At 66.8% G+C, this 346,775-nt stretch carries 306 protein-coding genes, 6 tRNA genes and 4 pseudogenes (1 of these 316 running past the window's edge); 188 read left to right on the top strand and 128 right to left on the bottom strand.

The annotated features are described in order from the left end of the window. The coding region (locus tag AC1DER_RS03360) for an IS3 family transposase (RefSeq protein WP_477357662.1) at positions 1–471 on the top strand (471 nt) is incomplete at its 5' end. On the opposite strand, the gene AC1DER_RS03355 is transcribed toward AC1DER_RS03360, so the two are convergent. After that, positions 398–1,345, bottom strand: coding sequence for an MBL fold metallo-hydrolase (locus AC1DER_RS03355; RefSeq protein WP_477357659.1), 948 nt, complete (start codon positions 1,343–1,345; stop codon positions 398–400). The two genes, AC1DER_RS03360 and AC1DER_RS03355, sit on opposite strands and share 74 nt — an antisense overlap. Before the next feature lie 284 nt (positions 1,346–1,629). Next, positions 1,630–3,999 carry an arylsulfatase gene (locus tag AC1DER_RS03350; protein ID WP_477248344.1) on the bottom strand — a complete coding sequence of 790 codons (2,370 nt, stop codon included), beginning with the start codon at positions 3,997–3,999 and terminating at the stop codon, positions 1,630–1,632. A 164-nt stretch (positions 4,000–4,163) separates the two neighbouring features. Between AC1DER_RS03350 and AC1DER_RS03345 the strand changes: the two genes are divergently transcribed. Next, positions 4,164–6,536, top strand: coding sequence for an arylsulfatase (locus AC1DER_RS03345; protein WP_477357656.1), 2,373 nt, complete (start codon positions 4,164–4,166; stop codon positions 6,534–6,536). Between the two features lie 25 nt (positions 6,537–6,561). Beyond that, a tRNA-OTHER gene (locus AC1DER_RS03340) sits at positions 6,562–6,665 on the top strand. A 6-nt stretch (positions 6,666–6,671) separates the two neighbouring features. Here the strand turns inward: AC1DER_RS03340 and AC1DER_RS03335 are convergent. The 5 genes from AC1DER_RS03335 to AC1DER_RS03315 form a co-directional block, all read right to left on the bottom strand. Continuing rightward, a complete protein-coding gene (locus AC1DER_RS03335; protein ID WP_477357669.1) occupies positions 6,672–6,857 on the bottom strand; it encodes a GDCCVxC domain-containing (seleno)protein in 186 nt (61 codons plus the stop codon). Positions 6,858–6,969: 112 nt separating this feature from the next. Continuing rightward, entirely contained in the window at positions 6,970–7,365 is a 396-nt protein-coding gene (locus AC1DER_RS03330; RefSeq protein ID WP_477248348.1) for a hypothetical protein, read from the bottom strand. Further along, complete coding sequence (locus AC1DER_RS03325) at positions 7,358–7,702, bottom strand: heavy-metal-associated domain-containing protein (protein WP_477248350.1); 345 nt, start codon at positions 7,700–7,702, stop codon at positions 7,358–7,360. Before AC1DER_RS03325 ends, AC1DER_RS03330 begins: the two co-directional genes overlap by 8 nt. 14 nt (positions 7,703–7,716) lie before the next feature. Beyond that, positions 7,717–8,340 carry a hypothetical protein gene (locus tag AC1DER_RS03320; RefSeq protein ID WP_477248353.1) on the bottom strand — a complete coding sequence of 208 codons (624 nt, stop codon included), beginning with the start codon at positions 8,338–8,340 and terminating at the stop codon, positions 7,717–7,719. Between the two features lie 100 nt (positions 8,341–8,440). After that, a complete protein-coding gene (locus AC1DER_RS03315; RefSeq protein ID WP_477248355.1) occupies positions 8,441–8,806 on the bottom strand; it encodes a hypothetical protein in 366 nt (121 codons plus the stop codon). Between the two features lie 317 nt (positions 8,807–9,123). On the opposite strand from AC1DER_RS03315, the gene AC1DER_RS03310 reads away from it, so the two are divergent. Continuing rightward, positions 9,124–12,537 carry an autotransporter family protein gene (locus AC1DER_RS03310; RefSeq protein ID WP_477357654.1) on the top strand — a complete coding sequence of 1,138 codons (3,414 nt, stop codon included), beginning with the start codon at positions 9,124–9,126 and terminating at the stop codon, positions 12,535–12,537. A gap of 31 nt (positions 12,538–12,568) precedes the next feature. Here AC1DER_RS03310 and AC1DER_RS03305 read toward each other — a convergent pair whose 3' ends face one another. The 5 genes from AC1DER_RS03305 to AC1DER_RS03285 form a co-directional block, all read right to left on the bottom strand. Further along, positions 12,569–12,787 (bottom strand): hypothetical protein, encoded by a 219-nt coding sequence (locus AC1DER_RS03305; RefSeq protein ID WP_477247090.1) that lies wholly within the window; start codon positions 12,785–12,787, stop codon positions 12,569–12,571. 77 nt (positions 12,788–12,864) lie between these two features. Continuing rightward, complete coding sequence (locus tag AC1DER_RS03300; RefSeq protein WP_477247092.1) at positions 12,865–13,602, bottom strand: DNA-formamidopyrimidine glycosylase family protein; 738 nt, start codon at positions 13,600–13,602, stop codon at positions 12,865–12,867. Positions 13,603–13,773: 171 nt separating this feature from the next. After that, on the bottom strand, positions 13,774–14,187 hold the full coding sequence (locus AC1DER_RS03295; protein ID WP_477247094.1) for a VOC family protein: 414 nt from the start codon (positions 14,185–14,187) through the stop codon (positions 13,774–13,776). Beyond that, positions 14,184–14,696 carry a helix-turn-helix transcriptional regulator gene (locus tag AC1DER_RS03290; protein ID WP_477247096.1) on the bottom strand — a complete coding sequence of 171 codons (513 nt, stop codon included), beginning with the start codon at positions 14,694–14,696 and terminating at the stop codon, positions 14,184–14,186. Before AC1DER_RS03290 ends, AC1DER_RS03295 begins: the two co-directional genes overlap by 4 nt. 18 nt (positions 14,697–14,714) lie before the next feature. After that, entirely contained in the window at positions 14,715–15,125 is a 411-nt protein-coding gene (locus AC1DER_RS03285) for a DCC1-like thiol-disulfide oxidoreductase family protein (RefSeq protein WP_477247098.1), read from the bottom strand. A 288-nt stretch (positions 15,126–15,413) separates the two neighbouring features. Between AC1DER_RS03285 and paoA the strand changes: the two genes are divergently transcribed. The 6 genes from paoA to radA all read left to right on the top strand — a co-directional run bounded on the left by paoA (position 15,414) and on the right by radA (position 23,192). Continuing rightward, entirely contained in the window at positions 15,414–16,046 is a 633-nt protein-coding gene (gene paoA / locus AC1DER_RS03280) for an aldehyde dehydrogenase iron-sulfur subunit PaoA (RefSeq protein WP_441816325.1), read from the top strand. Then, on the top strand, positions 16,043–16,993 hold the full coding sequence (locus AC1DER_RS03275) for an FAD binding domain-containing protein (RefSeq protein WP_477247100.1): 951 nt from the start codon (positions 16,043–16,045) through the stop codon (positions 16,991–16,993). Before paoA ends, AC1DER_RS03275 begins: the two co-directional genes overlap by 4 nt. 3 nt (positions 16,994–16,996) lie before the next feature. Beyond that, positions 16,997–19,195: an aldehyde oxidoreductase molybdenum-binding subunit PaoC gene (paoC, locus tag AC1DER_RS03270; RefSeq protein WP_477247102.1), complete on the top strand. Its 2,199-nt coding sequence runs from the start codon at positions 16,997–16,999 to the stop codon at positions 19,193–19,195. Between the two features lie 196 nt (positions 19,196–19,391). Further along, positions 19,392–21,230, top strand: coding sequence for a DUF885 domain-containing protein (locus AC1DER_RS03265; RefSeq protein ID WP_477247104.1), 1,839 nt, complete (start codon positions 19,392–19,394; stop codon positions 21,228–21,230). 147 nt (positions 21,231–21,377) lie between these two features. Next, positions 21,378–21,665: a hypothetical protein gene (locus AC1DER_RS03260; protein ID WP_477247106.1), complete on the top strand. Its 288-nt coding sequence runs from the start codon at positions 21,378–21,380 to the stop codon at positions 21,663–21,665. A 120-nt stretch (positions 21,666–21,785) separates the two neighbouring features. Next, complete coding sequence (gene radA / locus AC1DER_RS03255; protein ID WP_477247108.1) at positions 21,786–23,192, top strand: DNA repair protein RadA; 1,407 nt, start codon at positions 21,786–21,788, stop codon at positions 23,190–23,192. A 144-nt stretch (positions 23,193–23,336) separates the two neighbouring features. Here radA and purU read toward each other — a convergent pair whose 3' ends face one another. From purU to AC1DER_RS03225, 6 genes are all read right to left on the bottom strand, one after another. Next, positions 23,337–24,194 (bottom strand): formyltetrahydrofolate deformylase, encoded by an 858-nt coding sequence (purU, locus tag AC1DER_RS03250; RefSeq protein ID WP_477247110.1) that lies wholly within the window; start codon positions 24,192–24,194, stop codon positions 23,337–23,339. Positions 24,195–24,377: 183 nt separating this feature from the next. Continuing rightward, complete coding sequence (locus AC1DER_RS03245; RefSeq protein ID WP_477247150.1) at positions 24,378–25,955, bottom strand: DHA2 family efflux MFS transporter permease subunit; 1,578 nt, start codon at positions 25,953–25,955, stop codon at positions 24,378–24,380. A 34-nt stretch (positions 25,956–25,989) separates the two neighbouring features. Continuing rightward, complete coding sequence (locus AC1DER_RS03240; protein WP_477247112.1) at positions 25,990–27,192, bottom strand: EmrA/EmrK family multidrug efflux transporter periplasmic adaptor subunit; 1,203 nt, start codon at positions 27,190–27,192, stop codon at positions 25,990–25,992. Continuing rightward, a complete protein-coding gene (locus AC1DER_RS03235; RefSeq protein WP_477247114.1) occupies positions 27,189–28,703 on the bottom strand; it encodes an efflux transporter outer membrane subunit in 1,515 nt (504 codons plus the stop codon). The genes AC1DER_RS03240 and AC1DER_RS03235 overlap by 4 nt, the downstream gene beginning before the upstream one ends. Before the next feature lie 2 nt (positions 28,704–28,705). Beyond that, the gene (locus tag AC1DER_RS03230; RefSeq protein WP_477247116.1) at positions 28,706–29,161 is read right to left on the bottom strand and encodes a MarR family winged helix-turn-helix transcriptional regulator; all 456 of its coding nucleotides are present in this window, start codon (positions 29,159–29,161) and stop codon (positions 28,706–28,708) included. An 89-nt stretch (positions 29,162–29,250) separates the two neighbouring features. After that, positions 29,251–30,042 (bottom strand): cytochrome C assembly family protein, encoded by a 792-nt coding sequence (locus AC1DER_RS03225; protein WP_477247118.1) that lies wholly within the window; start codon positions 30,040–30,042, stop codon positions 29,251–29,253. A 138-nt stretch (positions 30,043–30,180) separates the two neighbouring features. On the opposite strand from AC1DER_RS03225, the gene ffh reads away from it, so the two are divergent. The 5 genes from ffh to rplS all read left to right on the top strand — a co-directional run bounded on the left by ffh (position 30,181) and on the right by rplS (position 33,777). Then, entirely contained in the window at positions 30,181–31,548 is a 1,368-nt protein-coding gene (ffh, locus tag AC1DER_RS03220) for a signal recognition particle protein (protein WP_441815953.1), read from the top strand. 109 nt (positions 31,549–31,657) lie between these two features. Continuing rightward, positions 31,658–31,915 (top strand): 30S ribosomal protein S16, encoded by a 258-nt coding sequence (gene rpsP / locus AC1DER_RS03215; protein WP_441815954.1) that lies wholly within the window; start codon positions 31,658–31,660, stop codon positions 31,913–31,915. 49 nt (positions 31,916–31,964) lie between these two features. Beyond that, the gene (gene rimM, locus AC1DER_RS03210; protein ID WP_477247121.1) at positions 31,965–32,495 is read left to right on the top strand and encodes a ribosome maturation factor RimM; all 531 of its coding nucleotides are present in this window, start codon (positions 31,965–31,967) and stop codon (positions 32,493–32,495) included. A gap of 12 nt (positions 32,496–32,507) precedes the next feature. Next, entirely contained in the window at positions 32,508–33,314 is an 807-nt protein-coding gene (gene trmD / locus AC1DER_RS03205; RefSeq protein ID WP_477357651.1) for a tRNA (guanosine(37)-N1)-methyltransferase TrmD, read from the top strand. Positions 33,315–33,396: 82 nt separating this feature from the next. Then, positions 33,397–33,777, top strand: a complete 381-nt coding sequence (gene rplS / locus AC1DER_RS03200) for a 50S ribosomal protein L19 (protein WP_441815957.1) — start codon at positions 33,397–33,399, stop codon at positions 33,775–33,777. Positions 33,778–33,856: 79 nt separating this feature from the next. Here the strand turns inward: rplS and AC1DER_RS03195 are convergent, their stop codons facing one another. After that, positions 33,857–35,353: an MATE family efflux transporter gene (locus AC1DER_RS03195; protein WP_441815958.1), complete on the bottom strand. Its 1,497-nt coding sequence runs from the start codon at positions 35,351–35,353 to the stop codon at positions 33,857–33,859. Between the two features lie 162 nt (positions 35,354–35,515). Here AC1DER_RS03195 and AC1DER_RS03190 point away from each other — a divergent pair, with 162 nt between their 5' ends. Continuing rightward, positions 35,516–35,902: an RNA-binding S4 domain-containing protein gene (locus AC1DER_RS03190; protein ID WP_477247152.1), complete on the top strand. Its 387-nt coding sequence runs from the start codon at positions 35,516–35,518 to the stop codon at positions 35,900–35,902. A 56-nt stretch (positions 35,903–35,958) separates the two neighbouring features. Here AC1DER_RS03190 and AC1DER_RS03185 read toward each other — a convergent pair whose 3' ends face one another. The 3 genes from AC1DER_RS03185 to AC1DER_RS03175 form a co-directional block, all read right to left on the bottom strand. Further along, on the bottom strand, positions 35,959–37,386 hold the full coding sequence (locus AC1DER_RS03185) for an amino acid permease (RefSeq protein ID WP_441815959.1): 1,428 nt from the start codon (positions 37,384–37,386) through the stop codon (positions 35,959–35,961). A gap of 113 nt (positions 37,387–37,499) precedes the next feature. Continuing rightward, entirely contained in the window at positions 37,500–38,972 is a 1,473-nt protein-coding gene (locus tag AC1DER_RS03180) for an amino acid permease (protein ID WP_477247127.1), read from the bottom strand. Between the two features lie 154 nt (positions 38,973–39,126). Continuing rightward, a complete protein-coding gene (locus tag AC1DER_RS03175; protein WP_477247129.1) occupies positions 39,127–40,134 on the bottom strand; it encodes a hypothetical protein in 1,008 nt (335 codons plus the stop codon). Positions 40,135–40,348: 214 nt separating this feature from the next. Here AC1DER_RS03175 and AC1DER_RS03170 point away from each other — a divergent pair, with 214 nt between their 5' ends. After that, positions 40,349–40,870, top strand: coding sequence for an NUDIX hydrolase (locus AC1DER_RS03170; protein WP_477247154.1), 522 nt, complete (start codon positions 40,349–40,351; stop codon positions 40,868–40,870). Here AC1DER_RS03170 and serA read toward each other — a convergent pair. Next, positions 40,864–42,102 carry a phosphoglycerate dehydrogenase gene (serA, locus tag AC1DER_RS03165; protein ID WP_477247131.1) on the bottom strand — a complete coding sequence of 413 codons (1,239 nt, stop codon included), beginning with the start codon at positions 42,100–42,102 and terminating at the stop codon, positions 40,864–40,866. The two genes, AC1DER_RS03170 and serA, sit on opposite strands and share 7 nt — an antisense overlap. Before the next feature lie 123 nt (positions 42,103–42,225). Here serA and AC1DER_RS03160 point away from each other — a divergent pair, with 123 nt between their 5' ends. The 3 genes from AC1DER_RS03160 to AC1DER_RS03150 all read left to right on the top strand — a co-directional run bounded on the left by AC1DER_RS03160 (position 42,226) and on the right by AC1DER_RS03150 (position 45,917). Beyond that, the gene (locus AC1DER_RS03160; RefSeq protein WP_477247133.1) at positions 42,226–43,611 is read left to right on the top strand and encodes an FAD-binding oxidoreductase; all 1,386 of its coding nucleotides are present in this window, start codon (positions 42,226–42,228) and stop codon (positions 43,609–43,611) included. A gap of 150 nt (positions 43,612–43,761) precedes the next feature. After that, positions 43,762–44,064 (top strand): DUF2388 domain-containing protein, encoded by a 303-nt coding sequence (locus AC1DER_RS03155; RefSeq protein WP_441815964.1) that lies wholly within the window; start codon positions 43,762–43,764, stop codon positions 44,062–44,064. Continuing rightward, entirely contained in the window at positions 44,061–45,917 is a 1,857-nt protein-coding gene (locus tag AC1DER_RS03150; RefSeq protein WP_477247136.1) for an Lnb N-terminal periplasmic domain-containing protein, read from the top strand. The genes AC1DER_RS03155 and AC1DER_RS03150 overlap by 4 nt, the downstream gene beginning before the upstream one ends. 94 nt (positions 45,918–46,011) lie before the next feature. Here the strand turns inward: AC1DER_RS03150 and yeiP are convergent, their stop codons facing one another. From yeiP to AC1DER_RS03115, 7 genes are all read right to left on the bottom strand, one after another. Continuing rightward, positions 46,012–46,578 carry an elongation factor P-like protein YeiP gene (gene yeiP / locus AC1DER_RS03145; RefSeq protein ID WP_441815966.1) on the bottom strand — a complete coding sequence of 189 codons (567 nt, stop codon included), beginning with the start codon at positions 46,576–46,578 and terminating at the stop codon, positions 46,012–46,014. A 61-nt stretch (positions 46,579–46,639) separates the two neighbouring features. Then, positions 46,640–47,410, bottom strand: a complete 771-nt coding sequence (locus AC1DER_RS03140; protein WP_477247138.1) for an SDR family NAD(P)-dependent oxidoreductase — start codon at positions 47,408–47,410, stop codon at positions 46,640–46,642. 61 nt (positions 47,411–47,471) lie between these two features. Continuing rightward, positions 47,472–50,021: a sensor domain-containing protein gene (locus AC1DER_RS03135; RefSeq protein ID WP_477247140.1), complete on the bottom strand. Its 2,550-nt coding sequence runs from the start codon at positions 50,019–50,021 to the stop codon at positions 47,472–47,474. A gap of 44 nt (positions 50,022–50,065) precedes the next feature. Next, positions 50,066–50,959, bottom strand: coding sequence for a hydroxymethylglutaryl-CoA lyase (locus tag AC1DER_RS03130; protein WP_477247142.1), 894 nt, complete (start codon positions 50,957–50,959; stop codon positions 50,066–50,068). Further along, positions 50,956–53,031, bottom strand: coding sequence for an acetyl/propionyl/methylcrotonyl-CoA carboxylase subunit alpha (locus tag AC1DER_RS03125; RefSeq protein WP_477247144.1), 2,076 nt, complete (start codon positions 53,029–53,031; stop codon positions 50,956–50,958). Before AC1DER_RS03125 ends, AC1DER_RS03130 begins: the two co-directional genes overlap by 4 nt. 3 nt (positions 53,032–53,034) lie before the next feature. Then, positions 53,035–53,520, bottom strand: a complete 486-nt coding sequence (locus AC1DER_RS03120; protein ID WP_441815971.1) for an endonuclease domain-containing protein — start codon at positions 53,518–53,520, stop codon at positions 53,035–53,037. 81 nt (positions 53,521–53,601) lie between these two features. Next, complete coding sequence (locus tag AC1DER_RS03115; protein ID WP_441815972.1) at positions 53,602–54,384, bottom strand: enoyl-CoA hydratase-related protein; 783 nt, start codon at positions 54,382–54,384, stop codon at positions 53,602–53,604. 146 nt (positions 54,385–54,530) lie between these two features. On the opposite strand from AC1DER_RS03115, the gene AC1DER_RS03110 reads away from it, so the two are divergent. From AC1DER_RS03110 to AC1DER_RS03100, 3 genes are read left to right on the top strand one after another with little or no spacing between them, the layout of a single operon-like run. After that, on the top strand, positions 54,531–54,830 hold the full coding sequence (locus tag AC1DER_RS03110) for a FeoA family protein (protein WP_441815973.1): 300 nt from the start codon (positions 54,531–54,533) through the stop codon (positions 54,828–54,830). Continuing rightward, positions 54,827–56,695, top strand: coding sequence for a ferrous iron transport protein B (gene feoB, locus AC1DER_RS03105; RefSeq protein ID WP_477248554.1), 1,869 nt, complete (start codon positions 54,827–54,829; stop codon positions 56,693–56,695). The genes AC1DER_RS03110 and feoB overlap by 4 nt, the downstream gene beginning before the upstream one ends. A gap of 2 nt (positions 56,696–56,697) precedes the next feature. Beyond that, entirely contained in the window at positions 56,698–56,952 is a 255-nt protein-coding gene (locus AC1DER_RS03100; protein ID WP_477248556.1) for a DUF6587 family protein, read from the top strand. Between the two features lie 510 nt (positions 56,953–57,462). On the opposite strand, the gene AC1DER_RS03095 is transcribed toward AC1DER_RS03100, so the two are convergent. The 6 genes from AC1DER_RS03095 to AC1DER_RS03070 all read right to left on the bottom strand — a co-directional run bounded on the left by AC1DER_RS03095 (position 57,463) and on the right by AC1DER_RS03070 (position 62,713). Then, on the bottom strand, positions 57,463–57,834 hold the full coding sequence (locus AC1DER_RS03095) for an FYVE zinc finger domain-containing protein (RefSeq protein WP_441815976.1): 372 nt from the start codon (positions 57,832–57,834) through the stop codon (positions 57,463–57,465). Then, the gene (locus AC1DER_RS03090) at positions 57,831–58,415 is read right to left on the bottom strand and encodes a bactofilin family protein (RefSeq protein ID WP_441815977.1); all 585 of its coding nucleotides are present in this window, start codon (positions 58,413–58,415) and stop codon (positions 57,831–57,833) included. Before AC1DER_RS03090 ends, AC1DER_RS03095 begins: the two co-directional genes overlap by 4 nt. A 180-nt stretch (positions 58,416–58,595) precedes the next feature. Beyond that, positions 58,596–60,206: a carboxyl transferase domain-containing protein gene (locus AC1DER_RS03085; protein ID WP_441815978.1), complete on the bottom strand. Its 1,611-nt coding sequence runs from the start codon at positions 60,204–60,206 to the stop codon at positions 58,596–58,598. 162 nt (positions 60,207–60,368) lie between these two features. After that, positions 60,369–60,752: a hypothetical protein gene (locus AC1DER_RS03080; protein ID WP_441815979.1), complete on the bottom strand. Its 384-nt coding sequence runs from the start codon at positions 60,750–60,752 to the stop codon at positions 60,369–60,371. A gap of 294 nt (positions 60,753–61,046) precedes the next feature. Beyond that, complete coding sequence (locus AC1DER_RS03075; protein WP_441815980.1) at positions 61,047–61,415, bottom strand: hypothetical protein; 369 nt, start codon at positions 61,413–61,415, stop codon at positions 61,047–61,049. A gap of 122 nt (positions 61,416–61,537) precedes the next feature. Then, positions 61,538–62,713 (bottom strand): thiolase family protein, encoded by a 1,176-nt coding sequence (locus AC1DER_RS03070; RefSeq protein ID WP_477244002.1) that lies wholly within the window; start codon positions 62,711–62,713, stop codon positions 61,538–61,540. A gap of 273 nt (positions 62,714–62,986) precedes the next feature. On the opposite strand from AC1DER_RS03070, the gene AC1DER_RS03065 reads away from it, so the two are divergent. Then, complete coding sequence (locus tag AC1DER_RS03065) at positions 62,987–65,851, top strand: S8 family serine peptidase (RefSeq protein ID WP_477244004.1); 2,865 nt, start codon at positions 62,987–62,989, stop codon at positions 65,849–65,851. Positions 65,852–65,902: 51 nt separating this feature from the next. Here AC1DER_RS03065 and AC1DER_RS03060 read toward each other — a convergent pair whose 3' ends face one another. The 4 genes from AC1DER_RS03060 to AC1DER_RS03045 all read right to left on the bottom strand — a co-directional run bounded on the left by AC1DER_RS03060 (position 65,903) and on the right by AC1DER_RS03045 (position 70,637). After that, positions 65,903–67,060 carry an isovaleryl-CoA dehydrogenase gene (locus AC1DER_RS03060; protein WP_441815983.1) on the bottom strand — a complete coding sequence of 386 codons (1,158 nt, stop codon included), beginning with the start codon at positions 67,058–67,060 and terminating at the stop codon, positions 65,903–65,905. 1 nt (position 67,061) lies between these two features. After that, the gene (locus tag AC1DER_RS03055; RefSeq protein WP_477244006.1) at positions 67,062–67,952 is read right to left on the bottom strand and encodes a carbonic anhydrase; all 891 of its coding nucleotides are present in this window, start codon (positions 67,950–67,952) and stop codon (positions 67,062–67,064) included. A 114-nt stretch (positions 67,953–68,066) separates the two neighbouring features. After that, a complete protein-coding gene (locus tag AC1DER_RS03050; protein ID WP_441815985.1) occupies positions 68,067–69,170 on the bottom strand; it encodes a Glu/Leu/Phe/Val dehydrogenase dimerization domain-containing protein in 1,104 nt (367 codons plus the stop codon). Between the two features lie 201 nt (positions 69,171–69,371). Continuing rightward, on the bottom strand, positions 69,372–70,637 hold the full coding sequence (locus AC1DER_RS03045) for a 2OG-Fe(II) oxygenase (RefSeq protein WP_441815986.1): 1,266 nt from the start codon (positions 70,635–70,637) through the stop codon (positions 69,372–69,374). Positions 70,638–70,862: 225 nt separating this feature from the next. Between AC1DER_RS03045 and AC1DER_RS03040 the strand changes: the two genes are divergently transcribed. The 4 genes from AC1DER_RS03040 (at position 70,863) to AC1DER_RS03025 (ending at position 77,590) form a co-directional block, all read left to right on the top strand. After that, positions 70,863–74,369: a methylmalonyl-CoA mutase family protein gene (locus AC1DER_RS03040; protein ID WP_477244009.1), complete on the top strand. Its 3,507-nt coding sequence runs from the start codon at positions 70,863–70,865 to the stop codon at positions 74,367–74,369. Between the two features lie 94 nt (positions 74,370–74,463). Continuing rightward, entirely contained in the window at positions 74,464–75,405 is a 942-nt protein-coding gene (locus AC1DER_RS03035) for a hypothetical protein (protein WP_477357646.1), read from the top strand. A gap of 29 nt (positions 75,406–75,434) precedes the next feature. Continuing rightward, positions 75,435–76,010 (top strand): 2'-5' RNA ligase family protein, encoded by a 576-nt coding sequence (locus tag AC1DER_RS03030; RefSeq protein WP_477244013.1) that lies wholly within the window; start codon positions 75,435–75,437, stop codon positions 76,008–76,010. A gap of 995 nt (positions 76,011–77,005) precedes the next feature. Beyond that, positions 77,006–77,590, top strand: a complete 585-nt coding sequence (locus tag AC1DER_RS03025; protein ID WP_477244015.1) for a hypothetical protein — start codon at positions 77,006–77,008, stop codon at positions 77,588–77,590. Positions 77,591–77,642: 52 nt separating this feature from the next. Here AC1DER_RS03025 and AC1DER_RS03020 read toward each other — a convergent pair whose 3' ends face one another. Further along, the gene (locus AC1DER_RS03020; RefSeq protein WP_477244017.1) at positions 77,643–78,119 is read right to left on the bottom strand and encodes a VOC family protein; all 477 of its coding nucleotides are present in this window, start codon (positions 78,117–78,119) and stop codon (positions 77,643–77,645) included. Between the two features lie 224 nt (positions 78,120–78,343). After that, positions 78,344–79,138, bottom strand: a complete 795-nt coding sequence (locus tag AC1DER_RS03015) for an OmpA family protein (RefSeq protein ID WP_477244019.1) — start codon at positions 79,136–79,138, stop codon at positions 78,344–78,346. Positions 79,139–79,402: 264 nt separating this feature from the next. Here AC1DER_RS03015 and AC1DER_RS03010 point away from each other — a divergent pair, with 264 nt between their 5' ends. The 7 genes from AC1DER_RS03010 to AC1DER_RS02980 all read left to right on the top strand — a co-directional run bounded on the left by AC1DER_RS03010 (position 79,403) and on the right by AC1DER_RS02980 (position 87,392). Next, a complete protein-coding gene (locus AC1DER_RS03010) occupies positions 79,403–80,329 on the top strand; it encodes a M14 family metallopeptidase (RefSeq protein WP_441815995.1) in 927 nt (308 codons plus the stop codon). 128 nt (positions 80,330–80,457) lie between these two features. Beyond that, positions 80,458–82,008 carry a tetratricopeptide repeat protein gene (locus AC1DER_RS03005; protein WP_477244021.1) on the top strand — a complete coding sequence of 517 codons (1,551 nt, stop codon included), beginning with the start codon at positions 80,458–80,460 and terminating at the stop codon, positions 82,006–82,008. Positions 82,009–82,040: 32 nt separating this feature from the next. Continuing rightward, the gene (locus AC1DER_RS03000; RefSeq protein ID WP_477244023.1) at positions 82,041–82,841 is read left to right on the top strand and encodes a hypothetical protein; all 801 of its coding nucleotides are present in this window, start codon (positions 82,041–82,043) and stop codon (positions 82,839–82,841) included. Next, complete coding sequence (locus AC1DER_RS02995; RefSeq protein ID WP_477244025.1) at positions 82,802–85,366, top strand: alpha/beta hydrolase family protein; 2,565 nt, start codon at positions 82,802–82,804, stop codon at positions 85,364–85,366. Before AC1DER_RS03000 ends, AC1DER_RS02995 begins: the two co-directional genes overlap by 40 nt. Positions 85,367–85,461: 95 nt before the next feature. After that, the gene (locus tag AC1DER_RS02990) at positions 85,462–85,890 is read left to right on the top strand and encodes a GFA family protein (protein WP_477244027.1); all 429 of its coding nucleotides are present in this window, start codon (positions 85,462–85,464) and stop codon (positions 85,888–85,890) included. 163 nt (positions 85,891–86,053) lie between these two features. After that, positions 86,054–86,911 carry a PA4780 family RIO1-like protein kinase gene (locus AC1DER_RS02985; RefSeq protein ID WP_477244029.1) on the top strand — a complete coding sequence of 286 codons (858 nt, stop codon included), beginning with the start codon at positions 86,054–86,056 and terminating at the stop codon, positions 86,909–86,911. A 10-nt stretch (positions 86,912–86,921) separates the two neighbouring features. Next, positions 86,922–87,392 (top strand): YehS family protein, encoded by a 471-nt coding sequence (locus AC1DER_RS02980; protein WP_477244031.1) that lies wholly within the window; start codon positions 86,922–86,924, stop codon positions 87,390–87,392. 4 nt (positions 87,393–87,396) lie between these two features. Here the strand turns inward: AC1DER_RS02980 and AC1DER_RS02975 are convergent, their stop codons facing one another. Together AC1DER_RS02975 and AC1DER_RS02970 are read right to left on the bottom strand one after the other, a co-directional pair. Next, positions 87,397–88,122, bottom strand: coding sequence for an rRNA pseudouridine synthase (locus AC1DER_RS02975; RefSeq protein WP_477244033.1), 726 nt, complete (start codon positions 88,120–88,122; stop codon positions 87,397–87,399). A 57-nt stretch (positions 88,123–88,179) separates the two neighbouring features. Then, positions 88,180–89,478 (bottom strand): GAF domain-containing sensor histidine kinase, encoded by a 1,299-nt coding sequence (locus tag AC1DER_RS02970; RefSeq protein ID WP_477357643.1) that lies wholly within the window; start codon positions 89,476–89,478, stop codon positions 88,180–88,182. Between the two features lie 131 nt (positions 89,479–89,609). Here AC1DER_RS02970 and AC1DER_RS02965 point away from each other — a divergent pair, with 131 nt between their 5' ends. Continuing rightward, a complete protein-coding gene (locus AC1DER_RS02965) occupies positions 89,610–89,909 on the top strand; it encodes a hypothetical protein (RefSeq protein ID WP_477244037.1) in 300 nt (99 codons plus the stop codon). A 13-nt stretch (positions 89,910–89,922) separates the two neighbouring features. On the opposite strand, the gene AC1DER_RS02960 is transcribed toward AC1DER_RS02965, so the two are convergent. The 4 genes from AC1DER_RS02960 to AC1DER_RS02945 all read right to left on the bottom strand — a co-directional run bounded on the left by AC1DER_RS02960 (position 89,923) and on the right by AC1DER_RS02945 (position 93,661). Beyond that, entirely contained in the window at positions 89,923–90,861 is a 939-nt protein-coding gene (locus AC1DER_RS02960; RefSeq protein WP_477244039.1) for a hypothetical protein, read from the bottom strand. Positions 90,862–90,946: 85 nt separating this feature from the next. Beyond that, positions 90,947–91,606 carry a glutathione S-transferase family protein gene (locus AC1DER_RS02955; protein WP_477244041.1) on the bottom strand — a complete coding sequence of 220 codons (660 nt, stop codon included), beginning with the start codon at positions 91,604–91,606 and terminating at the stop codon, positions 90,947–90,949. A 64-nt stretch (positions 91,607–91,670) separates the two neighbouring features. Continuing rightward, positions 91,671–92,489, bottom strand: a complete 819-nt coding sequence (locus AC1DER_RS02950; protein ID WP_477244043.1) for a TIGR04325 family methyltransferase — start codon at positions 92,487–92,489, stop codon at positions 91,671–91,673. 83 nt (positions 92,490–92,572) lie between these two features. Then, positions 92,573–93,661: a tetratricopeptide repeat protein gene (locus AC1DER_RS02945; RefSeq protein ID WP_477244044.1), complete on the bottom strand. Its 1,089-nt coding sequence runs from the start codon at positions 93,659–93,661 to the stop codon at positions 92,573–92,575. Positions 93,662–93,819: 158 nt separating this feature from the next. Here AC1DER_RS02945 and AC1DER_RS02940 point away from each other — a divergent pair, with 158 nt between their 5' ends. Continuing rightward, positions 93,820–94,086 (top strand): DksA/TraR family C4-type zinc finger protein, encoded by a 267-nt coding sequence (locus AC1DER_RS02940; protein ID WP_477244045.1) that lies wholly within the window; start codon positions 93,820–93,822, stop codon positions 94,084–94,086. Between the two features lie 36 nt (positions 94,087–94,122). Here AC1DER_RS02940 and AC1DER_RS02935 read toward each other — a convergent pair whose 3' ends face one another. The 6 genes from AC1DER_RS02935 to AC1DER_RS02910 form a co-directional block, all read right to left on the bottom strand. Beyond that, complete coding sequence (locus tag AC1DER_RS02935) at positions 94,123–94,491, bottom strand: VOC family protein (protein WP_441816010.1); 369 nt, start codon at positions 94,489–94,491, stop codon at positions 94,123–94,125. 30 nt (positions 94,492–94,521) lie between these two features. Beyond that, a complete protein-coding gene (locus AC1DER_RS02930; RefSeq protein ID WP_477244046.1) occupies positions 94,522–94,956 on the bottom strand; it encodes a YybH family protein in 435 nt (144 codons plus the stop codon). A 114-nt stretch (positions 94,957–95,070) separates the two neighbouring features. After that, the gene (locus tag AC1DER_RS02925; protein WP_477244048.1) at positions 95,071–95,616 is read right to left on the bottom strand and encodes a GNAT family N-acetyltransferase; all 546 of its coding nucleotides are present in this window, start codon (positions 95,614–95,616) and stop codon (positions 95,071–95,073) included. A gap of 82 nt (positions 95,617–95,698) precedes the next feature. Then, complete coding sequence (locus tag AC1DER_RS02920) at positions 95,699–97,366, bottom strand: FAD-dependent oxidoreductase (RefSeq protein WP_477244050.1); 1,668 nt, start codon at positions 97,364–97,366, stop codon at positions 95,699–95,701. Positions 97,367–97,561: 195 nt separating this feature from the next. Further along, the gene (locus tag AC1DER_RS02915; protein WP_477244052.1) at positions 97,562–99,439 is read right to left on the bottom strand and encodes a M56 family metallopeptidase; all 1,878 of its coding nucleotides are present in this window, start codon (positions 99,437–99,439) and stop codon (positions 97,562–97,564) included. Beyond that, complete coding sequence (locus AC1DER_RS02910; RefSeq protein ID WP_441816015.1) at positions 99,432–99,821, bottom strand: BlaI/MecI/CopY family transcriptional regulator; 390 nt, start codon at positions 99,819–99,821, stop codon at positions 99,432–99,434. Before AC1DER_RS02910 ends, AC1DER_RS02915 begins: the two co-directional genes overlap by 8 nt. Before the next feature lie 71 nt (positions 99,822–99,892). On the opposite strand from AC1DER_RS02910, the gene AC1DER_RS02905 reads away from it, so the two are divergent. Beyond that, positions 99,893–100,471 (top strand): hypothetical protein, encoded by a 579-nt coding sequence (locus tag AC1DER_RS02905; RefSeq protein ID WP_477244055.1) that lies wholly within the window; start codon positions 99,893–99,895, stop codon positions 100,469–100,471. Positions 100,472–100,578: 107 nt separating this feature from the next. Then, positions 100,579–101,688, top strand: coding sequence for a serine hydrolase domain-containing protein (locus AC1DER_RS02900; protein ID WP_477244057.1), 1,110 nt, complete (start codon positions 100,579–100,581; stop codon positions 101,686–101,688). Here the strand turns inward: AC1DER_RS02900 and AC1DER_RS02895 are convergent. After that, positions 101,685–102,185, bottom strand: coding sequence for a VOC family protein (locus AC1DER_RS02895; RefSeq protein ID WP_477244059.1), 501 nt, complete (start codon positions 102,183–102,185; stop codon positions 101,685–101,687). The two genes, AC1DER_RS02900 and AC1DER_RS02895, sit on opposite strands and share 4 nt — an antisense overlap. Before the next feature lie 208 nt (positions 102,186–102,393). On the opposite strand from AC1DER_RS02895, the gene AC1DER_RS02890 reads away from it, so the two are divergent. The 13 genes from AC1DER_RS02890 (at position 102,394) to AC1DER_RS02830 (ending at position 112,892) form a co-directional block, all read left to right on the top strand. Continuing rightward, positions 102,394–102,762 (top strand): VOC family protein, encoded by a 369-nt coding sequence (locus tag AC1DER_RS02890; protein ID WP_441816019.1) that lies wholly within the window; start codon positions 102,394–102,396, stop codon positions 102,760–102,762. 6 nt (positions 102,763–102,768) lie between these two features. Next, on the top strand, positions 102,769–103,479 hold the full coding sequence (locus AC1DER_RS02885; RefSeq protein ID WP_477244061.1) for a DNA alkylation repair protein: 711 nt from the start codon (positions 102,769–102,771) through the stop codon (positions 103,477–103,479). Between the two features lie 81 nt (positions 103,480–103,560). Then, entirely contained in the window at positions 103,561–104,967 is a 1,407-nt protein-coding gene (locus AC1DER_RS02880) for a M20/M25/M40 family metallo-hydrolase (RefSeq protein WP_477244063.1), read from the top strand. 315 nt (positions 104,968–105,282) lie between these two features. Beyond that, positions 105,283–105,693: a hypothetical protein gene (locus AC1DER_RS02875; protein ID WP_441816022.1), complete on the top strand. Its 411-nt coding sequence runs from the start codon at positions 105,283–105,285 to the stop codon at positions 105,691–105,693. A gap of 3 nt (positions 105,694–105,696) precedes the next feature. Continuing rightward, positions 105,697–106,206 carry a YidH family protein gene (locus AC1DER_RS02870; RefSeq protein WP_477244065.1) on the top strand — a complete coding sequence of 170 codons (510 nt, stop codon included), beginning with the start codon at positions 105,697–105,699 and terminating at the stop codon, positions 106,204–106,206. A 237-nt stretch (positions 106,207–106,443) separates the two neighbouring features. Beyond that, positions 106,444–107,949 carry an arylsulfatase gene (locus AC1DER_RS02865; protein ID WP_477244067.1) on the top strand — a complete coding sequence of 502 codons (1,506 nt, stop codon included), beginning with the start codon at positions 106,444–106,446 and terminating at the stop codon, positions 107,947–107,949. 73 nt (positions 107,950–108,022) lie between these two features. Beyond that, complete coding sequence (locus tag AC1DER_RS02860; RefSeq protein ID WP_477244069.1) at positions 108,023–108,940, top strand: HAD family hydrolase; 918 nt, start codon at positions 108,023–108,025, stop codon at positions 108,938–108,940. Further along, positions 108,937–109,911 carry a formylglycine-generating enzyme family protein gene (locus tag AC1DER_RS02855; RefSeq protein WP_477244071.1) on the top strand — a complete coding sequence of 325 codons (975 nt, stop codon included), beginning with the start codon at positions 108,937–108,939 and terminating at the stop codon, positions 109,909–109,911. The genes AC1DER_RS02860 and AC1DER_RS02855 overlap by 4 nt, the downstream gene beginning before the upstream one ends. A 47-nt stretch (positions 109,912–109,958) precedes the next feature. After that, positions 109,959–110,327, top strand: coding sequence for a DUF1622 domain-containing protein (locus AC1DER_RS02850; protein ID WP_477244073.1), 369 nt, complete (start codon positions 109,959–109,961; stop codon positions 110,325–110,327). 24 nt (positions 110,328–110,351) lie between these two features. Next, positions 110,352–110,693 (top strand): zinc ribbon domain-containing protein YjdM, encoded by a 342-nt coding sequence (locus AC1DER_RS02845; RefSeq protein WP_477244075.1) that lies wholly within the window; start codon positions 110,352–110,354, stop codon positions 110,691–110,693. Between the two features lie 91 nt (positions 110,694–110,784). Next, a complete protein-coding gene (locus tag AC1DER_RS02840; protein ID WP_441816029.1) occupies positions 110,785–111,333 on the top strand; it encodes an NADPH-dependent FMN reductase in 549 nt (182 codons plus the stop codon). A gap of 100 nt (positions 111,334–111,433) precedes the next feature. Then, the gene (locus AC1DER_RS02835) at positions 111,434–112,240 is read left to right on the top strand and encodes an arylamine N-acetyltransferase family protein (protein ID WP_477244077.1); all 807 of its coding nucleotides are present in this window, start codon (positions 111,434–111,436) and stop codon (positions 112,238–112,240) included. Positions 112,241–112,280: 40 nt separating this feature from the next. Further along, entirely contained in the window at positions 112,281–112,892 is a 612-nt protein-coding gene (locus AC1DER_RS02830; RefSeq protein ID WP_477244079.1) for an HD domain-containing protein, read from the top strand. Positions 112,893–112,898: 6 nt separating this feature from the next. On the opposite strand, the gene AC1DER_RS02825 is transcribed toward AC1DER_RS02830, so the two are convergent. Beyond that, complete coding sequence (locus tag AC1DER_RS02825) at positions 112,899–114,341, bottom strand: MFS transporter (protein WP_477244081.1); 1,443 nt, start codon at positions 114,339–114,341, stop codon at positions 112,899–112,901. Further along, positions 114,338–115,333, bottom strand: a complete 996-nt coding sequence (locus AC1DER_RS02820; protein WP_477244083.1) for an NADP-dependent oxidoreductase — start codon at positions 115,331–115,333, stop codon at positions 114,338–114,340. The genes AC1DER_RS02825 and AC1DER_RS02820 overlap by 4 nt, the downstream gene beginning before the upstream one ends. 64 nt (positions 115,334–115,397) lie before the next feature. Here AC1DER_RS02820 and soxR point away from each other — a divergent pair, with 64 nt between their 5' ends. The 7 genes from soxR (at position 115,398) to AC1DER_RS02785 (ending at position 127,693) form a co-directional block, all read left to right on the top strand. Next, on the top strand, positions 115,398–115,850 hold the full coding sequence (gene soxR / locus AC1DER_RS02815) for a redox-sensitive transcriptional activator SoxR (protein ID WP_477244085.1): 453 nt from the start codon (positions 115,398–115,400) through the stop codon (positions 115,848–115,850). 131 nt (positions 115,851–115,981) lie between these two features. Further along, a complete protein-coding gene (locus tag AC1DER_RS02810) occupies positions 115,982–117,181 on the top strand; it encodes a glycosyltransferase (RefSeq protein WP_477244087.1) in 1,200 nt (399 codons plus the stop codon). Positions 117,182–117,394: 213 nt separating this feature from the next. Further along, a complete protein-coding gene (locus AC1DER_RS02805) occupies positions 117,395–124,855 on the top strand; it encodes a hypothetical protein (protein ID WP_477244089.1) in 7,461 nt (2,486 codons plus the stop codon). 96 nt (positions 124,856–124,951) lie between these two features. After that, positions 124,952–125,461 (top strand): DUF1993 domain-containing protein, encoded by a 510-nt coding sequence (locus tag AC1DER_RS02800; RefSeq protein ID WP_477244091.1) that lies wholly within the window; start codon positions 124,952–124,954, stop codon positions 125,459–125,461. A 30-nt stretch (positions 125,462–125,491) separates the two neighbouring features. Next, positions 125,492–126,154, top strand: coding sequence for a DUF998 domain-containing protein (locus AC1DER_RS02795; RefSeq protein WP_477244093.1), 663 nt, complete (start codon positions 125,492–125,494; stop codon positions 126,152–126,154). Between the two features lie 56 nt (positions 126,155–126,210). Next, positions 126,211–126,966, top strand: coding sequence for a sulfurtransferase (locus AC1DER_RS02790; RefSeq protein WP_477244095.1), 756 nt, complete (start codon positions 126,211–126,213; stop codon positions 126,964–126,966). A gap of 91 nt (positions 126,967–127,057) precedes the next feature. Further along, positions 127,058–127,693, top strand: coding sequence for a hypothetical protein (locus tag AC1DER_RS02785; protein ID WP_477244097.1), 636 nt, complete (start codon positions 127,058–127,060; stop codon positions 127,691–127,693). Between the two features lie 21 nt (positions 127,694–127,714). Here AC1DER_RS02785 and AC1DER_RS02780 read toward each other — a convergent pair whose 3' ends face one another. Continuing rightward, positions 127,715–128,974, bottom strand: coding sequence for a TIGR03862 family flavoprotein (locus AC1DER_RS02780; protein ID WP_477244099.1), 1,260 nt, complete (start codon positions 128,972–128,974; stop codon positions 127,715–127,717). Positions 128,975–129,075: 101 nt separating this feature from the next. On the opposite strand from AC1DER_RS02780, the gene AC1DER_RS02775 reads away from it, so the two are divergent. The 3 genes from AC1DER_RS02775 to AC1DER_RS02765 are packed head-to-tail and all read left to right on the top strand — an operon-like array spanning position 129,076 to position 132,225. Next, positions 129,076–130,779: a serine hydrolase gene (locus AC1DER_RS02775; protein WP_477244101.1), complete on the top strand. Its 1,704-nt coding sequence runs from the start codon at positions 129,076–129,078 to the stop codon at positions 130,777–130,779. After that, positions 130,776–131,228, top strand: a complete 453-nt coding sequence (locus AC1DER_RS02770; RefSeq protein ID WP_477244103.1) for a hypothetical protein — start codon at positions 130,776–130,778, stop codon at positions 131,226–131,228. The genes AC1DER_RS02775 and AC1DER_RS02770 overlap by 4 nt, the downstream gene beginning before the upstream one ends. A 7-nt stretch (positions 131,229–131,235) precedes the next feature. Next, positions 131,236–132,225, top strand: coding sequence for an LLM class flavin-dependent oxidoreductase (locus AC1DER_RS02765; protein ID WP_477244105.1), 990 nt, complete (start codon positions 131,236–131,238; stop codon positions 132,223–132,225). Here AC1DER_RS02765 and AC1DER_RS02760 read toward each other — a convergent pair. Both AC1DER_RS02760 and AC1DER_RS02755 read right to left on the bottom strand, forming a co-directional pair. Beyond that, entirely contained in the window at positions 132,222–132,692 is a 471-nt protein-coding gene (locus tag AC1DER_RS02760) for an FKBP-type peptidyl-prolyl cis-trans isomerase (RefSeq protein WP_477244203.1), read from the bottom strand. The genes AC1DER_RS02765 and AC1DER_RS02760 overlap by 4 nt on opposite strands. Positions 132,693–132,709: 17 nt before the next feature. Then, positions 132,710–133,147, bottom strand: coding sequence for an SRPBCC family protein (locus AC1DER_RS02755; RefSeq protein WP_477244107.1), 438 nt, complete (start codon positions 133,145–133,147; stop codon positions 132,710–132,712). A gap of 162 nt (positions 133,148–133,309) precedes the next feature. On the opposite strand from AC1DER_RS02755, the gene AC1DER_RS02750 reads away from it, so the two are divergent. Continuing rightward, positions 133,310–133,837, top strand: coding sequence for a phage baseplate assembly protein V (locus AC1DER_RS02750; protein ID WP_441816045.1), 528 nt, complete (start codon positions 133,310–133,312; stop codon positions 133,835–133,837). Positions 133,838–133,839: 2 nt separating this feature from the next. Further along, the gene (locus AC1DER_RS02745) at positions 133,840–134,160 is read left to right on the top strand and encodes a hypothetical protein (RefSeq protein WP_441816046.1); all 321 of its coding nucleotides are present in this window, start codon (positions 133,840–133,842) and stop codon (positions 134,158–134,160) included. A gap of 15 nt (positions 134,161–134,175) precedes the next feature. Here AC1DER_RS02745 and AC1DER_RS02740 read toward each other — a convergent pair whose 3' ends face one another. Then, entirely contained in the window at positions 134,176–135,366 is a 1,191-nt protein-coding gene (locus AC1DER_RS02740; RefSeq protein WP_441816047.1) for a BaiN/RdsA family NAD(P)/FAD-dependent oxidoreductase, read from the bottom strand. Further along, entirely contained in the window at positions 135,363–135,926 is a 564-nt protein-coding gene (locus tag AC1DER_RS02735) for a YaeQ family protein (protein WP_441816048.1), read from the bottom strand. Before AC1DER_RS02735 ends, AC1DER_RS02740 begins: the two co-directional genes overlap by 4 nt. 115 nt (positions 135,927–136,041) lie before the next feature. Here AC1DER_RS02735 and AC1DER_RS02730 point away from each other — a divergent pair, with 115 nt between their 5' ends. Then, positions 136,042–136,926 carry a pseudouridine synthase gene (locus AC1DER_RS02730; RefSeq protein WP_477244110.1) on the top strand — a complete coding sequence of 295 codons (885 nt, stop codon included), beginning with the start codon at positions 136,042–136,044 and terminating at the stop codon, positions 136,924–136,926. Positions 136,927–136,947: 21 nt separating this feature from the next. On the opposite strand, the gene AC1DER_RS02725 is transcribed toward AC1DER_RS02730, so the two are convergent. The 5 genes from AC1DER_RS02725 to AC1DER_RS02705 all read right to left on the bottom strand — a co-directional run bounded on the left by AC1DER_RS02725 (position 136,948) and on the right by AC1DER_RS02705 (position 142,742). Then, positions 136,948–137,715 carry a type 1 glutamine amidotransferase gene (locus AC1DER_RS02725; protein ID WP_441816050.1) on the bottom strand — a complete coding sequence of 256 codons (768 nt, stop codon included), beginning with the start codon at positions 137,713–137,715 and terminating at the stop codon, positions 136,948–136,950. Positions 137,716–137,776: 61 nt separating this feature from the next. Continuing rightward, positions 137,777–138,649, bottom strand: coding sequence for an EamA family transporter (locus AC1DER_RS02720; protein ID WP_477244114.1), 873 nt, complete (start codon positions 138,647–138,649; stop codon positions 137,777–137,779). A 33-nt stretch (positions 138,650–138,682) separates the two neighbouring features. After that, on the bottom strand, positions 138,683–140,830 hold the full coding sequence (locus AC1DER_RS02715; protein ID WP_477357639.1) for a DEAD/DEAH box helicase: 2,148 nt from the start codon (positions 140,828–140,830) through the stop codon (positions 138,683–138,685). A 221-nt stretch (positions 140,831–141,051) separates the two neighbouring features. Then, positions 141,052–142,446 carry a metal-dependent hydrolase family protein gene (locus AC1DER_RS02710; RefSeq protein WP_477357636.1) on the bottom strand — a complete coding sequence of 465 codons (1,395 nt, stop codon included), beginning with the start codon at positions 142,444–142,446 and terminating at the stop codon, positions 141,052–141,054. 137 nt (positions 142,447–142,583) lie between these two features. Further along, positions 142,584–142,742 carry a hypothetical protein gene (locus tag AC1DER_RS02705; RefSeq protein WP_441816054.1) on the bottom strand — a complete coding sequence of 53 codons (159 nt, stop codon included), beginning with the start codon at positions 142,740–142,742 and terminating at the stop codon, positions 142,584–142,586. Between the two features lie 170 nt (positions 142,743–142,912). Between AC1DER_RS02705 and AC1DER_RS02700 the strand changes: the two genes are divergently transcribed. The 5 genes from AC1DER_RS02700 (at position 142,913) to thpR (ending at position 148,834) form a co-directional block, all read left to right on the top strand. Further along, the gene (locus tag AC1DER_RS02700) at positions 142,913–144,478 is read left to right on the top strand and encodes a protein adenylyltransferase SelO (RefSeq protein WP_477244205.1); all 1,566 of its coding nucleotides are present in this window, start codon (positions 142,913–142,915) and stop codon (positions 144,476–144,478) included. A gap of 74 nt (positions 144,479–144,552) precedes the next feature. Beyond that, positions 144,553–145,197 carry a hypothetical protein gene (locus tag AC1DER_RS02695; RefSeq protein ID WP_477357633.1) on the top strand — a complete coding sequence of 215 codons (645 nt, stop codon included), beginning with the start codon at positions 144,553–144,555 and terminating at the stop codon, positions 145,195–145,197. 389 nt (positions 145,198–145,586) lie between these two features. Further along, positions 145,587–147,464: an ATP-binding cassette domain-containing protein gene (locus tag AC1DER_RS02690; RefSeq protein WP_477244122.1), complete on the top strand. Its 1,878-nt coding sequence runs from the start codon at positions 145,587–145,589 to the stop codon at positions 147,462–147,464. A 140-nt stretch (positions 147,465–147,604) separates the two neighbouring features. After that, positions 147,605–148,204, top strand: a complete 600-nt coding sequence (locus AC1DER_RS02685) for an alpha-ketoglutarate-dependent dioxygenase AlkB family protein (RefSeq protein WP_477244124.1) — start codon at positions 147,605–147,607, stop codon at positions 148,202–148,204. Between the two features lie 72 nt (positions 148,205–148,276). Beyond that, on the top strand, positions 148,277–148,834 hold the full coding sequence (thpR, locus tag AC1DER_RS02680) for an RNA 2',3'-cyclic phosphodiesterase (RefSeq protein ID WP_477244126.1): 558 nt from the start codon (positions 148,277–148,279) through the stop codon (positions 148,832–148,834). Here the strand turns inward: thpR and AC1DER_RS02675 are convergent. The 3 genes from AC1DER_RS02675 to AC1DER_RS02665 are packed head-to-tail and all read right to left on the bottom strand — an operon-like array spanning position 148,831 to position 152,142. Next, entirely contained in the window at positions 148,831–149,217 is a 387-nt protein-coding gene (locus AC1DER_RS02675) for a SpoIIAA family protein (RefSeq protein WP_477244128.1), read from the bottom strand. The two genes, thpR and AC1DER_RS02675, sit on opposite strands and share 4 nt — an antisense overlap. A gap of 45 nt (positions 149,218–149,262) precedes the next feature. Beyond that, positions 149,263–150,309 (bottom strand): YbaY family lipoprotein, encoded by a 1,047-nt coding sequence (locus AC1DER_RS02670; RefSeq protein ID WP_477244130.1) that lies wholly within the window; start codon positions 150,307–150,309, stop codon positions 149,263–149,265. A 54-nt stretch (positions 150,310–150,363) separates the two neighbouring features. Further along, on the bottom strand, positions 150,364–152,142 hold the full coding sequence (locus AC1DER_RS02665; protein ID WP_477244132.1) for a M14 family metallopeptidase: 1,779 nt from the start codon (positions 152,140–152,142) through the stop codon (positions 150,364–150,366). Positions 152,143–152,287: 145 nt separating this feature from the next. Here AC1DER_RS02665 and AC1DER_RS02660 point away from each other — a divergent pair, with 145 nt between their 5' ends. The 3 genes from AC1DER_RS02660 to AC1DER_RS02650 all read left to right on the top strand — a co-directional run bounded on the left by AC1DER_RS02660 (position 152,288) and on the right by AC1DER_RS02650 (position 155,327). Further along, on the top strand, positions 152,288–152,917 hold the full coding sequence (locus AC1DER_RS02660) for a glutathione S-transferase family protein (protein WP_477244134.1): 630 nt from the start codon (positions 152,288–152,290) through the stop codon (positions 152,915–152,917). Between the two features lie 133 nt (positions 152,918–153,050). After that, on the top strand, positions 153,051–154,664 hold the full coding sequence (locus AC1DER_RS02655) for a POT-type proton-dependent oligopeptide transporter (RefSeq protein WP_477244136.1): 1,614 nt from the start codon (positions 153,051–153,053) through the stop codon (positions 154,662–154,664). Between the two features lie 60 nt (positions 154,665–154,724). Next, the gene (locus AC1DER_RS02650; RefSeq protein WP_477244138.1) at positions 154,725–155,327 is read left to right on the top strand and encodes a rhomboid family intramembrane serine protease; all 603 of its coding nucleotides are present in this window, start codon (positions 154,725–154,727) and stop codon (positions 155,325–155,327) included. A 147-nt stretch (positions 155,328–155,474) separates the two neighbouring features. Here AC1DER_RS02650 and AC1DER_RS02645 read toward each other — a convergent pair whose 3' ends face one another. Together AC1DER_RS02645 and AC1DER_RS02640 are read right to left on the bottom strand one after the other, a co-directional pair. Further along, positions 155,475–155,663, bottom strand: a complete 189-nt coding sequence (locus AC1DER_RS02645) for a hypothetical protein (protein ID WP_441816066.1) — start codon at positions 155,661–155,663, stop codon at positions 155,475–155,477. Between the two features lie 99 nt (positions 155,664–155,762). Next, a complete protein-coding gene (locus AC1DER_RS02640; RefSeq protein ID WP_477357630.1) occupies positions 155,763–156,200 on the bottom strand; it encodes a hypothetical protein in 438 nt (145 codons plus the stop codon). On the opposite strand from AC1DER_RS02640, the gene AC1DER_RS02635 reads away from it, so the two are divergent. The 6 genes from AC1DER_RS02635 (at position 156,163) to AC1DER_RS02610 (ending at position 161,552) form a co-directional block, all read left to right on the top strand. Further along, positions 156,163–156,690, top strand: a complete 528-nt coding sequence (locus AC1DER_RS02635) for a hypothetical protein (RefSeq protein ID WP_477357627.1) — start codon at positions 156,163–156,165, stop codon at positions 156,688–156,690. The two genes, AC1DER_RS02640 and AC1DER_RS02635, sit on opposite strands and share 38 nt — an antisense overlap. Positions 156,691–156,702: 12 nt before the next feature. Further along, positions 156,703–156,981 (top strand): GNAT family N-acetyltransferase, encoded by a 279-nt coding sequence (locus tag AC1DER_RS02630; RefSeq protein WP_477244143.1) that lies wholly within the window; start codon positions 156,703–156,705, stop codon positions 156,979–156,981. A 161-nt stretch (positions 156,982–157,142) separates the two neighbouring features. Beyond that, entirely contained in the window at positions 157,143–157,856 is a 714-nt protein-coding gene (locus tag AC1DER_RS02625; protein ID WP_477244145.1) for a pseudouridine synthase, read from the top strand. A 67-nt stretch (positions 157,857–157,923) separates the two neighbouring features. Continuing rightward, positions 157,924–158,772, top strand: a complete 849-nt coding sequence (locus AC1DER_RS02620; protein ID WP_477244147.1) for a DUF3298 and DUF4163 domain-containing protein — start codon at positions 157,924–157,926, stop codon at positions 158,770–158,772. Between the two features lie 86 nt (positions 158,773–158,858). After that, on the top strand, positions 158,859–160,001 hold the full coding sequence (cfa, locus tag AC1DER_RS02615; RefSeq protein ID WP_477244149.1) for a cyclopropane fatty acyl phospholipid synthase: 1,143 nt from the start codon (positions 158,859–158,861) through the stop codon (positions 159,999–160,001). A 129-nt stretch (positions 160,002–160,130) separates the two neighbouring features. Then, positions 160,131–161,552: an amino acid permease gene (locus AC1DER_RS02610; protein WP_441816073.1), complete on the top strand. Its 1,422-nt coding sequence runs from the start codon at positions 160,131–160,133 to the stop codon at positions 161,550–161,552. Between the two features lie 67 nt (positions 161,553–161,619). On the opposite strand, the gene AC1DER_RS02605 is transcribed toward AC1DER_RS02610, so the two are convergent. Continuing rightward, positions 161,620–162,465 (bottom strand): NAD-dependent protein deacetylase, encoded by an 846-nt coding sequence (locus tag AC1DER_RS02605; RefSeq protein ID WP_477244152.1) that lies wholly within the window; start codon positions 162,463–162,465, stop codon positions 161,620–161,622. Positions 162,466–162,578: 113 nt separating this feature from the next. Between AC1DER_RS02605 and AC1DER_RS02600 the strand changes: the two genes are divergently transcribed. Continuing rightward, complete coding sequence (locus AC1DER_RS02600; RefSeq protein ID WP_477244154.1) at positions 162,579–167,114, top strand: DEAD/DEAH box helicase; 4,536 nt, start codon at positions 162,579–162,581, stop codon at positions 167,112–167,114. An 81-nt stretch (positions 167,115–167,195) separates the two neighbouring features. After that, on the top strand, positions 167,196–168,404 hold the full coding sequence (locus AC1DER_RS02595; RefSeq protein WP_477244156.1) for a glycerophosphodiester phosphodiesterase family protein: 1,209 nt from the start codon (positions 167,196–167,198) through the stop codon (positions 168,402–168,404). Between the two features lie 61 nt (positions 168,405–168,465). On the opposite strand, the gene AC1DER_RS02590 is transcribed toward AC1DER_RS02595, so the two are convergent. After that, entirely contained in the window at positions 168,466–170,676 is a 2,211-nt protein-coding gene (locus AC1DER_RS02590; RefSeq protein ID WP_477244158.1) for a M3 family metallopeptidase, read from the bottom strand. Between the two features lie 175 nt (positions 170,677–170,851). Between AC1DER_RS02590 and AC1DER_RS02585 the strand changes: the two genes are divergently transcribed. From AC1DER_RS02585 to AC1DER_RS02570, 4 genes are all read left to right on the top strand, one after another. Continuing rightward, complete coding sequence (locus AC1DER_RS02585; RefSeq protein WP_477244160.1) at positions 170,852–172,957, top strand: amidohydrolase family protein; 2,106 nt, start codon at positions 170,852–170,854, stop codon at positions 172,955–172,957. 265 nt (positions 172,958–173,222) lie between these two features. Further along, positions 173,223–175,541 (top strand): TonB-dependent receptor, encoded by a 2,319-nt coding sequence (locus tag AC1DER_RS02580; protein WP_477357624.1) that lies wholly within the window; start codon positions 173,223–173,225, stop codon positions 175,539–175,541. A gap of 199 nt (positions 175,542–175,740) precedes the next feature. After that, positions 175,741–176,223 carry a glutathione peroxidase gene (locus tag AC1DER_RS02575; protein ID WP_441816080.1) on the top strand — a complete coding sequence of 161 codons (483 nt, stop codon included), beginning with the start codon at positions 175,741–175,743 and terminating at the stop codon, positions 176,221–176,223. 4 nt (positions 176,224–176,227) lie between these two features. After that, positions 176,228–176,641 carry a hypothetical protein gene (locus AC1DER_RS02570; RefSeq protein ID WP_477244164.1) on the top strand — a complete coding sequence of 138 codons (414 nt, stop codon included), beginning with the start codon at positions 176,228–176,230 and terminating at the stop codon, positions 176,639–176,641. A 20-nt stretch (positions 176,642–176,661) separates the two neighbouring features. On the opposite strand, the gene AC1DER_RS02565 is transcribed toward AC1DER_RS02570, so the two are convergent. Genes AC1DER_RS02565 through AC1DER_RS02545 form a run of 5 tightly spaced genes read right to left on the bottom strand, consistent with a single transcriptional unit; the run spans position 176,662 to position 182,383 of the window. Further along, complete coding sequence (locus AC1DER_RS02565) at positions 176,662–177,471, bottom strand: ferredoxin--NADP reductase (protein WP_477244166.1); 810 nt, start codon at positions 177,469–177,471, stop codon at positions 176,662–176,664. A 50-nt stretch (positions 177,472–177,521) separates the two neighbouring features. Next, a complete protein-coding gene (locus tag AC1DER_RS02560) occupies positions 177,522–178,724 on the bottom strand; it encodes a PQQ-dependent sugar dehydrogenase (protein ID WP_477244168.1) in 1,203 nt (400 codons plus the stop codon). A 53-nt stretch (positions 178,725–178,777) separates the two neighbouring features. Then, entirely contained in the window at positions 178,778–180,637 is a 1,860-nt protein-coding gene (locus tag AC1DER_RS02555) for an ABC transporter ATP-binding protein (RefSeq protein ID WP_441816084.1), read from the bottom strand. Between the two features lie 57 nt (positions 180,638–180,694). Continuing rightward, positions 180,695–181,483, bottom strand: a complete 789-nt coding sequence (gene xth / locus AC1DER_RS02550; protein ID WP_477244170.1) for an exodeoxyribonuclease III — start codon at positions 181,481–181,483, stop codon at positions 180,695–180,697. Between the two features lie 60 nt (positions 181,484–181,543). After that, positions 181,544–182,383 (bottom strand): hypothetical protein, encoded by an 840-nt coding sequence (locus AC1DER_RS02545; RefSeq protein WP_477244172.1) that lies wholly within the window; start codon positions 182,381–182,383, stop codon positions 181,544–181,546. Positions 182,384–182,560: 177 nt separating this feature from the next. On the opposite strand from AC1DER_RS02545, the gene AC1DER_RS02540 reads away from it, so the two are divergent. Further along, a complete protein-coding gene (locus tag AC1DER_RS02540; protein WP_477244174.1) occupies positions 182,561–184,117 on the top strand; it encodes a fumarate hydratase in 1,557 nt (518 codons plus the stop codon). 220 nt (positions 184,118–184,337) lie between these two features. Here the strand turns inward: AC1DER_RS02540 and AC1DER_RS02535 are convergent, their stop codons facing one another. The 3 genes from AC1DER_RS02535 to AC1DER_RS02525 form a co-directional block, all read right to left on the bottom strand. Then, positions 184,338–185,291 (bottom strand): patatin-like phospholipase family protein, encoded by a 954-nt coding sequence (locus AC1DER_RS02535; protein ID WP_477244207.1) that lies wholly within the window; start codon positions 185,289–185,291, stop codon positions 184,338–184,340. 95 nt (positions 185,292–185,386) lie between these two features. After that, entirely contained in the window at positions 185,387–186,592 is a 1,206-nt protein-coding gene (locus AC1DER_RS02530; protein ID WP_477244176.1) for a phospholipase A, read from the bottom strand. Positions 186,593–186,721: 129 nt separating this feature from the next. Beyond that, positions 186,722–187,207, bottom strand: coding sequence for a DUF456 domain-containing protein (locus AC1DER_RS02525; protein WP_477244178.1), 486 nt, complete (start codon positions 187,205–187,207; stop codon positions 186,722–186,724). A gap of 218 nt (positions 187,208–187,425) precedes the next feature. On the opposite strand from AC1DER_RS02525, the gene AC1DER_RS02520 reads away from it, so the two are divergent. Then, complete coding sequence (locus AC1DER_RS02520) at positions 187,426–187,635, top strand: cold-shock protein (protein ID WP_158731317.1); 210 nt, start codon at positions 187,426–187,428, stop codon at positions 187,633–187,635. Between the two features lie 148 nt (positions 187,636–187,783). On the opposite strand, the gene AC1DER_RS02515 is transcribed toward AC1DER_RS02520, so the two are convergent. After that, positions 187,784–188,269 (bottom strand): glycine zipper 2TM domain-containing protein, encoded by a 486-nt coding sequence (locus AC1DER_RS02515; protein ID WP_477244180.1) that lies wholly within the window; start codon positions 188,267–188,269, stop codon positions 187,784–187,786. A 172-nt stretch (positions 188,270–188,441) separates the two neighbouring features. Next, on the bottom strand, positions 188,442–188,888 hold the full coding sequence (locus AC1DER_RS02510) for a hypothetical protein (protein WP_477244182.1): 447 nt from the start codon (positions 188,886–188,888) through the stop codon (positions 188,442–188,444). A 97-nt stretch (positions 188,889–188,985) separates the two neighbouring features. On the opposite strand from AC1DER_RS02510, the gene AC1DER_RS02505 reads away from it, so the two are divergent. Beyond that, entirely contained in the window at positions 188,986–189,789 is an 804-nt protein-coding gene (locus AC1DER_RS02505; protein WP_477244184.1) for a tRNA threonylcarbamoyladenosine dehydratase, read from the top strand. A gap of 17 nt (positions 189,790–189,806) precedes the next feature. Here AC1DER_RS02505 and AC1DER_RS02500 read toward each other — a convergent pair whose 3' ends face one another. Together AC1DER_RS02500 and AC1DER_RS02495 are read right to left on the bottom strand one after the other, a co-directional pair. After that, entirely contained in the window at positions 189,807–190,580 is a 774-nt protein-coding gene (locus tag AC1DER_RS02500) for a TatD family hydrolase (protein WP_477244209.1), read from the bottom strand. 30 nt (positions 190,581–190,610) lie between these two features. Further along, positions 190,611–190,832, bottom strand: coding sequence for a DUF6116 family protein (locus AC1DER_RS02495; RefSeq protein WP_477244186.1), 222 nt, complete (start codon positions 190,830–190,832; stop codon positions 190,611–190,613). 165 nt (positions 190,833–190,997) lie between these two features. Between AC1DER_RS02495 and AC1DER_RS02490 the strand changes: the two genes are divergently transcribed. The 6 genes from AC1DER_RS02490 (at position 190,998) to asnB (ending at position 198,864) form a co-directional block, all read left to right on the top strand. Next, a complete protein-coding gene (locus AC1DER_RS02490) occupies positions 190,998–191,810 on the top strand; it encodes a glycine zipper 2TM domain-containing protein (RefSeq protein ID WP_477244188.1) in 813 nt (270 codons plus the stop codon). A gap of 257 nt (positions 191,811–192,067) precedes the next feature. Further along, positions 192,068–193,231, top strand: a complete 1,164-nt coding sequence (locus AC1DER_RS02485; protein WP_477244190.1) for an acyl-CoA dehydrogenase family protein — start codon at positions 192,068–192,070, stop codon at positions 193,229–193,231. 141 nt (positions 193,232–193,372) lie between these two features. Beyond that, complete coding sequence (locus AC1DER_RS02480) at positions 193,373–193,930, top strand: GNAT family N-acetyltransferase (protein ID WP_477244211.1); 558 nt, start codon at positions 193,373–193,375, stop codon at positions 193,928–193,930. Beyond that, on the top strand, positions 193,927–194,571 hold the full coding sequence (locus AC1DER_RS02475; RefSeq protein ID WP_477244192.1) for a glutathione S-transferase family protein: 645 nt from the start codon (positions 193,927–193,929) through the stop codon (positions 194,569–194,571). The genes AC1DER_RS02480 and AC1DER_RS02475 overlap by 4 nt, the downstream gene beginning before the upstream one ends. A gap of 81 nt (positions 194,572–194,652) precedes the next feature. Continuing rightward, complete coding sequence (locus AC1DER_RS02470; protein ID WP_477244194.1) at positions 194,653–196,920, top strand: thiamine pyrophosphate-dependent enzyme; 2,268 nt, start codon at positions 194,653–194,655, stop codon at positions 196,918–196,920. Further along, positions 196,921–198,864, top strand: a complete 1,944-nt coding sequence (gene asnB / locus AC1DER_RS02465; RefSeq protein ID WP_477357621.1) for an asparagine synthase (glutamine-hydrolyzing) — start codon at positions 196,921–196,923, stop codon at positions 198,862–198,864. Positions 198,865–199,008: 144 nt separating this feature from the next. On the opposite strand, the gene ygfZ is transcribed toward asnB, so the two are convergent. Further along, complete coding sequence (gene ygfZ / locus AC1DER_RS02460; protein ID WP_477244198.1) at positions 199,009–199,884, bottom strand: CAF17-like 4Fe-4S cluster assembly/insertion protein YgfZ; 876 nt, start codon at positions 199,882–199,884, stop codon at positions 199,009–199,011. Here ygfZ and AC1DER_RS02455 point away from each other — a divergent pair. The 23 genes and pseudogenes from AC1DER_RS02455 (at position 199,831) to AC1DER_RS02345 (ending at position 218,031) form a co-directional block, all read left to right on the top strand. Then, positions 199,831–200,079, top strand: coding sequence for a DUF1674 domain-containing protein (locus tag AC1DER_RS02455; protein ID WP_477357618.1), 249 nt, complete (start codon positions 199,831–199,833; stop codon positions 200,077–200,079). The two genes, ygfZ and AC1DER_RS02455, sit on opposite strands and share 54 nt — an antisense overlap. Positions 200,080–200,141: 62 nt before the next feature. Further along, entirely contained in the window at positions 200,142–200,552 is a 411-nt protein-coding gene (sdhC, locus tag AC1DER_RS02450) for a succinate dehydrogenase, cytochrome b556 subunit (protein WP_441816101.1), read from the top strand. A gap of 2 nt (positions 200,553–200,554) precedes the next feature. Further along, positions 200,555–200,944: a succinate dehydrogenase, hydrophobic membrane anchor protein gene (sdhD, locus tag AC1DER_RS02445; protein ID WP_477244214.1), complete on the top strand. Its 390-nt coding sequence runs from the start codon at positions 200,555–200,557 to the stop codon at positions 200,942–200,944. 3 nt (positions 200,945–200,947) lie between these two features. Next, the gene (gene sdhA / locus AC1DER_RS02440; protein WP_477244201.1) at positions 200,948–202,741 is read left to right on the top strand and encodes a succinate dehydrogenase flavoprotein subunit; all 1,794 of its coding nucleotides are present in this window, start codon (positions 200,948–200,950) and stop codon (positions 202,739–202,741) included. 15 nt (positions 202,742–202,756) lie between these two features. Further along, on the top strand, positions 202,757–203,539 hold the full coding sequence (locus tag AC1DER_RS02435) for a succinate dehydrogenase iron-sulfur subunit (protein ID WP_441816103.1): 783 nt from the start codon (positions 202,757–202,759) through the stop codon (positions 203,537–203,539). Positions 203,540–203,690: 151 nt separating this feature from the next. Continuing rightward, complete coding sequence (locus AC1DER_RS02430; RefSeq protein WP_441816334.1) at positions 203,691–203,888, top strand: FAD assembly factor SdhE; 198 nt, start codon at positions 203,691–203,693, stop codon at positions 203,886–203,888. Continuing rightward, the gene (locus AC1DER_RS02425; RefSeq protein ID WP_441816104.1) at positions 203,839–204,288 is read left to right on the top strand and encodes a hypothetical protein; all 450 of its coding nucleotides are present in this window, start codon (positions 203,839–203,841) and stop codon (positions 204,286–204,288) included. Before AC1DER_RS02430 ends, AC1DER_RS02425 begins: the two co-directional genes overlap by 50 nt. A gap of 6 nt (positions 204,289–204,294) precedes the next feature. Next, positions 204,295–205,539, top strand: coding sequence for a lipoprotein-releasing ABC transporter permease subunit (locus tag AC1DER_RS02420; protein WP_441816105.1), 1,245 nt, complete (start codon positions 204,295–204,297; stop codon positions 205,537–205,539). After that, on the top strand, positions 205,532–206,254 hold the full coding sequence (lolD, locus tag AC1DER_RS02415) for a lipoprotein-releasing ABC transporter ATP-binding protein LolD (protein WP_441816106.1): 723 nt from the start codon (positions 205,532–205,534) through the stop codon (positions 206,252–206,254). Before AC1DER_RS02420 ends, lolD begins: the two co-directional genes overlap by 8 nt. A 14-nt stretch (positions 206,255–206,268) precedes the next feature. Then, a pseudogene (locus tag AC1DER_RS02410) lies at positions 206,269–208,712 on the top strand (DNA internalization-related competence protein ComEC/Rec2); the annotation flags it as partial. Then, positions 208,660–209,295, top strand: coding sequence for a MotA/TolQ/ExbB proton channel family protein (locus tag AC1DER_RS02405; protein ID WP_441816335.1), 636 nt, complete (start codon positions 208,660–208,662; stop codon positions 209,293–209,295). The pseudogene AC1DER_RS02410 and the gene AC1DER_RS02405, both read left to right, overlap by 53 nt. 13 nt (positions 209,296–209,308) lie before the next feature. After that, positions 209,309–209,755 (top strand): ExbD/TolR family protein, encoded by a 447-nt coding sequence (locus AC1DER_RS02400; RefSeq protein ID WP_477245556.1) that lies wholly within the window; start codon positions 209,309–209,311, stop codon positions 209,753–209,755. Beyond that, the gene (gene msbA / locus AC1DER_RS02395; protein WP_441816108.1) at positions 209,752–211,500 is read left to right on the top strand and encodes a lipid A export permease/ATP-binding protein MsbA; all 1,749 of its coding nucleotides are present in this window, start codon (positions 209,752–209,754) and stop codon (positions 211,498–211,500) included. Before AC1DER_RS02400 ends, msbA begins: the two co-directional genes overlap by 4 nt. Continuing rightward, positions 211,497–212,561, top strand: a complete 1,065-nt coding sequence (gene lpxK / locus AC1DER_RS02390) for a tetraacyldisaccharide 4'-kinase (protein WP_477245560.1) — start codon at positions 211,497–211,499, stop codon at positions 212,559–212,561. Before msbA ends, lpxK begins: the two co-directional genes overlap by 4 nt. Beyond that, entirely contained in the window at positions 212,558–213,355 is a 798-nt protein-coding gene (gene kdsB / locus AC1DER_RS02385) for a 3-deoxy-manno-octulosonate cytidylyltransferase (RefSeq protein ID WP_477245562.1), read from the top strand. The genes lpxK and kdsB overlap by 4 nt, the downstream gene beginning before the upstream one ends. Beyond that, positions 213,348–213,833, top strand: a complete 486-nt coding sequence (locus tag AC1DER_RS02380; protein WP_477245564.1) for a low molecular weight protein-tyrosine-phosphatase — start codon at positions 213,348–213,350, stop codon at positions 213,831–213,833. The genes kdsB and AC1DER_RS02380 overlap by 8 nt, the downstream gene beginning before the upstream one ends. A gap of 166 nt (positions 213,834–213,999) precedes the next feature. Next, positions 214,000–215,871, top strand: coding sequence for an excinuclease ABC subunit UvrC (gene uvrC, locus AC1DER_RS02375; protein ID WP_477245566.1), 1,872 nt, complete (start codon positions 214,000–214,002; stop codon positions 215,869–215,871). Then, a complete protein-coding gene (gene pgsA / locus AC1DER_RS02370; RefSeq protein WP_441816113.1) occupies positions 215,868–216,434 on the top strand; it encodes a CDP-diacylglycerol--glycerol-3-phosphate 3-phosphatidyltransferase in 567 nt (188 codons plus the stop codon). The genes uvrC and pgsA overlap by 4 nt, the downstream gene beginning before the upstream one ends. A gap of 154 nt (positions 216,435–216,588) precedes the next feature. Continuing rightward, positions 216,589–216,664 (top strand) — tRNA-Gly (locus tag AC1DER_RS02365). Positions 216,665–216,792: 128 nt separating this feature from the next. Beyond that, positions 216,793–216,866: transfer RNA gene (locus AC1DER_RS02360), tRNA-Cys, on the top strand. 116 nt (positions 216,867–216,982) lie between these two features. Then, a pseudogene (locus AC1DER_RS02355) lies at positions 216,983–217,315 on the top strand (VOC family protein); the annotation flags it as partial. Positions 217,316–217,481: 166 nt separating this feature from the next. After that, positions 217,482–217,892 (top strand): VOC family protein, encoded by a 411-nt coding sequence (locus AC1DER_RS02350; RefSeq protein WP_477245569.1) that lies wholly within the window; start codon positions 217,482–217,484, stop codon positions 217,890–217,892. 52 nt (positions 217,893–217,944) lie between these two features. Further along, a tRNA-Leu gene (locus tag AC1DER_RS02345) sits at positions 217,945–218,031 on the top strand. Between the two features lie 259 nt (positions 218,032–218,290). Here the strand turns inward: AC1DER_RS02345 and AC1DER_RS02340 are convergent. Beyond that, the gene (locus AC1DER_RS02340) at positions 218,291–219,181 is read right to left on the bottom strand and encodes a LysR substrate-binding domain-containing protein (protein WP_477245571.1); all 891 of its coding nucleotides are present in this window, start codon (positions 219,179–219,181) and stop codon (positions 218,291–218,293) included. Between the two features lie 71 nt (positions 219,182–219,252). Between AC1DER_RS02340 and AC1DER_RS02335 the strand changes: the two genes are divergently transcribed. From AC1DER_RS02335 to AC1DER_RS02325, 3 genes are all read left to right on the top strand, one after another. Continuing rightward, positions 219,253–220,290, top strand: coding sequence for a YeiH family protein (locus tag AC1DER_RS02335; protein WP_477245573.1), 1,038 nt, complete (start codon positions 219,253–219,255; stop codon positions 220,288–220,290). Positions 220,291–220,374: 84 nt separating this feature from the next. Continuing rightward, on the top strand, positions 220,375–221,655 hold the full coding sequence (locus AC1DER_RS02330; RefSeq protein WP_477245575.1) for a nucleotide sugar dehydrogenase: 1,281 nt from the start codon (positions 220,375–220,377) through the stop codon (positions 221,653–221,655). A 50-nt stretch (positions 221,656–221,705) separates the two neighbouring features. After that, positions 221,706–223,328, top strand: coding sequence for an FMN-binding glutamate synthase family protein (locus AC1DER_RS02325; RefSeq protein WP_441816120.1), 1,623 nt, complete (start codon positions 221,706–221,708; stop codon positions 223,326–223,328). Here AC1DER_RS02325 and arsC read toward each other — a convergent pair whose 3' ends face one another. Both arsC and AC1DER_RS02315 read right to left on the bottom strand, forming a co-directional pair. After that, positions 223,329–223,682 (bottom strand): arsenate reductase (glutaredoxin), encoded by a 354-nt coding sequence (gene arsC, locus AC1DER_RS02320; protein WP_477245577.1) that lies wholly within the window; start codon positions 223,680–223,682, stop codon positions 223,329–223,331. Between the two features lie 109 nt (positions 223,683–223,791). Next, positions 223,792–223,866, bottom strand: a tRNA-Val gene (locus AC1DER_RS02315). A 136-nt stretch (positions 223,867–224,002) separates the two neighbouring features. On the opposite strand from AC1DER_RS02315, the gene AC1DER_RS02310 reads away from it, so the two are divergent. The 14 genes and pseudogenes from AC1DER_RS02310 (at position 224,003) to AC1DER_RS02245 (ending at position 238,260) form a co-directional block, all read left to right on the top strand. Further along, the gene (locus tag AC1DER_RS02310; protein WP_477245579.1) at positions 224,003–224,836 is read left to right on the top strand and encodes a tyrosine-protein phosphatase; all 834 of its coding nucleotides are present in this window, start codon (positions 224,003–224,005) and stop codon (positions 224,834–224,836) included. A gap of 112 nt (positions 224,837–224,948) precedes the next feature. Beyond that, positions 224,949–225,629 carry a polysaccharide biosynthesis/export family protein gene (locus tag AC1DER_RS02305; protein ID WP_477245581.1) on the top strand — a complete coding sequence of 227 codons (681 nt, stop codon included), beginning with the start codon at positions 224,949–224,951 and terminating at the stop codon, positions 225,627–225,629. After that, positions 225,626–227,011, top strand: a pseudogene (locus AC1DER_RS02300) (GumC family protein); the annotation flags it as partial. The gene AC1DER_RS02305 and the pseudogene AC1DER_RS02300, both read left to right, overlap by 4 nt. Next, positions 227,000–227,779 (top strand): CpsD/CapB family tyrosine-protein kinase, encoded by a 780-nt coding sequence (locus AC1DER_RS02295; protein ID WP_477357665.1) that lies wholly within the window; start codon positions 227,000–227,002, stop codon positions 227,777–227,779. The pseudogene AC1DER_RS02300 and the gene AC1DER_RS02295, both read left to right, overlap by 12 nt. 64 nt (positions 227,780–227,843) lie before the next feature. Further along, positions 227,844–229,007, top strand: coding sequence for a tetratricopeptide repeat protein (locus AC1DER_RS02290; protein WP_477357613.1), 1,164 nt, complete (start codon positions 227,844–227,846; stop codon positions 229,005–229,007). A gap of 45 nt (positions 229,008–229,052) precedes the next feature. Further along, complete coding sequence (locus AC1DER_RS02285; RefSeq protein ID WP_477245585.1) at positions 229,053–229,316, top strand: hypothetical protein; 264 nt, start codon at positions 229,053–229,055, stop codon at positions 229,314–229,316. Between the two features lie 108 nt (positions 229,317–229,424). Continuing rightward, positions 229,425–229,832 carry a hypothetical protein gene (locus AC1DER_RS02280; RefSeq protein WP_477245587.1) on the top strand — a complete coding sequence of 136 codons (408 nt, stop codon included), beginning with the start codon at positions 229,425–229,427 and terminating at the stop codon, positions 229,830–229,832. 81 nt (positions 229,833–229,913) lie between these two features. After that, the gene (locus AC1DER_RS02275; protein WP_477245589.1) at positions 229,914–231,248 is read left to right on the top strand and encodes an O-antigen ligase family protein; all 1,335 of its coding nucleotides are present in this window, start codon (positions 229,914–229,916) and stop codon (positions 231,246–231,248) included. Between the two features lie 62 nt (positions 231,249–231,310). Next, positions 231,311–232,699: an undecaprenyl-phosphate glucose phosphotransferase gene (locus AC1DER_RS02270; RefSeq protein ID WP_477245591.1), complete on the top strand. Its 1,389-nt coding sequence runs from the start codon at positions 231,311–231,313 to the stop codon at positions 232,697–232,699. Between the two features lie 121 nt (positions 232,700–232,820). Next, positions 232,821–233,972: a polysaccharide pyruvyl transferase family protein gene (locus tag AC1DER_RS02265; RefSeq protein ID WP_477245593.1), complete on the top strand. Its 1,152-nt coding sequence runs from the start codon at positions 232,821–232,823 to the stop codon at positions 233,970–233,972. Positions 233,973–234,009: 37 nt separating this feature from the next. Next, entirely contained in the window at positions 234,010–235,236 is a 1,227-nt protein-coding gene (locus tag AC1DER_RS02260) for a lipopolysaccharide biosynthesis protein (RefSeq protein ID WP_477245595.1), read from the top strand. 8 nt (positions 235,237–235,244) lie between these two features. Next, entirely contained in the window at positions 235,245–236,315 is a 1,071-nt protein-coding gene (locus AC1DER_RS02255; RefSeq protein ID WP_477245597.1) for a glycosyltransferase family 4 protein, read from the top strand. Continuing rightward, complete coding sequence (locus tag AC1DER_RS02250) at positions 236,312–237,514, top strand: hypothetical protein (RefSeq protein ID WP_477245599.1); 1,203 nt, start codon at positions 236,312–236,314, stop codon at positions 237,512–237,514. Before AC1DER_RS02255 ends, AC1DER_RS02250 begins: the two co-directional genes overlap by 4 nt. Before the next feature lie 125 nt (positions 237,515–237,639). Beyond that, entirely contained in the window at positions 237,640–238,260 is a 621-nt protein-coding gene (locus AC1DER_RS02245; RefSeq protein ID WP_477245601.1) for a WecB/TagA/CpsF family glycosyltransferase, read from the top strand. A 35-nt stretch (positions 238,261–238,295) separates the two neighbouring features. Here the strand turns inward: AC1DER_RS02245 and AC1DER_RS02240 are convergent, their stop codons facing one another. After that, the gene (locus AC1DER_RS02240; protein WP_477245603.1) at positions 238,296–240,032 is read right to left on the bottom strand and encodes a histidine kinase; all 1,737 of its coding nucleotides are present in this window, start codon (positions 240,030–240,032) and stop codon (positions 238,296–238,298) included. Positions 240,033–240,116: 84 nt separating this feature from the next. On the opposite strand from AC1DER_RS02240, the gene AC1DER_RS02235 reads away from it, so the two are divergent. Then, entirely contained in the window at positions 240,117–240,740 is a 624-nt protein-coding gene (locus AC1DER_RS02235; RefSeq protein ID WP_441816135.1) for a response regulator, read from the top strand. Positions 240,741–240,799: 59 nt separating this feature from the next. On the opposite strand, the gene AC1DER_RS02230 is transcribed toward AC1DER_RS02235, so the two are convergent. After that, the gene (locus AC1DER_RS02230; RefSeq protein WP_477245605.1) at positions 240,800–241,654 is read right to left on the bottom strand and encodes a hypothetical protein; all 855 of its coding nucleotides are present in this window, start codon (positions 241,652–241,654) and stop codon (positions 240,800–240,802) included. A gap of 151 nt (positions 241,655–241,805) precedes the next feature. Here AC1DER_RS02230 and AC1DER_RS02225 point away from each other — a divergent pair, with 151 nt between their 5' ends. Then, positions 241,806–242,177, top strand: coding sequence for a hypothetical protein (locus AC1DER_RS02225; RefSeq protein ID WP_477245607.1), 372 nt, complete (start codon positions 241,806–241,808; stop codon positions 242,175–242,177). Here the strand turns inward: AC1DER_RS02225 and AC1DER_RS02220 are convergent. Both AC1DER_RS02220 and AC1DER_RS02215 read right to left on the bottom strand, forming a co-directional pair. Then, on the bottom strand, positions 242,165–242,791 hold the full coding sequence (locus AC1DER_RS02220; RefSeq protein ID WP_441816138.1) for a TetR/AcrR family transcriptional regulator: 627 nt from the start codon (positions 242,789–242,791) through the stop codon (positions 242,165–242,167). The two genes, AC1DER_RS02225 and AC1DER_RS02220, sit on opposite strands and share 13 nt — an antisense overlap. 58 nt (positions 242,792–242,849) lie before the next feature. Beyond that, on the bottom strand, positions 242,850–243,122 hold the full coding sequence (locus tag AC1DER_RS02215) for an acyl-CoA-binding protein (protein WP_441816139.1): 273 nt from the start codon (positions 243,120–243,122) through the stop codon (positions 242,850–242,852). A 153-nt stretch (positions 243,123–243,275) separates the two neighbouring features. On the opposite strand from AC1DER_RS02215, the gene AC1DER_RS02210 reads away from it, so the two are divergent. After that, the gene (locus AC1DER_RS02210) at positions 243,276–245,267 is read left to right on the top strand and encodes an SDR family oxidoreductase (RefSeq protein WP_477245609.1); all 1,992 of its coding nucleotides are present in this window, start codon (positions 243,276–243,278) and stop codon (positions 245,265–245,267) included. Positions 245,268–245,271: 4 nt separating this feature from the next. On the opposite strand, the gene AC1DER_RS02205 is transcribed toward AC1DER_RS02210, so the two are convergent. The 3 genes from AC1DER_RS02205 to AC1DER_RS02195 all read right to left on the bottom strand — a co-directional run bounded on the left by AC1DER_RS02205 (position 245,272) and on the right by AC1DER_RS02195 (position 248,353). Next, positions 245,272–246,240: a restriction endonuclease gene (locus tag AC1DER_RS02205; protein ID WP_477245611.1), complete on the bottom strand. Its 969-nt coding sequence runs from the start codon at positions 246,238–246,240 to the stop codon at positions 245,272–245,274. 224 nt (positions 246,241–246,464) lie between these two features. Further along, positions 246,465–247,034: a phasin family protein gene (locus tag AC1DER_RS02200; RefSeq protein ID WP_477245613.1), complete on the bottom strand. Its 570-nt coding sequence runs from the start codon at positions 247,032–247,034 to the stop codon at positions 246,465–246,467. Between the two features lie 77 nt (positions 247,035–247,111). Then, positions 247,112–248,353, bottom strand: coding sequence for a patatin-like phospholipase family protein (locus AC1DER_RS02195; protein WP_477245615.1), 1,242 nt, complete (start codon positions 248,351–248,353; stop codon positions 247,112–247,114). 155 nt (positions 248,354–248,508) lie between these two features. Between AC1DER_RS02195 and AC1DER_RS02190 the strand changes: the two genes are divergently transcribed. Further along, positions 248,509–249,258, top strand: a complete 750-nt coding sequence (locus AC1DER_RS02190) for a DUF8198 family protein (protein ID WP_477245617.1) — start codon at positions 248,509–248,511, stop codon at positions 249,256–249,258. Between the two features lie 27 nt (positions 249,259–249,285). Here AC1DER_RS02190 and AC1DER_RS02185 read toward each other — a convergent pair whose 3' ends face one another. After that, positions 249,286–249,561: a polyhydroxyalkanoic acid system family protein gene (locus AC1DER_RS02185; protein WP_477245619.1), complete on the bottom strand. Its 276-nt coding sequence runs from the start codon at positions 249,559–249,561 to the stop codon at positions 249,286–249,288. Positions 249,562–249,642: 81 nt separating this feature from the next. Between AC1DER_RS02185 and AC1DER_RS02180 the strand changes: the two genes are divergently transcribed. Further along, a complete protein-coding gene (locus tag AC1DER_RS02180) occupies positions 249,643–250,440 on the top strand; it encodes an FHA domain-containing protein (RefSeq protein ID WP_477245621.1) in 798 nt (265 codons plus the stop codon). On the opposite strand, the gene AC1DER_RS02175 is transcribed toward AC1DER_RS02180, so the two are convergent. Continuing rightward, positions 250,409–251,056: a protein-methionine-sulfoxide reductase heme-binding subunit MsrQ gene (locus AC1DER_RS02175; RefSeq protein ID WP_441816147.1), complete on the bottom strand. Its 648-nt coding sequence runs from the start codon at positions 251,054–251,056 to the stop codon at positions 250,409–250,411. The two genes, AC1DER_RS02180 and AC1DER_RS02175, sit on opposite strands and share 32 nt — an antisense overlap. Positions 251,057–251,069: 13 nt before the next feature. Further along, a complete protein-coding gene (gene msrP / locus AC1DER_RS02170) occupies positions 251,070–252,038 on the bottom strand; it encodes a protein-methionine-sulfoxide reductase catalytic subunit MsrP (protein ID WP_477245624.1) in 969 nt (322 codons plus the stop codon). Positions 252,039–252,217: 179 nt separating this feature from the next. On the opposite strand from msrP, the gene serC reads away from it, so the two are divergent. From serC to AC1DER_RS02145, 5 genes are all read left to right on the top strand, one after another. Continuing rightward, on the top strand, positions 252,218–253,303 hold the full coding sequence (serC, locus tag AC1DER_RS02165) for a 3-phosphoserine/phosphohydroxythreonine transaminase (protein WP_477245626.1): 1,086 nt from the start codon (positions 252,218–252,220) through the stop codon (positions 253,301–253,303). A gap of 62 nt (positions 253,304–253,365) precedes the next feature. After that, entirely contained in the window at positions 253,366–254,604 is a 1,239-nt protein-coding gene (pheA, locus tag AC1DER_RS02160) for a prephenate dehydratase (protein WP_477245628.1), read from the top strand. Then, positions 254,601–255,782 carry a histidinol-phosphate transaminase gene (gene hisC / locus AC1DER_RS02155; protein ID WP_477245630.1) on the top strand — a complete coding sequence of 394 codons (1,182 nt, stop codon included), beginning with the start codon at positions 254,601–254,603 and terminating at the stop codon, positions 255,780–255,782. The genes pheA and hisC overlap by 4 nt, the downstream gene beginning before the upstream one ends. Continuing rightward, positions 255,779–257,116, top strand: coding sequence for a 3-phosphoshikimate 1-carboxyvinyltransferase (aroA, locus tag AC1DER_RS02150; RefSeq protein ID WP_477245632.1), 1,338 nt, complete (start codon positions 255,779–255,781; stop codon positions 257,114–257,116). The genes hisC and aroA overlap by 4 nt, the downstream gene beginning before the upstream one ends. 116 nt (positions 257,117–257,232) lie before the next feature. Then, positions 257,233–258,702, top strand: a complete 1,470-nt coding sequence (locus tag AC1DER_RS02145; RefSeq protein ID WP_477245634.1) for an O-antigen ligase family protein — start codon at positions 257,233–257,235, stop codon at positions 258,700–258,702. Between the two features lie 2 nt (positions 258,703–258,704). On the opposite strand, the gene AC1DER_RS02140 is transcribed toward AC1DER_RS02145, so the two are convergent. Continuing rightward, on the bottom strand, positions 258,705–259,361 hold the full coding sequence (locus AC1DER_RS02140; RefSeq protein WP_477245636.1) for an energy transducer TonB: 657 nt from the start codon (positions 259,359–259,361) through the stop codon (positions 258,705–258,707). A 133-nt stretch (positions 259,362–259,494) separates the two neighbouring features. Between AC1DER_RS02140 and serS the strand changes: the two genes are divergently transcribed. Continuing rightward, complete coding sequence (gene serS / locus AC1DER_RS02135; RefSeq protein WP_441816155.1) at positions 259,495–260,787, top strand: serine--tRNA ligase; 1,293 nt, start codon at positions 259,495–259,497, stop codon at positions 260,785–260,787. A gap of 149 nt (positions 260,788–260,936) precedes the next feature. On the opposite strand, the gene AC1DER_RS02130 is transcribed toward serS, so the two are convergent. Further along, positions 260,937–261,518: an FMN-dependent NADH-azoreductase gene (locus AC1DER_RS02130; RefSeq protein ID WP_441816156.1), complete on the bottom strand. Its 582-nt coding sequence runs from the start codon at positions 261,516–261,518 to the stop codon at positions 260,937–260,939. A 104-nt stretch (positions 261,519–261,622) separates the two neighbouring features. Between AC1DER_RS02130 and AC1DER_RS02125 the strand changes: the two genes are divergently transcribed. From AC1DER_RS02125 to AC1DER_RS02115, 3 genes are all read left to right on the top strand, one after another. Further along, positions 261,623–262,639 carry a LysR family transcriptional regulator gene (locus AC1DER_RS02125; protein ID WP_441816336.1) on the top strand — a complete coding sequence of 339 codons (1,017 nt, stop codon included), beginning with the start codon at positions 261,623–261,625 and terminating at the stop codon, positions 262,637–262,639. A 120-nt stretch (positions 262,640–262,759) separates the two neighbouring features. Then, positions 262,760–262,849, top strand: a tRNA-Ser gene (locus AC1DER_RS02120). Positions 262,850–262,911: 62 nt separating this feature from the next. Continuing rightward, positions 262,912–264,897: a hybrid sensor histidine kinase/response regulator gene (locus AC1DER_RS02115; protein ID WP_477245639.1), complete on the top strand. Its 1,986-nt coding sequence runs from the start codon at positions 262,912–262,914 to the stop codon at positions 264,895–264,897. A 34-nt stretch (positions 264,898–264,931) separates the two neighbouring features. Here AC1DER_RS02115 and AC1DER_RS02110 read toward each other — a convergent pair whose 3' ends face one another. Next, entirely contained in the window at positions 264,932–273,637 is an 8,706-nt protein-coding gene (locus tag AC1DER_RS02110; protein WP_477245641.1) for a glycoside hydrolase family 94 protein, read from the bottom strand. A 188-nt stretch (positions 273,638–273,825) separates the two neighbouring features. Here AC1DER_RS02110 and AC1DER_RS02105 point away from each other — a divergent pair, with 188 nt between their 5' ends. Further along, entirely contained in the window at positions 273,826–274,356 is a 531-nt protein-coding gene (locus tag AC1DER_RS02105) for an N-acetyltransferase family protein (RefSeq protein ID WP_477245643.1), read from the top strand. A gap of 83 nt (positions 274,357–274,439) precedes the next feature. Here AC1DER_RS02105 and AC1DER_RS02100 read toward each other — a convergent pair. After that, positions 274,440–274,880 (bottom strand): annotated as a pseudogene (locus AC1DER_RS02100) (fasciclin domain-containing protein). Positions 274,881–275,029: 149 nt separating this feature from the next. On the opposite strand from AC1DER_RS02100, the gene AC1DER_RS02095 reads away from it, so the two are divergent. From AC1DER_RS02095 to AC1DER_RS02085, 3 genes are all read left to right on the top strand, one after another. Then, complete coding sequence (locus tag AC1DER_RS02095) at positions 275,030–275,224, top strand: hypothetical protein (protein ID WP_477245645.1); 195 nt, start codon at positions 275,030–275,032, stop codon at positions 275,222–275,224. Continuing rightward, complete coding sequence (locus tag AC1DER_RS02090) at positions 275,221–275,583, top strand: hypothetical protein (RefSeq protein ID WP_441816161.1); 363 nt, start codon at positions 275,221–275,223, stop codon at positions 275,581–275,583. Before AC1DER_RS02095 ends, AC1DER_RS02090 begins: the two co-directional genes overlap by 4 nt. A 228-nt stretch (positions 275,584–275,811) precedes the next feature. Next, positions 275,812–276,243, top strand: a complete 432-nt coding sequence (locus tag AC1DER_RS02085; protein ID WP_477245647.1) for a CBS domain-containing protein — start codon at positions 275,812–275,814, stop codon at positions 276,241–276,243. A 39-nt stretch (positions 276,244–276,282) separates the two neighbouring features. On the opposite strand, the gene AC1DER_RS02080 is transcribed toward AC1DER_RS02085, so the two are convergent. After that, positions 276,283–277,323, bottom strand: coding sequence for an AraC family transcriptional regulator (locus AC1DER_RS02080; protein ID WP_477245649.1), 1,041 nt, complete (start codon positions 277,321–277,323; stop codon positions 276,283–276,285). Between the two features lie 153 nt (positions 277,324–277,476). Between AC1DER_RS02080 and AC1DER_RS02075 the strand changes: the two genes are divergently transcribed. From AC1DER_RS02075 to AC1DER_RS02050, 6 genes are all read left to right on the top strand, one after another. After that, positions 277,477–278,457 (top strand): quinone oxidoreductase family protein, encoded by a 981-nt coding sequence (locus tag AC1DER_RS02075; RefSeq protein ID WP_477245651.1) that lies wholly within the window; start codon positions 277,477–277,479, stop codon positions 278,455–278,457. 13 nt (positions 278,458–278,470) lie between these two features. Beyond that, complete coding sequence (locus AC1DER_RS02070) at positions 278,471–279,319, top strand: TauD/TfdA dioxygenase family protein (protein WP_477245653.1); 849 nt, start codon at positions 278,471–278,473, stop codon at positions 279,317–279,319. Positions 279,320–279,430: 111 nt separating this feature from the next. Next, positions 279,431–280,486 carry a beta-keto acid cleavage family enzyme gene (locus tag AC1DER_RS02065; RefSeq protein WP_441816166.1) on the top strand — a complete coding sequence of 352 codons (1,056 nt, stop codon included), beginning with the start codon at positions 279,431–279,433 and terminating at the stop codon, positions 280,484–280,486. Positions 280,487–280,531: 45 nt separating this feature from the next. Beyond that, positions 280,532–281,857 carry an MFS transporter gene (locus tag AC1DER_RS02060; RefSeq protein ID WP_441816167.1) on the top strand — a complete coding sequence of 442 codons (1,326 nt, stop codon included), beginning with the start codon at positions 280,532–280,534 and terminating at the stop codon, positions 281,855–281,857. Beyond that, positions 281,854–282,573 carry a DsbA family oxidoreductase gene (locus AC1DER_RS02055; protein ID WP_477245656.1) on the top strand — a complete coding sequence of 240 codons (720 nt, stop codon included), beginning with the start codon at positions 281,854–281,856 and terminating at the stop codon, positions 282,571–282,573. The genes AC1DER_RS02060 and AC1DER_RS02055 overlap by 4 nt, the downstream gene beginning before the upstream one ends. After that, positions 282,570–283,169 carry an RBBP9/YdeN family alpha/beta hydrolase gene (locus AC1DER_RS02050; protein WP_477245658.1) on the top strand — a complete coding sequence of 200 codons (600 nt, stop codon included), beginning with the start codon at positions 282,570–282,572 and terminating at the stop codon, positions 283,167–283,169. Before AC1DER_RS02055 ends, AC1DER_RS02050 begins: the two co-directional genes overlap by 4 nt. A gap of 71 nt (positions 283,170–283,240) precedes the next feature. Here AC1DER_RS02050 and AC1DER_RS02045 read toward each other — a convergent pair whose 3' ends face one another. The 7 genes from AC1DER_RS02045 to AC1DER_RS02015 all read right to left on the bottom strand — a co-directional run bounded on the left by AC1DER_RS02045 (position 283,241) and on the right by AC1DER_RS02015 (position 293,891). After that, a complete protein-coding gene (locus AC1DER_RS02045) occupies positions 283,241–284,881 on the bottom strand; it encodes a 3-(methylthio)propionyl-CoA ligase (protein ID WP_477245660.1) in 1,641 nt (546 codons plus the stop codon). Between the two features lies 1 nt (position 284,882). Further along, the gene (locus AC1DER_RS02040) at positions 284,883–287,291 is read right to left on the bottom strand and encodes an efflux RND transporter permease subunit (RefSeq protein WP_477245662.1); all 2,409 of its coding nucleotides are present in this window, start codon (positions 287,289–287,291) and stop codon (positions 284,883–284,885) included. A 26-nt stretch (positions 287,292–287,317) separates the two neighbouring features. Beyond that, entirely contained in the window at positions 287,318–288,430 is a 1,113-nt protein-coding gene (locus AC1DER_RS02035) for a WD40/YVTN/BNR-like repeat-containing protein (protein WP_477245664.1), read from the bottom strand. A gap of 83 nt (positions 288,431–288,513) precedes the next feature. Continuing rightward, on the bottom strand, positions 288,514–289,872 hold the full coding sequence (locus tag AC1DER_RS02030; protein ID WP_477245666.1) for a DUF1329 domain-containing protein: 1,359 nt from the start codon (positions 289,870–289,872) through the stop codon (positions 288,514–288,516). A gap of 31 nt (positions 289,873–289,903) precedes the next feature. Beyond that, positions 289,904–291,778, bottom strand: coding sequence for a DUF1302 domain-containing protein (locus AC1DER_RS02025; RefSeq protein WP_477245668.1), 1,875 nt, complete (start codon positions 291,776–291,778; stop codon positions 289,904–289,906). A gap of 318 nt (positions 291,779–292,096) precedes the next feature. After that, positions 292,097–292,906: an isocitrate lyase/PEP mutase family protein gene (locus AC1DER_RS02020; RefSeq protein WP_477245670.1), complete on the bottom strand. Its 810-nt coding sequence runs from the start codon at positions 292,904–292,906 to the stop codon at positions 292,097–292,099. A 58-nt stretch (positions 292,907–292,964) separates the two neighbouring features. Continuing rightward, positions 292,965–293,891, bottom strand: coding sequence for a M28 family metallopeptidase (locus tag AC1DER_RS02015; RefSeq protein ID WP_477245672.1), 927 nt, complete (start codon positions 293,889–293,891; stop codon positions 292,965–292,967). Between the two features lie 139 nt (positions 293,892–294,030). On the opposite strand from AC1DER_RS02015, the gene AC1DER_RS02010 reads away from it, so the two are divergent. Then, a complete protein-coding gene (locus AC1DER_RS02010; RefSeq protein WP_477245674.1) occupies positions 294,031–294,678 on the top strand; it encodes a response regulator in 648 nt (215 codons plus the stop codon). A 69-nt stretch (positions 294,679–294,747) separates the two neighbouring features. On the opposite strand, the gene rne is transcribed toward AC1DER_RS02010, so the two are convergent. Beyond that, positions 294,748–297,987 (bottom strand): ribonuclease E, encoded by a 3,240-nt coding sequence (gene rne, locus AC1DER_RS02005; protein WP_477357610.1) that lies wholly within the window; start codon positions 297,985–297,987, stop codon positions 294,748–294,750. A gap of 431 nt (positions 297,988–298,418) precedes the next feature. Between rne and AC1DER_RS02000 the strand changes: the two genes are divergently transcribed. Then, positions 298,419–299,414: an RluA family pseudouridine synthase gene (locus AC1DER_RS02000; RefSeq protein WP_477248522.1), complete on the top strand. Its 996-nt coding sequence runs from the start codon at positions 298,419–298,421 to the stop codon at positions 299,412–299,414. A gap of 9 nt (positions 299,415–299,423) precedes the next feature. Here the strand turns inward: AC1DER_RS02000 and AC1DER_RS01995 are convergent, their stop codons facing one another. Beyond that, on the bottom strand, positions 299,424–299,879 hold the full coding sequence (locus AC1DER_RS01995; RefSeq protein WP_477248520.1) for an energy transducer TonB: 456 nt from the start codon (positions 299,877–299,879) through the stop codon (positions 299,424–299,426). Positions 299,880–299,928: 49 nt separating this feature from the next. Beyond that, positions 299,929–300,270 (bottom strand): 4a-hydroxytetrahydrobiopterin dehydratase, encoded by a 342-nt coding sequence (locus tag AC1DER_RS01990; protein ID WP_441816180.1) that lies wholly within the window; start codon positions 300,268–300,270, stop codon positions 299,929–299,931. A gap of 110 nt (positions 300,271–300,380) precedes the next feature. On the opposite strand from AC1DER_RS01990, the gene AC1DER_RS01985 reads away from it, so the two are divergent. Further along, on the top strand, positions 300,381–300,977 hold the full coding sequence (locus tag AC1DER_RS01985; RefSeq protein WP_441816181.1) for an NfuA family Fe-S biogenesis protein: 597 nt from the start codon (positions 300,381–300,383) through the stop codon (positions 300,975–300,977). Positions 300,978–300,996: 19 nt separating this feature from the next. Further along, entirely contained in the window at positions 300,997–302,808 is a 1,812-nt protein-coding gene (locus tag AC1DER_RS01980; RefSeq protein WP_477357607.1) for a hypothetical protein, read from the top strand. Between the two features lie 146 nt (positions 302,809–302,954). Here AC1DER_RS01980 and AC1DER_RS01975 read toward each other — a convergent pair whose 3' ends face one another. Both AC1DER_RS01975 and AC1DER_RS01970 read right to left on the bottom strand, forming a co-directional pair. Beyond that, complete coding sequence (locus tag AC1DER_RS01975) at positions 302,955–303,389, bottom strand: c-type cytochrome (protein ID WP_441816183.1); 435 nt, start codon at positions 303,387–303,389, stop codon at positions 302,955–302,957. Positions 303,390–303,400: 11 nt separating this feature from the next. After that, positions 303,401–303,784 carry a c-type cytochrome gene (locus AC1DER_RS01970; RefSeq protein ID WP_441816338.1) on the bottom strand — a complete coding sequence of 128 codons (384 nt, stop codon included), beginning with the start codon at positions 303,782–303,784 and terminating at the stop codon, positions 303,401–303,403. A 299-nt stretch (positions 303,785–304,083) separates the two neighbouring features. Between AC1DER_RS01970 and AC1DER_RS01965 the strand changes: the two genes are divergently transcribed. From AC1DER_RS01965 to AC1DER_RS01935, 7 genes are all read left to right on the top strand, one after another. Continuing rightward, positions 304,084–305,220 (top strand): efflux RND transporter periplasmic adaptor subunit, encoded by a 1,137-nt coding sequence (locus AC1DER_RS01965; protein ID WP_441816184.1) that lies wholly within the window; start codon positions 304,084–304,086, stop codon positions 305,218–305,220. A gap of 15 nt (positions 305,221–305,235) precedes the next feature. Continuing rightward, positions 305,236–308,709, top strand: a complete 3,474-nt coding sequence (locus AC1DER_RS01960; protein ID WP_477243989.1) for an efflux RND transporter permease subunit — start codon at positions 305,236–305,238, stop codon at positions 308,707–308,709. A gap of 13 nt (positions 308,710–308,722) precedes the next feature. Beyond that, on the top strand, positions 308,723–311,827 hold the full coding sequence (locus AC1DER_RS01955) for an efflux RND transporter permease subunit (protein WP_477243987.1): 3,105 nt from the start codon (positions 308,723–308,725) through the stop codon (positions 311,825–311,827). A gap of 110 nt (positions 311,828–311,937) precedes the next feature. Continuing rightward, complete coding sequence (gene pilV, locus AC1DER_RS01950; RefSeq protein WP_477243985.1) at positions 311,938–312,447, top strand: type IV pilus modification protein PilV; 510 nt, start codon at positions 311,938–311,940, stop codon at positions 312,445–312,447. Next, on the top strand, positions 312,444–313,433 hold the full coding sequence (locus AC1DER_RS01945; protein WP_477243983.1) for a PilW family protein: 990 nt from the start codon (positions 312,444–312,446) through the stop codon (positions 313,431–313,433). Before pilV ends, AC1DER_RS01945 begins: the two co-directional genes overlap by 4 nt. After that, positions 313,430–314,020, top strand: coding sequence for a pilus assembly PilX family protein (locus AC1DER_RS01940; RefSeq protein ID WP_477357604.1), 591 nt, complete (start codon positions 313,430–313,432; stop codon positions 314,018–314,020). Before AC1DER_RS01945 ends, AC1DER_RS01940 begins: the two co-directional genes overlap by 4 nt. Continuing rightward, positions 314,020–317,646, top strand: coding sequence for a pilus assembly protein (locus AC1DER_RS01935; RefSeq protein ID WP_477357601.1), 3,627 nt, complete (start codon positions 314,020–314,022; stop codon positions 317,644–317,646). The genes AC1DER_RS01940 and AC1DER_RS01935 overlap by 1 nt, the downstream gene beginning before the upstream one ends. Before the next feature lie 10 nt (positions 317,647–317,656). On the opposite strand, the gene AC1DER_RS01930 is transcribed toward AC1DER_RS01935, so the two are convergent. The 8 genes from AC1DER_RS01930 to ykgO all read right to left on the bottom strand — a co-directional run bounded on the left by AC1DER_RS01930 (position 317,657) and on the right by ykgO (position 323,900). After that, positions 317,657–318,877: a TraB/GumN family protein gene (locus AC1DER_RS01930; RefSeq protein WP_477243977.1), complete on the bottom strand. Its 1,221-nt coding sequence runs from the start codon at positions 318,875–318,877 to the stop codon at positions 317,657–317,659. Between the two features lie 205 nt (positions 318,878–319,082). After that, entirely contained in the window at positions 319,083–319,964 is an 882-nt protein-coding gene (locus AC1DER_RS01925) for an alpha/beta fold hydrolase (protein WP_441816191.1), read from the bottom strand. Between the two features lie 65 nt (positions 319,965–320,029). Further along, positions 320,030–320,641 carry a TetR/AcrR family transcriptional regulator gene (locus AC1DER_RS01920; protein ID WP_441816192.1) on the bottom strand — a complete coding sequence of 204 codons (612 nt, stop codon included), beginning with the start codon at positions 320,639–320,641 and terminating at the stop codon, positions 320,030–320,032. A 90-nt stretch (positions 320,642–320,731) separates the two neighbouring features. Then, on the bottom strand, positions 320,732–321,268 hold the full coding sequence (locus AC1DER_RS01915; RefSeq protein ID WP_477243974.1) for an N-acetyltransferase family protein: 537 nt from the start codon (positions 321,266–321,268) through the stop codon (positions 320,732–320,734). Between the two features lie 5 nt (positions 321,269–321,273). Further along, entirely contained in the window at positions 321,274–322,161 is an 888-nt protein-coding gene (locus AC1DER_RS01910; RefSeq protein WP_477243972.1) for a carbon-nitrogen hydrolase, read from the bottom strand. A 43-nt stretch (positions 322,162–322,204) separates the two neighbouring features. Next, positions 322,205–323,239, bottom strand: coding sequence for an agmatine deiminase family protein (locus AC1DER_RS01905; RefSeq protein WP_441816195.1), 1,035 nt, complete (start codon positions 323,237–323,239; stop codon positions 322,205–322,207). Between the two features lie 4 nt (positions 323,240–323,243). Beyond that, entirely contained in the window at positions 323,244–323,579 is a 336-nt protein-coding gene (locus AC1DER_RS01900) for a hypothetical protein (protein ID WP_441816196.1), read from the bottom strand. Positions 323,580–323,774: 195 nt separating this feature from the next. Beyond that, positions 323,775–323,900 carry a type B 50S ribosomal protein L36 gene (ykgO, locus tag AC1DER_RS01895; protein WP_010342887.1) on the bottom strand — a complete coding sequence of 42 codons (126 nt, stop codon included), beginning with the start codon at positions 323,898–323,900 and terminating at the stop codon, positions 323,775–323,777. A 166-nt stretch (positions 323,901–324,066) separates the two neighbouring features. Between ykgO and cmk the strand changes: the two genes are divergently transcribed. The 9 genes from cmk to AC1DER_RS01850 all read left to right on the top strand — a co-directional run bounded on the left by cmk (position 324,067) and on the right by AC1DER_RS01850 (position 332,913). Next, a complete protein-coding gene (cmk, locus tag AC1DER_RS01890; RefSeq protein ID WP_441816197.1) occupies positions 324,067–324,753 on the top strand; it encodes a (d)CMP kinase in 687 nt (228 codons plus the stop codon). 212 nt (positions 324,754–324,965) lie between these two features. Continuing rightward, a complete protein-coding gene (gene rpsA / locus AC1DER_RS01885; RefSeq protein WP_477243969.1) occupies positions 324,966–326,657 on the top strand; it encodes a 30S ribosomal protein S1 in 1,692 nt (563 codons plus the stop codon). A 127-nt stretch (positions 326,658–326,784) separates the two neighbouring features. Further along, positions 326,785–327,087 (top strand): integration host factor subunit beta, encoded by a 303-nt coding sequence (locus tag AC1DER_RS01880; protein ID WP_158731172.1) that lies wholly within the window; start codon positions 326,785–326,787, stop codon positions 327,085–327,087. Positions 327,088–327,209: 122 nt separating this feature from the next. Then, positions 327,210–327,485 carry a lipopolysaccharide assembly protein LapA domain-containing protein gene (locus tag AC1DER_RS01875; protein WP_441816199.1) on the top strand — a complete coding sequence of 92 codons (276 nt, stop codon included), beginning with the start codon at positions 327,210–327,212 and terminating at the stop codon, positions 327,483–327,485. A 3-nt stretch (positions 327,486–327,488) separates the two neighbouring features. Next, the gene (gene lapB / locus AC1DER_RS01870) at positions 327,489–328,667 is read left to right on the top strand and encodes a lipopolysaccharide assembly protein LapB (protein ID WP_477243966.1); all 1,179 of its coding nucleotides are present in this window, start codon (positions 327,489–327,491) and stop codon (positions 328,665–328,667) included. A gap of 1 nt (position 328,668) precedes the next feature. Next, the gene (locus AC1DER_RS01865) at positions 328,669–329,649 is read left to right on the top strand and encodes an MraY family glycosyltransferase (protein ID WP_477243964.1); all 981 of its coding nucleotides are present in this window, start codon (positions 328,669–328,671) and stop codon (positions 329,647–329,649) included. A 31-nt stretch (positions 329,650–329,680) separates the two neighbouring features. Next, complete coding sequence (locus AC1DER_RS01860; RefSeq protein WP_441816202.1) at positions 329,681–331,591, top strand: polysaccharide biosynthesis protein; 1,911 nt, start codon at positions 329,681–329,683, stop codon at positions 331,589–331,591. Continuing rightward, positions 331,591–332,490, top strand: a complete 900-nt coding sequence (gene galU / locus AC1DER_RS01855) for a UTP--glucose-1-phosphate uridylyltransferase GalU (protein WP_477243961.1) — start codon at positions 331,591–331,593, stop codon at positions 332,488–332,490. Before AC1DER_RS01860 ends, galU begins: the two co-directional genes overlap by 1 nt. 51 nt (positions 332,491–332,541) lie before the next feature. Then, positions 332,542–332,913 carry a tRNA-binding protein gene (locus AC1DER_RS01850; RefSeq protein ID WP_477243959.1) on the top strand — a complete coding sequence of 124 codons (372 nt, stop codon included), beginning with the start codon at positions 332,542–332,544 and terminating at the stop codon, positions 332,911–332,913. A 67-nt stretch (positions 332,914–332,980) separates the two neighbouring features. On the opposite strand, the gene AC1DER_RS01845 is transcribed toward AC1DER_RS01850, so the two are convergent. From AC1DER_RS01845 to AC1DER_RS01835, 3 genes are read right to left on the bottom strand one after another with little or no spacing between them, the layout of a single operon-like run. Continuing rightward, entirely contained in the window at positions 332,981–334,189 is a 1,209-nt protein-coding gene (locus AC1DER_RS01845; RefSeq protein ID WP_441816205.1) for an acetyl-CoA C-acyltransferase, read from the bottom strand. Positions 334,190–334,215: 26 nt separating this feature from the next. Beyond that, on the bottom strand, positions 334,216–336,591 hold the full coding sequence (locus tag AC1DER_RS01840; RefSeq protein WP_477243957.1) for a 3-hydroxyacyl-CoA dehydrogenase/enoyl-CoA hydratase family protein: 2,376 nt from the start codon (positions 336,589–336,591) through the stop codon (positions 334,216–334,218). Positions 336,592–336,649: 58 nt separating this feature from the next. Next, positions 336,650–337,282, bottom strand: coding sequence for a TetR/AcrR family transcriptional regulator (locus AC1DER_RS01835; RefSeq protein WP_441816207.1), 633 nt, complete (start codon positions 337,280–337,282; stop codon positions 336,650–336,652). A 230-nt stretch (positions 337,283–337,512) separates the two neighbouring features. Here AC1DER_RS01835 and ndk point away from each other — a divergent pair, with 230 nt between their 5' ends. From ndk to moeB, 10 genes are all read left to right on the top strand, one after another. Next, positions 337,513–337,938: a nucleoside-diphosphate kinase gene (gene ndk / locus AC1DER_RS01830; RefSeq protein WP_477243955.1), complete on the top strand. Its 426-nt coding sequence runs from the start codon at positions 337,513–337,515 to the stop codon at positions 337,936–337,938. 18 nt (positions 337,939–337,956) lie between these two features. Next, entirely contained in the window at positions 337,957–339,210 is a 1,254-nt protein-coding gene (gene rlmN / locus AC1DER_RS01825) for a dual-specificity RNA methyltransferase RlmN (RefSeq protein ID WP_477243953.1), read from the top strand. A gap of 43 nt (positions 339,211–339,253) precedes the next feature. Further along, positions 339,254–340,060 (top strand): type IV pilus biogenesis/stability protein PilW, encoded by an 807-nt coding sequence (gene pilW / locus AC1DER_RS01820; RefSeq protein WP_477243951.1) that lies wholly within the window; start codon positions 339,254–339,256, stop codon positions 340,058–340,060. Then, entirely contained in the window at positions 340,060–340,866 is an 807-nt protein-coding gene (locus tag AC1DER_RS01815; protein WP_477243949.1) for a RodZ domain-containing protein, read from the top strand. The genes pilW and AC1DER_RS01815 overlap by 1 nt, the downstream gene beginning before the upstream one ends. Positions 340,867–340,975: 109 nt before the next feature. After that, positions 340,976–341,605, top strand: coding sequence for a YfgM family protein (locus AC1DER_RS01810; RefSeq protein ID WP_441816212.1), 630 nt, complete (start codon positions 340,976–340,978; stop codon positions 341,603–341,605). Then, a complete protein-coding gene (bamB, locus tag AC1DER_RS01805; protein ID WP_441816213.1) occupies positions 341,605–342,807 on the top strand; it encodes an outer membrane protein assembly factor BamB in 1,203 nt (400 codons plus the stop codon). Before AC1DER_RS01810 ends, bamB begins: the two co-directional genes overlap by 1 nt. Before the next feature lie 246 nt (positions 342,808–343,053). Beyond that, positions 343,054–344,454: a ribosome biogenesis GTPase Der gene (gene der / locus AC1DER_RS01800; RefSeq protein WP_477243946.1), complete on the top strand. Its 1,401-nt coding sequence runs from the start codon at positions 343,054–343,056 to the stop codon at positions 344,452–344,454. 27 nt (positions 344,455–344,481) lie between these two features. Beyond that, positions 344,482–345,066, top strand: coding sequence for a molybdenum cofactor guanylyltransferase (mobA, locus tag AC1DER_RS01795; RefSeq protein WP_477357598.1), 585 nt, complete (start codon positions 344,482–344,484; stop codon positions 345,064–345,066). After that, positions 345,063–346,280 (top strand): molybdopterin molybdotransferase MoeA, encoded by a 1,218-nt coding sequence (locus AC1DER_RS01790; protein WP_477243943.1) that lies wholly within the window; start codon positions 345,063–345,065, stop codon positions 346,278–346,280. Before mobA ends, AC1DER_RS01790 begins: the two co-directional genes overlap by 4 nt. Next, positions 346,280–346,775: the start of a molybdopterin-synthase adenylyltransferase MoeB gene (gene moeB / locus AC1DER_RS01785; protein ID WP_477243941.1), read on the top strand. 668 nt of this gene lie beyond the right edge of the window; the window shows 496 of its 1,164 coding nt (coding positions 1–496); it begins with the start codon at positions 346,280–346,282; its stop codon lies beyond the right edge, outside the window. Before AC1DER_RS01790 ends, moeB begins: the two co-directional genes overlap by 1 nt.

The raw sequence follows: 346,775 nt of genomic DNA, 5'->3' as shown, positions 1-346,775 counted from the left end.
ATCACCTACATCCGCACCGGCGAGGCCTGGTTGTACCTGTGTGCATTGCTGGACCTGTACTCGGGCAAGGTCGTGGGCTGGTCGATGTCGCCGGTGCAGGACCGACAGTTGGTCCTGAAGGCGGTGATGATGGCCAGCTGGCAACGCACCGACCGCACACCGGTGATCCTGCATTCCGATCGCGGCACCCAGTTCACCTGTGCCGAGTACCAGCAGTTTCTGAAGGACCAGCACATCGTCAGCAGCATGAGCGACGTGGGCCACTGTGGCGACAACGCGGCGGCCGAGGGCTTCTTCGGCAAGCTCAAGCGCGAGCGGGTGCACAGACGTCGCTACCTGACCCTGGCCGAAGCACGAGCCGACGTGTTCGACTACATCGAGCGCTTCCACAACCCGATCATCCAGCGAAGACTCGATGCCAAGGATCAGGCCTATAGACTCTTAACCCAACCGTCCGTGGAAACGGGGTAGAACCCGTCGGCGGTATCAACGTCACGGTGCCTGACGACGTTGTTGTCCCAAGACCGGCACCCACCTGTCCCTTCGGGTCGCCGGGCAGCAGATTGCCGTACATGTAGCTGGCGCGACGGCTCATGACATTGCCGGCCATTATGTTCTCGGCGACGGCCGCTTCCAGGAAGCCGTCCGGAGCGTAGATCTTGACCTTGCCGGCCTTCACGTCGTCGGCGCTAACCACACCCTTGACGCCGCCATAGTGGTCGACATGGCTGTGCGTGTAGATGATCGCCTTGACCGGCTTTTTGCCGCGCGTAGCGTAATACAACTCGATTGCGACCTTGGCAGTCTCGGCCGAGACCAGCGGGTCCACGACCGTGATGCCTTCCTTGCCCTCGATGATGGTCATGTTGGACAGGTCAAGGTTGCGTACCTGGTAGATGCCTTCGGTCACTTCGAACAAGCCGCTGATGTTGATCAGTTGCGACTGGCGCCACAAGCTGGGGTTGACCGTGTCGGGAGCCGCGGCATCTTCGCCAATGAAGCTGTACTTGGCAGGGTCCCAGATGATGTTGCCCGTCTCGCCCTTGATGATCTCGCTCGGTAGCGCCGCGAGGAAGCCCTTGTGAGCATTCTCGAAGTCGGTCTTGTCGGAGAACGGCAGTTCGTTCAGCAGTTTTCCGTTGGCGTCTTTCGTTGCGGACGTCGCGTCCTTCCGGGATTCATTGGTGGCACCTGCGGGTTTGTCGCCGCTCGCGCTAGTTGACCCGGGCGAAACGGTCTGGTCGCCAGCCGTGGGCGCCTCATTCTTGCCGCAAGCCGCCAACATGGCGGTGGCGACCGCCAGGACGAGCAGACGTTTGACGCTAATCAACTTGGCTTGTTTCACGAGACATCTCCTTTGCATCGTCCATTAGCGGCGATGTGCATTGCACACATCGACGTGGCTCTCACGCGGCTGATCCGCGTGGGGGAGCCTGCTAACCGAAGCGTGATGGAACAGTGAACCGTCAATCGTTCGCCTTCGCGAGGCGGTCGATGCATGTCCGCCTGTGTAGCCGAAGGCTGTTGCGCTTCGTAAGTCGTAGGTTCGATTCCTGTTTCCGGCACCATTGAAATCAAGGGTTTGCAAGGTTTCGTCTTGCAGGCTCTTTTTCATTTCAGCTCGCGCCTTCAATCCATGCCGGTCGCCAGTTTCAGTCGCTCCATGCCAGTGGGAGGGGTGTGGTCACCAAACCTGAAGGTTACCGACTCGATCTTGCCGGTGAAGGGAAACAGTCCTTTCTCCTCGTAGTCGGCGCAAACGGGCGAGACGCAGTCCATGCCCACGTCCATCGTCTCGGTGCCGCAGCGCATCGGTATCTGTTCGTCTATTCGACCCTGCGCGACTTGCTTGCCGTCGACTGACAGCGTGACGTCCGCGGGGCTGCCGGGCTTCGGCGACTGCGGGGTGAAGCTTATTTCGATCGTGTGCTTGCCGGCGGCCAGCGCGTCCGGCGCGGTGATGTCGTAGCGCTTGATGGCGAAGAAGTTGTAATGGAAGCGCGGCTTGCCCTCCCAGAAGAACAGCGAAAAACCGGCAGCATCGCCGCCCAGCGCGAATATCACGCCCTCGGCTCCGGCCTCCGGTATCTCCACAGGGACCGTCATGGTGAATGGCACGCCCACCAGCTTTGGCCCGCTGCCCTCCGGCAGGCGGATCATGCCCGGGTAGAACGTGACTTCGTCGCGGCCGTAGAAATAACTTGGACGCAACGTGACATCGAGGCGTTCGGCGAATCGGTCATCCAGCGGGAAGACGTTGTACTTGGCGGCTTCGACCATGAAGAGGTCCTGCAGCCGGCGCAGGCGCGCGGGTTCCTGCTCGGCGAGATCCACGGCCTGGCTGAAATCCTCGGCGATGTTGTAGAGCTCCCAGACGTCGGCGTCGAAGCTGAAGGAACCTGACGTCTCCCACGGCAGCCGGCCGTGCCGGCACGAGGCCATCCAGCCGTCGGCATACATTGCGCGGTTGCCCAGCATTTCGAAGTACTGGTGGGTGCGCGTGCTCGGCATCTTCTCGGCTCCGGAAGCGAACGTGTAGGCGAAGCTGATGCCTTCGATTGGGCGCTGGATGTAGCCGTTGACCTCGCGTGGCTCGCTGATGCCGGCGACCTCCATCAGGGTCGGCATCACGTCGATGCAGTGATGGAACTGCGGGCGCTGCTTGCCGTGGTCCTTGATGACCTTCGGCCACGACACGATCATCGCGTTGCGCGTACCGCCCAGGTGCGATGCCACCTGCTTGGTCCACTGGAACGGGGTGTCGCCGGCCCAGGCCCAACCCACCGCGTAGTGCGGAGACGTGCCCGGCATGCCCCAGCGCTCCATGAAACCGATCGACTCTTCCATTGAAGGTTGTCGGCCGTTGAGGCTCATCAGTTCATTCGGCGTGCCGACCAGCGAGCCTTCGCCGCTGGAGCCGTTGTCGCCGATGATGTAGATGACCAGGGTGTTGTCGAGCTCGCCCATCGCTTCGATGGCATCGACAACGCGGCCGGTCTCGAAGTCGGCATGTTCCAGGAAATCGGCGAAGTTCTCCGCCTGCCGCGCGAACAGCTTCCGGTGTGCTTCGGGCTGGCTGTCCCACGACGGAATCTGTTCCGGGCGTGGCGTCAGCTTCGTGCCCTTGGGGGTGATGCCGCGCTTGATCTGTTCGGCATGCACTTGTTCGCGGTATTGGTCCCAGCCCATGTCGAAGCGGCCCGCGTTGCGGCCACGCCAGTCGAGCGGCGGCTGGTGCGGTGCGTGCGCGGCGCCTGTGGAGAAGTACGCCATGAAGGGACGATCCGGTGCGATCGACTTCTGCGTGCGGATCCAGCCGATGGTCTGGTCGGCCAGGTCACGCGTGAGCTGGTAGCCGTCCTTCGGCCGCGACGGCGGTTCGATCGGCTCGGTGTTGCGCAACAGCGACGGGAAGAACTGATCGGTCTCGCCGCTTATGAATCCGTAGAAGAAATCGAAGCCCTGGTGGGTTGGCCAGTTGTCGAACGGTCCCGCCGCACTGGTCAGGTTGTCGGGCACGTTGTGGTTCTTGCCGAACCAGGCGCAGGTATAGCCCGACTGCTTGAGCAGTTCGGCAAACGTCGCGCAGCCCTTGGGGATGATCCCGCAATAGCCGGGGTATCCGGTCGCCATCTCCTGGATGACGCCGGTGGCGACGGAATGGTGATTACGACCCGTCAGCATCGCCGCGCGCGTGGGCGAGCACAGCGCCGTCGTGTGGAACTGGTTGTAGAACAGGCCGCTCGCCGCCAGCCGTTCGGCGGTAGGCATCCGCACCAGACCTCCGCAGGCGCTGGACCAGCCAAAACCGACGTCGTCGAGCAGAACGAGAAGGATATTGGGCGCGCCCTCGGGCGCTTGCCTGGCCTGAGGGAAGTCGGGCTTCGACTCGGTCGCATACATCCCGATCTTCGCGTCCTTGAAGCCCCACTCCGGTTCGGGGAGGTGATTGTGATCCAGGTGGAGCGGGAAATTGTGCTCAGGTCCCTTCTTCGCCATGGCTGCGCTCATCGTTCGACACGGGAATGGCCCTTTTACGCTCGCCGTGGTGATCGGAGGGTAAAGCGTTGACTACTGCCTCGATTCTCGAACATGCGTTTGATCGGGCAATCACGTTGTCCGGTGTAAACCGGGCGCTCATCTGGTTTTGACGGAGCGCGCACGTGGCCAAGAAGCCCCAGTCAGTTGCAGCCACCCCCAACATCCTGCCGCCGCCTGACTTCAAGTTTTCCGGTGAAGTCGGCCGGACATATCTGGAATCCGACCCACCTCAGTTCCCACAGCCGGTCGCCGCGCCAGAGGGTGCACCCAACATAGTGTTGTTGCTGATCGATGACTGCGGGTTTGGCCAGTACGGCACCTTTGGCGGCGGGATTCCGTCCCCTACGATGGACAAGCTTGCGGCCGAGGGCCTGCGCTTCAATCGCTTCCACACCACCGCGCTTTGCAGCCCGACTCGCGCCGCGCTGATTACCGGGCGCAATCACCATTCGGCGTCATTCGCCGGCATCACCGAAATCGCCACTGGCTACGACGGGTACACCTGCGTGCTGCCCAAGAGTTGCGGGACGATTGGCGAGGTCCTGCGCCAGAACGGCTACATGACGGCCTGGATCGGCAAGAACCACAACACGCCTCCCTGGGACACCAGCCAAGCGGGCCCGTTCGACCGCTGGGCCAACGGCCTGGGCTTCGATTACTTCTACGGCTTCAATGCTGGCGACATGAACCACTGGGATCCGATCCTCTACGAGAACCGCAACCTGGTCCCGAAATCGACCGACCCCGACTATCACCTCACCACCGATATCGCTGACAAAGCCATCGCATGGGTGCAGCAGGTCAAGAGCATCGCCGCCTCGCGGCCCTACATGCTTTACGTGGCTACCGGCGCGACGCATGCCCCGCACCACATCTGGAACGAGTGGGCCGACAAGTTCAAGGGACAGTTCGATGACGGCTGGGACAAGTACCGCGAGCTGACCCTGGCGCGGCAGAAGAAGCTGGGGGTTATCCCGAAGGACACCAAGCTCACAACGCGTTCCAAGGGATTGCCGGCGTGGAGCTCACTCAACGCCGACCAGAAGCGGCTGTATGCGCGAATGATGGAAGTGTTCGCCGGCTACGCCGCCCACTGCGACCATGAACTGGGTCGTGTCGTCGAGGCATGCAAGGCACTGCCAGGCGGCGAGAACACGATCTTCATCTACATCGCCGGCGATAACGGCTCCAGTGCCGAAGGCGGCCTGGAAGGCTCGCTATGCGAGAACCTGTTCTTCAACGGTATCTCCGAGAAGTGGCAGGACAACATCAAGGTGATCGACGAGCTGGGCGGGCGCAAGCACTTCAACCACTTTCCGTCGGCGTGGGCGCATGCCATGAATGCGCCTTTCCAGTGGACCAAGCAGGTCGCGTCGCACTTCGGCGGAACCCGAAATCCGATGATCATTTCCTGGCCGGCGCGAATCAAGGACAAGGGCGGTCTGCGTGACCAGTTCCTGCACACCATCGACCTGGTGCCGACCCTGTACGAACTGTGCGGAATCACAGTGCCGCGGGAACTCAATGGCGTCGAGCAGAAACCGATCGAGGGCGTCAGCTTCGCAGCCACACTTTTCGATGCGAAGGCGCCGGAGACGCGCAGGACCCAGTACTTCGAACTGGGATGCAATCGCGGCCTCTACCATGATGGCTGGATGGCCTCGTCGCCATCGTTCGTGCCCTGGGATCCGAACCGGGGGCAGTGGGATCCGGACACCGCGCCGTGGGAGCTCTACAACATTGAGGAAGACTTCTCCCAGGCCAACGACCTCGCCCGCAAGCATCCGGACAAGCTGCGTCAGTTGCAGGACATGTGGTGGGTCGAGGGAGCCAAGTACCACGTCCTGCCGCTGGACTGGCGTGCAACCGAGCGCTTCGACTCCGAAGCCATGGGACGCCCGAGCCTGGTGCGCGGGCGCAGTGAAATCACCTACTACCCCGGCACCATCGGGGTGCCGGATGCGGCCTCTCCGCCGATGCTCAACAAATCATGGACGATCACAGCGGAGATCGAGGTCCCGAGCGGCAAGGCCGAGGGCATGATCGTCACTCACGGTGGCCTGGAAGGCGGTTACGGCCTGTATCTTCGCGACGGCAAACCCACCTTCGTCTACAACTTCCTGTCGCAGGAGCGCACCACGTTCACCGCGACCAAGGCGCTGCCGCCGGGAAAGGCAACGCTGGTCGTCGACTTCAAGTACGACGGAGGTGGAGTTGGCCGGGGCGGCAGCATCACCCTGAGCGCCAACGGCAAGAGTCTCGCCAAGGGTCGTCTCGAGCGAACCGTGCCGGCTCAGTTCTCGCTGGGTGAAGGGCTGGACATCGGCATGGACATAGGCTCGCCGATCGACTTCACCTACGACCTGCCTTTCGTCTACACCGGCAAGATCAAAGAGGTCCGGATCAAGCTCGGCAAGACAGATGTCGCGCCAAAGGGGCGGCGGGCTTCGGCTGTGAAGAAGAACGTGGTCAAAGGCAAGCCCGCGAAGGCGTAGCTGTACGCGATGAGGTGTCCCCATGGCCCGGAAGGGACGGGCGTGGGGACGCCTCCGGCCGCTACTGCTCATAACAATCGGCGCTTCGTGATGCGTAGGTCGTAGGTTCGATTCCTATTTCCGGCACCAATGAAATCAAGGGATTGCAAGGCTTTTGCCTTGCAGGCCCTTTTTTCTGCCTGCAACATCCCCGTCCTTGTTGGACCGGCGGACAGGCACCGTCCCGTACGAGCAGATCACGCAGCAATCGCCTTGCTTCGGGCTGAGCATCGCGCCGCAGCCGGTGCACTCATGGAAGAACTGGCACGCCTGCGCCGGCATGATCTCGACACTCTCGTGCCCGCACTGAGGGCAGCGCAACGTGCTTTCCAACTGAAGTGGTTCCACTGCAACTCCCTGGAGCGAAGGGGCGAAGCCGCCCATCCACCGTGTGTCAGCTCAGGGCAGGCAGGACGAACGCGAACGTCGCACCGAACAGCATGCAGATCAGCGCAAACCACCACAGTGCGATGCTGGCCCTCCGCAGCCGCGTACAGGCACGGGCCAGGGCGGGGTCGCTCGGGCAGGGCAACCGTCGTGCCCTGTACAACATCATTCCCGACAGCGCGAGCATCGCCGACGCGAGGCCAAACACACCTGCCTTGTGCTCGGAGAGCCAGATCAGTTGAGGCACCGCGGTCACGAGACCCGCCAGGGCAGCGCCCGCCCCCAATGCAACCATCACCGCGGGCAGGACGCAGCACACCAGCGTGCCGCTGCTGGCGAGAAGGGTTAGTAGCGCCACCCCTAGATTGCGTTTCAGGGGCGCCTGCGCGTGGCCGTCAATCATGGCCCTTGACCCGTTGGCGAATGGCGTCGAGGGACTCGTCGGTGCGGCGAATGGCCACCACCGCATAGCCGGAGTCAGTGATGGCCTTGCGCAGCGCAGCGTCATCGATATCGCTGCCGTCTTTGAGATGTACGGCGACGATGCGGTGCTCCAGGCTGACGAACACCGCGTCGGTTGCAGGGAATGCCTTGAGCGATTTCTCGATGCCCTGCGCGCAGAACGCGCATACCAGTCCGTTGACATCCATTTCGATGGTGGCGGCGGACGCGAGAGAAGACATGGCCAGCAATACAGCGGAGGCCATCAGCTTGAAGCGATTGGACTTGAAGAGGTTCATGCAGATTGTGTCCGTCAGAAGTTGAACATGGCCATTGCCTGGACCTTGCCGTCTGTCGTGGCGCCGAGCTCTACCCAGGTACCGCCTTTGAAGAAACGCACGAGCAGGGCGGTTTCGGTGCCATCAAACAGTCCGCCGGTATAGCGGCGGCCTTGGACGACGAACCAGGTCGCCAGCGTGTTGTAGTCGTGCTTGTACGGTGCCCAGCCGAGCTGGAGGGTGTCGATCCGATGCGAGAAGTCATCGCTTTCCTGAAGGTCCGACCGGAACGCGCCGTAGACGCGCCGCGTCTCGTAGTCGGCCTGGAAACCCGCATTGCGCGCAAGATCGCTGCCTTCGAAGTCATTGCCCGTCGCGCGGCCGAGGCCGCCCCAGACAAAGACGTTCGCCTGGGCGGCCGGCATGTTCCAGCGCTTGGCGAGCAGGTTTCCGCGCAGGTACGTGATGTGCCGTTGCTTGCTGCCGTCCTCGCTCTTGAGTTCCAGCCAGCCACCGCCGGCGGAATACCAATAGCGCGGGGCATAGAACAACTGGGCCTCGTTCATGGTGCCGGCGCCGTACTCGACCATCAACGTCGTACCTTTTGCGAAGGCAATGGGCTTTGCCACCGCCGCCAGAGGCAGCAGCCCGAGCAGCATGAAAGCCGCCCACTGTTTGAATGTGTCCACGTGCATGTCTCCGTGATGCCGCGCAAGGCGGCATGGGGGCGCGGATGCGCCCGCTCCTGCTACGGAGGGGTCAGGCGATGGGTGGCCTGAAGGGCGTCTCGATCATGCCCCTGGGCACCGGTGGCCGACGCCACGGCGGGGTCACGATGGCAGGCGGGATGCTGGCGATCAGGCGGGTCAGCTCGGGCAGGCATCCCGTGCCCAGACATGCGGAGAAGTCGCAGGTGTGCGATTCGCAGCAGTCACAGGGCGGTTGTCCGGCGGACGGTGAGCGCATGGCGTCGCAAGGCGCGTTGTGATCCATGGCATCCGCGGTGCCCGCGGCCACTGCCATCGCGTCGAAGACCGCCCGTGCCGGGGCAGCGATTCCGGGAATAGCCAGGAACGCCACTAGGAGCAGATGCAGTACGACGCGATAGGGCGGCCGCCAGGTCATGCCCGATAGTGTAATCCCATCGTGCCGCCAGGGTTCCGCCTTCTCATCGCCTGGAGCCTCCATGCGGTACGTTCTCCGCCGGTTTCCCGGTCTTCACTCACACCGGGCCAAAAGACCAGGCAGCTGCCGGACCTCGAACGCTCCTGAGATATCCTCCATGCCGATGCCGCCCTGTCGCCCCGGGGCGGCATACAGCCGCTTCCGAGCTGAAACGTCGCGATTGTTCTGGCCGAATCACGCAGATTTCACCTGGCCGCGACTTTCATCCCATTGGTTCGTTGTGCTCGCCTTCGCTCATGGAATGAGGGAATCGCGCCATGCCCGCGCTTGAACGTGGCCGCCTCTCCCGGCGTCCTCCGCTTCGCAGGTCCGTACTGGCGATTGCGCTGGCGCGAGCAGTGTTGTGCCTGCCTGCCGCGCTGTCGGCCCTGTTGTTGCCGGTTGAGTCTTACGCGCAGACGTTCGGCCCGGGCAGCGTGGCGCCCATCGACCTCAATGGCGGCAGCGCGCAGATGGTAGGCAGTACCACCGTCAATGCGACTACCGACGTGAATGCCGTTCGCGTGCGCGGTGGCGGAACGATGACGCTGGACATGCAGGCGCCGCCACTGGGCGCGATCATCCTGACCGCGGTGAATGGCAATGCGCTGTTCGCAGACGGCGGCACGTTGATCGTGCCAAGCGGAATTGATCTGTTCACCACTGGCGGCAATGCGCTGGTCGTCAATGGCGCCGGCAGTCGGGCCGACATCGCGGTCGGTCAATTCAACACCACTGGTGTCGGTGACGCCGTCGTGGCGATCAACGGCGGCATCGCCAACGTTTCCGGCGCCACCGTCAACAGCCGGGCGACGGCGAACACCACGATCTCGAACGCGCACGGCTTCATCGCCGAAACTGGCGGGCGTGTCAACGCCAGCGGCGTCAACCAGCTCAACATGGCGGCCTTCAATGCTGTCGCGTTCGGTGCGTCCGGCGCTGGCAGCATTGTCGAACTTGCGACTACCCCCTTGGTGGCCATGAGCGGCATCGGATCGCTCGGCATCTACGTCCACGACGCCGGCCAGGTCCGGGCACCGGCCAATACGACGATCACGATGAACGGCACCAACAGTGTCGGCGTCAGCGTGGACAACACCATCGTCGAGCCGGGCACCATCGGCAGCGGATTGACGGTGAACTACACCAATGCGTCGACCACGCAGGCGAGCGGCACCGGTGTTTTCGCGCTCAAGGGGGGCGTGGTGACACTGGACAACTTCAAGGTCACGGGCAACGGTGCCGGTGCGGGCGCCTGGTCGCGGCCAGGCACCACCATCACCCTCACTGGCAGCAGCAACCTGAACATCGCGGCTACGAGAAATCCGACCTCCTACGACCTCCTCACCACGAACCTGGCCAGCGTCAACGGCACGATCGGTTCGGCCTTCGCGGTCCTGTCCACCTCACAGATCGCCGGGTTGCTTTCGCAGGGTTCAATCTTCAGTACCGGCACCACCGTTACGGTGTCGTCGACGAATGGGCGCGGTGGCTACGCCGAGATCAATACCGGCACGGCGATACTCGACATCACAAACAACACCATCACCACCACCGGTACCGACAGCGCGGGACTGTTTGCCGGCGACAACGGTGCAGTCACTGGACGGGATTCGCGCATCACGACCTCCGGCGACGGGGCTGCATTGGAGCTGTTCAACTTCAACGCGCCGGCGTTCATCGACCTGACGAACTCGCAGGTCACGGCGGCGGGTGCGCAGACGATAGGCCTCTACTCCGCAAATCGCACGGCGGGCCTGATAAACCGGGCCGCGTTGACCGGTGGTTCGATGACCAGCGAGTACATCGCCATTCTCGGTAACGGCCCGCTGGACGTGACCGTGGACGGTGGTGCAAATGTCAGCAGCCCGAAATGGCTGATGTACTCCCAGGCGCTGGCCACGCCGTTCAAGCAACCGTCGATCGTGCAGCTCTTTGCCGACGACGCCACGCTCAGTGGCAGTGCAGGAGCCAATGCCGGCGCCACGGCCAACATCATGCTGCGCAATGGTTCGCACTGGACCGGCGAGGCCTACTACCTCACCAACGCCACGCTGGACTCGACCAGCATCTGGACGGTGCCGACAGATTCCATCCTGACTGCCACGCTGGCCAACGCGGGCCGGGTCGAGATCACCCCACCCCAGAATGGCGCCTTCAAGGAGCTGTGGACGCGCGACTACGCGGGCACCGGCGGAACGCTCGCGATCAATACGTTTCTGGGTACCGACAATTCGCCATCGGACAAGCTGGTCCTCTACAACGGCGGCAATGCCAGTGGGCGCGGATTCCTCGAGGTCGACAACACCGATGGTGCGGGCGATGTCACGGTCGCCAACGGCATCCTGGTCGTGCAGGCGATTGAAGGTGCGACGACGTCGGGCGATCTGTTGGCGCTGGCCGCGCCCGTCATCGCCGGGCCTTACGAGTACACGCTCCATCGCGGCAGCGTCGATGCCGACGGCCCCAACAACTGGTACCTGCGCTCGACGCTGGATTGCAGCGGTGCGAATGCGCCCGCGCCGCCGTGCCCGGCTCCGCCTCCGCCGGACCCGCCGCCGGACCCGCCCCCGGATCCACCGCCGCCGCCTCCGCCGCCGCCGGACCCGCCCCCGGATCCACCGCCCGTGCCGGACCCGGGGCCGGATCCGCCCGATCCGCCGGCGCCACCGCCGCTGCCGCCATTGCCGCCGCCGATCCCGCAGTTCCGGCCGGAGGTCTCGGTGTATACCGCCCTCGCGCCGACCGCGCTGGAATACGGTCGTTCATTGCTCGACACGTTGCACGAACGCGTGGGCGAACAGGAACGCCTGCGCAATCGCGACCTGCCCGAGCAGTACCGCATCGACGGCTTCTGGGGTCGCCTGATCTACATCGACGGCGAGAAGGACGCTGAAGGCGCCGGTATCTACGGCCATGGCCCGCAGTACGACTACACCCTGACCGCGGTGCAACTGGGCCTGGACCTGCTGCGCGAAGAAGACGACGACGGCCCGCGCGATCACGCCGGCCTGTACACGGCGATCGGGCACGCCGAAACCGACGTCGACCACGTGTTCGCGAACGTCGCCGGCAACGTGTTTGTCGATGGCTACACGCTCGGTGGCTATTGGACGCGCTACAGCGAGCGCGAAGCGTATGTCGACGGCATCGTGCAGGCGACCTGGTACGACGCCAACGCGTTGTCCGTCCGTCGTGTCCGCATGCAGACCGATGGCTGGGGCCTGGCCGCTTCGATCGAAGGCGGCTATCCGTTCCGCACGCGCAACGAATGGGAGATCGAACCCCAGGCGCAGGTGATCTACCAGTGGCTCGATCTTGGCGATTCGTCGGACCTGGCGGCCAATGTCCACTTCGACGACCTCGATTCGCTGGTGGCCCGTCTGAGCGCCCGGCTCTCGCGCGACTGGAGCAGCGAGGGCTACGAGTCCGGGCCGCTGGACCACACCGGTTGGGCGCGGCTGAGTTTCTGGCACGAGTTCAAAGGCGATCCGGTGACGTCGTTCTCGTCGCGCGTCGGCGACATCCAGTTCGATGCCGACATGGGTGGCAGCTGGTGGAAGGTCGAACTGGGCTACACCGGAGACATCGACCGCAACCGCTTCCTCTATACCAACATCGGTTACTCGCAGGGCTTCGACGACGATCGCCGTGCATGGGAGGCCAAGCTGGGGTTCCGCTCCAACTGGTGATCGCGAGACGGTAAGGAGCTGCTCACGCGACTTAGCCGGCCGTCGGCCCCAGTCCATTCGTGAGCAGGATCGCCAACAGGCGCGATGACACGTATTCGGCGTGTTCGCCGGCCTGGTCGCGGATGCCGTCGGCAATCACCGCCACGGCGACTAGCAGATCCTCGTGGACCGGGTACTGCGCCCGGAGCATGGCCATTGCGTCATCCAGCGCGGCCAGACGGGATTCCAGCTCGGTCAGCGTGAGGGCCATGCCCCGCATTATGCGCCTTGCCCTGCGGTCGTTCAGCGCCCGTTTTCCTGGAAATTCCAGGCTGAGCTGGAATGTGATTACACGGGCGGGTAGCGAATCTGGCAGTTCTCGCAATAGAACGTCCTGCGCTTTCGCTGGCCCAGGTGCCTTGCGACGAGCCGCGAACCGCAGTTCGGACAGGTGCCCTTGTTGTGCACGAGCCAATGCTTGCGGAGCACGAACTGCTTCTTCCATTCCAGGAATTCGAAGCTGTACAGGCGCGCCTGCGCGATCATCTGGCCCAGCTTCCGGGGCGGCAGCGCGCCAACTTCGTTCTCGGGGTGGACGCCGATCCGGAACAGCACTTCATTCTTGATGATGTTGCCAACGCCCGCGAATATTTCCTGATCCAGCAGCGCATCGCAAACGAGTATCGAAGGTTCGGCCTTGAGCTTCCTTCTTGCGAGCCTGGGATCCCACGTGGGATTCATCACGTCGGCGCGCCAGTCGTACACGTCGTCCAGGGGCTCTTCGATGTACTTGAGGGCGGACGAGTAGACGTTGAACACGCCGTTGTCGAACGTCAGCGACATCCGCGGCGGAGCGGGTTTGACCTCGTCTATGCGGTACGAACCGAACATGAGCATGTGCATGCGCAGGCTGAAGCCGCGAAACTCGATCAGGAACTGCTTTCCCCAGCTCCTGAGCGCGACGACGCGCCTGCCTTCCATCCGGCTGAGGTCCAGCTTGCTGTTGCCGGTCGCCGTCCGGACCGTCTTGCCGCGGAACTTCGCAGCGGCCTCTTTCAGGATGACGATCGAAGGACCCTCGGGCACGGTCGTGTTCCGCGTTGCGCAGGTGCCAGCATTGCGGCAAGTTTGTGAGTCCGCAGCGAAGATCGCCGGCCATTGTTCAGGTCGGCGATGTCGGCGCCAGAGAATGCATGGCTGCGCCTGCGCGTGGGGCTGCCAGCACGCCAATGAGCACTGTAACGAACGTCAGCAAGCTCAGGCCTGTCGCCGCGACTCGATCATCTTCCAGCCATTGCCGGACGGGTCGCGGAAGTTGGCGTCGACGTTGCCGTAGCGTTCCTCGGGAGGCTGCGTGAACTCCACGCCGTTGGCGCGCATGCGCTCGTAGGTTGCCCGGCAGTCGTCGACGTTGAGCACGAGCGGCGGCATGGCGCCTTTCGCCACGACCTCGCGCACGGTCTGCGCGGTGGATTCGTCGAGCACCGGCGCCTGCGGCTTGAACAGCCCGAGCTGGAACGACGGCTGGTCCGGATGCTGCACCGTCAGCCAGCGGTAGTCGCCGTTGCGCGCGTCGGTGTGGACGCGGAATCCGAGCTTGTCGACATAGAACGCAAGCGCTTCGTCCTGATCGCGGACGTACAACCCAACCAGACCAATACCCTGACTCATGGAACCTCCTGTTCAACGTTGTTGGAATCGAGTGCTTTTGTAGCATCCGACTCCTGCCGTCGCTTCTCCGAAACTGCGGTAGTGAGGTCGGGGCGGTGCGCGGCGCTGACATAGCAGGCGGGCACCAGGTCCAGTGCATGCTGGGCCGAGCGTTCACGCGCACGCAGTTCACCCGGGCTCTCGCCGGTCACGTCGCGGAAGGTCCGGCCGAAGGTGCCCAGGCTGTTCCAGCCCGTCTGCAGCGCGATGTCGAGGATGGGGAGGTCGGTGTCGCGCAGCAGCGCCTTGGCGCGTTCAATCCGGCGCGTGAGCAGGTAACGGTGGGGCGGTACACCGAACGCTTCCTTGAACGACCGGGCGAAATGCGCCTCGGAAACGGCACTCACGCTTGCCAGTCGACGCACCGGCCATTGCTCGTGCGATGCGGCATCCATCCGGTCCTTCGCCCGCAACAGGCGCCGCAGCAGTTCGGGGTCCTGGCCTTGTTTGCCGATGGTCGGTGTTCCCATGTCGATGCGATTCCGCCTCTAGCGCGAGGTTGTCTTGAGGTTCTCGATGTAGCCGATCCCCATGATCTTGAGGATCACGTTCCGCACCGCCTTGCCGGCGGGGTAGAAGAACCCCGCGCGCCCGCGGCCACCGAAGAACAGATAGTTGATGCGGTTGAACAGGCCCGAAGGCGTGCTGAGCAGGGTCAGCATGCGGATGGCCTCGGGGCCGTAATAGAGGACGCCCTCGAACTTGACCACCATGCCCTGGTCGATGTCCAGGCCGGCGGCGGTGATCTCGTCCATCAGCGCGCCAGGCTGGCGGGCATCGACCAGATGCAGTTCGCCCACCGCATCGCGGATGCGTGCGTAGCGGCAGTAGGTATTGCAGACGGGGCACTCACCGTCGTAGACCAGCCAGACCTCGCCCGTCTTCCTTGCATCGCTCATGTGCCTCTCCCGTGGGGTTGATATGAGGTTACAGTCTGGCCGACCAGAACGCTGGCCACGCTGCACGGCTTCCTGACGACGTTCTGCCCGGCCGGCGGTCCGCTCAAGCGCGGGAGCGCGGCGGCGGCCAGGGCCAAGGCCAAGGGTAGGGGGGGCACGCTGTTGGGGGTGTTTGCAGTCCCTGCACCGTTCCTTCACCAGTGGTCGCTTCTAGTGTCTGACTGACGAGCGCGCCCGCGCGCTGCAAGACTTCGCAAACGCCCATCGAGAGGCAGGACCGTGGACAGGATCCGCAACCTACCCATCACGCGGCGCGACCTGCTGAAGGCGGGCGTGACCTCTGCCACGGCCATTGCCGTGCCGTCGTTCGCGGCGCAGGCAAGTGCAGGGCCTCCAGGAGCGCCACCGGTGTTGAGCAAGGTGAAGCTGCAAGTGAACGGCAAGGCGCACGAGCTCGAACTCGACACGCGCACCACGCTGCTCGACGCATTGCGCGAGCACCTCCACCTCACCGGCACCAAGAAGGGCTGCGACCACGGCCAGTGCGGCGCCTGCACGGTCATCGTCGACGGCCGCCGCATCAATGCCTGCCTCACGCTGGCCGTGATGCACGAGGGCGATCGCATCACCACGATCGAAGGCCTCGGCACGCCTGACGACCTGCATCCGATGCAGGCCGCCTTCGTCAGGCACGACGGCTACCAGTGCGGCTACTGCACGCCCGGGCAGATCTGTTCGGCGGTGGCGATGCTCGAAGAGGTCAAGGCCGGCATTCCGAGCCTGGTCAGCGCCGACCTGACCGCGCGACCGCGCCTGGGCAGCGAGGAAATCCGCGAGCGCATGAGCGGCAACATCTGTCGTTGCGGTGCGTACTCCAATATCGTCGATGCCATTACCGACGTTGCCGGGAGGTCGGCATGAAGGCCTTCGGCTATGAGCGCGCGAAGTCGCCCGCCGAGGCTGCGGCTGCCGTTGCGCGCACGCCCGGCGCGAAGTTCATCGCCGGCGGAACCAACCTGCTCGACCTGATGAAGCTCCAGATCGAAACGCCCAGCCACCTGATCGACGTCAACGGGCTGGCGCTGGACCGGATCGAGAAGACCGGCGACGGTGGCCTGCGCATCGGAGCGCTGGTGCGCAACACCGACCTGGCTGCCGACGCGCGCGTGCGCCGTGATTACGCAGTGCTGTCGCGGGCGCTGCTCGCCGGTGCATCCGGGCAACTGCGCAACAAGGCGACCACCGCCGGAAACCTGCTGCAGCGCACGCGTTGCCCGTATTTCTACGATAGCAACCAGCCGTGCAACAAGCGCCTGCCGGGCAGCGGTTGCGCGGCGCTGGAAGGGTTCAGCCGCCCGCACGCGGTGATCGCGGCCAGCCAAGCGTGCATTGCCACGCATCCCAGCGACATGGCCGTGGCGATGCGCGCACTCGATGGCGTGGTGGAGACAGTGCGCGCCGACGGCTCGACCCGCAGCATTGCCCTGGACGATCTCTACCGCGCGCCCGGCACCACGCCGCACCTGGAGACGGTGCTCGACAAGGGCGAACTGATCACCGCGGTAACGCTGCCCGAACCCATTGGCGGGACGCAGCTCTACCGCAAGGTTCGCGATCGTGCCTCCTATGCGTTCGCGCTGGTGTCGGTCGCTGCAGTCATACAGCGCGACGGCAGCGGCCGCGTCGCCATGGGCGGCGTCGCGCCCAGACCGTGGCGGGTGGAGGCGGCGGAAGCCGAGCTCCCGCGCGGCGCCAAGGCCGTCGCCGACCGCATGTTTGCAGATGCCAAACCGACTGCGCAGAACGCGTTCAAGACCGTCCTGGCCCAGCGCACGCTCAGTGCGGTGCTGGTCGAGGCGAAGGGATAGGCCATGAAGTTCGATACCCCTGCAGGCACCAATCCGATCGATCAGCTCAAGGTCGTCGGGCAGCCACTCGATCGCATCGACGGTCCGCGCAAGACCACCGGCACGGCCACCTACGCGCACGAGTGGCACGACGCCTTTCCCGCGCCGGCGTATGGCTATGTGGTGGGCGCCGGCATCGCCAAGGGCCGTATCGCGTCCATGGACGTGACTGCCGCGGAGCAGGCGCCGGGTGTGCTGGCCGTCGTTACCGCTGCAAATGCCGGCCCGCTGACCAAGGGCGATTTCAATACCGCCAAGCTGCTTGGTGGTCCGGACATCCAGCACTATCACCAGGCGATAGCTGTTGTCGTGGCCGGGACGTTCGAGCAGGCGCGTGCTGCGGCGCAGCTGGTGCGCGTGCAGTACGACCGCGGCCGCGGCGCCTTCGACCTGCATCAGGCCAAGGCCGGTGCGCAGGTGCCCAACGATCCCAGGCCCGATTCGGCGGTGGGCGATTTCGACGGCGCCTTTGCCAAGGCGCCGGTCAAGCTCGACGAGACCTACACCACGCCTGACCAGTCGCACGCGATGATGGAACCGCACGCGTCGATTGCCGCCTGGGACGGCGACAAGCTCACCGTGTGGACTGCCAACCAGATGATCAACTGGGGCCGCGGCGACGTCGCCAAGACGCTGGGCATCCCGCGCGAGAACGTGCGGCTGATCTCGCCGTACATCGGTGGCGGCTTCGGCGGCAAGCTGTTCGTGCGTTGCGACGCGGTGCTGGCCGCACTGGGTGCGCGCGCCTGCGGCAAGCCGGTGAAGATCGCGCTGCCGCGGCCATTGATGGCCAACAACACCACTCATCGCCCGGCCACCATCCAGCGCATCCGGATCGGCGCCAGTCGCGACGGCAAGATCAGCGCGATCGGCCACGAAAGCTGGTCCGGCGACCTTCCCGGCGGCGGACCGGAAACCGCGATCCAGCAGACAAGGCTGTTGTATGCCGGGCCGAACCGGATGACGCGGATGCGACTGGCCGTGCTCGACCTGCCCGAAGGCAATGCCATGCGCGCGCCGGGCGAGGCACCGGGTCTGATGGCGCTGGAGATCGCAATGGACGAGATGGCGGAGAAGCTCGGGCTCGACCCGATCGAATTCCGCATCCTCAACGACACCCAGGTCGATCCGGAGAACCCGAAGCGTCCGTTCTCCCAGCGCCAGCTCAACGAGTGCCTGCGCCAGGGTGCGGAGCGGTTCGGCTGGGACCGTCGCGCCAAGGTGCCGGGCAGTCAGCGAGATGGGCGCTGGCTGGTAGGTATCGGTGTCGCCGCGGGGTTCCGCAACAACCTGACCATGAAATCGGCGGCGCGCGTGCGCCTGGACAGCAAGGGCGTGGTCACGGTCGAGACCGACATGACCGACATCGGCACCGGCAGCTACACGGTCATAGCGCAGACCGCCGCGGAGATGATGGGCGTGCCGCTCGATCGTGTGGTGGTGCGCCTGGGCGACTCCTCCTTCCCGGTGTCGGCCGGCTCCGGCGGCCAATGGGGCGCCAACAGTTCGACCGCCGGCGTCTATGCCGCCTGCCAGACGCTGCGCGAGGCCATCGCCGGCAAGCTCGGCTTCAACCTCGACGAGGCGACGTTCGCCGATGGCCGCATCCACGTCGGCACCCGCGATATTCCGTTGGCGCAGGCGGGCGAGGGTGGCGACCTGGTGGCAGAGGACGTGATGGAGTTTGGCGACCTGGGCAAGAAGCACCAGCAGTCGACCTTCGCTGCCCACTTCGCCGAGGTCGGTGTCGACATTGCCACCGGCGAGACGCGCGTGCGGCGCATGCTCGCCGTGTGCGCGGCGGGGCGCATCCTCAATCCGAAGTCCGCGCGCAGCCAGGTGATCGGTGCGATGACCATGGGCCTGGGCGCGGCGCTGTCGGAAGAGCTGGTCGTCGACAAGCGCCTGGGTTTCTTCGTCAATCACGACCTTGCCGGCTATGAAGTGCCGGTGCATGCCGACGTGCCGCACCAGGACGTGGTCTTCCTCGACGAGACCGATCCGATGTCGTCGCCGATGAAGGCCAAGGGCGTGGGCGAGCTCGGCATCTGCGGGGTCAGTGCCGCCATTGCCAACGCGATCCACAACGCCACCGGCATCCGCGTGCGCGACTACCCGATCACGCTAGACAAGCTGTTGGCGCATCTGCCGCAGCTGGCATAGCGGCATCCTCCGGGCGCGATCTGGACGTACGCCTGCAGTAGCCCTGATCCGCAAACCGGCAGGTGCCCTGCGTCACAGGTTCGCGCCGTCGGGCTGTGTTCCAATTACGTGCTCCGCCGACTGTTCACCCGCGTCGGTCATTCGCCAATTTGCCTGCCTGCTTCGTGTGCACTCCGCGAAGGGCCCGGGAGCATAAATGCGTCGCACTCTGTTTACGGTCGCCTTCACCGTGGCGGCCCTGGTCGCTCAAGGCTGTCCTGCCGCCGAGGAGGCGCGCCGTCCGGAAACGCTGCACGCGCTGCTGGATTCGCAGATGCGCAGCGCCGTCGTACGCGACCCGGAGCTGCGCAGCCAGCTGGGAATTTCCGGCGACGGCATCGACCTTTCCGCGCAACTGACCGACGTCTCGCTGCCCAGGCGCGAGGAGCGCCGCGCCGAACTGCAGGCCGATCTCGACGCGATCCGCACCTGGGACCGCGACAGCCTGGTCGGGCAGGAGCGCTGGAACTACGACCTGGCGACCTGGTTCTACACCACCCAGATCGACCTGATGAGGTTCGACTGGGCCCCGTCCTGGTTGCCGGCGGGCGCGACGACCTATGCCGTCGACCAGCTGTTCAGCGTGCCGGTGACCTTGCCGCAGTTCCTCGACAACAACCATGCGGTGACCGACGAGGCCAGCGCCCGCAACTACATCGCGCGGCTGAGTGCCGCGGCGGCCAAGCTCGACCAGGTGCGGGCGAACTTCGACATGCAGGCGCAGCACGGCGTGGTGCCGCCACAGGTCGCACTGGAGGGTGCGGCCACGCAGATCCGTGCGCTGCTCAAGCCGCAGCCGGCGCAGAGCGTGTTCGTGCAGTCGCTGCGGCGCAAGCTCGACAAGGCCAAGGCGATCGCGCCGGCGCGACGCGATCAGTTGCTGGCGCAAGCCGCCAGCGCGGTGGCCGGGCAGACCAACCCTGCGTATGCGCGGCTGCTGGCGCGCCTGGACGAAGTCATCGCCACCAAGCCAGGCAACCGCGGCGTCTGGTCCCTGCCGGACGGCAAGGCGTTCTACGACGCCGCCCTGCGCTGGAACACCAGCACCGACCTGGATGCGGATGAGATCCATCGGATAGGCCTGGCGGAAGTGGCGCGCATCGGCAAGGAAATGGACGCGCTGCTGGTGCGACAGGGCCTGCGCAAGGGCACCGTCGGCGAGCGCATGCAGATGCTGAACCACGACAAGCGCTTCCTGTACGCCGACTCCGACGCAGGACGCGCCGAACTGGTTGCCGACATCCAGCGTTCGCTTGAACGCCTGCAGCCGCACGTGTCGCAGTACTTCGGACGGGTGCCGAGGCAGCCACTGGAAGTGCGCACGGTGCCGGTGCAGTCGCAGGCCACCGCGCCCGGCGGGTACTACTCGCCGCCGGCGATGGACGGATCGCGTCCCGGCGTGTTCTTCATCAATCTCGGCGACATGGCGGCCAACACCCGCTTCAGCCTGCCCACGTTGACCTACCACGAAGGGTCGCCGGGGCATCACTTCCAGATTTCCCTGGGCCAGACCCTGACCGACCTGCCGCTGCTGCGTCGCAGCCTCAACCCAAGCGCCTTCACCGAGGGCTGGGCCCTGTATGCAGAGCAGCTGGCCGCGGAGATGGGCCTGTACAAGGACGATCCCTGGGGTGATCTGGGACGGCTGCGCGCGGAAATGTTCCGCTCGGTGCGGCTGGTGGTCGACACCGGCCTGCACCGCAAGCGCTGGACGCCCGAACAGGCGATCGATTACATGGAGGCGAAGACCGGCATGACCGCAGCGGAAGTGCGCGTCGAGGTCTACCGCTATCTGGTGCAGCCAGGGCAGGCGAGTTCCTACAAGATGGGTCAGCTCAAGCTGGTGGAGCTGCGCGAGCGGGCACAGCGCAAGCTCGGCGATCGCTTCGACATCCGCGCCTTCCACGATCTGGTGCTCGGCAACGGTGCGTTGCCGCTGGGGGTGCTGGAGAAGGCGGTGGATGACTGGATCGCGTCGGTGGAGGCCGCGAGCTGAGGGGCTGCCGGGAAGATGAGGGCCATCTGAATGCAGTTCCGAATGAACGTTTCATCAATCGGAAATCTGGAATTCACGAACTTTTACTAATCCACTCGCCACCATGCCGCCTGTTTTACCAGAAGAGGCGTCGACAAGGTGTTGACCATGCGGATGGATGTTTTTGTGGTGGGGAAGGATGAAGGCTTCGTGGTCGCGCCCTGCGGTGCGCCGTTGCCCGACGATGAGATGGCGGTGCTGGGCGACCTGCGCTTTGGCTGGACGCTCGACAGCGGGTCGGCCGCGCCACGCCTGGACTGGCAGGGCATCGTCAAGGACATCGATGCGCGCGGCTACAGCATCGTGCCGCAGGGCGACGTCGATGGTCTGCTGGGCGCGCCCCAGCAGGAACTGAGCGCGTTCTACCCGGAGTACCACCTGCGCTTCGCTGCCTAGCCGTCGGGCCCTTCTCCCGCCAGCCGGGAGAAGGGCCAATGCGCGGCCGGCACGACCGAGTCTCGCCTGGCGCGACGCGTGCCCGTACAGTGGCAGGACGAATCCCATGCGTCGCCCGCCATGCCCAAGCCTGCTGCCAAACCCGCGTCCAAGTCCCGCACCGCCTATGTCTGCTCCGAGTGCGGGGCCGACTTCACCAAATGGCAGGGCCAATGCGGCGAGTGCGGCGGCTGGAACACCCTGAGCGAGTTCGTCGTCGAGCCGGCCGCCAAGGCCGGCGCCAGCGTCGCCGCCAGCCGGCGCAGCAGCTGGGCCGGTCGCGCCGATGCACCGGCGGTGACGCCGCTGAGCGACGTTCGCCATAGCGAGGAAGATCGCGTCAGCACCGGCATCGGCGAGTTCGACCGCGTGCTTGGCGGCGGCATGGTGCATGGCTCCGTCGTGCTGGTCGGCGGCGATCCGGGCATCGGCAAGTCGACCCTGCTTTTGCAGGCGATCAGCAAGATGGCCGGCACCTTGCCCGGTTTGTACGTCACGGGCGAAGAGTCGCTGGCGCAGGTGGCCGGCCGCGCCGCGCGCCTGGGCGTCCCCGTCGATGGCGTGCACGCGCTGGCCGAAACCGGCGTCGAGCGCGTGCTCGAACACGCAGTGAGGATGCGCCCGGGCCTGATCGTGGCCGACTCGGTGCAGACGCTGTGGACCGAAGAACTCAGCGCCGCGCCCGGCTCGGTAAGCCAGGTGCGCGAAAGCGCGGCGCGGCTGGTGCGCTATGCGAAAGAGACGGGAACCGCGGTATTCCTGGTCGGCCACGTCACCAAGGAAGGCGGCATCGCCGGCCCGCGCGTGCTCGAGCACATGGTCGATGCGGTGCTCTACTTCGAGGGCGAGAGCGGAAGCCGTTTCCGCGTGCTGCGCGCCTTCAAGAACCGCTTCGGCGCGGTAAATGAACTGGGCGTGTTCGTGATGGGCGACAAAGGCCTGCGCGAAGTCCCCAATCCTTCTGCGATCTTCCTTTCCGGCAGCAATGGCCCGCAGCCCGGCAGCTGCGTGATGGTCACGCGCGAGGGCACGCGGCCGCTGCTGGTCGAAGTGCAGGCGCTGGTTGACGCCTCGCCGCTGTCCAATCCGCGCCGCGTCGCGGTGGGCATGGAGGGCAATCGCCTGGCGATGCTGCTGGCGGTGCTGCATCGCCATGGCGGCGTCGGTGTCGGCGACCAGGACGTGTTCGTCAATATCGTCGGCGGCATCCGCGTGCAGGAGACCGCGGCCGACCTGCCGGTGCTGCTGGCGGTGCTGTCCTCGCTGCGCGACCGGCCGCTGGCCGACCAGACCATCGCCTTCGGCGAGGTCGGCCTGTCGGGCGAGATCCGGCCGGTGCCCAATGGCGAAGAGCGCCTGAAAGAGGCGGCCACGCACGGCTTCAAGCGCGCGATCGTGCCCAAGTCGAATGCGCCAAAGGGCGGCCGGGTCGGCGAAATGGAAGTGATCGCGGTGGAGCGGCTGGCCGATGCGCTGGAACAGGCGTAATGGAACTACCCAGAAAGCCACCGTCGCCCTGAGCGTAGGAGCGAAGCGCCGAAGTCGAAGGGCCTCAGCGCACACTGGCGACCCTTCGACTTCGCGGCTGCGCCGCTACGCTCAGGGCGAACGGTTATCTGTGCGGGTTGTCGCCTACACCGCAAACACCACCGTGCGGTGGCCGTTGAGCAGGATCCGATCGTCCAGCCAATAGCGCAGCGCCTGCGCCAGCACCCGGCGTTCGATGTCGCGACCGATGCGGATCAGGTCCTGCGGCGTGTCGTGATGGCTGACGCGCTGGGTGTCCTGCTCGATGATCGGCCCCTCGTCGAGGTCGGCGGTGATGAAGTGGGCGGTGGCGCCAATCAGCTTGACCCCGCGCGCGTGCGCCGCGTGATACGGACGCGCGCCCTTGAAGCCGGGCAGGAACGAGTGGTGGATGTTGATGCAACGCCCCGCCAGCCGTGTCGCCAGCGATTCCGACAGCACCTGCATGTAGCGCGCCAGCACCACCAGCTCGGTACCGGTGCGTTCGATCAGCGCAAGCAGTTCGGCTTCCTGCTCCTGCTTGCGCCCCTTGGCGACCGGCAGATGGTGGAAACCGATCCCGTCCAGGTCGAGGAACTGGTAGGTCTCACGCGGGTGGTTGGAGACCACGCCGGTGATTTCCATCGGCAATTCGCCGATGCGCCAGCGGTACAGCACGTCGGCCAGGCAATGGTCGAACTTCGAGGCCAGCAGCATCACCCGCCGCGGTACGCTGCGATCGCGCAGTGACCAGCGCATGCCGAAGCCTTCAGCCAGCGTGGCGAAAGTCTCGCGCGTTGCCGCGATGGCATCGGCGTCGAGCGCGAACACCGTGCGCATGAAGAAACGATCGGTTTCCAGGTCGTTGTATTGCTGCGCATCGAGGATGTTGCCGTCGAAGCGGAGCAGGTGCCCGGTCACGGCGTTGACGATGCCGGGACGGTCGGGGCAGGAGAGAGTGAGGACGTAGTGGGAGGTGGGCATTGCGGCATCGCTTGGGGTTTCAAGCGATACAACGGGGTTTACCCCTCTCCCTGGCCGCCTTCGCGGCCTGTCCCTCCCCCACGGGGGGGGGGAGGGCATGTCTTTTCTTCTCCCTTCGCGCTGGCGCGAGGGCCGGGGCGCGAAGCGAAGTGCCCACAGGGCGGATGAGGGGCGATCTTGCCTCTAGTGCCCGCCAGCCGCCGCCCCGCCACCCAGCTTCGCCGCAAATGGTGGCTTGGCAAACCACACGAAGATGATCACCACCAGGAACAGGATTCCCAGCAGGTGGAAGATCTCGTTGAAGCCGATCTGCACCGCCTGCTGCGAAATCATCTGGTTCAGCGCCACCGCGCCGCGCTGTGGATCGCCCTGACCCAGCGCCGTCACCGTCTGCTGCATCGCCGGGTCGTAGGCGCTGATGCTCTCGGTCAGCCGTGCGTGGTGGATCGTACTTCGCTGGTTCCAGGCCCACGTCGTCAGCGAGGCGGCGAAACTGCCGCCCAGTGTGCGCACGAACGTGGCCAGGCCGGATCCTGCCGCAATCTCGTGCGGTTCCAGGTCCGACAGCAGGATCGTCAGCACCGGCATGAAGAACAGCGCCACGCCCAGGCCTTGCCACAGCTGCACCTCGGCGACGCGTTCAAAGTCGACGTCGAGATTGAAGCCGGCGCGGATGAAGCTGGTGCTGGCCATCACGATGAAAGCGAACGTGGCGAGGATGCGCAGGTCGAACTTCTGCGCGTACTTGCCCACCAGTGGCGTCAGCAACACCGGCAGGATGCCGATCGGCGCGCTGGCATAACCGGCCCAGATCGGCGTGTAGCCCAGGTTGCGCTGCAGCCACAGCGGTACCAGCAAACCGACGCTGAAGAACGCCGAGTACGCCATCACCATTGCCAGCGTGCCGCTGGCGAAGTTGCGGTGGCGGAACAGGCGCAGGTTGACGATCGGGTCCTTCTCGGTCATCTCCCAGATCACGAACACCACCAGCGCGACGGCGGCGACAATGGCCAGCCACACGATCTTGGTCGAGTTGAACCAGTCCTCGTCATTGCCCAGGTCGAGCATGATCTGCAGCGCGCCGACGCCGAGCACCAGCATCGCCAGGCCCATGTAGTCCATCTTCGGCTTCTCGTGCCTTTCAGGCCGGCCCTTGAGCTGCCTGCCGACCACGATGCTGGCGAAGATGCCGATGGGAATGTTGATGAAGAAGATCCATTCCCAGCTGTAGTTGTCGGTGATCCAGCCGCCGAGGATCGGACCGCAAATAGGCGCTACCACCGTCACCATCGCCAGCAAGGCGATGGCCTGGCCGCGTTTGTGCGGTGGATAGATCGAGATCAGCAGCGCCTGCGTCACCGGGTACATCGGGCCGGCGACGAAGCCCTGCAGCGCACGCGCCGCGACCAGCAGGCCCATGCTGTTGGCCAGGCCGCACAGCAGCGATGCGATCACGAACGCCAGCGTGGCCCAGGTGAACAGCGTGCGCTCGCCGAACCGGCGCGTCATGAAGCCGGTCAGCGGCAGCGCGATCGCGTTGCTGACGGCGAACGAGGTGATCACCCACGTCGCCTGGTTGGCGCTGGCGCCGAGGTTGCCGGAGATGGTCGGCAGCGAGACGTTGGCGATGGTGGTGTCGAGCACCTGCATGAACGACGCCAGCGCAAGGCCAATCGTCGTCAACGCCATGTTGGGTGGGCGGAATGCCGCCGCCGCGGGAGCGGGCGGCGGCGTCACCGGCAAGCCGGCGTTCTCTTCCATTTCGGCTGTGGTGGACATGGCGTGCTCAGGGGGCTCAGTCGCGCGCCGCGGTCGGCAGGTTCTGCTTGATGATCTTGCCGATCAGCGCGTTGGCGTCGTTGAGCTGCTCTTCGTAGGCGGCGGTGGTGAACAGCGTCTTGTTGCTCTTGCGGGCGTCGGCAAGGACCGCGCCGTCCTGGTCACGCACGGTCACGTCGACGTGCATGCTCAGGCCCAGGCGCAGCGGATGCTCGGCGAGCTGGCGCGGCTCGATCTCGATGCGCACCGGCACGCGCTGCACGATCTTGATCCAGTTGCCGCTGGCGTTCTGCGCCGGCAGCAGCGAGAACGCGCTGCCGGTGCCCATGCCGAGACTGGCGACCTTGCCGTCGTATTCGACGCCGCTGCCGTACAGGTCGGCATGCACCTTCACCGGCTGGCCGATGCGCATGCGCGAGAGCTGGGTTTCCTTGAAGTTGGCTTCGACCCAGATCTGCTCAAGCGGCACGATCGTCATCAGCGTCGTACCCGGCTGCACGCGCTGGCCGAGCTGGACCTGGCGCTTGGCGACGTAGCCCGACACCGGTGCGACGATCGCGGTGCGCTGCAGGTTCAGATAGGCCTGGCGCAGCTGCGATGCCGCGGCTTCGACCTGCGGCTGGCTGCTGACCGTGGTCGAATCGACCAGGGCGCGGTTGCGCGACAGGTTGCCGTTGATCGAGCGCATGCCGGCTTCGAGCACGGCCAGTTCGTTGCGGGCGTGGGCGAGTTCTTCTGCCGAGACCGCGCCGTTGCCGACCAGGCCTTCGCGACGCTTGAGGTCGGCGCGTGCGCGCTCGACCGACGCCTGGCGTGCAGCCAGATCGGCGGCGCCGGCATCGACCGCGCTGTACAGGCCGCGCACCTGGCGCACGGTGTTGGCGAGGTTGGCCACCGACTGGTCGAAGGCCACGCGTGCATCGTTCGGATCCAGGTGCACCAGCGCCTGGCCGGCGACCACCTTCATGCCGTCGTCGGCGTCGATGCCGACCACGGTGCCCATGGTCTGCGGCACGATGCTGACGACATTGCCCTGCGCGTACGCGTCATCGGTGTCCTCGTGCCAGCGACCGACCAGCAGGTACCAGGTGGTCCAGGCCAGTCCGGCGAGCACGACCACGGCGAGCAGGATCAACAGCGCGCGCTTGCGCTTGCCATTGGACTTGGGCGCGGCGCCGGCCTTGGCGGTGGGAGCGTTGGGATTGGGTTCGGTGGTCATGGCGTGGGGGCCTTGGCGATATCGTGATTGGAGTCGTTGTTGCTGTCGGGTGCGTTCAGTGCGAGACCGCCGCCGAGGGCGCGGTCAAGGTCGATCGATGCGGCCAGGCGCTGGGCGTTGAGCACCGTCAGGATGCGATCGGCTTCAAGCAGCGGACGCTGCGCGGCCAGCACATCCAGCTGCGTGCCAAGACCGGCGCGGTAACGCGAGGTGGCGATCTGCCAGGCGTCCCGGGCTGCATCGCGCGCCTGCGTGGCCGAGACGATCTGGCCGTCGAGCGAGCGCGCCGCATGCAGCGCATCGGCGACTTCGCGCAGCGCGCCGACCAGGGTCTGGTTGTAGCTGGCCACGGCGAGGTCGTAGTCGGCATCGCTGCGCGCGAGCTGGTTGCGCAGGCGGCCGCCATCGAAGATCGGCAGCGTCAGTGCAGGACCGCCGCCGTAGATCAGTGCATCGCTGGAGAACAGGTCACCGAGATTGCCGGCGGCAACGCCGGCGATCGCGACCAGGTTGACGGTCGGGTAGAACGCCGCCTTGCTGGCCTTGATGCCTTGCTGCGACGCTTCCACGCGCCAGCGCGCGGCGACGACGTCGGGGCGGTGACCGAGCAGTTCGCTCGGCACCACCGACGGCAACCGCGGCGATGCGGCGCTGAGCAGACCGGGCTGGGCGATGTCGCGGCCGCGGTCCGGGCCCTTGCCGAGCAGTGCGGCCAGGGCGTTGCGGCTGATCTCGATCTCGTGCTCGCTGGCCTGGATCTGCTGCTGCGCGCTGGCCACGGCGCTTTCCGCCTGGCGGATCTGCAACTGGTTGTCGAGGCCGGCGGCAACGCGCTGGCGGCCCAGGTCGAGCAACTGCGAAGCGCGCTGCTGGTCGGCGACCGCGACGTCGTGCGCGGCAAACGCCTGCGCCAGCGCGACATAGGTGCGGGCGATGCCCGTCGACAGCGTCAGGCGCGCGGCCTGTGCGTCGACTTCGGCGGCGCGGGCCTGGCCCACGGCCGATTGCCAGCGCGCACGCTCACCGCCCCACAAGTCGAAGGTGTAGTGGAACGAGAGGTTGAGCACCTCCACGCCCTGGTAGCTGCCGCCAATCGGCGGCGGCGCAAGCGTCTCGGGCAACTGCACGCCCGAGTACTGCGCCGCGGCGCCCAGCGTCGGCTTGCGTGCCGCATCGGCGAGACCGACCTGGGCCACGGCCTGGCGCACGCGCGCATCGGCGGCGTCGAGGCTCGGCGTGCCGGCCAGCGCTTCGCTGATCAATGCATTGAGCTGGGCATCACCGAGCGAGGTCCACCAGTCCTGCGCCGGGAAGGCGGCATCGGAGGCGGCGGCGTCCGACAGGCTGCGCTGTGCCTGCAGGCTGTCGGCATCGAGCGGCTTGCCCTCTGGGGAGAGCCCGCGCGAACTCGCGCAGCCTGCCAGGAGGACGGCGATGGCCAATGCGGAAAGGATCGGTGCTGACAGAACGGGCTGCAGCCCGCGATGCGGGCGGGGGGCTTGGAATGTCATGGTCAGGTGTCTGAAAAGGAAAGGTTGTCGCGGACCTGCTCGAGCATCCGCGTCAGAAGTTCACGCTGGGCCGCGTCCATGCCCTGCATGGCGCGATCGAGCACGCGCTGGCCGCATTGGTTGACGTCCAGCCACATGGCCTGGCCGGCCGGCGTCAGGTGGATGTTGATGCCGCGGCGGTCGGCGGGGTCGGCCGTGCGGGCAACGATCCCGCGCGCCTCGAGCTTGTCCAGCAGGCGCGTCATCGCACCGGGGTTGAGTTCGGCGAAGCGGGCGAGGTCGGTCACGCCGGCCGGCCCGCTGGAGAGCATCTTCAGGCTGATGTACTGGCTGAAGGTCAGCTCATGGCCGGCGTCCGCCAGTTCGTGCTCCATCCGCGCCCACATGGCGTCGCGGACTTGCCTGAACAGCAAGCCGAGCGAGGATCCGCGGCAGGCAGTGACGGGTAGCGTTTTCATGGGACGAAATTTTCTTCGCCCGGGCAATAGTTGTCAATGCAAATATTGTTGCAGCAATGGAACGCCGGGTTGCGCCAGCTGAACAGGGTTCAGGCAGGGCGGCCGAGGACCAGCTCGAGGACGAACTTGCTGCCGAAGAAGGCCAGGACCAGCAGGGCCATGGCCGTCAGGGTCCAGCGCACGGCAGTGCCGCCGCGCCAGCCGTAGCGCCAGCGGCCCAGCAACAGGCCGCCGAAGACGAGCCAGGACAGCACGCTCAGGACGGTCTTGTGGACCAGGTGCTGGGCGAACAGGCTCTCGACGAACAGCACGCCGGTCAGCAGGGTGGCCGTGAGCAGGGCGAAGCCGACCGCGATCGTGCGGAACAGCAGGGTCTCCAGCTCCACCAGCGGCGGCAGGGCGCGCAGCCACTGATGGAACTCGCGACGGCGCAGTGCGCGTTCCTGCAACCACAGCATCACCGCCAGCAACGCGGCGATGGCCAGGGTGGCGTAAGCGAGCAGGGCGAACCAGGCGTGCAGCTGCAGGCGCCAGTCGAGGCGTTCGGCGATCACATGGCCATGGTGCTGGTAACCGTAGAGCGTGAGCGCGGCCAGCGGGAACACGATCACCCCGAGCGCGGCCATGCGCCCACCACCGCCCACCAGCGCCGTCAGCGCCGCCATGCCCAGGCCGACCAGCGACAGCGCCGCATAGAAGTGCAGGTCGGCGCCACCGGCCTGGTGCCAGGCCAACAGGTGGGCGAGGGCATGCAGCAGCACGCCGGCCCACGCCGGCAGCAGCCACAGCCGCGACGAGCGGGGGGGCTGTTGCCGCACCCCGGTGACGAGCATTGCGGTGGCCAGCAGGTACAGGGCGATGGCGATGAGAACGATTGTCATCGCCGCAGTGTCGCATAGCCGCGAGACGAACCGCAGTGACCGCCGTCGGCTCCTGTCTGGCCTGTGCACGGGGGGCTATACTTCGCGCCCCGCTTTTGTTCCTTTTCCGCGTCCGCGCGACCCGCAGGTATCCCCCGCATGTTCGAATCCCTGACCCAACGTCTCTCCGGCACCATCGAGCGCCTTCGCGGCCGCGGCCGGCTGACCGAGGAGAACATCCGCGAGTCGCTGCGCGAGGTCCGCATCGCCCTGCTCGAGGCCGACGTCGCCCTGCCGGTGGTGCAGGCCCTGATCGAGCGCATCAAGGTGCGCGCGGTGGGCCAGGAAGTGCTCAAGTCGCTGACCCCGGGCCAGGCGCTGATCAAGATCGTCCGCGACGAGATGAGCGCGGTGATGGGTTCGGCCGCGACCGACCTCAACCTAAACGTGCCGGCACCGGCCGTGATCCTGATGGCCGGCCTGCAGGGCGCGGGCAAGACCACCACGGTGGCCAAGCTCGCCAAGCACCTGAAGGAAAAGCGCAAGAAGAAGGTGATGGTGGTGTCGGCCGACGTCTACCGTCCGGCCGCGATCGAGCAGCTCAAGACGCTGGCGCAGCAGGTCGACGTGCTGTTCTTCCCGTCCAGCGCCGACCAGAAACCCGAAGACATCGTCCGTGCCGCCATCGACGATGCGCGCAAGTCGTACGTCGACGTGCTGCTGGTCGACACCGCCGGCCGCACCAGCATCGACGAAGCGATGATGGCCGAGATCAAGGCGCTGCACGCCGCGGTCAAGCCGGTGGAAACGCTGTTCGTGGTCGACTCGATGACCGGCCAGGACGCCGCGGTCACGGCAAAGCATTTCGGTGAAGCGCTGCCGCTGACCGGCGTGGTGCTGACCAAGACCGACGGCGACGCCCGTGGCGGCGCCGCGCTGTCGGTGCGCTACATCACCCAGCGTCCGATCAAGTTCATCGGCACCGGCGAGAAGCCCGACGGCCTCGACGTGTTCCACCCCGACCGCATCGCCAGCCGCATCCTCGACATGGGCGACGTGCTGTCGCTGGTCGAGCAGGTCGAGCAGCAGGTCGACAAGGACAAGGCGCAAAAGCTCGCCGAGAAGGTCGCCAAGGGCAAGAAGTTCGACCTCAACGACATGAAGGACCAGCTCGAGCAGATGCAGAACATGGGCGGCATCACCGGCCTCATGGACAAGCTGCCGGGCATGGGCCAGATCCCGGACTCGGTGAAGAGCCAGGTCACCGGCAAGGAAGTGCCGCGGATGGTGGCCATCATCAACTCGATGACGAAGAAGGAGCGCCGCAACCCGGGGCTGCTGAACGGCTCGCGCCGTGCCCGCATCGCCAGGGGCGCCGGATTGACCCCGGCCGACGTCAACAAGCTCATGAAGCAGTTCCAGCAGATGGAAAAGATGATGAGCAAGCTGTCCGGCGGCGGCATGAAGGGCCTGATGCGCGGCATGAAGGGCATGATGGGCGCCCGCGGCGGCATGCCGTTCAGGTAAGGCCGGGCCTCGTGGCGGGTTCAGGGCTTTCCTGACCCGGATCAATGGCTTATACTTTTTGGCTTACCTCGCCATTCCGGCGACTGGGCAACACAGGAATTACCGAACCATGGTCAAGATTCGTCTCGCACGCGGCGGCGCCAAGAAGCGTCCGTTCTACCACGTCATCGTCACCGACAGCCGCAATGCACGTGACGGCCGCAACATCGAGCGCGTCGGCTTCTACAACCCGGTCGCCCAGGGCGCCGAGAAGAAGGTCGAGCTCAACGTCGAGCGCATCGCTCACTGGGTTGGCAACGGCGCGCAGCTGACCGACAAGGTCGCCGTGCTGTACAAGGAAGCGGCCAAGGCCGCGACCGCAGCCTGATTTGCCGGCCGCGCCTCAACCGCGCGGCCGCGCTTCCAGAGCAGCAGCAATGACAGGCTCCTCCGAGGAGCGCCCGGGGCGCCGCATCCTGCTGGGCAGGGTGGCCGGCGCCTTTGGCATTCGTGGCGAAGCAAAGCTCGAGTCGTGGACCGAGCCGCGCAGCGCCATTTTCAACTACGAGCCATGGATCCTGCGCGACCCGCAGGGCAACGAGCGCGAATTGCGCGGCGTACGTGGCAAGCAGAGCGGCAAGTTCACCGTCGCCAACTTCCCCGACGTCACCGACCGCGACGCCATCGAGGCGATGCGCGGCACCGAGATCTATGTCCCGCGTTCGGCGCTTCCGCCGCCGAGCGAGGGCGAGTACTACTGGGTCGACCTGGAAGGCCTGCGCGTGGTCACCGTTGATGGTGTCCCGCTGGGCGTGGTCTCGCACCTGTTCGCCACCGGCGCCAATGACGTCCTGGTTGCGCGCGACGACGAGCGCGAGCGGATGATTCCGTTCGTGACGCCGCAGTACGTGACCCGGGTCGATTTCGACAACGGCGTGGTCACGGTCGACTGGGACCCCGAGTTCTAGTTCCCGCCCACCATGCGCATCGACGTCATCAGCCTGTTCCCCGAGTTTGTCGCCCAGTGCGCTGCGTTCGGTGTGGTCGGGCGTGCGGGCGAGCGCGGGCTGTTGTCGCTGCACGGCTGGAACCCGCGCGACTACGCTGAAGGCAACTACCGCCGGGTCGACGACCGTCCCTGTGGCGGCGGCCCGGGCATGGTCATGCTGATCGATCCCCTGCGTGCCAGCCTGCAGGCCGCGCATGCGGCCGATCCGGCCCCGGCGAGGGTGGTCTATCTCAGTCCGCAGGGTGTGCCCCTGACCCAGGCCAAGGTCCGCGAGCTGGCCGGCCGCGAGCGCCTGATCCTGCTGTGCGGCCGCTACGAAGGCATCGATGAACGCCTGATCCAGGCCGAGGTCGACGAAGAGATTTCCATTGGCGACTACGTCCTGTCCGGCGGCGAGCTGGCCGCGGCGGTCGTGGTCGATGCCGTCGCGCGGCTGCGCGAGGGCGTGCTGGGCGACGCCGAGTCGGCGGTCCAGGACAGTTTCGAGGACGGCCTGCTGGATTGCCCGCACTACAGTCGGCCGATCGAGCACGAACTGGGTTCGGTCCCGGAGGTGCTGTTGTCGGGCAACCACGCCCATATCGCCGCCTGGCGGCGGATGCAGTCGCTCGGCCGGACCTGGCTGCGGCGGCCGGACCTGCTGAACGAGGCCGCACTGTCCAAGGCCGACCGCAAGCTGCTGGCCACCTTCCGGGCCGGCCTGGAGGCCGAGGACGAGCCCGCGGACGCTCCCCGGGAACCCCAAGTGCTAGCCACACAAGGAAAAAAGCCGTTATAATCCGCGGCTTCCATTAGCTCCACCCATGCCAGACGCGGGTCCACGTGCACTCGCGCTAAAACGACTCCAACAGGCCAAAGCCATGAACAATCCGTCGATCCACACGCTTCTCCAGAATTTCGAAGCCGAGCAGATCAAGCGTCAGCTGCCCGACTTCAGCCAGGGCGACACCGTCGTCGTCAACGTCAACGTCAAGGAAGGCACGCGTGAGCGCGTCCAGGCCTACGAAGGCGTGGTCATCGCGATCAAGAACGCCGGCCTGAACTCCTCGTTCACCGTGCGCAAGATCTCGCACGGCTTCGGCGTCGAGCGCGTCTTCCAGACCCACAGCGCCACGATCGCTTCGGTCGACGTGAAGCGCCGCGGCAAGGTCCGCGCCGGCAAGCTGTACTACCTGCGTGGCCTGAAGGGCAAGAAGGCGCGCATCAAGGAAGATCTGTCGGCTTACACCAAGTCCGAGTAATACCGCGCAGGCTCTGCCTGCCGCGAACTGCAACGGCCGCCCCAGGGCGGCCGTTTGCATGTGTGGACATCGCTACGGTTTACGGCTTCGAGGCTTGTGTCGCGGAGATCGCCAGAGCGACGTCGTCGTCGGTGTCCGCGCTCGGGTCGGCCACCGGCGAAGGTGGCGTCGCCGGAACCTCGGCGGGCATCGCGACTTCGTGCGGATCCGGTCGCAACATGCGCGCCTTGCGCCAGTTGCCCCAGCGGTAATACGACAGCGCCATCAGCATCGAACACAACGCGCTGACCGGGAAACTCCACCAGATCGCATCGGGGCCCAGGGTCGGCTGCAGCACATTGGCGAACGGCACGCGGACGCCCCACAGCGCCAGCGCCAGGATGATCAGCGGCGGGATCACCGCGCCGGTCGAACGCACCACGCCGGAGACCACGAAGGTCACGCCGAAGAACAGGAACGACCACACCGAGATGTGGTTGAGATGGCGCGCGATCTCCAGGGCGCTGCTGCCCTCGGGCAGGAACAGCGCCAGCGTCCAGCGGTCGAGCAGGATCAGCGGCGCGATGATCGCGCCGGTCAGCAGGAAGTTGAACAGCACGCCGGCCTTGGCGGTGGCCGAGACGCGGTCCCAGCGATGCGCGCCGACGTTCTGCGCGGCCATCGACGAGCACGCCGCGCCAATCGCCATCGCCGGCATCTGCACGTAGGTCCACAACTGCAGCGCGGCGCCGTAGGCGGCCGAGGTGTCGGTGCCGTAGTGGTTGACCATGGTCATCATCGCGATCATCGACAGCGAGATCAGCACCATCTGCAGCCCCATCGGCACGCCCTTGATGACGAGCGCACGCAGGATGGTCAGGTCGATCCTGAACATGTGCGAGTCGCGCCGGCCCAGCCACAGCGGGTGCTTGCGGTGGCGCAGATAGAGCAGCAGCGCAGTCAGCGTCAGTCCCTGCGCCAGCAGCGTCGACCATGCCGAGCCGGCGATGCCGAGCTTCGGAAACGGGCCCAGGCCGAAGATCAGCAACGGGTTGAAGGCGATGTCGAGCAGCACCGATACCAGCAGGAAGCGGAACGGCGTGCGCGAGTCGCCTGCGCCGCGCAGCGCCGCCGAGATGAAGGCGAACGTGTACAGGATCGGCATCGCCAGGAAGATCACCTGCAGGTAATCCTCGGCAAACTGCAGCGACGCCGCCGGCGTTCCCATCGCGGCCAGCAGGTAGCGCGACAGCCACCAGCCCAGCGCGGCGATCAGCACCGACAGGCCGACGAAGAAGGTCGCGCTGGTGCCCATCACGCGCCGCGCCTGGGTGATGTCTCGCGCGCCGATCGCCTGGGCGATCAGGATCGTCGCCGCCATGCCGAAGCCGAACACCGACCCGAGCAGGAAGAACATGATGTTGTTGGCGTTGGCCGTGGCGGTCAGTGCCTCTTCGCCAAGAAAGTGCCCGACCCAGACCGCATTCACTGAACCGTTCAGGGATTGCGCCACGTTGCCGGCCAGGATCGGCAGCGAGAAGGCCAGCAGGTTGCGCCCGATCGGGCCTTCGGTGAGGTTGTGCTGTTTGGGCGGCATCACGGGACCAGGCGAAGGGGAGGGCGGCAAGGTAGCACCGGGGCCGCGAAGAGGCTGCATGTCTGAATGCACACGCGAACGCCAGGCCGATTCGGCGACAATGCATTGGCCGATGCACAGGCCGCGAGGCTGGAAATCGCAGTGACCGAACAACCCGTTCCGATGCAGGCAGTGCGGCTGGACATATGGCTCTGGGCCGCGCGCTTCTTCAATACCCGCAGCCTGGCCAAACAGGCGGTGGAGACCGGCAAGGTCGATGTCGGCGGCCAGCGCGCGAAGGCGTCGCGGGTGGTGCGCATTGGCGATGCGTTGCGCGTGGCGCGCGGCGAAGAGGCATTCGAGATCAGCGTGGTCGCGCTCAGCGACACGCGCGGCCCCGCCAGTGCGGCCCAGACCCTGTATGCGGAGACTGAAGCCTCCCGTCTCGCACGTGAGCAGCTGCGCGCCCAGCGCATCGCCGAGCGCAATGGCTACTGTGCACCGGAGACCAAGCCGGACAAGCGTGCGCGCAGATTGATCCGCGCGCTGGGCGATATCGACGCGCTATAGCTCAAAGGAAGCCATGGCTCAAACGAAAAGGGCGCCTTTCGGCGCCCTTTTGCACATCAGCCCTTCTTGAGCTTGCTGTGCTTGTAGCCGTACAGGAAGTAGATCAGGAACCCGATCGAGGTCCACACCACCATCAGGAACCAGTTGTGCGCGGTCATCGTCGACAGCAGCGCCAGGCAGCTGAGGATGCCGGCGATGCACACGCCCCACGCAAACGGGATGCGGAACGGACGTGGCAGGTCGGGCTGGGTGCGGCGCAGGATCAGCACGCCGCCGCAGACCGCGGCGAACGCGATCAGCGTGCCCATCGAGGTCAGCTCGCCGAGCACGTCGAGCGGGAACAGCGCCGCCAGGATGGCGATGCCGATGCCGGTGATGACGGTGTTGATGTGCGGCGTGCGGTAGGTCGGATGGATCCGGGTGAACAACGGCGGCAGCAATCCATCGCGCGCCATGATCATGAAGATGCGCGGCTGGCCGATGATCATCACCAGCACCACCGACGACAGGCCGATCAGCGCGCCGATCTCGACCACCCAGCGCAGCCAATGCAGTTCCGGATGCGCCGCCACCGCAGTCACCACCGGCTCGTCGGTGCCGAGCTGTGCGAAGGGCACCAGGCCGGTCATGACCGCGGCCATGGCGAGGTAGAGCACGGTGCAGATCGCCAGCGACAGCAGCATGCCGATCGGCAGGTCGCGCTGCGGTTTGTGCGATTCCTGCGCCGCCACCGACACCGCCTCGAAGCCGATGTAGGCGAAGAACACCAGCGCGGCACCGCGCAGCACGCCTTCGAAGCCGTACTTGCCCGGGCCCTCGTTGGCCGGGATGAAGGGGTGCCAGTTGGCCGGGTCGATATACTTCCAGCCGGCGAAAATCACCAGCAGGATCAGCCCGGTCTTGAGCACGACCATGGCCATGTTCATCGCCGACGACTTGCGGATGCCCACGTAACACAGCCAGGTCAGCAGCAGCACGATGCCGGCCGCGGGCAGGTTGGCGATCGCGCCGGTGGGCCTGAGCTGCGCATCGAGCGGAGCGCTCACCAGGGCATGTGGCAGATGGATGTTGAACTGGTCGAGCAGACTGAGGAAGTAACCGGTCCAGCTCACCGCCACGGCCGAGGCAGACACGCCGTATTCGAGTACCAGCATCCAGCCGATGAACCACGCGGCCAGCTCGCCGAGCGTGGCGTACGTGTAGGTGTAGGCGCTGCCGGAGACCGGCACCATCGCCGCGAATTCGGCGTAGGCCAGCGCGCAGAAGGTGCAGCAGATCGCCGCCAGCACGAACGACAGCATGATCGCCGGGCCGGCATGGTCTGCCGCGGCCTGGCCGGTGATGACGAAGATGCCGCCGCCGATCACCGCGCCGATGCCCAGGGCGGTGAGGCCCCACGGGCCGAGCGTGCGGTGCAGTTCCAGGCCCTGCGCATCGGCATGGCTGGCATGGGGGTGTTTGGTCGCCCAGAGTTGTCCGAACATCTATTGCTTCCCGGTTCCGGCGAGGCCGGTATTGGATGGAGCGCTTGGAAGAGCAGGCTTGAACGAACAAGGCCGGCGGGGTTTCCGCCGGCCTTGGCCAGTGCCTCAGCGGATCAGCGCTGGGCCTTGCGAACCTTGCTGTTACGGTATCCGTAGAAGAAATAGATCGCCATGCCGATCGCAGTCCAGCCGGTCATCAGGTGCCAATGCTCGGAGAACGGCTGCCAGAACAGGTAAAGGCAGGCGGCCGCGCCAAGCGGGCAGATGATGGCGGCAGCCGGCACGCGGAACGGGCGCGGCAGGTCCGGGCGGCTCTTGCGCAGCACCAGCACGCCGATGGAGACGGTGGCGAAAGCGAGCAGGGTGCCCATCGAGACCAGTTCGCCGAGCAGGCCGATCGGCAGGAAGCCGGCCAGCAGGCAGGCGCACACGCCAACGATGATCGTGCCCATGTACGGCGTCTGGAACTTCGGGTGCACCTTGGCAAAGATCGGCGGCATCAGGCCGTCCTTCGCCATCGAGTAGAAGATGCGCGGCTGGCCCATCAGCATCACCAGGATCACCGAGCTCAGGCCGGCAATGGCGCCAACCTCGACGATCAGCTTCAGCCAGCCCAGTGCCGGGTAGGCCTCGAGCGCGGTCGCGACCGGCTTGGGCGTGCTCAGCAGGTGGTACGGCACCAGGCCGGTCAGGACCAGGGCGACGATGATGTAGATGATCGTGCAGATGACGAGCGAGCCGAGGATGCCGATGGGCATGTCGCGCTGCGGGTTCTTGGCTTCACCGGCCGCCGTGGAGACCGCGTCGAAGCCGATGTAGGCGAAGAACACCACGGCCGCACCGCGGATCACGCCTGACATGCCGTACTTGCCCGGACCTTCGTTCTCCGGGATGAACGGCACCCAGTTGTCCGGGTTGATGTAGCTGGCGGCGAAGGCCACGAACAACACGATGACCACGACCTTGATCGCCACGATCACCGAGTTGACCATCGCCGACTGGGTGATGCCGACGTAGCACAGGCCACTGAGCGCGGCGACGATGAACACCGCCGGCAGATTGATCAGGCCGCCGGTGTAGACGATGCTGCCGTCGACGACATTGAGCGGCGCGGCTGCCAGCGAGACCGGCAGGGCCACGTGGAAGTATTCGAGGAAACTGTTGAGGTAGCCCGACCAGCCGACCGCGACGGTCGATGCGGCGAACATGTACTCGAGCACCAGGTTCCAGCCGATGAACCAGGCGACGAACTCGCCCAGCGTGGCGTAGGAGTAGGAGTAGGCGCTGCCCGAGACCGGCATCATCGCGGCGAACTCGGCGTAGCACAGGCCGGCGAGGGCGCAGGCGAAGCCGGCGATGATGAAGCTCAGGACGATGGCCGGGCCGGCGTGCTCGGCGGCGGCGTGGCCGGACAACACGAAGATGCCGGCGCCGATGACGGCACCGATACCCAGCATCACCAGTTGGGTGGCGGTCAAGGAGCGCTTGAGGACGACCTCGCCTTCCAGGCTGCCTTCTACGGGCTCACCGGCATCGACGTGCCCGGCGGGCTCCACCGGCTTGGTGATGAAGAGGTTTTTGAACATCTGATTCCCCTGAAATGTGAGCTGCCACCCATTCAGGCGGCGAATGAAACGTATGGGCCGTGGGGGGCGGGCCACCTTAACCCACGCGGGAAAGGAGCGGCAAGCACGAAACGTCATGCCCCTGCGGTATACGCGAACGGCTTGCGGGCGTCCTTCAGAACACCAGGTTGACCGCAACCTGCGGCGAGACGATCGCCGCACTGTTGCGACCATCGAGCGACACCAGCGCGCCAAAGATCACACCGGCGCTGCCGGACCAGTGGTACTCGGCGGCGGGCGCGACCGACACCCGCCAGGACGATGGCAGGGTCTGGTCGACGACCCCGGCGGTGCCACGGCCGCGGATGCGGGTGCTGTCCTCGTACTCGTACACCACGTCGGAGGCCAGCACCCAGCGCGCGTTGATGCTGTACTCGGCGCCGAGGTTGGCGACCATGCCGTGGCCGAGCTCGGCGCTGCCTTCGAAGCTGGCCGGTGTCGCATAGGCGCTTTCGCCGCGCAGGCCGGCGTGCGCACCCGGGATGCGAAAGGCGAGGCCGGCACGGCCGCGCAGGTTGCTGCGTGGCAGGAAGTAGGCCTGGCCGTCGAGCGCGAGCGTGGTCGAATTGGCGCCGCTGCCGGTGGGGCCGGGCACGCGGCGCACTTCGAGCCGGTCGTGCTGGCCGGTGGTGAGGTTCTGCCGGACCGAGCCGGTGAGCTTGGTCTTGTGCGGGCCGCTGCCCTCGGCGAGCAGCCAGGATGCGGACACGCGGGTATCGCCGATGGTGAGGCGGCGCCCGCCCTGCGTGGGTGCATAGGATGCGTTGAGCGTGACTGCCAGGGTCAGGCGGTCGGTGGCGCCGTACTGGATGGGGACGGCGATCTGCCAGTCATCGGAGACGCCGGCACTGTCGCGCCGGTTCCCGTCGGCGTCGTAGCGGCCGGTGACCTGGGTGTTGATGAGGTAGGGCTCGATGTTGAGCAGGCCCTTGGGCAGGGGCGGTGCCGAGCTGACCAGCGGACCGGTGAAGTTGACGTCCTGTTCGTCGGCGCCGGCCTGGGCGTGGACGTTGCCAGCGGCGGCAACAGCTGCGGCGGCGATGAAGATGGGCCAATGCCGGGGACGGCCGTGCTGCGGGCGAAGCGCGAATCGAAGACGGGATTGCAGCGATGATTCGTCCATGAAGTCTCCTGTAAGCCGTGCAGCGAGCGTCTCGCAGCGCGGTGCAGCACAGGAATGAGAAACGTCTCAATCCTGCAGGAAGGCAATCAGGCAAATCGCGAGCAAGGTCCTCTAAAATGCGTGCATCCCGTGTGGGCAATTCCAGGCAAATACTTTGAGCAGCGAACATCAGGCCAACCGCAGCGACACTGCAATCGCTTCGCTCAGTGCGCACATGGCGGACTACACCGCGCGCTGGCCGCAGGAGGCCGAGGTCGCCAGCGACTTCGCCAGCTTCCTGGCCTCGGCCGACACCGTGTTCGAGCGCATCCATCTCAGCGGCCACTTCACCGCCTCGTCGTGGCTGGTCGACGCCAGCGGCACGCGCGTGCTGCTCACCCATCACCGCAAGCTTGAGCGCTGGCTGCAGCTCGGTGGCCATGCCGACGGCGATCGCGACCTGGCGCGGGTGGCGCTGCGCGAAGCCGAGGAGGAGTCAGGCCTGACCGGCCTGGAAGTGGACGCGCAGATGTTCGACCTCGACCGCCACTGGATCCCCGAACGTGGCGACGTGCCGGGCCACTGGCACTACGACGTGCGCTACGTGGTGCATGCGCGCGGCAGCGAGGACTATGTGGTCAGCGACGAGTCGCACGACCTGGCGTGGCGGTCGATTGAGGCGATCCTGGCCGATCCGGGCAGTGACGAGTCGATGCAGCGCATGGCGCGCAAGTGGCTTGCGCGCAACGCTCAATAGAGGATTCGCACCCGCAGCGTGCCCGGGATCCGCGCCAGCTCATCGCGTACCTGGGCCGCCTGCGCCTGCGTCGCGGTGACATCGATCACCACGTAGCCGACCTTGGGATGGGTGCGCAGGAACTGGCCGTCGATGTTGACGCCCAGGCGCGAGAACACATCGTTGACCTGCGACAGCACGCCGGGCACGTTGCGGTGGATGTGCAGCAGCCGCAGGCTGCCGGTGTGCTCGGGCAGGGTCACTTCCGGGAAATTGACCGCCGAGAGCGTGGAGCCGTTGTCGCTGTAGCGGATCAGCTTGGCCGCCACTTCCAGGCCGATGTTGTCTTGCGCTTCCAGCGTGCTGCCGCCGATGTGCGGGGTCAGGATCACGTTGTCGACGCCGACCAGCGGCGAGACGAAGGCATCGGCGTTGCCCTGCGGTTCGACCGGGAACACGTCGACCGCGGCGCCGCCGACCTGGCCCGATGCCAGGCCCGCGGCGAGCGCGTCGATATCGACCACGGTGCCGCGCGAGGCGTTGATCAGGTGCGCACCGGGCTTCATCCTCGCGACCTGCGCGGCGCCGAACATGCCCTGGGTCGCGGCCGTCTCCGGCACGTGCAGGGTGACGATGTCGCTGCGCGATAGCAGGTCGTCGAGGCCGGCGGAAGCGCGCGCGTTGCCCAGCGACAGTTTGGTTTCGATGTCGTGGAAGATCACCTGCATGCCCAGTGCCTCGGCGATCACGCCGACCTGGGTGCCGATGTGGCCATAGCCGACGATGCCCAGTGTCTTGCCGCGTACCTCGTGGCTGCCGGCGGCCGACTTCGACCAGCCGCCGCGGTGGCACTGCGCGTTCTTCTGCGGGATGCCGCGCATCAGCATGATCGCCTCGGCCACGACGAGCTCGGCGACGCTGCGGGTGTTGGAGTAGGGCGCGTTGAAGACCGGGATGCCGGCCAGCTCGGCGCTGTCGAGGTCGACCTGGTTGGTGCCGATGCAGAAGCAGCCGATGGCGATCAGCCGGCGCGCGTGCGACAGCACGTCGGCATCGAGTTGCGTGCGCGAGCGGATGCCGATGATGTGCGCCGCGGCGATCTCCTGCCGCAGCAGTTCCGGCGGCAGAGATTTGTCGTAGGTCTGGATCTGCGAGTAGCCGGCGTTGCGGAAACTCTCCACCGCGGTCGGGGCGACCCCTTCCAGCAGCAGCACACGGATGTCGGACTTCGGGTACGAGGTCTGCAGGCTCACGATGCGTCGGGTGGGTGGCGAGGGCGTTTGAATATGTCAGAAATCGATCGTGTTTGCTGCGATGCATCACTGGCGCCAGGTGGCCGCTGCTGGCACCCTACCGACTCCCTCCAGGGCCCCCTCATGACCGAATCGCTCAAACGCCTTGCTGCCCGCGCTCCCGGCCTGCGCCTGAGCACCGATCCGGGCGACCTGGAGCACTACGGCCGCGACTGGACCCGGCGCTGGACGCCGGCGCCGCTGGCGGTGGCCTTGCCGTCGTCGGTCGAAGAGGTGCAGATGGTCCTGCGCTGGGCCAACGAAGAAGGCGTGGCGGTAGTCCCTTCGGGCGGGCGCACCGGACTGTCCGGCGGCGCGGTTGCCGCCAAGGGCGAGCTGGTCCTGAGCCTGGAGCGGATGAACCGGGTCCTGGCCTTCGATGCCATTGACCGCACGCTGAACGTGCAGGCCGGCATCCCCCTGGAAGCCGTCCACAACGCCGCCCGCGAGCACGGCCTGGCCTACCCGGTGGATTTCGCCGCGCGCGGTTCGTGTTCGATCGGCGGCAACATCGCCACCAATGCCGGTGGCATCCGCGTCATCCGCTACGGCAACACCCGCGAGTGGATCGCCGGCCTGGCCGTGGTCACCGGCAAGGGCGACCTGCTCGAGCTCAACCGCGGCCTGATCAAGAACTCCAGCGGCTACGACCTGCGCCAGCTGATGATCGGCTCGGAAGGCACGCTCGGCATCGTCGTCGAGGCGACGCTGCGCCTGACCGATCCGCCGCCGCCGACCAACGTGATGCTGCTGGCGCTGCCGTCGTTCGAAGTGCTCATGCAGGTGTTCGCGGCATTCCGCGAGCGGCTGGCGCTGGAGGCCTTCGAGTTCTTCACCGACCGCGCGCTGCATCACGTGCTCGCGCACGGCGCGCAGAAGCCGTTCGACGAGGTGCATCCGTTCTACGTGGTCACCGAATTCGCGATCGGCGACGAGCGCAGCGAAGCGGCGGCCATGGCGGCGTTCGAGTATTGCCTGGAGCAAGGCCTGGTCAGCGACGGGGTGATCAGCCAGAGCGATGCCCAGGCCGCGCAGTTGTGGCGGCTGCGCGAGGGCATCACCGAAAGCCTGGTGCGCTGGCGTCCGTACAAGAACGACGTGTCGGTGCGGATCTCGGCGATGCCGGCGTTCCTGGCCGAAACCCAGGCGCTGCTCGGCCGCGAGTACCCGCAGTTCGACGTGGTCTGGTTCGGCCATATCGGCGACGGCAACCTGCACATCAACGTGCTCAAGCCCGAGAGCATGGAAGACGCCGAGTTCGTCGGCCATTGCGAGCAGGTGACCAGGTTGCTGGCGCAGGCACTGGAGCGCCATGGCGGCAGCATCTCCGCCGAGCACGGCATCGGTCTGGTCAAGAAGCCCTACCTGCTGGGCACGCGCAGCGAAGCCGAAGTGGAGGTCATGCGCGGCATCCGCCGGGTGCTGGACCCCAATGGCGTGCTGAATCCGGGCAAGCTGTTCGATCCGTGACCACGCGGCAATCGCGCCACCGCAGCGCGACGCCAGACGAGCCATCGTGAATGTCCGTTATCGTCGCGTGAATGGCCGTGCTTCAGCGCCAGCCACAGCGGGTAATCTTGGCGGCCTGTCCCCCCATGTCACCCTTGCCTGGAGCCGCCGATGAAATCCCCCGCCATCCTGCTGTCCATTGCGCTGCTCGGCGCCACCCCGGTGGCCATGGCCTCCAGTTTCGCCGGCACGTCCGCCGGCGGCAGTTCCGCCTCCAGCGCCAGTTCGGATTCGTCCTCGGGCGACGACAAGATCGTGCTGGCCGCCCGTGACGACGCCGCCAGTTTCGTCGCCAGCGATGGCGCGATCCGTGGCGCCCAGCTCGAATCGGCACTGCGCCATCTGCGCGAGCATGTTCCGCAGACGCGCCAGGCCAGCGACATCGAACTGGCAAAGGCCATCCTCGCACTGTGAACCGTGGCGGCGGCCGAGCGCGACTCGTCCGCTTCGCGGCCTGTGCAGCGCTGGCACTGTGCGCCGGACAGGCGCAGGCGGCGATGCAGCTGCAGCTCGACTCGCGCGGCCTCAGCGCGCCCGAGGTCATCGCCACGCAACAACTGATCGCGCAGGCACAGGCGCACCTGCCGCCAGCCGTGCAGGCCGCGCTGGCCCGGCCGATCGCGGTGCGCTGGAGCCAGAACCTCGATGCCGCCGTGAGCGGCCACGCCGCCCGCGAAGACATCGTGCTCAATCGCGCGCTGCTTTCTGCAATGACAGGCGGAGATGATTCCGGCGCGGACGATCGCGCGCTGGCGACGCTGATCCACGAGCTGGCACACCTCTACGATCGCATCGCGCCGGGTGGACGCCTGTCGCGCGATCCGCGCCTGCTCGACCTGGCGGGCTGGCAGGTCCGGGCGACCGGCGTGGGTACGCAGCTGGCCGGTCGGCGCGAGAACCGCTTCGTCGATCGCAGCCCGGACCGCTATGAACTCACCGCGCCGAAGGAATTCGTCGCGGTCAACCTCGAGTACTTCCTGCTCGATCCGGGATACGCCTGCCGGCGCCCGGCGCTGAATCGCTACTTCACCGCCAGGGTCGGCCCAGCGCCGGCGATGACAGCGAGTGACGTGCAATGCGCGCCGGACTTCGCCTACGTCGACGCCGGTGACGGCGGAGACGAGGCGCTCGCAACCCTGGACCCGCGACGGGTCTATGCAGTGGACTATCTGCTGGCCGACAGCAACGACCAGATGATGAGCCGCTGGGGGCACAGCATGCTGCGCCTGGTGGTGTGCGCGCCCGGGCGCGTACCCGGACCGGAGTGCCGGCTCGATCTGAGCTATCACCTGGTGCTGTCGTTCCGTGCATTCGTCGATGACGTGCAGTTGTCGAGCTGGCGCGGGCTGACCGGCCGCTATCCGTCGCGGCTGTTCGTGCTGCCGCTGACCCAGGTCGTCGATGAGTACACCAAGGTCGAGCTGCGCGGCCTGCGCTCGACGCCATTGCGCCTGCAGCCCGATGAGATCGCCGGACTGCTCGAGCGCGCCGCACTGCTGCATTGGAGCTACGACGGCCGCTACTACTTCCTCAGCAACAACTGCGCGGTGGAAACCTACAAGCTGCTGCACGACGGCGTGCCACGCCTGGCCGATGCCCGCCTGGGCAGCATCACCCCGACCGGCGTGCTGCATCGGCTCGAACGTGCCGGCATCGCCGACGCTTCGGTGTTCGACGACCCGGCGCAAGCGTTGCGCCTGGGCTATCGCTTCGAGTCGTTGCGTGCGCATTTCCAGCAGCTGTATGACGTGGCGAAAGTGCGGCTCGGCCTGCCGCAGGCGCGGGTCGAGGACTGGATGGCGCTCGATCCGGGGCAACGCCGGCCCTGGATCGGTCGCACGGATCTACGCAGCGGGGCGGCATTGCTGCTGCTCGAGCAGGCCGCCCAGCGAAGGCAGCGACTGCAGGTGCAGGAGGCGTTGAAGCGTCGGTACCTGGGCGCGCACGCACAGCCGGCGGAGCTGGCCGTGCTGCAACGCCTGCTGCAGGAGGGCGCGTATCTGGGGCGTCCGGCGCAACTGCTGGAAGGTCCCGGCTACGGTCTTCCCCAGGCGCAGGAGCGCGAGGCTCTTGCGGTCGAAAGTGGCCAGCACCGCACCCGGCTGAAGCAGTTGCGGGCGGATGTGGAGGAGGGCGCGCGCGAACTCATGACGCCGCCGCAGCGGACATTGCTCGATGGCATCGCCGCCAACAGCGATCTGCTGGGCCAGCGCCTGCGCGCATTGCATGCGGCCGAAGGCGGTATTCGCCTGCCCTCAGGCCAGTGACCGCCATCCCGGCGAAAGCCGGGATCCACGTTGCTCTGCGGGAGAACCAAAGTGCAGATGGGTCCCGGCTTTTGCCGGGACGACGGGCAGCGGGTCAGTCGGCGCGGCCGGCGAACTCGCCGGTGGTGGTGTTCACCAGCACGCGCTCACCGTTGCCGATGTACTCCGGCACCATGATCTCGATGCCGGTCGACAGCTTGGCCGGCTTCGGACGCTTGGTCGCGGTGCCGCCCTTGAGTTCCGGCGGCGTCTCGATCACTTCGATGGCCACGCTCTGCGGCAGCTGCAATGCGACCGGCGCGTCGTCGATGATCTGCACGTAGCAGCCGCTCAGGTCGGCCACGATGTAGCCGGCCAGGTCGCCGACGACATCGGCGTCGAGCGTGTACGGGGTGTAGTCCTCGTCGTCGAGGAACACGAACGCTTCGCCGTCCTTGTACGAGTACGTCGCCTGGCGGCGGCTGAGCTCGACTTCCTTCATCTCGTCCTCGCCGCCCATGCTGACGTCGAGCTTGGTGCCGCCCGGCACGCTGTACATGGTGAAGCGGAACTTGACGTTGCCGCCACGGCCCTGCGGCGAGCTGCGCTCGATGTCGCGGATCTGGTAGACGGCGTTGTTGTACTCGACAACGTTACCCTTCTTTACGTCGTAGGCTTTCATTGCTGGACCTTTGTCTGATGCTGTGCGTGCGCCGCGTGCAATGCGCGGTCGCCGGTGGGGGTTACTTCGGCGCCAGGCGCGTCGCGCCATCGAGACGGATGGTCTCGCCGTTGAGGTAGGTGTTGCGCAGGATGTAGGCGACCAGGTCGGCAAACTCCTCCGGCTTGCCCAGGCGCGACGGGAACGGAATCGTCGCGGCCAGCGACTGCTGCACCGATTCGGGCATGCCGTCGACCATCGGCGTCCAGAACACGCCCGGGGCCACGGTCATCACGCGGATGCCGAAGCGCGACAGCTCGCGCGCCATCGGCAGGGTCATGCCGACCACGCCGCCCTTGGATGCCGAGTACGCGGCCTGGCCGATCTGGCCTTCGTAGGCGGCGACCGATGCGGTGTTGACGATCACGCCGCGCTCGCCGTCGACGCCGGCCTCGTTGTGCTGCATCAAAGCGGCGCAGGCCTTGGCGACGTTGAAGCTGCCGACCAGGTTGACCATCACCGTGCCCTGGAACTGCGCCAGCGGCATCGCGCCTTCCTTGCCCAGCACGCGACCGGCGCCAAGGATGCCGGCGCAGTTGATGGTGGCGTTGAGGCCGCCCAGGAACTCGTTGGCGGCGGCGACATTGGTGGCCACGTCCGCTTCGCTGGTCACGTCGGTCTTGAAGTAGCGGGCCTTGTCGGCGCCCAGCGCGGACACGGCGGCAGCGCCCTTGTCGTCGTTGACGTCGAACAGGGCGACTTTGGCGCCCTGGGCGACCAGGTGCTGGGCGACGGCGAGGCCAAGGCCGGAGACGCCGCCAGTGACGATGGCGCGGACAGTATCGAGTTGCATGGGGCAGGTCCAGGGACGCGGAAAGGCGGGATTTTACCGCGGGAGCGGGGCCGCAGTGGCCTCAGCCGCGGCCCATCGCCACCGTCCGGTAGACCAGCTTCAGCTCATCGGGCATCAATCCCGGCGCGAACAGGAACCCCTGGCCGATCGTGACCCCGAGTCTGAGCAGGAACTCCCGGTGTTCCTCGGTCTCCACGCCCTCGGCGACCAGCGCCAGGCCGAGGCTGCGGGCGATGCCGGCGACGGCCTGGCAGACGGCGACGTCGGACTGGTTGTCGGGTACGCCCTGGACGAACAGCTGGCTGAGCTTGAGGCCGTGGATCGGCAACCGGCGCAGGTAGTTCAGCGCGCTGTAGCCCTCGCCGAAATCGTCGATCGTCAGCATCACGCCCATTTCGCGCAGGGCGGCGAAGGTGCGCAGCGTGTCCGGTGCGTCCTCGATCAGCACCCGCTCGGTGAATTCCAGTTCCAGCGCGCCGCCGGGCAGGCCGTACTCGGCCAGCGCCGAGCTGACGCTGCTGGCCAGGTCTTCGCCGAGGAACTGGCGGTACGAGACATTGACCGCCACGCGCGGCACGGCCAGTCCGCCTTCCTGCCATTCGCGAAGTTGCCGGCAGGCTTCCTGCAGCACCCAGTCGCCGATGCCGACGATGTCGCCGGTGGTCTCGGCGTGGTCGATGAACTTGTCCGGACGGATCTCGCCCAGGGAATGGTTGCGCCAGCGGATCAGCGCTTCGGCGGCAACCATCGCGCCGGTGGTCAGGTCCACCTGCGGCTGGTAGACGAGATGGAATTCCTCGTTGTTGACCGCGCGCCGCAGGTGCGTCTCCAGCTGCAGGCGATGCAGTTGCTGTTCGGCCAGCTCCGGCGTGAATGCCTGCCAGCCGTTGCGGCCGCGGCGCTTGCTGTCGTACATCGCCACGTCCGCGCTCTGGATCAGCTGCTGCGAGCGCACGCCATCGAGCGGCGCCTGGGCGATGCCGATGCTGGCGGTGATGCTGAACTCCTCGCCGTCGAGGCGGAAGCTGTCGCCGAAGATCTCCAGGATCGAGTCGGCCAGCCGCTCCGGGCGCGTGGGATCGCTGCCGGTGTCGCAGATGATCAGGAACTCGTCGCCGCCGAAGCGCGCGATCAGTCCTTCGCTGCCGATGGCGCGCTGGATGCGCCGCCCGGCCGAGGCCAGCAGGCGGTCGCCCGCGGCGTGGCCCAGGACGTCGTTGACGACCTTGAAACGGTCCAGGTCGACGTACAGCACCGCCAGGGTGTCGCGCAGCGGATCGTCGAGGCGGCTCTCCAGTTCGGCCAGCACCGCGTCGCGGTTGAGCAGGCCGGTGAGCGGGTCGCTGCGCGCCTGCACGCGCAGGGTTTCCTCGTCGTGCTTGCGCTCGGTGATGTCCTGCAGTGTGCCGGTCAGGCGCGAATTGAGCGGGTCGGCGGCGTCGGCCTCGCCGATCACGCGCAGCCAGAAGCCGCGGCCATCGGCACGGTTGCCCTGGACTTCCAGGTCGAGGTTGCGGCCGAACGAGACCGCCTGGCCCAGCGCCGCGCGCAGTCGCTCGCGGTCGTGCGGGCGCAGGCAGGCGAGCATGCCCTCGATCGTCGACGGTGCCGGACGGTGGCCGAGGATGCGTTGGGCCTCGTCGGTCAGGTAGAGCCGGTCCGGGCCGACTTCCCATTCCCAGCCACCGATGTGCGCCATCGCCTGGGCGCGGTCGAACAGCGTGCTGTCGCGCTTGAGCGTGGTGACATCGGAGAACAGCGAAAGCACCTGGTGCGGCTTGTCGCCGCCGGGTGGAAACTGCGGCACGGCGGTGACCGACAGCCACATGAGCTGCTGCCTGGCGCGGTGGAACAGGCCCAGTACGGTGGTTTCGCAGATGCGACCGGTGTGCAGTGCGCGGTGCGAGGGGTACAACTCCGGCGGCAGCTGGCGACCACGTTCGTCGACGACCATCCAGTTTTCTTCGCGCAGCGCATCGTTGACCGATTCGTCCTCGCCGACGCCGAGGATCTTCATCGCGGCGACGTTGGTGTAGACGATCTGCAGGTCGCCGTCCTGGATGAGGATGCCGCGATCCATCGCTTCCATCAGCTCGCGATAGCGCAGCTGTCCGGTCAGCCGGCTGCTGAGGTCGCGCGCGACGGCGACCATCGCCTTGCGGCCGTCGTACTCCAGCGGCCCGGTATGGACCTCCACCGGAAAGCGCGTGCCATCGGCGCGCATGTTGGTGACCTCGACCATGTAGCTGCCGCCACGGTTGAGCGTCTCCAGCACCGGCACCATGTGGTCCTGCGGCAGGTCCGGGTTGATGGTTTCGATCGGCTGTCCGACCAGTTCCTCGCGCGGGCGTCGATACGATTCGAAGCCGGCACGGTTGAGATCGAGCACCGTGCCGTCATAGGCAATGATGCTGACCGGGTCGGGCAGGGCGTCGAACAGGGCGCGATAGCGGGCGCGTTCGGCGTCGACGTCCGCGCCACTTCCGATCAGTGCCTGGCGCGCCTGTTGCAGCAGCGAGCGCGTGGTTTCGGACAGGTCGCCGTCGCGCTCCAGCGCGGCGTCGATGGCCGCCAGTGTTGCCGCCGCATCCACCGCCGCCACCGAATCCACCCTTCCAGGTGGTGACGTGGGCGTGGCTGCGGGCGGCTTGGCCGTCATGAGGCTGCGAGCGCCTTGCCGGCCTTGCTGCCGGTCTCGCGGCCGAGCAGGGCGGCGAGCCAGCGTCCTGTTTCCGCCAGCGCAGGCAGGTCGACGCCGGTCTCGATGCCGAGCCCGTGCAGCATGTAGACGACATCCTCGCTGGCGACGTTGCCGCTGGCGCCCTTCGCATAGGGGCAACCGCCGGTGCCGGAGACGGCGGAATCGACCACCGACACGCCTTCTTCCAGGCACGCCAGGATGTTGGCCAGCGCCTGGCCGTAGGTGTCGTGGAAGTGCACCGCGAGCGCCGCGACGGGCACTTCCCGGGAGACGGCGAGCAGCATCGCCCGCGCCTTGCCGGGCGTGCCAACCCCTATCGTGTCGCCGAGCGACACCTCGTAGCAGCCCATCTCGTGCAGCGCACGCGCCACGCGCACCACGTCGGCCAATGGCACCTCGCCCTGGTACGGGCAGCCGAGCACAGTGGAGACATAGCCACGCACGGCCACGCCATCGGCGCGCGCACGCTCCATCACCGGCGCGAAGCGCTGCAGCGATTCGTCGATGCCGGCGTTGATGTTGCGGCGATTGAATTCCTCGGACGCGGCGGTGAACACCGCGATCTCGTCGGCGCCTGCGCTGCGGGCGCGGACATAGCCCTGCTCGTTGGGCACCAGCACCGGATAACGCACGCCGGCACGGCGGCGGATGCCGGCCAGCACTTCGGTGGCATCGGCCAGCTGCGGCACCCACTTGGGGCTGACGAAACTGGTCGCCTCGATGCTGCGCAGGCCGGTCGCCGACAGCCGGTCGATCAGTTCGATCTTGTCGGCCGTGGAGACCATGGTCTTTTCGTTCTGCAATCCGTCGCGCGGACCGACTTCGACGATGCGGACCGAGCGCTTCATGGCGCCAACGCCACCAGGATCGAGTCGGCCTCGACGAAGTCGCCGGCGGCCGCGCGCACTTCTGCGACCGTGCCCGCTCGCGGCGCCTTCAGGCTCAGCTCCATCTTCATCGCCTCGATCACCATCAGCTCCTGTCCCGCTTCGACCGTGTCGCCCGGCGCCGCCTTGACCACCACCACCCGTCCGGGCATCGGCGCCAGCAACTGGTTCCCGGCGCCTGCGGCGCTGCTGCGCTCGGGACGATACATCGGCACCGCCTGAAGACGGAGTCGACGCCCGCCGTCATGGACGACGATGCGCTGCGCACCTTGCGCGGTCATGTCCGTCGGGGCCGACATCGAGCCCCCGGCAGCCATGGCCCCTGCACCCGTTACCAACGTAAAGCGGCGGCCGCGTCCGTCAATACGCAGGCTGAGGGCGTCGTCGGCCTCGTTACGGGCGCCTTCGACGGTATGGATGCGGTCCTGGTGCTCGATCCGGTAGCTGCCTTCGCTGCCCTGGGCATGCAGTTCGAGGCGGCGTTCACCCTGCACGAAGGCCAGGCTGCGGCGGCTGCCGTGCCCCAGCCGCCAGCCGTCGGCAATGGCCCACGGCGAGCTCGGGTCGGCCGAGGCGCCCGCCAGCTCGCGGGTCTGTCGCTCCTGGGCCAGCAACTGGCTGGTTGCCGCGGCCAGCAGCAGGTCCTGGCCGGCTTCGTCGACGGTGCCGTCGTTGCCCGCCTGGATGAACTCGTCGAGATGACGGTCCAGGTAGCCGGTATCGATGCTGCCCTCGACGATCGAGGGATGGCGCACGAGGCGCTCGAGGAATTCGATGTTGGACTTCGGCCCGGCGATGTCGCACTGCGCCAGCGCCGTGCGCAGGCGCGCGAGCGCGCGCGGCCGGTCGGCGTCGTGGACGATGAGCTTGGCGATCATCGGGTCGTAGAAGATCGTCACCGTGTCGCCTTCGATCACGCCCGAATCGATGCGCACGTGTTCGTCCGTCGCCGGCAGTCGCAGCCGCTCCAGGCGCCCGGAACCGGGCAGGAAGCCGGCATCGGGGTCCTCGGCGTACAGGCGCACTTCGATGGCGTGGCCTTGCTGGGGGATCTGCTCCTGCGCCAGCGGCAGCGCTTCACCGGCGGCGACGCGCAGCTGCCATTCGACCAGGTCCAGTCCGGTGACGAACTCGGTGACAGGATGCTCGACCTGCAGGCGCGTGTTGATCTCCATGAAGTAGAAGTCGCCGTCCTGCCCGACGATGAACTCGACGGTGCCGGCGTTGACGTAGTCGATCGCGCGCGCGGCCATCACCGCCGCCGCGCCCATCGCCTGGCGCAGTTCCGGCGAGAGGAAAGGCGAGGGCGACTCCTCGAGCACTTTCTGGTAGCGGCGCTGCGCCGAGCACTCGCGCTCGTTGAGATGGATGGCCTGGCCCTGGCTGTCGCCGAAGATCTGGATCTCGATGTGGCGCGGGCGCTCGACGTAGCGCTCCAGCAACACGCGATCGCGACCAAAGGCATTGCGCGCTTCGCGCTGGCAGCTCTCCAGGTTGGCGGCGAACTCGCCGCTGTTGCGGACGATGCGCATGCCCTTGCCGCCGCCGCCGTGGGCGGCCTTGATCATCAGCGGGTAACCGATCGCGTCGGCTTCGCGCTGGAGCAGGTTGGGCGACTGGTCCTCACCGGTGTAACCCGGCACGACCGGCACGCCGGCGGCCTGCATCAGTTCCTTGGCGCCGGCTTTGCTGCCCATCTTGCGCATCGAGGCCGCCTTGGGCCCGATGAAGGCAATGCCGGCCGCATCGACCGCATCGGCGAACTCGGCGTTCTCGCTGAGGAAGCCGTAGCCGGGATGGATCGCCTGCGCGCCTGACTTGCGCGCCACTTCCAGGATCGCGTCGCCACGCAGGTAGCTTTCGTTCGGGCGCGGCCCACCAATCGGCCACGCCTCGTCGGCCAGGCGCACATGCTGGGCATCGGCATCGGCCTGGGAGTAGACCGCGACGGTGGCAATGCCCAGGCGCCGGCAGGTGCGGATGACGCGACAGGCAATCTCGCCGCGGTTGGCTATCAGGATCTTGTCGAACATGGCTTAGCCCTCCCCTTCAAGGGGAGGGTTGGGAGGGGATGGGTTGAGCCGCGTCTGCATATGGCCGATCACTACAACACTCCTGATTGAAGCCCTCCCCTTCAAAGGGGAGGGTTGGGAGGGGATGGGTTCCAGCCGCCTGAGCGCATCCAGAATCACCTCAACCACACCCTCGGCATTCTCGAATACTTCGTTGTTCCAGAACCTCAGTACCACGAATCCCGCTTGTTCCAGCCGCCGAGTCCGCACCCGGTCGTAGGCCGCCTTGTCGGTGTGCTGGGCTCCGTCGAGTTCGATGGCCAATCGGCGTTCGAGACACGCGAAATCCAGTATGTAGTCGCCGAATGGATGCTGCCTCCTGAACTTGCAGCCCTGCAGTTGTCGATTCCTCAAGTACCGCCAGAGATGACGCTCGGCATCGGTGGAATCGTTGCGCAACTTGCGCGGTCGTCGCTCCCGCGAGATTCGCCTGTTTGTCTGACCTTCCATGTGTTGGCTCCTCCTTGAGCCTGGTGTTGCAGATGGGCCTCTAACCCATCCCCTCCCAACCCTCCCCTTGAAGGGGAGGGCTTAGGGGTTCCAGCGCGGTTTGCGCTTGTCGAGGAAGGCGCCCAGGCCCTCCTGTCCTTCGGCCGATACTCGCAGACCGGCGATGAGGGCGGCATTGTCCGCGTCGAGCCGGTCGCGGTCGTGCTCGCCGGCGACGCGCCGGATCAGCGCCTTGGCCGTGGCCGAGGCCACCGGGCCGGCCTTGAGCAACAGGTCGATCTGGCGCTGGACCGCCTGGTCCAGTTCGGCGGCGGCGACGACCTGGTGGACCAGGCCGATCTGCAGGGCCACGGCGGCATCGAAGATTTCGGCGGTGGCGAACCAGCGCCGCGCCTGGCGGGGGCCGATGGCTTCGATCACGTAGGGCGAGATCACCGCCGGCAGCAGGCCCAGCTTGCTCTCGGTCAGCCCGAACTTCGCCTCGGGCGCGGCGATGGCGATGTCGCAGCAGGCGACGAGGCCGACGCCACCGCCAAACGCGGCGCCGTGCACGCGGGCGATGGTCGGCTTGGGCAGTTCGTCGAGGGCGCGCATCAGGCGGGCGAGGGCGAGCGCATCGGCGCGGTTCTCGGCTTCGCCGGCGGCGGCCATGCCGCGCATCCAGTTGAGGTCGGCACCGGCAGAGAACGAGGCGCCTTCGCCCTCGATCACGACCACGCGCACGCTGTCATCGGCGGCGACCGCTTCCAGCGCCCCGGTCAACGCCGCGATCACCATCGCATCGAAGGCGTTGTGCAGCTCCGGGCGGTTCAGGCGCAGGCGGGCGACGGCCCCTTCGCGCAGGCTCAACAGGGGATGGGTCATCGGCCGGCGGCTTGTTGGACTGTGGCGAATCATAGCTGCTGGCCCGCCGGTGCCGTGCGTTCGCGGGCGGTGGTGTAGAATTGAGAACAATTCCCATTTGGCGCCTGGCCCGTTTCCACCCGTCCGGGCCGGCTTGCAGGTGAACCTTGAAGCTGTCCGAATTGCCCCGCCGTACTGCCGCCACCGTTGAAAGCGTCGAAGACCACACGCCCAACGATTCGATCGCGCGCCGCCTGCGCGAGCTCGGATTCGTGAGCGGCGAGCGCGTCGAGGTGATGGCGGCCGGTCCTGTGGCGGCCGAGCCGTTGCTGGTGCAGATCGGCTTCACCCGCTTCGCGCTTCGTCGCAGCGAGGCGGCGCGCGTGCGCGTGCACGCGGCCGACGGCGCAAAGAGCACCAACGGCAAGCGCATCAACGGTTTCGACCACGACGAGGGCCAGGCATGAGCGCCGACACCCTTCGCATCGCCCTGGTCGGCAATCCGAACTGCGGCAAGACGGCGCTGTTCAACCAGCTCACCGGCAGCCGGCAGAAAGTCGCCAACTACGCCGGCGTCACCGTCGAGCGCAAGGAAGGCCGCTTCCACGCGCCGTCCGGGCGCCACTACGCCGTGCTCGATCTGCCTGGCGCATACAGCCTGCACGCGGCCAGCCTCGACGAGGCGGTGACGCGCGACCTGTGCCGCGGTTTCTATCCGGGCGAACCGGCGCCGGACGTGCTGGTGTGCGTGGTCGATGCGACCAACCTGCGCCTGCACCTGCGCTTCGCCCTCGAAGTGCGCGAGCTGGGCCGGCCGATGGTGGTGGCGGTCAACATGATGGACGCGGCCAAGCGTCGCGGTATCGACATCGACCTGGCCGTGCTCGAGCGCGAGCTCGGCGTGCCGGTGGTGCCGACCGTCGCCGTGCGCAGCGGCGGCGCGCGCGAGCTGGTGGCGATGCTCGACCAGGTCGCCGACAAACTGCGCGAGCCGCGCGCGCACCTGCCAGCGAACCTGGCCGACGATGCCGATGCGCTGCACGCCGAAACCCGGCGCCTGCTCGAACTGGCGGTGGCGATGCCGCGCCGCACCGCCGAGATCGACGATGCCCTGGACCGCTGGCTGCTGCACCCGGTGCTGGGGCTGGTGTCGCTGGCGGTGGTGATGTTCCTGATCTTCCAGGCGGTCTATGCCTGGGCGACGCCGCTGATGGACCTGATCGAGCTCGGCACCGCGGCTTTCGGCGACACGGTGGGCGCATTGCTGCCCGAGGGACCGCTGCGCAGCCTGCTGGTCGACGGCATCATCGCCGGCCTGGGCAGCGTGATCGTGTTCCTGCCGCAGATCCTGATCCTGTTCGCTTTCATCCTCGCGCTCGAGGAGTCGGGCTATCTGCCGCGTGCGGCATTCCTGCTCGACCGGATGATGGCGTCGGCGGGTCTGTCGGGGCGTTCGTTCATTCCGTTGCTGTCGAGCTTCGCCTGCGCCGTGCCGGGGATCATGGCCACGCGCTCGATCCAGGACCCGCGTGACCGCCTGGCCACCATCCTGGTATCGCCGCTGATGACCTGCTCGGCGCGGCTGCCGGTGTATGCGCTGCTGATCGGTGCGTTCATTCCGCAGAAGAAGGTGTTCGGTTTCCTCAACCAGCAGGGGCTGGTGCTGTTCGGCCTGTATGCGGCCGGCATCCTCAGTGCGCTGGCGGTGTCGTGGGTAATGAAGAAGTGGCGAAGCGACAAGAGCGAGCACGCGCTGCTGCTCGAGCTGCCGTCGTACCGCATTCCGCATCCGCGCGATCTGTTGATCGGTCTGTGGGAGCGCGCCTGGATCTTCCTGCGCCGCGTCGGCGGCATCATCCTGGCGTTGACCATCCTGCTGTGGTTCCTGCTGTCGTTCCCGGGCGCGCCAGTTGGCGCCACCGGCCCTGCCATCGACTACAGTTTTGCCGGCCGCATCGGCCACGCCATGACGGCGGTGTTCGCGCCCCTGGGTTTCAACTGGCAGATATGCATCGCGCTGATTCCGGGCATGGCCGCGCGCGAGGTCGTGGTGTCGTCGCTGGCCACGGTCTATGCGTTGTCGGCCGCCAATGACGATGCCGCCACCCAGGCGCTGACGCCGTTGATCAGCAGTGGCTGGTCGCTGGCCACGGCGCTGTCGCTGCTGGTGTGGTTCATCTATGCGCCGCAGTGCATTTCGACGCTGGCGACGATCAAGCGCGAGACCAATTCGTGGAAGCAGGTGGCGATCAGTGCCGGTTACCTGTTCGCGCTGGCGTACCTGGCGTCGATGCTGACCTACCAGGCCGCCGTGGCGCTTGGGGCGGGGTGATCATGGATGCTGGCCTGCTCGCGCAGTATCTGGTGATCGCGGTGGCGGTGCTGGTCAGTGCAGGGTTCGTCGCGCGCCGGCAGTTCCCCGATGCGGTGCGCCGCATGCGCGTCGCGCTGGCGCTGCCGATGGTGCGCGATGGGCGCCCGGCGTGGATGCGCGCGCTGGGTCGTCGCGTTGCGCCTCCGGCGAGCCTGGGCGATGCCAGCTGCGGTGGCTGCGACAACTGCGGGCCGACGCCGCCGCGCAAGCACTGACGACTGTCTCGTCTCGCCGTCGTCCCGTCGTCCCGTCGTCGTCATCCCGGCGAACGCCGGGATCCATCTTGCTTGTGGCCGTTCAACGCGGCAGCAGCCTTCGGCGAGGCGCCGTCCACCACGCCGGGGATTGCTCCGCCCGGCAGACGACATCCTGTCTTTATGCCGGGCGCGGGACATCCATGTCCCGCTGCTACGCAATCCCCGGCGCGGTGAACGCCGCTCCGGCAGTTCGTTTCATGGTCTTCGTTTGCCCTCACCCCAACCCCTCTTCCGCATCCGGGAGAGGGGCTCGCCGTCATTCCCGCGAAGGCGGGAACCCAGGGGCGGGGCAAACCCCCGCGTGGTGGGCGGCGCCCGTCCGCAGGCAACAACGCGTGACAGTCACAGCCGAGCGGCCGGCGCGCGTCCGCAGACAGTGGGGCGTCGGCGCCACAGCGTGACAAGACGCGGCCAGGCAAGATGGTTTCCGGCGTTCGCCGGAACGACGAATGAGGGAACGCAGCCGCCTCAGTGGCGGCCGCGACCACGTCCGGCTCGATAGCCCTTGATCTCCACCGCTTCGACTTCCAGGGTGAAGGAGCGCTCTTCGCCAGCGAAGAGCGCGCCAACCCCCATGACCTGGCGATCGATCTCGACGCCCTCGTCATTGCGGATGGTCAGCACCACCGAGTATTCCAGCGCGTTGTCGCCGGGCGGTGGCTTGATCGTTCCTTCCACGCGCAGTGGCACCGACCGCTGTTTGGCGGACTCCACTGCATCGGGGTCGAAGCGCAGGTGGTGCCGGCACGATGGACAGACCGTGGCGCTGTCCAGGATCTTCGTCTTGCAGTGCGGGCAGATGCGCGTCGCGCCGGGTGTACCGGGGCGAACAGCACTCATGCGGCGGTGCTCGCCTCCGCCTTGTTGAAGTCGGCCTTGTCAGCCTTGTCGGACTTGCCGTTGGCCTTGGCCAGTTCCTTCTCGTCCCAGCCGAACTCGACCTGGCCACGCATGCGCGCACCAGCCGCGACTGTGACCGTGCCGGCCTTGACGTCGCCGACGACCACGCCACCTTCGAGCAGCTCGACGCGCGTAGCCGATTCGATGTTGCCTTCGAGCTCACCTGCGATGACGACCTTGCGCGCACGCACGCCGCCGGTGACCTTTGCGCCGACTTCGACCGTGAGGTCGCCTTCGACCTGCACGTCACCCTTGAAGCGGCCGGCGATGCGGATGTGGCCCGCGCCCTGGATCTTGCCTTCGATCGACAGATCGGCCGCGATCAGCGATTCCTTGCCCTCGCGCTCGGCCGGGCGCGGCGCCGGTGCGGCAGCGGGCTTGGGAGCGGGGGTGGACCCGAACGAGATTTCATTGCGCACGTCCGGCTCTTTGCCAAGTGCGGATTCCGGTTGACCCGGCTGGTTCGGCGGCAGGTTCTCGCGCTTGGGGGTGGACGACGGGGGGGAATTGAATATCGCCATGGCACGGACTTCCTGATGTTGGGCGGAACGTAATGAAGGATTGAAGTGCAACCAGTCGAGGCTACTGGCCGTCCCCCATCATCGGTGTGACGCGCCTCACCCAATCATCACGGTGTGCCAACCGTTTATCTGAGGATCACCTGTCTGAATTGGCCTGCGCGGCAATGCAGCGCAAACGCCTTACATGCGGAACACGCCGAAGCGCGTGCGCTCCTCAATCGGTGCATTGAGGCTCGCCGACAGGCCCAGGCCGAGCACGCGACGGGTGTCGGCCGGATCAATGATGCCGTCGTCCCAGAGCCGGGCCGTGGCGTAGTAGGGATTGCCCTGGCTTTCGTACTGGTCGCGGATCGGCGCCTTGAAGGCTTCTTCCTCGTCCGCCGTCCAGATCTTGCCGGCGGCTTCGATGCCATCGCGCCTGACCGTTGCCAGCACGCTGGCTGCCTGCTCGCCGCCCATCACCGAGATGCGCGCGTTCGGCCACATCCACAGGAAGCGCGCGCCGTAGGAGCGGCCGCACATGGCGTAGTTGCCGGCGCCGAAACTGCCGCCGATCACGACGGTGAACTTGGGTACGTGCGAACAGGCGACCGCGGTCACCATCTTCGCCCCGTCCTTGGCGATGCCGGCGTTCTCGTACTTGCGACCGACCATGAAGCCGGTGATGTTCTGCAGGAACACCAGCGGGATGCCGCGCTGGTTGCACAGTTCGATGAAGTGCGCGCCCTTGAGTGCGCTCTCGGCGAACAGGATGCCGTTGTTGGCGACGATGCCGACCGGGTAACCGTGCAGGTGCGCGAAACCGGTGACGAGGGTCTTGCCGTAGCGCGCCTTGAATTCCTGGAAGTCGCTGCCGTCGACGACGCGGGCGATCACCTCGCGGATGTCGAACGGGCGGCGCGTGTCCTTGGGCACGATGCCGTACAGCTCGCTGGACGGATACAGCGGCTCGCGCGCGGCCTGCACCGCGACGGGCAATGTCTTGCGCCGGTTGAACGTGGCGACGATGTCGCGCGCGATCTGCAGCGCGTGGCGGTCGTCCTCGGCCAGGTGGTCGGCCACGCCGGAAACACTGGTGTGCACGTCGGCGCCGCCGAGCGCTTCGGCATCGACGATCTCGCCGGTCGCGGCCTTCACCAGCGGCGGGCCGCCGAGGAAGATCGTGCCCTGTTCGCGCACGATGATCGACTCGTCGCACATCGCCGGCACGTAGGCGCCGCCGGCCGTGCATGAGCCCATCACCACGGCGACCTGCGGGATGTTCTCCGCGCTCAGCCGCGCCTGGTTGTAGAAGATGCGGCCGAAATGTTCCTTGTCCGGAAACACCTCGTCCTGCAGCGGCAGGAACGCGCCACCGGAGTCGACGAGGTAGACGCAGGGCAGGTGGTTCTCGCGCGCGATTTCCTGCGCACGCAGGTGCTTCTTCACCGTCATCGGGAAGTAGGTGCCGCCCTTGACCGTGGCGTCGTTGGCGACGATCACCACTTCCTGTCCCATCACCCGGCCGATGCCGCAGACCATGCCTGCGGCCGGTGCCGCGCCTTCGTACATGCCTTCGGCGGCGAGCGGGGCGATCTCGAGGAAGGGTGACCCCGGGTCGAGCAGGGCGGTGACGCGATCGCGCGCAAGCAGCTTGCCGCGTTCGGTGTGGCGGGCCCGGGCCTTGTCGCCACCGCCTTCGGCCGCGCGGGCGAGGCGGGCATCGAGCTCGTCGACCAGGGCGCGGTGATAGGCGACGTTGTCGAGGAAGTCCTGCGAGCGCGGATCGATGTTGGAAGTCAGGGCGGGCATCGATGCAATGGGTGCGAAGGATGCGGCATGAGACCACAAAGGCCGGTGTGGGGCCAATCGCATGGTCGGCATCGAACCTGCCGGTGTCGAGGCAAAAAGAAAGGCCCGCTTGCGCGGGCCTTTCGACAATCGATGCGGAAAGCTCCGCAAGTAATTCCAGGGTTACTTCTTCTTCGCTTCTTCCGCGGCCTTGTCGGCCTTGTCGGCCACCTTCTGCGCTGCATCGGCCGTGGCCTGGGCGGCGTCGGAGGTTGCAGCGGCGGCGCCGGCAGCGGCGTTGGAGGCAGCGGCAGCGGTGGAGTCGGCAGCCTTGTCCATGGCGGCACCGGCCTGTGCGGCGGCGGCATCGGTGGCGGCAGCGGCGGCTTCGGCGCTTTCGTTGGCGGCGGTGGACGCGGCGTCAGCGGCGTTGGAGGCGGCGTCGCTGGCCTTGTCGGCGGCAGCGTTGGCGGCTTCGGCGGCTTCGGTTTGCGCGGTTTCGGTCTTCTGGCAGGCCGACAGGGCCAGAACGGCGGCGGCCAGGGCTACATAGAGCTTGGTGTTCATGAGTCTCTCCGAGAGGTTGTCTGAGAACTGCCAGGTAGAAAAGTCGCTATCAACCAGATCAGGCAACGCCGGCGCTCACAGCGATCCGGCCAGGCCAGTCCGATCGTTCACTGACCGCTTTGGAGCTTGCTTCGTCTTCGCTTCGTCTTGCTTCGTAATGTCGTTTTCAATCCACTTGCTTAGACCCTGTCGCGAACCATTCGTTCGAGGGTCTCTCTACGGAAAAAGCCGCCGGGAATCCCGGCGGCTCTTCCTGTGAGAGTAGACACTCGGGCAGTTGCCTGCCCGAAGTGATTACTTCTTCACTTCTTCCTTGGCAGCGTCAGCAGCCTGGCCGGCAGCGTCAGCAGCCTGGGTGGCGGCGTCAGCAGCCTGGCCAGCGGCGTCAGCAGCAGCGTCGGCAGCGGCCGGAGCGGTTGCAGCGGCGGTAGCGTCGGCCGAAGCAGCGGCGGCGTCAGCAGCCTGAGCAGCGGTGTCAGCAGCGGCCTGGGCAGCGTCAGCAGCAGCGGCGTCGCCGGTGGCAGCAGCGGTGTCGGCAGCAGCAGCGGCTTCGGTCGAAGCAGCGGCGGCGTCCGTGGCAGCTTCGTCAGCCTGCTTCTGGTTCGAGCAAGCAGCCAGGGCCAGGCCCATAGCCAGGGCGAGCAGCGCCTTGTTGAAAGTCATGGTTTATATCCTCGTCGTTTAGTTAGGCAACGCGCAATTGCGCGTCTATAACATGATGACAAGCCGGTGACGCGTGTCAAGCGGCTTGTCCGGTTTTTTTTAAGTAATACGTTTTTAACGTCTTATAGCACTTCTACAGCAATAGCCGTGGCTTCGCCACCGCCAATGCACAGGGAAGCGACGCCGCGCTTGACGCCGCGTGAACGCAGCGCATGCACCAGGGTCACGACCAGGCGGGCGCCGCTGGCACCGATCGGGTGCCCCAGCGCAACCGCGCCACCGTTGACGTTCAGCTTTTCGTGGGGGATGCCCAGGTCCTTCATCGGCGCCATCGCCACGCAGGCAAATGCCTCATTGACCTCGAAAAGATCGACGTCGGCGACGTCCCAGCCGGCCTTGGCCAGCACGTTTGAAATCGCTTTCACCGGTGCGGTGGTGAACCACTCCGGCGCTTGGGCATGGCCGGCATGGGCGACGATCCGGGCCAGCGGCTTGAGGCCGCGCTTGCCGGCTTCCTCGGCGCTCATCAGCACCGTTGCGGCGGCGCCGTCGGAAATCTTCGACGACGATGCGGCGGTCAGGACGCCTTCCTTGCCGAAGGCTGCGCGCAGGGTCGGGATCTTCGCCAGGTCGATCTTGCCCGGCTCTTCGTCGCCGTCGATCACGACCTCGCCCTTGCGGCCCTTGACGGTCACCGGAACGATTTCGTCCTTGAAAGCGCCACCGGCCACGGCGGCCTGGGCGCGGCGTGCGCTTTCGGTCGAGAAGGCGTCGAGCGATTCGCGGTCGAAGCCGTACTTCTCGCAGGCCATGTCGCCGAACACGCCCATGGCCTTGCCGTCGTACGGGCTGGTCAGGCCGTCGCAGGCCATGTGGTCGAGGAACTCTGCGCTGCCGTAGCGGATGCCGGTGCGCGAGTTGTTGAGCAGGTGCGGGGCGTTGGTCATCGACTCCATGCCGCCGGCAACGACGACACTTGCCGAGCCGGCCTTGATCAGGTCGGTGGCCAGCATGATCGCCTTCATGCCCGAGCCGCAGACCTTGTTGATCGTGGTCGCGCCGGCCGAGGTCGGCAGGCCCGCGGCGAGCGCGGCCTGGCGTGCCGGTGCCTGACCCAGGCCGGCGGGCAGCACGCAACCCATGATTACTTCGTCGACCTGGTCGGCGGCGACGCCGGCATGCTCGAGCGCGCCGGTGATGGCGGCCGTGCCCAGCACGGGGGTGGCCACGCCGGTGAACTGGCCGAGGAAGGAACCGATGGCGGTGCGCTTGGCACCAACGATGACGACGTCAGTCATGGGGAACTCCGGGACAAATCAGGCCAGCGCGGCGGCTGGAACCCCCGGATTATGCGGCGGCGTGCTGCACCGCCGCAAACTGCCCGATGGGTGCGCCTGTTAAGCCGGGTGGCGGCGGCCGGCGCCCCTGGGGGGTCGGTCGGCCGGTTTGAAGCCAACCGCATTTTTCGGACAGGTCCGATTGTGGCCGGCCACACGTTGGATTAAAACGGGCCTTCAGGATGCGCCGATTTCGCTGGGGAGCGACGCGCCACCTCCGAGGCCGAAGCCGACATGCACTATCGCGAAAAGGGACTTGTCACCGCGCTGTGCCACGCGCTGCTGTGTACCGCGGCCCTGGCCCTGATCGGCTGCGGTGGTGGCGGGGGCGGGGGCGGCGGCAACGTCCGCTCGACACCGCCGCCGGCCACGCCAACCGCGCCGACACCGCCGCCGCCGCCAACTCCTCCGGTGGTGTTCGCGGCCAACCCCGACTTCTCCAAGCACCTGTCGGTGACCGACGCGCTGGCGAGCCGCAGCAGCGGCATCACCGGTGCCGGCGTGCGCATCGGCGTGGTCGACAGCGGCGTGGTGCGCAGCCATCCGGCGCTGTCGCCGCGCGTGGTGGCCAACCTGACCTACGTGACGTCGCCGCCCAACAACCTGCTGGTCGATGACGTCGTCGAACACGGCACCGCGGTGTCGCAGATCATGGCGGGCAGTGCGTTCGGCGCCTGGCCCGGCGGCATTGCTCCGGGCGCGGAAATCGTCTCGGCGCGCATCATCGAAGACAAGGAGCCGGCCGACGACGGTTCTGGCCAGGGCAGCCAGGTCAGCGGCGCGCTCGGCCTGAAATCGATCCACCAGGACCTCATCAACCGCGGCGTGCGGGTGATGAACAACTCCTGGGGCGGCGTGTACTGGACCAACCCCGTCGCCACGTCCCAGATCGCCGACGAGTACCGTCCCTTCGTCCACGGCAATGGTGGCCTGGTGGTGTTTGCCACCGGCAACGAAGCCAGTGCGAACCCATCGAGCATCGCCTCGTTGCCGAGCCAGCTCGGGACCGGCGGCGTCATGACGGCGGCCGATCTGGAAGTCGGCTGGCTGGCGGTCACGGCGATCAACCCCGACAACGTGCAGCAGCTCGATATCGGCAGCAACGGCGCGGTGTACGCCAATGCCTGCGGCGTGGCCATGAACTATTGCCTTGCCGCGCCGGGTACGGTGGTGGTGACCGGCAGCAAGGACACTCCGACCAACCCGACCTACTGGAGCTGGAAGGGCACGTCGCTGGCGGCGCCGCAGGTGTCGGGCGCCGCGGCGCTGGTGTGGCAGAAGTTCCCGTATTTCAACAATGACCTGGTACGGCAGACCCTGCTCGGCACCGCCAGGGACCTGGGCACGGCCGGGGTGGATGCGACGTTCGGCTACGGTCTGCTCGATGTCGGCAAGGCGCTCGGTGGACCGGCACAGTTGAACTGGGGCACTGTCACGGTCGCTTTCGACGGTACCGCCTCGACCTGGTCGAATGCGATCTCCGGCAGCGGTGGGCTGGTCAAGCAGGGCACAGGCGAGCTGGTGTTGAACGGTTCGGGCAGCTACACCGGCGCCACCGTCGTCCAGGGCGGCCGGTTACGCATTGGCAGTGGCATCGTCTCGCCGGTGACGGTGAGTGCAGCCGGCACATTGGCGATCGGCAGCGGCACGACGTCCGGCGGCGCCAGCGTCGGCAACAGCGTGGTCAACCAGGGCACATTGTTGATGGACTCGGGCTCATCGGCGATCACCGGGAACTACCAGCAAAGCAGCGCCGCCCACCTCGCGTTGATGGTCGGCGCCCGGCTCAGTGTCGGCGGCACCGCCAGCCTCGCCGGCAACGTCAACGTGCTCGGTGTGTTGTCGGGGTACGTCCGCAGCAACCGCGAGGTGTTCCTCAATGCCGGCGCGATCAATGGCCAGTTCGACAGCCTGACCGCGCAACCCAACGTGTTGCTGACCGCGACACTGGGTTACGACACGCAGCAGGTCTGGCTCGACATCACCCGACTCGACGTCACCGCGGCGGCGCAGTCCATGGGCTTCAGCCCGACCAGCGTGGCCAGCGCGCAGCGCGTGGAGGGCGCGTTCGACGCCATCGATGACGGGCAGGTGCAGGGCGATGCCGCGCCCGATTTCGTTGCCGGCGCCGGGCTCATCCAGGGTGCGGCCACTGCGGCCGCGGTGGAGCAGTCACTGTCGAGTCTTTCCGGCGAGCTGCACGGCGCCGACACCGCGTTCGCGCTGATGGCGATCGAAGGCAACCGGCGCGCGCTGGAATCGCGCGTGGACGCGTTGCAGTCCGCGCCGGTGGCGGGCACGTGGAGCAACGACCTGCAGGCGCAGCGGGCAATGTCGCGGTTCGACATCGATGCCGATGGCTGGATGCTCGGCCAGGACCGGCGTCTCGGCGAGCGCCTGACCGTGGGCATGGCGCTGTCGGAGACCGAGGGCTACGCGCATCACGAGCTGCGCTCGGACCGCGAGCACAACCGCCAGGCCGAAGCGCAGTTGTACGGCGCCTATGACCTCGGTCGCGGCTATCTGCTGGGCAGCGTCGCGCTGGGTCGCATGCAGCGCTGGACGCAGCGCGACATCCTGCTGGGCGCCGACGCGTTCCGGGTCGATGCCGACTACGCGCAGCGTTACGCCAACCTGGGCCTGCAGGCGGGCCTGCCGCTGTCGGTCGGTCGCGCGCGCATCACGCCGTATGTCGGCGTGCAGACATTGCAGCTCGATCGCGATGGTTTCAGCGAGCAGGGCGCGGCCGGCTTCGGGCTGAGTACGACGGCATCGACCATGACCCTGGGGCAAGGCCTGCTCGGCGCGCGCTTCGCCTACGACTGGCGGGACGGTGCGTCGCTTTGGAGCCTGGAAGGGCGCGCCGAGTGGCAACACCTGTTGTCGCACTCCGGTGGCGACATCGATGCCCGCTTCACCGCGCTGGATGTCTGGACGCCGATACTGGGTGAGGCAATCGACCAGGATGCCGGTGGGTTCGGCTTCAGCCTCGGCACGCGCTTGCGTCGCGCCGGGCGCATCGCCTTCGATGTCGACACCCGCTACACCCAGGGGCAGAGCTGGTCGCAGGCAATGGCGACCTGGTCGCTGGGGTTCTGATCGTGCAGAGACGGTCGCGCTCGTGCGCGCGGCCGTCGTGGCGCCGGTCGTTCAGTGCTTGTCGTTGAACAGCTCGCGGCCGATCAGCATGCGGCGGATCTCGTTGGTGCCGGCGCCGATCGCGTAGAGCTTGGCGTCGCGCAGAATGCGGCCGGCCGGGAACTCGTTGATGTAGCCGTTGCCGCCGAGCGCCTGGATGCCTTCCAGCGCGACCTGCACCGCCGCTTCGGAGGCGTGCAGCAGGCATGAGGCGGCATCGACGCGGCTGCTGCGGCCGGCGTCGAAGTCGCGTGCGACCTGGTAGGCGAACGCGCGGCTCGACTGCAGCGCGGTGTACATGTCGGCGATCTTGCCCTGCATCAGGCCGAACGTACCGATGGCGGCGTTGAACTGCTTGCGCTCGCGCACGTAGGGCAGGGCGATGTCGAGCGCGGCCTGCATCAGGCCGATCGGGCCGCCGGTGAGCACCAGACGTTCGGTGTTGAGCCCGCGCATGAGCACCTTGACGCCCTTGTGCACTTCGCCGAGCACGTTCTCGTGCGGGATCTCGCAATCCTCGAACACCAGCTCGCAGGTGTTGGAGCCGCGCATGCCGAGCTTGTCGAGCTTCTGCGCGGTGGAGAAACCCTTCATGCCCTTTTCGACGATGAAGGCGGTCATGCACTGGCTGCCTGCATCCTTGCCGGCGGTGCGCATGTAGACGATCAGCACGTCGGCCTCGGGGCCGTTGGTGATCCACATCTTGTTGCCGTTGGCGACCCAGACATCGCCCTTGCGCTCGGCGCGGCAGCTCATCGAGCCGACGACGTCGGAGCCGGCGCCAGGTTCGCTCATCGCCAGCGCGCCCTTCCATTCACCGCTGCACAGTTTCGGCAGGTACTTGCGGCGCTGGTCTTCGTTGCCGTTGGCGTAGAGGTTGCTCACGCACAGGTTGGAGTGCGCGCCATAGCTCAAGCCGACCGAGCCGGATGCGCGCGAGATCTCCTCCATCGCCACCAGATGGGCCAGGTAGCCCATCTCGCTGCCGCCGTACTCGGCCGGGACGGTCATGCCGAGCAGGCCCAGCTCGCCGAACTTCGGCCACAGGTCCTGCGGGAACCAGTTGTCCTCGTCGATGCTGGCGGCGCGCGGTGCGATCTCGACGTCGGCAAAGCGGCGGACTGCATCGCGCAGTGCGTCGAGATCGTCACCCAGTGAAAAACTGCGCATGTCAGCCCTCGTAGTGGATCAATGGCCGCCCGTTGCGCGGCTGGAGATTGCGGTTGTTGTGGCGGTAGTGCGCGACGAAACCGTCGATCTGCCGTTGCGACATTGTCACCGGGGCGGGCAAAACATACCACTCGACGTTTTCGGTCAGCGGAGGCGTGGTCAGCGAGCCCAGGTAGTGGTAGTAGCCGCGCTTCGCCGGCAGCAGGCCATTGATATCGATTTCATCCGATCCGGGATGCCCGGTCTTGTGCGAAAGGTCATCCAGCAGTGCCTGGACCTGGGCATTGGCCGCGCCGCTGTCGTACATCACGGCGACGACGGCCAGGCGCCCGTCCTGGGCCTTGAAGACGAAATGCCCCTCCAGCGGGAAGTGACGGCCATCGAGCGTGTGCTCGCTGCGGGCATGGAAATGGAACTGCGCGAGGGTGAAGTGACGCCCCCGTATGGTGGCTTGCGTCGTATTCGTTTCGACCTCGACGGCGTGGCCGTTGTCGACGACCTCGGCCGGGGCGCGCAAGTGGTCGAACTGCAATGCCGCCGGTTCGTCCTTGCCGGCCGGCAGGGCATCGGCGGTGACGATGTCGATCGGCGACTGTGCAGTGTCGCGGGCAGCCTTCCATTGCTCCTGGTGGTCGTAATCGAGCTTGCTGTCGGCGGCCTGGACGGCGGCCGTGAGGGCCAGGGAAAGGGAGGCGATTGTCAGGAACCTGACCATGGTGGCGTCTGCGCGATTGGGGGCAGTCAGCTTGTTCCCGGCCCGGGGAAGACGGCGTTGAGAATGCTCTGAAACGGCGAGGGAGCGGGCTCGGCACAAAAAGAAACGCCCGGCGGGGCCGGGCGTTCTCAATCCTTTTCCAGCCATCTCACCGGATCCGCGCAATTGCCTGAGCAACAGCCCCCTTTGGAAAAAGGGGGCGCCGCGGCAGCGGCAGGGAATCGGCAGCGAGGGCTGGGGCCCATGGTTTGCGCTAGCAACCTTTGGGGATTGCCTGTCGCAGACAGGTAATCAATGCCCGCCGCGGATCCTGCCCTGGAAGCGCGGAGCGCTGCGGCCCAGCGGCAGCTTCAGCTTGCCGATGGCGCTGATGCGCTCTTCGGCCAGGCGGTCGGCGGCGCGGTAGGTCGGGATCGCATCACGCTCGGCGATCTCGAAGATGCGCGCGAGGTTGTGATAGATCGTGCGCATCATGCGCATGGCGCGCTCGCGGTTGTAACCGTCGAGTTCCAGCGCCACGTTCATCACGCCGCCGGCATTCACCGCATAGTCCGGTGCGTACAGGATGCCGCGCTTGGACACTTCGTCGCCGATGGCGTTGTTGGCCAGCTGGTTGTTGGCGGCGCCGCAGATGACCTTCATCTTCAGGCGCGGCAGGGTGTTCTCGTTGACCGTGCCACCCAGGGCGCACGGCGAGTACACGTCGGCCGGCACGTCGTAGATCTCGTCCAGGCCAACGGCTTCGGCGCCGTACTCGGACACGGCCTTGTCGACCAGGCCCTTGTTGATGTCGGTGACGAAGATCTTCGCGCCGCGCTCCTTGAGCAGCTTCACGAATTCCATGCCGACATGGCCAAGGCCCTGCACGGCGTAGGAATACTTGCCGACTTCCTCATCGCCGAAACGCTTGTTGAGCGTCGCCATCAGGCCCTGCAGGGTGCCGTAGGCGGTGAACGGCGACGGGTCGCCCGAACCGCCGTGGACCTGGTGCACGCCGGTGACGTACTCGGTCTCGCGGTACACGTATTCCATGTCGTTGACGTCGATGCCGACGTCCTCGGCGGTGATGTAACGGCCGCCCAGCGCCTCGACGAACTGGCCGAATGCGCGGAACAGCGCTTCGGACTTGTCGGCAGCCGGGTCGCCGATGATCACGGCCTTGCCGCCGCCGATGTTCAGGCCGGCAACCGCGTTCTTGTAGGTCATGCCGCGCGACAGGCGCAGCACGTCATTGAGCGCGTCCTGCTCGGTCTTGTACGGCCACATGCGGGTGCCACCCAGGGCCGGACCGAGCACGGTGTTGTGGATCGCGATGATGGCCTTCAGGCCCGCGTCCTTGTTGTGGCAAAACACGACCTGCTCGTGGCCGAAAGTGTCCAGAGTTTCGAAAATCATCGGGTGCTCCGCTGCTGGCGTCAGGATGCGCGCGTCGCGCCAGCCGCCAACTGTGATGTGTAAGTAGTTGAATCTAGAAGGATTCGCCTCCGTGGCCGGGGAACACCCCTCACCACAGGCGCGACAGTCTAATGCAATCGACGGATACGCATACGTACGCGACAGGACCGGCAAAATCGGCCCGTGACCCGCGATGCCTGTTCAGAAATTGCGGTAGGGCGCCTGGCGCAGCCACAGGGTGGCCAGCCACTTCACGCCGCGCTGCACCGGAAGGCCGGCGTGCAGGGAATCCACGTCGGGCGAGCCGTCGGCGTGGAGGTTGTCGAAGACCACCGCGCGGCCGGGGCGCGGCGCGACTTTCAGGCCCGACAGCGGGAACTCGGTTTCGCCGCCGGCTTCGACTTCATTCAGATAGACGCAGATGGTGCGCATCCGGTTGCCGGCCTGCGGGCAGTCGCGCTCGATCGATCCGGGCGGGCGGTAGTCGCGGTGAGGCCGGTATTCCTGGCCGGGTTCGTAGCGCAACACCGTCAGGTGCTCGGCGTGCGACAGCGGAACGCCGGCGGCGCTGGCCATGCGCAACTGCACGCAGCGCAGCGACACGTCTTCGAGGATCGGGTCGAGGGCGGCATCGCTGCTGGTGCGGATCTGCATCGGCAGCGGCAGGCCGGTCTCGGGGTCCACCGTCTGCGAACGGCGCAGGCGCGACTCGGCGTTGGCCACCAGCAGGCGGCATTCGTCGGCGCTGAGCAGGTTGTCGCAGGTCATCACCCGTGGCCGCAACGACTGCCGGCGCAGGGTCACCGGATACAGCGCTTCCTCCATCGACATCGCGCCGGAAGTGGTGCCTTCGGCGCGGTACTCGGGCACGGCGATCTCGGGCATCGGGCCGACGCCAACGGCTGACAGCTGCGACCAGATGTCGCGCGCTGCAAATGGCTGGCGCGCACAGCCTTCGCCGCGCGCCAGTCGCTCGGCGAGCAGTCGTGCCGCGACCGCATCGCCGTGGCCGGCGGCCAGTTCCAGCATCTGGATGCAGCGGGTCTGGTCGGCCGGATCAGGCTTGCGGCCGAAATGGATGGCCGCTGCCCGCAGTGCCGGCGGATAGTTGGCGCGCACCGCGCGCATCAGGCGCTCGTTGATGCGGCCGTCGCGCGGCAGGGCGAAGCCGCCGAGGGCGACCAGTGCCAGGAAGTAGCTGGCGATCGGGCTGCCGGCATGCTCGGCGCGCAGCAACCAGGCGCTGGCGATCTGGGCATCGGCCTCGCAGCCGACGCCGTACAGCAGCATGCGCGCGCATTCGATCTGGGCATTGGCCAGGCCGGCTTCCGCGGCGCGCTGGTGCAGCACGAATGCCTCTTCCAGCTCGTGCCGCAGCACCAGAGCCGTCGCCAGCTGGTAAAGCGCCTGCGGCGAACCGTGGTGGGCCTGGCGGCGGAGCTCGATGAGGGCGGTTTCGTCTGACATGGGCGGCGATGGCTTGGGGGTTCGAGTGTAGCCAGAACGCGGTCGGGTTCGCAGGTGGTGATGGGGATGACGGGGTGGGGCTGGGGCGGCGGCCATGGGGCGACGACGCCGGCTTCCCGCCTTCGCGGGAATGACGGGCTGATGCGAGCGGGCAGGGTCCGTGCCGGAGCCTGAATGTCCGACGCGCTACAATCCGCATTCGATCGTTTCCGTATTGAGCGCGTCATGAGCACCCCTGCCAGCCCCCTCCCCGATACCGCCGTCGAGAGCAGCCCGCTGCGCTTCGTCACCGCCGCCAGCCTGTTCGACGGCCACGACGCCGCCATCAACATCATGCGCAGGCTGATCCAGGGGCAGGGTGCAGAAGTCATCCACCTGGGCCATAACCGCTCGGTCGAGGACGTGGTCCGCGCCGCGCTGCAGGAAGACGCCGACGGCATCGCGCTGTCGTCTTACCAGGGCGGGCATGTCGAGTACTTCAAGTACATGGTCGACATGCTCAAGGAGCGCGGCGCCTCGCACATCCGCGTGTTCGGCGGCGGTGGCGGCACGATTACTCCCGAAGAAATCCGCGAGCTGCAGTCCTACGGCGTCGAGCGCATCTACCACCCCAACGACGGCATGCACATGGGGCTGGTGGCGATGATCGAGGATGTGATCCGCCGCGCCAACGATGCCCGCAAGGGCGCGCAGACGCCGGAACACGCGCCCGACAAGGACGACGAGATCAGCATCGGCCACATGCTCTCGGCGATCGAGGAAGGCCTGCTAGACGAATCGCAGCTGTCGCACCTGCGCAAGCAGTGGCAGCTGGCCGGCGGCAAGACGCCGGTGATCGGCATCACCGGCACCGGCGGCGCCGGCAAGTCGTCGGTGACCGACGAACTGCTCAACCGCTTTCTCGCCAGCTTCCCCGAGATGCGCATCGCCGTTATCTCGGTCGACCCGACCCGCCGCCGCACCGGTGGCGCGCTGCTCGGCGACCGCATCCGCATGAACTCGCTGCGCTCCAAGCGCGTGTACATGCGTTCGATGGCCACGCGCCGCCAGCACGCCGCCACCAACACCGTGCTCAAGGACTGCATCGGCTTCCTCAAGGGCCTGGGCTACGACCTGGTGATCGTGGAGACGGCCGGCATTGGCCAATCGGATTCGGAGATCGTCGACCTCGTCGACTTCCCGATGTACGTGATGACCAGCGACTTCGGCGCGCCGAGCCAGCTGGAGAAGATCGACATGCTCGACTTCGCCGAACTCGTCGTGCTCAACAAGTTCGACAAGCGCGGCGCCGAGGACGCGCTGCGTGACGTGCGCAAGCAGTGGAAGCGCAATCGCGTGGCCTTCCAGACCAAGGACGAGGACGTCCCGGTCTACCCGACCATCGCCAGCCAGTTCAACGACCCCGGCATCAGCTGGATGTTCGCCAACCTGTGCCGCCTGCTGCGCGAGAAGCTCTCTCTACCTGCCGGCAAGTGGACGCCGGAGATCGACACGTCGCTGAAGGAACCGCGCGCGACCGTGCTGATCCCGGGTGCGCGCGTGCGCTACCTGGCGGAGATCGCCGAGCAGGGCCGTGGCATCAATGCGCAGATCGAGACGCAGGCCGAAGTGGCCGACCGTGCGCAGAGCTATTGGCAGTCGCTGCATGACCTGGGTGACGAGAGTCTGCCCAAGGCGCTGGACCTGTATGACTCGGGCGATCTGCTGACGGATACCGTTCGCCCTGAGCGTAGCCCGCAGGGCGAAGTCGAAGGGCTGCCCGCAGATCGCACGCTGCTGACCCTGCGCCAGCGCTACAACGACGCCATCCAGTCGCTCAGCTCCGACGCCCTCAAGCTGTTGCGCGGCTGGCCGGCGCGCCTGAAGTCGATCACCGACGAGGTCAACGAGTACCAGGTCCGCGACAAGACCATCCGCGTCGAGAACTACCGCGAGTCGCTGAGCCACCAGAAGATCCCGAAGATCGCCGCGCCCACGTACAAGAGCTGGGGCGAGCTGCTGACCTTCCTGCAGAAGGAAAACCTGCCGGGTTACTACCCGTACACCGGCGGCGTCTACCCGTACCGCCGCACCGGCGAGGACCCGATCCGCATGTTCGCGGGCGAGGGCACGCCCGAGCGCACCAACCGCCGCTTCCATTACCTGTCGGTCGGCCAGCCGGCCGCGCGCCTGTCCACCGCCTTCGACAGCGTCACGCTGTACGGCGAAGACCCGGCCGTGCGCCCGGACATCTACGGCAAGATCGGCAACTCCGGCGTCAACATCGCCACGCTCGACGACATGAAGAAGCTGTACTCCGGCTTCGACCTGTGCGCGCCCAGCACCTCGGTGTCGATGACGATCAACGGCCCGGCGCCGATCATCCTGGCGATGTTCATGAACACCGCCATCGACCAGCAAGTCGAGAAGCACCTGCGCGCCGACCAGGCGCGCTGGGACGAGGCGCACGACAAGATCGAGGCGATGTTCGAAGGCGGGCTTCGAAACGGGATGTCGCGCCCGACCTACAGCGGCATGCTGCCGGAGACCAACGACGGCCTCGGCCTGGGCCTGCTGGGCGTGACCGGCGACCAGGTCGTCGATGCGGAGACCTACGAGAAGATCAAGGCGCACACGCTCGCCACCGTGCGCGGCACCGTGCAGGCCGACATCCTCAAGGAAGACCAGGCGCAGAACACCTGCATCTTCAGCACCGAGTTCGCCCTGCGCATGATGGGCGACATCCAGCAGTTCTTCGTCGACCGCAGCGTTCGCAACTTCTATTCGGTGTCGATCTCCGGCTATCACATCGCCGAGGCCGGCGCGAACCCAATCAGCCAGCTCGCCTTCACCCTGAGCAACGGCTTCACCATCGTCGAGTACTACCTCGCGCGCGGCATGAAGATCGACGACTTCGCGCCGAACCTGTCGTTCTTCTTTTCGAACGGCATGGACCCGGAGTACACCGTCATCGGCCGAGTCGCCCGCCGCATCTGGGCGCGCGCGATGCGTGAGCGCTACGGCGCCAGCAGCCGCAGCCAGATGATGAAGTACCACATCCAGACCAGCGGCCGCTCCCTGCACGCGCAGGAGATCCAGTTCAACGACATCCGCACCACGTTGCAGGCGCTGTACGCGCTGTTCGACAACTGCAACAGCCTGCACACCAACGCCTACGACGAAGCGATCACCACGCCGACCGAGGAAAGCGTGCGCCGCGCCGTGGCGATCCAGATGATCATCAACAAGGAACTTGGCCTCAACTTCAACGAGAACCCCTGGCAGGGCAGCTTCATCGTCGACAAGCTCACCGACATCGTCGAGGAGGCTGTCTACAAGGAGTTCGAGGCAATCAGCGAGCGCGGCGGCGTGCTCGGCGCGATGGACACCATGTACCAGCGCGGCAAGATCCAGGAAGAGAGTCTGTACTACGAGCACAAGAAGCACGACGGTTCACTGCCGCTGATCGGCGTGAACACCTTCCTGCCCAAGGATCACGGCGGCGATATCGTCACCGAGATCGAGCTGATCCGCAGCACGGAAGGGGAGAAGGGGCAGCAGATCGAGAACGTGGCCGGGTACCAGGGCAACCGGAACAGCTATGCGGCTGAGGGGTTGAAGTCGCTACAGGCGACGGCGCGCGAGCGGCGGAATGTGTTTGCCAGCCTGATGGAGGCGGTGAAGACGCATAGCCTGGGGCAGATCAGTCATGCGTTGTATGACGTCGGTGGGGAGTATCGGCGGAATATGTAAGTGCCTGAGGAAAAGGGGCCTCGAGAACGCCCGCATTAGCGGGCGTTTTTCATTGGCGCTATATTCAGTCCCACTCCAGGAGGGGGGTGAGGGGATGTGCAATGCAGCGCCTAATGCTAATGAGGCTCTTTCGAATCATTCTGATCTGGTCGCTCGACGCCAGTCGTCGTTGGAGCAGCTGGAGCGTTTGAGGGGCGCGTTCTCCGGCGAGAAAGTGCTCGCCAGTCCCGATGTGACTATTTTCGCCGCAGGGTCGCTTGGTCGCTTGGAAGCAGGTGGCAACTCCGATCTCGATATCTTCGTTGTCGCTAGGCAGGCCAATCTGGGGAGACTCGGTGAGGTCCGGCTACTTTCGAAGATCGCAGATCTCAATGATCAACTCGGCTTTCCGCCGTTCTCAGACGAGATGCGCTACATGAAGGTCTATGACAGCGATCAGTTGATTCAGAACACTGGGAAGCCCAGAGATGACTCTGAGAACTCGTTCACGACTCGAATGCTGCTGTTGCTGGAAAGTGCGCCCCTGATTAATCAAGAGCTTTACTACCAGTTGGTAGGTGAGGTTTGCGACAATTACTTCCGCGACAACAAGGGTAAGAAAGATTTTAGGCCCCTGTTTCTGATCAACGATCTGCTTCGCTACTGGCGAACGTTGTGCCTCAACTACGAGCAATGCAGGGATGATCCGGCAAAGCCTTGGCGCAAGAGAAACATGAATCTCAGGTTTAGTCGTCTCACAACTGTGTTTGCGACAGTTGCGTTGCTAATGGTCGATCGTCCAGTCGAGGCTAGAGATTTCATTCATCACGCCTCGTTGACTCCTATTGAAAGGCTGGCTGCCGCGGTCGAAAAGCTTGACGATGACCTTGTAAGGTCGCTGTTTAGTCAATTCCTAGATCATTATTCATCCTTTCTGCGAATTAAGGACTCCGCGAACCCTGAGCGCCTCCTTGAAAAGGGTGGGACGAAAGAGAAGGTTCGTACTTCGGCAGATTTTGTTTCGGGCTTCCTCGTGCAGTTCTTCAGGCACCAATAGCTGAATGACTACTCGCGATATCTGCTGTTATGAGCATCAAGAGCAACTTTGTGTTCGTCGTTTTCAATGACCCCGTGGTGGTTGGGGTCATAGGTTTCCTGTCTTCAGTCCTAGATCGGGCACGTCGCAACAGTCCGCCGCATCTGACAATTCAGGGGCCGTTTGAAGAAAAGGCCACGCTCGAGGACATAGCCTCGATCAAGCGACGCCTCATGGGTGATGTCTTCTTCATAGGAAATCCGGGTCTATTCGTCACTCAACGCGGCGCAGCCCTTTTTCTCAGAGCAGAGAGCGAGAATCTCTCGAAGGTTTGGAATAAGCCCGATTTTCCAACCAGCGTTTATGGGTTCAATCCCCACGTTACGATCTATGACGGGCCGGATCTTGCTCGTGCAGAGAGGGCTTATGAACACCTCAAGCGCAATCGAGTCGAGTTATTGTGTCGCGACTTTGACGTGGTCCAGTATGTGCCGAAACAACTTGACCTATTTGCGGCGAAGGCTACTGGCGGCGACGAGAATGCGATTTCAATTCTGATGGCGAGAGGTAAGCTTAACTCCTCATTTCGTGCATCATACATGGCTGCGGTCAATGGGGACGAGTGATCGTGTAACGAGTCGCTGCGTTGTTTCTCGTTCTGGAGCGGATGGCGCGGGTCTTTTGACTTGATGCGGCTGACTCTCTAGGAAGTCATTTGTGGTCCCAGGTCGGGCTTCATGTAGTCGCAATTTCAAGGGGGGTGTGTGTGGACTTCGCATCAGCGCTTAGACCGGACGTCTACCGGATTGCACTAACAAACGTCATCCCCGGATTCGTGGGGACGGCGCCATGGGTTGCTGGATTCTTCTGGCCTGCACTTCAGAATGCTCAGTTTTGGGCTCTCACCGGAGTGGCTTTTCCCGTCTCCGTGACGTTGGGTGCAGTTGCCTTTACCGCTGGACTTGTTTTTGAGGATATAGGGTCTCGCGTGGAGATCTATTGGGCGGATGCTTGGTTTTCTCGGCGATGCCCGAGGATGTGTCGAGGATGGAGGAGGTACTTGTCTCTTCGGCGCGACGATACTCTGATTGCCCAAGGATACCTCCGTGCGATTCTGCTTCGATTCAAATTCGAGCTGTCTATGATTCCGGCGGTCGTCAGCTCTTTACTCGGAGTCACAGCCGCACAAGTTGGCGGAAATGGCTTGGGTGTTGCTCAAACGTGTCTGCTGGTGGCAGTCATGGTCGGCTTGCTGGTCATGTTGCTCGATGAGGTACGCAAGGGGGCGGTCGTTCTCGCTCGAACCCGGCATGTGATTGTTCGCGCAGCAGCAACGCGGGTCCGAGATTCGAAGTGACCTGGACCGAAAGACAGTCTGTCGAGTATGGGGATTTTTGGCAGGCGGCCGGGGCGGGCGCATGCCACTCGTAGCCCTACCGCGACCTTGCGCATGGAACGTCATACTCGAGAGGCAGAAGCGCTCAAGGCCAAGCAGCAACCGGAGATGCGGCCGGCGACGAGCGCAGCCGAGAACTGCGCGACCCGGTCCGCGGAAGAGGTCCCGGCGGAGCGGTATTGAACAAGCGTAGCCAGAAGTGTTGATGGTTGAGGAGTCAAGGGGATGTTCGAGAAGTGGTTCTCAGTCGGGGACGGCAGATTACTCATTCCATTGAGTGTGATTTTCGCCGGAATGGTTTTGGTAAAGGCGATTTTCGGCTTGCAAAGGTCGAGAAGCGCCGACCGCAAGGACTTCCTGGAGCTTTGGGCTCAGTCGGCCGAGAAGGACGGCATCTGGCTGGAAGTTGCAATTCGACATTTGTTCGGAGCGTATCTGCCCGCCACCGTGATTCGCACATTGCTAGCATCGCCACAGGCCGGGCAAGCATTCTGCGATGTGTCGATTGCGTGGTCTCTTTTGGACATGGACGATAAGACGAAAGATGTTCGTTGGAAGGCGCCGAGACATATGTCTCCTCGGTGGCGGCGCTTCGAGGTTCGGGCGTTGAACTTTATGTACGTTTTGCTCGGGACGTCTTCCATCGTGGCCGGGTTGTGGGCGTACAAAGGCGGAGTAGGCACTCTGGGTGCGTTCAATGCGTGGACCTTTTCGTTCTTGTCACTGGGGACTGCGATCGCGTGTCTCGTTCGTGCCGATGCCATCGCAAGTGCTGACAAGTCTGTGCCACGTTGGCTCGGGCTAACTTGACATGCCTCTTCCCTCTCCCAAATGGGGAGAGGGGCTTCGAACTTGATGGGATTTACTGCTTCGTCTGCTTCTTCACCCATTCCTCGCCGCGACGCTTCATCTCCTCGTCGCTGATGTCCTCGACGTGGGTACCGAGCATCCACTTGTGGCCAAACGGGTCTTCGACCGTTCCTACACGGTCGCCCCAGAACTGGTTCTCGACCGGCTGCACCACTTTCGCACCGGCCTTTACGGCTTTCTCGACCGCGGCATCCGCGTCGGCTACATAGATCATGAAGCTGCCGGTAGCGCCGCCGCGCGACTTCGGGCCGAGCGCGTCCCATTCGGGCCATTCGTCCGAGAGCATCAGCCGCGAGTCGCCGATCTGCAGTTCGGCGTGGCCGATTTTGCCGTTCATCGGCAGGCGATACGTCTCTTTGGCGCCGAAGGCAGCGTGGTAGAACTCAAGGGCCTTGGCGGCGTCGTTCACCACCACTGAAGGCGTGATGCTGTGATAACCGGGAGGCTTGGGGGAGGGGTTGGTTGCCATCTTTCATGCTCCTGGGAATGACGATGCGAACATGCACCACAAACCATTAGGCGCGCAGCGTCGTAAACCTGGCGCATAAGTTCGGTTGCAGAAATCTAAACCGGACGATTGCAGGGTTGCGCGCAATCGATCGGTCGCCTCAGCCCCAAACGAAAACCGCCCCCTGTCAGGCGGGCGGTTCTCCAGTTCATGTAGCGGGTGGTGCGACGACGCGCGGGTTGCGATTACTTCGCGCCGCCCTGCACACCCTTGTCGACCACCAGCTTCACCTCGACCTTGCGCGCATTGGCATTGCTGCCCGAGCCCGCATCGGCCGCAACGCCCATGCCGGCCGGGGCACGGACGCGTCCGGGTTGCAGGCCGCCTTGCTGCCGCAGGTAGTTGGCGACGGCTGCGCCGCGCATCGTGCTCAGGCGCTGATTGGCTTCGGCGTTGCCGGTCGAGTCGGTGAAGCCCTGCATCACGATCTGGTAGTTCTTGGTGTCCTTGGCCTTGGCTGCCAAGGCATCCAGGTCCGACTTGCCCTTCGCCGATAGCGCCGTGCTGCCGGAAGCGAACAGCACTTCAGCGGTGGCGAGGGCTTCGTACGTGCCGAAGTCGTCGATGCGGGCGGCGTTCGCGGTGGCCATCTCGCTGGTTGGCGCCACGCCGGCCTGCACCTGCTGCGCAGTCTTGAAGTCTTCCGACTTGAACGAGATCTCGGTGGCATTGAAGCCACTGCCGGCGGCGACGACGTCGGCGCTGATCGGCAGGCCCGGGATCAAAGCGCCCGGTTCGACCTTGGAGTGGATGACGCCGGTCAGGCCCTTGGTCTTCTTCAACTTGGTGTCGGCCGATACGTTGATCGTCTGCACGGCGTTGTTGCCGTCCTTGACGGTGAGCGTGTTGCCGTTGACGCCGGTGATCAGGCCTTTGATCTTGCTCTTGTCGCCGTCGGCGGCGAGCGCCGAGGTGGCGGCGAGGATGCCCACGAGGGCGGTGGTGAGCATCAGGTGCTTGTTCGGCTTGCTGGTATTCATGGTCATTCCCTTTGGGTTGGATGTACGACTGACGCCTGGTCACCGTCCTTGCCTTGTGCGATGCCACCGGTTCCCCGGGGCCAGCGTCGGTGGCCCGTTTTCGCCAGCTGCCCAGCCCGGGAGGGCGGCAGTCGGGGGTGGCGGGTCATTAACCTCCTAGGGGGATAAAGGGGGCGTGAGATGGGGGGAGGGGGAGATGGGGAAGGTGCTTGTCGGAGCGGTGTTAAAGTTGCGGCCCCTTTGTGATCACGCAGCGAGCCGCGCATGACTGTCCAGGCGTTCTATCCCATCGGCATTCCCGGACAAGCCTGGGGCGAGACGGAAAAGGCGCAATGGTTGTCGCGGCAGACGCGCCACCGCAGCTTCGAGTCGGAGGTGCGGGGCAAGATCGAGGGGCTGGGTTCGCGCTTCGATGTCGTCCAGTACGGCGAGCTGAACTACGGCGCGGACAGCTACCCGCTACTGGCGATCAAGAGCCGCAACTGGCGCGACGATCTGCCCACCGCGCTGGTGACCGGCGGCGTGCACGGCTATGAGACTTCCGGCGTGCACGGCGCGCTGGAGTTCGTCGATCTGCATGCCGCCAGCTACGAAGGCAAGGTCAATGTGCTGGTCGCGCCATGCATCAGCCCGTGGGCCTATGAGCGCGTGCATCGCTGGAACGCGAATGCGATCGACCCGAACCGCTCGTTCCGCGCCGACAGCCCGGCGCAGGAATCGGCGGCGCTGATGCAGCTGGTGGCGCCGGTGAGCGGCCAGGTGCTGGTGCATATCGACCTGCACGAAACCACCGACAGCGACGAGTCCGAGTTCCGTCCGGCGCTGGCCGCACGCGATGGCAAGCCGTTCGAGCCGGGCGAGATCCCCGACGGTTTCTATCTGGTCGACGACAGCGAACGCCCGCAGCCGGGGTTCCAGAAGGCGGTGATCGAAGCGGTGGCGAAGGTCACCCACATCGCGCCGGCCGACGACAAGGGCGAGATCATCGGTTCGACCGTGGTCGCGCCGGGCGTCATCGAATACGCGTTGCGCAAGCTTGGCCTGTGCGCGGGCATCACCGACGCGCCGTACAAGACCACCACCGAGGTCTACCCCGACAGCCCGCGCGCCACGCCCGAGCAGTGCAATGCCGCGCAGGCGGCGGCAGTGTGCGCGGCGATCGATTACGCGTTGGCCCACCCGGCGGGGTGACGGCGCAGCGCCATCGCGCCTGAAGGCGCGACGGGCGTCGCGGAAGGCGGCAGCCGGGACTGCGACAAAGTCTCACCCCCGCTGACATCCCCCGGCGGGTGCGCTAGCGTTGCCGCCAGGGGGAACACATGACACGGACACGTACAGTCTTCGCAGGGATCGCGCTGGGCGGCGCCATCCTTATCGGCGCCGGCCAGGCCCGCGCCGGGAATCCACCGGCGCCTTTGAAGCCGCCGCCGGAGTTCGCCCAGTACATCGCCGGCGTCCGCAAGGCCGACGCGATCGAAAACGCCGAGGCGCGCTGCAATGCCTATCCCGACCTGCCGGGCAACCAATGGCGGGCCGGTGCGGCGCAGGGTCGTTGCTCAATCCTGCGCGCGCCCGCCTGGTCGCTCGACGACATCGACCGCCTGCTGGCGACACCCGAGGGCGTGGCCGAGCTGGAGCGGGGCTTTGCCGCGCTGCTCGATGCCCACTACAAGGATCAGTCGCAGCGCGAGCAAATCTTCATCGCCCTCAACGTGTTTGACGGTGACGACCGCGCCGGCGAGATCGCACGGCGCTGGCTGAAGCTGGCCCCCGACAGCGCGTTCGCCAATACCGCCAGCGGCGTCTACCTTGGCGGCGCCGGCTGGAAGGCGCGCGGTACCGCGTACATCGGCAAGACCCCGGCCGAGCAGGTCGAGCGCATGGGCCAGTTCTTCGCCCAGGCGGTGCCGTTGTACGTGAAGGCGCTGGAAATCGAGCCGCGCCTGAGCGTGGCCTGCTACAAGCTCAACGCCATCGGCCGCAGCAGCTCCAGCGCGCTTGAGGAGTACGCACGCGCCCACTGCATGAAGGTCGATCCGGACTCCTACTTTCTGGCGCTGGAGTGGATCACCTCGGCGCAGCCGCGCTGGGGCGGCTCGGAAGAGAAACTGCGCCGGGCGGTGGCCTATGCGGCCGCGCGCACCGATCGCAATCCGCTACTGGGCGCATTGCTGGGCGAGGACACAGGCGACAAGGCTTCGCTGGCCAACGACTACGGCGCGGTGATCGACGACCTGATCGGGGCGGCGCGCATGGGGCCCAGCGCGTCCGTGACCGGAATGGCCGGTGGCGGTTACTGGAACAAGGACGACCCATGGCCCGCGGTGGTCTATTACTCGCAGGCCACGCGCTTCCGGCCGGATGAGGCGCGTTACCGGTTCGGCCGCGCCTCGGTGCTTTATTACTACCTGTACGACGCGGCCTGGGCGCGCTCGGACATGCTCGTCGCGGTGAAGCTTGAGCCGGACAACGCCAAGTTCAACTGGCTGCTCGGCCTGGCAACCGAAGACGTGAAGGGAACCGCGGCCGCGCGCCCGTACTACAAGCGCGCGATGACCGGGGAGTATCGCCAGCGCGCGATGCAGCGCTACTGCGAGACCTACATGATCCCGCAGATCCAGCCCGAATCGCTGGCATGCTCGCGCGGCCTGGTGGAGGAGTTCCCGCGTTCGGCCGAGGCCTGGGGGACGCGCGCCTTTTCGCTGATCAATGCTAACGATCCGGCGGCGCTGCAGGCCGTGGAGCGGTTCAGGGAACTGGCCGATCCGAACAACAGGGACCATCAGGTCAATCTCGAATCAATGAAGGTCTGGCAGGCGCATGCCGCGCCGCGCGGTGCGGCGAAGGGCGGCAAGCAGGTCGCGCCGTGACGAAGCAGACGGATGGGAAGCTCGTGCATCGGATGGGGAAACGCCTCGCGCTCCGCGCCGGCCTGATCGTGTCGATCGCGGCCGCCTGCGCATCGCTGACCGCGGCCAATGCGAACAATGCGCCCGAGCGGCCCGCGGCGACGGCGGCCGACCAGTTGGTGCTGCCGCCGGACGGCAAGGTCGGCGATGAAACCTTTGGCCAGTTGACGGCGCGCTGGTGGCAATGGGCCGACCACGTGGACATCCCGCCGTACCTGGACCCCGATGGACGCTTCTGCGAGATCGGCCAGGAAGGGCCGGTCTGGTTCCTCGCCGGTACCGATGGCACCTTCAACGCGCATCGCGAGTGCGTGGTGCCGGAAGGTCGCTACTTGCTGGTGCCGATCATCAACATGCTCCAAGGCAGCAACGACAAGGGTCTGCCGTTGCCGTGCGCCGTGCTGCAGGGTGCTGCGGCGGTGAACAACGAACGCCTGGCCAGTGCGGTGGCGTTGATCGATGGCGTGCCGGTGACGGACGTCGCCCGCTTCCGCGTGCGCAGTGACGGCTGCTTCGCGCTGCAACCGGGCCACGCCAGTGGTCTGACGGCGGCGGATGGCTACTGGCTGCTGATCAAGCCGCTGCCCACCGGCCGCCACACGCTGACGATCGGCGCGAACTACGACAGCGACGACAGCGGCTACGGAAAAATGGTGCAGAACTTCGAGTACGTGCTGCACGTCGGGGGCAGGGCGGACCTGGCAGTGGTTGGCCACGGGGTTCCGGGCAGGGCGGCACACACAGGGGATATCGCATGCAGCACGGGATGTCCGGCGCGCAGCGCCGGGGGCTGATCGGGACATGGCGGGCGCTGCTCGCCATCGGGATGTTGCTGGTGGCGCTGGACTGCGCCGCCATGCGCAAGATCGATCCCGGCGAGGACCCCAGACTGGCCGCCGATGAAGGCCTGGTGGTGCTGTCGGTCGATGCCAGCGCGCCAATCCTGGCGGTGCGCGTGCGTGACGACCATGGCGTCGCCGCGGTGCTCAACTACATCGTGCCCGGTCGCAATGTCAGCCTGTATGCGGCCAAGGCCGGCGATTACCGCTGGGCCGAGATGGATCTGTCCAACGGCTGGTGGCGCATGCGTTACACCGTGACCTCGGACGAATACCGCTTCAAGGTCACCGCCGGAAAGATCGTCTACCCCGGCGACCTGATCCTGCGCCCGGCCAGCTGGACGTCGACGCACTTCCATATCGCCAACCGCTCGCTGCCGATCATCGACTGGCTGGAGAAGGAGCATGCGGACGTGTACCCGCGCATGACCTTCGAGTACTCCGGCCTCTACCCGGATCCATTCCCCGAGTTCTACCGCACCGCGCGCGCCGGCAATGCCACGCCGTCGGAGAAGCTCAACGGCGGCCGGGAACCGCCCAAACCAATCGCCGTGCCGATCCCGGCCGATGTGATGTGGAAGCCGGACCGCGTGTCCGCGGTCGCCATCAATGGCGAAGGCGACTTGCTGGCCGAAACCGTCCGCGACGAGAACGGCAAGTGGGGCATCAATCTGGTCGACCTGGTCGAAGGCGCCGAGCAGCGCCTGACCACGTCCATCTATGCGGCCGACGAGCTGACGTGGAAGGACAGCCGCACGCTGATCGCCGCCAGTGGCAACGACTCGTCTGCCTATACCGTGTTCCGCATCGGTCCCGGCAGCAACGGCAAGCACAGCATCCAACGCCTGCCGATCGGCGGCACCGGCACGATCGTCGACATGCTGCCGGGGGATCCGTACCACATCCTGTTTGCGGGGTACGACAGCCGTGGCGAACTGGTGGTGCACCGGGTCGAGCTGGCAGGCGACAAGGAGATCTCCGGCTTCCGCACTGCCAGGAGTCGCGACCGGCTGAACGTGGGCGTCAGCAAGGACGTGGCATGGCTGGCCGACGGCTACGGCAACCTGCGCGCCGCCATTGTGGTCCGCGACGAGACCGCCGTGCTCATGCACGGCCGCGATGGCGTCTACCAGGAAGTGCTTAGCCTGCAGGCCGAAGGCGGGTTCAGCCCGGCCGGGCTCTCGTACGACGGCGAAACGATCTACGGCTACACCGACGACGGCCGCACCCAGCGTGATCTGGTGGCCTTCGATCCGGCGACGCGCAAGGTCTCGCGCACGATCTTCAGCAAGCCCGGCGTGGACATCCTCAGTACGGTCTTCAACGTGCGGCGCGAGCCGGTGGCCGTGCGTTACTACCAGTCCGGTCGCCTGGTCACCGAGTACTTCGACCAGGCCAACCGCGATGTCTACCAGACGTTGCAGTCGGCCTTTCCCGGTCGCAACGTGGCGGTGCTCGATCGCAACCGCGACAACACGCAGTTGATCTTGTGGGTGGACGCGGCCGACCACCCGCCCGAGCTCTATCACATGGATCTGACCGGAAAGCGCGCCTCGCTGCTGGACGCCGTGGCGCCGCAGCTGAGCGACATCGCCTTCGCGCCCGCGCACGTGCTCGAAGTGAAGAGCGGCGATGGCCTGCCGATCGAAGCCTTCCTGACCCTGCCGCCGGGCAATGGCAAGCGCCCGCTGGTGGTGTTTCCGCACGGCGGTCCGATTGGCGTGAGCGACAGCCTCACGTTCAATCGCGAGGTGCAGTACATCGCCGCGCAGGGCTATGCGGTGCTGCAGGTGAACTTCCGCGGTTCCGATGGCTACGGAAAGGCCTTCCGCGAGGCCGGGCATCGCAACTACGGCCGTCTCATCGAGGACGACATCGACGCGGCGATCCGCGCGGCCGCGGCGGCCTATCCGCTGGACGAATCGCGCATGTGCACCCTGGGTTCCAGCTACGGCGGTTACTCGGCGATGGTGTCGGCCGTGCGTTGGCCAGGCCGCTTCCGCTGTGCGATCTCGCTGTCGGGTGTGAGCGACCGGGCGCTGCGCTTCACCGCCAGCGACAACGTGCGTTCAGCGCAGGCGCGACAGATCCTGGAACGCATCATGGGCGATCCACGCACCGACATGGCCCAGATGCAGGCCACCTCGCCGCTGTATCACTTCCGCGAACTGACGCTGCCGGTGATGCTGGTGCACGGCCGCGAAGACGAGCGCGTGGATTTCGAGCACACCCGCCGCCTGGTGCGCATGTTCAATCTCGAACAGCACCCGCCGGTGCTGCTGGCGTTCCCGGACATGGGCCACAGCTTCTCCAACCGTGTCGCGATCGACATCGCCTGGACCGGGATTGCCGGCTTCCTGCAGCAGAACCTGGGCAGCACGCAGGCCATCACGGACGCCGAGGCCAAGACCAAGGCCAAGGCCGCGCCGGTGGTGGGCGCGCCGGCGGCGGCCGCCTCGGGGCAGGGTGGCGGGAAGTAGGCGCCAGGTTTGTCCGACCCGGCCGCCGCAGCGCGTTGCGGTTGGTGGCAGGCGCGCATCGCGCGCGCCCTGTGTCATCCAACCGGAGCGTTGCCATGGGCGATACGCACGTCGGAAGCTGCTTCTGCGGCGCGGTGGGGGTCGAGGTCAGCGGCGAGCCGGAGGCGATGGGCTACTGCCATTGCGGGTCCTGCCGCAGCTGGTCGGCCGGGCCGGTCAATGCGTTCTCGCTGTGGAAGCCGGAGAACGTCAGGGTCACCCGCGGCGCGGAACTGGTCGGTCATTTCGCCAAGACGCCGGCCAGTGATCGCCAGTTCTGCAGCCGCTGCGGCGGCCACCTGATGACCAACCACCCGGGATTTGGCCTGGTCGACGTCTATGCCGCGACCATCCCGACCCTGGCCTTCGCGCCGGCGGTCCACGTCAACTACGGCGAGACCGTGCTGCCGATGAAGGACGGGCTGCCAAAGCTGAAGGACTTCCCCGCGGCCCTGGGCGGCTCGGGGGAAACGCTGCCGGAATAGGCCCGCAGGGGCCTCTCCCGGGCCTGGCTGGGCCCGGGAATGAACAGGCCGGGCCTGCGCAAGGGCCCGGACGGGTCCTGACACGGCGGGCGTGCGAGAATGCGCCCCCGATTCGCGCCGCTCCCGTCCCTCCTTTGGGGCTGCCACCATTGCCCTGGATTCCATGAAGACCCCCACCGCGCTGCAGGCGCTGATCGACGACGGCGTGATCGACGAGGTTCTGCGCCCGCTCAAGAGCGGCAAGGAAGCGGCGGTGTTCGTGGTGCGCAGCGGCGACGATGTCCGCTGCGCGAAGGTCTACAAGGACATGGCGCAGCGCAGCTTCCAGCAGCGCGTGCAGTACCAGGAAGGCCGCAAGGTCCGCGGCAGCCGCGAGGCGCGCGCGATCGGCAAGGCCAGCAAGTACGGCCGCAAGCAGCAGGAAACCGCCTGGAAGAACACCGAGGTCGATGCGCTGTACCAGTTGCGCGAGGCCGGTGTGCGCGTGCCCGAACCGCACGGCTATTTCCACGGCGTGCTGGTGATGGAGCTGGTCACCGATGCCGAGGGTTTCTCGGCGCCGCGCCTGGGCGAGGTGGAGCTGACGGCGGAGCAGGCGCGCCAGTTCCACACGGTGCTGATGCGCCAGGTCGTGCTGATGCTGTGCTGCGGCCTGATCCACGGCGACCTTTCGGCGTACAACGTACTGGTCGGGCCGGACGGCCCGGTGGTGATCGACTTCCCGCAGGTGGTGAGCGCGGCGGGCAACAACGCCGCCCGGCAGATGCTGCTGCGCGACGTCAACAACCTCACCGCCAATCTCGGCCGCTGGGCGCCGGAGCTGTTCGACACCTGGTACGGCGAGGAAATGTGGGCCCTGTTCGAGGCCGGCACGCTGCTGCCCGATACCGTGCTGACCGGCAAGTTCACGCATGACGAGCGCCGCGTCGACCTCGACAGCGTCCGTGACGCGATCAACGAGGCCCGCGACGAGGCGCTGATCCGCCAGCAGGGCCGCGAAGCAGCGGCGCTGGCCGACTGAGGGCACGACCATGATCAACAACGACGTACTGCGCAGCATCCGCTACATGCTCGACCTGAGTGACATCAAGGTCGTGGAGATCACCAGGCTGGCCGATCCGGAGTTCCCGATCGAGAAGGCCGACGTGCTGGCGTTCCTGCGCCGCGAGGACGATCCGGAATACGTCGAGTGCAGCAGCCGCGTGCTCGCGCATTTCCTCGACGGCCTGGTGATCCAGCTGCGCGGGCGCGACGAGAGCATTCCGCCACGCCCGGTCGAGAAGCGGGTGACCAACAACGTGGTGCTGAAGAAGCTGCGCGTGGCGTTCGAGCTGAAGGACACCGACATGCACGAGACGTTCGCGGCGGCGGGTTTCCCAGTGTCCAAGCCTGAGCTGACCGCGCTGTTCCGGCAGAGCACGCACAAGAACTTCCGCCTGTGCGGCGACCAGATGCTGCGCAATTTCCTCAAGGGCCTGACGCTGCGCGTGCGCGGCGGCTGAGACGCTAGAAGCGCGCACTCACCGGCAAGTACCGCCACTGACCCACTGGCATCTTGGTCAGGGGGATCTTGCCGATGCGCAGGCGGCGGATCGCCACGACGTCCAGCCCGACCTGAGCGCACATGTCCTGCAACTGCCCGGGTCGCACGGCCTTGATGGCGAAGCGCAGGCGGATCTCGTTCTGCCAGCTCACCTTGCACGGCGCCAGTTCGCGGCCCTGGTAGCGCAGGCCGCCGTTGTTGAGGCGGTGCAGGCCATAGGGCGCGATCTCGCCGGCGACCTCGACGACGTATTCGTGTTCGATCTGGTCGGCGTCTTCGGTCAGGCGGCGCCAGACGCGGCCGTCCTGGGTCAGCACCATCAGGCCGCTGGCGTCGCGGTCCAGCGGCACCAGCGGTGTCAGCCGGACGAAGTGGCGCTGCAGCAGGCGCACGCCGCTGGGGTCTTCGGCCCAGCGCGTGTCCGGGGTGACCAGGCCCACCGCTTCGGTACGGCCGCTGATGGCGTCGATGCCGACCGGTTTGTGGAACACGATCGTGGCCGGCTCGGGCTGTTCCAGCACCGCCTCGGGGTCCAGCTCGACCGTTTCGCCGGCCACCATGTGCTGCGGCGATTCCACGACCTTGCCGTCGACACGGACCCAGCCGCCTTCGATATAGGCCTCGGCATCGGCGCGCGAGCATGCGGCCAGTTCGGCGACGCGGCGGGAAAGGCGGACGGGTTCGGACACGGGACTGCCAGGCGGGACGGGGTGCGTAGTGTAGGCACTCCGGCGCGAGGCGGGGGTTTACGCCGTCTGTGCGGCGCCTGCTCCGGTGCCTGCGAAGGCCGGCATCGCGACCAGCGGCATCTGGAACGTCACCTGCGTTCCCTGGTCGGCCGTGGAGGTCAGCTCCAGCGTGCCGCCGTGGGCGCGGGCGATCTCGGCGGCGATGAACAGCCCCAGCCCCAGGCCCGCGCTGTGCCCGTCTGGTGACAGGCGCTTGTGCGGCTCGAAGATGGTCGGCAACAGCGACGCCGGTATCGGCTCGCCGCCGTTGCGCACCTGCACGCGCAGCATGCCGCGCGCCTCGTCCGGATGGGTCGCATCGGGCGCATCGATCCTGGCATCGACTTCGATGGACTGGTCCGCGCCGCCGTAGGCGACGGCATTGACCAGCACATTTGCCAGCAACTGCTTCATGCGCTGGCGATCGCAATTGACCGCGCGGTCGATGGCGATCGACGACACGATCGAGCGTGACGGGTTGGTCGTCGCCACTTCCGCCACGACCCGTCGCAGATCGTCGCCCAGGTCGGCGCCGTGGGTGACGGCCAGCGGCATGCCGACGTCGAGCTGGCCGGCGGCAAAATCGAGGATGTCGCGGATCAGCCGGTCCATGCGCTGGCTGCAATCCTCCAGCTGCACGACCAGCGTGCGATCGTCGATGCCGATCGACGGCGACTGCTTGAGCAGGTAGAGGCCGGTGATGATGGCCTGCAGCGGATCGCGCATGTTCTGGCCGAGCGCGGTCACGAACTGCTCGCGCAGCACGGTCACCGCGGCGGCTTCCTTCAACGCGGCCTGGCTGTTGCTGAGGCGGTCTTCGATCTCGAGCTGGCGGCCGATCAGCTCGGCAAACAACTTGAGCGTGCCGACGATGTTCGGATCGTCGAGTTGGGCCGGCGCCGAGTCGATCGCGCACAGCGTGCCGAAGAATGAACCGTCGGTGCGGAAGATCGGAAGGGAGATGTAACTCTCCAGACCGTACAGGCGCGGCGTGTGATGCTGGCCATAGTGCGGATCGGTGCTGGCGTGGCCGAACACGACCGGCTGGTGATGCTGGCGGATCTCGTTGCAGATCGTGGTTTCCAGCGGCAACTCGCCACCGGGTTCGAGCGGGAAGCCGATGGCGTTGCGCACCGCGCAGGCGATCCACTGGCTGTCGGTCACCCGCGCCACGGCGGCGAAGCGCATGCCGGTCATGCGGGTGACCGCTTCGAGGATATTGGGGACGGCGGTGATGCGCGCGATTGCGTCGACGTCGGCAGCGATCGCCTTGCTGTTGATTGCCTTGCTGTCGCCTTCTTTGCCGTCGCGCCGCATGTCCGGGCCCCCAGCCTGGATGAGGCGTGACTCTAGCACCTGCATGACCGTGACCGGCGTTCGTTCAGGTGTGCACACCGGGATCACGCGGCTTTTGAAGACTGGTGACTCGTTCAGATTCTGGAGCCGCCATGGAACCCAGTGCCGTTGCCAATGCCGCCTATACGGCCAACAGCTTCCTGTGGATCTGCATGTTCATCTTCGCCCTGATCCTGTCGGTGCTGTGGATCCTGGTGCCATTCGCGGTATTCGGCATCAAGGGACTGCTGCGCCGCATCGCGCGCAGCCTGGAAGTGATCGAGCAGCAGAACGTCGATCTGCTGGCGCAGTACCGGCAAGCGCCGGGAGTGGCTGAGAGCGTGGTGTATCGCGATGTGCGGCCGGATGGAACGGTCGTGGTGCGCGAGGAGCGCACCGTGCCTCCGGCCTGAGCAACCGCCGTCCTCAGAATGCGATGCCCGGTCGCAGCAGCAGCTGGAACACCAGCAGCAGCGCGACCACGGCGAGCAGCAGCTTGAGGTTCGACGCCGCACCCGTGCCGCGTGCCGCCGGTACGCGCAGGCGCCATGCGCCGGTCTGCATCCACACGATTCCGATCAGTCCCACCAGTACCGGCAGCAGCACCACTTCGATTGCTTCGCGCGGCACGCGGAACGGGATCACCAGCAATGTTCCGAGGATCACCGGCAGCGTCGCCACCTGGAACATGAAGCGCGCGCGGGTGCCGGGCGTCGCGATCCGGACCGGATTGTCGGCCAGGGCAAGCAGCGGGCGTGCGAGCCAGGTTGCGGCCAGTGGCATCACGGCCAGGGCCAGCAGCGCGGCAATGGTCTTCGTCGTCGCGCCAAGCTGCAGGTAATCCATTGCCATGCCGACATCGCTGCCGGAACTCAATGCGCCGATCACGACCTGCGGCAAGGCCATGAACAGCCCGCAATAGGCCATCCAGATCAGGAACAGGCGCAGTGGCGTCGAGCTTGCCTTGCGCAGCAATGCCGCGCAGGCCAGTGCGGCGAGAACGGTGGCCACCGCGCCGGTCCCCTGGAACAGGGCGGCGAGCGGATTGTCGCCATTCCAGCTGTGGTTGTTGTGGAACAGCGTCGGATGCAGGCCAGGTGTCATCGCCTTGGGCAGCACCAGGAAAAGTTCCTGGATGAAGAACGTCAGGTTGAAGGCGATGGTGTAGAGCAGTGCCGAGTTGATCGTCAGCGCCACGTCCCAATCCGGTTTCGTCGCCGGTTTCGTCGCCGGTTTCGTCGCCGGATTCGTCACGGATTTCGTGGCGGCTGAGGTCTGGTGCGACTTGCCGGACAGGCCGGCCGCAGCCAGCACGGCCGGACCGGCCACCAGCACGATGGCAACTGCTGTTGCGATGACAACCATGTCGATCCCCGGCGGATTCCAGCATCCGCGAATCGGCGATCATCCCAGCTGGCCGTCTATGCCGCCAGCACCGTCCATGGGCCACTCAATCCCGATCCGGTGCGCCCAGCGGGAAGTAGGAGCGATAGGGCCGTGCCTCGTCGACGGCGCGCGCGAACGACGGCCGTGCCAGCAGGCGGCGCCGATAAGCGTGGACGGTGGGGAAGACATCGCCGATGGCGTGGGTCCAGTCAGCGTAGAACAGGAATGGCGCCGCGCCACAGTCGGCCAGGCTGAAGTCGCCGCCGGCGGCCCATTGCCGGCCCTGCAGCTTCTTCTCCAGCCAGGCGTAGGCGGTTTCGAGCATGGCGCGCGCTTCGGTCACGCCATAGGGATCGCGGTCCTGGGGCGGGCGAATCGCGTCGAACACCACCTTCTGCTGTGGCGTGGAGACGTAGTTGTCGAAGAACCGGTCCATCAGGCGCACTTCGAGGGCGGCGCGCGGATCACGCGGGATCAGCTCGACCGGGCCGGGATGGTACAAGGCCAGGTGCTCGATGATGCAGCTGGCCTCGATGATCGACTGGCCATCGTCGACCAGCACCGGGAAGCGGCGCATCGGCCACATCGCGGTGAGTTCGCGCATGGCCGGACCGTCGGGGTCGTCGAGCAGTCGGAATTCGAACGGGGTGTCGTTCTCGTACAGCGCCGTGAGGGCTTTCTGGCAGTACGAGGAGAAAGGGTGGGCGAACAGCTGCAGGGGCATCGATCAAACTCCAGGCTGGGGTATTGATGATGCGACGAATCAGGGGGGCGCGGATCGACATGCGCTAAGCGCGCCGGAAATAGAACCCCGAGTAGTGGCTGAGCGTGCAGCCGGGTTCGAACGGCACGGTCAGGTTGCGCTCCCAGGAGCTCCACTGGTCCTCGAGCTGGTAGCCCAGCTTCTCCATGGAGGCGATGAACTCCGGCTTGGCCTCGACCCGGTAGGGCAGCACCGCCTCGCCGATGTTCTGCAGCGTGATGAAGCCCCGCTGGGGGTGCATCGGCGTCATGTTGACCAATACGTGCGGCGGCGGTTCGTCCAGGCGCGCCAGCAGTTCCGGCAGCGTGTATTCGAGGTACTGCAGCGCGCCGCTGCTGATCAGCACATCGTGGCCGCTGGCGGCATCGGGGGTGTCGGCGAAGTCGAGCATTCGGTCCGGGTCGTACTCCTGCGCCCAGGCGCGGCCGGCATCGACCACCGCGGGCACGTCATGGACCCGCCACTCCATCGATTGCGGGTAGGTCAGGAACCGGCGGAAACCGTAGTAGCTCACGCCAATGTGGCCACCCAGGTCGAAGATGCGGTGGCGGCCCTGCGCAAGCAGGCGCGTCAGCCAGTGCACGACCGGATAGTCGCTGACGCGGATGCGCTCGTGTCGGTCCAGATAGAGGTTGCCGGTGGCCGGCTGGTCGTAGCTGGTGGGCAGCGACGGCGCGGCGGCCAGTGCCTGTTCGCGCGTTTGGAATGCGCCGAAGTACGAGTTGCCTTCGATGCAGGGCTTGCTGAAGGTGCGCCAGTACAGCGGTTTGCCGATGAGCCGCAGCACGGGCAGTTCCGCCGATTCGACGGCGATGCGGCGTAACTTCCTGGTGACCCAGTTCATGATGCGTCCCGTACTTTCCCCGTCCGTTACCTCTCAAACGCAATCGAAGCGCAAAACGGGACGGGCGACGGGGTGCCGGTGCATCAGTGGGTTTCGCGGGTCGCACCCGACAGGCTGTCGAGGCGGGCGCGGTAGGCGGCGCGCGTATCGCCATCGCTGAGGGCCTGGGCACGGGCCAGGGCCCTGGCGGCACGCCGGGTGTCGCCCACGCGCAGGTAGGTGCGCGCCAGGGCGCCGTAGAAGCGATGCTCGTCGCCGTACAGCTGGATCGCCCGCCGGTAGTGCTGGATGGCCAGCGCGTACTCGCCGGCGCGCTCGTGGTTCACCGCCAGCAGGAAGTGATGGAACGGGTCCTGCTGCTGCAGGCGCGCCAGGCGGCGACGGTACTCGGCTTCGAGCTTGGCATCGCCGCGCCGGTTCGCCAGCCCGGCCATGTTGAACAGGGCATTGGTGTTGTCGGGGTCCAGCGCGAGCGCCTTCCTGTAGTCACGCTCGGCCGTGTCTGCATCGCCGGAACGCACCGCCACCACGCCGGCATTGCTCCAGTGGTTGGCATAGCCCGGATCGAGCGCGATGGCCTGTTCCAGGTCGCGCCGGGCGACGTCCAGGTCCACGCGTTCCAGCGCGGCGATACCGAGGTTGTTGTAGTAGTGCGCCAGCAGGCGCGCCTCGGAGATGGGCACGGGCGGATTGCGCGACATGACCGCATCGCGGGCGACGTCGACGCTGTACTGTTTCCCGGAGGCGCGCGCGATCGCGTTGACGTGGTTGCTGCGATAGAGCGTGCCGTCCTCCTGGTGCCAGGCCAGGGTCTGTTCGATTTCCTGCGGCCTGGCGTCGATGCCGCCTTCGCGGGCGAGCGCGAGGAAGAGCAGGGTGAAGGTGAGGCAGTTCGCTTCGCGCGTGGCGTAGGCCTGGGCGACGGTGGTGGTCGCCGTTTCCTTGTAGGTCATGCCCAGGCCTTCGGCGCCGAACATGAAGTCGATGGTGCGTTCCAGCCGCGCCTGCTGAGAGGTGTGTCCGTCCAGCACCTCGGCGTGGAAGCGCGTCCGCAGTTCCGCAGGCAGCGCCATGATCTGTGCCGGCGGCGTGACGTCGGCAACGGTGGCTGCCGTGGCTGCCGGTTCGGGCGCGGCAAGCGCCAGCGTCGCGGCGAGTACCCAACTGAACATGGCCAGACCCTTCGCGCCAGCGGCGCAGGATGGGCTGGCTGGAGTTTAGTCCTGGCGGGGCGGGGTGGCGCGAGTGCACAACGTCATGCCGGGTTGTGCACATTGGTTCAGCCCCCCGGCGCTATGCTCCACCACCCCGATCCACAGGAGACGACCCCATGGCCACCGGTTGGGCAGGTGACGGCGCGGTCCAGGACCAGATCGACGCCACCATCAAGGACGCCATCCAGCGCGCCCGCAGCCAGCTCCCGCAGGGGCCTGGCCTGGAGCATTGCGAGGAGTGCGGCAAGCAGATTCCGGAAGCGCGGCGCAAGGCGGTGCCGGGCGTGCGTTTGTGCGTCGACTGCCAGCAGGCGCACGACGAGGAGCAGTCGGATCACAGCGGCTACAACCGCCGCGGCAGCAAGGACAGCCAGCTGCGCTGACCCGCTCGCGCGCAGCCCGCCTCGCGGGCGCGCGCCTCACTTCATCGAATGCAGGCCGAACATGTTGCCTTCGGTGTCGATGGCCAGGGCGATGAAGCCGTACTCGCCGATCGAGAACTTCTCCTTGAAGACCGTGCCGCCGTTGCCGGCCACGCGCGCGGCTTCGACCGCGCAGTCGTCACTGATGAAGTAGACCAGGGTGCTGTTGCCACCGGAGGGGAAGCCTTCCATGTAGACGAGCGAGCCGGCGGCGCCGGGCTGGTCGGGCTGCATCGGGAAGGCCCACATCTCGATGCCGGGACTTTCCAGCTTCTCCAGTTTCCGCGCCAGCACGGCTTCGTAGAACGCCCGCGCGCGCGCCATGTCCTGCACGTAGATTTCGAACCAGCCAACGGGATTGCTCATGGGTATCTCCCGGGTAAATGCTGCGTGGTGTCATTCCGTCCGCTTCAGGACGGCCTTGAGGGTGCCGTGGTCCACCGGCGCGGAGGTGTGCTCGTGGACGATCTTCCAGCCGTTGCCGCGCTTGCGCAGCGCCATCGTGATGCGGTTGCTGAGCGAGCGCAGCACGCTGCCGTCGCTGGCGGTCGCGGTGTAGGTGAGCAGTGCGTGGCCGATGGCGAGGTCGTCGACCCGGTACGAGTCCGCCTGGTCGAAGGTGACGACGACCGTTTCCTCGCCGATCGACGAGAACCACCCGGTCACCATCCGGCGCCAACCGTCGAGTCCGTTCTGCGACCACGGCCCCCACAGGTCGAAGGCATGCAAGTGCGTGTCGTACAGCTGCAGGAATGCGTCGCCGTCCTTGGCGCGGACGGCCGCGCTGTAGCCCTGCAGCGCCTGCAGGAACGGATCATCCACTTGCGGCATGGAAACCTGCGTTATCGAAACGTCCGTCATCGAATCGGCATCTCCGCGGGGGTGGGGATCGATTCTGGCGGCCGTGGCGTAGGGCGGCGTGAGCAGCCGGTCAGTCCCGGCCGGTCAATCCTGTCGCAGCGGCGTGTTCAAGAGGTCGAGCGAGGAGATCGAGCGAGGAGATCGAGCGAGGAGATCGAGCGAGTAGAAGCGTGTGCCGGCCACGTGCGTGTTGTTGTACGGCGGGGTCTCGACGAAACCGAGGCGGCGGTACAGCGCCTGCGCCGATTCCATGCTCGCCAGCGTGTCCAGGCGCAGTTCGCGATAGCCGGCCTGGCGGGCGGATTCGATCACCGCTTCGACCAGGCGCCTGCCGAGTCCAATGCCCTGGTATGCGGGACGGACGTAGAGGCGCTTCATCTCGCCGGTCGATGCGTCCAGCGGTCGCAGTGCGACGCAACCGGCGATGACGTCGCCGACCTGCGCCAGCAGCAGCGCGCCGAGAGGCGGCACGTACGGCGATGGCAGGGCCGCGAGCTCTGATGTGAAACCCTGATACTCGAGATCTGTCCCGATCGCGTCCGCGTACTCGCGATACAGCATCCGCGCCGTGGCGACGAGGTCGGAATCGCGAACCTGCGTGAGCGTGAGGGAGTTGCCGAACGGTTCCATCTGCCTGGGTCCTTCCGGGCGTCAGCGACGCACGGTCGCGACGCTATCACCGGCGCCGGAGAGCGGACAAGGGCCGGAAGGCTCAGCCTAGAAAGGGCGCGGCCTGCTCCAGGCGCATGCGCAGCTGCTCGGCCAGGCGCAGGCTCAGGGCGATGATGGTGAACGTGGGGAACGCCCAGCTGCCGGTCGGGAACACCGAGCTGCCGGCGATGTGCAGGTTGCCGATGCCGTGTACCTGGCAGTTGCGGTCGACCACGCCCAGTTCCGGCGCATCGGCCATGCGCGTAGTGCCCATGTGGTGGGACGTGCCAAATACCTGCGGCACGCCGTTTTCCTCCTCCAGCCACGGCTCGGGGCGGAACTCGCCCTTGCTCACCCGAGCCATCTCGGCACCGAACAGCTTGGCGGCCGTTCGATAGGTGTGGCGGTCCAGTTCGGTCAGGCGCCAGTCGACGCTGACCTTGCGCAGGCCCAGGGCGTCGCGCTCCTCGCCCAGGGTGATGCGGCTGTCGTGGTTGGGCACCTGCTCGAAGTAGCCGACCAGGTCCACGCGCTCGGTCTTCACCGTCGGCTTGCGGGTGAGCTTGCGGCCGAAGGCCTTGGCGATGTCGGCCGCACCCAGTCCTGCGCGCAGGGTCAACGATGCGATGTCGTCCCCGGACGGACGCGAATTGGCGATGTAGTCCGGCTCACCGTTCTTGCGGCCGCACACGCGCGCCTTGATCTCCCAGTTATCGTCATTGCGGCGCGCGCGCATGATCGCGCGCAGGTCGCGCAATGCCTGCAGGCCTACGGGCACGGGTTCCTGGAAGGCGAACGGCCGGACGCGGCCGCTGAGGATGCGGTGCTCGCGCTGGGCTTCGTCGGACAGGCAGATCTCCGGGTGCGCCTGCGGCTTGCCCTTGGGCACGTTGCGATCGTAGGGGCGGATCACCGCTTCCGGATCGGCGGTGTAGAGCGCGCCCAGCTTGCCGCTGGGATGGTCCATGAAGTAGCGGCCGACCAGGTCGTGGTCGTTGCCCAGCCCATTGGGCCGGACCGAGTTGGACGACAGCAGCAGGCGCGCGTTCTCGATGCCGCCGCAGGCCAGCACGAAGTGGCGCGCGCGGATCACGCCGCGATGGCCGTCGAGCGTACCGATGCGGGCCTGGCGTACCGCCGCGCCCGACGGCAGCGCTTCGAGTTCGAGCAGGTTGGCGTGCAGCAGAACGGTGATGTTGGCGGCGCGGTCGAACTCGGTCCGATAGGCCTGGCCGAAGATCATCGGGCTGCTGGCGAAGGTCTTGTGCACCAGCGAGTCGCCGTCGAAGGGCAGGGTCTTGCGCGACGAGGGCGTCAGGAAGCTGTCCTCGTTGAAGTCATGCGACTCCAGGCCGCAGAAAGTGCGGGCGCGGACGTAGTGCGGTTCAAGGTCGGCGAAGCCGATCGGCCAACCGCTGTGCGGCACCCAGTCGCGCGCGGCCAGGTTGGCCAGCGGAATGCAGCCGCGGCCCCACAGGTTGCAGGTGCCGCCAAAGGCGCGCAGGCGCGAGGCGCCAGGGTCGAATTCGGGGACGCCGACCGAGGAGCCTTCGAACAGCGCCTGGTTGCGCATGTCGGCATCGAGGCCGCCGCCTTCAACCACGCACACGTTTACTTGTGAGCCCAGGAAAGACCAGGCAATGGCGAGTCCGGCGGCACCGGCGCCAATGATGCAGATGTCCGCTTCAACGTCGGCGGGCGACGTGGCCTTTCGGTAGTCGAAGATCAATTCGGGGCCCCTTGTGCGTGTGACGCGGGCACAAGGCGGTTGCCTGCCCCCGGGTCTGCTGTAGCTATTCAACGTAGCCAAGGGCAGGGAGGGGACAGTGCACCGCGGCGCTGACGGCCGCGGTGCTCATGCCAAATCGTTATGTCCTGCGACATCAGGTGGGCGGGTGCGCCAGGCACCCGCCCACCTGGTGCGTTACTGCGCGCTGTACGTCGGCGCCGGAAGGGCCAGTCCCCTGGCGATGGCATCGTCGATCAGCTTGCGCGTCTCGGCCTCGGCCTTGGCGACGACCTTTTCATGCTGTGCGCCAAGCACATCCATCTGCGCGCCCAGCGCCTCCATCGGCTTGCCGGCTTCTTCCATCTGCCGGCCCAGGGCCTCCATCGGGGCGGACTGCGCGTCCATGCGGCGGGACTGCGCGTCCATGATCCGGGACTGCGCGTCCATCTGCCGGCCCAATGCATCCTGCTGTTGCGATAGAGCGTCCATCTTGCGCGAGAGCTCGTCCATCCCGGCCGCGTTGGCGCCGACCATCTCGGCGGCCAGTTGCGCCTGCTTGGCGGCAAAGCCGGTCTGCTGTTTTGCCAGGGTTTCCATCTGCCGGGTGGCGGCGTCCATCGCCGCGGTGGGCCCGCTGTGCTCGCTGAGCTTTTCCATCTGCGTGCCGAGCGCGCTCATCTTGTCGCCGTGCACTTCCATCTGGTCGCCGAGCACTTCCATCTGCTTGCCGATCTTGTCGCTGTCGCGCCACGCTTCGCGGGTCTTGGCGACGGTCGCCGCATCGACGATCACGTAGGACTTGCCGCCGCGGCGGAACCAGACAAAGTCGCCCTGCAGGCTGCGCTTGGCGGACCGGATCTGCGGCAGGTCGTCGGTGGACCCGGACATGGTGATGCCGTCGCGGTCCTGGCTGATCAGCGCATAGGCCTCCTGCGTTGCGCCGGTGTGCAGGTTCGCCGAATTCACGCGGGTGACCGTGGAGGATGTCTTCTCCGCGGGCTTCTTCTGCGTGCCCGGCACGGCGGTGGCGGCCTTGGCCGGCGCGACCGGGGTGCTGATCTGGGCGTGGGCATAGAAGGCCAGGCAGGCGGCAGCCAGGCCGATCAGGGGGAAGGCGACGCGGCCGCTGGCGGCGCGGTGGCCGGGGCGGACAAGCTGTTCGATGCGGGACATCAGGTGGCCTCCATGGGCGGCTTGGGCAAGGTGCGGGTGTGGGACGGTCGGGTGTGTGCGGGAAACGCGGGTGAGGTCGGACAGTTCGGACAGGGCCAGGGCGAGGCGACGGGGTTCGCCGGTCACGGTTGCGGCGAGCTGGTCGGCAATGTGCTCGCGCTCGATGCGGATCCGGCGCGACAGCCACCACGTCACCGGGTGGTAGAACAGCAGCGCCTCGACCACGCCCTGCAGCAGGTTGACGAGGTAGTCGTGGCGGCGGACGTGCGCAAGCTCGTGCGCCAGCAGCGCCTCGACCAGATCGACCGGCATGCGCATCAGCAACGCGGACGGCAGCAGCACCACCGGGCGCAACCAGCCTGCCGACGCCGGCGAGTCGAGGCCATCGACCAGGCGCAGGACGACTTGGCCGTGGATGCCAAAGCGCGTGGCGAGCGCATCCAGTCGGACCTGCCAGGATGCATGCGCCGCGCTTTGCGGCAGCGAGCGCAGGCGCTGGATCCAGACCAGGCCCACTGCCATGCGCAACGACAGGGTGCAGGCACCGGCGGACCAGACCACCACGATCCAGGGCATGGCGGCATCGATGCGGGCCGGCCACAGGGACTCGATGGGCAGCGAGGTGGCCGAAGCAATGAGCAGTTGCGGCGACGATGCACCAGTGGTGATCGCGAGCGGGGCCAGCGGATTGGTCGCGGCGATCATCAGTGCCAGATGCAACGACGGCACCAGCACGCAGGCGAGCAGGGCGGCACAGGCCACTGCATAGCGCAGTTGCGGACGCGCGGCATGCAGTAATTGCAGTGCCAGTGCCGCGACCAGGCCGATCAGCGCGCCCTGCCAGACGAAGTGCAGCAGTGCCCGGCCCAGCAGCGGGACCAGGACGGAGGAATCAGGCATCGGGATTCTCCTTGAGGAAGCGCTTGATCTCCTCGCGTTCCTTGTCGGTCACGTGGTCGCTCAGGGCGGCCAGCACCAGGTCCTTGCCGGAGCCGGCGAAGACTTTCTGGATGAGGTCCTTGAGCAGGTTGGTCTGCAGTGCATCGCGTTCGTGGGCGGCGGCGTAGACGTGCGAGCGCTGGCTCTCGTCACGGGTCAGCAGGCCCTTGCCGTGCATGATCTGCATCAGCCGCAGCACGGTGGCGTAGGTCAGCTCCGGCCGCTCTTGCACACGCTGCGCGTGCACGTCCTTCACCGTCGATGGACCCAGGCGCCAGATCGCACGCAGCAGGTCGAGCTCGGCAGCGGTGGGCTTGGGCGGTTTGCTCGCTTTGCGGGTCATGTGGCGGTCGCGATGGGTGGGCTGATCAAACCGTAAATCAAGTAGACCGGATTGTCTAGACAGAATTGTCTATGTCTAAAGTCATGGTGCCGAATGTCGGGAGGCGGCCACGGCGGGGCGGAATGGGCCTACGATCGGCGCGCTTCCAACCCTTCCCGCAGGAGTCCGGCATGTCCTTGCATGTGCAACGCCCCGTTGAATGGCTTCAGGTGGTCCTGGGCGGCCTGATCGTCGCCATCGGCGACATCGCGTTTGCCACTTCAGTCTGGTTCTCCTGGGATGCAGCCGGGATCGAAAAGGTTTTCCAGACGATCGCAGTGGGCGTGTTGGGCAAAGCCAGCTATGACGGCGGCATCCAGGCGGCATTGCTGGGTGCGAGCCTGCACGTGTTGATGGCCACGTCCTTCGTGGTGATCTACACCTTGGCCGCACGGCGTTCGCCGGGGCTGCTGCGCCGGCCGTTCGTGCTTGGGCTGCTGTACGGGGTGGTGCTGTATGTGGTGATGAACTTCGTGGTGATGCCGCTGTCGCGGGTGGGGCGCTCGCCGTCACTGGCGCATCTGGACACGATCACCCTGAGCGTCATCGCGCACATGGTGTTCGGCGTGGTGTGCGTGCTGTTTGCGAGGCGGGCGCTGGCGCGGCGCTGAGCGGGGACCGATCGCGGGAAATGGCGGGGCGGTGCAACCGCCGGCCCGCAGCCCGTCTCCCTGTCAGGCGATGGGTGGCCGTTTGCCGCCCTCCCACGGAGTCCGCGATGAAGCCGTCCCTGATGCTGCGTGCCCTTTTGCCGGCACTGTTGTTGTCGTCGATCGCCGCGGCACAGCCGCCAACGGCGCAGGCGCCTGAGGCCTTCATCGCCGACTACGCCGGCAAGCACCAGTTCAATGGCACGGTGCTGGTGAAGCAGCGCGGCGAAGTGGTGTACTCGGGCAGCTTCGGCGAGGCCAACCGGGCTTTCGCCGTGCCCAATACACGGCAGACGAAATACCGCATCGCCTCGATCACCAAGCTGTTCACCGCCACGCTGGTGATGCAGCTGGTCGAACAGGGGCGGCTGGATCCCGAGCGCACCATCGCCACCTACCTGCCGGACTACGCCGGGCCGGCCGCGCAGCGCGTGACCGTGCACCAGCTGCTCAACCACACCTCCGGCATCGACAACATGGACAAGGTGACCAGCGCCGAGCAGGCCATCAGCGAAGGCATACCCGCCTACCAGCATCCCTGGAGCAGCGACCAGCTGCTGGCGCGCTTCGCCAGCGGGCCGCTGGTGCACGAGCCGGGCAAGGTGTTCGACTACAACAACGGCGACTACGTGATCCTGGGCAAGATCGTCGAACGCCTGCAGGGCAAGCGTTTCGACGAGGTGCTCAATGAGCGCATCCTGCAGCCACTGGGCATGACCGACAGCGGCATGCTCTACCAGCACGACATCGTCGAAGGCCTGGCCAGCACCTACTTCATGCGCGACGATCTCGGTCGCCTGGTCAACGACCTGCCGGTCTATCCGGAGAACTGGTACGCCGCCGGCGCGATGTACGCCACCGCCGACGACGTCCTCAAGTTTTCCGACGCGCTGTTCTCCGGTCGCCTGCTCAAGCCGGCCACGCTGGCGACGATGTTCACCCCCGGCCTGGATGACTACGGCTACGGCCTGTGGTCGTACACCACCAAGGTGGACGGCAAGCCTTACCGCGTGGTGAAGCGCCCCGGGCAGATCATGGGCGCGCAGAGCCAGCTGTACCGCTTCCTCGACGAAGACCTGACGGTGGTGATCCTGAGCAACACCGGCACCACCGATCTCGACGAGTTCGTCGCCGCGATCGGCAAGCGCTACCTGACGGCGAGGCAGGCCCGGCGCTAGGAGTTCGCCGCCCGGCGCACTTCGTTCAGGTCGATCTTCTTCATCTCCATCATCGCCGCCATCGCCTTGCCGGAACGGGCCGGGTCCGGATCGTTGAGCAGGTCGATCATCTCCGTCGGCACGATCTGCCAGGACACGCCGTACTTGTCCTTGAGCCAGCCGCACTGCTGCGCGGCAGGGTCGCCGCCGGCAGTCAGCTTGCTCCAGAAGTAATCGACCTCGTCCTGCGACTTGCAATTGACGAACAGCGACACGGCTTCGTTGAACTTGAAGTGCGGGCCGCCGTTGAGCGCGACCATCTGCGTTCCGTCGAGCTGGAACTCGATGGTCAACACGGTGCCCACCGGGCGACCGGAGCCTTTCGAGGAGGCTTCGTCGTAACGCAGGGTCCGTCCGATGCCTGAATCGGGAAAGATCGACGTGTAGTAATGGGCGGCCTCTTCGGCTTGCGAGTCGAACCAGAGGAACGGGGTGATTCGCTGGAAACGCTGGGTCATGATCGAACTCCTGTCTGGCGTGGGAATGGCACTCGTCGCAGCTGGCATTGGACATGCCGCCGCAGCGACAGATCGAAGGCCAGTCTCCTGTAACGACGATTGGGCAACCGTGAAATCGACATCGCGAAGTGATGCCGTTCCAGGTCATTGACGCAGGCAGATCCGGGGCGTATGACCGGGCGTTCATGTCAGCCATGGAGATCAGGCAATGCTCAAGAAGGTCGCTTTCACCATGTACCCGGTCAGCGACGTGGCGCGTGCGCGGGACTTCTACGAGAACGCGCTCGGCCTCACCGCCGGATCGGTCGGCAACCAGGGTGACCAGTACTGGGTCGAATACGATCTGCCGGGCGGGGGCTGCATCGCCCTGACCAACTTCACTGCCGACAAGCCCAGCAGTTCGGCGGGTGGAACGATCGCCGTGGAAGTCGAGGATCTCGACCAGCTCATCGCCAGCCTCAAGGCGCGCGGCGTGACCTTCCTGGGCGACATGATCCACAGCCCGGTGTGCCGGATGGCGGTGTGCCTGGACAGCGAGGGCAACTCGCTTCTGCTGCATCAGCTCAAGGCGAAGTAGTCCGCGATGCAGGCGCCGCTGCAGGCACGGCTGGATGACGCCCTGCAGGCGCTGCGCAGGCGTGCCAGCAAGGCGACCCGCGACGGCATGACGCGCTACGCCATCCCCGGCGATCACGCCATCGGCGTGGCGATGAAGGACATCCAGGCCGTGGCCAAGGCGATCGGCCACGACCACGCGCTGGCGCAGGCGCTATGGGATACCGGCATCTACGAGGCGCGCACGCTGGCCGCCTACGTCGACGATCCCGCGCAGGTCACCGCGGCGCAGATGGATCGCTGGTGCAAGGATTTCGACAACTGGGCGATCGTCGACACCGTCTGCTTCGTCCTGTTCGACCGTTCGCCGCATGCCTGGCCCAAGGTCGTGCAATGGTCGGGCAAGCGCGCCGAGCTGCAGCGGCGCGCGGCATTCGCGCTGATGGCAAGCCTGGCCCTGCACGGCCGCCTTGCCGACGAAAGCGCCTACGTCGAAGGCCTGGGCCTGATCGAGCGCGCGGCCGGTGACGAGCGCAATTTCGTGATCAAGGGCGCAAGTTGGGCGCTGCGTTCGATCGGCCGCCGCAGCGCGGACCTGCACGCGAAGTCAGTCGCCCTTGCGGGCCGCCTGGCACAATCCGAGGTCGCCTGTGAGCGCTGGCTGGGCAAGGACGCGCTGCGTGACCTGGGCAAGCCGGCGGTGGCGCAGCGGTTCACCGCGACCGGTCGGAAGCGGTAAGGGGAGGGGGCCTTCCGGCCTTTGCTGCGGCGGTGGCGGCGCGTCTACACTCGGGCAAATCCGACCGCCGAGACCTGCCTGATGAAGCTACGCGCTGCGACCACCCTGATCGTGCTCTCCGGCCTGTACGGCCTTGCCCTTCCTGCCGTTGCAGCCAAGCCCGTGGTCGATGCGAAGACGCACGACAAGGCGGTCGAGCTGCTCGGCAAGGGCGTCGGCTTCCGCACCGTGGCGGGGCAGGGTCAGGTGCCGGCCTACGCCGAGTACCTGGCCGCGCAGCTGAAGGCCGGTGGCTTTGCCGCCGACGACGTGCAGGTGCAGATGCAAGGCGACACCGCTGCCCTGGTCGCGCGTTATCGCGGCACCGGTGGCAAGCGCCCGATCCTGCTGTCGGCGCACATGGACGTGGTCGAGGCCAAACCGGCGGACTGGACCCGCGATCCGTTCAAGATGGTCACCGAGGGTGGTTACTTCTACGGCCGCGGCGTCCTCGACAACAAGTTCGATGTCTCGGTGATCGTGGCTACGTTGCTGCGGTTGAAGGCCGAAGGCTTCAAGCCCTCGCGCGACATCATCCTGGCCCTGTCAGGCGATGAAGAATCCGCCATGTCGACCACGCGCGCGCTGAGCAAGCAGTTCCCGGATGCCGAGTTGCTGCTCAATGGCGATGCCGGCGGCGGCACGCTGTCGGCGAGCGACAAGCCAGTGGCCTACAACCTGCAGGCAGCGGAAAAGACCTATGCCACGGTCACCATCGAGGTGACCAATCCGGGTGGGCACAGCAGCCGCCCGCACGCGGAAAATGCCATCTATGACCTTGCCTCGGCGCTGCAGAGGCTGGCTGCGTACCAGTTCCCGGCGCAGGCCGACGAGCTGACGACCGCCTTCTTCAAGGCCACCGGCAAGCAGACCGCCGGTCCGCTCGGCCAGGCGATGCTGCGCTTTGCCGACAATCCCAGGGACGCCGACGCGATCAAGGTGCTCGCCGCCGATCCCGAATACGTCGGCATGATCCGCACGACCTGCGTGGCGACGATGCTCTCGGGCGGGCACGCCGAGAACGCATTGCCGCAGCGGGCCACCGCGACGGTGAACTGCCGCATCTTCCCGGGCGTCGCGGTGGAGGACGTGCGCCGCCAGATTGCCGACGTCGTGATCGATCCGTCGGCGAAGTACCCGCCGAAGGTGAAGATCATCGGCGAGCCGACGCAGAGCCCGGCTTCGCCGCTGCGCGATGACGTGATGCAGGCGGTGCGCAAGGCGGTCGATCGCCGCCAGCCCGGCCTGCCGATCGTGCCGCAGATGTCGCCCGGCGCCACCGACAGCCTGCATTTCCGCGCCGAAGGCATCCCGTCCTACGGTGTGTCGGGCCTCTACATGCGTCCTTCCGACGACTTCGCGCATGGCTTGAACGAGCGCGTTCCGGTGTCGGCCCTGGATGGCGATCTCGATCATTGGCATGTGCTGCTGACCGAGCTGACGCGCTGAAGACAACGGGGGCCAGAAGGCCCCCACGCAGTGCCCACACGCACGTGATGCGGTGGGCACGCGGATAGCAATCGGCTATCGATTTGGCGGCGCACGTCCCTGGTGCAGTGCCGCGATGAACCGCCAGACCCGGTCAAGTCACGCGAGTGCCTGCCAGCCATCACGGGTCATTCACTTCGCGAACACGAACATCGACCGCGTTGTTCCCGTGGACGTACCCGCATTCAACTGCGCGCCGGATGTTCGGCGGGCGTCCCGGTTTGCCTGTTGCGCGCGGCAAGCGCGAACAGTCCTTGGTTGCCGGCAGGGAGCGGGATGGACGGGTTCTTGAACGACGTGGTGCGCTTCTACACCGACCTGATCGGGCGCACGCAGGGGCCGATGACATTCCGGTTGTTCCTGCAGCCCGGCATGGCGCTGCTGCTGGCGTTCCGCGACGGATTCAAGGACGCGAAGATCGGTCGGCATCCGTACTTCTGGACCATCGTGCACGATCCGGTCCGGCGCGAAGCCTCCCTGCACGAGGGGTTCCGCGCCACGGCCCGCATCCTGATCCTGGGCCTGGTGATGGACACGGTCTACCAGTACAAGGTGTTCGGCACGTTCCACGTGCTTGAAGCGCTGAACGTCGCGCTGATCCTGGGTTTCGTCCCTTACTTCCTGTTCCGCGGCCCGGCCGACCGGATCGCGCACTGGTGGCTCAAACGCAAGGCCGGGGTGCCCTGAGCCATGCCGATCCTGCCCGAAGATCGCAACCCCGAACTGCCGCTGCCGATCAAGGCGCCGCAGCCGCCGTTCGTGAGCAGCGACGACAAGTCCGTCGAGCTGTCCTCGCGACGCACCGGCATGTCGTTCCAGCGCACGCGGATGAGCGCCGACCGCACGCTGATGTCGATCATCCGCACCGCGCTGTCGCTGATCAGCTTCGGCTTCACCATCTTCCAGGTGTTCCAGAAGATGCAGGAGTCGAAGATGCTCGCCGCCGGTGGCCGCGAGCCGCGCAACTTCGGCATCGCCCTGGTCGTGCTGGGCATGGTGATGCTGACACTGGGCATCGTCTATCACATCAACTACATGCGCGAGCTGCGCGCCGAACGCGTGCGGATGATGACGCAGGGCCTGGTCCACGGCGAGAGCAAGTATCCGGTGTCCTTGACGCTGATCACCGCGGGCCTGTTATGGCTGCTTGGCCTGGTGGCTGCGGCCAGCATGGCGTTCAACCTTCCGTTGCTGGGCTGATCGGGTAGCACGCTCGCAGCCAGAAGAACCTGCGCTCGCCCACGTGCGGGCGCTGCAATACCGCAGTGCCCCCACCGCGTTTCCCCAGGAGGAACAGAAATGGCAACAGCAAAGAGGCCCGCGACCAAGCCAGCCGCGAAGCCTGCAGCGAAGGCTGCGGCGAACACTGCGGCGAACACTGCGGCGAAGCCGGCAGGGACAGCAAAGGGCGGGAGCAAGAAGCCACCCAACATCCTGGTGATCTGGGGCGACGACATCGGCATCGCCAACCTGAGCTGCTACACGCGCGGCCTGATGGGCTACCAGACCCCGAACATCGACCGCATCGCCAACGAGGGCATGCTGTTCACCGACTCCTACGGCGAGCAGTCCTGCACCGCCGGCCGCTCGTCCTTCATTACCGGCCAGAGCGTGTATCGCACCGGTTTGTCGAAGGTCGGCATCCCGGCCGCTCCGCAGGGCCTGCAGCCGGAGACGGTGACCACCGCCGACCTGCTCAAGGACCGCGGCTATGCCACCGGCCAGTTCGGCAAGAACCACCTTGGCGACCTCAACAAGTTCCTGCCCACCGTGCATGGCTTCGACGAGTTCTTCGGCAACCTCTACCACCTCAATGCCGAGGAAGAGCCGGAGATGGCCAACTACCCGAAGGACCCGCGCTTCCGCGAGAAGTTCGGTCCGCGCGGCGTGCTGCACTGCTGGGCCACCGACAAGGACGACCCGACCGTGCAGGAGCGCTGGGGCAAGGTCGGCAAGCAGAAGATCAAGGACACCGGCCCGCTGACCAAGAAGCGCATGGAGACTTGCGACGACGAGTTCGTCGAGGCCGCCACCGACTTCATCAAGCGCCAGCACAAGGCCGACAAGCCGTTTTTCGTCTGGCTCAACACGACCCACATGCACCTGTTCACGCATACCAAGAAGGAAAGCCTGGGCCAGGCCGGTCGCTGGCAGTCGCCTTATCACGACACCATGATCGACCACGACAAGAACGTGGGGCAGATGCTCGATCTTCTCGACGAACTGGGCATCACCGACGACACCATCGTGATGTACTCGTCCGACAACGGTCCGCACATGAACAGCTGGCCGGATGCGGGCATGACGCCGTTCCGCAGTGAGAAGAACACCAACTGGGAAGGCGCGTTCCGCGTGCCGCTGCTGGTGCGCTGGCCGGGCCAGATCAAGGCCGGTTCGGTGTCCAACGAGATCGTCCAGCATCACGACTGGCTGCCGACGTTCCTGGAAGCGGCGGGCGATACCAGCGCCACGGACCGGTTGAAGAAGGGCGCGACCGTCAACGGCAAGAAGTTCAAGAACCATATCGATGGCGTGAGTTTCGTGCCGTACCTGACCGGTGCGAGCAAGGAAGGGCCGCGCAAGTTCTTCTTCTACTTCAGCGACGACGGCGACGTGCTTGGCATCCGCTACGACAACTGGAAACTGGTGTTCATCGAGCAGCGCTGTCGAGGCACGCTGCAGATATGGGCCGAGCCGTTCACGCACCTGCGACTACCCAAGATCTTCAACTTGCGGATGGATCCCTACGAACGGGCGGACATCACGTCGAACACGTACTACGACTGGTGCCTCAACAACATGTACTTCATCTATGCGGCGCAGACCGCCGCGGCGATGTTCGCTGCAACGTTCAAGGACTTCCCGCCGGCGCAGCGGCCGGGCAGCTTCACCATCGACGACGCCCTGAAGAAGATGGCCGAGGCCCCGGCTGGCGCAAGCTGACCGGCAGGCAATGCGAGCCCCTCTCCCGTTTGCGGGAGAGGGGTTGTGGTAAGGGCAAATAGCGAGCAACTGCATGAACGACCCATTGCCGTCCTGGAACGAGGGCGCCAACAAGACCGCGATCCAATCCTTCGTCACGCGCGTGACCACCGAAGGCGGGCCCGACTTCGTCCCCGTCGCCGACCGCATCGCGGTGTTCGACAACGACGGCACGCTGTGGTGCGAGTACCCGTTGCAGGTGCAGGTATTCTTCGCGCTGGCGCAGGTGAAGCTGCTGGCCCGGCAGGATCCGGCGCTGCTGGAGAAGCCGGCGTTCAAGGCGATGCTCAACTGCGATCTGCATGCCCTGGCGGCACTGCCGAAGAAGGAGGCCTTCGAGCCGGCCTTCGCCACGCATGCGGGCATGACCGTCGACGAGTTCCGCACCGACGCGGCACAATGGCTTGCGGAAGCGAAACATCCAACATTGATGCAGTTGTTCACCCAGGGCGTCTACGTGGCGCAGCGCGAGTTGCTGGACTACCTGCGTGCCAATGGCTTCAAGACGTACATCGTGACCGGTGGCGGGGTCGAGTTCGTGCGCGCGGTCGCCGAGACGCTGTACGGGATTCCGCCGGAACAGGTCATCGGCTCGAGCATGCGCATGAAGGTGGAGACCGTCGAAGGCCAGCCGGTGCTGCGCAAGCTGCCTGAGCTTGGCAGCTTCGACGACCGCGAGGAGAAGGTGGTCAACATTGCCCTGCACCTGGGCCGTCGGCCCATGTTCGCCTTCGGCAACTCCGACGGCGACCTGGCGATGATCCGTTACACCCTGGCCGGCGACGGCCCGCGCATGGCCTGGTACCTGCACCACGACGACGACGAGCGGGAGTTCGCGTATGACAGCGACTTCAAGCTCAGTCCGTTCAAGGAGGGGCTGGAGCACGCCAAGGACTACGGCATCGGTCTTGTCAGCATGAAGAACGACTGGAACAAGGTTTTCGCACAATGAGCATTCACGCTAGGCTCGGACCGGCATTCACGGCAGGTGAGGTGGACGTGGCTCTGGACGACATGGTGCACATTCCCGGTGGCGCCTTCCTGATGGGTTCCGATCACCACTACCCGGAAGAAGCGCCGGCGCACAAGGTGTCAGTGGCGGCATTCCGGATCGATCGCACCGCCGTTACCAACGACCAGTTCGCGCGCTTCATCGAAGCGACCGGTTACGTCACGATGGCCGAGCGACCGGCCGATCCTGCCGACTACCCCGGTGCGGATCCGGCCCTGCTGGTGCCGTCGTCGGTGGTGTTCATGCCTTCGCAGGGGCCGGTGGACCTGCGCAATCACTACAACTGGTGGGCTTACATCGCCGGCGCCGATTGGCGCCATCCGCGCGGTCCGGACTCCTCGCTCGATGGCCTGGGCGGCCACCCGGTCGTGCACGTCGCCTTCGAGGACGCGCAGGCCTACGCGGACTGGGCGGGCAAGTCGTTGCCGACCGAAGCCGAATGGGAGTTCGCTGCGCGCGGCGGGCTCGACGGCGCCGAGTTCACCTGGGGCGCCGAGTTCACCCCCGACGGCAAGTACATGGCCAACACCTGGCAGGGCGAGTTCCCCTGGCAGAACCTGCAGCAGGACGGGCATTTGTGGACCGCTCGGGTCGGCTCGTATCCGGCCAACGGTTACGGCCTGCACGACATGGCCGGCAATGTCTGGGAGTGGACGACCGACTGGTACCAGGACCACAACCGCATCCAGCAGCATTCGTGCTGCACGCTGGAGAATCCGCGCGGCGGTGAGCGCGATGCGAGCTTCGATCCGCGCCAGCCACAGGTGAGGATCCCGCGGCGGGTGATGAAGGGTGGTTCGCATCTGTGCGCCCCCAACTACTGCCGACGCTATCGGCCCGCGGCACGCATGGCGCAGCCGGTGGATACTTCGACCTGCCATCTCGGTTTCCGTTGCGTGGTGCGCGGGTAATCGCGGCCGGCAACACCCTGGCAGTCAAGCAATCCGGAGGAACGACAATGGAGGAATGGCTGGTCAGGATCACCGAGCCGGTCGTGGTGGCCATCGACTTCATCGCGCTGCTGATCATCCTCGCAGGGACGCTGCAGGCGATCGCCGGCGTGGTCCGGTTGCTGACGAGCCATCGTCAGGACAACCACGAGCGTCGCCGGATCTGGATGGACTATTCGCGCTGGCTGGTCGCGGCGCTGACGTTCCAGTTGGCGGCTGACATCCTGGAGTCGTCGACCACGCCGGACTGGGACGGGATCGGACGATTGGCGGCGGTGGCGGTGATCCGCACCTTCCTCAATTACTTCCTGGAACGCGATGTCGAGGAGATGCGGCAGCGCGAAGAGGCGTCGCGGGAGCGCACTGGCGTAAAATGACCGACCCCACGCCGGTTCGCCTCCATGCCCACTACGCCCGCCTGTCCGCAATGCACCCTTGAGAACACCTACATCGATGGCGGCAACTTCGTCTGCGCCGATTGCGGCTTCGAGTGGGCTGCCTCGGGCGAGGCAAGTGCCGATGCCGGCGCGGTCGTACGCGACAGCAATGGCAACACGCTCGCCAACGGCGACACCGTGGTGGTGATCAAGGACCTGAAGGTCAAGGGTTCCTCGATAGCGCTCAAGCAGGGCACGGTCATCAAGAACATCCGCCTGGTCAAGGACGACGCGGAGCACATCGAAGGCAACTCGGACAAGATCAAGGGCCTGGTGCTCAAGACGATGTTCCTGCGCAAGGCCTGATCGCGCGTCATCGCCGCTGCGCGATCCATCACGGGCTGGTCACGCCGCCGCTCCAAGAGTAGGCGGCGGACAACCAACGATGGAGCCCGTGATGAGCCAGTACCGCATCGCCGTGTTGATCGGCAGCCTGCGCCGCGAATCGATCAACCGCCAACTCGCCCACGGCCTGTTCAAACTCGGTCCCGCGGACTTCGAGTTCCACGAGTGCCGCATCGACGACCTGCCGCTGTACAACCAGGACGACGACAGCCACCAGGCGGCGCCGGTGAAGCGGCTCAAGCAGGAGATCTCCGGCGCCAAGGGCGTGATGTTCGTGACGCCGGAGTACAACCGCTCGGTGCCGGGCGTGCTCAAGAATGCGATCGATCACGCCTCGCGACCCTATGGCCAGAGCGCGTTCGCCGGCAAGCCGGCAGGCGTCATCGGCGCCTCGATCGGTTCGATCGGCAGTGCCATGGCGCAGCAGCACCTGCGCAACACGCTGGCCTACCTGGACATGCCGACGATGGGGCAGCCGGAGGTGTTCATCCATGCCAAGGAAGGGCTGTTCGACGCCGACGGCCAGATTGGCGCGGGCAGTCGCAAGTTCCTGCAGGAATGGATGGACCGTTACGTCGCATGGGTGAAGTCGCACTCCTGACGGGCAGGTGGCCGCTGGCACGATGGTGCGTTGCGCCCGCGTCGCGGCCGGTCCGCATCCCCGTGCCTAGAATGGTCGGCAACGTCCGTGGAGTTGCCGCATGAACCTCGATGCCTATCTGCGCCGCATCGGCTACGACGGCCCTTTGCAGCCCAATGTCGAGGTGCTCGATGCGCTGGCGTTCCGGCACGCCACCAGCATCGCCTTCGAGAACCTGGATCCGTTCGCGGGCCAGGCAGTCGAACTGGCGCCCGATGCCATCGAGCGCAAGCTGGTGGACGCAGGGCGCGGTGGCTACTGCTTCGAACACAACCTGCTGCTGGCGCAGGCATTGGCGGCGGTCGGGTTCGATGTGAGCGGCCTGGCGGCGCGGGTGTTGTGGACCCAGCCCGACGACGCCATCACCGCGCGCAGCCACATGCTGCTGCGGGTCGACATGGAGCAGGGCACGCGCCTGGTCGATGTCGGCTTCGGCGGCTCCACGCTCACCACGAGCCTGGCGCTGCGCGATGGCGACGAGCAGGCGACGCCGCACGAGCCGTTCCGCCTCCTGCAGCGCGATGGCGACTGGCGGATGCAGGTCAGGTTGCCCGATCGCTGGGCGACGCTGTACCGGTTCGACCTGCAGCGCCAGTACCCGGTCGACTACGAGGCCTCCAACTATTTCCTGTCGACCCATCCGGCGTCGCACTTCGTCACTGGCCTGCGCGTGGCGCGTCCGGTCGCTGGCGGACGCCATGCGCTGCGTGACCGTGAACTGAGCTTCCATCGCCTCGGCGGCGAAAGCGAGCGCCGCACGCTGCAGGATGTGGACGAACTGCGCGACGTCCTGGAGGGCACGTTCGGTATCCGCGTGCCGCAATCGCCGCGATTAGAGGCGCGATTGGCCGGATTGTTCCCCGGCTGAGTCACAATGGCGGCATGGCGAAAGAGACGGACCCCTGCCGATGACTGTCCCGCTGCCGCTGGACCTGCCCGACGAACAACGCGCCGCGCTCGAAGAGGCCTACGCGACGCCGCCGCGCGCATATCACAACTTCCAGCATGTGCAGGAAGTGCTGCGGCATTACCACGACGTGTTGGCAGGCCCGGGTTGGCGTCAGCCGGCGGAAGTGGGCCTGGCGGTGCTGTACCACGATGCGATCTATGAAGCCGGGCGACGCGACAACGAAACGCGCTCGGCGGAGATGGCGGTGGCGCACATTGCGCGCTGGTGGCCGACGGCGGGTTTCGACGCGCGCCGCGTGATGGACCTGATCGAACTGACCGCACGCCACGGCACGCTGCAACCGGCCGACGTCGACGACGAGGCCGCGATGTTCCTGGATTGCGACATGGCCATCCTCGGCGCCGAGCCGGCGCTGTTCGACGCCTACGATCGCGGCATCACCGCCGAGTACCGCGGGCACGTCCCGGCATGGCTGTTCAAATTGAACCGGCGGCGATTCCTGAAGGCATTGCTGGCGCGTCAACGCATCTATCTCAGCGACTACTTCCACGAGCGCTACGACACGCAGGCGCGTCGCAACCTGCGCCGTGCGGTCACCGAGAAGCGCTGACACCGTTCAGTGCGTCGCGGCACCCCGGACCTTGATGCGTGACGCCAGCGCCGCCCCGAGCAGCGCAAGCAGCGCCGAGATCGTGAACCCCGACAGGTAGGCCAGCGACGGCGCACGCACCAGCAGCGCGGCGAAGATCGAGCCGCCCACCGCCAGCACCGTGGCGGTCATCAGCGAGTCGCACAGTTGCAGGGCCGATGCGTTGAGGCCCTGCCGGGTCGGTGGCGACAGTTCCAGTGTCAGTACCGACAGGGTCGGGAACAGTGCGCCCATGCCGAAGCCCGCGGCAATCCAGCCGACGACACCGACGGCAACCGGCACCGCCGGCGCGACGGCCATCGCCACCCCGCTGACGCCAATCAGGATCAGGCACATGCCGAGCCGCAGCAGCTGCGGCGGCGTGAACGGCTGCCAGGGCCGGCTGCGCCACCACGAGCCCAGCGACCAGCCGATCGCGCCGGCGGTGAGCACCGCGCCGGCTGCCGTAGGCGACAGGCCGCGCTCGCGCGACAGCAGCAAGGGCACGAACACTTCGGTGCCGAAGAACGCGGCCGAGGCGATGCCACGCATGGCGATCACGGTCGGCAGGCCGCGCGCGGCGCGCAGCGTGCCGCGCGGCAGCAGCTGCCACGCGCATGAGACGACACCGGCGACCGCCAGCGCGAGCAGCGGCAAGGCGCCGGCATGGTGCTGCTGGCCGGCGTAGTGCAGCAGCAGCGCGCTCGCGGCAGCGCCGATCGCCCAGGCGATGCGGTGTGGCTGCTTGTCCGCGGCGTCATGGTCGGTGGCAGCTGGCAGGTCGAGCCCGCGCAGCGCGGGCAGCACGCACCATGCGGCGCCCAGCGCGACCAATGGCACGCAGAGGAATACCCAACGCCATCCCAGGTGTTCGACCAGCAAGCCGCTGATCGCCGGGCCGATCACCGCGGGCAGCACCCATGCCGCGGCGAACGCACCGAATATGCGCGGGTGCAACGGCGGCGGGTAGACGCGGCCGACCGCGACGTACAGCGCCACCGACATCATTCCGCCGCCAAAGCCCTGCACGATGCGGCCCAGCAGCAGGATCCACATCGACGGCGCCAGGCCGGCGATCACCAGGCCGACGACGAACCACACGATGCCCTGGCGCAGCGGCGGCGCCGGCCCGCGCCGGTCGCCCCAGCTTCCGGCGACGACCATGCCGACCACCGAGGCGGCCAGGGTGCCGCCGAAGGCGAGTGCATACAGCGGCAGGCCATCGAGTGCCTGCGCCACCGTCGGCATTGCCGTGGCGACGGCCAGCGCCTCGAACGCGTACAGCGCGACCAATGCGACCGCGCCGAGCGTGACGCTGCGATAGCGGCGGTCGAGCAGGCCACCGGCGCCTGCAGCGCCGGGCAACGGGAGCGCTGCCGGCTCGGGCGTGTCCGCGCGATGCGGTGCCCGGCCGTCGAATCCGTCACTCACAGGGCCGGCCCAAAGGTGCTGTAGACCATGAGCACGACCTTGCCGCGCCCATGCCCGTTCTCGACATCGCGATGCGCGACCGCGGCGTACGCGAGCGGGTAGATGTCGCGCACGTGCACGCGCAGTTTGCCGCTGTCGTACAGCTCGACAAATTCCTGCAGGCGCGCCCGGTTGCGTTCGCTGCGGACGCCGCGCACACCCAGGCGCTGGACGTCCTCGAACGCCACCAGCGTGGCGATGCGCGTGGGCTCGATACCGAGTGCGATCGACGCATCCAGCGCGCCGCGACCGGACGCATCGAGGGCCGCATGGACTCCGTTGGGCGCAAGCGCGGCCACGCGCTCGGCCAGGCCGGGGCCGTACAACACCGGTTCGGCGCCGAGCGATCGCAGGTAGTCGTGGTTCTCGCGGCTGGCGGTGCCGATCACGCGGGCGCCGCGCAGGCGCGCCAGCTGCACGGCGATGGTGCCGACGCCACCTGCGGCCCCGTGCACCAGCACGGTATCGCCGCGGGCGATGTCGAGCGCCTGCACCGCGGTGTGTGCGGTCTGGCCCGAGGCCGACAACGAGCCGGCAACCGCCCACGACATCATCAGCGGCTTGGCGACGAGCTGGCCTGCCGGGACCACCACGGCTTCGGCATAGGCATTGGCCGTGGACCAGCCGAGCACTTCGTCACCCGCGGCGAGGGTCTCGACGCCGGCGCCGACCTGTTCGACCACGCCGGCGAATTCGTTGCCGAGCTGGCGCGGAAAGGGCGCCTGGCCGATGCCGCGCTGGGCGAACCAGCCGCTTCGGGTCGAGCAGTCGGCCGGTTGCACGCCGGCGGCACGCACACGCACCCGGACCTCGCCCGCGGCCGGCTGGGGCAGGGGCAGCTCGGCCATCCGCAGGACATCGGGCGGGCCGTATTCGTCAAAGACCACCGCGTGCATGGTCGCGGCCTGAGCGGATTGGGCGACATAGCCGTCGCGCGCGGTGCGGGTATCCATGACTTGACCGGAATCGAGCATGAGGGCGAGGATAGAACCTCAAGTTAGGTTGAGGTCAAGTGCCATGGCATCACACGATGAGCTCACTGTCGGCGAAGTTGCGCAACGCAGCGGTACCACGGTGTCGGCACTGCACTTCTACGAGGCCAAGGGCCTGATCCACAGCCAGCGCACGGCCGGCAACCAGCGCCGCTACTCGCGCGACATGCTGCGCAGGATCGCGATCATCCGCGCCGCCCAGCGCGTGGGCATGCCGCTGGCCAGCATCCGCGCGGCGCTGGCGAGCCTGCCGGAGGCGCGCACGCCGACGCGGCGCGACTGGACGCGGTTGTCGGCGATGTGGCGGGAGGAACTCGACGCGCGCATCCAGCAACTGATCCAGATGCGCGACACCCTCGACGACTGCATCGGCTGCGGCTGCCTGTCGCTGGAACGGTGCCGCCTGGCCAATCCCGGCGATGTCCTGGGCGAGCACGGCGCAGGGCCCCAGCGCTGGAGCGATGCGCAGGAGGAATAGGCGCTTCCGGAAGGCGTGTCCGGCAGGCGCCCCAGGACCGGCTTGCGAGGTCATGGCGTCTTTGTGACAAAACGGTAACGTTTTACCTGTGGAATCGTCGTGGCGCGGGCAGGGGCCCAGGCGAGACCGGCATGAACATCCTGATGTTGTCCGACGTGTACTTTCCGCGCATCAACGGTGTCTCCACGTCGATCCGCACATTCGCGCAGGGCCTGGCGCGGATGGGGCATTCGGTCACCCTGGTCGCGCCCGACTATGGCGTGGACCCCGGGAAGCAGGCGCTCGAAGACCGCAACGAGGGCTTCGAGGTGCTGAGGCTGCCCTCGAGGGTGATCTTCTTCGATCCCGAGGACCGCCTGATCAAGGGCAGCCACCTGGCCAGGGCCGAGGCAATGCTGCGCGAGCGCGACTGGGACGTGATCCATATCCACACGCCGTTCCGCGCCCACTCGCTCGGTCTGCGGCTGTCGCGGCATGGCGGCTGGAAGAGCGTGGAGACCTACCACACCTACTTCGAGGAATACGTCGGCCACTACCTGCCGTGGCTGCCGTCGGCGCTGACGCGCCTGCTGGCGCGCCGCGCCTCGCGCCATCTGTGCCACGGCGTGGACGAGCTGATCGTGCCGAGCCGGCAGATGGTCGACGTGCTGGACCGCTACGGCATCACCACGCCGTCGGTGGTGATCCCCACCGGCATCGACCTGGCCCAGTTCAGCAACGGCGATGGCGCGCGCTTCCGCGCGGCCCACGGCATCGCCGCGGAGCGGCCGACGCTGGTGACGGTCAGTCGCCTGTCGCTGGAGAAGAACATCGGCTTCCTGCTGCGGGTCGTGCAGCGGCTGGTCGCGGACTTCCCTGACCTGCTGTTCCTGATTGCCGGCGAAGGCCCCGACGAGCCGCGCCTGCGCCGCCTGGTCCAGGAACTGGGCCTGCACGACCACGTGCGCTTCTTCGGCAACCTCGACCGCCGCACCGCGCTGCTCGATGCCTATCGTGCCGGCGATGCGTTCGTATTCGCCTCGCCGACGGAAACCCAGGGCCTGGTGCTGATCGAGGCGATGGCATTGGGGGTTCCGATCGTATCCACCGCGGTCATGGGCACCGCGACGGTGCTGCGCGATGCGGCCAGTGCGCTGGTGGCCGAGGAGACCGTCGAGGACTTCGCCGAAAAGGTGCAGCGCCTTCTGTGTTCGACTGAATTGCGCACGCAGCTGGCTGCCGCGGGCCCATCCGATGCCATTGCGTGGGGAGCCGATGGCATGACACGCAAGGTCGAGGCGCTGTATGCGCGGTTGGCGCAATCGTCAGAACTGGTACCGCTAACTTCGTAACGTGCGCATCGCGCACCTGCGCCTGCGCGTGTCGACGCGACACGCAAACTTCGTGCCCACTCCGCTGCGCTTGTTCAGTTAGCTGGAGTTCACTTCGCCTCCACGTTATGCAACGTAACCCTTCTCGGGTTGCACCACATAGCACGTGAAAACGCCTTCGGCGAACGTGGAGTTCTCGTCGGCGTCGCACCTTCACGACTCCGGGAGGCGGTCATGAGCACGCATGCGCAACACCACGGCGACACGACTGGTCGGCGCCCGGCCACCCCTGCGAACCGGCGCCGCGCAGTTCGCGTGCGCGACCTGGCGGTGGTCATCACGATCGCGCTGTCGATGCCGCAGGCGATGGCCGCCAACACCGCCATCAGCGGTGGCTTCAACCAGGGCACTACCGGGACCGGCAGCAGCTATGTGTTCGGCAGCCATGGCAGCGTCGCGTTCAATGGCGATGACGATTTCTGCGGCGCCGACAACGTCATCGGACGAAGCAACCAGGCCACCGGGCTCACCGCAGACCAGGAATACCTGCGCTTCGAGACCAACCAGGCGTTCGGCGTGTGGCACCCGTACGGCACGTCCACGACGCAGGTGCTGTGGACCGGCGATGGCCAGACCACCAACAACATCGGCTACATCGGCGCGACCACGGGCGGCGTCACCAATCGCCTGGCGCAGGCATTTGGTGTGTACTCGTTCGCCACTGGCTGCGGTTCGTACGCCACCGGCAACTACTCGACCGCCTTCGGCAACAACGCCACCGCCACCGCCGGCGGTGCGCAGGCGTTCGGCAATTCGGCGCTGGCTTCCGGCATCGGCAGCATTGCCGTTGGCATCAGTTCGGCGTCCACCGGCGTGTCGAGTGTCGCCATGGGATCACGCGCGACTGCATCGGGCGATCACGCGCTCGCATTGGGTTACCGCTCCACGGCGGTCGCCGCCGATTCGGTGGCGATCGGTCCCTCGGCCACGGCCAATACCGCCAGTTCGATGGCCGTTGGCAGCCTGGCAACTGCGACAGGCACCAACACGATAGCGGTGGGTGCCTCGGCGCTGGGCAGCGCCAACGCCGCGACCGCGATCGGCAGCAACGCCCAGGCGGCGGTGAATTCCGTGTCGGTCGGGCAAGCGGCACTGTCCAACGGCGGTTCCTCGGTGGCGATTGGCCAGGGCAGCCAGTCGGCCGGGCTGGAAGCCACCGCAGTGGGGCAACTGAGCATCGCCTCGGCGCAGAACAGTTCCGCGCTGGGCCAGAACAGCCAGGCCACCGGCGTGCAGGGCACTGCGCTGGGTGAAAGCACCGTGGCCAGTGGTCCGCAATCGAGTGCGCTGGGACAGGCGGCTCGGGCGAGTGTCGCCAATACCACCGCCGTCGGGCAGAACGCGGCTGCAACCGGTGTACGTGCATTGGCCGTCGGACAGGGCTCGGCCGCCAACAGCCAGGATTCGCTGGCCGTGGGTCAGGCTGCCCAGGGGCTCGCCGCCAATGCCAGCGCTGTAGGACAGGCGGCCAATGCATCGGCGATCGGCGCCACTGCGCTGGGCTTCCAGAGCGGTGCCAGCGGACTGCGTGCGACGGCGCTGGGCAACAACTCACGCGCGACGCAGACCGCCAGCACGGCCGTGGGCGGCTGGATCGATCGCAATGGCAACGCAGTCGTCGATGCCGGTGAATTCACCAGCGCGATCGCCGCCGATGCGACAGCATTGGGTACCGCATCCACCGCGAGCGCGGCCGATGCGACTGCGGTGGGTTTCTCCGCAACCGCCTCGGCCATCAACTCGGTGGCGCTGGGCACCGGCTCCATCGCCGACCAGGCCAATACCGTCTCGGTCGGTACCGCCGCGGCGCAGCGCAAGATCGTCAACCTCGCCCCGGGTACGGCGCCTACCGACGGTGTCAACTTCAGCCAGCTCGGTGCCGTGATCCAGGCCACCGACGACATCCGCTATTTCCAGGCCGATGGCCTGGGCAACGGCACTGACGATGCGCAGGTGACCGTGGGAACCCGTGGAGTCGCCGTGGGCAGTTCCGCGGCGGCGACCGGCGTGGGCGCGGTCGCGGTCGGTCCCTCCGCACGTGCGGCGGGCCCGGGCGACCTGGCCGTCGGCAGCAATGCCAGTGTCCTTGCCGACCAGAGCACGGCGGTGGGATCCGACAGCGTCATCGCCGTCGGCGCAACGCAGGCCTCGGCATTCGGCGCCACCAGCAATGTCAGCGGTGCGCAGGGAACGGCGCTGGGCTTCGGCGCCAGCGTCACCGCCGCCGGTGCCGTCGCCGTCGGCAGCCAGTCGGCTGCCTCGGGCAGCAACGCGGTTGCTATCGGGCTTGGCACGCAGGGCATCGGCAGCGGCAGCACGGCGCTCGGCGGCGGAGCGGCCGTGCTGGGCGATGGCGGTGTCGCAGTAGGCAATGGAGCGGGTGTCGTGGGCGGCGCCACGATGGCCGCTGCGCTCGGCACCGGCGCCTTCGTGTCTGACACCGGCTCCAATTCGGTCGCCCTCGGTGCGGGTTCCATCGCAGACCAGGCCAATACGGTTTCAGTGGGCAGCGCCGGCAGCGAGCGCAGGATCGTCAACGTCGCCGCCGGTACCGCGCCGACCGACGCCGTCAACGTCAGCCAACTTGGCGCCGCCACCAGCGACACGCGCTACTTCAAGGCCGACGGCCTGAACGACGGCAGCGACGATGCGCAGGCGACCGGCGCGCGCTCGGTTGCCAGTGGGCCCAACTCGGTCGCCAGCGGTCTGAGTTCCATGGCGATCGGCTACCGGAGCAATGCCAGCAGCACGCTCGGCATCGCCATCGGCAGCTGGAACGACAACAACGCCAACGGCATCGTCGATGCCGGCGAGGTCACGCAGGCGACGGGTGCAGGCAGCGTTGCGGTGGGCAGCGCGGCGCAGTCCAACGGCTTCGGTTCGGTGGCGATAGGTTCCAGCAGTCGCGGTCTGGTCGATGCCAGCACGGCGGTCGGCACCGATTCGGAGGCGTCGGGCCTCGGCGGTGCAGCGTTCGGCTACCAGTCGCGCGCGACAACCAACGCCAGCACGGCATTGGGCGCAGGCGCGGCTGCCACGGGCATCCGAAGCACGGCAGTGGGCACACTGTCCGTGGCCAGCGGCGACAACACCATCGGCATCGGATTCCAGTCCAGTTCGGCAGGCGCCAACGGCATCGCCATCGGCAACACCAGCCAGGTCAACTCGGTCGACGGCCTGGCGCTGGGAACCAACGCGATAGTGGCTGCGAACGATCCCAGCGGAACGCCGATGAGCCGGGGCATCGCGATCGGCAACAACAGCCGCGCCAACAATTCCGATGCCACTGCGGTCGGCGCCAACGCGATCGCCAACGGCCAGAACAGCGTGGCCTTTGGTACCGCATCCAACGCGCAGGGACCGCAGGCCAGCGCAATCGGGCAGAACGCACGCGCCATCGGCAGCAACTCAGTGGCACTGGGCACGTCGGCGCTGGCGCAGGGCAATGTCAGCACGGCGCTGGGGCAGAACGCGACAGCGACCGGATCGCTGAGCGTCTCGCTCGGCCAGTCTGCAGACGCAACCGCGAGCGAAGCACTGGCGGTGGGCAACAACGCACAGGCGACGGGGTCCAACTCGACCTCCCTGGGCCGTTCGGCCAATGCCTCGCAGACGGGCGCCCTGGCATTGGGCGCGGACTCGGTCGCATCGGCAGTCGATGCCTTCTCCGGCGGCCGCGGCAGCGCTGCGGTTGGCGTGGGCAGCACCGCACTGGGTGCGGCAAGCCGCGCGGCCGGTCCGGACGACACCGCAATCGGCAGCGGCGCGCAAGTACTGGCCAATCAAAGCACGGCGGTCGGCGCAGACAGCATCATCGCGGTGGGCGCCGTGCAGTCATCGGCATTGGGTGCAACCAGCAATGTCGCCGCCTCGCAGGGCACGGCGCTTGGCTTCGGCAGCAGCGTCACCGGTGTCGGTGGCGTCGCAGTGGGCAGCGGCTCGCTGGCCGATCGTGGTAACGCGGTCTCGGTGGGCACCGCCGCCAGCCAGCGACAGATCATCAACGTCGCCGCAGGTACCGCGCTTACCGATGCGGTGAACGTGAGCCAGCTCACCACCGCAACCAGCGGGCTGCGCTACTTCAAGGCCGTTGGCCTCAACGACGGCAGCGACGATACGCAGGCAACCGGGGTGCGATCGACCGCCGCTGGCGCGAGCGCCCTCGCCAACCAGGACGACACCACGGCGATCGGCAGCCAGTCGCAGGCCACCGCCACTTTTGCCACCGCGCTGGGGCATTCAGCGCTGGCGCTGGGTACCGCTTCGACGGCACTGGGCCAGTTCAGCGAGGCCGATGGCATCAACTCGGTGGCGGTCGGTTCCGACGCGTGGGCGCAGGCCGACGGCGCGATATCGATCGGCCAGGCAAGCATTGCGGCGGGCGTGGGCAGCGTCGCAATCGGTCGCACCAGCCTTGCTGCCGGGCCGGACGATACCGCCGTCGGCAACAACGCGCGGACCAAGGCCGACCAGGGCACCGTAGTGGGTGCGAACGCGCTCATCGAAGAGACGGCGGTCCAGTCGTCGGCGTACGGCGCAACCAGTCATGTCACCGCGGCTCAGGGCACCGCCCTGGGCTTCGGCAGCAGTGTGACGGCGATCAATGCCGTGGCGCTCGGCAACGGTTCGGTGGCCGACCAGGCCAATACCGTTTCGATCGGCAGCGTGGGCGGCGAGCGCAGGATCGTCAACGTCGCGATCGGCACGGCGCCGACGGACGCGGTGAATGTCAGCCAGCTCACTACCGCAGTGGCCGGCAACCGCCACTTCAAGGCGCAGAGTTCGATCCTTGGCGACGATGCGGTCGCCAGCGGCCTGGGTTCGATGGCGGCCGGTGTGATGGCCCAGGCCACTGGACTACGTGCCGTTGCCGTCGGCGTGGACAGCACCGCCAGCGGTGACCTGGCCATTGCCGTGGGTGGCGATTCGATCGCCAGCGGAACGGGCTCGATGTCATTGGGGCGCCTGTCGCAGGCGATCGGCAACGACAGCGTCGCGCTTGGCACCGGTTCGATCGCCGACCGCGGCCGCGCGTTGTCGATCGGTGCGGCGGGGAGCGAGCGCCAGATCATCAACGTGGCCGCCGGCACGGCGGCGACCGACGCGGTCAATGTCAGTCAGCTCACTGCGGCCGTGGCGGTAGGCACAGCCTATTTCAAGGCCGAAGGGCCCGGCGACGGCAGCGACGACGCCGTCGCCAGCGGTCTCAACAGCGTGGCCTCAGGCAAGTCCGCCGTGGCCAGTGGCGCCTCGAGCACGGCCATGGGCATGGGCGCCGACGCGACGGCGGTACAAACCGTTGCCATGGGCGTGCAGGCTACGGCCAGCGGCGATTCGTCAACGGCCGTGGGTGCCGGTAGCGCTGCTTCCGGAAGCACATCCTCTGCATTCGGTACGATCGCACTGGCTACCGCGGAAAACAGCGTCGCGGTGGGGCGCCAGACGTTCTCGGGCGCGGATGGAGCGGTGGCTATTGGCGCCATCAGCAACGTCGAGAACGGCGCCACGGCAGGCACGGCGTTGGGATTCAACTCGCGGGTGCGCGCGGCGGCGACCAACTCGGTCGCGCTCGGTGCGGACTCCGACGCGCAGGAAGCCGATGTGATTTCCGTCGGCAACTCGGGCATGCAGCGTCGCATCGTCAACGTCGCCGCCGGTACGGCGCCGACGGATGCGGTCAATGTCAGTCAACTGGGCACGCTGACGTCTGACACGCGCTACTTCCAGGCCGATGGCCTGAGTGACGGGACCGATGATGCGCAGGTCACGGCAGGAACGCGTGCCGTTGCGATCGGCGCCTCGGCCGCGGCCAGCGGAGCGGGTGCACTGGCCGGTGGCTTCGGTGCGAATGCTTCAACCGAGGGGGCGGTCGCCCTCGGCCGCAATGCCGTGGCCAATGGCGGTCGTTCGGTGTCGATCGGCGATGGCAATAGCGCCAGCGGCAACGGTGCGGTGGCGATCGGCGATCCCAACATCGCCACGGGTGATGGCGCGATAGCGCAGGGCCTGGACAACACCGCCACCGGCAACGGAGCGGTGGCGGCCGGGCACACCAATGTCGCCAACGGGCAGGGCGCGGTTGCGCTGGGCTTCCAGTCGCAGGCACAGCAGGCCGGTGCGCTTGCATTCGGCAGCACCGCTGTAGCGTCAGTCGAAGGCGCGGTGGCACTGGGCTCGGGCTCGGTCGCCGATCGTGCACTGGCGCCGACGTCGGGTACCCTTCCGGTCGGTTCCGGCGGCATTCCGATCGATACCACCGACGCGGTCCTGCTGGGATCGGTGTCTGTGGGCTCGGGCACGTCGTATCGGCAGATCACCCACGTGGCCGACGGCACGGAGCAGCAGGACGCGGTCACCATCCGCCAGTTGCAGGGTGCGATCGGCTCGATCGCGGCTTCGCCGGCAAAGTTCTTCCACGCGAATTCGTCCGCGGGTGACTCGCTCGCGATCGGCGCGGAAGCGATCGCTGTGGGCCCGCTCACGGTGGTCAACGCCGACAACGGCATCGGCATCGGCAACGGCGCGGTCGTCGACATCGCCGCACCGGGCGCGATCGCCATAGGCCGCGACACCCAGGTGTTGCTGGCCTCCGGCGTCGCGGTCGGCAGCCAGGCCCAGGCCAACGCCGAGCAGGGCGTGGCGCTGGGTGCGGGCGCGACGGCGAACCACGCGCTGAGCGTGGCGCTGGGTTCGGCCTCGCAGACAAGCGTCGGAGCGCAGGCCGGCTATACCGCCTACGCCATCCCGGCGGCACAGACTTCGGCCGGTGAAGTATCGGTGGGTAGCGCCGGTGCGGAACGCAAGGTGACCAACGTGGCAGCGGGCAGCGCTGCCACAGACGCGGTCAACGTGAGCCAGCTGTCGACGATGAGCCAGGGCATCACCTCCATCTTCGGTGGTGGCGCTTCGGTGGGGCCGGAAGGCGCGATCACGCCGCCCAGCTACGCCATCGGCGGCAACGTGTTCAACGACGTGGGGGCCGCGCTTGCCAACCTCGACGGTCGCGTGGGCAGCGGCCCAGGCGTCTCGGCAGCCGATCCGCGCTTCAACGCCAACGGTGGCAGCACCTCGACCGCCAGCGGCGCCAACACGGTGGCTGCCGGCGGCGGCGCCGTCGCCAGCGCCGACAACAGCGTCGCCCTCGGCGCCAACTCGGTGGCAGACCGCGCCAACACGGTCTCGGTCGGTTCGACCGGCAATACCCGCCAGGTCGCCAACGTTGCCGCAGGAACGACCGCAACCGATGCGGTCAACGTGCAGCAGATGTCGGAGCAGGCGGCGGTCACGTTGAACCAGGCCAACACCTACACCGACCAGCAGATCAACCAGATCGTCACCATACCGATGGAGGCAATCGAGGATCTGCGCGGCGACGTCGAGGACGAGTTCCGCCACACCGACAAGCGCATCAACCGCCAGGGCGCGATGACCGCGGCGATGGTGCACATGGCCAGCAGCGCGGCCAACATCCAGACCGACAACCGTGTTTCGGTCGGTGCCGGTTATGCGGAAGGCGAGGAAGCGATGGCGGTCGGCTACCAGCGACTGATAAAGCGCAACGTGTCGCTGTCGGTGGGCGCGGCGTTCAGCGGCAGCGAGCAGTCTGCCGGCGTCGGCATCGGAATTGGCTGGTGAGCAGGTTTGGAACTCAATATCCCTGAAACATGACCCATCCGGATCGCCGGCGCCCTGTACCATTCGCCGCACGTCAACCCAGAATCGAGGTAATGCATGTCCGTTTCGATGTACGACGCGTCGGTTCCAGTGTTCAGGCAGATGCTCGGCGCCATGGCCGGCCTGCTGGAGAAGGCCGAGGCCTACGCGGTGGAGAAGAAGATCGAACCGTCGGTCCTGCTGCAGGCCCGGCTGTTCCCGGACATGTTCCCGCTGGTGCGCCAGGTGCAGGTCGCCTGCGACTTCGCCAAGAGCGTGCCGGCACGCCTGGCCGACGTTGAAGTCCCGTCCTACGACGATACCGAGCAGGACTTCGCCGAGTTGCATGCACGCATCGCGCGCACGCTGGCCTTCATCGACGGCCTCGACCCGCTGCTGTTCGAGGGCAGCGAGGCACGCGAGATCGTGCTGCGTCCGGGCACGCCGAAGGAGCGCCGCTTCACCGGATCGGCCTACCTGCTGCACTATGGCCTGCCGCAGTTCTACTTCCACGTTACTACCGCGTATGCACTGCTGCGCCACAACGGCGTCGCGGTGGGCAAGCTGGATTTCATGGGCGTGCGCTGATCGTTCCATCGAGGTCGCGGAGTCGAGTCGATGTCCGGCGTCGATCTACCCGTTGGCGCGGAGCACAGGGAGCGGACGCTGGTCCGCAACCTGGGCACGTCCGCGCTGGCGGCCATCGCGTTGTTCGTCGTCACCGCCGTCGCGCTGCAATGGCTGCGCGACGACCTGGACTGGGTGCGCGTGCCGCTGAGCTTCTACCTGGTCGGTCCGTACGGGGCATGGCTGCAGTTGGCCTATGTCGGCCTGGCCAGTGCGATTGCGCTGCTGGCCATCGGCTACCACCGCGTGACCCGTTCCGGGCCGGGCAGCACCGCGGCACTGTCGCTTTTCATGCTCGGCGCGTTGGCCCTGGTGATCACGGCCGGGGCGCAGACCGACCTGGGCGGTGGCCGTGCGATGACCGCGGCCGCCTACGTCCACGCGATCTCCGCGCCGCTGGCCTTTCTTGGCACCAGCCTGGGCATGCTCCTGCAGTCCTGGCGCTTCCGCGGCGACGCGCGCTGGCGGCAGCACTTCGCCCTGGCTTTCGGACTGGCGGCCTTCTGCTTCGTGGCGCTGTGGGTCCTGGCCTTCGGGCGTGAACTGCCGCGTGGCCTCAGTCAGAAGCTGGTGGTCCTTGCCATCGTCGCCTGGTTCGCCCTGGCGGCCGAGTGGTTGCGTAGATACCAAATGCCGGCGATGAACCCTGATTAATCAGTGACTTGGGTCGTGCGTCGGATGCCGGCCCGGTGGCGCTTACAATGCGCGCCATGCTGCTCAATATCGCCGCCTACCACTTCACCCCGATCCAGCACCCCGAAGGCCTTGCCGCGCAATTGCAGTCGCGCGCCGAGGCGGCCGGGCTGCGCGGCACCATGCTGGTCGCCGGCGAGGGCATCAACCTGTTCCTGGCCGGCAGTGAGGCGGGCATCCACGGATTCCTCGAACGCCTGCGCGCGCAGGACTGCTTTGCGGACCTGACCGTCAAGTTCAGCCGCAGCCGGAGCCAACCGTTCGCGCGGCTGAAGGTAAAGGTCAAGTCGGAGATCATCAGCTTCCGCCGCGACAACGCCTCGCCGCTCGAAGGGCGCGCGCCGGCGGTAATGCCGGAAACGCTTGCACGCTGGCTTGACCAGGGCCACGACGATGCCGGCAAGCGCGTGGTCATGCTCGACACGCGCAACCGCGAGGAGTTCGGCTACGGCACCTTCAGCGATGCGTTGACGTTGCCGATCGACAATTTCACCGACCTGCCGCAGGCGCTGCAGCCGCACCGCGAAGCGCTGCAGGACGCAACCGTGGTCAGCTTCTGCACCGGTGGCATCCGCTGCGAGAAGGCCGCGCTGTGGATGCAGGCCGAGGGAATGAGCAACGTGTTGCAGCTCGACGGCGGCATTCTGGGGTACTTTGAACGCGTGGGCGGTCGCCATTACGATGGCCGCTGCTTCGTGTTCGATGAGCGCGTGGCGCTCGACCCCGAACTCAAACCGCTGATGGATGCGGCCGACGCAGTCGCCGCCGCCTGATGTCGGTCGGCAACTGCGTCGCCGACCACGACAAGTGAGGACACGCATGGCAGCAATTGGACCAGTGGGAATTTCGCGCGGAGCCGTCGCCATGACCCTGGTCGCGGCAGCCGTGCTGGCGCTGGCCGCCTGCGACAAGCAGGCGCCGGTCAACAGCGCTCCGCCGGAAGAGATCACCGCACCGGCTCCGGCCGCCAACCCGCAGCCCGACGTCAACGCCGAACCGGTGGAACGCGCAGCGCCGCCGATGGTCAAGGCGGTCGCGATGGGCGAATTCGAGCCGGGCAACCCGGTGGCGACCGCGGTGACGGGCAAGCTGACCATCGAAGACAACATGCTGCGCGGCGACAACGGCGCCAGCTTCACCACCGAGCGCGTGGCGATCGTCAACGGCGGCGACCAGTACTCGGCGGGCAATACCTACGCCCAGGCCATGATGGTTCCGCCCGAGCAGGAAATCGAACTGCGCCACGTGCTCGAGGAAACGCCGCCGACGCAGAGCCCGTCCAATGCGATGTGCGGCGGCGATCGTACCGGCTACATCGCGCTGGCCAAGGTGACGCGGGCCGGCGGCGACGTGGTCAAGGTGATCGGCCTCAAGGGCACCGACATGCCGGCAGCCGCGGCCAAGGGCATCGAGCTGTGCGCGAGCACGATGTATCTGCCGGTCTCCGATGCCGCGGCGTCTGCCGCCAAGTCAGCCGAGCCGCCAGCCAAAAAGGGCTGATCCCCCGGGCCGGAGGGTCGTTCACATCGCTGCGGCGTCGCGCTGCAGCCACGCAGTGGCGCCACGCGCCGCGCGCAGACCGCTGGCGTAGCAGGCCGTCAACAGGTAACCGCCAGTCGGCGCCTCCCAGTCGAGCATCTCGCCGGCGCAGAACACGCCCGGCATCGACCGCACCATCAAGCCATCGTCGAGCGCTTCCAGACGCACGCCACCGGCACTGCTGATCGCTTCGGCTATCGGGCGCGGGCGCAGCAGGCGCAACGGCAGGCGTTTGATCGTGCGCGCCAGCAGGGCCTCGTCGTGCAGCTGATCCCTGCTCAGCACCTCATGCAGCAAGCCAGCCTTGGCGCCGCTGATGCCTGCATGGCGGCGCAGGTGCTCGCTGAGGCTGCGGCCGCCGCGCGGGCAGGCGAGGTCGCGCTGCAGTCGCGGCAGGTCGCGTCCCGGCGCCAGGTCCAGTTCGATCCGCGCCTCGCCCGCGGTGGAAATGGCGTCGCGCAGACCCGCCGACAGTGCATAGACCAGGCTGCCTTCGATGCCGGTCGCGGTAACCACGCACTCGCCTTGCAGCGCGTGCTCGTTGCCGGACGCATCGCGCCAATGCGCGACGACCGGTTTCAGCGGCGCGCCGGCATGGCGACCGGCGAAGTGTTCGCTCCAGCCGACATCGAATCCGCAATTGGACGGCTGCAGCGCGGCGACATCGACGCCACGCGCGCGCAGGATGTCCTGCCAGCTGCCGTCCGATCCCAGTTGCGGCCAGCTGCCGCCGCCAAGCGCGAGCACGGTTGCGTCGGCCTGGAGCGCAATCTCTCCGGCAGGTGTCGCGAAGCGCAGCGCGCCGTCATCGTTCCAGCCGAGCCAGCGGTGCTGCACATGAAAGGCGACGCCGTCCTCGCGCAGGCGGCGCACCCAGCCGCGCAGCAGCGGCGCGGCCTTGCGGTCCATCGGAAAGACGCGGCCGGAAGTGCCGACGTAGGTGTCGATGCCGAATCGCTCGCGCGCCCATTCACGCAGGGCATCGGCGTCGAAGTCGTCGAGCCATGCGGCGATCTCGCTGCGACGGGCACCGTAGCGCGCATCGAAGGCCGGGCGCGGTTCGCCATGGGTGAGGTTGAGCCCGCCCTTGCCGGCAATCAGGAACTTGCGCCCGACCGAGCCCTTGGCCTCGAACAGGTCGACCTGCAGGCCTGCCGCGCGCGCGACTTCGGCGGCCATCAGGCCGGCGGGGCCGCCACCGATGACGGCCAGGCGGGCAGGGGAGTGGTTCGGAAGGGGCATGGCAGGGCGCACTACGGGGGACGAGGATTATGCCTTCCAGGGGTTGGGGTAAGGGCACACTTTGGCTAAGGTGACCCCATCCCTGGGGAGCTGACCACCGCATGTCTTTGCGATTCATTCCGGCGCAATGCGCCGTACTCGGCCTGGCACTGGCGCTTCATGGCGCCGCACCGGCAACGCCGGCGACTGCGCAGGACAGCGCGCACAACAGTGCGAACGCCACGCCGCTGCCGGCACAACTGCAGGACTTCGACGCCTACGTCGATGGCATCCGCAAGCAGTTTGACGTGCCAGGTATCGCCGTTGCCATCGTCAAGGACGGCCAGATCGTGCTCGAGCGCGGTTTCGGCGCGCGCGAACTGGGCAAGGACGGCAAGTCGCAGCCGGTCGATGCGAAGACGTTGTTCGCCATTGCCTCCAACACCAAGGCGTTCACCGCCGCGTCGCTGTCGATCCTCGCCGACGAGGGCAAGCTCAGCCTCGACGACCGCGTCATCGAGCACCTGCCGTGGTTCCGCATGTCCGACACCTACGTGACCGGCGAGATGCGCATCCGCGATCTGCTTGCGCATCGCAGTGGCCTGGGCCTGGGCGCCGGCGACCTGCTGTACTGGCCCGGCACCGACTACAGCACCGAGGAAGTCGCGCGCAGGCTGAAGGACGTGCCGCTCACCGGCAGCTTTCGCGGCCAGTACGCCTACGACAACATTCTCTATGGCGTGGCGCAGCTGGTGATCGAGCAGGCCAGCGGCCAGTCCTACGCGCAGTTCCTGCAGCAGCGCATCTTCGCGCCGCTGGGCATGCGCGACACCCGCTTCAACAGCGATGCACTGCGTGCGCGCGACAACGTCGCCACCGGTTACGCCAAGGCCGACTTCAAGGACCTGCAACCGGCGCCGCGGATGTCATGGGGCAACGTCTCCGGCGCCGGCGGCATCTACTCCAGCGTCCACGACATGAGCCAGTGGATGCGCATGCAGCTCGCCGGCGGCACGTACCGCGACGCCAGCGGCAGCGAGCAGCGTTTGTTCAGCGCCGAGCGCCAGCAGGAGATGTGGTCGGTGCTCACGCCGATGCCGATCGCCAAGCCCTCGGTGCCGGAGCTGGAAGCGGTGAAGCCTAACTTCCTCGGCTACGGCCAGGGCTGGCAACTGTCCGATTACCGCGGCCGCAAGCTGGTCTGGCACACCGGTGGCTGGCCGGGCATGGTCTCGCGCCTGACGCTGGTGCCGGAGCAGAAGCTGGGTGTGATCGTGCTGACCAATGCCGAGGTCGGCGGCGCGTTCAATGCCGTCACCCTGCGCGTGCTCGATGCGTACCTGGATGCGCCGAAGACCGACTGGCGCGCGGTCTACGCCGCAGCACTGGCCAAGTCGAAGGGCAAGGCCGACGAGGACTGGAACAAGCACCTGCAGGCGCGCGCTGCCGCAGCGCCGCCGTCGCTGCCGCTGGCAAGCTATGCCCGCACCTACCGCGACCCGTGGTACGGCGACGTGGTGGTCGAGCAGCGCGGCGACAAGCTGGTCATGCGCTTCAGCCGCACCCCGCAGCTGGTCGGCGAGCTGACTGCGTGGCAGCACGACACCTTCATGGTCCGCTGGGACCAGCGCTGGCTCAATGCCGATGCGTTCGTCAGTTTCGCGCTGGATGCGGACGGTGCGATTCGCGAGGCGCGGATGGAGGCGATCTCGCCGCTGACCGACTTCAGTTTCGACTTCCAGGATCTGCGCCTAGCGCCGGTGAGCAAGGAAGACAGCGCCGGATCACAAGCGCCTCACGGCGCCGGCACGAGGCTGTCGCGATGAGCGACGCACGCTGGCGGCACGACACCCAGGACATCCCGCGAATGGTGCGGGCGATCTATGAATGCATCTCCGGCCCGGCCGGCGCGCCGCGCGACTGGGAGCGCTTCCGCTACCTGCAGCACCCGCAGGCGCGCAGCCTGCGCACCGTGGTCGAGGCCGACGGCAACACGCGATCGATGGTGTTCGACGTCGACAGCTACATCGCCGACGTCACCCCGTTCTTCGCCGCCAACGACTTCCACGAAATCGAGATCGAGCACCGGCTGCAGCGTTTCGGTCAGGTCGCGCACGTGTGGAGCCGCTACGAGGCCCGTCCCGCCGCGGACTCGCCGGTGCTGCTCAAGCGCGGCGCCAACAGCATCCAGCTTTGCTTTGAACATGGTCGCTGGTGGGTCTTCAGCACGATCTGGGACAACGAACGCGAAGGCGTGACCTTCGACCTGTGGTGACCCGGCCATGATCCCGTTCTCCGTCCTCGACCTGGCGCCGATCACCGAAGGCAGCGACGCCACGCAGGCATTCGCCAACAGCCTCGACCTGGCTCGCCTCGCCGAACGCCTGGGCTACCAGCGCTTCTGGCTGGCCGAACACCACAACATGCCCGGCATCGCCAGCGCCGCAACGGCGGTGCTGATCGGCCATGTCGCCTGCGGCACGCAATCGATCCGCGTCGGCGCTGGCGGGGTCATGCTGCCCAACCATGCGCCGCTGCAGGTGGCCGAGCAGTTCGGCACGCTGGCTTCGCTGTATCCGGGGCGCATCGATCTGGGCCTGGGCCGCGCCCCCGGCACCGATCACGCCACCGCACATGCCCTGCGCCGTTATTTCGAAGGCGCCGACATGTTCGCCCAGGACGTGGTCGAACTGCTGCACTACTTCGAACCGGCGCAGCCGGCGCAGGCGGTGCGCGCCGTGCCCGGCGCGGGCGTGGAGGTGCCGGTGTGGCTGCTCGGTTCGAGCCTGTTCTCGGCCCGCCTGGCCGCGCAGCTCGGCCTGCCGTTCGCGTTCGCCTCGCATTTCGCGCCCGATGCGATGGACATGGCGCTGGCCTCGTACCGGCGCGAGTTCAAGCCCTCCAGGCGGCTGCAGCAGCCCTACGCCATGCTGGCGCTGAACGTGGTGGGTGCGCAAACAGATGCGCTGGCGCGACGGCTGTTCACCACCCAGCAGCAGGCCTTCGTCAATCTGCGTCGCGGCAAGCCGGGCCTGATCCCGCCACCGATCGACGACATCGAATCGTTCTGGACGCCGCTGGAGAAGAGCGGCGTCGAGCAGGCGCTGGCGTGCGCCGTGGTGGGCGACGACAACACGGTCCGCGACGGCATCGCCGCCTTCATCGAGCGCCATCGCCCGGACGAGCTGATGATCACCGCCAACGTCTTCGATCACGCCGCGCGACTGCGCTCGTTCGAGATTACCGCCGCGGCGCGCGACGCGCTCGCCTAGGGGCGTGCCGCCCAGGGTCGCGGTGCCGGGCTGCGGTGCTCGCGCACGTCGAGCAGTTCGACTTCGAATACCAGTGAACCGTTGGGCGGGATGACCCCGCCCGCGCCGGCGCTGCCATAGCCGTAGGTCGGCGGAATCATCAGCAGGCGATGGCCGCCCACGCGCATGCCGGCCACGCCTTCATCCCAGCCGCGGATCACGCGCCCGGCGCCGAGCAGGAACGTGAAGGGCTCATTGCGGTCGCGCGAACTGTCGAACTTGCTGCCGCGGCCGTCGGCTGCCTTGTGCTCGTAGTTCCAACCGGTGTAGTGGACGACCACGTCCTGTCCGGGCGTGGCGACCGCGCCGGTGCCGACCCGCTGGTCGATGGTCTCGAAGCGGGCGATGGTGCCACCCGGCGGCGGGCCGGGGTCGGCGCAGGCGGCGAGCAGCGCGGCGGCGAACAGCGCGGCAATGCGGGCGCCCATGCGCGTGACGATACGCATCAGGCGCTCCCTGCCAGGCAATCGGCAAGGCCGTCCAGGACCATCTTCCAGCCCGAATCGACCCGCTCGGCGTACTGCGCATTCTCCGCGGCCATCTCGTGGCTCAGGCTCAGCAGGCTGCCATTGCCCTCGTCGACGATCTCGACGGCAATGCGATCGCCGCCGCTGCCGTCTTCCACCATGCCAAGCGTGAAGACCAGGCGGTGCGGCCGGTCGATCTGCAGATACTGGCCGAAGTGCCCGGCGTCGACGCCTCCGCGGCGCTCGACGATGGCATAGCCACCGCCCACCCGGGGTTCGATCTGGACTCTCTGCATCTGCCCGTCTTCGGTCGCGAACAGCCAGCGGCCGGCGCTGGACGGGTCGAGCCAGGCGTCGAACACGCGTCCGGGCGCAGCATCGAAATGGCGGGACACGCGGACCACGACAGCACTCATCGCCTGCTCCTGGGAGGAATTGGGGTCATTGTCGAGCATCCCGTCGTGCCTCGCGACGGTCGCTGCGGCCGGGGCGCTGGCCTGCCGGCAGGCCCGTTCACGTTGTGGTCTCACGGGGGGAGCCGGACGTTCACGCAAGCCCGTGTCCCAGGAACCAGTCGAATGCCCCACCAGAGCAAGCCCGCACTCCTCCGGCACTACGGCAAACACCGTGGCGTGGTCGTGGACAACATCGATCCACTGCAGCTCGGTCGCGTGCTGGTGCAGGTCCCGAAGGTCTTCGATGCCGGCGGCTCGCGTTGGGCGATGCCATGCGTGCCCGTTGCCGGCCACCAGAGCGGTCTGTTCCTGCTGCCGTCGATCGGTGCGCCGGTGTGGGTGGAGTTCGAGCAGGGCGACCCCGAATTGCCGATCTGGGTTGGCGGCTACTGGGTCGACGCCGGTGAACTGCCGCCGATGGCCCAGGCCGGGCAGGGCGTGGCGGCGCTGCTGATGCAGACGCCCGGCCAGAACGCGGTGCTGGTGTCGGACCTGCCCGGTCCCGACGGCGGTGTCCTGCTGCGCGCGCAGTCCGGCGCCACCATCGCGGTCAACGAAGCCGGCATCACCATCAGCAACGGCCGCGGCGCCAGCATTGTCCTGGCCGGCTCGATGGTCACCATCAACGACGGCGCACTGACGGTGGTCTAGCCATGGGCGGAGCAATCCTGCATCTGGGCGCAAGCGTGGCCTGCTCGCACGGTGGTCCGGCCACGCCGACGGCTCCCTATTCGCGCGTCACTGTATCTGGCCGGCCGGTGGTGACAGTCGCGGCTCCCTACACCATTGCCCACTGCAACCTGCCGTCGCCGGCAGACGCCTTGCGCTGCACCGGCGGCCAGTGGCTGCAGGGCAGTACCCGCGTGTTCGCCGGCGGCCGCGCGCTGGTGCTCGATACGAGTCCGTCGATGTGCGTGCCCAACGGCGCGGCGATGGTGGTGATGGAATGCCAGATGCGCGTTACCGCGCTCTAGCCCACCCAGGGTCTGTCAGACCGCCATGCCCGCCGCGTGCCCGCTGGCCCAGGCCCACTGGAAGTTGTAGCCGCCCAGCCAGCCGGTAACGTCGACCACTTCGCCGATGAAATACAGACCTGGCACGCGCCGCGATTGCATCGTGCTGGACGACAGCTCATCGGTGTCGACGCCACCGAGCGTGACTTCGGCGGTGCGATAGCCCTCGCTGCCGCTGGCGACCAGCGGCCAGCGCGACAGCACCTCGGCGATCTCGCGCAACTGCGGCGCGTTGAACTGCTTGATCGGTTTGTTCGGCAACCAGAACTCGCACAGACGCTGTGCGAAGCGTTTGGGCATGACTTCGCCGAGCACGGTCTTGAGCTCGGCGGCCGGGCGTTCGTGCTGCCATTGCTGCAATGCCTCGAGGGCATCGCGTCCCGGCAGCAGGTCCAGGCGCAGGTCGTCGCCGGGCTGCCAGTACGAGGAGACCTGCAGGATCGACGGTCCACTGATGCCGCGATGGGTGACCAGCATGAAATTGCTGAAGGACTGGCCGTTGCAGTGGGCGGTCACCGGCAGCGCGACGCCGCTGAGGTCCGCCAGCCGCTCCTGGTGCTTGCCGCTGAGCGTGAGCGGCACCAGGCCGGCGCGCGTGGGCAGCACGGCATGGCCGAACTGGCGGGCCAGTTCGTAACCGAACCCGCTGGCGCCCATCGACGGGATCGACAGGCCGCCGCTGGCCACCACCAGCGCCGGCGCGGCGAACGCGCCGTGGCTGGTGTGCAGGCGGAAGCTGGCGCCCTCGCCGTCGCCGTGGCTGACCCGCTCGATGCTGCAGCTGGTTTCGATGCGCACGCCCGCGGCATGGCATTCGTCCACCAGCATCTTCACGATCAGCTTGGAGGAGATGTCGCAGAACAGCTGGCCCAGTTCCTTCTCGTGGTAGGCGATGCGGTGGCGTTCGACCATTTCGATGAAATGCCACGGCGTGTACCGCGCCAGCGCCGACTTGCAGAAGTGCGGATTGGCCGAGAGGAAATTGGCCGGGGTCGTGCCGGTGTTGGTGAAATTGCAGCGGCCGCCGCCCGACATCAGGATCTTCTTGCCGACGCGATTGGCGTGGTCGACCACCAGCACGCGCTTGCCGCGCTGGCCGGCGGTCAGCGCGCACATTAGTCCGGCTGCGCCGCCGCCAACAATCGCGACGTCGTAGTGCCCGGTCATGCCCGCGCGGCTTCCTCGTCGGATGCCATGCGGGTCAACGGACGGAAGGTGAAGGAATGGCCTTCGCCCAGCCACTGCACTTCGCCGTCCTGGATCAGCACGTTCACGCGCATGCCGCGCTGTTGCACGCCGGCCAGGGCCTCGACGATATCGGCGCCAATGTCGATCACGGTGAGGTTGCGCAGGCGCTTGAGCGCGTAGCTGTTCTTGTCCCACCACACGTCCGAGGCACGGCCGCCGTAGTTCACCACCACCACCTGGCGGGCACGACCGCAGGCCTTGCGGATGCGCGACTCGTCGGGATGGCCCAGGTCGATCCATTGCTCGATCTCGCCGGTGTAGTCGCGCCGCCACATATCCGGGTCGTCTTCGCTGCTCAGGCCGCGGCCGAACTCCAGGCGCTCCTCGGCGAACAGGGCGTAGGCGAGCAGTCGCACCATCAGCCGCTGCTCCGTCTCCGACGGATGCTGGGCGAGGGTGAGGTTGTAGGTAGCGTAGTGATGGCGGTCGAGGTCGCTGACTTGCAGCTCGGCCTTTACCACGGTGGCCTTGAGCGCCATGGGGTACATCCGGTCGGGGCAGAAAACAGCGCGCATTCTAGGCGCTGCGGGGGGTGCGTGCCGTTCTCAGCGCCATTGCGACTGCAGGGCGGCCGTTCCGGGGGACAATGGCGGCGTGAAACCGCTCCAACCCCATCGCCAAGGCGTGGCCGCGAGTCGCTGGCAGCTTCCACCGGGGCCCTGGCCGACGGTGCTGGAGGGCCTGTGCGCGCGATTCCCGGCGGTGGGGCGCGCGCGCTGGCTGGACCGGATCGAGCGCGGCCTGGTTCGCGACGCCGAAGGGCAGGCGCTGGCGGTGGATGCCGCTTACCGTGTCGGTGCCGAGCTCACCTACTACCGCGAAGTCGAAAGCGAAGCGGAGATTCCGTTCACGGAAGTCGTCCTGCATGCCGACGAGCACCTGGTCGTCGCCGACAAACCGCATTTCCTGCCGGTGACACCGTCAGGCAGGCACGTGGCGCAGACGCTGCTGGCGCGGCTGGTGCTGCGCCTGGGCAATCCGGATCTGGCGCCGCTGCACCGGATTGACCGTGGCACTGCCGGCCTGGTGCTGTTCTCGGCGAATGCGGCCACGCGCGCGCAGTACCAGGCGCTGTTCCCGCAACGCAGGATCAACAAGTGCTACGAAGCGCTGGCGCCCGGCCTGCCTGGCCTCGCGTTTCCGCTGGTGCGCCGGTCGCACCTGGAACGCGGCGAGCCGTTCTTCCGGATGCGTGAAGGCGGGGCTGCGGCAAACAGCGAGACGCGCATCGAGGTGATCGAGCGCGGCGACGGCATCTGGCGCTACGGGCTGGAACCGGTCACGGGACGCAAGCACCAGCTGCGCGTGCACATGGCCGCATTGGGTGCGCCGATCCTCAACGACCCGTTGTATCCGGAGTGCGGCGAACCGGTGGCTGACGACTACAAACGGCCACTGAAGCTGCTGGCGCGCACGCTGCAGTTCGTCGATCCGCTAAGTGGCCAGGAGCGGCGATTCGAGAGCAGACTCGAATTGTGAGCAGTTCCCTTCGAGGGGCTTTCACGTCCATTCCCGCGACGGCAACGTCATCCGCCGCTGCGGCGTCCCGACCAGGTCCAGGAACCGGTTGAACACGTTGTCCGCCTGGCCCTGCATCGTCGCGATGTGCTCGCGCGTCTTCTGCCGGATCATCTCCTCGCTGGCCTGCGCCGGATCCATGCCGACGAGTTCCGCCAACTCGTCGCGGTAGGCCGGGTTGGCCAGCCAGCGCTCGATCAGCCGCTCGTCCATTTCCAGATGAAACTGGAAGCCGTAGGCATTGTCGCCATAGCGGAACGCCTGCTGCTCGCAGCCCTCGGTGCGCGCCAGATGCTCGGCTTCGCGCGGCACATCGAAACTGTAGCGGTGCCACTGGAACACCGGCGCCGCATCGCCCAGCGGCGACAGCACCGGGTCGGCGCGACCGGCCGCGGTGGTCTGCAACCGGTACCAGCCGATCTCGGCCTGATGGTGGCGACGCACCGGAGCGCCCAGCACGTGGGCGAGCAGCTGCGCCCCCAGGCAGATCCCCAGCACCGGTTTGCCCTGTTCGAGCATGCGTTCGATCGCCAGCAGTTCGGTCCGCAGGTGCGGACGCTGCGCCTGGTCCTCGACGTTCATCGGCCCGCCGAGCACGATCAGGCCGCGATAACGGTCCACGTTCGGCTGGAAATCTGGCTGGCGCTCGAAATTGGCGAAGCGGATGCGATGCCCGCGCTTGCGGATCAGCGGGTCCAGGGTGCCGAGCGGTTCGGCGGCGACGTGCTGGAAGACGAGCAGGCGGGGCATGGCGCGGGCAGGGCGGGTCGACAACCCGACTATGCCAAATCCGGCGCGCCGGACGGTAGCGTCAGGCCCGTGGTGCGGCGGCGATCACGGCAATGGCGACGACGGCCAGCACGATCGCGGCGCGGTTCCAGACGCTGGTCTTCTCGCCGAAGGCGAACACGCCGACCAGCGTGCCCAGCACCACGACGCCGATGTTCATGGCCGCGAATACCACCGACGGATTGTCCGGGAAGGCCTGGTGGGCGCGGACGTAGAAGACGATGTTGCCGAAGTTGAGCAGGCCGAGGACCAATCCGGCGCCGATGTTGCGCGCTTCGATGCGCACCCCGGCGCGCCAGTGCCGGATCGAGATCCAGCCCAGCATCAGCACGAACGCAATCGCGAAGGCAACTTGCAACGCAGCCAGCGACGGCGTGCCAGCCAGGGCGATGCGCTTGAGCATGACGTCGACGACGGCGAAGCCGACCCAGACCACCAGCAGCAGGCCGATACCCGGGCGCGTCGGCGAAGCCACGGCACCGTCCTGCCGCGGCCGGACGACGATGCCGGCCACCGCCAGCAGGCCCAACGCCAGGCCCGCCATCCGCATCCCATCGGCGCGTTCGCCGAACAGCGTGAAGGCCGCCAACAACGACAGCAGCAGCGACAGGCGCTGCGCGACATCGGTGCGGACGATGCCGTTGCTGCGCACCGATGCGGCCAGCACCAGGAACAGCAACGGCAGCACGACCGCCAGGCCGAGCAGGGCGGCCCAGGGCGCATCCGGATGCGACAGGCTCGCCAGCGACGGCTTCAGCAGCGAGGCGCTGAGAACCGTGGCGGCGAGGTAATTCCAGGTCACCAGCTGCGCCACGTCCAGGCGGAAACGTGGCGCAAGCTTCAGGACCACTGCGACGAGCACGCTGCACAGCGCGCTGAACACGATCAGGTGCATCGGCTACCGCTGTGTGGTGTCAGCGCGGCTTGATCAGCGCGGCTTGAACGGCTTGCGCGGACCGGCGCCGTGCGGCTTGCCGCCATGCGGCGGGCGCGGACCGCGCGGGGGCGGACGACGGTCGTCATCGAATCCACGCTGCGGTGCATCGCCGTAGCGGCCATGCGGACGCTGGCCGCCTTGGCCGTCGGCCTCGTCGGCGCGGCTGATGCGCAGCTGCTGGCCGGCGACGCGCACGCGCTTGAGGTGATCCATGACCTCACGCGGCATGCCTTCGGGCAGGTCGATCAGGCTGAAGTCGTCGCGGATGTCGATGCGGCCGATGAAGCGGCTTTCCAGCTCGGCTTCGTTGGCGATCGCCCCGACGATGTTGCCCGGCTTGACGCCATGGGTGTGGCCGACTTCGATGCGGAAGGTTTCCATGCCGACTTCCGGGGCGCGCTCGCCACGCGGTTCGTGCACGCGCGTCTCCTGCGCGCGCGGCTCATGACGGTGCTGGCCCGGGCCCTCGTCATCGAACATTGATTCGGCGGCATTCACCGGACGCTCGAACGAACGCTCACCTGCAGCCGGCGGCGTGAACTGGCGGTCGGCATGGCGGGGACGATCGTCGCGCGGCTGATTCTCGCGCGGCTGATTCTCTCGGGGCTGGTACTCGCGCGGCGGTCGCGGCGCGGCATCGCGCTCGCGGCGCGGGTCGCGCTGGCCGTCACGCGGGCCACGCTCGAAACGGTCACGCGGCGAATGCTCGCGCGCACCACGCTCGGGGCGTTCGAAGGGCTGTGCATGCGGGCGCAAACGCTCGGCGGTCACGTCCAGCAGCAGCGGCATGTCGCCCTGCACCAGCTTGGCCAGCGCGGCGGCAATCTCCACCGCCGGCACGTTCTGCTCGCGCTCGTAGCGCTCGACCAGATCGCGGAACTGGCTCACGTCGGACGCTTCCAACGCCGTGGTGATGCGGCCGAGGAAACGGTTGACGCGCTGCTCGTTCACCGTCTCCACGGTGGGCAGCTGCATCTGCTCGATCGGCTGGCGCGTGGCGCGTTCGATCGCACGCAGCATGCCGCGCTCACGCGGGCTGACGAACAGGATCGCCTCGCCCTTGCGGCCGGCACGACCGGTGCGGCCAATGCGATGGACGTAGCTTTCGGTGTCGTACGGGATGTCGTAATTCAGCACATGGCTGATGCGCTCGACGTCGAGGCCGCGGGCGGCGACGTCGGTGGCGACGAGCACGTCGATCTTGCCATCCTTGAGGTTCTGGATGGTCTTCTCGCGCTGCGCCTGGACCACGTCGCCATTGATGGCGGCGGCGGCAATGCCGCGCGCGGCCAGCTTCTCGGCCAGTTCCTCGGTCGCCATCTTGGTGCGGGCGAACACGATCATCGCGTCGAACGGCTCGGCCTCGAGGATGCGGGTGATGGCATCGAGCTTGTGCATGCCGCTGACCGCCCAGTAGCGCTGGCGGATGTTGGCGGCGGTGGAGGTCTTGGACTTGATCGCGATCTCGACCGGGTCCTTGAGGTAGGTCTGGGCGATGCGCTTGATCGGGGCCGGCATCGTCGCCGAGAACAGCGCGACCTGGCGCGTCTCCGGGGTCTTCTTCAGCACGGCTTCGACATCGTCGATGAAGCCCATGCGCAGCATCTCGTCGGCTTCGTCCAGGACCAGGCAGCGCAGCTGCGACAGGTCGAGCGAACCGCGCTCGAGGTGGTCGATGACGCGGCCCGGCGTGCCGACGATCACCTGCACGCCGCGCTTGAGCGCCTGCAACTGCGGGTAATAGCTCTGGCCGCCGTAGATCGGCAGGACCTGGAAGTTGGGCAGGTGATGGGCGTACTTCTGGAACGCCTCGGCGACCTGGATCGCCAGCTCGCGCGTCGGCGCCAGCACCAGCGTCTGCGGCGCGCGCTGGTTGGGGTCGATGCGGGCCAGCACCGGCAGCGCGAACGCGGCGGTCTTGCCGGTGCCGGTCTGGGCCTGGCCGAGTACGTCGCGGCCTTCCAGCAGCGGCGGAATGGTGGCCGCCTGAATCGGCGAGGGCGACTCGTAGCCGACATCGGCCAGGGCGCGCATCAGCGGCTCGGGCAGGCCCAGGTCGGAGAATTTGATGGACGGGGCTTCTGCCGGAGAGCTGGCGGAAGGATCCGTGGAGGGGGTGTTGGGCGTTTCGGCGCTCATGGGGGGAGGGCTCGGCAGCGCCGGCGAACGCCGGTCGGAAGACCGCCTAGTGTACCGGACTGTGGTGTGTCGGCCGGGTGTAGCGCATTTGCCGGGGCCCGCAGGCCCCGCGCGGCGACACGTTCGCCTGTGGTGAAAGCAGTGAAGGCGCGCGGTCAGCGCGCCGTCAATGCCGGTGAAGCGCGCGGTCAGCGCGCCGTATATGCCGGTGAAGCGCGCGCTCAGCGCGCCGTCGATGCCGGTGCGGCGGAGGCCTGCAGCCCCCGCACGTCCTTCTCCACGCGGCCATCCTTCATCACGAACTGGACCTGTTTGAGCACCGTCACGTCGCTGAGCGGGTCGCCTGACACCGCGATCAGGTCGGCGCGCTTGCCCGCCTCGAGGCTGCCGACTTCGTCGGCCAGCCCGAGCAGGTCGGCGGCGTTCACGGTGGCGGCCTGGATTGCGCTGGCGGCGGTCATGCCGTGGGCCACCATCAGTTCGAACTCGTCGGCATTGCGGCCGTGCATGCTGACGCCGGCATCGGTGCCGAAGGCGATGCGGACGCCGGCCGGCACCGCACGTTCGAGCGCCTGGCCGGTGATGCCGATGCGCCATTCGATCTTGCTGCGGACCTCGCCGGTATAGGCCTCCGGGTTCCGCGCCAGTCGCTCCTTGTAGCCGTTGACCGTCGACAACGTGGGCACGTAGTAGGCGCCGGTCTTGCGGAACAGGGCGATGTCGGCATCGTCGAGCAGCGTGCCGTGCTCGATCGAATCGGCGCCGGCGCGCAGCGCTACGGCTATACCGTCGGCGCCATGGGCGTGAACGGCGACCTTCTTGTGGTACAGGTGCGCGGTTTCGACGATTGCCTTGGCTTCGTCATCGAACATCTGCTGGCCCAGGCCTGCGCCGATGCGACTGTTGACGCCGCCGGTGGTGGCGATCTTGATCACGTCGACACCGCGCCCGACCTGCAGGCGCACCGCGCGGCGGCAGTCTTCGGCGCCGTCGCAGGTGTTGCCGTGCACGTCGATGGCCGCGTGCAGTTCGTCGCGGAAACCCAGGGTCGGATCCATGTGGCCGGCGGTGGTCGAGATCGCATTGCCGGCATCGATGATGCGCGGCCCGGGCAGCTTGCCGGCGGCAACGGCATCGCGCAGGGCCAGGGTCACGCCGTCCTCGTCGCCGAGGTTGCGCACCGTGGTGAAGCCGGCGGCAAGGGTCTTGCGCGCGTTCACGGCGGCCTCGTAGGCGTGATCGGCCACGCCCTTGGACACGCCATCGAGCTGGCCTTCCACGCCGGCCTTGTCCGAGACGAGATGGACATGGCTGTCGATCAGGCCGGGCAGGACGTAGTGGTCGCGCAGGTCGATGACGGTGACCGTGGCGGGAACACTGGTGAACGCCGAAGCGTCGAGGAGACCGTCGCGGACCGCTTCGATGCGGCCATCGCGCAGCAGCAGCGTGCTCGGGCCGCGCGGCGCCCGGCCGGGGCGGTCGAGCAGGTGGCCGGCCTGGACCACGGTCCACTGCGGTGTGGCGGACTGGGCGAAGGCGGATGTCGCCGCGGTGGCAGCCAGCAGGCCGGGGAGCAGCAGTGTGAGCGCCGCAGTGCGGCGTGTGGTCCTGGTCATTGCGGTCGATCCCCGGTGCGCGTGCGTTCGCTCGCCGCAGCATAAGCGGTGCGGAGCGAGCGCGTCACGGCAGGCCGGGTCCTGCTTTCGTCTGGCCAGCGCCGCGCTGGGGCAGGCCGGCCGGAGCTTCGTCCGCGTCAGGACTTGTTGCCGGACCCGCTTTCCGGGGGTTCGGGGTTGGAAGGCGGATTGGCGATGTCACGGGCCTGCTGCTTCTTGGCCTGCTTCTCGTCCTGCTTCTTCTTTTTGGCGATTTCGCGCTGGCGCTTCTCGAAGGAATAGTTGGGCTTTGCCATGGGCGATCTCGTTATGCGGGTCGCCAGTGTAGGGCATGGAGGCGAAATTGCCCGTATACGCCGCATTGCCGCGGCTCGGGCGAACGTTGGAAATGGCCTCTGCGGCCCGCACATCAGGCCTTGCGGCGCTGGCCAGGCCTCGCACAACGGCCCAAAGTGACGCGGTGAACATGCTCAACCTCGATTTCGACAATGCCTTCGTCCGCGACCTGCCGGGCGACCCCGACAGTGGTCCCGGCGTGCGTCAGGTCCTTGGCGCTGCGTACTCGCGCGTTTCGCCGACGCCGGTGGCCGCGCCGCAGTTGCTGGCGCATTCGCCGCAGATGGCCCGGCGCCTGGGTTTCAGCGAAGCAGAAGTCGCCTCGCCCCTGTTCGCACAGGTGTTTGCAGGCAATTCGCTGATCGCGGGCATGGACCCGTTCGCCGCCAACTACGGCGGACACCAGTTCGGCAACTGGGCCGGGCAGCTGGGCGACGGCCGCGCCATCAGCCTGGGCGAGATCATCAACGCGGCCGGTGAACGCTGGGAGCTGCAGCTCAAGGGCGCCGGCCCAACCCCCTATTCGCGCACCGCCGACGGCCGCGCGGTGCTGCGGTCCTCGATCCGCGAGTTCCTGTGCAGCGAGGCCATGCATCACCTGGGCGTCCCGACCACGCGCGCGCTCAGCCTGGTCGGCACCGGCGAATGGGTCGAGCGCGACATGTTCTACGACGGCCACCCGGAGATGGAGCCGGGCGCCATCGTCTGCCGCGTCGCGCCCTCGTTCATCCGCTTCGGCAACTTCGAGCTGCCGGCGTCGCGCGACGACGTCGAGTTGTTGAAGCAGCTGGTCAACTTCTGCATCCGCCGCGACTTCCCGGAGCTGCGCGGTCAGGGCCAGGCGCTGCACGCGCAGTGGTTCGCGCAGGTATGCGAGCGCACCGCGGTGATGGTCGCGCACTGGATGCGGGTCGGTTTCGTCCACGGTGTGATGAACACCGACAACATGTCGATTCTCGGCCTGACCATCGACTACGGACCGTACGGCTGGGTCGACAACTTCGACCCCGGCTGGACGCCCAATACCACCGACCGCCACCAGCGCCGCTACCGCTTCGGCCAGCAACCGCAGGTGGCGTACTGGAACCTGGGCCGCCTGGCCGGGTCGCTGTCGTTGCTGTTCGATGGCGTCGAGCCGTTGCAGGACGGCCTGCGCTGCTTCGTCGAAACCTTCACCGCCGCCGACCGCGACAACACCGCGCGCAAGCTCGGCCTGGCCGAATGCCGCGACGAGGACATCGGCCTGATGCAATCGCTGCAGGACCTGATGACGCAGGCCGAGGTCGACATGACGCTGATGTTCCGCGGCCTCGCCGATCTGGACCTCGACGGCGACACACCCGACCCTGCGCCGCTGCGCGAGGCCTTCTACGACGAAGGCCGGCGCGAAACCGCCGAGCCGGCGTTGCGGGAGTGGCTGGGGCGCTACGCCGCCCGCTTGCGCGACCAGGCGCTGCCTGCAGGCGAGCGCCGTTCACGCATGAATGCCGCCAACCCGCGTTACGTCCTGCGCAACTACCTGGCGCAACAGGCGATCGACCGCGCCAGCCAGGGCGACGTCGCCGCCGTCACCGAACTGCTCCAGGTCATGCGCCACCCCTACGACGAGCAGCCCGGGCGCGAAGCGTTTGCCGGGCGCCGCCCCGACTGGGCGCGCGAGCGTGCCGGCTGTTCGATGCTCTCGTGCAGTTCGTAACGCGACCTTCCACACGCCGCCTACACAAAGCTGGCGGATCATGGCGCCGACAAGGCGACGGGTGGGGGCGGGACATGCAAGGCAATCAAAACTTTCAACTGCGGGCCGCGGTTCGCGGCACCGTGCTGGCGTCGATTCTGGCCCTGTTCGCGATGACGGCCACCACCGCATTGGCCTCCACGCCGGCGGAGGGCGACCACGCCGTCGGCACGCTGGTACGCGTGGACGTGGACAGCAACCGGCTGGCGCTCGCCACCGACGCCCAGACCGGTAGCGAGCTGGGGCAGGGCGGCGAGATCAATATCTACGTCGACGCCACCACCACCGCCACGCGCGCCGGCAAGCGGATCAAGCTGATCGAGCTCAAGCCCGGTGAACGCCTGCTGGTGCGCACGCAGTCGAGCCGCAACCGGGTGCAGGCCGTCAAGATCCTGGTGCTGCCCAACACCAACATGGCGCAGGGCGCCGGCCGATACCTGCATGGCACGATCAGCGACGTCAACACGCGCACGCGGACGCTGAATATCAGCCAGTCCGAAAGCCGGATCCTCAACCGCATCGGTTACGACGAGCAGACCACGCTGGTCGGGCTCGACGGCAAGTCGATTCCCCTGAACACCCTCAAGCCGGGCGACGAGATCGATACGGGGCTGCGCCTGCGCGGCAGGATCACCACCGCCACCAGCATGGTGCTGCTGCGCCCCACGTCAGGGCCCTGATTCCAGGCGTTCTGCTGTCGTGGGAAACGGGGCGGCCATCATCAGTCGCCCCTTGCACCCGGTCCTGGCTTTGCCGTGGCCGATGGCGGCCGTAGCCCATCGGCGATCCTTGGCCCATCGGCGACCGCCGCGGAGGCCGCCGCCGTCAGGCCGGGCGGCCAGCGCCAGGCCGTTCAGCTCTTTCCGGCCTTCTTCTCGCTCTTCTCGGCGCGCTTTTCCTTCATCGTCTTCGCCGGCTTCTTCTTGGTTTCTTTCTTGCGATCCATGCCTTTGCTCATGGCATTCCCCTGGTCAGGTGGCCGCCGCACCGTGCTGCGGCCTGGCGCCAAGTATGCGCCGGTGGCAGATCGCATGGCACTGCGACCGCCCGCGCCACGTAGAATGGTCCGATGCCCCTGATGACCCTGCAAAACGTCGACTACAGCGTCGGCGGCCCGCTGCTGCTGCAAAATGTAGCCCTGTCCATTGAAGCCGGTGAGCGCATTGCCCTGATCGGGCGCAACGGCGCCGGAAAATCGACCCTGATGCGCCTGCTCGCCGGAGAAATCCAGGCCGATGGCGGCGAAGTCCTGCGCGAAGGCGGCGTCCGCGTGGCGCGCCTGGAGCAGGAGGTCCCCAATGACGCCGGCGGCGACGTCTGGGACGTGGTGGCCGGCGGCCTCGGCGATCTCGGCGCATGGCTGGCGCAGTACCACCATCTCAGCCATGCCGAGCACGTCGACATGGATGCCCTCGCACGCGTCCAGGGCAAGATCGAGGACGCCAACGGCTGGTCGCTCGACCAGCGCGTGACCGAAACCCTCGAACGCCTGGGCCTGGACGGCGATGCGCTGTTCTCGAGCCTGTCCGGCGGCCTCAAGCGGCGCGTGCTGCTGGCGCGCGCGCTGGTGTCGGCGCCGGACCTGCTGCTGCTGGACGAACCGACCAACCACCTCGACATCGAAGCCATCGACTGGCTGGAAACCTTCCTCAAGGGCTGGCAGGGCGCGCTGTTGTTCGTCACCCATGACCGCCGCTTCCTGCGATCGCTGGCCACGCGCATCGTCGAGATCGACCGCGGCCAGGTCACCAGCTGGCCGGGCGACTGGGCCAACTACGAACGCCGCCGCGAAGAGCGCCTCAACGCCGAAGCGCAGGAAAACGCGCGCTTCGACAAGATGCTCGCGCAGGAGGAAGTCTGGATCCGCCAGGGCATCAAGGCCCGCCGCACCCGCGACGAGGGCCGCGTGCGTCGCCTCAAGGCGATGCGGGTGGAACGTTCGCATCGACGCGACCTGACCGGCAACGTGAAGATGGCGCTGGCGCAGAGCGAGTCGTCCGGCCGCAAGGTCGTCGAAGCCAAGGGCGTGAGTTTTGCCCATGGCCATCGCGAGCTGATCACCGATCTTTCGACCACGATTTTCCGCGGCGATCGCATCGGCCTGATCGGCCCCAATGGCAGCGGCAAGACCACCCTGATCAAGCTCCTGCTGGGCGAACTCAAGCCCGACGCCGGCGAGATCGTGCTCGGCAGCAACCTGCAGGTTGCCTATTTCGACCAGTACCGCGCGACCCTGCGCGAGGACTGGAATGCACTGGAGAACGTCGCCGAAGGCCGCGAGTTCGTCGAGGTCGGCGGCAAGTCCAAGCACGTGATCGGTTACCTGCAGGACTTCCTGTTCACGCCTGAGCGCGCGCGTGCGCCGATCACCCGCCTGTCCGGTGGCGAGCGCAACCGCCTGCTGCTGGCCAAGCTGTTCGCGCAGCCGTCCAACCTGCTGGTGATGGACGAACCGACCAACGACCTCGACGTGGAAACGCTGGAACTGCTCGAGGAGATGCTCGGCGATTACCCGGGTACCTTGCTGCTGGTCAGCCACGACCGCGACTTCCTCGACAACGTCGTGACCTCGACGCTGGTCATGGAGGGCGAGGGCCAGGTCGGCGAGTACGTCGGCGGCTACACCGACTGGGTGCGCCAGCGTCCGGTCGCATCGCTCGCGGCGCCGGCGAAGCAGACCGCCGCCGTTGTGCCTGCCACGCCGGTGGCAGCCATCCCGGCTGCGCCCAGGCGCAAGCTCAGCTACAAGGAAGCGCGCGAGCTGGAACAGCTTCCGCTTCGGATCGAGACGCTGGAAACCCGGGTGGCCGAGCTGACCGCGCAGATGAACGAGCCTGCCTTCTATCAGCGCGATGCGGCAGGGATCAACGCCCACAACGCATCGCTGGCCCAGACCCAGCTCGAACTGGACGCCGCGTACGCACGATGGAGCGAGCTGGACGCGTAGGGCGCCCTCATTCCCGCGCATTCCGTCATCCCGGCGAACGCCGGGATCCCTCTACCCGTCATCCCTGTGCAGGCGGGGATCCATCGACCTCGGCTCCCCTCATCTCACGCGATGAGACACCCCGGCGGCAGATTGAGCGGATGCCCCAGTCCCTCGCCCAGCCCGGGCTGTTCGAATCCGGCCCGCGCACCCTGATCGCCGACGAAGAAGGGGGCGTGCGCTATTGGCCGCGGTTCCTCGACGACGACCTTTCCGCCGAGTGGTTCGCCGTACTGCGCGATAGCGTCGCCTGGCAGGCGCAGCAACGTCCGATGTACGACCGCATCGTCGACGTGCCGCGGCTGGTTGCCGGCTTCGGCCTCGACGACGCGGACCTTCCGGCGCCGCTCGCCGAAGCAGGCGCGCGCCTGCGTGACCGCCTCCGGACGCCGTTCAATTCGGTAGGCCTCAACTTCTATCGCGATGGCCACGACAGCGTCGCCCCGCACAACGACAAGCTGCACAGCCTGGTGCCGGGCCAACCCATCGCCCTGCTGTCGCTGGGTGCAACCCGGCGGATGGCCATCCGCGCCAAGACGCCGCCCGCGCGCAGCGTGCACATCGACCTGGAGCCGGGCAGCGTGCTGGTGATGAGCCATGCCTCGCAGCTGCATTACCTGCACGGCATCGCCAAGACACGCGAACCGGTCGGACCGCGCATCAGCCTGGCGTTTCGGGTGCGTCCGGCGACCTCGCGCTGACCGCACTTGCGGCGCTCGCACGGCGATGGATTAATGGCTCGACAGGGCCATTCCGCAGCGGGACCCGCAGCGATGCAGTCGCAATCCCATCGCCTGTTCTTTGCACTCTGGCCGGGCGACGACCTGCGGCATGCCATCGAGCTCACGTCGGTTCGCCTCGAGCGCGAGTTCACACCCGGGGGGCGCAGGCTCGATGCAGCGCGCTTCCACCTCACGCTGCAGTTCCTCGGCGATTTCCTGCCCGTTCCGGAAGCGCCCGCTCCGGAAGCGTTGATCGACAACGCGCGCGCGGCGGCAGCGCAGGTGATTGCACTGCCGTTCGAGCTGACGCTCGATTGCGCCGGAAGCTTCCGCGGCAGCCGCGTCTGGTGGCTCGGTACCGGCACGCCGGCCCCCGGCCTGCACCACCTGTGGCAGGTGCTGGGCGACGCCCTGGAGCAGCACGGCGTGCCGACGCGGTCTGCGGCCGGCTTCAGCCCGCACCTGACCATCCAGCGCAACGCGCGCAGGCACCTCGCCGAAACGATGCCCGTCGCGCCGTTGGACTGGACCGTGCGCGACTTCGTGCTGGTCGACAGCCAGTCCGGCCATCCTTACCGGATCATCGGGCGCTGGCCCCTGCAGGCCTAGGCCGACACGTCCGGCGGCATTTCGCTAGCCCACGCCAGTGCCGCCTCACGCTCGTCCGGTGCGAACGAACGGATCTGGGTATGCGGCAAGAAGTGTCCGGAGAACTCCGAAATGCTGCCCAGCCAGTGCTTGTCGGTGACGATCGCACCGCGGGCGAAACGGCCGTACTCGCCGAATTTGGCGACCGCGTAGCGCAGGTCCTTGCCCATGGCCTGTGCGGTCAGCCCGGTGAAGCCGGTCAGGTCGCAGAACAGGCCGATGCGCTGGTGCTGCGCCAGCCGTGCTTCGACATCGGCAATGCAGCGGTCGTAGTCGTCGCCGTCGAGGGTTCCACTGAAGTGGTACGCGCCAACGTGCGATGGCGAAGGCAGGATCTCGATCATGGCGTCCTCACTCGTTGAGTCGTTCGTGCATGTCATTGGTGCTTGTCATTCGTGCAGGAATGCGCCGCAGCCCTTGTAGGTCTTGCCGCCGGCGCTGAGCTGCGCGCTGGCCTGGTACGTGCTGCCGCTCATGTCGTCCTGGCACGGTTTGCGCTCGATCCGCAGCACCACGTCGGTGCCGTTGGCGGTCTTGCCGCTGAAGCCTGTCGCGCCCTCGAGCGGTTTCGCGTTGGCGACCTCGATCTTGCGTGCGCCGTAATCGAGTTCGGCGTGCAGCAGCGGCGCTTCGCCCATGCCGACTTCGACCCACCAGCCCGGTTCGTTGCCGACCGCGCGGAAGCCAATGCCGCGGTCCTTTGCGGCTTCCCACGGCGACGGCCCATCGGCCTGGCTGCACTCGCGCTTGTCCTCGCCAGCCAGGGTCAGCGTACCGCTGGGGCCCTTGCTCCAGAACTCGTTGCCCTTGTCGTCGGCGTAGCGCGCGCCCGAAGCGGCGACTGCCAGCGGAATCGTCAGGCTGCGTCCGGAGAACGACAGCACGGCGCGCTCCGGCGGATTGAAGTCGGCGCTGATCCGCAGGTCGCCACACTGCCAGTAGCTGACCTGGGTGGTGCCGGCAGCAGCGGCAGGCGCGGATGGCGCAACCCGCACCAGCTGCAGGTCTACTGGCGCATTCGCAGCCGGATCCACCGCGGTGCGCGTGTCGGTGACGAACCACAGCTTGCCGTCGGGTCCGTACAGCGAGGCGTGCAGGCCGTACTTGCCGCCCTCGCGCAGCTTGACCGGATCGTAGGGCAGGCTGAAGGCATACGGCGGACCAGACGGGTCCTTGAAGCTGCGATCCGACAACACCGCCTGCGGCGTGTCGGCGAGCTGGCTGTCGATCAGCTGCACGCGCAGGCTCGAGCCGGGCGGCATCATGATCCGTTCGCGGTAGCTCGCCGTGCCGGTGATCGCGTGCGCGCCCTGCGTGACGGGCGGCACCGGTTTCGCGGACGTCGTCCCCGAATCCGGGCCTGCCTGGCACGCCGCGAGCGACAGCGCCACGGCAATGCCGAGCAGGGGCAGCGAAAGCGACTTCGACACGGGCATGGGCTGTCTCCTGGGTGAGGAGGACAGCCTAGCCGTGCCGATGTCTGGGCGCCGTCAGCGTGGCGTGCTGTCGCTGCGCAGCACCGGATACATCCGGTAGCGCGAGTCCCAGGACGAATGGCGGCGGGCGAAGAATTCGAGGCGCGCCTGCGGATCTGCCGCAAACGCCGCATCGTCCTTCAGACGCTTGTCGAACTCGGCCTTGATCTTGGGGTCCTTGAGCATCTCGCGCGCCACTTCTTCGGCGACGTAGTCCTCCATGTACTCCTTGCGCTCGAAATTGTTGTTGAACTCGCCCCATGCCACCAGCGCGTCGGGCGCCTGCGGTTCCAGCAGCGCCATCACCAGGCGCGCTTCGGGCTGGGCAATCGGCACGAACAGGGCACCGGCGGCGAGGTCCTGGGTCTCGGCGTGCCATTGCCCTTCGAGCGTCACGCGCTGATGCCCCTCGACCGATTGCGCGGCGAAGCTGGCCTTGTCGGCGCGGAATGCCTCCACCTTGGCATGCGGTTGCGCGGCGGACAGGCGACGGTACGCGATGCCGTGCTGGTCGAGCTTGGCCGCGACCCAGCCGGCGTGCGCGGCCGGCACCAGGTAACCGCCCCGGGGGGCGGTGACGACGTGGTCGGGGACGATTTCGTCGCGGATCGGAATCTGCCAGATCTGCGGCTTGCTCTCGTCGTAGCGCGTCATCAGCGCGCCGGACACCTCCGACGGCGTGCGCGTGTAGGCGTAGCCGCGGAAGTCGATGAGGTGGCTCTTGTCGGTGGCCTTGTAGTCGAGCACGACCTGCTGGCCGCCGAGCGCGGCGGAGCGCTGGTCGGCGCCGGACGCCAGCTGCTGCCACTGCGCGCCGTTGTCCGCGACCAGGTCGAGCAGGGCGACGATGGTGTTGCGCGTGACCTTGACCCGGTGCGGATAGTCGCGCCAGGAGTGCGTCTCGACCAGCATGCCGATGCGGTTGCGCAGCTGGAAATAGCCGTGCGAGAAGCGCGGCGTGGCGACGCCGTCCTCGAAGCCAGAGTCCGGTTCGTCGCCCTTGACGAACGAGGGGTAGAACGACAGCGGCAGCGAACCCTGAGCGCTCAGGCGCTCGATCACGCCGTCGCGCAACGCGGTGCCGGCCGCACGCAGCGCTTCGTCGCCGCTGTGCACCGGCTCGACCTGGATCGAGACGTCGTGTTCGAACTTGGCGCCGTCGGTGACGTGCAGGTCGACGTAGGCGAGCGGATCCCAGGCATCGACAAGGCGCAGCATCGCCTGCATCTCCGGCGTGTCGGCCTTCACGTAGTCGCGGTTGAGGTTGTAGTTCTGCGCCGTCGTGCGCCAGCCCATTTCCTCCGGGCCGCGCTGGTTGGGACGGTTCCAGCGCGCGAAGCGCTCGTGGCCGTCGACATTGAACACCGGCACGAACAGCAGCACCTGCTTGTCCAGTGCCCCCGGTGCGGCCTCGCCATCGAGTGCCTGGCGCAGGGCGAGGAAGCCGGCGTCCTTGCCGTCGATCTCGCCGGCATGGATGCCGCCCTGGATCAGCATCACCGGCAGACCCTTGGCCTTGGCCGCCTCGGGAGTGAAGGCGCCTGCCTTGCTCACCACCAGGACCTTCATCGGGCGGCCTTCGGGCGTCGTGCCGAAGTCGCTGCAGCGCACCGCGTCGGGGTAGCGCTGGGCGAACTGCGCGCACAGGGCGATGACCTCGTCGTAGCGACCGGTTTTCACGAACCCGCTGCGCTCGGATACGGTGGTCAGCGCGGAGTTGGCGGGAGCAGCGATGGAGGGCAGGGTGGTGAGCAGTGCGGCCAGGGTTGCGACAGCGAGCGGCGAACGGGTCATTGCGCGGGCGTCTCACGGATAAGTCGCGGCATGGTAGCCGAGACCGGGCCGATGCTTTGCGGCTTGCAGTCACGCTGCTGCCATCGGGGTGGCAGCAGCGTGCGATCATGGCCACCTGATCGAATCGCACTCCGGGGATCCAAGCATGTACAGCCTTTACTACTCGCCCGGTGCGGCGAGCCTGGTCGTCCACTGGCTTCTGATCGAGCTGGGCGTGCCGCACGAGCTGCGCCTCGTCGACACCCAGGCCAGGCAGCACAAGAGCGACGACTACCTCGCGCTCAACCCCAACGGTCTGGTGCCGACCCTGATCGCCGACGGCAAGCCGCTTTACGAAGCCGCCGCCCTCGTGCTGCATCTGGCTGATCGTCATGCCGAATCTGGCATTGCGCCTGCTGCCGACAGCCCGTTGCGCGGCGAGTACCTGCAGTGGATGTTGAACCTGGTCAACACGGTGCAGTCGCCGATGCGCCTGTGGTGGTACCCGGGCGATGTTGACGAAGCCCATGCCGACGAGATCCGCGAAGGCACGCGCAAGCGTGTGGAAGCAGCATGGGACCGACTCGACGCCCACCTTGCCGCGAATGGCCCCTACCTGCTGGGCGAGCGACTGAGCGCGGCCGATTTCTATCTCGCCATGCTGATGCGCTGGACGCGCAACATGCCGCGCCCCGGTCACGACTGGCCGCACCTGGCCACGTTGGCGCAGGCGATGAAGGCGCGGCCGTCGTTCAAGGAGCTGTACGAGCGCGAAGGCTTGACCGAGTGGGCCTGAGCTGAAGCATGAGCGGGGATGCCTGGGGCACGGCCTCGCTGATCGGGTAGGCTTGCCCATCCGCCGTTGCCGGCCATCGCCGGCAGCGGTGCGCACGCAACCAACCCGTGACTTTTCCGCAGGGCCGCCGTAGATGACGACCACCGCAAGCACCGCCGCCCGTTCGCAGGGCGATTCGCCGGGCAATTCGCAGGGCCGGATGCCCCGGCAGATCCCCTACATCATCGGCAACGAAGGCTGCGAGCGGTTCAGTTTCTACGGGATGCGCAACATCCTGACGCCATTCCTGGTCAGCACGCTGCTGCTGTATGCACCGGAGGCCGAGCGCGCCGGCATCGCCAAGGATGTCTTCCACAGCTTCGTCATCGGCGTGTATTTTTTCCCGCTGCTCGGCGGCTGGCTCGCCGATCGCTTCTTCGGCAAGTACCAGACCGTGCTGTGGTTCTCGCTGGTCTACTGCGCCGGCCACGCCTGCCTTGCGATCTTCGAGGACAACCGTAGCGGCTTCTACACCGGCCTGTTCCTGATCGCGCTGGGATCAGGCGGCATCAAGCCACTGGTCGTGTCCTTTGTCGGCGACCAGTTCGACCAGAGCAACAAGCATCTGGCCAAGATCGTCTTCGATGCCTTTTACTGGATCATCAACTTCGGTTCGTTCTTCGCATCGCTGCTGATGCCGTTCTTCCTGCGCCACTACGGTCCCGCGGTGGCGTTCGGCATTCCCGGCATCCTGATGCTCATCGCAACGCTGATCTTCTGGCTGGGTCGCAAGCAGTACGTCAACGTGCCGCCGAGTGCGGCCGATCCAAACTCGTTCCTGCATGTGGCCCGTACCGCGCTGCTCGCGCAGGCGCCGGGGCAGGGACGGGCAGGGCTGGTGGTCGCGGCGACCGGCGGGGTGCTGGCGGTCGGCGCGCTGTTGCTGATTCCCAGGCTCGGCTTCGTCATCTGCGCCTGCATGGCGCTGGGCCTGATCATCGCCTTCGGCGGCATCGGCACGTCCATGCAGCTCGATCGCGCCCGCGGCAAGCATCCCGACCAGGCCGTCGACGGTGTCCGCGCGGTGCTGCGGATCCTGATCGTGTTCGCCCTGACCACGCCGTTCTGGTCGCTGTTCGACCAGAAGGCCTCGACCTGGGTGCTGCAGGGCAACGAGATGGCGATGCCGCACGACCAGTGGTGGTGGCCGAGCTGGCTGGTCAAGGACGCCGCGCAGATGCAGGCGCTGAACCCGGCGCTGGTGATGCTGCTGATTCCGTTCAACAACCTGGTGCTGTACCCGCTGCTGCGCCGGCTCGGATTCGAGCCGACCGCGCTCAAGCGCATGGGCTGGGGCATCGCGTTCTCGGGCCTGGCCTGGATCGGCGCCGGCCTGATCCAGCTCTACCTCGACGGTGGCCACCCGGTGACGCTGACCTGGCAGATGCTGCCGTACGCGCTGCTGACCTTCGGCGAAGTACTGGTATCGGCGACCGCGCTGGAGTTCGCCTACAGCCAGGCGCCGCAGGCGATGAAGGGCGTGATCATGGCGTTCTGGTACCTCGCCAGCACGTTCGGCAGCCTGTGGGTGCTGCTGACCAATGCCGGCGTGCGCAACGAGGCGGTGACCTCGCACATCGCCAGCACCGGGTTGAGCGAGAATGCGTTCCTGATGTTCTTCTTCGCCGGTTTCGCCTTCCTTGCCGCGGCTGCGTTCGCGCTCTATGCGCGCACCTATCCGATGCAGGACAACTATCGAAATGCATGACATCGCAGCGCGGGACGTGACGCGCGCCATGCCCGACGCCTTCGCCAGGAGCTTCAACGGATGCTGACTTTCGCCCTGATCGCCGTGACCGTGCTGGTCTCGTGGCTGGCCTTCGAGCGGCCCGCGCTGCTCAACCGCCTGATCCTGTGGCCGCCGGCCATCGACCGCAAGCACCAGTACGACCGGCTGATCACGCACGGTTTCATCCATGCAGACTGGTCGCACCTGCTGTTCAACATGCTCACGCTGTACTTCTTCGGTCGCCTGATCGAAGGGGTGATCGCACAGTTGATCGGACCGTTCGGTTTCCTGCTGTTCTACCTGTCGGCGATAGTGATCGCGATCCTGCCGACCTACCTGCGCCATCGCCACGATGCGCAGTACCGCAGCCTGGGCGCCTCCGGCGCGGTCTCGGCGGTGCTGTTCGCCTTCATCCTGCTGCAACCGTGGGCGCTGATCTACATCCCGATCCCGGTGCCGGCCTTCCTCTATGCGATCGGCTACATCGCCTACTCGTTCTGGATGGACAAGCGCGGCGGCGACCACATCAACCACAGCGCGCACCTGTCGGGTGCGATCTATGGCGTGTTGTTCATGCTGTTGATGGAGCCGCGCGTGGGGGCGATCTTCCTCGAGCGCCTGATGCGCCCGACCTTCGGCTGAAGCTGGAGGGACTGCGGCGGACCTGCTTGCTGCAGGCCCGCCGCGCTCAAGGCGCCCCCCAGCTACCCGAGCTGGTGTCGGCCGGGTTGCCCCGGTCGAAAACGTTGGATCAGGCAGCCCGACCGGCAGTGCGGTCAGGCCGTCCGGTCAGGCCGCGTGGCGGTCCGAACTGGCGGTGTCGTCGGCGCCGTAGGTTTCGAGCAGGCGGGCGTAGATCTCCGCATCGATCTGCGACGACTCGATGGACGATTCCTTGCCGCTCTGGGCCAGGTCGAACATCCGGGTCATCAGGGCGTCGTCGCTGACGTGGCCGAGGGTCAGGTGGTGCACGCTCATGGGTGTCTCTCCGCACTGTGTTTCCTGTCTTGGATCACGCAGATTCCGTGCCAGCCGTCTCAGCTTGGGTGCGGCGTGAAAATGTGACGCGGTCGGTCATTACTGGTCACTGCTGGGGCTGAACGGATGACGTATTGCGACGCCTTCGCTCGCCTCCTGCTCACCCGGCATGAATGTCGCGCGTGATATCCAAAACCCTCCCAGACGATGCCCAGGAGTGCCAGGCATGGCGATCAGGAAGGCCGGAAAAAACACCGCCCACAAGGCTCCCGCGATGAAGGCGGCCACCAGCCGGACCGCCAGGAAAGTCGCGAAGAAAGGCGCGAAGAAGGGCGCGAAGAAGACCGTCGCCAAGGCAGCGAAGAAGGCCGCCGCCAAGTCCGCTGCCCGCAAGGCTCCGGTGCGCAAGACCGCGAAGAAGGTCGTGGCCAGGAAGGCGGTGGCAAAGAAGGCGGCCCCGAAGAAGGCAGCCACAAAGAAAACAGCCACAAAGAAGACCGTGAAGAAGGTGACGGCCCCCAGGAAGACCGTGGTCAAGAAGGCCGCCGCGGCCAGAAAGGTCGTGAAGAAAGCAGCACCACGCAAGACCGCCGCCAGCAAGACCGTGCGCAAGACGGCAACCACCAGGGCCAGCGCCCGCAAGGTCGCAGCCCGGAAATCTCCCGCCAGGCAATCGCCGGCCAAGAAGGTGGTCACCCGGACCGCCCGCAAGACCCCGGTCGCCAAGCCCGCGCCGACCCCGCGCAAGCGCGCCGCCCGTGCCCCGGCCAAGCCGCGCATAACCCCCGAGCAGGCGCTGGCCAATACCCAGGAGCTGCTGGCGGCCAAGCACGAGCGCGACCACCAGCCGCAGCCGTGGCAGCAGCTCGATCCCGGCCATGGGCACGTGCCCAAGCCGGGGTTCCAGTCCGACAGTGCCGCCGCCAAGGCAGGCGAGCTGCACGCCGCCGAGAGCCGGATGGAGGCCACCCAGGGCAGCATCGGCACCCAGGACCGTCACAATCAGGGCAAGCGCGACAGCCGCTGACAGAGGATCCAGATGACCCAGCACAGCATCCAGCACGACCCGGTGATCGGAGTGTTCAGCACCACCGTCGACGGCGTCGAGGCACGCATGGAGTACCACCGCGAAGGCGACAAGATGGTGATCACCCACACCGGCGTGCCCGATGCGATCGCCGGCCGCGGCATTGCCGGCGAGCTGGTCCGGTCGGCCTTCGAGTTCGCCAAGGCCCAGGGCTGGCATGTCCATCCGGCCTGCTCCTATGCCGCGGCCTGGGTCGAGCGCCATCCCGAGTACAACCAGCTGCTGGCCTGACCGGGCCGGCGGCGCCCTCGCAGCCTCGCCCCATGTGGGGCGGGGCAGGGCGGGATAGAGGTGTCTGCCCTCGCCGGTGGCGCGCAGTGCTGTCCCCCCGCGCCCATGTGTGACAGCATGCGCGCCCATCCCCCATTGCCGCGCCCCTGGCGCCCGCCCGCATGCGCCTGAACAAGCACATCAGCGACACCGGATTCTGCTCGCGCCGCGAAGCCGACGGCCTCATTGCCGAGGGGCGGGTCACGGTCAACGGCGTGCGTGCCCGCATCGGCGCCGAAGTCGGCGAGGGCGACCAGGTCCTGGTCGACGGCCAATCGCTGCGCGTGCGCCAGGCCAGCAAAGGCAAGCGCCAGCATGTCTACATCGCGCTCAACAAGCCGACCGGCGTCACCAGCACCACCGAGGCCGGGGTCAAGGGCAACATCGTCGACTTCGTCGGCCACGAGCAGCGCATCTTTCCGATCGGCCGCCTCGACAAGGAGTCGGAGGGGCTGATCCTGCTGACCAGCAATGGCGACATCGTCAACGAGATCCTGCGCGCCGAGAACAAGCTGGAGAAGGAATACCTGGTGGTGGTGAATCACGCAGTGACCGACGAGTTCCTGCGTTCCATGGCCCGCGGCGTGCCGGTGCACGGCCAGACGACGTTGCCGTGCAAGACCGGCAAGCTCGGCAAGTTCGGTTTCCGCATCGTCCTGGTGCAGGGCCTCAACCGGCAGATCCGCCTGATGGCCGCGCACTTCGGCTTCCGCGTGAAGCAGCTGCTGCGGGTGCGCATCGGCAACGTCAAGCTCGGCCGCCTCAAGCCCGGACAGTGGCGCAACCTGACCGATGCCGAACTGCAAGGCCTGTTGCCGCAGCGAACCCAGTGGTAGCCGCGCCCCTGCATATGGGCATCACGCCGCCGCCGCTAACCTGACGCTCATCGACAAGGGACTGCCCATGAAGCGAGTGTTGATGCTGTCGTTGCTGTGCGCGTGCGCGCTGGTCGTGCTGGCCGCTTGCAGGCGCGAAGGCGAACCGGCGGCGCCGGCGACCAGCGCCGCTCCGGCCGCACCCGCCGGCACGGTCACGACCGCAGCCCCGGCGTCTGCCGCGGTCGATCTCAAGGACGTCTCCGAGTCGACGCCGGACTACATCATCGGCATCAGCTATCAGGTTCCGGCCAACCAGCATCCGGCGCTTGCCGCCGAACTGAAGAAGTACGCCGATGCCGCTCGCGCCGACCTGGTCGAGGCGGCGAAGTCGCGCGGAGAGCCCGGCGGCGCGACCAGTGCTCCCTACGACCTCTCGCTCAGTTTCACCGAGCTGATGAATACCCCGAGCGTGGTCGCGGTGGCCGCCGATGGCAGCAGCTACACCGGCGGCGCCCATGGCGCACCGCTGATCGCCCGCTTCGTCTGGCTGCCGCAACAGCAGCGCATGCTCACAGCGCGCGAGCTGATCCGCGACGAGAAGGGCTGGGCGGCGATCTCCGGTTACGTTCGCGAGCAGTTGCATTCGGCGCTGTCGCAGCGTGTCGATGCCGACGACCTGCCGGCCGAGGAGCGGGCCGAGGTGGTCAAGAACGCCTCGCGCATGATCGACGACGGCACCGAGCCGGCGCCGACCGACTTCGCCCTGTTCGAGCCGATGGCCGCGTCCGACGGCAGGCTCGGCGGCCTGCGCTTCGTGTTCGCGCCCTACCAGGTCGGGCCGTACTCCGACGGCACCCAGACGGTCGAGGTGCCCGCCGACGTCCTGCTGCCGTTCGTCTCGCCCGAGTACCGGCCGCTGTTTACCGGCGGTTGATGCCGCCTTGACGGCCTCGCGCTAGCATTGTTCAGGCCCGCCACCCTGCTGGTCAGGCCCAGGGCCGAACGAGCACCGAGGTCGCCATGTCCGCATTGCGCAGTCGGGTAGAAAAACTGTTGTCACTGGCCGACGTGAATGTCGGCGGCAATCGTCCGTGGGACCTGCAGGTCGAGGACGAGCGCTTCTTCGCACGCGTCATGGTCGAGGGATCGCTCGGCCTGGGCGAGTCGTACATGGACGGCTGGTGGCGCGCGGCCTCACTCGACGGGTTGCTGTGCCGTCTGATCATGGCCGACCTCGACCGCAAGGTCAGGGGCGTGAGCGCCTGGCTCGACGGCGTCCGCGCCTACCTCACCAACCTGCAGAGCCGGCGCCGCAGCTTCGTCGTCGGCGAGCAGCACTACGACCTCGGAAACGACCTGTACCGGGCCATGCTTGGCAAGCGCCTGGTGTACAGCTGCGGCTACTGGCGCGATCGCGACGGCGCGCGCCTGCACGACCTCGACCTGGCCCAGGAAGCCAAGCTCGACCTGGTCTGCCGCAAGCTCGGCCTCAAGCCCGGCATGCGCGTGCTCGACGTCGGCTGCGGCTGGGGCGAGGCGCTGAAGTTCGCCGCGCAGCGTTATGGCATCAGCGGCGTGGGCGTGACCATCTCGCGCGAACAGGCCGACTATGCCCGCGGCCTGTGCGCCGGGCTGCCGATCGAGATCCGGCTGCAGGACTACCGCGAGCTTGGCGCAGGCGCCGATGACGAGCGTTTCGACGCGATCCTGTCGCTGGGCATGTTCGAGCACGTCGGCGTCAAGAACTACAGGACCTATTTCGAGATGGTTCGCAGGAGCCTGTCCGACAGCGGTCTGTTCCTGTTGCACACGATCGGCACCAACCTGTCGGTGAACGTCACCGACCCGTGGATTGCCCGCTACATCTTCCCCAATTCGATGCTGCCCTCGGCCGCGCAGATCGCGCAGTCGTGCGAGGGCCAGTTCGTGATGGAGGACTGGCACAACTTCGGCGCCGACTACGAGCTGACGTTGCAGGCCTGGCTGGACAACGTCGAACGCGCCTGGCCGCAACTGCCGGCCCGCTACGACGAGCGCTTCCGGCGCATGTGGCGCTTCTACCTGTCGGCCTCGATGGCCAGTTTCCGCAGCCGCCATGCGCAGCTGTGGCAACTGGTCCTGTCGCCACGGGGCGTGCCCGGCGGTTACATCGCCCCACGCTGACGGTGCCCGGGCGCAAGCTGCCGCCCCACATCAATCCGCCCGCCCCATGCAAGCTGCACTGCACATCGCATCGCCGCCGGCTTTGCCGCACTATGTGCGCTCATTTCGCCAGCTCGACACGAGGGTTCTATGCAGACTTGGTTCCGGCGCAAGGACATCGACCGGGTCACGGTCCACGAGGAAGGGCGCCGCCTGGTCCCGACCCTGAGCTGGCCGCACCTGATTGCCCTGGGCATCGGCGCCATCGTCGGCACCGGCATCTACACCCTGATCGGCGTCGGCGCCAACCTCGCCGGGCCGGCGGTGCTGCTGTCGTTCATGGTGGCGGGCATCGTCTGCGCCTGCGCGGCGCTGGCCTACGCCGAAATGGCGACGATGATGCCGGCTGCCGGCAGCGCCTACACCTACAGCTACATCGTGCTGGGAGAGGCGATCGCCTGGGTGGTCGGCTGGAGCCTGATCCTGGAGTACTCGCTGGTGGTGAGCACGGTGGCGGTCGGCTGGTCCGGCTACGCCGTCGGCTTCATGAAGGGGCTCGGGGTGGACCTGCCCTTGTGGTTGACCGCCGGTCCGCATGCGGGCGGCCTGATCAACCTGCCGGCGGTCGCCATCGTGTTCGTCGTCGCCGGCCTGCTGATGGCCGGCACGCGAGAGAGCGCGACCCTCAACGCGGTCCTGGTCGTGCTCAAGATCATCGCGCTGGGCATCTTCGTCGCCATCGCGCTGCCGCATTTCGACATGGCCAACACGCAGCCGTTCATGCCGTTCGGCTTCGTCAAGTCGATGGGCGCCGATGGCGTCGAACGCGGCGTGATGGCCGCCGCGGCGATCATCTTCTTCGCCTTCTACGGCTTCGACGCGATCTCCACGGCGGCCGAAGAAACCAAGAACCCCGGCCGCGACCTGTCCATCGGCATCGTCGGCTCGATGGTCGGCTGCACGCTGATCTACATGGTGGTGGCGCTGGCCGCGGTCGGCGCGCTGAGCTACACGGTGTTCGGCAACAGCCCGGAGCCGCTGGCGCTGATCCTGCGCGAACTGGGCCAGGGCAAGGCCGCGACGGTGATCGCCGCGGCTGCCGTCATCGCGCTGCCGACGGTGCTGCTGGCGTTCCTGTACGGCCAGAGCCGCATCTTCTTCGTGATGTCGCGTGACGGCCTGCTGCCGCGTGGCCTTTCGAAGGTCAATGCGCGCACCGGCACGCCGATCGCCACCACGCTGTTCACCGCCACCCTGGTGGCGGCGCTGGCCGGCGTGGCGCGACTGGACGAGATTGCCGCGCTGGCCAATGCCGGCACGCTGGCGGCCTTCATCGCGGTGGCGGTGTGCCTGCTGGTGTTGCGCAAGCGCCACCCGGAACGCACGCGCCTGTTCCGCGCGCCGATGGCATGGGTGATCGGGCCGATCGCGATCTTCGGCTGCCTGTACCTGTTCTGGAGCCTGCCGCAGCGCACGCAGTTGTGGTTCCTGCTGTGGAACGCGATAGGTGTGGTGGCGTACCTCGCCTACGGCCGTCGCCGCAGCCTGCTCGCGGTTGGCAAGGAAGCGTAGTTGCGGTGATCGCAGGAGCCGGTACGCCGGCTCTTGCGGTGTGAAAGGCAGGAGCCGGCTTCTGCGATCAGGCCAGCGCCCCGGCCAGCACGGCCCCGGCGTCGGCTTCGATCTTCAGTCCGGCCAGATCGTCGGCGCGCGTGCGCCCGCGATTGAGAATCGCGATCGGCATCCCGGCCTCGTGCGCGCCGCGCACGAAGCGGAAGCCCGAATAGACCATCAGCGACGAACCCACCACCAGCACCGCATCGGATGCCTGCAGCGCCTCCTGCGCCTGCAGGTAGCGCTGGCGCGGCACGTTCTCGCCGAAGAACACCACGTCGGGCTTGAGCATGCCCGCGCAGCGCGCGCACGGGGGGACATTGAATGCGCTGAAATCATGGCCGTCCAGGTCGGCGTCGCCATCGGGAGCGGTGGCGGCGTCCAGGTGCAGCCAATCGGGGTTCGATTGCGCCAGCCGTTGCTGCATGTCCGCGCGTGGCAGGCGGTCGCCGCAAGCCAGGCAGACCACGTCGTCGAGGCGGCCGTGGAGATCGATGACGTTGTGGCTGCCGGCGCGCTGGTGCAGGCCGTCGACGTTCTGGGTGAGCAGGGTCGTCAGCCGGCCCTGCGGCTCCCATCCTGCGAGGGCGCGATGGGCCGCATTGGGCTGCGCATCGGCGATCCGCGGCCAGCCTATGAAGCTGCGTGCCCAGTAGCGCGCATTGACCCGCGGGTCGGCGGTGAAGGCCTGGTAGGTGACCGGTGGCGTTCGTTTCCACTGGCCATCGCCGTCGCGGTAGTCGGGGATGCCCGAACCGGTGCTGCAGCCGGCGCCGGTGAGGACGAACACACGCTGCCGGGGGCGCAGCCAGTCGCGCAGCCGCTGCGCGTCATCGTGCGGAGCAGAGGAGGTGTTGGGAGCGAGTGACATGCCCCCATCTTCTCATTCGCGACGTTTCATCCAGGCCGCCATCTGGCCGCCATCTGGCCGCCAACCTGAACGTCGTCTCATGGGCTGAGACAGCGCTGCGACACGATCCCGACATGCCACTGGATGCCTTTCATCCCGCCGTAGCCGCCTGGTTCGCCAGGTCGTTCCCTGCGCCCACGCCGGCGCAGGTACAGGCGTGGCCGGCCATCCGCAGCGGGCGCAACACCCTGGTCGCCGCACCGACCGGTTCAGGCAAAACCCTGACCGCCTTCATGACCGCGATCGACGGGCTGGTGCGACAGGGCCTGGCCAATGCCGAGGGCAGCGGCCTGTTCGGCAACGAAGCGGTCGCGGCATTGCCCGACGAAACCGTGGTCGTATACATCTCGCCGCTGAAGGCGCTGTCGAACGACATCCGCATCAACCTCGAGGCGCCTCTGGCCGGCATCCGCGCGCAGTTGCAGGCGATGGGCCTGCCCGACGTCGAGATCCGCACGGCGGTGCGCACCGGCGACACCCCGCAGGCCGAGCGCGCGCTGACCCGGCGCAAGCCGCCGCACATCCTCGTCACCACGCCCGAGTCGCTGTACGTGCTGCTCGGTTCCGAGTCCGGCCGCGCGATGCTGGCCAGCGTGCGCACGGTGATCGTCGACGAAATCCACGCCGTGGCCGCAAGCAAGCGCGGCAGCCACCTGGCGCTGTCGCTGGAGCGGCTGGAGGCACTGGCCGGCCATGGCCTCACCCGCATCGGCCTGTCGGCAACGCAGAAACCCATCGAAGACGTCGCACGTTTCCTGGTCGGCGCTGGCGCGCCTGAGCCCTCCCCTTCAAGGGGAGGGTTGGGAGGGGATGGGTTAGAAGGGGATGGGTTAGATGGGTTGAGCGGCGATGGGCCGGGCTGCACCATCGTCGACATCGGCTACACCCGCGAACGCGACCTCGCCCTGGAGCTGCCGCCGACACCGCTGAGCGCGGTGATGTCGCACGACCAGTGGGACCAGGTCTACGCACGCCTGGCCGACCTGGTCGAGCAGCACCGCACCACGCTGGTGTTCGTCAACACGCGGCGCATGGCCGAGCGCGCCGCGCGGCATCTGGGCGAGCGACTGGGCAAGGACGTCGTCGCCGCGCACCATGGCAGCCTGGCCAAGGAGCTGCGCCTTGAGGCCGAGCAGAGGCTCAAGCGCGGCGAGCTGCGGGTGCTGGTGGCGACCGCCTCGCTGGAGCTTGGCATCGACATCGGCGACGTCGACCTGGTCTGTCAGCTCGGTTCTCCGCGATCGATTGCCGCGTTCCTGCAGCGCGTCGGCCGCTCGGGCCACCACGTCGGCGGCGTGCCGAAGGGCCGGTTGTTCCCGCAGACGCGCGACGAGCTGGTCGAATGTGCGGCGTTGCTCGACAGCGTGCGCCGCGGCGAACTCGACGCCCTGGTGATGCCCGATGCGCCGCTGGACGTGCTGGCGCAGCAGATCGTCGCCGAAGTGTCGTGCCGCGAATGGGACGAGGACGCGCTGTACGACTGGGTTCGGCGCGCATCGCCGTACGCGAGGCTCAAGCGCGAGGATTTCGACGCCGTGGTGCGCATGCTCGCCGACGGCTTCACCACGCGTCGTGGCATCCGCGCCGGCTACCTGCACCGCGATGCGGTCAACCGCAAACTGCGCGGCCGCAAGGGCGGGCGCATGACCGCGCTGATGTCTGGCGGCACCATTCCCGACACGGCCGACTACTCGGTGATAGTGGAGCCGGAGTCGCTGTTCATTGGCACGGTCAACGAAGACTTCGCCATCGAGAGCCTTGCTGGCGACATCTTCCAGCTGGGCAATGCCAGCTACCGCATCCTGCGCGTGGAGCCCGGCAAGGTACGGGTCGAGGATGCCCAGGGCGCGCCGCCTAGCATCCCGTTCTGGCTGGGCGAAGCGCCCGGTCGCACCGACGAGTTGTCGTATGCGGTCTCGCGCCTGCGCGAGGAAGTGGCATCGCGACTGGACGATGGTGTTCTCCGCAGCGATCAGGAACTCGACGCAGACCGCGCCTTGCCGCACACACATGCGGCCAGCGAGTCGTGGCTTCATGACGATCTCGGCTTGCCTGTCGCCGCCGCGCAACAGATCAGCGAGTACCTCGCCAGCACACATGCCGCGCTCGGCGCGATGCCCAGCCAGCACACCCTGGTGCTGGAACGCTTCTTCGACGAGAGCGGCGGCACCCAGCTGGTGATCCACACGCCCTACGGCAGCCGCATCAACCGTGCCTGGGGCCTGGCCCTTCGCAAACGCTTCTGCAGGCAGTTCAACTTCGAACTTCAGGCGGCCGCCACCGAAGATGCCATCGTGCTGTCGCTGTCGACCAGCCACAGCTTCCCGCTGGAGGAAGTCTCGCGCTACCTGCATTCCTCGTCGGCCGAGCACGTGCTGATCCAGGCATTGCTCGATGCACCGATGTTCGGCGTGCGCTGGCGTTGGGCGGCGACGACGGCGCTGGCGTTGCCGCGTTTCGTCGGCGGCAAGAAAGTGCCGCCGCAGTTGCAACGAATGAAGTCCGAGGATCTGCTCGCCACCGTATTCCCCGACCAGGTCGCCTGTGCCGAGAACCTCGTCGGCGAGCGCGAAGTGCCCGACCATCCCCTGGTCGCACAAACGCTGGACGACTGCCTGCACGAGGCCATGGATGTCGAAGGCTGGCTGCGCCTGCTGCGGGCGATGGAAGCGGGCGAGGTCAGGATCGTCGCGCGCGACCTGAGCGCGCCGTCGCCATTTGCGGCGGAAGTGCTCAATGCCCGCCCGTACTCCTTCCTCGATGACGCGCCGCTGGAGGAGCGTCGCACCCAGGCCGTGCAGACGCGCCGCTATGCCGACGCGCAAAGTGCCGACGACCTCGGCCGACTCGATGCGTCGGCCATCGAGGCCGTGCGCGAAGAGGCCTGGCCGCAGGTGCGCAGCGTCGACGAGATGCACGAGGCGCTGATGGGCCTGGGCGTGGTGACCGCGCGGGAGGTCCGCGAGAACGGCTGGGCCGACTGGCTGACGCGACTGGCGAAGGATCATCGCGCCACCACGATCCAGAGCCCCGGCGCCGCGAGCGGCGTTGCGGTGAGAGCGGGCGTGGCGGTGATCGTCGAAGGCACCGGTCTGTGGTGCGCGGCCGAACGGCTTCCGCAGCTCCAGGCCATCTATCCGGAAGCCGAGCTGCAGCCGCGCATCGAAGCCCCCGCCGAATTCATGCAACAGCCGTGGACGCGCGAGGAAGCGCTGGTGGAACTGCTGCGTTCGCGCCTGACCGGCCTCGGCCCCACGCCGGCGCAGGTGCTCGCCGACGAGCTGTCGCTGCCGCGGACCGATATCGAGCAGACACTGCTGCGCCTGCAGAGCGAAGGCTACGTGATGCAGGGCCGCTTCACCCCCGGCATCGATGCGGACGAATGGTGCGAGCGGCACCTGCTGGCACGCATCCACCGCTACACGTTGCGGCGCCTGCGTCGCGAGATCGAACCGCTGGCGCCGCGAGACTTCATGCGCTTCGCCTTCGACTGGCAGCGCGTGGGGCCCTCCGCCCGCGTCCAGGGGCCCGAAGCACTGGCCGGTGTGCTGTCGCAACTGGAGGGTTACGAGGCGCCGGCATCGGCGTGGGAGTCGGAACTGCTTCCCGCGCGAGTCAGCGATTATTCGATTTCGTGGCTGGACGACCTGTGCACGTCAGGACGGACGCAGTGGACGCGCCTGCGTGCCGGCAGCAACGAAGCCAACGCCGCGCGCGGCAGCACGCCAGTTCGCAGCACGCCGATCGTGCTGCTGCCACGCCGCGACGCCGCGGCCTGGACGCGGCTTGCGCCGCCGCTGGGTGCCGACGAAGCCCTCTCCAGCCGCGCCCAGCGCGTCCTCGACCATCTGGCCGGGCACGGCGCTTCGTTCTTCGACGAACTGGTCACCGGCGCGCACCTGCTGCGCACCGAGCTGGAAGACGCGCTGGCCGAACTGGTCGCGCGCGGACGCATCCACTGCGACAGCTACGCCGGCCTGCGCGCGTTGCTGGTGCCGGCATCGAAGCGGCCGGGCGCGCATCCCGGACGCCGCCGCCGCGCGGCACTGTTCGGCATCGAGGATGCCGGTCGCTGGGCATTGATCAAGCGCGCACCGGAGAGCGCCAACGAGAAGCGCGAACCGGAGGACGTCGAGCACATCGCGCGGGTGCTGCTACGGCGCCATGGCGTGGTCTGCTGGCGCATGTTGGAGCGCGAGGCGTCGTGGCTTCCGCCGTGGCGCGAACTGGTGCGCGTCTACCACCGCCTCGAAGCGCGCGGAGAGATCCGCGGCGGCCGCTTCATCGCCGGCCTGTCGGGCGAACAGTTCGCGCTGCCCGAGGCGATCGGGCTGATGCGCCAGGTCCGGCAGCGGCCGCACGATGGCGCCCTGATCTGCGTGTCGGCGGTCGATCCGCTTAACCTGCTCGGCACCGTGCTCACCGGCAACAAGGTGCCGCGCCTGGCCGGTGCGCGGATCGCCTTCCGCGACGGCGTTGCCGTGGCGACCCTCGTCTCGGGCGAAGTCGAAATACTGGCCGAACTGGAACCGGACGACGCCCGCGTCGTGCGCAAGGCACTGCTGCGCGAACCGGACTCCACGTTCGCTGCGACGGCAGTCACGCCCTGAGCGGGTGACGCGCTGCTCCTGGTCGGAACCGCCTGCGCCACCGCGATTGCCAAGCAGCCTGCCGCGGATGATGCTCGCACTGTGAGCGCCCCCGACCGCCACCGCCAACCCGACCACCAGGGCCTCATCGTGATCGGCCATCGCGGTGCCAGCGGCTATCGCCCGGAGCACACACTGGAGTCCTACCGCCTGGCGATCCGCCAGGGCGCCGACTTCATCGAGCCGGACCTGGTCGCGACCCGCGATGGCGTCCTCGTCGCCCGCCACGAGAACGAGATCTCAGGCACCACCGACGTCGCGACGCATCCGGAATTCGCCAGCCGCCGCACCACCAAGACGATCGACGGCATCGCCCAGACCGGCTGGTTTACCGAGGACTTCACCCTTGCCGAACTGAAGACCCTGCGGGCGAAGGAGCGGATCCCGGCGATCCGGCCCGACAACACCCGTTTCGACGGCACGTACACGATCCCGACCCTGGCCGAAGTGATCGCACTGGTGAAGCGCGAGGCTCGCAACGGCCGCAAGGTCGGCATTTATCCCGAGACCAAGCACCCGACCTACTTCGCGCGGGAGGGACGGCGACTCGATGGCCGCCCCATCGGCATCTCGCTCGGCGCGAAACTGGTCGAGACGCTGGTGGCGGAAGGGTTTACCGATCCGTCGCGGATCTACGTGCAGAGCTTCGAGTTCGAGAACCTGATCGAACTGAAGAAGAAGCTGATGCCAGCCGCGGGCATCGACGTGCCGCTGGTGCAGCTGTATGACGACCTCAATGAAGCCAGACCCTATGACGTGGTCTACAACACCACCCACGGCGCCGACCTGGCAGCGCTGTACGCCGGCTTGTCAGGCAAGGTCGAAGGCGGTTTGACTGCAACGACACGGTACGGCGCATTTGCGACCGAATCCGTACTGCAATGGATGAAGGCCAACTACGCCAGCGGCGTAGGCCCGTGGAAAGGCAGCCTGCTACCGCGCCAGCCGCTCGCACCGCCGCGCGACGGCAACGGCGACGGCAAGGCCGAACTGGCCGGGCAGGGCGCCGGCCTGGTCCATCCGATGCTGGGCTGGGCGCTGAAGGCCGGATTGCAGGTGCATCCGTACACGCTGCGCGCCGAGGAAACGTTCCTCGCGCAGACCCAGGGCGGCATCACCCAGTCCGTTGTCGCCGAGGCAATGCAGCTGTACGGCCTGGGCGCGCAGGGCTTCTTCATCGACCAACCGGACCAGGGCGTGCTGGCGCGGGACCTTTTCCTCGAACTCAGTCGCGTCGATCCCGAACGCTGACGCAAAGAAAACCGCCCGGGTCTCCCCGGGCGGTTTCGTCAATCCATCGCCCTGAAGCGACTTACTTCTTGGCTGCCTTGCCGGTCGCCTCGGAGCCCGAGGTGGCGGTCAGGCCACGCTTCTCCAGCAGCGGCTCGATCTTCGGATCGTGGCCGGCGAAGTTGCGGAACAGCTGCAGCGCATCGACGCTGCCGCCCTGCGACAGCAGCGACTGGCGGAAATGGTCGCCGTTCTTGCGGGTCAGTCCACCGTTCTGCTTGAACCATTCAACCGAGTTCGCGTCCAGCACTTCCGACCAGATGTAAGCGTAGTAGCCGGCGGCGTAGCCACCCATGATGTGGCTGAAGTACGGCGTGCGGTAACGCGGCGGCACCGCGTAGAAGTTGACGCCGTCCTTCTTCAGCGCGGCGGCTTCAAAGCCCATCACGCCGTTGGCTGCAGGCAGCTGCGAGGCCGTCGCCTGGTGCCAGTTCTGGTCGAGCATCGCCGAACCCAGGTACTCGGTGGTGGCGAAGCCCTGGTTGAACTTCGAGCTGGCCAGCACCTTGTCCAACAGCTCCTTCGGCATCGCCGCGCCCGTCTGGTAGTGCTTGGCGTAGTTGGCCAGGATCGCCGGCCAGTCAGCCCACATCTCGTTGACCTGCGAGGGGTACTCGACGAAGTCGCGAGGCACGCTGGTGCCGGAGAAGTAGGGGTACTCGACATTCGAGAACATGCCGTGCAGCGCATGACCGAACTCGTGGAACGCCGTGGTCACCTCATCCCAGGTCATCAGCGTCGGCTTGCCTTCCGACGGCTTGGGGATGTTGAGGTGGTTGGCCACCACCGGCTTGAAACCGGTCAGGCCGGACTGGTCGACGTAGGAGTTCATCCACGCACCGCCGCGCTTGGAGTCGCGCGCGTACGGATCGAAGATGAAGATCGCCAGCTGCGTGCCGTCCTCGTTGAACACGTCGTACACGAAGGTGTCGGCGTGGTACTTGGGCAGGTCGGTGCGCTCCTTGAACTTCAGGCCGTACAGCTGGCCCGCAGCAAAGAACACGCCGTTCTCCAGCACGTTCTTCATCTCGAAGTACGGCTTGAGCTGCGACTCGTCGAACGCGTACTTCTCCTGGCGAACCTTCTCGGTGTAGAACGACCAGTCCCACGGTTCGAGCTTGAAGGTCGGCTGGCCCTTGGCCTTTTGTTCCTTGTCGATCATCGCCTGCAGGTCGGCGCCTTCGCGCTCGGCGTTGGCGACTGCAGCCGGGGCGAGCTGGCCGAGCATGCTGTTGACGGCTTCCGGCGACTTGGCCGTCTCGTCTTCCAGCACATAGGCTGCGTAGTTCGGGTAACCCATGATCTTGGCGCGTTCGGCACGCAGCTTGGTGACCTGGGAGACGATGGCGGTGTTGTCGTACTCGTTGCCGCGGCTGCCGCGGGCGATCGAGGCCTTGTGCAGGCGCTCGCGCACGGCGCGGTTGGTCAGCGACGCCTCCGGCGGCTGGCCGGTGGTGTTGAGCAGGGCGATGACGTACTTGCCGTCGAGCTTGCGCGCCTTGGCCGCTTCGGCGGCGGTGGCGATCTGCTCGTCGGTCAGGCCGTCGAGTTCAGCCTTGGTGTCTACAACAATCGCCGAAGCATTCACTTCGGCCAGCACGTTCTGGCTGAACTTGGTGCCCAGCGCGGCCAGCTCGGCGTTGATCGCCTTGGTGCGGGTCTTGTCGGCTTCCGACAGGTTGGCGCCGGAGCGGACGAAGTCGGTGTAGTAGCGCTCGATCAGGCGCACGCCCTGGGCGTCGAGGCCGAGCGTGGTGCGCGTGTCGTACAGCGCCTTCACGCGGGCAAAGAGCTTGGCGTTGAGGTTGATCGCGTCACGGTGCGCGGAGAACTTCGGCGCGTAGGTCGCCTGCAGCTTCTCGCGCGTGTCGTTGGTGTCGGTGCCGACCAGGTTGAAGAACACCGTGGTGGCGCGGGTCAGCGTGCGGCCCGACTTCTCCATCGCGATGATGGTGTTGTCGAACGTCGGCTTGGCTGCATTGTTGGCGATCGCATCGATCTCCTTCAGCTGCTCGGCCATGCCGGCGTCGAAGGCGGGCGCGAAGTCGGCGTCCTTGATCTTGTCGAACTGCGGGTAATGCAGGGGCAGCGGGGAGTCGCTGAAGAACGGATTCACGCTGTTGGGCGTCGGGGTTGGCGCGCTCACGGACGTATCTGCCTTGGGAGTCTTGGCATAGGTGGGGGCGGTTGCGCTCAATGCCACGGCCAGGGCCAGCGCGAGAGGGTGCTTCATTGGACGGAGACCTCGTCAAAGGGAGCCCGCAGCCTACCCGATGGGGGGCAATTGGACCCCTGACGAAAGGCATGGGGGGACGAACGGCCCGCGCCGGCACAGGCTGGCTACACTTCGGGCAAGGGTCGCCGGCCAGCCGGCGACCAGCGCGATCCATCACCGAGGGGAAAAATCCATGACCGTCCGCACCCGCGCCGCACTGACCCGCGCCGGATTCAACCACGGCCGATTCAACCATGCCGTCACCGGCAGCCTGCTCCTGGGCGTCGGCCTGCTCGGACTGGCCAGCACCGCCATGGCCGCCGAGACGCTGCGCTACGTCGCCCTGGTCGACGGGGGCAAGCAGGCCGGCCAGCAGGTCGTGACCCACCGCGACGACGGCAGCTACGCCGTCGACTTCATCTTCAAGGACAACGGCCGTGGCCCGGAGCTGAAGGAGGAGTACACCCTGGCCGCGGACGGCACCTATACCCGCTACCGGGTCCAGGGCACGTCGACCTTCGGCGCCGCCATCGACGAGAGCTTCAGCCGCAAGGGCGACCAGGTCGAGTGGAAGTCGAAATCCGACGACGGCAGCCAGAAGGTTTCGGGGACCGCGCTGTACTCGCCGCTGGGCGGCTCGCCGGCCGGGTTCTCGGTGGCGATGGGCGCGCTGGCCAAGCGCGCCGACGGCAAGCTGCCGCTGATCCCCAGCGGCACGCTCACTTCGCGCAAGGTGGCGCAGGCCCAGGTCCAGTGCGGCGCCACGCAGCGTCCGGTGCAACTGCTCGCCGTCACCGGCGTCGGCCTGACGCCGACGTTCGCCTGGGCAACCACGGACGCCAGCCCGCGCCTGTTCGCCTACATCTACCCCGGCTTCCTGCAGCTGATCGAAGACGGATGCCAGGGCGGCGCCAATGCCCTGGAGGCGCAACAGAAGCTGGCCGAGGCCGAGGCGCTGGTCGACCTGGCCAAGCGCCTGGGCCATCCGCTCGCCGGCGCCACCCTGATCCGCAACGCGCGCGTGTTCGACAGCGAAAACGCACGCCTGGGTGCGGCCAGCGACGTGCTGGTGAAGGACGGCACGATCGTATCGGTGACGCCGACCGGCAAGGGCGGCAAGGTCAAGGCCGACAACATCATCGACGCCGGCGGCAAGGTGCTGCTGCCGGGCCTGTTCGACATGCATGCCCATGTCGGCCGCTGGGACGGCGGGCTCAACCTCGCCGCAGGCGTCACCACCGTGCGCGACATGGGCAACGACAACGCCACGCTCCAGCAGATGCTCGGCGAGATCAAGGCCGGCACGCTGATGTCGCCGGACGTGGTGCCCGCCGGTTTCATCGAAGGCGAGAGCAAGTACTCGGCGCGCAACGGCTTCGTGGTCAAGAACCTCGACGATGTGAAGAAGGCGGTCGACTGGTACGCCGAACACGGCTACCCGCAAATCAAGATCTACAACTCGTTCCCGAAGGACATCCTCAAGGACACCGTGGCGTACGCGCACTCCAAGGGCATGCGCGTCAGCGGCCACGTGCCGGCGTTCCTGCGCGCGCAGGACGTGGTGGACGACGGCTTCGACGAGATCCAGCACATCAACCAGCTGATGCTGAACTTCTTCGTCGATGACAAGACCGACACGCGCACGCTGGCGCGGTTCTACCTGCCGGCTGAAAAGACCGACGGCCTGGACCTGGACAGCAAGCCGGTGCAGGACTTCATCGCCACGCTGGCTTCGAAGAAAGTGGTGATCGACCCGACCCTGGCCACGTTCGAGTTCCTGCACCAGCGCAACGGCGAGATGTCGCCGATCGTGGCCGACGTCGCCGACCACCTGCCGCCGGACATCCAGCGCGGCCGTCGCGCCGCCGAGATGAACATCCCCGACGATGCCACCGCGGCGCGCTACACCCGCTCCTACGCCAAGATGGTCGAGTTCGTCGGCCGCGCCTACAAGGCCGGCGTGCCGATGGTGGCCGGCACCGACGAGATGGTCGGCTTCACCCTGCAGCGCGAGCTGGAGCTGTATGTCCAGGCCGGGCTGACCCCGTCGCAGGCCCTGCAGGTGGCGACCTGGAACGGAGCGACCTATAGCCGCACGCTCAAGGAGCGGGGGTCGGTCACCCCCGGCAAGCGCTCCGATATCGTGCTGATCGACGGCGATCCTACCACCAACATCGCCGATATCCGCAATGTGGCGCTGGTGATCAAGGGCTCGACCGCCTATTACCCGAGCGAGATCCACGAGGCGCTGGGGATCAAGCCGTTCGTGCCGGCGGTGAAGGTCAGCGCCGCGCGCTGACCAATGCCACCCTGGCCGCGCCTGCGGCCAGGGTGGGGGTTCAGGCGTACGCCCGGGTACGGCGCTTTAACAGTCTGGTAACATTCCGCCCGTCATGTCAGCCGCCGTGGCGCGGACGGGTCCGCGCCGAGGTCGTCAGGGGACGGCCTGAGTCCACGTATCGCCGCATCGCGCATGTCGGAGAGAGGCATGTTCGCTGCGTCGGCCTTCGAATCCTTGGCGTCCCATCCTTGACGCCACCCATCGAGACCGCTCAATGCCTTCCATGCCGCTTGCACGCAAGCTTCCCCGCCACGCCCTGACCGTCGCCATCGCCCTGATGCTGCCGGCCCAGGCCGCTTTCGCGCAGGATGCGCAGACCCCGACCGACACCGCACCGGCGCAGACCGCGCAGCCGGCCAGCGGCAAGTCCACGACGCTGGAGACCATCGAGGTCACCGCGCAGCGCAAGGTCGAAAACCTGCAGGACGTGCCGGTGTCGGTCACCACGCTCAATGCCGAGCAGCTCGATGTGCTGGGTTCCGGTGGCAACGACGTGCGCTTCCTGTCCGGTCGCGTGCCCAGCCTCAACATCGAATCCTCGTTTGGTCGCGCCTTCCCGCGCTTCTACATCCGCGGCTACGGCAACACCGACTTCCGCCTCAACGCGTCGCAGCCGGTGTCGCTGGTCTATGACGAAGTCGTCCAGGAAAACCCGATCCTCAAGGGCTTCCCGGTGTTCGACCTGGATCGCGTCGAAGTGTTGCGTGGCCCGCAGGGTTCGCTGTTCGGCCGCAACACCCCGGCCGGCGTGGTCAAGTTCGAGTCGGTTCGTCCGTCGCAGGATTTCGGCGGCTACGGCAAGCTCGGCATCGGCAGCGACAACATGGTCAACTTCGAGGGCGCCGTCGGCGGCGGCCTCAGCGAGAACTGGTCGGGACGCGCCTCGGTGCTGTTCCAGCGCCGCGACGACTGGGTCGAGAACACCTACCCGGGTCCGAACGACGGTTTCGAAGGCTATGACGAATCGGCCGGCCGCGTGCAGTTCCTCTACGAAGGCGAGTCCTTCGAAGCGCTGCTCAACGCCCACGCCCGTCACCTCAACGGCACCGCGCGTCTGTTCCGCGCCAACATCATCAAGCCGGGCACCAACGACCTGGTCGACGGTTTCGACGAGGACAAGGTCTCGCTCGACGGCCTCAACCACTCCGAGCTCGACAGCCAGGGCGCCAGCGCGCGCCTGACCTGGGACATCGGCGACTACAAGCTGTATTCGATCACCGGCTACGAGTCGGTCGAGACCTACAGCCGCGGCGACATCGACGGCGGTTTCGGCGCAGTGTTCCTGCCGGTGTCGGGCCCGGGCGTGATTCCGTTCGCGTCGGAAACGGCCGACGGCATTCCGTCGCACGCGCAGTGGACGCAGGAGTTCCGCGTCGAGTCCGACCTGGACAGCGCATGGAACTGGCAGGCCGGCCTGTTCTACTTCAACGAAGACTACGACGTCGAAAGCTTCAGCTACGACTCGCTGGCCGGCGGCATCCAGGACGGCTACGAGCGCGTCAACCAGACCAACGACTCGTGGGCCGTGTTCGCGGCGACCACGTGGGACGTCAATGACGCCTTCCAGCTGCGTGCCGGCGTGCGTTACACCTGGGACGACAAGGACCTGGGCGTCGAGGAGTACTGGCAGACCGGCTTCGCTCCGTGCGTGCTCGGCGGCAAGTGCACCATCGCGCAGCTGGCGGCGATGGAGCCCGATGGCGACCTGGACGAGTCGACCTCCGACAAGAAGTTCAACTGGGACCTGTCGGCCACCTACGAGATCAACGACGACGTGAACCTCTACGGCCGCGTCGCCACCGGCTACCGCGGCAGCAGCATCCAGGCCGCGGGCGCGTTCAACGGCATGTCGATCGCCGGTCCGGAAACCTCCACCTCGTACGAGGCGGGCATCAAGGCCGACCTGTGGGACAAGCGCGCGCGCCTCAACGCCGGCGTCTTCTACTACGAGATCAAGGACCAGCAGCTCACCGCCGTGGGCGGTTCGACCGGTAACGCCAACATCCTGCTCAACGCCGACAAGAGCACCGGCCAGGGCTTCGAGATGGACTTCCAGGCGTACCTGGCCGACGACCTGCTGCTGACCCTGGGCAGCAGCTACAACGACACCGAGATCAAGGACCCGACCCTGGCGGTCTCGCCGTGCGCGGCCTGCACCGTGACCGATCCGCTCGACATCAACGGCAAGGCACTGATCGACGGCAACGTCCTGCCGCAGGCGCCGAAGTGGAACCACAACCTGACCCTGCGCTGGGGCATCCCGATGGACAACGGTGGCGAGTTCTACGCCTACACCGACTGGGTCTATCGCAGCGAAGTGAACTTCTTCCTGTACGACTCGGTCGAGTTCACCGGCAAGTCGCTGGTCGAAGGTGGCCTGCGCCTGGGTTACATGTGGGATTACGGCAAGTACGACCTGGCCGTGTTCGGCCGCAACATCACCGACGAAGTGCAGGTCGTGGGCGGCATCGACTTCAACAACCTCACCGGCTTCATCAACGAGCCGCGCACGGTTGGCGTGGAGTTCAAGGCCGGCTTCTGAGGCATTGGCCTGAGATTGCTGCGATCGTGTGACACCGACAACGCCGGGCCCGTCCCGGCGTTGTCGTTTCCGGCCGCAGGGCGGCCTGCGCGATGGCTAGCGCTCCCATGGCCGTGTCCGGCGCCTTGCCAACGTTTTCAGATTCCCGATGTCCCGCCCGGGCGCTATGCTCGGGGCCACAGTTCCGGAGTCACCCCCCATGACCACCGCCTACGACTTCAGCGCCACCGACATCGACGGCCAGCCGCGCCGGCTCGATGAGTTCCGCGGCAAGGTCCTGCTGATCGTCAACGTTGCCTCCCAGTGCGGGTTTACCCCGCAATACACCGGCCTGGAGAAGCTCTCCCGGGACTTTGGCGGCCGCGGCCTGGAAGTACTCGGGTTCCCCTGCGACCAGTTCGGCCACCAGGAGCCCGGGGACGAGGCCGAGATCCTCAACTTCTGCTCGCTCAACTACGACGTGACCTTCCCGCTGTTCGCCAAGGTCGAGGTCAACGGCGACGGCGCCCACCCCTTGTGGAAGTGGCTCAAGGACGAAAAGGGTGGCATCCTCGGCCTTGCGGGGATCAAGTGGAATTTCACCAAGTTCCTGGTCGGCCGGGATGGCCAGGTGATCAAGCGATACGCACCGACCGACAAGCCAGAGTCGATTGCGAAGGACATCGAAGCCGCATTGGGGTGATGCCATGCTCAGGCAGGTTCTGCAGACGGAGTTGCAGGTCGAAATCGAAGATCATGATTTCGGTTTGCGCGTGCATGTAAGCGGCGAGGAAAACCTCGACAACACACTCGCGTACTGGCGCGAAATCATGCCGCGGCTGGAAGTGGCGCAGGGCAACGGCGTGCTGCTGGTCGACGAGCTCAGCGGCGAAGCCATGCAGGAACTGGAATGGCTCGAGCTGGTGCTCGCCATGGAATACGCGCGACTGTGGCGTTACCGCATCGCGCACGTGAAGCCGCGCGGCTTGCAGGATGTCGAGTACTGCGCGCTGTACGCGCGCGATGCCGGCGTGGACGCGGCGGTATTCACCAACGAGGTCGAAGCCGAGCGCTGGCTGCGCGGCGCCGGCACCGGCACCGGGGCAGCGATCACGGCCTGATCGCTGTCGCGGTTGCCTCGCTACTTCTCGACGAACGCCCGCTCGAACACATACTGCCCTGGCACGCCGATGCGCGGCGCCGCGGCGAAGCCACGGCCATCGAGGATACCGCGGAAGTCGGCCAGCATCTGCGGGCTGCCGCAGATCATCGCGCGGTCGTGCTCGGGGTCGAGCGCCTCGATGCCCAGGTGCCGCATCATCCGGCCGCTGTCGAACAGATCGGTCAGGCGGCCGCGGTGGTCGTTGCCGTCGAAGTCGAACGCCTCGCGCGTCACCGCCGGGTAGTACTTGAGCTTGGCGGCGATCTGCTCGCCGAGGAACTCATGGCGCGGCAGTTCGTTGACGAAGTAGTCGCGGTAGGCCAGGTCGTGCCCGTTGCGGACACCGTGGGTGAGGATCACCCGGTCGAAGCGCTCGTAGGTGGCCGGGTCCTTGATCACCGCCAGCCACGGCGCCAGGCCGGTGCCGGTGCCCAGCAGGTAGAGATTGCGGCCGGGATGCAGGTCATGGATCAGCAGGGTGCCCGTGGGCTTGCGCCCGATCAGCACCTGGTCGCCCGGCTGGATCGACTTCAGCCGCGAGGTCAGCGGGCCGTTGGGCACCTTGATGCTGAAGAACTCCAGCTGCTCTTCCCAGTTGGCGCTGGCGATCGAGTAGGCGCGCAGCAGCGGCCGCACCGAGCCGTCCGCCTGCGGTACGTCCAGTCCGATCATCACGAACTGGCCGTTCTCGAAGCGGAACCCGTCGTCGCGGGTGGTGGTGAAGCTGAAGTAGTCGTCCGTCCAGTGACGGACATCCAGCACCGTTTCGGTGCCAAACGCGGAAGACATGCCGGTGCTTGGGGAGTAGAACCGGCCGGCATTGTAGCCGATCGCGTCCCTCAGCCCGTCGGCGGATCCAGCCGCAGCAGCTTGCCGTTCTCCTCGTCGGTGAGGACATAGACCTTGCCGTCGCTGCCGACCCGGACGTCGCGGATGCGCGAGTTGAGTTCCTTCAGCAGGCGCTCTTCGCCGGTGATCGTGTCGCCGTCGAGGCTGAGCCGGATCAGGCTGCTGTCGGCCAGTGCCCCCAGGAACAGGCTGTTGTCCCACTTCGAGCCGGCATGCCCGGTGTAGAACGCCATGCCAGACAGGCCCGGCGACTTCTCCCAGACGTGGTAGGGCTGCTCCATGCCCGGCGCCGAGGTGCCGACGGACTCGGGAATCTTCAGGCCCGAGTAGTTGATGCCATGGGTGATGATCGGCCAGCCGTAGTTCTTGCCCGCCTCGGGGCGGTTGATCTCGTCGCCGCCGCGCGGGCCGTGCTCGGCCTCCCACACCGTGCCGGTGCGCGGATCGGTCGCCAGCGACTGCATGTTGCGATGGCCGTAGCTCCAGATCTCCGGGCGAGCGTCCTTGCGGCCGACGAAGGGATTGTCGCTGGGCACGCTGCCGTCGAGGTTCAGGCGCACCACCTTGCCCTGCAGCATGTCGAGCTTCTGCGCGGTCGGGCGGTCGTTGCGTTCGCCCTGGGTGATGAACACATGGCCCTTGCCGTCGAAGGCGATGCGCGAGCCGAAGTGATTCGGGCCCTCGAGCTTGGGCTGCTGTTGATAGATGCGCCGCACATCGGTGAGCGCCGTGTCGCCCAGCGTGGCCATGGCCGCAGCGGTGCCGGCGGTGCCGTTCTCGCCGGGCTCGGCGTAGCTGAAGTAGATCCGCTTGCTGCTGGCGAAGTCGGGGGCCAGCACCACGTCGAGCAGGCCGCCCTGGCCCTGCGCCCAGACCTCCGGCACGCCCCCGAGGGGGGCAGACACCGCGCCGTCCGCGGAGATCCGGCGCATCCGCCCCGGGCGCTCGGTGACCAGGAAGCCGCCGTCGGGCAGCAGCGCCACGCTCCACGGGTGCGACAGGCCCGAGGCAATCTCGGTCACGCGCACCTGGCCGCTCTGGCTGGCGACGGTCTGCGTCGGCATCGCCTTGGGCGCCGGGGTCGCGGCAGCCACGGCGTCCGTCTTCGCGGCGGCACCCTGGTCGGCCTGGCATGCGGCAAGCGAGAGCGACAGCGCAAAGGCGAGGGCGGTGCAGTGGACGTGGTGGCGCATGGACAGTCTCCCGGAGCGAATAGGGGTAAAAAGAATGGTGACAGCCGACCGCCTCAACGATACCCGGCGGCCTGCAATTCAAACAGTTCGGCGTAGCGGCCGCCCTGGTCGAGCAGTTCCTGGTGGGTGCCGCTGGCTTCGAGCCGGCCTTGCGCGAGCACCAGGATGCGGTCGGCCATGCGCACGCTGCTGAAGCGGTGCGAAATCAGTACCGCGGTCTTGCCGTGCGAGAGTTCCTTGAAGCGCCGGAACACTTCGAACTCGCTGCGCGCATCCAGCGCCGCGGTCGGCTCGTCGAGGATCATCACCTGCGCATCGCGCATGTAGGCTCGGGCGATGGCGATCTTCTGCCACTGCCCGCCGGACAGGTCGACGCCGGTCTTGAAGCGGCGGCCAACCAGCTGGTCGTAACCGTTGGGCAATGCCTCGATCACCTCGTCGGCCGCCGCGCGCCGGGCCGCCTCGCGGATGCGCGCGCTGTCGGCCATCGCGTCGATCTGGCCAACGCCGATGTTCTCGCCGGCGGTGAGGTGGTAGCGGACGAAGTCCTGGAAGATCACGCCGACGTTGCCGCGCAGGTCGTCCAGGTCGTAGTCGCGAAGGTCGCGACCGTCCAGGGTGATGCGGCCTTCGTCCGGGTCGTACAGGCGCGCAAGCAGCTTGACCAGGGTGGTCTTGCCGGCGCCGTTCTCGCCGACCAGGGCCAGCACTTCGCCGGCGCGCAGTTCGAAGTCGAGACCGCGCAGCGCCCACTTTTCCGCATCGGGATAGCGGAAGCCGACGTTCTCGAACACGAAGCCGCGCGCGATCGGCCGCGGTATCGGCAACGCATTGGCCGGCGAGACGATCTCGGGCGTGATCTCGAAGAACGAGAACAGGTCATCCAGGTACAGCGCCTGTCCGGCCACCTGCGAGAAGCCGACCAGCAGGCCTTCGAGCAACTGCCGCAAGCGGCGGAAACTGCCGGCCAGGAAGGTCAGGTCGCCGATGCTGAAATCGCCGCGCACGGTGCGCCAGGCGATGTAGGCGTAGGCGACGTAATAGCCCATCGTGCCCAGCGCGGCCAGCAGCGCACCCCAGGCGGCGCGGCGGCGGGCGAGGGCGCGGTTGGCGCGGAAGAATCCGTCGGCCAGTTCGCGGTACTTGGCGATCAGGTAACGGTGGAGGTTGAAGATCTTCACCTCCTTGGCCGTCTCCACGCTCGCGCCCATCTGGCGCACGTATTCCAGCTGGCGGCGTTCGGGCGTCCAGGCGAAGTTGAGCGAATAGCCCAGCGCGTTGAAGTGCGCCTCGCCGACGAACGAGGGCACCAGCGCCACGGCGAGCAGCACGATCAGCCATGGCGCATAGACCAGCAGGCCGGCAGCGAAGCTGATCACGGTGATCGCATCCTGCACCTGGCCGAACAGCTGGCTCATCAGGTTCATCCGCCCCATGGTCTGGCGGCGCGCGCGGTCGAGCTTGTCCTGCAGGTCCGGGTCTTCGAAGTCCTCCAGGTCGAGCGTGGCCGCGTGCTCCATCAGGCGCACGCTGGTGGCGTTGGTGAACAGTTCCGACAGCAGCGAGTCGCCGTAGCTGATCAGGCGCCCGAGCAGGTCCGAGCCGATCGCCAGCGCGAACTCGAGCAGCAGCAGCGACGACAGCGTGTCCAGCTGGCCGCTGTGCCAGGCCGCACCGATCGACTCGAAGTTGGCGCCGGCCGCGACCAGGCGCACGGCTTCGTCGATGATCAGCTTGCCGACATACAGCGTGGCGATGGGCAGGAACGCGCGGACGATCCGCAGGCCCAGCGTGGTCAGCGTCAGCCAGGGGCTGGTCGCCCAGATCTGCCGCAGGAATGGCGGCAGGTTGCGCAACGCGTCGAATCGTTCGCGCAGGCTTGGCTTGGCGGGTGCGGCGGTGTCGGCGGGCATGGGTTGGCAGGATAGGGCACAACGGCGGCAGCCGACGTCATGGTGATGTTGCGGCCGTCATGCGGAAGCGAGGGGAAGATCGAGTTCGACCCAGGCCGGGGCATGATCGCTGGCCCGTTCCGAGCCGCGTACCCAGCGATCCACGCCGGCTTCGCTCAGGCTTGGCGCGAGCACCGGGTTGAGCAGGAGATGGTCGATGCGCAGTCCCGCATCGCGCTGCCAGTGCTGGCGGAAGTAATCCCAGAACGTATACACGCGCTCCTCGCCGAACAGTTCGCGCAGGCTGTCCGTCCAGCCCTGCGCGAGCAGGCGCTCGTAGCGCTCGCGGCTTTGCGGCTGGAGCAGGGCATCCTTGCGCCACGATTTTGGGTCGTAGATGTCCGCATCGGTCGGCACGACGTTGAAGTCGCCGGCGATCACGACGGGCTGGCCGCAGTCGTGCAGTTGTTGTGCGCGTTCGATCAGGCGGTCGAACCAGGCCAGTTTGTAGTCGAACTTGGGGCCGGGCTGCGGATTGCCGTTGGGCAGGTACAGGCAAGCGATGACCATTCCGTTCACCGCCGCTTCGAGATAGCGGCTCTGGCTGGGATCGGGGTCGCCAGGGAGACCGCGCTGGATCTCGATCGGGTCGCTGTCGCGGGCCAGGATGGCCACGCCGTTCCAGGCCTTCTGGCCGTGCCAGATCGCGCCATAGCCGGCCTCGGCGAGGGCCTTGCGCGGGAACTGTTCATTGGCGGCCTTCAGTTCCTGCAGGCAGGCGACATCGGGCGCGTCCTCGCGCAGCCATGCCAGCACTGATTCCAGGCGGGTGTTGATGCCGTTGACGTTGAACGTGGCGATCTTCACGCGCGGGCCCGGTGCGGCGCTCGCGTGGGAACCGGCGAACCGGTTCCCACGGACATCGGCTCAGAAACGGTACACGCCGCCCAGGCGGATGCCGCTGTCCTTGAACTCGAGATGGCCATTGAAACGGTTGGCATCGGCGTCGGCGTCGATGTTGTTGTAGGTGTAGTCGAGCATGAAACCGAAGCTCTCCCACGGGTACCACTCGACGCCGCCGCGGGCGAAGGTGACATCGGCATCGATGTCGTTGATGTTGGCCTTGAAGTAGCCCGCTTCGGCGTACAGGCGCCAATCTTCCGCAGGTGTCCAGCGCCAGCTGCCGCCAATCGTCGGTGCGGGGATGTCGGCAGAGACCTGCCGATCGAAATCCGCCCCGCCCTGATTGCCGCCGGCATCGACCACCAGGCTCAAGTCCAGTTCGACCTTGTACCAGATCAGGCCCAGGCGCGGGCCCAGTGCCCAGGTGTCGTTGTTGGCTGCCCACCAGTTGTAGTTGAGCTCGTAGGCATCGAGGTTGTACTCGCTGCGAACGGTTGCAGATGCCGGGTAGGTCGCGCCATCGAAGTTGATGTCGCGGTTGAGAGTGCGGCGCGAGTCGAAACTGTCCTGGTAGTAGGAGATGCCGAACTCGTGGTCTTCGAACGGCCGCCAGCTCGCGGAGATCAGGCCGATCGTGCTGTCGCCGTCCAGGCCCAGGTCGCGATCGAGATCGACATCGGAGCCCCGCACGGTCTCGCCGTCGGCGCGCAGCTGGGTGTCGAATTTGCTGATGTAACCGGCGACGCGGATGCTGAATGTGTCCAGCGGCTGCACGGCCAGGGCCGGGAAGGACAGTGCCGAGAGGAAGACAGCGGGCAACAGGACGCGACCCACAGCCGCGCGGTGACGTTGCGACGACGACATGCGAACCCCCTCAGGATGGCGTCCCGGCCGGGTTGACCGGGCAGATGTTTACTTTATGTAACGTTCCATCTTCGCCTGTGCGGGAAATGTGAAGATGCCGTGTCCAGGCAAACGGCCCGGACCCGCAGTCAGATACGGGCTAAAATATGGCCCCGCCCGCCAGCCTCGATGCCCGCCGTGAGCAACGCCGCAAGCCCGAAGTCCAGCTCGACCACGCCAGCCTCCATCCGCCAGGAAGACCTGATCCAGTCCGTGGCCGATGCCCTGCAGTACATCAGCTACTACCACCCGGTCGACTACATCAGGAACCTCGCCGCCGCCTACGAGCGCGAAGAGTCGCCGGCCGCGCGCGATGCCATCGCCCAGATCCTGATCAACTCGCGCATGTGCGCTGAAGGCCACCGTCCGATCTGCCAGGACACCGGCATCGTCACCGTGTTCCTCGAGATCGGCATGAACGTGCGCTGGGACGACGCCACCATGGGCGTGGAGGACATGGTCCAAGAGGGCGTGCGCCGCGCCTACAACCACCCCGACAACAAGCTGCGCGCGTCGGTATTGGCCGATCCAGCGGGCAAGCGCACCAACACAAAGGACAACACGCCGGGCGTGGTCAACGTCAAGGTTGTGCCGGGCAATACGGTCGATGTGATCGTCGCCGCCAAGGGCGGCGGCTCGGAAGCCAAGTCGAAGTTCGCGATGCTCAACCCCTCCGACTCGATCGTCGACTGGGTGCTCAAGACCGTGCCGACGATGGGCGCGGGCTGGTGCCCGCCGGGCATGCTCGGCATCGGCATCGGCGGCACCGCCGAGAAGGCGATGCTGCTGGCGAAGGAAGCGCTGATGGAACCGATCGACATCACCGAGCTGCAGCAGCGCGGTGCGTCCAATCGCGCCGAGGAGCTGCGCCTGGAACTGTTCGAGAAGGTCAACGCGCTCGGCATCGGCGCGCAGGGCCTGGGCGGCCTGACCACCGTGCTCGACATCAAGGTCAGGGATTATCCGACCCACGCGGCCAACCTGCCGGTGGCGCTGATTCCGAACTGCGCCGCCACGCGCCACGCCCATTTCACGCTCGATGGCAGCGGCCCGGTGATGCTCGATCCGCCGTCGCTGGCCGACTGGCCGGAGCTGACGTACGACGCTTCCAAGGGCCGTCGGGTCAATCTCGACACGCTCACCCGTGAAGACGTCGCCAGCTGGAAGCCCGGCGAAGTGCTGCTGCTCAACGGCAAGCTGCTGACCGGTCGCGACGCCGCGCACAAGCGCATGGTCGACATGCTCAACAAGGGCGAGTCGCTGCCGGTCGATCTCAAGGGCCGTTTCATCTACTACGTCGGCCCGGTCGATCCGGTGCGCGATGAGGTCGTCGGCCCGGCCGGCCCGACCACGGCCACGCGCATGGACAAGTTCACCGAGCAGGTGCTCAGCCAGACCGGTCTGCTCGGCATGGTCGGCAAGGCCGAGCGCGGTCCGACGGCCATTGAGGCGATCCGCAAGCACGGTTCGGCCTATCTGATGGCGGTCGGCGGCGCTGCCTATCTGGTGTCGAAGGCGATCAAGGCTGCGCGCGTGGTCGGCTTCGCCGACCTGGGCATGGAGGCGATCTACGAGTTCCAGGTGGAAGACATGCCAGTGACCGTGGCCGTCGACTCCACCGGCGAGTCGGTGCACAAGACCGGCCCGCGCGAGTGGCAGGCGAGAATCGGCAAGATCCCGGTAGTAGTGGAGTAATCGGTTCGGCCCGCCTTGCCTTCGGAACGGCGCCGTCCACCACGCCGGGGATTGCTGCGCCCGGCAGACGACCTCCTGTCTTTATGCCGGGCGCGGGACATCCATGTCCCGCTGCTACGCAATCCCCGTCGCGGTGGACGACGCTCCATCAATTCGTTGCCCGGTCTTCGTCCGGAAGTCGTCATTCCCGCGAAGGCGGGACCCATGGACGCTGCGCGAGCTACAACCGCCCCACCAGCTCCACCAGCTTCTTGCGCGTCTCGGCGCGCAGCAGATACGCCTGCGCCATCGCCTCCAGCGCGGCGATGTTGGTGTCGCTGACGTCGTCCAGGTCGTCCAGCCCCGTCAGCAGTTCTGCCTGCAGGCGGAAATAGCCGTCGCCGACCAGGTGCTGGGCGATGTAGTCGACCGCGTCGGTGTTGCCATCGAACAGCACGTCGATGATCGGGATCGCCCATTCGATCGCGCCCCATTCCTGCGCGGACTTCAGGTCGATCGGCCGGTTGCGCTCGCCGCTGCCGACCGACAGCACCACCAGGTCCTGGGCGCTGTCGACGCGGGCGTCCTTGCGTAACGCTTCGGCGATCGCGCACGCGGTCGGGTTGTTGGCCACCACGCCGCCATCGATCATCGCCCGCTTGCGTCCCTCGACCACCATCGGGTGGGCGGGGAAGTAGGTCGGCGCCGCCGTCGATGCGCGGCACACTTCCCACATCGGCAGGTCGGCGTGCTCGGGCTTGAAGCTCTTGAACACCACCGGCGTGCGCGAAATCGTGTCGTAACTGGTGATCAACAGCGGTTTCTTCGCCTGTCCCAGCGTGGTGGTGCCGAAGACCTTCTTCAGCACCTTCTCCAGACCTTTGCCGTCGTAGCGTGGCGCGGACACGCCCTGGCTCAGCAGTCGCCCCGCGCGCGACCACAGTCGCTGCGCCATGCCCGGGAAGATCACATGCCGCTGCTGCCGGTAGAGCTCGGCCATTTGCCCGGGCCCCAGGCCCATCGCCAGCCCGCAGGCGATCAGCGCGCCGGTCGAGCTGCCGGCGATCAGGTCGAAGTTGCCGACCAGCCCGCCGCGTTTGCCGGCCTGGACGAGAGCATCCTCGACGCCGGACAGCCAGACACAGCTGACCAGGCCACGGATGCCGCCGCCATCGAGTGAGAGGATGCGGTGCATTTTCACGGTGACGTCTCCTGCCATTGCAACCCCTGCCGAAGATGGAGGTCATCATCGCAGGCCGCGGTCGCATGGACTGCGACCGCGGTGTCAGGTCAGTACCATTCCAGCAGCGAGATGCCCAGGCCGATGTAGGTCGCCCGGTGGTTGTAGTCGATCAGGCTTTCGCCATAGCCGTCGAACACCTGCACATGCCCGCGCAGGCTGTTGCTGATCGGGAAGCCCCAGTCCAGTTGCAGCGCGCCGTGCGAACGGTCGCCGCCGCGCAGCGAATGCCGCCCCATCACCGAGAACTGGTGGCCGCCGTGCACGTACACCAGCGTGGCGTCGCCGCGCCCGACGAAATCCTCGATGTCGGAGTTGTTGTCGTCGCCGGCACTCTCCGGGACGCGCCACCACGGCCGGATCGTCAGCGCCCAGTTCTCGCGATCCAGGCCGATGGTGCCGATCACGCGGTTCCAGCTGCGCGACAGGGGATCGGCGCGGCCATTGGACTGGTGATTGATGCCGATCCCGGCCAGGCGTCCGGTCCAGCCACCAATCTGGTAGTTGTTGCGGAAGGTCAGCATGACCTCCGGTTCGTAGTTGGTTTCGCGGAACGGCCGCGAGGTGTCGGCGCTGTAGACCTGCCAGCGCGAGCTCTGGGTGTAGGCCAGCCACAGGTCGCCGTTGTCGCCGAATATGTCCTCCCAGGCCTTGGTCTTGAAGCTCAGCTGGAATTTGGCTTCGAGCGCATCGACCGGGAGCGGCCCGGGCACGGTGTTGTTCGGGTTCGGCGAATGCGGCGCCTCGTTGACGTCGTTGGTCCAGAACGCGGGCAGCAGGTAAACCGGCTTGTAGGCGCGGAAGTTGAAGATGCCCAGCTTGGAGTCGCTGGCCAGTTCCCAGCGGCTGTCGAGCAGCGAGCCCTTGCCGGCGTTGGCAATGGCGCTGTGCAACGGGTCTTCCATCGGGAACATCTCGTTGCCGGCGCGAGACTCTCCGCCGGCGCGGGCCGGTTGTTCCGCGGCCGCAGGCGGGGCCGCCCCGGGCACCACTTCCTCGGCGAGCTCCAGGTTTTTCTGGATCGCCTTGGCTTCCTTGGCGGCGATATCGGCGCCGCGCGTGTCGCGGGCCTGGCGGCCGAGCGCGGCGTCGTAGCAGGCCAGCCGGTCGGCATCGACGTTAATGGAAACGCAGGCTTCGGGCGTGGCCGGCGTGGCGGGGACCTGTGCCTGCGCCAGCAAGGGGGCTGCGGCGATCAGCAGCAGTGGTCGGGAGAATGGACGGCGAACTTGGCGCGAATTGCGGACTGGCTGCATGCGGGGGGCTCGATGCGGTGGACGTCGCGGCTGCAAAGTGTGCATTGCCGTGCGGGCGCTGTCGTTAACGCGACTTGTCCGGGAAAGGGCGGGACGGTGCCCGTGGCGATATTGCGCGGGAATCTGCAGTCACACGAACCAGGCGAATGCGAACAGTCCCAGCATGGCGAATGCCAGGCCCAGTTTGAGCACCACGCCGAAGACGATGCCGAGCCAGGTGCCGAAGCCGACCTTGGCCGCCTTGCGCACCTCGCGGCAGTGGATCAGTTCGCCACCCAGGGCGCCGACAAAAGGCCCGGCGAACAATCCGGCCGGGCCGAAGAACAGGCCGGCAAACGTGCCCAGCACCGCGCCGACCACGGCCAGTTTGCTGGCGCCCACGCGCTTGGCCCCGATCGAAGTGGCCAGCAGGTCGATGCCCAGCGACAGCACGGTCAGCACCCCCAGTATCACCAGCGGCACCCAGCCGACCTCGCGGAAATCCCCGGCCCATGCCGCCAGCAACATCCCGGCGAAAACCAGGGGCAGGCCGGGCAGGGCAGGCAATACCGTGCCGGCTATCCCGACCAGGATCAGAATGCCGGCCAATACGTAATAAAACCCCTGCAATTCCATACTGATTACCCCCTGTCAGAGCATGACTTTGCCCAGATTGCATTTTCACCCGGCCCGGGGTACTTTGCGGGCGCTGTGTTTGCCAGGGTCACCGTGAATCGTGGCCCGATGCGGTTGATCCATCGATCCGCTACATCGTTGCACCTCGCTTCCTCCTTGCAACCAGCACGCAGCCTAACGCGGCGTTATCAACCAAACGTTCCAAGGAGTAAGTAAATATGTCGAACCGTGAAACCGGTACCGTCAAGTGGTTCAACGATGCCAAGGGCTTTGGCTTCATCAGCCGCGAGAATGGCGAGGACGTGTTCGTGCACTTCCGTGCCATCCAGTCGCAGGGCTTCAAGAGCCTGAAGGAAGGCCAGAAGGTCTCCTTCACCGTCGTGCAGGGCCAGAAGGGCCTGCAGGCCGACGCCGTCCAGCCGCTCTGATCCCAGTCTCTGGGGCCGGATCCGGCGACGGAAGTCTCTGGCGCTGCTTGCGGCGCCCGGAAAGGAAAAACCCGGCCTGCGCCGGGTTTTTTCTTTATACGTGAATGTTACCGCTCCCATTGTTTCATCCCGTTGTTTCCGGGATTAGTTACTGCGCATAGGCGCGGCCGTTATTGACGCGTACATAGGAACCTTCGCGGATGCCGCCCAGGTCCTTCTGCGTCACGACCGTGGTGCGGCCGTCGTTGAGACGAACGTAAACGTTATAGCCCGGGCCGGCGGTGTTCTTCTGGATTGCATTGCCGGCGATGGCGCCGCCCACCGCGCCAGCGGCGGCGGAAATATTCTGATTGCCCTTGCTGCCGCCCGTATGGGCCGAAATCTCGTGGCCGGCGACGGCGCCGACCAGGCCGCCCAGGACTGCGCCCGTGGCGCTGGGGGCGGTGGAACCGGTGGCGACCTGTTCGATACGGGTCACGGTGCCGCAGTCATAGCAGGTGTTGCTGTTGCCGCCGTAGGACGGTGCAGGTGCCGGCACGGTGCTGTAGCCGGGCGACGGAGACGTGGCACAGCCGGCAAGCGCAAGCATCGCAGCGGAAGCAATACCAAGCAGGCGGAGATTCTGGGAACTCATGCGCGACTCCTTGTGGAGGTGAGGGCGGCAACACCACCCCGGTGCCCGCCACGCATGAACGCTAGCCTTGTGGAGATGAACAGGCGATCAATATTCCGGTATGACCGCCGCCGTGTTGTGCAAAGAGCCAGCTTGCTGGAGGCCGCGTGATGACACGCGGCTGGCCGCAGACTCAGCCGCGGAAGTCCTGATGGCAGGCCTTGCAGGCTTCCCCGATTTCAGTATTGACCGTACCCACGCCGGCACAGTTGAGCGGCGGGCTGGCAAGCGCGGCGTCGAGCTTGGCGCGCATGCGGCTGGCGTGCTCGCCGAATCGCTTGTCGTCGGCCAGGTCGGGGAACGCCGGTTCCAGATCGTCAGCCATTACCCGCAGTGCCTTGAAATGGGGCAGCACGTCGGTCGCCGCGCAACGGTTCTGCTCGACCTTGTGCTTGAGCTGGCCCAGGTGCCACTGCTGTACGTGCATCACGCCCTCGGGGAAATGGTCCTTGCGGGCGTTGATCGCGCGAAGCGCCATCACCGTCGCGATCACGCCGATCGCCAGGCCGATGAGGAACAGGAACAGGTACTTCGTCGCGTTGCTGCCTGGCTTGACACTGCTGGGCTGGGGGTTGCTCATCGTCCGGGCTCCGTGCAATTTGCGCCGAACCATATCATGCGGGTCGCGGCGCGCAGGTCACGGTGGCCCCCGGCTTGGGACGCTTACAATGCCGCACATGACCACCACCACTCTCGACCCGGCCTGGCTTGAACGCTTCGCCGGGGTCGATCGCCTCTACGGCACCGGAACCATCGCCCGCCTGTCCACCTGCCGCATCGCCGTGGTCGGCATGGGCGGCGTCGGCTCGTGGGTGGTGGAGGCGCTGGCACGCACCGGCATCGGCCACCTGACCCTGATCGATGCCGACGATCTGTGCGTGTCCAACACCAACCGGCAGTTGCCGGCGCTGGTCGGCCAGTACGGGCGGGCCAAGGTCGAGGCCATGGCCGAACGTTGCCGGGCGATCAATCCGCAGATCACGGTCGAGGCGGTGGCCAGCTTCGTCACGCCGGCCAACCTGGCCGAGATGCTCGACCGGGGTTTCGACCTGGTGATCGACGCCTGCGACAGTTTCCGCACCAAGGTCGAAATGGCCGCGTGGTGCCGCCGCCGCAAGTTGCCGCTGATCGTGGTCGGTTCTGCCGGCGGGCGCACCGACGCCACGCTGGTGCGGGTTCGCGACCTGTCGCGCACCGAGCACGATGCGATGCTGGCGCTGGTGCGAAAGAAGCTGCGCAGCGAGTTCAACTTCCCCAAGAACACCGATCGCTACTTCGGCATCTCGGCGATCTATTCGTTGGAGAACGTCAAATATCCGCAGCCCGATGGCAGCGTGTGTGGCGTGCGTCCAGTGGTGAGCGGCGACGCCGCATTGAAGCTGGACTGCGGCGCCGGACTGGGCGCGGCCACGCACATCACCGGCACGTTCGCGTTCGCCGCGGTCGGGCGCGCGCTGGAGTTGCTGCTCAAGCGCAAGTAACGGCCGCTAACGGCCGCTCAGTCGAGGCCCTGGGAGGGCAGGCCGAACAACCGCTCCGCGTTGGCCGTCGTTGCACGCGCCAGGGCGTCTGGCGTGATGCCCCGCAGTTCGGCGATCACGGTCAGGACGCTGGTCAGGCGCGAGGGCTCGTTGCGCTGTCCGCGAATGCCGGCATCGGGCTGGTCCGGGGCATCGGTCTCCAGCAACAGGTGCTCCAGCGGCATCGTCGCCGCCAGTCTGCGCAGGCGATTGGCGCGGTCGTAGGTCACCGGGCCGCCGAGGCCGAGCATGAAACCAGCCCGCCACAGTTGCCTGGCCTGTTCCTCGCTACCCGGGTAACTGTGGACGACGCCACGCACGCCTCCGATTCGGCGTACCGCGGCGATCACAGCATCGACCGCGCGGCGCGCGTGCACGATCACCGGCAGGTCGAACTCGCGTGCCAGGCGCAGTTGGCCTTCAAACAAGTGCATCTGCCGGTCGGCATCGAGGCCCTCCACGAAATAGTCGAGACCGCATTCGCCAACCGCGAGCGGGCGTTCGCGTTCGAGCCATTCGCGCAGCAGCGCCAGGTGCTCGTCGCGGTGCGCCGCCAGGTACATCGGGTGCAGGCCATAGGCCGGATACAGGCCGCTGGCGGCCAAGCAGACCTCGCGCAGCTTAGGCCAGCTGGCGGCATCGACGGCCGGCACCAGCTGGCGGCTGACCCCGGCCTCGCGCGCACGCGCGATCACCTGGTCGCGGTCGCCGTCGAATTCGGCCGCGTCCAGGTGGCAGTGGCTGTCGACCAGCAGGGGGGCGTTCAGGGGGCGGGCCGCCTTTCAGCGCGGGGCGCGGGGTGCCGGCGGCAGGGTCGGATCCTTGCGCTTCTTCCAGTTGGCCAGCAGCAGGGTGCCCAGGCCCAGCAGCAGCTCGTCTGCGAAGGGCACGACGTCCGGCACTACCAGGTCCACCACGAACAGGGCGGCGGTCAGCACGAACAGGCGGGGGAAGCTCAGCTTGCCCAGGAAGCTCAGCAGGGGGGCGGTCAGTGGGTTGGCCATGGCATCTGTAATTTGACGGCGGTCGCAATGACGCTATCACGCTCCCAAACAAGGTTCACAGTTGCGACAGCTTGATGTTAAAAAATCGGCGGCCGTTCAGGATCGCAGTGTTCGAATGGCGCCATCCACCAACCCGCGGGCGAAATCCCGCAGCAGAGGCCTGAAATGAACAAGAACATCCTAGCGGTCGCCCTGGCTTCGCTGCTGGTCGGCGGCGTCGCCGTCGCGGCATACAACAGCTTCCGTGGTCACGACGGTGCCCAAGCCACCCAGCTCGACGCCAACGGCCAGCCGATCGGCCAGGGCAGCGACATGGCCGCCGACGGCGCCATCCAGTCGGGCAAGATCGAATACGCCGACGTGCTCAACGTCAAGCCGATCAACGAGAAGGAAAAGCTGTACGCCACCGTCATCGGTACCGACGCGGTGCGCGAGACCAGCACCACTTCGACGCCGCGCGAAGTCTGCCAGGACGTGGTCGTGCAGGAGCGCGCCCCGGAGCGTGACGGCAACGTCGGCGGTACGGTCGCCGGTGCGGTCATCGGTGGCCTGGTCGGCAACCAGATCGGCGGCGGCAATGGCCGCAAGGCCGCGACCGTCGGTGGCGCTGTCGCCGGTGGCTTCATCGGCAACCAGGTCGACAAGCGTCACGTCGGCGGCAAGGTCACCAGCCGCACCGAGCGTCAGTGCCACACCGCTTCGTCGACGTCGCAGTCCTCGCGCGTGGTGGGCTACAACGTGACCTACCGCAATCCGGACGGCACCACCGGCACGATGCGCACCGACAGCAAGCCGGGCAACCAGATCCTGCTGGGTGAAGAGGACAAGGTGGTCGGCTACGACGTGACCTATCGTTTCGACGGCGCCGAGCAGACCATCCGCATGGACGAGCGTCCGGTCAACAACCGCCTGCCGGTCATCGACGGCCAGGTCGTGACCCAGACGGCTTCGGCCTCGACGGGTTCGACCCAGGGCTGATCGCCACATCGCATTAGCAATACTCGAGGGGCCGGAGCGATCCGGCCCCTTTTTTTGTCCCGAACCGTCATCCCCGGCCCGGCGGACGACGCTTCGGCGAGTTATTGACCGGTCTTCGTCAATTCGCAGGGCCCTGGCAAGCGAAGCGCAGTCAGGTATTGGCAATCCCCGGAAAACGCAGGCGCAAAGCGCCTTCTGGGGGTACCCGCGCCGCTGGCGGCCATTACAATGGCCGTCTTTCCAATGTCGAGCGCGCCATGGCCCTGCACCCGTACGACCTCTACGACGTCCGCTCCCTGCTCAGCGACGAGGAGCGCGCCGTACAGGACACGGTGGCGCGTTTCACCAACGAGCGCGTGATTCCGATCATCGGCGATGCGTTCGACCAGGCCCGCTTCCCCAAGGAACTGATCGGCGAGATCGCCGAGCTGGGCCTGCTCGGTTCCTCGCTGCCGGAAAAGTACGGTTGCGCCGGACTCAATGCGGTCAGCTACGGCCTGATCTGCCAGGAACTCGAGCGCGGCGACAGCGGCATCCGCAGTTTCGTCAGCGTGCAGTCCTCGCTGTGCATGTATCCGATCTACGCCTATGGTACGGAGGAGCAGCGCATGCGCTGGCTGCCGGACATGGCCGCGGGCAAGGTCATCGGCTGTTTCGGCCTGACCGAGCCGCACGGTGGTTCCGATCCGGCCAACATGAAAACCAACGCCAAGCGTGACGGCGGCGACTGGGTCCTCAACGGCTCCAAGATGTGGATCACCAACGGCAACATCGCCGACATCGCGATCGTCTGGGCGCAGACCGACGAAGGCATCCAGGGTTTCGTCGTCGAGAAGGGCATGCCCGGTTTCGCGGCGCAGGAAATCAAGCACAAGATGAGCCTGCGCGCGTCGGTGACCAGCTCGCTGTTCTTCGACAACGTGCGCGTGCCCGAGAGCAACCGCCTGCCGAACGTCAAGGGCCTCAAGGGTCCGCTGGGCTGCCTGACACAGGCCCGCTACGGCATCACCTGGGGTCCGATCGGCGCGGCCATCGCCTGCCTCGACGAAGTGCTGAACTACACCAAGGAACGCATCCTGTTCGATCGCCCGGTGGCGGCGACGCAGAGCGCCCAGATCAAGATGGCCGAGATGGCGCGCCGGATCACCCTGGCGCAGTTGCTGGTGGTGCAGTTGGGCCGCCTCAAGGATGCTGGCGCCATGCAGCCGGCGCAGGTCTCGCTGGCGAAGTGGAACAACTGCCGCATGGCGATCGACATCGCGCGCGAATGCCGCGACCTGCTCGGCGGCGCCGGCATCACCACCGAGCATGCGGCGATCCGCCACGCGCTCAACCTCGAATCGGTCATCACCTACGAAGGCACCGAGACCGTGCACCAGCTGGTGATCGGGCGTGAGCTGACCGGCATCAGCGCGTTCTGACCCTCAAGACTCGTCATTCCCGCGAAGGCGGGAACCCAGCGTCTTTGGTTTGGCAGCGCAAAGTCACTGGGTCTCGCCGGAGCCTGCCCTGAGCAGGCGAAGGGCGGGGATGACGGCCGAATGCTGTCGGAGAAGTCCAACGTGTCTGTCTTCGACGTCCAACTGGTAACACCACGCCTGATCCTGCGCATGCCCTGCGCCGGCGACTTCGAGGCGTGGGCGGCCTTCCGCGCCGACGAGGAGGTCGCGCGCTACATCGGCGGTCCCGAAGCGCGGCCCATGGCCTGGCGCAGCCTGGCGGCGATGATCGGCGCATGGCACCTGAGGGGTTTCGCCATGTTCTCGGTGATCGACAAGGCGACGGGCGAATGGCTGGGTCGCGTCGGTCCCTGGCAGCCCGAGGGCTGGCCCGGCACCGAGGTCGGCTGGAGCATCGTCCGCGCGCACTGGGGCAAGGGCTTCGGGCCCGAAGCGGCCACCGCCTCGATCGACTGGGCGTTTGCCCAGCTGGGGTGGAGCGAAGTGATCCATACGATCGACCCGCGCAACGAGAATTCCAGGGCCGTCGCCGCCAAGCTGGGCTCGCGCTATCTGCGCATGGGCCGGCTGCCGGTGCCGCATGATGCCAACGAGGTCGAAATCTGGGGCCAGTCGCGCGAGCAGTGGCTCGCCCGGCGTGCAAGCGAGGAGCGCACATGATCACCGTCTACGGCTATTCCTGTTCCGGCAACTGCCACAAGCTCAAGCTGCTGCTGACCCAGCTTGCCCGCGAGTTCAAGTGGGTGGAGATCGACAGCACCTGCGGCGAAACGCGCACGCCTGAGTACCTGGCCAAGAATCCCAACGGCAGGGTGCCGATGATCGAGCTCGAGGATGGCCGCATCCTCACCGAGTCCAACGCGATCCTGTGCTGGCTGGCCGAAGGCACGCCGTACTGGGCCGGCGACGCCTGGCAGCGTGCGCAGGTGCTCAGCTGGATGTTCTTCGAGCAGTACAGTCACGAGCCCTACATCGCGGTGGCGCGCTTCATCCGCGGCTGGACGCAGCTGGACTCGCCGCGTCGCGCCACGCTGGCGCAGTTGCGCGAGCGCGGCCATCAGGCGCTGGCCGTGATGGAGCAGCACCTTGCCGCCGGGCACGCCTGGTTCAGTGGCGACGCCTACGGCATCGCCGACATCGCCTTGTTCGCCTACACCGTGGTCGCCGACGAGGGTGGCTTCGACCTGGCGGCGTACCCGCAACTGCGTGACTGGCTGGGCCGGGTGATGAAGACGCCTGGCTTCGTCGCCATGCCGGCGCCGCCGGTCGAGGTCGCATCGCGGCTGGCGTTGCCGGACTGACGCCACCACGGGTTCACTGCATTCCTACCAGTTCAGTCGTCCACCAGAGACCTGTTGGGCGACACAAGAGAATCATCAATCATGTCAGCACTGCCCAACCCCATCCCCGCGCGCATGAAGGGCCTCAACCGGGCCGAGATCTGCGACGTCAACTTCATCGAGTTCGTCAACGCCTGGAACGGCCGCGCCGACGCCCGCCCGACCGCGGGCGAAGCAATCCTCGATGGCAGTGCGCTCGACGCGCGCGGTTTCCGCGAGCTTTTCGAATCGCAGCTGGTCAGTCGCCATCTCGACCTGATGGCGCGCGTGCTGCGCGTGCAGAACAAGGTCTTCTACACGATCGGTTCCAGTGGCCACGAAGGCAACGCGATGGTGGCGCGCCTCACGCGCCATACCGATCCGGCGTTCCTGCATTACCGCTCCGGCGGCTTCATGGCCGAACGCTTCCGCAAGCTGCCCGGCATGGACCCGGTGATGGACTCGGCGCTGTCGTTCGCCGCCAGCAAGGACGATCCGGCCAGTGGCGGCCGCCACAAGGTCTGGGGCAGCAAGCCGTTGTGGGTATTGCCGCAGACGTCGACCATCGCCTCGCACCTGCCCAAGGCCCTGGGCACCGCGGTCGCCATCGAAGCGGGCAAGCGCCTGGGTCATGCGTTGCCGATTCCCGAGGACAGCATCACGGTCTGCTCGTTCGGCGACGCATCGGCCAACCATGCCACCGCGCAGACCGCGTTCAACGCCGCCGCCTGGACCGTTTACCAGAAGCTGCCGGCGCCGGTCCTGTTCGTCTGCGAGGACAACGGCATCGGCATCTCGGTCAAGACGCCGGGCGGCTGGATCGGCAGCCGTTTCCGCAACATGGACGGCCTGGATTACTTCACCGCCGACGGCCTCGACCTGGCCAGCGGCTACGGCGACGTGCAGCGTGCCGTCGAGCATTGCCGCACCACGCGCCGCCCGACTTTCCTGCACCTGAAGACGACCCGCATCATGGGCCACGCCGGCACCGACTTCGAGATTGAATGGCGTTCGATCGAGGAACTGTGCGCGGTCGAGGCCACCGATCCGCTGTTGAGGTCGGCGGCCATCGCGCTGGAATCGGGCCTGATGTCGAAGGACGAAGTGCTGGCGCTGTACGAGGCAACGCGGAAGAAGTGCTTCGCCGCGGCCGAAGAAGCCGACCGCCGGCCCAAGCTCGACAACCTCGCCGAAGTCATTGCGCCGCTCGCGCCGTACACGCCGGCCGAGGTGATGGCCGAAGCAACGCGCGCGGATTACGGGTCGCGCCGACTGGAAGTGTTCGGCAGCGAAGCGAAGTTGCCGGAGAACCAGCCGCCACGTCACCTCGCGATCCAGATCAACAACGCCCTGCACGACATCTTCGCCAAGTACCCCGAGACGCTGCTGTTCGGCGAGGACGTGGCGCAGAAGGGTGGCGTCTACACCGTCACCAAGGGCCTGCAGAAGGCGTTCGGCCCGCGCCGCGTGTTCAACACGCTGCTCGACGAGACGATGATCCTGGGCATGGCCCAGGGCTTTGCCAACGTCGGCATGCTGCCGATCCCGGAAATCCAGTACCTGGCGTACTTCCACAACGCCTGCGACCAGATCCGCGGCGAAGCGGCGAGCCTGCAGTTCTTCAGCAACAACCAGTACGCCAATCCGATGGTCGTGCGCATCGCCGGCCTGGGCTACCAGCGTGGTTTCGGCGGCCATTTCCACAACGACAACTCGATCACCGCGCTGCGCGACATCCCGGGACTGGTGGTCGGTTGTCCGTCGCGTGGCGACGATGCGGCCACCATGCTGCGCACGTTGACCGCGCTGTCGAAGGTCGACGGCCGCGTAAGCGTGTTCCTCGAGCCGATCGCGCTGTACATGACCAAGGACCTGTACGAGCCCGGCGACGGCGCATGGCTCACCACCTACCCGAAGCCCGACGAAGCGATGGTGCTGGGCGAGGGGCGCGTCTACGGCGAAGGCAACGACGACCTGGTGATCTTCACCTACGGCAACGGCGTGCCAATGAGCCTGCGCGCGGCGCGGACCATCGAGGCCAAGCACGGCTGGAAGGCGCGCGTGGTCGACCTGCGCTGGCTGGTTCCGCTCAACGAGGAATTCATCCGCGAGCAGGCACGCAGCGCCAGGCGCCTGCTGATCGTCGACGAGGGCCGCCACAGTGCCGGCGTCGGCGAGGGCATCCTCACCGCGATTGCCGAGGGTGGCTACGGCGCGCGACCGTTCCAGCGCGTGGTCGGTGTCGACACCTATACGCCTCTGGCCGGTGCGGCCTTCCTGGTGATTCCGGGCGAAGACGACATCGTCGCAGCGGCGGACCGGCTCGCCTGAATGTGCGGCCTGGCCGGACTGTTGCGCGCCACCCAGGACGCCAGCGACGAGCAGCTGACCGCGCTCGCCGGCGCGATGGGCGATGCGCTGGTCCATCGCGGCCCTGACGACCGTGGTGTCTGGACGCAGGCGGAGGCGGGCATCGCGCTCGCCCATCGCCGCCTGAGCATCCTCGATCTGTCGCCGCTGGGCCACCAGCCGATGGCGTCGAGCGATCATCGCTTCGTCATCGCCTACAACGGCGAGGTCTACAACTTCGCCGAGCTGCGCGAGGTGCTGGTGGCGCGCGGCCATGCATTCCGTGGCCATTCCGACACCGAGGTGCTGCTGGTGGCGGTGGTGGAGTGGGGCGTCGAGGACGCGATCGCGCGCTGCAACGGCATGTTCGCGATCGCACTGTGGGACCGCCAGGAGCGCTGCCTGTGGCTGGCGCGCGATCGCGTCGGCAAGAAGCCGCTGTACTACGGTTGGGCCGGCCAGACCTTCGTGTTCGGCTCCGAGCTCAAGGCGCTGTGGCGGCATCCGGATTTCGACAACGGCGTCAGCCGCGATGCGCTGGCGCTGCTGCTGCGGCTGGACTACATCCCGGCGCCGCACGCGATCCACGAAGGTGCCTTCAAGCTGATGCCGGGATCGCTCCTGCGCATCGATGCGGCAGCGGTGGCGGCCGGCGCCGGCGCTCATGATCCGGAGCGTGATCAGCACCGTTACTGGGGTCCTCGTGAGCGCATGGAGGGGGCGATCAGGCAACCCTTCAAGGGCGACGAGCGCGAGGCCGAGAACCGCCTCGATGAGCTGCTGCGCGAGGCGGTAGGCCTGCGCATGGTTGCTGATGTGCCGGTTGGCGTTTTCCTTTCCGGTGGCACCGACTCCTCGATTGTCACGGCACTGATGCAGGCACAGAGCCGCCATCCGGTACGCAGTTTCACCATCGGCTTCGAGCGCTCGCACCACGATGAGGCGCACCTTGCACGCGAGGTTGCCGATCACCTGCACACCGCGCACACCGAGCTGTATGTGAGCGGCAGTGATGCGCTCGCGGTGGTGCCGACACTGCCTGCGATGTTCGACGAGCCATTTGCCGACGCCTCGCAGGTGCCGACCGCGCTGGTGGCGCGACTGGCGCGCAGCGCGGTCACGGTGGCGCTTTCGGGCGACGGCGGCGACGAGCTTTTCTTCGGCTACAAGCGCTACGAGCGCGCGTTGCGCAACTGGCGATGGCAGCGGCGCGTGCCGTCGCCGCTGCGCAGGGCGATGGCGCGCAGGGCGAGCGGGCATGGCGAGGCCTCGCGCACGGGCGGTTTCGCCGCGCTGGCGGCCGAGATGGGCGCCAGCGGCATTGGCGACGTCTACCGTCAACGCATTGCCCGCTGGCGCGATCCGACCTGTGCAGTGCCTGGTGCGAGGTTGCCGGCGACGCTGTACGACCAGGCTGATCCGCTGCACGGCGCCGGTACCGCGGCCGACGCGATGATGCTGGCCGACTTCAGCGTCTACCTGCCCGAAGACCTGCTATGCAAGGTCGACCGGACGAGCATGGCGGTGAGCCTGGAGGCGCGCGCGCCGTTGCTGGACTGGCACGTCGCCGAGTTCGCCTGGTCGCTGCCGCTTGCCTTCAAGCGTCATGCCAAGGGCAACAAGTACCTGCTCAAGCAGGTCCTTCGCCGCTATCTGCCCGATCACATGGTCGACCGCGGCAAGCGCGGTTTCGGTGCGCCGGTGAGCGCATGGTTGCGCGGCGATCTGCGAGAGTGGGCGTCTTCGCTGCTGGACGAGCAGCGTCTGCGCGAGGAGGGGTACTTTGACGCCGCCCTGGTGCATGGCCTGTGGCGCAAGTTCCTCGATGGCGAGCGCAAGTGGCACACGCATCTATGGAACGTGCTGATGTTCCAGGCGTGGCACGAACATTGGCGCGGGCAGCGTCGCGCGGTGCGGGAACTTTAGTCGGCGAATTTCCCCGCCACCTTCGTCCCGTCACCCTGAGTTATCGCCACCCTTTGCCTTCATCCCCGATTGCCGTCATCCCCGATTGCCGTCATCCCGGCATTCACCGGGATGACGGATTACGGACGACGGCGTGGCGTGGCGCTAGCGAGCCAACCCGCTGCGCAGCGGCAACTCGCGCAGTGCGACATCGCCGGCGGACATTTCCTGCGCTTCGCGCTCCAGCGGCAGTACCGCCAACGCCAGATGGCGATCGCCTGCATCCGCGCTGGCCACCAGCTTGCCCAGCGACGCCGGACCGGCCATCACGTCCGCACCGGCAACCAGGGCCGCGTCGGCTTCCAGCAGCGCCAGGCCACGCTTGGCCTGGCCGAGGAAATGCGTGCGCGCGACGATTTCCTGGCCCGGGTAGCAGCCTTTCTTGACGCTGAAAGCCTGCAGGCGTTCCAGCGAGAGCTGCTGCGGCGTCCAGTGGCCGCCCTGGGAGGCGGGCAGGCGGGGCAGGCCGTGTTCGAGGTCGAAGGCCTGCCAGCGCGCCAGTGCCTGCGCATCGGCGGGTGCGGCCGGCTCGGCGGAGATGCGCAGGCTGCGCGGTCCGGCCTCGCCACCGAGGTCCATTTCGACCGTCTCGACCCCGTCGTCACCGCCCAGGGCGGAGCCTTGTGCCATCGCCGGTGCCGCAAAGGAGCCGCTGACGTGCAGATCCTGGCGAATCTCGATCTTGACCTTGCTGCGAAACACGAAGCGCTGCAGCGCGGCTGCCAGCTCGACCGGATCGGCATCGGGCAGCAGCAGCCACAGAGCCTCATCGGACAGTTTCAGCAAAGCGAACAACGCCGTGACGCGCCCTTTGGGCGTCAGCCAGCCATTCCACTGCCAGCAGCGCGGCTCCAGCAGGCCGACGTCGTTCATGAACTGTGCCTGCGCGAAAGCCACCGCATCGCGGCCGGTGAGCGCGATCAGGCGATGGTCGGGCAGGGCGAAAGCGGGGCCGGCAACGGCCTGCGGGTTGTCATGCATGGGGCGCGGGAATTAACATTCAGCGCCGTGATGATAGGCCAAACCCCACCCGTTGAAGCGCCCGAGGCAGATTCGACTCCGCAGCCCGCGCCATTGACGGATCCCAACAGGCCAAAGGAGCACGGCGGGCGCGAAGGCCCCGAACCGACCCGCTACGGCGACTGGGAAAAAAACGGCCGCTGCATCGATTTCTGACGCGTCACCACGCTTCCCCGCCACGCGGCTCCTGCCGCCCAGCTCAGAGAACGCCATAGCCCATGGCTAACGATCCACGCGTCCGCGAACGCCCCCTGTCACCGCACCTGCAGGTTTATAGCTGGCAGGTGCAGATGGTGACTTCGATCCTGCACCGCGGCACAGGCATCGTCCTGACCCTGGGCAGCCTGCTGGTTGTGTGGGCGCTGGTGGCGCTGGCCGCCGGACCCGAATCCTGGAGCACCTTCACCGCCTGCGCGCGGTCGCCGCTGGGCTTCCTGGTCCTGTTCGGCTGGAGCTGGTCGCTGGCCTTCCACCTGCTCAACGGCATCCGTCACCTGGTGCAGGACGCCGGTTACGGCTACCGCATCGAATCGTTCGTCCGCAGCAGCTGGGTGTCGGTCTTCGGCAGCCTGGTGCTGACCGTGATCCTCTGGCTGTTGGCGATGATGGCCCAGCGGGGTGGCGCATGAGCATGCAAAACGGCCGCCTGCGCAACCCGCTCAAGACCGCCCGCGGCCTGGGCTCGGCCAAGGAAGGTACCCACCATTTCGTCGTCCAGCGCGTCACCGCGATCGCCCTGGTCTTCCTGTCGCTCTACGTGATCTGGCTGATCCTGTCGCTCATCGGCGGCGACTTCGCCAGTATCCGCGCCACCGTTGGCCATCCGTGCAACGCGGTGCTGCTGTCGGCGTTCCTGATCGCCTCGTTCTGGCACGCCAAGCTAGGCATGCAGGTGATCATCGAGGACTACATCCATACCCCGTGGCTGGCCGTGACATCGCAGCTCGCGGTTGTTTTCGTTTGCGTTCTCGCGGCATTGGCCAGCGTGCTCGCCGTCATCCGCATCGCGCTGGGAGCCTGATTCATGGCCGCCGCTTACAAGATTCATGAGCACACTTTCGACATGGTCGTGGTCGGCGCCGGTGGCGCCGGTCTGCGCGCCACCTTCGGCCTGGCCCAGAAGGGCCTGAAGACCGCCTGCATCACCAAGGTGTTCCCGACCCGTTCGCACACGGTGGCCGCGCAGGGCGGCGTCGCCGCGGCGCTGGCCAACATGGGCGAGGACGACTGGCGCTACCACTTCTTCGATACCGTCAAGGGCTCGGACTGGCTGGGCGACCAGGACGCGATCGAGTACATGTGCAAGGAAGCCATCCCGGCGATCATCGAGCTGGAGCACTACGGCGTTCCGTTCTCGCGCACCGAGGACGGCAAGATCTACCAGCGGCCGTTCGGCGGCATGACCACCCGTTACGGCGAAGGCCCGCCGGCGCAGCGCACCTGCGCCGCCGCCGACCGCACCGGCCACGCCATCCTGCACACGCTGTACCAGCAGTCGCTGGCGCACGACGCGCAGTTCTTCATCGAGTACTTCGCGCTCGACCTGATCATGGACGCCAACGGCGCCTGCCGCGGCGTGCTTGCCCTGGACATGGCCGAAGGCACGCTGCACCTGTTCAAGGCGCAGGGCACGGTGCTGGCCACCGGCGGCTACGGCCGCGCCTACTTCTCGGCGACCTCGGCCCACACCTGCACCGGCGACGGCGGCGGCATGGCGCTGCGCGCCGGCCTGTCGCTGCAGGACATGGAGTTCGTGCAGTTCCACCCGACCGGCATCTACGGCGCCGGCTGCCTGATCACCGAGGGTGTCCGCGGCGAAGGCGGCATCCTGCGCAACAGCAACGGCGAGCGCTTCATGGAGCGCTACGCTCCGAGCGTGAAGGACCTGGCGCCGCGCGACATGGTCAGCCGCGCGATGACGATGGAAATCCGCGAAGGCCGCGGCGTCGGCGAGCACAAGGACCACATCCTGCTCGACCTGACCCACCTCGGACCGGAGGTGATCCACGAGAAGCTGCCGGGCATCGCCGAGTCGGCGCGCATCTTCGCCAACGTCGACGTCGAGAAGCAGCCGATCCCGGTGATCCCGACCGTGCACTACAACATGGGCGGCATCCCGACCAACTACCACGGCGAAGTGGTGCAGCTGCGCAACGGCAACCCGGACGAAGTGGTCCCCGGTCTGTATGCGATCGGCGAAGCGGCCTGCGTGTCGGTCCACGGCGCCAACCGCCTGGGCTCGAACTCGCTGCTCGACCTGGTCGTGTTCGGTCGCGCCGTCGCCAACCGCGCTGCCGAGACGGTCAAGGTCGACGGCAAGCAGGCGCGCCTGGCCGGCGATGCCTGCGACCCGGCCCTGGCCCGCCTGGACAAGCTGCGCAACGCCAACGGCGGCACGCCGACGGCGGTCATCCGCGACAAGATGCAGCGCACGATGCAGCTCGACGCCGCGGTGTTCCGCACCGGCGAGACGCTGTCGGACGGCGTACGCAAGATGCGCGACATCCATGCCTCGTTCGGCGACGTCAAGGTGGCCGACCGCTCGCTGATCTGGAACTCGGACCTGATCGAGACCTACGAGCTGTCGAACCTGCTCGACCAGGCCCTGGTGACGATTGTCTCCGCCGAGAACCGCACCGAGTCGCGTGGCGCGCATGCCCGTGAGGACTTCCCGGACCGCGACGACGCCAACTGGCAGAAGCACACCTTGTGCTCGGTCAGCGAAAGCGGCGACACCGCCATCGACTATCGCCCGGTGCACATGTACACGTTGAGTGACGACGTGGCCGTGGTTCCGCCGAAGAAGCGCGTCTACTGATCCGGAGCGAGCAACGTGGCTGAATTCTCACTACCCAAGAACTCGCAGATCCAGAAGGGCCGCCACTGGGCGTCACCGGGCGCCAAGCAGCCGCGCACCTTCAAGGTCTACCGCTGGAACCCCGACGACGGCATGAATCCGCGCGTGGACACCTACGAGGTGGACATGGCGGCGTGCGGCCCGATGGTTCTGGACGCGCTGATCAAGATCAAGAACGAGATCGACCCGACCCTGACCTTCCGTCGTTCCTGCCGCGAGGGCATCTGCGGTTCGTGCGCGATGAACATCGACGGCACCAACACGCTGGCATGCACCAAGGCGATCGAGGATTGCGGCAAGGCCGAAGTCCCGATCTACCCGTTGCCGCACATGCCGGTGGTGAAGGACCTGGTTCCGGACCTGACCCACTTCTACGCCCAGTACGCCTCTATCAAGCCGTGGCTGCGCACGCAGAGCCCGGCCCCGTCGGACCGCGAGCGCCTGCAGTCGCCGGAAGATCGCAAGAAGCTCGACGGCCTGTACGAGTGCATCCTGTGCGCGTGCTGCTCGACCAGCTGCCCGAGCTACTGGTGGAACGGCGACCGTTACCTCGGCCCGGCGGTCCTGCTGCAGGCCTACCGCTGGATCGTCGACTCGCGTGACGAGGACACCGGTGCGCGCCTGGACGACCTCGAGGATCCGTTCAAGCTGTACCGCTGCCACACCATCATGAACTGCGCGCGCACCTGCCCGAAGGGTTTGAACCCCGCGCAGGCGATCGGCGAGATCAAGAAGCTGATGCTGGCCCGTCGCGTCTGACGACGCGCGGACCGGTGGCAACACGGAGAGGGCGCACGCGAGTGCGCCTTTTTTGTTCGGGCTGAAGTGGGTCGGAGGCAAGCAAGTGGAAGACATCAACGAAGCCGACGAACGCGAGTTGCGGCGCCTGCGCTGGCGCTGCCGGCGCGGCATGCGCGAACTCGATCAGTTGTTCGAGCGCTATCTCGAACGCGCCTGGCGGCAGGCCGGCGAGGGTGAGCGCGTCGTTTTCCTACGCCTTCTGGAAACCGAGGACGATAAGCTCTGGCACTGGTTCATGGGCAACGATGCGCCGACCGATGCCGACCTCGCCGCGCTCGTCGCGCGCATCCGTTCCCTGCCTCCTTGAGTGGCGCCCGTCGCGGCTGCTCGCCGCGGCGCTGGTGGCGCTCGGGGCGTTGGCCGCGGTGGCGGTAACCGGATGCGAGTTGCCACTGCCGTTGTCGCTGCCACTGGCGCTGCTGTGTCTGGCCGAAGGGCTGCGGTTGGGGCGGCGCGAGCTGTCCCGGCCGCGACGATGGCTGGCGATCGACGCTGATGGCGACGCCAGCGTGGGCGGCCGGGCGGTAACGGAGCTTGCGGTGGCCTGGCGCGGTCCGCTGGCTTTTGTGCGGTTTCGCGACGCCGATGGCCGGCCGCGGCGGCTGGCCTGGTGGCCCGACACCCTCCCGGCCGGCAAGCGCCGTGAACTCAGGCTGGCCGCTCCGGTCAAAGCCGCTGCGCAAAAAGCGCCTTCGATGGCACCATAGCCCGATATGTTCAAACCCATCCCCGTGGCCATCGGCCTGCGCTACCTCCGGGCCAAGCGCCGCAACGGCTTCATTTCCTTCATCTCCCTGGCCTCCATCGCTGGCATAGCGCTGGGCGTGACGGCCCTGATCACCACGCTGGCGGTGATGAGCGGCTTCCAGCGCGAGATCCGCGACCGCATGCTGCAGATGGCCGCCCACGCCACGGTCAGCGCCTACGGCGAACCGCTGACGGACTGGCAGCAGGCGGTCCACACCGCCGTCGCCGACGCCCGCGTCGCCGGCGCCGCCCCCTACATCGAGAAGGAGGCGTTGCTGTCGGGTGCGCGCAACCAGCCGGCCCTCGTCCGCGGCGTGCTGCCGGCCGAGGAGGGCAAGGTTTCGGTGCTCGCCGAGAAGATGGTGCAGGGCAAGCTCGATTCGCTGCAGCAGGGCAGCTTCAACATCGTCCTGGGCAAGGAGCTGGCGTTGTGGCTCGGCGTCGGCATCGGCGACAGCGTGGTGATGACCACCAGCGATTTCCGCAGCACCCCGCTCGGCGCGGTGCCCCAGCTCAAGCGCTTCACCGTCAGCGGCATCTTCGAGGCCGGCTACAACGAGTTCGACAAGGGCCTGGCGGTCGCCAACATGCACGACATGCAGCGTTTGCTGCGCATGGGCGAGGGCGTCACCGGCGTGCGCCTGCGCCTGCACGACATGGACAAGGCCTGGGACGTCGCCCGCGACCTGGCGGTGAACCTGGGCGGTCCGTACCGGGTCAGCGACTGGACCAGCGAAAACGCCAACATGTTCCGCGCGCTGAAGATGGAGAAGACCATCATGGCGATCCTGTTGTCGCTGATCATCGCCATGGGCGCGTTCAACCTGGTCAGCTCGCAGGTGATGCTGGTGACCGACAAGCAGGCCGACATCGCCATCCTGCGCACGCTCGGCCTGACCCCGCGCGGGGTGATGCAGGTGTTCGTGGTGCAGGGCACGCTGATCGGGGTGATCGGCACGGTGATCGGGGTGATCGGCGGCATCGTGCTCACGCTCAACCTGGAACACATCCTCAAGGCGATCGAAGCCGTGCTCGGCGTCCAGTTGCTGCCCGAAGACGTCTACTACATCACCGGCCTGCCGACCGACCTGCAGACCAGCGACGTGCTGATCATCGCCGCGGTGGCGCTGGTCATGGCCTTCATGGCCACCATCTATCCCGCCTGGCGCGCCGCGCGTACGGCTCCGGCGGAGGCGCTGCGCTATGAATAATTCCAGCAACGGCCCCAAGCACAGCGGCGAGGCGCTCCGCGCCGAGGGCCTGGCGATGACCTACGCCGAGGGCAAGCTGCGCACCCCGGTATTCGAGGGGCTGCAGTTGTCGGTGCAATCCGGCGAGACGGTGGCGATCCTGGGTGCCTCCGGCGCCGGCAAGAGCACGCTGCTGCACCTGCTGGGCGGCCTCGATACGCCCACGGCGGGCGAGGTGTTCGTTGCCGGGCAGAAGATGAGCACGCTGTCCGATGCCGCCCGTGGCGCGCTGCGCAACCGCGCGCTCGGCTTCGTCTACCAGTTCCATCACCTGCTGCCCGAGTTCACCGCGCTGGAAAACGTAATGCTGCCGGTGCTGCTGGCAGGCGCGCCGGTCGCCGACGCCACCCGGCGTTCGCAGGAGTTGCTGGAGTCCGTCGGCCTTGCGCATCGCCTCGAGCACAAGCCGGGCGAGTTGTCGGGTGGCGAACGCCAGCGCGCCGCGGTTGCGCGCGCCCTGGTCAATCGTCCGGCCTGCGTGCTCGGCGACGAGCCGACCGGCAACCTCGACGAGAAGACCGCGCAGACCGTCTTCGAACTGATGCTCGCGCTCAACCGCGAACAGCACACCAGCCTGGTGCTGGTAACCCATGACCGCCGCCTGGCGCGGCGCCTGGATCGGGTGCTGGAGCTGCACGAAGGCAAGCTGCGCGAGCTGGCCCGCGACGAGGTCTAGACAAGGAGAGGTCAATGCGCGACGCGGCAAGGACGCCGCCGTTCGGAACCACCACTGCGCTGGCACTGCTGACAGGCGTCTGTGCCTGCCTGTGGTTGCCGTGGTTGCTGCCGTGGCAGGGTTCGATCGCACTGCTGCTGGCTGGCGTCGCCCTGGTCTGGCGCGGCCTGCGCTTCGCAGGCGCCGCAACGCTCATTTGCGGCTGGATGTTGCTGGGTTTTGGCCTGGCCGGATTGCATGCGGCCCACTCGCTGGCGTCGCAATTGCCAGCGCAGTGGGAACAGCGTGACGCGCAGGTCCGCGGCCGCGTGATCGAACTGCCCGTGCACGAAGTCGCGCGTACGCGTTTCTTCTTCCGGGTCGATGACGATGCGACCCAGGCATCGCACTTGCGGGATCGCACGCTACGGCTGGCCTGGTACGACCGCAATCCGCGGGTTCGGTCGGCCCTGCGCGCCGGGCAGCGCTGGCAGTTCGATCTGCGCCTGCGTGCGCCGCGCGGCCTGCGCAATCCTGGCGGATCCGACAGCGAGCGCTATGCACTCGCGCAACGCATCACCGCGACCGGCTACGTGCGCCAACCCGGGCAGGCGCGAATGCTCGCACCCGCCGCCGGCCTGGATGCGTGGCGCGAAACCATGTCGGCGCGCATCGCCGCGATGGATCGTCCGTCTTCGCGTTTCATCCGTGCCCTCGCGCTGGGCGACACCCGGGCATTGGGCGACGACGACTGGCACGTGCTGCGCGCCAATGGCCTGACCCATCTCATCGCCATATCCGGCTTCCACGTCGGGCTGGTGGCGGGGTTGTTCGCGCTGCTGGCGCGCGGGTTGTGGTGGCTGTGTCCGGTCGCGCTGTCCAGGCGCATGCCGGCGCAGGTCGTGGCCGCCGCCGCGGGGCTTTGCGGTGCCGCGCTCTACGCAGCGGTCGCCGGCTTCGCCCTGCCCACGGTCCGCACCGCATTGATGATCGCCGTCATCGCCGGCGTGCGTATGTTCCGGCGGCCGCTGCGGCTTGCCGATTCGCTGGCGCTGGCGGCGTTCGCGGTGCTGCTGGTGGACCCGATGGCCGCGCTCGGTGCCGGCTTCTGGCTCAGCTTCGCCGGTGTCGCCTGGCTGCTGTGGTGCCTGCCGCGCGGCAGCAACCGGCCGGTGCACGATTTCCTGTCCGCGCAAGGCGTGGTGACGGTGGGCCTGCTGCCGATGAGCGCGGTGCTGTTCGGCCAGGCCTCGCTGGCCGGGCTGCTGGCGAACCTGCTCGCGGTGCCGTGGTGGAGCCTGGTCGTGGTGCCGCTGTCGCTGCTCGGCCTGGGCCTGGAGGCGCTGGAGCCTGGATACGGAGCATGGGCCTGGTACGCCGCGGCACGCGCGTTCGAGCTGACCTGGCCCCTGTTTGAACGCCTGGCGGCGACGCCGGTGGCGGTGTGGTGGCTGCCCGAGCCGGCCTGGTTCGCCATGCCGCTGGCGTTGATCGGGGCCTTCTGGCTGCTGCTTCCGCGCGGCGTGCCGGGCAAGCCACTGGCGCTTCTGCTGTGGCTGCCCCTGCTGTGGCCGGATCGTCACCTGCCGCGCCATGGCGAAGCGGAACTGGTGGTGATCGACGTGGGGCAGGGGCTGGCGGTCCAGGTGCGCACCGCGCGGCACGTGCTGCTGTACGACATGGGGCCGGCCGTGCGCGACGGGTTCGATGCCGGCGAGCGGGCGGTGGTGCCGGCCCTGCAGGCGTCGGGGGTGCGCCGGCTCGACCGCCTCGTCGTCAGCCACCCCGACAACGACCACGCCGGAGGCCTGGAGGCGGTCCGGCGGGCGTTCGGCCAGGGCCGGCTGCTGGCGCCGGAGGGCGCTGCAATGGCCGGCGCGCTGCCCTGCGTGGCCGGTGAGGGCTGGGAGTGGGACGGCGTCCGCTTCCGCTTCCTGCACCCGGGCCGGTTCTTCCCCTACCTGGGCAACGAGGCCAGCTGCGTCCTGCGGATCGAGGCCGCCGGGGCCGCAGCGCTGCTCACCGGCGACATCGGCGAGGTCGTCGAGCGGATCCTCGTCCGGACCGCCCCCGCGGCCTTGCACGCCGACGTGGTCACGGTCGCGCACCACGGCAGTGGCGGATCCTCGGACCCTCTATTCGTCGCCGCCACCGCCGCTCGCCACGCCCTGGTTTCGTCTGGCCACGGCAACCGCTTCGGCCATCCCAGGCCCGGGATCGTCGATAGATGGGCCCAGGCAGGGGCGCAGGTGCACGACACCGCCCGCGCCGGCGCCCTGCGCGTGCGACTGGAACGCGGCGGCGTCAGCGTCGAATCGCGACGGCAGGCCCAGCCGCGGCTGTGGGATGCAGCGCAGCGCTGGGAGAAAGGCGCGGCTGGGCTATCCTATCGGCCTGATTAACACGGCCGAGGGCCGGAGGTTGGCGTGCTGGAACTGGTCAAGGCCGGCGGTTGGCCGATGATTCCCCTGTTGTTGCTGTCGGTACTGGCCCTGACGCTGATCGTCGAGCGCGCCTGGTCGCTGCGTCGCAACGCCGTGCTGCCCCCCAACCTGGGCAAGGAAGTGCGGACGTGGGCGGGCAGCGGCAAGCTCGACCCCGCCCACATCGAGTCGCTGCGCAAGACCTCGCCGCTGGGCGAGCTGCTGGCGGCTGCCCTGGACGTCCGCCATCGCCCGCGCGACCAGATCCGCGAGCGTATCGAAGACGTCGGCCGACATCTGGTCCACAAGATGGAGCGCTACCTCAACACCCTCGGCACGATCGCCGCGGCCGGTCCGCTGCTGGGCCTGTTCGGCACCGTCGTCGGCATGATCCAGATGTTCCTGGGCATCCTCGACCATGGCATCGGCGACGTGAACCAGCTCGCCGGCGGCATCGGCAAGGCCCTGGTCTGCACCGCCGCCGGCATGATCGTGGCGATCCCGGCGCTGATCGCGCACCGCTGGTTCCGCGGGCGCATCGGCGAGTACATCGTGTCGATGGAGCACGAGGCCATCGCCTTGATGGACACGCTTGAGACGCGTCCGGCCAGCGCCGTGCGCACGCCGCAGGCCGCCTGAGGCGCACGACACGATGCGTATCCGCGACCACCGCGCCTTCGAAGACGGGCTGGAGATCAATCTGGTTCCGTTGATCGACGTGATCCTGGTGCTGATCATCTTCTTCGTCGTCACCGCCACCTTCGACGCGCGCTCGGTGCTCAAGCTCGAGCTGCCGCGCGCCACCGGCGAGCCGGCCAGCGACACGTCGAAGGCGCTGATCGTGCTGGTCAACGCCGACGGCCGCTATTTCGTCGACGACCGTGAAGTGCTGCGCAGCGATGTCGAATCGCTCAAGGCCACGATCGCCGAAGTGGCCGGCAACGACCGCGACCGCCCGGTGATGCTGCGCGCCGATGCACGCACGCCCTACCAGGCCGTGGTCACCGTGTATGACGCACTTGGCCAGCTGGGCTTCCGCAGGGTCATGAACGCAACCGCGCCACAAACCAGCCAGGCCGCCGCGGGGGCGGGCAAGTGAGCGACTCGCCGTCGCCCTGGTCCACCTACCGCCGACTCCAGCACTTCGTATCGCCGTATCGCGGCGTGCTGCTGGTGGCGCTGCTGGGCATGCTCGTGGAAGCCGCCGCCGCCGGCGCTTTCACCTGGTTGATGAAGCCGGTGGTCGATGAGACCTTCATCAACGCCAACCGCAAGCTGAGCCTGCTGTTGCCGCTGGCGATCGTCGGCATCTTCGTCGCGCGCGGCATCGCCGGTTACATCACCGACACCTTCATGGCGCGTGCCGGCCGCAGCATCGCCCGCGACCTGCGCGTGATGGTGCTGGGCAAGTACCTGCGCCTGCCGGGCCTGCGCTTCGACACCGAGCCGGTCGCCTCGATGCTCACGCGCCTGGGCTCGGACAGCGACCAGGTCGCGCAGGCCGCGATCGACGCCGCCAAGGTCATGCTGCAGCAGTCGCTGCAGGTCGTGGCGATGATGGCGGTGATGCTCTACTACAGCTGGCGCGTGACGCTGGCCATCCTGCTGCTGGGCCCGTTGCTGGCCTGGACGATGGACACCGTCGGCAGGCGCTATCGCCGCATCGGCCATCGCATCCAGGAAAGCGGCGCACAGCTGCTGCAGTCGGCCGACCAGGCACTGTCGAACCATCAGGAAGTGAAGGTCTACGGCGCACAGGGCGCGGAACTCGAGCGCTACTCCGGCCAGGCCAACCATCACCTGCGCCTGAGCCTGAAGGTCGAATCCACGCGCAGCATCTCCTCGGCGGTGGTGCAGCTGATGGGCGCGGTGGGACTGGCGCTGCTGCTGTTCTTCGCCGGACGCGAAGCTGCCAACGGCCGCCTCAGCGCGGGCGATTTCGTCAGCCTGATGACCTCGATGCTGGCGGTGATCCCGGCGCTGAAGCAGCTGACCAACGTGCAGGGCATGCTGCAGCGTGGCGTAGCGTCGGCCGAGCGCCTGTTCGACGTGCTGGACACGCCCGACGAGGTCGACACCGGCCGGAGTCCGCTGGACCGTTCCGAAGGCCTGCTCGAATTCCGCGACGTCACCGCCCGCTATCCGGGCCAGGCGCAGCCGGCGCTGATCGACATCAGTTTTGTCGCGCGCCCCGGCACGGTCACCGCGATCGTTGGCCGTTCCGGCAGCGGCAAGTCCACGCTGATCAAGCTGATCCCGCGCTTCTACGACATCGAGGCCGGGCAGATCCTGCTCGATGGCCATCCGCTGCAGGATTACCGCCTGCAGGACCTGCGCCGGCAGATTGCACTGGTCGGCCAGCAGGTGATGCTGTTCGACGGCACCGTCGCGGCCAACGTCGCCTACGGCGAACTGCAGCAGGCCGGCGCGCCGGCGCTTGAGCAGGCCGTGCGCGGCGCCAACGCGATGGAGTTCGTTGAACGCCTGCCGCAGGGCATCCATACCGAGATCGGGGCCAAGGGCGGTCGCCTTTCCGGTGGCCAGCGCCAGCGCCTGGCGATCGCGCGCGCAATGCTGAAAGACGCGCCGATCCTGATCCTCGACGAGGCCACGGCCGCGCTCGATACCGAGTCCGAGCGCCTGGTCCAGGACGCGCTCGACCACCTGATGCCCAACCGCACCACGCTGGTGATCGCCCATCGCCTGTCGACGATCGAACACGCCGACCAGGTGCTGGTGCTGGACCAGGGCCGCATCGTCGAGCGCGGCACGCACAGCGAACTGCTGGCGCTCGGCGGCCTCTACGCGCACCTCCACCGCATGCAGTTCCGCGAGGCTGAATGAGCAAACGGTCGTCGCAAACCCCGGCTTTCTGGTACGACGACGCGCGCGTGCCCTTCGGTGCGCGCCTGCTTTCGGCGGTCTACGGTTCACTGAGCGGGCTGCGTCGCAGCCTGTATCTGAAGGGATGGCTCAAGCGCCAGCACCCGGGCATGCCGGTGATCGTGGTCGGCAACATCACCGCCGGCGGCGCCGGCAAGACGCCGCTCACCATTGCCCTGGTCGAGCGGCTGCGCGCCGAGGGCTGGAGCCCGGGCGTCGCCAGCCGCGGCTACGGTCGCGATGACGCCAGTGCCGCGATGTGGGTCGACATCCGCAGCCCCGCCGACGCCGCGGGCGACGAGCCGGTGCTGATCGCGCAGCGTACCGGTGTGCGCATCCGCGTCGATCGCGATCGTGCCGCCGCCGCCAAGGCACTGGCCGAGGCCGGTTGCGACCTGGTCATCTGCGACGACGGCCTGCAGCACTACAAACTGGCGCGCGACATCGAAATCGAGGTGGTCGACGGCCGCCGCCGCTACGGCAATGGCCTGCTGCTTCCGGCCGGGCCGCTGCGCGAACTGCCCGAACGCGGCGCGCGCTGCGACTTCCGCGTGGTCAACGTCGGCGCCGGTGGCGCCGGCAATGGCGATACCGGTTTTGGCGAGTGGCCGATGCGCCTGTTCGCCGACCAGGCCCAGCCGATGCTGGGCGGACGCCCGCGCCGGCTGACCTCGTTCTCCGGGCAACGCGTGCATGCAGTGGCCGGCATCGGCGACCCCGAGCGCTTCTTCTCGATGCTGCGCGGGTTTGGAATCGCGGTCGTTCCGCATGCCTTCGCCGACCACCATCGCTACAGCGCCGCCGACTTCGAATTCGGCAGCCGCGAACTGCCGGTGCTGATGACCGAGAAGGATGCGGTGAAGTGCACCGCGTTCGCCGACGATCGTCACTTCAGCGTGCCCGTGCGCGCCGACTTGCCAGAGGCATTCTGGGTGTCGCTGCTGGACCGCTTGGCGAGCAAGTCGCGTCCTTATCGCCACAGCGAACGCCAGAGCGGCGGCAACGAAGGGAAACCGCAATGAGCAGCGGCCATCCCTCCGATTTCGTCGTTGCGATCCCGGCCCGCTACGCCGCCAGCCGCCTGCCCGGGAAACCGCTGCGGATGCTGGCCGGCGAGCCGCTGGTGCTGCACGTCGCCCGTCGCGCGCTGGCCGCCGGTGCGCGCGAAGTCTGGGTCGCCGCCGACGACGAGCGCATCGCCGCAGCCATTGCCGGCTCTGGTCTCACCGACAGCGGCGTGCGCGTGGCAATGACCTCGCGCGACCACGCCTCCGGCACCGACCGCCTGGCCGAATGCGCGCGCATCGCCGGCTGGAGCGACGATACCGTCGTGGTCAACCTGCAGGGCGACGAGCCCTTCGCGCCGGCCGCGGGTATCCGCGCCGTGGCTTCGTTGATGCTCGATGGCGACACCGAGATGGCGACGCTGGCCGCACCGGTAACCGAAGTGGATACGCTGCTCGATCCCAATGCCGTCAAGCTGGTGCGCGCCGGCAACGGCCATGCCCTCTATTTCAGCCGGGCGCCGATTCCGTGGCCGCGCGATGCCTTCGCCCGCGACCGCACCACCATGCCGGGGCAGGGCGAGTGGCTCCGCCATATCGGCATCTACGGCTACCGGGCCGGGTTCCTGCAGCGTTTCGCTGCGCTGCCGCCGGGTCGCCTGGAGCAGGTGGAATCGCTGGAGCAACTGCGCGTGCTCGAAGCCGGCTATCGCATCGCCGTGGGCATCACGCCCGAACCGTTCCCGCCGGGAGTAGACACGCCCGAAGACCTCGCCCGCGCCGAGGCCTGGATTGCTGCCGGCCGTGGCTGAACCGGTCCGCCTGCTGGTCGTCTGCCTGGGCAATATCTGCCGCTCGCCGGTGGCCGAAGGCGTGCTGCGTGCGCACATCGCCGCATCGACGCTGGCGGGGCAGGTGGAGGTGGATTCGGCCGGCACCGGCGACTGGCATGTCGGCCAGCCGCCTGACCGCCGCGCGATCGCCAGCGCCGCCGGGCATGGCATCGACATCTCCGGCCTGCGCGCGCGCCAGCTTGCCGCAGACGACTACCGTCGCTTCGACTGGCTGCTGTGTGCCGACCGCGCCAACCTGCGCGACGTCGAAGCCCGCGCCCCGCGCGGCGCGCACGCCAGGGCGGTGCTGCTGCTCGACTGGGCGGGCATCGAAACCGATGGCGAAGTTCCGGATCCGTACACGGGCGGCCCGGTGCAGTTCGAACACGTGTTCCAGTTGCTCGATCGCGCCGCCGATGGCGTCATCAGCAGGCTGCGGCGCGAACATCGCCTGTAACCTCGGCAGCAAAGCTCGCAAAAGACCGCGGCCGGCCCTTGCGCTGCCGCATAATTGGCCCAATCCCTGAGCCGATGCTTGTGACCGCAACGCCCGCCATCGCCCGCCTTCCGCCCACGGCTCCCGCCGGCGCCTCGCCGTCGCTGCCGGGCAGGGACGGTACGCCATGAGCAGCGCCGCCACCGCGCCGTTCGACGGCAAGGCCTTCATCAAGAAGCTGAGCACCGCGCCCGGCGTGTACCGGATGATCGCGGCCGACGACAGCGTGCTCTACGTCGGCAAGGCCGGCGTGCTCAAGAACCGCGTTTCGAGCTATTTCAACGCCACGCCCAAGTCGGCGCGGATCATGACCATGCTGGCGCAGACCGCGCGCATGGAAGTGACCGTCACCCGCACCGAGACCGAGGCGCTGATCCTCGAGAACGAGCTGATCAAGTCGCTCAAGCCGCGCTACAACGTGCTGCTGCGCGACGACAAGAGCTACCCCTACGTGCTGATGACGCAGGAAGCATGGCCGCGCATCGCCATGCACCGTGGGCCGCGGGCGATCCCGGGGCGCTATTACGGCCCGTACGCCAGCGTCGGCGCCGTGCGCGACTCGCTCAACCTGATGCACAAGCTGTTCAAGCTGCGCAGCTGCGAGGACAGCGTCTTCCGCAACCGTTCGCGGCCGTGCCTGCAGCATCAGATCGGCCGCTGCAGCGCGCCCTGTGTCGGCCTCGTGCCGGCGCGCGACTATGCCGAGAGCGTGCGCCGCGCCGGCCTGTTCCTGGAAGGGCGCAGCGACGAGCTCAGCGACGACCTGGTCAAGTCGATGGAGGCGGCGAGCGTGCGTCTGGACTTCGAGGAAGCCGCGCGCCTGCGCGACCTCGTTGCCTCGATCCGCAGCGTGCAGGCGCGGCAGTACGTCGACGGTCGCGCCGCCGACCTGGATGTTCTCGCCATCGCCATGCAGGGCGTCGCCGCCTGCGTGCTGCTGCTTGCCTTCCGCGACGGCCGCAACCTCGGCACCAGGGCGTTCTTCCCGAAAACCAACGGCAGCGACAACCCGGAAGAAGTGCTGGCGGCGTTCGTCTCGCAGTACTACGGCGAGCAGCCGCCGCCGCGCGAGATCGTGATCGACCGCGACATCCCGGATCGCGAGCTGATCGAACAGGCGCTGTCGAGCGCCGGCGAACGCAAGGTGCAGATCAAGTGCAACGTGCGTGGCGATCGCGCCGGCTACCTCGACATGGCCAAGCGCAATGCCGAACTGTCGCTGGCCAGCGAACGCACCAGTCATGCTGCCCAGCGCGCCCGCGCCGAGGCGCTGCGCGACATGCTCGGCATGGTCGAACTGCCTGTCCGGATCGAGTGCTTCGACATCAGCCACACCATGGGCGAGGCCACGGTGGCTTCGTGCGTGGTGTTCGATGCCGAAGGCCCCGTGCGTGGCCAGTACCGCCGCTACAACATCGCCGGGATCGAGCCGGGCGACGATTACGCCGCCATGCACCAGGCGATCGAGCGGCGCTTCCGGCGCGCGGTGGAGGAGGCCGGGGTGATGCCCGACGTCCTGCTGATCGACGGTGGCGCCGGCCAGGTCGCGCAGGCCCGTGCGGCGCTGACCGAGCTGGGTGTCGACGGCGTCATCCTGGTGGGCGTGGCCAAAGGCCCGGCCCGCCGCCCCGGCGACGAAGAGCTGCTGCTGCCCGACGGCCGCACCGTGCATCCGGGCGCCGAGTCGCCGGCGTTGCAGCTGGTCCAGCAGGTCCGCGACGAGGCCCACCGTTTTGCCATCACCGGCCACCGCGGGCGCCGCCAGAAGGCGCGCAACACCAGCCGCCTGGAGGACATCGCCGGGATCGGCCCGCGCAGGCGCGCCAGCCTGCTGCGCCACTTTGGCGGCCTGGGCGGCCTGAAGGCGGCGGGAATCGAGGAAATCGCCCGGGTGGACGGCATCAACGACGCCCTGGCAGAGCGTATCTATGCGACCCTGCACGGGCTGGACACACCTGACATGAACGACGCGAAGAGCGGCGCGCGGAGCGAAGGATGAAGTTGACGGTACCGACGATGTTGACCCTGCTGCGGATCCTGTTGATCCCGGTGCTGGTGCTGGTGTTCTACTTGCCTTTCAAGTGGACCAACTTCGCGGCCGCTTTCATCTTCGCGTTCGCCTCGATCACCGACTGGCTCGATGGCTGGATCGCGCGAAAGTACGATCAGTATTCGGCGTTCGGCGCATTCCTCGATCCGGTCGCGGACAAGTTGATGGTCGCGGTGGCGCTGCTGCTGACGGTGCAGAAGCATCCGACGGTGTGGATGGCGTTGTGGGCGGCAGTGATCATCGGTCGCGAAATTGCCGTATCGGCATTGCGCGAATGGATGGCCGAACTGGGCCAGCGTGCAACGGTGAAGGTCGCCAGCATCGGCAAATTCAAGACGATCGTGCAGATGGTCGCGCTGGTGTGCCTGCTGTACCAGGAGCCTTTTGCCGGCATCAATGTGTTCATGATCGGCGAATGGTTGCTGGCTGCTGCCGCATTGCTGACGTTGTGGTCGGGGCTGGCGTACCTGCGAGCTGCATGGCCGGTCTTGCGCGAAGACGCGCGTTCATAGAAAATATCCTCATCGCGAACTGTGCAGTGTTCGACGGTCGACCGGACAGTGGCTCGTTCGGTTGGGCAGGGCGGAAGTTCGGCGACAGGAACTTCCGGGGTAGCGAAAAAGTGGTTGACAGATTCGCTTCCATGCCTAAAATGTCGGTTCCTCTGCGGGAATAGCTCAGTTGGTAGAGCACGACCTTGCCAAGGTCGGGGTCGCGAGTTCGAGTCTCGTTTCCCGCTCCAAATTCGAGGGTGGAGTTCATCAGCTCCCTCAACCAAGGCCCCGCGAGCGGGGCCTTGTTGTTTCCGGCCCCCTTGCGTGAACGGGCCTGGAATATGGAAGAATCCGCACTGCGGATTCGAAAGTCACCGGCCTGGTGGCAGAGTGGTTATGCAGCGGCCTGCAAAGCCGCGTACGCCGGTTCAATTCCGACCCAGGCCTCCAAGTTCGAAAACAAAACCCTGCTTCGGCGGGGTTTTTGTTTTGTCTGGCGACATTCACGCCCTGTCGATCCGGGACACGCTAGACCGTGACCCTGCGAACGATCCAGGAGAGTAGGCATGTCCCTCGTCAAACCGATCACGCCGCATCTGTGGTTCGACAAGGAGGCGAAGGAAGCCGCCGAGTTCTACTGCTCGGTGTATCCGGAATCGGCGATCGATTCCGTCGCGCGATTGCGCAACACGCCCTCGGGCGACTGCGACGTGGTGTCCTTCAGCCTGCACGGGCAGCCGTTCATGGCGATCAGCGCCGGGCCGCTGTTCAAGTTCAATCCGTCGGTGTCGTTCTTCGTCCACTTCGACCCGGAGCGCGATGACGATGCGCGGGCAAAACTCGACAAGCTGTGGGCGGCGCTGGTCGATGGTGGCCAGGCGCTCATGCCGTTGGACAAGTACCCCTTCAGCGAACACTACGGCTGGGTGCAGGACCGCTACGGCCTGTCGTGGCAACTGATGCTGACCGACCCGGCCGGTGAGCGCAGGCCGCCGATCGTGCCGTCACTGATGTTTACCGGGGACGCGTACGGCAAGGCAGAAGAGGCGGGCGCGTTCTACCTCAGTGTTCGATGGCTCCGTCGCGGGGCAACTGGTCAAGTATCCCGCCGGCATGGCGCCGGACCAGGAAGGGTCAGTGATGTATTCGGACTTCCGGTTGGGCCAGGGCTGGTTCGCGGCGATGGACAGTGGCCATCGGCACGGATTCGGCTTCAACGAGGCAATCTCCTTCGTGGTCACCTGCCGCGACCAGGCGGAGATCGACCGCTACTGGGCGCAGCTGTCGAGCGTGCCGGAGGCCGAGCAGTGCGGCTGGTGCAAGGACCGCTTCGGGGTGTCCTGGCAGATCACGCCGCAGCTGATGGACGAGATCCTGGCCGCGGGCGACCAGGCGGTCATCGATCGCGTCACCCGCGCGTTCCTGCCGATGCACAAGCTGGATGTGGCGAAGATCGAGGCTGCCGCCGCAGGGTGACCGCGCCGGTTTGCCAGGCCTTCGCGTAAGCTAGCGCGCACCACGCATCCCAGCCCGGATGGCGGAACTGGTAGACGCATCGGACTTAAAATCCGCTGGCCGAAAGGCCGTGCCGGTTCGACTCCGGCTCCGGGCACCAAACGTGGCAAGGCTAGTCGCCTGGGGTACCGAGCCCTGGGCTTGACCCGGTTTCAGAGGTGCTTGGTCGGGCGCTTGGCTGCGGAAACCTTTTTTCGACTGCCTTGGCTGGCTTGTAGGGCTTGTAACCTTTGTTGGCTGCGGTTGGCGCGAGTGCAGATTGTCCGACCGCTTCCACGGACCAGACCCTGCGGCATATTGGGGCTGCCCTCGGCGGAGTCCAAAGATGGTCCGCGAATCCGTCCGGGAATCTGGTGGCGTCACGCCTTCGCGGACCGCACGCTCTCGAGGAACGCGCGCAGCAGCGCGCTTCGATATTTGCGCCGGTGCAGGGCCAGGCTCAGCTGGCGCTTGAGACTCAGGAATGGCGTGCGCAACACGGCGAGGCGACCGGCGGCCTGTGCGTGCGTCACCGCGACTGCGGGCAGCAGGGCCAGCCCAAGCCCGGCGATCACGGCCTGTTTGATGGCTTCGCTCTGGTCGAGTTCGAGCACGGTTTCGCCCGCAGGCAGCGCCGCCAACGCGCGCTCGGCCTGGTCGCGCGTGGCCGATCCGCCTTCGCGCAGGATCCAGCGGGCACCGGCGAAGTCCTCGGGGCGCAGGCGCCGGCGTTTGGCCAACGGATGGCTGGTCGGCGCGCAGACGCACAAGGTGTCGTCGCGCCAGCGCAGCAGCTCCAGGTCCGGATGCGTGGCCGGGCCTTCGATACAACCCACGTCGAGGCTGTAGTCGAGGACGCCGGCCACGATCGCTGCGGTGTTGTCGACGTGCAGCTTCAGCGCGACCTGCGGGTGGGCCGTGATGAATCCGCCGAGCAGGTCGCCGACGAGGTAATTGCCGACGGTATTGCTGGCGCCCACGCGCAGCTCGCCGGTCAGCAGCGCGGCGGCATCGCCGGCATGGCGGCCGAGTTCGCGCATGCGTTCGAGCAGTTCCTGCGCCAGCGGCAGCAGATGGCGGCCATGCGCGTTGAGGTGCAGGCGACGCTGGGTGCGATCGAACAGGGGGGCGCCGAGCACGCGCTCCAGCTCGGCCAGCGCCATGCTCGCCGCCGGTTGGGTCAGGTGCAGGTGCCCGGCGGCGGCGCGAACGCTGCCGGCCGTGGCGATGGCGACGAACACCTCGAGCTGCCGTGGGCTGATGCCGATCATCAGGAGAATTTATCGGGTGGCTAAGTAATATCAAATTTACTTGATTTGGCCCGGGCGTGACCATTCACGCCATGGCCTATATCGCTCCCGCTTCGCAAACCGGCACTCCCCGCCCGTGGCACGCATGGATCCCGGGCTGGGCGCCTGGCCTGGGCCTGGCCCTGGCGGTGGGCCTGGTGGCCCTGGCCGCCGCGCAGCTGCCGCTGCTGCAGCGCTGGCAGCTGAGCGCCCTGACCGTCGCCATCGTGCTGGGCATGCTGATCGGCAATCTCGCCGGCAGCCGGCTTCCGGCCGGGATCGCCCCGGGCATCGGCCTGGCCCAGCGCCAGCTGCTGCGTGCCGGCGTGGTGCTGTACGGGCTGCGCCTGAGCTTCCAGGACGTCGCCGCCGTTGGTGTCCATGGATTGCTGATCGACGTGATCGTCGTGGTGTCGACGCTGGGCCTGGGCACCTGGGTGGGGCGGCGCTGGTTCGGCCTGGATCGCGACACCGCCCTGCTCACGGCCGCTGGCAGCGCGATCTGCGGCGCGGCTGCGGTGCTGGCAGTGGAGCGGGTGATCCGGCCCGATCCGAGCAAGGTCGCCATCGCGGTGGCGAGCGTGGTGCTGTTCGGCACGCTGAACATCTTCCTTTACCCGCAGCTGTACCCGCACCTGGGCCTGGATCCGGCAGCGTTCGGGCTGTATGCCGGCGCGACCGTGCACGAAGTGGCGCAGGTCGTGGCGGTGGGCAGTGCGATCGGCCCGGAGACCGCCGACGCGGCCGTGGTGGTCAAGCTGACCCGCGTGCTGATGCTGGTGCCGGTGCTGCTGGTGCTGGGTTGGCGCGAGGCGCGCAATGGCGGCCAGCGGGCGATGGTGGTGCCGTGGTTTGCGTTCGGTTTCCTGGGCGTGGTGGTGTTGAATTCGCTGGTGACCATTCCGGCATCGATGCGCTCGGCATTGCTGATGCTCGACACGCTGCTGCTCGCCACGGCGATGGCTGCACTGGGAATCGAGACGCGACTGTCGCGGTTGCGTGCCCTCGGGCCAAGGCCGTTGTTGCTGGCTGCCGTGCTGTTCGGCTGGCTGTCGATTGGCGGATATGTGCTGGTGCGCTGGCTGGCCTGAGCCCTGCAGGCCCTAGAATGACCGCAGGTGGCGAGCCGCGACGGGCGCCGGGTGGTCGGGCCAGAACATCGAGCAGGTGGGTGAATGCAGGAGATTGCCGGGTCGCGCATCGCGGTCGTCGGGCTGGGCTACGTCGGACTGCCATTGGCGGTCGAGTTCGCCCGCCAGTACGACACGCTGGGTTACGACATCGACGCGCGCCGGGTCGAGCAGCTCGCCCGTGGCGAGGATTACAACGGCGAGACGGAGCGCGCTGACCTGGTCGATGCCAGGCGCCTGACCCTGACTTCCGATCCGCAGCAACTGCGCGACTGCAACGTCTTCGTGATCACCGTGCCCACGCCGGTCGACGAGCACAAGCGCCCAGATTTCTCGCCGCTGATTGCCGCCAGTGGCACGATTGGTTCGCTGCTGAAAGACGGTGACGTGGTCGTTTATGAGTCGACGGTTTATCCCGGTGCAACCGAAGAGATCTGCGTGCCCGAGCTCGAGCGCGCGTCGGGCCTTCGCTGCAACCACGATTTCTTCGTCGGCTACAGCCCCGAGCGCATCAACCCGGGCGACCGCAAGCGGCGCCTGGTCGACATCCCCAAGGTGACCTCCGGCTCCACGCCCGAAGCAGCCGATTTCGTCGATGCGCTCTATCGCAGCATCATCAAGGCCGGCACGCACAAGGCCTCCAGCCTGCGCGTGGCGGAGGCCTCCAAGGTCATCGAGAACACCCAGCGCGACGCCAACATCGCGCTGGTCAACGAGTTCGCGCTGATCTTCCAGCGCCTGGGCATCGACACCACCGAAGTGCTGGAGGCCGCCGGCACGAAATGGAACTTCCTGCCGTTCCGGCCGGGCCTGGTCGGTGGCCACTGTATCGGCGTCGATCCCTATTACCTGATCCAGAAGGCACAGCAGGCCGGTTACTACCCGGACATCCTGCTGGCGTGCCGCCGCATCAACGATGCGATGGGCGAGCATGTCGCCGCCGACGTGGTAAAGCTGATGATCCAGCGCGGCATTGCCGTTGCCGGCGCGCGCATCCTCATCCTGGGCATCACCTTCAAGGAGAACTGCCCGGACCTGCGCAACACGCGCGTGATCGAGCTGGCAGAAAAGTTCGGCGAGTACCGCGCGCAAGTGGACATCTACGACCCCTGGGCCGATGCCGACGAAGCGCGACGCGCCTATGGCATCGAGTTGCTGCCCAGTGCGCCGCAGCACGAAACCTACGACGCGGTGGTGCTGGCCGTTGCCCATGAGCAGTTCCGCGAGCTGGGCGCCGCCGGTGCGCGTGCGTTCGGGCGCGAACATGCGCTGCTGTACGACATCAAGAGCCTGTACCCGCGCGACGGGGTCGATGCAAGGCTCTGATCACGGCCGCCGCGTTATGCTTTGACCGCCTTCCGGACGGTTGCCGCCACATGCGCTATTCCCTGTTTGCCGCCAGCCTGGTCGCGTTGCTGGCGTCGCTGATCCTGGCGCCGTGGCACGCCACGTGGTGGTGGGGCGTGGCCGGTTCCGGCGCGCTGGTGGCATTGGGAACCTGGGACCTGATGCAGACCCGAAGTGTCCTGCGCCGCAACTACCCGTTGCTCGCCCACTTCCGCTATGCCCTGGAATCGATCGGCCCGGAAATGCGGCAGTACTTCATCGAATCGGATATCGCCGAGGTTCCGTTCTCGCGACAGGAGCGCAGCCTGGTCTACCAGCGCGCCAAGTCGGTCAGCGACGTGCGGCCGTTCGGTTCGCAGCAGGATGTCTACGGCATCGACTACGAGTGGATCAATCACTCGCTGGCGCCCAAGCCGCATGGTTCGCACGACTTCCGTGTGGTGGTGGGCGAGGGCAGTGCGAAGCAGCCCTATGCCGTCAGCGTGTTCAACATCTCGGCGATGAGCTTTGGTTCGCTGTCGGCAAATGCCATCCGCGCGCTCAACCGCGGCGCGCGCATGGGCGGGTTCTACCACGACACCGGCGAGGGCTCGATTTCGTCCTACCACCGCGAGAACGGCGGCGACCTGGTCTGGGAAATCGGCTCGGGCTATTTCGGTTGCCGCAACGACGACGGATCGTTCAGTGCCGAGCGGTTCGCCGCATGTGCCGCCGACCCGCAGGTGAAGATGATCGAGATCAAGCTGTCGCAGGGCGCCAAGCCCGGCCACGGCGGTGTATTGCCGGCGGCCAAGGTGACCGCGGAGATTTCCCAGGCCCGCGGCGTGCCGATGGGCGTGGACTGCGTCTCGCCGGCCGCGCACAGCGCATTCCACACGCCGCTGGGCCTGCTGGAGTTCGTCGCGCAGCTGCGCGAGTTGTCGGGCGGCAAGCCGGTCGGATTCAAGCTGGCGATCGGCCATCCGTGGGAATGGTTCGGCATCGCCAAGGCCATGCTCGAAAGCGGACTGCTGCCGGACTTCATCGTCGTCGACGGCGCCGAGGGCGGTACCGGCGCGGCGCCTGCGGAGTTCATCGATCATGTCGGCGTGCCGATGCACGAAGCATTGATGCTGGTGCACAACACGCTGGTGGGCCTGGACCTGCGCGGCCGCATCCGCATCGGCGCTGCCGGGCGCATCACCAGCGCGTTCGACATCGCCCGCACATTGGCGATGGGCGCCGACTGGTGCAACGCGGCGCGCGGTTTCATGTTCGCGCTGGGCTGCATCCAGTCGCAGAGCTGCCACACCGACCGTTGCCCGACCGGCGTGGCGACACAGGATCCGCGCCGCTGGCGCAATCTCGACGTGCCCGACAAGGCCACGCGCGTGGCGGCCTTCCAGCAGAACACGCTCAAGGCATTGCGCGATCTGCTGTGCGCGGCGGGGCTGGAGCATCCGGAGCAACTGGGTCCGGAGCACATCCTTCGTCGGGTTTCGCCGATCGAGGTGCGATCGCTGGCCGCGCTCTACACGTTCCTGCGACCGGGCGACCTGGTGGCCAGGATCCCGGAGCACGCGGTGTTCCAGTCGTTCTGGGCCGGTGCGCGCAGCGACACCTTTGCCGCGCCCGCTCTGGTGGCGGCGATGCGCGGGAGCAAGTCGCTGTAGTCAGTCCAGCAGTTCGAGCACGCGTTCAGGCGGGCGCCCGATCACCGCCCGGCCGGCATGGGCCAGGATTGGACGCTCGATCAGGCGCGGATGCGCGCTCATCGCTTCGATCAGTGCCGATTCCGGCAGCGACTCGTCGGCCAGCCCGAGCGCGGCGTACTCGTCTTCACCGGTGCGGAGCAGGGCGCGTGCCGGCAACTGCAGCATCTGCAGCAAGCCACGCAGCTCGGCGGGCGAAGGCGGTGTGTCGAGATAGGTGACCACCATCGGCTCGATGCCGCGTTCGCGCAGCAGTTCCAGTGCGCCGCGCGATTTGGAGCAGCGGGGGTTGTGGTACAGGCGGGTGTCGTTCATCGAAAGCCTCGCTGAATCTGCGGCGACGGTGCTGGCGGGCCTGGGTTGGCGGCTGGCGAGCCGGCGCTGAAAAGCAAAAGGCCGGCTTTCGCCGGCCTTTGCCTGGTACTGGTGGGCGGTACAAGTTTCGAACTTGTGACCCCTGCCGTGTGAAAGCAGTGCTCTACCGCTGAGCTAACCGCCCAAAATGGCTGCGCAGTATACCTCAAGCCGGGCCCGGGTTGGCAAGAGCCTCGTGCCGGCAAATCAGGCGCAGCTCGTTCAGCAGGGCCGGCGCGCTTTGCCGCTACACTCCCGCGCTCTGTGCTCGGGGGGGCGCCATGTTCGATCTGCATTGCCATCTGCTGCCTGCCATCGACGATGGCGCGGTGGATCTCGACATGGCACTGGAAATGGCGCGCATGGCCGCGGCCGACGGCATCGTCACCGTCGCCTGCACGCCGCACATCTACCCGGGCATGTACGAGAACACGGCCGACGGCATTCGTGCCGCCATCGCTGCGTTCCAGGCCGAGCTCGACGAGCGCGGGATCGCGCTGCGGCTGGTCGAGGGCGCCGACGTCCACATGGATCCGGACCTGCTCGCAGGCATCCGCGGTGGCCGCGTGCCGACCCTGGCCGGCTCGCGCTACCTGCTGCTGGAGCCGCCGCACCATGTCGCACCGCCGCGCTTCGAAGAGGCGGTGTTCGACCTTATGGCCGCGGGCCTGGTGCCGGTGATCACCCATCCCGAGCGCCTGACCTGGGTGGAGACGCACTACGGCGTGTTCAAGCGGCTGGCAGAGCGTGGCGCCTGGATGCAGATCACCGCCGGGGCGATGACCGGGCGCTACGGGCGCCGGGTGAAGTATTGGGGAGAGCGTTTCGTCGGCGAAGGGCTGTGCATGATCCTGGCGACCGACGCGCACCATCCGCAGCGGCGGCCGCCGCTGCTGGGCGAGGCCCGCGAGGCTGCGGCCGGGCTGGTGGGAATGGAAGAAGCCGTGCACATGGTCGATACCCGCACGCGCGGCATCGTCGACGATGTGGCGCCCGAGCAACTGCCGCCGGCGCTGTTCCGGAAGGCAAGTTTCGTGCCCCACGTGCGCGGCCCGGACGGGGCGTCGGGCGAGGGCGCGGTCAGCCGCTGGCTGCGCTCGATCCGGGGGAAGTGAGGAAAAGTCTCAGTACCGATGGGGCAGTCGAAACTGGGACGTGCGGCATAATTGAAGTGGGAATCCGTGCGCGCCTGCGTACGGCTTGTTTTTTTGGGGATGGCACGTGGTTATGGGTTTACGAGTCTGGGCGCTTGCGTGCCTGATGTTGTTGTGCGCCTGTTCGAATGTCGGCGGGTCGAAGGATGAAGCAGCTACGTTGCCGGAAGGTGATCCGGTGGCGGCGGCCATGGGCCGTAGCGAGTACCTGATCGGCCCGAGCGATCTGCTCGCGGTGACGGTATTCCAGATCGAGGACCTCAACCGTGACGTCCGGGTCAACAATGCAGGGCAGATCGCACTCCCGCTGATTGGCGCCGTCGACGTCGCCGGCCACACCGTGGGCGAAGTCGAGCAGGACATCGCCGGCCGCTACAAGGCGCGCTACCTGCAGAACCCGCAGGTCACCGTGTTCGTGAAGGAATTCTCCAGCCAGCGCGTGACCGTCGGTGGCGCCGTGAAGAAGCCCGGCATCTACCCGATGACCTCGCGACTGAGCCTGTTGCAGTGCCTGGCGCTGTCGGAAGGCTTCAGCGACGTTGCCAGCCATCGCAACGTGCTGGTGTTCCGCACCATCGGCGGCGAGCGCAAGTACGCGCGCTTCGACGTCGCCGCCATCGAGAAGGGTGAGCAGCCCGATCCGCAGATCTTCGGCGAGGACGTGATCGTGGTGGATACCTCGATGGGTCGCCAGACGCTGCGGACGTTGATCCAGCTGGCGCCGTTCATCGCGGTGTGGAGGTCCTACAATTGAACGCCGTAGCAGAACCCATCGAGTCGCTGCGTCAGGAAGACCGTGACGGCGACGAGATCAACCTTCTCGAGTATTGGCGCATCCTGCGCGAGCGCCAGTGGTGGGTGGTCGGCACCGCGTTCGCGGTGGTGTTCCTGACGCTGGTATTCACGCTGCTGGCCACGCCCATCTACCGCGCCGGTTCGACCCTGCAGATCGAGCGCGACACGATGAAGATCGTCGAGTTCGAAGGCCTGCAGCCGACCGAGTCGCCGATGGATCGCGACTTCTACCAGACCCAGTACGAGCTGCTGAAGAGCCGCTCGCTTGCGCGCCGCGTCATCCAGGACCTGCGCCTGACCGCGAACAAGCAGTTCGAAAAGGACATGGCCAAGGTCGACGAGGACCTCACCGACAAGGCCAACGGCCAGGCCGTGTCCGCTTCCACCCGCCAGCAGGCGCGCGAAGCGGCCATGATCGAGCTGGTGCAGGAAGAGCTGGGCATCGAGCCGGTGCGCAACTCGCGCCTGGTCCGCGTCAACTTCGATTCGCCCGATCCGCTGCTGGCTGCGCGCGTGGCCAATGCCTATGCCGACGGCTTCATCGCCAGCAACCTGGAGCGTCGATTCGATGCCTCGTCGTACGCCAAGAAGTACCTGGAAGAACGACTGACGCAGCTCAAGGGCAAGCTCGAGGATTCCGAGAAGGAGCTGGTGGCGTTCTCCGAAACCGAGCGGATCGTGTCCGTCGGCGACGACAAGCCTTCGCTCGACGCCCAGAACCTCAGCGATCTCAATGCCGCCCTCGCCGTGGCGCAGGGTTCGCGCATCAAGGCCGAGGCGATGTGGGCCCAGGCCAGCACCGGCAACGGCATGGGCCTGCCGCAGGTCGTCGCCAACCTGCTGATCCAGAAGCTGCGCGAGCAGCGTTCGACGCTGATGGCCGAGTACCAGAACAACCTGGGTACCTACAAGGCCGACTACCCGAACATGGTGCAGCTGAGCAACCAGATCGCCGAAGCCGATCGCCAGATCAATGTGGAAGTCGGCAACATCCGCGACGCCATCCGCGCCGAGTACCAGGCCGCGCTGGCGCAGGAGACGCTGCTTCGCGAGCGCATCACCGGACTGAAGGGCGACGTGCTCGACCTGCAGAGCCGCTCGATCCAGTACAACATCCTGCGCCGCGAGGCCGAAACCAACCGCCAGCTCTACGACGCGCTGCTGCAGCGCTACAAGGAGATCGGCGTGGCCGGTGGCGTGGGCGCCAACAACATCTCGGTGATCGACCGCGCTGTCGCGCCCGACAAGGCGAACTCGCCGCGCAAGCTGCTCAACCTTGCGGTCGGCATGCTGCTGGGCGGGTTCCTCGGTGTCCTGCTGGCGTTCCTGATGCACCACCTCGACAACACGGTGCATGACCCGAAGGCGCTGGAAGCCATCACCGGACTACCGGTCCTGGGTGCCATCCCGCGCCTGGAGCAGGGCATGACCACGGCCCAGGCGGCCAACGACCTGCGCTCGCCGTTTGCCGAGGCCTACCGCTCGGTGCGCACCGCGCTGCAGTTCGCCACAGTGCATGGCCTGCCGCGCAGCCTGCTGATCACCAGCGCCAGCCCGTCGGAGGGAAAGAGCACCACGGCGCACGAGTTGGCGCGCAACATCGCCCAGCTTGGCAAGCGCGTGGTGCTGGTCGACGCCGACCTGCGCAATCCGTCCGTGCACAAGACCACCGGCCTGTCCTCGGCGATGGGCCTGTCGAACCTGCTGGCAGGCGCGCGCGAACTGGCCGACGTACTGCAGCACCTGCCCAACGAAAAGCTGAGCGTCATCACCTCCGGTCCGCTGCCGCCGAACCCGCCGGAGCTGCTTGCTGGCGATTCGCTGGCCAGGTTGCTCGCGCAATTGCGGGAGCAGTTCGACATGGTGATCCTGGACGGTCCGCCGGTGCTGGGCCTGGCCGATGCACCGCTGCTGGCCAACCAGGCCGAAGCCACTGTCATGGTGGCCGCGGCCGAAGACACCCGCAACGACGCACTGCGCGTTTCGCTGCAGCGCCTGAAGGCCGCGCGTGCCCGCGTCCTCGGCGCGGTGCTGACCCGCTTCGACCTCAAGCGCAAGGGCGAAGGCTACGGCTATACCTACTATGCCTACGGCGGCTCGTCCGACTGACCGGCCGCGGGCCGGCCAGCTCCGTCTCGGGGTTGGCCTGCTTGCGGTCACTGCGATGGCCTGGATGGCCTGGCAGCAGGTGCGCGTCGACGCGGATGTCGGCGCTGCGTTCGGTCCCGATCGACGCGTGGCCGCCGCACGTGGACAGGCCGGCGACGCCGACGCGCTTGCCGTGGCCGCGCGTGAAACGCTGCGCGACCGCCCCATCGACGGCGGCGCATTCCGCCTGCTCGGACTGGCTGCATCGCTGCAGTCCGATCCCGACCGTGCGATCGACCTCTACCGCACGGCCGCGCGCCTGGCGCCGCGCGACGATATCGCCCAGGCGATGCTCGTCGATGCGTCGTTCGCGCAGGGCAGGGTGGATGAGGGCGTGACCCACATCGATGCACTGCTGCGCATTGCGCCGCATCTGCGTGAGCCGATGCTGGTTTCGTTGATGCCCTTCACCGGCAATCCCGAACTGCACGCGGCGCTGGTGCGGGTGCTGGCGGCCGATCCGCCGTGGCGCGGAGCCCTGGCGCGAGTACTGCGCACTTCCGACCCGGCGCAGACCGAGGCCCTGCTGTCGGGCCTTAGCCAGACCGTGCCGCTGACGCCTGCCGAGCTGTCGGTGCGGGTCGATGCGCTCACCGCGCTCGGCCAGGCTGCGCGTGCACGCGAGATATGGCTCGCTTCGCTGGCAGAAGATGAAAGGGCGCTCGATGGCCTGCCGTTCGATGGCGGCTTCGAGGGCCAGGACCAGACCGGTGGATTCGGTTGGAAGTGGTCCGACGAACCCGGCGTCAGCATCACCCTCGACGCCATCGACCCGGTGCAGGGGCAGCAATCGCTGCAGGCGGACTTCAGCGGTCGCGCGATGCGATTCATTGGCCCGCGCCAGCGCCTGGCGCTTGCACCGGGGCGTTATGAGCTCAGCAGTGCCGTGGATGACCGGACCGGGTCGCCGCGACGCTTCGCCTGGTTCGTGCAATGCACGGCCGGGCCGGAGCTTGCGCACGCAAACCTCATGCAACTTGACCTTCCGGCCTCCGCGTCGTCGCACTGGCGGACCGCGCGTGCGACGTTCGATGTGCCGCCTGACTGTCAGGGTCAACAACTGACGCTGCGTCACACCGGCCGGTCGCTGTCCGAACGACAGATCAGTGGCACTTTGCGCGTCGATGACGTGCAACTGAGAAAAGTTCCCAGTGCTGTCACATTGCAAACTGCGTCACGCTCCGAATAGGCTGTCGCAGTGACACATTTCGTGTTGATAGGGAGTTCTAAAGCCATGAAGCAGATTCTGTTTGGTCTGGTCGCTGTCCTCGCATTTGGCGCGGCTTCCGCGCAGACCGCACCGGCCAACGACGCCGCGAAGGATCAGGCCGCTCCGGCCAAGAAGGTCGCTTCGCAGGAGAAGAAGAGCAAGGTCGACGGTTCGACCGTGCTGGCCGTTGGCGCCGGCGTTGCCGCCGCCGCAGCGCTTGCCAGCGGTAGCAGTGGTAGCGACGAGCCGGCACCGGCTCCGAAGCCGCCGAAGCCGTCCAGCCCGTAATGCCTTCGAGCCGCGCCGGACCGTGGGTCCGGTGCAGTGGCGAACGGGTCGCCTCGAGCGGCCCGATCGTCTGAGACGAATCCAATTGAATAGATCCGGAGTTGTGCAATGAAGTCGCTGATTGTTGGAATGTTCGCGTTGACCCTTGCTGGTGGTGCGCTTGCGCAATCGCCGAAGGTACTTGTCCGCTCCAACAGTGGCGACGTGCAGGTCGGTGGCCGCACGGTCGGTGAGGTCAGCAGCGCTGGTGCCGAGGCCGGCGACGTGGTCGTCGTCAACGGCGGCGAAGCGTACGTCACCTATTCCAACGGTTGCACCGTCAAGGTCACCGGCAGCTACACCGTGCAGGACACCGCGCCGGCGAAGTGCCCGAGCCTGGGCAAGACCGGTTCGGACACCAACTACGTCATGGTCGGCTCCGGCATCGCCGTGGCTGCCGGCGCCGTGGCGCTGGCGTCTGGCGGTGGCGACGACGCCAAGCCCGCTCCGGCTCCGCCGAAGCCGTCGAGCCCGTAAGCGCGCACCGCCGTCCACTCAGAACAGAATGGATAGCGACGGGCCGCCGCGTGCGGCCCGTTTGCTGTCAACGAGGTTGAAATGCGTTTGAAGGGCGCCAAGGGGACGCCTGATACGGCCGCCGAACTTGCTGCCGCGCTGCTGTTGACTGCAGCGCTGCTGGCTGGTGGCGGGTCGCGTGGCATCGGCGACGTCATCGTGCACATGGCTGCGCTGCCGGCGTTGCTGCTGGCGCTCATGCGCTGGCAATGGGCGCCTGCATCCAGGCCGCAGCGCGCCATGGCCGTCATCTGCCTGGGCGCGATCGCACTGGCCGTGCTGCAGTTGATTCCACTGCCTCCCGCGATCCTTTCAATGCTGCCGGGACGTTCGGACGTGCTTGCCGATCTGGCGCAGGCCAGGCAAGCGCATGGATGGCTTCCGCTGACGCTGGACCGCTGGGGCACCGTGCGTGCGTTGCTGGCGATGCTGGTGTTCGCGTCGTTCTGGGCGCTGGCGTGCACGCTGACGACGGCGGCAAGGCTGCGGCTGCTCAAGCTCGCGCTGGTGCTGGCGACGCTGACGGCGCTGCTGGGCTACGCCCAGTCTGCTGCGGGTACTCATTCCGCGCTGCGCTTCTACGACTATCACCATCCCATCGGCGCGATCGGCCTGTTCGCCAATCGCAATCACTTCGCCTGCCTGATGGCGATGCTGCTGCCTTTCGCCATCGCCCTGGGCGTGCAGAGCCAGACCAGGCGCCGCGTGCCTGCCGCCCTGGCCTGGTATGCGGTCGCGGCGATGCTGTTCCTCGCCGCGGCCCTGAGCTTCTCGCGAACCGGGCTGGCGCTCGCCTGCGCGGCTGCACTGGCCAGCGTCGTGCTGTCGTCGCGGGTCACTGACGCCAGCAAACCTGGCCGCGTACGCCGCTGGGCGCCAATGGCCGCCATTGCGGTGGCCATCGCCGGCATTGCCGTCTACGCATGGGACGGCATCAGCCACCGCCTGCAGCAGGATCCGCTGGAAGACCTGCGCTGGCAGTACCTGCGTTACGGCTGGGACGCCGCGCAGGCGTACCTGCCGTGGGGTAGCGGCTGGGGCAGCTTCAAGTCGGTGTACGCGCCGCTCGAGCCGGTCGCGGCGATGCGCGAGGTGTTCGCGTTGCACGCGCACAACGATGTGCTGGAGACGCTGATCGAGGCCGGCTTGCCAGGAATTGTCCTGATACTGACGCTGTTGGTCACGGTGATCTACGTCACAAGAAAAAGTCTCATTGATCACACTTTCCACGGGCCGATACTCAGTGCCGCGGCGATTGCCGCGTTTGTCCCGTTGGCGCACTCCCTGGTCGATTACCCGTTGCGGACCCATGCGGTCGCGGTGGTGTTCGCGCTGGTGCTGTCCTTCCTCCTGACGAACGCGAGCGAATCGCGATGACTGGGGGGGTCCGCATGCTGTTCTCGCCAATCCGGCCGGAGTACGCAGTCGAACGTGCGTCATTGAACAAGTTTTCGGCCCTGTTCGGGCTGATGCTGCGCGTGCTCGACATCGCCGTGATCGTCGCGGTCGGAGTGATTGCCTACTGGCTGCGGTTCGACACGACCGACATGCCGCTGGAGATCCGCCAGGCGGTTGCCCGCGGCGTGTTGTTCACGCTGCTGTCGATGGGCTCGTTTTCGATGTATCGCAGCTGGCGCGGCAAGAGCGTGGTTGCCGAAGCCTTCAAGCTGCTCGGCGTATGGACCGTGGTGTTCCTGCTGGGCATCCTCTATGTGGCGCTGCTGAAGGTGCAGGGCGTGACCTCGCGCCTGTGGTGGGCGTACTGGTTCATTGGCACCGTGCTGGCCTCCGGCGTGGGCAGGCTGGTGTGCCGCAAGGCGGCCTCCTGGGTGCGTGTACGCGGGCTCGATATCTGCACCGCGGTCGTGGTTGGCAGCAACGCCGATGCGGCGCACATCGTGCGCACCCTGGAACGCCAGCGCTGGGCCGGCATCGAAGTGCGCGGCTGGTTCAGCACGGCGGCCGGCATGCAGCCGGCGCTGGCCGGCGTTCCGCATCTGGGCGATCTGGGCGCGCTGGCGCATTACGTCGAGCTGCATCACATCGGCCAGGTCTGGATCGCGTTGCCGGTGAGCGAGCAGGTCGCCATCGACCGCATCGTCACCGACCTGGACCACTCGACGGCCGACATCAAGTTCGTGCCCGACCTGTTCGGCCTGCAACTGCTGAACCACTCCGTTGAACAGATGGCGGGCCTGCCGGTGATCAACCTGCGCGCGAGTCCGCTCAATGGCGAGGCGCGCCTGCTCAAGGGCGTGCAGGACCGCGTGCTGGGCGCGCTGATCCTGGTCCTCATCTCGCCGCTGCTGTGCCTGATCGCGATCGGTGTGAAGCTCAGCTCGCCCGGGCCGGTGCTGTTCAAGCAGAAGCGCCATGGCCTGGACGGAAAGACCATCAAGGTCTGGAAGTTCCGCAGCATGCGCGTTCATGGCGAGAGCGTGGGCAAGCTGACCCAGGCGACCCGCCACGACCCGCGCGTGACGGCCTTCGGTAGTTTCCTGCGCCGCACCAGCCTCGATGAACTGCCGCAGTTCATCAACGTGATGCAGGGGAAGATGTCGATCGTGGGGCCGCGGCCGCATGCGGTGGAGCACAACCACCACTACAAGGTGATCGTGCAGAACTACATGCAGCGCCATCGCGTGAAGCCGGGGATCACCGGCTGGGCGCAGGTCAATGGCCTGCGTGGAGAAACCGATACCGTCGACAAGATGGCCTCGCGTGTCGAGTACGACCTGCATTACATGCAGAACTGGTCCCTGTTGCTTGATCTTCGCATCATCGCGATGACGGTGGTGAAGGGGTTCTTTGGCAAGGCTGCGTATTAGGTGTGGAAGTGGAAGGCGGGGCAAGGATCGATGGCCTCAGTCAGTGCGTCATCCGGCTCTACGAGCCGGGCCCGGAGCCAATGGTCAAGGCGTGTGATTCAGTCGGTGCAGAGCAGGCGAAGTGAACAAAGATCTTCATAGCGACCAGGACGTCAGTGCAGTGACTGTTCCTCAGACTGAGCCGAAGCGAATATTGCTGATCGGAAAGATATCGCACGAGAACTTCGGCGACCTTCTGATGGGTGTCTATTACGCCAAATGGGTGGCGGAACTTGGTGCCGTCCCCGTCTTCTATCGCGCGGACCCGAGGGTAAAGCTACGATTGGAAGACGAAGTTGCTTGCGAGTTCGTCGATGATCCTGCTTGTGCGTCGATCGCCGGGGCGATCTACTTCGGCGGCGGCTACTTCGGGCATAGCGCCACCAACTTTCACTCGTGGCCCAGGCAATGGCTGGTCGACGGCTACTTCATCACGATCCACCGCTGGCTGGAGCGCCATGACGTCTCCTACATCGTGTCCTCCGTTGAGATCGGTCCGCTCTGTGGTGGAAAGATCCGAGTTGCGGTTGCCAGGATCCTTGAAGGGGCGGACTTCGTTGCGCCGAGGAATCGTGCATCACTCAGGTTCGCGCGCGCCATCGCTCCGGGCTCCACACTTGAGGATGGTCGCGATGTCGTCTTTGAAGAGGAGCGGGTTCCCGGACATGGTGATCGTTCGTTGCCGATAACGCTCGGAATTCATGCTGGTGAGAAGCTGGCCTACGGCAGCGCGCTGCGCCGGCGCTACATTCGTGGATTGATGGCGGCCATCGAGAGGAATGCCAGCAAGATATCGCGCGTCGTCGTCTTCTTTGACTCAGCATCGACCCGAGGCAGTAGTGAGTCCGCCGATCGCTTCGCGAACGATGTGCGGTCGCTCGGCATCGAGGTTGTCGTCTCGGAGTATGCGGATCTGAAGGCAACCCTCGCGGTATTGCGCGGACTCACTCACTTTGTCACGACGAAGCTGCACGCGGGTGTTGTCGTGAAGGCGAGTGGCGGCAGGGTTCTCGCAATCAACGACCAGCCGAAAGTTCGTCGGTTCTACCGGAGCATTGATTCTGGTGACGACGTTATCTCGTTCTACCTGAGTTCTGCTTCGCGAATTTCGAGGCGAGTGGACCGGTTGTTTGGCTCCGCGTCTGTCCGAGTCGATTCTGGCGGGATCGGAGGTAGGACGCATCAGGACATGACGAAGACCTGGCTCAGGCGTTTGTTGGTATCCAATGCTTAGGAAGATTCTCTCCACTGGCGCTCTTTCTGGAGTGTCGATGTTGCTTCTTGCGTTGAGCGAAGTAGTTGCCGCTCGACAGTTGGGACTTCATGACTATGGTTCCTTTGCCTCTGTCACGGCGCTGGCAACGATCGTAGGTGCCGCGATGTGTTTGGGCTTGCCCCAGCTGGCGCTCAAGGCACTGCGAGCGCCGTCAGGCGTGCTCGCGAACGCGGGCGACGGTAGCGTTGGACTGGAAGGAGCCATGGTCTCCAAGCTGACCATGATGCATTGCGGTCTGATTCTGGCACTTGGCTCGGTGGCCATTCTGATGCTGCGCGGGGACTACTCCTGGGCCTTGCAGGCCTACGTGCTTCTGCCGGCGTCAATAGCGGCGAAGGTAGGGCTAAGGCGGATTCTGACCGGCCTGGATCGACCCAGGGAGGGGCTGGTTGCCGACGAGATTGCGCCCGTCCTGTTCTTCTTCGCACTTGTCTTGGTAGGTGGCGCCGTTTCGGCGGGGCCGCCGAGTTCACTTCAGTTTGTGTCCTATCTCTGTATCGCAAACGTGATCTCGGTTGTATGGATACTGTTGAGGGACAGGTCGCGACTAGGTGTGTTGGCTTCGCCCCAAGTCTCGGTGGGCGGTGCGGTGGGCGTGTACAGGGAAGCTCTGCATTTTGTGCCATTCGTCTTTGCATTCATTGCGGCGAAGAAGGTTGATGTCGCGCTGCTGCATATGATGACGAACTCGTCTTCAACAGCCTTGTACGCAGCCGCGGCAAAGTTGGCGATGCCCGGGCTGGCGGTAAGCTCTGCGGTCAACATGCTTGCGACACGCGAGCTGGCAGATGCGTATCACTCACGCTCGCGAGTGAGGTTCTATGGTGCTTTGAGACGTGGCGCTCGGATATCGCTGCTCGTTGCGGCGCCTTACTATCTGATCGTTGCCCTTTGCTCAAAGGAGCTGCTTCGCATCGTGTTCGGCGCGGATTTCGTGCCGGGTTGGGACGTGCTTCTGGTCCTTTGCGTAGGTGCGTTGGTGACCGCGTCCTCCGGCCCGATTCTGATTGCGTTCTCTGTGACGGACCTTAGCCGTTCGCTCTCGCGCTTGACCTTCTACTACTTAATCGCGTTAGCTCTCCTGGTGGTGGCGTTGAGCGCCTGGATGGGAGCGCTGGGGGCCGCTGTCGCCACGGTGATTGCTGGTGCCATGTACAGATCACAGCTTTGGCGGCAGATCAGAATGACCACGCGCGATTGGTCGCAAGAGGCGAGCGCGTGATAGTCGCCATGATCCAGCGGCCGCCGCCGATTCACGGTGCCGCGTTGAGGAACGAAGAGTTCCTTAAGTTTCTTCAGGGTCATGATGAAGTGGTCGCCATTGACCTGGCCCCTAAACAAAGCATCGGCACCATAGGTGCGTTCAGTCTTGGGAAAGTGAGCGCTGGGCTGGGCGTGTTCTGGAAGCTGCTATTGGTGCTTCTCGGCCGGACCCGCCAGATCCAGGTTGTCTATATCACTCCAGCGCAAGGTGGCTGGGGGCTGCTTCGCGACTCCATGCTCATTGTGCTGGCAACGCTGTTCCGTCGCAGGGTTGTGGCGCATTTTCGCGCGATTGGCTTGCACAGGGTGCTGGGGTTCAAGCGGACTCTTCTCCGATTTGCAATGACCAGAGTCCATGCGGTGGCGATGTCCAAGCGTGTTTCGCAGGATCTGAGTGGAGTGGTTGATGATTCCAGACTGCACATTGTGTCGAACGGTCTACGCGACTATTCGCCATCTCGTCGCGCGTCGCGGTCCGATTCTGAGCTCCGCGTCCTGCACGTCAGTAATCTGAGTGCCGAGAAGGGTGCGTTCGATGCGCTTGAGGCTTTTCTCCTCCTCTTGGACAGGGTCGCCGACGCCCGATTGACCATCGTCGGCTCGTGGGTCGATAAGGACGAAGAGGCCCGTTTCGCGAAGCGGTTGGAGGATAGTGGTGCTGGAGCGGCTGTCCGTTTGCCGGGCCCGTTGTACGGCGAAGCCAAGTGGCGCGAGTTCATTGCGTCTGATCTGTTTCTGTTTCCGAGCACATACAGCAAGGAGTGCTTTCCTGGGGTGGTGCTGGAGGCAATGAGTGCGGGTCTTCCGGTTGTTTCCTATGCGCACGCGGCAGTCCCGGACATTCTTGATCACGGGGCTACGGGCTGGGTCGTCGAGTGCGGCGACGTCCAGGGCCTCGCCAACGGGATGAGTTCGCTGGCATCGGACTCAACGTACCTCGCGACGATGTCGGATGCGGCATTCGGCAAATTCAACGCAAACTTCAAGGCGTCGGTGACCCACCCGAGGCTTCTGGATGTCCTGAGGGGCTGTCCTTGAACGTTGTCTACCTCCTGTTCGCCTTGTTGCTGTTTGGTGCGCCGTTCATTGGCTCGATCGAAGTTGGTGGTGTCTCCGTCGTCTTGCTCAGAGATGCCGGCCTGATAGCGCTATGCGTGATGTTCTTGCTGAAGGCCGGATCTCGCCACCGGCGACCAAGGCTGTTTGGCGCTCCACCCGCCTGGGCTCTCTGGCTGTTGTTGCTCTCGGTGTATGTGGCGATCAACACCATGCTTTCGGTCAATGGTTCGAACGCAGCGAGCATAGCAGTTCGGCTGTTTGGCTTGTCTGCCGTCGCGATGACTTTGATCTGCGTTGATGACGTCCGAGGGGCATACCAGAAGGCCATCCTCCAACTCCTTGCTGCCTACTGCCTGGTTTCCCTGGTGGTGGCGCCGTTCGTTGGAGAGTATCTCGAGGGTCCCTTGGGGAGGCATTTCACAAAGTTCGTGGCGCTGACTGGCTTCTGCTTGTCACTTTCGCTGATCGCCAACGGTCTGAATCGAAGGATTTCGTACGCTTGTGCGGCGCTGTCGGTGACGGTAGGAATTCTCTGCCTTCAGCGTGGCTTCGTCATTGCTGCATTTGTTGCGTTGCTTGTGACGATGTTGCTTCTCAAGGTTTCGGTTGGCCTTCGCGTCAGGGTGCTTGCCGCAGCACTGGTCCTTGGGGGCGGGGCATGGATGGTCATCGGGGATCGCTTGGTCGAGTATGCGTTCTATGAAGGGGTCGGCCCTGCTCAGATCGTTTCCTCCATCGCGGATGGTTCGTTTGAGCTAAGCATGCTCAGGACGCGTTCAAGGCTTGATCTTGCCGATATCGTCATCACGGGTTCCCAGGTGAGCGTCCTTGGACACGGGGCTGGCTGGTCAAAGTATTTGATCGGTGGTTTCTATGGCGAAGGAAAGGAACCGCACAATGACATGCTGGTCCTTTTGTTTGACTACGGACTGCTGGGGTTGTCGTTGTTCTTTCTGTTCTTGTTGTCCTTCTTTCGCCGGGGCAAGAACATGTCCCGGCAGGGTGGCCGGATAGGGGCTCACGCGTTAGCCGCCACGTCCTTGATGTCGGGTTGCGTAGCGTGGATGTTCTTCTCCAACGTCCTCATTTACTCGATGGCGGGGCTGGCCTTCTCGATAGCCTTCATGGCGCTGGCTGAGGCTGAAGTTGCCAAGGGGCAGAAGTGCTCGGCCCGATGAACAGTATTGAAGTACTGGGACACCCGATCCATGTGCTGGGTTGGAGCGACTCAGTTGAGAGGGTGCTCTCCTGGGCTGCTGTGGGCGAGAGTCGAGCTGTCTGCATTTGCAACTCACACTCGTTGGTGAACGCCTCCAAAGACGCAGCCTTTGCGCAGGTGCTCAGATCCTCGGATATGAATACCTCGGATGGGGCGCCGGTCGCGTTCTTGATGCGTCGATATGGCGCCGAGCGCCAGGTGCGGATCAGTGGGCCTGATCTGATGCTTCTCTGCTGCGAGAGTGCTGCCCAAGCGGGGGTGTCGGTCTTTCTCTATGGAAGCAGGCAAGAGACGCTGGACGCGCTTGTGTCTGCACTGAAGGGCCGTTTCCAGTCGCTCAAGATCGCCGGTTCGTACTCGCCGCCATTCCGGATGCTGAGCGAAGGGGAAGACGCCGCTATCGTCGACGCCATCAACGCGTCAGGTGCCGGAATCGTTTGGGTTGGACTGGGGTGCCCCAAGCAGGAGGCTTGGATGATTGCGCATCGCGGGCGCATCAAAGCTGTCATGGTCGGTGTTGGTGCGGCGTTCGATTACCACGCGGGGTTGATTGCGCGGGCGCCACATTGGATGCAGCAATGCGGGCTCGAATGGCTCCATAGGCTGCTCAGCGAGCCGAGGCGCTTATGGCGCAGGTACCTGGTGACAAATACTCTTTTCATCGTGTTTGCCATCCGCGAGTTGCTCAGCAGGGCTGCTCGCTGATAACGCGGTGAATGATCAGAACCTAAGCGAAGCCTTCACTCAAACTCCGCAAACGGCTGCCTGATCAACGCATGCACGCGCAGGCCCGGGTGCTGGTCCGCCAGCTTCAGCGCGCCGCTCAACGCCACCACACGGTCCGAGATATTGGTCAGCCCGTTGTTCGCGCGCATGCCGTCAACGCCACCAATCCCATCGTCACTGACATGGATGAACATCCAGATCGCATCATTGCGCAGGTTGATGCGCAGCCGCACTTCGCATTTACTGGCACGGGCATGGCGCACCACATTGGTCACCGCTTCCTGCACCACCCGGTAGGCCGCATTGCGGTGCACCGGGGCCAGCATCGACAGCAGGCGGGCGTCGCCCTCGAGGTGTGAGGCGAACGCGAGCCCGGCTTCTTCGACCAGGCGGCGGATCTGGCCACGCTCGATCGATGCGTACAAACCCAGTTCGTCCAGGGCCGCCGGGCGCAGTGACTCCAGCACCGAGCCGATATTGCGGCGCATGTTGCGGGTCAGTTCCAGCAGGTTGTCGACCACGGCAGTCCGCCCGCTCGCGATGAAATCACGCTGGGCCAGCTTGAGGTGCGTCTGCAGCGCGGTCAGGTTCTGACCGAACTCGTCGTGCAGGTCGGCGGCCAGGCGCCGGCGTTCGCGCTCTTCGGCCTGCAGGTTGCGCAGCGCCGAGGCGTGCAGTTGCGAGGTCAGCACAGCAGCCTGCGCATTGGCTTGGCGGAGCAAGGCGGTGCCGCGGCGCATGTCGTCTATGGCGACGCCGAACAGGAGCGCCATCGCTCCGGTGATGGCGATGAACATCTGCAGGCGGATCGGCGTGTAGACCGGCAGGCCGACGTGCTCCTCGACCGCAATGGCGATGCTGGCCACCAGCACCGACACCGCCGCACCGCGCCAGCCGTGGCGCATGGCGAACACCACCACCGCGACCATCAGCAGGAGTCGCAGCAGTTCACCCAGGTTGCTGCCAGGCCGGCTGAGGCTCAGTACCAGGTACAGGGCCATGGTCGGCAACAGATAGCGGATGGCGCTGGTGATGATCGGCTTGGACGGCGAGTAGTGCGCCGGCTCGTCGATCCACGCGCCCAGCGGCACGATCAGGATGCAGCCGATGAAGTTGCCCAGGAAGTTCTTCAGCAGGTAGGCGGCCAGCATCGCCAGCACGCTGGGGCCGGCCAGCGGCGCGATGTCGATGACCTGGGCCAGCCGCATGTCGCCGACCCGGCCGTCAATCAGCGCATACACCAGGTCCTTGCTGACCACGGCCAGCGCGGAGACCGCGGTGGCCAGGTGGATCCGGGTCATGGACTCCAGGTTCATGGCGTCTTTCGGGAAGACGCGCCAGTGCTGCAGCACGATCACGCCGGTGGCGAGCAGGAACGGTTCCAGGAGGTTGTCCAGCACGAACTGCAGCGGGCCGGGCCAATACAGCATGAAGTCCCCCGGCACGCCGGAGGTGATGCTGATGGCCACGCCGTTGATCGTGCGCGCGAGCACCGCGCCGGCGAACAACCAGGGCCACCAGCGCCGCGGTATGCACCACAGGGCGGTGAACAGGACGCCGTTGGCGACCATCCAGTGGAAGAAGCCCGCGAGCCCCAACGGCACGTAGACCGCGATCACCGCGATCATGGCCACCAGGCCAATGGCGACCTCGCGTATCGCGCCGCCGGAGCGCGCGCCCTTCTCGACGGCGAGGGGGCGCGGCGGGGAAGCCGGGCTTGGCGGGTCGGATGGGCGCAGGGTCTGGTTCATCGGCAGGCAGATTACCCGGTGCCCATGGGCCGGGAGGGAGACTTTTTCTAACCCGCGGGGCGCGAGGGCTGTCAGACTAGTGTCATGGTCAGGGTATTGCTAGTTGACGATCACGCGATCGTCCGCGAGGGCTTCAAGCGCCTCTTTGAAAACACCGAAGGTTACGAAGTCCTGGCGGAGGCCTCGACCGTGGCCGACGCCGTGGCGGCCGCCCGTGCCCATTCGCCCGACATCGCCGTCCTCGATCTGAGCCTGAGCGCGGGCAACAGCGGCCTGACCCTGCTGGGGCAGCTGGCCACCGTGGTGCCCGACGTGCGACGGGTGGTGCTGAGCATGCACGACGACCCCGGCCTGGTGCTGCGGGCGCTGGACCTGGGCGCGCACGGCTACGTCACCAAGGCTGCCGCCGTGGATGAACTGGTCGGCGTGCTCGATCGGGTCATGCAGGGTGAAATCGTGCTCAGCAGCGATCTCAACGCCACCGTGCAACGGCCGGTCGCCTCGCGCTTGACGCCGCGCGAAGCCGAAACCCTGCGCGGCCTGCTGTCGGACCTGCCGCCGAAGGCGATCGCCAGCGAGCTGGGCATCAGCGTGAAGACCCTCTACCGCCATCGCGCCAACCTGATGGAAAAGCTGGGCGCGCGCACCGTTGGCGAACTGGCGCGAATTGCGCGCGAACGCGGACTGCTGACGATGTGGGGTCGCTGAGAAAGCGCCCTCATCCGCCCTTCGGGCAGATTCTCCCGCGTGCGGGAGAAGGGATATGACTACTCCAGCTGCGACGCCGCAAACGCCGCATCCAGCGCTTCCATCGCATCGATCGGCTTGAGCTTGGCTGCCTTCTCGTACGCAGCCGCGGCGGCATCTTCCTGCTTGTCGCCATGCAGCAGCATCAACACGTTGCCGTGCTCGATATGGGCGATGGGCGAGTCTGGCGTCAGTTTCAACGCGGTCTTGATGTGCTTCTCCGCTTCTGCAGCCTTCGCGCCGTAGGTCAGGCCGCCGATCATGCCGCCGACCTTGCCGATGATCTCGGCGTGGTACAGCGCCATCGCCGTGTGCGCCTCGGCGTGCTTTGGCGACAGCGCCAACGTTTTGTCCAGCGCGCCGCGCACCTTGCCGGCGATGCCGGCCTTGAGCGCCTTGGCGATGCTCAGGCCCTGGCTGTAACGGCCCAGTGCGAAGGCATGGCGATAGTGGCTGTTGGCGTCGTCGGGCAAGGCCTTCACTGCCGCCTCGGCAATCTTCGCCGCCTGCTCGAAACGCTTGAGCTTTTCCGCGTCGTCGTCTACGAGGTAAGTGGCGTGGATGCCGATCGCCTTCACCGCGACCGACGCGCCAACCGTGCCGAGTGCTTCGCCGGCATCGAACGCCGCCTTGAAGTCGCCGTGGTGGAAGCTGCGCCAGGCGTCCTGCAAGGCGTTTGCCAGCGCGTCGGCATCCAGCCCCTTGGGTGCGGCCTTGCCGGCGGCGGCAATCAACGCCGAGGCGCGCTTGCTGTCCGGGAAGGGCTCGGTGTCGCCGGCATGCAGCTTCGGCCAGGCCTTCTTGAGCGCGTCGCCGGCATAGGCGAAGCCCTTGGCGTCATGCGGAAACGCTGCCCAGCTGGATTTGGCGGCCATCTGCGGTCCTTGTCGGCGGGTCGGGACGGGCAGCATCTCGCCAGTGGACGGGACATGGCAAGGGGTGCGAGGGCCTTAGTGTGTTTGCTCGATCGCTCGCCACGAAAGTGGGCGCCAAAGCCGGGCATTCCGCCTGGATATGGAGTTCCCGATGGCGGCTGTGAAGCGCAAGTCCGGCGCAGCGAGCAAGACCACGCTGCGTCACGTCTGGTTGGCCGGCCTGGGCCTGGTCGCAGTCTCGCGCCGCGCAGCGCTGGCGGCATCGGCCCATGCATCGGCGCGGATCGATGCGTTGCAGCGTGGCGCGCAGGCGCTGGCTGGCACGGCCGGTGCGCGCATGCGCCAGGTGGAACCGCGCGTGGTGCAGTTCAGCAGCGACGTCGAGGCGCGACTGGCGCCGGTGCTCGACAAGCTCGGGTTGAAGCCGAAGGCCACGCGCCAGGTGCGCACCGCGACCAGGAAGCCGCAGTCGCGTCGCGCGACGCGTGCGCCGGCGAAGCGGGCCGCGGCTCAGTCCAGGTAAGCGCGCGTCAGCGTATTGAGGTGCACCCGCTCGGCGTCGCGCAGGAATGGCGCCAGCAGCATCATCACCTGCACGATGCCGTCGCGGATCGCCGCGTGTTCGTCCTTGTCGCCACGCGCGGCGGCGTAGTTCAACCAGAACGTGGCGATCACCAGCACGTTGGTCGCGGTCGCTGCCACTTCGTCCTTCGACGCCCGCATGATCCCGGCCTGCACCAGGCCGCGCATGACCGTGTGCGCCTGCTCGTCGGCACGGCGCAGGATGCGGGCGAAGCGCAGCCGCAGGCGGCGGTTGCGGCTGAGGATCTCGACCAGGTCGCGATGCAGGAAGCGGTAATCCCAGATGCACTCGAACACCAGGTGCAGTTGCAACCAGATGTCCTCCAGGCCGGGCAATCTTCCCTGCGGCGCGGCGAGCGCGGCGTCCATGCGCTCCTCGAAGCGCGCGAACAGCTGCTCGATGATGTCGTCCTTGTTGCGGAAGTGGTAGTACAGATTGCCCGGGCTGATCTCCAGCTCGTCGGCGATATGGTTGGTGGTGACGTTCGGCTCGCCCAGCGCGTTGAACATGGTCAACGCGCTCTCAAGGATGCGCTGGCGGGTCTGTTTCGCCATCAGTTGTCTCGTGGGGCGGAGGGGACGCGGCAGTCCGCGTGTGAGGGCCGGGTGAAAATCAGGCGCGCAGCCGCTTGACCAGGTCGATGTACTTCTTCTTGGCGTCGTCGGTCGAGGTGCCCTTGAGCTTGGCCCAGGCCTCGTACTTGGCGGTGCCGACGAAGTCGAAGAATCCCGGCTTGGGACCGCTGACATCCCCTTCGGAGCCCTGCTTGTAAAGCGCGTACAGCCGCAGCAGCGTCTCGTTGTCAGGGCGGTCGGTCAGCGTTTTGACATCCTTGGCGGCCTGCTCGAAGTCCTGCTGTAAACCGGTGTTTCGCAGATCGGACATGGGTCGCCCCTCCCGGCGGCCAAGATGGTGCGGGCATTACCGCACGCACCGCAGGGGTGGTCAATACGCCCGGGAATTGTCGCGCGCGACCGGCTCTGGCAACGTAGGCCCATTACGCCGCCAAGCGGCATGCTCAAGGTCAGGGAGTGGGACATGAGTTATTTCGTCACGGGCGCGACGGGTTTCATCGGACGCTTCCTCGTCAGCAAGCTGCTCAAGCGCAAGGGCACCATCTATGTGCTGGTGCGCAAGGACTCGCACAAGAAGCTTGATGCCATCGCCAAGAAGATGGGATGGGACAGCAAGCGCGTGGTCCTGGTCGATGGCGACATGACCCAGCCCAACTGCGGCGTCAGCGCCGCGCAGCTTCGCGCGCTCAATGGCAAGGTCAAGCACTTCTTCCATCTGGCGGCGATCTACGACCTCACCGCCAACGCCGAATCGCAACGTGCGGCCAATATCGACGGCACCCAGAACGCACTCGACCTGTCGGTGGCGATCAAGGCCGAAGTGTTCCACCACACCAGTTCGATCGCGGCGGCCGGCCTGTACCAGGGCGTGTTCCGCGAGGACATGTTCGACGAGGCCGAAGGCCTGGACGATCCGTACCTGCGCACCAAGCACGATTCGGAAGGACTGGTGCGGCGCGAATCCCGGATCAAGTGGCGCATCTACCGGCCGGGCATGGTCGTGGGCCACTCGCAGACCGGCGAGATGGACAAGATCGACGGCCCTTACTACTTCTTCACCTTCCTCAAGAAGCTGCGGGAGCTGCTGCCGCCGTGGATGCCGATGCTCGGCCTGGAAGGCGGGCGCATCAACGTGGTGCCGGTGGACTTCGTGGTCGATGCGATGGACCACATCTCCCACAAGCCGCGCCTGGACGGGCATTGCTTCCACCTGACCGATCCGGAACCGATGCGCGTGGGCGAGGTGCTCAACACCTTCGCCCGCGCCGGCCATTCGCCGGAAATGACCATGCGCATCGATGCGCGCATGTTCGCCTTCATCCCCGGCAGCGTGCGCGGCATGGTAGGCAACCTGCCGCCGGTGCGGCGCTTCGTCGGGATGCTGCTGCGCGACTTCAAGATTCCCAAGGCGACACTGAAGTTCCTGACCTATCCGACCCGCTTCGACAACCGCGAGGCCGAGCGCGCACTCAAGGGCAGCGGCATCCATGTTCCGCCGCTGGAAGGGTATGCCTGGCGCCTGTGGGACTACTGGGAGCGCCACCTCGACCCGGACCTGTTCGTCGACCGCTCGCTCAAGGGCAAGGTACGCAACAAGGTCGTGGTCATCACCGGTGGTTCGTCGGGCATTGGCCTGGCGACTGCCCAGCGCGTGGCCGAGGCCGGCGCGATCACGGTGATCGTGGCGCGTGGCGAGATCGAGCTGTTCAAGGCGCGCGACGAGATGAAGGCCGCCGGCGGCAAGGTGTTCGCCTACACCGCCGACTTGGCCGACATGGAGGACTGCGACCGTCTGGTGAAGACCGTGCTCGAGGAGCACGGCCGCGTCGACGTGCTGGTCAACAACGCCGGCCGTTCGATCCGCCGCTCGATCGAGCTCAGCTACGACCGCTTCCATGACTTCGAGCGGACGATGCAACTCAACTACTTCGGCAGCCTGCGCCTGATCATGGGTGTCATGCCGGGCATGGTCCAGCGCCGCAAGGGCCACATCATCAACATCAGTTCGATCGGCGTGCTGGCCAATTCGCCGCGTTTTTCGGCCTATGTCGCCTCGAAGGCGGCGCTCGATGCATGGAGCCGCTGCGCCCAGGGCGAGTTGTCCGGCAAGGGCATCAGCTTCACCACCATCAACATGCCGCTGGTGAAGACGCCGATGATCGCGCCGACCAAGATGTACGACTCGGTGCCGACGCTGACGCCGGACGAGGCAGCCGACCTGGTCGTGAAGGGGATCATCGAACGACCCAGCCGGATTGCGACGCGACTGGGCATCACCGCTTCGGTGCTCAATGCGCTCGCGCCTAAGGCCTACGAGGTGATCATGAGCACCGCGTTCGAGCTGTTCCCCGATTCGGCGGCGGCACGTGGCGACAAGCAGGCGCTACGGGGCGAGGTCAAGCCGAGCAACGAGCAGATCGCGTTCGCCTCGCTGATGCGAGGCGTGCACTGGTAGCAATTCAGTAGCTACTGCACTGCAGGAACCGCACCGTCCGCTGGCTTTCCGCCGGCGGCTGCAGTTGCAGGCGTGAGGCGCGCAGCGATTCGTAGCGGTTGAGCACTGCGCACACTTCCTGCACGTGCAGTTCCTGGACATCCTCGCGTTGCTGGATGAACAACGTCGAGCTGGTCGACCACAACACCCGCTCGACCCACGGCAGGGCGGAGATGGCGTGGATGACTTCGCCGCGCTCGAACTGTTCGCGATTGGGATCGGCCGGTGCCGCAGCGGTCAGGGCAGGCTCGTTGGCCTGCGCGGCGGGCGTGCCCGGCGCCGCAGACGGGCGCTGGGCGAGCGGCGCAGCGGTGACTTGTGCCGTGTCCGGCGCGCCCTGCATCACGGCCGGCAGGAAGCCCACCGCCACGCCCAGCACGATCGCGCCCAGCCATGCGATGACGATCTCGCGGATGCTGCGCTTGCGTGCGCTCGCGGTCAGGTCTTCGCGCAGCGAGGAGGGCAGCATCTGGCTGACCAGCGCCCACAGTGCCGTGCCGTCGTAGAGCTCCAGTTCGCCGCCAGCCTTGCGCGCCTCGGCGTCGATCCGCGCCGGCGTGGCGAGGATGCCGCCGGCGGCGCCGTTGAAGCGGACCGCATCGGCCAGCTCGCGCACGCTCGCCGCACCCAGGCGCGAGCGGGCGCCGGCCTGCTTGCAGGCCAGCAGCCACGTGCGGCCTTCGCGCATCAGGCGGATCTCGGCCTGCGGTCCGTGCTCGAGGGTCTGCTCGACCGATTCGGCGACAAAACCGCGGGCATGGAGGGCTTCGATCACCAGCCGCGAGAACTCGCGCCAGCGCATGCCGGCCAGGGCGTCGATGCCGGCGGCGGTTTCTGCCTGGCGCTGGCGGACCAGCCACAGGTAGGCCGTGGCCAGGGCACCGGAAAGGACAACGACGACGGTCGCAATCAAAGGGGAAAAGCCGGCCGACATGCGTGACTCTGTTGGTTCAGGGCCCGCGAATATACGCCAGCTTCATCTCAACTCGCATGGCAGCGTTCGCACTGCAAAAAGAAAGCCCGCCAGTCCGAAACCGTAAGGGGAAGGGAGCATACGGAAGCGCGGACTGGCGGGCTTGTTTGTGCGCGCGGCGGTTGGCCGTGCGGTAAAGCGGCAGGGACGGCCTGGGCCAGCCCCGGTAGGTCAGTTGCGGCGGGTCAGGACGCGGCGGACTTGCGCGGCTTGCGTGCTGCCGGCGACTTGGCAGCCTTGGCGGCCTTCTTCGCTGCCGGGACCTTGCGCGCGGCGGCCGGCTTGCCGCCCTGGCGGCGCAGTTCGGCGGTGAGCGCGTCGACCTTGCGGCTGAGTTCGGTCAGGTCGTCGCGGCCCGGCACGCCGAGCTTGATCAGGGCGCGGTTTACGCGCTCCTCGAAGACCTTTTCCAGGCGGTCCCAGGTATCGGCGGCACGGTCGCGTGCCTGGCCAACCCGGGATTCCACGACGTCACGGACGGCATCGGCCTGGCCACCGGCGAACTTGCGCGCGGTCTGCTCCAGGGTCATGCCTTCCTTGATCAGCGCGTCGAACAGCTTGGTGCCTTCGGCCTGCGCGCGAGAGAACGCGCCCACGCCAGCCAGCCAGATCTGCTGCGCCGATTCGCTCAGGCTGCGCGAGAGCTGCTCGGCCTTGTCGGCTTCGGCCTTGCTTGCCTTGCTGCCACCGGTGCTGCGACCAGCGCTGGTGCGGCCGGTGCTGGCCTTCTTGGCCGCCTTCTTGAACTTCGCCATGCGGGTTCCCTCGATGGGAGTGGCTGATGTGCCACCACCATCGCCCCGCGCTCTAGAGCTTTCACACCAGCGAGGAATCAGCGACGGCGGCGAGCGGCGACCAGGCGGCCGACATCGTCCAGGGCGCGGTCGAGCCTGGCGGTGGTTTCGGTGTGCCGGGTCGGCATGTCGAGGCCGTCGAGGATCGAGCGCCCGGCATCGGCGATCAGGTCGGTGCGCAGGTGGATGCCGTGCGCGGCCAGCTGCGGGCCCAGGGTGTCGGCGCGACGGTGCAGGTCGGCCAGGGTGTTGCGGTAGGCGATCTCGCAGATGCGCCGGCGCGCCGAGAAACTGAAGGCGTTGGTGAAGAACAGCTCGCCGTCCTCGGCATTGGGTTCGAAGATGAGCTGGTCGATGTCCGGGTACTGCTGGGCGTAGCGCGCCAGGCCGACCTGCATGCGCGACTGCAGCAGCGTGCGGAAGGTCTGCGACAGCACCGCCGGCAGGCCGCCTGCGGCGAGGCTGCGCTCGCGGCTGACGGCAACACCGGCATCGCCCTTGTTGAAGGGCACGAGCGGGTTGATGCCGATGAGCAGGTCGATGTCGCGCTCGAGCAGCACCGAAGCGTTCATGGTCCGGCGCAGCGCGCCATCGACGAAGTGGCGGCCGCGGACCTCGACCGGCGGATACAGGCCGGGCAGGGCGGCACTGGCCTGGACCGCGGTGGAGATCGGCACGTCGTTCCAGCCCTCGCCGCCGAAACGCACGACGTCGCCGCTGTCGAGGTCGACCGAAATGACGTAGAGGGTGGCGTCGAGTTCACGGAAATCGTTGCTGCGGCCGCGCCGGGTGAACACGTCGCGCAGGAATTCCTCGACCCGGGCATTGTCGAACAGCCCGGTCGGCACCAGCCCGCCGAAGCGCATCAGAAGGTCCGACCAGCGCGCTTCCTTGCCCGAGAACAGCATGTCCTGACCCCACTGCGCGGCCAGGCGCGGCAGGCCGGCGGCACGGCGCAGGTATTCGAAGATCGCCGGGCGCAGGAAGGTTTCCGGACGGAACTGCACGTCGTCGCTGTCGCCGGTGATGAAGATCCGGCACATCTGCGCGGTGTCCATGCGGTTGGCCAGGCCGGCAGCCAGGAAGGCGCCGCTGCTGACGCCGACGTAGCTGTCCAGGCGGGTGAGGTCGAGGCCATCGAGGGCTTCGTCGAGCGCGCGCAGGGCGCCCAGCTCGTACATGCCGCCGATCGGGCCGCCGCCGGCAACCGCCAGGCCTATCCGGCTGGGGCGATCGGAGCGGGTGCGCGGCCGGTGCCGGGCGGAATGGACTGACAGCATGGAGGCACGGGTTGCGGGGTTGACCCGAGTGTAGCCGGGTTCGGCGGGCGCCACCGGCCCGTCCGGTTTGCCGCACAAGCGCTATTGCCGGGGCGCGCGTGGCCGGCGGCCGGGGTGGCTTGCAGGGGCCGGCGGCGGCCGCGATCATCGGCCTGATGTCCCCGCACACGCCCAGTGGCAGCCACCGTCGTCGTCCCCTGGCGCAACGGCTGCAATGGCTGCTGCACGAGCACCAGGCGCTGCACGATCCGGCGCAGGAGCCGCGCAACCGCCTGCGCTGGCTGCCGGAGGTGCGGCGCTGGCAGGCGCGGCGGCTGGAAGCCAGTTTCGACCAGTTCCTCAGCGACCCCAGGCGTCGCCCGGCCGCGCAGTTCTTCCTCAGCGATGTCTACAACGACCACGACTTCAGCCGCCGCGACGCCGACATCGCCAAGGTCCTGCCGATGATGCAGCGCCTGTTGCCGACCGGTCTGCTGGAGACGGTGGCGGACGCGATCGAGCTGGGCCTGCTCACCCATGCCTTCGACCTGCGCATGGCCCAGGTGCTGCAGGAGATCGGCGGGCAGCGCCGCAAGCTCAACGCCGAACTCTATGCGCGGGCGTACCGGCAGGCCGGCCTGCCGCGGCTGCGCTCGCACCAGATCGACCTGATTTCGCGGGTCGGCCTGGGCCTGGGCAATGCCCTGCGCATGCCCGGCATTTCGATGCTGCTCAAGCTGTCCCACGGGCCGGCGAAGGCCACGGGCCTGTCGGAACTGCAGGGGTTTCTCGAGCGCGGCTTCGAGGCGTTCTCGAAGCTCGGCGACGTGCGCAGTTTCATCGCCGAGATCGAAGTCGACGAGCGCGAGGTGTCGCAGCGCGTGTTCGCCGGCGAGCCGGATCCGTTCCGCGGGCAGATCGACTGAGGTCGTCCCGGGCCCGCGGCGGTGGCCTCAGGCGAAGCGTTCGTCGAGGACGCGCTTGATCTCGGCTTCGATCGGGCCTTTCATCGTGCTCAGCAGGAATCCCAGCTTCGCGGTGACGTGAAGTTTCTCGGGCTCCAGCTCGATGTGGCCATCGACGCCGCTGCGATTGAAGTTGAGGACGTCGCCGTCCCAGGCGTAGTCCATGCCGAAGCGCTCGGACAGTTTCTCGGCCACTTCCTGCACGGCCTGGCGGGCCTGGTCGGGCGAGAGCGAATGGGCGTGGTGGATATCGATGTTCGACATGTCTGGTCCTCCGAAGTGCCGGTATTGTGCGGGCACCACCCCCTCCATCCAAGTGTGCGACGCATGCTAGATTGCGCGGGCGTGAATTCCCTCAGACTGCGATTCCAAAACCGTGAACATGCCGACCTGGCGCTGAGCCCGGGCGTGCATGCCATTGGCTATGACAGCCAGGCCGCGCTGCGCCCAGTGTCCGGCGATGCGGCGCTGGTGCAGTTCTGCGTGGACCGTCGCGGCGTCTGGCTGCAGGTTCGCGAAGGCGCGCACGGCCTTCACGTCAACGGCCGACCGGTGCGGCGGATGGCGATGCTGCGTGTTGGCGACGCGATCTTCGTCGACGGCATCGAGCTGTTGCTGCTCGCCGCCGACCCGCTGCCGGCACCGGTCGATTACGGATTCTCCGGCGGCGCCGACACACGGATGCTGCTGCGTGGCGTCGGCGGCTCCCATCACGGCCGCAGCTTCACCCTTGACCGGGCGCGAACCGTGGGCCGTGCCGGCGAGTGCGACATCCGCATCAACGAGGCGTCCTTCGTCGACCGCCATGCCCGCCTGGAAGCCCACGCCGACGGCGTGGTCCTGCGCGACCTGGGTTCGGTCGAAGGCAGCATCGTCAACGGCCGGCCGGTGCGCCACGCGCTGCTGCAGCCGGGCGATCAGGTGGTCTTTGGCAGCCAGCACCGGTTCGTCGTCGAGGCCCCGGTGCAGCGCATGGCCGGGATCGAGGCCAGCGCTCCTGCTCCGGTCCGCACCGCCCCCGTCGAGGAGCCGCGTGCGCCTTCGACCTTGCCGCAGTCGGTCCGGCGCATGCCGTGGCTGTTGCTGGCGGCGTTGCTGATCGCCGCCGCGCTCAGCTTGTTGCTGCTGTACGGCGCGCGTTGAGCGCGCGCAGCTTCTTCCACGCCCGCCAGCCCAGCAGCAACGCCAGGATGCCGGCGTACAGGGCCGGTTCGCGGATGTCGGATTTGACCAGCCACCAGAAGTGCAGCACCGCCAGCACGGCGATGACATAGACCAGCTGGTGCAGGCGGGCCCAGTTGCGGCCGAGCCTGCGGATCGCCGCCTGGGTCGAGGTGATGGCCAGTGGCAACAGCAACAGCCATGCCGCGAAGCCGACGGTGATGTAGGGGCGCTTGACGATCTCGCTGAAGATCGTCGCCCAGTAGCCACGCAGGTCGAGCACCAGGTACGCGCTCAGGTGCAGCGTTGCGTAGGCGAAGGCGTACAGGCCCAGCATCCGGCGGAAGCGCAGCAGGGCCGGCTGGTTGCTCAGTTGCCGCAACGGCGTGATCGCCAGGGTGATCATCAGGAACCGCAACGCCCACAGGCCGAGCCGATGTTCGATCGCCGCCACCGGGTCGGCGCCCAGGCCGCCGCTGCCGGTGAGGAACTCGGCACGGATCTGCCACGCCAGGATCGCCGCCGGCGTCAGCGCCAGCAGGTGCACCACGGCCTTGCTGGCGAACAGGGCCCTGGGGCCGGGTCGCCACACGCTCATGCCCGCCACGCCGTCAGAACCACTTCTTCAGGTCGAGGCCGGTGTACATCCCGGCGACCTGGTCGGCATAGCCGTTGAACATGCGCGTCGGGATGCGTTCGGCAAACAGCTTGCTGGCCGTGCCGGCAATGCGGCGCTCGCTCTTCTGGCTCCAGCGCGGATGGTCGACGTTGGGATTGACGTTGGAGAAGAAACCGTACTCGCTGGGCTGGGCTTCGTGCCAGGCCGTCTCCGGCATCTTCTCGACGAAATCGATGGCCACGATCGACTTGATCGACTTGAAGCCGTACTTCCATGGTGTGACCAGCCGCAGCGGAGCACCGTTCTGCTGCAGCAGCGGCTTGCCGTAGATGCCGGTGGCCAGCAGCGTCAGCGGGTTCATCGCCTCGTCGATGCGCAGCCCCTCGCGGTAGGGCCAGTCGAGCGCGGGATAGCCCACGCCCGGCATCTGCTTTGGATCGGCCAGGGTGGTGAAGGCCACGTACTTGGCCTGCGACGTCGGCTCGAAGCGCTTGAGCACCGCGGCCAGCGGCACGCCCAGCCACGGGATCACCATCGACCAGCCCTCGACGCAGCGCAGGCGGTAGACGCGTTCTTCCGGGGTAAGGCCCTTGATCAAGTCGTCGAGCGAAAGTGTGCCGGGTTTGGCGCAATGGCCGCCGACGGCCACCGACCACGGACGCGTGCGCAGCGTTCGCCCGGCCTGCGACGGGTCGGCCTTGCCGGTGCCGAACTCGTAGAAATTGTTGTAGCTGGTGACGTCCTCGTAGCGGGTCAGCACTTCGTCGGTGCGGAAGCCCGAGCGCGCCTGTGCCGGCGTTATCGCCACCTTTGGCGGAGGCGGCGGCTCGGCTCCGGAGCAGCCGGGCAGGGCCAGCGCCGGCGCCGCGGCGACCGCGGCCAGGAGCTGCCGTCGCCCGCGGTAAACCGCTTCGTCGGTGATGTGCGATGAGGGGATCTTCAGTGCGTCACGCAGTGACATTGTGCTGCTCCGGATCGGTACGGCGATGCGCGGGGGGAGCGCACCATTCACGACTATAGAGGGCGCGAGCGCGGGAAAAGTTGCGCGGGTAACCATGAATCCGTTACCTGTTGCAGTGCGGCATACTTGGCCGCTCAGCGCCAATCCCCCTGTGAACCCTTACCTGACTGGAGCGTTCGATGTCCCGCGCCTTCAACTTTGCCGCCGGTCCCGCAACCCTGCCCGAGCCGGTCCTGCGGCAGGCCCAGGAAGAACTCCTGGACTGGCACGGAGTAGGCGCCTCGATCGTGGAGCTTAGCCACCGGGGGCCGGAGTTCATGAAGGTCGCCGCACAGGCCGAGGCCGACCTGCGCAGCCTGGTCTCGGTCCCGGACGATTATGCGGTGTTGTTCCTGCAGGGCGGGGCGACGCTCCAGCAGGCGCTGATGGCACTCAATTTCACCTCGCCGGGTCAACGCGTCGACTACGTCGTGACAGGGCATTGGGGCAAGACTGCACTGAAGCAGGTCCGGCCGTACTGCGACGTCAACATCGCCGCCGATGGCGAGGCAGGTGGTTTCCGCGACATCCCGGCGCGCGACACCTGGCAGCTTTCGCCCGATGCCGCCTATGTCCACTACACCGCCAACGAAACCATCCACGGCGTCGAGTTCCGCGACATTCCCGACGTGGGCGACGTGCCGCTGTTTGCCGATTTCAGCTCCTCGATCGCTTCCGGGCCGCTGGATATCTCCCGGTTTGGCCTGATCTATGGCGGCGCGCAGAAAAACCTCGGCCCGGTCGGCGTAGCGGTCGTCATCGTCCGCCGAGACCTGCTGGAACGTGCCGGCCAGCCGCGTGCGGAAATCCTCGACTATCGCGCCCACCTCAAGGGCGACTCGATGCTCAACACGCCGCCGACCTGGAACTGGTACCTGGCCGGCCTGGTGTTCAAGTGGATGCTGGCGGAGGGCGGCGTGGAAGAGTTCGCCCGCCGCAACGCGCGCAAGGCCGGCCTGTTGTATGACGCGATCGACCACTCCGGAGGCTTCTATCGCAATGAAGTGGCGCCGGCGGCGCGTTCGCGCATGAACGTGCCGTTCTTCCTGCACGACCCCGCGCTCGATGCAGCCTTCCTCGAACAGGCTGCACAGCACGGCCTGATCTCGCTCAAGGGCCATCGCGTGCTCGGCGGCATGCGCGCGTCGATCTATAACGCGATGCCGGAAGAGGGCGTGCAGACGCTGGTGGCCTTCATGCGCGATTTCCAGCAGCGCAACGGCTGACGATCCGCTCCTCTCCCGTCCGCGGGCGAGGGGGCTCAAGAGACAACAAGGCGATACACGAAATGAGCAGCAACAAGAAGTCGCCGGCCAAGCCGGCAGCAAAGAAGACCCCGGCCAAGGCCACCAAGGCAGCGGCAGGCAAGGTGTCGAAGGTGGCCAAGGCCGCCGGCGCAGGCAAGGTCACGGCCGCCGCAACGGCCCCGGCAGCACCGGCCTCGCTGGCATCGCCCGACCTGCTTGCCTTGCGCGAGCGCATCGACGGCATCGACCGCCACATCCAGCAGTTGATCGCCGAGCGTGCGCAGTTCGCCAACCAGGTCGGCAAGGCCAAGGGCAAGCTCGCCGCCGCGGTCGACTACTACCGCCCCGAGCGCGAGGCGCAGGTGCTGCGTCGCGTGGTCGATCGCAATGACGGCCCGCTCAACGATGAAGTCCTGGTGCGGCTGTTCCGGGAAATCATGTCGGCATGCCTGGCGCAGCAGGAGCCGCTGAAGATCGGCTACCTCGGGCCGGAAGGCACCCATTCGCAGCAGGCCGTGTACAAGCACTTCGGCCACTCCATCCATGGCCTGCCGCTGGGCAGCATCGAGGAAGTGTTCCAGGAAGTGGAGGCCGGCCATGCCGACTTCGGCGTGGTGCCGGTGGAGAACTCCACCCAGGGCACCATCCAGTCGACGCTGGACATGTTCCTGACGTCGAAGCTGAAGATCTGCGGCGAAGTCGAACTGCGCGTGCACCAGCACCTGCTCTCGCGCAGCGGCCGCATGGAGGACATCGAGCGCGTCTACTCGCACCCGCAGTCGTTCGCCCAGTGCAAGGCCTGGCTGCGCCAGTACCTGCCCAAGGCGGAGAAGATCGCGGTCGGCAGCAATGCCGAGGCGGCCCGGCGCGCGCGAAGTGCCGACGACGCTGCCGCCATCGCCGGCATCAGCGCCGCCAACGTCTACGGGTTGAAGTCCATTGCCGGCCCCATCGAGGACCGTCCCGACAACACCACGCGCTTCCTCGTGCTTGGCCGCGAACTGTTCACCACCTCGGGCAACGACCGCACTTCGCTGCTGGTGTTCATCAAGGACCAGCCGGGCGCGCTGCATCACGTGCTGGCGCCGTTCGCCCGGCACGGCCTGAGCATGAACCGGATCGAGTCGCGCCCGGGCCATACCGGCCTGTGGCAATACGCGTTCTTCATCGACGTCGGTGGCCATGTCCATGACGAGGCGATGCGCCGCGCGCTGGACGAACTGGACGAGTACGCACAGGAAGTGAAGGTGCTCGGGTCCTACCCGGTGGCGATCGCATGAGCCTGGCGGCTGGCCACGACGGGGCAGGGCGCGCCGGCGAGCGTCCGGCGTTCGACGAGGCCTGGTTCGCCAGTCGCGCCAGTGCCGGCGTGCAGCGCCTGCGCGCCTACGACCCCGGCCACGACCTGGTCGGGATGCGCAAACGCTTTGGCGAGGCCAACCTGGTCGAGCTCGGTTCCAACGAGAATCCCTATGGCCCGTCGCCGGCCGCGCGCCAGGCGGTGGTCGAGCAGTTGCAAGCGCTGCACCGCTATCCCGATCCGCTCGGCGCCGACCTCAAGCGGGCACTGGCGGCCAGGCATGGGGTCGATCCGGCGCAGATCCTGCTCGGCAATGGCTCGCACGAACTGCTGATGCTACTGGGCCAGGTGTTTGCCGGGCCCAGTGACGAAGTGGTCTGCTCGCAGTACGGATTCGCGGTGTTTGCATTGGCCACGCAGGCAGCCGGCGCCACGCTGCGGATGGTCGACGCGCTGCCGCGCGACCATGCCGTGATGCCGCTGGGTCACGACCTGGACGCGATCGTCCGGGCCATCGGCGCAAAGACGAAGCTGGTGTTCCTGGCCAATCCGAACAACCCGACCGGCACCTGGTTTGGTCGCCAGGCCTTTGAGGCCTTCATGGCGCGCGTGCCGGCCGAGGTGATCGTCGTCATGGACGAGGCCTACGCCGAGATGGCGCAGGCCGATGCCGATGCCGCCAGCGCGCTGCCCGCACTGGCCGCGTACCCGAACCTGCTGCTCACCCGCACCTTCAGCAAGGCCTATGGCCTGGCCGGCATGCGCGTGGGTTACCTGATCGGCGCGCCGGGCCTGGTTGCGGTGATGGAGCGCCTTCGCGAGAGCTTCAATGTCAACGGCCCAGCGCTCGCCGCCTGCGAAGCCGCGCTGGGCGACGAGGCGCACCTGCAATGGGCCTGCGAGTGCAATGCCGCGCAGCGCGCCGAACTGGCTGCGCAGCTTGGGCAGCGTGGGCTGCGCGTATACCCGTCGCAGACCAATTTCGTGCTGGTCGAGTCCGGTCCGCGCACGGCGCAGATTGAGGCAGACCTCGTCGCGCGCGGCGTGGTGTTGCGACCGATGGGGGGCTACGGCCTGCCCGAGTGCCTGCGCATCACCGTCGGCACGGCCGACGAGAACCGTCGCCTGCTGGCGGCACTGGACGCGGCGCTGGCATGAGCACGGAATCAGGCACTGGCAACACCCGCCAGGACTGGATCGCACGCAGCGGCGGACACCCGTTGCGCGGCAACCTGCGCGTGCCCGGCGACAAGTCGGTCTCGCACCGCGCGATCATGCTTGGCGCACTGGCCGAAGGCACGACCCGGATCAGCGGTTTCCTGGAAGGCGAGGACACGCGCGCCACCGCGCGCGTCTTCGAGCAATTGGGCGTACGCATCGAAACCCCGAGCGCGAGCGAACGCATCGTCCATGGCGTCGGCCTGCACGGCCTGGTCGGCAGCAGCAACCCGCTCGACTGCGGCAATGCCGGCACCGGCATGCGCCTGCTTGCCGGAGTACTTGCCGGGCAAGCGTTCGACAGCGTGCTGGTCGGCGATGCTTCGTTGTCGAAGCGGCCGATGCGCCGCGTGACCGAGCCGTTGTCGCAGATGGGCGCCGTGATTGGTTCGCAGGAGGGCGGGCTGCCACCGTTGCGGATCCGTGGTGGCGCCAGCCTGCATGGCATCGACTACGCCTCGCCGGTGGCGAGCGCGCAGGTGAAGTCCGCGCTGCTGCTGGCCGGCCTGTACGCGCACGGCGAGACCAGCGTGCACGAACCACACCCGACGCGCGACTACACCGAACGCATGCTGGCCGCCTTCGGCTGGCCGATCGAGTTCTCGCCCGGGCACGCGCGACTGTGCGGCGGCCATCGGCTGGTGGCGACGGACATCGCGGTGCCGGCAGATTTTTCCTCGGCGGCATTCTTCATGGTGGCCGCCAGCATCGTTCCCGGTTCCGAGATTCGACTCGAGGCCGTCGGCATGAACCCGCGCCGGACCGGTCTGCTGACCGCCCTGCGGCGGATGGGTGCCGACATCCGCGAGGGGAACGCCAGCGAGCAGGGTGGCGAACCCGTTGCCGACCTGCTGGTCCGGTACGCCCCGTTGCGCGGCATCGACATCGGCGGCGACCTGGCGCCGGACATGATCGACGAGTTCCCGGCGCTGTTCGTCGCCGCCGCGTGTGCGCAGGGCAACACCACCATCCGCGACGCCGCCGAGCTGCGCGTGAAGGAGTCCGACCGCATCGCCACCATGGCGCAGGGCCTGCGCGCGCTGGGCATCGAGGTTCAGGAGCACCCCGACGGGGCGACCATCGTGCCCGGGCCGATCGGCGCCGGCACAGTCGACAGCCACGGCGACCACCGCATCGCCATGAGCTTCGCCGTGGCCGCGCAGCGTGCAGCGGGTGAGGTGCGCGTGGCCGATATAGCCAACGTTGCAACGTCGTTCCCCGGATTTGAATCCCTTGCCGCTTCAGCTGGCGTATGGCTGAGCACGGCACCGTGACTTAGACTCGAACGGTCTTGTCCGTGTCCCCCGAAGCCAAGATTGTGTCCCAGCAGACTTTTCACACGGGCATGACCGGCCGCCGTGCGGGTCGGAATGTGCCCGCGGCAGCCGTCGTGTCTGCCCACGTGACCCCGCGATTGCTGCGGGTCGCTTTGTGCGGCCTGGGATTCCTGGCGTTCTTCGCCATGACCGACTTCGGTCTGTACCTGCGCCCGGAGTCGGGTGCGGCGATCGCCCTGCTGGCCATGTTGTTCGCCGGCTGGGCGCCGTGGCGTGAGCTGAAGGCATTGCCGGTCGTGCGGATGCTGGGCATCTTCATCGCCTTCCTGCTCGTACACGCGGCATATGCGACCTGGGTCGTGCCCCAGACCGATTACTCGGGCCAACTGTCCATCGTCGCCAAGCTGGTGCGGCTGGGCGTGTTCTGCTGCGTCGTGGGCTGGTGGCTGTCGATCTGTCCGCGCGCCATTCCAGGGCTGCTGGGGCTGATGGTGCTGGGTCTGCTCGTGGCCGTGCTGTACCACATGCCATGGCATTCGCTGCCGGGCATCTGGGATGGCCAGGTGCGCCCGCGCTTCGGCATACCGGAGAACCTCAGCGGCCAGTTGGCCGCGGTCGGTGGCTGGCTGGCGATGTGCCTGTTGATCGGCGTCTGGCGCGACCATCCACGCGGCCAGCGTCGCGGCTGGCTGATCGCGGCGGGGCTGGTTGCCTACGCCGGCAGCTTCTGCGTGCTGCTGTTCTCGCAGTCGCGTGGCGCCTGGCTCGCATTCCTCTCGGCCACGCCAGTGGCCATCCTGGGCTACTGGCTGACGCGGCGTCCGCGCGGGCTGCGGTCGCTGCCGTGGCAGCCGATCGCGCTGGTGGCGGTGATCTCGGTGCTGCTGACGTTGGCGGCGTGGGACATTTTCTCGGTGCGCTTTGCCGGGGCCGACCGGTTGCTGCCTGTGGCAGAAGAGGCTTCGACCTCGGTGGCTGCTACCGATTCGCCGGAAACCGGAGCGCCGTCGTCTGATGGCGCCGCATCTGCCCGACCGGCAGCAGCCAGGCCCGCCAGAAATCCGGGCACGCCCGCTGCGGGGGGCTCCGGCGCTGCGGCCGATGCCCGGCCCACTTCGACCATCGACACCACGGTTCCTGGCAACAAGGCCATCGGCATCCGTGTGCGCCTGTACGAGCTGGGCGTCGCGCGTTTCAAGGAGCGCCCGCTGCTGGGATGGGGCCTGGACTCCACGCCGGTGCTGATTGACGCCGCGCACCTGGACCTGGCCGGCGAACACCATGTCCACCTGCACAACTCCTACCTCGATGCGCTGGTGGGGATTGGGCTGGTGGGCTCGTTGTTGCTGCTGCTGGTGTTCGCCATGGTGATGCGCGAGCTCCACCTGGCATGGCGCACCGGGATCATTTCCACCGCGAGCTTCTGGGCGCTGATCGGCTGCGTCGGCATCGTCCTGGTCGCCAACTCGTTCGATTCGCTGCTATGGCGTTTCGAGTACGCGCGCGCGCCGCAGGAGCTGCTGTTTGGCTGCTGCATCGCCTATGCATTGATCCGGCGCCGCGGTTCGGCCGCCGGCGCGTGACGCTAGCGTTGCGCGTCGAACCTGATCGGCACGATCACCGAGCCACTGGCCGGCTGGCCATTGCTCATGGCCGGACGGAAACGCCAGCGGCGCACGGCGTCCACCGCGGCACGATCGAGATAGCGTGATCCGCTGCTGCCTTCGACGCTGACCTGTGCCGGAACGCCATCGGCTCCGATCTCGACCCGCACGTTGACGGTGCCACTTTCGCCACGACGCAACGACTGGGTTGGGTATCGCGGCGAGGGCGTCTGACCCGGAAGCGGTTCGGGCCGGGTAGTGGCAACGGCAACCGGCGCCGGGGCGGGGTGCGGCAGGGTCGGGGGCGCAACGGGAGGCGCGGTCTCCACCAGGCGCGGTTGTTCGTCGCCTCCGGTGGTGTCGCTGCCCGGTGCCTTGGCCACGCGACTGGCGCTGTCGGCTCCTGCGGCCGGCATGGGCGCAGGCAGTGGGGCGTAGTCGGGCGAAGCGGTGGTGGGCAACGAGCCGACATCGCGTCCGGCGCCGCGGTTTCGACCCAGGGACAGGACCAGGGCAAACAGCACCAGGCCTGCCATGAACGCCAGCAGGACCCACAGCAGTGAGCGTCGGGATGGCAGCCAGCTGGACAGCGAAGCTGCCGACGGAAGGCGCGGGGTCGCAGGAGCGGATAGGGACATGGGCCGTCCGTCAGGGATTCTCAGGCGATTCTGACCATCGCAGCGTTAATGATTCGGCAACCAGACGGCTCGGGATGCCGCTGCGCGCCATTCCACGCGATAATCGCGACCTCGATCACCCCACGCCCCCGACATGCTCGATCCGAACCTGCTGCGCCAAAACCCCGCCGAACTCGCGCTGCGCCTGCGCCAGAGCCGGGGCTACGACCTCGACGCCAATGCGCTGGAAGCGCTGGAAGGCGAGCGCAAGCAGATCCAGGTCCGGACCCAGGAGCTGCAGAACCTGCGCAATACCCGTTCCAAGGCGATCGGAATGGCCAAGGCCAAGGGCGAGGACGTGGCGCCGCTGATGGCCGAAGTCGCCGGCTTCGGCGATGAGCTCAAGGCCAGCGAGGCGCGCCTGGAAACCATCCGCGGCGAGATCGAGGCGATCGCCTTGACCCTGCCCAACCTGCCGCACGAATCGGTGCCGGCCGGGCAGGACGAAAGCCACAACGTCGAGCAGCACCGCTGGGGCACGCCGCGTGCTTTCGAATTCGCGGTCAAGGACCACGTCGAACTGGGCGCACGCAACGGCTGGCTCGACGGCGACACCGCGGCCAAGCTCAGCGGCGCGCGCTTCACCGTGCTGCGCGGGCAGCTCGCTCGCCTGCATCGCGCGCTGGCGCAGTTCATGCTCGACCTGCACACCAATGAGCACGGCTATCAGGAAACCAGCGTGCCGTTGCTGGTCAACGCCGACAGCATGCGCGGCACCGGCCAGCTGCCGAAGTTCGAGGACGACCTGTTTGCCACCGTGGTCGGCGACGGCGAGAGCGCGCACAAGCGCTACCTGATCCCGACCTCGGAAGTGCCGTTGACGAACATCGTGCGCGACGAGATCGTCGAGGCCGAGGCCCTGCCGTTGCGCATGACCGCGCATTCGATGTGCTTCCGCGCCGAAGCCGGCAGCCACGGCCGCGATACCCGCGGCATGATCCGCCAGCACCAGTTCGAGAAGGTGGAGCTGGTCACCATCGCGCAGCCGGAAGAGAGCTACGCCGAACACGACCGCATGACCCGCTGCGCCGAAGTGGTGCTGGAGAAGCTCGGCCTGCCGTATCGCCGCGTGCTGCTGTGCACCGGCGACATGGGCTTTGCCGCGACCAAGACCTACGACCTGGAGGTCTGGCTGCCTTCGCAGGACACCTACCGCGAGATTTCCTCGTGCTCCAACTGCGAGTCGTTCCAGGCGCGGCGCATGCAGGCGCGCTGGCGCAATCCGGCGACCGGCAAGCCCGAGCTGGTGCACACGCTCAACGGTTCGGGCGTGGCGGTGGGCCGTGCGCTGATCGCGGTGATGGAGAACTACCAGAACGAGGACGGCTCGATCACCGTGCCCGACATCCTGCGTCCGTACATGGGCGGCCAGGAGCGGATCGCCTGACGATCCCGCATTGAATGACCGGTTCCGACCGGACAAAAAAACGGGCCCGCATCGCGGGCCCGTTGCGTTTCCGCCCCAAGCGGGGAGGGGTGGGGCGGGAACGCCCAGTCAGGCGGCCTGAATCAAGGAAGGGGAATCCTCGGGGGTTATCAGGCGGCCTGTGCCAGAGGCGAACGGATGGACGCATGGGCAGCGGCCAGGGCGTCGGTGCGGTGCTGGTCGGAGTAGGCCACGCCTTCGGCCCGGACGATCTCCAGATCGGTCACGCCCAGGAAGCCAAACACATGGCGCAGGTACGACTCCTGGAAGTCGGCCGGGCTGGTGTCGCCGTAGATGCCGCCGCGACCGCTGGCGATGATCACGCGCTTGCCACCGGCCAGGCCCTCGGGGCCGGCTTCGGTGTAGTGGAACGTGCGGCCGGCAACGGCGACACGGTCGATCCAGGCCTTCAGCGTCGAGGGGATGCTGAAGTTGTAAAACGGGGTTCCGATCACCACTACGTCGGCATCCAGGAATTGCTGGATCACCGCCTCGGCGGCGTCGGCCTCAGCCTGGTCGGCCTTGGCCAGGGCACGGCCGGTCAGGTGCGGGATCGGATCGGCGTCGAGGTCGCGGTACTCGACCTTCAGGCCGGAATGCGACTCCTGCCAGCGATTGACGATCGCCGAGCTGAGTTCGCGGGTAATGGAATTGGCGCCCAGGGCGCTGGAGTCGAGGTGAAGGAGCTTCATGACGGGCCTGTGCAGCAGATACGGCGGGAGTGCCGGGTTGGACGACAATCTAGGCCGTTGCTTATTTGGGATAAAGCTGGTCAACTACCACTAACTGTTCTGGAATTGGAATTATCGCCATGCAGGACCTGAACGATCTGTACTACTTTGCAATGGTGGTCGAGCACGGCGGTTTCGCCGCGGCCGAGCGCGCGCTGGGCATCCCCAAGTCGCGCCTGAGCCGCCGCATCAGCCAGCTCGAGACCGATCTGGGCGTCCGCCTGCTGCAGCGCTCGACGCGCCGCTTCGCCGTCACCGACGTCGGCAACAGCGTCTACCGGCACGCCCAGTCGATGCTGGCCGAGGCCCAGGCGGCGCACGAAGTGGTCGACCGCCTCAGCGCCGAGCCGCGAGGCGTCATCCGCGTCAGCGTCCCGGTCGGGATGGCCCAGCAGCAGATGCCCAGGTTGCTGCCGGAGTTCCTCGCCCGGTTCCCGCAGGTGCGGGTGCAGTTGCTGGTGAGCAATCGCCGCGTCGACATCATCAATGAAGGCATCGACGTCGCCTTGCGCGTGCGCGCCAAGCTCGACGACGACGGCAGCCTGGTGATGCGCAGCTTCGGCCAGATCCAGGAACTGCTGGTCGCCAGCCCCGACTATCTGCGCCGCATGGGCCGGCCGAAGAACCCGGACGAACTCAGCGAGCACGTCACCCTCAGCATGAGCGAGGACGACGCGCGCCAGCGCTGGGAGCTGCACGGCCCCGATGGCGACGTGCGCCGGGTCGAACTCAAGCCGCGCGTGATGGGCTTCGACTTCCCGATGCTGATGTCGCTGGCCCAGCAGGGCGTCGGCATCACCCTGCTGCCTGAGACCATCTGCGCCGACGCCGTGCGCCGCGGCGAGCTGGAAGTGGTGCTGCCGAACTGGCGCCTGCCGCAGGGCATCTTCCACGCCGTGTTCGCTTCGCGCCGCGGCCTGTTGCCGGCGGTGCGGGTATTCATCGATTTCATTGCCGAAAAGGCGCCCGGACTGGTCGAGTCAGCCCGGTTGCAGTGCAAGGAGATCAAGGGCATGCCGTGCCCGGAGGACGCGACCGCTCCGATTCCGGCGGCAGAAATCCGCATTCCTACTCAGGCCTGACGGCACGCAGGCTTGATGGCGGGCGGGCCTGACAGCGGGCAGGCCGGGCCGCGCGAAGGCATGCGACAATGCGCGACCCGCCAGGCGGGTCATGCATGAAGCGCTGTCGCCAGACGATCCGGAGAGATGGCCGAGTGGTTTAAGGCAGCGGTCTTGAAAACCGCCGTGGTAGCAATACCACCGTGGGTTCGAATCCCACTCTCTCCGCCATGCTTCAACCTGGAACGGCCGCTGCTGTAGCCTAAGCCTCCGTCAACCCAGCCAACGCGCCCATGGATACGCGCAATTTGAACCGTGTTTTCGAGAGCCTTCAGGGCGAATCGGTTCTTTTGCGAGCGGTCCCGGGATTCCCGGTTGTCGCCATGACCCGGCAGATGCGCTCCACCTCGGTGGACCCGGGCAACACCCTCGGGCGTCCGTACTTCGAATTGTTTCCCGACTCGCCGCAGGCGCCTGGGAGCGTGGCCTCGCTTACCGCCTCGTTCGAACGCGTGATACGGACCCGCTCGACGGACCACCACGCGCAGCGATTCGACGTGCTTGATCCTTCCACCGGCAACGTCGTGGAGCGCTACTGGTCGGCGGTCAACAGCCCGATCCTCAATGATGCCGGTGATGTGGAATACATCCTCCATCAGGCTCAGGACGCGGCGATCGAGCGGCACCACGGGTCGACGGCCATCCTGGATGCGATGGACCGCGAACGCCTGACTGCCAAGTCCGAGCACCAGCGCCGCATCTACGAAACCGCACTCAACAACACGCCCGACTTCGTCTACATCTTCGGCACCGACCTGCGCGCCATTTACGCCAACGACTCCCTGCGGAAGGTGTGGGGCGTGGAGGACGTGCGCGGGAAGGTGTGGATGGAACTGGGCTACGAGCAGTGGCACGCCGACATGCACGACCGAGAGCTGGCGCAGGTCATCGCGACCAGGGCGCCGATCCGGGGCGAGATCCCGTTCACCGGCACCAACGGTCGCCGCATCTACGACTACATCTTCGCTCCCGTGTTCGACGCTGCCGGCGACGTGGTCGCCGTGGCGGGGACCACGCGGGACATCACCGATCGGCAAGCCGCCGAGCAGATCGTTCGCGAACACGCAGACCGGCTGGCCGAGGCCGACCGGGCCAAGGACGAGTTCCTGGCGACGCTGTCCCACGAGCTCCGCAATCCGCTGGCTCCCCTGCGCAACGGGATCCAGATCCTTCGTCACACGACCAGTGCCGACAGCCCGCACGTCCAGATTCACGAGGTCCTGGAGCGCCAGGTCGACCACCTCGTGCGTCTCGTCGACGACCTGATGGATGTGTCGCGCATCACCCGGGGGAACGTGTCGTTGCAGCTCGAGCCGGTCGAGCTTGGGGTGGTGGTGGACAGTGCTGTGGAAGCGGTGCAGCCGGAAATCGACGCAGGCCGCCATCGGTTGGCCATCGATATGCCGGTGCCTTCGCTGGTGCTGCAGGCTGATCGCGTCCGCCTGGCGCAAATCCTGACGAACCTGCTGAACAACGCCGCGAAGTACTCCGAGCCAGGCGCCGACATCGTGCTGCGTGCCCACGTGGCCGATGGCTCGTTGCTGCTGTCGGTGAGCGACACCGGCATGGGCATGGAGCCTTCGGACATTCCACACCTGTTCGAGATGTTCACCCGGGGAGGGTCGGCGAGGTCATCTCACCAGGAGGGGCTCGGTATCGGCTTGACACTGTCGCGCCGCCTGGCTGCCTTGCACGGCGGTTCGCTCGACGGCTCCAGCGGCGGTCCGGGCAAGGGAAGCACCTTCACCCTGCGAATTCCGTTACCCGACAACGGCGAGGGTTGGTTGGCCGATCCCAGCCGGAACGACGCTGCCATCGTCCCCGGACTTCGATTGCTGCTTGCCGATGATGTATGCGATGCCGGCAACAGCCTTGCCGAAGTGCTGCGCCTGTCTGGCGCGGTGGTGCATGTCGTCGACAACGGCGCTGACGCCCTGGCCCAGTTCGAGAGTGTCGACCCGGATGTCGTGATCCTCGACATCGGAATGCCCCGAATGACCGGCTATGACGTTGCCCGCGCCCTCCGGGCGCGCGGAGTCAAAGTGCCACTCATCGCGTTGACCGGCTGGGACCAGCCCGCCGACCGCGAACGCGCGTTTGCCGCGGGGTTTGATCATCACCTGGTCAAGCCCATCGCGATTCCCGTCCTCGTCAGGTTGCTTGCATCGTTGCAAGCCTCGGGGCGAGGTTCCGAACTGCCCGCCGCCTGCAAGACCTAGGGCCTGCGCAGGTCGCTCGCCCGCGTCCGCGCGATCATGGCGCGGGAAGAGGCCATTCCGCCTCGACGTGGTGGAGGACGCCGTCGTCGACCAACGGGAAACCGAAGTCCGCCTGTTCGACGCCATCCAGGCGCAGCGTTGCAGGTCCTGTATCACCCTGCTTGACCCGGATCGAGTACAGGCTGGTCCCGTAACGGTATTGCAGGCGGTACTCGGGCCAGTCGACGGGCAGGCACGGATGCAGCGACATGTGGGCACCGGTGCGCTGCAGGCCCAGCAGCGATTCGGTCAGCAGGCGATACATCCAGCCCGCCGAACCGGTGTACCAGGTCCAACCTCCGCGGCCCACATGCGGCGCCACCCCGTACACGTCGGCGGCCAGTACGTACGGTTCGACTTTGTAGCGCGCGGCATCATCGGCATCGAGTGCGTGGTTGACGGGATTGATCATGCGCGCAAGCTCCCAGGCCCGCGCCGAATCTCCCTGCCGGGCGAACGCCATCGCCGCCCACACCGCGGCATGCGTGTACTGCCCGCCGTTCTCGCGCACCCCGGGCACGTAACCGCGGATGTAGCCGGGGTCATTGGTGGTCCGGTCGAACGGAGGATCCAACAGCTGGATCAGCCCGGCATCGCGCCGCACCAGATAGCGGTCCAGCGATGCCATGGCCTGGCGCGCACGCGCGTCGTCGGCGGCGCCCGACAGCACCGACCAGCTTTGCGAGATGGAGTCGATCCTGCATTCGTCGCTCCTGGTGGAACCCAGCGGAGTGCCGTCGTCGAACCACGCACGCAGATACCACTGTCCGTCCCAGCCATGGGCTTCCAGGTTCGCGCGCAATCGCTGCGACTGGTCATGGCAATAGGCGGCGAAGGTGTCGTCGCCGCGAGCGTGGGCAACCTCTTTGAAGCGCTGCAGGACGTCGAAGAGGAAAAAGCCCAGCCATACGCTCTCGCCGCGACCGGCCTCGCCGACCCGGTTCATGCCGTCGTTCCAGTCGCCGGTGCCGATGAGCGGCAGGCCGCGTTCGCCCAGCAGAGAGCAGCCGCGTTGCAACGCCAGCACGCAGTGGTCGTAGAACGGCTGTTGCAGGTACGAGGCCACCGGCATGTCGTAATAGGATTCTTCGTCGGGATTGACCGGGCGCCCGTCGATGAAGCGCACGTTCTCGTCCAGCACGCTGGTATCGCCGGTCACCGCCAGGTATCGACACGCAGCCAGTGGCAGCCACAGATAATCGTCCGAGCAACGCGTGCGCACACCGCGTCCCTGCGGCGGGTGCCACCAGTGCAGCACGTCGCCCTGCGGGAACTGGTGCGCTGCACACAGCAGCAGGTGCTCGCGCGTGAGCGCCGGCATGGCGTGCACGGTCGCCATGGTGTCCTGCAGCTGGTCGCGGAAACCAAACGCCCCGCCGGACTGGTAGTAGCCGCTGCGCGCCAGATATCGACAAGCCAACGTCTGGTAGAGCAGCCAGCCATTGGCCAGCGCGTCGACGCTCGGGTCCGGTGTCTTCACCTGTACGGTGGACAGCACATGGCGCCAATGGATACGCACGGTATCAAGCACATCGTGGGCCCGCTGTGTGCCGCGCCACCTTGCCGCCAGCTGCAGGGCTTCGCCATAGTCCTTGCCGACGCCCAGGCGGAACACCGTTTCCACCTCCTGGCCATCGCCCAGGGTCAGTGGCACCTGGATGGCCGCACACGGGTCCAGTCCCACGCCGAGCCGGCCGGACAGGCGCTCGCGCCGCAACGCCGCCGGGTCATCCAGGCTGCCGTTGCGGCCGAGGAACTCGGTGCGGTCGGCGGTGTAGCTGCAACCGCTTGCATCGGTGTCGAAGAAGGCGACGCGCCCGCTGAACTCCGTGTTGTAGGGGTTGCGCGCCGTCAGGACGCCGATGTCGGTATTGAGCTCGCTGACAACGTGCATCTGCGACTTGACCCGTATGTCGCCCAGAACCCATTCAACGTAGCCGGTCGCGGACAGGCGACGTTCGCGGCCGGACAGGTTGCGCAGCTTCAGCACCGAGAACTTGACGGCATCCTCGGTGGCGACATACACCCACAACTCGCTGGCGATGCCATCCTCGATGTGTTCGTAGACGCTGTAGCCGAAGCCGTGACGGGTGCGGTAGGCACCGCGACCGCGACGCGGCAATGGCATCGGCGACCAGACGTGTCCGGTTTCCTCGTCGCGCAGATAGAACGCTTCACCGCCGGTGTCGGCGACCGGATCGTTATGCCACGGGGTCAGGCGGAACTCGTGTGCGTTCTCGAACCAGGTATAGCCCGGGGTGCTTTCGCTCACCACGGTGCCGAAATTCTCGTTGGCCAGCACATTGGACCACGGTGCCGGAGTGGGGGCGCCTTCGCGCGAGACGATAACGTACTCGCGACCATCGGCCGAGAAGGCACCGGTACCGTTGTCGAAGAGCAATTCGTCGGCGACCGCGTCGAATGGCCAGGCATCTTCCATGTCGACGCCGGTCGTGGCCGGTGGCAAGCCGGCCCATCCGTCTGCATCCGCCACGTCGGGCGTGGTTTCCACGTCCGGCAACAGGTCAGGGACCGTGCGTTCGGGCGTCACGTGGCGGCCAACCTGGGCGGCGAGCGTGCCCTTCTGGTCGCTGACGATCACCCGCGCCACCGACTGCAGCAGGATGCGGTCCTCCTGCGAGATCTGCTGGGCGGGACGCACGAAGATGCCGCCAGGGCGGTCGAGCACGTTGACCTCCGGGTCGGCGGAAACCATCCCCAGGATCTGTTCCTGCAGCTGCTGCCGGTATCCGGCCTGGCTCTCGTTCCAGATCACCAGGTCGGCTCGCAGGCCTTTCAATCGCCAGTACGCATGCGCCTGCACCATCTGGCGAACCAGTTCGATGTTGTCCGAGTCGGCGATCTGCAGCAGCACTATGGGCAAGTCGCCGGAGATCGCATGGCCCCACAGCCCGGACTGGCCGCGCTGGTTCTGCAGCAGCACCTCCGCGTCGGCGCGCAGCAACGGATGCGCATAGACGATCAGCCCGGCCAGGCGCTCGTAGAGCTGCGCATCGGCCTGGGAGGCGTTGATCTGGCGCCTGACCACCTGGCTGTGGGTCCAGGCCAGGTCGAACACGCGGTCGGCCAGGCGACGGTCGCGGTATTTGTCGACCAGCTCCAGGCAGGCATCGCGGTCCGCGCCTACGCCGTAGACCATGTCGATCATCGCGGTCTGTTCCGGCGCCAGTTCGATCCTGCACCGTATCGCCACGATGGGATCGAGCACCGACCCCTGGGTATCCGACAGCGCTTCATCGGTCGAGAGCGCGCGCGGAACGCGCGGCGTGTTGCCGCGCCCGAGGAAGCGCGCACGGTCGGTTTCGTAGGAGATCGCACTGATGTCGGCGTCATGCACCGCGACCAGGTGGAACATCCACGGCGGCACTTCATCGTGCGCGCGCGGGCGCCGGGTGCAGATCAGCGCCTGCTTCTCCCGCGCGATCTCGGACTGGACGAACAGGTTGCTGAATGCCGGATGCAGTTCATCTGAGATGGCCGGGGCCAGCACGACCTCGGCGTAGGTGGTGATCTCGATCGTGCGCGTGCGGCGACTGCGATTGCTGAGCCGCACCCTGCGCAGTTCGATGTCGTCCTCGGCCGAAATGGCGATCTCCAGGTGGCTGTCATAGCCGCGCTTGCGTCCGCGGAATTCAGCCTTGGCATCGGAGAAGATCGCCTCGTACTGTTCCACCGGGACGCCGGTCGGGTGCAGGGCCGCCGACCAGAACTCGCCGCTTTCGACATCACGCAGGTAGCAGAAGCTGCCCCAATGATCGCGGGTGCCATCCTCGCGCCAACGCGTGACGGCCATCTCGCGATGCCGGCTGTAGCCGCCGCCGGCGCTTGTCAGCAAACCGTGGTAACGGCCGTTCGACAGCATCTGCACCGCAGGTCGTGTGGTGCCTGGATTGCGGAAGACGCGCAGTTGAGTCTCCGACTCGCCCGGCGTTGCGCGCGTGCCCAGGGTCTCGGCTTCGTGCGGGTGGAACACACCGGTATGCGGGATGCGCTCCTGCAACAGCAGCACGGTGGCCTGGAATTCGGCATCGGCGACGAAGCGCTTCTGCATCGGTTGGTGGCGCAACAGATGGTCCAGCGACAGCAGGCCCATGCCCTGGTGGTGGGCCATGAAGGAGCGCACCACCACGAATTCCTGGCCATGCGGAACGCGTGTGGGCGTGTAGTCGATCGCTTCGTACAGGCCGAAGTGACCGCCGAAGCCCAGCGCGGTCAGTCGCTGCAGGTTCTGGCACGCCGCTTCCGGCGCCACCATCAACGCCATCATGCTGGCATAGGGCGCGATTACCAGGTCCTGGCCCAGGCCGCGCTTGAGCCCCAGTCCCGGCACGCCGAAGGCGCGGTACTGGTAGTTCATGCGGGCATCGACGGTGTTGTATCCGGACTCCGACACCCCCCACGGCACCGATCGCTGTGCACCATGGGCGATCTGCGCCTCCACCGCGTGGTTCGAGGTCTGGTCCAGCAGGGTATCGGGATAGCTGGGCATCACCAGTTGCGGCATCAGGTACTCGAACATCGAGCCGCTCCACGACAACAGCGTGGCATCGCCGTTGACCTCGGTCAGCAGCCGTCCCAATGCGAACCAGCTTTCCTGTGGCAGCTTGCCCTGGGCGATCGCCACGAAGCTGCACAACCTCGCTTCCGATGCCAGCAGGTCGTAGAAGCCGGCATCCAGCCGGTGTTCGTCGAGGTTGTAGCCGATCGACAGCAGGTGGCGCGCGCGGTCGTAAAGGAACTCGTATTCCATCAGCGAGAACTGGCCCGCGACATGCGCCAGTCTTTCGAGCTGGTGGATGCGTTCTCGCGCGCGTGTCGACGCCTGCCCAGCCGAGGGCTGCTGGCGCAGCTGCAATAGCGTGGGAACGGGCTGGCTGGCCGCGGCACCTTCAGCGGCATCACCCGCCTGGTCGGGCGCGAACAGGCGCAGCTCGGCCAGTGCGGCCTCGCAGGTCTCAAGCAGCAGGGTGGGCCAATGCGGTGCGTTCGTGTCATCGCTGGCGATCTTCGGCCAGACGGCGTCAATCTCACCGGCGCGCAGCAACAGTTGCGAAAGGGTGCGTTCGGCATCGCCCATGGTGGCGGGCGGCTGCGCACGGGCAGGTTCGAGCGCGGCACGGAAGTTGGCCACCGCCGCGACCAGTGCATCACCGCCGAGGCCTGCGTCCCTGCGCGTTTCGTCCAGGACGCCCACGGTGTCGGCCAGTCCGTCGAATGTGCAGCCCGACAGCACCGGCGCGTCCACAAGCGCCAGCAGCCCTTGCCGAAGGGTCAGCAGATGCCCGGCCAGGTTGCCACTGTCGACAGTGGAGATGTAGCGCGGATGCAGCGGCTGCAGCGTCTCGGTGTCGTACCAGTTGAAGAAATGGCCACGATGGCGCGGCAGCCCTTCCAGGGTGGCGAACACCAGTCGCGTGCGCTCCATCACCGTGCCCACCTGCACGTAGCCCAGGTCGTAGGCCGAGAGGTTGGCCAGCAACGACAGGCCGATGTTCGTCGGCGACGTGCGTCGTGCCACCACCAGTGCCGGATGCTCCTGCACGTTGTCCGGCGGCAGCCAGTGATCTTCGGCGCGGACGTAGGTTTCGAAGAATCCCCAGGTGCGGCGTGCCAGCCTGCCCAGGAATGCCAGCTGGCCGGCGGACAGGTTGGCGTCGGGCCGCGAGGGCGGGTGGCCCATCCAGGCCATGATCGCCGGCGACAGCAACCACAGCCCCAGCAGGGGAGCCGCAACCCACAGTGACGAAGGCTGCACGAGCGCCAGCAGCACCGTCACGGCGACCGCGAACAGCGGCGCCGGCGCCATGCCTTGGAACTCCGCCCCCATGCCGCTGCCCAGGCTTCGCTCCACCTCGCTGGAGGGGTTCCACTGCAGCAGGTGTCGGCGACTGACTGCCAGGCGCCACAGGGTGCGCGCGATCGCGCCCAGGCTGAGGAATGCTTCGAATGGCAGGCAGGCAATGTTTACCAGACAACGCTGCAACTGGCGCAGCGTGGAGTTTCCGATCCGTACCAGATGGGCTTCCAGTGGCATGTCCACCGGAATGACGAAGGCGTCGCGAAGCGCAGGCAGCAGCACAGGCAGCAGCCACAGGCACAGCAGCCATCCTGTCCAGGCCAGCGGATGGGGCGAGAACAGCCAGCCCAGCACCAGCAACGACGTGGCGGCGACCGGCACCAGACTGCGTCGCAGGTTGTCCAGCAGCTTGCCGCGCGACAACCACGACAGCGGGCTGCGCTCGTAGCCCCCGGTTGCGCGCGGGACCCACGGCAGCAGCCAGGGCAGCAGTTGCCAGTCGCCGCGAATCCAGCGATAGCGCCGCTTCACATCGGCTGCGTACCGTGATGGATATTCCTCGAACAGGCGCACGTCGCTGACCAGCCCTGCACGCGCGTAGCAGCCTTCCAGCAGGTCATGGCTGAGAATGCGGTTGTCGGGAAAGCGATCGGCCAGCGCAGACTCGAACGCGTCCACGTCGTAGATGCCCTTGCCAACGAACGAGCCCTCACCGAACAGGTCCTGGTAAACGTCCGATACGGTGCGCGTGTACGGGTCGATGCCAGGTTCGCTGCCGAACATGCGCGCGTAGCGCGAGCTGCGGCGTCCTCCCAGGCTCGTTCCCACGCTTGGCTGCAGGATGCCGTAGCCGCGCATGACCCGGTGCTGACGCGAGTCGAAGCGGGCGCGGTTCAGCGGGTGGGCGAGGGTGGCGACGAACTCGCGGGCCGCATCGCGTGGAAGGCGGGTATCGGTATCGAGGGTAATCACGTACTGCACGTCGCCGAGCACGGCGGTCTTGCCGGTCACCTGCAGGAAGTCCTCATCACCCTTGCCGCGCAACAGCTGATTCAGCGCCGCCAGTTTGCCGCGCTTGCGCTCGTAGCCCATCCAGCGACCTTCGCGTGGATTCCACTGGCGCGGGCGGTGGAACAGGAAGAACAAGTCGCCGCTTTCGGGCGCATAGCGCGTATTGAGCAGTTCGATCTGCTGCACGGCCCGCGCCACGAGCGCTTCGTCCGCGGGAATGGTCTGCTCGTCTGCATCGAGGAAATCGGTCAGCAACGCGAAGTGGAGATGGCGGTCGCGGTTGGCCAGAAAGCGTACTTCCAGCCCTTCCACCAGGCTGTCGACGCCTTGCGCACTGCCGAGCATGCTGGGTACCACCACGAGCGTGCGCGATTGGGCTGGAATGCCTGTCGAGAAATCCATTCGCGGCAACGGCCGCGGCGCCACCAGCAGGGTCGCAGCCCAGTTGACGAGGGCGATGGCCATTTCGCTGAAGGCCACCACCGCCAGCGCCAGCAGTACCCACAGCGGGACGGCAGGCGCCGCAATGCGGGCAACATCCGACAGCAGGCCCCATGCGAACAGTCCGGTGATCGCGGCGATCGGCGCCAGGTAGACCGGCAGCGGAATGCGGCGAGATGGCAGCCTCGCGAGTCGGTGGGCCTGACTGGCCGCTGCCACGGCGGCCCGGGTCTGTTTCACCCCGTCATCGACCAGGTAATAGCCGACATGCGCCTGGATCGGGTCAATGGCCGCGTCCGCGTCGGCCTGTGCCAGCTGCAGCACGATGTCGGCGACATCCTCTTCGGTGGCGCCGCTGAGGCGTGCGATGGTCTCCACCACGTGGCGGTAACTGTCGCGCGTGCTGAAATCCATCAGGGCATACGTGCCGGCAGGGTCTTCGCGCAGACGGTGCTCGACCACGCTCATGCTCTCGACGAAATTGCGCCAGTCCATGTTGGCCAGGAAGCGCAGGCTGGCGATGCTGTTGCTGATCGAGACCTGGTCGGCGGCCTGTTGCTGGCTTTCCAGGTGAACCAGTTCCTCGATTCTGTGGCCGCCGTCCGCGACCCACTGTTCCAGCCACGTGATCGCCATGGACAGCACCGATCCGCGACCCTGCAATCCTCGCGTCAGCTCGGAGACGAAGGCGCCCGACAGTGGGGGCCTGGAGCGCGCCATGTCGGCGACCACCAGTACGACGTCCTTGGGATTGGCCGCAGCGGTCTCGTTGAGCAGTTCGGCCCATTCGCTCGCCAGCCGATGGTCCACGCCATCGCGCATGACCCGCACGGCCATGCGGCGGAGATTGTCGATCAGGGCCAGCCTCAGCATGATGGGAATTGCCCACAGCTCGCCGAGTTTCAGCGCGGTGACCGACTGGTAGGCAGCCACGAATCGGCTGATGTTCTCGCCATCGATACGGCCATCGCCATGCGCGATCGCCTCCAGCGAGAGGTCGTAGACACGGGGAAGGCCGGCCGACGGCCCCTCGCGCAACGAGGGCAGCTGGCGGCTGTAGCCTTTGGGAAGGTGCCTGCGCGCGGTGTGGATCTGTTCTTCCACCAGATAGTAGTTGTCCAGCAACCACTCACCGGCGGGGGTGATGCGCATCTCCTGCTGCACCATCCTGGTGAGCAAGGTGCTGGCGTCATCCAGCAGGCCCTCGTTCTCCTCGAGACGGTCCAGCAGCCGTTCCGGGCCCGGTCGCGAATGCACCCGGTGCGAACGGGCCAGCGCCCTGCCGTGAAGCTCCATCTGCTCGGCGTTGAACAACTGAGAGCGTAGTGGTGCTTCGGCCTGCAGCGTCCGCTTTGTCGCCGCGCGGCGCCATCGCCACAAACGCCTGCGCAAGCGCAACCAGCGACTGAAAATGCTCCAGCGGTTGGGCATTGGAAATCCTGTGGGCCGGGGATCCCGCCGTGGCATCCATCCTTGCATCCGGGCCGCGGCCCGGACGTGAAAGCTCGACCACACCAGAGCGCTCACCGCGGTGCAGGCCGGAGGGTGGTTGACCGACAGGCACAGTCACTGGACCATCGGCTTCCGCCTCATGGGGGGGCTCAATCATTGGAGGTCTCGTGGCAGTAGACGTGGTGGTCCGCCGGGCACAAGCAGGTGATGAGGACGCGTTGTCGCTGGTCGGGCAGGCGACATTCCTGGAGACGTTCTCTGGCATTCTGGACGGAAGGGCAATCACGGAGCACTGCCGCAGGGCGCATTCGCCCGCGCAGTACCTGCATTGGCTGGCTGACTCGCGATCGGCGGTCTGGCTGGCGGGCGCCGTCCCGGGCGATGCGCCGGTGGGCTACCTGGTTGTAGCGGTGCCGGACCTCCCAGGCGCGAACCCGGATCGTGACCTCGAGCTCAAGCGAATCTATCTGCTCGGGCGTTTCCAGGGTGGTGGCCTGGGCAAGCGGCTGCTGCGGCAGGCTGTCGAGCATGCCGAGGGAGTCGGAGCGGCCCGGCTACTGCTGGGTGTCTATGCCGGAAATCTCGCGGCAATGGCCTTCTATGCGAAACAGGGATTCAAGCACCTTACGGATCGCCAGTTCGTGGTGGGTGGAACCGCCTACGATGACCGTGTGATGAGTCTGGACCTTGGCAGATGACCGTTGGCCTGCTTCGCGGCCATCAGGGTGGAGCGGCACATTCCTTTCGGCGCCCCGCCGCTCCCCTGGTCAATCCGACGGCATTACTGCTTGGTCGGAACGTTGACCTTGTCGATGCCGTGGATGACGCCGTTGCTCGAGCCGATGTCGGCTGAAGTAACCAGCGCGCCAACAATGCTGACCTTGTCGTCGGTCATCTTGATCGGAGCAGACTGGCCGTTGACGGTCCTGGCTGCATCCCACTTGCCGATGTCGGCAACGAGTTTGCGGCCGCTGACAACGTGATAGTTCAGCAGCAAGACGAGCTATTCCTTGTTCTCGGGCTTGAACAGATTCTCCAGGCGGCCTTCCGGCAACTTCTCGAACGCTGCATCGGTCGGTGCGAAGACAGTGAACGGGCCCACGCCGCGCAGCGTGTCGCTCATGCCTGCGCGGTCGATTGCCTTGCCGAAGGTCTTGAACGAACCATTCGCGGCGGCAGTGTCGACGAGGTTCTTGCTGTTGGGGGGTAGCCTGTTAGTTATTCGTGATCTGACGACACAACGGCGAATGTGTTCATCGGGCGGTGTGTGTCGGTGAAACTTCGGTGATGCCGCGGCAAAGGTGCTACATTCAAGCTCGCACTGCGTTGTCGAACGCCTCTGCCCTTAGGCCTGCCACGGACGGGCCTGTCATGGACAACATGATCGAAGTGCGACGCCGCACCGCCGTCATCCAGGCGGAAGGCCACGAAAAGATGCTTGCGCTCTGCTGGGCCTTTCGCTCCCAGTTGGAGGATGTGCAGGCGCGCCTGTCTCCAGCGGACTACAGCTATGCCGAAGCGCTCAAGACGTTTCTTTTGCGGGCGCGTGGCATCCAGGGGCGATGAACGTGCACTCTCAGGAATCCGAGCTGGTTGCCGATCTCGATCGCCATGACGAGCTGCTGCGGGAGTGTGCTTCCGGGCGACTTCCTTTCTGGGATTTCTGCGCCTCCTACGACAACTTCTATTGGCGGTATGCGTTGGATGGCCATGAGGCCGGTCCGGCGGAGCTTGCAGTCCTGGACAAGCTGGCCGATCGCATCGCTCCGCATCAACACTTGGCCGATTCCGTCCTTTCAAGCGTGTGTTCCGACAGCCATCCGGAGAAGGGCAGTTACGGCCGCTCCGGGCGATTTGGCCCGGAGGAGGCGCTGGCGCGCCTGAAAGCGATCGCCGATAGCCTGCCGAGCGGAACGGGCGCCTGAACAGGCGCGGACCGCGCACGCATACATCCGTTGCAGTGGCCGCTGCAACAGTATGTAGCGCCCATTGAACTGTTGATGCCCGCGGCGAAGCGCAAGCTTTGCCTTGCGGTCAGCGACCCGGAAGCCGGGTGAAGGCCGTTGGCTCCGCAGCCTTGAAGTTGCGGAGTTGCCCTTCAACCTGCTGGCTGCTCCCCTGGATGCAGCCTGATGCTCCCGAGGTCACGTTTCATGAAGATTCAAGAACTGCTGAAGTCCAAGTCCGGCGCCGTGGTCACGATCGATGTCGGCGACACGATTGGCGCGGCAGCCCGCAAGATGACGTCCCACAAGATCGCCGCGCTCGTGGTCACCCGCGATGCGCAGCCGATAGGCGTGGTTTCAGAACAGGACATCGTGGCCGCCGTGGCCGAGGATGGCGCGCAGGCCGGCACCCGTCCGTTGCACCAGTTCCTCAAGGGCGTCGTCGAAAGCATTGCCCCGGACGCCAGCATCAAGCAGGCGATGTCGCTGATGACGCACGCACGCCTGCGCCACCTGCCCGTGATCAACAATGATGTCCTCGTCGGCATCGTCAGCCTGGGCGACATCGTCAAGAACCGGCTCGATGAACTGTCGATCGAGCGCGACGTGCTGCGCGACATCTACATCGCGGCGCACTGAATCACGCGGTCGGCGACCGCACTCGCTCCTGCATGAAGCTCAGGCGTCCGGACGGGCGCCTTTGCTGCGCGTCTCGCTGCGCTGGCGGAAGTCCTTGCGCCACGCACGTGGCGCCATGCCGAACTCGGCGGCGAACCAGCGCGTGAACGAGCTCGGCGCGGAGAACCCCAACAACCTGCCAACCACCTGCAGCGAGTACTGGCTGTTTTCCATGTAGCGCACGACCAGGTCGGTGCGCACCGAGTTGAGGATGTCGGAGAAGGTCGCGTTGCCTTCCTCCAGCCGGCGCTGCAGCGTACGCACGTTCATGCCGCGGCCGTGGGCCACCTGCTCGATGGTCGCCTGTCCCATCGGCATCAGGATGTAGAGGTCCTTGCGCACGTCGGTGATGATGGAGTTCTTCGTCGGCGCCGGCAGCGCTTCGACCAGTCGCTTTACATACAGCGCCATGGCCGGGTCGGCGGACGGGTTGCGATAGCTCAGGTCGGCGGCGTCGCAGACGATGCCGTTGAAGTCGCGGTCGAACTCGGTGGCGCAGCGGAACACGCGGCGGTGGACCAGCAGGTTCTCCGGCGCGCCATGGGTGAAGTTCACGCTGTGCGGCTTCCAGTGCGGGCCCAGCAGGAATCCGCACAGCCGGTACAGCGCGCCCATCGCCAGCTCGATGGCCTGGCGCGAGGTCGGGCCCGGGCCGGGAACGAACTCTTCGCGGATCACGACCGTCCGGCCACGCTCCTCGACATGGATCGCCAGCAGCTCGTTGAGCAGGTGGCGATACTTCATGGTCGTGACCAGGGCGTCGCGCAGTGTCGGCTGGTGGATCAGCAACAGGCTGACCACGCCGAAGTCCGACAATTGCCGCGACTCGGCCATGCGCAGGCCGAAGGTCTCGCAGCCGGTCTGTCGCGCCGAGTCCTCCAGCAGCTTCACGGCGGCGTTCGCCGGAATCCTTCGTTCCGGGTCGGCCAGCATGGTCCGGCTGAGCCCGGCCGCGCGTAGCAGGGGCTGCGGATTGAGGCCCAGTTGCTGCGCCACCTCGAAATAGTTCTTGAGCGTGGCGGCGCGAATCAGGCTGCTCATGGGGCGCTCCGCGGGGTCGGCCGGGTTGTCATGATATGGCAAGTTGCTGTCGCCGTCTGGCAAGAACTGCAGTGCTTGCCCTGCCTATAGTCGAAGCCGTTCGCCCCCTCGGGGGGCACCCCGATTCATAGTCGAGAGGCTTCAGAAACTGCCATGGCCCATGCAATTCGTTTCCACCAGGCCGGTGGCCCCGAGGTACTGCGCTACGAGTCGGTCGGGGTCGGCGAACCGGGTCCTGGACAGGTGCGCCTGCGCCACGTCGCGGCCGGCCTGAACTACGCCGACACCTACTTCCGCAACGGCACCTACGTGATCCCGCTGCCGGCCGGAATGGGCGTGGAGGCGGCGGGCGTGGTGGAGGCGGTCGGCGCGGACGTCGACCAGGTCAGCGTCGGCGACCGCGTCACCTATACCGGATTCATCAACACCCTGGGCGCCTACAGCACCGAGCGCCTGGTGCCGGCTGCGCCGCTGATCAAGCTGCCCGAGGCGATCGCCTGCGAAACTGCGGCGGCAATGACCATGCGCGGCCTCACCGCCGCCTACCTGTTGCGCCGGATCCACTCGTTCCAGCCTGGCGACTCCATCCTGTTGCACGCCGCCGCCGGTGGCGTTGGCCTGATCGTCGCGCAGTGGGCCAAGCTGCTGGGCCTGACCGTGATCGGCACGGTGTCCACCGAGGCCAAGGCCGAGATTGCCCGTGCCCACGGTTGCGATCACGTCATCAACTACAGCCATGAAGACGTCGCCGCGCGCGTTCGCGAACTGACCAATGGCGTTGGCGTGTCGGTCGTGTTCGACAGCGTCGGCAAGACCACCTTCGATGCTTCGCTCGATTCGCTCAAGCGCCGTGGCCTGATGGTCTGCGTCGGCACCGCCTCGGGTCCGATCGCACCGTTCAATCCGCAACTGCTGGCGATGAAGGGCTCGTTGTACGTGACCCGCCCGGCGCTGGCCGACTACATCGCCGATCCGGCCGAGAAGGCCGAGCTTGCTGCGGAACTGTTCGACCACGTCGCCGCTGGCCGCATCCGCATCGAGATCAACCAGCGCTACGCCTTGAAGGACGCCGTGCAGGCGCATCGCGACCTGGAAGCGCGCAAAACCACCGGGTCGTCGATCTTCGTCATCTGAGATGAGCACAGACATGCGCGTCGAACCATTGACCTATGCCATCGGCGTCGAACTGTCCGGCGTCAGCCTGGCCGATGCTGTCCACGACGACGACCTGTTCCAGGAACTGCGGCGTTTGCTGGTCCGACACAAAGTGATGTTCCTGCGCGACCAGGACATCACCCGCGCCGAGCACGTGGCCTTCGCCCGCCGCTTCGGCGAGCTGGAGGATCACCCGGTCTCCGGCAGCGACCCCGAACACCCGGGGCTGGTGCGCATCTACAAGTCGCCCGGGCAGCCCAACGAACGCTACGAAAACGCCTGGCACAGCGATGCCACCTGGCGCGTGGCGCCGCCGTTCGGCGCCGTGTTGCGATGCGTCGAGTGCCCGCCGACCGGCGGCGACACCATGTGGGCGAACATGGTGCTCGCCTTCGAGAAGCTGCCCGCGCACATCAAGCAGCAGATCGAAGGCCTGCGCGCCAGGCACAGCATCGAAGCGACGTTTGGCGCGGCGATGCCGATCGACAAGCGCCTGGCATTGAAGGCACAGTTCCCCGATGCCGAGCACCCGGTGGTGCGGATCCATCCCGATACCGGCGAGAAGATCCTGTTCGTCAATGCCTACGCCACGCACTTCACCAACTTTCATACGCCCGAGAACGTGCGTTATGGCCAGGACTACACGGCCGGTGGACAGCAGCTGCTGCAGTACCTGATCAGTCAGGCCCATATCCCCGAGTACCAGGTTCGCTGGCGTTGGCAGCCCAACAGCATCGCCATCTGGGACAACCGCAGCACCCAGCATTACGCCGTGATGGATTACCCGCCGTGCCATCGAAAGATGGAGCGCGCCGGAATCATCGGCGACGTGCCGCGCTGACCGTCGCCCGAACCCGTCCAGCTTCCTTCGACCTTATTCGACCTCATTCGTCCCGCTCGACTGCCGACCCGATCGCATCGCATCGCAGTAGCGCCTTTCACGGAGATACCCATGAACTTCCTCGATGGATCGCTGTTCCCCGAGAACCAGCCCAAGCTGGTGATCACCGCCGCGCCGTACGGTCCGGAGTGGATGCCGGCCGACTTCCCGGAGGACATCCCGGTGACGATGGAGGAACACATCCAGAAGGCGGTGGACTGCTACAACGCCGGCGCCACCGTGCTGCACATGCACGTGCGCGAACTCGACGGCAAGGGCTCCAAGCGCCTGTCGATGTTCAACGAACTGCTGGCCGGCATCCGCGCACGCGTGCCGGACATGATCCTGCAGGTGGGCGGTTCGATCTCGTTCGCGCCGGAAGGCGAGGGCAACGTCGCCAAGTGGTTGTCCGATGACACCCGGCACATGCTGGCCGAGCTGTCGCCGGCGCCGGACCAGGTGACCATCGCCATCAACACCAACCAGATGAACGTCGTCGAGCAGATGTGCGAGGCCGACCTGGCCGGCACCAGCCTGGGCACGCCGGAGGGTTACCGCGCGTACCGCGAGATGACCATCCCGGCAGGTCCGGAGTGGGTGGAGGAACACATCCGCCGGCTGTCGGCCAATGGCATCCAGACCCACTTCCAGCTGGCCAACATCACCCAGATCGAGACGGTCGAGCGCATGATGCGCAAGGGCACCTGCAACGTGCCGCTGATCCTGACCTGGGTGGCGATCGGCGGCGGCTTCGATGCGCCCAACATCTACAACCTGGCCAACTTCGTCCGCGCCTGCCCGGATGGCTCGGTGCTGACGCTGGAGTCGTCGATGCTCAATGTGCTGCCGCTGAACATGATGGCGATCGCGATGGGCCTGCACGTGCGCTGCGGCAACGAAGACAACATCTGGACCCAGCGCCGCGATGCCAGGATGGGCAGCGTCGCGCAGATCGAGCAGCTGGTGCGGATCTCGCGCGAGTTCGGCCGCGACATCGCCACGCCGGCGCAGGCGCGCGAGATCTACAAGATCGGCACCTTCTACCAGGATGCCGACGAGACGCTGGCGGCCAATGGCTTCGCGCCGAACCGCAGGCCCTTCTGGAAGGGCGTTCCGCAGCCCGCCTGATGCCCGCCTCCTGAACTGCCCCGCCCAGAACTGCAGGTCCACTCCATGGCTTACCTCTCCCAACCCGATCACGGTAGCGACGACCCCGGTGCGCGCATTCCGCGCCGCTATGCCTGGGTGGTGTTCGGGCTGAGCTTCGGCCTGCTGCTGTCGGACTACATGTCGCGGCAGGTCCTCAATGCGGTGTTTCCGCTGCTCAAGCAGGAATGGGCGCTGACGGACGCGCGGCTGGGCCTGCTCAGCGGCATCGTGGCGCTGATGGTGGGGCTGCTGACCTTCCCGCTGTCGCTGTTGGCCGATCGCTTCGGACGGGTCAGGAGCCTGGCGCTGATGGCGACCGTGTGGAGCGTGGCCACGCTCGCCTGCGGCCTGGCGCAGCACTACCCGCAGATGCTGGTCGCGCGCTTCTTCGTCGGCGTCGGCGAAGCGGCCTACGGCAGCGTTGGTGTCGCCGTGGTGCTGTCGGTGTTTCCCAAGGACATGCGGGCAACGCTGACCGGTGCGTTCATGGCAGGTGGCATGTTCGGCTCGGTGCTGGGCATGGCACTGGGCGGGGCCGTGGCCGCGCACCTGGGCTGGCGCTGGGCGTTCGCCGCGATGGCGCTGTTCGGTCTGGCGTTGGCGCTGCTGTACCCGATCATCGTCCGCGAGAAGCGCATTGCTCCTGCACCACAAGCGGGCCAGGCGAGCGTCGCCACCGAGCCGGCCGCGCGCGTGCCACTGCGCAGCCTGATCGACAGCCGCTCGGTGGTCGGGGCCTACATCGGCAGCGGCCTGCAGTTGTTCGTCGGCGGCACCGTCATCGTCTGGATTCCAAGCTACCTCAATCGCTATTACGCCATGGCCACGGACGTGGCCGGTGGCGTATCGGCACTCATCGTGCTGGTCAGCGGCATCGGCATGATCGCCTGCGGCATGCTCAGCGATCGTATGTGCCGCAACGCGCCGCAGCACAAGTTCAACCTCGCCATCGCCTATTGCCTGGGCAGCTGCGCGCTGCTCTCGCTGGCATTCGCGCTGCCGCACGGCGTGCCGCAACTGGTCGTGATCGGCCTGGGCATGATGCTGGCGGCCGGGACCAGCGGGCCGGCCGGCGCCATGGTCGCCAACCTCACGCCGTTGCCGATCCACGGCACCGCGTTTGCCACGCTGACACTGGCCAACAACCTGCTCGGACTGGCCGCCGGACCGCTGGTCACCGGCATGCTCGCCGATGCACTGGGGCTGGCGAAGGCCTTCCAGCTCGTGCCGCTGGTCAGCGTTGCCGCTGCCGCCGTGTTCTATTTCGCCAGGCGCCACTACCTCGATGACGTCCAGCACGTCGGTCGCCACGTGCGCACCGTGGGTATCGGCGCGCAGGCGCAAGCGTGAGCGCAGGCGACAGGCTCCGGATCGGTATCCATTTCGACCTGGTCTGCCCCTGGTGCTACATCGGCAAGCGCCAGCTGACGCTTGCACGCAGCAGGTTCGCTGAAGCGTCTTCCGAAGTCGCCATCGAAAGTACGTGGCGTCCGGTGCAGCTCTTGCCCGAGGTGCCGGAGCAGGGGCTGCCGTTCGCCGAATTCTACGAACGGCGCCTGGGCTCGGCCGAGGCCGTCCGGCAGCGCCGCATGCAGGTCTCGATGGCTGCCAGGGCGGTCGACCTCGAGCTGGACCTGGCCGCCATCGAGCGCATGCCCAATACGGCGCGTGCGCACGGGCTGTTGCGCCGGGCCGGGACTCTGGGCGATCCGGGCCTGTACGAGGCCATGCTCGAACGGTTGTTCGCCGCGTACTTCCAGCGCGGCGAGGACATCGGCGATGCCGCGACGCTGCGTGCATTGGCGATCGAGGTGGGCGTGCCTGAAAGTCTCGTCGACGCAGCGCCAGGCGAAGCAGACAACGTGCCGGCAAGTTCCGCTATATCGGGGGTGCCGAACTTCAACTTCAACGGACACCTCTCGCTGTCGGGTGCGCGCGACGCCGCCGTGCTTTTCATGGCGATGAGCAAGGCCGTGCAGATGTCGGTCGTCACCGAAGCCGGTGATCGTCTCGACCGGTTCCAACCGTTTGCAGGGCGCCAACGCGGCCCGAAGGGATCACCATGACCAGGCCATCCACTGTGCTGCTCGTACCGGGCCTGCGCGACCACGTGCCCGACCACTGGCAGACCCTGCTGGCTGCGCGGTTGCCCAGGGTGCACACCGTGCCACCGCTGGAGCAGGACAAGCTCAGTTGCGCCGCGCGCGTGCAGGCGCTGGATCAGGCGCTGCAGGCCATCGACGGCCCGGTGATCCTGGTTGCCCACAGTGCCGGCGTGATGACGGTGGCGCACTGGGCGGCCCGGATGTCACAGGCGCGCCAGTCACAGGCGCGTCAGTCGCAGTCGCATCGTCCCATCAAGGGCGCGCTGCTGGCCACGCCGGCCGACATGGAGATTCCTTTTCCAGCCGGCTATCCCACCCTGGACACGCTGCGCGAACACGCCTGGCTGCCGATTCCACGGACCCGGCTCCCGTTCCCGAGCATGGTGGCCGCCAGCCGCAATGATCCGCTGTGCGCGTTCACGCGCGCGCAATCGCTGGCGCACGACTGGGGCAGTGAGCTGGTCGACCTTGGCGCTGTCGGCCACCTCAATCCGGCGGCAGGATTCGGCGAATGGGCGCAGGCGCCAGAGCTGATCGCCAGGCTCGATCGAGCCTGACCTCATCCGCACCTAGCGCGCCGAGCCGCGCCGACCCGGGAGTTCGGGCCGGTTTGCGTCGACCGGGAAACTCAGGCCTCTTCGGGAAAGCGATAGTCGCGGAACTGCTCGCGCAACGCCGCCTTGTGCAGCTTGCCGGTCGCGGTGTGCGGAAGTTGCGGCACGAACAACACGTCGTCAGGCAGCCACCACTTGGCGACGCGGTCTTCGAGATAGCGCAACACTGTTTCGCGCTCCATCGTCTGGCCGGGCTTGACCACGACCAGCATCAGCGGCCGTTCCTGCCACTTCGGGTGGGCAATGCCAATGACGGCGGCCTCGGCGATGGTCAGGTGCCCCATGGCCGCGTTCTCCAGCGCGATCGACGAAATCCACTCGCCGCCGGACTTGATCACGTCTTTCGCGCGGTCGGTGATCTGCATGTAGCCGTCGGCGTCGATCGTCGCCACATCACCGGTGTCGAAGTAACCCTCGTCGTCCAGCACCGGGCCGCTTTCGTCGCGGTAGTAGGCCCCGGCGACCCACGGGCCGCGAATCTTGAGGTGGCCCGCCGACTGTCCGTCGTGCGCAAGCCGCGTGCCGTCCTCGGCGGTCAGCTTCAGGCTGATGCCGAACACGGCGCGACCCTGTTTCGCCTGCACCTGCAGGCGCTGGTCGAGCGGCAACGCACGGTGCTCTGGCAGCAGGTTGCAGACGGTGCCCACCGGTGAGGTTTCCGTCATGCCCCAGGCGTGGACCACGAATGCACCGAAGTCGCGTTCGAACGTCTCGGCCATTGCACGCGGTGCCGCCGCGCCACCGATCACGACCCTGCGCAGGGCCAGTTCGCTGGTGGGCTTGAGTCCCTCCGTCGAGACGTGCTGCAGCAGCATCATCCAGACGGTTGGCACGCCCAGAGCAAGTGTCACTTTCTCGTCGCGCAACAGTTCGTAGACGCTGGCGCCATCCAGCGCCGGGCCCGGAAGGACCAGTTTGGCGCCGCTCATCGCGCCGGCGTAGGGCATGCTCCAGGCATTGACGTGGAACATCGGGACCACGAGCAGGGCGGTCTCGCTGCGGGAAACCGCGAGGCTGTCGACGGTGCAGGCGCCGAAGGCATGCAGCACCGTGGAGCGGTGCGAGTACAGCACGCCCTTGGGCATGCCGGTCGTGCCCGAGGTGTAGCACAACGAGGCGGCGGCGCACTCGTCCAGGTCCGGCCAGGCGAACTCGTCGGGTTGCGCGTCAAGCAGATCGTCGTAGCACAGCAGGCCGGGGATGGAGCTGGCCGGCATGTGCGCACGGTCGGTCATCACCACGAAATGGCGGACACCGGGCAGTTTCGGCAGCAGCTTCTCCACCAGGGGTACGAAGCTGAGGTCAAAGCACAGGACCGTGTCGTCGGCGTGGTTGATGATGTACTCGAGCTGCTCGGGAAAAAGGCGCGGATTGGCCGTGTGCAGGACCGCGCCCATGCCGGAGACGGCGAAGTACAGCTCCATGTGGCGGTAGCCGTTCCATGCCAGCGTGCCGACACGGTCGCCGGGCTGCACGCCCAGCGCGGTCAGCGCCCTGGCCGCCTGCTTCGCGCGACGGTGGATGTCGGCGTAGGTGCAGCGATGGATCGGACCTTCGACGGTGCGCGACACGATCCCGGCATTGGGGTGGCTGGCGGCCGCGTGTTCGATCAGCGACGAGACCAGCAGCTTGTGTTGCTGCATCAAACCCAGCATGTCAAGCCTCCACCCTGCGAAGCAGGAAGTGCGATAGCGCGGGGATGAGCACCAGCGCGCCGATCATGTTCCACAGGAACATGAAGGTCAGCAGGATGCCCATGTCGGCCTGGAATTTGATGGGCGAGAACGCCCAGGTGATCACGCCCGCGGCCAGGGTGATGCCGACCAGCGCAACGACCTTGCCGGTGAACATCACCGCATGCCGGTAGGCGGCGGCCAGCGGTACGCCTGCGCGTTGCTGGTTGAGCTGTACGCTCAACAGGTACAGCGCATAGTCGACGCCAATGCCGGCACCCAGCGCGATGACGGGCAGGGTGGCGACCTTGACACCGATGCCGAGCGTGACCATCAGCGCCTCGCACAGTATCGAGGTGAGGATGAGCGGCAGCACCGCGACGATCACCGCCCGCCAGCTGCGGAAGGCGACGAAGCACAGCAGCGCCACCGCACCATAGACGTACAGCAGCATCGAGCGGCTGGCGCGGCTGACGACGTCGTTGGTCGCCGCTTCGATGCCCGCCGAACCTGCGGCCAGCTTGAAGGTCACGTCACGGTCGTTGTGGCGCGCGGCGAAGTCCTCGGCGATCGCGGCCACGCGCTTGAGCGAGTCGGCCTTGTGGTCGGTGAGGTAGGCGATCACCGGCAGCACCGAGCACTCGGTGTTGAACAGGTCCGGATTGAGCACCGTGGCCTGCTGGCCGGAGTAGTTGATGACGTCCTGGTTGCGGTTGAGGGTGAGCCACTTCGGGTTGCCCTCGAACGAACCGGCGGTGATGTTGCGAACCGCGTCGACCAGCGACACCGTCGTCTGCACCGACGGGTCCTGTTGCAGGGCCCAGCCCAGGCGGTCGGCCTGCACCAGCGTCTTGTAGTTCAGGCAGGCGTCCTTGGGCGTCTTCACGATCACTGCGAACAGGTCGCTCGACAGCGCGTAGTTGGCGGTGATGAAGGCGTTGTCCTGGTTGTAGCGCGAGTCCTTGCGCAGCTCCGGTGCGCCCGGATCCAGGTCGCCGGTCTGCAGTCCGCGGCTGATCCACAGGCCGCCGGCCGCCAGCACCACCGCGCAGGCGATCGCGGCCAGCGCCCAGCGTCGCTCGGTGAAGCGGTCGAGGACATTCCAGAAGGCGCCGATGCCGCGGCCGCGTGCCTGCTCGTCGTCTTCGCGCAGGCTGCGCTTTGCCGCCGCCGGGCTGACACCGAAGTAGGACAGCAGCACCGGCAGCAGGATCAGGTTGGTGAACACCAGCACGCCGACGCCGATGCTGGCGGTCAGTGCCAGCTCCTTGATCACCGGGATGTCGATGGTCATCAGCACCGCGAAGCCGACCACGTCGGCCAGCAGCGCAGTCAGGCCGGCCAGGAACAGGCGGCGGAACGTGTAGCGCGCAGCGACCAGGCGATGGGTGCCGCGGCCGATGTCCTGCATGATGCCGTTCATCTTCTGCGCGCCATGGCTGACGCCGATGGCGAAGATCAGGAACGGCACGAGCACGGAGAACGGATCCAGGTCGAAGCCGAGCAGGCGCACCAGACCCAACTGCCAGATCACCGCGACCACCGAGCAGGCGACCACGAGCACCGTGCTGCGCACGCAGCGGGTGTAGAGGAAGATGATCAGCGCCGCGATCAGCGCCGCGGCGAGGAAGAAGCTGGCGACCTTGACCAACCCTTCGATCAGGTCGCCTGCGAGTTTGGCAAAGCCGATCACGTGAATCTTGACCTTGCCGTGCCCGCTGCTTTCGAACCTGGCACGCACGCGCTGCTCGAGCTTCTGCGAGAAGGCGTGGTAGTCCAGGCGTTCTCCGGTCTCGGCATTGCGTTCGAGTAGCGGCACGAACACCATGCTCGAACGGAAATCGTTGGCGACCAGGTTGCCGACGATGTTGGCGCGTCGGATATTGAGCTTCAGCGCGTCCACGGACGCTGGCGTGCCGTCGTAGTTGTCGGGCATCACCGGGCCGCCGACGAAGCCTTCCTCATTGACCTCGCTCCAGCGCACCGCCGGTGTCCAGATCGACTTCATCCAGGCGCGGTCGACATCCGGCATCAGGAACAGCTCGTCGTTGACCTGCTTGAGGACTTCCAGGTAGCCCGGGTCGAAGATGTCGCCGTGCGGATTCTCGACTACGACGCGCACGGAATTGCCCAGTCCGCGCAGGCTGCCGCGGCTCTCCAGGTAATTCCTGATGTAGGCGTGGCCGTGCGGAATCATCTTCTCGAAGCCGGCATTGATTGCCAGCTTCGTTGCCTGGAAACCGAGCAGCAACGTCAGCAGCGCGCAGGCGATGACGATCAGCAGCCGGTGATTGAAGATGGCGCGCTCGAAGAAGTGGCCCGAGCGGTGATCGAAATCCTCGATCGACCGCACGACCGGCATCGCCTCGAGCGGGGTGTCTAGCTTGTTCAAACGCAGATCCTCACGAACAGATCGAATTACAGTGCGGGGCGTACGACGCGCACGCCGCGAAGACCGCTCAGGACCAGGGAGTCACCGGACAGGGCAATGCCGGTGCAGGGCATGGCCGCCTTCAAGGGAAGGGGCCGGAAGTGGGCGCCGTCGTCGTCGCTCAGCAGCACCTCACCCGACATCGAACACAGCAGCAGGCGGCCGTCCGGCATGACCTGGCCGGCCGTGATCGAAGCGGTGGTGCCGGTGACGACAGGCTCCCAGTTCTGGCCGTCGTCGACGGAGCGATAGGCCGTGCCGCGAAGGCCGTAAGCAAGGACCAGGCCGGGCCGGGTCAGCACGCCGAAGTAGCTTCCTTCGTACGGTGTCTGCAGCTTGCTGAAGCGGCCGGTCGCCGGATCCAGGCGCAGCGCGAGGCCAAGCTCGCCCACGATGTACACGCTGTTGCCGCCACGGCCGTCACTGCCGCCGCGGATGCCATACAGATGGTAGAAGCGGTCGTTCTGCGTGCGGTCGACCCAGGGTTGCCAGGTCTTGCCGCCATCGCCGGTGTGGAAGATCAGGTTGTAGGCGCCAACGACGAAACCTTCGTTCTCGTTGGCGAACCAGACATCCAGAAACGGCCGGCTCGGGCCCTCGGCGGCGGCGCGTTCGGCTTCGGCTTTCAGCGCCTCCAGCACGGCCGGATCGGTATGGGTATCGGTATTGGCGGACAGGCCCTGGACATGTGCGAGCACCAGCGCATTGGCGCGTCGTCCGTCGAGCTGGACCTCCCAGGAACTGCCGCCATCGCGGCTGTGCAGGACGATGCCGTCGTGGCCGACGGCCCAGCCTTCGCGCGCGTTGGCGAACTGCAGCGCGGTCAGGTCGGTGCTGACCGGCACCTTTGCCTGCTGCCACGACTTTCCCTGGTCGTCGGAGTAGACGATATGGCCGCGCGCGCCGGCGGCAACCAGGCGCTTGCCGGCAACGGCAGTGGCCTGCAGCACGCGCTGCGATGCCAATGGACTGGCAGCGGCGGGTTGGTCGAGGACGTCGGTGAAGGTCGTGCCGGGCGCCGTCATTGCGACGCCCGCGACCAACAGCATCGCCAGTCCGGACAGGACCGCGAGGCGTGGGCGAAGGAGTTGGTGATTCATCTTGGTTTCGTTCTGCGACAGGGGCAACCTGGAGACCGGTCCACCGGCGACGCGTACGCCGCCGGTGGCATGCCCGTCAGGGTTCAGCGGATGCCGGCACCGGCCAGCGCATCGGGCGACCACTGGTTCACCGGCAGCGGCTGGGTGTAGTGGATGCCGTCGTACGGGCCCATCAGGAAGCTGATGTTGTAGACGCCCGAGGTCAGGTCGTAGAACACCTGCGTTTCGGCGTTGGGCGTCTTGGCGTCGTAGCTGGGCGACATGTGCGCGAACGATGCACGGTACAGGCGACCGTTGGCGTCGTACTGGTCGGCGGCCAGCGCCGTCCAGCTGTCCTCGTCGAGATAGAACGTGCGCTTGGCGTAGATGTGGCGCTTGCCCGGCTTCAGCGTCGCTTCCACGACCCAGACGCGATGCAGCTCCCAGCGCACCAGGTCGGGATTGACGAACTGCGGCGTCGTCACTTCGGCGGCCTTGTTGTGGTAGGTCAGCCGGTAGGTGTTGTACGGAACCAGCATCTCCTTCTTGCCGACGAGCTTGAAGTCGTAACGGTCCATGGAGCCGTTGAAGATCCATGCATCGTCATAGGTGGCCGAGCCGGCGGTACCCGGGTTGGGCGTGTCGTACGAGATGTCCGGTGCGAGCTTCACGCGACGCTGGCCTGGCAGGTACAGCCAGGCGCGGCGCGGGCGCTTGAACGGATTGACCACGTCCACTGCCATCAGCGCTTCGCCGGCGCGGCGTGCCGGCGCGGTGTAGGCGATCTTGGTGCGGAAGTAGACGTCGGTTTCCTCGGCCGGCTTGGTCGCCGCCGGGTCGTAGTAGGGATATTCGACGACGAGCTTGCCGCTGGTCGCCAGCGCCGGCGTGCCGGACGAGTCCACGTTCCAGTTGTCGTACTTGAAGTTGCTGGCCACGCCGACATAGCGCAGCAGATGGTTCCACATCGCCTCGTAGCCGCTCTTGGGAATCGGGAACGGATAGCCGCCGATGGCGCCGGAGATGCCCAGGCCGCCGTCCTTGGTGCTGGCGCGGGTCGCGTTTGCAGCGGTGTTGTCGAGCACGCGGTCAGGCAGCGCGACAGTGCGATGGGTCGGGTACACATCGATGCGGTACTTCGGGTACTTCTTCAGCAGTGCCTTGGCGCCAACGGTCAGCTGGTCGTCGTACTGCGCCATGTTCTTGGCGGTGATGGTCACGCGCGGCTTTTCGCTGGCGAACGGATCAGGGCGGATCGAGCTGCCCGGCTTGAAGCCGGCCGGCGCCGTGGTCAGGCCACCGGTATAGGCCGGGATCGTGCCGTCGGCGTTGGCGCCGGTTTCCGCGCCGACGCGGGTGAGGCGAGTGCCAAGCAGCTTCGCCTCGTCCGCGCTGACGGCCGCCTGCGCGGAGCCGAGTGTGGCCAGCAGTGCGCCGGCCAGGACTGTCTTCGTGAAATTCATGGTGTGTTCCCTGCGGATGTCTGAGGTGCTGTCAAAGGGTGGTCTTGAAGGTGAAGACCACGAAGCCGCGATCCGTCAGCAGCGAGTTCGCGCCGCCATACGAGGTGATGGCGTTGGCGGGATTGATGGTGGCATCGCCAAGGAAGTCGACGTACTTGAGGTCGAAGCGATACTTGGAGTGCAGGTCGACGGCCACGCCGACCGAGTAGCTGCCGGCGCCCTCGTTGCCACCCAGCAGGACGGCGGAGTTGCCGCTGAGGCCCTGCGACCAGGTGATCGGAAGCGACAGGTCGGCGCCCGGGAACATCTGGTACTTGGTCGGCGTGAAGTTGACCGCCAGGCCGTAGAAGTCCTTGGTGACCTTGTCTTCCGGCGTGACCGGCGCGCCGTCGGAACCGATCACGGTGTAGTTGCTGCGGCCCTTGAAGACGGCGGCGTTTTGCGTGACCTCGCTCCAGTGGTTCCAGACCAGCTCAACGATCAGGTTTGCCGAATCCCATACCGGCGACTCGGCGAAGCTCGCAAAGCCGTTGAGGACGCCGTGCCAGGTGTTGCCGCGCGCACCGCCGCTGTCGCCTTGCGCAGGCGGAGCAAACAGGCTGCCCGCCGGCAGGGCCGACGCAAACGGTGCAAACGACGCCGGCAGCACGCTGACGGTATCGCTGAGCAGCGGCATGTTCTCGCGGTAGTTCAGGTCCGCGCCAACGCTGACACCCCACAGGTTCTTCGACAGGCTCAGGCCGTAGATCTTGATGTCGTCTGCGTAAGCGGCGGCATAGCGGCCGATGGTGCCGCCGACGACCTCCGGCACGGTCGCTGCGGAAGGATTGATGTAGCAGGTGGTCGAGGTCGGCGGGCCCAGCGGCGTGGCGCCCAGCGCGCGGCACAGGCCCGGAGGCGTGGCCGGTCGTACCGCCGGGGTTGCGTTGCCCTGCGGCAGGATGTCGGCGGTGACGCGGTAGTAGGCCCCCAGCGTGCCGTCGAGCCACTGCGGGCTCCAGCGCGCCGACAGGCCCCAGTCGCCGTGCTTGTCCGGATCGCTGTCTTCGCCGCGGACCAGGCGGTTCACGCCCAAGGGGTTGGCCGCGCTCACCGCCGCCGGTCCGAAGATGAACGACTCGCCGCCGCGCAACAGATGGTCGTTGAAGCCCAGGAACGCACCCGCCTCGGGGATGCGTGCCTGTTCCCAGTCGAAGAAGTACTGGCCGGCGAAGGAGAGTTCCGGCGTCGGCTGCGCCTGGAACGACAGGGCTTCGCGCGGCAGGAACAGTTCCTTGGCCTCGGTGCCCGGCACCGAGAACAGCTTGCCCAGGTCGAGCGCCGACTGGCCGTAGCTCAGGCTGTGCACCGGATTGAGCATGGCCTCGCCCCAGAACACCGTGTGGCGGCCGAGCTTGACGTTGACCGGCATCGAGCCGACGTCGAACTTGCCGAAAACGAAGGCGTCGAGAATCTCGCCCGACGGCCCGTGGAAGTAGCGGTCGGTTTCGTCGCTCAGGCCGATGGCCGCGCGGCCGTCACGCATGTGGTTGGACGAGACGAGGTGGTTGTTGTCGAGGTTTTCATACGCCAGGTCGTACCAGCCGGCGGCGCTGACGCGGAAGCCGAGCCGGTCCTGGTAGATGAAGTCGAACTCGCTCAGCAGGTCCAGGCGCTCCGACACCAGGCCGGTATCGAAATTGCGGTCGCCGTCGTCGTAGTTCGGGCTGTTGAGGATCGCCGCGTCCTGGTTCTCGACACGGTTGGCCAGGTTGAAGCGGATGGTGTTGTCCCAACGCAGGACGACGTCCGGATTGCCGGTGTTGATCTCCACGGCGCCGGCCGTGCCGGTGGCCGCAAGCGCCGCCGTGATCATGGCGCTGAGCAGGCGCCTGGGCGCCTTCGATACTGCCTTGTTCGTGTTCAATGACTTCACTGCACCCCGCCCCCGTGGTTGTGTTCGAAAGTCCTCCGGGCCGACCGTTCTTTCGCGGCGGCAACCGAATGGAGCGTCCGACTATAGGGAGGCGGAGGGGGGCAGATTTTTACAAATGGCGTCAGCGACTTGTCATTTCATGACAAGGCCTTCGGACCGTTTTCATGAACAGCGGCGATGTCACATTCACGTGACACGCGTTCTGCGGCAAAGGCAAAGGCCAGCTTGGGACAGGAAGGCCCGGTCCCGGTTCATGTCCGCGATTGCGCCCGGACTGGGCTGGATCGAGCTGCTGTGGAGGCCCCCGGCTCAGCGTTCCGCGAACAGTGCGTTGATCGCGCCATAGCCCATGGCGTCGTCCGACGCGGTGGCACGACCGCTCTGGAGGAACGCCCGCGCGCCGGCGCGCGTATGCGCAAAGGCCTCTTCCGACAGGTTGGAGCCGGCGCTCAGTCGGCGCACGCCGAGCGTTTCCAGCGTGGCCGTGTCGGGCAGGTTGGGGCGAAGCATCACGTTCAGGGGAAGTCCCGCCTGCGATGCGATGTCTTCGATCTCCGCCGCTTCGGTGAGCCCGGGTACGAACAGGCCATCGGCGCCGGCGGCGCGGTACAGCGCGGCGCGGGCAAGGGTGGGGGCAACCCGCTGGCCTGCGGGCGCAAGGCCACGCAGGTAGATGTCGGTGCGGGCATTGATGAAGACCTCCAGGCCGCGCTGCGCGCACTCGCGCTTGATGCGCTCGATCTTTGCGCAGAGCAGCTCGGGCGTGCCGGCACCGTCCTCGAGATTGATGCCCACCGCGCCAATCTCCGCCAGTCGCACGACGTTGTCGGCGACCGTTGCCGGATCATCGGAATAGCCGCCTTCAACGTCGACACTCAGCGGTACTGCGATCACGCGCGCGATCGACGCCGCAGACGCGACCAGCTGCCCGATCGGCAACTGGTCGCCGTCTGCAAAGCCATTCGCCCAGGCGACGCCGGCGCTGGTGGTGGCGATGGCTTTCGCGCCCAGGCTCTCGATCAGGCGCGCGCTTCCGGCATCCCAGGCATTGGCCAGCAAGAGCAGGCCCTGTGCATGCAGCTGGCGGAACCGGGTTGCTTGCGGAGTGCTGCTCGACATGGCGTTTCTCACGAAGTCATTGGGGGGAGAGGCGAAGCGTCGCACGGGCCACGCTGGCTTACTGGCCGCTTCCGGACGCCTTCGCTGGCGCGGCGATGGCATCCCAACTGCGCAGCGCCTGTTCGACGGCGTCGACGCCACGAATGGCAGCGGCTGCATCCACCTGGTCGATGGTGTCGGCGTCGCTGTGGATGACCGTCATGACCTTGGCTGGAGCGGAAGGCTTCTTGCCGGCGTAAGCCTCCAGCACGAGCTTGACCTCGTCGGCGCCAACCAGCGAATACGAGACGGCCGGCCAACCGGCGCGGATGAAGGGCAGGTGGTCGGTGGGCGGGTACTGTTCGCCGGGCGAGAATCCGATGCCCACGGCCCTGGTCGCGGCGCGGCTGCTGTCGACCAGTGCGGACTGGCCCTGCGCGGGCGCCATCATCCACAGCGTGTCGCCCCAACCGAAGACGTCGAAGTTCACGTAGAGGGCGGGCCTGGTCTTGCCGTCGGTGACGAACGCCTTGGAGCCCAGCAGCCCGGCTTCCTCGAGGTCCCAGAATGCGATTGCCACCCGGTGATGTTGCAGCGGCTGGGCTTGCAGGCGTCGTGCGAGGGCAAGCACCGTTCCGCTGCCAGAGGCGTTGTCGGTGGCGCCCTTGCCCTTTTCGACGCGGTCGGAATGCGCGCCGATCAGCAGCAGCGCCGCGCCTTCGGGGCCGCCGACATCGGCGATCAGGTTCTCGCCCTGTCGCTTGCCGTCCTGGAACGTCGCCTTGTGCCAGGTGATGCCCATTGCGTCCATGCGCTGCGCGATCACTGCACGGCGCTGCGCATTCTCGCCGGCGTCGGAAATCGCACGAACGTCGCCCAGCCACTGTGCTGCCTGCGAGCTGGCGGCAACTGCCGCGTTGGCATCGGCATTCGGACGCGTGGCCTCGGTTGTCGGCGCGCATGCGGCAACGAGGAGCGCGGCAATAGCAGTGGTGACTAGACGCATTGGTCGAATCCTTGTCGGGAAAACCCGCAGTGTGCCCAAGCGCGCTGCAAGTGCAATGGTCCATTGGTCCTGACCGGGTTGCGCCCCCCTCAGGTGGCGCGTAGCCTCGGGCCCCTGCGAGAACTGCCGGGAGAAAAGGATGACGATCCGAGTTTTCATCGTGGACGACCATGCGCTGGTCAGGACGGGCATGCGCATGATCCTGTCGGTCGAGACCGACATGGATGTGGTGGGGGATGTGGAGAGCGGCGAGATCGCCTTGCCGATGATCCGCAAACTGAAACCCGACGTGGTCCTGTGCGATCTGCACCTGCCGGGCCTGAGTGGCCTGGAGGTCACCGAGCGTGTGGTGCGAGGCGATCACGGCACGCGCGTGATCATCGTGTCCGTTCTCGAGGACGGCCCCATGCCCAAGCGCCTGCTCGAAGCCGGTGCGTCGGGCTACGTGGGCAAGGGGGGCGACGCCAGCGAACTGGTGCGCGCGGTGCGTGACGTGTCGCGCGGCAAGCGTTACCTCGCCAGCAGCATTGCCCAGAACCTGGCGTTGTCCGGGATCACCGGCGACTCGTCGCCCTTTGACGAACTGTCGCCACGCGAACTGGAAGTGGCGCTGCTGCTGGTGCAGGGGCTGCGCCAGGACGACATCGCCAAGCGACTGAGCCTGAGCGCGAAGACGGTCAACACGCACAAGGCGCGCCTGTTCGAGAAGCTCGATATCAACGACAACATCGCGCTGGCACGCATGGCCAGTCGCTACGGCCTGGTCGATCCGGTCAAGGCGCTGTAGCCGAAAAAGAAACTGGCCGCCAATGGCGGCCAGTTCTTTCATCGCGTTGGATCGACGGAAGGCTGCCTGTCAGGCGTGGCCTTCCTCGTGCCTGGGCTGCGCGTCGCGCTTGTCTGCCTCGTGGGCGATGACATCGTGCGTGGACTCGGCAGCTTCCTGTGCGGGAGTGGTCTGCTCGGCCACGGCCTGCTCGTTGGCATCGGCGCCGGCAACTGCGGCATCGGCGGCGGCTGCCACCGGCTCCGCTTCGACCGGCGCGATGCCTTCCTGCGGCAGCGCGTCAAACAGACCGGCCGTGCGCGGGATGTCGGCCACCGGCGCGACCGGAGCGACCGGACGCGAATCGGTGATCAGCACTTCGTCGATGCGTTCCGACGTCGATACATCCTGCTGCGCATCGTCTTCGGCGGTGGGCGCTTCCTGCTGCGCTTCAGGCCGCACGTCAGGCTGCTTCTCGACGACGGGCGCCTCGACCACGGCCGGCGGCTCGACGGCCACCGGTTCCTGCACCGTTTCGGCCACGACAGCCGGCGGCTCGACGACGGCGACCGGAGTCACCGCGACTTCCTCGTGCTGCGGCGCGGCCGCTGCGATTTCGGCAGCCGGGGCGACAGGCTCTGCAACCGCGACGGGCTCTGCAACCGCGACGGGCTCGGCAACCGCGACAGGCGCGGCAACCGGCTCGACCTCCACCACTTCCTCGGCGGCGGCGGCAACCGCGATGACCGGCGCCGCGGCGGCGACTGCCGCAACGGCGACCGCTGCCGGAGCTGCGGGCGCGGGCTTGGCCGACGGCATGGCGCCATCGCTCTCGTCGTCGAAGTCGAACTCGGGCTGCGAACGGTTCGCGGCCACTGCCGGCGTCGGAGCATGCTCGCTGCCGGCCTCGTCTTCGTCATCGAGCAGATGGTCATCCTGCAGACCGGTTTCGTCACCGCCTGCAGCACCTTCACCGGCGCCACCACGACGACGGCGACGACCGCCACGACGACCGCGACGACGACGACCGCTGCCTTCACCCGCAGCTTCTGCGGTGGCGGCGTTCTCGCCCGGGTTGGTCACGCTTGCGGCCATTTCGACCTGCGAAGCTTCGGCCGCTTCGCCTGCGACCACGGCGGCAACGGCCACCGGTGCTGCTGCGGTGAGGATGGCGGCGTCTGCCACCGGCGCTGCGTCGGGCTTGGCTACCGGCTGCCTGGGCTCACGCGGCGGACGCGGAGCGGTTTCGCCCTGTGCCTGCTGCTGGGCCTGCGCCTGCTGGCGCTCGTCGGACTGCGGCTTGGGCTGCCTGGGCTGTTGCGGCTGCTTGGGCTGCTGCGGCTGTTGCTGCTTGGCCTGCTGCGGCTGCTTGGCCTGGTTGGGCTGACCGCCCTGGGCCTGCTGCTTTTCGCGGCGCTGTTCGTCACGGCGCGGCTCATCGCGGCGTGCCTCGTCGCGACGCGGCTGCTCGTCACGGCGACCGTCGCGGCCACCGGCCTTGCCGTTGCGACCATCGCGGCGCTGCGCGTTGCGATCGTTGCGCTCGCTGCGACCACGTCCGTCCTGCGGACGTGCTGCCGGGGCCGCCTGTGCCGCAACCGGCTGGGTGCCGCGGAAGAAGCGCAGGATCCGTTCGACCACGCCCACCGAGTGGGTCGGCGTCGCCACGACCGGCGCCGGGGCAGGGGCCTGCTCGATCGCCTGCTCACGCGGCTCGCGCAGCGGTGCAGGCTGGGCCGGCTTGACGTTGGTCACCGCCGGGGTCGGCGGGATGTTGAGGTGGGCCTTGGTCAGCGCGTGCGTGGGCAGCTTGCGCGGCGTGCCACGCTGGTAGCTCGGCTTGCTCGATTCCTCGCCCAGCTCGTTCTCGCGGATGCGCGTGACTTCGTAGTGCGGGGTGTGCAGCTGCTCATCGGCGACGATCAGGATCGGCGCGTCATGGCGCTTCTCGATCTCGCTCAGGGCGCGGCGCTTCTCGTTGAGCAGGTAGTTGGCGATTTCGGTCGGAGCCTGCACCAGCACCTGGCCGGTGTTCTCCTTCATCGCGTGCTCTTCGGCCAGGCGCAGGATCGACAGCGACAGCGACTCGACGCTGCGCATGCGGCCGTGGCCTTCGCAACGCGGGCAGACGATCTGGCTGGATTCGCCCAGCGACGGACGCAGGCGCTGGCGGCTCAGCTCGAGCAGGCCGAAGCGCGAAATGCGGCCGATCTGCACGCGCGCACGGTCCTGCTTGAGGGCGTGGGCGAGACGGTTCTCGACGTCGCGCTGGTGCTTGTTCGACGACATGTCGATGAAGTCGATCACCACCAGGCCGCCGAGGTCGCGCAGGCGCATCTGGCGGGCGACTTCCTCAGCCGCTTCCAGGTTGGTGTTGAACGCGGTCTCTTCGATGTCGCCGCCCTTGGTGGCGCGGGCCGAGTTGACGTCGACCGCGGTCAGGGCCTCGGTCTGGTCGATCACCAGCGCGCCGCCGGACGGCAGGCGCACTTCGCGTTCGTACGCGTTCTCGATCTGCGATTCGATCTGGAAGCGGTTGAACAGCGGGGTGTCGTCGGTGTAGTGCTTGAGCTTGCGCAGGTTGTGCGGCATCACCTGCTCGACGAAGTCGCGCGCCTCGGAATACATCTCCGGCGTGTCGACCAGGATCTCGCCGATGTCCGGGCGCATGTAGTCGCGCAGGGCACGGATGATCAGGCGCGATTCCTGGTACAGCAGGAACGGAGCCGGCTTGGTCAGCGCGGCCTCGGCAATGGCCTTCCAGACCTGCAACAGGTAATCGAGGTCCCACTGCAGCTCTTCGGCATCGCGGCCGACGCCGGCGGTGCGGATGATGACGCCCATGTCGTCGGGGATCTCGAGGCTGTCCATGGCCTGCTTGAGCGCGGCGCGGTCGTCACCCTCGATCCGGCGCGAAACGCCGCCGGCGGTGGGCGAGTTGGGCATCAGCACCATGTAGCGGCCGGCCAGCGAGATGAACGTGGTCAGGGCAGCGCCCTTGTTGCCGCGCTCTTCCTTGTCGACCTGGACCACGACTTCCTGGCCTTCGCGCAGCAGTTCGCGCAGGCCGGCCTTGTTGTGGTCGACGCCTGCCTGGAAGTAATCGCGGGAAATCTCCTTCAGCGGCAGAAAGCCGTGACGCTCGCCGCCGTATTCGACGAAGGCCGCTTCGAGGGAGGGTTCGAGCCGGGTGATGCGGCCCTTGTAGATATTGGACTTCTTCTGTTCTTTCGCCGGTTGTTCGATATCGATGTCGTACAGCGTCTGGCCATCGACGGTGGCGACGCGCAGTTCTTCTGCCTGCGTCGCATTGATCAGCATTCGCTTCATTGTTGCGTTCCTCGCGCGCTCCTGCGCGTGGTCGGCGCAGGACGCATGCGTCCTGCAGCCGCGGAACGCCGTGGGCGTTTCGCCTCTGGATACCGCAAGCCTGCCTCTGCCAGGGCATGACCCGGGCGCGGCGGCTTCTAGTTTTCCAGCGCTACGACACCACGGCACGCCGCGGGAGCGCTTGTTACTTTTCCTGACAGCTAGGGCCGGCGGCGCGAACGCCGCACGGGACGTGTTCATCACAGGTGGTTTGACCCACCGGGCGGGAACCGGTTCCGCCGGACCATCGCTGCTAACATGGCTACCCCGGGGGCAGTGGTTAGACGCGGACCGGAATCGCAGGACAGGGGCTTTCGGCCTTTTAGTGCAAGTTCCTGCGCGAAATCAAAACCTTATCTCGCGTCGCGAGTGTATCAGATAACCCTCCCCGGATGACCCATTCAGCTTCCTCCAACCCCGGCCCGGCGCCTCGCCAGGACGTCAGCCAGGTTCGTACCGTCCGCGTCCCGGACGATCGGGCAGGGCAACGCCTGGATAATTTCCTGCTCGGACAGCTCAAGGGCGCCCCGAGATCGCTGGTTTACAAGCTGGTCCGGTCCGGCCAGGTCCGGGTCAACGGCGGCCGCGCCAAGGCCGAGCGCAAGCTCGAGGCAGGCGACGAAGTCCGGATTCCACCGGTTCGTCTCAGCGAAGAGGGTGACAGGCCGACGCCTCCGAAGGGGCTGCTCGATGCCCTGGAAGCGGCGATCGTCTTCGAGGACGCCCGCCTGCTGGCCCTCAACAAGCCTTCGGGCCTGGCCAGCCATGGCGGCAGCGGCATCAGCCACGGCGCCATCGAATCCCTGCGCGCCCTGCGCCCGAACCAGAGCCTGGAGCTCGTCCATCGCCTGGACCGGGACACCTCGGGTCTGCTGGTCGTGGCCAAGAAGCGCTCGGCCCTGACCGAACTGCAGGCGCTGATGCGCGAGGACCGCGATTACGACGGCATCGGCATCCGCAAGCGCTACCTGGCGTTGCTGACCGGGCGCATGCCCGACGGCGTGATGACGGTGGATGCGCCGTTGCATGTCGGCCTGCGCCAGGGCGGCGAGCGCCATGTCCAGGTCAATCCGGCCGGCAAGGCGTCATTGAGTCACTTCAAGGTGCTGGAGCGCCGCGGTGGGCAATCCTATTGCGAGGTGCGGATCGAAACCGGCCGCACCCACCAGATCCGCGTCCATGCCCAGCATATCGGTCACGCCATCGCCGGCGACGACAAGTACGGCGACGCCGAGGTCAACAAGCGCCTGCGCGATCAGGTCGGGCTGAAGCGGATGTTCCTGCACGCCTCGACGCTGGAGTTCTCGCTCGACAACGGCAAGACGCCCTACCTGCTCAATGCGCCGCTGGCGCCAGAACTCATCGGCGTGCTGGACCGCCTGGCCTGAGGGCAGGCCTTACTTGCCGCCGCCCCGGCGGCGTTGCTCGTCGAGCACGAAGCACGACTGCGGCCGCACTGCGGGCGGGTGGAAGTTCACCGGTACCTGCAGCTTCGTCGTCTGCGCGACACCGCCGCGGGTGGCGGGTTTGAAGGTCCAGCTGCGCACGCCTTCCTGCGCGGCCTTGTCCAGCGGCGCCAGGCCGCTGCTGCGGAACACCTCGGCCGAACCGGCCTTGCCGTCCGGCCCGACAGTCAGCAGCAACACCACCTTGCCACCGACGTTGTCGCACAGGAGTTCTTCGGGATAGTCGGGCGGCGGCGTGTTGACCGCCAGCAACTCCGTCGGTGCAATCGCTGCCGGCGCCGGAGCGTCCGGCGCCTTGTTGCAGGCGCCGAGCAGCAAGGGCAGGGCAGCTGCGGTCAGTACCGCTGCGGTCAGTACCGCGGACGGGTAGCGAGGGAGCATGCTCATCTTGTCCATTGCCGACGGCCTCGAATGATGGGGAGTGGGCGGGTCGCGATCAGCCGGCCAGGACGTCGGCCTTGGCCGCGCAGATGAAGTCGTTCTCGCTCAGGCCGCCGACATCGTGGGTCGAATAGCGCACGACGCAGCGGTTGTAGTGCACGCCCAGGTCGGGATGGTGGTCCTCGCGATGGGCCATGAAGGCCAGGGCGTTCACGAAGGCCATCGTTTCGTAGTAGTTGCCGAACGGGTAGGTCCTGGTGAGCGCATGGCCGTCTTCGACCAGCTCCCAGCCCGGAACCTCCGGCAGCAGTTCGCGGACGCGCGCTTCGCTGAGCCGGTGTTCGCTGCCACGGCGGGCGAGGCAGTGGGCATGGGCGAGGGGGACGAGGTCGTTCATCGGCAAGGATTCCTTTACGCTGGGCCCGCCGACTGAACGGATGCCATCGTCGGCGGTCATTCCAAGAGGGTGCGCCATCGTGTTGCGCGGACCCCGGTAGAATAGCCCCCATGATCAACATTTCCGAATCCGCCCAGCGACACTTCCTCAAGCTGATCGAGCGCGAGGCCCTGCCGGGCCTGGGCGTGCGTTTGTCGGCCGTCCACGCCGGCACGCCGCGCGCGGACGTTCGGCTGGAGTTCGCCGAACCGGGCGACCTGCAGGGCGACGAGTGGGCGGTCGACTGCGAAGGCTTCACGGTCTGGCTCGATGCGGCCAGCGTGAAGTTCCTCGATGGCGCCCAGATCGACTACGAAACCCAGGCCACCGGCGGCCAGTTGCAGATCCGCGCACCCAAGATCAAGGGCGAGGAGCCGGCCGAGTCGGCCTCGCTGGTCGAGCGCGTGCACTGGATCGTCGAACACGAGATCAATCCCCAGCTGGCCTCCCACCGCGGCAATGTCGCGGTGCAGGAAGTCACCGCCCAGGGCGTGGTGGTGCTGCGCTTCGGCGGCGGCTGCCACGGCTGCGGCATGGCCGACGTGACCTTGAAGCAGGGCATCGAGAAGACACTGATGACGAAAGTGCCGGGTGTTACCGCGGTGCGTGACGCCACCGATCACGAGACCGGCGACGCGCCTTACATCCCCCGCGATTCGGCGGCCTGAGCAGGGCGCGGCGACGTAGATGTTCTCCGCCGCCGACCTGATCCACGCCCTGCAGCGACGGCTGCAGCTGGTATCGCCGCACCTGCGGCGACCACCTGGTGAGTTTCCCGCGGGCTGGCAGGCCTGGTTCGAGAGCATGCGCGAGCGTGCCGGCGCGGTGCAGGGCGCCACGGCGGCGGCCATCGTCGAAGTCTTCCTCACCCGGCCGCTGGCCGTTCCGCCGCCCAGGCGCATCGGTGACCTGACCCGCTGGCAGTCCTTCGCCACGTTGTGGCGACAGGGCTGGCACGGTGACGTGAAGCAGGACCGCGTGGACCGGCGCGTGCACTGGTTCGCCACCGCTTTCACCGTGCTATGGCACGTGTTCTTCAGCGCGATGCTGCTGTATCTGATGTATCTGCGTTTCCTCGCCGTCAACGCGCCTCAACCGCAAGGTGAGGAAGTCGTCATGATCGAGTACGTCGGCAAGGGCACGCCGAAGGAACCCGGTGGCGGCCCCGGCGAACCTGGCGAACAGCCGCAGCAGGCCCCGCAACAGCCCCAGCAGCAAGCCGCTGCCGCGCCGGCACAGCAGCAGCCGCAAGCGCCAGTTGAGTCGGCTGCGCCAACGGCACAATTGAATCCGCCCGCGCTGGCGACGCCGACACCGGCGTTGGATGCACCCATCCCCGATGTCGCCCAGCGCGACGTGCCGGAGCCGAAGCTGCCGCCGCCGCAACCGGCGGTCGAGCAGCCCGTGGCCGTCAGTGAGCCCACGCCGGGCGCGCCGAGCGTGTTCGTGTTGCCGCCGACCCGGCGCCGGCCGCCGGAGCCGAACCTGGCGACGCCGCAGATCAGCGCCGAGACGCCAACCGTGCGCACCGCCGAAGTGGCCGAGCCCGTGCAGCCGATCCGCCCGGACATCAAACCGCGCGACATCGCCGCGCCGGCGATCGAGCAGCGCGAGCGCGAGATCACCGTCCGCGAGGTGCCGGCGCCGCTCGAGCTGCCCAACATGCCGGTGCGCGCCTTGCCGGCACCGCCATTGCCGGTGCCGGAGGTGCGCTCCAGCACGCCGGCGATCCGCACGGCCGAAATTCCGTCGCCGCCCACGCCCACGCCTGCGACGCCTTCGCCTGCACCAGCGGCGGCCGCGCCGGCGGCCGCCAGCGCGGCGACAGCGCTTGCCGCGACCCGGCCCGCCACTTCCGCCACGTCTGGCGGATCCGGCACGGCGCCGGCGGCAGCCAGTTCGGCACCTGGAACCAGCCAGACGCGCCCTTCCACACCTGCGGGCAGCGGCACCCAGCCGGTCGCCGGCGCGGGCGCTGGCCCGAAACCCGCACCCGCCGCGGGAACCTGGTCGACCCCGACACGTGGCGACGACTGGGGCGAGTCGACCCGCAACCGCCCCGGCGGCCAGCGCGGCGAGCAGCCAGGGATCTACAACAGCGATGGCAGCGTGCGGATCGCCGAACCGCCGGGCTCGGCTTCACCCGGCCAGCCGCCGGGCACGATCACCGAGGAGATCAAGGACCTCGATCGCGCCGGCACGTGGCTGCGTCGCAAACCCAACGACTTCGAGCCGACCAGCTTCGACAAGTACTGGGTCCCCAACGAGTCGCTGCTCGCCGAATGGGTGCGCAGGGGCGTGCGCAAGGTCGCCATTCCGATTCCCGGCACGGGCAAGAGCATCGAATGCGTGATCTCGATGCTGAGCCTGGGCGGCGGCTGCGGCCTGAGCGACCCGAACCTCAACGACCAGCCGGCCGAAGCACGGCCACCGCCGCCCATTCCGTTCAAGCCGGCATTGCAGGAAGACAACGGCTCGGTGAAGCCGTCCGGCGGCTAGGCGCAAGCCGCTCGCCGCTCCCAGCTCCCAATTGGCACCGTTCGCCCTGAGCGTAGCGCAGCGAAGTCGAAGGGCCAGCCACCACAACCAATACCCCACAAAAAAGCCCGCCGAAGCGGGCTTTTTCATTCAATCCCAGCAAGCAATCAATGCGCGTTGTGCAGATCGCGCAGGTTGCTCTGGCGGGAGCCGAAGTAGGCGGCCAGGTCGGCGATCTGCTGGTCGGTCAGGTCCTTGGCCTGGCTCGACATCAGCGCGTGCTCGCGGTCGCCGCTGCGGTAGGCCTGCAGGGCATGGGCGATGTAGTCGTAGTACTGGCCGGCGAGCTTCGGGTAGGTGCCGTCGATCGGGGCATTGCCTTCGGCGCCGTGGCAATCGAAGCAGGACTGGCCGGTGGCCTTGCCCTTGCTGCCAGCCAGTTGCTCGCCAGCGGCAATGTGCCCGGCCGGCAGGCCGGCGGACGAGGAGCTGTGGCCTTCGCCGCGGTCGGCGGAGGAATGCTCGGCCGGGGTGTCGGAGCTGGAGCAGCCGACGAGGCCGAGCGAGGCAAGCAGGGCGATGGCGAGGATCTTGTTCGTCATGGTCTGCTCACTCACTTCAAGGACGAAAGGAAGGCGGCGATGTCGGCGATGTCCTGGTCGGAGAAGCTCTGCGCCTGGGCCTGCATCGTCGGGTGCTTGCGTGCGCCCTTCTTGTATTCGTTCAACGCGTTGACCAGGTACTCCGCCGACTGCCCGCCGATCCTGGGCACGTGGAAGTTCGGGTAGGCGTTCTTGTAGCCGGTGATGCCATGGCATCCCTGGCAGGTGTAGGTCAGCTGGTGACCCGAGGCGGCATCACCCTTCAGTACGGCCGGAGCGGCCGTCGTTGCGGTGGCTGCGGCCGGGGCAGCGGCGGGGGCCTGGGCTTCCTGGGCCGATGCGACGGACGCAGCGGTGGTCAGGAAGAAGCAGGCGGCGATCATCAGCGGTCGCATCATGTCGTAGTCCGCAATCTCGAATGGCTAGCGAAAGGTTCTGAAGCTGGCTGCGCGTGGCCGTCCGTCGGGAGGGCCGCGCATAAGTGCGCAAGTATAGCCTGCGATATCGATGCAACGAAGTGGTGCCATTTTGCATCGATGGTTGTTGCGGCCTTCCGGATCATTGCTTGCGTCCGGGTCGCGACATGGCTCCAGTCACCATGACCTTCGGCGGATGTTGGTGAACGGGGCAGGTGATATACCTATCTACAACACCGGCATACGGTCCGGTAATCAGCCACCTTGGGGTTCAATTCATGCGTCATCTCTCCCGAAATCGCAGCCGTGGTTTTGACCGCGCCGCTCGTGTCCTGCTGCCTTGCCTGGCCCTGTCGAGCGTCCTGCTGCTGGCCTCCTGCAAGGGCGGCGGCGCTGGCGAGGCGCAGGCCAAGGACGGCGAAAAGGGGCCCGAAGCCGTCCCGGTCGAGGTGGCCAAGGCCTCCCGGCGCCCGGTCGCGGCCAGCTACACCGGCACCGCCGCCCTGGAACCGGTGGCCGAGTCGCAGGTGGTGGCCAAGACCTCGGGCGTGGCCCTGAACGTGATGGTCGAGGAAGGCCAGCAGGTCCGTGCCGGCCAGACCCTGGTCCGCCTCGACGCCGCTCGTTCGCAGCAGCAGGCGGCGCAGACCGACGCGCGCATGCGCAAGCTCGAGGCCAACTATTCCCGCGGCAAGCAGATGGCCGAGCAGAAGCTGCTCAGCGCCAACGACAATGACCAGCTGCGCTTCGACCTGGAAGAGGCCCGCGCCGCCAACCGCATGGCCACGCTGGAGCTGTCGTACGCGAACGTGGAAGCGCCGATTTCCGGCGTGATCGCCTCGCGCTCGATCAAGACCGGCAACTTCGTCCAGATCAACACGCCGATCTTCCGCATCGTCGACACCTCGCGCCTGGAAGCCACCCTCAACGTGCCCGAGCGCGAGCTGGCCACGCTGAAGGCAGGCCTTCCGGTGCAGATGCAGGTCGATGCGCTGCCGGGCAAGACCTTTACCGGTACCGTCGACCGCGTCGCTCCGGTGGTGGATTCGGGCAGCGGCACGTTCCGCGTGGTCTGTGCATTTGCCGGCGGCGGCGTGCTGCAGCCGGGCATGTTTGGCCGCATCAAGATCGATTACGACCAGCGCGCCGATGCCCTGGTGGTGCCGCGCGTGGCCCTGCTCGAGGACGACGGCGACCCGGCGGTGTTCGTGGTCACCGGCGACAAGACCAAGCGCGTGCCGGTCAAGCTGGGCTACATGGACGGTTCCTGGGCGGAGATCCGCACCGGCGTGAAGGTTGGCGACCAGGTCGTCGTAGCCGGCAAGACCGCGCTGCGTGACGGCACTGTCGTGCAGGTGCTGGGCCAGCCGGCGAAGAAGGTGGCCGCCGCCAAAACCGAAGCCAAGAAGCAGTAATCGCGGAGAGCGAACGTGACGCAACCTGCGAACGAATCATCCGGCTTCAATCTGGTCGAGTTCTCCACGCGTCGCCGGGTCACGGTGATGATGGTGACGCTGACATTTGTGATGTTCGGCTTCATTGCGCTGAACGACCTCAAGGTCAATCTGCTGCCGGACCTGAGTTACCCGACCCTGACGGTGCGCACCGAGTACACCGGTGCTGCGCCGTCGGAGATCGAAACCCTGATCAGCGAGCCGGTCGAAGAGGCCGTCGGCGTGGTCAAGGGCCTGCGAAAGCTCAAGTCGGTGTCGCGCACCAGCCAGAGCGATGTCGTGCTCGAGTTCGCCTGGGGCACCGACATGGACCAGGCCAGCCTTGAAGTGCGCGACAAGATGGAAGTGCTGCAATTGCCGCTCGAGGCCAAGGCCCCGGTGCTGCTGCGCTTCAATCCGTCGACCGAACCGATCCTTCGCATCGCGCTGTCGTCCAAGACCGCTGCAACCAGCGACACCGAGGCCATGCGCCAGCTCACCGGGCTGCGCCGCTACGCCGACGACGACCTGAAGAAGAAGCTCGAGCCGGTCGACGGCGTTGCCGCCGTCAAGGTCGGCGGCGGCCTCGAGGACGAGATCCAGGTCGACATCGACCAGCAGAAGCTGGCGCAGTTGAACCTGCCCATCGACAACGTCATCCAGCGCCTGCAGCAGGAGAACATCAACATCTCCGGCGGTCGCCTGGAAGAAGGCTCGCAGCGTTACCTGGTGCGCACGGTGAACCAGTTCGCCAGCGTGCCGGAGATCCGCGAAATGCTGGTCACCACCCGCAGTGGTGGCGACAACGCGGCCGCCAATGCGGCAGCGCAGATGGCCGCGATCGCGGCGCAGACCGGTTCGGCCGAAGCGATGGCCGCAGCCGCGTCGGTGCAGAGCGCCAATTCTGCCGGTGGCGGCGTCGTCGCCGGCGGCATGCCCGTGCGCCTGAAGGACATCGCCGATGTCCGCCAGGGCTACAAGGAGCGCGAGGCGATCATCCGCCTGGGCGGCAAGGAAGCGGTCGAACTGGCGATCTACAAGGAAGGCGACGCCAACACCGTCGCCACCGCCGACGCGATCACCAAGCGCCTGGACGAGATCAAGGAGCAGATTCCGCCGGACGTGGAACTGACCACGATCGACGACCAGTCGCTCTTCATCCGCCACGCCATCAGCGACGTGAAGATGGATGCGGTGATCGGCGGCATGCTCGCCGTGCTGATCATCTTCCTGTTCCTGCGAGATGGCTGGAGCACGTTCGTGATCGGCCTGTCGTTGCCGGTGTCGATCATCGCCACGTTCTTCTTCATGGACCAGATGGGCCTGAGCCTGAACGTGATGTCTCTCGGCGGCCTGGCATTGGCCACCGGCCTGGTCGTGGACGACTCGATCGTCGTGCTCGAAAGCATCGCCAAGGCGCGCGAACGAGGGCTCAGTGTCCTCGATGCCGCCATTGCCGGCACCCGCGAGGTGAGCATGGCGGTGGTCGCATCGACGCTGACCACCATTGCCGTGTTCCTGCCGCTGGTGTTCGTGCAGGGCATCGCCGGCCAGCTGTTCCGCGACCAGGCGTTGACCGTTGCGCTGGCGATCGCCATCTCGCTGGTCGTGTCGATGACGCTGATCCCGATGCTGAGCGCGCTCAAGGGCCAGCCGGCGATGGCCTTCCCGGAAGAGCCGCCGCATCCGCGCTGGCAGCCGACCTCGAAGCTGCAGAAGCCGCTCGCCGCCGTCGAACACGGTATCGGTGCCGGTGCCCGCGGTGCATCGTTCGGTATCGTCTGGCTGATCGTGCGAGCCTGGCGTGGCCTGGTCGCGATCGTCGGCCCGGTTATGCGCAAGGCCAGCGATATTGCAATGGCGCCGTATGGCCGTGCCGAGAGTGGTTACCTCAAGCTGCTGCCCAACGCCCTGCGCAAGCCGTGGCTGGTGCTCGGCTCGGCCGCGGCGGTGTTCGCGCTGACGCTGCTGGCGATTCCGATGCTGGGCGCGGACCTGATCCCGCAGCTGGCGCAGGACCGTTTCGAGATGACCGTGAAGCTGCCGCCGGGCACGCCACTGCGCGAAACCGATACCCTGGTGCGCGAGCTGCAGGAAAAGCACGCCAAGGACGACGGCATCCGCACGCTCTACGGCGTCAGCGGTAGCGGCACGCGGCTGGACGCCAATCCGACCGAAAGCGGCGAGAACATCGGCAAGCTGACCGTGGTCATGGCCGATGGCGGCAGCAAGGACGTGGAGGCGCGTGAAACCGAGCGCCTGCGCACGACCATGCAGTCGCACCCGGGCGCGCAGATCGACTTCAGCCGGCCGGAGCTCTTCAGCTTCTCCACGCCGCTGGAAATCGAACTGCGCGGGCAGGACCTGGAGAGCATCCAGGTCGCCGGCCAGCGCATGGCGGCAATGCTGCGCGCCAACCCGCATTACGCCGACGTCAAGTCGACGGTCGAGGAAGGTTTCCCGGAGATCCAGATCCGCTTCGATCAGGACCGCGCCGGTGCGCTCGGCCTGACCACCCGCCAGATCGCCGACGTCGTGGTGAAGAAGGTGCGCGGCGACGTCGCCACGCGCTACAGCTTCCGCGACCGCAAGATCGACGTGCTGGTGCGTGCCCGTGAAACCGATCGCGCGTCTGTCGACAACATCCGTCACCTGATCGTCAATCCGGGCAGCAACCGTCCGGTGACCCTGGACGCCGTCGCCGACGTGGTTTCGACCACGGGCCCGAGCGAGATCCACCGCGCCGACCAGGTGCGCGTGGCGATCGTCTCGGCCAACCTGCGCGACATCGACCTGGGCACTGCGGTGCGCGAAGTGCAGGACATGGTCGCCAAGCAGCCGCTTGGCGCCGGCGTCGGCATGCACATCGGCGGACAGGGCGAGGAACTGGCCGAGTCGGTGCGTTCGCTGCTGTTTGCGTTCGGCCTGGCGATCTTCCTCGTGTACCTGGTGATGGCTTCGCAGTTCGAGTCGCTTCTGCATCCGTTCGTGATCCTGTTCACCATCCCGCTGGCCCTGGTCGGTGCGGTGCTGGCGCTGCTGCTGACCAATTCGCCGGTGTCGGTGGTGGTGTTCATCGGCCTGATCCTGCTGGTGGGCCTGGTGGTCAAGAACGCGATCATCCTGGTCGACAAGGTCAACCAGCTGCGCGAGCAAGGCGTGGCCAAGCGCGAGGCCCTGATCGAGGGCGCCCGTTCGCGACTGCGCCCGATCATCATGACCACGATGTGCACGCTGTTCGGCTTCTTGCCGCTGGCGCTGGCACTGGGCGAGGGCGCGGAAGTGCGTTCGCCGATGGCCATCACGGTGATCGGTGGCCTGCTGGTGTCCACGCTGCTGACGCTGGTCGTGATCCCGGTGGTCTATGACCTGCTGGACCGCCGCGCCGACGACTACTACGTCGCGCGTGCACGCCGCGCCCATGGCAAGGTCGAGTCGTCGGATGACGACGGCCAGGTCGAGCCGGTCTGAGCGGAGCGCTGACATGACGATTGCAGAGCTCAGCATCAAGCGGCCGGTCACGGCGATCATGTTCTTCGTGTCGCTGTTCGTGATCGGCCTGATCGCGGCGGTGCGGCTGCCGCTGGAGGCCTTCCCGGAGGTCTCCCCGCCCTTCATCTTCGTGCAGATTCCCTACGAGGGCTCCACGCCCGAGGAAGTGGAACGCACCCTGCTGCGGCCGGTGGAAGAAGCGCTGTCGACGATGACCGACATCAAGCGCATGGACGCCAACGCCCGTTCCGACGGCGCCGAGATCTTCATGCAGTTCTCGGACTGGGACCGCGATGTCGCCATCGCGGCGTCGGAGGCGCGCGAGCGCATCGACGCCATTCGCGACGACCTGCCGGACGACCTGCAGCGCTACAACGTGTTCAAGTTCTCCACCACCGATGAACCGGTGTTGCGCGTACGCCTGGCCAGTTCGACCGACCTGACCGGCGCGTACGACATGATCGACCGCGAGTTCAAGCGGCCGATCGAGCGCATCCCCGGCGTGGCGAGGGTGGAGGTAACGGGCGCGGCGCCGAACGAGGTCGAGATCGCGATCGATCCCGACCGTCTCAACGCCCACAACCTGAGCATCAACGACCTCAACACGCGCCTGAAGGCGGTCAACTTCTCGGTGTCCGCCGGGCAGATCGACGATGGCGGGCGCCGCTTGAGAGTGCAGCCGGTCGGCGAGATCACCGACCTGCAGCAGCTGCGCGACCTGATCATCGACGTCAAGGGCACGCGCCTGGGCGACATCGCCGAGATCCGCCTGAAACCGGCACGGATGAACTACGGCCGTCGCCTCGACGGCAAGCCGGCGATCGGCCTGGACATCTTCAAGGAGCGCAGCGCGAACCTGGTCGAGGTGTCCAGCAACGCCCTCAAGGAGGTCGAGTCGATCCGCAAGCAGCCGGAGATGAGCGGGATCCAGATCAAGATCATCGACAACCAGGGCGACAACGTCACCAGCTCGCTGCTGGAACTGGCCGAGGCCGGCGGTATCGGCCTGCTGCTGTCAATCGCGGTCCTGTTCTTCTTCCTGCGTCACTGGCCGTCGACATTGATGGTCACCCTTGCCATCCCGATCTGCTTCGTGATGACCCTGGGCTTCATGTACTTCACCGGCGTCACGCTCAACATCCTGACGATGATGGGCCTGCTGCTGGCGGTGGGCATGCTGGTCGACAATGCCGTGGTCGTGGTGGAGAGCATCTACCAGGAACGCGAGCGCATGCCGGACCAGCCGCGCCTGGCCTCGATCATCGGCACCCGCCACGTGGCCATCGCGCTGTCGGCCGGCACGCTGTGCCACTGCATCGTGTTCCTGCCCAACCTGTTCGGCGACCGCAACTTCCTGAGCATCTACCTGTCGCAGATCGCGATCACGATCTCGGTGTCGCTGCTGGCCTCATGGCTGGTCGCGGTCAGCCTGATCCCGATGATCTCGGCGCGGCTGAAGACGCCGCCGGCGGTGCGCTCCGATCGCGGACTGATCCCGCGCCTCCAGAGCGGCTATGCGCGCTTTCTGCGCTGGACGCTGGAACACCGCGGCAAGAGCGTGCTCGGCATCGTGCTGATCATCGCCGTCAGCTTCGTGCCGATGGTGTTGACCAAGAAGAACATGTTCGGCGGCGATGACGGCACCGAAACCAACATCTTCTACCAGTGGAAGGGCGCCTACACCAAGGAGCAGATGTCGGCCGAGATCCTCAAGGTCGAGAAGTTCCTCGATACGAACCGCAAGCGCTACAACATCACCCAGATCTACTCGTACTTCAGCGAGCAGGGCTGGGGCGGCACGCGCCTGACCTTCGATACCGACAAGATCGGCGAGACCAAGGCGACGATCGAGAAGCTCCGCGAGGAGATGCCAAAGTCCGCCCGCGCCAATATCGGCATCGGCAACCAGGGCGGTGGCGGCGGTGGCGGTGGTCCCGGCCAGAACATCCAGGTTCAACTGGTCGGCGACTCGACCGAGACGCTGGTGGAACTGGCCAACGACATCGTCCCGATCATGGCCAAGCGCAAGGAACTGCGCGACGTCCGCGTCGACATCGGCGACCAGAACAGCGAGTTGTCGGTCCACGTCGATCGCGACCGCGCGGCATCGTTCGGCTTCAGCGCGCAGCAGGTGGCCAGCTTCGTCGGCCTGGCGCTGCGCGGTGCGCCGCTGCGCGAGTTCCGTCGCGGCGAAACCGAAGTGCCGGTCTGGGTCCGCTTCGCCGGCGCCGAGGACTTTGGCGTGGAGGACATCGCCAGCTTCACCGTGCGCGCTCCTGACGGCCGCACCGTGCCGCTGCTGGCGATGGTCGACGTGGCGGTGAAGCCGTCGGCAACGCAGATCCAGCGTGCCAACCGCCAGACCACGGTGTCGATCCAGGCCAACCTCGCCGACAAGGCGACCGTGCCGGATGCGCGCAAGGCGATGGAAGAGACGTTGAAGTCGGTGGCGTTCCCGGCCGGCTACAGCTTCAGCTTCGAAAGCGGCGCCTTCGAGGACGAGGCCGATGCGAACAAGCAGATGATGTTCAATCTGGTGATCGCCCTGGTCATGATCTACGTGGTGATGGCGGCGGTGTTCGAATCGCTGCTGTTCCCCTCGGCGATCATGAGCGGCGTGCTGTTCTCGGTGTTCGGCGTGTTCTGGTTGTTCTGGCTCACCGGCACCGAGTTCAACATCATGGCCTTCATCGGTATCCTGGTGCTGATGGGCGTGGTGGTGAACAACGGCATCGTCATGATCGAGCACATCAACAACCTCAGGCGCCGGGGGCTGTCGCGCACCGACGCGCTGGTCGAGGGCAGTCGCGAGCGCTTGCGGCCGATCCTGATGACGATGGGCACTGCGATCCTGGCGATGGTGCCGATCTCGCTGACGACCACGCAGATGGGTGGCGACGGCCCGCCGTACTACCCGATGGCGCGCGCCATCGCCGGCGGCCTGGCGTTCTCGACCGTGGTCAGCCTGCTGTTCCTGCCGACGATCTACGCGATGCTCGACGATCTGCGCAATGGCACGTCGCGGATGATGCGACGTGCGCGCGGCAAGGGCGAGGGCGTGCCGGCGGCGGCAGTGGCGGCACTCAAGGCGGAGTAATTTCCTACCGCGTGGTTACAGAAACGGGAAGGCTTGCCTTCCCGTTTTCTTATGCAAGTCCCCTTCGTGGCCACCTAACGTGGTCCGGTGCATGAAAGGGGGAGCCAACCATGCGTGTCGCCCCGGCCATCGTCGGCCTCCGCCTGCGTCCGTATTCGCATCGACATCGCGGAATGAGCCTGATCGAGGTGCTCATCGCGGTGCTGCTGATGGCTATCGGGATGCTCGGTGTCGCAGCCCTGCAGGCAACGGCCCTGCGCAATAGCCAGAGTTCGCTCGAGCGTAGCCAGGCGGTCATGCATGGGTACGCGATCCTCGACGCCATGCGGGCGAACCTGGCCGCGGCCAGGGCCGGTGGCTATGACATGGCCATGACCTGCGATGCCTCGCCCCGGCGCCCGGCCGACACGGATGCGAAGGAGACGCTGGCGTCCAATGACAGGCGCTACTGGCTCAGCGCGATCCAGGCCGACCTGGGTGATGGCGGCTGTGGGCAGATTGCCTGCACGGTCGTAGCCGAAAGCAAAGCCAGAGACTGCACCGTGACTGTTCGCTGGGATGACTCGCGCGGGACGGCGGGCGAACACGCGCACTCCGTGACGGCTGTGGGGCGGCTATGAGGCACCGGCGATACGAGGCGGCCGCACAAGGCGGCTTCAGCCTGATCGAAGTGTTGATCTCGCTGGTGCTGGGCTTGCTCGTCTTGGGCGCAGCCATCGCCATCTTCCTGTCCAATCAGAAGACCTATCGCGCGACCGAGAGCCTGGGGCGCATCCAGGAGAACGCCCGTATCGCGTTCGAGCTGATGGCGCGCGATGTCCGCGAGGCGGCAGGGAACCCGTGCGGAAAGGACCTGCCCGTTGCCAACATTCTCAACGGCGCAACCGGCCAGGCGTCACCGTGGTGGATGAAGTGGGAGCGGGGGCTGTTTGGCTACAACGACGGTGCGCTCGCAGGCTCGGCGAAGGGAACCGATGCCATCGAGTTCCTGGCGTCGTCCGGCTCGACAGCGACCCTCACTGAGACTGACGCCAGGCGTGGGCCATCGAGCGCGCCGGGGCAGTTCAAGGTCCACACAGGCGCGCACGGGCTGCGCGGGGGCGACATCGTACTGGTGTGCGACTACACCCAGGCCAGCATCCTCCAGCTGGGCTCGGCAGCTGATGGCAATACGACGGTCGATTTCGCCCGCGGCAACGGCTCGGCCGGCAATTGCACGAAGGGTCTCGGCCTGCCGGTGGTGTGCAGTGCCCAGGGCAGCAGCAAGCTCTACGGCCGCAATGCACTGATCGCAAAGCTGCATGCAGTGCGTTGGTTCGTCGACGACAACGGTCGCAAGGGACGATCGCTTTACCGCGTGCGGATGGACAAGGGCACCGTCCTTCCAAGGGAGGAGATCGCCGAGAACATCCACGACTTGCAGATGACCTACCTGGTGCCCGGGCAGGCCGGTTACGTGCATGCCACGGATGATCTCGACTGGAAGCGTGTCGTCGCGGTGCAGATCGCCTTGACCGTGCGGGGCGTGGAGCGCGCTGGCGTGGACCGGTCATCGATTGCGCGCTCGATCACGCACGTGGTCATGCTCCGGAACAGGGCGTCATGAAGCTCCGGCCCTGCGGGTCGCCCGGGACGCGGCCGCACGGCGTGGCGCTGGTGACGGTGCTGGTCCTGTTGATCGTGGTGACCCTGCTCAGCCTGGCCAGCCTGCGCGGGACGCTGCTGGAGGAGCGGATGAGCGCGAACCTGTTCGATCGCAGCCTTGCCTTCCAGGCCGCAGAGTCCGCACTGCGGGTAGCCGAGCAGAAGGTGCGGGAAGCGGTCCTGGCCGGCAAGGTGATTGGCGTCGATTGTGCGGCGCCCGGCGCGATCTGCCCGGGCTCGCCTGCCAACGTCAACGCCGTCACCACCGACGAGTGCACCGCCAACGCGACGGGTTGCTGGATCGGCGTGACGCATCCGTCGTCGTACTCGGCGTTGGCGGCCGGCGCGCCGCAGTACTACATCGAGTACATGGGGGAGTTTTCGCTGTCCGCCGAAGACTCCGGCAGCGCCCACGCTGCGTCTGCCAACCAGTACGGATCTGCCCCCTCGACGCCGCGGGCGTCGATCTATCGCATCTCCGCGAGAAGCCACAATCCGCGCATCAACCGCGCGTTCGTGGTGTTGCAGGCAACGGTGGAACTTCGTTGATGGCGCGCATGCTGATGGCGCTCATTGCCCTGGTCACGGCCGCGTCGGCAGCCGACGTCATTGCCCAGGTGCAGATCGCGAACTCCCCGCTGTACGTGGGCGCGCGCGTGCCCGGCAACCTTGCCCTGGTTCCTTCGGTCGAGTTTCCGACGATGATCAGCCAGGCCAACATCGGCCCTTACGATGTGGGTCGCAGGTATGTCGGCTACTTCGATGCGGACAAGTGCTACCACTATCGCTATTCGCCGATCGAGAGCGAGCGGCACTTCCTTCCCGTCCGGTTCACCCAGAGCCATACCTGCAACCACGCCAACAAGGAGTGGAGCGGCAATTTCATGAACTGGGCGGCGACCCAGACCATCGATCCCTTCCGTCTCGCGCTGACTGGCGGTTACCGCGTCCGCGATACCGCAGCGGAAACCTGGCTTGAGAAGGCGCGGCACGACAGGGGCAGCTTCTACGCCGACCGCCGTCTGCCGGAGACCGGAAACAACAGGTCGGCCGTGCGCGCTGCAACCCCCGCGCAATGGAACTGGATGCGGCTCAGCATCGCCGGTCATGGCAACCGGATGCGGTTCAGTGGTCGGACCTTTCAGGGGTTGCGGGTCGTTGCCTACAACCCGGCCGTGCACGATCTGGTGGTGAACAACCGTGGAGTGGCACTGCCATTCAACACGTTTGAAGTCAGCGTCAGGGTCCGGGTTTGCGTGCCGCTCCTGCTGGAAGCCAACTGCAGACAGTACAGCCAGGGTTGGAAGCCTGAAGGACTGGTCCAGCAGTATTCGGACCGGGTCCGCTTCAGCATCTTCGGGTACCTCAACGATTCAAGTGTCCTGCGCGACGGGGGCGTGCTGCGGGCAAACCAGACATTTGTCGGGCCTCAGACCCACGACCCCAAGGTCGGGCCGGCGCCGAATGCCGGCAGGGAATGGGATCCCCAGACCGGTGTCATCCAGCGCAACCCGGATCCGGTGTCCGCCGCCGCAACGCCCGGTGGCATCCGCGACAGCGGCGTCATCAACTACATCAACAAGGCCGGGCAACTGACCTCCCAGCCGCACAAGAGCATCGATCCGGCCAGCGAGCTCTACTACACCGCAATTCGCTACTTCAAACGCCAAGGGAACGTCGCGGCGTACTCGGCCATCGGCCTGGGCGGCGCCTACGATCGGGCAGATGGATTTCCGGTCATCACGCAATGGAAGGATCCGCTCCAATACCACTGCCAGGCCAACGTCATCCTCGGGATCGGGGACGTCAACACGCACCGCGACAAGAATCTCCCGGGAAATACCAACACATCAGAAGAACCTTCGACGCCACCGGAAGTGTCCTCGGACAGGACGGTCAACGTGGTCACTGCCACGAGGAAAGTCGCAGAACTGGAAGGGCTGGGAATCCGCACACCATTCAGCGGTCGCAACAATTCCGCCTATATCGCCGGCCTGGCCTACGACTCGCATACCACGGACATCCGCCCCGATCTCGAAGGCACGCAGACGATCGCGACGCATTGGGTGGATGTCCGCGAGAACAACGTGCTGGAGCCGCGGGCGCGCAACCAGTACTGGCTGGCAGCCAAGTACGGCGGTTTTCGTGTTCCGGATGGCTACCGGCCCTACGACCGCACCGAGCCGCTGCCGGTTTCGTGGTGGCATGACTCAGGCGATGTCCTGGCTACCGGCGACAAGCGTCCAGACAATTTCCATGTCGCCAGCGAGGCCGAACAGATGGTTGAGGGCCTGGCCCGGGCATTCAGCCGAATTGCCCGCGATACCAGCGGAACGGCGGCGTCGCTGGCGTCGAACTCCACTCGTCTGGAAACCGGCGCCGTGATCTACCAGGCGCGGTTCCACAGTCCGTCGTGGCGCGGCGAACTCAGCGCGTATGCGCTGGATCCGGCAACGCGTGCATTCGCGCAGACGCCGCTGTGGAATGCCGGCGACCGGCTTGCCGCGATGAAGTGGGAGGAGCGCAGGATCCATGTCCACAATCCGGAAGCAGCTCCCGGCCTGCGCCATCGGCTGCTGAGCTGGAACACGCTGGGACCGGCACAGAGGGCCGTGTTGGGAGACGAAGCGACGGTGAACCATCTTCGCGGCGATCGCAGCAACGAGGGGCGCCTTCGTGAGCGACAGGGCGTGCTTGGCGACATCGTCCACTCCCAGCCGGTATTCGTCGGCAGTCCCGACGTTCGCCGTTACAGCAATGCGACGTTCAGCGGCGGGTCGTCCTACGGAGAGTTCGCCCGCGCACAATCCATCCGGCGCGGAGTCGTCTACGTCGGGGCCAACGACGGCATGCTGCACGGCTTCGACGCGGCCAGCGGCGACGAGGTGTATGCGCTTCTTCCGGCCGCGGCGATCACCGCCGCGCTGAAATCATTGACGTCGCCGCGTTACGAACATCGTTACTTCGTGGACGGTGAACTGACGGTGGCGGACGTGTACTCCACCATCGACCGTCGCTGGAAGACGGTCCTGGTGGGCAGCCTGGGACGCGGGGGCAGATCGGTATTCGCGCTGGATGTCACCGACCCCGACAGCGTCGGCTTCCTGTGGGAGCGCACCGCTTCGGATGTGCCGGCGCTGGGCCACGTCCTTGGCAAGCCGATCATCGCCCAGGTTGCCGACGGTGACTGGCGCGTGCTTCTCGGCAACGGACCCAACAGCAATGGCGGGGCTGCATTGATCACCATCGGTGTTGAATCCGGTCGCGCTGAGGTGGTCGCGGCAGGAACGTCTGCCGTCAACGCCCTGTCCGCGGCCAACGCCCTGTCCGCAGTCGATGCCTGGGACAGCGACCGCGACGGTTTCCATGAGACCGTCTACGGCGGCGATTACACCGGCAACCTGTGGCGATTCCAGGGTGTGGGTGGCGCGCAGGTCGCGGTGAACCGGCTCTATGCCGCAACCGATCCACTCGGCAACCGGCAACCGGTCACGGCGGCTCCACTCGTGCTGAGGCACCCGGAAACTCGAGCGTCTTGGGTCTTCTTCGGCACCGGGCGTTACCTCGGTGACGTCGATGTCGGCGATCGCAGCGTGCAGACCTGGTACGCAGTGGTGGATGCAGGCGCCGAGGTGCCGGGTCGGGCAGGGCTGGTTCGTCGGCGGATACTGGCGGAGGTGAGCGCCAGCAACTCGTTGACGTTGCGCGCCACCAGTGCGTTGAGCGCGGGCGAGCTGGATGGAACGCAGGGCTGGTTCCTCGACCTCGTATCTCCCGTCAAAGGCGAGGAGGGCGAACGAATGGTGGTTCCTAACCGGTTCGAGCGGGGGCTGCTGATCGGCACGACGCGCATTCCCGATTCCCGGGACGTCTGCAATCCAGGCGGCAGGGGCTTCGTCATGGCGCTCGATCCGTTCACCGGCGCGCGACCTTCCACCGGTGCGCTGGATACCAATGGCGATGGCGCATTCGACGTTGCCGATGAAGTCAAAGTCGGTGGCGAACAGCTTCCCGCGTCGGGCGTGGGCTTCGGGACCAGTCCCAATGGGCCGGCCTTCCTTGAGAACGACATCCACGTGGTTCTCGACGACGGCACGCGGGCCAGGTTGACCACGCGTGCCGGAGGCAGGACGTTGACCCGCATCTCGTGGCGGGAACTTGTCCTGGACGAGTGACGGGACTGCCTCAGCCGACGAGCTTGCCCAGCATCCTCAGGCCGCCGGTCCACACGCCAATGGCAGTGCCCAGGCTGGTCAGGAAGAAGTTGAGCAGCACGCGCGCCACGCGGTTGCGCCACCAGCCGCGCCAGCTCTGCACATCGTCGCGCAGGGCCATGAAGTCGGCATAGGTCGGTTTGCGGATCCATGCTTCGGTCAGGGCGCTGAGCGTGCCCGAAGCAAGCGCAGGGTGCAGCGGGGTGATCGGGGATGCGACAAAGGCAACCAGGATGCTCAGCGGATGGCCGCCGGCAATCGTGCAGCCGATCGCGCCCAGCACGCCGGTGGCCAGGACCCACTGCAGCAGCAGGTCGGAACCGACATCGATGCCGCCACGCCAGAAGCCCCAGGCGAAACCGCCCAGCACGAACGCCGCCAGGATGATCGTGAACCAGGGCACGTTGCTCTTTTTCGGCAGCGCCTCGAGTTCCTCGCGGATGGTGTCTGGAGCGCGGACCTCTTCCTTGAGGTGGCGCGCCAATCCCTGAAGATGGCCGGCGCCGACCACGGCCAGCACTTCGCGTGCGTCGCCGTGGCTCTCGCGCAGGCGCGCGGCCATGTAGCGGTCGCGTTCGGCGATCACGGTTTCGTACAGCTCCGGACTGTCGCTGGCGAACTCGCCGAAGCTCGATTCGAGCATGTCGCCCTGCTTGAGCTTTTCGATTTCCTCCGCGCCGACTTCCTCGTCGACGAACAGCGCCGCCATCAGGCCGCCGCCGAGCTTCGCCCGCGACCACCAGCCGAGCCGGTTGTTGGCGCGCTTGAAGGTCAGGCCGACGTCGCGGTCGATCAGGTGCACGGGCAACTCGCGCTGGCGAGCCTCGAGCACGGCACGCTTGAGTTCGGCGCCCGGTTCGATGCCGAGCTGCTCGGCAAGCCGGCGCTGATAGGCGGCGAGCGCCAGATTGGCCGCGAACAATGCGGTCTTGCCGGTGCGGATGACCTGCACCAGGTCCAGGCGCGCCAGCGCGTCGGGGTCGGTCAGGGCCTGCAGGCGTTGCGGATCCAGTTCGACCGCGACGGCATCGAATGCACCGCTGTCGATCGCATCTCGAACGGCCTCGACGCTGGCCTGCGAAACATGCGCGGTACCCAGCAGCGTGTAGCGCACGCCGTCGCGTTCGACGATGGCATGGGGCTGGTCAGCCAGGACGGCATCGAGGGCGGCCTGTGCGGCGGAGTCGATCATGACTGCTCCTGGCGGTCGCCCAGGGCGTGGGGTGCTACTGCGTGCATGCGGTGCCTTTCGGGGTTTGCGCAGCAAGACGGCGCCAATCAGGCGCCGTCCAGCTCATGTGTGGGGTGGCTGACAGAGCTTAGGGCCAGACCCCCAGCGGGGCAACGCGGGCAAATCCAGACCGTTGCTTCAGACCGCTGGACTAGCCCTTGGTTCCTCAGGCCACGCCGAAGGGCAGGTTGCTGCTCGAGACGATCCGGTCGCCGACGTTTTCCCCACGCAGGAAACGCAGGCCCGCAGCGATGACCTCGCCATCGTCGAGGACGCGACGATGGCCCAGTCCGCGCGTGGTGAGCAGGCGCGAGTCCGGCCAATAGCGTGCGTAGCGCTCGCCTTCCTCCCAGGGCACGTCGCGGTCTTCCAGGTCGTGCACGATCAGTGCCGGCCGACCGATGGCCGGTGCGTTGAGGTGCGCCTGCTGCGCTTCGAACGTGACGCCGATGCGGCTTTCGAAGTACGCGAACATGCGCTGGCACAAGCGTCGTCCCATCCACATCACGTTGGCGAAACGTTCTGCCGCTGCAATCGGATCCGCGGCCGGCGCGATCAACACCGCGCGCGATGCCTGCAGGCCCTGGGCCATCGCCAGCAGCGTGGCGGCTCCGCCAAGCGAATGCCCGATCACGGCTGCGGCCGGGCCATAGTGCTGGCCCACCGCCAGCAGGTGGTGCGTGAAATCAGGAAGCGTGGCCTGCGTACCGGGACTGCGGCCGTGTGCGGGCTGATCGAATGCGACCACGGCATAACCGTCGGCAAGCAGGGTCGGCAACCATGGGGCGATGCGGGTGCCATGGCTGGACCAGCCGTGCGCAAACAGCACATAGGGCTGCCTGACCGGGTCGCCCCAGACGTAGGCGGCGATGGCATGGCCATCGACGTCCAGTCGTTCTTCGCGCGCGCCCTGCGTCGGCGCCGCGGCAGCGCGGCTGCGGGTACTGGGCATCGGCGTGGAGAACAGCCGCGCCGCCCGTTGCAGGGTGGCTTTCGGAGCGAGGGGGCCACCCAACGCAAAGCCGAGGCGCAGGCCATACAGCCGCATGATGTTACGAACGGTCGTGCTAATTGTGGCGATGAGCGGGTACACGGCGGACCTCCGGTAGGCAATCAGAGGGTGGGGGAGTACGAGCGGAACAGCCGCTCGAGCGCATTGCGGCCGCGGGTCACGGCCAGGTCGAAGCCGAACAGGCCGGCATCGTGGTGGACGATCAGGGCAAGGCTGTAGACCTCGAACGCCATCTGTTCGGGATCGGTATCGACCGCCAGGTCGCCGGTCTCGACGGCCAGGGCGATGGCGCGCGACAGCTCGCGACGCCAGCGCAACTCGTGGGCAACGACGCGGTCGCGGATGTCGCCGGGGCGGTCGTCGTACTCACTGGCGGCGCTGAGAAGGAGACAGCCGCCTTCGGAGGATTGCCGCGCCCAGTCGAACCAGGCTTCGACAATGGCCCGAAGCCTGGGCAGCCCGCGCGGCAGCTTCAGCGCCGGCAGCAGGACATGGCCGACGAATCGCTGTCCTGCGGCATCGAGAACCGCCAGCTGAAGGTCTTCGCGCGAACCGAAGTGGGCGAACACGCCGCTCTTGGACATCCCGACCGCCTGCGCCAGCGGCCCGATCGACAGGCCTTCCAGGCCGGCCGAACAGGCGATGCCGTAGGCGCGATCGATGATCGCTTCGCGCGTGGCGGCGCCTTTGCTGGTGGCGGTGAGTGCGGACATGGACGGAAAATAGCACGTCCGTTCGTTTTAATTGATGCCGCTCGTCGGCAGCCGAGTAATCTCCCGGGGCGCTGAGATGCCCCAGCCAGCTCAGTCGGAGTCGGGCGGGCTGTTGCGGCCGTCGCCCAGCTCCAATTGCATCTGCACCGTGTCGAGCCAGCGCCCCTGCTTGCGCCCGAGACCGGCGAACACGCCAACGGTCTTGAACCCCAGTCGCTCATGCAGGGCGATGGAGGCGGCATTGCTGACATCGCCCACCACCGCGACCATCTGCCTGAAGCCCAGCGTGGCGCAGTCATCGATCAGACGCTGCAGAAGCGCGCGGCCGACACCGCGTCCCTGCAGTTCGGGAACGATGTAGACCGTGTCCTCGACCGTCCAGCGATAGCCCTCGCGGGTGCGGTAGCTGCTGGCGTACGCATAGCCGGCGAAACGGCCATCGAGTTCGGCCACGATGTACGGATAGCCCTGCGCGACGATGGCCTGCCAGCGCCTCGCCATTTCAGCCTGGTCGGGCGTGTCGTACTCGTAGGTGGCGACGTGGTCGGCGACTTCGCGCGCGTACAGCGCGGTGATCGCCGCAAGGTCGCCGGCGACGGCAGTGCGGATCGTCGGCGCGGTGGCCAAGCGGCTCAGTCGCGGTAGCGCTTGAGCAGGTCGCCGTACGCGTCGATGCGGCGATCGCGAAGGAACGGCCAGATCCGGCGCACATGTTCGCTGCGCTGCATGTCGACTTCGGCCATCAGGATCTCCGGCTCGGCCACGGTCGACTGCGCAAGGAACTCGCCTTGCGGACCGAGCACATGGCTGGTGCCCCAGAAGTCGATGCCGGCCGCATCGAGCGGCGACTGCTCATGACCGACGCGGTTGCAGCTCAATACCGGCAGGCCGTTGGCGACGGCATGGCCGCGGTGGCTGAGCACCCAGGCATCGCGCTGGCGATCCTTTTCGGCCTGCTCGTCTGTCGGGTCCCAACCAATTGCGGTGGGGTACAGCAGCAGTTCGGCGCCGGCCAGCGCCATCAGGCGCGCGCCTTCGGGATACCACTGGTCCCAGCACACGAGCACGCCCAGGCGACCGACCGACGTCTGGATCGGCTCAAATCCAATATCGCCCGGAGTGAAGTAGAACTTCTCGTAGAAACCCGGGTCGTCGGGGATGTGCATCTTGCGGTACTTGCCGGCGGTGGAACCGTCGACATCGAAGACCACGGCGGTGTTGTGGTACAGCCCGGCCGCTCGCTTCTCGAACAGCGAGCTGACCAGGACCACGCCATGCTGCTTCGCCAATGCGCCCAGCCGCTCCGTGCTCGGGCCGGGAATGGTCTCGGCGAGGTCGAACTCGTCGACCGACTCGTGCTGGCAGAAGTAGGGGCCGTTGTGCAGTTCCTGCAGCAATACCAGCCTCGCACCGCGCTTGGCGGACTCGGCCACGCGCGCCTCGATGTTGGCCAGATTGGCCTCGCGGCTGCCGTGGTCGCGATCCTGGATCAGGGCGACGGGGAGGGTGGTCTTCTTCATGGGAGTGAAGTCCGGTAGGCGGAGATGGAAGGCATTCCGGGCGTCAGCCCAGAAGTCCGACCGGCAACTGCATCGTGATGCAGTGCAGGCTGCCGTTCTGCCAGATCAGCGGGCGGCACGGTACCGGCACGATCTCCCGGTCGGGGAAGGCTTCGGCCAGCACGGCCTGGGCCCGCGCATCGGCTTCGTCGCCGTAGGCCGGCATCAGCACCGCGCCGTTGACGATGAGGAAGTTGGCATAGCTCGCCGCCAGGCGCCGGCCTTCGTCGACGATGGGCTTGGCCCACGGCAGCGGGAACAGCCGGTACGGCCGGCCGTCGCGCGTTCGCAGCGCAGCCAGTTCGGCGCCCATCGCCCGCAGCTCGGTGAAGTGCGAGTCGGACGGATCGTCGCAGTCCTGGTAGACGATCGCGTCGCGCGCGGCGAAGCGGGCGAGGGTGTCGACGTGGGCGTCGGTGTCGTCGCCTTCCAGGTAGCCGTGGTCGAGCCACAGCACGCGCTCCTGGTGCAGCCAGCCGGCGAGCCTGGTGGTCAGGTCTTCGCGCGAGGTCTCCGGGTGGCGCTCGTGCAGGCACTGCCAGGTGGTCAGCAGGGTGCCTTCGCCGTCGCTGTCGATGGCGCCGCCTTCCAGTGCGAAATCAACCGGATAGCGCGAACTGTTAACGAAGGTTCCGGCATCGTGCAGGCGCTCGACCAGCAGGTCGTCCTGGCTGGCGTCGAACTTGCCGCCCCAGCCGGTGAAGCGGAAATCGAGCAGGCGGAAACCGCCGTCGCGGCGCAGCGTGATCGGGCCGGAATCGCGCAGCCAGGTGTCGTCGTAGGGAACGTCGACGAAACGAACCTGCGCCATGTCGACGCGCGCCGAGGACAGGCGCGCGCGGGCATAGGCTTCCACGTCCTCGTCGGCCACGCAGATGATGACCGGCTCGAAGCGGGTGATCGCCGCGACCAGCGCGATGTAGGTCTCTTCGACCTCGCCCAGGCGGTCAGCCCAGTCGGTGTCGGCATTGGGCCACGCAATCAGGACCGCGGACTGGGGTTCCCACTCCGCGGGGAAGCGCAAGACAGGTTCGTTCATAGCCTCAGCGAATGGGGGGCTTGGGGCCGACTTCCTCGGCACTGGCCTTGTTGGCGACGACGTCGATCACCTTGCTCTTCTCGAAGTACACGGTGAAAGCCGGGTAGACCCAACGGTTGATGGTCGGCCATTGACGCTTCTGGCCGCCCTGGGATTCGAGCTTCTCGCTCGGCGCGCCGTAGCTGGCTTCGACCTGGGCCATGGTCTGGCCGCGGGCCGGCATGGCGGCGCGGTTTTCTTCCTGCACGCGCTCCACCAGCAGGGTATCGGCGGCAGCCGTGCCGGCCAGCGCCAGCAGTGCGAACAGCGGTACAGCAACGAAACGCTTGTTGACGTTCACGGCGAGCCCCCTCAGTGGATGAACACGGTCTGGTAAGCCGCGATTGTACGCACAAGGTGTGAAGTGGCGGCAGCGCGCCGCCGTCACGTTTTGGCGAACCGGAACGCAAACCGGGCGCCGGCCCACATAAGAGGCCGGCCACAGAAAAGGCCGCCTTTCGGCGGCCTTTCGACTTGCACGGCGTCGCCGGGCTTCTTAGCGCTGACGCGCCTTGAAACGCGGGTTCGACTTGCAGATCACGAAGACCTTGCCACGGCGGCGGACGACCTTGCAGTCGCGGTGACGGGCCTTCGCCGACTTCAGAGAGGACAGGACCTTCATGACAGACTCCGGCAAACAGTTGAAAAACGATTGATTAAACAACGAAGCCGGCGATTATAACGGGTAATTCCTTCCCCGATCAAGCGCTTGCAGCAAAAAAAGTTCAAGGGGTCGCGAAACGGGGCGACGAAGGCCAGCTTTGGCCGGCGCATCGCATAATGATTGCATGAACAGCGCAGATCCCCACACCAGCATTCCCGTACTGACCATTGACGGGCCCTCCGGCTCCGGCAAGGGCACCATCAGCCGCCTTGTCTCGCAGAAACTGGGTTGGCATTACCTCGATTCAGGCGCCCTGTACCGGGCGGTCGGCGTCGCCGCCGGCTGGGCCGACCTCGACCTGGCCGACCCGGCGGCCCTGGTCCGCTGCACCTTCGATACCCGGATCGGCTTCCGCGACGACCCCTCCGGGGAGCTGCGGGTGCTGGTCAACGACATCGACGCCACCGACGAGCTGCGCACCGAGACCGCCGGAGCGGCCGCCTCGGCCATTGCCGCGATCCCGGAGGTCCGGGCGGCCCTGAAGGACCGCCAGCGTGCTTTCCGCCAGGCCCCGGGCCTGGTCGCAGACGGCCGTGACATGGGCACGGTCATCTTTCCGGACGCCGCCTTCAAGGTGTTTCTGACCGCCAGTGCCGACGAAAGGGCGGAAAGGCGCTATAAGCAGTTGAAAGACAAGGGGGTTTCAGTTAATTTAGATGGTCTGCTGCGGGAGATCCTTGCCCGCGACGCCCGCGATGCCAGTCGCGCGGTGGCTCCGTTGCGCCCGGCCGATGACGCCGTCCGCATCGACACCACCGGCCTTGGCATCGATGCGGTCGTCGAGCGTGTACTGCAACTGGTGACGCCATAAGCGCTACCAGTTGCAAGCGCGTTGAACGAACGTAGCAGGACGATGTTGCAAACCAAACGCCATCGCAATCCCGCGATGGTCAATCAACCAACACATGGCGTGGCTTCATCGCGCCACATAACGGGTGGGTCGACCACGTGCTGCTTGAAGTCATCCGACGTGGATGACCATGACAGCCGGTGCGGCCCGTGTGTTCAACAGAGTATTTTTCAATGACCGAATCATTTGCCGAGCTGTTCGAACAAAGCCAGACCAATCTGGCCAAGCTGAAGCCGGGCGCGATCGTCACCGGTGTTGTCGTGGAAGTCCGCGGCGACGTCGTGGTGATCAACGCCGGCCTGAAGTCCGAAGGCATCGTGCCGATCGAACAGTTCCGTAACGACGCGGGCGAGATCGACGTGGCCGTGGGCGACGAAGTCAAGGTCGCACTCGACTCGATCGAGAACGGCTTCGGCGAGACCGTCCTGTCGCGCGAGAAGGCCAAGCGCGCCATGGTGTGGGACGAACTCGAGGAAGCCCTCGAGAAGAACGAGACCATCACCGGCCGCATCTCCGGCAAGGTCAAGGGCGGCTTCACGGTCGACATCAAGGACGTGCGCGGCTTCCTGCCGGGCTCCCTGGTCGACGTGCGCCCGGTCCGCGACTCCGCGTACCTGGAAGGCAAGGAGCTTGAGTTCAAGCTCATCAAGCTCGACCGCAAGCGCAACAACATCGTCGTCTCCCGCCGTGCGGTGGTCGAGAGCGAGTACAGCGTCGAGCGCGAGCAGCTGCTCGAGAAGCTGCAGGAAGGCGCGATCCTCAAGGGCGTCGTCAAGAACCTCACCGATTACGGTGCGTTCGTCGACCTCGGCGGCATCGATGGCCTGCTGCACATCACCGACATGGCTTGGAAGCGCGTGCGTCACCCGTCGGAAGTGGTGGAAGTCGGCCAGGAGCTGGACGTCCGCGTGCTCAAGTACGACCGCGAGCGCAACCGCGTCAGCCTCGGCCTCAAGCAGCTGGGCGAGGATCCGTGGGACAACATCGCCCGTCGCTACCCGGCCAACACCCGCGTGTTCGGCAAGGTCTCCAACGTCACCGATTACGGCGCGTTCGTCGAGATCGAGCCGGGCGTGGAAGGCCTGGTGCACGTGTCCGAGATGGATTGGACCAACAAGAACGTCAACCCGTCCAAGATCGTGCAGGTCGGTGACGAGGTTCAGGTCATGGTCCTGGACGTCGACGAGGAGCGTCGCCGCATCTCGCTGGGCATGAAGCAGGTCACCAGCAACCCGTGGGAAACCTTCGCCGCCATCCACAAGAAGGGCGACAAGGTTTCGGGCCAGATCAAGTCGATCACCGACTTCGGCATCTTCATCGGCCTGGACGGCGGTATCGATGGCCTGGTCCACCTGTCCGACCTGAGCTGGGCAACCACCGGCGAAGACGTGGTCCGCAACTTCAAGAAGGGCGACAACCTGGAAGCCGTCGTGCTCGCCGTCGATCCGGAGCGCGAGCGCATCAGCCTGGGCGTCAAGCAGCTTGAGCAGGACCCGATGGGCCAGTACGTGGCGACCAACGCCAAGGGCTCGATCGTCAAGGGCAAGGTCAAGGAAGTCGACGCCAAGGGCGCGACCATCGAGCTCGACAATGGCGTGGAAGGCTACGTTGCCGCCCGCGACATCGCCAAGGAGCGCGTCGAGGATGCTTCGCAGCACCTCAAGGTCGGCCAGGAAGTCGAAGCCAAGATCATCGGCACGGACCGCAAGGGCCGTTCGATGCAGCTGTCGATCAAGGCCAAGGACGAAGCCGAGCAGCAGGAGGCGCTGGCGGACTACAACCGTTCGTCCACGTCCGATGCTTCCAGCGGCACGACCAAGCTGGGCGCGCTCCTGCGCGAGCAGCTGGGCAACAAGTCCGAGTAATCCTGCAGTCGCACGCTCGTAAGGGCGTGCCTCGGCAGCGTGGTATGTGGTAACCGCGAAGGCGGTCCGGCTCGTTCGGACCGCCTTCCTTCTAAGTCCCAGCCGTCGCGAGCAACCGTTCCCAGCCATGACCAAATCCGAGCTCATCGAGATCCTTTCGCAGCGTCAGGCCCACCTGAAGGGCGAAGACGTGGATCTGGCGGTGAAGGCGCTGCTCGAGATGATGGGCGGGTCGCTGTCGGGTGGAGAGCGGATCGAGATCCGCGGCTTCGGAAGCTTCTCCCTGCATTACCGTCCGCCGCGCCTGGGTCGCAATCCCAAGACGGGCGAATCGGTTGCACTTCCCGGCAAGCACGTGCCGCATTTCAAGCCGGGCAAGGAACTGCGCGAGCGCGTCAGTGGCGTCGTGCCGCTCGACGAAGCCGACTGATTCCGCTTCGGTCCCGCTTCGGTTCCGCCGCCGCCTGGTTCATCCCGGCCGCGCACGGCCTACTCAATGGCGTTGTCAGGCCCTAAGCTACCGCTGATCATTGCGGTCGCCCGGAGGGCTTCATGCGCCTGCTTCGTTTGCTCATCGCCATCGCCTGCCTGGCCGCCGGTGCCATCATTGGTGCCCTCAACCGCGCGCCGGTTCTGGTCGATCTGGGCTTCGCACGACTGCCCAGCAACCTGGGCGTGGCATTGATCGTCGCCCTGCTGCTGGGCGTGCTGGTCGGCGGACTGGCGATCAGCGCCAGCGTTGTCCTGCCGTTGCGCCGGCGCCTTGCACTCGCGCAGCGCCAGGTTCCTTCTCCCGTTTCGCATACGACCGCTTCCCCCGGGGCATGACGCATGGCGTTCATCAGTGAGTGGTTCTGGTTCTTCCTGCTGCTGCCGATCGCGGCGGTCAGCGGCTGGATCATCGGTCGACGCGGTGGCGAGCGCCACAGCGATACCCAGGTCAGTCGCCTGTCGACGACCTATTTCCGCGGCCTGAACTACCTGCTCAACGAGCAGCCGGACAAGGCCATCGAGCTGTTCCTGCATATCGCCGAGCTCGACAAGGACACCTTCGAGACCCAGGTCGCGCTCGGCCATCTGTTCCGCCGTCGCGGTGAAGTCGATCGCGCGATCCGCCTGCACCAGGCGCTGGTGCAGCGTCCCGGGCTGAGCGACCAGCAACGCGTGCAGGCGCTGCTGGCGCTGGGCGAGGACTACATGCGATCGGGCCTGCTCGATCGCGCCGAGACGGTCTTCAGCGATCTGGTCGCACTGGACATGCGTGCGCCGCTGGCATTGCGCCACCTGATCGGCATCTATCAGTCCGAGCGCGACTGGGACAAGGCGATCGAGAACGCACGGCGTTTCGAGGAAGCCACCGGCGAGCCGATGGGCAAGCTGATCGCGCAGTTCGAGTGCGAACTGGCCGAGCGCCATCGCGCCGCCGGCGACATCGTTGCCGCGCAGGAGGCGGTGAAGCGCGCTTACGAGGCCGACGCCAACTCGGTCCGCGCGGGCATGATCGAGGGTCGGCTCGAGGTGGAGGCGGGCAGCGATGCCGGTGCCATCCGCGCGTTCGAACGCGTCGCGCGCGTCGATGCCGACTATCTGCCGGAGATCCTGCCGCAGCTGCTGGCCTGCTACGAGCGTGTGGGTGATACGCCCGGGGCCCATGCGTTCCTGGCCGAGATGACCGAGCACTATCGCGGCATCGCCCCGGTGCTGGCGTTGACGCGCATGGTCGAGCAGGAAGACGGCGTGCCGGCGGCGCGGGCCTACCTTGCCCGACAACTCAAGGATCGCCCCTCGGTTCGCGGCGAAGCGGCGCTGATCGACCTGACCCTGGCCGAAGGCGCCGACCCGGCGGCGACGCTGCACGATCTCAAGCACATCACTGACCAGTTGCTGGTGCGCAATCCCAGCTACCGCTGCAATCGTTGCGGGTTCGGCGCGCGCAGCCACCACTGGCAGTGCCCGAGCTGCAAGGAATGGGGAACGATCAAGCCGCTGCTGAACTACGCGGTGGTCTGACATGCTGCAGTGGTTGGCGATCTACTTCTGCATCGGCATGGCAGGAACCTGGCTGGCCCGTCGCTATGCGATCAGGCAATCGCTGATCGACCAGCCCGGCGAGCGTCGCAGCCACGACGTCGCCACGCCGCGAGGTGGCGGCATCGCAATCGTCATTGCAGTAGCGGTTGCCGCCTGCGCGCTGGCATTGCAGCGGCCGCTCGATGCGCCGCTGCTGGCGGCATTCGGGGTTGGCCTGCTGCTCGTCGCCGGCATCGGCTGGGTCGACGATCACCGGCCGCTTTCGCCCTGGTGGCGACTGATCGTGCATGTTGTGGCGGCGGGGTTGTTCGGACTCGCGGTAGCGGATGTCTACCAGTCGCCCTGGCTGGGCGCATGTGCATTTGCTGCGACCATCGGCCTGACCAACGTCTGGAACTTCATGGACGGCATCAACGGCCTGGCGGCGAGCCAGGCGGCCCTGGTCGCTGCCGGTCTGGCGGCGATGGCCGGCGGCGTCTGGGGGCTGCTGGGCATGGCGCTGGCGGCCGCATGCATCGGTTTTCTGCCGTTCAATTTCCCCCGCGCGAGAATTTTTCTCGGTGACGTGGGTAGCGGCGCCATAGGATTCTCTGTGGCAGCGCTGGCGGTGGTGGCTGGCGCCCGGCTCGGGTCGCACTTCTGGGTCGTGCTGTTGCCGTTGTCGGTGTTCCTCGTCGACGCCGGCCTGACCCTGCTGCGGCGTCTGCTGCGGGGTGAGCGCTGGTGGACCCCGCACACCCAGCATGCCTACCAGGCCTGGGCCCGGAGCGTGGGTCACAAACGGGTGACGCTGGCATATGCAGGCGCGACGGCGGTGGCGATTTTGGCGGCGTTCTGGCTTGCGTCACACCCTGACATCGCCTTCATCACCAGTATCACACTCGCGTGGTATACCTGCTGCGCTTTTTTATGGGTCGGGCTGCAAAAGGCCGGTTCTTTCCGGACACCGACTTCAATTTGATTCAGATTGGCATTCAGAAGAGGGGCATGGAATGAGCTCATGGCGTGATCGGTGGAAGAGTGGCCTCCCGCGAATGGCGGTGGTCGCTCACGATCTCGCAATGGTGTGGGTGGTGTGGCAGGCCCTGCATCGTCTGCGTTGGGGTATCGAAGCCAACGCACCCGCCATTCCGCTCTGGTCGGCCGAGATCGCGCTCGTGCTGGCGGCCCAGGGACTGGTGTTCTGGCAGGTCGGCCTCTATCGCGGCCTGTGGCGCTTTGCTGGCGTCCCCGACCTGTGGAACATCCTCAAGGCTTCGATCCTGGGGCTGTTCGCGATCGTTCTCGGCCTGTTCCTCTATAACCGGCTCGACAGCGTGCCGCGTACGGTGCTGGTGCTCTATCCGCTGGTGCTGATGGGCATGCTCGGCGCACCGCGCCTGATGTATCGCGCGTGGAAGGATAGCCGGATGGATGCATTCGGCGGTGCCTCGGTGCGCATCCTGATCCTCGGTGCCGGTCACGCCGGCGAAGCGCTGGTGCGCGATCTGCGCCGCTCGGGCACCTACCAGCCGGTGGGTTTCCTCGACGATGCCGCGCGCCTGCGCGGCAGCAAGGTGCAGGGCGTGCCGGTGCTCGGTCGCGTCCAGGACGTGGCCGAGATCGCCCGCGAGACCGCGGCCAAGCTGCTCGTCATCGCCATGCCGTCGGCCGACGCCAATGCGCTCCAGCGTGTGGTTGTTTCCTGCGAACGCACCGGCCTGCCATTCCGCATGGTGCCCAAGCTGCAGGACGTGCTCGAGGGCCGTTCGTTGCCGGGCGAACTCAAGGAGGTCGCGATCGAGGACCTGCTGGGTCGCAAGCCGGTGATGCCCGACTGGAAGGCGATCCGCTCCTGGCTCGGCGCGCGTTCGGTCCTGGTCACCGGCGCCGGTGGCTCGATCGGTTCGGAGTTGTGCCGCCAGTGCGCACGCCATGGCGCGCGCCGCATCGCCCTGATCGAGATTGACGAACTCGCCCTGACCACGACCGAAGCCGCACTGCGTCGTGATTTCCCGGATCTTGAATACATCGCGGTGCTTGGCGATTGCGGCGACCCTGCGGTGATCGCGCACGCACTTTCGCGCGCCGAGCCCGACGCGGTGTTCCATGCCGCCGCCTACAAGCAGGTGCCGCTGCTCGAACTGCAGCTGCGCGAGGCAGTGCGCAACAACGTGCTTTCGACGGAGACGGTTGCGCGCGCCTGCCGCGGCGCCGGCGTCGGTACGTTCGTGCTGATCTCCACCGACAAGGCGGTCGACCCGGTCAACGTGCTCGGCGCGACCAAGCGCCTGGCGGAGATGTCCTGCCAGGCACTGGCCGACCAGCGCTCCACGCGCTTCGTCACCGTGCGCTTCGGCAACGTGCTCGACTCGGCCGGTAGCGTGGTCCCGCTGTTCCGCGAACAGATCCGCGCCGGTGGACCGGTCACGGTTACCGACCCGGAAGTGACGCGCTTCTTCATGACGATTCCCGAGGCCTGCCAGCTGATCCTGCAGGCATCGGCGATCGGAACGCACGAGGCGATCTACACCCTCGACATGGGCGAGCCGGTGCCGATCCGGTTGCTCGCCGAGCAGATGATCCGCCTGGCCGGCAAGCATCCCGGTCGCGACATCGCCGTGGTCTATACCGGCCTTCGTCCGGGCGAGAAGCTGCACGAAACGCTGTTCCATGCCGACGAGCGTTACCGCCAGACCGCCCACCCGAAGATCCTCCAGGCCGAACCCCGCGACGTGTCGTCCACGCACATCGAGAACGCCGTGGCGCAGCTGCGCGAAGCGTCGGTCCGTTATGATCTCGACGCGCTCGGCCATCTGCTGCGGAGCGCCGTCCCCGAATTCCAGCCGGTTGGCGCACACCCGGATTACCAGGAATCGGCAACGGTGGTGGCGTTCCCGGCGCGTAACGCAAGGAAGATTTGATGTCGGTTCGGATTCGCAAAGCTGTGTTCCCGGTGGCCGGTCTGGGCACCCGTTTTCTTCCCGCGACCAAGACCGTTCCCAAGGAAATGCTGCCGATCATCGATCGGCCGCTGATCCAGTACGCCGTTGACGAGGCGGTCGAAGCGGGCTGCGACACGCTGGTGTTCGTCACCAACCGCTACAAGCATGCGGTCGCCGACTACTTCGACAAGGCCTACGAACTCGAGCAGAAGCTCGAGCAGAGCGGCAAGACCGAGCAGCTGGAACTGATCCGCAACGTGCTGCCCAAGGGCGTGCGTGCGGTGTTCGTCACCCAGGCCGAAGCATTGGGCCTTGGCCATGCGGTGTTGTGTGCAAAGCCGGTGATCGGCGACGAGCCCTTTGCCGTGCTGCTGCCTGACGACCTGATATGGAACCGTGGGCCCGGTGCGCTGGCGCAGATGGCCGACGCCGCCCAGGCCTCCGGAGCAAGCATCATTGCCGTGCAGGACGTGCCGCGCGACCAGACCGGCAGCTACGGCATCGTCGCCACCGACTCTTTCAAGGGTCGGCAGGGCCGGATCAACGCGATCGTCGAGAAGCCCCAGCCGGAAGTGGCGCCGAGCACGCTGGCCGTGGTCGGCCGCTATGTGCTCAATCCGCGCATCTTCTCGCTGCTGGAAACCACGACGCCCGGCGCCGGCGGTGAAATCCAGCTGACCGACGCCATTGCCGCGCTGCTGAAGGAAGAAGCGGTCAACGCCTACCGCTTCCAGGGCACGCGCTTCGACTGCGGCACCCACATCGGTCTCATCGAGGCAACGATCCGCTACGCGCTCGACCACGAGAAGCTCAGCGATTCGGCGCGCCTGCTGATGCAGAACGCATTGGCCGAGCTGGGCGTCGAAGAGCTCGGCTGAGCACCGTGTGCTGGGCCGCTGCACGAATCGTGTGGAACCGTGGGAGCAATGATGAGCGAGCAGGGCACGGTCACGCCGTCCGATAGCACGCCGCCTGACATCACCTGGTCAGATTTCGAAAAGGTGATGATCTGCGCCGGCACGGTGCAACGGGTCGAGGCGTTCCCCGAGGCGCGCAAGCCGGCATGGAAACTGTGGGTGGACTTCGGTCCCCACGGGGTGCGCAAGACCAGCGCGCAGATCAAGGATCTCTACGCCGCCGAAGACCTCGTCGGACGGCAGATAGTCGGCGTGATCAACTTCCCGCCCAAGCAGGTCGGGCCGTTCGTGTCGGAGTTCCTGCTGACAGGATTTCCCACCGCGGACGGCGTGGTGGTCACCGCGATCGAACGATCCGTGCCGAACGGGACACGCCTGGCCTGAAGCGCCGGCAGAACGAAAAACGGGCAGCCATCGGGCTGCCCGTTTCGTTTTTCCAGCGCCCGGGAACTCAGAGCGCTTCGAAGATGCCCGCCGCGCCCATGCCGGTGCCGATGCACATGGTCACCATGCCGTACTTGAGCTGGCGACGACGCAGGCCGTGCACGATGGTCGCGGTGCGGATCGCACCGGTGGCGCCGAGCGGGTGGCCGAGCGCGATCGCGCCGCCGAGCGGATTGACCTTGGACGGGTCCAGGCCGGAATCGCGGATCACGGCCAGCGCCTGCGCGGCGAAGGCTTCGTTGAGTTCGATCCAGTCCAGCTGGTCCTTGCTCAGGCCGGCCTGCTTGAGCGCCTTGGGGATCGCCGCGATCGGGCCGATACCCATCACTTCCGGGCGCACGCCGGCGACCGAGAAGCTGACGAAGCGCGCCAGCGGGGTCAGGCCGTAGTCCTTGATCGCCTGCTCGGAGGCGAGCAGCACCGCACCGGCGCCGTCGCTCATCTGCGAGCTGTTGCCGGCAGTGACGCTGCCGCCGAACTGGGCGTTGCGGAACACCGGGCGCAGCTTGCCCAGGCCTTCGATCGAGGTGTCCGGACGTGGGCCTTCATCGATCTCGACGATCGACGTCCTGACCCGGATGGCATTGCCGCCGAGATCGGGAATGCGCGAGATCACTTCATACGGGCTGATCTCGGACTTGAACTCGCCGGCCTGGATCGCCGCGATGGCCTTCTGGTGCGAGGCCAGGGCGAACGCGTCCTGGTCTTCGCGCGAGACCTTCCACTCCTCGGCGACCTTTTCGGCGGTGATGCCCATGCCGTAGGCAATGGCGACGTTCTCGTCCTTGGCGAACACCTGCGGGCTCAGGGCGACCTTGTTGCCCATCATCGGCACCATCGACATCGACTCGGTACCGCCGGCCAGCATCAGGTCGGAGTTGCCGAGACGGATCTGGTCGGCCGCCATCGCCACGGCCTGCAGGCCCGACGAGCAGAAGCGGTTGATGGTCTGCGCGGCGATGGTGTTGGGCAGGCCGGCCAGCAGCGCGCCGATGCGCGCCACGTTCATGCCTTGCTCGCCCTCGGGCATGGCGCAGCCGATGATCGCGTCATCGATGCGGCCCAGGTCGATGCCCGGTGCCTGCGCCACGACCGAGCGCAGCACGTGGGCGAGCATTTCGTCGGGACGGGTGTTGCGGAAGACGCCGCGCGGTGCCTTGCCGACCGGAGTACGGGTGGCGGCGACAATGTAGGCGTCCTGGATCTGCTTGGTCATTTCGATATGTCCTGTGTCGTCGTCGCTTAGTTGCGCAGCGGCTTGCCGGTCTTGAGCATGTGCGCGATGCGCTCCTGCGTCTTGGGCATCTGCGCCAGTGCGACGAAATGCTCGCGCTCGAGCTTGAGCAGCCATTCCTCGTCGACCAGCGCACCACGGTCCACCTCGCCGCCGCACATCACCGTGGCGATGCGGGTTGCGATCTCGTAGTCGTGCGGCGAGATGAAACGGCCTTCCAGCATGTTGACCAGCATCATCTTGAACGTGGCGATGCCGACGTCGCCGGCGACCTGTATGCGGCGGGCGGGCAGGGGCGGGCGGTAGCCGGATTCGGCCAGCGCGCGTGCCTGCTCACGTGCCACGTGCAGCAGCTCGAAGGCGTTGAAGACGACGCTGTCGGTGTTGCGGGCGAGCTTGAGTTCGCGGGCTTCGAAGGCCGAGGTCGAGACCTTGCCCATGGCCACGCTCTCGAACGCGGTCTTGAGCTGGGCGAAGACATCGCCGCCCGGACCTGCGGCTTCGGAGGCGCGCACGGCGAACTCCTTCAGGCCCCCACCGGCCGGCAGCAGGCCGACGCCGGCTTCGACCAGGCCGATGTAGCTTTCCAGCGAGAACACGCTGTGGGCCGCATGCATCTGGAACTCGCAGCCGCCGCCCAGCGCCAGGCCGCGCACGGCGGCAACCACCGGCACCAGCGAGTACTTGATGCGCTGGCTGGTGGCCTGGAAGTTGGCGACCATCGCCTCGAAGCCCTTGACGTCACCGGCCTGCAGCAGGCCCAGCGCTCCGGCCAGGTCGGCGCCGGCGGAGAAGGGTTCCTTCGGCTGCCAGATCACCAGGCCGGCGAAGTCGCGCTCGGCGATGCCGATGGCTTCCTGCAGGCCATTGAGGACGAAATCGTTGACCGTGTGCATCTTGGTCTTGAAGCCGACCACGGCGATGTCGTCGCCCTCGTCGGCCCACATGCGGATGCCTTCGTTCTCGAAGACCGTGCGGCCCTGCGAGAACTTCTCGCCGAGCAGCGGATCGGGGAAGCGCTGGCGCGCGTACACCGGATTGGAGGAGCGAGGCACATTGGCGCTGCGGGCCGGGCTGAAGCTGCCGTCGGCGCCATGCACGCCGTCGCGGCCATCGAACACCCAGTTCGGCAGCGGTGCGCTGCTCATCGCCTTGCCGGCGACGATGTCCTCGGCGATCCAGTCGGCGACCTGCTTCCAGCCTGAGGCCTGCCAGGTCTCGAACGGGCCGAGCGACCAGCCGTAACCCCAGCGCATGGCGAAGTCGATGTCGCGCGCGGTGTCGGCGATCGATTCGAGATGGAACGCGCTGTAGTGGAAGGTGTCGCGGAAGATCGCCCACAGGAACTGCGCCTGCGGATGCGCGCTGGCGCGCAGCGCGGCGAACTTCTTCGCCGGGTCCTTTTCCTTGAGCAGGCCGGCCACTTCCGGGTCGAGCTCACCGGCCGAGGCGCGGTAATCCTGCGCCTTCAGGTCGAGAACCAGGATGTCCTTGCCGCGCTTGGTGTACACGCCGGCGCCGCTCTTCTGGCCCAGTGCGCCCTTCTCGATCAGCGCCGCCAACCACTTGGGCGCCTTGAAGTAGCTGTGCCACGGGTCTTCCGGCAGCGTGTCGGCCATGGTCTTGATGACGTGGGCCATCGTGTCCAGGCCGACCACGTCGGCGGTGCGGAACGTCGCCGACTTGGGCCGGCCGATGGCCGGGCCGGTCAGCGCGTCGACGGTGTCGAAGCCCAGGCCGAATTGCTCGGTGTGGTGCATGCCGGCCAGCATCGAGAACACGCCGATGCGGTTGCCGATGAAGTTCGGGGTGTCCTTGGCGATCACCACGCCCTTGCCCAGGGTGGTGGTCAGGAAGGTTTCCAGCGACTCGAGCACCTCGTCGTCGGTGGTCCTGGCCGGAATGAGTTCGGCCAGGTGCATGTAGCGCGGCGGATTGAAGAAGTGCACGCCGCAGAAGCGGTGGCGCAGCTGCTCGGGCAGCACTTCGGCCAGCTTGTTGATGCCCAGGCCCGAGGTGTTGCTGGCCAGCACGGTGTGCGCGGCCACGAACGGGGCGATCTTCTTGTACAGGTCCTGCTTCCAGTCCATCCGTTCGGCGATGGCCTCGATGATCAGGTCGCAGCCGCGCAGCTGCTCCAGTCCGGTCTCGTAGTTGGCCGCGGTGATGCGCTCGGCCAACGGCTTGCTGGCGAGCGGGGCGGGGCTGAGCTTGCCGAGATTGGCGATGGCCTTGGCGACGACGCCATTGGGGTCGCCCTCCTTGGCCGGCAGGTCGAACAGCACCGTGTCGACACCGGCATTGGTCAGGTGCGCAGCGATCTGCGCGCCCATGACACCGGCGCCGAGGACGGCCACGCGGCGTACAAGCAGTTTCTTAGACATGTTGTGCAAATCCTTGTTTATACAAGACTTAGTGCTTACGGCTTGAAAACTCTGGTGATCAACGCTTCGGTTCGACCTTGAATCCGGCCGCGGCGAAGTGGATCAGTTCACGTGCTGCCCGCTCACGATGCGCCGCCTCGGTGACACCGGCGGGACGCTTGATCAGGCCGAAGTCCGCCATGGCATAGGTCAGGGCGCCGGCCAGGAAGTCCAGGCGCCAGTAGAGCTCTTCCTTGCTCAGGCCCGGCACGCAGACGGCAATCGCCTTGCCGAATTCGCGCAGGACGTGGCCGTAGTGATCGGACAGGAACTTGCGCAGGCGGTCGTTCTTTTCCGCGTACGCGCGGGCGACGACACGGACGAACGCGCCGCCGCCGTGGCGGTCCTGGGCCATGGCCAGGGCCGGCTGCACGAAGGCGGCCAGAATCGGCTCCAGCTCGCCCGGGTGCTGTTCGATGGCGATCTTGAGGGCGCCAAGGCGCTGCGCGCTCATGTCGTCCATGCGGCGGCGGAAGACCTCGTTGACCAGGTTCTCCTTGCTGCCGAAGTGGTAGTTGACCGCGGCGATATTCACGTCGGCGCGGCTGGTGACCTGGCGCAGCGAGGTCCCGGTAAAGCCGAACTGGGCGAACAGTTCCTCGGCGGCGCCGAGAATGCGGTCCTTGGTGGAGAAGTGGGCGGTGGCGGCCATGGAGGGTCCTGCGAGCAGTGAAGCGACGGTCTGAATCAAACGCTTGTTTGATGCTAGTCCCGACTGCCTGAACCGTCAACGCCGAGTTCCGCCACGACGTGCAAAAGGGGGCCGTAATCCGCTAGAATTACCGGAGCCTTGTGGGCTAAACCCGCGTTCCGACGCGGGTTTTTCTGTTATCCTCGGGCGCGAACCCACGGTTCGGCTGCCCGCCTACCCGGAGAAATTCCATGGCGCTGGAGCGCACCCTTTCGATCATCAAGCCCGACGCCGTCGCCAAGAACGTCATCGGTGAGATCTACACCCGCTTCGAGAAGGCAGGCCTCAAGGTCGTCGCCGCGAAGATGAAGCACCTGTCCAGGCAGGAAGCCGAAGGCTTCTACGCCGTGCACCGCGAGCGCCCGTTCTTCAACGCGCTGGTCGAGTTCATGATCTCCGGCCCGGTGATGATCCAGGCGCTGGAAGGCGAGGGCGCAGTGCTCAAGAACCGCGACCTGATGGGCGCAACCAATCCGAAGGACGCCGCGCCGGGCACGATCCGCGCCGACTTCGCCGACAGCATCGATGCCAACGCCGTGCACGGTTCGGACAGCCTGGAGAACGCCGCGAACGAAATCGCGTATTTCTTCCCGGCCACCGGCGTCTACGGTCGCTGATAGCGACACGAGCAGGCCATGACCACGCAACGCGACACCATCGAACTCCACCTCGCTGACGCAGGCACCGCGGCGGCGACGGAGTCGGCTGTGGCCGCTGCGCCGGTTGTTGCCGGCAAGCGCGCGGTCGAGTCGGGCAAGACCAATCTGTTCGACCTCGACCGCGTCTCGCTCGAGCGGTTCTTCGAAGAATCGCTCGGCGAGAAGAAGTTCCGTGCGCACCAGGTGATGAAGTGGATCCATCACCGCTACGTCACCGACTTCAACGACATGACCGACCTGGGCAAAGCGCTCCGCGCCAAGCTCGAACAGCACGCCGTCGTGCAGGTTCCCCAGGTCGTGCTCGACAAGGCGTCCACCGACGGCACCCACAAGTGGCTGCTGGGCATGGACACCAGGAACGCCATCGAAACGGTGTTCATCCCCGACAAGGGCCGAGGCACGTTGTGCGTGTCCTCGCAGGTGGGCTGCGCGCTCAACTGCACCTTCTGCTCGACCGCGACCCAGGGCTTCAACCGCAACCTGTCGACCGCCGAGATCATCGGCCAGGTCTGGGTGGCGGCGCGTCACCTCGGCAATGTCCCGCACCAGCAGCGCAAGCTGACCAACGTGGTGATGATGGGCATGGGCGAGCCGCTGGCGAACTTCGACAACGTCGTGCGCGCGATGAGCATCATGCGCGACGATCTGGGCTATGGCCTGGCCAACAAGCGCGTGACGCTGTCGACCGCCGGCATGGTGCCGATGATCGACCGCCTGGGCGAGGAGAGCGACGTGTCGCTCGCCGTCTCGCTGCATGCGCCCAACGATGAGCTGCGCAGCGAACTGGTGCCGCTCAACAAGAAGTACCCGATCGAGCAGCTGATGGAAGCGTGCGTGCGCTATGCGCTGCGCAAGCGCGGCAGCTCGGTCACGTTCGAATACACCCTGATGAAGGGCGTCAACGACCAGCCCCAGCATGCCCGCCAGCTGCTGCGCCTGCTGCGCCAGTTCGACAACGCTGTACAGATGAAGGACGCGGCAAAGGTCAACCTGATCCCGTTCAACCCATTCCCGGGCACGCGCTACGAGCGCCCCGAAGAAGTCGCGATCCGCGCCTTCCAGAAACTGCTCAACGACGCCGGCATGATCGCGCCGGTGCGCCGCACCCGCGGTGACGACATCGATGCGGCATGTGGCCAGCTCAAAGGCCAGGTCATGGATCGCACACGTCGCCAGGCCGAATTCCGCAAGCAACTGCAGGCGCAGGGGCTGGGCGATGAAGCAGCCTGACGCCCGCAGCGAACGCTTGGCCCACGGTGGCAGGGGCTGCCGGATGCTCCGTCTGTCCCTGCTCGTGCTGGTCCTGGTCGCCACCAGTGGCTGCAGCAAGCTGACGTTCGTGCGGCAGGATTTCAGCCGCGGCGACTACGACCAGATCGCACGCAAGGTCGATGTCAGCGACGACAAGCGCGACAAGGCATCGACCACCCGGGTGCATCTCCAGCGCGCACAGGAAAAGCTGATGACCGGCGACAACGCCGGCGCCGAGCGCGAAGCGCGCCTGGCCCTCAAGATCGATCCCGCGTCGGCCGATGCCTACACCCTGCTGGGTGCGGCCGCCGAGCGCAGCGGTGCGACCGCCCAGGCCGGCGAACACTACCGCCGCGCGACCGAGCTGGCTCCGGCCAGTGGCGGCGTGCTCAACAACTACGGCGTCTGGCTGTGCGGGCAGGGCCAGGCGGCGCAGTCGCTGGCCTGGTTCGACAAGGCCCTGGCCGACACCAGCTATGCGACCCCGGCGATGGCCCTGGCCAATGCCGGCAGCTGTTCGCTCCGGGCTGGCCAGGACGCGCGCGCCGCCCGTAACCTTCGCGACGCCATTGTTTTGGACCCGACCAACCCGGTCGCCCTCGGGGCGCTGGCCGAGCTGGAGTTCCGCCAGGGGCGGGCCTTCGAGGCGCGGGCCTTCTCGGAGCGCCGCCTGGCAGCAGCACCGGCCGACAAGAGCTCGTTGTTGCTTGCGTCACAGATCGAACAAAAACTCGGCGACACGGCAGCCGCCGCAAGATACGTTCAGCGAATGAGGGCGGAGTTCCCTGAGACGCAGGGCTCCGGCATGGGGGATGACGGCAGGCGATGATGGGCACTTCTATTGACGTTGCGCCCGAAATGGGCGCCAGCTGCGGCGTGCGCCTGAAACAGGCCCGCGAGCAGGCGGGGCTGTCGCAGGAAGAAGTCGCTGCGAGCCTGAAGATTCCGGTGCGGGTGCTGCGCCAGCTCGAGTCCGGAGACCCGGACCAGCTCGGGGCGCCGGTGTTCGTGCGCGGCCAGATGCGCAGCTATGCGCGCCTGCTGGGCATCGACCTGGAAGACCAGCTGCGAAACGGCGTGGCCGCTCCGGTGGCGCCTTCGGAGCTGGTCAGCCACACCTACACCCCGCGCTACCGCCATGTCTTCGACCAGGTCACGCGTCGGGCGATCTATATCGTGCTGACGGCGGCGATCGCGGTTCCGGTCTGGCTGGCGACGCGTTCGCCGCACCAGTCCACCGTGCAGTCGCTGGAAGTTCCGGCGACGCCGGCCGGGCAGGGCGAACTGCCGTCGACGGCGCCGGCTCCGCAGGGCGTGCAGCGCACGCCGCTGATCGCGTCCATGGCGCCGCTGTCGGCGGCATCGGCGCAGACCGCGCTGTCGCTGAAGTTCAACGGCGACAGCTGGATCCAGATCATCGGCAACAACGGCACCACCCTGGAGCAGGGGCTTCTGGGTGCCGGGCAGGAGCGCAGCTACGGCGCTGGCGAGGTTTCCCGCGTCGTGCTGGGCAATTCCACCGCCGTCGAAGTGCGCCAAGCCGGCAAGACGGTCGATCTGACGCCGTTCAGCCGCGCGAACGTGGCGCGCTTTACGCTATCCTCTGACGGTTCCCTGACGCCGGTCGCTGACTGACCCGCGCGCGGGTCATCCCTCGTCACCGGTCCATGCGGGCCGGTGTTCCTCATTGGGTTCCCGCCGCAGGGCGGGGGCGACACAGCAGCTTTGGAATGGCAGCTCCCGAATGGCAATAGACGACCTTCTCGACGAACACGAACAAAGCGAGCGCGTCCTGCAATGGCTGCGCAACAACGGAGCCGGCCTGATTGGCGGCATCGTGCTCGGCCTGGCGGCAATCGGTGGCTGGAAGTGGTGGGAACATCGCGGCGAGCAGACGCAACTGGAACTTTCGAACCAGTACCAGGCGACGCTCGATGCCATCAAGGCCAAAGACAAGAACGCACCGGCCAAGGTCAAGGCGCTGGCTGACAGCACCTACCACGACCTGGCCGCGCTCGAGCTTGCCCGCTCGCAGGTAGACGCGCGCCAGAACGACGCCGCGATCGCCACGCTGCGTGCGATCAGGAGCAGCGACCCGGCCATCACCGACGTCGTCAACCAGCGCCTGGCGCGCTTGCTGATCGAAGCCAAGCAGGCCGACGCCGCGCTCAAGCTGCTGGCCAATGCCAGCAGCGCCGGGGCAATGGAAGTGCGCGGCGATGCGCAGTTCGCCCTGGGCCAGCTCGAACAGGCCCGCGCCTCGTACTCCCAGGCGCTGGCCAAGCTGGACGTCGCCTCGCAGCAGCGGCGCGTGATCGAACTCAAACTCAACCAGGCCGGCGGCGCGCCGGCCACGCCCGAGGCCAAGTCCTGATGAAGCACCGCACGATGCTGATGCGTACCTCCCTCGTGCTGCTGTGCGCGGCTTCGCTCGCGGGCTGCTCGACCGTCAAGGGCTGGTTCGGCGGTGACGACAAGAAGAAGGACGACGGCAAGCCCAATGAGCCGACTGAGCTGACCGACATCACGCCGTCGGTGACCGTGTCCAAGCTCTGGTCGGCCAACGCCGGCAAGGGCGAGGGCCGCATGGGCGTGCGCCAGGGTCCGGTCGTGGCTGACGGCCGCGTATACGCCGCCGCCATCGAAGGCGGGGTGCATGCCTTCGATCTGCAGAACGGCAAGTCGATCTGGGAATACCGCCCGGAGAAGAAGTCCGAGCTGGCCGTTTCCGGCGGCCCCGGCGTCGGCGAAGGCCTGGTCGTGGTGGGCGGACTCAACGGCGAAGTGATCGCCCTGGACGCGGCCACCGGCGAGAAGAAGTGGGAAGCGAAGGTGACCAACGAGGTCATCGCCGCACCCGCGATCGGCATGGGCACGGTGTTCGTGCGCTCCAACGATGGCCGGGTGACCGCCTTCGATGCCGCCAACGGCGAGCGTCGCTGGTTCTGGGTGCAGGAAGTGCCGATGCTGTCGGTGCGCGGCAACGACGCGCCCCAGCTGGGCCCGGGTTTCGTCTTCATCGGCAACGACGATGGTTCGGTGACGGCGCTGTCGGCCACCGACGGGCGTCCGCTGTGGGAGCAGGCAGTGGGGCAGGCCGAAGGCCGCACCGAGCTTGACCGCATGGCCGACGTCGACGGTACGCCGGTGCTGGACGGCACCACGCTGTTCGCCACGAGCTTCAAGAAGCAGACTCTGGCCATCGACGCCCCGAGCGGACGGCCGATGTGGCAGAGCGAGCATGGCGGCGCCGGCCGGATCGGCATGGGCAGCGACCGCCTGGTCGTGACCGACACCAGCGGCATCGTGTTCGGCCTGGACAAGAGCGGCGGCAGCGCCCTGTGGCAGCAGCCGGGCCTGGCGCGCCGCAACGTGACCGGTGCGGCGATCCAGGGCGATTTCGCCGTGGTTGCCGACTACGACGGTTACGTGCACTGGCTCAAGCTCGATAACGGCGAGTTCGCAGCCCGCGAACGCGTCGGCGGCAAGGCCGTACGCGCCGCACCGGTGGTGGCCGACGGCATTGCCATCGTCCAGAACGTGTCGGGCGAGCTGACCGCGTTCCGCCTGCAGTAAGGCCGGGCGCGCCACCTCGAACGCAGATCGGCCCAGCGCCCCGCGGCGCTGGGCCGTTTCCCTTTTTGTGACCGGGCAGTCATCATGCGCTGCGGCCTCCGGCCCGTGCAGCGGCTCCTTGCCCGGTTTCGACGCCCCAACCCCGGGGCGTGTCTGCCCCGAACGGGCCGATCCTGGCGGGTTTTCTGGCTGATTTTCCGGCTAATCCTGCGCCATACCCAATCCACTTCTTATCGGCTTTCGCCCATGCTTCCGCTAGTTGCCCTCGTTGGCCGCCCCAACGTCGGAAAATCGACCCTCTTCAATGCGCTCACGCGCAGTCGCGACGCCCTGGTCCATGACGAACCGGGCGTGACCCGCGATCGCCACTACGGCGTGTGCCGGCCGGAGGGCAAGCAATCGTTCGCCGTGGTCGACACCGGCGGCATCGCCGGCGTGGACGAGGGCCTGGCCGGCGCGACCGCACGCCAGGCCCGCTCCGCGGCCGAGGAAGCCGACCTGGTGTTGTTCATCGTCGACGGCCGCGAAGGCGCCTCGGCCCTGGATGACGAGATCCTGGCCTGGCTGCGCAAGAGCGCGCGACCGACCATGCTGGTGATCAACAAGATCGACGGCATCGATGCCCAGGCTGCGCGCAACGATTTCGCCCGCTATGGGTTCAGCGACGTCGTCACGGTGTCGTCGGCGCACCGCCAGGGCATCGACGAACTGATCGACGAAAGCCTCCAGCGCTTGCCGGATGTAGGGGCCGCGACCGAACTCGACACCGATCCCTCGCGCATCCGCATCGCCTTCATCGGCCGACCGAACGTCGGCAAGTCGACCCTGGTCAATCGCCTGCTTGGCGAAGAACGGATGATCGCCTCCGAAGTGCCGGGCACCACCCGCGACTCGGTGGCCATCGACATGGAGCGTGACGGTCGCCTGTACCGGCTGATCGACACGGCCGGCCTGCGCCGCAAGTCGCGCGTCGACGAGGCGGTGGAAAAGTTCTCGATCATCAAGACCCTGCAGGCGATCGAGCAGTGCCAGGTCGCGGTGATCATGCTCGACGCCGGCGAAGGCGTGACCGACCAGGATGCGAGCGTGCTCGGTTATGCGCTGGACGCCGGTCGCGCGCTCGTGGTGGCAGTGAACAAGTGGGACAACCAGACCGACTACCAGCGCCAGCAGGCCGAGCAGTTGCTCGCCCGCAAGCTTGGTTTCGTCGAGTGGGCCGAGGCGGTGCGCATCAGCGCCAAGCATGGCTCGGGCCTGCGCGAACTGTTCAAGGCGATTCACCGCGCGCACGCTTCGGCGACGCACGAATTCAGCACCAGCGAAGTCAACAAGGCGCTGGAAGTGGCGTACGAGACCAACCCGCCGCCGGTCGTGCGCGGGCATGTCCCCAAGTTGCGCTATGCCCACCCGGCGGCGAACAACCCGCCGACGTTCGTCGTGCATGGCACCCGCCTGCGCACCCTGAGCGATTCCTACAAGCGCTATCTGGAGAACTTCTTCCGCAAGCGCTTCAAGCTGGTCGGCACGCCGGTGCGTTTCGTGTTCAAGGAAGGCACGAATCCGTACGAAGGCAAGAAGAACGTCCTCAGCCAGCGCCAGGTCGTCAAGAAGCGCCGCATGATCCGGCACGTCAAGCGCGGAAAGTGACGTTCCGGCCGCGCCTGCCGGTGGTCGATGACAACGCTGCTTCCCGCCTCGCAGATCACCCTCGGCATCCTTGCCGGCGGCCGCGGCACGCGCCTGGGCGGCGTCGACAAGGCCTGGATCGAGCGTGACGGCCTGGCCCAGGTAATCCGCTGGCAACGCCGCTTCGCCGGCGAAACCTGCGCAGTGCTGGTCAGTGCCAATCGCGATGCCGCACGCTACGCCGCTGCCGGGCTGCATTGCGTCGTCGACAGGGTGGGCGGTGGTCTGGGCCCACTGGCCGGCATCGATGCGTTGGCGGCCGCCTGCGCCACGCCGTGGCTGCTGACGATTCCGGTCGACCTGGTCGGAGTCAACGAATGCCTGCTGCCAACCCTGGCTTCACACGCCGGCGCCAGCGGCGCCTTTGCCGTCGATGACGACGGCGCCCAGCCACTGGTTGCGCTGTGGTCGCTGGCGGCGCTGCGGCCGGCGGCCAGCGCCGCACTGGCGCGTGGCGATATGGCGGTGCACTCGCTGCAGGCCACGCTCGGCATGGCGGCGGTGCGACTGGACGGCGTACGCTTCGGCAACCTCAACACTCCCGACGACCTGGCTGCCGCTGGCATCACATGACCGGATTCCCGACTGGACTGCTGTTCGACGACGCACTGGCCATCGTCCGCGACGTGGCGGCGGCGCACCGCCTCGAAACCGAGACGCTGGCGCTGTCGCGAACGCATGGCCGCATCCTCGCAAGCGACATCCACGCGCCGTTGTCCTTGCCTCCCTTCGATAACAGCGCGATGGACGGATTCGCCGTTCGCCACGCCGACCTGGGTGACGGCGAGACCACGCTGCGACTGGCCGGCGAACAGTTCGCCGGTCGTTCGACGGGGCTGCAGGTCGGGCCGGGCGAATGCCTGCGCATCACCACTGGCGCACCGCTGCCGGTTGGCGCCGATGCGGTCGTCATCAAGGAGAACGCGCGCGTCGATGGCGACCGCGTGACGGTTGGCGGCGACGTCGCCCCTGGTTCCAATGTGCGCTTCGCGGGCGAGGACGTGGCCGCGGGCGACCAGGTGCTGCGCGCCGGCTCGCTGCTGACGCCCGCACGGGTTTCGCTGGCGGCATCGATGGGGCTGGCTTCGCTGCCGGTCGTGCGTCGGCCGACCGTGGCGGTGTTCAGCAGCGGCGACGAGCTGGTCGAGCCGGGCATGGCCCTGGCCCCCGGCGAGATCTACGACAGCAACCGCGAGCTGCTGATGGGGCTGCTGCGCGCCGACGGGCTCGAGCCGACGGCGTGGCCGCGCCTGCCGGACGATCCGAAGCGGGTCGAGATCGCCCTGCGCGATGCCGCCTGCGCGTTCGACATCGTGATCACCTGCGGTGCCGTTTCGGCCGGCGAAAAAGACCACATTCCGTCGGTGCTGGCGCAATTCGGCCAGACCCATTTCTGGAAGGTGCGGATGAAGCCGGGGATGCCGCTGCTGTTCGGCAGCCTCGACCAGGCGCGCGTGCTGGGCCTGCCCGGAAATCCGGTGTCGGTGTTCGCCACCTACCTTTCGTTCGGCCGGGCCCTGGTCGACGCGCTGCAGGGACGCACCGATCCGCGGCCGCTGGAGCGTGCGCAACTGCTCGGCCCGATCGACAAGGCCCATCCGCGCCGCGAGTTCATGCGGGCCCGGGTGTTCTGCGACGACCACGGCGTGCTGCGTGCGGATCCGAATCCTGCGATTGGCTCGCACCGGCTGCGCGCCGTTGCCGATTCCAATGCGCTGATCGTGATCCCGGACGGCCCGCAGCGCCTGGCGGCGGGCGAAGTGGTCGAGGTGCTGCGCTATGCGTAGTGCCCCTGCTTGCGGACAGACGGCGCGATAATGCCGGCATGAACATCGAAGAAGTCTCCCCGGCAGAGGCGCTGCGCCGCCAGCGATCGGGCGCGGTGCTGATCGACGTGCGCGAGTCGCATGAGCGCGCCGGCGGGTTTGCCGAAGGCGCCCGCGGCGTCGCCAAGGCGGATCTCGAGGCGCAGCCACAGGCAGAACTGCCCGATCCAGACGCCGACATCGTGCTCATCTGCCAATCCGGCCGGCGCTCGCTGCAGGCCGCGCAGGCGCTGCTGGAAGCGGGCTATCGGCGCGTGAGTTCGGTCGAGGGCGGCACCACGCGCTGGATCGCAGAGGGCCTGCCGCTGACCCGGCCCGAAGGCGATTTCGACTTCTACGACCGCTACTCGCGCCATCTGCGGCTGCCGGAGGTGGGCGAGGGCGGGCAGCGGCAACTGCAGGCCGCGCGCATCGCGATGGTCGGTGCGGGTGGACTGGGTTCACCGGCGGCGTACT

It is taken from the genome of Lysobacter sp. 05T417 (genome assembly GCF_056396405.1).
This window is presented reverse-complemented; position numbering and strand designations above follow the sequence as displayed.

Coding starts and splice junctions, on each gene's coding strand:
- AC1DER_RS02965 (WP_477244037.1), top strand. CDS start 89,610: ATGGAACCCAGTGCCGTTGCCAATGCCGCCTATACGGCCAACAGCTTC.
- AC1DER_RS03170 (WP_477247154.1), top strand. CDS start 40,349: ATGGCGGACTACACCGCGCGCTGGCCGCAGGAGGCCGAGGTCGCCAGC.
- AC1DER_RS02945 (WP_477244044.1), bottom strand. CDS start 93,661: ATGTTCAGTTGGGTACTCGCCGCGACGCTGGCGCTTGCCGCGCCCGAA.
- serS (WP_441816155.1), top strand. CDS start 259,495: ATGCTCGATCCGAACCTGCTGCGCCAAAACCCCGCCGAACTCGCGCTG.
- purU (WP_477247110.1), bottom strand. CDS start 24,194: ATGCCCACCTCCCACTACGTCCTCACTCTCTCCTGCCCCGACCGTCCC.
- AC1DER_RS03225 (WP_477247118.1), bottom strand. CDS start 30,042: ATGACAATCGTTCTCATCGCCATCGCCCTGTACCTGCTGGCCACCGCA.
- der (WP_477243946.1), top strand. CDS start 343,054: ATGCTTCCGCTAGTTGCCCTCGTTGGCCGCCCCAACGTCGGAAAATCG.
- AC1DER_RS02835 (WP_477244077.1), top strand. CDS start 111,434: ATGAACCTCGATGCCTATCTGCGCCGCATCGGCTACGACGGCCCTTTG.
- AC1DER_RS02035 (WP_477245664.1), bottom strand. CDS start 288,430: ATGAATCACCAACTCCTTCGCCCACGCCTCGCGGTCCTGTCCGGACTG.
- AC1DER_RS02900 (WP_477244057.1), top strand. CDS start 100,579: ATGAAGCCGTCCCTGATGCTGCGTGCCCTTTTGCCGGCACTGTTGTTG.
- AC1DER_RS02630 (WP_477244143.1), top strand. CDS start 156,703: ATGACCCAGCACAGCATCCAGCACGACCCGGTGATCGGAGTGTTCAGC.
- AC1DER_RS01910 (WP_477243972.1), bottom strand. CDS start 322,161: ATGAAGAAGACCACCCTCCCCGTCGCCCTGATCCAGGATCGCGACCAC.
- lapB (WP_477243966.1), top strand. CDS start 327,489: ATGGCGTTCATCAGTGAGTGGTTCTGGTTCTTCCTGCTGCTGCCGATC.
- AC1DER_RS02295 (WP_477357665.1), top strand. CDS start 227,000: ATGCACCACCTCGACAACACGGTGCATGACCCGAAGGCGCTGGAAGCC.
- ffh (WP_441815953.1), top strand. CDS start 30,181: ATGTTCGAATCCCTGACCCAACGTCTCTCCGGCACCATCGAGCGCCTT.
- AC1DER_RS02030 (WP_477245666.1), bottom strand. CDS start 289,872: ATGAATTTCACGAAGACAGTCCTGGCCGGCGCACTGCTGGCCACACTC.
- AC1DER_RS02080 (WP_477245649.1), bottom strand. CDS start 277,323: ATGAGCAGCCTGATTCGCGCCGCCACGCTCAAGAACTATTTCGAGGTG.
- AC1DER_RS02000 (WP_477248522.1), top strand. CDS start 298,419: ATGACCCATTCAGCTTCCTCCAACCCCGGCCCGGCGCCTCGCCAGGAC.
- AC1DER_RS02665 (WP_477244132.1), bottom strand. CDS start 152,142: ATGACCCGTTCGCCGCTCGCTGTCGCAACCCTGGCCGCACTGCTCACC.
- AC1DER_RS03190 (WP_477247152.1), top strand. CDS start 35,516: ATGCAGGCAGTGCGGCTGGACATATGGCTCTGGGCCGCGCGCTTCTTC.
- AC1DER_RS02765 (WP_477244105.1), top strand. CDS start 131,236: ATGATCCCGTTCTCCGTCCTCGACCTGGCGCCGATCACCGAAGGCAGC.
- AC1DER_RS01980 (WP_477357607.1), top strand. CDS start 300,997: ATGTTCTCCGCCGCCGACCTGATCCACGCCCTGCAGCGACGGCTGCAG.
- lolD (WP_441816106.1), top strand. CDS start 205,532: ATGAATAATTCCAGCAACGGCCCCAAGCACAGCGGCGAGGCGCTCCGC.
- AC1DER_RS02240 (WP_477245603.1), bottom strand. CDS start 240,032: ATGAACCAGACCCTGCGCCCATCCGACCCGCCAAGCCCGGCTTCCCCG.
- AC1DER_RS03305 (WP_477247090.1), bottom strand. CDS start 12,787: ATGGCCCTCACGCTGACCGAGCTGGAATCCCGTCTGGCCGCGCTGGAT.
- AC1DER_RS02660 (WP_477244134.1), top strand. CDS start 152,288: ATGTACAGCCTTTACTACTCGCCCGGTGCGGCGAGCCTGGTCGTCCAC.
- AC1DER_RS02605 (WP_477244152.1), bottom strand. CDS start 162,465: ATGTCACTCGCTCCCAACACCTCCTCTGCTCCGCACGATGACGCGCAG.
- AC1DER_RS02985 (WP_477244029.1), top strand. CDS start 86,054: ATGAAGACCCCCACCGCGCTGCAGGCGCTGATCGACGACGGCGTGATC.
- AC1DER_RS02915 (WP_477244052.1), bottom strand. CDS start 99,439: ATGCCTGATTCCTCCGTCCTGGTCCCGCTGCTGGGCCGGGCACTGCTG.
- AC1DER_RS02430 (WP_441816334.1), top strand. CDS start 203,691: ATGCGCGAACTCGATCAGTTGTTCGAGCGCTATCTCGAACGCGCCTGG.
- sdhA (WP_477244201.1), top strand. CDS start 200,948: ATGGCCGCCGCTTACAAGATTCATGAGCACACTTTCGACATGGTCGTG.
- AC1DER_RS02880 (WP_477244063.1), top strand. CDS start 103,561: ATGAAGCTACGCGCTGCGACCACCCTGATCGTGCTCTCCGGCCTGTAC.
- thpR (WP_477244126.1), top strand. CDS start 148,277: ATGCAGTCGCAATCCCATCGCCTGTTCTTTGCACTCTGGCCGGGCGAC.
- AC1DER_RS02010 (WP_477245674.1), top strand. CDS start 294,031: ATGACGATCCGAGTTTTCATCGTGGACGACCATGCGCTGGTCAGGACG.
- AC1DER_RS02860 (WP_477244069.1), top strand. CDS start 108,023: ATGAACGACCCATTGCCGTCCTGGAACGAGGGCGCCAACAAGACCGCG.
- radA (WP_477247108.1), top strand. CDS start 21,786: ATGCCCAAGCCTGCTGCCAAACCCGCGTCCAAGTCCCGCACCGCCTAT.
- AC1DER_RS02075 (WP_477245651.1), top strand. CDS start 277,477: ATGGCCCATGCAATTCGTTTCCACCAGGCCGGTGGCCCCGAGGTACTG.
- AC1DER_RS02285 (WP_477245585.1), top strand. CDS start 229,053: ATGAAGCAGATTCTGTTTGGTCTGGTCGCTGTCCTCGCATTTGGCGCG.
- AC1DER_RS02750 (WP_441816045.1), top strand. CDS start 133,310: ATGCCCCACCAGAGCAAGCCCGCACTCCTCCGGCACTACGGCAAACAC.
- AC1DER_RS03245 (WP_477247150.1), bottom strand. CDS start 25,955: ATGGAAGAGAACGCCGGCTTGCCGGTGACGCCGCCGCCCGCTCCCGCG.
- aroA (WP_477245632.1), top strand. CDS start 255,779: ATGAGCACGGAATCAGGCACTGGCAACACCCGCCAGGACTGGATCGCA.
- AC1DER_RS02820 (WP_477244083.1), bottom strand. CDS start 115,333: ATGGATACCCGCACCGCGCGCGACGGCTATGTCGCCCAATCCGCTCAG.
- AC1DER_RS02845 (WP_477244075.1), top strand. CDS start 110,352: ATGCCCACTACGCCCGCCTGTCCGCAATGCACCCTTGAGAACACCTAC.
- AC1DER_RS02565 (WP_477244166.1), bottom strand. CDS start 177,471: ATGTCTTCCGCGTTTGGCACCGAAACGGTGCTGGATGTCCGTCACTGG.
- cfa (WP_477244149.1), top strand. CDS start 158,859: ATGTCCGCATTGCGCAGTCGGGTAGAAAAACTGTTGTCACTGGCCGAC.
- feoB (WP_477248554.1), top strand. CDS start 54,827: ATGAGCGCCGACACCCTTCGCATCGCCCTGGTCGGCAATCCGAACTGC.
- paoC (WP_477247102.1), top strand. CDS start 16,997: ATGAAGTTCGATACCCCTGCAGGCACCAATCCGATCGATCAGCTCAAG.
- AC1DER_RS03315 (WP_477248355.1), bottom strand. CDS start 8,806: ATGACCTGGCGGCCGCCCTATCGCGTCGTACTGCATCTGCTCCTAGTG.
- AC1DER_RS02020 (WP_477245670.1), bottom strand. CDS start 292,906: ATGTCGAGCAGCACTCCGCAAGCAACCCGGTTCCGCCAGCTGCATGCA.
- AC1DER_RS01875 (WP_441816199.1), top strand. CDS start 327,210: ATGCGCCTGCTTCGTTTGCTCATCGCCATCGCCTGCCTGGCCGCCGGT.
- msrP (WP_477245624.1), bottom strand. CDS start 252,038: ATGTCACTGCGTGACGCACTGAAGATCCCCTCATCGCACATCACCGAC.
- AC1DER_RS02085 (WP_477245647.1), top strand. CDS start 275,812: ATGAAGATTCAAGAACTGCTGAAGTCCAAGTCCGGCGCCGTGGTCACG.
- AC1DER_RS02575 (WP_441816080.1), top strand. CDS start 175,741: ATGACCACCGCCTACGACTTCAGCGCCACCGACATCGACGGCCAGCCG.
- asnB (WP_477357621.1), top strand. CDS start 196,921: ATGTGCGGCCTGGCCGGACTGTTGCGCGCCACCCAGGACGCCAGCGAC.
- AC1DER_RS02275 (WP_477245589.1), top strand. CDS start 229,914: ATGCGTTTGAAGGGCGCCAAGGGGACGCCTGATACGGCCGCCGAACTT.
- AC1DER_RS01815 (WP_477243949.1), top strand. CDS start 340,060: ATGGGCACTTCTATTGACGTTGCGCCCGAAATGGGCGCCAGCTGCGGC.
- AC1DER_RS02770 (WP_477244103.1), top strand. CDS start 130,776: ATGAGCGACGCACGCTGGCGGCACGACACCCAGGACATCCCGCGAATG.
- AC1DER_RS02740 (WP_441816047.1), bottom strand. CDS start 135,366: ATGACCGGGCACTACGACGTCGCGATTGTTGGCGGCGGCGCAGCCGGA.
- AC1DER_RS01990 (WP_441816180.1), bottom strand. CDS start 300,270: ATGAACGACCTCGTCCCCCTCGCCCATGCCCACTGCCTCGCCCGCCGT.
- AC1DER_RS02600 (WP_477244154.1), top strand. CDS start 162,579: ATGCCACTGGATGCCTTTCATCCCGCCGTAGCCGCCTGGTTCGCCAGG.
- AC1DER_RS02305 (WP_477245581.1), top strand. CDS start 224,949: ATGGGTTTACGAGTCTGGGCGCTTGCGTGCCTGATGTTGTTGTGCGCC.
- AC1DER_RS03320 (WP_477248353.1), bottom strand. CDS start 8,340: ATGCTGCTCGGGCTGCTGCCTCTGGCGGCGGTGGCAAAGCCCATTGCC.
- AC1DER_RS01925 (WP_441816191.1), bottom strand. CDS start 319,964: ATGCGGCTGTATGGCCTGCGCCTCGGCTTTGCGTTGGGTGGCCCCCTC.
- AC1DER_RS03120 (WP_441815971.1), bottom strand. CDS start 53,520: ATGGAAGGTCAGACAAACAGGCGAATCTCGCGGGAGCGACGACCGCGC.
- AC1DER_RS02470 (WP_477244194.1), top strand. CDS start 194,653: ATGTCAGCACTGCCCAACCCCATCCCCGCGCGCATGAAGGGCCTCAAC.
- AC1DER_RS02930 (WP_477244046.1), bottom strand. CDS start 94,956: ATGCCGCAAGTGGATGATCCGTTCCTGCAGGCGCTGCAGGGCTACAGC.
- trmD (WP_477357651.1), top strand. CDS start 32,508: ATGCGCATCGACGTCATCAGCCTGTTCCCCGAGTTTGTCGCCCAGTGC.
- AC1DER_RS02785 (WP_477244097.1), top strand. CDS start 127,058: ATGACCCTGGTCGCGGCAGCCGTGCTGGCGCTGGCCGCCTGCGACAAG.
- AC1DER_RS02620 (WP_477244147.1), top strand. CDS start 157,924: ATGAAGCGAGTGTTGATGCTGTCGTTGCTGTGCGCGTGCGCGCTGGTC.
- AC1DER_RS01810 (WP_441816212.1), top strand. CDS start 340,976: ATGGCAATAGACGACCTTCTCGACGAACACGAACAAAGCGAGCGCGTC.
- kdsB (WP_477245562.1), top strand. CDS start 212,558: ATGAGCAGCGGCCATCCCTCCGATTTCGTCGTTGCGATCCCGGCCCGC.
- yeiP (WP_441815966.1), bottom strand. CDS start 46,578: ATGAAAGCCTACGACGTAAAGAAGGGTAACGTTGTCGAGTACAACAAC.
- AC1DER_RS02805 (WP_477244089.1), top strand. CDS start 117,395: ATGAGCACGCATGCGCAACACCACGGCGACACGACTGGTCGGCGCCCG.
- AC1DER_RS02425 (WP_441816104.1), top strand. CDS start 203,839: ATGCCGACCTCGCCGCGCTCGTCGCGCGCATCCGTTCCCTGCCTCCTT.
- AC1DER_RS01935 (WP_477357601.1), top strand. CDS start 314,020: ATGGCGCGCATGCTGATGGCGCTCATTGCCCTGGTCACGGCCGCGTCG.
- uvrC (WP_477245566.1), top strand. CDS start 214,000: ATGAGCAGCGCCGCCACCGCGCCGTTCGACGGCAAGGCCTTCATCAAG.
- AC1DER_RS02795 (WP_477244093.1), top strand. CDS start 125,492: ATGTCCGGCGTCGATCTACCCGTTGGCGCGGAGCACAGGGAGCGGACG.
- AC1DER_RS03040 (WP_477244009.1), top strand. CDS start 70,863: ATGAGCACCCCTGCCAGCCCCCTCCCCGATACCGCCGTCGAGAGCAGC.
- AC1DER_RS01965 (WP_441816184.1), top strand. CDS start 304,084: ATGCGTCATCTCTCCCGAAATCGCAGCCGTGGTTTTGACCGCGCCGCT.
- rplS (WP_441815957.1), top strand. CDS start 33,397: ATGAACAATCCGTCGATCCACACGCTTCTCCAGAATTTCGAAGCCGAG.
- AC1DER_RS01840 (WP_477243957.1), bottom strand. CDS start 336,591: ATGTCTAAGAAACTGCTTGTACGCCGCGTGGCCGTCCTCGGCGCCGGT.
- ygfZ (WP_477244198.1), bottom strand. CDS start 199,884: ATGCATGACAACCCGCAGGCCGTTGCCGGCCCCGCTTTCGCCCTGCCC.
- AC1DER_RS03130 (WP_477247142.1), bottom strand. CDS start 50,959: ATGAAGCGCTCGGTCCGCATCGTCGAAGTCGGTCCGCGCGACGGATTG.
- AC1DER_RS03060 (WP_441815983.1), bottom strand. CDS start 67,060: ATGCGCAGTTTTTCACTGGGTGACGATCTCGACGCACTGCGCGATGCA.
- hisC (WP_477245630.1), top strand. CDS start 254,601: ATGAGCCTGGCGGCTGGCCACGACGGGGCAGGGCGCGCCGGCGAGCGT.
- AC1DER_RS03185 (WP_441815959.1), bottom strand. CDS start 37,386: ATGTTCGGACAACTCTGGGCGACCAAACACCCCCATGCCAGCCATGCC.
- AC1DER_RS02060 (WP_441816167.1), top strand. CDS start 280,532: ATGGCTTACCTCTCCCAACCCGATCACGGTAGCGACGACCCCGGTGCG.
- AC1DER_RS02610 (WP_441816073.1), top strand. CDS start 160,131: ATGCAGACTTGGTTCCGGCGCAAGGACATCGACCGGGTCACGGTCCAC.
- rlmN (WP_477243953.1), top strand. CDS start 337,957: ATGACCACGCAACGCGACACCATCGAACTCCACCTCGCTGACGCAGGC.
- AC1DER_RS03070 (WP_477244002.1), bottom strand. CDS start 62,713: ATGACTGACGTCGTCATCGTTGGTGCCAAGCGCACCGCCATCGGTTCC.
- AC1DER_RS02215 (WP_441816139.1), bottom strand. CDS start 243,122: ATGTCCGATCTGCGAAACACCGGTTTACAGCAGGACTTCGAGCAGGCC.
- AC1DER_RS02505 (WP_477244184.1), top strand. CDS start 188,986: ATGACCACCACCACTCTCGACCCGGCCTGGCTTGAACGCTTCGCCGGG.
- AC1DER_RS02800 (WP_477244091.1), top strand. CDS start 124,952: ATGTCCGTTTCGATGTACGACGCGTCGGTTCCAGTGTTCAGGCAGATG.
- AC1DER_RS02780 (WP_477244099.1), bottom strand. CDS start 128,974: ATGCCCCTTCCGAACCACTCCCCTGCCCGCCTGGCCGTCATCGGTGGC.
- AC1DER_RS02050 (WP_477245658.1), top strand. CDS start 282,570: ATGACCAGGCCATCCACTGTGCTGCTCGTACCGGGCCTGCGCGACCAC.
- AC1DER_RS02990 (WP_477244027.1), top strand. CDS start 85,462: ATGGGCGATACGCACGTCGGAAGCTGCTTCTGCGGCGCGGTGGGGGTC.
- AC1DER_RS02140 (WP_477245636.1), bottom strand. CDS start 259,361: ATGTCCCTATCCGCTCCTGCGACCCCGCGCCTTCCGTCGGCAGCTTCG.
- AC1DER_RS03090 (WP_441815977.1), bottom strand. CDS start 58,415: ATGGCGATATTCAATTCCCCCCCGTCGTCCACCCCCAAGCGCGAGAAC.
- pilV (WP_477243985.1), top strand. CDS start 311,938: ATGCGTGTCGCCCCGGCCATCGTCGGCCTCCGCCTGCGTCCGTATTCG.
- AC1DER_RS02195 (WP_477245615.1), bottom strand. CDS start 248,353: ATGCTGTCAGTCCATTCCGCCCGGCACCGGCCGCGCACCCGCTCCGAT.
- AC1DER_RS03350 (WP_477248344.1), bottom strand. CDS start 3,999: ATGGCGAAGAAGGGACCTGAGCACAATTTCCCGCTCCACCTGGATCAC.
- AC1DER_RS03125 (WP_477247144.1), bottom strand. CDS start 53,031: ATGTTCGACAAGATCCTGATAGCCAACCGCGGCGAGATTGCCTGTCGC.
- AC1DER_RS02685 (WP_477244124.1), top strand. CDS start 147,605: ATGCCCCAGTCCCTCGCCCAGCCCGGGCTGTTCGAATCCGGCCCGCGC.
- AC1DER_RS02890 (WP_441816019.1), top strand. CDS start 102,394: ATGCTCAAGAAGGTCGCTTTCACCATGTACCCGGTCAGCGACGTGGCG.
- AC1DER_RS02475 (WP_477244192.1), top strand. CDS start 193,927: ATGATCACCGTCTACGGCTATTCCTGTTCCGGCAACTGCCACAAGCTC.
- AC1DER_RS02205 (WP_477245611.1), bottom strand. CDS start 246,240: ATGTCGGCCGGCTTTTCCCCTTTGATTGCGACCGTCGTCGTTGTCCTT.
- AC1DER_RS02950 (WP_477244043.1), bottom strand. CDS start 92,489: ATGAACTGGGTCACCAGGAAGTTACGCCGCATCGCCGTCGAATCGGCG.
- AC1DER_RS02570 (WP_477244164.1), top strand. CDS start 176,228: ATGCTCAGGCAGGTTCTGCAGACGGAGTTGCAGGTCGAAATCGAAGAT.
- AC1DER_RS02200 (WP_477245613.1), bottom strand. CDS start 247,034: ATGGCGAAGTTCAAGAAGGCGGCCAAGAAGGCCAGCACCGGCCGCACC.
- AC1DER_RS02710 (WP_477357636.1), bottom strand. CDS start 142,446: ATGACCAGGACCACACGCCGCACTGCGGCGCTCACACTGCTGCTCCCC.
- AC1DER_RS02325 (WP_441816120.1), top strand. CDS start 221,706: ATGCGCTATTCCCTGTTTGCCGCCAGCCTGGTCGCGTTGCTGGCGTCG.
- AC1DER_RS02625 (WP_477244145.1), top strand. CDS start 157,143: ATGCGCCTGAACAAGCACATCAGCGACACCGGATTCTGCTCGCGCCGC.
- AC1DER_RS01975 (WP_441816183.1), bottom strand. CDS start 303,389: ATGACGAACAAGATCCTCGCCATCGCCCTGCTTGCCTCGCTCGGCCTC.
- AC1DER_RS02905 (WP_477244055.1), top strand. CDS start 99,893: ATGTCTAAAGTCATGGTGCCGAATGTCGGGAGGCGGCCACGGCGGGGC.
- AC1DER_RS02895 (WP_477244059.1), bottom strand. CDS start 102,185: ATGACCCAGCGTTTCCAGCGAATCACCCCGTTCCTCTGGTTCGACTCG.
- AC1DER_RS01955 (WP_477243987.1), top strand. CDS start 308,723: ATGACGATTGCAGAGCTCAGCATCAAGCGGCCGGTCACGGCGATCATG.
- AC1DER_RS02655 (WP_477244136.1), top strand. CDS start 153,051: ATGACGACCACCGCAAGCACCGCCGCCCGTTCGCAGGGCGATTCGCCG.
- AC1DER_RS03310 (WP_477357654.1), top strand. CDS start 9,124: ATGCCCGCGCTTGAACGTGGCCGCCTCTCCCGGCGTCCTCCGCTTCGC.
- AC1DER_RS02885 (WP_477244061.1), top strand. CDS start 102,769: ATGCAGGCGCCGCTGCAGGCACGGCTGGATGACGCCCTGCAGGCGCTG.
- AC1DER_RS01970 (WP_441816338.1), bottom strand. CDS start 303,784: ATGCGACCGCTGATGATCGCCGCCTGCTTCTTCCTGACCACCGCTGCG.
- AC1DER_RS03230 (WP_477247116.1), bottom strand. CDS start 29,161: ATGAAAACGCTACCCGTCACTGCCTGCCGCGGATCCTCGCTCGGCTTG.
- AC1DER_RS02995 (WP_477244025.1), top strand. CDS start 82,802: ATGCAGCACGGGATGTCCGGCGCGCAGCGCCGGGGGCTGATCGGGACA.
- AC1DER_RS02715 (WP_477357639.1), bottom strand. CDS start 140,830: ATGAGCGCCGAAACGCCCAACACCCCCTCCACGGATCCTTCCGCCAGC.
- AC1DER_RS01995 (WP_477248520.1), bottom strand. CDS start 299,879: ATGAGCATGCTCCCTCGCTACCCGTCCGCGGTACTGACCGCAGCGGTA.
- AC1DER_RS03180 (WP_477247127.1), bottom strand. CDS start 38,972: ATGTTCAAAAACCTCTTCATCACCAAGCCGGTGGAGCCCGCCGGGCAC.
- AC1DER_RS02535 (WP_477244207.1), bottom strand. CDS start 185,291: ATGCACCGCATCCTCTCACTCGATGGCGGCGGCATCCGTGGCCTGGTC.
- AC1DER_RS03330 (WP_477248348.1), bottom strand. CDS start 7,365: ATGATTGACGGCCACGCGCAGGCGCCCCTGAAACGCAATCTAGGGGTG.
- soxR (WP_477244085.1), top strand. CDS start 115,398: ATGGCATCACACGATGAGCTCACTGTCGGCGAAGTTGCGCAACGCAGC.
- AC1DER_RS03085 (WP_441815978.1), bottom strand. CDS start 60,206: ATGCCCGCCCTGACTTCCAACATCGATCCGCGCTCGCAGGACTTCCTC.
- AC1DER_RS01790 (WP_477243943.1), top strand. CDS start 345,063: ATGACCGGATTCCCGACTGGACTGCTGTTCGACGACGCACTGGCCATC.
- AC1DER_RS01985 (WP_441816181.1), top strand. CDS start 300,381: ATGATCAACATTTCCGAATCCGCCCAGCGACACTTCCTCAAGCTGATC.
- AC1DER_RS02870 (WP_477244065.1), top strand. CDS start 105,697: ATGCCGATCCTGCCCGAAGATCGCAACCCCGAACTGCCGCTGCCGATC.
- AC1DER_RS02810 (WP_477244087.1), top strand. CDS start 115,982: ATGAACATCCTGATGTTGTCCGACGTGTACTTTCCGCGCATCAACGGT.
- AC1DER_RS02695 (WP_477357633.1), top strand. CDS start 144,553: ATGCAAGGCAATCAAAACTTTCAACTGCGGGCCGCGGTTCGCGGCACC.
- AC1DER_RS01945 (WP_477243983.1), top strand. CDS start 312,444: ATGAGGCACCGGCGATACGAGGCGGCCGCACAAGGCGGCTTCAGCCTG.
- AC1DER_RS02260 (WP_477245595.1), top strand. CDS start 234,010: ATGTTGCTTCTTGCGTTGAGCGAAGTAGTTGCCGCTCGACAGTTGGGA.
- lpxK (WP_477245560.1), top strand. CDS start 211,497: ATGAGCAAACGGTCGTCGCAAACCCCGGCTTTCTGGTACGACGACGCG.
- AC1DER_RS03335 (WP_477357669.1), bottom strand. CDS start 6,857: ATGCCGGCGCAGGCGTGCCAGTTCTTCCATGAGTGCACCGGCTGCGGC.
- AC1DER_RS03140 (WP_477247138.1), bottom strand. CDS start 47,410: ATGCAACTCGATACTGTCCGCGCCATCGTCACTGGCGGCGTCTCCGGC.
- AC1DER_RS02530 (WP_477244176.1), bottom strand. CDS start 186,592: ATGCAGCCAGTCCGCAATTCGCGCCAAGTTCGCCGTCCATTCTCCCGA.
- AC1DER_RS02960 (WP_477244039.1), bottom strand. CDS start 90,861: ATGGTTGTCATCGCAACAGCAGTTGCCATCGTGCTGGTGGCCGGTCCG.
- AC1DER_RS03275 (WP_477247100.1), top strand. CDS start 16,043: ATGAAGGCCTTCGGCTATGAGCGCGCGAAGTCGCCCGCCGAGGCTGCG.
- AC1DER_RS02130 (WP_441816156.1), bottom strand. CDS start 261,518: ATGAAGCTCCTTCACCTCGACTCCAGCGCCCTGGGCGCCAATTCCATT.
- AC1DER_RS03080 (WP_441815979.1), bottom strand. CDS start 60,752: ATGAACACCAAGCTCTATGTAGCCCTGGCCGCCGCCGTTCTGGCCCTG.
- rpsA (WP_477243969.1), top strand. CDS start 324,966: ATGACCGAATCATTTGCCGAGCTGTTCGAACAAAGCCAGACCAATCTG.
- AC1DER_RS02525 (WP_477244178.1), bottom strand. CDS start 187,207: ATGGAATTGCAGGGGTTTTATTACGTATTGGCCGGCATTCTGATCCTG.
- AC1DER_RS02850 (WP_477244073.1), top strand. CDS start 109,959: ATGGAGGAATGGCTGGTCAGGATCACCGAGCCGGTCGTGGTGGCCATC.
- AC1DER_RS02585 (WP_477244160.1), top strand. CDS start 170,852: ATGACCGTCCGCACCCGCGCCGCACTGACCCGCGCCGGATTCAACCAC.
- sdhD (WP_477244214.1), top strand. CDS start 200,555: ATGCAAAACGGCCGCCTGCGCAACCCGCTCAAGACCGCCCGCGGCCTG.
- AC1DER_RS03010 (WP_441815995.1), top strand. CDS start 79,403: ATGACTGTCCAGGCGTTCTATCCCATCGGCATTCCCGGACAAGCCTGG.
- galU (WP_477243961.1), top strand. CDS start 331,591: ATGTCGGTTCGGATTCGCAAAGCTGTGTTCCCGGTGGCCGGTCTGGGC.
- AC1DER_RS03235 (WP_477247114.1), bottom strand. CDS start 28,703: ATGACATTCCAAGCCCCCCGCCCGCATCGCGGGCTGCAGCCCGTTCTG.
- AC1DER_RS02700 (WP_477244205.1), top strand. CDS start 142,913: ATGCTCAACCTCGATTTCGACAATGCCTTCGTCCGCGACCTGCCGGGC.
- AC1DER_RS02225 (WP_477245607.1), top strand. CDS start 241,806: ATGGCGGCTGTGAAGCGCAAGTCCGGCGCAGCGAGCAAGACCACGCTG.
- AC1DER_RS02735 (WP_441816048.1), bottom strand. CDS start 135,926: ATGGCGCTCAAGGCCACCGTGGTAAAGGCCGAGCTGCAAGTCAGCGAC.
- AC1DER_RS02725 (WP_441816050.1), bottom strand. CDS start 137,715: ATGCCCCGCCTGCTCGTCTTCCAGCACGTCGCCGCCGAACCGCTCGGC.
- AC1DER_RS02335 (WP_477245573.1), top strand. CDS start 219,253: ATGGCCTATATCGCTCCCGCTTCGCAAACCGGCACTCCCCGCCCGTGG.
- AC1DER_RS02065 (WP_441816166.1), top strand. CDS start 279,431: ATGAACTTCCTCGATGGATCGCTGTTCCCCGAGAACCAGCCCAAGCTG.
- AC1DER_RS02220 (WP_441816138.1), bottom strand. CDS start 242,791: ATGGCGAAACAGACCCGCCAGCGCATCCTTGAGAGCGCGTTGACCATG.
- AC1DER_RS03030 (WP_477244013.1), top strand. CDS start 75,435: ATGAGCATCAAGAGCAACTTTGTGTTCGTCGTTTTCAATGACCCCGTG.
- AC1DER_RS03015 (WP_477244019.1), bottom strand. CDS start 79,138: ATGAATACCAGCAAGCCGAACAAGCACCTGATGCTCACCACCGCCCTC.
- AC1DER_RS02110 (WP_477245641.1), bottom strand. CDS start 273,637: ATGCCCAACCGCTGGAGCATTTTCAGTCGCTGGTTGCGCTTGCGCAGG.
- AC1DER_RS03050 (WP_441815985.1), bottom strand. CDS start 69,170: ATGATTTTCGAAACTCTGGACACTTTCGGCCACGAGCAGGTCGTGTTT.
- AC1DER_RS01860 (WP_441816202.1), top strand. CDS start 329,681: ATGAGCTCATGGCGTGATCGGTGGAAGAGTGGCCTCCCGCGAATGGCG.
- AC1DER_RS02115 (WP_477245639.1), top strand. CDS start 262,912: ATGGATACGCGCAATTTGAACCGTGTTTTCGAGAGCCTTCAGGGCGAA.
- AC1DER_RS03160 (WP_477247133.1), top strand. CDS start 42,226: ATGACCGAATCGCTCAAACGCCTTGCTGCCCGCGCTCCCGGCCTGCGC.
- AC1DER_RS02840 (WP_441816029.1), top strand. CDS start 110,785: ATGAGCCAGTACCGCATCGCCGTGTTGATCGGCAGCCTGCGCCGCGAA.
- serC (WP_477245626.1), top strand. CDS start 252,218: ATGTCCCGCGCCTTCAACTTTGCCGCCGGTCCCGCAACCCTGCCCGAG.
- AC1DER_RS03195 (WP_441815958.1), bottom strand. CDS start 35,353: ATGCCGCCCAAACAGCACAACCTCACCGAAGGCCCGATCGGGCGCAAC.
- sdhC (WP_441816101.1), top strand. CDS start 200,142: ATGGCTAACGATCCACGCGTCCGCGAACGCCCCCTGTCACCGCACCTG.
- AC1DER_RS03115 (WP_441815972.1), bottom strand. CDS start 54,384: ATGACCCATCCCCTGTTGAGCCTGCGCGAAGGGGCCGTCGCCCGCCTG.
- AC1DER_RS03155 (WP_441815964.1), top strand. CDS start 43,762: ATGAAATCCCCCGCCATCCTGCTGTCCATTGCGCTGCTCGGCGCCACC.
- AC1DER_RS02230 (WP_477245605.1), bottom strand. CDS start 241,654: ATGGCCGCCAAATCCAGCTGGGCAGCGTTTCCGCATGACGCCAAGGGC.
- AC1DER_RS02185 (WP_477245619.1), bottom strand. CDS start 249,561: ATGTCGAACATCGATATCCACCACGCCCATTCGCTCTCGCCCGACCAG.
- AC1DER_RS02190 (WP_477245617.1), top strand. CDS start 248,509: ATGTCCCCGCACACGCCCAGTGGCAGCCACCGTCGTCGTCCCCTGGCG.
- AC1DER_RS03285 (WP_477247098.1), bottom strand. CDS start 15,125: ATGAGCGATGCAAGGAAGACGGGCGAGGTCTGGCTGGTCTACGACGGT.
- AC1DER_RS03100 (WP_477248556.1), top strand. CDS start 56,698: ATGGATGCTGGCCTGCTCGCGCAGTATCTGGTGATCGCGGTGGCGGTG.
- AC1DER_RS02490 (WP_477244188.1), top strand. CDS start 190,998: ATGAACAAGAACATCCTAGCGGTCGCCCTGGCTTCGCTGCTGGTCGGC.
- AC1DER_RS02210 (WP_477245609.1), top strand. CDS start 243,276: ATGAGTTATTTCGTCACGGGCGCGACGGGTTTCATCGGACGCTTCCTC.
- AC1DER_RS02400 (WP_477245556.1), top strand. CDS start 209,309: ATGCGTATCCGCGACCACCGCGCCTTCGAAGACGGGCTGGAGATCAAT.
- AC1DER_RS01845 (WP_441816205.1), bottom strand. CDS start 334,189: ATGACCAAGCAGATCCAGGACGCCTACATTGTCGCCGCCACCCGTACT.
- AC1DER_RS03240 (WP_477247112.1), bottom strand. CDS start 27,192: ATGACCACCGAACCCAATCCCAACGCTCCCACCGCCAAGGCCGGCGCC.
- rne (WP_477357610.1), bottom strand. CDS start 297,987: ATGAAGCGAATGCTGATCAATGCGACGCAGGCAGAAGAACTGCGCGTC.
- AC1DER_RS03025 (WP_477244015.1), top strand. CDS start 77,006: ATGTTCGAGAAGTGGTTCTCAGTCGGGGACGGCAGATTACTCATTCCA.
- AC1DER_RS02560 (WP_477244168.1), bottom strand. CDS start 178,724: ATGCGCCACCACGTCCACTGCACCGCCCTCGCCTTTGCGCTGTCGCTC.
- AC1DER_RS02590 (WP_477244158.1), bottom strand. CDS start 170,676: ATGAAGCACCCTCTCGCGCTGGCCCTGGCCGTGGCATTGAGCGCAACC.
- AC1DER_RS01835 (WP_441816207.1), bottom strand. CDS start 337,282: ATGGCCGCCACCGCCCACTTCTCCACCAAGGACCGCATTCTCGGCGCC.
- AC1DER_RS01865 (WP_477243964.1), top strand. CDS start 328,669: ATGCTGCAGTGGTTGGCGATCTACTTCTGCATCGGCATGGCAGGAACC.
- AC1DER_RS03005 (WP_477244021.1), top strand. CDS start 80,458: ATGACACGGACACGTACAGTCTTCGCAGGGATCGCGCTGGGCGGCGCC.
- AC1DER_RS02925 (WP_477244048.1), bottom strand. CDS start 95,616: ATGGAACCGTTCGGCAACTCCCTCACGCTCACGCAGGTTCGCGATTCC.
- AC1DER_RS02755 (WP_477244107.1), bottom strand. CDS start 133,147: ATGAGTGCTGTCGTGGTCCGCGTGTCCCGCCATTTCGATGCTGCGCCC.
- AC1DER_RS03175 (WP_477247129.1), bottom strand. CDS start 40,134: ATGGACGAATCATCGCTGCAATCCCGTCTTCGATTCGCGCTTCGCCCG.
- AC1DER_RS02420 (WP_441816105.1), top strand. CDS start 204,295: ATGTTCAAACCCATCCCCGTGGCCATCGGCCTGCGCTACCTCCGGGCC.
- AC1DER_RS02340 (WP_477245571.1), bottom strand. CDS start 219,181: ATGATCGGCATCAGCCCACGGCAGCTCGAGGTGTTCGTCGCCATCGCC.
- AC1DER_RS02980 (WP_477244031.1), top strand. CDS start 86,922: ATGATCAACAACGACGTACTGCGCAGCATCCGCTACATGCTCGACCTG.
- arsC (WP_477245577.1), bottom strand. CDS start 223,682: ATGAACGACACCCGCCTGTACCACAACCCCCGCTGCTCCAAATCGCGC.
- AC1DER_RS03020 (WP_477244017.1), bottom strand. CDS start 78,119: ATGGCAACCAACCCCTCCCCCAAGCCTCCCGGTTATCACAGCATCACG.
- AC1DER_RS03260 (WP_477247106.1), top strand. CDS start 21,378: ATGCGGATGGATGTTTTTGTGGTGGGGAAGGATGAAGGCTTCGTGGTC.
- AC1DER_RS02935 (WP_441816010.1), bottom strand. CDS start 94,491: ATGAGCAATCCCGTTGGCTGGTTCGAAATCTACGTGCAGGACATGGCG.
- pheA (WP_477245628.1), top strand. CDS start 253,366: ATGAGCAGCAACAAGAAGTCGCCGGCCAAGCCGGCAGCAAAGAAGACC.
- AC1DER_RS02970 (WP_477357643.1), bottom strand. CDS start 89,478: ATGCGGCGCGACGGCAAAGAAGGCGACAGCAAGGCAATCAACAGCAAG.
- AC1DER_RS02705 (WP_441816054.1), bottom strand. CDS start 142,742: ATGGCAAAGCCCAACTATTCCTTCGAGAAGCGCCAGCGCGAAATCGCC.
- AC1DER_RS02745 (WP_441816046.1), top strand. CDS start 133,840: ATGGGCGGAGCAATCCTGCATCTGGGCGCAAGCGTGGCCTGCTCGCAC.
- AC1DER_RS03035 (WP_477357646.1), top strand. CDS start 74,464: ATGTGCAATGCAGCGCCTAATGCTAATGAGGCTCTTTCGAATCATTCT.
- AC1DER_RS03000 (WP_477244023.1), top strand. CDS start 82,041: ATGGGGAAACGCCTCGCGCTCCGCGCCGGCCTGATCGTGTCGATCGCG.
- AC1DER_RS02520 (WP_158731317.1), top strand. CDS start 187,426: ATGTCGAACCGTGAAACCGGTACCGTCAAGTGGTTCAACGATGCCAAG.
- AC1DER_RS03045 (WP_441815986.1), bottom strand. CDS start 70,637: ATGTCAGACGAAACCGCCCTCATCGAGCTCCGCCGCCAGGCCCACCAC.
- AC1DER_RS02015 (WP_477245672.1), bottom strand. CDS start 293,891: ATGCGTCTAGTCACCACTGCTATTGCCGCGCTCCTCGTTGCCGCATGC.
- AC1DER_RS02495 (WP_477244186.1), bottom strand. CDS start 190,832: ATGGCCAACCCACTGACCGCCCCCCTGCTGAGCTTCCTGGGCAAGCTG.
- AC1DER_RS02555 (WP_441816084.1), bottom strand. CDS start 180,637: ATGCCCGCCGACACCGCCGCACCCGCCAAGCCAAGCCTGCGCGAACGA.
- AC1DER_RS03265 (WP_477247104.1), top strand. CDS start 19,392: ATGCGTCGCACTCTGTTTACGGTCGCCTTCACCGTGGCGGCCCTGGTC.
- bamB (WP_441816213.1), top strand. CDS start 341,605: ATGAAGCACCGCACGATGCTGATGCGTACCTCCCTCGTGCTGCTGTGC.
- AC1DER_RS02175 (WP_441816147.1), bottom strand. CDS start 251,056: ATGAGCGTGTGGCGACCCGGCCCCAGGGCCCTGTTCGCCAGCAAGGCC.
- AC1DER_RS02545 (WP_477244172.1), bottom strand. CDS start 182,383: ATGTCGTCGTCGCAACGTCACCGCGCGGCTGTGGGTCGCGTCCTGTTG.
- AC1DER_RS02830 (WP_477244079.1), top strand. CDS start 112,281: ATGACTGTCCCGCTGCCGCTGGACCTGCCCGACGAACAACGCGCCGCG.
- ykgO (WP_010342887.1), bottom strand. CDS start 323,900: ATGAAGGTCCTGTCCTCTCTGAAGTCGGCGAAGGCCCGTCACCGCGAC.
- AC1DER_RS02910 (WP_441816015.1), bottom strand. CDS start 99,821: ATGACCCGCAAAGCGAGCAAACCGCCCAAGCCCACCGCTGCCGAGCTC.
- AC1DER_RS03095 (WP_441815976.1), bottom strand. CDS start 57,834: ATGAGTGCTGTTCGCCCCGGTACACCCGGCGCGACGCGCATCTGCCCG.
- rpsP (WP_441815954.1), top strand. CDS start 31,658: ATGGTCAAGATTCGTCTCGCACGCGGCGGCGCCAAGAAGCGTCCGTTC.
- AC1DER_RS02675 (WP_477244128.1), bottom strand. CDS start 149,217: ATGATCGAGATCCTGCCTTCGCCATCGCACGTTGGCGCGTACCACTTC.
- AC1DER_RS02855 (WP_477244071.1), top strand. CDS start 108,937: ATGAGCATTCACGCTAGGCTCGGACCGGCATTCACGGCAGGTGAGGTG.
- AC1DER_RS02455 (WP_477357618.1), top strand. CDS start 199,831: ATGGTCGGGCAGGGCGAAAGCGGGGCCGGCAACGGCCTGCGGGTTGTC.
- AC1DER_RS02760 (WP_477244203.1), bottom strand. CDS start 132,692: ATGGGCGCCCGCATTGCCGCGCTGTTCGCCGCCGCGCTGCTCGCCGCC.
- AC1DER_RS02670 (WP_477244130.1), bottom strand. CDS start 150,309: ATGCCCGTGTCGAAGTCGCTTTCGCTGCCCCTGCTCGGCATTGCCGTG.
- AC1DER_RS02875 (WP_441816022.1), top strand. CDS start 105,283: ATGGACGGGTTCTTGAACGACGTGGTGCGCTTCTACACCGACCTGATC.
- AC1DER_RS01920 (WP_441816192.1), bottom strand. CDS start 320,641: ATGTCCGCACTCACCGCCACCAGCAAAGGCGCCGCCACGCGCGAAGCG.
- AC1DER_RS02775 (WP_477244101.1), top strand. CDS start 129,076: ATGTCTTTGCGATTCATTCCGGCGCAATGCGCCGTACTCGGCCTGGCA.
- AC1DER_RS01940 (WP_477357604.1), top strand. CDS start 313,430: ATGAAGCTCCGGCCCTGCGGGTCGCCCGGGACGCGGCCGCACGGCGTG.
- pgsA (WP_441816113.1), top strand. CDS start 215,868: ATGAAGTTGACGGTACCGACGATGTTGACCCTGCTGCGGATCCTGTTG.
- pilW (WP_477243951.1), top strand. CDS start 339,254: ATGCTCCGTCTGTCCCTGCTCGTGCTGGTCCTGGTCGCCACCAGTGGC.
- AC1DER_RS03075 (WP_441815980.1), bottom strand. CDS start 61,415: ATGACTTTCAACAAGGCGCTGCTCGCCCTGGCTATGGGCCTGGCCCTG.
- AC1DER_RS01905 (WP_441816195.1), bottom strand. CDS start 323,239: ATGAACGAACCTGTCTTGCGCTTCCCCGCGGAGTGGGAACCCCAGTCC.
- AC1DER_RS02090 (WP_441816161.1), top strand. CDS start 275,221: ATGAACGTGCACTCTCAGGAATCCGAGCTGGTTGCCGATCTCGATCGC.
- AC1DER_RS02510 (WP_477244182.1), bottom strand. CDS start 188,888: ATGAGCAACCCCCAGCCCAGCAGTGTCAAGCCAGGCAGCAACGCGACG.
- AC1DER_RS02650 (WP_477244138.1), top strand. CDS start 154,725: ATGCTGACTTTCGCCCTGATCGCCGTGACCGTGCTGGTCTCGTGGCTG.
- AC1DER_RS02515 (WP_477244180.1), bottom strand. CDS start 188,269: ATGAGTTCCCAGAATCTCCGCCTGCTTGGTATTGCTTCCGCTGCGATG.
- AC1DER_RS02290 (WP_477357613.1), top strand. CDS start 227,844: ATGGCCTGGCAGCAGGTGCGCGTCGACGCGGATGTCGGCGCTGCGTTC.
- AC1DER_RS02280 (WP_477245587.1), top strand. CDS start 229,425: ATGAAGTCGCTGATTGTTGGAATGTTCGCGTTGACCCTTGCTGGTGGT.
- AC1DER_RS01880 (WP_158731172.1), top strand. CDS start 326,785: ATGACCAAATCCGAGCTCATCGAGATCCTTTCGCAGCGTCAGGCCCAC.
- AC1DER_RS02485 (WP_477244190.1), top strand. CDS start 192,068: ATGGCCCTGCACCCGTACGACCTCTACGACGTCCGCTCCCTGCTCAGC.
- AC1DER_RS03325 (WP_477248350.1), bottom strand. CDS start 7,702: ATGAACCTCTTCAAGTCCAATCGCTTCAAGCTGATGGCCTCCGCTGTA.
- cmk (WP_441816197.1), top strand. CDS start 324,067: ATGAACAGCGCAGATCCCCACACCAGCATTCCCGTACTGACCATTGAC.
- AC1DER_RS03295 (WP_477247094.1), bottom strand. CDS start 14,187: ATGAGTCAGGGTATTGGTCTGGTTGGGTTGTACGTCCGCGATCAGGAC.
- AC1DER_RS03065 (WP_477244004.1), top strand. CDS start 62,987: ATGCACTATCGCGAAAAGGGACTTGTCACCGCGCTGTGCCACGCGCTG.
- AC1DER_RS02330 (WP_477245575.1), top strand. CDS start 220,375: ATGCAGGAGATTGCCGGGTCGCGCATCGCGGTCGTCGGGCTGGGCTAC.
- AC1DER_RS02940 (WP_477244045.1), top strand. CDS start 93,820: ATGGCCACCGGTTGGGCAGGTGACGGCGCGGTCCAGGACCAGATCGAC.
- AC1DER_RS01930 (WP_477243977.1), bottom strand. CDS start 318,877: ATGATCGACTCCGCCGCACAGGCCGCCCTCGATGCCGTCCTGGCTGAC.
- AC1DER_RS02790 (WP_477244095.1), top strand. CDS start 126,211: ATGCTGCTCAATATCGCCGCCTACCACTTCACCCCGATCCAGCACCCC.
- AC1DER_RS02580 (WP_477357624.1), top strand. CDS start 173,223: ATGCCGCTTGCACGCAAGCTTCCCCGCCACGCCCTGACCGTCGCCATC.
- AC1DER_RS02070 (WP_477245653.1), top strand. CDS start 278,471: ATGCGCGTCGAACCATTGACCTATGCCATCGGCGTCGAACTGTCCGGC.
- AC1DER_RS02095 (WP_477245645.1), top strand. CDS start 275,030: ATGGACAACATGATCGAAGTGCGACGCCGCACCGCCGTCATCCAGGCG.
- AC1DER_RS02720 (WP_477244114.1), bottom strand. CDS start 138,649: ATGCACCTGATCGTGTTCAGCGCGCTGTGCAGCGTGCTCGTCGCAGTG.
- rimM (WP_477247121.1), top strand. CDS start 31,965: ATGACAGGCTCCTCCGAGGAGCGCCCGGGGCGCCGCATCCTGCTGGGC.
- mobA (WP_477357598.1), top strand. CDS start 344,482: ATGACAACGCTGCTTCCCGCCTCGCAGATCACCCTCGGCATCCTTGCC.
- ndk (WP_477243955.1), top strand. CDS start 337,513: ATGGCGCTGGAGCGCACCCTTTCGATCATCAAGCCCGACGCCGTCGCC.
- AC1DER_RS02310 (WP_477245579.1), top strand. CDS start 224,003: ATGTTCGATCTGCATTGCCATCTGCTGCCTGCCATCGACGATGGCGCG.
- AC1DER_RS02045 (WP_477245660.1), bottom strand. CDS start 284,881: ATGCTGGGTTTGATGCAGCAACACAAGCTGCTGGTCTCGTCGCTGATC.
- AC1DER_RS02955 (WP_477244041.1), bottom strand. CDS start 91,606: ATGCCCCTGCAGCTGTTCGCCCACCCTTTCTCCTCGTACTGCCAGAAA.
- AC1DER_RS02645 (WP_441816066.1), bottom strand. CDS start 155,663: ATGAGCGTGCACCACCTGACCCTCGGCCACGTCAGCGACGACGCCCTG.
- AC1DER_RS03290 (WP_477247096.1), bottom strand. CDS start 14,696: ATGGGAACACCGACCATCGGCAAACAAGGCCAGGACCCCGAACTGCTG.
- AC1DER_RS02255 (WP_477245597.1), top strand. CDS start 235,245: ATGATCCAGCGGCCGCCGCCGATTCACGGTGCCGCGTTGAGGAACGAA.
- AC1DER_RS02235 (WP_441816135.1), top strand. CDS start 240,117: ATGGTCAGGGTATTGCTAGTTGACGATCACGCGATCGTCCGCGAGGGC.
- AC1DER_RS02690 (WP_477244122.1), top strand. CDS start 145,587: ATGCCCCTGATGACCCTGCAAAACGTCGACTACAGCGTCGGCGGCCCG.
- AC1DER_RS01850 (WP_477243959.1), top strand. CDS start 332,542: ATGAGCGAGCAGGGCACGGTCACGCCGTCCGATAGCACGCCGCCTGAC.